Here is a 461373-nt window from a genome sequence, read left to right on the forward strand (position 1 = left end):
TGATGAAGCAGGGCAACATCACCACCCAAAAAGTGGTCAAGGGTGCGGATACCGCCTTCCTTGTGCGCGCCCGTGCCGTGGAAGAGCCAAGCCATAACCTGCTGCACTGGCAGCAACTGATCGCCTCAACAAAAACCATCGCCATTACCGTGCGGGAACTGGCCCCTTTCGACAAGCGTCTTGGGGTTACGCAGCAGGAGTATGAGATGGCGTTTGGTAAGGTGATCAACGCAATGATCGACAGAGGTTATCAGGTCGTGGCATTGTCTACCTGTACCGGGATCGACAGCTATAACAAAGATGACCGTATGGTGGCGATGACGCTGCGCGACCATGTGGTTCAGAAAGATAAGTATCATGTCATCATGGATGAGTTTAATGACCTTGAACTGGGTATCCTTTTAGGACAAAGCCATTTAACAATCGGCACTCGTCTGCACTCTGCAATCATCTCCATGAACTTCGGTACCCCCGCCGTGGCGATTAACTATGAACACAAATCGCTTGGCGTGATGAACCAACTCGGCCTGCCAGAGATGGCAACCGACGTGAAAAGCCTGATGGATGGCAGCATCATCACTAAAGTTAATGGCATTCTCGACAATTATGATGTGGTCAAACAGCAGGTTGATAGCGCGGTAGCGCAGGAAAGGATTCTGGGGAACAGCATCACCGAAGATGTCGTCAAGATTTTAGGGTGAACCGATGAAACTAACTTTCTTCACAATGCGATTTCCGGTCTCGTCAGAAACTTTCGTGCTGAATCAGGTCACCCATTTTATCGACAGTGGGTATGACGTTGAGATCATCTCGGTGTTTCCTGGCGATCTGGTGAATCGTCATGGTGCGTTCGATCGCTATAATCTGGCAGAGAAAACGCACTACCTGCTGCCGGAAGAGAAGGTGACCAATGCGGAAAAGCTGAAGCAGCGTTTGCAGATTGTGCTGCCTAAGATCCTGAGCATGACCACCCTCAAATCCTTTAACGTTGGGCGCTACGGCGCCCAGTCCAGCAAGCTGTTGCTGCCGGCCATTGTTGCTTATGCAAAGCAGACCTTCACCGCTGACGTTTTTCTGGTGCATTTCGGCTATGCCGGCGCGCTGGCGAACAAACTGCGTGAGCTGAATGTCCTGAAGGGCAAGCAGGCGACCGTGTTCCACGGTGCGGATATCTCCCGTCGTCATATCCTGGACGAGCACAAACAGGATTATGCGAATCTTTTCCGTCAGACGGAACTGCTGCTGCCCATCAGTCATTTGTGGGAGCGCAAACTGATTGCCATGGGCTGTCCGCCAGAGAAGATTCACGTGACCCGCATGGGCATTGAGCCGGAAAAATTCAATCTCAAAGTCCGGGATGCGCTCCATTCTCCGCTGCGTATTGTTTCTGTGGCTCGCCTGACCGAGAAAAAAGGTCTGGGCGTGGCGGTAGAAGCGTGCAAATTCCTGAAGGCGCAGGGTGCCAACTTCGAATACACCATTATTGGCAATGGTGATATGGAAGAGGAGCTGAGCAACACTATCCGCACGGCGAATCTGCAAGATTGCGTCAAAATGGTGGGCTTTAAGCCGCAGGAAGAGATTAAACGCTACCTGGATGAGGCGGATATTTTCCTGCTGCCTTCTCTTACCGCTGCGGATGGCGATATGGAAGGCATCCCGGTGGCGCTGATGGAGGCGATGGCAGTGGGTCTGCCGGTGGTCTCAACCGATCACAGCGGTATCCCGGAGCTGATTGAGAATAATGTCTCTGGCTGGCTGGCACCGGAAGGGGACGCCAAAGCCTTAAGCGAGATCTTACAGAAGCTGGCGAAAGGTGATGTGGATGTCGCCCCGGTCGTCGCGGCGGCGAGAAAGAAAGTTGAAACGGAATTCAACCAGCATATTGCCTACCGTGAGCTGGCACAACTGTTGGAGCAACTGGCGTGAGTAGCTTAAAAAATCAGGCCGTATGGCTGTTCGGTGGCACCTGTTTTGCTGCGGTGCTGCAGGTTGTGCAGCTGGGCGTGCTGGCACGCAAGCTTGAAGCGCATGAGCTGGGGATCCTCGCCATCATCAATGCCATCCTGGCGGTGGCAATGGTGCTGCAGGATATGGGGATGAGCAGCTACATCGTGCATCGCCAGAACATTACCCGCAAAGAGCAAAGTACCATTTACTGGGTGAACGTGCTGCTCAGCCTGCTGACCGGGCTGCTGCTGATCGCCATCGCCTGGCCAATTGCTTATTTTTATCATCTTCCGCAACTCACCGGGCTGATCATGCTGACCAGCCTTAATTTCCTGGTGCTGGGGTCGCTGTCGCAATATCAGGCCCATTTTATTAAAGCCAAAAAAATGGTGCTGCTGGCAAAAATAGAGATGGTGACCAAGTTTCTGGCTTTTGCCTTAACGGTCGCGCTGCTCTATTTATCGCCTCTTAATGTTTCAGCCGTTATTTTAGGTTTATTTGCCAATGCCGCGATGCGTATTTTATGCATGATTTGGTTTGGCGATAAATCCTGGCGGCCGACCTTTGAGTTTGATAAAACGACTTTCTTCAGCTCAATGAAATATGGTGTTTATCAGCTCGGTTCGCAGACGATTAATCAGCTAAGAACGCAGGCAGATTCCCTGATTGTAGGGAAAGTGATGGGCGCGGAGATGCTGGGTATCTACTCGCTGGCGAAAGAGCTGGTGTTGCAGCCGCTTAAGCTGGTTACGCCGGTTATCAACCGTCTGGCATTGCCGCGTTTTGCCGAGAAGCAGCATGAACCTGCGCAGCTGCAGAAGCTGTTCCTGAAAGGGACGTTAGCGATCATGCTGTTCAGCAGCCTGATGTACCTGGCCATTGGTATTCTCTCGCCGGTGATTGTGCGCGTACTTTACGGCGCGTCACATGAAGCGGTAGGGCATCTTATCCCACTGATGCTGCTGTTCGGCATGTTACGCCCGATGGGCGGACTGACGGGCGCTATCTCTCAGGCCAACGGCCGTACTAACGTGGAGTTCTACTGGAATGTGGTGGCGAGTATCATTGTGGTACTGGTGCTGGCAACAACCTGGATCTACCCCAACGTCTGGTATGTGGCGCTTACGCTGTCGATCTCGCAGGTGCTGATCTCAGCCTTTGCGCATCCGTTCTTCATTAAGCCCGTCATTGGCATTCCGTTCCTGCCTTATGCACGACAATGGGTATCGGTATCCGTGGTGTTTGTGGGCATTATGGGACTGGTGAGTTATTACAACCTGTTTGTGATGCCGGAATGGTTTGCTGGCTGGCTTTAATCTGAATTGGCATATTAAGAAAAAAGGTGACCGTACCCGCGGTTGCCTTTTTTATTTTAAAGCTCAGAGGGTTTAGCGGGAATTGTTCTAAAAAAGGCTGGCAGGATGAGGACCAGCCGCTGCTAAATTTTCAGATTAAGATTATACTTGTGAATCATCTCTTTAATGCATAATCGTTGTACGTTTTTTACTTCATTTATATGGAAAAAATATGACCAAGCTTAAAGCAGTTATCCCCGTTGCGGGTCTGGGTATGCATATGCTCCCTGCTACAAAAGCCATTCCTAAAGAGATGCTGCCCGTTGTCGACAAGCCAATGATTCAGTACATCATTGATGAGTGTGTGGCAGCCGGCATCAAGGAAATTGTTCTGGTCACCCACGCGTCCAAGAATGCGGTTGAAAACCATTTTGACACCTCCTATGAACTGGAAGCCTTGCTGGAAGCGCGCGTTAAGCGTTCGCTGCTGAGCGAAGTTCAGTCTATCTGCCCGCCAGGCGTGACAATCATGAATGTGCGTCAGCCTCAGCCGCTGGGCCTGGCTAACTCTATTCTTTGCGCACGCCCCATGCTGCATGACGAAGCGTTTGTGGTGCTGCTGCCAGACGTCCTGCTGGATGATTCTACTGCCGATCCGCTGCGTTATAACCTTGCGGCGATGGTTGCCCGCTTTGAAGAGACGCAGCGCAGCCAGGTTCTGGTTCACCACATGCCAGAAGCTGACCTTTCTGAGTACTCCGTCGTGAAAACTCAGGAGACGATGGATAACCCGGGTCAGATCAGCCAGATTCTGGACTTCGTCGAAAAACCGGAAAATCCACAGACGCTGGATTCCGACCTGGCTGCCGTTGGCCGCTATGTTCTCTCTGCGGATATCTGGGCCGAGCTGGAAAATCTTGAGCCAGGTGCCTGGGGTCGTTACCAGTTGACTGATGCCATTGCGAACCTTGCCAAAAAACAGCCTGTTGATGCGCATCAATTGTCTGGCACCAGCTTCGACTGCGGTCGTAAACTCGGCTACATGAAAGCCTTCGTCTCCTGGGGCCTGAGAAACAATGCGCAGGGACGTGAGTTCCGCGAAGAAATTCAAAAGATCCTCGCTAAATAACCCACACGGCCACGCACTGCGTGGTTGCAAGGAGTCAACATGGCTATTTTAGTAACGGGCGGAGCGGGCTACATCGGCTCCCACACGGTGCTGACGCTGTTACAGCGTGGCGACGACGTTGTTGTACTGGATAACCTGAGCAATGCTTCACGTGAATCCCTTAACCGCGTAGAAAAGCTGGCGGGTAAAACGGCGACTTTTTGCGAAGGGGACATTCTGGATCGCGCCTGCCTGCGCGACCTGTTTGCTCAGCACGCTATCACAGCGGTTATCCACTTTGCTGGTCTGAAAGCGGTAGGCGAATCTACCCGTATGCCGCTGGAGTATTACCAGAACAACGTCACCGGGACGCTGGTGCTGCTGGAGGAGATGCGTGCTGCTGGCGTCAATCAATTTATCTTCAGTTCATCGGCCACCGTTTATGGCGCGGATGCACCGGTTCCCTATGTGGAGACTACCCCTATCGGCGGGACGACCAGCCCTTACGGCACGTCAAAGCTGATGGTTGAATTTATCCTGCGTGACTATGCCAAAGCGAACCCGGAATTCAAAACCATCGCGCTGCGCTATTTCAATCCGGTAGGCGCGCATGAGTCTGGACAGATTGGTGAAGATCCAAACGGTATCCCTAATAATCTGCTGCCTTACATCGCTCAGGTTGCCATTGGACGCCTGGAAAAGTTAGGCATCTTTGGCGGTGACTATCCAACTAAGGACGGCACAGGCGAGCGTGACTACATCCACGTAATGGATCTGGCTGAAGGCCATCTTAAAGCGCTGGACCATATCTCTGCGGTTGAAGGTTATAAAGCCTATAACCTGGGTGCCGGAGTAGGGTACTCGGTGCTGGAGATGGTGAAAGCATTTGAGAAAGCTGCCGGAAAAGAGATCCCTTATGAGATCTCTCCACGCCGTGCCGGCGACCTGCCTGCGTTCTGGGCGGATGCTTCCCTGGCGGACAAAGAGCTGGACTGGCGCGTATCACGCGGCATCGATGAGATGATGCGTGACACCTGGAACTGGCAGAGCAAAAATCCTAACGGCTATCGCGAAAAATAATCCTTTTTGAGCTGCTTCTTGTAATTAGCCGGTACTACTTATCAAACAATAAGTTGCACCGGCTGTAATCTACTGCATTTACCTTCACAATAAGCCTATACTGCGTAAAGTGTTATAAATTTCACTCCCCCAACGTCCTCACAATTCGCATACACTCATCACTCTTTTATTCTGAAAAATTCATCATAAGTTGACTCTTTTAGCACTTTAAGACAAATTGCCTTGCTATTTTCATTTCGAATGTAAAATGAACAGTTAAAAGTATATTGATGGTTTAGTGGCCAGATAGGGCTTAAAACTTGCCAAATTACGCTTGTGTGTGAGACTGGATAGTAAGAAAATTATTGGTGAATGTTACGGGCTACATACCTCGGGAAGGGGATCAGTCGAGTATGAGTCTGTCAACCCGCTTAGGGTGTAAGCTTGGTACGCTGGTAGCCGTAAGCCAGGGGCGGTAGCATGCATTTTTTGAATTAAATTCAGTCACAGTGACATTCTGTAATAAGGATGAGGCAGTCAAGATGTAAGTCTATGAGAGTCAAATTTTCTCAAATGTACTCATACATTATGCACGTGTAGCTCTCTGCCAGAATGAATTTATCAAGAAATCCTTAAGCTTCTGCATGCTAAATTAAAAAATTAATAGGTTATAGAAATGATAATAACCTACTGAGAATAAGGTAAGTGAACTAACTATGGATATGTTATCTCTGATTGGGCGTACAAATGAACTATTCGATACCGATATTACCCGATATACAGATCAGTTAAGTTCAATCGTAGAGCGTTCGCGGTTCCTTGTTCTCGGCGGCGCAGGTTCGATCGGGCAGGCCGTGACAAAAGAAATATTTAAGCGAAATCCTCAAAAATTGCATGTTGTTGATATTAGTGAAAACAATATGGTAGAACTGGTTAGGGATATTCGTAGTTCATTCGGTTATATCTCAGGTGATTTTCAGACCTTTGCTTTAGATATTGGGAGTATAGAATACGATGCTTTCATTAACGCAGATGGCGAATATGATTATGTGCTTAATCTCTCAGCCTTAAAACATGTAAGAAGCGAAAAAGATCCGTTTACGCTGATGCGTATGATCGATGTCAATATATTTAATACCGATAAGACTATTGAACAGAGCATTGCCAAGGGTGTCAAAAAATATTTCTGTGTTTCCACCGATAAAGCTGCAAATCCTGTCAATATGATGGGGGCTTCCAAACGTATCATGGAAATGTTTTTAATGCGCAGAAGTTCTTCAATTAACATTTCAACTGCCAGATTTGCAAATGTAGCATTTTCTGATGGTTCACTGCTTCATGGATTTAATCAGCGTATTGCCAAAAAACAGCCTATCGTGGCTCCTAATGACATAAAACGTTACTTTGTAATACCTAAAGAGTCAGGTGAGCTCTGTTTAATGTCTTGTCTATTAGGTGAAAATCGGGACATCTTTTTTCCAAAATTAAGTGAATCCCTGCACCTTATAACTTTTGCTGAAATAGCTGAAAAGTTCTTACGTCAGCAAGGATATGAACCTTATCTCTGTACCAGCGAAGAAGAAGCCAGAAATCTGGTTAAAACTCTTCCAGCGGAAAAGAAATGGCCATGCTTATTTACTGGTAGTGATACTACAGGCGAAAAAGATTTTGAAGAATTTTTCACTCCCAATGAAACTCTGGATATGAATCGATTTGATAACCTGGGTGTGATTAAAAATGATTTATCATATGATAAGTCGCTTGTTGAGCTTTTCGAAAATCGTATTAAAGAGTTAAAAGCTAAAAAACAATGGTCTAAAGACGAAATCGTTGAACTTTTCTTTAAAATGTTACCTGACTTTGCGCATAAAGAAACAGGTAAGTATCTTGACAGCAAAATGTGAGTGTAAGATGAATAAGCGACTTGTTGAATTTGTACGTGAAATGTATGCAACTAATGATTTTATCCCACTCCATGCACCTACATTTAATGGGCAGGAAAAGAATTACGTTCAGGAAACAATTGAAAGTACTTTTGTTTCAAGTGTTGGGAAATTCGTTGATCGCTTCGAAGAAGATATTAAAAACTTTACCGGTGCAAAACGTGCTATAGCCACGGTTAATGGTACAGCTGCTCTTCATACGGCACTTTATATGGCTGGCGTTCAGGCTGATGACATAGTCATTACCCAGGCATTAACATTCGTTGCCACTTGTAACGCTCTTTACCATATAGGAGCAGAACCCGTATTTGTTGACGTAGCTAAAAAAAGCCTTGGTCTTTGTCCTGAAGCACTTTCGGCCTGGTTGGAACAAAATGCTGTAATTGATGATGAAGGACTTTGTAAAGATCGGCTCAACGGAAAAGTTATTCGTGCCGTAGTACCAATGCATACTTTTGGTCATCCAGTAGAATTAGATGAAATTAAAGCTATCTGCATTAAATGGCATATTACATTGATAGAAGATGCTGCCGAAAGCCTGGGTTCTTTCTATAAAGGTAAGCATACTGGAACAACAGGCCGTTTCGCAGCATTAAGCTTCAATGGTAATAAGATAATTACCACTGGCGGCGGCGGGATTGTTCTTTGCGATAATGAAGAGGATGGCCGTCATACTAAGCATGTCACTACGACTGCTAAAGTCCCTCATCCCTATGAATTTTTCCATGACGAGCCAGGTTTTAATTTTCGCATGCCGAATCTTAATGCGGCATTGGGTTGTGCTCAGATGGAAAGCCTGCCTGAATTTTTAAGCCAGAAAAGAGCTATTGCGTTGAGATATAAAGCCTTTTTTAAAGGTAGTGATTTCCTTTTTGTTGAAGAACCAGAGTATGCTCACTCTAATTATTGGTTAAATGCTATCATTTGTCCGGATGTAGAATCCCGGGATGCACTGCTTAAAGAATCCAACGCACAGGGTGTGATGACGCGACCTATCTGGAAACTTATGCATCGATTGCCAATGTTCCAGCATGCACGCCGGGATGATCTGACCAATTCAGAATGGATTGAATCGCATTTGATCAATCTCCCAAGCTCACCTGTAAAACTGGGCGGTTGATAATGAAAAAAATAGCAGTGTTTACTGGCACTCGGGCTGAATATGGTCTGCTTCAACCTCTTATGGCTGCTATTCGCGATGATGACCAACTAATATTGAAATTGATCGTATCCGGTATGCATTTGTCACCAGAATTTGGCCTTACCTGGCAGCAAGTTACTGCTGATGGCTTTCAGATAGATGAGAAAATTGAAATCCTTCTTTCCTCCGACACAGCTGTTGGTGTAGCGAAAAGTATGGGAGTTGGAGTTCTTGGATTCGCCGATGCTCTTTCAAGAATTGACGCAGAATGTATCGTTATTTTAGGCGACCGATTTGAAGCTTTGGCCATGGCACAAACCGCGATGATTATGCGAGTTCCGGTTGTTCATCTCCATGGTGGTGAGATTACGGAAGGCGCATATGATGATTCCATCCGCCATGCGATTACTAAGCTGAGCCACCTTCATTTTGCCTCTACATGTGAGCATCGCAGACGTATTATTCAACTTGGTGAACAACCCGCTAATGTCTTCAATGTGGGTGCAATAGGGCTAGATCATATTCGCAATGCTGAATTTATGAGTCGTGAGGAGTTGGCAGCGTCTATTGACTTCAAATTAGATTCACCATTCTTTGTTGTAACTTATCATCCCGTGACTTTAGCTGATGAGGATGCGGTTTCTACTTTTAATGCTCTTACCAGTGCTCTTGAATTTTATCAAGATCATAAAGTTATCGTAACCTGGCCAAATGCCGATGATGGCGGAAGGAAAATCATTCCATTGATAGAGAAGTGGGCTGCTGAGAACCCTTCCAGAATCAAGGGAATACCTTCATTAGGTTACAAACGCTATTTGAGTGCAGTAAAGTATAGTGAGGCAGTTATAGGGAATTCTTCAAGTGGTATTATTGAAGTGCCCTCTTTGAAGGTTGCAACAGTAAATATAGGAAGCCGGCAAAAAGGTCGTATGTCCGCAAATTCTGTTATTAATTGTTTGCCTACTACAGAAGACATTTCCCGGGCGATAGAGAAGGCATTGGTCATAACTAAAAGTTTGAAAATAGAACCTGTAATCAATCCTTATGGTGATGGAAATACTACAGAAAAAATAATCCATCAGCTTAAGCTCTTTGAACCGGGTAAAACTAAATGTTTCTTTGATATCGCCGGAACTAAGAGAGTTGAGAATGAGTAAAACTTATATTATTGCTGAAGCTGGCGTTAATCATAACGGAAATGAAGAGCTGGCCTTCCAATTGATTGATGCAGCGGTTAAGGCTGGTGCTGACGTAGTGAAGTTCCAAACATTTAAAGCTAAAAATTTAGTCACTGCGAAAGCACAGCAAGCAAATTATCAGATTCAAAATACAAAAAAAGTTGAATCGCAATTAGAAATGCTAACCAGATTAGAACTAAGCTATGAAACACACCATAAATTAATATCTTATTGTAATGAAAAAGGTATTGAATTTCTTTCAACGGCTTTTGATCATGAAAGCCTGGCTTTTTTAGTGAAAGATCTGGGGCTGAAAAGGCTAAAAGTTCCCTCCGGTGAGTTAACAAATGCGCCTTTGGTTCTGGCACATGCGCGTACAGGGGCCGACCTGATCGTGTCGACAGGTATGGCGAACCTCGCAGAAATTGAAGCAGCACTGGGTGTTATCGCTTTTGGTTATACAACGCAAAATGATGCTGCTCCTTCAGTTGAAGCGTTTGAATCTGCTTATTTTTCTGAGGCTGGTAAAAAAGCCTTACAAGAGAAGGTCATTTTACTTCATTGTACTACAGAGTACCCGGCACCTTTCAACGAAGTAAATCTAAAGGTAATGGATACGTTATCGGCGGCTTTTGAACTGCCGGTAGGCTACTCAGATCATACTAAAGGTATAGCAGTATCAGTTGCAGCTGTTGCGAGGGGGGCTGTGTTAGTTGAAAAACACTTCACTCTCGACAAAGAAATGGAAGGACCTGATCATAAAGCTTCACTGGATCCCGTTGAGTTAACGGCTATGGTTACCGCTATCAGAGAAGTAGAAAGTGCCATCGGTAGTGGGCGTAAAGGACCTTCTGCTTCAGAGATTGGCAACAAAATTGTTGCGCGCAAAAGTCTGGTTGCATCGGCTGACATAAAAAAGGGTGAAACCTTCTCGAGCTCTAATCTTGAGGTAAAACGACCCGGAGCAGGAATGTCGCCATCTCTGTATTGGTCACTGCTTGGCAAAAGTGCCACTAAAGATTATGAGTCAGGAGATCAAATCTTTGAATAAAAAAATAATCGTAATCGGTGGTGGTGGACATGCTTCGGTACTGGTTGATATTCTTCACCGACTTGAGTTACCAGTTTTTTCTTTTATTAGTCCTTCCCCTCCAGCGAATAAGATTATTTTTAACGGGATTTTACACTGGTTGTCTGACGACATACTCACTTCCCTGCCTCCTGATGAGTATATTCTTGTTAATGGTATCGGTTCGATGCCAGGTTCTGTTCTCAGAGAGAAAGTTGCCAATGCGGGTAGAAAATTAGGTTATGAATTCATGAATATAATTTCGCCCGATGCTTACGTATCCAGTTTCGCAACTTTATCTGAAGGAGTGCAAATAATGGGTAGGGCAATAGTACAACCTGGATGTGTAATTGGACAGGATGTAATTGTCAATTCTGGAGCAATTATTGAACATGATTGCACTGTAGGAGACTACTCGCATATTTCACCTGGAGCGGTCGTATGTGGTAACGCCCATATAGGAGAAAGAGTCCATGTGGGCGCTAATGCAAGCGTTATTCAGGGAGTCAGTGTGGCTCGAGGTTCAGTAATCGGGGCTGGGGCTATAGTAACCAAAAATTTAGACTCAGCTGCTATTGTTTATCCAGCCAGGCCATTTAATCGGAGTATTTGAGATGTTGAAAAACTGGGAAAATGTGTTAGTCAGCCCTTCGCAGACGATACATGAGGCATTAAAAATAATCGATAAAGAAGCTTCTCGTATTGTATTGGTTGTAGCGAAGGACAGGAAGCTTTTAGGGACGATAACCGATGGAGATGTCCGCCGTGGGCTTTTAAATAATAGTTCAATGGAAGAGTCAGTTGAATCTATTATGAATAATAACCCGGTAACTCTGGAAAATGGCCTTAGTATTGATAGTATGAAAGATGTGATGGTAAAGAAAGGAATTCTTTCACTTCCGATTGTCGAAAATGGAATTGTTGTAGGTATTACCTCAATTAATGAATCAACTGAAAAACTTTCAATTGAGAATCCCGTATTTATAATGGCAGGAGGGTTTGGGACGCGCCTTCGTCCCTTAACTAATGAATGTCCAAAGCCGCTCTTAAAAGTAGGTGATAAACCCATCCTGGAAATCACTCTACAGAATTTTATATCATATGGTTTTAAGAATTTTTATATTTCAACCCATTTCATGCCTGAGAAAATAATGTCTTATTTTGGTAATGGCGAAAAGTGGGGCGTAACTATTACTTACGTGCATGAAGAGGTCCCTTTAGGAACGGGCGGCGCTTTAGGATTATTACCTGCGGAAATTAATAAACTGCCATTAATCATGATTAATGGCGATGTATTAACTAATATTAATTATACGAAACTGCTAAACTTCCATAATCAAGATAATGCAGAAGCAACCATGTGTGTCAGGGAATATGAATATCAGATCCCGTATGGCGTTGTTACAGGGAATGGTAATAAAGTGACAGGAATGGTTGAGAAACCGGTTCAGCATTTTTATGTGAATGCTGGCATTTATGTCATCAATCATAGCGTGATTGACAGCGTTCACAAGAATATGAAAATTGATATGCCAACGCTGTTAGAAAATGTTATGGCTAAAGATGGCAATGTATTAATGTTTCCAATACATGAGTACTGGCTTGATATTGGTCGCATGGACGACTTTGAAAAAGCTCAACGTGATATTTATAATATAGGATTTAATATATGATTGGTGGCAAACGTATTCTGGCGATAGTGCCTGCAAGAAAAGGGAGTAAAAGACTCAAAAACAAAAATATTCTCCCTTTAGCAAATAAGCCACTTATCGCATGGACGTTGGATGCCGCTAATCAATCGAAATATATTGATAATGTATTTGTTAGCACAGATTCTCAGTTAATTGCAGACATAGCAATAACCTACAAAACAATGTGTCCTTTTTTAAGGCCAGACAAACTTTCTGACGATACAGCAACTACCAATGATGTCATTACTCATGTGATACAGTATTTAGAAAGCAATAATGATTTTTATGATTATATTATTTTGCTGCAACCAACATCACCGTTAAGAACAACAGATGATATTGATGCATCAATAGATAAAATCTACAAAAAGGATAAAGATACTCTTGTATCACTGAGTCGTTGTGAGCACTCTCCATTGTTAATCAATGTGTTACCGGAGGATGAAAGTCTGAAGGGGTTTTTAAAAGAAGAAAATAATATTCGCTCCCAAGATCTGCCAACTTATTACCGTATTAATGGTTCAATATACATTTTTAAGCGAAGTTATGTAGGGAAAATTTCTGATATTTATAATGATAAGGGAATTGCTTTTATCTCTGCAGCTGGTAGCGATGTTGACATCGATAATTTGCAAGATTTTGAATATGCAGAATATTTAATTAATAAAAAACTATCCTGATGAAAGCAATATACAAAAACTCCTTAATATTTATAGTATGTGAAATTTTTTCCAAAGCAATGCCTTTTTTGATGCTCCCTTATCTTTCAAGGGTATTAAGTATTAATGATTTTGGCCAGCTAGGACTGTTCACATCCCTTCAGGCACTGACTATTATCTTAGTGAATTTTAGTTTTGAAGGAGCTATAGCCAGGTATTTTTATCGATATGGGTATAATAATCTTACAACTCTGATATTTCATTCGTTTTCTTTTGTGATTTTTTTAGGGCTAATCGTTTTTTCATTATCTATACTCTTATTTCCAGATAATAGATTATTACATTACGCCATAGTCGTATCGGTTTTTCAGTCTGTTTTTAATATTTTAACCACATCAAAACAGTGTCAAAAGAAAGTTTATCAATATGCTTTATATCAAATTTCTTTTTCATTGTTATCAGTGTTGCTAACAGTTATTTTATTCAACTTCATTTCTTTTGATACGTTTAGTCGAATTAATGCAATTCTTCTAAGTCTCATCGTATGTGCATTGGTATTTATATTATTTGAGGCGAAGCGTACAAAAAAGTTGCTCTCATTTATAACGATGAAGCGTAACCTGTTGTACATGTTATCTTTCGGGCTGCCATTAATTATTCATCAATCCAGTCTGTATTTCAAAGGGCAATTCGACCGACTGCTAATATCACATACTTTTTCCATAAACGATTTAGCTACCTATACGGCAGCTTTTCAACTAGCAAGTGTTGTCAATGTTGGAATTATGGCTTTGAATAAAGCACTTGTGCCATACTATTTCGAAGCCTGCAAAAATGAAAGAATTAATGTCTCAGTATTGCGTAAATATGCGGTATTGGCGATACCTTTCTCTATTGTTCCAGGTTTGCTTGCTTTGTTAATGCCTGATGCTTTGTACAGTTTTGTCTTGGGATCTAAATATTCTAATCTTTCCTCTTTAGTGGCACTTTTTACTATAGGTTTCGGCCTTCAGGCTCCCTATCTGATCATTGTAAATTTCTTGTTTTACCATAATAGAAACAGACATGTTGCCACCGCAACCTTTACGTCCAGTTTGATTCACTTAATGTGCCTGTTTTTCTTCAAACAATATGGTATTGGATATTTACCGTATTCACTGATAATTTCCAATTCAATATGTATCATTATGCTTTACTATTGGGGTATTAATAAAAATGGAAAAACCTGACAAGGTATGCGTTGTTGATAGTGCCTATACCCTTTTTTTATATTTGGTTATATTCAATGAAAGTATTAATACCACCATGTTCATTACTGCCGATGGCATACCAAGAAAAATTCTCTCATTACTTCCTCATCACATCGAATTTCCTACTTTCAGAGGAAGCAAGTTTCCTTTACTAAGGCGACTCATTTACTGTTTTTATTTCTTGCTGTTCAAAAAAAGTAAGTATAAGGGGCTGGATAAAAACGGGGTTTATGGCCAGGACCATCTTTTTTTCTCATTTGTTTTTATGAGAAAAGGTTTTATCCTTCTTGAAGATGGATTAGGTAACTATATTCATACTGCTAAACGTAAAGCTTCATTTATTAGAAAACTATTACTGCGCGGCGATGAATGGGGTTATAGCAGAAATGTACAGTCAATCTATTTAACTAATCTTGCGCCTGTTCCAGAAGGAATTATAAAAAAAGTCATTACCGTAAATATCCAGGAAGCTTGGAGTAACATCGATAAAAAAAATAAAATAAAAATCTTGGATGTATTTAATTTAGATGAATCAATTGCTTTTGAGCAAGTAGATGTAATGGTAATGACTCAACCTTTTTCAGAAGATAACGTTATTTCTGAGAGGGAAAAAATTGAAATCTACGAGCAGATCATCAGCAATTATGATGGGGTAGTAGTCATTAAACCCCATCCGCGTGAGAAAACAAACTATAAAGATCACTTTTCAGTTCCGGTGCTGGATGGAACTATACCTGTTCAGTTGATGCTGATGTTCAATCGGCCCGGAAAAATTGTCACTTGTTTCTCCTCGATCTCCACGAATGATTTTAATATCCCAGTTGATATCTATGGAACTGGAATATGTAAAAAATTAGAAACAAAATATGGAATTTTTGAGAGCAATATAAATGCCTTTTAAAAGATTAATTTCATCTGTTATAATTGTCTTATATGCCTATATTTATGTTATTGGGCAAGCAACAGCGAATAAATCATTAATAGCAGCATCAATCTTATTTGCAGCCATTTCGGTTATAATTACACCTCCCAAAGGTCGCTATAAATATCTTTTAATAGGAAGTGTATTAATATTTTCATTGTTAACTATTTTACTTAATCACACCTACCCGACGGAAAGGTTGGTTTTTAATATATTATATTTTGCTGTTAATATTCTTCTGTGTTTTTCAATTTCTTCCAGAAGAGAAATGATCCCATTTATACTTAGATGGTGTATTGTGGGCTTGATGGGGTTAATTATAGTTTGTTTTTTCATATCCCTGTCAAAATCAATGCACATCTATGCTTATATGGATATTATTTTAAAAGGCTTTAGCTACAATTATATTTCTGGGCTGCTTTTATTATCTTCAACTTTATATTTCGCGTATCACCAAAAGTTAAATTTGCCTGTAAAATATGGTAAAACTATAATTGTTTTAATTGTATTGTTCTGCTTTATGTTGTATGGGCGCTCAGGGATTATTTTCTCTTTGCTTCTTGCCCTCGGTTACTTCAAGAACTATCTTGCCCCTAAACATGGGCATAGAGTTTTTATCATTATAGTTTGTGGTGTTCTTATTTCAGCCTTCATTGGGTATCATCTTTCAGTGCTTTATGACGTGGTCGAAAACTCAAAGTTTAAAGAAGGTCTTCAGTCGCCTCGTATAGTTATGCTTAATGAGTATTTTTCTTCACTTAATTTTAAAACTTTAATGATGGGTGTTGATATTACTAAGCTACCAACTATAGCAAGTTATAATATAAATCCTCATAATTCTTATCTTAACTTCCATGCGATGTTTGGCATACTGGCATTAGTAATAATTACATTTATTTTATTATCAATGTTTAATATTCTATTTATTGATTTTGGTGCGTTTATATTCTTAGCGGTATATATCGGAAGAGGATTTCTCGATACCATTATTTTGCCTGGAGTATTTGATTTCATCTTCTTTGCTATCTTATTTACTCGATTATCTCTATATCATGTTCCGGTTTCAGTGAAGGACAACTAAATGTTAGATTACCTTATTGTCGGCTCAGGCTTGTTTGGTTCAGTATTTGCCCATGAAGCAAAAAAACGTGGTTATAAAGTAAAGGTTATTGAAAAAAGAAATCATGTTGGCGGTAACGTATACTGTGAGAATGTAGAAGGTATTAACGTTCATAAATACGGAGCGCATATTTTCCATACTAACGATAAGTATATTTGGGATTATGTAAACAGTTTTGTGGAATTTAACCGTTTTACTAACTCGCCAATGGCCTTATCAAAAGATAAGCTTTATAACCTTCCTTTCAATATGAATACTTTTAATCAGCTTTGGGGCGTTAAAACACCTGCTGAAGCTCGTCTTAAAATTGCTGAGCAGAAATCTGAAATTGATGAGGACGCGATTTCAAATCTCGAAGAGCAAGCTATTTTCTTGGTTGGAAAAGATATTTATCAAACTTTGATCAAAGAATATACCGAAAAGCAGTGGGGAAGAGATTGCAAAGATTTGCCACCATTCATCATTAAGCGTCTGCCTGTGCGTTTTACCTATGATAACAACTATTTCAATGATCGTTATCAGGGGATCCCTGTTGGCGGTTATAATGTTCTTGTGGATGCGTTGCTTGATGGGGTTGATGTAGAAACGCAGGTTGATTTCTTTGTTAATCGTGATGAATGGGTCAAGAGCGCCAGGAAAGTAGTCTATACGGGGCCAATTGATAAATATTTTGATTACCAGTTCGGAAAGTTAGATTATCGTTCTCTGAAATTCGAAAATGAGATAATTGATGCTGATAATTATCAGGGCAGTGCAGTCGTCAATTACATTGATAAAAGTTATCCCTTTACTCGTATTATCGAGCATAAGCACTTTGAATTTGGTACGCAGGATAAAACCGTCATTACCAAAGAGTTCCCTAAGGAATTTGAAGAGGGGGATGAGTACTATTATCCGGTAAATGATAAGAAAAACACTAGTACCTACGTACAATATAAAGCGCTAGCCGCTGAAACCGAAAACGTCATTTTCGGCGGGCGCCTGGCTGAATACAAGTATTATGATATGCATCAAATTATTGCCTCCGCGTTGAAATGTGTAGAAAAGGAATTTAAATGAAACCGGTCTTTGCTCTGGTCGTTACCTTTAAGCGAAAACAACTGCTGGAAGAGGTTCTGACTGCTTTGTTGCAGCAGAGTACTCCACTGCACAAAATCATTGTTGTTGATAATAATAGTAATGACGGTACGTCATCTCTTGTTGAGCAGCTTAGTCAGCTTCACGCCGGAAAATTTGAGTACCATAATACTGGTGCCAATTTGGGTGGGGCTGGCGGTTTTGCCTACGGATTCGAACTGCTTAAAGAACGAGAGTATGGCTATTTGTGGTTAATGGATGACGATCTCAAGCCTGAACCAGATTGTCTGGAGCGTTTGTTGGCCTGCCCGGAAGGTGATATCGTTCAGCCTTTGCGCTTGAACAAAGATGGTTCACTGGCCGAATTGTCACCAATTCAATTTGATCTGGATGACTTCTTTGCTCTTTCACCAAAAAAAGAGAACGTTTCCCAGTTTATTGCGCGGAACAATCTTACCACTGGCACGATAAACATTGCCGGTGTTCCTTTTGAAGGCCCTCTGATTAAAAAGCACGTTGTAGATCGTGTGGGTATTCCAGATAAAAGATTTTTCATTTTTTATGATGATATGGATTACTCCCTTCGTTCTACTAAAGCGGGTTTCAAGATTGTCTGCGATCTTTCTGCTAAAGCCATTCGCTTGCTAAATAATAATCAAAAAAATGACCTTTCTTCATGGAAGGGCTATTTCATGCTACGTAATTTATTCAGGCTCTATTTTATCCATGGCAAGAAGCCTCTTACTAAAGCTAAGCCTTTTATCCTTGCTGGCGGTTACTGTCTGTTATCACTGGCGCGTTTAAGGTTTAAAGAGGCTAAGATTTGTCTGTCTTCATTAAAGGATTCGGTTACTTTTAATACAAATAAAAAGTATATACCCTAATAAAATTAAGACTTTATAAAGAAAAAACTTATCACACTAATTGCTATTCACTCGCCCTCTTTGTGAGTTAATATCGTTATACATCATGCTGTAGCAGTATCGTTACTGCTATGTAGATATTCTTAGACAGGAGTATGTAATGTCCAAGCAACAGATCGGCGTTGTAGGTATGGCTGTTATGGGGCGTAATCTGGCACTCAACATTGAGAGCCGTGGCTACACCGTTTCCATCTTTAACCGTTCACGCGAGAAGACAGAAGAAGTTATCGCCGAAAACGAAGGCAAAAAGCTGGCGCCTTACTACACCATCGAAGAGTTTGTTGATTCCCTTGAGAAACCGCGTCGCATCCTGCTGATGGTTCAGGCTGGCGAAGCGACTGACAAAACAATCGCTTCCCTGACGCCGCACCTTGATAAAGGTGACATTCTTATTGACGGTGGTAACACCTTCTATAAAGACACTATTCGCCGTAATCGCGAACTTTCTGACCAGGGCTTCAACTTTATCGGTACCGGTGTTTCCGGCGGCGAAGAGGGCGCATTGAAAGGCCCATCCATCATGCCTGGTGGCCAGAAAGAAGCTTACGAGCTGGTAGCTCCAATCCTGAATGAGATTGCTGCCCGTGCAGAAGGCGAAGCTTGCGTAGCCTATATGGGTCCGGATGGCGCTGGTCACTATGTGAAGATGGTGCACAACGGCATTGAGTATGGCGACATGCAGCTGATTGCTGAGGCTTACTCCCTGCTGAAAAATGCCCTGAACCTGAGCAATGACGATTTGGCTAAAACCTTCAGCGAGTGGAACGAAGGCGAGCTGAGCAGCTACTTGATCGACATCACCAAAGACATCTTCACCAAAAAAGATGAAGATGGTAACTATCTGGTTGATGTGATTCTTGATGAAGCAGCGAACAAAGGTACCGGTAAATGGACCAGCCAGAGCTCTCTGGATCTTGGTGAGCCGCTGTCTCTGATTACTGAATCCGTTTTTGCCCGTTACCTCTCTTCACTGAAGTCACAGCGTGTTGCAGCTTCTAAAGTGCTGAGCGGCCCGACTGTGCAGACTATCTCTGGTGATAAGACTGAGTTCGTTGAGAAAGTTCGCCGTGCTCTGTACCTGGGTAAAATCGTTTCTTATGCTCAGGGCTTCTCTCAGTTGAAAGCTGCTTCTGACGAGAACAACTGGGATCTGCACTACGGTGAGATCGCAAAAATCTTCCGCGCGGGCTGCATCATCCGTGCTCAGTTCCTGCAGAAGATTACCGATGCTTACGCAGACGATGCCAACACCGCTAACCTGCTGCTGGCGCCGTACTTCAAAAACATCGCTGATGAATACCAGCAGGCGCTGCGTGATGTGGTTGCCTATGCCGTGCAGAACGGTATTCCGACACCTACTTTCTCTGCTGCTATCGCTTACTATGACAGCTACCGTTCAGCGGTACTGCCTGCGAACTTGATCCAGGCGCAGCGTGATTACTTCGGTGCGCACACTTATAAGCGTACTGATAAAGAAGGTGTATTCCACACCGAATGGCTGGATTAAGTCAGCAGCAAGCCTCCCATCTTTGATGGGAGGTATTTAAAGAAAATTTTTCGCATATCTACATCCTTCCAGTATTATCAAAAAATCTTACAAATTATCATTCTGTCTTATATGAAAGAGCAAACTGAATTTATGAGCAACGAGAATCAATCCGTTAACTCCAAATACTCGCCTGAAAATAAAAAAGCAAATAGTAGAGAAGATGATTTAGATCTTTTTGATATTATTAATCAGTTATGGATAGGTAAAAAAACCATATTATTGACAATGTTGGTTATGATGGTTCTCGCTGTCGTTTATCTTTTTTTCGCAAAAGAGAAATGGACTTCAGAGGCCATTATTTCTCAACCATCAGCGGGGCAGGTCGCAACGTATAACAATGCACTAAGTATACTTTATACGCAGAATATTCAGGATAAACTTGCACTACCTGACTTACAAAAACAGATTTTTGGCCGTTATACAGCCTCTGCCTATGCTCTTTCTGGCACATTAAAAAACTTAGATGAGCCTTTAGAGTTGAAGGTCAGTCAGGTTACCCAAGGTAAAGATGATCCATTGAGTATTACTTTTACTGCTTCTACTGCAAAAGATGCTCAGCAACAATTACTTCATTATATCACTCAACTGAACACCGAAGTTTCAAACGATTTCGCTGTTGATATGAGAAATAACATTTTTGTAAAAATGAATGGGCTAAAAGATTCTCTGGCTGCACAAGAAAAAATTGCTCAGGATAAGAAAAATCATCGAATAGATGTGATTAAACAAGCGATAAAGATTGCTGAATCTGCAAAAATTTCATCAACTCAGTTAAGTCAGGCTGAGTATCTTTCTGACGATACGTTATATCTTCTGGGAACGTCAGCATTGACTTCCATGATAGTCAACGAGAATACTAAGCCACTTGAACTGAATGACTATTATTATGATACTCAACGGACCTTACTGGCTTTAACAAAATTAAGAATTGATTTCTCAAAATCTCAAAACTTCCAGTTTATTAAAAAGCCGGATCTTCCTATTTATCGTGATAGCCCTAAAAAGGGGCTGACTTTAGTACTGGCCCTGATCCTGGGTGGAGTGCTGGGTTCTTGTATTGTGATTGCTCGCAATATGTCAAAAAACTATCGCGAAAGAAAAATAATTAATTAAATTTCCAGGACTCTGTGGTTTTATTAAACCATACAAGGCGTTTAAAAAAGTCCTTGTATGGTTTAAATTTTCAAAAGCAGACCATCATTAAACCGTGTCTCTGAAGGATTAATTAGCTATTAGTCAGGTCACACCAGTAACCTATTTATAATTATCGTAATTGTAAAACCTAAGAAGCTTTATAAGGCTTTTAGTCCCCTTTAATACCCTCCCCAAATCACCCCCGAACAATACTCACCCGTTCAAACTGACAAATCCGTTGATAATCCTCCACATCTAACACCACAGACTTATCAAGCAGCCCGGCGTTAAAAGCTATCTCACTGTTGCGGTCGCAAAGGGTAGGGTCCACAACCAGTTTCAGCTCTTCGTGGAAGCTGAATGGGGGAATGGCACCAAATACACAGCCGGTCAGGCGGCTAACTTCCGCCGGGCTTGCCAGTGATGCCCGCAGTCCGCCAACGGCCCGAGCGACTTTACTTAAATCCGCCTGCTGGTCGGCAGGCAGCACCGCCAGCACATACTGTTTCAGACCATTGCCTTTCACATGGCACACCAGCGCTTTCGCACCCTGGCCTACGGCGGTACCGCGGATGGCGGCCACTTCTTCACATTTCCCGGTGGGTTCATGTTCCATCAACTTATAGCTGGCCTGATGGTGGTCGAGCAGGGCAATGAGTTGTTCAAAAGTGCTCATAGCGTCTCCCAAATGCAAAAGGCCGGAAAACCGGCCTTAATGAAGATGAATAACTTATTTATGCCGCTGGCGTAGATTGTCGATTACCGTGCTCAAATTCAGATCCTGATCCTGCAGCAGTACCAACAGGTGATAAATCAGGTCAGAGGCTTCGTTAGTCAGCTCATGACGATCGTTCACGGTTGCCGCCAGTGCCGTCTCCACGCCTTCTTCACCCACTTTCTGCGCTATGCGCTTGGTACCACTGGCGTAAAGGCTGGCGGTATAGGAGCTTTTTGGATCGGCGTGCTTACGCTCTGCCAGCAGCTGTTCCAGCTGGTAAAGGAAGGTCCAGTCCGGTGCCGCCGGTGAGAAGCAGCTGGAGGTGCCCAGATGGCAGGTTGGCCCAATGGGATTAGCCAGAATCAGCAGCGTGTCGTTATCGCAGTCCGGCGTGATGCTGACCACGTTCAGGAAATTCTCTGAGGTTTCGCCTTTAGTCCACAGGCGCTGTTTGGTACGGGACCAGAACGTCACCTTGCCAGTTTCCAGCGTTTTAGTCAGCGCTTCCTGGTTCATATAGCCATGCATCAGCACTTCACCAGAAACGGCATGTTGCACGATGGCAGGCATCATGCCATCTGTTTTTACCCAGTCCAGCCGGGCCAGCTGTTGTTCTGTTAACACGCGCGGATCTCCACACCTTTTTCGATCAGGAACCTTTTCAGTTCCCCGATATTAATGATCTGCTTATGGAAGACGGAAGCGGCCAGCGCCCCGTCCACGTCAGCATCCCGGAACGCTTCATGGAAGTGTTCCATGGTACCCGCGCCGCCAGAGGCGATCAGCGGCACTTTGCACACCTCACGTACCTTCTGCAGTTGAACCAGATCGTAGCCATTGCGCACGCCATCCTGGTTCATCATATTCAGAACGATTTCACCCGCGCCGCGTTTCTGCACTTCCTGCACCCACTCCAGAGTTTCCCAGGTGGTGACTTTGGTGCGGCTTTCGTCGCCGGTGTACTGATTAACGTGATATTTACCGGTTTCGCTGTCAAACCAGGTATCAATTCCCACCACAATGCACTGCACGCCAAAACGATCTGCCAGACGCGTGATCAGTTCCGGGTCGGCCAGCGCAGGCGAGTTGATGGAGATTTTATCTGCGCCAAACGACAGGATCTGTGCAGCTTCTTCGATCGACTTAATGCCTCCGGCCACGCAGAAAGGAATATCGATCACTTCTGCCACGCGTGAAACCCAGCTCTTATCGACAACGCGTCCATCGGAAGAGGCGGTGATATCATAGAACACCAGCTCATCTGCGCCTTCCTGCGCATAGCGCTGGGCCAGCGGCACGATGTCACCGATGATCTCGTGATTACGGAACTGTACGCCTTTAACCACCTGACCGTCACGAACGTCCAGGCAGGGTATTATCCTTTTTGCCAGCATGAAATAGCCTCCGAGACGGTGAATTTACCTTCTAACAGTGCGCGACCTACGATCACGCCTTTGGCACCCGAGCCGTTTAAGGCGGCGATATCCTCCAGCGAACCGATGCCGCCTGAAGACTGAAACGCGACAGACGGGAACCTTGCGGAGATCTCACGGTATAACGCCACGTTTGAGCCGCTCAGCGTGCCATCGCGGGAGATATCAGTACAGAGCACATGTTTCAGCCCCACTGGCTGGAACTGCTCAATTACCTCCTCCAGCGTCACGCCAGCCGCTTCCTGCCAGCCGCTAATCGCCACTTCTTTGCGGTTATTTGCATCTATCCGCACATCCAGCGCCAGCACAATGGCTTCCGGTCCGTACTGCTTAAACCAGCTCTTTACTTCCTCAGGATTTTTCACAGCGGTAGAACCAACCACGACTCGTGTTGCGCCCGCTTTCAGCAGGGCGTCCACATCTTCACGGGTGCGAATGCCGCCGCCTATCTGAACCGGTACGCTGACGCCTGCCAGCAGAGTGGTCAGTAACGGGATCTGGCGTGCAGCTGGATCTTTGGCGCCGGTGAGATCGACCAGATGCAGCACTTCCGCGCCCTGGGCTTCATAATCCTGCAGGCGGGGCAGCGGGTCGCTGCCGTAATCACGCTGCTGGCCGTAGTCGCCCTGATGCAGACGAACCACTTTGCCCTCAATTAAATCTAATGCGGGAATAATCATACCCGTTACATCTCCAGGAAGTTTTTCAGCAGCTGCGCGCCAGCGGCACCGGAACGCTCCGGGTGGAACTGCACGCCGAAGAAATTCTCTTTCTGCACCGCAGCCGTAAAAGCCTCACCATAATTACACTGCGCAATGGTGTATTGATTCACCGGCATCGCGTAGCTGTGCACGAAGTAGAAGTAAGATCCATCGGGAATGCCGCGGAAGAGATGATTGCCAGCCTGCGAGGCGATCTGGTTCCAGCCCATATGCGGCAGCGGTAACCCCAGGTCCTGCATTTTCTGCACAGGCTGTTCGATTACCCCCAGCGTTTTCACGCCGCCGCTCTCATCGCTTTCCGAACCCAGCAGCTGCATGCCCAGGCAGATGCCCAGCACGGGCTGGGTACAGGCTTTGATTAACTCAATCAGCTCGCGCTCACGCAGCTGATCCATCGCCGCCTGAGCGGTTCCTACGCCCGGCAGAAACAGCTTATTAGCCTGTAACACGATATCGGCATCGCGGCTCACCACCGGATCAAAGCCCAGCCGCTGCACCGCCCACTTCACCGAAGAGAGGTTGGCGCAGCCTGTATCCAGGATCACCACATTCATCACAGCACTCCTTTTGAGCTTGGCAGCGTATTGCCCTCAACGCGGATCGCCTGGCGCAGCGTACGGCCAAAGGCTTTAAAGAGACTTTCCACGCGGTGGTGGTCGTTTTTACCTTTGGTTTTCAGGTGCAGCGTGCTGGCCATGGTGTAGGAGAGCGAGCTGAAGAAGTGCTCGACCATCTCTGTACTCAGGTCACCCACGCGCTGGTAATTGAATTCTGCTTTATATTCGAGGTGCGGGCGGCCGGAAATATCCAGCGCGCAGCGTGCCAGGCATTCATCCATCGGCAGCACAAAGCCGAAGCGACCAATACCGCGCTTGTCGCCCAGCGCTTTCAGCAGCGCTTCACCCAGCGCCAGGCCAGTATCTTCCACGGTGTGGTGATCGTCGATATAGAGATCGCCTTTCACTTCAATATTCATGCGGAAACCGCCGTGAGTAGCGATCTGATCCAGCATATGGTCGAAGAAGCCTACTCCGGTGTTGAACTGGCTGTTTCCCTCACGATCCAGCCAGACCTCCACCTTGATTTGCGTCTCTTTGGTATTACGCTGCACCAGCGCATGGCGATCGCGTTTGGTGAGCTGCTGCTCAATCGCCAGCCAGTTCAGCGCGCTGGGTGAATAGAGCAGGCCGGTAATGCCCATGTTGGCCGCCAGCTGTACGTCAGTCGCACGGTCGCCAATCACATAGCTGTTGGCCGTATCCAGCGCGCCTTCTGCCAGCCAGGCTGCAACCATTTTGGTTTTCGGCTTACGGCAGTCGCAGTTATCTTCCGGCAGGTGAGGGCAGATCAACACCTCATCAAACTGCACTCCCTGTGAGGTGAGGATCTGCATCATCAGGTTATGCGGGCCGTCGAAGTCAGCCTGCGGGAAGCTTTCCGTGCCGAGTCCATCCTGATTCGTGATCATCACCAGCTTGTAGCCCGCCTTCTGCAGGGATAACAGGACGGGGATGACATCCGGCTCGAAGGCCAGCTTATCCATACGATCCACCTGAAAATCAGCTGGTGGCTCGGAGATGATCGTGCCGTCACGATCGATAAAAAGGACTTTCTGGCTCATGCTTGCTCCATGGAACCGGGCGCGCCGGGTAATTTGTTCAACGCGGAGATAACGCGTTCGCACTCTTCGCGGGTGCCGACAGAGATGCGCAGGCATCCCGACAGCCCCGGCTGTTTGTTCTGGTCACGCAGGATAATGCCCTGATCCCACAGCGTTTTAAAGACCTCGCTGGAACGGGTAAAACGAGCCAGCACATAATTGGTGTCGCTGGGGAAAACCTGCTCCACGCAATCACAGGCTTGCAGCGAGGCGATCAGCTGTTCGCGCGTGGCGATCAGCTCGCTGACGTGCTGCTTCATTATGGCGATGCCCTGATCGCTTAACGCCTGAGCAGCAATGTCGGCAACAGGTGTGGAAAGCGGATAAGGTGCGATCACTTTCATCAGCAGTGCGATAACTTCAGCATTTGCCAGGGTAAAGCCACAGCGTAGGCCTGCCAGCGCGAACGCTTTGGAAAGCGTGCGCAGGATGACCAGGTGAGGATATTCTTTCAGCCAGCTGGTCAGGGAAGCCTGAGGGCAGAATTCGATGTAAGCCTCATCAGCCACCACCAGCGCTTTACCCCGGGCCATCTCCAGCAGCTCGTGGAGATCTTCCGGATTGATCAGGTTGCCGGTGGGATTATTCGGGCTGCAGACATAAACCACTTTCACACCATCAAGCTGGTCAGCAATGGCTGGCAAGTTCAGCTGCCAGCCATCCAACGCTTCAACGGTGCGGTACTCAACGCCAATGGTCTCTGCGCTGACACTGTACATACCGTAAGTTGGCGGGCAGAACAACACCGCATCTTTACCCGGCTCGCAAAAAGCGCGGATCAGCAGTTCAATACCTTCATCGGCTCCCCGGCTTACCAGTATCTGCTTCGGCGCCAGTCCTGCATAGGCTGCATAGCGCTCAATCACCAGCGCAGGCTGGCATTCGGGATAGCGGTTAAGCGTTTGCTGTGAGAGTTCGAAAGGCACCGCCAGCGGATATTCGTTAGCGTTAAGCCAGACGTCACCGTTGCCACCCAGACGCCGGGCAGACTGATAAGGCGTAAGGGCGCGGACGTTGGCCCGGGCCAGCTCTTCAATGCTGTTGCTCATAGCTTCTCCTTGAGCGCGGCGACGCGCAGGGTAACGGCATTTTTATGGGCGGTAAGCTGTTCCGCTGCCGCCAGGATCTCAATGGTCGGTGCCAGGTTCATAAAGCCCTGCGGCGTCAGCTCCTGCACGGTCATTCGCTTCTGGAAATCAGCCAGGCCAAGGCTGGAGCAGGTCGCGGTATATCCATAGGTTGGCAGCACGTGGTTAGTGCCAGAGGCGTAGTCGCCAGCAGACTCTGGTGACCAGTCTCCCAGGAAGACTGAACCCGCGCTGGTGATGCTCTCTACAAGATCACGCGCCTGACGAGTCTGAATAATCAGGTGCTCCGGTCCGTAGCGGTTACTGATCTCCACGCACTGCAGCAAATCTTTCGCCACAATCAGACGGCTGCTTTCCAGCGCCTTACGCGCGGTTTCCGCACGGGGAAGCTCTGCCAGCTGGGTTTCAACCGCTTCCGCAACCGCTTTTGCCATCTCTGCTGAAGGCGTCAGCAAAATAACCTGAGAATCTGGCCCGTGTTCCGCCTGTGAAAGCAGGTCAGAAGCCACAAACGCGGGCGTGGCTTCGGCATCGGCAATTACCAGCACTTCGGAAGGCCCGGCAGGCATATCTATTGCGGCCCCGTCCAGACGCTGGCTGACCTGGCGCTTGGCTTCGGTCACATAAGCATTGCCTGGCCCAAAAATCTTATCGACCTTAGGTACCGATTCCGTACCCAATGCCAGCGCAGCAATCGCCTGCGCGCCCCCAACCTGAAACACCTCTTTTACGCCGCAGAGTTTGGCAGCGTAGAGGATTTCGTCGGCAATTGGCGGCGGCGAACAGAGCACCACACGCTGGCAGCCGGCAATGCGGGCAGGCGTGGCCAGCATCAGCACCGTAGAGAAGAGCGGGGCAGAGCCGCCAGGAATGTACAGGCCAACCGAGGCCACCGGACGGGTGATCTGCTGGCAGCGCACGCCTGGCTGCGTTTCGATATCTACCGCAGGCAACTGCTGCGCCACGTGGAAGGTTTCAATATTGCCGACGGCGACAGCCATCGCCTGTTTGATCTCATCACCCAGACGTGCTGAAGCAGCTTCGATCTGCTCCGCCGTTACGCGCAGGTCATCTACCGCAGTTTTATCGAAGGTAGCGCTGTAAAAGCGCAGCGCCGCATCGCCTTCGGCCTTCACTTTATCCAGAATGCCGCGCACGGTCTGGCTGATATTCTCTGAAGCAGAAATAGCCGGACGGGTCAGCAGCGCCAGCTGCTGGGCTTCACTACAGCTCTGCCAGTCAATGGGGGTCGCGAAGTTTGCCATTGTTACTCCATCATCTTCTCAATGGGCAGCACAAGGATGGAGCTGGCGCCCAGCGCTTTCAGCTTTTCCATCGTTTCCCAGAACAGCGTTTCGCTACTCACCATATGCATCGCTACGCGGCTCTTGTCGCCAGCCAGCGGCAGCACGGTAGGGCGCTCGGCACCTGGCAGCAGGGAGATGATATCTTCCAGCTTCTCGCCTGGCGCATGCAGCATGATGTATTTAGATTCACGTGCCTGGATAACGCCCTGAATACGGGTCATCAGCTTGTCGATCAGCTCCTGTTTGGCCGCGGGCATTTCGCCATCGCGCTGGATCAGGCAGGCTTTAGAGCGATAAATCACTTCAACTTCGCGCAGACCATTGGCTTCCAGCGTAGCGCCGGTAGAGACCAGGTCGCAGATGGCATCGGCCAGACCGGCACGCGGTGCCACTTCTACTGAACCGTTCAACAGGCAGGACTTGAACGCCACCTTCTGTTTATCGAGGTATTGCTTCAGCAAGTGAGGGTAAGAGGTGGCGATACGGGAGTTTTGTAAACATTGCGGACCGGTGTACTCATCGTCCACCGGCATCGCCAGTGACAGGCGGCAGCCGCCGAAATCGAGACGACGCAGCGTGAAGTAACGCGGATCTTCTCCCTGAGCACGGCGGGTCAGCAGCTCTTCTTCCAGCACGTTTTCGCCAATGATACCGAGGTCAACGACACCATCCATTACCAGGCCCGGGATATCGTCATCACGCACGCGCAGGATATCAATCGGCATGTTCTCGGCGAAAGCGATCAGACGCTGCTGCTGTAAATTGATTTTAATTCCGCAGCGGGCGAGCAATTCGCGTGATTCATCGCTTAAACGGCCTGATTTCTGCATAGCTATGCGTAAACGGGTGTTATCTAACATGAGTACTTTTCCTTTAACTGTCTGCGTCAACCTGTTGCAGTTCTCTCATCCCGGCCGGGTCCAACCCAAAAAAAAGCCCCCGGAAGGCGATCTTCCGGGGGCTGTTCTTGCGTTCTGCACCACTGGAAGACCCGATCGTCTTCCAGCACACATCGCCTGAAAGACTAGTCAGGATGATGGTGATGATGGTGAGTAAACTGAACGCGTGTCATAAAATTCTCTTGGATGAATGGATATTCATATCGTGACAAATAACCTAACGCAGGTGACGCGCCACGCGCAACCCTTTTTTGTCAATTAAGTAAGATTCTCTCATCATCTCTGCATTGTCACGGAGAGTGCGCTGGCGTAGGTTTAGGGTATTGAACACGCCTCACTACAGGAGTCAGAGGATGAAAAAAGTTGCGATTGTGGGTCTGGGCTGGCTGGGCATGCCGCTGGGGCTCTCATTAACCGCTCACGGCTGGCAGGTTTTGGGAAGCAAGACAACGCAGGATGGCGTGGACGCTGCACGGATGTGCGGCATTGAAAGTTATCTGCTGGAGCTGAAGCCGGAGTTGATCTGCGATGCGGACGATCTGGAAGCGTTACTCAGCGTGGATGCGCTGGTGATCACGCTTCCTGCCAGCCGTACGGCTGAAGGGGGAGAGAGTTATATGCTGGCCGTTCAGCAAATTGTCGACAGCGCCCTGGCCCGCGCTGTTCCAAGGATCATTTTTACCAGTTCAACCTCGGTCTATGGCAGTGGTTCTGGCGTGATGAAAGAGAGCGCGCCGCTGGAGCCGCAAACTATCGCCGGCAAAACGTTAAAAGAGCTGGAGGAGTGGCTGCATCATCTTCCGCATACCTCGGTGGACATCCTGCGTCTTTCCGGGCTGGTGGGGCCTGGACGCCATCCGGGACGCTTTCTGGCAGGAAAAACGGATCTTGCCGACGGCAGTCATGGCGTTAATCTGGTGCATCTGGAAGATGTGGTCGCCGCGATTTCCCTGCTTCTGCAAACACCCAAAGGCGGCCATATCTATAACCTCAGCGCACCAGAGCACCCGGCACGCAGCGAATTCTATCCAGCGGTGGCGCGCCAGTTGGAGCTGACGCCGCCAACGTTTCGCCAGCAAGCGGACGGTGACAGAGGCAAGCTGATCGATGGCAGCAAAATTTGTCGCGATCTGGGCTTCGAGTATCAGTATCCCGATCCGGCGAAAATGCCGCTTTTATAAAGTGGCCAGAAGCTTACTTGCCTGGCTCGGTCACCGGTTAAACCCCTAACCGGTCCCGCAGCGAATACCAGGCTGCGCCTATTGCGGTAAGCGGTATACGAAAACGGTGGCCGCCGGGGAAGGGGAGGTGCGGAATTTTGGCGAAGGCATCAAAGCGTTGTGGCTGCCCTTTGATCGCCTCGCAGGCGAGCTTTCCTGCCAGATGGGTAAAGGTTACGCCATGCCCGCTGTCGCCCTGTATATAGAAGACGCCATTGTCCAGGCGGCCAATTTGCGGCATACGTGACAGGGTCAGCAGAAAATTGCCGCTCCAGGCGTAATCGAATTTGACCGCTGCCAGCTGAGGGAAAGTTTTAAGCAGCTTGGGGCGGATCAATGTCTCTATATCCTGCGGCTCACGCGCGCCGTAAACCACACCTCCGCCATAGAGCAGGCGGTTATCGGCAGTCAGACGGAAGTAATCAAGCAGATAGTTGCAATCTTCCACACAGCGATTATAAGGCAGTAATGCCAGTGCCTGATCCGCAGAGAGCGGCTCAGTGGTGACAATTTGCGAGCCGCAGGGAATACTCATCCGCGTCAGCCGTGGTTCAAGATGCGGCGCCAGGTAGGCATTTCCGGCAAAAATCACGAATTTCGCCGTCACATGGCCGTGAGCGGTAGTAATTTGGTGGGGATTGCCGTAAGAGACTGAGGTAACCTCAGACCTTTCATAGATGCGTCCGCCATGACGGCGAATGGCTTCTGCTTCTCCCAGCGCCAGATTTAATGGATGAAGGTGGCCGCCATTATTATCCAGTAACCCGCCGACATAGCGCTCGCTGGCCACCTCACGGCGCATCCCCGCCTCATCCAGCATCTCCAGTCCGGTGTTGCCATAGTTCTGCCAGCGCTTATGTTGCAGCTTCAGATGATGCAACTGGCGCTTGTTGAGGGCAGCGAAAATACCGCCCGACCGGAAATCACAATCAATCCCATAGCGAGTGATGCGATCGCGGATCACGCTTGCGCCCTCGAACATCATGCTGCCGAGCAGCTGGGCGCTCTCTTTGCCGTAGCGCTGTTCAATCACATCTACATCGCGGCTGTAGGAGTTAACCACCTGACCGCCATTGCGGCCGCTGGCACCAAAGCCAACTTTTGCCGCTTCCAGCACCACTACATCGTACCCCGTTTCGGTAAGAAACAGCGCGGAGGAGAGCCCGGTAAAGCCTGCGCCAATCACGCAGACATCGCACTGAATACTCTCCTGAAGCTGAGGCCAGGGCTCATGAGGATTGGCTGTCGCAGCATAGTAACTCTTCACATGATCCATAATGCTCTCCTCATTTCATGCGCTAAAAAGTGGCCGGTGTGTGTGCGCTGACAATCCGGCAGGGCTGGGTGGACGAATTGGTAAAGCTGTGCGGATGACCGGTGTTGATGACGTAACTCTGCCCCGCGTGCAGGAAATAGCTCTGGCCGCTAATGGTCAGGGTGATCTGCCCCTCTAACAGCGTGCCGGTCTCTTCACCCTGATGACGAATTTTCTCCCCTGTAGTGGCTCCCGGCTCATAGGTTTCCAGCATCATCGCCAGCGTTCTTTCGGGATTGCCGTTATGGATCAGCCGTAACGACACGCCCTGGCTGCCGATATCGATCAGCTCGTCGGCATCGATCACTACCTTCGGCGGCTCATCCTTTACTGGTTCGGAGAAAAATTCCGACAGGGAGAGGCCATAAACTTTTAACAATTTTTGCAGCGTGCTCACCGCAGGGCTGACTTTATCCTGCTCAATAGTGCTGATAGCGCTGTGCGTCAGGCCCGATAATTCAGCAACGCGTCGTTGTGACATCCCCATTTGCTGGCGGATTTCCGATAACCGTCGTCCCGGAGCGGCTTCGTTCATGGCCTTCTTTCCTCCTGATGCCGTTGACTGGCGTGGATAAATCCTTCGAACAGCAGGCGGGATAACGCCGACTTTTCACTTTGCCATTCCGGGTGCCACTGCACTGCCAGAGCAAACGGATGATCCTCCAGGCTGACAGCCTCAGGCAGCCCATCGGCGGCACGCGCCTCAATGCGTGTTGAGGGACCCAGTGAGCGGATCCCTTGCTGATGCAGTGAGTTAACCCAGAATTTCTCGCAGCCTTCCACCAGCGATGACAACAGGCCTTCAGGCTCGACAAAGACTTCGTGTGAGGGAGCATATTGCTGCTCAAGAGAAAGCCCTGCGTCTTCACGATGTTCCTGAAAACCGGAAACGGTATGCAGCTGCCGGTGAAGCGTGCCGCCAGTCGCCACTACCAGTTCCTGCAACCCCCGGCAGATAGCCATCATCGGCAGGTGCTGTGCGATCGCCGCCTCAATCAAGGCAAAAGCCAGTTTGTCGCGGCCGGCATCGGCACAGGCTTCTGTGCCACTCTCGCCATAATGGTGCGGTTCGATGTTACTGGGGCTGCCGGTGAGCAAAATCCCATCCAGCGGAGCCATAGCAATTTCTAATAGATGAGGAGAAGACATTAAACCGTGCGGCAAAGCCAGCGGGACGCCGCCAGCCTGCAGCACCGCATCAAGGTACTTGTTATGCACCATCTGCGTAGCATGGCCGCCTTTATCGATCTGACACATCACTACGCCAATCAACGGCTTGTTAAATATAATGCCCATGCATTCCCCCGCCCTGCTGTTCGAAATATCTACCGGAAAGGCGCTACTGGCGCAATTTTGTGCAATATATTTTCAATCTAGCAATCGGCTGCACAATATTCAAACGCATTTGGCGGCAAAATAAACTTGAATGTAACATTTGCACACTTTTTGTGTTGGCGCTATGTTTGAAATGTGGCTGTTATTTTGAGCAACGCTCAACAACGAAGCGAAGGGTCGAATCATGACAAATATTGTCGAAGTAGAGGACTTCACGAGACACAGTGAAGAGAAACGAACCAGCGCGTTCCAGAATGAAGTGCAGGCTTATCTGGAACGCCACCCTGAAACGCAGCACGTAGATATCCTCCTGAACGATCTCAACGGCGTCTTTCGCGGTAAGCGAATCCCCATCGCCAGCCTGAATAAACTTGAAAAAGGCTGTTATTTCCCCGCTTCCGTCTTTGCAATGGACATCCTCGGTAACACGGTTGAAGAGGCTGGTTTAGGCCAGGCGCTTGGTGAACCGGACAATATTTGTCTTCCGGTAGAAGGCACTTTAATCCCCTCAGCAGCAGACCCTCAACATCTGGCGCAGGTGCTTTTGACCATGCGTAATCAAGATGGTACTCCCTTTGACGTTGAACCCCGAAACGTACTCAATCACCTCTGGCAGCAGTTGCGTAATCGAGGCATGTTTCCGGTGGTAGCGGTAGAGCTGGAGTTCTATCTGGTCGATAAACAGCGTGATTCGGAAGGCTATATTCAGCCGCCGTGTTCGCCGGGTAGCGACGAGCGCAACATGCAAAGCCAGGTCTACTCAGTGGACAATCTCGACCACTTCTCTGCGGTGCTGAGCGACATTGACACGCTGGCGAAACAGCAGGGCATTCCGGCTGACGGCGCGCTGGCTGAAGCCTCGCCCGGCCAGTTTGAGATTAACCTTCATCACACCCGCAACGTTCTCAGCGCCTGTGACCACGCTATCCAGTTAAAACGCCTGGTGCGACAGGTGGCGGAGAATCACGGCATGACCGCCACATTTATGGCCAAGCCTTATGAAGAGTATGCGGGCAGCGGCATGCACGTCCATATCAGCATGCTGGATGCCGCGGATAACAATGCGTTCGCCTGTGACGATGGCAGTAACTCGCCGCTGATGAAGCGGGCGCTGGCGGGGATGATTGACCTGATGCCCGCTTCGATGGCGCTGCTTGCTCCCAACGTCAACGCTTATCGCCGTTTCCTGCCGGACGCCTTTGTGCCGTTGCAGGCCTCCTGGGGCCACAACAACCGCACCGTGGCATTGCGTATTCCCTGTGGCGATATCGACAACCACCGCATCGAGTATCGTGTTGCCGGGGCGGATGCCAATCCCTATCTGGTGATGTCTGCGATTTTAGCCGGAATGCTGCACGGCATTGATACTCAGCTTCCTCTGCCGCCCGCCATTCAGGGCAACGGTCATGAGGCTGAGGGCAATCCATTGCCAGTGCGCCAGAGCGATGCGCTGTGCGAATTTGAACAGAGCCGTGCTCTGCAAAAGCTGCTGGGTGAGCGATTCGCCTTCGTCTGGCACAGCTGCAAACACCATGAGCTGATGCATTTCGAACGTCTGATCACCGCAACTGAAATTGACTGGATGTTGAAAAACGCCTGACAGGAGGCTGAAGATGACGCAAACCAATCAGCAATGGCAGGCAAGACGGGAAGCGGCGGTAACGCCCGGCGTGGGGAACTCGCTGCAGGTTTATGTGCAAAGAGCGCTCAACGCCGAAATCTGGGATGTGGAGGGCAAACGCTATATCGATTTCGCCTCCGGGATTGCCGTAGTCAACACCGGACATAATCATCCTAAAGTCATTCAGGCGGTGACCGCTCAGCTTGAGTGCTTCAGCCATCCCTGTTTCCAGGTTACGCCTTACGGTAGCTACATAGAACTGGCTGAAAAACTGAACGCGCTGGTGCCCATTGCGGAGCCGACGCAAACTCTGCTGATGTCCTCCGGGGCGGAAGCAGTAGAGAATGCAATTAAAATTGCGAGGATCGCGACCGGGCGTAGCGGCGTCATCGCCTTCCGTGGCGGTTTTCACGGGCGAACGCTGTTAGGCATGGCGCTGACCGGCAAAGTGCAGCCTTATAAAAAAGGGTATGGGCCTTTCCCCGGAGGGATTTTCCATGCGCCTTATCCTTCAGACTATCTGGGTATCAGTGAAACCCAGTCTCTCGCCTCGCTCCAGGGTATCTTTGCCGCGGATGTGGCACCGGACGATGTAGCGGCGATTATCATTGAACCGGTGCAGGGAGAAGGGGGCTTTTATGCCGCTTCGGCCTCCTTCCTGCTCCAGCTGCGCAAGCTCTGCGATGAGCACGGCATAGTGCTGATTGCCGATGAGATCCAGAGCGGCTTTTGCCGTACCGGTAAAACGTTCGCCATCGAACACAGTGGGGTGGAGCCTGATTTAATCACTATGGCTAAAAGCCTGGCGGGCGGATTTCCGCTTTCAGCGGTGGTGGGGCGAAAATCGCTTATGGTGAAAGCGGAAGCGGGTGGCTTAGGCGGTACCTATGCCGGCTCACCCATCGGCATTGCGGCCGCGCTGGCCGTCATAGGTTTAATTGATGACGAGCAGCTTAATGAAAAAGCGCAACAGCAGGGTGAATGGCTGAAAACGGCATTGCATAATATGGCGGAGGAATTTGACTGTATTGGCGATATCCGTGGCACCGGCGCGATGGTGGCGATGGAGCTGGTGGAAGCGCGGGACCGGACAAAACCTGATAAAGCGCTGACTCAGGCGCTGGTGCAGGAAGCGGGACGTCAGGGACTCATCCTGCTCTCCTGCGGGGTGCGCGCCAATGTTATCCGTTTTTTGATCCCGTTAACCGCCAGCAAAGAAATTGTTACTGAAGGACTCAATCTCTTGTCTTTATCCCTGCGTATAGTGCAGAATATGCGCCCTGCAAAATGATATCTATAACCGTCGCTTATTGCGCCGGTTATTTTTTTGCAGAAATCACATTCGCTTTTAAGAGGCCGGTCCAGAACCGGATAGATACACGCTTTTAGCACGCACGGACGTGCTATGTTGAGGATAATACAAATGGGGCAACACTTCATTACTCCAGCGCACGCCGGTATCCGCCAGCGTGATGACTACGGCGCCGTAGCAGGTCACTCCTTCACCCGCACCTGCCTCTCCATTCTCCCGTTAAAGAAAAGTAAAAGCTCTCGCCTCGCGGGAAGTTTCCCTGTGGTTCAACCCGTCACGGTTGGCGCTAAGGGGAGACTGAATCATGTCGCTTAATCCTCAATCATCTCGTCCGCATCTGAAAAAAACGCTGACTTTACTGCCGGTTGTCATGATGGGCCTGGCTTATATGCAGCCAATGACCCTGTTTGATACTTTTGGCATTGTCTCTGGCCTGACCGATGGTCACGTGGCCACCGCATATGCGTTTGCGTTAATCGCTATCCTGTTTACGGCTCTGAGCTATGGCAAGCTGGTTCGTCGCTTCCCCTCGGCGGGTTCGGCCTATACCTATGCTCAGAAAGCTATCAGCCCGCACGTCGGGTTTTTAGTAGGCTGGTCATCACTGCTGGACTATCTGTTCATGCCGATGATCAATATCCTGCTGGCTAAAATCTATTTCGAGGCGCTGGTTCCGGGCATTCCTTCCTGGATCTTTGTGGTGCTGCTGGTCGGCTTTATGACGCTCTCCAACCTGAAAGGCATCAAAACCGTGGCTAACTTCAACAGCGTGATCGTGGTGTTGCAGGTCGCGGTGATGGTGGTGATCATGGGCATGGTGATCTACGGCGTGGCGCACGGCGAAGGTGCCGGAACGCTGGTCAGCAGCAAACCTTTCTGGTCTGAGAATGCGCATGTTGTGCCGATGATTACCGGCGCCACCATTTTGTGCTTCTCGTTCCTGGGCTTCGACGGCATCAGTTCACTCTCGGAAGAGACCAAAGATGCAGAGCGCGTGATCCCTAAAGCGATTTTCCTGACGGCTCTGATCGGCGGAATAATGTTTGTAGTGGTCTCCTACTTCCTGCAGCTTTACTTCCCGGACATTTCGCGCTTTAAAGATCCTGATGCCTCACAGCCGGAAATCATGCTCTACGTGGCGGGCAAAGCCTTCCAGTTCGGCATCCTGATTTTCTCCTGTGTCACCGTACTGGCTTCCGGTATGGCCGCGCATGCGGGCGTTTCCCGTCTGATGTACGTAATGGGTCGCGACGGCGTGTTCCCGGAGCGCTTCTTCGGTTACATTCATCCAAAATGGCGTACCCCGGCGCTGAACGTGGTGCTGGTAGGCTTGATTGCGTTGCTTTCTATCACTATGGATCTGGTTACTGCCACTGCGCTGATTAACTTTGGTGCGCTGGTCGCTTTCACCTTCGTTAACCTGTCGGTGATCTCCCAGTTCTGGATCCGTGAAGGCCGAAACAAGTCGCTGAAAGACAACATCAACTTCCTGCTTCTGCCGCTGTGCGGTGCGTTAACGGTGGGCGCGTTGTGGATTAACCTGGAAGAGAGTTCCATGATCCTGGGCCTGGTATGGGGCGCAATTGGTCTGGTATATCTCGCCTTTGTTACCCGCAGCTTCCGTAACCCGGTACCGCAATGCACTGAAGAGCCGATGTAATTCTTCAGGATAAGCTGGAATAAGAAAGGGCGCCCCGGCGCCCTTTCTTGATCGTGCTGAACAGTACTTATTTTCTGATTTGTAGCTTGCTGGATGGCATTACTGTTCTGATGTTTAGCGTGCTGAAAAGGCTTCAGCCCGAAATCCTCCGATCCTTACCACTAAGCTATTTTGTTGAGTGGCCGTCAGGAAACCAACTCCCGCGCATAATCAAATAGCGCTTTGAGCTGGCTCATTTTCGCCTGGTCGCCTTCGTACTGATTAAACAGCATCTCCAGTTCCTGTACATAGCTCTGCACCCGCTCAGGGTTTAACGCCTCCCGCCGATGCTGCAGCCAACGTTTTTGCTCAGCTTCATCCAGCGTGCCGGGGTAATTACGGGCGCGGAAGCGGAACAACAGCTTTTCAATGCGCGCATCGTTAAAGGTCAGATCCAACGCAGGCAGATTTTCCGGCTGCGTCTGCTGGATAATGGTCATGGCGTTACGATCGGCATCGCTAAAGAAACCGTCATAGAGCTGGGCATCGACGTCTTCAGAGGCTTTAAAAGGCTCCGCTTCGGCAAACAGCGCCACGACCTTTTCACGCACTTCAGGATGCTGACGCAGCAGGGCGAGGTTATCCAGGCAGTGCTGGCGATCGATCCCTAACCGTTCTGCATCTTCCGGACGAAGCGTATTTGCAGGCGCTACAACCGGGCATTTATTAATGTGCATCAGTTTCACCGGAACCGGTGCGTTATCGCCCAGCTCATCACGACGGGTATAAAGTCGTTCGCGCAGTGAATCGGCATCCAGCTCCAGCAGAGGCGAGATATCGCCCGCCAGATCACAGGTTATCAGCGCATTTTTATTCTCAGGATGCCACGCCAGCGGCGCAATCCAGCTGGTGTTACCACGGAAAGCGCCAAACATGCCAGAGACATGCACCAACGGCTTCATTTGCGGGATATCAATCAGCGTGGTGATTTTGTTTTTATTGCGATGGGCGAACAGGAACTCATAAAGCCGTGGCTGCTTCTCTTTCACCAGCTTTGCCATCGCAATGGTGGCATAGACGTCAGACATCGCATCATGGGCATTTTCATGCGCCACGCCGTTGGCTTTGGTCAGATGCTCCAGACGGAAGCTGGGAAAACCATCCTCATTTTCTGGCCACTCTATTCCTTCAGGGCGCAGCGCGTAACAGGCGCGCATCACATCCAGCAAATCCCAACGACTGTTGCCATTCTGCCAGCTCCAGCCATAGGGATCGTAAAAATTACGATAGAGCAAGTTGCGCGTGACTTCGTCATCAAACCGCACATTGTTGTAGCCCACAATGCAGGTATTCGGTTCGCTGAACAGCGCGTGAATACGTTTAGTGAAATCCGCCTCGCTCACCCCTCTGGCCTGCGCCAGCTGCGGCGTGATCCCGGTAATCATCACCGCTTCTGGCTGCGGCAGGTAATCATCCGCTGGCTGACAGTAGAACACCTCAGGCTCACCAATGATGTTGAAATCCATATCCGTACGGATCCCGGCAAACTGCGCAGGACGGTCCAGCGACGGACTTTTCCCGAAGGTTTCGTAGTCGTGGAAGAGGAAGGTAGGTTCAGGCTTGTTAGGTTTCACTGATGTTTTTTTCCACTACTGAGTGTAAAACGAAGGAAATTGATTGCTACATGGTAAACCATATTGGGAATGGGATGAAGTTAAGGTCGCCGGGGGCAGCGACCTTTATTCTTAAAAGAAAAATCTTTTATCAGGAGGGTATAAGGATGAAAATCGTTCATATTCGGTGAAGTAAAGAATGAATAATTCACCGTCTGGAACTGTAATAGTCATACATTAATTAAATCTTTCACGCCAAATTACGTGCTATAGCTTTTTGCCCCAGAACCTTCTTGCCAATCAAAATCCCGGGTTTCTCTACAAACCGGTACAGTAGCGAAGCAAGCGCATAGGTAACCGGCAGGCAAATCACCGTTACCAAAGCAAACCGCATAATGTCGCTCTTGTCCGCAAGATTGGTATGTGTCAGCAGCAGTGCAATTACTGGGATCACAATCAGCAGGTGTAGCAGGTAGACTGAAAATGAGACATCCCCAAGCCAGGTGCTCACGCGATTGTTAAGCAGCTTGCGGGGCAGGGCGATCAGCCGCGCCATCAGGCTGCCTTCAGCGTACTGCCACAGAATGGCGGCCATGCCGACAATCATCAGCACTTCCATCGCTATCTGCAGCGGAATCGCTTCCAGACCAATCACCACACTGGCTACCGGGCCCAGCAGCGCAAAGGCTACGTAGAGTACCGCTTTACGGCGGACAGCCTCAGCCAGCAACATGCCGGAGAGGAACATATTAAGCTTAATCAGGATCATCGAAGGCATTTCAAACGCTTCGTAATACTCTGCCAGCACATAACGCCCGACACAGCACAGCACCATAAAGCCAATCAGCGAAGCGGCAAAGCCAAAGCGCAGGGTCACCAGCATAATGAACGGGAAAAGCAGATAGAACTGCATCTCCAGTCCGATGCTCCAGTCCGGCAGCACGGTGTTAAAGCCGTAAGCAGGCAGGACGCCAAACAGGAAGCTGAAGTGTGTGAAAATATTCGCCAGAGACTGATCGGAATAGCGTGAAGATTCCGTCGCCGTGCCTGAGTAGAAGTGGGAAATGATATCGCGCATTTCGCCAAACCACGGCCCGTAAATCAGGGCAATAATCAGCAGCAGATAATAGAGAGGGGCGATACGGAAGAAGCGACGCGTCCAGAACTTCTTAATGGTGCTGACGCTCTGCCATGGCTCCTTCTGTTGCCGCTCGACATAGTTCTTAGCCATCAGATAGCCGGAAAGCAGAATAAAGAGATCGACGCCAATACCAGGTGACGAGATCAGCGTGATATGGCAATGAATCAGTAAGCTGATATGACCGACCAGCACCCAAAGCGACGCGATGCCCCTCAGTCCTTCCAACTCCGTAGACCAGCCTCTGGTAGCTGACATAGTAAACCTCTGCTTATATGTAAATTTTCGTAAGCCAAGCGTAAAGGACATGTCAGTACATGCAACCCCTCGCACTCCTAAAGTCAAATTTATAGGAATTTCCCTGGGGTTCTTCTCTTATCGCTCTAAGCGAAAGGGGTGTAAATAGAGAAAAAACAGACCGGCTAATCAGCTGAAAATTAATATTTTCTTGCAATTTATTAACACAATCCTCCCGGCAATCCCGTACAACAGGCAAGTTTTTTTTCACAGCATATTTTGAGGGTGTTCCGTTGAAGAAGCGTCAGCTCGTAAGTTCTAGTCTCCTGTTGTCTTTTGCCTTTATGGCTCAGGCTGATGAGGATCCTCTCTCCTTTCCCATAACGGCACCGGCTATAGATGCCGCTTCCTGGGTACTGATGGATGCCACCACCGGCCAGGTTTTGACTCAGGGCAACGCCGATGAGCGTCGTAACCCAGCCAGCCTGACCAAGCTGATGACCGGCTATGTGGTCGATCGCGCCATCGACGCAAACCGTATCACGCGTGATGATATGGTGACGGTAGGCAAGGACGCATGGGCCGCAGGGAATCCAGTCTTTAAGGGCTCGTCGCTGATGTTCCTTAAGCCGGGCGAGAAAGTTTCAGTGAGAGATCTGAGTCGTGGCGTCATTATCGACTCCGGCAACGACGCCTGCGTGGCGCTGGCGGATTATGTTGCCGGCAGCCAGGCTGCTTTTGTCGATCAGATGAACCAGTATGTACAGAAACTGGGTCTGACCAATACCCATTTTGAAACTGTCCACGGTCTGGATGCGCCAGGTCAGTACACGACAGCCGCCGATCTGGCGAAACTCTCCCGCGCTATCATCTCTGGTGAGCCTGATTTCTATCAGATGTACAGCGAGAAATCCCTGACCTGGAACGGCATCACGCAGCAGAATCGTAACGGTTTGTTATGGGATAAAACGCTGCATGTGGATGGACTGAAGACGGGCCATACGGAAAGCGCTGGCTTCAACATCATTGCTTCGAGCGTGGACGGTCAGCGCCGTCTGATTGCGGTGGTGATGGGCGGTAAAAGTACTAAAGGACGGGAAGAACAGGCGCGTAAGCTACTGACCTGGGGACAGAATAATTTTGATACTGTTCAGCTGTTCCATGCCGGTAAAGAGATTGGTCATGAATCGGTCTGGTACGGCAATCCACATCAGGTTTCCGTGGGGAGCGATAAAGACGTTTATCTGTCGCTTCCTCGTGATGAAGTTAAGAAAATTAAAGCGAAATACGTTATTGAACGTAAAAATCTGGAGGCACCGCTGAAAGCGCACGAACAGGTAGGAACAATTCAGCTGGTGGATGGCGACAAACAGCTCGCCTCATATCCGTTGGTGACGCTACAGGAAGTCAAAGAGGCAGGCATCGTGACCCGCATTGAAGACTATCTGAAGCAGAAGTTCTGATTAAAAAGGGCGGCTGTAACTCACGCCGCCCTTTTTTCAGCTGACTACTTGCGTAACTCTTCCTTCAGATCTTTAACTTCACTGGCGCTCACCGCATGTGCGGCGTTGCCCCAGCTGTTGCGCACGAAGGTAATGACGTCTGCCATATCCCCATCACTCAGCGTGCCGTCAAAGGAAGGCATGGCAGGCGCCGTCGGTCGGGTATCGGTATCGACGCCCCGGCTGCCTGCTACCACCACATGGATCAGCGAGGTGGCATTTGGCGCATTTACCAGCGGGTTATTCGCCAACTGAGGGAAGATATTTTTACCGCCCTGGCCCTGAGGGGCATGGCAGGCTGAACACTTGGCTTCATAAATGGTTGCGCCAGTTTTCATCCTGCTGTCATCAGCCGCCAGCGGGGCAGGTTTATCCTCACCCTGTTTGGGCGTTGATTTCAGGTAAGTCGCTACCGCCTTCAGATCCTCATCCCGCCAGTGTTGCGTGGAATTTTTCACCGCGTCAGCCATCGGTCCGGAAGCGATGTCATAGCGGTTAACGCCCGTGCGCAGATAGCTGACAATATCTTCCTGCGTCCATTTGCCCAGCCCGGTATGTTCGTCGCTGGTCAGATTGGGCGCCCACCAGCCTTCAACAACCGCACCGCCGATAAACTTGCTCGATTTATCTCCACCCAGCATATTTTTCGGCGTATGGCAGGTGCCGCAGTGTCCCAGGCCCTGCACAAGATAAGCCCCGCGGTTCCATTCGGCAGACTTGCTCATATCGGGTTTGAATTCGCCCTTATCAAAGTTCATCCAGTTCCAGACAATCAGGCTGGTGCGGATGTTGAACGGGAAGGGCAGGAGGTTAGACTCAACGATCTGATGGATGGGCTGAAGGCTTTGCAGGTAGGCCCACAGGTCAGCGTTATCCTTACGGGAGACTTTGGTATAGGCGGTAAAAGGCATCGCGCCATAAAGCCGTTTGCCACCGTGACCCACCCCTTCAGACATCGCCCGCTGGAAGTCATCAAAACTCCAGTCGCCGATCCCTGTTTCGCGGTCGGGAGTGATATTGGCCCCCACCAGCGCACCAAAAGGGGTGTTCAGATGAACGCCGCCAGCAAAAGGCTTCTTCGGATCAACCGTATGGCAGGCGGTACAGTCGCCCAGCGTGGCGATGTAACGGCCGCGTTCAATCTGATCGTATTCCGGCTGAGCCTGAGCAACGCTAACGGCGGAAAGAGCGATCGCAGCGAGTGCGAAAAGCGTGCGCTTGTTCATGCGGTGATCATCTCCCCTGGGCGTTTCAGATAGTGCTGACGAATGTCATGGGCGGCTTTGAACGCCAGCGCGCCAACGGTACCGGTTGGGTTATAACCGGGGTTCTGCGGGAAGGCAGAAGCGCCGACCACAAACAGGTTTGGCACATCCCAGACCTGAAGATGCTTGTTAACAGAGCTGTTCGAGGGATCGGCACCCATCACAAATCCGCCGCAGACGTGAGAGGACTGGTAGGGCACGCTGTTCCAGTGTCCGCTGGTGGGCTTGGAGACGATCTGCCGCGGATTCATGGTTTTCGCAATCTCTGCCACTTTGCCGGTACAGTACTGCGCCATGCGCAGGTCATTTTCCGGGAAGTCGAAGGTGATGCGCAGCAGTGGCCGGCCATGCGGATCTTTGTAATTAGGATCCAGCGACAGATAATTTGTGCGCTGCGTATAGCTGCTGGCCTCGCAACCAATGGTCATGGTGCTGAGGTAATTCTTCACCGTGGCCTTTTTCCACTCGGATCCCCATTTCGGCGTGCCCGGTGGAACCGGACGGCTGTTAATGGGCGCCGCGCCAATAGGCGTCACGCGAATACTGCCGCCGCCGAAGAAGCCAAGCCCGCTGTGGTCAAAGTTATCGTTATTGAACTCATCAATCCCCATGCCCACCGCACCCGCGCCGATAAACGGATTGAAGTTTTTGTCATCAAAGAAGAGCGTCACGCCGTTGGCGGTCTGATAAGCGTAATTGCGGCCGGTGGTGCCGGTGTTGGTGACCGGATCGTAAGCTTTACCGATATTGGAAAGCAGCATCAGCCGCACGTTCTCAAAGGTATAAGCTGCCACGATCACCAGATCGGCAGGTTGTTCCCATTCGTCGCCGCTGGAGTCGATATAGGTGACGCCGGTGGCTTTTTTGCCGGTTGAATCAGTCAGCACCTGCAACACTTCGCAGCTGGTCTGTGCGGTGAAGTTTTGCTTGCGCATCAGGGCTGGCAGGATGGTAGTGATGGCGCTGGCTTTAGAGTAGTTGGCACAACCGTAGTTGGTGCAGAAGCCACAGAAGGTGCATGGACCCATCGTCACGCCATAGGGGTTAGTGTACGCCTCGGAGACCAGCGAAGAGGGAACGGCAAACGGGTTATAACCCATATTGCGGGCTGCTTCGGCAAACAGCGTCGGGCCGTAAGGTTGTTTAAGCGGCGGAGTAGGGTATTCACCAGAGCGGGAACCCTCGAAATGGTTTCCTCCCTCCTGCTTCACGCCGTTCAGCACGCCCGCTTTGCCAGAGGTCCCGGCAACGCGTTCAAACTGCATGTAGTGCTGTTCGATCTCATTCCACGCCATGCCCCAGTCCTGTAGCGAAAGGTCAGAAGAGATGGCGTTCGCGCCATAACGCTCGGTCAGATGGCTGCGCAGGCGAAACTCTTCAGGCTGGAAGCGGAAGGTGATACCCGCCCAGTGGTTTCCCGCGCCGCCCGTTCCGTTACCGGGGTGAAAAGAGCCCCAGCTGCGCATGGGCAGGGCTGTCTGAGAAGGGTTGTTGCGCATGGTGCAGGTATTCTGACGGGTGCGCAACATCAGCTCCTGACGCTGAACGTAACGCAGCTCATCGGTGACGGTTGCCACATTAAAGTCGCGAGCCGTGTCACGCCACGGGCCACGTTCTATTCCGATCACGTTCAGTCCTTCATCCGCCAGTTGATTAGCGATGATGGCGCCGGCCCAGCCGAGTCCAATTACCACCACGTCGGTCTTGGGAAGTTTCTTCGCCATGTCAGGATCCTTTTTTCTGTGGTGACAGGTCAGCAATGCTCACGGGTTGCAGCTTCAAATCCTGGTTATGGAGGAGGATTTCGTCGCGATAGTCATAACGGGCGCCGGGGAAGCCGAGCATTTTCCACGAAACCATCCCTTTGTTGCCGCCGTAAACAGGGTCCGCAAAGAAGCCCTCCATTGCGTTGATCAATACCTGAGCGAAGAACGCGCTGCTGTCGTAACCCTCTAAGGCAATTTTGCCCTGTTCCAGAGCGTGCAGGATCTCATCCTGCTGGTCAGCGGGCAGATCCTTAAAGGCTTTCTGATGTGCTGACTGGGTATATTTATTCAGTGCCGCAATCCCGGTGCGATAACGCGCTCGTGGTGCCAGCGGGGACTGATCGCCCTGTTCGGGCGTGCCTTTGTCAAAAGGGCCTTCCATATAGAGCCGTTCATAGGTGCCATAAAAGCCGTGCAGCTGGCGGTCAATAAACACCGTACAGCCCGCCTCTTTACCGCCCATGCTCAGCTCATCCGCCGGGATCAATCGGTCAACGATCGCGTCTATCGTTGCCGCTTCCTCTGCGGTGAAAAAAAGCAGACCCTGGTTTTCAAAAGTTTCAGGGGGATTGTCGGAGAAAGGTGTCCATCCAGGGGCGCCGGTCAGAGTGACGGCTTTAGCTACGCCGGTGGCCGTAGCCGCAATCGCTCCGGTCGACCAGGTCAGTACCTGCCGTCGGGTAACGCCGGGCAGGGTAGGAGTGGGTTTGCGCATTGAGCTTCCTGTTGTTCCAGTATGTAAAGTTAACTCAGAGAATTGTAAAATTATGAGTAAGACGACAATATTATGTATAGCAGGTGTTGTTGTTTTGTTAATAAGTGTTATTCCTTAAAATTCGTAAGGAATTCATTCGCCAAAAATAGTGCAGAATCAATGACGGTGCGTTTTTTGATCGGGTATCATGCCAGGCTCATCAGGCATCTTCAGGAGAATGTTTTGCGCCCGGACAAGCCGTTATCGGCCTTCGAATTTACCCTCTACCGTAATTACCGTACGGTGCACGGCATCCGTATCGCGCTGGCTTTTGTCCTGACGTTTCTGCTTGTGCGTCTGCTGGAGATCCCTGAAGGCACCTGGCCGTTGATTACGCTGGTGGTGGTGATGGGGCCGATCTCCTCCTGGGGAAACGTTTTTCCCCGCGCGGTACAGCGTATTGGCGGCACCATTTTTGGCTCGGTCTCGGGTCTGATAGCCCTCAAGCTGGAAGTGATCTCGTTTCCCGTGATGCTGGGCTGGTGCACCATAGTGATGTTCCTGTGCGGATTCCTGACGCTGGGGAAACATCCCTATATGGCGCTGCTGATCGGTATCACGCTTGCGGTGATCTGCGGCGCACCGCCGGGTGATATGGTGACGGCACTGTGGCGGGGCGGAGACGTGATTTTTGGCTCGCTTCTCGCCCTGCTGTTCACCAGCATCTACCCGCAAAAAGCCTACACCCACTGGCGCATCAAGCTGTCAGATTCGCTCCTGGAAACCGCCAAAATTTACCACGCCGGCTTCTCCCCTAATCTGGTAGAAAAACCTCGCCTGACGCGCCCGTTGCAGCGACTGCTGACCGGCGTAGTGAAAATGCGTGCGCTGATCGAGCCCTCCAGCAAAGAGACTAAAATTCCCCGTTCGGTGTTTGAAGGTATCCAGACGCTGAACCGCAACATGGTCTGTACGCTTGAGCTTCAGCTCAATGCCTGGTGGAATTCCAGAGAGAGCCACCTGATTATGCTTAACGCGCCCGCACTGCGGCGCACCCAGCAGATGACGGAAACAACGCTGCGCAAGCTCTCTAAAGCTATCGTCGAGGGCAACACGGAAAAGATTGCCGCTAACAGCGGCGAGCTGGCGGAAATCAGCCGCGAGCTTCGGCAGTTAATCAAAGAGTCTGGCAGCGATGAGCGGGTGGAAACGGCCATTCACGGCTACGTCTGGCTGAGCCTGGAGATGGCAAAGCAGCTGGAAAGATTGTCCGATTTAATGCGGCTGGTACTGCGTAAATAAGCGATTTGCAACAACTTACTGCGGGAAACAGTGGTTCGCGCTAAGATAGGCCCGACTCTACAATTTCAAAATTGCTTTCAGCCGCGGTGAGCCGCTAAGCTGAGCGCTACGATAATAACGCCTGTGTGAACAGGCCTTGATGAAAGGTGTCTTCATGGAAAATGCTAAGCAATCATTTCAGGACGTGCTGGAGTTCGTTCGTATGTTCCGTCGTAAGAACAAACTGCAGCGCGAAATTCACGACAATGAAAAGAAAATTCGTGATAACCAGAAGCGTGTCCTGCTGCTCGATAACCTGAGCGAATACATCAAACCGGGCATGAGCATCGAAGCCATTCAGGAAATTATCGGCAGCATGCGCAGCGACTATGAAGATCGTGTTGATGACTACATCATCAAAAACGCGGATCTGTCGAAAGAGCGCCGTGACCTGTCGAAAAAACTGAAATCAATGGGCGAGCCAAAACCTCAGTAACTCTCGCTGATGCGTTAAGCGTTCCCGAAGGGCGATCGTCGACCGCCCTTTATTTTTGCCAGGTTTCCTTCAGGCTGCGCAGTTTTTTCAACGCAGCGCTGGCCCGTTTCCCGGATCCCCTGACCGGTGCGGCAGTGGTTTCCCTTACCACCAGCTCCGGGGTAAATGGAGGCATCGGCGGTAAGCTCTCCTGCTGCGTCAAAGTCTGAACCAGCCAGTTAACGCTGCGCTCGCCCAGCAGCGTCATGTCCTGCCTGATGGTGGTCAGCGGCGGTTCATACCAGGCGCTTTCCGCCGTATCGTCGTAGCCCACCACGGAAATATCGTCAGGCACGCGTAATCCTGCCTGGTGCAGCGCCCGCAACACCCCTAAAGCCATCTGGTCATTTGCCACCAGCACCGCTGTTGGCAGCGTGCGATCGGCAAGAGAGAGCATCGCCCGGTAGCCGGAGCCTGCACTCCAGTCACCATAAAGTTCACTATGCGGGGTAAGCTGATGCTCACCCAGTACCGCAAGCCAGCTCTGATGACGCGCTGTCGCGGCTACGGAATCCTGCGGCCCGTTCAGCAAGGCAATGTGGCGATGGCCCAGCGACAGCAGATGGTCTGCCGCCTGTCGTGCGCCCGCCTCAGCGCTGAACTGACAGGCTGCCACCCCGGCATCTTCAGCCACATCCAGAAAAAGAGCGGGAAGGTGGCCCGCCTGGGCTGCAATCCTGCTGGCGCTGCTGCCGGTCAGCGGCAGATTGATCAGCAGCGCATCTACCCGCTGCGCCAGCAACTCCTGTACAGCGCTTTCCGCCCCGTTACTGCCTGCCATAGCAATCACCAGACGGTAGCCCTGCGCGGTAGCGCGATGCTGCATAGCAGAGGCAATCTGAGCAGGAGCAAGCAGCGCAAGGTCGCTGGTGGCCAGACCCAACGTGCGGGAATTTTTACCCGCCAGCTGTTGCGCCACGCGGTTAGGTACATAATTCAGCGCCACCATCGCCGCTTCCACTTTGCTGCGCGTTTTCTCCGTAACCTGCACGGAGTGGTTCAGAACGCGGGAAACGGTCTGATAAGAGACGCCAGCTTCGGTGGCGACATCTTCCAGCGTAACAGATCGCGGTTTCATGGCTTTCTCCCTAAAATTGCTCGCCGCAGTTTAACAACAAAAGGGCCTGCTCTGCGGAAACTTCTTTGCGCGGGAGAGGGAAGTCACCGCCTTTTTGTGTGACACGCGGAAAAAGACTTTGCATATTAGTCAACCTTTTACCATCATCAATCAGGCCTACTTACCTCTTTCTGGCTGGAACTATCTTGCAAAACTTCAGAGTCTCTCTGCTGCAGGCGATCAAGCATTCGGCGTGGTATCCCAAACGACATTCTTACCGTGTTTTATTCTGGCGTGAGATCACTCCGCTGGCCGTGCCGATCTTCTTCGAGAATCTTTGTGTGCTGCTGATGGGGGTGCTCAGCACCTTCCTGGTGAGCTGGCTGGGCAAAGAGGCGATGGCCGGAGTAGGGCTGGCCGACAGCTTTAATATGGTGATTATCTCCTTTTTTGCCGCCATCGATCTCGGTACCACGGTGGTGGTGGCCTTCAGCCTAGGCAAGCTTAATCGCGACAGGGCTGAATCTGCCGCCAGACAATCTCTGGTGCTGATGACGCTGTTTTCCGTGTTGCTGGCGTTACTGATTGAGTTCTTTGGCGAGCAGATTATCGATCTTATCGCCGGCAGTGCCGAGCCAATGGTGAAAGATCTCGCGCTGCGCTATCTGAATATCACCGCCTGGAGCTATCCGGCAGCGGCCATTGCGCTGATTGGCTGCGGCGCGTTACGCGGCGCGGGTAACACTAAAATTCCGATGCTGATCAACGGCGGGATGAATATCCTCAATATCGTCTTCAGCACCGCCCTGATCTATGGCTGTTTTGGCTGGAAAGGGTTGGGGTTTGACGGCGCGGCCATCGGATTAACCATTGCCCGCTATGTAGGTGCCATCGCGGTGATTTATGTGCTGATGATCGGCTTCAATCCCCGCCTCAAAATTACGCTGAAAAGCTACTTCACCCGCCTGAACACTAACATTTTGATGGAGGTGTTGGGCATTGGTGTGCCGGCGAGTATTGAATCTGTGCTGTTCAACGGCGGCAAACTCCTGACGCAGGTCTTTGTTGCCGGGATGGGTACCGACGTTATCGCAGGTAATTTTATCGCCTTCTCTATCGCCTCAATGATTAACCTTCCGGGCAACTCGCTGGGATCGGCCTCAACCATTATCGTCGGTACGCGGCTGGGTAAAGGGCAGCTGTTACAGCCTGAGCGCCAGCTGAGGCATATCTTCTGGCTCTCTACCCTGGGGCTGTGCGCCCTGGCGGCGCTGACGGTGCCGTTTGCCGGGGTACTGGCCTCGTTCTACACCAAAGAAGATGATGTGATCGAGGTGGTGAAGATACTGGTCTGGCTCAATGCCGCGTTTATGCCTTTCTGGGCCGCCTCCTGGGTGCTGCCTGCCGGGCTGAAGGGCGCACGTGATGCAAGGTTTACCATGTGGGTCTCGCTGCTGGGCATGTGGGGTGCCCGCATCGTTGTCGGTTACACCCTGGGTGTTCTGCTGGGTTTTGGCGTGGTAGGGATCTGGCTCGGCATGTTCCTGGACTGGATAGTGCGCGGCTTTTTCTTCTGGCGGCGTCTGAACAGCGGGCGCTGGCTGTGGAAATACAGGAAGCCCGTAGCGTCAGCCTGACCAGGGGCCTGCTCTGAAAATAACAATAAGGTCATTCAGGAACAGCTATGCGTTCATCTTCACCCGCCAGGGCGGATTCCCTGTTTCAACACCGCTCGTTTGTCGCTTTCTGGCTGGCGCGAACCACCTCCAGCTTTGGTTTTCAGATGCTCTCCATCGCGGTGGGCTGGCAGATCTACTCTCTTACCGGCCGCGCCTGGGATTTGGGGTTGATTGGTCTGGTACAGTTTCTGCCCGCCGTGCTGCTCGCGCTGCCTGCGGGGCATGTTGCCGACCAGTTTGATCGCCGTCGTGTGGTGCTGCTGGGTCAGGTAACGGAGTGGGTGGCCATTGCCGTGCTGGCAGGGCTGACGCTGGCCCAGCGAACCGACGAGGTCATCATCCTCGCGCTGGTCTTTATTATCTCTGTTGCCCGCACGCTGGAAGCGCCTTCACTCCAGTCAATGCTGCCTGCGCTGGTGCCGCCCTCGATGCTCGCCCGCGCTACGGCGGCCAACGGCGCATCCATGCAGACCGCTTCCATGCTCGGCCCCGCGCTGGGGGGCTTTCTCTATGTCGCCGGGCCTGGCGTGGTCTACCTCACCACTGGCCTGCTTTATATCGTCTCGATCGTGATGGTCAGCCGGTTGCGTTACGAGCATGCGCCGCCGAAGCGCACGCCCGCAACCTTTGCCAGCGTGTTTGCCGGGGTACGTTTTATCCGTAATCGTCCCGATGTGCTGGGCGTTATCTCACTGGATCTGTTTGCCGTGTTGCTGGGCGGGGCCACCGCGCTGCTGCCGATCTTTGCCAAAGATATTCTGCACACCGGCCCCTGGGGATTGGGACTGCTGCGGGGAGCGCCTGCGGTCGGCGGGCTGCTGGTGGGGTTCTGGTTAAGCAGCCGCACGCTTGAACGCAATGTTGGCATGACCATGTTTGGCGCGGTGGCAGGGTTCGGCGTTGCCACGCTGGTTTTTGCCTTCTCCAGGGAGCTGTGGCTCTCTATGCTGGCGCTGTTTGCGCTGGGTGGTTTTGATATGGTCAGCGTGGTCATTCGCGGATCGCTGGTACAGCTCGACACGCCAGACGAGATGCGAGGGCGGGTCAGCGCCGTGAACTCCATATTTATCAATACCTCTAATCAGCTGGGCGAGTTTGAATCGGGCATGCTGGCAGCGTGGCTGGGAGCTGCGCCTGCCGCAGCCGTGGGAGGAATTGGAACGCTTATTGTGGTCGGGCTGTGGATGGTCTGGTTCCCTGGGTTACGTCGTCGTCAGCGGCTGCATAACGACTGAAGCCGTGCTGCGGAAAACCGGACGGCTATTTTCATCTTTTAACTGAGAATGATTATCGTTATATTGCGCTATTGAGCGTCGCCGCGCAGGCATGTCAGCGGCATAAATCCCTACAGGAGCAGCACTCATGGCCGCAGGCTATCGAATTTTTGATCTCACGCTGAAGCGACGTGTTCAGGTGACGCCTTCTCTGTTGCGTTGCGTATTCAGCGGCGAAGATGTCGCTGACATGAAGCTTGAGGCGCCAGACCAGCGCATTAAACTGCTGTTTCCGAATGAAAAGGGCGAAAGGGTAACGATGCCGGTAAGCGACGGCTGGTATCAGGATTATCTGGCGTTACCTAAGGCGCAGCGCCCTGTGCTGCGGACTTACACCCTGCGGGCGCTGCGCCGTGAGGAGAAGGAGATGGATGTTGAGTTTGTCCTGCATGGCGAAACCGGGCCTGCTTCCCGCTGGGCGATGCATGCCGCACCAGGTGCGAAAATGCAGGTCGTTGCCCCAAATGGCGCCTCATCTGAAGAGAGCGGCGGCTATGAATGGATCTGGCATGACGGTATTCAGCAGGCGCTGCTGATAGCTGATGAAACGGCCGTGCCGGCTGCCATGGGTATTCTTGAACAGCTGGCAACGCTGGCCACTCCTCCGCCAGTGCAGGCCTTTTTCGAAGTCCCGTTGCAGGCTGACGCGCAACAGGCAAATTTTCCGTTCGCTGAAGTGCACTGGCTGAGCCGTGAAGATCATGCCGCTCACGGTGAGCGGCTGCTCGCAGCGCTGCGTGAACATCTTTCTGTTCCGGCTTTCGCCTGCGTAACGGAGCAGTCACTGGAAGAGAAAAGCCTGATTGAGGATGGCATCTGGGAGCGGGCAGAAGGTAAGCACCCCTTCAGTGCCTGGGTTGCGGCTGAATCTGGCGTGGTGAAGAAGCTGCGGCGTTGTCTGCTTGATGACTATCAGCTTGACCGTGAAGGGGTAAACTTTATGGCCTACTGGACGCAGGGCCGGGGGCGATAAATGTTAACAGTCAGTCTCTGCCGGAGGAGAACGGAGCATCATTCCCCCGATTTCCCTGCCAGGCAGGCGCAACTTGATGGATAAGTATGAACACGCAAAACCGATGGAAAAACGCAGCCGCACTCAGCTTCACGCTGGGCGGGCTGCAATACTTGCTGGCAGAGAAAATCGCCGCGCTGGCCTGGTCAGCGCCTGTTTATCATTATGGTCTCAACTACATCAGTGATTTAGGCATTCCCCATTGCGGTGTGCTGGCTGACGGTCGCGCTGTTTGCTCTCCGCTACACACCGTGATGAACGTCGGTTTTGCTGTTGAAGGGTTGCTCTTTTTTATAGCCTGCCTGCTGTTACGCAAAATTTTTAACGGTGCGGGAAAGTTTATGTTCCTCTTCACCGGGTTGCTGCATGGCGTGGGTGGCAGCGTCATCGCCCTGTTCCACAGCGGTAGCGGGGAAGCGGGTCTCACGCTGCATGAAGCCGGGGCCGTAATGGCAATAGGCGGCGGCAATCTCTGTCTGATTACCGTGGGCTGGCTGCTGCGGCAGCGTCCTGGCCTGCGGGATTTCAGCCTTTTCAGCCTGTTTATGGGCAGTTTTGGCCTGCTCTGCATGGTACTTATCCCATTGGGGCTGCTGCCAACAGGCCTGATTGAGAGAGCGTCTGTTTATCCCATCACCTTCTGGCAGATATTTACCGGCTGTCTGTTACTCAGGGCATCCATCAGTAAAATTTCAGGCAGCACGCGGCTTTGAAGTTACGGGCGCGGACGCTCGGTGCGAAACCCCAGCCCAATAATCCAGCCAAAAACATAGGGCAGGAAAGGTAGCCGCTTAACCAGCTTAGGGATTGGGCTGGTCTGATTTTCTTTGCGCTTCTTGCCGCTCATTTTGATCTGAATAAACTGGGTGGCTACGGCAGGGAACTGGCGCCTGCGCTGAACTTTCTGCAGCTGCCGTAGCGTGACGCCGCCTTTCCGCAAAGGGGGGGCGAGAAGGTTCGCCGTTGCCACCGCATCCTGAATAGCCAGATTAACGCCGACGCCGCCAATAGGGGACATGGCGTGTGCCGCATCACCAATGCACAGTACGCCAGGTTTCGCCCACTCATCCAGGCGATCAATACGAATACTTAACAGTTTCAGCTGTTCCCATACGGTCAGCGAGGCCAGACGCGCTGCCGGGAAAGGAGCAACGGCAGAGATCTGCTGCTTAAAGGCGGTAATACCCTGCTCGCTGAGCGCCTGAAACTGACCTTTAGGAATGGAGAAACCGCACTGCCAGTAGTCACCGCGGTCGATCATAATAAAGTTCTGCTTTGGCCCCTGATGACCAGAGCACCATTGCGGATCTTCCGCATGCTTTTCAAGTTTGAACCACACCACATCTCGCGGCGAGCCAAAAGAACGCCCCGTCAGCCCCGCCTTTTCTCTGACCACAGAGCGCCGCCCGTCAGCGCCGATAACCAGCTTTGACCTGATTTCCCGTAGCCCCGATTTTCCGGAAGTCCGGATGCCGCAAACGCGCTCCTGGTCATAAATAAGGCTGTCGCACTGCGTCGATTTCATCAGCGTGAAGCCAGGCAGAGAGTGCGCTTTGGCGGCGATAAAATTCAGGAAATCCCACTGCGGCATAAACGCGATAAACCGGCACTTCACCGGCAGCTTAGAGAAATTAGCCAGCGTCACTGACTCACCGCCGATCTCCGCCTGCAGTTTTTCCATTTGCTGGTGAGGAAGGGTCAAAAATTCCTGCAGCAGGCCCAAATGATGCAGAATTTGTAATGTAGAGGGATGGATAGTATCACCACGAAAATCCCGCAGAAAATCGTCATGTTTTTCTGTCACCACGACGTTAACACCCGCACGCGCCAGCAAATAGCCCAGCATCAGCCCGGCAGGGCCGCCGCCTACGATGCAACAGTCAGTCGAGAGTGTTTCAGTCAGTGCCGCCTGCATAGAGAAGTTCCGAAGTTGAAAGAGCTGATTGTATGATAATAGTTATCATTATCTTTTTAGCATGTCGGATTGTGCTGCGCTACGAGGATTTTTTCAGGCGGGTTTTTACTCTTATCCGGAAAGCGACTGCAACATTCTTCTGGCCCGCGCTTCAAACGAGAGGCAGAAAGGCTTTATCGGCAATCAGTGCGGCGGGAGAGTATTCCTGTTCCTTCAGACTGATGACTTTTGGCGCGATTATAACGCCATGAAAGCAAAAGGCGTTGAATTCGTCCAGGAGCCTCGCGAAGAGGAGTACGGCACGGTAGTCGTATTTGAAGATCTCTACGGCAACCGTTGGGATCTTTACCAGAATAAGTAAAGCTAAAGCCCTTTACCGGTTATGACGCGCAATGCGTAGCCGGTACATTTGAGTGGGTGATTCTCTCTCTCCAGCTTACTCTTACTCACATCGTGGGCACGTTAAAGTGTCATTAATAAGGCTTAACAAACTTAGCCATGTGTTACTACGTCCGCTTCTGTCACATAGCCAGCCTGACGACATAGAAAAGGCAGCTAACAGTCAGCTGCGGGCCTCCCTGACATCATTTCTTCTTATTAAGCATCGACTTTAAATCGGCAAAGGGATTGTAGGTGGCGGCGTCAACATCATTTTGCGCATCCTCACCAGCCACTACAGTTGTGCCGTACTGATCGGCTTCAGTGTACTTGGAGTGTTCGTGGTCATGGCAGTAGAGGCATAACAACTCCCAGTTACTGCCATCTGGCGGGTTATTGGTATGGTCGTGATCGATATGGTGAACCGTTAATTCACGAAGATTTGAATACACAAACTCCCGCGAGCAGCGCCCACATACCCACGGATAGATTTTTAGCGCTTTCTCGCGGTAGCCGCTTTCCAGACGCGTGTAGTTTTTTGGGATCAGAGCCATTGCCAGTGTTACCTGTTATCAAGAGATAATTTTACGAAAGTGCCTCTCAATATATCCCAAAACGGAACAGAAGAGGAGATTGTGGCGGGGGAGAGGCTGGCTACATATCGCCAGACCTCATTGTCAGTAAGTCAGGTAACGTGCTCGTTGGGCAAAAGGGAAGTAGAGCGGGGATCTGATAGCGAAAAGGCCGCCATGGGAGCAGCCATCCGTGTAGGTATTAGTTGGACGTGATCTGACTAATCAACACGCCTTTGATATTGTTACTTTCAAAAAAGTATTGAATACAGTTCATCTGTGTAAAATTACCGTAGTTCCTGGTATTGGTACAATACTGAACTGTGTTGCTATATGGTTTATTCGGGAATAGTGACGAGAGGTTTTCTGATGAAGCACTGAGCAAAGGAATTCCCTTAATCGTAACGCTCAAATCACCACTATAAGAAACACAGCTTTTTTGCGGTGCGGATTTGGCAATTGCAATAGATGTTAAATCGCCTTTTCCCATCTCGTTATCAGAGATAAACCAGTAATTGATATCTCCGGAAGCAAGGCATAGCCAGGATGCCTGGTCGCCATGGTTAACAGTTACGCCAGTATTTTTGCAATGTCTGCAAGGCTGTTAAATTCCATCACATAGACGTTGTTGCCAATAATCACATCAGGCACAAAGTTTTTGTTGGTATCATACTCAGGAATGAATGAATCATCCTGGTAGTAGTTGGCGCCAAAACCTTCCATTTGCCTGGCCGTCGTAACAGAAGAGAATAGGGAGAGAATAAGAAGAAGATATTTCATTTCACTGTTAACTCCCGGTCACCACCTGGCCGTTGTAGTTAATTCGGTAGAATTTGAATACGGCCTTTTTAAGGGCTTGACCAGAAGAGAGCGCTTTATATAGATGGGAAGATGAGTTATCAACGTTTTTCAAAAAAGCATATGAGCTATTCAATATTTAATTGATGTGAATCAATGAAATACCGGCATCATTTGATGATTCGCTTTAGAGAGGCATGGAATAAGTAAGCGTATCTTGAACAGTAGAGTCACTAACAACCCAGGAAGGAGGGACTCAGCAACGGTAGCTGAGTTTATAAAGCCAGGATTCTTAGTGGCTCCGGGTAAAGGGATTGCCGTGCCGTCTGCGAGGCGATAAATAAACAATAAACGTCTGAAGAGACTGATTCGTTTGGTGTTCCGTTCCTGGCAACAGCTATGATTAAAAGGGGCTTACCATGGAGATGCGAATGAACGAACAACTGAAAGAACAGATAGCTTCAAGGCTGGTGCAGACCGCCGGGCAACGGCAACAGACGCGAACAGCGCTCATCCAGGGTCAGCAGGCGGAACCGGATCCGCGCCGCGCACAGCGTTATGCTTTTCAGCAACGCGCCAGACAAAACGTGATCATTGGTGCAAACGATTTACTGCCGGTGTCATTTTTGCAGCAGGGAGTGAGTGCGGCAAGGGCGGTGGCGCTGGTAAGAGAAGATGGCGTACCCAAAGGAAGTGGATTTCTCACGCATGGCAACCTCTTTGTCACGAATCATCATCTGCTGCCTGAACCCTCTTTATCAGGCCGCATTACGCTTCAGTTCGGCTACCGTCAGAGCGAGACAGGCGAGCTTATTCAGGGCCGTTTGTACAGGGTAGATGCAGAACGCTTCTGGCTCTCCAGTCCGACGGAGGCGTTTGACTGTACGCTGGTTGCGTTGGGTGAAGCGATTGACGACAGCGGTGAGAGCCCTTTGCCGCTGGCGCTTAACGATCGTAACGATAAACATGCATTGGGCATCAGCCTCAACCTGATCCATCATCCGGGTGGTGCACCGCAGCAAATTACGCTGCGCAATAATGCGCTGTTGGCGCGTTATGAACAATTTCTGCATTACGAGGCCGACAGCGAAGGTGGCTCGTCAGGTGCGCCGGTATTCAACGACGGCTGGCAGCTGGTGGCGCTTCATCATGGTGGAAAAGAAGAGAATGGCAAATGGGTGAATGAAGGCATTCGCATCAGTGCACTCACCGACTGGCTCAAGGGCGAGCTGCCGACCTTGCCTGCTGACTGGCAGGCACCGTTGCTGCAGGCATTGACCGCTGAGACTACAGCGCAACAGGCCACCTCCAGTAGCGCCGCGCCAGATGAAAATTACCGCAATCGCGAGGGTTACCAGGCGAACTTTCTGGCAGAGACCCATATCGATATGGCCGGGATTATTGCCCCACGCATCCGCGAAGTTGCTCCCCTGCGTGACGGGCGCAAAGGGGCTGAAGCGACGCTTGATTATCAGCATTTCTCGCTGCTGATGAGCGCTGAGCGGAAGTTGGCTTTCTTTACCGCTACCAATATTGATGGCGCGCGCTATATCAGCATCGATCGCGGTAATGGGCAGCCCTCCCTGTTGCCGGAAGGCGATCGCTGGTATGAAGACAGCCGCATCGACAGCCTCTATGTAACCGGCCAGACTTTTTACAGCGAGTTTAGCCGCTGGTTCGATCGTGGTCATCTTACGCGTCGCAGCGATCCTACCTGGGGCACCGCCGCTGAAGCGGTTCGCGCCAATAAAGATACTTTCCATTTTACTAATTGCTCGCCGCAGCATTTTCGCTTTAACCAGAGCGCACAGTACTGGCAAGGGGTTGAGCGCTATATCCTTGAAAACGGCGTGTTAAAAACCAAACAGCAGATTAGCGTGTTGACTGGACCGGTGCTGAACGATCAATATCGGCAGTACGCAGATTTGCAGGTGCCGCTGCTGTTCTGGAAAGTTGTGCTGCGTATCGGGCCACAAGGCAAGCCGCAGGCAACCGCGTTGCTGGTGAGTCAGGATACATTGCTGGACGAACCGCGCCGCGTGTTGCCGCTCCAGCAGCCGGAAGCGGTGCCGCAGGTGGACGAATATCGTGTGTCGATTCGCTCACTGGAAACCCTCACCGGGCTGAATTTTAGCGCTTTTCGCGACTGGGATAGCTGGCAGCCTGATGCCAGTCTGCTTGCGGAACCCGTGCAGGCGAAGCTCATTATGACGTGGCCAGAGGTGTTATAGCGGGAAGGATTTCACGCCAACCTGTTGAATCAATAACAGATAAAGATTCCTGAAGGCACATGAAAAGCAAAAAAGCCGATATCTTGCGATATCGGCTTTCTTTAATATGGCTCCTCTGACTGGACTCGAACCAGTGACATACGGATTAACAGTCCGCCGTTCTACCGACTGAACTACAGAGGAATTGTTGGAACGGGGCGCATAATATCCAGCGGGCAGATGGATGTCAAAGCCTGAATGCACCTTTTTTACTGACTGCTGAATAAAGCAGCATTTTGTTGAGATTTCCTCAGGTTGCCGCAGGTTTATCGGCTCTCTTCTTTGCGAAACGTCCCGCAGTGCTGTTGCCTGTGACAACAAGCATTACAGCGACTTTCGTCAGAATGATCACGTTTATTTCATTTCAGGATTGTCGGTCCTTATTTTGAAATATACATTCCATGCACGCGCTTCGCTCACCTGCAAGGAATAACAATGGAAAAGGTCAGAATTGGACTGATTGGTACCGGCTATATCGGACGCTGCCACGCAATTGCTTACGCACAGGCTTCTACGGTTTTTTCGCTGAAGGGGGAAATCGTGCGGGAAATGGTGGCAGAGGTGGATCCGGCGGTGGCGAAGCGGCAGGCAGCGTTGCTGGGGTTTAACCGGTCAACGGGCAACTGGCGTGAACTGGTTGCCGATCCGGACATTGATGTCGTGGATATCTGTGCACCTAACTTTCTGCACAAAGAGATGGCGCTGGAGGCGATCCGTCACGGCAAGCACGTCTATTCAGAAAAGCCGCTGGCGCTGGATGTGGCCGATGCCGAAGAGATGACTCGCGCAGTAGAAGCGGCAGGGGTCAAAACGCTGGTGGGCTTTAATTATATGAAGAATCCCACCAGTCAGCTGGCTAAGGAGATCATCGCCAGAGGGGAAATTGGTGAGGTAGTGCATTTTTACGGCACCCATAATGAAGATTATCTGGCGAACCCAACTACGCCCCTTGACTGGCACTGCCAGAAGGCGCTGGCCGGGCTGGGCGCATTAGGCGATTTGGGCGCGCATATCGTCAATATGGCGCACTTCCTGGTAGGCGATATCAGTGAGGTATCCGGAGATACGCTGACGGTGATAAAGCAGCGTCCCGACCCAAAAGATCCCTCGCAGTTGCGCGATGTGGAAAATGAAGATCAGGCCAGCGCGCTGCTGCGTTTTACTAATGGCGCACATGGCGTGATAGAGACCTCACGTATCGCCTGCGGCAGTAAAATGGGGCTGACCTACGTTGTGACCGGCACGAAAGGCACCCTGCGCTATACCCAGGAGCGAATGGCTGAGCTGGAGCTCTATCTCCATGACGATCCTGTGGGGCGCCAGGGATTCAAAACTATCCTGACCGGCCCGGCTCACCCTGACTATGCCAGTTTCTGCGTGTCGGCGGGTCATGGCATTGGTTTTAACGACCAGAAAACTGTTGAGATACGTGACCTGATCAATGGCATCGCCGCCGGTGACCGCATGTGGCCAGATTTTGCCGAGGGGTTACAGGTCTCAAAAGTGCTGGAAGCCATCGCCATTTCCGCACTGGAGCGCCGCTGGATGCCGGTTTAAAAGATAAAGGCCGGGCAAAAGCCTTCAGGTGCTGGCCCGCCATTCAAGGGTGTAATTTATGCGCTCAACCAGCGGCTCTGTCTGAGTCTCTTCCAGCATGCTCATCAGCCGCTCGCCCACTTGCTGACCCAGCGCGGCATAATCCAGGTGCATCGCGGTCAGCGTGGGGAAGGTATGATCGCAGTCAGCAGAGCCTTCCAGACAAGCCACGGCCAGGTCATAAGGCACTTTCAGCAAGCGACGCTGGCATTCGTGCAGAATGCCAAATGCGATCTCTTCATGGCTGCAAATCACCGCATCCATATCGGGATGGCTCTGCAGCAGCTCGCTCATGGCGTAGCGGCCAAACTGCAGGCTGGGCGCATCCGGCACGGTACGGATCAGATCGGCATTCTGGTACTGCGCCAGCATGGCTTTGCGCCAGCCGTTCAGCTGCTGTTTCTGCAGGCGGTTATCAGTATGCGCACCGATATAGGCAATTTTTCGGTAACCCGCTTCCAGCAGCTTTTGCGTCAGCCGTTCTGCGGATTCCGTAAAGGCCAGATCGAGAGAGATATCAGCACTAAACGCCTCTGCGCCGCCGACGTTTACCTTCACCAGCTCAGCGGCTTCGATAAGCGCCAGCGTCTGGCTGGAGAGCGGTGCACCAAGCAGTACCAGCGCAGCCGGGCGATTCTGCAACAGTTTCTGCACAATCCTGGCTTCGCCATGCTGGTGGTATTCATGGCAGGCCATCACCAGTTCAAACTGCTGTTTACTCACCGTGCTCTGCAGCGCCTGCAAAAAACGGGCGCTGGCGCGATCCTGCTGGAAGGGGTAGAGCACCGCAACCGTATTATGCTGGGAAGCGGCTAACGCGCTGGCGGCGGCATTTGGAACGTAGCCCAACGCCTCAATGGCCGCATTAATTTTCTTTAATGAGCTGTCAGCCACCAACGCCGGATCGCGCAGCGCTCTGGAGACGGTCATTACGCCTACGCCAGCATGGCGCGAGACATCCTGTAGCGTCACGCGCTGGGTACTGTTAACCACGGCGCTGGCATCGTGATTGGGCGTGTAGCCTAACGAGCGCGCAGCCTGCTCAACCTTGCTGCGTATGCTGTCAGAGACCAGTTCCGGCGTGCGCATCACGCGTGAAACGGTCATGGTTCCTACTCCAACGTAGTCGGCAATATCCTGCAGCGTCACTCTGCCGCTGGTACGACGTTTGCGCATTTCCTTCTCTCCAACTTCATCATGGCCCGCGTCGCGATACCTCATCCGGCCAGTGTGCCTGTGCAGCGCGTCAGACAGCAAGCGTAAGCCGCACTTGTGATAACCCGATCACAGAGTCTGATAACGCTAACAGTTAGCGTTATCTTTTAAGATCCTCGTCACATTATTCTCGCAGCCCGACCGCTACGCTGCAGAGGCTCATTCAACGAGGTGACCCCGCAATGCTGACCGATTTACTGACACCCGATGTCATTCGTCTCTATCCAGCCTGTAAAGGGTGGCGCGAGGCGATCGCCCTGGCCTGTGAGCCGCTGATAACCAACGGCGCTATCGAGCCGGGTTATGTGGAGGCTATCTACCGCAGTCATGAGGCGATTGGCCCTTACTACGTTGTCGGCCCCGGCATCGCCATGCCGCACGCCCGTCCCGAAGAGGGCGTAAACCGGCTGGCGCTGAGCCTGACGGTCATTGAAGAGGGGGTCAATTTCGATTCCGACGGTAACGATCCGGTGCGACTACTGATTGTACTGGCCGCGACAGACAGCCACAGCCATATCGAGGCTATCGCGCAACTCGCCGCGCTCTTTGATTGTGAAGAAGATACCGCGACGCTGATGGCAGCAAAAGAGCTAAACACCATTCTTTCCGTAATTTCACGTTATTAATCCCAGAGGAAACAGTATGAAAATCACCGTTGTTTGTGGAAATGGCCTGGGCACCAGCCTGATGATGGAAATGAGCATCAAAAGTATTGTTAAAGATCTGGGCGTGGCGGCGGAAGTCGATCATGTCGATCTGGGATCGGCGAAAAGCACCCCCAGCGATATCTACGTGGGCACCAGCGATGTTGCTGAACAGCTCCAGGCTCAGCAGGTGAACGGTAAAATCGTGTCGCTGAAAAACATGGTAGACAAGGCTGACATGAAAACACGTTTGTCTGCGGCTCTGACCGAACTGGGCGCACTATAAGGGACTGATGAATGGAATTTTTCCGTTTTTTAATGAGTGACGTGCTGTCAGAGCCTTCCATTCTGGTGGGTCTGATTGCACTGATCGGGTTAATCGCCCAGAAAAAACCGGCCACCGAGTGCATCAAAGGCACGGTGAAAACCATCATGGGCTTCCTGATCCTCGGCGCCGGAGCCAGCCTGATCGTCTCGTCACTCGGTGATTTTGCGGTAATCTTCCATCACGCTTTCGGCATTGCCGGCGTGGTGCCGAACAACGAAGCTATCGTGGCGGTGGCGCAAAAGAACTTTGGCACTGAAATGGCGATGATCATGTTCTTTGCCATGGTGATTAACATTGCCATTGCCCGCTTTACGCCCTGGAAGTATATCTTCCTGACGGGCCACCACACGCTGTTTATGTCGATGATGGTGGCGGTGATCTTAGCCACCGCAGGCATGAAAGGCGCCACGCTGATTGCGGTGGGTTCAGTGGTGGTGGGGGTATCGATGGTCTTCTTCCCGGCGATTATCCACCCTTACATGAAAAAGGTGACCGGATCGGACGACGTGGCGTTTGGCCACTTTTCGGCGATATCTCAGCTGCTCTCCGCCTTTATTGGCAGCAAGTTCGGCAATAAAGAGAAATCGACCGAAGATATGGATGTGCCAAAAAGCCTGCTGTTCCTGCGGGATACGCCGGTTGCGATCGCCTTCACCATGTTCTTTATCTTTATTTTCACCTGTCTGGTTGCCGGACCGGCGGCAGTGAAGGAGATGAACGCCGGGGGCAAAAACTGGTTTATGTTCTCGCTGATGCAATCGATCACCTTTGCAGCTGGCGTCTATATCGTGCTGCAGGGCGTGAGGATGGTGATCGCTGAAATCGTCCCGGCGTTTAAGGGGATCTCTGACAAGCTGGTGCCGAATGCCAAACCGGCGCTGGACTGCCCGGTGGTCTTCCCTTATGCGCCTAATGCGGTGCTGGTAGGGTTCCTCAGCAGCTTTGTGGCGGGTGTTCTCGGCATGTTCATTCTCTACTTCCTGAACATGACGGTGATTATCCCGGGCGTGGTGCCGCACTTCTTCGTCGGCGCAGCCGCTGGCGTATTTGGTAATGCCACTGGCGGACGCCGTGGAGCAATACTGGGTGCCTTCACCAATGGATTACTGATCACCTTCCTGCCGGTCTTCCTGCTGCCGGTGCTGGGCAGTATTGGTCTGGCAAACACCACCTTCAGTGACTCCGATTTTGGCGCGCTGGGCATCCTTCTGGGCATTATTGTTCGCTAACTCACGGCGGCGGAGAGTTTACTCTCCGCCGCACACGCACGAGGTAATAATGGAATTCTATTTAGATACCGCAGATGTGGCCGCCGTCCGTCGTCTGGCAAACGTGCTGCCCATCAAGGGCGTCACCACCAATCCAAGTATTGTTGCGCGTGGTAAACGCGATATCTATTCAGTGCTGCAGGAGTTACAGGAGGCGATCGGCACGGAAGGCCAGCTGTTTGCCCAGGTTCTGGGACGCGATGCCGACAAGATGGTGGAAGAGGCGCACAAACTGCGCGAGGCGATCCCTTCACTGGTGGTTAAAGTGCCGGTGACGCATGCCGGGCTTTCGGCTATCAAACAGCTCAGGGCGCTAAATATCCCCACGCTCGGCACCGCGGTTTACGGCGCAGGGCAGGGATTTTATGCCGCGCTGGCCGGGGCCAGCTATATAGCGCCCTATGTGAACCGGCTGGACAGCCAGGGTGGCGACGGGATTGGTCTGGTACGCGAACTGCAAAAACTTGTCGAGCTACACTGCCCTGAAACCCAGGTCCTGGCCGCCAGTTTCCGCACGCCGCGCCAGGTGCTGGAGTGCATGCTGGCAGGCTGCACAGCCATAACGGTTGATCCTGCTGTGGCAGAGTTATTCCTGATGGATCCGGCCGTGGAAGATGCGTTAAACCGCTTTGATCAGGACTGGTCAGCAGCATACGGTGCAGTGGCACTGAACTAGTCGCCGCAAACGTTGCGCAGGGAAGCGTGAATTCAGGCACGCTGCGTTTTTCTGCAGCCAGCAACGGCGTGACGCAATGCTCGTCTTTAATGTGCAAAAAAGGATTAGTTACAACATGCATATTCCATGCTGATGTTACTCAATGCTCATCTTTGCTCTGCAATAAGGCATTAGTTACAACATGCCTTTTCCGCGCTGATTCTCCATCGCCAGCAGCAGCGTATCCAGCAGGCCAGGAAAGCGGGCATCCAGATCTTCCCGCCGCAGCGACAGCAAATTCTCCCGTCCGTTGGGCCGTTGCCAGATCACACCGCTCTCCCGCAATACCCGCCAGTGATGCGTCATGGTTGACTTCGCCAGCCCCTGAAGCAGGGTGCCACAGGCCTGTTCCCCCTGGCTGGCCAAAATCCTCACCACCTCCATACGAAGCGGATTGCCAAGCGCAAAAAGCACGTTTTCCAGGCGAATCTGTTGTGGTTCAGGGTGACTGGCAATCATAGCGATCCTTTTACTCTGGCAGGTGGGCGTGAAGATAAAGCGGCGGCTACTATACCTTAAGGCTGGTCAGGGTGCGACCTGCCACCCATCAGTTTAGTCGATGGCTCAAATAGTTCGAATATACTCGTACAGTTGTACTAATATCGTTGCACTGTTAATGCGATTCACTGATGGCCGGGTGCTGCCAGCGTGAAATCTGACCCTGAAACCAAGGAACTCCTATGCCCCGAACAATCCCCCTTGCCCGCTACCGTAACATTGGTATTTCAGCCCATATTGATGCCGGTAAAACCACCACTACCGAGCGCATCCTCTTCTACACCGGCATGAGTCACCGCCTGGGTGAAGTGCACGATGGCGCGGCGACGACGGACTGGATGGCACAGGAGCAGGAGCGCGGTATCACCATTACCTCGGCAGCGGTAAGCTGCTTCTGGCCCGGTATGGAGGGAACGTTTGAACCCCACCGTATCAATATCATTGATACGCCCGGACACGTTGATTTCACTATTGAGGTAGAGAGATCGATGCGCGTGCTGGATGGGGCCGTGATGGTGTATGACGCGGTAGGTGGCGTACAGCCGCAGTCGGAAACGGTCTGGCGGCAGGCGAATAAATACCATGTTCCCCGGCTGGCGTTCGTGAATAAAATGGACCGCCAGGGCGCTGACTTCTTTCACGTAGTTACGATGATGATCGATCGCCTGAAAGCGAATCCGGTGCCCATTGTGATCCCGATTGGTAGCGAAGAGCATTTTCGCGGCGTTGTCGATCTGATCAAAATGCGCGCCATTCTCTGGGATGATGAAACCCAGGGCATGACCTTCAGCTACGCCCCGGTGCCGGAAGAGCTGCACAGCGTCGCACAGGAATGGCGGGAAAAAATGGTTGCCGCGGCAGCGGAAGCGAGCGACCAGCTGATGGAGAAGTATCTGGAAGAGGGCGACCTCAGCGAAGAGGAAATTATTGCTGGTCTCCGGCAACGGACCATCGCCGGGGAAATCCAGCCAATGCTCTGCGGCAGCGCGTTCAAGAACAAAGGCGTGCAGCGCATGCTGGATGCGGTGATTGAACTGATGCCCTCGCCGCTGGATATCCCGCCGGTGAAAGGGCTGGATGAGCGGGGCAACGAGGCGGAAAGAGCCGCCGACGACGGGGAGAAATTCTCGGCGCTGGCGTTCAAGCTGATGACCGATCCCTTTGTCGGGCAGCTGACGTTTGTTCGCGTTTACTCCGGCGTGTTAAGTAAAGGCGACAGCGTCTGGAACCCGATCAAGGGTAAGAAAGAGCGTATCGGGCGAATTGTGCAGATGCATGCCAATGCGCGTCACGAGGTGGATGAGATCCGGGCAGGGGATATTGCCGCCTGCGTGGGGCTTAAAGAGGTCACCACGGGAGAAACCTTGTGCGATCCCGATGCGGTCATCACCCTTGAACGCATGGAATTTCCTGAACCGGTTATCTCGCTGGCGATTGAGCCAAAAACCAAAAGCGATCAGGAAAAAATGGGCATTGCGCTGCAAAGGCTCGCTTCTGAAGATCCGTCGTTCCGGCTGAGTAGTGACGAAGAGTCCGGGCAGACGATTATCTCCGGGATGGGAGAACTGCATCTGGAGATCATCGTAGACCGGATGAAGCGTGAGTTTGGCGTCGAGGCCAACATCGGACGACCTCAGGTAACCTATCGGGAAACCCTGCGCGGCGTGGCGAAGGATGTGGAAGGCAAATTTGTCCGGCAGTCGGGTGGTAAAGGCCAGTACGGTCATGTGGTGCTGACGCTGGAGCCTCAGGAGGCGGGCAAAGGATTTGCTTTTGTTGATGCCACCAAAGGCGGCGTGGTGCCGCGCGAATACATTCCTTCGGTCGAGAAGGGCGTTCGCGAAGCGATGAACAACGGCATTCTTGCGGGTTATCCGCTGGTGGATATCAAGGCCACGCTGACGTTTGGCTCCTACCATGAGGTGGACTCCTCAGAGATGGCGTTTCGCATGGCGGCCATTTTCGGCTTTAAGGAGGCGGCGCGCCAGGCCAGCCCGGCGATCCTTGAGCCAGTCATGAAGGTGGAAGTGGAAACGCCGGAAGAGTATGCAGGCAACGTGATGGGCGACTTGTCCTCCCGACGCGGCCTGGTGCAGGGCATGGAAGAACGGCTGGGTAGCCGGGTGATCCACGCTGAGGTGCCGCTCTCCGAGATGTTTGGCTACTCTACAACGCTGCGCTCTATGTCCCAGGGGCGCGCTACCTACAGCATGGAGTTCCATCACTATGCTGAAGCGCCACGCAACGTGGCAGAAGGCATCATTGCCGATCGCGGCGGTAAAGCCTGAGGGGCATCAGCGGGTAAGTCACAGCTGAGCCTGATTGCCGATCGCGGCGGTAAAGCCTGAGCGACATCAGCGGGTAAGTCACAGCGTTAACCTGAACGGGAGCTTAAGCTCCCGTTTTTTTTCGGCTGCTTCACATTCAGCGTAAAAAATTCCTCACGCAATTGATCCCTCCCGCATTTTTGCACCAGCGCAGTGCGCAGCCTGCGGACAGTGCAGCTATGTTTACGTTTCTGGCCGCTCAGGAAGCCGCGCTTCCCGCTCAGCCTTGTCAGGGCCGTTACGCTCGCAGAGGCTGGAGAATGCCATCCTGAAAAGGGAGGCGTGCCGCAACTGACGCCGCGTGACTTCACATCTTTTAAGGAAATCAGGTGCTTCTCGCCATCATGGCGAGATTATTGCTTATTCACTACCAGCCGTTCGCGGCCCGCTCTCTTATCAGGTTTTCGCCCCACTCAATGATCTTTCCCGCGCCGCTGACCGGCGTTTAGTTCTGAACAGTGCTGAGGAATACAGAATGTCTTTGAAACTGATTAAGTTACCCCTTCAGGTTGTGATAGCTGGTTGTTTGAGTACGGCGCTCTGTGCGCATGCAGATGTGATGATTGGCGTGGCAGGTCCGTTTACCGGTCCGAATGCCACCTATGGTGCGCAGTACTGGAAAGGGGCGTCGCAGGCGGTGGCGGATATCAACGCGGCTGGCGGGATCAAGGGAGAGAAAATTGTGCTGGTGCAGGGGGATGATGCCTGCGAACCCAAACAGGCGGTAGCGGTGGCTAACCGGCTGGTGGATGAGTCCAAAGTCTCGGCGGTTGTCGGCCATTTCTGCTCCTCTTCCACCATGCCAGCTTCAGAAGTCTATGACGAAGCGGGCGTGCTAACCATTACTCCTGGCTCCACCAACCCGCAAATCACCGAGCGCGGCATGAAAGGGATGTTCCGCATGTGCGGACGCGACGATCAGCAGGGTACGGTTGCAGCTAACTACATGCTCGACGTGCTGAAAGCGAAAAAGATCGCCGTTATTCATGACAAAGATACCTATGGTCAGGGACTGGCAGACGCCACCAAAGCGGCGCTGGAGAAACGCGGCACCAAAGAAGTGCTGTATGAAGGGTTATCGCGTGGAGAAAAAGACTTTAACGCGTTAGTGACGAAGATCGGATCGCTCAAGCCTGATGTGGTCTACTTCGGCGGCTGCCATCCGGAGGCTGGTCCACTGGTCCGCCAGATGCGTGAGCAGGGCGTGCAGGCCAAATTCTTCTCCGGCGACTGCATCGTCACACAGGAGATGGTGACGGCGGCGGGCGGTCCTCAATATACCGACGGCGTGCTGATGACCTTCGGCAACGATCCGCGCACCATTGCCGCGGGTAAATCGGTGATCGAGAAGTTCCGGGCAGGCGGCTTTGAGCCGGAGGGCTACACCCTCTACGCCTACGCCTCTATCCAGGCGATTGCCGCTGCCTATAACGGCGCGGGTAAAGATAACGAAAAAGCCAGCGAGTGGCTGAAGAGCCACAGCGTCGATACGGTCATGGGGCAAAAAAGCTGGGATGGCAAGGGCGACCTGAAAGTCTCGGACTATGTGGTCTACAAATGGGATGACAAAGGCAAGTATCACCAGCTGTAATCCCGGGCCACCCCTTTCTGCCTGACAGGCAGAGATCGCAAACGTTAAGCCAGCGCGGGAAGAGTCTGCGCTGGCCTACTTCAGGCGAGACCGTTCATTATGGAAGCATTCTTTCTGCAACAACTGGTCAATGGCCTGACGCTGGGGGCCGTCTATGGCCTGATCGCCATCGGCTATACCATGGTTTATGGCATTATCGGCATGATTAACTTTGCGCATGGCGAAGTCTATATGATCTCCGCTTACCTCTGCGCAATTGGCCTGGCGCTGCTCTCTTACTTCGGTATTCACTCTTTCCCGCTGCTGATCTTCGGTACGCTCATTTTCACCATCGTCGTTACCGGCGTGTATGGCTGGACAATTGAACGTATTGCCTACCGGCCGTTGCGAAACTCTACCCGGCTCGCACCGTTAATATCAGCTATCGGCATGTCACTTATTCTGCAGAACTATGCGCAAATCAGTCAGGGACCCAATCAGCAGGGCATTCCTACGCTGCTGACCGGCGTGCTGCGATTTGAGGTGGGCGATGGCGTGGTGCAAATCACCTGGACCAAAGTCTTTATCCTGGCGGCGGCGCTGGCCGGTATGGCGCTACTCACCTGGATTATTCAGTACACCCGGCTGGGAAGGATCTGTCGCGCCACGCAGCAGGACAGAAAGATGGCCTCGATCCTCGGTATCAATACCGATCGGGTTATCTCGCTGGTATTTGTGATCGGCGCAGCGATGGCCGGTCTGGCTGGGGTGCTGGTGACGATGAACTACGGCACCTTCGACTTTTATGCCGGGTTTATTATCGGCATCAAAGCCTTTACCGCCGCGGTGCTGGGCGGCATTGGCTCCCTGCCGGGCGCGATGCTGGGGGGGCTGCTGCTGGGCATTGCCGAGGCGCAGTTCGCCGGCATGGTGAACTCCGATTACAAAGATGTGTTCTCGTTTGCGCTGCTGGTGGTGATCCTGATTTTCCGCCCGCAGGGGCTGTTGGGACGTCCGCTGGTGACCAAGGTGTAAGGAGTCTGTGATGACGGATGCTGCAATGAAGCCGGGGCTGGATATCAGGCAGTGCCTGATCGATACGGTGCTGGCGGGGCTGTGTGCGCTGGTGGTGTTTGGGCCGATTGTCGGCATAGTGCTGAAGGGCTACAGTTTTGAACTCTCCCCACAGCGGGTAGCGATTCTGGTAGCTGCGGTAATGGCGGGCAGAGTGCTACTGAGCCTGACGCTGCAGAGCGCCACCGGGCGTAAATTCGTCGCCCGTTTTGAAGGGGCTGATGACGGTGTTTATGTGCGGCCCGCTGATTACCGCAGCCGCCTGCGCTGGATTATTCCCCTGCTGCTGGTGCTGGCGATCCTGTTTCCCTTTATTGCCACAAAATATCTGCTCACCGTAGCTATTCTGGGGCTGATCTACGTGCTGCTGGGGCTGGGGCTGAATATTGTGGTCGGGCTGGCAGGGCTGCTGGATTTGGGATACGTGGCGTTTTACGCCATCGGTGCTTACGGTCTGGCGCTGGGTTATCAGTATCTCGGGCTGGGCTTCTGGGCGATGCTTCCGCTTGGCGCAATACTCGCAGCGCTGGCAGGCGCGCTGCTGGGATTCCCGGTATTAAGAATGCACGGGGATTACCTGGCTATCGTCACGCTGGGCTTTGGCGAAATTATTCGTCTGGTGCTGACCAACTGGGTCAGCTTTACCGGCGGCCCCAACGGCGTTTCCGTGCCCGCACCCACCTTTTTTGGCCTGGAGTTTGCCCGGCGAGCCAAAGAGGGCGGGGTGCCCATCCATGAGTTTCTGCATACCACTTACAACCCCAACCTGAAGTTTATCTTTATCTATGCCGTCCTGATCCTGGTGGTGCTGCTGGTGCTGTTTATCAAGCACCGGCTGACCCGCATGCCAATCGGGCGGGCGTGGGAAGCGCTGCGTGAAGATGAGATTGCCTGCCGGGCGATGGGGCTGAATCACGTGCTGGTAAAACTCTCCGCTTTTATGCTGGGTGCCTCAACCGCAGGCATTGCGGGCGTCTTCTTCGCCACTTATCAGGGCTTTGTTAATCCTACGTCCTTCACCTTTTTTGAATCCGCGCTGATCCTCGCCATTGTGGTGCTGGGCGGGATGGGCTCGACGCTGGGCGTGGTGCTGGCAGCCTTTGTGCTGACCGTTGCGCCCGAACTTCTGCGCAGCTTTGCCGAATACCGCGTGCTGCTGTTTGGCGTACTGATGGTGCTGATGATGATCTGGCGGCCGCGCGGGCTGGTGCGCACCAGCCGTGTGGGCGTGGCCATGCGCAAGGGAGTGGCGCCATGAGCGACAGTATTCTGCGTGTTGAGCATCTGATGATGCATTTCGGCGGCATCAAAGCGCTGAACGACGTGAGCCTGGAGATCGAGCGCGGCTCGGTCACGGCATTAATCGGGCCAAACGGCGCGGGGAAAACCACGGTATTTAACTGTCTTACCGGCTTTTATCAGGCCACCGGCGGCTCGATCCTGCTTAACGCCCACTCGCGCAGGACCGATGTCATTCAGGTATTGGGGCAAAAAATCCGTCCCGGCGACTTCCTTAATCCTGCGCGTCTTGGTTCGCGCATCTACTACAAAATGTTCGGCGGCACCCATCTGGTTAACCGTGCCGGCCTGGCACGCACCTTCCAGAATATCCGCCTGTTCCGCGAGATGTCGGTGATAGAGAACCTGCTGGTGGCGCAGCACATGCAGGCTAACCGCAATCTGATCGCCGGGATACTCAACACGCCAGGCTATCGTAAAGCGGAGAGCCAGGCCCTGGACCGCGCCTTTTACTGGCTGGAGGTGGTGGATCTGGTGTCGTGCGTCAACAGGCTGGCCGGTACGCTCTCCTACGGCCAGCAGCGCAGGCTGGAAATTGCGCGCGCCATGTGTACCGGACCGGAAATGATCTGCCTGGATGAGCCTGCGGCGGGGCTGAACCCGGTTGAAACCCAGGCGCTGAGCAAAATCATTCGTTTCCTTCGCCAGCAGCATGGCGTGACGGTCTTACTGATTGAGCATGATATGGGCATGGTGATGGAGATTTCGGACCATGTGATTGTGCTGGATCATGGCGATGTCATCGCCCGCGGCGCGCCCGCGGAAATCCAGAATAATGCCAGCGTTATTGCCGCTTATCTGGGTGCGGAAGAAGAGGAGATTGCCGGATGAGCCAGAGCCTGCTTGAGTTTCGCAACGTGAACGTTTTCTATGGTCCTGTCCAGGCATTAAAAGAGATTTCGCTGACGGTGAATGAAGGCGAAACGGTCTCGCTGATTGGCGCGAATGGTGCCGGTAAATCAACGCTACTGATGTCGATATTTGGTCAGCCGCGTATTGCAGCGGGGGAGATCCTCTATCGCGGGAAAGATATCAGCCATAAGTCGACCCACTTTATTGCCAGCAACGGCATTGCCCAGGCACCGGAAGGGCGGCGAATTTTCCCGGATATGACGGTGGAGGAGAACCTGTTAATGGGCACCATCCCCATCGGCAGTCGTTATCAGAACGAGGACAAAGCCCGTATGTACAGCCTGTTTCCCCGTCTGGAGGAGCGGCGCAGCCAGCGGGCCATGACCTTATCGGGCGGTGAGCAACAGATGCTGGCGATTGCGCGCGCCCTGATGAGCAGACCAAAACTGCTGCTGCTGGATGAACCCAGCCTGGGCCTGGCACCGATTGTGGTGAAGCAGATTTTTCAGATCCTGCGGGAACTGACGCAAGGAGGTTTGACGCTGTTTCTGGTGGAGCAAAATGCTAATCACGCGCTTAAGCTTTCAGACAGGGCGTATGTGATGGTGAATGGGCAAATCCGGCTGACCGGTACCGGGCAGGAGCTGCTGGCTGATCCTGAGGTAAGAAGCGCCTATCTCGGCGGAACTTGAGGGGTGATATTCAGCATTAATCTTCAGGCGGGCGCAGGGATTGATGACCAACGGAAGCAGTGCATACCCGGCTTGCTGATAAGCACCCGGCACATACAGCGGCTTCCCTGCCGCTGTGACCGGAACTCTGGCAAAGTTCCATCCCGCAGGGAGCACGGGATGCTTTATCGAGGCTGGTCCTGGCCACTGACAGCACCCGATCCTTTAGCCAGCCGGGTCTGCCTGCGGCCAGCCTGGCTTAGCGGAACGGCGGCTCGTTAAAGGTACGCAGTTTGCGGGAGTGCAGCTTATCCCCTTCGGCGCGCAGCAGATCTATCGCGCGAATGCCGATTTGCAGATGCTCGGAGATCGCCCCTTCATAGAAACGGTTTGCCTGGCCCGGCAGCTTGATCTCGCCATGCAACGGCTTATCGGAGACGCAAAGCAGCGTCCCGTAAGGTACGCGGAAGCGATAACCCTGCGCGGCGATGGTGGCGCTCTCCATATCTACAGCTACCGCACGGCTGAGGTTAAAACGCAGCGCGGAGGCGGAGTAGCGCAGCTCCCAGTTACGGTCATCGGTAGTCACCACCGTGCCGGTACGCAGCCGCTGTTTAACCTGATCGCCAGGCATACCGCTGACCTGCTTGGTGGCGTCATAAAGCGCCCGCTGCACTTCCGCGATGCTGGGAACCGGGATATCTGGCGGCAGCACGTCATCCAGTACGTGGTCATCGCGCAGATAAGCGTGGGCCAGCACGTAATCGCCAATGGTCTGGCTCTCGCGCAGCCCGCCGCAGTGACCAATCATCAGCCAGGTATGAGGACGCAGCACCGCCAGGTGGTCGCAGATGGTCTTGGCGTTGGAGGGCCCGACGCCAATGTTGATCAGCGTGATCCCCTGACCCTCTTTAGCGATCAGATGCCAGGCGGGCATCTGGTGATTTTTCCACGCCAGGCCAGAGATAACCTGCAAAGGATCGGGCGTTTCCGCCGTGACAAAAATGCTGCCCGCGCAGGACAACGCTTCATAGGGGGAATCAGGATCTGCTATCTGTTCACAACCCCAGCGGACAAACTCATCCACATAGCGGGTGTAGTTGGTGAACAACACGTAGGACTGGAAATGCTCAACGGGCGTGCCGGTGTAGTGACGGAGCCTTGCCAGCGAAAAATCAGTACGCAGCGCATCGAAGTGGGAAAGCGGGAACGCTTCACCCGGCTGATAGAGGCCATCGGCATTTTCATCGCCAATCTGTGCCAGCTCAGTAGTGGGGAAGTGTTTCGCCAGACCGGCGCTCATGGTGCGGTCCAGCCCCAGGTTGGAACCATCAATCACATAAGGGAAGGGGATCTCCTGGCTGGAAGGTCTTACTTCCAGCGTCACCGGATATTCGCCGGCCAGCATCTCAAGCTGTTCAGAAAGGTAGTGCCGCGCCAGCGCCGGGCGGGTGATGGTGGTGGCGTAGCTGCCCGGACGGGTAAAACGACCAAAGGCGCGGGTAAGGCGGTGGCCTGAATCGTCGCCTTCCCAGCTTACGCGCAGTTCCGGGTAAACAAACAGGCCGCTGGCGCGCGCGGCTTCGTCCGGTAACTGACCGCTGCTGATATAGGTGGTAATCGCTTCGCGAAGCGCGGTAACGGCCTCTTCATAGAGGGCGTCCAGCTTGTCCAGCGCCCCGGCTACGGACAACCCTTTCGGGGCAGAAGGCTGAGTCATGGTATCTCCCTGGTCTCGGTTTCTCATTATCTTCACAGCATCCTGGCATATTTTTAACAAAAACGCCTGCCGGAAAACGGGTAATTACCTGACTGGGCTGGGAAAAATCTTATTGCTGTTCGGCTGGCTTACTCTCTACAGAGCATGAATTAAAGCCCAAAAACTACACGGCACGCTGTTTTGCAAGCCACTGACCGACCGTTGTGGTTTCAATCCCCTGAAGATAATTGAATGTTTTTTCTTTACTCCATGCCACCCCGTCAGGCCGGGCGAAAGCAAGCCGGTATTTTGCTCCCACATCTTCAGGATTATGCTGCACGTCATCCTCAAGCTTTTTCCTGACCAGTAATTTTCGGTTTACTTCAGCGTTCCAGTGGGTTTGCATTAAATCAGCCAGCTCACTGTAGGTCAGCGTATCGCCTGCGATAAAGACAATCTCGTTACGAAAAGCGGGCTGATGGAAGAAAATAGCTGCAGTCAGCTTGCCGATATCTTCAGGTGTGGTCAGCGTCACTGCATGCTGCCAGTCGCCCAGGCCAAAAACAGTTTTACTTTGTACATCAACCACACCAAAGCCAGATTCAAACAGGTAGCTGGTAAAAATTCCGGTAGAGACAATGACCCATTCCGTTGCATTTTGCCCGCGCAGCAGGTGGCGAACCTCAAGCTGTTCATCCCATACCTGCTGCCCGCTGCCTTTACCAACCACGTCATAGTCAACGCCAAACTGCCACGGAAAGTATCGTGCTACGGCCGCTTTTAATACCGACTGTGTAATCTTTATCTGCGTTCCCGGCCCGCCGACAAAACCACTACAGTTGATGACGGTGTCAAAAGAGCCAAATATCTCACTCAGCTCATCGATACTGTTTTCCTGCAGATCGCCCTCAACTACAGAGATGCGCAGTTTCATCAGCTCATCCAGTCGTGCCTTGTGTGGACCAGAAACGGCGTTAGCCGCTTCTTTTCTTAGTAATACACTGATTTTTAAATTGGTATGTTTCTGCGCTTTATTGCACATCGCTCGTAATACCTGCAGACCAAGTTCTCCTGCGCCGAGTATCAGAACGCTATTTAAAAATTTGTTTTCTGATTTCATTCTTGCCTCCTGTCGTATTAAAACGTCATCCTGACAGCTGAAAGAGCCTGCCTCAATAAGGCACATGAATGATACCGGAGGTGATATGGAGTCTGAACGGGAAGCATTGCTGCAATTTTCAAAGGAGTTTTGTGAAGAATTAAGCAACGATGATGAGGGGCTGAAACGTGAGATCCTGGCACATGCCGGTAATCGCTGGTCGCTGGGCGTGTTACATATTCTCGGTACCTGCGGGTCTCTTCGCTATGGGGAGATACGTCGCTACCTTACGGGAGTCACGCAAAGAATGCTGACGCGGACACTGCGTCATCTGGAGCGTGACGGACTTATATCCCGCTGTGATTACGAGGAGAAATTGCCCCGGGTGGTTTATGCGATTACCGATTCCGGAAAAGAAATGCTTCTCAGGATGTTACCTTTATGGTCCTGGATTATCACATCCGCCGACTATATCCGTGAAGCCAGAGCACGGTACGATGGTGATTAGCAGCCCCAAAGGAGGGATTAAATACCGTCGAGAAGAAAATCAATCGCGGCTTTGATCTGGGTACGATAATGGGAAACATCGCAGAACACCGCTCCCAGAGAACGCGCGGGAATGCTCGCCATCTCATGCGTCATAACTGCATATTCTCTATTGTCGGTCAGTCTGATAAGCGGAACCAGCCGTTCGGGGCGTGGGCTGCCTGGGTAATTTTCAACAGGCAGCAGAGGGACAACAATCCTGCGGTTTAACTGGCCGATAATATCGCTGGTTACATCAAGCAGCAGGGGATAGACGGCGCTTTTCCCGGTATTGCCGTATACAGTGAACTGCATTCTTAAAATGTCCTGTACTCATCGCTGAAACAACCATGTTCATCGTGAAAGCGGTTAAGAGCTTCCAGCGCTTCGCTGTTTTCCTCCTGCCACTTTTTCGCTTCGTACTGGCGTAGTTCAGCGTCAAGGGCTGCGGTCAGGGTGGCACTTAGATTAATTCCAGCCTCACGCGCACGGCTGAGTAAGGTTCGTTCTACGGTCATGGTAACGCTTTGCGTTGCTCGTTGTGTAGCAGCCATAAATACCTCGCGTCAAATGCCGTGTAATAAACACGGCTAATTGGATGTAGCATAACACCAAAAAGGCAAAGGAGCGGAAAATGTGGGATTCCGGTGAAGAACCCACCCCAGTAGGAAATAATATTAATTAGCAGTTTCGTTTAGCAACTTATTTTTCAAAGAATACTGTCGTGGCGAACATCCGATGAGTCGCCGAAACGCTGTACTGAATGCAGCTTCTGATGCATAACCTAGTGACAGCGCGATTCTGGAGACAGATTCAGTACCATTGGTGAGCCGGTGACAGGCAATCATCATTCTCCATCGTGTGAGATATTCAATTGGCGACGCCCCAGATATACTTTTGAACCTGAGTGCGAACTTGGATCGGGACATCCCGGCCTTCTGCGCAAGTTCCGGCAAAGTCCAACGGGTGCCTGGGCTCGCATGAATTGCGCCAATGGCAACGGCGATCCTTTCATCACTTAGTGCAAACAGCCAGCCGACCCCACTTCCCACGCCGTGAGCGAGATAAAGTCGCAGCGCCTGGACCAGCATTAAGTGAGCGAGATGCTGCACCACGAGCCTGGCACCCGGCTGCGCTCCGAACAGCTCTTGTCGCATACGGCCGAGGGCCCATCGCAGACCTGACTTATCATCTTCATCGCGAAGCCGAATGATGGCAGGCATTGATCCAAGCAGGATGTCGACATGTTTGCCGGCGAATCCGAAATGGCCGCCGAGCATTGTTGTTTCTCCGCCGCCGTTCACTGTCGCGATACCGCCGTTCCAGTCCTCTTCGGGTAGGGTGGCAATACTGACCGGCTTGAAGGCGAGGTCTTGAGCAATCAGAAATCGACGTCCGTTGGGTAACAGGACGCAATCACCCGCTTCAAGCCTTATCGGATCTTGCCCACTATCGACAGCGAGCCAGGCGCTGCCAGATACGAGCGCAAAATATTTGAGACCAGAATGCTTCTCGAACTGAAGCGCCCATTTCCCTCCTAAGTCAAAGCCACCCGCAATGTAAGTTTTTGGCGTCAATAGCGAGAGAACATCGGATAAGGGATCAGCAACCATGGGGACAATCTCGAAAGTATTATGGATATTCAAACATAGTTTGTATCGACTTTCATGGTTATTCTTTGTCGAAGCAGATGCACAGATTGCTCACCGTCAAAGGATATTTTCATGATCAAAGTCGTTATCGGTTTCAAGCGCCGGCAGGGTATGGGCATTCAGGAATTCAGGGAATATCGTCGCGACGTTCATGCCCCGATGCTTTTTGCAATTCCTGAAGCGAAGAAGATCCGCCGCTTCGTGATTTCATACCCCGTGAATTATATGACCTCAGAAGAACCACGGTTCGACGCCATGGTGGAGGCGTGGTTCGACAACATTGACGACATGAACAAACTCTTCCTGTCGGACAACTTTGCCACCAGGGTGGATCCTGACCACGTGAACTTCATCGACTTGACTTCCGTGGTCCGGCTCGTGACCGAAGAGGTCATTGTCGTTGAATAACGATCTCGCCGGAGGAGCAGGACAAAGAGCATTACCTGGAACCACGATCGCCCACATCCAAACCTTCAACGTTATAGTCCATATGAATAATCCCGCCTTTAACAGGTGAGCCGGACACCGATATTAATCGCACGTCGCCAGTGAGCCAGCGCACAAACCAGCACTAAAATCTTCAACAAAAATTAACATAACCCTATGAAATTTAACAATCATAGGGCATGTGCATAAGTGTTCTCGGGCAATACCACATATCCGCCTGCTAATTCTGCTGCGTATACCTATAGCGGTGCTTTTGACCCTACAGGTGACGCATGACACAACAACACTATGAATTATCACCCGATCATGAGGCGCATATCGCTTCCGCCATCGGCAAGTTTTTCCGCCGCATCATACCGATGCTGGCGCTGATGCTTATCGTTAACCAGATAGACCGCGCCAACATCGGTTTCGTTAAAGCCCAGCTGCAAACCGATGCGGGTATCAGCGCCGCCGCTTTCGGCTTGGGTGCCGGACTGTTCTTTATCGGCTATGCGCTGTTTGAAGTGCCGAGCAACATGATGCTGAAGAAACTCGGCGCACGTGTGTGGCTCACGCGCATTATGATCACCTGGGGCATGGTGGTGGTGCTGACCGGTTTTGTCAGCACGCCGCTGCACTTCTATCTGCTGCGTTTCCTGCTCGGCGTAGCGGAAGCTGGCTTCTTCCCCGGCGTGCTGTTCTATTTTCGTCAATGGGTGCCGAATGCCTGGCGGGGACGCGCTACCGCCATGGTGTTGAGTGCCACAGCCAGCGCCTTTCTCTTCTCCGGTCCGCTCACGGGCGCCATCCTGATGATGCATGACGTTGGCGGCCTTGCGGGCTGGAAATGGGTCATGTTTATGGAGGGCGGCGGATCGATAACGATCGGCCTGCTGGCGGCATGGGTGTTGGTCTCTAAACCGGAAGGGGCGAAATGGCTCAGCGACGCGGAGAAACAGGCGCTGGCGCAGCAGCTGGCTCTGGAAGATGCGGCACGTGAAGAGCGTGCCGTAACACAAGGTCGCTGGGGGTTGATCGCCGATCGCCGTCTTTTGTCTTACTGCCTGATCTTCTTCACCATGACCATGACCGGCTACACGTTGGTGTTCTGGTTACCGCAAATCATTCAGCGTATTCAGGGCTTCAACAGTTTCGAAACCGGACTTCTGACTGCCGTTCCCTGGCTGTTCGCTATCGTGGCGCTGTTTACGCTCGGTAAAGCCACCGATCGCTATCGCCATAAGCTGGATAAAGGGCTTGGCATCGCCATGCTGATTGCCGCCTGCGGGACTTTTATGGCTACGTTTGGCACGCCGTGGTTCGGCTTTGTGGCGATGATTGTGGCTTGTATCGGTTCCAAGGTGAGCGCTGCGTTTTTCTGGCCGATGCCGCAAAGCGAACTGCCCGCATCAATTGCTGCACCAGGCATTGCGATGATCAACTCAATTGGCAACCTTGGCGGATTCTTCGCGCCGACGGTTTTCGGCTATCTCGAAATGCACACCGGCAGCACCACCGGCGGACTCTACGCGCTGACCAGCGTGTCGGTCATTACCGGTCTGTGGCTGCTGCTGCGCAGTAAACCTGTTCCCCCCGCATTCGGTCACACGGAGAGAAACCATGTCAGACAGTCCACTCATTAAATCCATGCGCATCGTACCGGTTGCCGGCTACGACAGCATGCTACTGAATATTGGCGGCGCCCATAACTGCTTCTTCACGCGCATTATCGTGATCCTGACCGACTCAGCCGGGCATACCGGCGTCGGTGAAACGCCGTGTCATGCCTCAACCCTGCAGTTGCTGGAGCAGTTTCGCCCGCTGATTGAAGGCAGTTCCCTGCTGCGCCTCAATGCCACGCTGAGCCAGCTGTTCAGCAGCGAGGCGCGTCAGCAGCAAACCGCCCATACCCATGACATCCATATTCCGCAGATGAATCCGGAGAAGTTTTATAACGCCGCTGCCGCCATCGAAGCCGCGCTGCTGGATCTGCAGGGCAAGCTTTTTAACCTGCCGGTAGCGGATCTGCTTGCCAGCGGTAAACAGCGCGATCGTATTCCGGTGCTGGGCTATCTGTTCTATATCGCCGATCGCAAGCTCACCAATATGCACTATCGCTCGGGAGATAATGAGCAAGAGGGCTGGTTCCGTCTGCGTCATGAAGCGGCGATGGACAAAACAGCAGTGGTACGGCTGGCGGAAGCGGCGGTTGAGCAGTATGGCTTTCGCGACTTCAAGCTGAAAGGAGGCGTGCAGGCAGGCGAAGTGGAAGTCGAAACGGTTGAAGCGCTGCTGGCGCGTTTTCCTGAGGCGCGCGTTACCGTTGATCCCAACGCCAGCTGGTCGCTGGATGAAGCGATCCGCTTTGGCAAACAGCTGGCGGGTAAGGTGCCCTATCTTGAAGATCCCTGCGGTGCGGAACAGGGTTATTCCGGCCGGGAAACGCTGGCCGAATTCCGTCGCGCCACCGGCGTGCCGGTTGCCACCAACATGATCGCAAACGACTGGCGGCAGCTACACCATGCGCTGCAGCTTAATGCCATCGACATTCCGCTTGCCGACCCGCACTTCTGGACGATGCGCAACGCAAACGTGGTGGCGCAGTTGTGCAACGAATGGGGGCTCACCACCGGCTGCCACTCCAATAATCATTTTGATATCTCGCTGGCAATGGTGGCGCACCTCGGCGCTGCGGCGCCGGGCGATCGTCAGACCGCTTTTGATACTCACTGGATTTGGCAGGATGGCCAGCATCTCACGCGCCAGCCGCCGCAGATCCGCGATGGCTATCTGGAATTACCGCCGGGTCCGGGTCTGGGCATCGAGCTGGATATGGAACGCGTCGAACAGGCGCATACGCTCTACAACGCGCTGCCGGATAAGAATCGGAACGATGCGTTGGGGATGCAGTTTTTGATCGATAACTGGCGCTATGACGCCAAACGTCCGTCGTTGGTACGCTAAGGAAACAGCATGAAGAAAATATTAGGTACGGTAACGCTATTCGTGTCGCTGGCCGCCAGCGCGCCCTTGCTGGCGCAAACTTTTGTCTACGTGTCAGAAGCCAGTGATGGCACCATTGCGCGATACACGCTGGACGAGCAAACGGGTGCGCTGCACCTGTTGGGACGTACTCAGACCGGTGGGAAAGTGATGCCAATGGCGCTGAGCGCCGATCGCAAACATCTCTATGCGGCGATCCGCAGTAAACCGCTGCAACTGGTGAGCTGGAGCATCGACAGCAAAACCGGCGATCTGAGCCAGTCCAGCGCCGTGGCCGCCGCGGCCAGTTACCCCTATATCAGCACAGACAAACAGGGGCGCTTTCTGCTTGGCGCCTCCTATGACGGCGATGTGGTGCAGGTCTACCGGCTTGCCAGCGATGGCAAGGTGACGACGCCGCCGGTGGGTAGCTATAAAACCGGACACGCGGCACATTCGGTGATTGTTGATGCCAGCGGGGAAAATGCTTATGTCGGCAATCTCGGTACCGATCGCGTGCTGCAGCTGAAATTAAGCGCCGGGGGAGAACTGACAGCGCTCGGTAACGGTTATGTCAACACTGCCGCCGGGAACGGACCGCGCCATTCGGTGCTGTCACCCGATAATCACTATCTCTACAACGTTGGCGAGATGGGCGGCATTATCACGCAGTTCCGTCGTGAAGCGAGCGGCGAGCTGGTAAAAGTGGCGGAGGTACCCAATGCCGTTGCTGAAAAATACAAACTGGAACAGGGGAAAGAGCGTCCACCGGGCTACAGCGACACCACGCCGCGTATCTGGGCAGCCGATATCAGCCTGACGCCGGATGGGCGTTTCCTCTATGTCAGCGAGCGAACCAGCAGCACAGTCAGCGGTTATCGGGTTAATAAAGCGGACGGTAAACTGACGCTGATTGACAGCTGGCAGGTTGAAAAACAGCCGCGCGGCATCGCGATTTCGCCGGACAGTCGCTGGCTGATTGCCAGTGGTGAGAAAAGCGCGGTTACCGGTAGCTATGAAATTAATGCTGAAAGCGGGGCGCTTAAGCGGGTGAGCGAAGCGCCTGCCGGAGGTGATGCAAATTGGGTGACGGTGGTGACCTATTAAGGTCGCCCTGTAAAATGTTACCTGGAAAGGTCGCCATAAATGGCGACCTTTCAACTTCTCAGCGCGGATGTTGTAAGGTCACTCCGGCAGGGGTGGAAGCGGACATTGCTATTTAGTTTTATAGTGCAATATCTGGTAAAACCGAAAGGAAAAGTTAGTTTTCAGAACTTAGTGAATAAGGTTACGTAATGAAAAAATAATGAGTAGCAACCCTCCGGCAATATTTACATATTTCTTCAATAGTAGTGGGTTAGCTTTTTTGGCTGAGAATATCAGTGCATGACTGACAGTAATAAGCCAGAGGCTCATAACCGCTATGTGAACAGAAGCTAAGGCCAGGTAATTGCCTACGCCTCCATGCTTTCCAGTAAACTGAGAAACAACCGTCAGATAAAAAATAATTGCTTTAGGATTTATCACGTTAGCAAGCCAGGCTTCCTTTACCGTAATTGAACAGGGGTTGTTTTCAGGCTGATGGTGCTTTGCCTTCAAACCACTGCGTATGAGCATGCCTCCCAGCCAGATAAGATAAATTGTCCCTGCAATTTTCAGTGCACTATAAATTACTGGCGATGACACAATAACTGCCGTTATACCGAATCCGATAAAGAGCGCATGGGTGTAGATACCTAACGCTGTACCGGCAAGGGTTCTGAAAAGTCCTCTGCGTCCACCAGCCAAAGCACTGCCCATAACAAGTGTGAAACTTGCGCCTGGAGAGAGTGCCACAGGGAGTAATGCCGGCATAAAGCCGAGAAGATTAATGTCCATATGCTGTGAAGAGTATGCGACATTTCACCCTGACGCCACTTTGAGCAGCAGGATTTAAGATTGAATCTGGCAGGGATTTCCTGCCTGGCTTACAGCTTCACTTCTCGCGCATAGCGGACAACCTTCTTACAATCCGCGCCTGCCCATTCGCCACCAAAGGCAATGCCCTGAATAAAGAGCTACGCCACTAGCAGAAAAGGTTAGCCAGAAGCCTGTTAACGCTTACGCATATCGGGAATGATCAGATCGCCACGCAACACGGACGATCCCAGCATATTTTGGGTTTTTGTCGTCAGCCAGTTAACAATCCTGGAAGCCATGGCATCCATAGAGTACTCAATGGCGGGAATGGTAGGGATCCCGGGCAAATGCAGCGAGCCTGCCAGGCTGAATACCATGATGTCGGCGGGTACGGATTTATTAAATGCCTGCAACTGGGCGATCGCGTTCTGCGCTTCCTGTTCGTTAGCCACCAGAAGGGCGTTGAAATTGCGGGTGCTGGCGTTATTCAGCAGCATCTGAATGGCTACAGAAGAAGAAACCGGATCCATAATGACCAGATTGCGGTTGAAGGGCAGAAAATTCGTTTCCAGCGCAAGTTTATAGCCAAGTAATACCGGCTCGGCAGAGCCGCTGGCTTCCGGATGAATCAACGCGATTTGGCGCTTGCCCTGGTTGATCAAATAATTACAGGCCGTCTCAGCGGCAAAAGAGTGATCAAACTGAATGCTGTTTGGTCCTTCAGCTTCCACGCAATCCACCAAAACCACGTTTTCATCTTCAATATTCAGAGGAAAGCGGGCGCCGATAATCAGCACGTCATCGCACAGGCCGCAGCTGAGTTCATCCAGCGCATTCATGATCTCTGTCTGGCTGTGAGCGAAGCGCAACAGCAGATGTTTTTGATGCTGGCTTAACTGCTTTTCCAGTGCGTAAAGATAAGCAGTTGTCTGGTTGATATTTTCCTGCGCGCAGATAACGCCAATGCAGTTCGTGGTCTGACTGAACAGAGATTGCGCGATCACATTAGGTCGATATTTCAGCTCATCGGCAGCTTTCAATACCGCAAGGCGACTGGCTTCCTTAACGCCGCGCGAACCACTCAACACCCGTGAAACTGTGGCTTTTGACACCCCGGCTAAACGTGATACGTCGTTGATAGTAGACATCTTTCTCCCGTGGATCCTGCGTATTACTTTTAAATATGAATGCAAACGTTAGCGCATTTATTCACCGCATAAAGTATAGCCATTTCCCTTTAGCATGGAAACTGATTTTCCATCTGGCTACTTCAGCTATCCAAATTGCCAGAAATTTTGTGACGCAAATCAGATAAAGAAACCCCTTAAGCACCAGATATTGATAAGTATCACAGTTCTTATCTCTGTTTATGGAAACCGGTTTCCATATGATATCCAATCATCGCCACACTAAAGCGTAAAACGTTAAGGATGGGATGGCGATGTACAAAATAATGTTGTGTTGCTCTGCAGGGATGTCCACCAGTCTGCTGGTGCGAAAAATGGCAGAAGCTGCTGCTGAAAGAGGCTTAGAGGTTGAAATTAATGCATTTGGCGTCGTGGAGTTTGATGAACAGTTCCCGCGCTATCAGGTGGTGCTGCTCGGGCCACAGATAAAATATATGCTGAAATCACTGTCAGAAAAAGCGGCCACCCAGGGCATTCCCGTTCAGCCTGTCGACATGATGGACTACGGCATGCAACGCGGTGACAAGGTTTTAGACTACGCTCTGTCGCTCATTGAAGCGGCTAACTAAAAAGGTGCGCTTATGAGTTCGTTATATCACTCCATGATTGCGGTCATTGAGCAATCCATCACACCGTTAGCGGGTCGTCTTGGGCAACAGAAATATGTCATTGCGATCCGTGACGGCTTTACCGCTGCGCTGCCGTTTATGATTATCGGCTCCTTTATGCTGGTATTTATCTTCCCGCCTTTCTCTGAAACTACCACCAATGGCTTTGCCCGGGCCTGGCTCGATTTTTCTACTACCTATCGCGATCAACTGATGCTGCCGTTTAATCTGAGCATGGGCGTGATGACATTTTTTATCTCGGTTGGAATTGGCGCAAGTTTGGGGCGGCAATTTTCGCTCGATCCGGTGATGTCAGGTTTGCTGGCATTTATGGCCTTCCTGCTGGTTGCCGCACCCTATAGTAACGGCACCATTTCCACGCAATATCTCTCCGGGCAGGGGATCTTTACCGCGCTAATCACCTCTATCTACTCAACACGCATCTACGCCTGGCTCAAGCAAAACAACATCACCATTCGTTTACCCAAGGAGGTGCCAACCGGTGTTGCCCGTTCGTTTGAGATCCTGATCCCTGTCGTGGTGATTATTGGGACGCTGCATCCGCTTAACCTCTTTATCGAAGCCAAAACCGGCATGATTATGCCGCAAGCCATTATGCATCTGCTGGAGCCGCTGGTTTCTGCCTCAGATTCTCTGCCTGCAATCCTGCTCTCTGTGCTGCTGTGTCAAATATTCTGGTTCGCCGGTATTCACGGCGCGTTGATCGTGACCGGCATCATGAATCCCTTCTGGATGGCTAACCTGTCCGCCAACCAGGCGGCTCTGGCGGCGGGTAGTGCACTGCCGCATATCTATCTGCAAGGCTTCTGGGATCACTTTCTGCTGATTGGTGGTGTGGGATCGACACTGCCGCTGGCTTTCCTGTTACTGCGCAGCCGCGCCGTCCATCTCCGCACCATCGGTAAAATGGGCGTCATACCGAGCTTCTTCAACATCAATGAACCGATCCTGTTCGGCGCACCGATCATCATGAATCCGATCCTGTTTATCCCGTTTGTCTGCGTGCCGATGATCAACGCCGTACTGGCCTGGACGGCGACCAAAATGGGCTGGCTGGCACAAGTTGTCTCGCTCACGCCATGGACGACGCCAGCCCCGATAGGCGCATCGTGGGCGGCAAACTGGGCGATCAGTCCGGTGGTGATGTGTCTGATTTGCATGGTGCTCTCAGCCCTGATGTACCTGCCTTTCCTGCGTGCTTACGAACGCTCACTGATGAAAACAGAAGAGCAGAAAGCGCAAAGCAGCAGCCCCATTGCTGAAACAGTCGGTACTAACTAATGAGTCTGGAGAGTTAAGCGATGAAATATGCATTTCCTGAGAATTTCTGGTGGGGCAGTGCCAGTTCTGCCTTACAGACCGAAGGCGACAGCCTGTCGGGCGGCAAAAGTGCCACCATCTGGGATCGCTGGTATCAACAGCAGCCCTGGCGCTTTCATCAAAACATCGGTCCGGCAAAGACCTCAACTTTTCTACAACACTGGCAACAAGACATTGCGTTGCTGAAAAAGCTTAATCACAACAGCTTTCGTACTTCGCTGAGCTGGTCCCGCCTGATCCCGGACGGTACGGGTGAGGTGAACCCTGAAGCGGTCGCTTTCTACAATAACGTCATTGATGAACTGCTGGCGCAGGGCATAAAACCTTTCATCACTCTTTTTCACTTTGATATGCCGATGGTGATGCAGGAAAAAGGCGGATGGGAAAACCGGGAGGTTGTTGCTGCATTCAGTCGTTATGCTGAAATCTGTTTTGACCTTTTCGGCGATCGGGTGCTGCACTGGTTTACCTTTAATGAGCCAATTGTACCGGTTGAAGGTGGCTATCTTTACGACTTCCACTATCCCAACGTCGTGAACTTTAAACGAGCGGCAACGGTGGCCTATCACACCGTTCTGGCCCATGCGTCGGCAGTAAAGGCTTATCGGGCAGGGCAGTACAGCGGCGAGATTGGCATCGTTCTGAACCTTACGCCCTCCTATCCACGTTCGCAGCATCCGGCAGATATCACCGCCGCCCATCATGCTGACCTGTTGTTCAATCGCAGTTTTCTCGACCCGGTATTGCGCGGCGACTATCCCGCCGATCTGGTGGCGCTGCTACGTCAGTACGATCAGCTTCCTGTTTCGCTTCCGGGCGATGGTGAGTTGATAGCAGAAGGGAAAATCGATCTGCTGGGTGTGAATTACTACCAACCACGCCGGGTGAAATGCCGTGACAGTGCGGTAAATCCCGCATCGCCGTTTATGCCCGAATGGTTTTTTGAAAACTATGAAATGCCGGGCCGGAAAATGAATCCCTATCGTGGCTGGGAAATTTACGAACCTGGCATCTATGACATTCTGACTAATTTACGGGTTAATTACGGTAATCCTCGCTGTTTTATTTCTGAGAATGGCATGGGCGTTGAAAATGAGCAGCGATTTGTGCAAGAGGGAGTAATAGACGATCAATATCGTATCGATTTTATTGCTGAGCATCTTAAATGGCTGCACAAAGGAATAAGCGAAGGCGCCAATTGTCTTGGCTACCATATGTGGACATTTATCGATAACTGGTCATGGTGCAACGGCTATAAAAACCGCTACGGATTTGTACAGCTTGACTTAATCAGCCAGCAGCGCACCGTGAAAAAGAGCGGCGAATGGTTTGCCGCGACGTCGGCTAATAATGGCTTCAGTGAGCAGGAGTTAAATAATGATTGATTTAGAAGAGGCAGTGATGGAAATCATTGTGAACTCAGGGCAGTCAAGAAGCCTGTGCTTCGAAGCGTTGCAGGCAGCGCGGCAGGGCAGCCTTGAGGAAGCGCAAAAGCTGTTAAAAGAGTCCGATACTTTTGCGCTGCGGGCACATAAAATGCAAACCAAATTAATTGAGCAGGATGCGGGCGAAGCGAAGCAGCCGATGACGTTAATTATGGTGCATGCCCAGGATCATTTAATGACGTCGCTGTTAGCACGTGAGTTATCAGCAGAGATTATTCATCTTTATCAGCGATAACTGCTTATTATTAATTAGCCGGAGCAATAAACTTAACCCAATATATAAAGCCTTACCTCTGTGAATAAAAAATAAAACAGCTCTCCCGGGCATGGCACTCTTTTGTGTCGCGTCCGGCGGGAACGCTATTGTCTGAAAATAACTGACTATATTGAGACAACAATGAAAAAAGATAAAAAGCTTCCAGCCTCGCTGCTGGTTGTAGCTTCGCTTTGCTCTGCAACTGTGGCCGCACAAGAGTTCACTCAGGAACAAATCGACGCCATTGTGGCAAAAGCTGTCGATAAAGCGCTGACGGAACGGCAGGCTAAAATGGATGCGGCAGTGAACAAACAGGCTGATGTCATTACGGAACCACAAAGTACGGCGCAATCCCCCGATTTGGCGATCCCTTTTGGTGTGAAGTTTACCGGCTATGCTCGTTACGGCGCGCAATTCCAGAGTGGCGATCAGAAATATGTCGCAGTGGATGGCTCCTATAATGGTGCTTCGGCTATCGGGCGTTTGGGAAACGAAGGTAATGGCGGCGAATTTCAGCTTTCCAAAGCCTTCCGGGGCGATAACGGCGCGATTTGGGACGTTAACGTGATGATCGATCACTGGGGCGATGAGGTTAACCTCAAAAAAGCCTACGCAGGGGTAACCAACATTCTCCCCTCCAATCCTGACGCCTATCTCTGGGCAGGCCGCGATTTTCATCAACGACCGCAGCAGGGCATTAACGACTATTTTTGGATGAATCATGATGGGCAGGGTGCTGGTATCAAGGACTTTGATCTGGGTGGCGTAAAATTTGATGTCGCCGCCGTCGCTGCCGTTGAATCCTGCAGCCCGGAAGTGATGGATGATGAAGCGAACCCATCACGCATCACCTGTACCGGCGGTTCGGGAACGGGCGATAAGGGGAATTATGCATTGACCTCAAAAATTCACGGTATGAAAGTTGGCCCGCTGGATTTGGAGATTTACGCGAACTATGGATTTGACTCAAAAGCGGTTGAGAGCGAAGAACGTCTGAAAGCCTGGCAGGGCGCGTTTGTATTGAGCCACACCGGCGATAAGGGCGTTAACAAAGTCATCGCCCGCTACTCCGACAATTCTGACAACAGCGTCTATAACAAAACCAATGACTTAAAAAGCATCTATGCCAGCTTTGAGGGTAACTATAAGTTCACGCAACAGGCGCAGGTTGAATATCTTCTCGCCTTCCATGACTACACCAACGATGCAGATAACAGCGATAACCGCAAAAACTACGGCGCCATTGTACGTCCAATGTACTGGTGGAATGATGTTCACTCCACCTGGCTGGAAGCGGGTTATCAGCGTGTAGATTATGATATGGGCGGCGATAACCATGGCTGGAAGCTGACGTTATCGCAAAACATTTCGATTGCCATGGGACCAGAATTCCGGCCGATGCTGCGGTTCTACGTCACCGGTGGTGAAGTGGATAACAAACGCACGGCGCGCGTGAATGGCAGCGATGACGATACGCAACTCGACTCGTTCAACGTTGGCGCGATGTGGGAAGCCTGGTTCTGATCAAAGTAACAGAAGGCGGGCAGCATCTGAGATGTTGCTGCCTGCCGTAACGGGCCAGCAGATTTATGCCTGAGCAGAAGGCAGCAGGCCTGCCTGTGCATAGCCATCAATAAGCTCGTCGAAGAGGTGGATATCGTTCCGGCTTCTCGCCATCAACTGGGCGCCGGCAATGGCGGAAAAAATAGCGCGCGCCCGTTTTTCGCTCTCTTCAGAACTGACTACACCTGCTTCCTGCAGCTGCGTATTCAGCCATGCAACGTTTACGTCTGCAAATTTCTGTACTTCTGTTTTCACCGGCTCCGGCAGATCGTCATACTCGGCGGACATAAAGCTGCCCATACAGAGCCTGTTTTCTCTTTCCAGTGAACGGCGAAATATCTGTGGATAACGGCTCAGACTTTTAAGCGCGTCGCCCTCTGTTTCACGTAATAGTGCCAGGTCGCGTGCGGTCTCTTCCCAGTAGCGCTGCGCAACCGCCGCACCCAACTCCGCTTTACTCGGGAAATGGTGATAAATGCTTGCTGCTTTTATCCCGACCTGATCAGCCAGTCCGCGAATATTCAGGCCGGTATAACCGTGAGCCTGTGCCGTCAGACGGGCTGCACTTAAGATTTCATCTCTGGATGTCTTGCTCATTAGGGTTCTCCTGAGGACGATAAATTAATTCTAACATACGTTAGGTAGGTGTTGACAGACTCTTTTCCTACCTCTATTGTTTTCCTAACGAACGTTAGGTAGATAAACATTTAACAGAGGCAATCATGAACAAAGAGATATTTTATTCAGACGCATCCCAGCTGGCTGGCATGATCCGCAGTCGTGAAATCTCACCTGTTGAAGTTATGCAGGCGCATATTGACCGTATTGAAGCAACAAACCCGGACATTAACGCCATTGTGACGATGGCGGATAGTGCCATGAAACATGCCGTAGCAGCGGAAACCGCAGTGATGAGAGGTGACGAGCTTGGCCCCCTGCATGGCGTTCCTTTTACGGTAAAAGATTCGATAGATACGGCCGGTGTAATGACACAACGCGGCTCACCCATTTTTAAAAATCGTCTGCCTGCTGAGGACGCCACCAGCGTGGCGCGTCTTAAAAATGCAGGCGGCATCCTGCTGGCAAAAACTAACCTGCCGGAGTTTTCTTACTGGATCGAGAGCGATAACCTGCTTTCGGGACGTTCTAATAATCCCTGGGACCTGACCCGCACGCCCGGCGGCTCCAGCGGCGGCGAGTCAGCCGCTATTGCTGCGGGGATGTCTCCGCTCGGTCTGGGAACCGACCTCGCCATTTCTGTACGCGGACCCGCTGCGCAGACGGGGATCACCTCCATGAAAGCCACTCACGGTAGCGTGCCCATGACCGGCATCTGGCCGCGCGCTCCCCGCCGGTTCTGGCACGTAGGGCCGATGGGCCGTTCTGTACGCGATATTGCTTTAGCCTTTTCACAGCTGGCAGGACCGGACGGGCACGATGCCTTTTCCAGCAGCGCGCCACTCTATTCAGACGGCCTGCCGTTTAGTTCATCACGTCCGCTTCGCATTGGCTGGATGACCGGTCCTGGTTTTGGCCCGGTGGATCCGGAAGTGGCAGCAGTAGTGAAGAAAGCGGCTGAAGCGCTGCAGGGGACGGACGCCGTTGTGGAGCATGTGGGTATCCCGGCGCTGGAGCAGGACTTTGCGCTGGATGTTTTTAACCGACTTCACGTGATGGAAATGAAGCCGGCATTTGCTGCCGCCACCGCAGGCCGCAGACCGGAAGAACTTTATAAGATGGCAAAGACTATGCTCTCTCTGCCCGACACACCCATGGATGCTTTTATTGATGCGGAGCAGGCAGCAGAAAGGCTGCGGGATGGCTTTGCAGAATACTTCTCACGGTATGATGCGCTGATCACGCATGTTCTTCCCATCCCGGCACACAAGCATGGTGTTGATCGTTTCGTTATTGACGGTCAGGAAGTTGATGCAACTTATCTTCAGGGCGCAACGGTCCCTCTGAACGTGACAGGCTTACCCGGCATAGCGCTGCCGTTCGGAAAAAGCCGTGAAGGCATGCCCATTAACGTTCAGATTGTCGGCAAATGGCACGCTGAGAGAACTATCCTGCATATCGCTTCACTGCTTGAAGCTGTCAGCCCAATGAAAGGGGTACATCCTTCGCTTTAACATAAGAAAAGGCCTCGCGGAGTAACGCGGGGCCTTATCCCGCCGCCAAAAACGCTACCTCTTAACGTCCGCTTTTCGCTTATACCTGACTTATCCTGGCAGGATGGGGAATCAACATTCTGATGTTCATTGCCATAGGAGGGGGCTTAAGCATTTTAAAAATGGTCAATCAGATGATCCAGGAAGGCACGCACAGCTGGATTAGAGCGCCGGCTTTCATGCCAGAGTGCCGAAATATTATGCCGCTCTACAGTAAAATCGGCGAGAACCGGAACAAGTCTTTTATTCTTGACCCATGACTCAGCCATAAAACTCGTTGCCATTCCTATCCCGGCCCCGGCAGCAACCGATGCGAGTACGGCTTCACTTGCGTCAACAACGATTTCAGAAGAGGGCAGGATCTCTGTCTCTCGCTCTCCCACCTGAAAAGGCCAGCGAAAAAGCTGCCCTGTATTTTGATAACGCAGATTTACCGTTTTATGGCTAATGAGGTCGTTTGGATTTTCAGGGGCAGAGCAGTTAGCCAGATATTCAGGCGAGGCATAGCAACCCATCCGGTACGGCGAAAGACGGCGAGAAAGAAGATTTGAATCGGCAAGATCGCCGAGCCGCACCGCAATATCAATACTCTCATCCACGATACTTATCACGTGGTCGCTCAACCGTAAGTCAATTGTCACTTTTGGATAAAGCGCGCAGAACTGCGGAAGCGCAGGAGCGATCATATGGAGGCCAATCGGATACGATGTCGCAATGCGTAGTGTACCTGCGGGCTCTGCGCGGGCGCGTTTCGCTATCTGCTCAATCTCGTCAGCATCCTGCAGCAGTCGTAAAGCTCGCTCATGAAGCTCCCGGCCTTCTGCGGTCAGAACCAACGAACGCGTCGTGCGGGTAAACAAGGTAACGCCAAGATGCGCCTCCAGCCGCTGAATGCTCTTACTGATAGCGGAAGGGGAAACTGACAGCGAGCGGGCGGCAGCAGTGTAGCTGCCGAGCGAGCCAGCACGAGCGAATGCAATTAAGCCTGTGAGCCTTTCAAACCCTATTTGTTCCTTCATCGCACAATTAAAGCGAAATCCAGCCCAATTATCAACGCCAGATAGTAGTTATATCATCTGTTCACTGATTACTTTTTAAAGTGAGATTGTGATGACCGGGATGATGAAAGCGGTACAGCTTCATGCGTTTGGTGGGCCAGAGAACCTACAGTATGAAGAGACAGCCCGTCCGGTAGTGGGAAGCGATGAAGTACTTGTGAAAGTCCATGCGGCTGGCCTTAATCCACCCGACTGGTATCTGCGCAACGGTTATCGGGTGCTGCCGCCTGAATGGTGGCCTGACTCAACATTTCCGCTCATTCTGGGAACAGATGTATCAGGCGTAGTCGCGGCCGTCGGTGAGGATATTTCAGATTTCACCCCCGGCGATGAGGTTTATTCAATGGTGCGTTTCCCTCAGGGATTCATGCAGGGTAGCGGCGCTTATGCTGACTACGTGAGCGTATCCTCCTCAGAACTGGCAATAAAACCTTCAGGGATCGGACATGTTCAGGCTGCGGGCGCGCCGATGTCGCTGCTTACTGCCTGGCAGTTCCTGGTCGGGCTGGGTCACGATGCACCCAATCCTTTTCAGTCTTTCAGGCATACACCTGTTCCCTTAGAAGGGCGCACGGTGCTGGTAAACGGTGCCGGTGGAGGCGTGGGGCATCTTGCGGTGCAGATAGCTAAGTGGAAAGGTGCCCGGGTAATCGCCGTGGCATCATCGCGGAATAGGGAACTCATGCGCGATCTGGGAGCAGATGAGTTTATCGACTACACCAAAACAGCAGCCGAAACAGCAGTAAAAAATGTCGATCTTGTCCTTGATGCGGTTGGCGGTGCAAACATGGAGCGCTTCCTGAGCTCTATAAAACAGGGCGGATCGCTGTTCCTTGTTAACCCTCTGGGTTTTGCCGGACAGGATGAAGCTGTCCGAAAAAGTATTACCGTATCAACCACGCAGGTACGTTCAAATGGTGCGCAATTAGCTGAAGCTGGCAACCTTCTGGATAAGGGAATTATCCGGGTTGTAATTGACAGCACCTACCCATTAGCCATGGCATCCGCTGCCCATCAGCGCGCTGCCAGGGGAAGTATTCAGGGCAAGATAGTACTCACTAACTTTTGATTATCATTTCCCCGGTCTGCAATTAGTTGAGTTCAGGCAGATGGCAATAAAAGGAGATTAAGATGCTTATCATCAGCGGTTATATTCACGTCGAGCCTGCGGAACTGGGACAATTCATGAGCGATATAAAGTTTCTGTCTGAAGCCGTGCGACAGCGCGAAGGAAACTATGCGTATGACATAGCCGTGGAGGATTGTCCGGCTGGAAAATTGCTTATATCTGAGCGCTGGAAAGATCAGGCTGCACTGAGCGCCCACCTTGAATCTGCGGATACTCTGGCGTTTATCCATCGATGGCAGAGCCGAATGAAAGGGGAGGTCCTGAAGTATGACGCTTTTAATGAAAGAGGGCTGATGGAATTGTAAGGACCATCAGATGCTAATGGTGCTTGCGTCATGATTACGGGCCTTCACTTTTAATGTCCGCTTTGTGCCAGAAGCGGACATTGCTAATCCCCTGACACACGCTAAACAGTTTGCAGTGCAGCTTATTTCTGTTCCTCATGTAAAAAAGGCATTAACTGAAAGATGTCACTTAACTTCCTCATGTATATCTACATCCATACATAGTCATCAGGAAAGGATGAATGAAAATGCTGAGAGGTAAAAGAGCTGTTATTACTGGTGGCGGCGGGGGATTTGGCCAGGCGCTGTGCGTGTGGCTGGCACGAGAGGGCGTCGAGGTGGATTTTTGCGCACGGCGGGCTGAAGATATTCAAAAAACCTGCAGCATCATCACAGCTGAAAGCGGCATTGCAAAAGGGTATATCTGTGATTTATCCCGGTCTGAATCCCTTTCTCAGTTTTCTTCACAACTGTTAATTTCAGACAAGCCTATAGACATTTTAATCCTGAATGCTGCTCAGTGGTTGTCAGGGAGATTAGACGATCAGCCTGACACAGAAATTATCAATACCGTCAGTTCAGGTCTGACAGGTTCGATTCTACTGACTCAGGCTCTGCTGCCCGGGTTAAGACGTTCAGACAATGCTGATATCGTCTCAATTATATCTTCATGTGGGATCCCGAATTTTACGGATTCAATTGCGCATCCTGCTTTTTTCGCCAGCAAACATGGGCTTAGCGGGTTTATCACCAAACTGTCACAGCAGTTGTCCGAAGAAAACATACGTGTGACCGGGTTGTATCCACCGGATTTCGAACTTACAGGGTTAGATACGCTTGTCGACAGTGAATCCAGAATGGGGGAACGTCTGATGAATGGGCGCTCAGTCTGGGAAACAATTCGTTTTGTGCTGACTCAGCCACGTAGTTGTCATATAAGCAGCATCTACTTTCAAGGTCCAACTCGCGAAGACCTGGGATAAGAGTGGCTAAAAGCTAATAGAGTTAAATAAAAATTCATACTTCCGCTTCTCGCTCATGGCGGACCGTCCGTTCGCATCGGGCTGCTGTGTGCCAGGAGCGGACATTTGTCTGGCCTCTACGAGTGCGTGTTTCTCCCCCCATTTCAGTCGTCCAGACAAGCGAAATCGAATGAACGCTGTTGATAATCAGTGAGGAGGTGGCGGCGGCCATGAACTTCCAGCCGCCTATTTAAGTAGTTTATCGTTGGTTGGGTTGCCGTTAATTCGTGCCGCGTTGGTATTCGCCGTGCAGGCGCGCTGCTGCAGGGGAGGCAAAGAGATTATTCAGACGGGAGCGTGCCGTCATCTGGCGGAATGTGCCTTGCTGGGCCGGATTGCCGGCATCATGCATTGTGTCTGTCATCCAGACTGCAAAATCCTGATAGTTCCAGATGCGTGGCAGGCAAGTATCGGTGTAGCTATCGAGGGTTCTCCTGTCCTGATTGCGCTCGGCGTCCAACAGGGCCTGTGCAAGAACATCCACATCGTAAAGTGCCATGTTCATGCCCTTTGCACTGGCAGGCGGCACCATATGGGCCGCATCGCCGGCGAGGAAAAGATTGCCATACTGCATTGGTGCATAGACGACGGACCGTAACGGCACGAAGTCGATATTGTGCACCACGGCATTCTGGATAGTGTCATCGTTCAGGCGGAGGCGAATTTCGTCCCAGATGCGTTTCTCTGGCCAGTCCTCGGCAGTGTCGGTCAATGCGCATTGCAGATAATAGCGACTGCGCTGCGGCCCGCGCGGCAACTGTCCGACAAAGCCGTGATCGCTGACAGCCATGATCGGATCACCTGTCACCGGGGCCTCAACCAATGCGGCCATCCAGGCATAGCCGAACTCATGAACATACCGGGTCAAAACTCCATCGGGAATGGATGCTCGGCTGACGCCACGATCGGCATCGCACCCGACGATAAAGTCGCAGGCTATCTCGTGATGGCCGCCGGCGTCGGAATAGGCCACTGAGGGGCGGCGGTCCGCCTCATTGGTGATCACCACGTCGGCGACCTCGAAGCGCACATCGCCCGCCATGGCGTCGATCAATTCCCGCAACAGGTTGTTGACCAGCATTTGCTGAGTGCAGAACCGGCTCTGCGCGTCTCCCTCGGCACCGATATCAAAAATGCGGCCAACGCCATTGACGCGATAATCGATTGTCTGGGCGACGGGGCCAGCAAGGAGATTGTCGGCCAGTCCCCAGCGCTCGAACATCTCCACCCCGCGCGCCTCGACAACTCCTGCTCTCTGGCGAACCTCGACATAAGTGCGATTGCGCCGCTCCAGTACCACGCAGGGTACGCCGGATTTCTGCAGAAATGTTGCCAGCGTCAGACCAGCCACGCCCGCACCGATAATGGCAACCTTCGTCTCTTCGTAACTTATAGTCATGTTTCTTCCTTCAATCGTTTCACATTGAAATTCATGAAGTTAAAAATATAATCTTTTAGTTACATTCGGTAGTCACATACGCTGGCAGAGGTTTTGAATGCGAAAGAAGATTGATATCTCCTTGAAAAAAGAAGCGAAACAACAGCGAGCGATCGCAACAGTTGCGGCCATCGTCGAGGCCGCTACTTACATTTTGCGGAAAGAGGGGCCCGCCGGTTTTACGGCGAACAAGGTCGCAGAGAAAGCCGGAGTCAATATATCTTCTTTCTATCAGTATTTTCCCAATAAGGAGGCGCTGCTCTTTCACATCACCAAGCTGAACTGGGAGCGGCAGTTGCGGCAACTCACGCCCATCCTCATCCAGACTGGCCCCGAACATTCTCGCAAGTTGCGCGATTTCATTCGCGAGTTCTTCATAATCGAAGCAGCCGAGGCCGACCTACGACAGGCTCTGAGGATCGCATCGATTGACCTGAGAGAGACCGACGAATTTAAGGCGCTGATCTCCAAAGGAGCCGATCTGACCAGAACTTTTATCGAAACCGCAGTAGGCTTGCCGGATAAGAGCGACCTCGATTTCACTGTGAACTTTATCGTGCTGCTCGTGACCAGCTTTGCCGAAAGGTCTACGAATGAGGGAATTACAGGAGCTGAACTCATTCGTCAGGCCGATCTGCTGACCGACATTTTGGTCGGGCATTTTAAGATCGCCTGAACAAAAAGATGTAAAAAAAGCTTGTGACGCGAAACACATCCCCAAAAGCCGAGATTTCACGTCCGACGTCTTTGACTAGCAAAGTTCGCTTAGTGTGACTTCCGCTTCTCGCTCTTAGCAGACCTCACTCCCGCGTCAGTCTGCTGTGTACCAGGAGCGGACATTCGCCACTAAAAAATAATCAGTTCATCGCGTTTCTGGTTGCCGCTGACCTAATTTAATCCGTAAAAGGAAACTGCACACTCAGACGATCGAAATGCGACTTGAATTCCGCATATAATGCTCTGGCCGTGGGGGTTATCTGACTCCGATGAGGAGAGATAAAACTAAGCGGATTTTTTACACCTGTCAGATGAGGTAGTACCGGCACCAGCCGGTTTTCAGCAATATCCTGATGCACATCTAACCAGGACTTATAGGCGATACCGACGCCTTCAAGAGCAAGTCTGCGTGAAGTTTCAGAGTCATTACAGACAAAGCGACTTTTCACGGAAAGCGTATGCTTTTGCTGGTTATTGTAAAAGGACCAGCTGGCATAGGGATGACCATTCAGCGTAAAAAGAATACAATCCCGATCAGCAATCTCCTCCAGCGAGTGCGGCGCACCGTGATGTTCAAGGTAGGCGGGCGATGCGACAAGGATACGTTTATTGTATTCCGCTAGTGGCAGAGCAACGTAGCTTTTATCCGGCAGAATTCCGTAACGCACGGCGATATCAACAGGGTGCTGATGTACGTCGCTGACAGTATCTGTAAACATCAGGTTTACCGCCACCCCGGGGTGTTTCTTACAAAAGGCGGTGATCAGCGGCAGCAGAGTACTTCTGCCGACGTCTGACGGCATTGAAATACGTAATTCATCCTTCAGTTCTCCAGTCTGATTCTCCAGACTTTCACTTCCCGCCCTGATCACTTCCAGCATCTCATGAGCATAGGGAAGATAGGTTGCTCCCTCTCGCGTCATTCTTAAGCTGCGGGTTGTACGTACAAAAAGCCTGACGCCGAGCGTTTTCTCCAGCCGCAATATCGCAGCACTTACCTGTGCAGGCATTATGCCTGATTCTCTGGCTACGCTGGAAAAGCTTCCCAGCTGAGTAGTCCGCACAAACATTCTGACATCTTCAATTCTCAGCATTCTGCATTCTACCTTCAGCAGAGAGATATACACGGGGAATAAGAACGGGAGCATGCGTGATTTACACTTTAAACGTGTAAATCTTACTCTGATTTGTTGGTTTTTGTATCGGAAATATTGCTTTAAAGTTTTAACAACAGATAAGCAGTTACTTACCGATATCCAAAGGATCACAGTATGAAAGCCATTGTTTATAAAGATAATAAGTTACCCGTTACGGATGCGGATTCACTTTATGAGACCATCCTCCCTAAACCACAACCGGGCAGGCATGATCTGCTGGTCAGGGTTGCGGCTATCGCAGTTAATCCTGTCGACACCAAAGTGCGCCGTAATGCTGCCGTGACTGAACCACGGGTACTCGGATGGGATGCCGCTGGCATCGTTGAGGCAGTGGGCGAAGATGTCAGCCTGTTTAAACCGGGTGACGAAGTTTACTATGCAGGCTCTCTTATGCGGGCAGGCTCCTATGCGGAATATGCACTGGTTGATGAGAGAATCGCTGGCCGTAAACCCGCGTCACTTTCCATGTCAGAAGCCGCTGCGCTGCCGCTCACCTCTCTCACTGCCTGGGAGCTGCTGTTTGACCGCCTTGAGGTCAATGAGGGCAATAACGACGTATTGCTTATTATTGGTGCCGGTGGTGGTGTTGGCTCTATCCTGACTCAGTTTGCCGCCAGCCTGACAAACCTGACTATTGTAGGCACCTGTTCACGCCCTGAAACCGCTGAATGGGTCAAATCGCTTGGCGCTCACCATATTATTGACCACACACAGCCTTTTGCGCCTCAGCTTAAAGAGCTGGGAATCAGCGGTGTACGCTACGTTGCCAGCCTGACGCATACCGACAAACACTATCAGCAGATTGTTGAAGTTATGGCACCGCAGGGAAGGCTTGCGGTAATTGACGATCCTGAGACGCTTGACGCTATGCCGCTTAAGACCAAATCCATTTCGCTTCACTGGGAACTGATGTTTACCCGATCGATGTTTACCACTCCTGATATGCAAAGCCAGCATCAGATCCTGACGGACCTCAGTGAGCTCATCGATAAGAAGGTAATCCGTACAACACTGGGTGAACATTTTGGACCCATAACGGCTGAAAATATTCGCCGCGCGCATGCCGTGATTGAATCCGGTAAAGCAAAAGGAAAAATTGTGCTGGCAGGATTTTAAAACTCTGCAGGCTTTTTTAACCCGGCACCTTTTTTAAACCTATACCGTCCGGCTGAGCTTCTTCATTACGGAAGAAGCCGGGCTTTACATGCAAAAAAGAGAGAAATAAATGTTATATCTGGTTTTTAGCGGAAAAATTAAAGAAGGGAAAGTAGATGATTTTTATGAAAATGTTGCCCGGGTCAGCCAGCAGGCGACACTGAGCCAGGATAAGCCGGTGGTCTATCAGTGGAATAAAAATATCCATGACCCCCGCTGTTTTCTGCTGAATGAGCAGTGGGAAAGCGTTGAGGATCTGCATGCCCATTTCGAAACGTTATATACGCTGTTTGGTGAGGCCAGGCCAACCGAGCGACTGCCCGCTGCGATTCTGGATTATCTCGATGACGCCAGCGTCGCCTATTACGAGCCGGTAGCGTAATAAGATGGCCCCTTTTAGGGGCCATTTCTGATGATCAGGCCGGCCAGGCCGGTGAGCTCTCATTGACAACCGTTACGGGCAGCTATGTCTCCGGGACATATTCCCGGCACCGCAAAAAAATTAAAAAGAGTAAATAATAATGCTGAAAAAATATACGATGCCGGCTGCCGGTTTATTACTGAGCGCCCTGTCTGCGGCAATATTTGCTGCACCGTCCGATCGTTCTGCGGCCCATGTTCAGCTGGCCAGCGATCAGCCATCAGGGAAAGCGGAAGTGGTCGCAACTTTCTGGCACGCCATGCCGACCGGGGTTACGGTGTCAGAAAAGGGACGCATATTCGTGAATTTCCCGCGCTGGGGTGACGATGTGCCTTTTACCGTCGGTGAGATCAGGCAGGGAAAAGTTGTTCCTTATCCAGATGCGGCTATTAATGTTGCAGACAATACCCGTCCGGCTGAACGTTTTCTGAGCGTGCAGAGCGTGGTGGCAGATGGTCAGGGAAAACTCTGGGTACTCGATACCGCATCGCCAGGCTTTAGCCGGCCGGTAGCGGGCGGGGCTAAACTGGTTGCGATTGATCTCCGCAGTAATAGGGTAGTAAAAACGATTGTGTTACCGGCAAAAGTTATCCTGCCCGCCACCTATGTAAACGACCTGCGTATTGATTATCGTGTAGGTAAAGCAGGAGTGGCCTACATCACGGATTCTTCGCTTTCCGGAACAGGCGGAATTATTGTTGTCGATCTGGCGTCAGGTGATGCAATGCGCCGCCTGACCGGCGACCGTTCCACCTCGCCTGAAAAAGGTTTTGTACCGGTTGTCGAGGGCGAAACCCTGTTGCAGCGCCATGAGGACGGATCAACCGCCCCCTTCAGCGTTGCATCTGATGGAATCGCCTTATCGGCCGATGGAAAAACGCTCTACTACAGCCCGCTGTCAGGCCGTCATCTTTATTCGGTTGAAACTGCGAAGCTGAGAGACAGCCACATCAGTGAGCAGAGCCTCTCTGCCGCTGTCCGGGACTGGGGTGAAAAAGGGGCCTCTGACGGTCTTGAATCTGATGCTGCAGGCAATGTTTACGCAGGAGATTACGAGCGCAATGCTGTCCGAAAAATGAATAAGCAGGGAACCTGGTCCACGCTTGTTCACGGGCCGGAAATTCTCTGGCCGGACACACTTTCTGTTGCCCATGACGGATATCTTTACTTTACCGTGAATCAGCTGCACCGGCAGCCGGGCTTCCATGGTGGTAAAGATATGCGCATCAAGCCTTATACCTTAATGCGCGTGAAAATCGACGAGAAGCCAGTTTCAACCCGATAATTCTTGGTTACTCGCTCTATGTTGCTTACGGATGTCCGTTAGCCATGAATATGACTAATTCTGCCCCCTGTAAAGGGGGTTACCGTCCGTCTTTCGCTCATATGGGACATTGGCCTAAATAGCGTCCGCTTTGTGCCAAATGCAGACATTAGCGATTGTACTTTGCTTCAAAACCACTGCGAGGCGGTTTTCTTTTGCTGCCCACTCGGATTCGGTAAAACGCCCATATTACCAAATTGCCTCCGCTACGGCCTCGATACCTGGTGTTGTGCCTTACCCAACTGACCGGGATACTATATGTTGTACTGGACGGTGCGTTATACCTTCCTTCAGGGGCGCTGTTCTGCATCCGCGCCGTCCGGCCCGTTCGGTAAAACTCCGTGCGGAGCGGGTTTAACCGAATACGATTTACGGCCAGCAGAGTTTTTAATCTAGCTTTATATAGACTTCATAATGGCGAGGTTTAATCACAAAATGTCATTTCTGACATTAAGCCAATGTCCGCTTTTCGCTGTGAGTTCAACGGGTCGATGCAACGCTATCCTTATCCAAGGGGGACGTTGCCATGAAACGAAGAACGCGTATCTACTACACGCCAGAACAAAAGTCGATTATCTGGGACAGATATAAGCAAGGTGATTCCCTGCATGATATCGCGAGAATGTTCGACAGATTTCATTCTTCTGTTATGCCGACTATTCGCCAGACTGGTGGGTATCGTCCTCCTGTCCGAAAGCGGCACCGACTGGCTCTTTCACTTGATGAAAGAGAGGAAATATCCAGAGGGTTGGTAGCAAAAATTAGCATCAGGGGGATCGCTGACAGATTATCAAAAGCTCCCTCGACGATCAGCCGCGAGATCAAAGGCATGGAGGTGCAAAACATTACCGTGCTGCAAAAGCGGATAAGGACGGGTGGGACAGTGCTCTGAGACCAAAACATTGCAAGCTAATTAAAAGCCCCACATTGTGTAAAATCATTGCAGAGAAGATGCATCAGGACTGGTCGCCGGAACAAATCGCCGGTTGGCTGAAACGCTGTCATCCGGATAATCAGGAATGCATGTGTCACACGAAACGATTTATAAAACGCCCTTTATACAAACCCGGGGAGCCTTAAAAAAAGAACTGCAGCAATGCCTCAGAAGCGGAAGAGTCGTGCGTAGATCCAGAACGTCATCGCTGAAAGGTAAATGATTAGGTTCAATTCCGGATGCGATACCCATCAGCGAAAGACCACCTGATGTTGCAGACAGAGCCATACCCGGCCACTGGGGAAGGTGACCTGATCCAGGGCTCGAAAAACTCCTGTATCGTCAGCCTCGTGGAACGTCATTCCCGTTTTGTCATGCTGGTTAAAATCAGGGACAACAAGACCATAACTGTTATATCTGCACTCATCAAACAAGCCCGGGGATTACCTGTTGAGCTTGATAAAACATTAACATGGGACCGGGGGGTGAAATGACCAACCACACCCGGTTTACTGTAGCCACAGACATTCAGGTTTATTTCTGTGATCCTCAATCTCTCTGGCAATGTGGCTCAAATGAAAATACGAACAGATTGCTCAGGCAGTATTTTCCAAAAGGAACTGACTTATCGGTTCACAGCAAGCAAAGACTAAACAGTGTTGCCAGACAGCTCAACGAGAGGCCAAGAAAAACGTTAGACTATGAATCACCCGCAGAGCGTTTTAGCCAGTGTGTGCCTCCATCGGTTGAACTCACAGCCAGAAGCAGTCACTGACCTTTTCATTATGATCTACCGAGATCATCCTTTGAAAACTGAGAACGTTTAAATACCTTTTGGCCGTGTTGCGAAGAAGACGATCGCTGCTCCGATAGCGACGATGAGCGTATCTTCAATCATGCCACTTCTGGTCTGCCCAATTTCTGCCATGGCTTTTTTGCGTGCCGCAAGTGTGACATAGGCAAGTGGCACAGCGGCAGAGATAGCGATCGCTGCCCCGGTTTTTTCTTCTCCCGTGGGTGCCAACGCGGCGCCCGCAATCCCTGCACTGGCCACACGTGCTGACAAGCCCAAAAACACAGTGCGGTCCGGCGCTGACTTCATTTTGTCGCCAAACAGCTCACCTGCACCCATCGCTAACGCGCCATATTTGAATAGCGGACGGTCCAGCAGCATGAGAGTGCCCGATGTGTCGCGCCTGGCAAGGCGTGCTGCAGCGAGGGCCGCCATCGGCGTCATAGAACGGCAGCTAGCGACAACGCCAATTAAGGCGGAATAAACAAACCTGGTTATTTTCATTATTAATCTCCCGGATAAATAGAGTTTTATTATTTCTTAAGTTTTATTGAGGTGTAAGCCAGGAACTCTCGGTTTAATAAGCGCATTTACTCGGTCACGTTATTTAAACGCTTTTCCTCTGAGCACTAAGTTGCATCTTGCAATGCCTTAAGCATCTTTTGCAGACTATATGCATCTTATTTTGTCAGCGGAATGAAAACGTTGACTACGGTGCGGCCTCCTGTGCAAATTTCCACTGCAATAGTCAGTATAGATGAATAGCCTGAGACAGCAGAAATGACGGAAGTGGGAGGCTCAAGAATGTGGACCGCTTCCAGCTGGCGTGCTCTCACTGAGTTGCGCCAGCGCCATTTCACCTAATGCCAAAATGCGCACGGCAAAACCAGGCAGCATTTCGCCCTCTTTAGTTGGTACTACGCCACGCCCGGTTCGGCGAAGTAAACGCTGACCCGTGTCTTTTTCCAGTTGGCGAATCTGGGCGCTCAGGGCTGATTACGCACGTCCTGCCTATTCGGCAGCGCGCGTCAGGCTACGATGATGACAGACTGCGACAAAGGTACGTAACAGCGCAGGTCCAAAATTGTCAGATATCATGATGGGATTATGTCTGATACATGTGAAAGCAGCCTACCAACATATCACCAGGCTCATTACGATTTTACCCGTTGGTGTGATTAACCCACGAAAATGGAGAGATGAAATGAAAGCAGTAAGTTACCCGCAACCGGGTGGTCCAGAAGTCTTGCAGCTGGTTGATATTGCTGAACCTGAGATCAAGCCGAATGAACTACTGGTGGCGGTAGAAGCCATTAGTATTGAAGGTGGCGACATCATTTCGCGCAACAGCCAGCGGTTGCAGGCGGGCGAAACACTGGGATATGCAGCGGCCGGAACCATTCTTGAAGTGGGCGCAGAAGTGAACGAATTTGTGGTAGGGCAAAAAGTCGCTACTTTCAACTGGCGTGGCGCCTATGCAGAACGTCGTGCTGTCGCGGCTTATAACTGTTTCCCGATACCTGAGGGGCTGGATCCGCGCATTGCCGCCGCCATTCCGGTCGGTCCTGGTACTGCTGCGTGGGCAATTCATTTGGGCAAATTGCAGCCAGGTCAAACTGTCCTGATTTTAGGAGCAGCCGGCGGTGTCGGTATGGCGGCAGTGCAACTAGCATCTCGCCTTGGGGCAAGGGTGATAGGCACTGGAACCCGGCCAGAGTCTCTGGAGAAACTGCGTGGGTTTGGTCTTAACGATGCGATTGTGGTGGGCGAAAAACAGGCTGGCGAACAGGTGCGTGAGTTGCTGGGCGGAAACAAAGTCGATTTGCTGATCGATACCATCGGCGGCGATGCGCTGCCTGATGGTATTGAAGTGCTAAAAGATGGAGGAACGGCGATTCTGATCGGCATTCTCGCCGGGCGTAATCAGATGATTGATGCGGAGTATCTGTTACTGCATCGTATTACGTTGATCGGATGCTTGCTGGGTCCAGAATGGGGCGAGAAAGCGATTGCTCGTGAATTAGTGAATGAACTGATGGTTATGGCGGCGAAAAGGGAACTGATCGTGCCTGTCGATAGTACTTTCCCGCTTGAGCAAGTGGTTGAAGCCCACCGGCGCGCCGAAACGCGTGGGCGATTAGGTAGAGTATTTATTACAGTTGAGTAGAGTGCCCCCCGAGGGCCGCACTCTACGAGGGGTCAGTTTGGATATCGGAAATTTTTGTACTAATGGGGCTGAGGTGAACAGACCCCAATATCAAACCAGTCATTGAGCAGGTTTACCGCTTCAGTGACGCCGTAGAAGCGTTCAGGCATCTTTCTCGCGGCGCGTTCGGTAAAATCGTCATCAAGAGTGGTGATTGAGCAGTAAGATTAGCTCTTCCCAGGAAGCTGACACTGCATAGATGAATGCAAGATTCATTCGATTTAATACATACCTCTTTTCCATCAAAGGGCTCCCAATCAGGGAGCCTTCTATGCATGGTGCTCAATAGAAATTAGCCTAACTTGTCTTAGTTGGCACTGTTGCAAATACGGCTACAGGGTAGCCCCTTTCGTTACGACTGAGCCTTACATTTCAAAAACCCTGCTCACCAGACGCATTTCGCCCAGCATGCGCTGCTCTTTCAGCAAAAAATGGCGAACAGTTTATCATCACCGGCTATTTGCAACAGTGCCCCCTCCTGAAAATGCAAAGCGCATCAAAGAGAGCCAACGACCGACCTGATGTTGGAATAAGATGGGTAGCGGACAAAATCCTGGCTGCAGACCTAGATCACGTCACAGCTAGCAATATCCCCCTTGATTAAGGATAGCGTTGCATCGACCCGCTGAACTCACAGCTCATAACGGACATCGAACCTGCGACAAGCAGCTTTGTGCAAGAAGTGTAATTTTACACACAATCCCCGGCTTATATTTAGCCCCATATTCATTCTAAGGGCGCTACCCCTTACCGTTTTCAGGCAAAATAGTACATTGAGTGACAGGACCATTATCGTATCCCTGAATCGTGAAGTTCGGAAAATCAGACACCGTCACCATGTTGTCAGATTGATAATTTCCAGGTGCATTGCGAAGCTGGAATTCATTTTTCTGAGCCATCTCCGCTGAGTATGGACTGGTAACGCTGACGCTGTTCGGATCAATTTTATGTATTTCACCCCATTCGTCTGTTATTACGTTGAGGTGATAGCGTTGTGTGATAACAGATGTGGTTGTGCCATAGGGTACGAACGTTGTGATAACATGATATGTCCTGTTGTTACCCTGATTAGAAATCACGGTCATACTGTTTTTAAAATCCAGTGTGACGGGCTTCTGGTCCACGATAATATTCAACGGGACATGACAGACAAGCTGCCTGCCAGCCTTTTGTTCTGCATTTAAACGCAATATCTCTTCATGTGAGGCCGCGAAGCAAATTGCAGGGGCTAACAGGAATGAAACTAAAGCCGGGTTCCTAAACATAGGCGCACTTCTCTTCTTATCAGTAAATTGCAATATACATATCTTGCTTTCAGTCCGCACGGCTGAAGAAATACCCATCGGGAAACGCAATGATTCGGCAATTTTTTAATGTCCGCTCCTCGCTCAAAGCAGAACAAAGTTTGATGATTTGATGCTGAGCTTCCTTAAGAAAGGTGACAGGCTCACTCTGCCCTGCAGGGGGCGTGAATAACCATGTGATAATTATCTACGTTTTTATCCGCCGTTCCGCGAGTGCATGCCTTGCTGCGTTTGATGCCCATTCATCGGCCTGGTCATGATGTTCAATCTCTGCCTCTGCTATCGGCGTTATACGGATCAGCGGAACTGAACCGAAAGGCAAACCCTCAATCTTACGGCCATCACGGCTGAGAATGATGCGGGTCAATGGTTTATAGTCGTCCGTAAGAGAGCAAAACAGGATGGCTCCATATTTTTCAACATCGGCAGCGACCTGATAGCCGTCGGCAACGAGGTCCCCCAGGCTAATTAACAGATGAGCCCAGTTAGTAATCTTATGGCTGGTATTATCCGAAGCATCCAGTTCCATGAAAAGTTCGCATTCTACGCCGTTTTCCGTGTCTGCAACGCCGGCCCAAGGTGTCGAGAGACCATCGGTGGCCAGTGTTATTTTGGTGCTGCTTTTGATGCTGAATACCCGGCGATGGGGCCCGAACCATTTCGTCTGGTTGTGTACGTTTGCGTCATCCCGTTCAGCAATAAAGCTATCTGACACGTCGCCATAACTTTTCCAGAATGCTCGCCTTGCGACAGCGGCAGCCTCATACATCGGACTCTGAGGACTGCGCGGCACAATTGTCTCATCGAATATTGTGTCAACCGTAACGCGCCCATGCATTAACGGTATTTTAGACTTTGTCCAGCGAACAATAACCTTATTAAAGGGCTGTATCCTTGATGCTTCGAATTTATCGACAACGTTGCGGATCCTCTGAAAAGCCTGGTCACCAGCAGTAACGTGACTACCGTCGGCATACATGTAGCCTCCAGTATGTGAGGAGACTCCAGCCTGTTCCGTAATAAAGAACCATTCACCCTTCACAGCGCCAGCAGGCGCCTTGTTTAAGGCCGGGCGTAATTCCCTTGCCGCATCAGAGTTTGAATATGCAGTCATGCCTGTCCCTTATGCTCATGCTTTATGTATCTTGCTTGTTTTACGCTTTTCCACACCTGAGCGTTGCTAATCTTACGGCCTGACAAGCTGAAAGATGAGAAAGCGATTGTAAGGCATGAGTCTAAAAAAGTTGAGCAGGCTCTTAAATAATCACACCTTCAGTCTGGAAGGCGAAACCGGCAGCTTTGTGCCAGAAGCGGACATAATAACGAGGAAGAGGGCTTACCTTCTCACGCTGTAATACTTATTTCTGGAGCCTGGAAGCTGCTTTTAAAGTCGCCTGTCGTCTCTTTTCAATAAATAAAGCTGTTTGTTCCTGTGCCTTTTTGAGCTGTGCTTCAGATGCCGTTCGGGGAGAGCCACATGTAAATGGTGGCACGGGATCATATTCCATCTGTAATTGAATATTCTGAGCAATATCGCTTCCATACATTTCTGCCACCAGGTTTAGCGCAAAATCTATACCTGAAGTCACGCCTGCACCAGTTATACGGTTACGATCACGCACGACGCGTTCATTTACCGGTTCGGCTCCTAACAAAGCAAGTTGATCCAGAGAAGCCCAGTGCGTAGTTGCTTTATAACCATTTAAAAGACCGGCAGCACCCAGAACAAGAGAGCCCGTGCATACTGATGTGACGAACCTGGCTTGTTTACTCTGAGCCCGGATAAACGAAAGAACCTCTTCATCCTCCATCAGGTTTATCTGTCCGGGGCCGCCGGGAACACAAATTACATCCAGTTTTGGACATGTATCTAAAGTGGTCGTTGGCAGAATGGCCATCCCTCGATCAGAAACTACAAGGTCGAGATTCTTCCAAATGAGATGAACTTTAGTGTTTGGAGCCCTGACAAAAACTTCATATGGGCCGGTGAGATCAAGCTGGGTGAGAGCTGGAAACAAGAGTAGCCCGATCGATGTGCATGCTGAATCATTCATAAAAGAATCCTTTTAACTTAAAAGAATATAATGACTCTATCTTATATAAAGGCAACCGTTTGCTAAAACAGGAATGTGTTAGTTGAAGGTCGGGGCACTCAGGACTCACAGGGCAAAACTAAGAGTATTTAAGATTCAACACCGTCGTCTCCGGGCGCTTCCGCTCTGGCTGTAACCTGACCCGCTGGCTCAGGTAGAGAACCAGCCAGAGGGATATTGTTTGCAGATGAATTCCACGAAAACCTTAACCTTTGGGCTCTGAAGCCGACGGGACGTGTGCAGAACCCAGAGCTCAGTTAAGCTGTCGGTCTCTCCCCAGCAGATAAGCTCTCCTTTTTCCAGCTGGCTGCTGACAACAGAGCGCGGAAGCATAGCCGCTCCGGCACCGGCCATCACAGCATCCCGGATTGTCAGAAGAGAAGAAAGGCGCATCACCGGCAGTGGGGTAAAGCTATGCTGCCCCTCCTGAACGGTCCAGATCTCTCCTTCGGAATAAGTCGACATAACGATTGCCGGGACTTCAGGCGCGCTTTCCGGATCGGCGACCGGCATTTTAAGCGTGGGAACAGCAACCAGCACCAGCTTGTCCCTGGCAAAGCATCTGCCTACCAGCGAACTGTTTTTCTGCGGATTAATGCGGATAGCCACGTCAAAATGTTCATCCACCAGGTCACTCATCCGGTTTTCAGAAACGGCTTCAATCCGGATCTCAGGATAGCGGAGATGAAATTCAGCCAAAAGCTGCCCCAGCGCCAGCTGCGAAAACAGTAAGGGTGCCGCAATACGGAGGCATCCTGAAGGCGTTGCCGAGCCTTCCCGTGCCGATTCGGCCGCTTCATCAATTTCACGTATTGGCCCGGCGGTTCTCAACAGAAGCAGTTCGCCAGCCTCGGTGATTTTCAATCTGTGGCCACTGCGTTCAATAAGACGCACACCTACCGCCTCCTCCAGGTCAGCAAGCCTGCGGGAAAGGGTAGCCTTTGGCCTTCCGCTGGCGCGACTGGCCGCACCAATCCCTCCCCAGGTTGCGATAAGGTGAAAATCTTTTAGCGCATTAATATCCACAAGCTATCTCATTTATGGAACAAACTGTCCCAATAGTAGCACTATCGCACTGATAATGGATCGGTATATTGTTTAACCACACCAACCCAAACGTTACGGAGTTAAACATCATGACCATACTTGTTACCGGAGCTACTGGCCGCGTCGGCCGCCACCTTGTCGATCAACTGACTGGCCGCGGAGCCGATTTCCGCGTTTTGTCCCGCGAACCTGCAAAGGCTGGCTTTCCTGACAACGTGGAAGTTGTTAAGGGAGATTTGCTGGATATTGATTCCCTGCGTGCCGCCTTCAGCGGCATCAGAACGCTTTTTTTACTAAATGCAGTCGCGGCCGATGAATACACCCAGACGATTATCACGCTTAACATTGCCCGGGAGGCAGGAGTTGAGCGGGTGGTTTACCTCTCCGTCTTTGGTGCCGATGTTTCTGTCAATGTGCCGCACTTCGCCGTCAAATACGGTGCCGAGCGCATGCTTAAAGAGATGGAATTCAGCGCCACCATTCTGCGGCCCACCTACTTTATCGACAATGAGGTGATGATTAAGGATGTCATCATAAATCAGGGCGTTTATCCGATGCCGATCGGTGGTATTGGCCTGGCAATGGTGGATACACGCGATATCGCTGAAGTTGCGGCTATTGAACTGATGCGCCGCGATCAAGCTGCCGGGAAACTGCCCGTGGAGACCATCAACCTCGTTGGCCCCGATACGCTTACAGGTGAGAGTGCCGCCGCAATCTGGAGCGACGTACTGGGCCGTCAGGTAATTTATGGCGGTGATAATCCGGATGCGTTTGAATCAAGCATGGCGGAATTCATGCCGAAGTGGATGGCGTATGAAATGCGTCTGATGGCTGAGCGCTACGTCAGTCATGGAATGCTCCCACAAGACGGCAACAGAGAGCATCTGGTCACTCTGCTTGGCCGTCCGCTGCACTCCTACCGTGATTTCGTTACGGCACTGGCAGGCCAGTAAAACAGACGATCTGACAAGCGGGCGCAGGCTTAAGGATAAGCTGGCCCCGTTGCCCTTTATGGAGCATCGCGGGGGATTCCCATAAACTACTTGGCCATTAATCGCCTTTTAAGTGTCAGTAACGGCCATAAGATTTGTCTTTCAGGAATGCAGTAAGTTGAGTTGAGCATATGATAAATGTGCAGAAATAATCAGGAGGTGGGAATATGCGAAACGTGACTATTGTTGCTTATGATGAGCAATGGCCTGACCTGTTTAAAGCTGAAAGCTCGCTGTTGCAGATAACACTTGGCAGGGTAATCTCACGGGTCCACCATATTGGCAGTACGTCGGTACCAGGTTTAGCAGCAAAGCCAGTGATAGATATATTGCTGGAGGTTATTGGCCTGAATGAACTGGACAGCTTAAACGCTGCATTGGAGCGTGCCGGATATACGGCACGTGGTGAAAACGGTATTCCAAATCGCAGATATTTCACCAAAGGCGGAGATCAACGTAGTCATCAGGTTCATGCTTTCGCCATAGGTGATACACAAATCATAAAACATCTGGCATTCCGTGATTATTTGATAAAAAACAAGAAAACAGCGGAACTCTATACTGAGATTAAACATGCAGCGGCGCTGGCCAGTAAAAACGATATACATCGCTATAGCGCTCTTAAAGCAGACTTCATTCAACATCATCTCAGGCTGGCACTAATAGAGCTGAATGGTTAAAAAGGCCTTAGTAAGCAGGTCTGAGTGCCGGGCATTTAAAAAGGGGGCTTTAAGATGTTAACAGGACTGAATCATTTGACTATCGCCGTCAGCGACGTATCGAAAAGCTTTGCGTTTTATGTGAATACGCTTGGTTTTGTACCAGGAGCTAAGTGGAGCCGGGGAAGCTTATCTTTCATTGGGTGAGCTGTGGCTGTGCCTCTCTTTTGATGCGGTAAGTGCTCAAAAGATTGGCCCGAATTACAGCACTTCTACCAGCTCAAACTCTTCTGCAACCAGCTCCATATCGTCAGAGTAGACGCCTGCTCTGGTGAAAAAGGCTTTATGTTCCTGCCGCCAGTATTCAAGACTTAAATCGCCTTCACCCTCTTTTCTGGCAAACTCTTCAGTAACGTCAGAAAAACGTACCAGACGCATTGAAACCATTCTGATGACGCAGACCGGAGCACTTTGCCCGTTAAGAATAATATTATAACTGCCGATTTTGGGCGCCGATTCATCTGACTGGAATGCGGCAAGGGAGCCGCATGAAGCTGTTTTAATCCCTTTTATAACCAAATCTGCAAGCGCATTTGCCATCTCAGGAGTGTCCCCGATTGACCACGCCCGCGCTCCCGGATACTTCTTCTTTAATTCAGCAATGAAATCCATAATAAAATCCCTTTATAGCAATAAGTTAACGTATAAATTTAGCACAAATTTATCGGGTGCTTTATCCGACGTAGGGTAAAAATGCCGGATTGCTAACCGCTCCTGAGCAGCGGCTCCCGCCTATAACCGAAATGACTGCTGCATCGCGCGCGTCAGTAATTCCACCGCCTCATCCCCACGAGAGGCAGCGCTGCGCACGAATACGATCTCATGGTCTGGAATGACCGGCATTCCCTCAAGGATCTGCATACGCCCGGTAACCTTACCATGGTCGATCAGGCCGACGGCCAATCCTGCTTCCACGCACGCTTTGACCGCCTGACTGGAGGGGCTTTCCAGCACGATACGTGAACGCCGCCCGGAGGCCTTGAGCGATGCGATCATCGCCTGGCGGTATGGGCATTGCTCAGTATGGACAGCCAGAGGTAAGGGGTCCTCGAGCGCCACGGCACTATTCGTCGGACCGACCCAGACCGGCGTAGTTGACATCAGCAGTTGGGTATCAGGGCCGAGATCTCCTTTAAGCTGCGCTATTACAGCCGTCTGCAATTTTCCACGCTGGAGCCACTCTCGCAGTGCATAACTCGGCCCCGTCCGAAGCTCCAGCACCACGTTCGGCCAGACGGCGGTAAATGTCGGCAAGATGTCGCGGATGACATGGGCCGCATATTCGTCAGAGACCCCTAACGTGATGCGCCCGGCGAGGTCAGTACCATGCAGATCCGCCAACACCTGGTCGTGTGTGCGTAACAACCCGGCGGTAGAAACCAGCAGGCGCTTGCCCAGCGCAGTGAGCGAGACTGACTGATTATCGCGATTCAGTAGCCGACCGCCCGCCACCGACTCAAGACGCTGAATATGAACGCTCACCGCCGCCGGGCTTTTATGCAGTTGCGCGGCGGCGGCACTGAATTTCCCGATGCGCACGACGGCATGAAAAGTACGTAACAGATCTATGTCGAGAATCGCGCTCATGGTTTAATCCTGATAAACAACTACTGCATGATATTTTGATTTACCAGACTACACCCGTTCCGTAGCCTTTGGGAATGAGCAAATCTATTCCGATTCAACAGAATAAACCGACACGCCGCAGCTGGCGTCAGACCCTGCCGCTACCCTTGCTTGAAGCAGGACTGTTGCTGATCTGGAGCTCGGGTTTTATTGGCGCACGTTTTTCCATCGACTACGGCCCGGTATTTCTGGTGGTATTCTGGCGCTACGTGGTGGTCTCTCTTCTGCTGTTGCCTTTCGTCTACAGAGCGTTGCTGAAGACGCCTTTCCAACTCCTGATGAGAAACGCCGGGATCGGCCTGCTGGCAATGGCTGGATATCAAATCGGGGTGATGCAAGGCATCGCGCTCGGGGTTCCGGCCGGGCTCGCCGCACTGTGCGCGGATTTGCTGCCGCTGGGTATGGCGCTGCTGGCGGCTCTGTTTCTTGGCGAACGATTGGTGCGTCAGGCCTGGCTGGGGCTTATCGTGGGGTTGATCGGCGTGATATGGGTGACCTGCGGCGCGTTGGTGCTGGGCAACGCTCCGCTGTGGGCCTATGGCTTGCCGGTAGCGGGCATGCTGTCGCTTGCTATCGCAACGCTGTGGCATAAACGCGGCACCCCCTCCCAATCAATGGGCCTGCTGCCCAACCTCTGGCTGCAGTGTTTCGTCGCGAGTTTCGCCTTTGCCGCCATTGAAGGCAGCCAGGGCAGTCTGGCACCCATTCCTACTGCAGGCTTTGCGCTGGGGGTGCTGTGGACGGGCTTGTCGACCCTTGGCGGCTATGGTTTGTACTGGATCTGCCTGCGCAGAAGTACTGCGACTCGCGTTGCCAGCCTGCTGTACCTCAGTCCCCCGATCACCTTGCTATGGGCCTGGGCCATGTTTGATGAGCCACTCTCCTGGCAAATGGCGCTCGGAATGGTAATTTCCGCGCTCGGCATCTGGCTGGTGATGCGCGCCGAAGACCGGAAAGCCGACTCCGTATCATGCGGCACCTGACGGAGCGACTAGAGACCGCAGTAAATGTTTAAAACATTGATGCTCTCAACGATAGCCTGACTATACATTTTGCTCAACGAGATGCAGAGTTACTGGCAGTGAAAAAACAGACAAGGAGAAGCGATGAAGGTCAGACTTGCTATACCTGCTGAGGCTGAAGAATGCTGGAACATCCGTAACCAGGCAATTCGTCATGGATGTAAGGAGAGCTACGGGCCTGAGATTATTAAAGCATGGACCCCGGAAAAAATGCCTGAGGGTTACAGAAGGGTTATTGTCGATAACCCTTTTTTCGTCGTTGACGGGTTGGATAAAAGGCCGGTAGCGACCGGCTTTCTCGATCTTTCTACAGGTAGCATTGAAGCTATTTTTACTTTGCCTGAGTTTCTCAGAAAGGGGTTTAGCAGCCTGATAATTAACGCTATCAAAGACGAAGCGCGAAAGCGTGGTTTTAAGGAATTAAGATTATCTTCAACGCCTAATGCACAATCTTTTTATGAAAAACATGGATTCACTTTCATTAAAGAAAATCTTTATCCATCTGCTCTTACTCAGACGGATCTTCGCTGCATAGATATGGTTTTCAGGTTACAGGCTTAATTCAGCCGTTTCGTCTGGAGACTATCGTAAATTTCTATAAAAAGGAGTGGTGACTATGACTTTACAACACATGCGTATTGCCAGGCCTGTTAGCTCACTTAGCAGAAGCTGCGAATTGTACTCACAGGGGCTTGGACTGAATAAAATTGGTGAATTTACCGACCATGATGGGTTCAGCGGATGCATGTTAGGGCGTAAGGATTTAACCTGGCACCTTGAGTTTACGCAGTGTCACCATCATCCGGTTCTACCATCACCTTCCGCTGAAGATCTTCTGGTTCTTTATATTCCTGAGCGAGATAGCTGGGAGGCTACCTGCTCCGATATGGATAGCGCCGGATTTATTCGGGTTGAATCATTCAACCCATACTGGGACCAAAAGGGCATTACCTTCGGGGATATTGATGGCTACAGGGTTATCATTCAGAACATGCATTGGGGCAATCCCTGACTCTGTTCAGTGAAGGTGGTGTGAAAAATTCGACAGACTAAACAGGATTTTGCCGCTTTGCTCTTATGCTACATTCATCGTTACGTCAGAGTGCAGGAGAGATCAAAATGTTAACCGTATGGGGTCGAAAAACGTCTTCAAATGTCCAGGCGTTGATGTGGTGCATTGGCGAAATGCAGTTGCCGTATGTAAGGCATGATATCGGGCATAAGTACAAAGGAACTGAGACTGATTTTTTTTATTCTTTAAATCCCAATCGAACGGTTCCGGTTCTGCAGGATGGGGCAGCTTTTCCTCTGTGGGAAACGGGCGCTATCCTGCGCTATCTCGCTAATCAGTATGGTTCAGAAAGTTTCTGGCCTTCGGATGCTTTAAAAAAAGCTAACGTCGATCGCTGGGCCGAATGGTCAAAAATCAATGTTGCAATGGCTTTCACCGCCCCGGTGTTCTGGCGTGTTGTCCGGACGCCTGAGGATCAGCGTGATGAGAATGCAATAAAAGAAGCGATGACTAATCTGGAAAAGAATCTCTTAATTGCAGAAACGCAGTTGGCAAAGCACCGTTTTCTGGCTGGCGATGATTTTTCTCTGGCTGACATTCAGTGCGGTCACGTTTTGTACCGCTATTACGAGATAGATGTTATTCGTCAACCCTTGCCCAACTTACGTGCCTATTATGAGCATCTTGCTTCGCGCCCGGCCTGGCAGGAGCATGTCATGGTCTCCTGGGAAGATCTGCGGGCTTAATGTATTGGCAGACCTGGTAACCTGGCACAGTCGCCGTAATTACAGGTATAATCCCACCCATTATTTAACGGGATTAGATACCAAAATGACAAAACTTACCTTACAAGAGCAGATGCTAAAAGCTGGATTAGTCTCCAGCAAAAAAATGGAAAAAGTGCAAAGAACCGCTAAAAAATCACGGGTGCAGGCGCGTGAGGCAAGGGCGGCCGTGGAAGAGAATAAAAAAGCGCAGCTTGAGCGTGATAAACAGCTGAGTGAACAGCATAAGCAGGCGGCCTTATCGAAAGAGCATAAAGCTCAGGTGAAGCAGCTCATAGAGATGAACAAGATTGATATTGCCAGAGGCGATATTGGTTTTAACTTCACCGATGGTAATTTAATCAAAAAAATCAGCGTTGATAAGGCTACTCAAGCCCAGCTGATTAACGGACGTCTCGCCATTGCCCGCCTGAGCGTTGATGAGAATGGCGAGAGCAAATACGCTATTATTCCCGCAAGCGTAGCCGATAAAATAGCCCAGCGGGATGCAAACAGTATTGTATTAAACAGTGCGCTCAGTCAGGAAGAGCAGGATGAAGAAGATCCCTATGCTGATTTTAAAGTGCCTGACGATTTGATGTGGTAACAGACCACTCGCCTCAGAACGGGCTGACACTACGTGCTCTGATCCGCTCTCCGCTCATGGGATGCTCAAAATGCAACTCACTGGCGTGAAGCATCAGCCGCGGCGTCTGCCCGGTGCCAGGCAAAAGACGACCGCCATAGAGGTCGCAGCCCAAAATAGGGTGGCCCAACTGCTGGCAGTGAATGCGCAGTTGATGGGTTCGCCCCGTCTCCGGGGTTAGTTCTACCCGCGTTACCGGCAGTAAGCTCCCGTTTTCCAACTCATGATAAAAACGCTCAACAACCCGATAGTGGGAACGGGCTGGTTTGCCGTGGATTGCGCAAATCGACATAAGGGGAAACAGCGCCGGATCTTTGGCAATTGCCGCCTCTATCGTCCCTTCATTGTTGTCCAGATGTCCGCAGAGCAGGGCGCTGTAGACTTTGGTCACTGCGCGCTGGCTGAACTGCTGGCAGAGGGCCGCATTGACCGCTTTATTGCGGGCAATCACCATCAGCCCGGACGTCCCGAAATCAAGCCGATGCACCAGGGTGCAGCCGGGAAATATCTCTACCAGCCGGTGATGCACCGAATCGAGATTTTGCGGGTTTTTCCCCGAAAGGCTGAGCAGCCCGGTTGGCTTATTGATCAGCACCAGGTGTTCGTCCTCATAGAGATTCTCGATCTTTTCATGGCATGGCGGAGCAATAAAGGTATCAATAATCTTCGACATCAGGCTACCCGGCGGGAAAGGGGAGCGGATGATAGCGAATTTTACGCTGACTGGCGAATTGGCTGTTCGTGGGGTGGGATCCCTGAAAAAAGAAAATAATGATGATATTATTTGATACTTGTATTGCAGGCCGCAACTGACACAGATCTTAACCGCTGAGAATGAATTATGAACAATGAAGTGCCGATTAAATTTTATGACATCGTGGATGAGTATTCGACAGAATGTGCCAGACCGGTAAATGAATCAGAACGTGACCCTCTGGCGCGCTATTTCCAGCTGCTGTTCACCCGCTTAGAGAACAACGAAGAAATCAGTGAGAATGCGCAAAAAGAGATGGCCACTGAAGCCGGTATCGACGAGCAACGTATCGATGAGATAGCGACCTTTCTGAATCAATGGGGCAACGAGTAGCGCCCGGTACAGCAGGTTTGAAAAAGGCGGACTTAGTCTGTTTTTCTCTCACTTAAACCAAAGGCGTAGTCTGCGCGGGCATTGTGCTTTACACTGCGCGCTGAAAAAACTGAGCAGATAAACGATTAAGCAGGCGGTAATGGCGATGAACGGAACAATCACAACCTGGTTTGAAGACAAAGGTTTTGGATTTATCAAAGATGAAAACGGGGATAACCGTTATTTTCATGTGATTAAGGTCGCCAACCCTGAGCTGATCAAGAAAAATGCGGCGGTGACGTTCGAACCCACGACCAATAATAAGGGATTGTCGGCCTATGCTGTGAAGGTCGCGCCGGAAAGCAAATATATCTATATTGCAGGTGAGCGTCTTAAGCTCACCTCGATCAAGTCTTACCTGGTATACAGTGAAGAAGTCCCAGCCGAGACGCGCATTGATAAAGAGAATACGGTGCTCTCTGTAGGGAGCCTGATGAACAGCATCAAGCCAAAATCCGCCGCTGAGGCGGGTGAAACGCGCTCACTGAAAAAACTGGCTATCACTACCTTCCAGGGCACGACCTTAATCTTCTCGGAAGAAGAGATCGACGTGGATGCCACGGTGAAACTGCTTAAAGTCTGACAGTCAGCTTAAGGGATTAAGCGAACGATTCATCGCTACAATCTCTGCATGAGCAGGATTTTCGCCCAGTTTAGCAAACAGCTCGGGCAGACGATCCTGTTTCGCTGCCGCTTCGCCTCTGACGGCGGCAGCGAGGCCTCCTTTCATCTCCTCCGCACTATAATCGCAGCAGTAGGCGGACGTCGAAGGCTGTCGCCGCCGTGACTCTTCCAGGTAGCACTAAAACCTCTTGAGTCCATCCGGAGTTGTGACTAAATTACATTTTAGTTACTCGTTTTAATCAGGGTACGTTGAGCTAAGCTGGAAAAATGACTAAACACACTACTGTTAATCCCTCGCGTGGCCCCTCGGACCACAACATCCGCGATCGGGTCGTGGAAGCCGCAACAGAGCATTTCGGCCATTTTGGCTATGAGAAAACCACCGTTTCTGACCTTGCGAAAGCGATAGGTTTTTCAAAGGCCTACATCTATAAATTTTTCGATTCTAAGCAGGCAATTGGCGAGGTGATCTGCAGCAACCGGCTGGCGATGATCATGGCGATTGTCAATTCGGCCATCGCCGATGCGCCGACCGCCACGGAAAAAATGAGACGTTTACTCAAAGCACTTACTGAAGCCGGTAGCGATCTCTTTTTTCACGATCGCAAGCTTTATGACATTGCAGCGGTTGCAGCACGTGATAAGTGGTCTTCGACAGAGAAGTATGAAGAGCGAATGCGAAAGCTTATTGAACAGATCATCCTTGAAGGGCGCAAAACGGGAGAATTTGAGCGTAAAACGCCGCTGGATGAAGCGACACATGCGATATATCTGGTTATGCGGCCTTATATCAGTCCGGTTCAGCTGCAATATAATTTGGAGACGGCTTCGTCAGCCGCAGCGCTGTTGTCATCGCTGATCCTGAGAAGCTTGTCACCCTGAGTGTGCTTTCCTGAGTTTGTGACTATTGACATTATTGGTCACTAGTTTGAGAATGCGGTTTCCGTCCTGTTAATCATTAAGGGAACCCATGCTCAGGCTCACCCCTGCCACCTTTGCTGTTTGCCTGCTGCCGCTTGCCCTCGTAGCCTGCGGCGATCCTTCTGCTACCAACGATCCTCGTAATCTGCCTCCCCTGGTCAGAGCTGCCACCGTGACAGATGCGGTTGGTGTCTCGCGCGCCTTTACCGGCGTTGTTGTCGCCCGCATTCAAAGCGACCTGGGTTTCAGAGTGCAGGGAAAAATCCTCGAGCGTCTGGTGGATACCGGTCAGGTTGTTAAACGTGATCAGCCTTTGATGCGTCTTGATCCCGTTGATCTACGCCTTCAGGCGCAGGCTCAGCAGCAGGCGGTTGCGGCTGCGCGAGCGCGCGCCAGGCAAACGGCTGATGATGAAGCACGCTATCGCGGTCTGGTCACTTCAGGCGCGGTCTCTGCATCGGCCTACGATCGGATAAAGGTGGCGGCAGAGACGGCCAGAGCGGAACTCAGCGCGGCTCAGGCCCAGGCAAACGTGGCGCAAAACGCGACGGGCTATGCCGTGCTGCTGGCCGATGCCGACGGCGTGGTAATGGAGACGCTGGCAGAGCCTGGTCAGGTTGTGACTGCAGGCCAGCCGGTGGTCAGGCTGGCCAGAGCCGGGCAGCGCGAGGCTATCGTGCAGCTGCCTGAAACACTTCGTCCTGCCGTGGGAAGCGAGGCTCAGGCAAGGCTTTACGGTACCGGTCAACAGTATGTTGCTGCGAAACTGCGCCTTCTCTCCGATGCGGCCGATCCGGTGACGCGTACCTTCGAAGCAAGATATGTGCTTGAGGGGGCGCTGGCAGGTGCGCCGCTCGGCTCCACCGTGACGCTGCATATTGCAGAGGATAAAACCCCTCGCCAGATGCTGCAGGTGCCGTTAGCTGCTCTTTACGATCCGGGCAAAGGGCCAGGCGTCTGGGGCATTTCAGGAAAGCCCGCCAGAGTCTCATGGCGGCCCGTTCAGGTACTGGGATTAGGTGACGATGCGGCAAGCGTGACCGGCAGTCTCCGGCCGGGAGAGCAGGTAGTGGCGCTGGGCGCGCATCTGCTGCATGACGGCGAAGCCGTTCGCATCGCGGAACAGAGCAGTGCCAGGATCCAGCCATGAGCAGCGGGCGCTTCAATCTTTCAGCACTTGCTGTCCGCGAGCGCTCCATCACCCTGTTCCTTATCATCCTGATTACTGTCGCCGGTATTCTCGCGTTCTTTGGATTGGGGCGGGCGGAAGATCCGCCGTTTACCGTTAAACAGATGACGATTATTTCTGCCTGGCCAGGCGCCACGGCGCAGGAAATGCAGGACCAGGTTGCCGAACCGCTTGAAAAGCGGCTGCAGGAGCTGAAGTGGTACGACCGCAGCGAAACCTATACCCGTCCCGGTCTGGCGTTCACCATGCTGTCGCTGCAGGACAGCACGCCCCCTTCACAGGTGCAGGAGGAATTCTATCAGGCGCGTAAGAAGCTTGGCGACGAGGCCAGAAACCTGCCGGCAGGCGTCATTGGCCCGATGATTAATGATGAATTCTCCGACGTCACCTTTGCGCTCTTAGCGATTAAGGCGAAAGGAGAGCCACAGCGCCTGCTGGCCCGCGATGCGGAATCGCTGCGCCAGCAGCTTCTCCACGTGCCCGGTGTGAAAAAGGTCAACATCATTGGCGAGCAGAGCGAGCGCATCTTTGTCTCGTTTTCCCATGACAGGCTGGCCACGCTCGGTATCTCTCCCCAGGATATTTTCTCCGCGCTCAACGCTCAGAACGTCCTGACGCCCGCCGGTTCGATTGACACCAGCGGACCGCAGGTCTTTATCCGCCTGGATGGGGCTTTCGACAAACTGGAGAAGATCCGCGAAACGCCGGTTGTGGTTCAGGGCCGGACGCTGCAGCTTTCGGACGTGGCAACCGTTGAACGCGGCTATGAGGATCCGGCGACATTTATGGTGCGTAACCAGGGGGAACCGGCCCTGCTGCTGGGCATCGTCATGCGGGAGGGGTGGAACGGACTGGACCTGGGTAAGGCGCTGGATGCGGAAACGGCCAGAATTAATGAGGGCATGCCGCTCGGGATGTCGCTGACCAAAGTGACCGATCAGTCCGTCAACATCAGCTCAGCCGTTGACGAATTCATGATCAAATTCTTTGTCGCTCTGCTGGTAGTGATGGTGGTCTGCTTCGTCAGTATGGGCTGGCGAGTAGGCGTGGTGGTCGCCGCTGCCGTGCCGCTGACGCTGGCTGTTGTCTTTATGGTGATGGCGGCTTCCGGTAAAAACTTCGACCGTATCACGCTGGGTTCTCTGATTCTGGCGCTGGGTTTGCTGGTGGATGACGCCATCATCGCCATCGAAATGATGGTGGTAAAGATGGAGGAGGGGTATGACCGCATCAAAGCCTCCGCCTATGCCTGGAGCCACACGGCCGCGCCGATGCTGGCGGGTACGCTGGTGACCGCCGTCGGCTTTATGCCCAACGGATTCGCACACTCTACCGCCGGTGAATATACCAGCAACATGTTCTGGATTGTGGGCATCGCCCTGATCGCTTCGTGGATAGTGGCGGTAGTGTTTACGCCTTATCTGGGGGTGAAAATGCTGCCGGAAATCAAAACGGTGGCGGGAGGGCATGCAGCTATCTATAACACCCGCCATTATAACCGCTTTCGCCGGCTACTGACCCGCGTCATCGCGCGGAAATGGCTGGTAGCCGGCACTGTTATTGCCCTCTTTACTGTGGCTGTATTGGGCATGGGGCTGGTCAAAAAACAATTTTTCCCGACCTCTGACCGCCCGGAGGTACTGGTAGAAGTGCAGTTGCCGTATGGCACTTCCATTGAGCAGACCAGCGCCACCACGGCGAAAATCGAAGCGTGGCTGGAAAAGCAGAAAGAGGCAAAAATCATTACCTCCTACATCGGGCAGGGTTCACCGCGCTTTTATCTGGCCATGGCGCCGGAACTGCCCGATCCCTCGTTTGCAAAAATAGTGGTGCTGACGGAGAGCCAGCAAGATCGTGAGGCGCTCAAATTCCGGCTGCGTGAAGCGGCGGCTGACGGGCTGGCACCGGAGGCGCGGGTGCGGGTGACGCAGCTGGTATTTGGCCCTTATTCCCCTTACCCGGTGGCGTACCGCGTCATGGGGCCGGACCCGGCCACGCTGCGCGTTATCGCACACCAGGTGGAAGCGGTGATGCAAGCCAGCCCGATGATGAGAACCGTTAACACCGACTGGGGGCCGCGGGTGCCAACGCTGCATTTCACGCTCAACCAGAGCCGCTTACAGGCGGTGGGCCTGACATCAAATGCTGTCGCGCAGCAGCTTCAGTTTCTGCTTTCTGGGGTTCCGGTTACGTCAGTACGTGAGGACATTCGCTCAGTGCAGGTTATGGCCCGTGCGGCCGGAGATATCCGGCTCGATCCGGCAAAAATAGCGGGCTTTACCCTGGTGGGCTCTGCGGGCCAGCGCATTCCGCTCTTACAGATAGGGGAGGTTGAGGTGCGTATGGAAGATCCCGTTCTGCGTCGTCGCGATCGTACCCCGACCATTACAGTGCGGGGGGATATTGCAGAGCACCTGCAACCGCCGGATGTCTCTACGGCGATGCTGAAAGCGTTACAGCCTGTTGTCGATAAGCTTCCCGCCGGATACCGCATCGAGCAGGCAGGTTCCATTGAGGAGTCAGGTAAAGCGACTAAAGCGATGGCGCCGCTGTTCCCGATCATGATCGCCCTGACGCTGTTGATCATCATCCTGCAGGTACGGTCGATGTCGGCGATGGTGATGGTCTTCCTTACCGCGCCGCTGGGCCTGATTGGGGTGGTGCCGATGCTGCTGCTCTTCAGCCAGCCGTTTGGCATTAATGCGCTGGTGGGGCTGATCGCGCTGTCGGGGATCCTGATGCGTAACACCCTGATCCTGACAGGGCAGATCCATCACAACCAGCAGGAGGGTCTTGCGCCATTTGATGCGGTGGTAGAGGCAACTGTTCAGCGCGCCAGGCCGGTATTACTGACGGCGATGGCCGCCATTCTGGCATTTATCCCGCTGACGCACTCGGTTTTCTGGGGAACGCTGGCCTATACCCTGATTGGCGGCACCTTTGGCGGCACCATCATCACGCTGGTGTTCCTGCCGGCGATGTATGCCATCTGGTTCAAAATCCGTCCTGCTGAGCAGAAGAGTTCAGAAGAGAAGGCTCCGGTATGACGGTCACTTAAGCGGGTGAATTCCCGTGCAACGATTTTATTCTCCTTAAGATAGCGAATTGAATGAAGAGGTTTTAACCATGGTTCCTGAAAGTCACAAACGAATAGTTGTCACCGGCTGCGGTGTTATCACTCCGCTGGGATGTGGTACAGAGAAGGTCTGGCGCAGGCTTCTGGAAGGACAATCCGGCATAAGACGCCTTCCTCCTGAAATCAGTGAAGGAACCGGTGTTATCATTGCAGGGCAGGTTCCTGAGCTTTCAGAAGACCCTGAGGCAGGCTATGAACCGGAGCGATGCATACCGCCCAAAGAACGCAAAAAAATGGACCGTTTCATAGAATTCGCCCTCGTTGCAGCTCAGGAAGCACTGACGCAGGCAGGCTGGCAGCCCGCGAATGAACAAGAGCGAGAACGGACGGCAACCATTATCGCCTCAGGAGTGGGAGGATTTGGTGCGATCGCTGACGCTGTGCGAACCACCGATACAAGAGGCCCTCGGCGGTTGTCACCTTTCACCGCGCCCTCATTTCTCGCCAATATGGCAGCAGGCCATGTCTCTATCCGATATGGTTTCAAAGGACCGATCGGCGCACCGGTCACTGCATGTGCCGCAAGTGTGCAGGCGATTGGGGACGCGTCCCGGCTGATCAGAAGCGGCGAAGCGGATATTGCCATTTGTGGCGGTACAGAAGCGGCCATTGATCGCGTCACGCTGGGGTGCTTTGCCGCAGCACGCGCGCTCTCCACCGGTTTTGCAGAGAAGCCAGAGGAAGCCTCAAGGCCTTTCGATCGCGATCGGGATGGGTTTGTTATGGCAGAGGGGGCCGGATTATTAGTGATTGAATCTCTTGAGCATGCGCTGGCACGCGGCGCAACCCCGCTGGCTGAACTGGTGGGCTATGGCACCAGCGCCGATGCATGGCATCTCACCGCCGGGCCAGAGGATGGTAGCGGTGCCCGCAGGGCTATGGAGCTGGCTTTGGCTCAGGCAGGGGTAAAGGCTGATGAAGTACAGCATATCAATGCCCATGCCACCTCGACCCCGGTGGGCGACAAAGGGGAACTGGCGGCGATCCGCTCTCTGTTCGGCAGTGATTCAGGCGTGGCTGTCACTTCAACCAAGTCAGCTACCGGTCATCTGCTGGGGGCGGCGGGTGGCGTGGAGGCCATATTTACCCTACTTGCCCTGCGTGATCAAATCATCCCGCCCACGCTGAATCTGCATAACCCGGATGAAGCGGGGCAGGGGCTAGATTTTGTGGCGTTAAAGGCCCGTTCTGCTGCTATCACGCATGCCTTATCAAACGGCTTCGGTTTTGGCGGCGTTAATGCCAGCGTTCTGTTTCGTCGCTGGGAGTAACCTGCTGAAAAGATGTCATCGGCTATCTTGTTTTAAAACGACAGTGGCTGAATCTGCGCTCAGCGGTTAACGCATCCTTAATTCTTTTATGCAGTAAAGAAATCATACTGATGATGATTAAAGTAGGATTCTTTGCTGCATAACTTCATTAATAAACCCACCCCTTCTGTTTTCATTATTTGCAGGCGTAAAGATCTGCCTGTAGTCCTGCCTGCAAAGCTGAAACGATAAAGCAAAGCGTGTCCTGCGCCTCATTTATAAAGCAATTTCGCAAGTTAATTTCATTATTATGTGAGGATAGTTACATTTTATCAGCGTTTTAAGCGCAATTTCCCGTCAGTTGAAGCACATCACATTTCTTTAACTTTCTTGGCAGTATATTTTTCAGGCAAAACAAAAATCGATTCAGCTAAAAGGGATAAGAGATGAAAACTAAACTGGTTTTAACGATGCTTGCGGTCATGATTTCAGGTCAGGCTGCGGCTAAAACCTGGGTGCTGACCAGTGCTGAAGCTGGCACAGAGAAGGGAAACTGGAAGATTTCAAGCGAGGAGCTGAAAGTAAAAGATAAGACCTTCAGCATCGAGCAGAAAGTATTGCATGGCGGTAAACAGGAAGGCAGTAAAATCATTGTTATCAGCAGTAAAGATGGGCTGACCATTACGCTAAGCCCGACCCGGGGCATGAATCTGCTCAAGGTAGAAGGTTTTGGCTCGAGAATGGGCTGGGATTCGCCTGTTAAAGAGGTGGTTAACCCGGCATTTATCAACCTGGAAAGTCGCAACGGGGTTGGCTGGCTGGAAGGTTTCAATGAAATGATGGTCCGCTGCGGCTACGAGTGGACAGGGCATCCGGTTACTGCAGATGGTCAAATTTATACGCTGCATGGCAAAGCGGGGAATACGCCTGTTTCCCAGACCGAGGTTGAGGTGTCAGATACGGCACCCTATGAAATCAAAATCCGCGGGCTGATAAAAGAGAGCACCTTTAAGAAAGCGGATTTGCAGACCATGACCGAACTGCGTTATGTGCCTGGCAGTAACAGTTTCAGCCTGCATGATGTTTTAACCAACCATGCTGATTATCCACACGATTACCAGATTATCTATCACAGTAATTTCAGCTCGCCGATTCTGGAGGAGGGGGCGCGCTTCCTGGCACCGATGGCCAGCATCAGCCCGTTCAACGATTATGCTAAGGCCGGACTGAAAACATGGCAAACCTTTGCCGGTCCGACCAAAGGGTTTGATGAAATGGTCTTTAACATCAAGCCGCTCTCCGATCAGAATCACCAGACGCTGGCGGCAGTAGTGAACAAGAAGGGTGACAAGGGAGCCTCCATCCAGTTTGATACCCGCCAACTGCCCGTGCTGACATTATGGAAAAATACCGATACAGTTAAACAGGGGTATGTGACCGGAATAGAACCTGGCACCAGCTATGCCTATCCGGTAACCGTTGAGCGTGAGCAGAAACGCGTTAAGCAGCTGCAGCCGGGAGTCAGCACCCAGTTCGATCTGACCTATACCTTACTGCACAGCAGCGAGCAGGTTGCCGATACCGAGAAGAAGATCGCGGCTATTCAGGGCGATACCAAAATTGATGAAAACGCAGCGCCGATAGCTAAAGAGTAAAGGCTACAGGAAGAGTGAAAAGCCAAAAGCCCGCTCGGGGAGACTTGAGCGGGCTTTTCTCTGTTACGGAAGCTGCGCCGCATTTCGTTTATCTGATCCGTCATAATCCTTTGAACCGCAAAAACAGTTTTCTATTATCCCCTCTCTTTACGCTTCGTTATGTTAAAGGAATCAGCCACCATGAATATGACTAAAAATTGCGCACCGCCCGCTGTTGGTGTTATATTAAAATATAATATTCGGAGGTGCTCTATGTATACCACACGCCTGAAAAAAGTCGGCGGTTCCGTCATGCTGGCGGTCCCTCCCGCCGTGCTGAAAACGCTGGCGCTCTCTACGGAGAGCGAAGTGGGCATAACCATTGAGAATGGCTGCCTGATTATTCAACCCCAGAAGCGGCCACGTTATTCGCTTGAAGAACTGCTGGCGCAGTGCGATCCGCACGCCGACACCAGTAAAGAGGCTCAGGAGTGGATTGATGCGCCTGCGGTGGGTAAGGAGATTTAGTAGATGGAGAGAGGGGAAATCTGGCTCGTCTCACTGGACCCGATCGCGAGTCATGAGCAGAGCGGAAAACGCCCGGTACTGATCGTTTCTCCGGCATCGTTCAATAACCTGACCCAGCTACCCATTGTTGTTCCTGTCACCAGCGGCGGAAACTTTGCCCGCGCTGCTGGTTTTGCCGTTTCACTGGAGGGGGCAGGAACAACAACAACGGGCATCATTCGTTGCGACCAGCCCAGAACCCTGGATATGGCAGCCCGTAACGGCAAACGGCTGGAACATGTACCTGAAAGTATCGTGGATGAAGTGCTGGCCAGGCTGGAAGCAATACTCACCTGAAAAGTTATGTCGGGCAGCAGACTGTTTCGTGATTACCTGCTGAGTCATTAACACACTGTTCCGCAGAATCGTCAGCTGATTTGCTGAGTTGCTGACACACTAAGTTGCCAACTCCTGAACCCGACGTGAAAGAGATCTGCCAGATCACGCTGAAAAGCAAAAAGCCCGCTCAGGTTTCCCTGAGCGGGCTTTTCTATGTATGGCTCCTCTGACTGGACTCGAACCAGTGACATACGGATTAACAGTCCGCCGTTCTACCGACTGAACTACAGAGGAATTGTTTCAACGGGGCGCATGTTATCGACAGCGCCGTCTGATGTCAAAGCCCTTATGCAAAATTGCTGTGCGTTTGCTGGCAAAACCAGCGAATTGGCGATTTCACCTGCCATTGCGCAACATTCAATCTCTTGCGCCAGATCTCACTTTGATCGGAATCCTTCGCCGATGTTAGAGGTGTGTCAAATTTTTGTTATTTGTTGATTTTAAAACAACCGTTTCGGTGCTTTCATATTGAAAATTTCATATGACTTTATTTTGAAACAAATGAACTGCCGGATGTGATGTTGATCCTGATGCGGGATAAATGAAACGTAAGTTTGAAATTAACAGTCTGATTTAAAATGAAAAAATGCAGAGGAGTATCTACCCTGACCCGGTCTTACCTTTAACACATTCTCCCCACTATTTTAATTAAGCCGTCGGTGAAGTTGAGTGAATGTAAAAGATATTTTTCATTCGATGTCCCAGCCAGCCTGCGCATACTAACGATAAAAAGGGCTTAGCCATGAACGTGAAAAAAACGATTTTAGCGTCGCTGTTAGTGTGTATGTTACCCGTTTCCGTTTTTGCCAAAGATTTGCAGGTCGGTGTCTCAATGGCGCTTTTTGATGACAACTTCCTGACTATTCTGCGTACCTCTATGCAGAAAGAGATGCAGAAAGAGAATGTGAAAGGGCAGATCGAAGACGCAAAAGGAGATGTTTCTCAGCAACTCTCGCAGGTACAAAGCTTTATTGGCCAGGGCGTCGACGCCATTATCGTCAACCCGGTTGATACCAACGCCGTTAAGCCGATCATCGATCTGGCGACGAAAGCGTCGATCCCCCTGATTTTCGTCAACCGTGAGCCTGCTCTGCAACTCACCGACAAAATGGCTTATGTCGGTTCCGATTCTGAACTGGCAGGTCGCCTGCAAATGGAAGCCCTGGCAAAAAATATGAACTACAAGGGCAACATCGCCATTCTCCTCGGCGATCTGGCTAACGAATCTACCCGTAAACGTACCGCAGGCGTTAAGGCTGTGATCGCGAAATACCCCGGTATGAAAGTCACCAAGGAACAGACCGCAAAATTCATGCGTAACGATGCGGTAGACGTGGTGAGCAACTGGTTAACCGCTGGCGATGACATTCAGGCCATTGCCGCCAACAACGATGAGATGGCTATCGGCGCGCTGCAGGCATTGGGCAAAAATGACGCTCATGTGCTTGTTGCGGGCGTGGATGGCACGCCCGATGCGTTGCAGATGATCAAGAACGGCAAAATGGTCGCCACGGTATTCCAGGACGCGAAAGGTCAGGGCGAAGGGGCTGTCAAGACTGCGGTCAAGCTCGCCAACGGGGAGAAAGTGCAGAAGATCGTCGATATCCCGTTCCAGCTGATCACCAAAGATAACTACACCAAATTCACCAGCATGAACCAAAAATAACCCCGCCGTACGGAGGTGAAGCATGGCCGCATATGCGCTTGAAGCCGAAGGCATCAGCAAGTTTTTCCCGGGCGTAAAGGCACTGAGTAATGTCTCTTTACGCGTGAAGGCAGGAACAGTCCATGCGCTGATGGGCGAAAATGGCGCGGGCAAATCCACTTTAATGAAATGCCTCATCGGGATTTACCGTCCCGATGAGGGACAGATCAAAGTTAAAGGGGAGCCGGTGCAGTTCGTGGATACCATGGACGCGTTGCGTTCAGGGATCTCAATGATCCATCAGGAATTGAACTTAGTTCCCCATATGACCGTGGCGGAGAATATCTGGTTAGGCCGTGAACCGATGAAGTTTGGTTTTGTCGATCACGGCAGGCTCAACCGGATGACCAAAGAGTTGCTGAGCAAGCTCAATATTCGTCTCTCTCCTGAGCGGATGGTGGGCGATTTGAGTATTGCTTCGCAGCAGATGGTGGAGATTGCCAAAGCTGTCTCCTGGAACGCCGATGTGGTGATCATGGACGAACCGACCTCGGCGCTGACCGAGACGGAGGTCTCGCATCTGTTTGCCATCATCCGTGACCTGCGCGAGCAGGGCAAAGCGATCATCTATATCAGCCATAAAATGGATGAGATTTTTGCCATCACCGATGAAGTCAGCGTATTCCGTGACGGCGCCTGGGTTGGCAGCGACAGCACCGCCAGCTACTCGCGTCAGTCACTGATTACCCAGATGGTGGGGCGTGAGCTGACTCAGCTGTTCCCGAAATTCAACAACGATATCGGTGCCGACGTGCTGACGGTCCGTAACCTGCACCGCAAAGATGTTTTCCATGACATCAACTTCAGCGTGCGTCGTGGCGAGATCCTGGGCGTTGCGGGGCTGGTTGGCGCAGGGCGTAGTGAGGTGATGGAAAGTCTGTTCGGCATGACCAGCATTGACGGGGGCGAGATCCTGATTGATGGCGTGCCGACCAAAATCGACTCGCCTTCAACGGCGATTGAAAAGGGTCTGGCATTCCTGACCGAGGATCGCAAAAAGTCGGGCCTGTTTCTGGTGCTGTCGGTGATGGAGAACATGAGCATCGTCAACATGCCGGAGTACAGCGGCAAAGGGGGATTTGTCAGCCATGTACAGATGGCGAAAGATTGCATGGATCAGATCCGGCGGCTCAATATCAAAACGCCCACCATGGATCAAATCATCAATAACCTGAGCGGCGGTAACCAGCAGAAGGTGCTGATTGCCCGCTGGCTGCTGGCGCAGCCTAAAGTCCTGATCCTCGATGAGCCAACACGCGGCATCGATGTAGGCGCCAAGGCGGAGATCTACCGCCTGATAAGCGAACTGGCGAATCGCGGCGTTGCCATCATCATGGTCTCTTCTGAACTGCCTGAAATTCTGGGTATGAGCGACCGGGTCATGGTTATGCACGGCGGCCGTATCACCGGCATCCTCAGTAAAGAAGAGGCTGACCAGGAAACCATCTTGTCGTTGGCGTCCGAGTAAGGACGTAAGGTAACCCTATGAGTGACGTAAAAATGACTACTCCACAGCCCGCTTCTTCGGCATCCATATTCAGTAACCTGAAAGGCAGAATGCCTAAAGATACCGGCATTTTTATCGTAATGGTGGGGATTGCGCTGATTTTTGAGGCCTTTGGCTGGTACGTGCGCGATCAATCCTTCCTGATGAACCCAAACCGTCTGGTGCTGATCATTCTGCAGGTCGCCATTATCGGTATCATTGCGGTTGGCGTGACCCAGGTCATTATCACCACCGGCATTGACCTCTCCTCCGGCTCGATCATCGCGTTAGCGGCGGTTGTGGCGGCCAGCCTGGCACAGACCTCAGACAGCCTGTCGCCAGTCTATCCTTCGCTGGTTAATATGCCTGCGGTGGTGCCCATCCTTGCCGGAGTCGGCGTGGGGCTTCTCGCCGGTGTGATTAACGGCGTGTTGATTACCCGCACCGGCATTCCCCCTTTTATCGCCACGCTGGGCATGATGGTGTCGGCTCGCGGTCTGGCACAGTATTACACTCAGGGCAACCCCATCAGCTTCCTCTCTGACGGCTTTACCTCCATTGGTCAGGGCGCGATGCCGGTTATTATCTTCCTGGTGGTGGCGGTTATCTTCCACATCGCGCTGAAGCATACCCGCTACGGTAAATATGTTTACGCCATTGGCGGCAACATGACCTCGGCGAAAGTCTCCGGGATCAAGGTTAACAAGTATCTGATTATCGTCTATACCATCGCCGGGGGGCTTGCCGGGTTGGCAGGCGTGGTGTTGGCTGCCCGCGTCAGTAGCGGACAATCGAGCATGGGGATGTCCTACGAACTGGATGCGATAGCCGCAGCCGTTATCGGCGGCAGCAGTCTGATGGGAGGCGTAGGCCGTATCACAGGCACGCTGATCGGGGCGGTGATCCTGGGACTGATCAAAAGCGGATTTACCTTTGTGGGTGTGGATGCTTACGTGCAGGACATTATCAAGGGCATCATTATTGTGGCCGCCGTATCTATCGATATGTATCGCAACCGCAACAAGCGCTGAGCCGCTTTTCGCTTAACACTCGGGGCCAGACTTCACCGTCTGGCCCTTTTTGCTGCGGTGGAAACGATTACATGCACAGCAGAACAGCAGCTTTTGCACCATCAGGGTGCACCGAAAGGCGCTCATCCGACCTCCCTGAGATGAAAAATTCTCATTACCTCTAAAGGAGTAATCAGATTCTCTTATTTTTCGGCCTGTTAGCCATAAGCTGAGGCCCGGGTCAGCTTTTAAGAAAAATCTGGCACGCCCCTTGCAATTATCCCTCTGCACCAGAGTGAAAACTTATTTCTTATCGCCAGTAAAAATGGCACCCGGGGATCCGTGACGGAGGCAACATGAACTTAAGACGACTCAAATATTTCGTTAAAATCGTCGATATCGGCAGTCTGACCCAGGCCGCAGAAGTGCTGCATATTGCGCAGCCTGCGCTCAGCCAGCAGGTCGCTACGCTTGAGAATGAACTGGACCAGCAGTTGTTGATCCGCACCAAGCGAGGCGTGACGCCTACGGAAGCCGGCAAGATCCTCTACTCTCATGCCCGCACCATTTTACGCCAGTGTGAACAGGCGCAAACGGCAGTTATTAATGCCGGACAATCTTTGAATGGTCAGGTTTCAATTGGCCTCGCTCCGGGCACCGCAGCCTCCTCGCTGACCATGCCTTTACTGCAAACCGTGCGCGAGCAATTCCCCGATGTGCTGGTTTATCTGCATGAAAACAGCGGCGCCTCATTAAACGAAAAAGTGATGAATGGGCAGCTTGACATGGCGGTGTTATACGATCGTGCCCCTACGGCGGGCATTACCAGCATGCCGCTGATGAAAGAAGAACTTTATCTGGTTGGCGCAACCGAGTGTCCCGGCCAGAATATTGATCTGGCCGACGTGGCGCTGATGAACCTCTTCCTGCCGCGAGACTACAGCGCAGTACGCAAACGTGTTGATGAAGCGTTCTCACTGCGTCGTCTGAGCGCCCGCATTATTGGCGAAATCGAATCTATCGCTACGCTGACCGCCGCCGTCTCCAGCGGAATGGGCGTCACCGTGCTGCCGGAATCTGCCGCCCGTGCGCTGGTCAGTTCCACCAATGCCTGGATGGCGCGCATCAACAGCCCAACGCTGAATCTGCCGCTGTCGCTGAACGTTTCAGCCCGCCTGCCGCTTTCTCCTTCGGCACAGGCGGTGAAAAATATTCTGCTGTCACTGCTCAATAAGCCGGTAGTAGAAGATCGCGAACTGATGTTAGTGAGCTAAATCTCCCTTCGGGCGCGCGGCTGCGCGCCTCACTTCTTAGCACCAAAAAGCATATAAAACCTTTTTTTATTATTTGTTGATATCAAACCGCCTCCTTAACATGAGGTAAACCAACAGATAACGGAAAGGGGTGCCCACGTGAACTTTCAGCAACTTAAGATCATCAGAGAAGCGGCACGCTGCGATTTTAATCTCACCGAAGTGGCGAATACGCTCTTCACCTCGCAATCGGGCGTCAGCCGCCATATCCGGGATCTGGAAGATGAACTGGGCGTGGAGATTTTTATTCGCCGTGGGAAACGTCTGCTGGGTATGACGGAGCCGGGTAAGGCGCTGTTAACCATTGCTGAACGTATCCTGGATGAGGCTGGCAAAGTACGCCGACTGGCGGATGTATTTACCAATGAATCCAGCGGCGTGCTGACCATCGCCACCACCCATACGCAGGCCCGTTACAGCCTTCCACGTGTGATCAAAGCGTTTCGCGCCCTCTATCCAAACGTGCGCCTGGAGCTGAATCAGGGATCGCCGCAGGAGATTGTCGCGATGCTGGCAGCGGGCGAAGCCGACGTGGGCATTGCCAGCGAGCAGGTGGTGAATAACCCGGCGCTGGCAGCTTTCCCCTGGTTTAACTGGCACCATGCGCTGCTGGTTCCCAAAGGCCACGAGCTGGAACAGCAGCAGCCGGTATCGCTTGCTGCCCTCAGCCGCTATCCTCTTATTACCTATCGGCAGGGGATCACCGGACGTTCCCGCGTTGACCGTGCTTTCCAGGCTGCCAGCCTTAAACCGGACATTGTTTTAAGCGCACAGGATTCCGACGTGGTGAAAACCTATGTTGAGCTGGGGCTGGGGGTAGGGGTGCTGGCCGATCAGGCCTGCCAGTTAGATGAACATTCGTCGCTGACCCGGCTGGAAGCGAAACATCTGTTTGAATCCAACACCGTCTGGCTGGGGCTGAAGCGCGGTCAGCTGCAGCGCAACTACGTCTGGCAGTTCCTGGAACTCTGCAATGCCAACCTCTCCCTGGAAGAGATCAAGCGTCAGGCGCTTTCCGTCACTGCAGAAGAGCCGGTGCTGGACTTTCAGATTTAAGTGCCGACTGCCGACTGCCGACTGCCGACTGGTAGCTGTAGCTGTAGCGGCGGCGGGCGGTCCGCCTCCCGCAGCATAAAATTTCGTTTCGATCGCTAAAACCCCCGCGCTCACTCTCTCCCTTGCCGTATAACGCAGCATTCGCCGCCGCGCTTCCGTTAGAGTGAAATTAACACTCAAAGGGGAAGTTATGCTTACTCAACGCTTAAAAGATCCACATCTGCTGCGGCAACAGGCCTGTCTGGAAGGTCGCTGGCAGTCTGCTGATAACGGGGAGACGCTCCCGGTTATTAACCCCTCAACTGGCGAAACGCTTGCCACTATTCCCGCTTTACAGAGCGCGGAGACGGAGCGTGCCATCGCCTGCGCGGAAGCCGTGCGTCACAGCTGGGGAAAGATCCCCAATGCCCAACGTGCGCAGCTGCTGGAAAAATGGCATCAGTTAATCCTCGATAATGTCGATGATTTAGCCGTCATCATGACCGCCGAACAGGGCAAACCGCTGGCCGAAGCGAAGGGCGAGGTGCTCTACGGCGCCAGCTTTGTGAAATGGTTCGCCGAGGAGGCGCGGCGCATCTACGGTGAAACCATTCCTGCCCCCACAGGGGACCGCCGCATTCTGGTGATCAAACAGCCTGTGGGCGTGGCTGCGGCTATTACTCCATGGAATTTTCCGATTGCGATGATCACCCGTAAAGTTGCGCCGGCGCTGGCGGCAGGCTGTCCGATTATTGTCAAACCTTCTGAACTCACGCCGCTCTCAGCCCTGGCGCTGATGGTGCTGGCGGAACGCGCCGGTTTTCCGCCTGGCGTGCTGCAGATGCTGACTGGCTTACCGCAGGGAATTGGTGCAGCCCTGACCGCCAGCCGCGCGGTGCGCAAAATCTCCTTTACCGGCTCGACCCGGGTCGGACAGCTGTTGATGCAGCAAAGCGCAGAGAGCATCAAACGTCTCAGTCTGGAGCTGGGCGGCAACGCTCCGCTGATTGTGTTTGATGATGCGGATCTGGATATTGCCATCAGCGGCGTGATGGTGAGTAAATTCCGCAACGCCGGGCAAACCTGCGTCTGCGCTAACCGCATCCTGGTGCAGCGCGGCATTTATCCCCGCTTCGCTGAGCGTTTGCTCGAAGAGGTGGCAAAACTCAACGTTGCCGATGGCTTTACGGAAGGCAGCACGCTGGGGCCGTTGATCAACGCCGCGGCGGTGCAAAAAGTGAATGCGCATATTGATGATGCAGTGAGTAAAGGCGCAACCATTCTGGCCGGCGGAATTGCCCGGGGAGAGGGCACGTTTGTAGCGCCCACCGTACTGGGTGATGTTACTCCTGCCATGCGCATTGCCCATGAAGAGACTTTCGGGCCGGTTGCGCCGCTGTTTGTTTTTGATACCGAAGAGCAGGCGGTGAAGATGGCTAACGACACCCCTTATGGCCTTGGCGCCTATTTCTTTACGGAAGATACGCGCCGGGCGTGGCGCGTAGGCGAGGCGCTGGAGTTTGGTATGGTGGGGCATAACACCGGCGCCATTTCGCTGGAAGTCGCGCCGTTTGGAGGAATTAAAATGTCCGGCACCGGGCGGGAAGGATCGCATCACGGCCTTGATGAATACCTTGAAATAAAAGCCTTTCATTTTGGCAGTCTGAATTAAAAATAATCGTTAATATTTCGTAAAGAGGCTCCTTTTCATTCATGAAGAGGGGCTTTTTTTATTTCAGCTCCGCCTCCCCGGGTAAAATCGTTCTCCGGCATGGTGCAGCCTGATAACATTCCGCCCTGAGATGGTGCGTTTATAATGTTAACTAAATCATGAGTTTACACCTTCAATGGATCCGTGAGATTTACCCTTTGATTACGGCATAAAATTTTTTTCAGCCCATTTTTACGCATTATTATTTTTTCGCTGGCTGGCATACTTTCTGCATTAAGTGAATAAGGGCAGAAAGAGCGATGCGGTGATTAATTACTTAGCAGGCTAAATGAAAGCAGCGGGCAGGCTGATTACAGGCCGGATAAATATAAGGATTTTTCCATGTTGAGTTTCGACCCAGATAAAGTTTCCCTGCCGGAAGGCCATTATATCAATGGCGGATCCAGGATGGGTTCCGGCAGTAAACTGCTGGTGAAACGCCCCTCTGATGGCCTGATCGCCGGAGAGCTGACCGAGGCCAGCCCGGCGATGGTAGATGAAGCGGTCACGCTGGCAGACAGGGCGGTAAAAGAGAGCGGCTGGGCCAGCTGCCCGCCCCGTCAGCGAGCGGCAGTGCTGAATCGCTGGGCCGACCTGATAGCCTCCGATACCCGGCTGGCGCAGCTGGAATCTCTAGGCTCAACCCGTCCGGTATATGACGTGGTCAATCACGAACTCCCTTTCACCGCAGAAGCAATTCGCTTTTATGCCGAATGCGCGGACAAATATAGCGGGGATGTGCTGCCCACCCGTGAGGCCAGCCTGGGGATGCTGGTGCCGGAACCCTATGGCGTGATTGGGGCGATTACGCCGTGGAACTTTCCTCTCTCTATGGCCTCGTGGAAATGTGGCCCGGCGCTGGCAGCAGGAAATGCTGTGGTGCTGAAGCCCTCTGAACTGACCCCTTATTCCACGGTGCGCCTTGCGGAACTCGCAACAGAGGCTGGACTGCCCAAAGGCGTGCTCAACATCGTACAGGGCGGCGGTGCCGTGACCGGAAGCGCGCTGGTCGCTCACCCGCTGATCCGCAAAGTCTCTTTTACCGGCTCAACGTTAACCGGTGCACGCATCATGAGTGATGCTGCCTTTAACGGCATGAAGCCGGTCACTCTGGAGCTGGGCGGCAAAAGCCCGCAGCTGGTCTTTGACGATGCTGGCGAGGTCGCTGAAGTTGCCGGACGTATCCTGTGCGGTTTCACCGCCAACGGCGGCCAGGCGTGTGTGGCAGGCACCCGTCTGATTGTACAGCGCGGGATTGCCGATGCGTTGATTGCCGAACTGATCGATCTGTGCGGCAACTTCCGTCCCGGCGTAACCTGGGATGAAAAGAGCCGTTACGCTCCGATGATTGACCGTCGCCAGGCAAGCAAAGTGCAGCAGATTGTTGATGCGGCCTGGCAGCAGGGCGCGGAAATCCTCGCCGGAGGAAAACGGTTTGAGGGCACGGGCGAAGGATATTTCTGGCAGCCGACGCTGCTGACCAACGTGCCTGCTGACAGCCCGGCCGTGCAGGAGGAGATCTTCGGTCCGGTGCTGACCATCCAGATTTTCGATCAGGAAGAGGAGGGGCTGGCGCTGGCTTCCCATTCCACCTACGGCCTCTGCGCGGGCGTTCACACCAAAAATATCGATCGGGCGCTGCGCGCTATGCGCGGCATCGCCGCGGGAACGGTATGGATTAACCGCTACGGGCGCTCGGGTGATTTCATTATTCCTACCGGCGGCTTCCTGGGTTCCGGCATCGGCAAAGATTTAGGCCGTCAGGCGTTTGAGGCCTGCCAGCGATACAAGAGCGTACTGATCGACTTTTAAACTCCACTTACTCCTGGTTAAAAGAGGATGCGTCATGGCTGTGTTTAAACCGAAATACATTACCTTCGACTGTTACGGCACTTTAATTAATTTCGACATGTCTGGCGCGGCGGCCAGCGTCTTTGCTGACCGCGTCAGCCCGGAAAAGATGCAGGCGTTTACTGACGATTTCTCTGCTTACCGTATGGATGAAGTGTTGGGCGCATTCAGGCTCTATCCGCAGGTCGTTGGTAACGCGCTTTACCGCACCTGCAACAAGTGGGGCGTTGAGTGTTCCGATGAGGATTGTGCGGCGATCATGGCAGCCTGCGCGACCTGGGGTCCGCATCCTGACGTGCCGGAAGGGCTGGCGAAAGTGGCGAAAGAGTTTCCGCTGGTACTGCTGACCAACTCCACTGACGAACTGATTAAACACCACGTTCCCCGCCTCGGCGCGCCCATCCATATGACCATTACGGCGGAAGAGGTGGGGGCTTATAAGCCGCAGATGAAAGGCTTCGAGTATATGTTAAGCAAGCTGAACTGCGCCCCTGACGAAATCCTCCACGTCTCCAGCAGTCTGCGCTATGACCTGATGACCGCTCACGATCTCGGTATTACCCACAAAGTCTTCGTTAACCGCGGCCACGGTCCGGGCAACCCCTTCTATGGCTATAGCGAAATTCAGCACATTGGCGGCCTTGCCGGCGTTGTAGGTCTGTAATCACGCACTGGAGCAGGGCGATGAAACTCGAATCTTTCTGGCAGGCAACGGCTCCGGCATTTAGCGGGGCAGCACGGGGCGATCTGCCTTCTACGGCAGATGTGGTGGTGATTGGCGCGGGCTTTACCGGTATTTCCGCCGCGCTGAGCCTGGCACGAAGCGGGCTGAAGGTGGTGGTGCTGGAAGCCGCAGAAGTGATGAGTCAGGCCTCCGCCCGTAATGGCGGGCACTGTAATACCGGCGTGTCGCAAAACTTCGCCTCGCTGATTGCCAGCCAGGGCGTGGAGCAGGCCAGTCGCTACTACCGCGCTTTTGCTGATGCGGTTGATTATGTACAGAGCCTGGTGGAAAACGAGCAGATCGCCTGTGACTTTCTGCGTACGGGGAAAATCAAGCTGGCGAGCAAGGCGTCCCATTTCCCGTCCCTCAGGGCAACCTATGAGGCGCTGCGCAGCACGGTGGACAGCGAGGTTGAACTGGTTGGCGCCGACGAGATCCGCAGCGAAATCGATTCGGATGCCTTCCATGGCGGCCTGATCCAGAAACGCGGCGGGCAGATGCATATGGGCAAGTTTGGCATCGGGCTTGCGGAAGCGGCGGCAAAGAGCGGGGCGGAGATTTTTGAACAGACGCCGGTAACCAGCCTGACGCGCCTGAACGGTTATCGCCACCGTGTCGGCACCGCCAGAGGCGATATTGTTGCTGACAAAGTGCTGATGGCGACCGGTTGCTCCAACGTCGGGCCGTTTGAGTGGTTCCAGCGCCGCATTATCCCCGTCGGCAGCTTTATTGTTGTCACCGAACCGCTTGAGGCGGAGCAACTGCGAAGTCTGATGCCGCAGAACCGTACCTGCGTCACCTCGCTGAACATTGGTAACTATTTCCGTACCACGGCGGACAGCCGGTTAGTGTTTGGCGGCCGCGCCAGGTTTGCGGTCAGCAGCCCGACTTCAGATGCGCGCAGCGGCAAAATTTTACAGGCAGGCATGGCCAAAATTTTTCCGTCGCTGTCACAAACAAAAATTGACTACTGCTGGGGCGGGCTGGTGGATATGACCGCCGATCGGCTGCCTCATGCAGGTGAGCACGAAGGGGTGTTCTACTCGCTGGGCTACAGCGGACACGGCACCCAGATGTCGGTGTGGATGGGGCGGGTCATGGCTGACCTGGTAGCAGAAAAAAGCCGTGAAAACCCCTGGCAGCGCGAAAGCTGGCCCGCCGTTCCCGGCTATTTTGGTAAACCCTGGTTTTTGCCCGTTGCGGGCTTGTATTACAAGGCTAAGGACCGGCTCTCCTGAGTATCTAACGTTCGTCATTGAGGGTGTGCAGATGAGTAAATTTCGTAAAGAATTTAGCCGCGTTACCCCATCTTTAACGCAGGCCATCACCGACGTCTCCATCTCCCGGCGCGGGATGATGAAACTGCTCTCAGCCGGGGCCGTCATGAGCACCGGTCTGATCGGCTTCCCGGAAATGAGCTTTGCTGCTGAAACGCCCCTCCAGGGCGGTAAAATGCGTGCCGCCGTGGCTAACGCTTCCGCCACCGATACGCTGGATCCGGCGAAAGGCAGCAACAGCGGGGATTACTGCCGTCTGTTTATGTTCTACAGCGGCCTGACCGAGCTGGATAAATCGCTGGCGGCGAAACCGGCCCTGGCAGAGTCGATTGAAAGCACGGATGGCATCACCTGGCAGATTAAGCTGCGCCCGGGCGTGACGTTCCATGATGGTAAGGCGCTGACCGCTCAGGACGTCATTTTCTCGCTGAACCGGCACAAAGATCCGGCGGTAGCTTCCACGGCTATCACCCAGGCGAAGCAGTTCGACAGCCTCACTGCGGTCAGCCCGACGGAGATCAAACTGGTGCTGACCCAGCCTAATTTCGATATACCCGTGGTGCTGGCTACCTCACCTTTCCTGATCCTGCAGGAGGGCACCACAGACTTCAGTAAAGCTGTGGGAACCGGCCCGTTCAAACTCAAGACCTTCTCCCCTGGCGTCAGTACCGTTGGCGTAAAAAACCCGAACTACTGGAAGCCCGGCCTGCCGCATCTGGATGAAGTGGAGTTGATGGGGGTCACCGATCAGGCCGCCCGCGTCAATGCGCTGATGTCTGGCGATCTGCATATCGTGGCCACGCTCACGGCCAACGACGTGAAACGTCTGCGTCAGTCCGGCCAGTTTGGCGTGATGGAGAGTAAGTCCGGCATGTATACCAATCTCATTGTGCGTACCGACGTCAAGCCGGGCAGCAATGAAGATTTTGTCCTCGGCATGAAGTACCTGCAACCGCGTGAAATGATGGTAAAAACTGTAATGCAGGGATTTGGTCAGGTGGCCAATGATACGCCGGTGCCGCCGTGGCATCCGATGTACAACAAGGATCTTCCCCAGCGTCCGCTGGATATTGAAAAAGCGAAATATCACTTTAAAAAGGCGGGAATGGCTGGGGCAACGGCTGAGATTATCACCACCCAAAATATTGAAGGCTCCGTTGAGGGCGGGCAGCTGCTCCAGCAACTGGGTCGCTCTGCGGGCATGAACTTCACCGTACGGCGCGTGCCTTACGATGGCTACTGGTCCACCCACTGGACCAAAGATCCGCTGGGCTATGGCTCGATAAACCCCCGTCCCACCATCGACCTGTTGCTGTCACAATTCTATCTCTCAGAAGCGCCAAACAACGAATCGGGCTGGAAAAATCCCCAGTTCGATCAGCTGGTGATAGCGGCACGCGGGGAGAGCGACCAGACAAAGCGCAAGCAGATGTACGGCGATATGCAGAAGCTGATTTACGATCACTGCGGCACGATTATCCCGACCTTTATCAGTACCCTCGACGGGCACAGCAATAAGGTCAAAGGGGTTGAGGCCTGGCCATCAGGCATGATGATGGGCTACCGCTTCCACGAGTTTGCCTGGCTCGCTTCCTGATAAGGAGAATGCCAATGAACCGCTACATGCTCTTCCTGATTGCCCGGCGCTGTGGTGCCGGCTTGCTGACGCTGCTGATCGTCTCGGCCGTGGTGTTCTTTATCACCAGCCTGCTGCCGGGCGATGCGGCCCAAATGGTGCTGGGTCAGAATGCCACTCCGGAAACCGTGGCGGCGCTGCGTCAGCAACTGGGGCTGGATCAGCCGCTGCTGATGCGCTATCTGAACTGGCTGGGCGGCATGCTGCAGGGCGACTTCGGTACCTCGTTTGCCAGCCATCTGCCTGTCTCACAGCTGGTGGCGCAACGTATCCCCGCCACCTTTGAACTGGCCGGGATCACCACGCTGGTGTCGGTGCCGTTAGCGTTACTCATTGGCCTGACTGCCGCCATGAAGCGCGGATCGCTGTTCGATCGCGCTCTGATGGTCGGCACGATGGCGGTGGTCGCCGTGCCGGAATTTCTGGTTGCGACGATCGCGGTTATCCTCTTTGCGGTGAAGCTGCACTGGGTGCCGGCGATGTCGCTGGGCACGCCAGCGCCGGACTTCGTCAGCTATCTGAAAGCCTACGCGCTGCCGGTGCTGACGTTATGCTGTGTGCTGGTAGCGCAGATGGCGCGCATGACCCGTTCGGCTCTGATCAACCAGATGGAGAGTCCTTATCTGGAGATGACGCTGCTGAAAGGTGTCTCGCCGTTGCGCGCCATGCTGCGCCACGCGCTGCCTAACGCCGTCGGGCCAATCGCTAATGCCATCTCGCTGAGCCTCTCCTATCTGTTTGGCGGGGTGATCATTATTGAAAGTATCTTCAGTTATCCGGGGCTGGCGAGCCAGCTGGTGGATGCGGTAAGCAACCGTGACCTGCCGGTGGTTCAGCTCTGCGTCATGCTGTTCGCCCTGTGTTATCTGGTCCTGCTGCTGCTGGCCGACATTCTGACCATCGCATTTAATCCAAAATGGAGGGGCTGATGAATCTCTTAACGCTTCCCTGGCGCTTCTTTCTCTCACTGACTGTCAGCGGCCGTGCCGGACTGCTGATCACTCTGACCTGGGTATTTCTCGCGGTGTTTGGCACCTCGCTGGCCCCGTACCAGCTTGAAGAGATTGGCGTTGGCCCTATGCTGGGCGGAATGAGTAAAGCGTTCTGGTTCGGCACCGATTATCTGGGGCGCGACATGCTCAGCCGTATTTTGTATGGCGCCCGCTATTCGATAGGGCTGGCGCTGGGCGCTGCGGTGCTTGCCAGCCTGACCGGCACGCTGCTGGCGTTGCTGGCGGCGGTAGCGGGACGCTGGCTGGAAGAGGTGCTGGGGCGTATCAATGACGCGCTGCTGGTTCTGCCGGGTAAAATCCTGGCGCTGATGATTGTGGCGGTATTTGGCTCCTCCTTACCGATGCTGATCGTCACGGCGGTCTTCACCTACTGGCCCGGCGCCTACCGTATTGCCTATGCAATGGCGTCTAACCTGCGGTCGATGGACTATGTGCGCGCCTCGCGCCTGCGGGGTGAAAGCCGGTTCTATATCGCCATTCACGATATTTTGCCCAATATGGTTCACCCGATGCTGACCGACTTCGGCCTGCGGTTTGTCTACATTGTGCTGCTCCTCAGCGGCCTGAGCTTCCTGGGGTTAGGTGTCCAGCCGCCATATGCGGACTGGGGGACGTTAGTGCGGGAAAACCTGCAGGGGCTGTTCGACGGTTCGCCAGCGGTGTTAATGCCCGCCATTGCCATCGCCAGCCTGACCATCGGCGCCAACCTGTTTATTGACAGCCTGCAGGGGATGCGTCCTCTGGTTCAGGCGAAGGGGGTTGCATGAACGTAACGCCACACAGCGCCACGCCGGTAGTTGTCGTCGAAAATTTACGCGTTATCGCCCATGCCGAGGATGGGCGTGAAATCCCGCTGGTCTCCGATATTCGCTTCACCGTGCAAAAAGGAGAGGTGCTGGCGCTGATTGGGGAGTCGGGATCGGGCAAAACCACCATCGCGCTGGCCCTGATGGGCTACGCCAGACATGGCTGCAAGATAGCGGATGGTACTATTCATATCGCCGGAACGGAGGTCACCTCGCTGACGCCCCGCCAGCAGTGCGCCTTGCGCGGGAACAAAGTGGCATACATTGCGCAGAGCGCCGCCGCATCGTTTAACCCGGCGATGAAGATAATGGATCAGGTGGTTGAACCGGTGGTGATCCACGGACTGATGAGCCGCAGCGAAGCGGAGAAAAAAGCCGTGGCGCTGTTCCGGGAGCTGGCGCTGCCGAACCCGGAAACCATCGGCCAACGCTATCCTCATCAGGTTTCCGGCGGGCAGCTGCAGCGGCTGATGACCGCGATGGCGTTAATCAGCGATCCGGAAGTGGTTATTCTGGATGAGCCTACTACCGCGCTGGATGTCACTACTCAGGTCGAGGTGCTGAAGGCTTTTCGTCGGGTCGTGCGCCAGCGCGGCATGACGGCGATCTATGTCAGCCATGATCTGGCCGTGGTGGCGCAAATGGCCGACCGCATTCTGGTTCTGCTGAAAGGCGCGATTGCAGAATATGGCACCACAGAGCAGCTGCTGCGTGCGCCGCAGGCGGAGTACAGCCATCTGCTGCTGGATGCGGCAAAACAAAAATCACGTCCTACTCCCTGGCTTCAGCCTGAAGATACCGTGCAGCCCATGCTGGAGGTGCGGGATCTCTCGGCGGGCTATGGGCCGGTGGATAAAGAGGGGCAGCCTAAAATTCCAATCCTGTCGGCGATCAACTTCCGGCTCTTTCGTGGTCAGGCCATCGGTATTATTGGTGAATCCGGCTCCGGCAAAACCACCCTGGCGCACGCCATTGCCGGAATGAATCGTCCCTCCAGCGGCCACATTCTGTTTAACGGGCACTACATAGCCGGAGAGATGCAAAAACGCTCTGAGAATGAGCTGCGCCGCATTCAGTACGTCTTCCAGATGGCTGATACCGCGCTTAATCCTGCGCACACTATTGCCACTATCCTCAGCCGTCCGCTTAAACTGTTCCACGGCTTACGCGGCGCGGCGCTGGAAAAGCGTCTTGCCGAACTGCTGGAGCTGGTCAGGCTGCCACGAAATGTCCTCTGGCGGCGTCCGTGGGCGCTCTCCGGCGGACAGAAACAGCGCGTAAACCTGGCGCGTGCGCTGGCGGCGGAGCCGGATCTGATCCTGTGCGATGAGGTAACCTCCGCGCTGGATACCGTGGTTGCGGCCGCCGTGCTCGATTTGATTACCGATCTGCGCCGTGAGCTGGGGCTTTCCGTGATCTTTATCAGTCACGATCTCCACGCCGTCCGTTCCGTTTGCGACGAAATTATTGTGGTGCAGAACGGCCGGATGATTACCCAGGTTGCGCGTGCCGATTATGACAAGCCTTCCACCGAGTTGTATTACGAACGCCTGAAGCGCGCGGTTCCTGAACTGCGGCAGGGCTGGCTGGATGAACACGACGCCAGCGATATTGCGCTTTGACGGCTCAGGTGAAGCGTCACCTGACACAATTGCTATAAGAGGTTAACAAGAGCATGCCCGCACCAATTCGATATGTTCAGGACAGCCGTTTTTTTCCAGACTCGGCAGATGTGGTGGTTATCGGCGCTGGCATTGCCGGTTCGGCGGCAGCCTACGAGCTTGCTAAACAGGGCGTCAGCGTGGTGCTGATTGAAAAAGGGCTGGTAGGCGGCGAGCAGTCCAGCCGCAACTGGGGCTGGTGCCGTCAGCAGAACCGTGATGAACGGGAGCTGCCGCTGATTATCTATGCGCTGCAGCGCTGGGCGGAGTTAGGGCAGGAGACCGGCGAGGAGCTGGGCTTCCGCCGGACCGGGCTGGTTTACGCCACCGGGAATCAGGATGATATCAACGCCTGGGATAACTGGGGCAAAATGGCAAAAGGGTATGGCGTCCGCAGCGATATCCTCACCAGCGAGCAGGCAAAATCGATGACGCCCGGCAGCACCAGCCGCTGGCTTGGCGGCGTCTCCTCCCCAACGGATGGGCACGCCGAGCCTTCGCTGGCCTCGCCGGGGCTGGCTATTGCCGCCCAGCGTTTGGGCGCTTCCCTGTTCCAGCAGTGTGCCGTCCGGGGGCTTGATATCTCTGCGGGCAAAGTCAGCGGCGTGATTACCGAACGCGGCGTGATTAAGACTACCCGGGTTATTTGTGCCGGCGGCGCCTGGACCTCCATGTTCTGCCGCCGCCACGGCGTCGATCTGCCGCTGGGCAATGTAATCGGTACCGCATTTCGCACGGCACCGGTGGAGCAGGCGATCGCTGTTCCGCTCTATACCCCGAATTTCGCCTGCCGCCCGCAGCTGGATGGCAGCTATACCGTCTCCGTTTCAGGCCGGGGCAGATTAACGCCCGGTGCGCAGGGATTACGGTATGCGCGGCAGTTCTATCCCACTTTCAAAGCCCGCCGCAAGAATCTGAAAATCGAGCTGGCGCTGGCGGCCTTTTTCAGCGGCCCGGAGTCGCTGGCGCGTTGGCAGTTTGACCACGCCTCGCCGTTTGAAAAAGTGCGCATCCTCGATCCGACGGCAGACATGGCGATGGTACAGGAGGGCCTGGCAGCGATGCGTAAGGAGTACCCGGCGTTATCTGCGTTACGCGTTGAGCAGGCCTGGGGCGGAATGATTGACAGCACGCCGGATGCCGTACCGGTTATCTCCACCATCCCGCGGCTGCCGGGCTTGATTGTCTCGGCGGGCTACAGCGGGCATGGATTTGGCATCGGCCCCGGCGCTGGCAGGCTGGCCGCCGATTTAGCAACGGAAACCACCCCGATTGTGGACCCGACGCCTTACCGCTATTCACGGCTGGTGGATGGCTCCGGCCTTGACGCGCCGGGCATGATGTAAAGGAGAAAGAGATGACTATCGAGATAAAACCGATGCAGGAATCGCATCTTGAGCAGGCGTTTGCTCTGACGCAAAACCTTAAGTGGCCGCACCGCCTCGCGGACTGGCAGCAGGCATGGCGGCTGGGGGAAGGGGTGATTGCTGAGCAGGAGGGCAAAGTCCTTGGTACCGCAATCTTCTGGCGCTGGGGCGGGCATTACGCTTCGCTCGGGCTGGTCATTGTGGCTGATGAGGCGCAGGGGAGAGGCATTGGCAAACAGCTGATGCAGACGATGCTGGACAAGCTGGAGGGCAGCACGGTCCGCCTGCATGCTACTGAAATGGGCAAGCCGCTTTACGAAAAGCTCGGCTTTGTGGCCGTGGGCCATATTGAACAGCATCAGTGCCGCGAACTGGGGGAGATCTCCCCCTTGCTGCCGGAGCAGGGGCAGCAGTTGCGATCCGCAACGCAGCATGATTTTGAGCGGCTGGTTGCGCTGGATCGGCAGGCTCACGGCCAGCATCGTCCTGAACTGATAGCCAGTTTGTCAGAAAGCGCAGAGCGCATTTTAGTGCTGGAAGAGCAGGGCAATATGGTGGGGTTCGCCTGTTTGCGGCGCTTTGGTCACGGGTTTGCCATCGGCCCCATTATCTGCCGCAATTTAGCCGACGCAAAAGTGCTGGTCTCATCACTGCTGCCCGGGCTTAAAGGCGAGTTTGTGCGCATCGATACCGACAGCGAATATGGGCTGGGCGACTGGCTGAATACGCTGGGCCTGACCGAAGTGGACGGCCCCATCACCATGATTAAAGGCGTCCCCTGGCAGCCCAACGGTATGCTGGCCTACGGGCTGATGACTCAGGCGATGGGCTGATGAATATCGTCTATAAATCTTCGCCGGAACGCGGCGCCGTCTGGGCAAAGCTGCTGGCAACGCTGGCCCCGGAGGCGAACTTTCGTCAGTGGCCGGACACTGGCAACCCGGAAGAGGTGGACTACCTGGTCGCCTGGCAGCCGCCGGAAAATCTCCGGCAGCAGTTTCCCAACCTCAAAGTCCTGTTCTCGGTAGGCGCAGGAGCCGATCAGTTTGATTATGCGGCTCTGCCACCTGACCTGCCGGTGGTACGGATGATTGAGCCGGGGCTGACCAGCGGCATGGTGGAGTACGTCACCTTCGCCGTTCTGGGGCTACACCGGCAGATGCCGCGTTACCTGCATCAGCAGCGACAGCAGATCTGGCATGAGCACGCCAGCCAGCCCGCTTCCCGCTGCCGGGTGGGCGTAATGGGCGTTGGAGAGCTTGGCGAAGCCGCGCTGAAAACTTTAGTGCAGCTGGGATTTGATTGCGCAGGCTGGAGCCGCACGCATAAAGAGATTGCAGGCGTCGCCAGTTTTGCGGGTGAGGCCCGGCTGGGCGCTTTCCTGGCGCGAACTGATATTCTGATCTGTCTGCTGCCGCTGACGGCCGCAACCGAAGGTATCCTGAATGCTTCCCTCTTCAACCAGCTGCCTGAGGGCGCCGCGCTGGTACAGGTGGGGCGCGGAAAACATCTTAACCAGGCGCATCTGCTGGATGCACTTGAGAGTGGTCAGCTCAGCGCCGCAGTGCTTGACGTCACCTCACCGGAGCCGCTGCCCGCCGGGCATCCCTTCTGGTCCCATCCCGGCATCTGGCTGACGCCGCATATTGCCAGCCAGACGCAGCCCGAAAGCGCGGTTGGTGCCCTGCTGGAGAATATCCGCCGCTATGAGCGGGGAGAAAAACTCACTGGCCTGGTCGACAGGGAAAAAGGGTACTGAGAAACCGTTCCCGTAAACGGCAGAAATTTACCCGATGGATTGCCGCGCTTTTCAACAGTTAATGCTGCTGCCGCCACTATTACGGCAGCGGGACAAAAAGGCTTATTGCGATACTTGACCCCTGTTATCGTTCTATCGATGAGGAACAAAGATGCACAATTTACTGGCAGAGCAGCAGACATTTTCTGACAACGCGTTATTTCTTGATGCCCGTGAGCAGCATATTCCACGCGGAATTGTTACCGCCCACCCGATTGTGATTGCCAGAGGAAAAGGCTCGGAAGTCTGGGATGTAGAGGGCAACCGCTATCTCGATTTTGTGGCGGGCATTGGCGTGCTTAACGTGGGCCACAGCCATCCGGCGGTGGTTGCCGCCGTCACCGAACAGCTTCAGCAGGTTTCTCACGCCTGTTTTCAGGTCGCTGCCTATCCCGCTTATATTGAGCTGGCGAAGAGGCTGAACAAGCTGGTGGGTGCCGGTGAGAATTTTAAAAGCGTCTTTTTTACCAGCGGCGCAGAAGCGGTCGAAAATGCGGTCAAAATTGCCCGTTCCTGGAGCAACCGGCCAGGCATCATCGCCTTTGATGGCGCTTTCCATGGCCGGACCTTACTGGGCTGCACGCTGACCGGCATGAGCCAGCCTTACAAGCAAAACTTCGGCCCTTTCCCTGGCGATATCTATCGCGTCCCTTTCCCGAATGCTTTTCATGACATTTCTGAAGCGGACTGCCTGAAAGCGCTGGATACCCTGTTTGCGGTACAAATTCTGCCGGAGCGCGTCGCGGCGATTATCATTGAGCCGGTGCAGGGCGATGGCGGTTTCCTGCCAGCTTCTTCGGCGTTTATGCAGGCGCTGCGTGACATCACTTCCCGCCACGGTATTTTGCTGATTTGTGATGAGGTGCAGACCGGTTTTGGCCGTACCGGCAAGATGTTTGGCTTCCAGCATACCGGCATTGTGCCGGATTTGGTGACCGTAGCGAAAAGCTTGGGTGGCGGCCTGCCGATTTCCGGCGTGGTGGGGAAAGCAGAGATTATGGAATCACCCACCCCAGGCGGGCTGGGGGGAACCTACGGCGGCAACGCGCTGGCCTGCGCGGCTGCCCTGGCGGTGCTGGACCTGCTGGAGCATGGCGACCTGCTGGAGCGGGCCAATCACCTGGGGCAGCAGCTTAATGCGCGTTTGCAACAGTTAAGTGATAAATATGCCTGTATCGGCGATGTTCGTGGCATTGGCCTGATGCAGGCCGTAGAGATTATCGATTTCGAAACCCGCCAGCCTGACGCGGCGCTGACGCAAAAAATTCTCGACTGCGCCTGTCAGGAAGGGCTGCTGTTGATCAAGTGCGGCGTACAACGCAATACCGTCCGTTTCCTGGCGCCGCTGGTGACCAGTGATTCACAGCTGGAAGAGGCGCTGCATATCTTCGACATCGCCCTGGCCCGTGCCACGGGTCGGTCAGGCTGAATAGTGCTTCCTCATTGATATTATTACGGTTATTGACAATATGGCCGGAAGGTATGGCACGGTAAAACGCTGGCGCCGCGGGCGGGAAGCGTGCTATACCATCCTCATCGGGTAGCAGAATGTGAGGGGGCAATATGAATGGTTTAATGAAACTGGATCGTATCGATATCAACATCCTGGTGCAGTTGCAAAAAGATGGCCGCATCAGCAATGTAAACCTGGCCGATGCCGTTGGCCTCTCTCCCAGCCCCTGCCTGCAGCGCGTCAAGCGTCTGGAAACTGCCGGGTTTATTACCGGTTATGAAGCGCATATTAATCTGACAAAAATCTCCGATTCGGTCACCGTGTTCACTGAAGTCACGCTGGCCGGGCACCGGCGCGAGGATTTTATGCGGTTTGAAGGAACCCTGCGCGAGGTGGATGAGCTGATGGAGTGCCACCTGATCACCGGCGGCTATGACTATCTGCTGCGCTTTATTACCCGCAGTATTGAACACTATCAGGAAGTGATTGAAGGTTTACTGGATGCCAAAGTGGGTATCGATAAATATTTCAGCTACATCGTGATCAAGTCGCCAATCGTCAAAAGCAGCGTTCCGCTGCGTTCGCTGATTGCCCGTCATACTCAGGTCGAATACTAATTCCGGCGAGAGGTGAAGCGATTTTACCTCTGCCTCCCTGCTACCCTCTCCGGCAGAAAATGTCATTTCCCCGTTAATTTCCCCATAAATACGCTGTCATTCCCCCGACTTTACCCTTAACGCGATCCCGCTTCGCCTTAAACTCATGTTATTCCGTGATAAACCGAATCAGGAGCTACCATGATCCCGCCGTTTGTTCCCCCTCCTGCCAGCTGGCAGCGCGACGACTACCTGTTGAGTACCGATCCCGGTTTACTCGACGTGGAGTGGGTACACCACCAGCTTTCCCACCACTGTTACTGGGCTAAAGATCAGTCGAAGGAGACGACTTTGCGCACGCTTGCCTGTTCGCTGACCTTTGGGCTCTATACGCAGCAGCAGCAGATAGGCTTTGGGCGGCTGATCACCGATTATGGCCGTTTCGCCTATCTCAGTGATGTGATTATTGCCCGGGAGCATCGGGGTAAAGGGCTGGGGCAGTGGTTTGCCCGCTGCGTCACGCAGCATCCTGAGCTGTCCGGCGTAAAGCGCTGGATGCTGGCCACCGATGATGCCCATGCGATTTATCAGCGCGCTGGCTGGCAGGCGGTTGCCGAGCCGGGCCGGCTTATGGAATTTTGCCCCCCGTCAAACGAGGTGGCGCCATGAGTTATCGGGTAGGGGTGGATATTGGGGGTTCCTTCACCGACTTTGCGGTGCTGGACGAGCGGGATAACACCATCAGAACGCTGAAAGTGCTCTCCCGGCCTGACAGTCCGGGCAGCGAAATCTCGACCGGACTCGCGGCGTTTCAGCAGCGGGATGGCATTAATCCACAGGAGATAAGCTATTTCACCCATGGCACCACGGTAGGCGTTAATGCGGTGATCCAACGCAAAGGGGTCAGGCTGGCGCTGTTTACCACTGAAGGGTTCAGCGATGTGCTGGAGCTGGCCAGGCTGAAGATCCCCCATATTCACGATCTTTTCTCTCGCAGACCGGTGCCGTTGATCCCGCGCGATCGCGTTTTTCCGGTAGCGGAAAGAACCGATCGTGACGGGATTGTTCTGCAGCCGCCGCAGCGTGAAAGCGTGCTGGCCGCAGTAGAAAGCGCCCGGTCAGCGGGTTGCGTCGGTATTGTTATCGCCTTTCTCCACAGTTACCGCAATGGCAGCAATGAACGGGCTGTGCGGGAGATCGTCTCTGAGGTCGCGCCCGACCTGCTGGTCTCCTGCTCCGCAGAGATCTGGCCCATTATCCGTGAGTATGAGCGAACCATCACCGCCACCATTAACGCATACGTTCAGCCGCTGGTGATCCGCTATCTGCAGGCATTTGAACTGGCCCTCAGGGAGCGGGGAGTCACGGTGCCGCCGCGAATTACCAAATCTAACGGCGGCGTGATGAGCGTGGCGCAGGCAAAAGCAGAGTGCGTGCAGATGGTGCTTTCGGGGACGGCTTCCGGAGTGACAGGCGCCAGTTATCTGGCAGAAACCTGCGGCTTCGATAAATTGCTGAGCCTGGATATTGGCGGCACCAGCGCGGACGTGGCGGTGATTGTCAACGGCAGGCCAGAGTATGGCACCGGCGAAATTATCGGTGAATTTCCTATCTATATCCCCTCCGTCTCTGTGACGTCAGTGGGGCAGGGCGGCGGCTCGCTGGCCTGGATCGATGCGCTCGGCGTATTGCAGGTTGGCCCGGACAGCGCGGGATCGCTGCCGGGACCGGTCTGCTTCCGGCGTGGCGGAACGCAGGCAACCGCCACCGATGCCTTTGCCGCCTGCGGTCTGATCGGGCATGGCGATCTGGGCTATCACGCCGTGCAGGTAGATGTGGCCGCCGCCCGAGCGGCGATCGGCGTGCTGGCCGAACCGCTGGGTATTACGCTGGAAGAAGCGGCAGAAAATATCATCGCGCTCGCCATCTCCAGCATGTACAGCGACACCAGCGGGCTGCTCTCACGCTTTGGCCTGGATCCGCGGGAGTTCTGGTTCCTGGCGTTCGGCGGTGCCGGCCCGATGATGGGCTGCTTCCTGGCGCGGGAGCTGAATATGAAGGGCGTCGTCGTGCCGCCAACGCCGGGCGTGCTCTCGGCGCTGGGCGGGCTGGTGGCAGATCTGAAAAACGATTTTATCCGCACGCTGTACTGCGATCTCAAACCTGCTGTAGCTGCTGAACTGGCAGAGAAAGCTGCGCTGCTGCGCGCAGAGGCAGAGGCCTGGCTGGAAGAGGAGTATGGTGTTGGCCTGCCGCGCACCCTGAGCTTCTCGGCGGAGATGCGCTACCGGGGGCAGTCGTTTGAGATTGACGTGCCGCTGGAGCCGGACTGGCTGATGGAGGGCGATACCGCCGCCCTGAGCGCCGCTTTTCATGCTCATCATCAGCGGATGTTCGGGCATCACGATCCTGCGGCGGGCGTCCAGCTCATTGCGTTACGCCTGGTCATTACCTCCCCGACGCCGAAACCAGCCCTGGTGACGCTGGCGGCAGCGACCGGCCCGGTCAGGGTACTGCAACAGGTGGAAGCCTGGCTGGATGGACGCTGGTGGCAGGTGGATGTCATCTCCCGCGCCACGCTGGCGGCAGGACATCACTTCTCCGGGCCGGCCATCGTACTGCAGGATGACTGCACCACCTGTGTGCCGCCAGATATGACGGTAGAGGTAGACCGCTTCGGCAACCTTCTTATCACGCCGCGGGAGGCGAAAAATGGCTATTGATGGACGTAATCTGCAAATCCTTGCCAACTACTGCGCCGCCGCTGCCGATGCGATGGCTTTTACCCTGATGCGCACCGCGCACTCCACCTTCGTGAAAGAGACCGAAGATTTCTCCTGTCAGATCGTCAGCCGCAGCGGGATGGCGTTCGCCTCGCCGCGCAGTTTCGGCGCGCCCTGGTACAGCGGAATTGATTACGGCCCGGTGCTGACGCTGATCGACAGCTATCAGCAGGGGGATATCTGCATAACCAATGACTCTTACGCCGGTAACGTGGCCACGCATTCACCGGATATTCATATCTGGAAACCGGTCTTTCACGACGGGGAAATCGTCTGCTTTGTGGTGGGACATATTCACAACACCGACGTCGGCGGCGCGGTGCCAGCCTCTCTTTCCCGCTCGTTAACCGATATCGTGCAGGAGGGGGTGCGCATTCCACCGCTGAAAATTATCACCGGCGGCAAGCTGAATGAGGAGGTGGCGAAGATCATGCGGCTGAACGTGCGGGCGGCGGAGCAGAACTGGGGCGACTTTAATGCGCAGATCGCCTCGGTGAATATCGGCGAACGCAAGGTTCAGGAGATTATCGCGCGCTTTGGCGTGGAGGATTTCCTCAGCGGCATTGAAGGGATGCTGGATTATGCCGAAAAGCAGGCCAGGGCAGTCATCGCCACCATCCCAGATGGAGACTATTTTTACGCCGACTACGCGGATGAAGACAGTGAGGGAGGCTATCCCTGCCGGATCGCCGTAACGCTGCGGGTGAAAGGTGAACAGCTTGAGCTGGATTATACCGGCAGCGATCCCCAACTGATGTCCTCGCTCAATATGCCTACCGGCGGGCGCGAGCGGCATCCGCTGGCGCTGGTTGGCGTGACCTATGTGCTCTCCACGCTGGATCGTAAGCTGCTGCTCAATGCCGGAACGTTGCGCCCGACGCGGGCAATTTTACCGCCCGGCACGATCATGAACTGTGAAGCCCCGGCTGCGGTAGGCATGCGTTCACTGACCTGCGCAATGTCGCAGATCGCCACGCTGGGCGCCTTCTCTCTGGCGATGCCCGACAGGCTTCCCGCCAACTCTCCGGGCGGTAACGCCATCATGAATATTCGTACCGTTGACCGACACAACCGCACGGTGGTCGCCTCGCTTGGCCCGGTCGGTGGCGGCTCAGGCGGCACGCCAAAACATGACGGGCCTGAGGGGTCCGGCGGCCTCTCTGCCTTCCTGAAAAATACCCCGATCGAGATCAATGAAGCAGAGGTGCCCGTGCAGTTCCTGCGTTATGGCCTTGCCTGCGACAGTGCCGGTGCTGGCGAATATCGGGGCGGCCTGGCTACCGAAATGGTGTTCAGAGTGTTTGCGCCCAACACCACCATTACCGCCCGTAACCGCAACCGATCTGTTTTTGCCTCTGCCGGCACGCTGGGAGGAAAATCGGGCTCGCTCTCCTGGTTCCGCACGCAAAGTGCCGATGGAAAAATAACGGAGCACGGCAATACGGATGTGATCCACTGCGGGCCAGGGGATGTGGTCACGGTAAAAGGGCCGGGCGCGGGAGGATATGGCCTGGCCAAAAACCGTCGGCCAGCGGCAGTGCTTAACGATGTGAAGTGTGGGTTTGTCTCGCTGGCTGCGGCCCGTAACGACTACGGCGTGGCGATCGTTGAGGGAGAGACAGACCTTTCTGATACGGTCAGACTGCGCGCAGCCATGCCTGAAACCGCCGGAGAACATTTTGATATCGGACCGGCGAGACAAGCGTTTGAGGCCCTGTGGACGCAGCAGCGCTACCGCCTGCTGACTTCGTTTCTGGCCGATCGGCCCATTGTCTGGCGTTACTTTCTCAAACATCAGATTTTCGCCGCGGTAGCGGCAGGAGAACTGGCTGATTTACCGGTTGAGGAGCAGATGGAGAGCCTTTTTAAGGGGGTGCTTGCACGCTTTCCCGCGCTGCAGGGAGAACCCATTTAGCCCGCAAGGCACTTTTGTCATCTATCCTTATTAGCCTGAACCTGAAAACCGGAGGCTAATAATGAGCACCAAGACCAGCGATTTTTTTGTTGAACGCCTGAAAGCGTGGGGCGTGACCCGCATTTATGGCTATCCCGGCGATGGGATAAACGGCGTGCTTGGCGCGCTCCAGCGTGCGGAAAAGCGCGGTGAAGGCATCGAGTTTATCCAGGTTCGTCACGAAGAGATGGCCGCTTTTATGGCGGTGGGCCACGCCAAGTTCACCGGCGAGCTTGGCGTTTGCCTCTCGACCGGTGGGCCTGGCGCAACGCACCTGCTGACCGGGTTATATGATGCCAAAATGGACCACGCGCCAGTACTGGCGATTGCGGGCCAGGCGGAAACCACTGCGCGAGGCGCCAGCTATCAGCAGGAGATGAACCTGGATCGGGTGTTTGCTGATGTAGCTAACTTTGTTCAGGAAACCGCCACGCCCGCGCAGCTGCGCCATCTGGTTGACCGTGGCGTGCGTATTGCTAAAGCGCAAAACGGCGTGGCGGTGCTTATTCTGCCAAAAGATGTCCAGGATGAACCCTGGGAAGCTCCCGCTCATGCTCACGGGTTCACCCATTCTGCGGTGGGTTATCAACGTCCCAAAGTGGTGCCTTACGAAGCCGATCTGGCACGCGCCGCTGAGGTGCTGAATGCCGGGAAGCGCGTGGCGATCCTGATTGGCTCTGGTGCCAGAGGCGCTGCCGTTGAGGTGGTGCAGGCGGCGAATCTGCTGGGCGCAGGGGTGGCAAAAGCGCTGCTGGGCAAGGATGTGCTGCCAGACGATGCGCCTTTTGTCACCGGATCTATCGGGTTGCTGGGCACTAAGCCCTCCTCCGAGATGATGAAATCCTGCGATACCCTGCTGATGATCGGCTCCGGCTTCCCGTGGACAGAATTTCTGCCAGAAGAGGGTCAGGCCAGAGCCGTACAGATTGATATCGATCCCGCCATGCTGGGGCTGCGCTATCCCTGCGAGGTGAACCTGCACGGCGATGCCGCGGAAACCCTGCGTGCGCTGCTGCCGCTGCTGACGCATAAAGAAGATCGTCAGTGGCAGGAAGAGATTGCCCGTCAGGTACAGGAGTGGTGGACGGTGATGGAGGAGCGAGCCATGGCCGCCGCTAAGCCGGTTAATCCGCAGAGAGTGGTCTGGGAAATGTCGCCGCTGCTGCCCGATAACGCCATCGTCACCTCCGATTCGGGCTCCTGCGCTAACTGGTTTGCCCGTGATTATCGCGTTAAGCAGGGACAGAGAGCGACGCTCTCCGGCGGTCTGGCCTGTATGGGAGCCGCGGTGCCTTATGCTATTGCGGCAAAATTTGCCGAGCCGGAAAAACCGGTGGTGGCGCTGGTAGGTGACGGCGCCATGCAGATGAACAATATGGCTGAGCTGATCACCATCCAGAAATACTGGAAGCAGTGGGCAAACCCCAATCTTATCGTCTGCGTCTTCAATAACCAGGATCTCAATCAGGTCACCTGGGAGCAGCGCGTGATGGAGGGCAACCCCCGTTATGAAGCGAGCCAGGAGGTACCGGATGTGCACTATGCGCAGTTTGCGGAATCACTCGGCCTGAAAGGCATTTTTGTCGACGATCCTGAAAAGCTTCAGGGCGCATGGGCTGAAGCGCTTGCCGCCGACAGGCCAGTCGTACTGGAGGTGAAAACCGACCCGGAAGTCGCACCGCTTCCGCCGCATATTACCTTTAAACAGGCGAAGGCGTTTATGGCCTCTATGGCAAAAGGCGACCGTGGCGCAGGCAAAGTCCTTGCCGATACCGCCAGCCAGCTGCTGAATGAGGTTCTGCCGGGTAAACATTAAGCAGAGCGCATTGTGCACAAAAGGACAATCTGCCTTTATCAACAGCCATCTATGCTTTAAGGCCCGCCCGGCTCGCTGAGCCGGGCCTGTTACTGCGCAAAGGCCTGACGAGGAAACACAACATGACTACAGAGAAAAAACCTGTCTGGTTTATTACCGGCTGCTCTACGGGCTTTGGCCGTGAACTGGCAAATGAACTGGTAAAGAAAAAATATAACGTGGTGGTCACCGCCCGCGATCTCAGCAAAGTAGAGGATTTGGTCTCAGGCGCTGAAGAGCACGCGCTGGCGCTGGCGCTTGATGTCACCGATAGCGGAACCATTAAAGAGGCGGTGGACGCGGCGCTGGCAAAATTCGGTACGATTGACATACTGGTCAATAATGCCGGATACGGTTATCAGTCCTCGGTGGAGGAGGGAGAGGACGCGGAGATCCGCGCCCAGTTTGATGCCAACGTGTTCGGTCTGTTTGCCATGACGCGGGCGGTGCTGCCGACAATGCGTAAGGCCGGAAGCGGACATATCATCAACGTCACGTCGGTCGCCGGGATCATCGGTTTCCCTGGCTCGGGTTACTACTCCGCCAGCAAACATGCGGTGGAAGGATGGTCCGACTCGCTGCTGGCTGAAGTTGGCCCGCTGGGCATCCAGGTGACCTGCGTCGAGCCGGGGCCGTTCCGTACCGACTGGGCTGGCCGTTCGCTGCATCAGACCCCAAGCCAGATCGACGACTATGCCGAAACCGCCGCCGCCCGCATGAAAGGCACGGCGGAAAACAGCGGCAAGCAGGCGGGCGATCCGGTACGGGCAGCTCAGGCGATGATCGCCATTGCGGAAGATCATGACGCCCCGCGTCATCTGGTGATGGGCGCCTGGGGCTACGATGCGGTTACCGCCAAAATCAAAGCCCGTCTGACCCAGATAGAAGCGTGGAAAGAGACGACCGTCGGTACTGATTTCCCGAAATAATCGTCATGGGGAAGGCCTTCGGGCATTCCCCTTTTTCAGGCCGTAAATAATTTCAGCTGCGCGATACGCTCCAGAGCGTTCATCAACTCCTCACTCTTCACCCTCAGGCTGATACGCACATACTGTTCCCGCCCTTACTAAAGAGATGATTTTGTATCCCTCAGGATACAAACTATTCTTTTAATGGGGTTTTTGTATCCTTTGGGACACAAAGAGCAACCGCCTTCAACGCTAAAACCAAATTCATCTCCCGGACACCTTGCCTTAACCCCGCTGTCATATTGCGCCCGCAACATACCTGCATTGAAAAAGTCAGGTCGCCCGGATGTTCTCCCGGCGACGCCGCCGCCTCCCTCTGAATGAGGATTTTCAGATGCTGAACCTGTCCAGACATCCGACCACTGTATATCAGGCTATTGCCGCCCAGCTGGAAGCTGAACTAAGCACTCACTATCGTTGCGGTGAATACCTGCCTTCTGAAAAGCAGCTGGCAGAACGCTATGCTGTTAACCGCCATACGCTGCGCCGGGCGGTAGATGAACTGGTCAGCAAAGGACTGGTTCAGCGGCGCCAGGGCGTGGGCATTTTGGTGCTGATGCGCCCTTATAACTACCCGCTGCACTCGCAGGCGCGCTTCAGCCAGAACCTGATGGAGCAGGGGAGTCATCCCACCAGCGAACGGCTGCTGGCGGTGCTGCGTCCCTGCAATGCCGAAATCGCCGCCGCGCTGGGTTGCCTGGAGGGAGAGACGGTTATCCATCTTCGTACTCTTCGCCGCGTCAACGGCGTGCCGGTCTGCGTCATTAATCACTATCTGGCCGATCTGCACTGGTGGCCCACTCTACAGCAGTTCGCCAGCGGCTCGCTGCATGACTATATGCAGCAGCATCTCTCGCTGTCGTTATCACGCAAACAAACCCGAATCACCGCACGCCGCGCTCAGGCGAAAGAGAGCAAGCTGCTTGAAATCGCGCTGCACTCTCCGCTGCTTTGCGTGCGCACGCTGAATATCACCGGTGAGCAAAAGCTGGCGGAATATTCCGTCAGCCTGACGCGCGCCGACATGATTGAACTGACGCTGGAGCACTAAATGGATCCAATCAAGGCAAGACAGCGCTGGCTTTCGGTACTGTCTCACAGCCAGCCCGACCAGCTGCTGAGCTGCTGGCAGCCGCTGAATCTTCACCCGCACTATGAACGGCTGCGCGCGCCAGAAACTGGCCTGACGCGCCTGCAGGCCAGGATGGGCGGCACCGGTCGTCGCTTTATCCTGGGAGATACTACTGTAACCCGTGCCGTGGTGCGTCTGGACGATGGCATTTGCGGATACAGCTACGTCATTACCCGCAATAAAGAGCATGCCGAACTCTGCGCCCTGATGGATGCCCTGTTGCAGCAGAGCAGCAGCGCAGAACTGATCCAGCAGAAAATTATTGCGCCGCTGGCTGCCGCCCGCCAGGAGCAACTCACCCTGCGCGCCCGCGAAATAGCCAGCAGCCGCGTCGACTTCTTCACCCTTGTCCGGGGAGATAATTAATGACTTTACTTGCCAGCTTTGCCCATCCCGTTGCGGATGCACAGCGCGCTTTTCGCCGCATTCTGAAAGCCATGAGCGAGCCTGGGGTGATGGTCTCGCTGCCGCAGCTTCCCGCCTGGGGCAATGCTTCTCCCGCTGCCACCGCGGTGCTGATGACGCTGGTTGACCGTGAAACGCCGCTTTATCTCGACAGCACGCTGAGTAACGAAGCGTTGCTGGCTAACCTGCGTTTTCATACCGGCGCGCCGGTAACCCAAGAGACCAATGTGCCTTTTGCACTGCTGCATGCCAAATCGGACACCGCTATTCAGCAGTTTTCGCCGGGCAGCAATCATTCGCCAGAAAAAAGCACCACGGTAATTATTGAAGTCGCCAGCCTCAATGGCGGCCTGACGCTGCGCCTGAGCGGGCCGGGGCTGATGGAATCCCGCGCGATTGCACCTCAGCTGCCGGAAAGCGTGCTGCACTATCTGCGCGAACGTCCGCACAGCTTCCCGCAGGGGATCGATTTAATCTTCACCTGTGGCGAAAACATGATGGCGCTGCCCCGTACCACTGACGTGAGGGTCTGCTGATGTACGTAGCCGTTAAAGGGGGCGAAAAGGCGATTGAGTCCGCCCATCAGCTGCAGGAAAACCTGCGCCGGGGCAGTGGAGAAAGCGAGCTTCAGTGCCAGCAGATCGATCAACAGCTGGGGCTGGCCGTAGATCGGGTGATGACCGAAGGCGGCATTCACGATCGCGAACTGGCTGCGCTGGCAATCAAACAGGCGAGCGGCGATCTGGTGGAGGCTATTTTCCTGCTGCGCGCCTACCGCACCACGCTGCCACGCCTGGCGGACAGCCTGCCGTTGCAGACGGAAGAGATGCGCCTGGAACGCCGTATCTCTGCGGTCTATAAAGATTTGCCGGGCGGTCAGGTATTGGGTCCGACTTATGACTACACCCACCGCCTGCTGGACTTCACGCTGCTGGCCGAGGGTAAAGCGCCGCAGGCGCCACGTGCTGAACAGCCGCTGGATGAGCGCTGTCCGCATATGTTCGACCTGATGACCCGTGAAGGGCTGGCCCAGCGTGAAGAGGATGACGGCAGCGAGCCGCTGGACATTACGCGTGAACCGCCAGCCTATCCCTCCCCGCGCTCCGCCCGTTTGCAACAGCTGGTGCGCGGCGATGAAGGCTTCCTGCTGGCGTTAGGCTATTCAACCCAGCGCGGTTACGGCCGTAACCACCCGTTTGCAGGCGAGATCAGAACCGGTTATCTCACGGTAGAGATCGAGCCGGAAGAGCTGGGCTTCCCGCTGGAGATTGGCGAAATCCTGCTGACCGAATGTGAGATGGTCAACGGCTTCACCACGCCAGAGGATAAAGCGCCGCACTTAACGCGGGGCTATGGTCTGGTGTTTGGTCGGGCCGAACGTAAGGCGATGGCGATGGCGCTGGTGGATCGTTCGCTGCAAACGGAGCAGTACGGCGAGCGCATCACCAGCCCGGCACAGGACGAAGAGTTTGTGCTCTCCCATGCTGACAACGTAGAGGCGGCGGGCTTTGTTTCGCACCTCAAACTTCCTCACTATGTCGATTTCCAGGCGGAGGTTGAGCTGCTCAACCGCCTGCGTGCCGAATATCAGGAGAAGCACCGTGACTGAACTCAGCGGTTACAACCCCGGCTACCTTGATGAACAAAGCAAACGCACCATCCGCAGGGCGATCCTCAAAGCGGTGGCTATTCCGGGTTACCAGGTGCCGTTTGGCGGCCGTGAAATGCCGATGCCATACGGCTGGGGAACCGGGGGTATCCAGCTCACCGCCAGCGTGATTGGCGAGCATGACGTGCTGAAAGTGATCGATCAGGGCGCGGATGACACCACCAACGCCGTTTCCATCCGGCGGTTCTTCCAGCGCGTAAGCGGTGCGGCCATCACCGAGCGCACGGTCGATGCCACGCTGATCCAGACGCGTCACCGCATTCCGGAAACGCCGCTGACCGAGGATCAGATCCTGATTTTCCAGGTGCCGATCCCGGAGCCGCTGCGCTTTATCGAGCCGCGCGAGACCGAAACCCGCACCATGCATGCGCTGGAGGAGTACGGCATCATGCAGGTGAAACTGTATGAAGATATTGCCCGTTATGGCCATATCGCCACCACCTACGCCTACCCGGTAAAGGTCAACGATCGCTACGTGATGGATCCGTCGCCCATCCCGAAATTCGATAACCCCAAGATGAATATGATGCCAGCGCTGCAGCTGTTTGGCGCCGGACGCGAAAAGCGCATCTATGCCTTACCGCCTTATACCAAAGTGGAAAGCCTGGATTTTGACGATCATCCGTTCACCGTGCAGAAGTGGTCCGAGCCATGCGCGCTTTGCGGCTCCCGCCACAGCTATCTGGATGAGGTGGTGCTGGACGACCAGGGCACCCGGCTGTTTGTCTGCTCCGATACCGATTACTGCCATCAGCAACAAGAGGCGCAACAAGCATGATCAGCGAACAACCGCTGCTGGCGGTCAACCAGCTAACGCATCTCTATGCGCCGGGCAAAGGCTTCAGCGACGTCTCGTTTGAACTCTTTCCGGGCGAGGTGCTGGGCATCGTCGGCGAGTCCGGCTCGGGCAAAACGACGCTGCTGAAGGCGCTGTCTGCCCGACTGGCGCCGCAGCAGGGCAACATTATTTATCAGGGTCAGGATCTCTACGCGCTGAGCGAAAGCGATCGCCGTCGTCTGCTGCGCACCGAATGGGGCGTGGTGCATCAGTATCCGATGGACGGACTGCGCGCGCAGGTCTCTGCCGGCGGCAATATCGGCGAACGTCTGATGGCCGTGGGCGAGCGGCACTATGGCGACATCCGCGAGAAAGCGGGCCGCTGGCTGCAGGATGTGGAAATCCCGCTGTCGCGCATTGATGACCTGCCGGGCACCTTCTCCGGCGGCATGCAGCAGCGCCTGCAGATTGCCCGCAACCTGGTGACCCATCCCCGGCTGGTGTTTATGGATGAGCCGACCGGCGGGCTGGATGTGTCGGTACAGGCGCGCCTGCTCGATCTGCTGCGCAGCCTGGTTCGCGACCTGAACCTGGCCGTGGTGATTGTGACCCACGATCTGGGCGTGGCGCGTCTGCTGGCGCACCGCCTGCTGGTGATGAAGGAAGGGCAGGTGGTGGAGAGCGGGCTGACCGACCGGGTGCTGGACGATCCGCATCACCCCTATACCCAACTGCTGGTCTCATCAGTACTCGGCTGAGCATAAAGCCCAACCTAATCAGGAACTTGCCATGAGTCTTCAACTGCGCGTCGAAAATTTGTCTAAAACCTTCGTGCTTCATAACCAGCATGGGGCCGAATTGCCGGTGCTTCAGCACGCCAGCCTGGAAGTCTCCGCCGGTGAGTGCGTGGTGCTGCATGGCCATTCGGGCAGCGGGAAATCCACGCTGCTGCGTTCGCTCTATGCCAACTATCTGCCGGACCAGGGGCATATCTGGGTTAAACACCAGCAGGAATGGGTTGATCTTGTCAATGCGCCCGCCCGACAGATTCTGGCGCTGCGGCGTGACACCATCGGCTGGGTCAGCCAGTTTCTGCGGGTGATCCCGCGAATTTCCACACTTGATGTGGTGGCCCAGCCGCTGCGCGAGCGCGGCGCGGAGCGGCAGGAGAGCGAGGAGCGGGCAAAATCGCTGCTCAGCCGCCTGAACGTGCCTTCCCGTCTGTGGGATCTCGCCCCCTCGACCTTCTCCGGTGGTGAGCAGCAGAGGGTGAATATCGCCCGCGGCTTTATTGCAGACTATCCGGTGCTGCTGCTGGATGAGCCCACTGCCTCGCTGGACAGCGCCAACAGCGCCGCGGTGGTCAGCCTGATTGAACAGGCCCGAGATCGCGGCGCGGCTATCGTCGGCATCTTCCACGATAACGCCGTCCGGGACCGGATTGCTAACCGTCTTCATGTGATGAACCCCTTTGCTGAGAGCACCGTATGATCATCAATAACGTCAAACTGATTCTGGAAAATGAAGTGGTCAGCGGCTCGCTGGCGTGTGAGAACGGCGTGATCCGGGCCTTCTCCGATACCGCCAGCCAGCTGCCAGCGGCTATTGATGGTGAGGGCGGCTGGCTGATGCCGGGAATGGTAGAGCTGCATACCGACAATCTTGATAAATTTTTCACGCCGCGCCCAAAAGTAGACTGGCCCGCGCACTCCGCCATGAGCAGCCACGATGCGCTGATGGTCGCCAACGGTATTACCACGGTGCTGGATGCCATTGGGGTAGGCGACGTGCGGGACGGCGGGCATCGGCTGGATAATCTGGAGAAGATGATCAATGCCATCCGCTACAGCGAGCAACACGGCCTGAACCGCGCCGAACATCGTCTGCATCTGCGCTGCGAGCTGCCGCATGACTCCACGCTGCCGCTGTTCGAGCAGCTGATGCATACGCCAGAGCTGTCGCTGGTCTCGCTGATGGACCACTCGCCGGGGCAGCGGCAGTACACCTCGCTGGAAAAGTACCGCGTTTATTTCCAGGGCAAGTACAATCTTAACGATCTGGAGATGGATGAGTTTGAGTCGAGCCAGCTGCGCTTTGCCGAGCGCTGGTCGAAACCCAACCGCGAGGCGATCTCAGCCTGGTGCCGTGAGTATCAGATCCCGCTGGCCAGCCATGACGACGCCACGCTGGCGCATGTGGAGGAGTCTAAGGCCGTTGGCAGCGTGATCGCGGAATTCCCCACCACGGAAGAGGCGGCAAGAGCTTCCCGCGAGCTGGGATTGCAGGTGCTGATGGGCGCACCGAATATTGTGCGCGGCGGTTCGCATTCGGGCAACGTGGCGGCGCACCAGCTCGCCGCGCTGGGCCTGCTGGATATTCTCTCTTCAGATTACTATCCCGCCAGCCTGCTGGATGCGGCGTTCCGTATCGCCAGCGACGAGAACAATGGCTATCAGCTCCCGGCGGCTGTCGCACTGGTTACCAGCAATCCTGCCCGCTCGATCGGCCTGACCGACCGCGGAGTGATAGCGGAGGGCAAGCGTGCGGATCTGGTGCTGGTGAATCACCATCAGGGGCAGGTCCACGTGCGCTCGACGTGGGCGAAAGGACGGGTCGTTTACTGATGGCCAGGCTCATCTGGCTGATGGGCGCCTCCGGTTCAGGCAAGGACAGCCTGCTGGATGCGCTGCGCGAAGCGGCACCGGAAGGGGTGCTGGTGGCGCACCGCTACATTACCCGGGCTGCTGACGCCGGGGGCGAAAATCATATCGCCCTCAGCGAGGCGGAGTTTCAGCGACGGCGCGCAAAAGGGCTGTTCGCGATTGACTGGCTGGCGCATCAGCAGGCCTATGCGCTGGGCATCGAAATCGACCTCTGGCTGGCGCAGGATCTTGACGTGGTGGTGAACGGGTCACGGCTGCACCTGCCAGCTGCTGAACAGCGTTACGGTACGCAGCTGCTGCCCGTGTGCCTGCAGGTGTCGCCCGGGGTGCTGGCTCAGCGTCTCCGGCAGCGCGGCAGGGAGGGGGAGGAGCAGATAGCGCAGCGCCTTCGCCGTGCCGCAGAAGGCCCGCCGTCTTCCTGCATGATGCTGAATAATGACGGCCCGCTGAGCCAGACGCTGAGCGAGTTTATGGCGCTGCTGGCAGAGCAGGCGTGTTCGCCAGCTCAAGCGTTTGCTGCTTCAGGTAGCCAGGCTGCGGGACGCTAAACGAGTTTATAGCGCTGCTGGCAGAACAGGGCAGCTCGCCAGCTGAAGCGCTTGCTGACGCAAGGCGTGAAGCTGCTGGCCGCTGAGCACTTTTGCAGCGCGGGCAGTTGAGCAATGAGCATTATGCTCCGGGAGAGGCTAACCTTATGCAGTTTACTTTTTTGGGAACCGGTGACGTCCGCCAGGTGCCGGTTTTTGGCTGCGATTGCGCAGCCTGTCTGCGCGCCCGGCAGCACTCCGCGCGACGGCGCACGCCCACCAGCGCCTTAATCCGCCAGGGTGGCGAAACCACACTGCTGGATGCGGGGCAGTGCCATCTGGAGGAGCAGTTTGCGCCGGGCGAGCTGGACCGCATTTTTCTGACCCATTTTCATATGGACCATGTGCAGGGGCTTTTTGCGCTGCGCTGGGGGATGGGAGCCAAAATTCCGGTTTACTCTCCGCCCGACGAACAGGGATGTGACGATCTCTACCGGCATCCCGGTCTGCTCGCCTTTCAGCCTTTCCTGCGGCCTTTTGACCCGCTTCCCTGCGGCGATCTGCTGTTTACGCCGCTGCCGCTTATTCATTCGAAAATCACCTTCGGCTATCTGATTGAGCATCAGGGCGTGCGGCTGGCCTACCTTACCGATACCGTCGGGCTGCCAGAGGAGACGCTGAGCTGGCTTCAGCAGCGAAGGATCGATCACCTGGTTCTCGACTGTAGCTATGCTCCCACCGACTCGCCGCCGCGCAACCACAATGACATCTCGCTGGCGCTGGCTTTACATCAGCAGCTTGCTCCTGCTCAAACCTGGCTGACACATATCGGTCATGAGGTGGATAACTGGCTGGCTGCCAATTCCTTGCCGCCAGGCGTAGCCGCAGCGTATGACGGCTTAACGCTGGAAATGTGACAATGTCACTTTTTCCCTGCGTCATTTTTTCATCATCCCGTTGTCATTAAACCGTCACTGCGCTCGCCGTTAATAGGGCGCACAAGGCGTAACGCCTGACTCACTACGGGAAACACTATGGCACAGGCACTGTTAAAACCGGCCCCCGCTCCTGAGCTCAAGCCGCTGCGGTCAGCGCAGAAAAAAGTTCTGGCCGTAAGAGGCCTTGGCAAAGCGTACAACGCGCAAAACCGCGTGTTGCAGGAGATTAATTTTGATTTGCACGCCGGGGAGTTGGTGGCCGTTGTCGGGCGTTCCGGCGCGGGGAAATCCACGCTGTTGCATGTGCTGAATGGCACACTGCCTGCTACAGAGGGGGAGATCCTGAATTACCGCGAATCGGGTCAGCAGCAGAACATCGTTGAGCTGAATGCACGCCAGATGCGCGAATGGCGTAGCGAGTGCGGCATGATTTTCCAGGACTTCTGCCTGGTTCCGCGTCTTGATGTGCTCACCAATGTTCTGCTTGGCCGTCTCAGTCAGACTTCCACCCTGAAATCCTTTTTCAAAATCTTCCCGGATGCCGACCGCGCGCGGGCGATTGGCCTGCTGGAGTGGCTGAACATGCTGCCGCAGGCGCTGCAGCGTGCGGAAAACCTCTCGGGCGGACAGATGCAGCGCGTGGCGATCTGCCGGGCGCTGATGCAAAACCCAAAAATTCTGCTCGCCGATGAGCCTGTCGCCTCGCTCGATCCGAAAAATACCCGCCGCATTATGGATGTTCTGCGTCAGGTGAGCGACAACGGCATCAGCGTGATGGTCAACCTGCACTCGGTTGAACTGGTGAAAGAGTACTGTACCCGCGCCATTGGTATCGCCAAAGGGCGCATTGTGTTTGACGGACATCCGTCGCAGTTAACCGAAGAGCTTCTCCATACGCTGTATGGCGAAGAGATGACGCAACTTAACTAAGATCTTTTTTGGGACCCGGCAATGAAAAAATTATTATTAACCTCCCTCCTGGCAAGCGTAGTGGCATCAGGTTTTGCTCAGGCAGCCACGCCAAAGGAACTGAACTTAGGCATTTTGGGTGGTCAGAACGCCACGCAGCAGATCGGTGATAACCAGTGCGTAAAGGATTTCTTCGATAAAGAGCTGGGGACGGATACTAAATTACGTAACTCTTCCGACTACTCCGGCGTGATTCAGGGGCTGCTGGGCGGCAAAGTGGATATGGTGCTGAGCATGTCTCCCTCTTCCTATGCCTCTGTCTATATTAAAGATCCCAAAGCGGTAGACGTTGTGGGAATTGCGGTTGACGATACTGATAAATCAAAAGGCTACCACTCAGTGGTTATCGTGAAAGCCGACAGCCCCTATAAGAAGCTGTCAGATCTGAAAGGCAAATCTTTCGGTATGGCTGACCCTGACTCAACCTCAGGCTTCCTGATCCCCAACCAGACCTTCAAAAAAGAGTTTGGCGGCAGCGTGGATGACAAATACAACGGCTTCTTCTCCAGCGTGACCTTCTCCGGCGGCCATGAGCAGGACGTGTTAGGCGTGCTGAATGGTCAGTTTGAAGGTGCAGTGACCTGGGCTTCCATGGTCGGCGATTACAACACCGGCTACACCAGCGGGGCGTTTACCCGCATGATCCGCATGGATCACCCCGACCTGATGAAGCAGATTCGTATTATCTGGGAATCGCCGCTGATCCCTAACGGCCCGATCCTGGTAAGCAACAAGCTGGATGCTGATTTCAAACCTAAGCTGGTCGCTGCCATCAAAAAGCTGGATACCGAGAACCACAGCTGCTTTATCAAAGCGATGGGCGGTACACAGCATATTGGCCCGGCTACCGTGGCGGATTACCAGAACATCATTGATATGAAGCGTGAACTGACCAAGGGCGCGCGTTAAGTTGCGGTCCGGGAGCGCCTGATTCAGATCGCTGAGCAGGCGCTCTTTTTGTTTCAACTCTTAACCGGTTAACGTATGCAAAACACTGAGTTTGAGCGCTATTATCAGCAAATTCGTGGCAGGCAGAAACGCGATACGGTTCTCTGGTCGCTGATCCTTCTGGCTCTCTTTCTGGCTTCCGGCAATGTCGCCGAATTCAGCCTCACCACCGTTCTGACGTCGCTGCCTCATTTCTTCGATTATCTTGGTGAAACGCTGCCAGTGCTGCACTGGAACCTGCTGTTTGCCGACGGGCATACCGAAGGCTCGCTGGCTTACTGGGGTTACCGGCTGCATATTCAGCTGCCGTTGATCTGGGAAACGCTCAATCTGGCGCTGGCGGCAACGCTGCTGTCGGTGGCTGCGGCGGTGATCCTTGCGTTTCTTGCCGCTGACAATACTCACTCCCCGGTCTGGCTGCGCTACGCCATCCGCACCGCTGTGGCCTTTTTACGCACCATGCCGGAACTGGCCTGGGCGGTGATGTTTGTGATGGCCTTTGGTATCGGCGTGATACCGGGCTTTCTGGCGCTGGCGCTGCACACTATCGGCAGCCTGACCAAGCTGTTCTATGAAGCTATCGAGAGCGCTTCGGATAAGCCGGGGCGAGGGCTGGCCTCCTGTGGTGCTGGCCCCTTACAAAGAATGCGTTTTGCGCTCTGGCCACAGGTGAAGCCGGTGTTTCTCTCTTACAGCTTTATGCGTCTGGAAGTCAACTTCCGGCAGTCGACCATTCTTGGGCTGGTAGGGGCCGGCGGTATAGGTCAGGAGCTGATGACCAATATCAAGTTGGATCGGTACGATCAGGTCAGTATGACGATGTTGCTGATTATCGTGGTGGTGTCGCTTCTGGATACTTTTTCCGGCCATCTGCGCCGCTGGGTTGTCGAGGGGAAAGCAGCATGATCGCCTTAGCCGGTTCTGACTCTTTAAACAGTATGAAAGCGAAGCACAGCGAGCTTTTCTCTGTGCAGCGTCGCTATTTGCGCCAGCTTGGCATTATCGCTGCCGCTGTGCTGCTTTATTACCTCTTCTTTTTTAATATGTTCGGCATTTCCTGGGCGCAGTTAGCCGCGGGCAGTGCGCAAATTGGCCGTTATTTTCTGCGGATGTTTGTCTGGCATGATGTGGCAAACTGGCCGTTTGCTTACTATTTCAGTCAAATTTTCATCACGCTGGCGATTGTCTTCGCTGGCACCATTACCGCCACGCTGGTTGCGTTACCGGTGTCGTTCCTGGCCGCACGTAACGTGATGTCATCCAGAGCGCTGCGCCCCGTGGCGCTGGTGGTACGCCGTCTGCTGGATATTCTTCGTGGCATCGATATGGCGATTTGGGGACTGATTTTTGTGCGAGCCGTGGGCATGGGGCCGCTGGCTGGTGTCCTGGCAATTGTGATGCAGGATGTGGGGCTGCTGGGCAAGCTTTATGCGGAGGGGCACGAGGCGGTAGAGCGTTCGCCTGGCAGGGGGCTGAATGCAGTGGGAGCTAATTCGCTGCAAAAGCATCGCTACGGCATTTTTACCCAATCTTTCCCGGCATTTCTGGCATTGAGTCTCTATCAGATTGAGTCCAACACCCGATCGGCGGCAGTATTGGGTTTTGTCGGGGCAGGCGGCGTCGGCCTGGTCTATGCCGAGAATATGCGCTTATGGAACTGGGACGTAGTGATGTTTATTACCCTGATTCTGGTGATGATTGTGATGGCGATGGATATCGTCTCCGCAAAATTACGCAAGCGCTATATTACCGGCAAGGCGATCCCGCTGTTTGGTCAGGAGTAGGGTGCGGTTAAAACGGGGGGCGGTGATTTGGCGTTGCCTGGGAGGTCCGGCGTTGCCTTTGATTTCAGCGCTTACACAGGTCAAAAACCGGCTGTGGTGCCCCTCAAAAATCCGGCGTTGTCGGTGAGTTCAGTGCTCGCACAGGTCAAAAACGGGCTCGGTGATTTGGCGTCACCCCGGAGCTCGTTATCCAGGACGCCGTGAATCCCTCCCTGGAGGCTTCGCTGCCGCATCCCTGCGGCAGAGACCTGGCTAACGAGCTCCAGGGCGCCACCCGTTAAATTCTGCGTCGTTGGTGGGGTTAGCGCTTACACAGGTCAAAACCGGCCGCGGTGATTTGGCACTACCCCTGAGTTTAGCGTTCAAACAGGTCAAAACCGGACGCGGAGAAAAGGCGTCACCCCAGAGTGCCTTATCCGAGACGCCGTAAATACCTCCCTGTAGTCCTGGATGCCGCATCCCTGCGGCATACACTCGGCTAACGTGCTCTATGGCGCCACCCAAAAATCCGGCGTTGTCGGTAAGTTCAGTACTCGCACAAGTCAAAACCGGGTACGGTGGCAAGGCGTCACCATAGAGCACGTTATCCGAGGCGCCGTGAACCCGTCCATGGGGGCTTGGATGCCGCATCCCTGCGGCATACACTCGGCTAACGTGCCCTATGGTACCACCCAAGAAATTCGGCGTTGTCGGTAAGTTCAGTGCTCGCACAGGTCAAAACCAGATTTGATGCGGGATCTGGATTTGGATGTGGGTTCGGAATTGGATTTTGTAGTGGGTTTCGCTTTTCTGTCACAGGCAACACCAGCGCTGAGGGGAGGGGAGAGGGGGCTGATAAGCAAAAGCTAAGCGGCATGGACGCCGCTTCGCAGCCATCAGGGATGATTTCACGGCGTTTTTGTGTTCAGCCCCCTCTCCCTGACCAGGTTACCGAAACATAAAGACGATGTGCCCTTAAAGCAAGCTACAGGCATCCCATTATCCCTGACTGTGTTACCCACCCATCCAGGCAACGTGCCCTTAATGCTTTACGCCTTCAACGGATCCACGCCAGCCTTACGTAACATTTCGCACAGCGCAATCAGCGGAAGTCCAACCAGCGTATTCGGGTCACGTCCTGAAAGCCGTTCAAACAGCGTTATGCCCAACCCTTCGCTCTTGAAACTGCCTGCACAATTAAGCGGCTGCTCCTTTGCCACATAACTAACAATCTCTTCATCAGTCAGCGTTCTGAAATCCACACTAAACGGTTCACATACCACCTGCAGCTGGTTCTGTTTACTATCAAAAAGCGCAAGGCCAGTATAAAAAATAACGCTGTGCCCGCTCGCCAGCCTTAACTGTTGGTGGGCGTTCTCTTCAGTGTGCGGTTTTCCGGTTATTTTGCCATCAATCACGCAAACCTGATCGGAACCAATAATCAGATGCGCTGGATAGCTTTTCGCCAGCGCTTTCGCCTTTTCAGCCGCCAGTCGCATAACAAGATCGGTAGCAGATTCATCAAGTTGCGGTGATTCGTCAACCTGCGGAGCCGCGGTGATAAAGGGCAGGCCCAGCTTCTCAAGCAGAGACTTCCTGTAGGGGGAGGTTGAAGCAAGTACCAGTTGGCTCATATTTTTTTCCAGAATAGATAGCGAATCAGTTCAAGGCATTTTAAACTGTGCGCCGCATTGGATGCGAATATTGGGTGAAAGATGCTGTAAACCGGCCTTTTTCTTTGACTCTATCTCGTTACAAAGTTAATATGCGCGCCCTATGCAAAAGGTAAAATTACCCCTGACTCTCGATCCGGTTCGTACCGCTCAAAAGCGCCTTGATTATCAGGGCGTCTACACCCCTGAACAGGTGGAGCGTATTGCCGAATCGGTAGTGAGTGTGGACAGTGATGTAGAATGCTCCATGTCGTTCGCTATCGACAACCAGCGTTTAGCGGTACTTAACGGTACTGCGGCGGTTTCCGTCACGCTTTGTTGTCAGCGCTGCAACCAGACATTCCCGCATCAGGTCCACGTGACGTATTGTTTCAGCCCGGTCGTTACTGACGAACAGGCTGAGGCGTTGCCGGAAGCGTACGAGCCGGTCGAGGTCAACGAGTTTGGTGAAATCGATCTGCTGGCAGTGGTTGAAGATGAAATTATCCTCGCCCTGCCTGTCGTTCCGGTGCATGATTCTGAACACTGTGAAGTGTCCGAGGCGGACATGGTCTTTGGAAAGTTGCCTGCAGAGGCAGAAAAACCAAACCCATTTGCCGTATTAGCCAGTTTAAAGCGTAAGTAATAGGAGTAAGGTCCATGGCCGTACAACAGAATAAACCAACCCGTTCCAAGCGTGGCATGCGTCGTTCACACGATGCTCTGACCACTTCCTCTCTTTCCGTAGATAAAGTTTCTGGCGAAACGCATCTGCGTCACCACATCACTGCGGATGGTTACTACCGCGGTCGCAAGGTCATCGTTAAGTAATTCTTGCGGATTCGCAAGGCGATACTTTGCCACGTCTGACCCTGGCGATAGATGCCATGGGCGGGGACTTCGGTCCCTGCGTGACAGTGCCTGCTGCAATGCAGGCACTGGCCTCTAACTCGCAACTGCATCTTCTTCTGGTCGGCGATCCCGACAACATCTCGTCATTACTCGCAAAAGCTGATTCAGCGCTGTTGGCACGTCTGCAGATTATTGCTGCCGAGTCGGTTATTGCCAGTGATGCCAAACCCTCCCAGGCGATCCGCCAAAGCCGCGGCTCCTCTATGCGCATAGCGCTGGAGCTGGTTAAAGAGGGGAAAGCGCAGGCCTGCGTCAGTGCTGGTAATACGGGCGCGCTGATGGGGCTGGCTAAGCTGCTGCTTAAGCCGCTCGACGGTATTGAACGCCCCGCGCTGATGACGGTTTTGCCGAATCAGCAGCAGGGGAAAACAGTGATACTGGATCTGGGTGCGAACGTCGATTCAGACAGTGCGATGCTGGTGCAGTTTGCGATTATGGGCGCGGTGATGGCGGAGGAAGTTTTGTCAGTACCCCGTCCCCGCGTGGCATTATTAAATATCGGTCAGGAAGAGACCAAAGGTTTAAGCAGTATCCGCGATGCCGCAGCTATACTGCGTGAATTGCCAGAAATTAATTATATTGGATACCTCGAAGGCAACGACCTTCTTACTGGTGAAACGGATGTGCTGGTGTGTGATGGTTTCGTGGGCAATGTCACCCTGAAAACCATGGAAGGTGTGGTAAGAATGTTTCTTTCGCTGTTGAAATCACAGGGCGAAGGTAAAAAAAGGGCCTGGTGGATGACGCTGTTAGGACGTGTCCTGAAAAAACGTCTGGCGAAGCGCTTCGGCCACCTCAACCCCGACCAGTACAATGGCGCCTGTCTGTTAGGATTACGCGGTTCCGTGATCAAAAGTCACGGCGGAGCGAATCAACGCGCATTTACTGCGGCGATAGAACAGGCAGAGCAGGCGGTGCGGCGGCAAGTTCCCGAGCGGATTGCTGCGCGCCTTCAGGCTGTATTACCTAAGAGTGACTGACGTACATGTATACGAAAATTATCGGTACGGGCAGCTATTTGCCCGAACAGGTGCGGACTAACGCCGATCTGGAAAAAATGGTGGATACGTCGGACGAGTGGATTGTCACCCGTACCGGTATCCGTGAGCGTCGCATAGCGGCACCTGATGAAACCGTTGCGACAATGGGCTATCAGGCTGCCCTCCGTGCGCTGGAGATGGCCGGTGTTGATAAAAATGACATCGGACTGATTGTGGTCGCGACCACCTCTTCCAGCCACGCCTTTCCAAGTTCAGCCTGCCTGATCCAGCAAATGCTGGGAATTGACGATGCCGCCGCTTTTGACCTCGCGGCAGCTTGCGCTGGTTTCACCTATGCTCTGAGCGTTGCCGATCAGTACATCAAAAACGGCGCGGTGAAAAATGCGCTGGTAATTGGTGCAGACGTGCTGGCTCGTATGCTGGATCCGACCGATCGCGGCACGATTATTCTGTTTGGCGACGGGGCCGGGGCTGCGGTGCTGGGTGCCAGCGAAGAGCAGGGCATTATCTCCACGCATCTGCACGCAGATGGCCGCTACGGACATCTGTTAACGCTGTCCAATCAGGATCGTGAGCATCAGGATCAACCTTCTTACGTCACTATGGCGGGTAACGAAGTGTTTAAAGTTGCCGTCACGGAGCTGGCGCACATCGTTGAAGAGACCCTGCAGGCTAATAACCTGGAGCGTGAGTCGATAGACTGGCTGGTGCCGCATCAGGCTAACCTGCGTATTATCAGCGCCACCGCCCGCAAACTCGGCATGGGTATGGAAAAGGTAGTGGTAACGCTCGATCGTCACGGGAATACTTCCGCCGCCTCAGTGCCTTGTGCACTGGATGAGGCCGTGCGTGATGGCCGCATACAGCGCGGTCAGCTTATTCTGCTGGAAGCCTTCGGGGGTGGATTCACCTGGGGCTCGGCGCTGGTTCGTTTTTGATTAACAGGACATAACAATGACGCAATTTGCTATGGTTTTCCCGGGACAGGGATCGCAAACGGTAGGCATGCTGGCTGAACTGGCGGCAGAAAACCCTACCGTTGAACAGACTTTCCGTGAAGCTTCCACGGCTTTGGGCTATGACCTGTGGTCACTGGTGCAGCAGGGGCCTGCTGAAGAATTGAACAAAACCTGGCAAACCCAGCCGGCGCTGCTGGCCGCATCTGTTGCTATTTTCCGCGTTTGGCAGGAAAAAGGCGGTTCAAAGCCTGCAATGCTGGCGGGACACAGCCTGGGCGAGTATAGTGCGCTGGTTTGCGCCGGCGTGATCGATTTTGCTGAGGCGATCAAACTGGTTGAATTGCGTGGCAAACTGATGCAGGAAGCGGTTCCGGAAGGCACCGGCGCCATGCAGGCTATTATTGGTCTGGATGATGCGGCTATTGCTAAAGCCTGTGAAGAGTCTGCACAGGGTCAGGTGGTATCACCTGTTAACTTTAACTCGCCTGGTCAGGTTGTTATTGCCGGAAATAAAGAAGCGGTAGAGCGTGCCGGTGCAGCCTGTAAGGCTGCCGGAGCTAAACGTGCTCTGCCGTTGCCTGTGAGCGTACCTTCTCACTGTGCACTGATGAAACCTGCCGCCGACAAACTGGCGGAAGCGCTGGAAAAACTGACCTTCAACGCCCCGGAGTTGCCGGTGGTTAACAACGTTGATGTGAAGTGCGAAACCTCACCTGAGGCGATTCGTAGTGCGCTGGTGCGTCAGTTGTACAATCCGGTCCGCTGGACGGGCTGTGTAGAGTTTATGGCGCAGGAAGGCGTAACGTCACTGCTGGAAGTTGGCCCTGGCAAGGTGCTGACTGGCCTGACGAAACGTATTGTTGACACCCTGACCGCGGCACCGGTGAACGATCCGGCCAGCCTGTCAGCGGCGCTTTAACAGTCAGACGAGGATGAACATGAGCTTTGAAGGAAAAATCGCACTGGTTACCGGTGCAAGTCGCGGCATTGGCCGCGCCATTGCAGAGACACTGGTAGCGCGGGGCGCAAAAGTGGTCGGTACAGCGACCAGCCAAAGTGGCGCAGATGCCATCAGCGCTTATCTGGGCAGCAACGGCCGCGGCCTGCTGCTGAATGTGACCGACAGCGCGTCTATCGACAGCGTGTTGGAAAATATTCGTGCTGAATTTGGCGAAGTGGACATTTTAGTCAATAATGCAGGCATTACACGTGATAATCTTCTGATGCGTATGAAGGATGATGAGTGGCAGGATATCCTGGACACTAATCTGACTTCCGTATTCCGCCTCTCAAAGGCAGTAATGCGCGCTATGATGAAAAAACGCGTAGGCCGAATCATTACCATCGGCTCCGTTGTCGGAACGATGGGTAATGCGGGCCAGGCAAACTACGCGGCAGCAAAAGCGGGTTTGATCGGCTTCAGCAAGTCACTGGCGCGTGAAATCGCGTCACGTGGTATTACCGTTAACGTTGTGGCTCCCGGTTTCATTGAAACCGACATGACGCGTGCGCTGACTGAAGATCAGCGTGCGGGCATTCTGGCGGAAGTGCCAGCGGGTCGCCTTGGCGACGCGCAGGAAATCGCCAATGCCGTTGCATTTTTAGCTTCTGACGAGGCTGCGTACATCACTGGTGAGACGCTGCACGTCAATGGCGGAATGTATATGGTCTGATAATCACGAAACTATTTGCGTTATTTGCGGTTATACCCGCAAAATAGCGTAAAATCGTGGTTGGACCAGCCGGGATTTAGTTGCATCTTTTTCAACATTTTATACACTACGAAAACCATCGCGAAAGCGAGTTTTGATAGGAAATTTAATAGTATGAGCACTATCGAAGAACGCGTTAAGAAAATCATTGGCGAGCAGCTTGGCGTTAAGCAGGAAGAAGTTGTTAATACTGCCTCTTTTGTAGAAGATCTGGGCGCTGATTCTCTTGATACCGTTGAGCTGGTAATGGCTCTGGAAGAAGAGTTTGATACCGAGATTCCGGACGAAGAAGCTGAGAAAATCACCACCGTTCAGGCTGCTATTGATTACATCAATGGTCACCAGGCGTAAGTGAGCCTCTCCAGGCGGTCATTCGACCGCCTGAGTTTTATCTGAAAGTCCCACATAGTGTCATTGTCATTTTTTCCCTCCCTGGAGGACGAACGTGTCTAAGCGTCGTGTAGTTGTGACCGGTCTTGGCATGTTGTCTCCTGTCGGCAATACCGTAGAGTCTACCTGGAATGCTCTTGTTGCCGGTCAGAGTGGCATCAGCCCGATCGACCATTTTGATACTAGTGCCTACGCAACGCGTTTTGCTGGCTTAGTAAAGGATTTTAACTGTGAAGAATTTATCTCGCGCAAAGATCAGCGCAAGATGGATGCCTTCATTCAGTACGGCGTAGTTGCTGGCATTCAGGCCATGCAGGACTCCGGTCTGGTTATCACGGATGAGAATGCCGATCGTATTGGTGCTGCTATCGGCTCCGGTATCGGTGGTCTCGGTCTGATTGAAGAAAACCACGCCTCGCTGGTCAACGGCGGCCCGCGTAAAATCAGTCCTTTCTTCGTTCCCTCCACGATTGTAAACATGATAGCGGGTCATCTCACTATTATGTATGGCATGAAAGGTCCAAGCATCGCTATCTCTACTGCCTGTACTACCGGTGTGCATAACATTGGTCAGGCGGCGCGCATCATTGCTTATAATGATGCCGACGTGATGCTGGCAGGCGGTGCCGAAAAGGGCAGTACCCCGCTGGGTATTGGCGGCTTTGGCGCAGCACGCGCGCTCTCCACCCGTAATGAAAGCCCTGAGACGGCAAGCCGTCCCTGGGATCGGGATCGCGACGGCTTTGTGCTGGGCGATGGCGCGGGACTGGTGGTGCTGGAAGAGTATGAACACGCGAAAAAACGTGGCGCTAAAATTTATGCCGAACTGGTTGGTTTTGGCATGAGCAGCGATGCATACCATATGACCTCGCCGCCGGAAGATGGCGCAGGCGCTGCGCTGGCGATGAAAAACGCACTGAAAGATGCGCAATTAACGCCAGAACAGATTGGTTATATCAACGCGCACGGCACTTCGACGCCAGCCGGTGATAAAGCAGAGACACGGGCGGTGAAGAGCATCTTTGGCGCCAGTGCCGCCACGGTAATGGTCAGCTCAACCAAATCCATGACCGGTCACCTTTTAGGAGCCGCGGGCGCCGTAGAGTCAATCTTCTCTATTCTTGCGCTGCGCGACCAGGTGATCCCGCCAACCATCAATCTGGATAACCCGGATGAAGGTTGTGATTTGGATTTTGTGCCGCACACAGCACGTCAGGTAAAAGGTCTGGAGTATGCCCTGTGTAACTCCTTCGGCTTTGGCGGAACCAACGGTTCGTTGATTTTCCGTAAAGTCTGATCGCTGCCTTAACCTTCTGAAGGCCCGCTTAGCGGGCCTTTTTTGTTGAATTTTTCGGCAGCTGCCGCACTTTTTCATCCCGGTACAATTCTCTACAGACAAGCAGATGAATCTGCCGCCTCGTCGGGGTAATCTTTACCGCTGTGAAACGATTGCTCAGGGGAACTTATGGTCTGGATAAACGGAAAGCCGCAGGAAAGCGTAGCGGCTCGCGATCGTGCCGTGCAGTTTGGTGACGGCTGCTTTACTACAGCCAGGATCCTGCAGGGCAAAGTTGTCTCGCTGCAAGCGCATCTTGCACGGCTGAAGAGGGGCTGCGAGCGGTTAATGATCCGCAACCTGGACTGGGATGCGCTGGCTGCTGAAATGCAGCATGCCGCCGCAACGCGATCGGTCGGGGTGCTGAAAGCGGTGGTATCAAGAGGCGCGGGCGGACGCGGATACAGCGCTCAGGGCTGTGAACAGCCCACCCGGATGATTTTTCTCTCGGACTACCCGGCCCACTATCAGCAGCTTCAGCAGAGCGGCGCCACGCTGGCGTTGAGCAGCGTGCGGCTGGGGAAAAATCCGCTGCTGGCCGGGATCAAGCATCTTAACAGGTTGGAGCAGGTGCTGATCCGTACAGAGCTTGAGCAGACCGCAGCCGACGAGGCGCTGGTGCTTGACAGTGACGGCAGCCTGGTGGAATGCTGTGCGGCAAATTTATTCTGGCGCAGGGGGGAGCAGATTTTTACGCCCGATCTCAGCCAGTGTGGCGTCAACGGTATCCAGCGGCAAAAGGTGATGCAACGGCTGCATACGTTGGGGATGCCGGTGCAGGAAGTGATCCTGCCGGTGCAAACTCTGGCAGAGGCAGAAGAGGTGTTCATCACCAATGCGCTAATGCCGGTACTGCCGGTGAAGCAGATTGACGGCTGGCACTATGCCTCGCGCACTATTTTTAACCTGCTACGCCTGCATGACGATTAACAGGGAAATTTCATGACTGTTGTAAGAAAAGTAGTAACCGGGATAGTGGTCATTGTGGTGGCCCTCCTGGCGTTCAGCTACTGGCAGATCCGCCAGTTTGCTGATTCAACGCTGACCATCAATAAAGAGACGATTTTCACGCTGCCGGCAGGATCGGGGCGGGTGGTGCTGGAAGCGGAACTCAATCAGCAGCACATTGTGCCGCAAACGCTGTGGTTTGGCTGGCTGCTGAAACTGGAGCCGGAGCTGGCTAACTTCAAGGCTGGCACCTATCGCTTTTCGCAGGGCATGACGGTACGCCAGATGCTGGAGCTGCTGAGCAGTGGTAAAGAGGCGCAGTTCCCGGTGCGTTTTGTCGAAGGCACCCGTATGCAGGAGTGGCTGGCTGAACTCCGTGCGGCGCCCTATATCAAACACACGCTGAAAGATGACAAGTTGGCAACGGTTGCCGCCGCGATGGATCTGCCTGAGCAGGATGTGGAGGGGTGGTTCTACCCTGAAACCTATGCTTATACCGCGAATACTACTGATGTGGCGCTGCTTAAGCGTGCGCATGAGCGGATGGTGAAGCTGGTGGACGCCCAGTGGCAGAGTAAAATCGACGGCCTGCCTTATAAAGATAAAAATGATTTAGTCACTATGGCCTCTATTATCGAAAAAGAGACGGCGGTGAGTGAGGAGCGCAGCAAAGTGGCCTCGGTCTTTATCAATCGTCTGCGTATTGGCATGCGTCTGCAAACCGATCCCACCGTTATTTATGGCATGGGTGAGAACTATAAAGGCTCGCTGACGCGTAAAGACCTGGAGACGCCGACGCCTTACAATACCTACACCATTGCCGGGATGCCGCCAGGACCGATTGCGATGCCGGGCAAGGCCTCTCTTGAAGCGGCCGCGCATCCGCTGAAAACGGATTTTCTCTATTTTGTTGCTGACGGCAAAGGCGGGCATACGTTCACCACTAATCTTGCCAGCCATAATCGCGCGGTTCAGGCGTGGCGTCTTGCCGAGAAGGAAAAGAATGGACAGTAAATTTATCGTTATTGAAGGCCTTGAAGGCGCAGGGAAAACCACGGCCCGTGATGTTGTGGTAGAGACATTGCGCGAGCAGGGCGTCAGCGACATTCTCTTTACCCGTGAGCCCGGCGGCACGCCGCTGGCGGAAAAACTGCGCGATCTGATCAAACAGGGCGTTGAGGGCGAGCAGGTGACCGATCGGGCAGAGCTGCTGATGCTCTACGCGGCGCGGGTTCAGCTGGTTGAGAATGTCATCAAGCCCGCCCTTGCCCGGGGGGCATGGGTGGTGGGCGATCGTCACGATCTCTCTTCTCAGGCTTACCAGGGCGGCGGGCGTGGCATGGATACTGTGCTGATGGCACAGCTTAAGCAGAGCGTACTGGGCGACTTTGCGCCAGATATGACGCTCTATCTGGACGTGACGCCTGAGATTGGGCTGCAACGTGCCAGGGCGCGAGGCGCTCTGGACCGTATTGAGCAGGAGTCGCTGAACTTTTTTATCCGCACCCGTGAACGCTATCAGGCGCTGGCAGCGGCTGACGCCAGCATCAGAACCATCGATGCAACCCAGTCAATTGAGCAGGTCTCCGCGGCCATTCGCCAGGCTCTGTCAGCCTGGTTCAGGGAACAGGCATGAACTGGTATCCCTGGCTGAACCAGCCTTACCGGCAAATCATCAGCCAGCATCAGGCGGGGCGTGGTCATCACGCGCTGCTGCTGCACTCACTGACCGGTATGGGAGAGGCTTCGCTGATCTGGGGGATCAGCCGCTGGCTGATGTGCCAGCGTCGCGACGGCCTGAAAAGCTGCGGAGAGTGTCATGCCTGCCAGTTAATGCAGGCCAACACCCATCCGGACTGGTACAGGCTGGAGGCGGAAAAGGGCAAAAGCGCGCTGGGGATCGATGCTGTGCGCAGCGTGACGGAGAAGCTCTATCATCATGCGCAGCAGGGCGGGGCAAAGGTGGTCTGGATCCCTGATGCCGCTCAACTCACTGAAGCAGCGGCCAACGCGCTGCTTAAAACGCTGGAAGAGCCGCCGAAGAACACCTGGTTTCTGCTCAACAGCCAGCAGCCTGCCCAGCTGCTGGCTACGCTGCGCAGCCGCTGCTTTACCTTCCATCTGGCGCCGCCAGAGGAAGCACCGGGCCTGCAATGGCTGCTGAAGCAGCGTCCGATCTCTGAGCAGGATGCGCTAACGGCTTTACGGCTCAGCGGCGGCGCGCCCGCAGCGGCGCTGGAGTTAACCAGTGAGAAAAGCTGGGCCGCCAGAGAGACGTTGTGTCAGGCACTGCCTGAGGCGCTCAGGGGAGATATGCTAAGCTTGCTACCCGTGCTGAACCATGATGATGCCGTGCAGCGCACCGGCTGGCTCTGTTCTTTACTGGTTGATGCACTGAAGTGGCAACAGGGCGGAGGGCAGTTCATCGCCAATGTCGATCGGCAGGCGTTAATTGCTGAGCTGGCGATGCAGCTTCCCGCCAGCGCGCTGGATGAAAGCGTGCGGCAGTGGATGATTGCCCGTGACCGCTTGCTCAATGTGGTCGCCGTGAACCGTGAATTATTGCTGACTGACCAGCTGCTGGGCTGGGAGCAAATGCTCCATCCCGCAGTGGGCCGGTCTGACTAGCCTGAAAAGAGAGTATTTATGTTTTTAGTAGATTCGCATTGCCACCTGGATGGGCTGAATTATGAGACGCTGCATCAGGATGTCAGTGATGTGCTGGCGAAAGCGGCGGCCCGTGACGTCAAGTTTATGCTGGCCGTTGCCACCACGCTGCCCGGTTATAAAGCGATGACCACGCTGATTGGCGATCGTCCCAACGTAGCTTATTCCTGCGGTGTGCACCCGCTGAATCAGGCAGAGCCTTATGACTTTGCTGAACTGCGCCAGCTTGCCGCTGACGAACGCGTTGTGGCGATGGGGGAAACCGGGCTGGATTACCATTATCAGCCTGAAACCCGCGAGCAGCAGCAGGCCTCCTTTCGGGAACATATCCGCATCGGGCGCGATCTCAACAAGCCGGTGATTGTTCACACCCGGGATGCCCGCGAAGATACGCTGGCCATTCTGAAAGAAGAGAAGGTGGAGGGGTGCGGCGGCGTGCTGCACTGCTTCACGGAAGATCGTGAAACCGCGGAAAAGCTGCTGGATATGGGGTTCTATATCTCTTTCTCCGGAATTGTGACCTTCCGTAACGCGGAAACTATTCGCGAAGCTGCGCGTTATGTGCCGCTGGACAGGATGCTGGTTGAAACAGATTCCCCTTATCTGGCTCCGGTGCCTTACCGTGGCAAAGAAAACCAGCCTGCCTACACGCGCGACGTGGCAGAGTACATGGCGGTAGTGAAAGGAGTCACTATTGAGCAGATGGCGGAAGCCACAACGCAAAATTTCTCGGATCTGTTCCACGTCCCGCTTTCACGACTTACCGATCGATAACAGCCGCAGACCTGCCCGGCTCTCTCCGCATCGCCCTCTGGATGGTGCGGTTTTTTATCGCCTTAAACTGGCGCTTTTCCGCGCGATAAGCAGGCAAACCGGACCAGGTTAAGTGAAACGTGATACTCATCAAACATTCATTTAGCGATTTATTTTACTCTTCGTAATAAATAGCGAGCGCGCACAGACGCTCACTTTATAACGGGAACCTCCCTCCCGTTAAAACGCGTAACACACCCTACTCAGGAGCTCCACATTATGTTTAAGAACGCTTTTGCGAACCTGCAAAAGGTTGGCAAATCGCTGATGTTACCGGTATCAGTTTTACCGATAGCCGGGATATTGTTAGGCGTTGGCTCGGCCAACTTTAGCTGGTTGCCTGCCGTGGTTTCCCACGTCATGGCAGAAGCGGGCGGCTCGGTCTTCGCCAATATGCCGCTGATTTTTGCCATCGGCGTAGCGTTAGGCTTTACCAATAATGATGGCGTCTCAGCCCTGGCTGCGGTCGTGGCTTACGGCATCATGGTGAAAACGATGGCGGTGGTAGCTCCGCTGGTCCTGCATCTGCCAGCCGCAGAGATTGAAGCCAAACATCTGGCCGATACCGGCGTGCTGGGTGGGATCATTGCAGGTTCGATTGCAGCCTGGATGTTTAACCGTTTTTACCGCATCAAGCTGCCTGAGTATCTGGGCTTCTTTGCCGGGAAGCGCTTTGTCCCGATCATCTCTGGCTTTACCGCTATTTTCCTGGGTGTGGTGCTCTCCTTTGTCTGGCCGCCGATTGGTACCGCCATTCAGGATTTCTCCCAGTGGGCGGCGTATCAGAACCCGGTGGTGGCGTTTGGCCTGTATGGTCTGATTGAGCGTACGCTGGTGCCATTCGGCCTGCATCATATCTGGAACGTGCCTTTCCAGATGCAGATTGGTGAGTTTACTAATGCGGCAGGTCAGGTCTTCCACGGCGATATTCCGCGTTATATGGCAGGCGATCCAACCGCAGGCAAATTGTCCGGTGGCTTCCTGTTTAAAATGTACGGTCTGCCAGCCGCAGCGATCGCTATCTGGCACTCCGCTAAGCCTGAAAACCGCGCTAAAGTGGGTGGCATCATGATCTCCGCGGCGCTGACCTCTTTCCTGACGGGTATCACAGAACCGATTGAATTCTCTTTTATGTTTGTGGCGCCGGTGCTCTATGGCATCCACATTCTGCTGGCCGGTCTGGCGTTCCCAATCTGTATCCTGTTGGGGATGCGTGACGGCACCAGTTTCTCACATGGCCTGATCGACTTTGTGGTGCTGAGCGGCAACAGCAGCAACATCTGGCTGTTCCCGGTGGTCGGCGTCATTTACGGGCTGATCTACTACACGGTGTTCCGTCTGGTCATCACTAAATTCAACCTGAAAACCCCGGGCCGTGAAGAGACAACTGCCGAGCAGACCGTCGGCACAGCTAATGAGATGGCGGGTAACCTGGTGGCGGCGTTTGGCGGTAAAGAGAACATCACCAATCTGGATGCCTGCATCACCCGACTGCGCGTCAGCGTGGCGGATGTGACCAAAGTTGATCAGCCGGGCCTGAAAAAACTGGGCGCAGCGGGCGTGGTGATTGCCGGTTCCGGCGTTCAGGCCATTTTTGGTACTAAATCGGATAATCTTAAAACGGATATGGATGACTTTATCCGCAACAGCTAAAAGATCCTGAGCATCGAGGGGGCGCGAAAGCGCCCCTTTTTTTATGCCAGTGCGGACTAAATGGTGCAAAGGCAGACGATTAACGTAAGAAAAATCACGGGAAGGTTGAAAGAAAACAAATATCTCGCTCATACTGCGTGAACTCTCCTCATCGTTCAGGGATTTGCTCATGGTCGAAGAAACGATTTTCAGTAAAATTATCCGCCGCGAAATTCCGGCAGACATCGTCTATCAGGATGAGCTGGTAACAGCATTTCGTGATATCTCCCCCAAAGCGCCTACGCATATTCTGGTTGTGCCAAATATTCTTATTCCAACAGCCAATGACGCCGTACCCGGTCATGAAGCGGCGCTGGGCCGGATGATCACCATCGCGGCAAAAATCGCGAAAGAGGAAGGGATTGCTGAAGATGGCTACCGTCTGATCATGAACTGCAATTCGCACGGCGGACAGGAGGTCTATCACATCCATCTGCATCTGCTTGGCGGCCGCCCTCTCGGGCCGATGCTGGCTAACTAATCGCTCTCTGATGCGGACACACTCTACTATGCGGGCAATGGCCACAGGCTTGACGTTACTGGCACTCCTCAGCGGATGCAGCAGCGATCGCACCACTATCAATACCTCCCAGTCGCTGGTGATGGAGTCTTCCGTGCTCTCCGCCGGGATCACTACCGATGAACCGGTGATCTCGGTGCATGAAGGGCAGCAGCGCGCTTCCGCCGTACTCTATAACCAGCAGGTGGCGCCGGTGACGGTGCATTATCGCTTCTACTGGTATGATGATAAGGGCCTGGAGATCACCCCCTTTGAGCGTCCGCGAACGGCCACCGTGGCCGCAGACGGTAAAGTTGAAATATCATCGCAAACGGGTAACCTGACGGCGAGTAAAGTCAGGCTCTATCTGTATCTTTAGGAGATTATTGCGTGGAAAGGAACATAACCAAACTCTCTGGCGTGATGCTGCTGGCACTGATTTTAAGCGGCTGTATCAGCCAGCAGCAGCCCCAGCAACCCGCGCCAGTTGAACCCGTTCAGCCGACTCAGCCCGCGCCGCCGCCGGTTCAGCCGCCGCCGGTTGAAACTGTGCCTCAGCCGCCCAAATTCCAGTCAATAAACTGGGACGCCAGCGTTACGCCGCTGGTGGCGCAGATGCTGAAGGCTGATGGCGTCACGCCGGGCAGCGTGCTGCTGGTGGATGGCATGAAGAACAGCACCAACGGCAGCCTGCAGACCTCTAAAGCTACCGCTGCGCTGCACTCAGCACTGGAGAATAACACCCAGTTTACGCTGGTCACGCCGCAGCAACTTGCCACCGCTAAACAGACACTTGGCCTCTCTGCCGAAGACAGCCTGGGCTCGCGCAGCAAAGCTGTCGGGCTGGCACGCTACGTTGGCGCGCAGTACGTGCTCTACAGCAACGCGCAGGGTGACGTGAAATCTCCGGCCCTGCAGATGCAGCTGATGCTGGTGCAAACCGGGGAAATCATCTGGTCAGGCAACGGTGTCGTACAGCATTGATCCGGCGCTGGGCAGAGTCATAACTCAACAGTTTCCGGCGGCAGAGTCCGCCGGTTCTTTTTTTCCGCTCAGCGGTCTGACCGGGCAGACCGGCAAAGTTATTATCGGAGAGAAAGTGCTGCTGGCACGCCATCAGCACCCGGTAAACGTGATTCCTGGCGTCGATCGTCGGCGCGAATACCATATTCTTCGTAAGCTTTCAGGGAGTGGGCTGGGGCCAGCGGTTTATGGTTTTGCTGAAGGGTGGTTACTGCTCGGCTGGCAGCCTGGTGAGGTGCTGAGTCCGCATCAGTTTCTGCAGCAGCTGGAGGCGCTGGTGCCGCTGGTGACCCGCCTGCATAGCCAGCCGCTGAGCGGCTACCGGCTCTCTCTGCCTCGGCTGCTGGAGCAATACTGGCTGTTAAGCCATCCGGGCAGGCGACATTGCGGCTGGCTGCGCGTGCTGCGGCGTTTGCAGCGGCAGGGCGAACCCAAACCTTTACGGCTGGCGCTGCTGCATATGGATATCCATGCGGGCAATCTTATTAGTAGCCAGCCGCTGAAAGGGCGGGAAACGGCCAGTAAGGGCGACGAAATGCTGTCGGAAGGTGATGCAGGCATTATCACCGTTAGCCAGCCGCTGCGGCTGATCGACTGGGAATATGCCAGTGATGGCGACGTGGCGCTGGAGCTGGCGGCCATCGTTGCAGGTAACGGCTTGAATGGGCAGCAGCAGGCTCAGCTGACGGCTGCCTATGCCGCCGCGCAGCAGCTCAATCCTGCGGTGCTGGCCCGCCAGATGCAACGCTGGCAGCCGTGGCTGATGCTGTTGATGGCAAGCTGGTATGAACTGCGCTGGCAACAGACGCAGGAAGAGACGTTTTTCACGCTGGCAGCACAGGCCTGGCAGCGGCTGTTATCAGAGTAAGAGGTGAAGTGTGGGACCGGTAATGTTAGACGTGCTCGGCTACGAGCTGGATGCAGAAGAGCGTGAAATTTTACAGCATCCGCTGGTAGGGGGGCTGATCCTGTTCAGCCGCAATTATCATGATCCGCAGCAGCTTGCTGAACTGGTTCGCCAGATACGCGTCGCTTCCCGCCATCGGCTGGTGGTGGCCGTCGATCAGGAAGGGGGACGCGTTCAGCGCTTCCGCGAGGGATTTACCCGCCTTCCTGCCATGCAGGCTTTTGCCGGGCTGAACAGTGAAGAGAAAGCGCTTGAGCTGGCGCAGGAAGCGGGCTGGCTGATGGCGTCTGAAATGATAGCGCTCGATATCGACATCAGCTTTGCGCCGGTATTGGATATTGGCCACGGCAGCGCGGCGATTGGTGAACGCAGCTTCCACGAAGATCCGGTTATTGCCCTCAATATGGCACGGCAGTTTATTCGCGGCATGCACAGCGCGGGCATGAAAACGACCGGTAAACATTTTCCCGGCCACGGTGCGGTGAGTGCAGATTCCCATAAAGAGACGCCACGTGATGACCGCAGCGAACAGGAGATCCGCCAGCATGATATGCAGATCTTCAAACAGCTGATAGAAGAACAGGCGCTGGATGCCATTATGCCCGCGCATGTTATCTATACTCAGATCGATCCGCGTCCGGCCAGCGGCTCATCACACTGGCTGCAAACGGTGCTGCGTGGCGAGCTGGGTTACGACGGCGTGATCTTCTCAGACGACCTGTCGATGGAGGGTGCGGCGATTATGGGCAGCTATGCTGAACGTGCCCAGGCTTCCCTGGATGCGGGCTGCGACATGATTCTGGTGTGCAATAATCGCCAGGGGGCTGTCAGCGTGCTGGATAATCTGTCACCGATCAATGCTGAGCGCGTCAGCAGGTTGTATCATCGGGGAACATTTACGCGTCAGCAACTGCTGGCTTCGCCTCGCTGGAAAGAGGCCAGTCAGGCGCTCTCCACGCTGCAAACGCGCTGGCTGGAGCACAAAAACCGCTGACGATAATTCAGGAGGAACGCGATGATCATCTATCTTCACGGCTTTGATTCCACCAGCCCGGGGAACCATGAAAAAGTTCTCCAGCTGCAGTTTATAGACCCCGACGTTCGTTTACTCAGTTACAGCACGCTGCATCCTAAACATGACATGCAGTATTTGTTAAATGAGACCGATAAAATTCTGCGCAGCGGCGACGATGAGCGGCCGCTGATCTGCGGCGTGGGACTGGGCGGTTTTTGGGCAGAGCGAATCGGTTTTCTGAGCGATATCCGCCAGGTGATTGTTAATCCGAACCTCTGGCCGCAGGAGAACATGGCAGGGAAAATTAACCGCCCGGAAGAGTACGTCGACATCGCCACCAAATGCGTCAGCAATTTCCGTGAAAAGAACCGCGACCGCTGCCTGGTGATCCTTTCACGTAGCGATGAAGCGCTCGACAGCCAGCGCTCAGCAGCAGAACTGCATAATTTCTATGAGATTATCTGGGATGAGGTGCAGAGCCACAAATTCAAAAACATCGCCCCCCATTTGCAACGGATCAAGGCGTTTAAAACCCTTGGTTGATCCTTTCCGGGGCCGTGATTCCATTATGGCCCCGAACTTTGCTTCGTATTAATCTGAGTTTCTCTGCTAAAAATTGACCTGAATCAATTTTAAGAGACCTCCTCTTCGCGCCCGTGTTATCCTGCCTTCAGATAGCGAATAAACTCGCCAACCCTATGTTAACTAAGGATATTAATTTAACCTTTGGTTAACGATTGGTTCACATTTTTAAGGGGGTCATTTGACTACACCACTCAAGAAGATTGTTATTGTCGGCGGGGGGGCCGGTGGGCTGGAGCTTGCCACTCAGCTGGGTCACAAACTGGGGCGTAAGAAAAAGGCGGAAATTATCCTGGTGGACCGTAATCACAGCCACCTGTGGAAGCCGCTGCTTCATGAAGTGGCCACCGGCTCGCTGGATGAAGGCATTGACGGACTGAGCTACCTGGCGCACGCCCGTAATCATCATTTCCAGTTCCAGCTCGGCACGCTGACCACGATTGATCGTGAGAGCAAGCGCCTGCACCTGTCTGAAATTTGCGATGCCCAGGGCGAATTGCTGGTACCGGAGCGTGAACTCGCTTATGACACGCTGGTGATGGCGCTGGGCAGTACCTCCAACGACTTCGGTACGCCGGGCGTTAAGGACCACGCTATTTTCCTCGACAACCCGCATCAGGCGCGCCGTTTCCATAACGAAATGCTGAACCTGTTCCTGAAATTCTCTTCCAGTGAAGGGGCGCAGGAAAAAGTGAACATTGCCATTGTGGGTGGCGGTGCGACGGGCGTGGAGCTTTCTGCCGAACTGCACAATGCGGTGAAACAGCTGCACAGCTATGGCTACAAAGGACTGGATAACCAGGCGCTGAACGTCACGCTGGTGGAAGCGGGCGAGCGCATTTTGCCTGCGCTGCCGCCGCGTATTTCTACTGCCGCTCATCAGGAGCTCACCAAGCTGGGCGTGAATGTGCTGACGCAGACCATGGTCACCAGCGCGGAGAAGCATGGCCTGAACACGAAATCTGGCGAATTTATCGAAGCGGATTTAATGGTCTGGGCTGCCGGAATTAAAGCGCCGGACTTTATGAAAGAGATTGGCGGTCTGGAAACCAACCGCATCAATCAGCTGGTAGTGAAGCCGACGCTGCAGACTACGCTGGATGAGAATATTTATGCCATTGGCGACTGTGCTTCCTGTGCATTGCCATCAGGCGGTTTTGTGCCGCCACGGGCGCAGTCGGCTCACCAGATGGCCTCGCTGGTGCTGGATAACATCCTGGCGCAGATGAAAGGCAAAGAGCTGAAGAACTATGTCTATAAAGATCACGGTTCGCTGGTGTCGCTCTCCCGTTTCAGTACGGTCGGCAGCCTGATGGGAAACCTGATGCGTGGCTCAATGATGGTGGAAGGGCGCATCGCCCGTTTCGTCTATATCTCTCTCTACCGTATGCACCAGGTCGCCCTGCATGGCTACTTCAAAACTGGCCTGATGATGCTGGTAGGCAGTATTAACCGGGTGATCCGCCCGCGCCTGAAACTGCACTGATTACAGTTTTTGCCAGGTAGTACCACTCAGTAAGTCAGTCCGGGGCTTATAGTAACGCCGTTACTATAAGCCTTTCTTCTTATAAACCTTCCTCAGCCGCCGTTCGGAACACTCTTAAAAGCTTTCTCTTATGGTAAGTGGACCTCATTTCGTCCTGTTTTCTTATTGTCACAATTGGTCCTGATGCGCAAAATTCATTTCAAGACTACACGGCGCGTCGCGCACGTCGGGTAACTGTCTCTGCCAGGGAGCAGGCAGGAGGCAAAAATGCGCGGTAACAGTTTCAGGAGGATGTCCTGTGAATAAATCAATGTTGGCGGGTATTGGAATTGGCGTGGCGTCAGCCCTGGGTGTGGCTGCTGTTGCTGGCATGAATGTCTTTGATCATAGCCCGCAGTATGCGCAGGTCCTTTCGGCAACGCCTATTAAAGAAACCACTAAAAACCCGCGTAAGGAATGTCGCAATGTGACGTTGACGCACCGCCGTGCCGTACAGGATGAACATCGTATTGCTGGCTCGGTACTGGGTGCAGTGGCTGGTGGCGTGCTGGGTCATCAGTTTGGCGGCGGTCGTGGCCGCGATGTGGCAACGGTGGCGGGCGCCGTAGCGGGCGGTTACGGCGGCAACCAGGTGCAGGGCGCCTTGCAGGATCGCGATACCTACACCACGACTGAGCAGCGCTGCAAAACGGTGTATGACAAGCAGGAAAAGATGATGGGCTACGACGTTACTTATAAAATTGGTAACGAGCAGGGCAAAATCCGTATGGATAACGATCCCGGCACGCGTATCCCGTTAGACAGCAACGGCCAGCTGGTGTTGAACAACCGTGCCTGAACCACGCCGTGAGTGAATGCTGTCAGATCGGCATTCGTGCAAAACAATGCCGGTCACCTTCAGTGTCCGGCATTAGCTGTACAGACCCTCACTTATTTATACTCTTTTGGTTTCTCTTCCTTTTTCGGTTCCCTCCGCCAGGCATCATCATATTTGATGACTCCCGGAATATAGAACCACTCGATACTATTGTATCTCAGACCAATAACCTCAAGCATATTAGGTGAACGAGAGCCTTGCACATATGCATGGGAGAAGTCTGTTGAAGTAATAACAACCCTTCCCATTGTTACCCGATAAACCTCAGTTTCAACCCCAGCCTCCGATGTTTCATAGTATTTTATAACTGCCTGCTGGAATACTTTTCCGGTACAAACAGCATCATTAAGCATTGGAGAGTTTCTATCTAACTGTTTATGTAATATGTAGGAGTGATGTTGACGAGTACCACTCAAGCGTCCCGTTGCACCATCAGCAGGTTGATATATACCATGCTGGCTACTCATAATTTCAATACCACTCCGGCGATCTTCTAATAACTCACTAACAATCCCACCAGTTCCATTATTCGTATTGCTAATTAGCATCCCATTTTCATCATACAGAAATAGATATGCGGGCAATGACATCTTTAACTCCTTTTTTCAGTTTTGGCTATTCTTCCATTTTCATTCACATCAAACTCATATCGATATTTAATGTCATTCATTATATATAAAACCCCGTATTTGCTTCCGGGCTTAAGTTTTATTTTGAAGCAAGTATCAGGATATGAAAGGTTCAACATTACATCCCCTGAGTTAAGTAATGGCTTATTTACCCCCTGCACTATCTCCTCAAGATAGTAGTAGTTCAATGCGTCAGCTTCACCTGACTTACCAATACAAAGAGAATCACCATTAGTAAATACTGTGCCTGTCTCAGTAAATACCAATCTATCAGCATCACTCTGACATGCAGGAAGAACAAGACCAATAACTACAGCAAATGCCAATCTTCTCACGATGGAAAGCCTCTTAATATTCTCTGATATTTAACCATAAGCTTCTGTACAGGCTCTGATGGATTGTAATTTTTTAGACGATAAAGATTATTATGCCCATAAAAGTCATAATGAATTAATAACCAATAATCTGATACGATACAAGCTTGCTGTTCCATCGGGTAATCTGAAAGGTTATCCCCATCTAAGGTATATTGATAATCTACAGCTCATGAAAATGCACCTCTGGTTCTTACCCACATACCTCGTTGATGTTGGTATACATGCATCATCTCGTGTAAAAATAAATGTTGTGAGTCAATCAGAGCCATTGAGAAGTCGTCTTTATAAGTGCCTTCCTGAAAATATAACTCCCCATTAGGGGTCATAGCGTAATTTTCGGCTTGTAGATTAAATGGGAGATAACTTTTTCTATGTATCCAGACTTCATTATATCGGATGCTGAATCCATAGACTGCTGTTGCAAGATGAACCTCACCCAAGGTTAAACGCCTTACTCCGCCTATTTTTATCGGGTTAAATACTGTTACCATACGCAACTCCTTCTGAACGAAAGCTGCATTGTACAACTTTTATACAAAGGTTGAAGGTCTCTTTGTAACCTGCTGACGTATAGCCTGGTGAGATATCAGAGGGTGATGATGGCAACGCATCTGAAAGGGGATTATCTGCCGTGTCAGCTGAGCTTCAGTGGAAAAACTGCCGGTCACCTTAAGTGACCAGCATCAGGCGTAAGCCGCTCTTATATTGGCGTTAACTCAGGCGGCATTCGCCAGAATCTGCGCCATAAAGTCCCGCACCCATTTCATCCGTTCCTTCCGCTCTGCCAGATCCCGGATAAACTTGATTTTGGTTGGCCCATCCAGACGCCAGTGCTGCGGCTCTTTCTGCAGCAGCCCAATCAGCCAGCCAGGATCCGCTGCGTTCTTCTCGGCAAACTCAATGAATCCGCCTTTATCGCTTGCCTCGACGCGGCGAATACCTATTTTCTTCGCTACCAGACGCAGGGCAGCAATATCCAGCAGGTTACGGGCGGCATCCGGCAGGTTGCCAAAACGGTCAATCAGCTCAACCTTCAGATCGTCCAGCTCACCCTCTTCCTGAGCGCTGGCAATGCGTTTATAGAACGACAGCCGCGTATTAACATCAGGAATAAAGTCTTCAGGCAGCAGGGCAGGCATGCGCAGCTCGATGTCGGTCTGGCTGTTGGTCAGATCCTCCAGCGAAGGCTCGCGCCCCTCTTTCAGCGCATCCACCGCGTTCTCCAGCAGCTCCATATAGAGCGAGAAGCCGATGGTTTCCATCTGTCCGCTCTGATCTTCACCCAGCAGCTCACCGGCGCCGCGGATCTCAAGATCGTGCGTTGCCAGGGCAAATCCGGCACCCAAATCCTCCAGAGAGGCGATCGCTTCCAGACGTTTATGGGCGTCGGTGGTCATCGCTTTTGGATGCGGCGTCAGCAGCCAGGCGTAGGCCTGGTGATGCGAACGGCCTACGCGGCCACGTAACTGGTGAAGCTGCGCCAGACCAAAGTGGTCCGCCCGCTCAATAATAATGGTATTGGCTGTGGGAATATCGATGCCGGTTTCAATAATCGTGGTGCACACCAGCACGTTAAAGCGCTGATGGTGGAAATCGTTCATCACCCGCTCCAGCTCGCGTTCGCGCATCTGGCCGTGACCTACGGTGACCCGCGCCTCAGGAATGAGTTCTGAAAGGCGGTGCGCCGCTTTCTCGATGTTTTCCACATCATTGTAGAGGTAGTAAACCTGGCCGCCGCGCAGCACTTCACGCAGGATAGCTTCACGCACCACCAGATTATCGTATTCACGCACAAAAGTTTTGACCGCCAGACGGCGAGCGGGTGGCGTGGCAATAATCGACAGGTCGCGCATGCCGCTCATCGCCATATTCAGCGTGCGGGGGATTGGCGTGGCAGTCAGCGTCAGGATATCCACATCGGCGCGCATCGCTTTGATGCGCTCCTTGTGGCGCACGCCGAAGCGGTGCTCTTCATCGACAATCAGCAGGCCTAAATCACGCCATTTAATCTCGGTGCCCAGCAGCTTGTGCGTACCGATAAGGATATCGATTTTGCCTTCGCGGGCCTGTTCAAGGATTTGCGCCTGCTCTTTGGCGGTACGGAAGCGGGAGAGCATCTCAATGCGTACCGGCCAGTTGGCGAAGCGGTCGCGGAAATTGTCATAATGCTGCTGAGCAAGCAGGGTGGTAGGTACCAGCACCGCCACCTGCTTGTTGTTTTCCACCGCCAGGAAGGCGGCACGCATCGCCACTTCGGTTTTGCCGAAGCCCACGTCGCCACACACCAGCCTGTCCATCGCCAGCGGCTGGCACATATCGCTCAGCACGGCATTGATCGCCTGCGCCTGGTCTGGCGTGGTTTCGAACGGGAAACTTTCACAGAAAAGCTGATACTGCTCTTTATCATGCTTAAAGGCGAAGCCAGCTTTTGCTTCGCGCTGGGCATAGATATCCAGCAGTTCGGCTGCCACGTCACGCACTTTTTCGGCTGCTTTCTGGCGTGCGCGTGACCAGGCATCGCTGCCTAATTTATGCAGCGGCGCATTATCATCCGCGCCCCCTGCATAGCGGCTAATCAGATGCAGGGAAGAGACCGGCACATAGAGCTTGGCATCACCGGCATAGGTCAGCATCAGATATTCGGCGGTGATACCGCCAGTCTCTAAGGTGGTTAGCCCCATGTAGCGGCCCACACCATGCTCCAGATGCACCACAGGCTGACCGGGATGCAGTTCCGCCAGGTTGCGGATCAGAACATCCGGGTTGATGGTGCGGCGGTTATCCTGACGGCGACGGCTGACGCGCTCGCCCAGCAAATCACCTTCACAAATCAGCGCGCGCTGGCGCAGACCATCCACAAACCCTTTCTCACTGGCGCCAATCATCAGATAGTGACCGGCAGCACTGGCCGCGGAGAGAGCATGAACCGATTTGGGCAGGATTTTAATCCGCGCCAGCAGCTCCTGTAACGCCTCACGGCGGCCTTCGCTCTCGACGGAGAACACCACCGGGCCCGCGAACTCTTCCAAAAAACGACGCAGCGCATCCAGCGGCGCTTTGGCCTGAGCCTGCACCGCCAGATCCGGCAGCGTCTGATACTGCAGATTGGTATTGGCCGCTTTCTCCGGCAGCAGGTCGCTTTTCAGCTGCACGCGCGGCCATTTTTTCAGCTCGCTAAACAGCTCGTCGGTGCGTAACCAGAGCTTTTCCGGCGGCAGAAGGGGACGCATTGGATCAACCCGGCGGCTTTCATAGCGCGAGGTGACGTCCAGCAGGAAGCGATCGGCACTGCTTTCCAGCTCGCCGGTATTCACCAGCAGGGTGTTCTCTGGCAGATAGCTGAAGAGCGCGGGCAGCGGCTGCTCAAAAAAGAGCGGCTGCCAGTATTCGATACCGGTCGGCAGCGTCCCTTTACTGACCTGCTGATAGATGTGCTCGGACTCGCGCCTGACGTCGAAATGTTCACGCCACTGGGTGCGGAACAGCTCAATGGCCGTTTTATCCGTCGGGAACTCGTGGGCTGGCAGCAGGTTTACGGCGGGTACCTCTTCCAGCGTGCGCTGCGTATCGACGTCAAACAGCCGCAGGCTGTCAATCTCATCATCAAAGAAGTCGATGCGGTAGGGCTGGTCGCTGCCCATCGGATAGAGATCGAGCAGCGCGCCGCGGGTGGCGTATTCACCATGCTCCATCACCTGATCAACGTGACGATAACCAGCCTGTTCGAGCTGCGCGCGAAGCGTGTCTCTGGAGAGCCGCTGGCCTTTCTTCATCACCAGCGCGTGGCCATGCAGGAAACTGTGCGGGCAGACGCGCTGCATCAGCGTATTCACCGGCACAATCAGCACGCCGCGCTCCATCATCGGCAGTTGATAAAGCGTGGAGAGGCGGGAGGAGATAATATCCTGGTGCGGGGAGAAGCTGTCGAAGGGCAGCGTTTCCCAGTCAGCCAGGCTCAGCACCGGCTCATCGGTAAACTGTTTGATTTCATCATGCAGACGGAGCGCGTTTTGCATGTCGGGGGCGATTAGCATCACCGGGCCAGAATGGCGCTCAACGATCTCGGCGCATTCCACCGCGCAGGCGGCGCCGGTCAGTTGCCCTAACTGGCGCTGGTCACCTGCTTTGACGGGCAGGGTGTATCGATAGTGTTCAGGCATAATCAGTCAGACGGTCTCTTCGCGAAATGGAGAGCAGGGAACGGCTGTTCCCCTTTAGCTAACAGGAGTATACCTCTATTTCGGCGATTGTTGGGTGTAGTGCATTCTGGGGCGGTCAATGTTTGCCCAAATCAGCTCTTTTTCACCGTGATAACTGTGGTTGCCATCATCCCATTTCACATAATAGCCCGCCGCGCCATCGCCCTGTTCGAACACATTGACAACCATTCCTTTGATGTCGCCCGTTTTATGTCTGACAATGCTGCCTTTGGGATATTTAGACATCTTTACCACTCCTGCGCTTGCTCGCTCTGGCACCAACAGTACACCCTCTTTCAGAGAGGGATTAATCTCAGTCTATGCTGATTTGCGTGCAACAATTAAGCAATTAAAGACTGTTTTTTAGTCGATACCGGCGCAATAAACGCGCTTGTTGCCTTTGCTGACAAAACAAAGCAGCAGAGTCAGCAGCTTAGAGGTTCCATAACGACCGCCTGTCCTTTATTATCTTCGATCACTTTTTGCTAACGCTTTGCCAGAAGACGGATTATATGTATCAACCTGTCGCGTTATTTATCGGTCTGCGTTATATGCGTGGACGAGCTTCAGACCGCTTCGGCCGGTTTGTTTCCTGGCTCTCCGCTATCGGCATCACCCTCGGAGTGCTGGCGCTGGTCACCGTGCTGTCGGTGATGAATGGTTTTGAGCAGGAGCTGGAAAAGAGCACGCTTAATCTGATGCCTCAGGCGCTGATCGTCAGCGAGAAAGGCTCTTTCAACCCGCAACAGGTCCCGGCCAGTTCACTGGCGCTTGAAGGCGTGAAAAAAATCACCCCGCTGACCACCGGTGACGTGGTGCTGCAAAGCGCGCGCAGCGTGGGCGTGGGCGTGATGCTGGGCATCAACCCCGATGAGCCTGATCCTCTGACTCCTTATCTGGTCAATGTGAAGCAGAGCAGCCTGCAGGCGGGGCAGTACAACGTCATTATCGGCGAACAGCTGGCCAGTCAGCTTGGCGTCAAGCGCGGCGAGCAGCTGCGCCTGATGGTGCCCTCTGCCAGCCAGTTCACCCCGATGGGGCGTCTGCCAAGCCAGCGGCTGTTCACGGTAGCGGGAACCTTTGCGGCAAACAGCGAAGTGGATGGTTATCAGATTCTGGTCAATCAGCAGGATGCCTCCCGTCTGATGCGTTACCCGGCAGGCAACATCACCGGCTGGCGTCTGTGGCTCGATAAGCCTCTGCAGGTTGACAGATTAAGCCAGCAGAAACTACCGGACGGGCTGGTGTGGAAAGACTGGCGTGAACGCAAAGGCGAGCTGTTCCAGGCTGTACGCATGGAGAAGAACATGATGGGGCTGCTGCTGAGCCTGATCGTGGCGGTAGCGGCGTTCAATATTATTACTTCGCTCGGCCTGCTGATAATGGAAAAGCAGGGCGAAGTGGCGATCCTGCAAACCCAGGGCCTGACCCGCCGACAGATCGTGATGGTATTTATGGTGCAGGGGGCAACCGCCGGTATCGTAGGTTCCCTGATCGGCGCGCTGCTTGGCGTTTTGCTGGCCAGCCAGCTGAATAATCTGATGCCGCTGATCGGCGCCTTCCTGGATGGCGCGGCGCTGCCGGTCGCTATTTCTGTTCCACAGGTGATAACCATTGTTGTGACGGCGATGGTCGTGGCGCTGCTCTCTACGCTTTACCCTTCCTGGCGCGCGGCCGCCGTTCAACCCGCTGAGGCTTTACGTTATGAGTAACTCGATTTTGTTGCAGTGCAATAACCTGTGCAAACGCTATCAGGAAGGGAGCGTCCAGACGGATGTGCTGCGCGATGTCTCTTTCAGCGTAGCGCCGGGCGAGATGATGGCGATTGTCGGCAGCTCCGGCTCCGGCAAAAGTACCCTGATGCATCTGTTGGGCGGGCTGGATACGCCAACCTCCGGTGAGGTGGTGTTCAACGGTCAGTCGCTGAACGGCATGAGCTCAGCAGCAAAAGCTGAGCTGCGTAACCGCGAGCTGGGCTTTATCTACCAGTTTCACCATCTGCTTCCGGACTTCAGCGCGATGGAGAATGTGGCGATGCCGCTGCTGATTGGCAAAGTCGCTAAGGCGGAAGCTGAAGCAAAAGCGATGCAGATGCTCAGTGCGGTAGGCCTGGATAAACGCGCTAAACATCGTCCCTCGGAGCTTTCCGGCGGCGAGCGTCAGCGTGTGGCGATCGCCCGCGCCCTGGTTAACAATCCCCGCCTGGTATTAGCCGATGAGCCGACAGGTAACCTGGATGCCCGCAATGCAGACGCCATTTTTGATCTGCTGGGGGAATTGAATGTGCGTCAGGGCACCGCATTCCTGGTGGTGACCCACGATCTGCAGCTGGCGAAGCGTCTCAACCGTCAGATGGAGATGCGTGACGGACAGCTTACTGGCGATGTGACGCTGGCAGGGATAGCGTAATGGCAGGCAATCTTTCCCTTCTTTTAGGCCTGCGCTTCAGTCGTGGGCGCCGCCGCAGCGGCATGGTCTCGCTGATTTCGGTGATCTCAACCGTGGGTATTGCGCTGGGCGTGGCGGTGCTGATTGTGGGCCTGAGCGCCATGAACGGTTTTGAGCGCGAACTGAATAACCGCATCCTTGCAGTGGTACCCCATGGGGAAATCGAGCCGGTTAATCAGCCTTTTACCGGCTGGCAGGCACTGTTGCCGAAAGTGGAACAGGTGAAAGGCATTGCCGCTGCGGCGCCTTACATCAACTTTACCGGGCTGATTGAGAGCGGCGCGAAACTGCAGGCGATTCAGGTCAAAGGCGTAGACCCTAAGCAGGAAAGCAGGCTGAGCGCGCTGCCGGCTTACGTGCAAAACAATGCCTGGCAGAGCTTCAGCGCCGGCAAACAGCAGATCATCCTGGGGAAAGGGGTGGCGGACAGCCTGAAGCTGAAGCAGGGCGACTGGCTGACTATCATGATCCCCAACAGCGATCCTGAGCATAAGCTGCTGCAACCGAAACGCGTGCGGCTACAGGTGAGCGGCATCCTGGCATTGAGCGGCATGCTGGACCACAGTCTGGCGCTGGTTCCGCTGGGTGATGCGCAAAATTATCTGGCAATGGGTGACAACGTCACGGGCATTGCGCTGAAAATGAGCGATCCGTTTGCCGCGCAAAAACTGGTGCGTGATGCGGGCGAAGTGACCCACTCTTATGTTTACATCCGCAGCTGGATCGGGACTTACGGCTATATGTACCGCGATATCCAGATGATCCGCGCCATCATGTATCTGGCGATGGTGCTGGTGATTGGCGTAGCCTGCTTTAACATCGTCTCCACGCTGGTGATGGCGGTAAAAGACAAGAGCGGCGATATCGCCGTATTGCGTACGCTGGGGGCGAAAGATGGGCTGATCCGCGCTATCTTTGTCTGGTACGGCCTGATGGCCGGGCTGGTGGGCAGCGTCAGTGGCGTGGTGGTTGGCGTGCTGGCGGCGTTTAACCTTACGCCGATTATTCGCGGAGTTGAAACCTTAACGGGCTATCATTTTCTCTCGGGCGATATCTACTTTATCGATTTTCTCCCCTCGGAAGTGCACTGGCTGGACGTGGCCACTGTGCTTGTCACTTCGCTGGTGCTCAGCCTGATCGCCAGCTGGTATCCAGCCCGACGCGCCAGCCGAATCGACCCGGCTCGCGTCTTAAGCGGACAATAGCATTATGTATTACGGTTTCGACGTGGGCGGCAGCAAAATCGCGCTGGGCATCTACAATCTTCAGCGTCAGCAGGTCTGGAGCAAGCGGGTTGCCACGCCGAAGAACGACTATCCGGCGCTGCTGGATCTGCTGGTTTCGCTCACGGAAGAGGCCGATCTGTTTTGTGGCGAAAGAGGTAGCATTGGGCTTGGGGTGCCGGGCATTCCGGTACCGGATAATGGCACGCTCTTCTCTGCTAACCTCCCGGCAGCAACAGGCCGGACGTTAGGGGCCGACCTGACGGCCAGGACAGGTCGTCAGGTGCGCATCGATAACGACGCCAACTGTTTTGCCCTCTCCGAGGCCTGGGATGATGAATTCCAGGCTTATCCGGTGGTGATGGGACTAATCCTCGGTACCGGTGTCGGCGGTGGGCTGATTGTAGAGGGTAAGCCCATGACCGGGCGCAATTATGTGGTGGGCGAATTCGGCCACATGCGCCTGCCGATAGATGCCCTCGATGTGCTGGGGCAGCAGACAGCACAGCCGCTTTGCGGCTGTGGTAAGAGAGGGTGCATAGATTCCTGGCTCTCTGGCCCCGGGTTCTCCCGTCTCTGGCAGCTGCATTATCAGCAGGCTCTCAGTGCACCCGAGATTATCACCCGCTATTATCAGGGGGATGCGCAAGCTGTCGCCCATACGGAGCGTTACCGGGAGCTGTTAGCGGTATGCCTGGGTAATTTGCTGACGCTGGCAGACCCTCACCTGGTCGTGCTCGGCGGTGGACTGTCCAATTTCGACGCGCTTTATGAAGGGTTGAGCGATCGGGTCAGCAAGTATCTGCTGCCGGTGGCTAAACCGCCAAGATTTGAAAAAGCGCGTCATGGAGACGCAGGCGGAATGCGCGGTGCCGCATTCCTGCACGTTAAGGAAGAGAGGAATTATGATGCGTACACCCCGTCGCCGACTTAGGCTGGCACGTTACAAAAAGACCCGACGTCAGGTGCATCAACGTTTTCGTCAGCGTATTTTTGAGCGTGACCGAAATATAGAGATCGCCCAACACCCCTTGCCGCGTGTCGTGGTGCTGACCGGCGCGGGGATCTCCGCAGAATCGGGTATTCGCACCTTTCGCGCTGCGGATGGACTCTGGGAAGAGCATAAGGTTGAGGATGTCGCCACGCCTGAAGGGTTTGCGCGCGATCCGCAGAGAGTGCAGGCGTTTTACAATGCCCGCCGCCGACAGCTGCAGCAGCCCGATATTCACCCCAATGCCGCGCACGATGCGCTGGCCGAGCTGGAAGCGGTGCTTGGCGATCGTTTCCTGCTGGTAACGCAAAATATTGATAACCTGCATGAGCAGGCTGGTAACCGTCATGTGATCCATATGCATGGTGAGCTGCTGAAGGTTCGCTGCGCGACGAGCGGCCAGATCCTGCACTGGTCCGACGACGTGAAGCCGGACGACCGTTGTCACTGTTGCCAGTTCCCTTCAGTGCTGCGACCACATGTGGTCTGGTTTGGCGAGATGCCGCTGCAAATGGATGAGATCTATTCCGCGCTAAGCGAAGCGGACTATTTCATCTCAATCGGTACCTCCGGGCACGTTTATCCGGCGGCAGGCTTTGTACATGAGGCGAAACTGCAGGGGGCGCATACCGTAGAGCTGAATCTTGAACCCAGCCAGGTTGGCAGTGAGTTCGAAGAGAAAGAGTACGGTTTAGCCAGCGAAGTGGTGCCGAAGTTTGTGCATAACCTGCTGGCGAAGATTGGCAGATAAGTTCAGCCTCTGTTTCTTTCAGGGCGGGGTATCAGAAAAACCCCGCTACTTTTCTGCTTAAAAAGTTCTCTCTGTATCTGAGCCGCCAACGTTCTGCCCGGGGCGCTGCTGTTGTGCTCAGGCCATGGGGCGTTCCCGGTATGCTCATGTGCCGCGTTCTGCCTGACGATTTCTCTCTCTGCTTAAGCCGGTTCACGCTGTCTCCTCTCTGGCAGAGAGAGGATCAGATACGCTATCGCGCCGCCGATCAGCCCCCAGAAAGCTGCCCCCACGCCCAGTAAACTCACGCCTGAAGCGGTGATCAGAAACGTTATCACCGCCGCCTCCCGCTGTTTCTCATCGGCTAACGCGCGCTGCAGGCTGCCTGCAATCGTGCCCAACAGTGCAAGTCCCGCTATGGTGTGGATCAGCGCGGACGGCAGGGCGCTGAACAGCTGGCCGATTGCTCCGCCAAATATGCCCGCCAGCAGATAGAAAAAGCCTGCACAAGCCGCGCCCCAGTAACGTTTTTTCGGGTCCGGATGGACTTCAGGACCCATACATATCGCCGCAGTTATGGCGGCGATACAGACAGAAAAGCCGCCAAACGGAGAGAGCAGCAGCGAGACAAAACCTGTCCAGCTCATCAGTGGCGATACCGGTACCTGATAACCTGCTGCCTTTAATGTTGCTACGCCAGGCGCATTCTGCGAAGCCATTGTGACTACAAAAAACGGAATACCAATGCCCATCAGCGTTGAAAACGTAAAGTGCGGAGCGATAAATTGCGGCAGGGTAAAGCTGACCGGCTGCGGAGAAAAATGAATTTCTCCGCCCACTCCCGCCACCAGTAACCCGGCTACCAGCGTCAGCACAATGGCGTAGCGGGGCAGCCAGCGCTTAGCCAGCAGATAAGCCAGACACATGCTGGCGGCCAGGGGGAAGTCGGATTGCAGCGCGCCAAAAGCATCCAGGCCAAACCGCAACAGGATCCCTGCCAGCATCGCGGCAGAGAGCGCCTGGGGAATGTAGTGCATCAGACGCGCAAACAGCCCGGTTACCCCGCAGAGGAATATCAAAGCAGAGGCGAAAATAAATACGCCAATGGCTTCGGCAATAGGCGTGCCCGGCAGGCTGGTTACCAGCAAAGCCGCGCCGGGGGTGGACCAGGCAGTGAGGATCGGCGCGCGATAGTAGAGCGACAGACTTAACGAGGTCAGCCCCATCGCTATGCCCAGCATGCTGAGCCAGCCGCCGGTTTGCAGTACAGAAGCGCCTGCCGCATGCGCCGCCTGAAAGATGATGGCGGCTGAGCTGGTATAGCCCACCAGTACCGCTACAAAGCCCGCCGTCACGGCCGGGAAAGTAAGATGTCGGAAGGAGAACGGTGGGCGCATAAGAGCTCCTGAGGTGTACGTTATAACGCACAAGCTACCACTGTGCGTTATAACATACAAGTGGTAGACTGCTTTCAGGTTAAAGGAGAAAGCGATGATCCCCGATATTGGTGCAGTGCTGAAGACGCAGCGAAGCTCCCGTGAATGGAGCCTGACGCAGGCAGCAGAGAAAACGGGCGTAAGTAAAGCCATGCTGGGCCAGATAGAGCGCGGCGAGTCCAGCCCTACGGTCGCCACGCTGTGGAAAATTGCCACCGGCTTTAACGTGCCGTTTTCACTCTTTCTCTCTGATTCCGCTGCGCCCGCTACAGCTCAGGTACAGCGCAGCAGCGCCGCGCCGCCCTGGCAGCAGAATGCCACTATGCAGGTGACGCCGCTCTTTCCCTTTGATGCAGAGCTGGGCTTCGACATGCTGGAGATTGAACTGGCGGCGGGCGGGCGCAGTGACTCCTCTGCGCACGATTCAGGGGTGATCGAACATGTGTTGGTGATCTCAGGTTCACTGCTGCTGACGGTAAGAGAGGAGCAGCACAGGCTGCAGAGCGGAGAAGGGCTGCGGTTTCAGGCGGACTGCCCGCACAGCTATCGTAACGACACCGCAAAGCCGGTACGTTTCCAGAGCCTGATCCATTATCCCAAAAGCCGCTAAAGTTAAGCCATGCCGTCATCTCTGCCGGATAACACGTCACGGTAATGACCTGACGCAATATTTCAACCTGCCGGGTTTACCATACTGGGTATCCGGACTCAGAAGGAACGCAGATGAACAATTTACTCGATCGCTTCTTACGTTATGTCTCACTGGATACGCAGTCCAGGAGCCATGTTCGTCAGGTGCCCAGTACAGAAGGGCAATGGCGACTGGCTCGGGAGTTACAGCAGGAGCTGCATACGCTGGGGCTGAGCGATATCACCCTCAGCGACCATGCTATTGTGATGGCAACGCTGCCCTCAAACGTTGACTGGCCAGTACCCACCATCGGCTTTATCTCGCATATGGATACTTCGCCCGATTTCACCGCAAAAAACGTCAATCCGCAGATTGTGGAAAATTACCGGGGCGGCGATATCGCGCTGGGCGCTGGCGAGGAGATTCTCTCGCCCGTGATGTTCCCTGTGCTGCACACCCTGACAGGCCATACGTTGATCACCACCGATGGGAAAACGTTGCTGGGGGCGGATGATAAGGCGGGGATAGCGGAAATAATGACCGCTGTCGCGCAGCTGAAAGCGGACAACAGCCCCCATGGCGATATTCGTATAGCCTTCACGCCTGATGAAGAGATAGGCAAAGGCACCAGCTGCTTTGACGTGGCAGCGTTCGGCGCAGAGTGGGCCTATACCGTGGATGGGGGGGGAATGGGGGAGTTCGAATATGAGAACTTTAACGCCGCATCCGCCACGGTGAAGATCACCGGAAACAACGTCCATCCCGGCACCGCGAAAGGGGTGATGGTTAACGCGCTGGATCTGGCGATGCGCTTTCATGCGGCGATGCCGGAGAATGAGGTGCCGGAAAAAACCGAGGGCTATGAAGGCTTCTACCATCTGCACAACATCAAGGGCAGCGTGGACAAAGCCGAGCTGCACTACATTATCCGTGACTTTGACTTCGCCAGCTTTACCGCCAGAAAACGCCATCTGGAGGCGCTGGCCGCCGCGCACAGCGAAGGTTTGCAGCCGGGCTGCGCCATTGAAGTTCAAATTGAGGAGAGCTATCTCAATATGCGGGAGAAGGTGGAAGCGCAGCCGCACATTGTTGAGCTTGCGTTGCAGGCCATGCGCGAATGCGATATCGAACCCGACGTGAAGCCGATTCGCGGCGGCACCGATGGCGCGGCCTTATCCTATATGGGGCTGCCTTGTCCGAACTTGTTTACCGGCGGCTATAACTATCATGGCAAGCATGAGTTCGCTTCCCTGAATAATATGGAAAAAGCGGTGACGGTCATCAGGCGCATTGCGACGCTGACCGCTGAAAAAGCCAGACGCTGATCGCAAAAAAGGCCGGATTAACCGGCCTTTTCACTTCTGCTGCGCCCTGAATTGCCGGGCAGAGCACTACTCTTCGTCGCTGAAATACCAGTATCCGCAGTTCACCAGCGCGGCAAGCTGCGCCAGGAAGGAAGGATCGTCCAGCGCTTCCGCCAGATCGTCCGCTCCCAGGGTGTGCCGATTAGCCAGCGCCGTCAGGGCAGCATGATGTGGTGATTCCATCTGTTCGCCGTTCACAAACACCGCAGTGCCAATCGTCAGCACCCGCAAGCCACCCAGGCGGGTCAGCTTATCGCCCTGTTGCAGCGCATCATAGATCTCATCAGGCTGATAAGGCGGCTCCGGCGGTGCCACATCCAGCTCATGGCGTGACTGCGAGATAAACTCGCCAAACCACTGATTAAACTGCTCCGGCTGGTTGATCACCTCAATCATCATGGCGCGAATTTCTTCCAGCTCCTGCGGCAGGATCTCCGCCTTATGCTCGCGTGAAGGAACATCCGGGTCGCTGAAGCGGTGGCTGCCTAATTCACGGGCAATGGCGAAATCGGCAAAGCCGCTGATCAGCTCACGGCCGCTGGGGGCGCGGAAACCAACGGAGTAGTTGATGGCATTCTCCAGCGAATAGCCTTCATGCGGGAACCCTGGCGGAATATAGAGAATATCGCCTGGCTCCATCTCTTCATCGATGATCGCCTCAAAAGGCTCAACCTGCAGCAGGTCCGGGTGCGGGCAGTGCTGTTTAATGGGCACTTTGTCACCCACGCGCCAGCGGCGACGGCCGGTGCCCTGGATAATAAACACATCGTACTGATCCAGGTGTGGACCAACGCCGCCGCCAGGCACCGAGAAAGAGATCATCAAATCATCGGTACGCCAGTCCGGCAGAAAGCTGAACGGGCGCATCAGCGCAGCAGAGGGCTCATGCCAGTGATCTACCGCCTGCACCAGCAGTGACCAGTTGTTTTCACCCAGGTGATCGTAGCTCTCGAACGGGCCGTGGCTGACCTGCCATTTCCCCTCCTGATGGCTGACCAGGCGGCTGTCGACTTCATTTTCCATTGCCAGACCGGCGAGTTCATCGGGAGAAATGGGATCAACAAAATTTTTAAATCCGCGCTTAAGCACCACCGGACGTTTCTGCCAGTAGCGCTGAATAAAGTCGGGCCAGTCGAGGTCGAGCTGATAATCCATGATGAGATTTCCTGAGACGTAATTTCTTTAATTATAACAGTGCCGGGAGGTGTGAGGGTAATGCATTTGGCAGGGGAGTTTGCGCGCGGCACTATTCGTCAGCGTGGATCCCCTCCTGATGTTTAAAGATCACCTCCATCCGCGCACCGCCCAGCGCGCTGGTGGTGGCGACAATGTCTCCGGCGTACTGCTCCAGGATATCCCTGGCGACCGCCAGCCCAAGCCCCTGGCCCGGCCGCAGCGTATCGGCTCGCTGACCACGAATGAAAATCAGGTCCCGTTTGCTGACCGGGATCCCTGGCCCATCATCTTCCACAATCAGATGCAGTTCATCATCGGTCTGGCGGGCGCTGATTTCCACAAACTCCAGACAATACTTGCAGGCATTGTCCAGCACGTTGCCCATCACTTCCATCAGGTCATTGTGCTCGCCAACAAAGGTCAGCTCAGGCGAGATATCCAGCGTCAGCACCACCCCTTTACGCTGATAAACCTTATTCAGCGCGGAACAGAGGCTGTCGAGCAGGGCAGGGACAGAGTGCAACTCTCGCTTCAGCACGCTGTGATCGGAGCGCATGCTGGCGCGATGCAGATAATATCCGGTCTGCTGAGAGATCCGGCTGATTTGCTCCAGCATGATCGGCTCCGCCTGCTCAACAGAGAGGTTTTGCCCGCCTCTCAGCGAACGTAAAGTGGATTGCAGCACGGCCAGCGGCGTTTTCAGACTGTGGGTCAAATCGCTCAGCGTGGTGCGGTAGCGGGTATAGCGCTGGCGTTCGTTATCCAGCAGCAGGTTCAGGTTGCGCACCAGGCTTTGCAGCTCCTGCGGCGGATGTGGATCCAGCGTCTCGCGCGCGCCGCTCTCCAGCTCTCTGACCTGTCCCGCCAGCACGCCAATTGGCCGCAGGCTCCAGTGTGCAGCCAGCCACAGCAGCGGAATAACCAGCAGCAGGTTGACCAGCAGGACATAGCTGAACCAGGACCAGACCACGTCCGAATGCTGCAACTCCTGCGGAATAGTATCGACCACCACAATCGTCAGCGCGGGCAGAGTGGGCGTGGCATCATAGCGATTCACCGCCACCGAGTGGGTAAAGGTATCGTTGTTGTCATCGTCGTAAGCGGTGAGTTTATTCTGCGCTTCCGGGTTGTTGCCCAGCGCCTGCCGACTGGTGCTGTTGGAGGTGTCGATTTCATAAAAATCGGAGCGCTTCAGCCATTCCCGTTTAATTTTATTACGGATTTCCGGCACGTCGCGTAGCTGCCACAGCAGCTTGCCTTTTTCGTTATAGATATAAACCAGCGTGGGGAAATTCAGCGAGACGCGCTCAGGTTTGGCGATGGTTAAGGTATCGTTTTGCCATTGTGCCAGCGTAAAGAACAGGTTGCTTTCGCCCCGCATCACCCGGTAGGTATTTTTATCAAAGCTGACTACGTAGCCCACCACGGCGACCATGCCGTAGGAGAGCGACATAATCAGCACCACGGCGGCCGTAGCGAGTAAAAAGCGGGCGCGGAGTGAGAAGGGTGTTTTAGGGCGTAAGCCTGGCATGGGATTACAGGTCGAACCTGTAGCCCTGACCGCGAACGGTGGTGATCACCTCCTGAGGATGCTCGGCCTGCATTTTTTTACGCAGGCGCCCCATCAGGACGTCAATGGTGTGGCTTTCCCGCAGTTCCGCATCCGGGTAGAGCTGCAGCATCAGGGAATCTTTGCTGACCACTTTGCCCGCGTTACGGATCAGCGTTTCAATGATGGTGTACTCAAATGCGGTCAGTTTGATCTGCTGCTCGTTGATGGTGAGTTCACGACGGGAAAGATCGACCTGGAACGGCGACAGAGAGATGATTTGCGAAGCCAGTCCGCTGTTGCGACGCATCAGCGCCTGCATACGTGCCACCACTTCTTCAATGTGAAACGGTTTGGTGACATAGTCATCTGCACCCGCTTCAAGCGCTTCTACCTTCGCCTGCCACCCTTCACGGGCAGTCAGCACCAGAATAGGTTGCTTGACATCCTGACCACGCCAGCGGCGGATCAGTGACATGCCATCTTCATCAGGCAGCCCTAAATCAACCAGCGTGATATCCGGTGTATGTTCGTTGAGAAAATAGTCTGCTTCTCTGGCATCTTCCGCCGCATCAACCTGATGCCCCATATCGCGTAGCTGCACAGCGAGATGATGGCGAAGCAGTTGATTATCTTCAACAACCAGTACACGCATAATTTATCCTTTCTGTCTTTCAGAATCGTGGCGTTAAGTCTTTCAGAGGTTGAGTCAAAGTATAGGTGAAAGCAGGTAAACAGCAGGTTAACGCGAGCCGACTTCTGCCGGCCCGCAGGGCAGGAGTTACTTCAGCTCATCAACCATCTGTACCGCGCGGCCGATATAGTTTGCCGGGGTCATCAGTTTCAGACGGGCTTTCTCTTCTTCCGGCAGCGCAAGGCTGTCGATAAAGGCTGTCATGCCCGCAGCATCCACGCGTTTGCCCCGGGTCAGCTCTTTCAGCTTCTCGTAAGGCTTTTCAATGCCGTAGCGACGCATCACGGTCTGAATAGGCTCGGCCAGCACTTCCCAGTTATGATCCAGCTCATCCAGCAGACGGTCACGGTTCACTTCCAGCTTGGAGATGCCTTTCAGCGTGGACTGATAGGCAATCAGCGCATAGCCCACGCCCACGCCCAGGTTACGCAGTACCGTAGAGTCGGTCAGGTCGCGCTGCCAGCGTGAAACCGGCAGTTTGCTTGCCAGATGCTGCATTACTGCGTTTGCCAGACCCAGGTTACCTTCCGAATTTTCAAAGTCGATCGGGTTAACTTTATGCGGCATGGTGGAAGAACCGATTTCGCCCGCAATCGTTTTCTGCCTGAAATGGTTCAGCGCAATGTAGCCCCAGACATCACGATCGAAATCGATCAGGATAGTGTTGAAGCGCGCCATACAGTCAAACAGCTCTGCGATATAGTCATGCGGTTCAATCTGCGTGGTGTAGGGGTTCCAGGTGATGCCCAGCGAGGTCACAAAGCTTTCGCTCAGCTGGTGCCAGTCCACTTCCGGGTAAGCGGCGATGTGTGCATTATAGTTGCCAACTGCGCCGTTGATTTTCCCCAGCATCTCGATGCGCTCCAGCTGACGCAGCTGGCGTTCGAAGCGATAGGCGACGTTTGCCATCTCTTTACCCAGCGTGGAGGGCGTTGCGGGCTGGCCATGGGTGCGGGAAAGCAGTGGGATATCACGGTACTGAACGGCAAGATCTTTCACGGCGGCGATGATCTTTGTCCAGTAAGGAACGATCACTTCGCGGCGGGCAGTCTCCAGCATCAGCGCGTGTGACAGGTTGTTGATATCTTCAGAGGTGCAGGCGAAGTGAATGAATTCAGAGACCGCATGCAGTGCGGCATTGGGTTCAACTTTCTCTTTCAGAAAGTACTCAACCGCTTTCACATCATGGTTAGTGGTGCGCTCAATCGTTTTGATGCGGGCCGCATCTTCTTCGTTGAAATTGGCGACGATCGCATCAAGGAAAGCGTTTGCGTCGGCATCAAATGCAGGAACTTCCTTGATCTCTGCGCAGGCAGCCAGTTTTTGTAACCAGCGAACTTCCACTTCCACGCGGAACTTCAGCAAGCCGTATTCGCTGAAAATGCCACGCAATGGGCTGACTTTGTCGCCATAGCGGCCATCAACGGGTGAGACGGCGGTCAGAGAGGATAATTCCATCAGTGCAACTCCTGGAGAGGTTAACAATTAGAGTGAAGACTCGGTGATACGGGACAGCATTTGCTTCGCCTCACTGGCGAGGCGATTGCGGGAAAACATCAGCTGCAGGCGGCCACCGCCAACCTGCTGCCACAGCACCGCAGAGCGGATACCGGCTAACAGCGTGGCGCGAACCTTGCTCTGGATCTGAGCATTCTGCAATACGGCGGGAGAGCCGGTTACCTGGATGCGCGGGCCAAGGGGGCTTATCACATCCACGTAGATGGCGGCCATGGCGCTCAGCAGCGTTTCAGATTCCAGGTCATAGTGCGCCAGCTGCCGATCGAGCTGGCCGATACGTTGGGATAACTCATTCAGCGCGCTTTTATTGGCGCTGAGCTTGCGCTCCAGCACCATCATGCTGAGGGTGTAACGGGTCAGTTCAGCGCCAGCTCCGTGGCGGCTGCTGCTGTTCAGCACGCCCAGCAGGGATTCCAGGCCAAAACGCAGGTTCGCTTCATCATTGCCGTAAATAGCAAGAGTAGAGGCGGGGTTAAGATCCACCACGCTTTGCAACGAAACTTTCAGCGGCTCAGCCGGGCAGTGGCCCTGATGAGCAAGCTGCTGCACCAGATGCGCAGACTGGCAGATGCCCGCCAGGGCCAGCGTTATATCGTAATAATTCTTCGCCACGGTCGCTCCAGTCATCGCCTGCGCTGACTGCAGCAGGCGCTACGAAATTGTCTGTTGTTGCTGTCCAGTGCGCGGCGACGGGCCGCGCGGGTTCCGGCTTAAAGCAGCGGCAGGCGCGCTTCAATCACGCCGCCGCCGAGGCAGACTTCACCAAGATAAAATACCGCAGACTGGCCCGGCGTCACGGCAGCCACCGGTTCGTCAAAGCGAACCTCCAGGCGATCTTCGCCCAACGGCGTTACCGTGCAGGCAATATCGGCCTGACGATAACGCGTTTTAACGGCGCAGCGCAGCGGAGCCTGCAGCGTTTCCCGGTCAACCCAGTGTAGCTGTTGGGCAATCAGCCCTACAGACATCAGGCGCGGATGATCGTGTCCCTGCGCCACCACGAGTACGTTATTAGCGACATCTTTATCCACTACGTACCACGGCTCTTCGCTGCCTTCTTTGGTACCGCCAATGCCCAGCCCTTTACGCTGGCCGAGGGTATGATACATCAGCCCCTGATGTTCACCGACCACTTCGCCTTCAGGATCGAGGATGGCACCAGGCTGGGCTGGCAGATAGCGGCCCAGGAAATCGCGGAATTTACGCTCGCCGATAAAGCAGATGCCGGTTGAATCTTTTTTCTTCGCCGTCACCAGCTCCAGCTCTTCCGCCAGGCGACGGACCTCTGGTTTCGCCAGCTCCCCCACCGGAAACAGGCTTTGTGCAATTTGCTCGTGACCAAGGGTATAGAGGAAGTAGCTCTGATCTTTATTGTCGTCCAGGCCGCGGAGCAGGCGGCTTTTGCCCTCCACATCCTGGCGACGGACATAGTGTCCGGTGGCGATGAAATCTGCGCCTAAATCTTCAGCCGCAAACTCCAGAAACGCTTTGAATTTGATCTCTTTATTGCACAGGATATCGGGATTGGGGGTGCGGCCCGCTTTGTACTCTTCCAGGAAGTGCTCAAAAACGTTATCCCAGTACTCGGCGGCAAAGTTCACCGTGTGCAGATAAATGCCTAATTTGTCGCAAACCGCCTGCGCATCGGCCAGATCTTCCGCCGCGGTACAGTATTCCTCACCGTCATCCTCCTCCCAATTTTTCATAAACAGGCCTTCAACCTGGTAACCTTGCTGCTGGAGCAGCCAGGCGGAAACGGAGGAGTCAACACCGCCGGACATACCGACGATCACTTTTTTCTGGCTGGTAGACATGAGAAGTACCCGACTTTGAGTTGCAGTTAAAGGCTGCACTTTAAAATTGCGGCGTATTCTACCACGCGTCCGCGGCGGGCGCATCCTCGCTATAGGGCCATTGAAATGCGCTCAGCACCTCCAGCGGATAACGTGGCCCCTGCTGATAAACCCGGATGCTCTCTGCAACCAGCGGAGAACGCAGCTTTTTCGCTGTCATAATCTCTTCCGGCGGCAGCCACCAGCAGCGATCGATATCGCGGTCCTGCGGATAAGTGGGCACCACTTTCTCTAAATCCAGCGCAAACAGAAAGCGTAAAAAAGGGGTGTTATCGGGCGCTAACCACTGATGCAGTCGTAAAAAAGCCTGCGGGACGCCTTCAATACCCGTCTCTTCATACAGTTCACGCGCTGCCGCCTGCAGTAAGGTTTCATTCGCTTCGAGATGACCGGCGGGTTGGTTCCAGGTGGCGCGGCCGCGAACCATCTCTTCCACCACTAAAAATTGTCCTTCGGCCTGGACAACGGTTGCGACGGTAACGTGGGGCTTAAACATGGCTGACTCCTTAACTGAAAAGGCTTAAAGGGGGAACTCACAGGTAACGTCTCGCCATTCACCCGGCGCTAAATCTTGCAACAGCTGATTTCCCATCGCAAAACGGATTAAACGTAGGGTAGGAAAGCCCGCCTGCGCCGTCATGCGTCTTACCTGGCGATTCCGCCCCTCATACAGGGTGATTTTCAACCAGCTGGTCGGAATAGTTTTGCGCTCCCGTACCGGCGGGTTACGGGGCCATAACCAGGCCGGCTCAGCGACCCTTTCCACACCTGCGGGCAGGGTAGGGCCATCTTTCAGATTAATACCAGAGCGGAGCGGCTGAATATCACGCTCTTCAGGTTCGCCTTCTACCTGAACATAGTAGATTTTACCGGTCCTCTGGCCCGGCTGCGTGAGCTTTGCCTGCAGCGCACCATCGTTGGTAAGCACCATCAACCCTTCGCTGTCGCGGTCCAGCCGACCAGCAGCATAGACGCCCTTAACCGGAATAAAATCTTTCAGCGTACTGCGTCCCGCTTCGTCGGTGAACTGCGGCAGTACGTCGAATGGTTTGTTAAAAATAATGACACGCCTTGGCTCTCTCTCTGCCTTAGCGGCAGCAGCGGGCGGGCTGAATCGTTTAACGCGGTGATTCTTAACGGAAGATTTACGCATAATCTTTGCACTTGAAAACAATAGGCGCATTATACCGCAAACCCGAGATGATTGGCGCGAGGTGAATATTCAAGTAGTATTGACCCGCATCTTACAAATCATTAACAAAAAAAGCGCTCGAAGGAGAGGTTAATGGAAAGCAAAGTAGTTGTTCCGGCGGAAGGTCAGAAAATCACCCTGGATCAGGGAAAACTGAACGTACCTAACAACCCAATCATCCCTTTTATTGAAGGTGACGGGATCGGTGTGGACGTTTCTCCAGTGATGATCAAAGTTGTCGATGCCGCTGTACAGAAAGCTTATAACGGTGAGCGTAAAATTTCCTGGATGGAAATTTACACCGGTGAAAAATCGGTAGAGCTCTACGGTCAGGATGTCTGGCTGCCAGAAGAGACTCTCGACCTGATCAAAGAGTATCGCGTAGCCATTAAAGGCCCGCTGACTACCCCAGTTGGCGGCGGTATTCGCTCCCTGAATGTGGCGCTGCGTCAGCAGCTTGATCTCTACATCTGTCTGCGTCCGGTGCGTTACTACACCGGTACCCCAAGCCCGGTTAAACGCCCTGAAGAGACCGATATGGTGATCTTCCGTGAGAACTCCGAAGATATCTATGCCGGTATCGAGTGGAAAGCGGGTTCTGCAGAAGCGGATAAAGTGATCAAGTTCCTGCGTGATGAGATGGGCGTGAAGAAGATTCGCTTCCCTGAGCAGTGCGGTATCGGCGTTAAGCCATGTTCAGAAGCGGGCACCAAGCGTCTGGTTCGTGCTGCTATCGACTATGCCATCACCAACGATCGTGACTCCGTGACGCTGGTTCACAAAGGCAACATCATGAAGTTCACCGAAGGTGCCTTCAAGGATTGGGGCTATCAGCTGGCGAAAGAAGAGTTTGGCGGTGAGCTGATTGATGGCGGTCCATGGATGACCATCAAGAACCCGAACACCGGCAAAGAGATCGTGATTAAAGACGTGATCGCCGATGCGTTCCTGCAGCAGATCCTGCTGCGTCCGGCCGAATATGACGTTATCGCCTGTATGAACCTGAACGGTGACTACATCTCTGATGCCCTGGCGGCACAGGTTGGCGGGATCGGTATCGCACCGGGCGCAAACATCGGTGACGAATGCGCGCTGTTTGAAGCAACCCACGGTACAGCACCTAAGTATGCGGGTCAGGATAAAGTGAACCCAGGTTCAGTGATCCTTTCTGCCGAAATGATGCTGCGTCACATGGAATGGTTCGAAGCCGCAGACCTGATTGTTAAAGGCATGGAAGGCGCTATCGCTGCCAAGACCGTGACCTATGACTTCGAACGTCTGATGGATGGCGCTACGCTGCTGAAATCGTCAGAGTTTGGCGACGCTATGATCAAGCACATGTAATTTGTTGCCTGTGTTATTTTCCACGGCAGTTTCGGTTGCCGTGGAAAAATTCCTTTCAGATAATCTCTTCTGCAACACCCTATCAACATCCTGCTGCAACTTTGCTGAAACGATAATTTTATCGAGACGGTGCCGTGCGTAACGGGGCGCACTACAGTCAAGTGCAGTCATGAACGCTTATTACAGTAAGGTGAAAAATTCCTATTTTTTATAAAAACCCGAAAAAACATAATGCGTACGCACAGATTACCTTAACGTGATAAGGGGGGCAGTCAGGTGCAGCTTACCCTCATAAAGGTTCTCCAGCGCATCAGCTGGCCTCCGGCAAAACTTTAGTGGGCAGGATGTGAATAATCAGGCACACCAGGCCAGCCAGAAGCCCATTCAGTTTCGTCAGCAGCACACTGCCTCGTAAAAGCGAGGCTTTTTTATATCCAGGAACAGCAGGAGATAATTATGCTTATTGTGAAAAGTATGATTGGTGGCGTCACACATATTTGTGAGGTCGACAATATTACTATTGCTATACGAGGCTCTGAAACTTTTGAGTATGTACTCGCTCTTACCAAAGATCATGGCAACCCTGATTTTGCTGAAGTTATGCCTGCTATTTATGAGGATGACGAGAAGAGAAGGATCTTACAGGATGAAGCGATCTTAGTGAGTGAAAGGGAAGGTGTACTGGTTAAAAATGCTGTAGCCGTTCTCATTAATAATGTGGAAAGCGTGAAAATGCCATGGATAAAAGAGGCTGACGGGACGCTTTATCAATATATTTATCCGGGTGACAAAGTTTGTGTGATGAATTCCCACGGTTCGACGATTGAAACAGTCAAGTGAGCATCACAAGGCGCATTTACGAGTGCGCCTGATGATGAGTCAGCAGAGCAGAAGCAGGCATCCGGCAGCGCTTTCTACTCGCAGCGTTTAACGGAAAGCAAAAACACTCTCCGGAAGGGGAAATCCGAGCCTTCCGGAGAGGATACAAGGCACCTTTCGTAAAAGAGAAGAACATGACTGTCTTACTCAGATTAATGAACCTGAGTAGCCGGTAAAAGTTATTCTTTGCAACGCATTCTCAATTCACTCAACCCTGAAGAAAACTAAGTAAATCCTGATTAATCTGATCTTTATGAGTACTGCACAGCCCGTGCGGTGCGCCGGGATAAACTTTTACCATCGGATTTGGCAGCAGTTTAATAGCAGCTTCACTTGATGAGGCGGGCGGTACGATCTGATCGTCATCGCCATAAATAACCAGCGTTGGAATGGTCATCTTTTTCAGGTCTTCCCGCTGATCCGTTTCCGAGAAAGCTTTCACGCAGTCATACAGCGCTTTAATCGATCCCTGCATTCCCTGAAGCCAGAAACTATCTTTTAATCCCTGAGAAGCCTGAGCGCCTTCCCGGTTAAAACCATAAAACGCCGTAGGCAGGTCTTTAAAGAACGAGGAACGATCTTTCAGAACGCCTTCGCGAATGCCATCAAACACCGTTTTAGGTAATCCATCCGGGTTGAAATCCGTTTTAATCATGATTGGCGGCACAGCGCCAATAAGGGAGGCTTTGGCTACCCGATCAGTACCATGACGAGCTATATATCGTGCGACCTCACCGCCCCCCGTAGAGTGCCCAACGTGAACGGCATCCTGCAAATCCAGCGCAGCGGTCAGCTCCGCCAAATCGTCAGCATACTGGTCCATATTATGTCCGTCCCAGGGCTGGGAAGAGCGTCCATGTCCCCGACGATCGTGAGCAATCACTCTGTAACCGTGGGAAGCCAGGAAAAACATTTGATCTTCAAAAGCATCGCCAGACAAAGGCCAGCCGTGGCTGAATACCACCGGCTGCCCCGTACCCCAGTCTTTATAGTAAAGAGATGTCCCATCTTTGAGTTTCAGATAGCTACCTGATGACATTATTATGTTCCTCTCACAATTAACTGATTGATTGGGAATGACATTAGATGTGGCAGATCGGGCAGTTAAAGGCTAGTTCATTGCCGGAAGGTTGTCGCCCGACGCCCTCTCTTTAATATTTTCGTCAGGCAGCAGGGTCTACCATACAGCACCAAAAATAGATCAATAAAACGCTCACGCGTACGCATTAAACGATCTAAGGTAGTATCATCAACAGCAGCAACGAATACAGATGAATATGCAGAACCCTGGCTCCGGCCGGGGTTTTTTATTGCTCAAATTACTTGAGAAGACGCTGTAGCAAAGGGGGCATTATGTTTGGGCATTTACTCGCCGTAAGCGCAGGCGCGGCATCTTCAGCAGACGCAGTGATGTCAAGCTATATGGCTGGCATCAATTACAGTGTGCTTTTCGGCGCATTTGCGGGTGCTGTTTACTATGTCGCCAGCGCCGCAGATTTGAGATTAATTGTGCGCGCTGCCTATTTTTTGGTTTCGTGGATTGTAGGTGTATTTGGTTCTGGACTGGCTGGCTCAAAACTTGAACAGTTATTAGGCTACACAGACAGGCCGCTGGATGGGCTGGGGGCTGTTCTGCTCTCCGCTCTGGCGATAAAAACCTTAACATTTTTCAACGAGCAGGATCCGGTCGCCTGGCTCGCTCGCCTGAAGGGAGGTTTCCATGGTCACAAATGATCCTATGGTGATCACGAACGTTATCACCTGTACTGCCATTGCACTTCGGCTAATGTTTTTTCGTAAAGCGGGCGCGAATCATGAAGTATGGGCCTCATGGCTGGCTTACCTGTTTGTGCTGGCTTACGGTTCTATCCCGTTTCGCTATTTTTTTGACAACTATAATCACACCACCTGGTCAGCCCTGATGATAAACATGATTTTTTGTGCGGCTATTTATCGGGCTAAAGGCAATGTTGCCGAGGTGCTGGCCGTACTGCGACCACAAAAGTAGAGGGACAACTTACTCTTTTACTCCTGATGGCGCGCCTTATTTACCCTGCCATTGCTGCCGGTCAGGGCCTGTGTCAGCTGCCGATCGAATTTTTTACAGGCTTCACGATAGCGTAAAGCTCTTCGTTGACGGAATTCATCATCGGCATCCGCTGACGTTTGATGTTAATAAACGTCAGATAAAATTTTAATATGCGTAAAGCGCAAATTAAGCTGGCAAGATCAACCCGCATAAAGCGGGTTGATCTTTTAACCGTGGCGCCGGAACTGTTGTGACTGACTTAACATCACGCGTCCCGCTACGTGCAGCATCGGCATCTCTTCAGCCGAAATTGTCCACTCCCGGTAGCGCGGGTTATCAGAGATAACAAACAGCTCTGTTTTCACTTTCTGCAGCCGTTTTACAAACGTATCTCCATTGAAGTCAAAAACATAGATGCCATCTCCGTCGAAGTAGGGCACGCTGACGTCGACGAAAATCAGATCGCCAGGCTCAATGGTGCCTTCCATACTGTCCCCACGCACGTTTATCAACTTAACAATGGCCTCAGGTTTATTGCCAAAGATAACGCCCGCCTCCTTACGGACATATTCAATTGATCGGATAACCTGAACCACTTCTCTTGCCGGTGACCCTTCGCCAGCGCTGGCAGATACATCAAGCACATCAACACGATACACATCATCTCTCCCCATTTCAGTTAACGACTGAACACTGTATGTATCTCCAGTATTCGTAAGCTCCTCTGATGAGAATAGCGCAGAAATGGGCACCTTGAGTGCATCCGCAATTTTTTGGAGTAGTGTGTCGCTATACCCCTGCCTTCCCCGCTCAAGCCGGGACAAGTTCCCCACGTCACTTTCTACCTGAACAGCAAGTTCGTTCAGAGTCATCTTTTTTGCTTTACGAAGCTGTCGAATTTTCTCGCCGGGTTTCATCGGACTCACACCTTTTTTCTGCGTGATACACAAATAAACTTGCGCATATTTTGCGCTGCGCTAATATGCGTAATACGCATTAAATAATGTCACTGAGCAACAACAGGTCTCATTTCGCTCTTTTTAAAATATGGCTGCACCGATACAGGTGCCTGTAAATAGTCACTTTTACAGCATTCTCTCCGGCTTTCCAAACGCCGGATCCGCGCGCCTTTCAGCCCTGATAGCTGACTGATTATTTTTTGCGTAGGAAGAGGAGAAGTCATTATGAGCCAGATAGTTTCCATCCTGAAGTATTAAGAAGGGTATCGCGATGTGCCCTTTATTGACACCCTGGGTTATCCCACCGTGGCAGGCGGGATAAAGATTGGGCCGAAAGGGGCATCACTTGCCAGTTAAATCTTTAATGTTCGCTGATATGAAATTTACTCTCTGTCTCTCTCTGAACCTTTGCGCCAGCGCCCCCTGGCCGCTGAAAGAGATAAACCCGACAGCACAGAAGGTAAGTCAGCCACCTCACTGATAAGTAGTAGACCGTCACACCATATGTTGTTTCAGCTTCTGTTCTGCATTTCCCTTTAGTTCCCCCCGCCCGTTACGGGCATGTTGTCACATCACTATCCCTCTGGAGGTCTTTATGATCGAAGTAAACTGCTTTGCTGATTTAAGAACGACTGCGCCCGCTAAAGCGGGTGATATCGCCGCCCTGAAACGCTATTACGACAAAGATTCCAGCTTTCATGGTGGCGGCGATTTCGTCGGTTTTCTGGGCACTACGTCACTCAGCGATGATGGTGGCTCTTTAGCGAAAGGGAGCGGCTTCTACTGGAAGCGCATCATTAATGATACCGAACAGGTGAACCTCTACCATTTTGGCGCTAAAGGCGATGGCACCACTGATGATACGGATGCGTTCAGAAGGATGTTCAGCTGGTCGCAATCTTATGACGTCAATGCGAAAAATCTCGGCGTTCGCTTTCCGGCCGGGAAATTCTTTATCTCGCCCGTGGATTTATCGGCCAGCGAAATCGCCTGTTTTGCACTTTATGGGGACGACGCGCCGTATGGGGTGACGCCGCGAACGGTGATTGTCTCCGATAAATCGTTCAACACAGTATTTAAAGTCAATGCCCGTCGTACCATTATTCGCGGTATCAGCTGGAACGGGCAGGCCAGCGCAGATACCGCTGCCAATACCGGCGCTATCACCCCGGATAAGCTGTCAAACGTGCAGCCGTTTTTTGAGAACACCACGATAGAGGGGGAGTTTGTTAACATTCGCTGCTTCCGCGTGCAGTACAACGGTGGTACGGCGATTAAACTTTTAGATACGCTTGATACCCGCTTTGATCAAATCTACACGCAAAATACCTACGCCCGGGTATTTGATATCGGCTGGTCCAACTCGCCGAATGGCGTCTGGGATCACTCAACCGCCGTTGAACTCTCCAACGCTAATTTCCAGTATGGCTATGGCGATGCCACGCTGGTGATGCCGCGAATGACCCAGGGATTGATCCGCAACGTCTGGATTGAACACACCCGTTTTCCGGGGGATCTCAGTAACGGGCAGTGGATCATCGATGCGCTGAGCGTGGAGGATTGCGCCAATCCGCTGATGCTGAATAACAGCCGGGTGCAGATACGCCAGCTCAACCTTCAGGCTGGCTCAAAGGTCAATCTGGATAACACCTCTGAGCGCTGGTTATCGGGTTATGAAAGTGGCTGGCGCCGGGATGAGAATTTCGGCACCACCATGACCGGCTCGATGAAAGCGGGGTGGTACACCGGATACAAACTGACTAATACCTCAGATAAGGACACCTGGTATCGTATTGGCAAATTTGTCTTTCCAAAGGTTAATCAGCAATGGACGCTGGAGCTGATCAGCAAACTTTCAACGGCAAATCCCTCCGGTACGGCCACTAACCCCTTACAGACTGTCTCATCCGGCGTGACATGGCTTAATCTGCAGCGCTGCGTCAGCTCAGTATGGGCCGATATGTTTCACCGGGGACTGACTGCCGTTCTGGATGTTAAGTATCAGAGAAGTTACCAAAATATCGCCGAGGTATGGGTAAAACTAAAAGCGGGCAGCGGCGACACAATGTTCAATCTCCGTTCAACGGGGCCTACGCGCTTCGAATCGGGGGAGTGTTCCTTGTTTACGCCGGATCTGAGTGAGGTCATGGATTTGACAACGCTGGGAACAGCTACGCCAAATGCGCGCCTCAGTATTCACAACGGGCTGGCGGGAATAGGAGCCAATGAAAATGGTGTGGTTACCATAGCCACAGCTGAAGCTACAACGCCCGCTACCAGCGCGCCGGTCGGGTATATCACTCTTAACGTGAACGGCGTGGATCGCAAAATACCTTACTATGGCTGAAAATTGCAGATAACCTAAAACCGCCTCCCCGGGGCGGTTTTTTTTCAGAGGGAAAATTTTTTACTTTTTTATCATCGAAAGGGCTGGTAGTGGGGTGGAAACGATGAAATAGTGAAGCCGTATCTCCAGGACTAATCTGTTTTTTGCAGCCGATTTTTCCAATATGGTCAGATAAAACCCCTTTTTGGACAAAAAAGCATAAAAACAGGCCAAAAAGCGATCCCGCCAAAAATCAAGACTTGAGATGGCGGAGCGTTGGTCCGTAAAATAGGGCCAAAACTCAAATCAGGAGAATTCTGTGTCAGAAGCTGCCACTTTCGAAGACGGTCTCAACCGGCTTGAAGAAGCCAAAAATATCGCGCTTGGCTGGCGTATCGTGGGTCAGATGGAGCCACATACTCTGGAAGATGCTATCCAGATGCTGCGTGACAGCTCTGCCCATGCGGCGAAAGTGTATGAATTGCTCTATGCAGAAATTGCACACCGTTCTAAATAGTCCGCCTTATTCGCGCCTGTCAGGCCAGCCGCGTGTTGCCGGATAAGCGATAATCTCTCCAGGCTTCCCAACATTTTTTGGGATCGATATCCTGGTAGCCACGTAGTGGATCCATGGTGCGCAAGAGTTCGTCCGGCACTGAAATGCAGATCGCGCCGTCACGAAGCGTTTCAACTTCATGCTGCGTCAACGGGTAGCCTTTTTGCGCTTCTGCTTTTTCCAGCAGGGCAGCGAGGGAAGGGAGAAAAAGTATTGCCATGCCTGTGGTTCTCATAAGATTTGTACTGTACAGATCTTCGGCATAGTAGAGCAAAACTTTAGCTATTCTCAGACCATAAGGGATGAAAGCGAGGCAGGCAAAGCTGGGGATCAGGAGCTGAAGCTGCAGCGAACCATCAGCACGATTAAGGTGTAGCGAAAAAAATGCCCGCAGAGCGAATCATAACGGGCCAACACCAGGGAAACTGTATTGATTAAGCCTGGCATGTTGTGACAGGAATGCAACGCAAAAACCGGCCACAGCGCCCATAACATTAAAATATTTCAACGAATAGCCCAGATGTGGTTCAAAATTCTTCAGAGATCAACCACTGGTCCGCTTCATCGAACATCTCTTCAATAATTCTCAACATTACCGACTTATCACTTTTACTGGCATCGGTTTTTACGCCATTCGCCTGCATCGGTTTTACCTTCACTTCTGCTTCAGGAAAAACGCGCTGAATACGTTTTGTCAGCTCGGTCAAAATCAGCTCCTGAGCATTGGGCAGTCCGGCGACGTTGCGCTTATCGTAAATCAGTTCAACAAACATGAATTCTTCCTGGTTATAAATGCTGTATAAAAATACAGTTATTTTCTCTATTCTTCAATGGGAATTTAACAAATTTTCCCCTGCAAAAAGCGATGCGGCACGCTAAATCGGTGAAAGGAATCCACTTCTCCGCAACTATCATCAAATTCCAAAAATCGCCCCTGGGTTACACTGCTTCAACTTGATCAACACACGGGAGCAGATGATGAAAAAATTCTCTTATATCGCAGGGATTCTGGCAGGGGGCCTGTTGCTTGCAGGCTGTAGCAGCGACCATATATTGCAAATGAAGGATGGCACGACCGTAGTGGTGCAGGGCAAACCCAAAGCAGACAGTGCCACCGGCATGGTGATTTATACGGATGAGAATGGTCAGCAGCAGGCTGTGAATCAGGATCAAATTAAAGAGATGAGCTCGCTTAATAAGTAGATCCCGGCTGGCATTTGGTAACACTTAAGTCAAACATGGGCAGCATCCTGTGGTACGCTTTCTGCTAATTACTTAATCAAATCAGAGAGTACTGTCCGGAGAACCCTGCCCATGTACCGCATTATCGCCGCTGGATGTCTTGTTGCCTGTGCCTCCTTACCCGTGCGGGCAACCAGTGATTCGCCTAAGCTCAATAGTGAATTTCAAATTACCTGTCCGGGCCGCCCGACCATGACCGTTACCAAAGCGCAATATGGTTTGACCACGCTGATGTGGCCTGGCGATCATTTTCAGATAGCGGCCGGCAACCAGCGTTCTGAAACCAAAAATGGCGATAAAGTGTCGATAGTGCTGTTCCGTAATGGCGATCAGATGGTGGTGAACCAGTCTGATGAGAATATCTTCTTCTCCTATGATGGCGCGAATAAGCTGGTTTCCTGTACCCGCAGCAGCGAAAAGGATAACAGCGCCGTCGAACTTCAACGCACCGACGCTTCTGGTAATCTGGAATCCTGATCGCTTCTTGCTCTCACACTTAAGGAAAAGAGCATGGAACTAACCGTTACGCCTCACCCCACGCCGGAAGATATTGCTGAGGTTCGTGCAGGTCTGATGGCCTTTAACGCCGGCCATATCAATATTGATGAGATGAAAGATATTGGGGTGTTTATTACCGATCCCGACGGAAAAAAACTCGGCGGGCTTACGGGTTCTACTGCAGGAAACTGGCTGAGGATCGATATGCTGTGGGTCAGTGAAGCCCTGCGCGGAGAGGGCGCAGGCACCAGGTTGATTCGGGCAGCAGAGGAAGAGGCCCGCAAGCGTGGGTGTCAGTATGCCCAGGTGGACACGGCAAGTTTTCAGGCGAGACCCTTTTACGAAAAAATGGGTTTCACCGTTCAGCTTATGCTTGAGAACTACCCACGCGTGCACCAACGAATATACCTGACCAAAACGTTGTAAGCGTTACTCGCTCAGTCGCTGGCGCAGGTCCAGCGGCGAATTTTCCGCCTCATCCAGCAGCGCCAGCCACTGGCGCATATTAACTTCCTGCCAGGCAAGATGTCCTGCAGTAGTGCCCATCAGCACCACATCTGGTCTCAGCGCCCGGTAAAACTCTATCGACTTCTTTAAGTCGGCCTCGTTGCTTTCAGGCACCAACACCGTTATCCAGCGATCGTGAGAGAGGGTGATAGTGTCGCCGACAAAGAGATAGGTTTTGCCAAAAGGGGAAGCGTACAGGTAGCTGGTGCTGCCTGGCGTGTGTCCGGGCGTGGGAACGACATGAAAACTGCCGCAGTGGAGTTCAGCCTGATTAAAGGTGTCATCAGGCTCCGCAAAAGGGCTTACTGGCCCCAGCGCCCGGGTGTGGCAGTAGAGCGCTGAGTTAAAGCGCGACTGCAAAATGCGCGCGCCCGGACCCGCTTCATGCCAGTGGGTAAGATAATGGCGGATAATGCCGCCTAAATCCTCAATCGCCTGATGGTCGCTCAAATTTTCCACGCGGGAAATCAGTAAATTGCCACGCATATGCTGCAGCAAAAAACCGTGCATCATCAGTTCCGGCTCGTTTTCACCCGCCGGAAACTCCGGTGTGGATACCCAGAGATCCTCGTACAACTGCTTCATAGGCGCTCCAGGAGTTAGCGAAGCGTCGGATGCCCTGATATCGTCAGCGTACTGTCTGAACCTTTGACCTGCAAATGACCCTGCGCACCTAAAGGCAGCGTCACGGTATTCCAGTGATGGCCAAATTCAAGACCGGTGACCAGCGGTATGCCTGTCACCTGACGAATCAGCGTCCAGACGCTGTCGAAGTCATAGCCATTGTCATAATCTGTCAGGGTCGCCCCGGTAAAACTGCCCAGCACGATCGCTTTCTGGCGAGCCAGAATGCCGCTTTGTGCCAGCTGCAGCAGCATTCTTTCTACACGGAAAGGATGCTCGTTGACATCTTCAATCACCAGAATGCCCTCATCAATCTCAGGCAGCCAGGGCGTTCCCATCAGGGAGGCGATCATCGCCAGATTGCCGCCCCAGATTTTTCCGGTGACGTTGACCTCTTGCGGCTGCGTTTGCCAGCTAAGGGTAAATTTAGGCGAAGTCAGCGCGCGCCAGAAGTGTTCAACCGTGAATTCAGATAAAACCGCAGCGCCAAAGTTACCCGCCAGCATCGGCCCGCTGAAAGAGATAGCGCCACAGGTAAGCAGAGCAAGCTGGATCACCGTGAAGTCACTGTGGCCACAAAGCGCTACCGGATTTTCCCGCAGCCAGCCAGCCAGGTTTGCGCGCCCTAACTGAGGTAGCAGCCGGGTAGCGCCATAGCCGCCACGCACGGCCAGTACGATATCCGGGCATGTTTTCAGGTCAGGCAGGCCGTTGAGATCCTGTAAACGGTCGGCCTCATTTCCGGCAAAACGCTGGTCACGACGGGCAATTACTTCACTGTTCAAAACCTGATGCCCCTGCGCACGCAGTCGCTCAACGGCCAGATGCGCGGCCTGTTGATTCTGGCAATAGCCAGAAGGAGCGATCAGATGAAAAGTGCGGGGAGTAATGGACATAATATTCACTTTTATCCTCAATGCGGTTAAAGAATCATCGCAAATCAACGGCATTACGCTTACCGGCATCCGGTTAAGTCGCTTTTAAAAGCTAAGCGGGCAATTTTTATTCAGTGTTAAAGGGATTTTTTACGTCACTTAGGGTCCAATACCTCTGATGATGACGAAAAGCGTGAATGAAGTCACTCGCAAGCGTAGAAAATTCAGAGTTTCGGTAATTTTATCCTGTCTGGCGCACGCTATGATGAAAGCGCGAGGCTAAGGCTCAGAGGATGAATATAGCGTGAGAAACATAAAAACGGTGGCGATAGTGAGCGTGTTACTGCTGGCAGGCTGTGCCAGCAAACCGCCTAAACGGACCATAACGCAGCAGCAAACACCGTTAACGCAGGCACCACCTGAAAAAGTTGCTCAGGCCTGGTCAATGTTCACGGAGAGTGCGGCTAACAACTACGGTGTTGACCAGAAGCTGGTTGAGGCGATCATTTCAGTTGAGTCGGGCGGCAATCCAACGGTAGTCAGCAAGTCGAATGCCATTGGATTGATGCAGATTAAAGCTTCCACAGCGGGACGTGAGGTTTATCGGGTTCAGGGACGGCGCGGACAGCCAAGCAGTAAGGAGCTGCGCGATCCGGTAAGAAACATCGATATCGGGACGGCTTATCTGAAGATTTTGCAGGATCAGTCGCTGGCAGGGATCCGCGATCCGAAAACGCTGCGCTATGCCACTATCGTCTCCTATGCCAACGGCGCAGGAGCGTTGCTGAGAACGTTTTCGCGCGATCGCGATCGTGCAATTGCGATGATCAATGCCATGTCGCCGGAAGAGTTTTACCAGCATGTGCAGAATAAACACCCTGCGGCACAGGCTCCCCGCTATTTATGGAAAGTGACCACCGCTTACCGCACCATCTGATGCCAACCGGTGTGCTGTTCTTAAGCAGGGGGAGGGATGACCAGTCCAGAATGCTGATGCTGGACTGGCTTTTCCTTTACAGCCTTCAGTCAGACTGAATACCTTACTGAAAACGTTGCGCTTTATCGCGGGCAAGCCGCTCCAGCGAGAAGATCACCTGTTGCAGCGATCGCTCCTCTCCCGCGTTCAGTGAGCTGAAGCGAAAGCTGAGGCGAGGCGTGACTACGGTTTCATTTTTATTGCCGACTACGCTGCGCTGACCAACGTTAATCAGATGCGCATCTACTTCAAAGCGGCCATATTCGCCAAGCTCAACGCGAAGTTTTTTGAACGCTTCGCCACCCTGTAAAGAGTCTGGGATCTGCGAGTCAGCAAGCACGGCAAAGCCGCCCAGTGAGAGATCCTGCAGGCGCATCCGGCCTTCACCGCTGCCATCCGGCCACTGCACATAACAGTAAAAAATGGGGTCAAGCGGAGCAGAAACGCGGAAAAACTCGCGGCGCTGGATCATCCACAACAGATCGGGCAGGGTTGCGCTAAAGGCGGGCAACCCTTCAAACGTCTCTTCCTGCAGGGCGCTCAACGCAAATTCAACCTTTGCTCCATGCGTTTCGGCTCTGAAATGCAGCTCTTCTGCTTCAACAGCCGTCTGGTTTTCATAATCATTACTGCCAAGGTCGAGGATCATGCGATCCTGATCGGCATCAAGCAAGCGGGTAATAAACTGGCCGCGAGCGTGCGAGACCAGGATAGGCGTCTGATTTTTTAACAGATTCTTGAGCACCGCAAGCACGGCCAGCGGGCCGCGTTTCAGGTACTGTTCTTTATCTTCTTCTTTCACATTCCACTCCAGTTGAATGTAAGAAAACGCGCTTTCAGCGGTATACGTCAAATTATCGGCAGTTAAAGGTGGCGCTTTAGCCCGGTAAGAAAAAAAATTCTGAAAAAGTTTAGATTTAAATCACACAGTTAGAATCCTGGCCTATACTTATCCCGTCTAATCAGTAAGCCAAAAGGAGCAGTAAATGGGTATTTTGTCATGGATCATTTTTGGATTGATCGCAGGGATTATCGCTAAATGGATTATGCCGGGTAAAGATGGCGGTGGATTTATCATCACCGTGGTCCTCGGTGTTATTGGCGCCGTAGTAGGGGGCTGGATCAGCACCCTGTTTGGCTTCGGCAAAGTAGATGGTTTCAACTTCGGCAGCTTTGTCGTCGCGGTGATTGGTGCGATTGTCGTGCTGTGGATTTACCGCAAAGTGAAAAGCTGACGTACTGGCGCATAAAAAAAGGGAGACGATTATCGTCTCCCTTTTTTTATGCGCCTGACCCGGTCGCCAGGTTTTTTCTGTGAAAAACAGAGGCTGCCGGGTCAGTATGCATTTAGTATCAGTTAAAAATCATAGCCTACAGTAGCCACAACGGTGCGCTCAGCGCCCCAGTAGCAGTAACCCGTGCCGTAACAGGCAGAAACGTAATCACGATCGGTCACGTTATTGGCATTCACCTGCACAAATGCCCCTTTCAGGCTGCTGTTCCAGGCACCGAGATCGGCGCGGACTGAAGCGTCGAACAGGGTAGTAGAGGGCAGGCGAGTGGTGTTTTCATTGTCTGCCCACTGTTTGCCGATGTAACGCACGCCAGCGCCCACGCTGATGCCCCAGTCGAACTGGTATTTCGCCCAAGCCGACGCCATGGAGTTTGGCGTTACGTAAGGGGTGTGGCCATCGTTACCATCCACAGAGTCCTTGAAGCGAACATGGCTCAGAGTGTAGTTAGCGAGAGTGCTCAGGCGTGGCGTGATCTGGTTATGCGCTTCCAGCTCAATACCCTGCGAATGCACTTTTCCAGCAGGTTCATAGTAAGAACCTACCACTACCCGGTTGCCAACATCTTTCTGCGTCAGATCATAGAGGGCAACGGAGTAGAGATCGGATGTGCCGTTCGGCTGATATTTTACCCCCGCCTCATACTGCTCTGAAGTGGTTGGCTTCAGCAGATTATCATTTGCATCGGAGAGTGACTGCGGCGTAATGGCCTGGCTGTAGCTGGCGTAAGGCGAGATGCCATTATCAAAGGCGTAGAGCAGGGCGGCACGGCCACTGATGTGATCATCCTGGCGGCGATGCTTAGTGCTGGTGGACCAGGTTTCGTTTTCCGAGACAATGCGATCGTAACGGCCGGAGAGATCCAGGTGCCATTTCTGCCAGATCATCTCATCCTGCAGATAGACGCCGGTCTGGTAATAACGGCGCTGAGAATTAACAAAGTCGTAGTTCTGACGGCTGCCCACCGCCTCCCCTGTTACGGCATTAAGCTGATTTGCCACGTCGCTGGCATCGCTTAAATCATTTTTGTACTGGTGGTATTCGCCGCCCAGCACCACTTTATGCTCGACTTCGCCTGTAGCGAAATCCGCCTCCAACTGGTTATCAATAGCAAAGGCATCCAGCGAGGAACGTGAGCCGGAATAGTAACGGTTTAACAGATCCGGATTTTTGCTGTCCCAGCCTATTTGATAAACCTGATCCAAATCGACGTCAGAGTGGGAATAGCTGGCATTGGAACGGAACGCCCAGGTGTCATTGAAACGATGCGAGAATTCATAGCTGTAAATCTGTTCATTACGCTTGAACTGATCCAGCGAGCTGTCACCATCGTAGAAACCATTACTGAGCTTACGACCATTATGTTCCGTGATGCTGCCATCGCCCGGCACGGCACCGTGATAGCCGCCTGAGGGATCTTTTTGCAGATAAGCGCGCAGCAGCAATGAAGTATCTTCATCCGGCTGCCAGAGCAGAGAAGGGGAAATAGCATACTTCTCTTCGCGAGTGTGATCGTACTGCGTGTCGCTGTTGCGGGTGATGCCCGTCAGGCGAAACGCCCATTGATCGTTAATAGCATTGGTGTAATCAAAGGCGGCGCTGTTAGTGGCATTAGTCCCGGTCGAGGCGCGGAAATGGCCTTCCTGCTTAAACTGCGGGCGCTTAGACGTTTCCATTACCAGACCGCCGGGCACGGTCTGCCCATACAGGGCAGAAGAGGGGCCTTTGATCACATCGATACGTTCCAGGAACCAGGGATCCACCTGCAACACGTTATAGCTGCCCGGGTCGCTCATCAGTCGCAACCCGTCCAGGAAGACGTTATCCACATCGCCGCCGTGGAAGCCCCGCAGGGATACGGTGTCATAACGAGTCGCTGCACCCGCGAAGTTAGTAAATGCGCCAGCGGTATAGTTGAGCGCTTGGTTAACGTTCATCGCACCCTGATCTTCCATCTGCTGGCGGGTCACAACGGAAACAGACTGGGCAGTGGTGATCAGGGGGCGATCCGTTTTTGTCGCGCCCGTAGAGGTCTTAGCCGTATAACCCTCTGTTGGCGAAGAGGCCGTTTCAGCAGGTTGAGCGGTGACCACCAGTGTCTCTGCCGCAAAGGTAAAAGCCGGTGCAGTCAGCGCAATCGAGCACAGCAAAGCAGAACGCTTTAAGCTAAAAGCCATTCTCATTGTCAATTCCCTTACAAAGTGCGAAGTAAGAACCGTCATCGCGGCCAGAGAGAGCGAGCGCACTTAACGGTAATATAAAGATGTATGATAATCTCAATGAGAATTATTATCTTTTCGTTAAAGCGTTTCAAGCATTGATTTTGCTTATATTTTCCCCTGCTAAAATCAGGGGAATTAGCTTTCTAAGCTGAGTGGACCTGCCAGAGAGGGGGAACAGGGCAGAAGAGAAGGTAATCAGAGCTTGAGTATTACTGAGGTCGATAAACGGGGAAGGTCAGGAAGCGTGGCGGCCCGTGGCAAAAAACAGGGCCGCCAGAAAGCAGATTATTGACCGGAAGCGATATCACCTACGTTATTACAGGTTTTATTTTTCGGACAGTAGAGATCCATCAGCTTGAGCGTAACGCCGTTGGTCCAGCCAAAACCATCCTGCAGCGGATATTCGCCGCCACCGCCGCCTCCCAGCCCTTTGCCTTCCACAACATATTTTTCAACCAGCTTATGCTCCTTATCATAGGTGGTCTGAACATTTTTCAGGAAGCGCATGCCGATATCCTTCGCCAGCGTCTGCTTACCGTAATTGTTCAGCCCCTGCACTGCCGCCCACTGCAGCGGAGCCCAGCCGTTTGGTGCATCCCACTGCTGGCCATTATTAACGTTGGTGGTGACCAGCCCTCCTTCCTTAACAAGCTGCGCCTGCACCGCCGACGCGGTACGGGTGGCTTTCTCTTGGGTTGCGGCCTGCAGGTAAAGAGGGAAGAGCGCAGCGGCCGTCAGCTGAGGACGGACTGAGCCTTTTTTCCAGTCATAATCCGCATACCAGCCCTGTTTATCATCCCAGAGATAACGGTTGATCGCCGCCTGACGCGTTTCCGCCAGCTGGCTGAAGTGTTCAGCCGCCTGGTCGTTTTTCGCGACTTTATTAGCCCGCGCCAGCGTCTTCTCCAGATGGAACATCAGCGCGTTCAGATCGACCGGGACGATGCGGGTAGTGTGAATAGTGGAAAGGTCGCCTGGCTTATCAAACCAGCGGGAACTGAAGTCCCAGCCGGAGGCGGCGCCAGAGCGTAAATCCCGGTACAGCTCCGCTTTATTGCGGTTTTCGGCTTTCCCGGCGGTGGCTATATCATCCATATAGGATTCCGTTCTCGGGACGTCACGGGCATCCCAGTAACGGTTCAGCAAGGTACCATCTTTGAGTTTCACCACGCGTTTACTGGCTTCACCAGCCTTCACGCTGTCGGCATCAGCCATCCAGTAGTCATACTCTTTCTGCAGCTGCGGCAGATATTTAGTGTAAACGCTGTCGCCCTGATGCTGAGCCAGCAAATCGACCATCATGCTGAAGAAGGGAGGTTGAGAGCGACTGAGATAGTAGCTGCGGTTACCATTCGGGATATGTCCGTAGGTATCCAGCTCGTGGGCAAAGTTGTCTGCCATGTCCTGCACCCGATCCCAGTGCCCGCTTTCGGCCAGGCCGAGCATGGTGAAATAGCTGTCCCAGTAATAGACCTCACGGAAGCGTCCGCCAGGGACAACATAAGGTTTGGGTAGCGGTAGCAAAGAGTCCCACTGGTTCGCCTGCCGGGCTGAACGGGTCAGCACCGGCCACAGACCATCAATATGCTCGCGGAGGCTCTGTCCGGCTGGCGGTACATATTTCTCGCCTTCAGCGGGCAGCGTGAAGTTGGCATTCACGAAGCGCCTGAGATCAAAATTGCGCTGGGATTTCTGCATCTGCCAGTCGGCCAGAATCGAGGAAGGATTACTTTTAGGCACCGCATCAGCAAAGGTTTTCTGATCCGGAAAAAGTTTTGCTGCCTGCACGGCATGGAACAGCGGCCCCAGGCGAATATCTGGCGGCTGAGGAGCCTGGCTCAAAAGATGCTGTTCGCTGTCGCTTTGCGCCGCATAACCCGTTTGTGTCAGTGCGGCCACCATAAACGGCAGCACCAGCACCGCTTTCCATTGACGCTTCTCGACTCTTTGCATTGATAGTTCTCCATGTCCGGACGGTAAGTAGTTGACCCTGAACCAAACTTTAGACGAAATTTTGGTTAACCACCTTGTTGGAACCGGGAAATGTGAACTGGTCTGGATTTTCAGCTGGCTGAAACCAGGAAATTAACGGTGTTTACTGGCCCTGGAGAGCCGGGGGGAACGGCCCTCTGCTTACTGAATCTCTGATAATCAGCTCAGAGATAAAGCCATTCTCTTTAGCCAGCGTGCCACCATCCAGCATCGAAATAATCTGGGCGATCACCGCATTCACCATTTCGCTGACCGGATCCTTAACGCTGGAAAGAGAGGGGTTCAGCCAGGGAGCGGTGGGAATATTATCAAAACCGATCACCGAAACCTCTGCCGGCACCTGCAGACCAGCCAGATTAAGCGCTTTTATCGCACCAATCGCCATCTCATCGTTACTGGCTAACAGGGCGCTGAAAGAGTGGCCCTCCCGCAGTAAGGTTTCAACCGCTGCCGCACCGCTGGCCGGAGACCATTTTCCCTGCACAATCAGCGCTTCCTCAACGGGCAGCTTATGCGCTGTCAGCGCCGCTTTGTAGCCTGCAAGGCGTTCAAGGGCGGTTGGAGAGTCCAGTGAACCGGTGATAAAGCCGATCTGCCGGTGGCCCTGATTAATCAGATAGTCCGTGGCGTGAAAACTGGACCCTTTATGATCGCAGAAAATGCAGTGGCTCTGATGCTTGCGCAATTTACGGTTCACCACCATCACCGGCTTTTTATCACTGTCGATGATGCCATCCAGCTCATCACCTGATAAAAAGCGAGGATAGATGATGATGCCATCGCAGCGAAGATCCCGCAGAAATTCGATGGCGGCGCGCTCTTCACCGGCGCTGTTTTTGCCATCCACCAGCAACAGCTGGCGGCCACAGGCGTCGAGCTTTTTGGCGGCCTGAGAGATCAGTTCGTTGAAATAGGGGCCGTTATAGAGGGTATTGGTGACCACCAGACCGATGCACATCGATTTGCTGGTAGCCAGATTTCTGGCCAGCAGATTAGGCCGGTAACCCGCCTCCTCAATGGCTTTAAAAACCTGATCTTTCGTCTGCTGGCTGACGTAGCCTTTGCCCGAAAGCACGCGAGAAACCGTGGCTTTAGACACGCCCGCTTTGGTTGCCACTTCCTGCATCGTTGACACAGGCTCCTCCTGGAAGAGTAACGTTGATGCGCCATTCTACACATTCTGCCTGCCATACGGCGAATTCCCCTTTAACCCGATCGCTATCACAAATTTCGAACGCCATTTTAACTAACTGTTGAAGTTGAGCAGGGAAATGAACATTCTCGTGTGAAACCGGTTACCTATTGTTTCAGCCTGAACATTTTTTTGCCCTGCTGGCATCAGTAATATTCACTGAAATTCGCTTAACCTTATGATTCTGGAGTGGTTTCATGGCAAAGAATTTTGCACAACTGGCGGCGTCAATCGTCGATGCGTTGGGCGGTGCGGATAACGTCGCGGCGGTAACACACTGCATGACGCGGCTGCGATTTGTGCTGCATGATGAGTCGTTGGTGGATGCGGCGATACTGAAGTCACTCTCAGGCGTGATGGGCGTGGTGCGCAGCGACACGCAGTGTCAGGTGATCATCGGCAACAATGTCTCCCAGGCCTATGCGGAAGTGCAAAAGCTGCTGCCGGAAGGGGTGAGTGCCAAAGAGGCCGCTCCAGCTAAAAGCCGCCTCACGCTGCGGCGCATCGGTGCCGGTATTCTTGATGCGCTGATCGGTACGATGTCCCCACTGATCCCCGCCATTATCGGTGGTTCGATGGTGAAGCTGCTGGCGATGATCCTTGAGATGTCCGGCGTGTTCAGCAAAACCGATCCGACGCTGGTGATCCTCACCGTTATCGGCGATGGCGCCTTCTTCTTCCTGCCGGTAATGGTGGCGGCCTCCGCAGCGGTGAAGTTCAAAACCAATTTATCACTGGCAATCGCTATCGCCGGGGTGCTGGTGCATCCGGCGTTTATCGATCTGATGGCCAAAGCGGCGCAGGGGCAGAAAGTGGAGTTCGTGGGCCTTTCGGTCACGGCGGTGAAATATACCTATACGGTGATCCCCGCGCTCTGCATGACCTTGCTGCTCTCTTACATCGAAAAGTGGGTAGATCGGATTACGCCCGTGGTGACCAAAAACTTCCTGAAACCGATGCTGATCATGCTGATTGCCGCGCCAATTGCTATCGTGCTGATCGGTCCGCTGGGGATCTGGATCGGGACCGGCATCTCTGCGGTGGTCTACACCGTGCACAGCTATCTTGGCTGGCTTTTGGTAGCGATTATGGGGGCGGCCTGGCCGCTGCTGGTAATGACCGGGATGCACCGCGTCTTCACCCCAACCATTATTCAGACCATCGCGGAAACCGGCAAAGAGGGGATGGTGATGCCGTCTGAAATCGGCGCGAACCTGTCGCTGGGCGGCTCCTCTCTGGCGGTGGCCTGGCGGACTAAAAATCCGGAACTGCGCCAGACCGCGCTGGCGGCGGCCGCTTCTGCCATCGTTGCCGGCATTTCGGAACCTGCGCTGTATGGCGTGGCGCTGCGGTTAAAACGGCCGTTAATCGCCTGCCTGATCAGCGGGTTTATCTGTGGCGCCGTGGCGGGGATCGGCGGGCTCGCCAGCCATTCGATGGCGTCACCCGGACTGTTCACCAGCGTACAGTTCTTTGATCCTGCCAATCCGATGAGCATTGTCTGGGTGGCAGGGGTAATGGTGCTGGCGGTGGTGATCTCCTTTATCACCACGCTACTGCTCGGTTTTGAAGATATCCCGGTTGAAGCACCACGCACTGCCGCCAACAAAAGCGCTGCACCTGCAGCCGCGCTTACTGCTTCACCCGCAGTCAAAACACATTGATAAAGAGGATTGTTATGACAGCATCACCATTTCCTGAAGGCTTTTTATGGGGCGGCGCCTTAGCCGCCAACCAGGCTGAAGGGGCAAGTTTCGCAGGGGGAAAGGGGCTGACGACAGTAGATGTCATTCCCCATGGGGCTCACCGGCTGGCGGTGAAGGTCGGTCTGGAGAAGCGCTTTGCGCTGCAGGAAGGGGAGTTTTACCCCAGCCACCAGGCCATAGATTTCTATCACCGCTACAAAGAGGATATCGCTCTGATGGCGGAAATGGGCTTCACCGTGTTCAGAACGTCCATCGCCTGGAGCCGGATCTACCCCAATGGCGATGAGCTTGTGCCGAATGAGGCGGGGATCGCGTTTTACCGGGATCTCTTTAACGAGTGCAAAAAGTACAATATTGAACCGCTGGTAACGCTGTGCCACTTTGACGTGCCGATGCATCTGGTGCGGGAGTATGGCTCCTGGCGCAGCCGGAAAATGGTGGAGTTCTTTACCCGCTATGCCCGTACCTGTTTTGAAGCCTTTGACGGGCTGGTGAAATACTGGCTGACCTTTAACGAGATCAATATCCTGCTGCACAGCCCCTTCTCCGGGGCGGGACTGGTCTTTGAAGAGGGCGAAAATCAGGCGCAGGTAAAATATCAGGCGGCACATCATGAGCTGGTGGCCAGCGCACTGGCGACAAAAATTGCCCATGAAATTAATCCGGCAAACCAGGTCGGCTGTATGCTGGCCGGCGGGAATTTCTACCCAAGAACCTGCAAACCTGAGGATGTCTGGGCCGCGCTGGAAAAAGATCGCGAAAACCTGTTCTTTATCGATGTGCAGGCGCGTGGCGCTTATCCCTCCTATACCCGCCGCCTGTTTGCAGAAAAGGGCATAAAGGTAGAGATGGAGGCAGGCGATGCCGACATCCTGAGTAATACCGTCGATTTCGTCTCCTTCAGCTATTACGCTTCGCGCTGCGCTTCGGCAGAGATGAATGAGAGTAACAGCAGCGCCGCCAACGTGGTCAAATCGCTGAAAAACCCCCATATCGAACTCAGCGAGTGGGGCTGGGGGATCGATCCGTTAGGGCTGCGGATCACCATGAACATGATGTATGACCGCTATCAGAAACCGCTGTTCCTGGTGGAGAATGGGCTGGGCGCAAAGGATGAGATCGACCAGCGGGGTGAAATTGTTGACGACTACCGTATCAGCTATCTGCGTGAGCATATCAAGGCGATGGGCGAAGCCATTGCGGACGGTATTCCGGTGATTGGGTATACCTCCTGGGGCTGCATCGATCTGGTTTCCGCCTCCACCGGCGAAATGAGCAAGCGCTACGGCTTTGTCTATGTGGATCGTGATGACAGCGGGAAAGGAACGCTGGCGCGCAAACGCAAGAAATCGTTCTTCTGGTACCAGAAGGTGATTGCCAGTAACGGCGCAGACCTGAGTTAAAATCCGGGCTTTCGCGAAGTGCTGACAAGCTGCCATGCTGCAACCATGAAAATCCCGGCCTCTGCCGGGATTTTCATGGTTGCTGCTCAGAAGCTATCAGGCCGTTACTTCACACATTTAGCGCACTGTTCCAGACTGATTTTCTGGAAGAAGTCGTTGCCTTTATCATCCACCAGAATAAAGGCCGGGAAGTTTTCCACCTCAATTTTCCAGATAGCCTCCATCCCCAGTTCCGGGTACTCGACGCACTCCAGGCTCTTGATGCTTTGCTGCGCCAGTACCGCTGCCGGACCGCCGATGCTGCCGAGGTAGAAGCCGCCATGCTTCTGGCAGGCGTCCGTCACCTGCTGGCTGCGGTTGCCTTTTGCCAGCATAATCAGGCTGCCGCCCGCTTCCTGGAGCTGATCGACATAGGAATCCATGCGGCCTGCGGTGGTCGGGCCCAGCGAGCCGGATGCGTAGCCTTCAGGCGTCTTGGCCGGTCCCGCGTAATAGATGGGGTGATCCTTCACGTACTGCGGCAGACCTTCACCATTATCCAGGCGCTCTTTCAGCTTCGCATGGGCAATATCACGCGCCACGATGATAGTGCCGCTCAGGGAAAGACGGGTGGAAACCGGATGCTGAGAAAGCTGCGCCAGGATCTCCTGCATCGGGCGATTCAGATCGATATGCAGCACTTCTCCTTCACCCTGCTGGCGCAGTTCGGCAGGAATAAAGCGGCCTGGGTTATCTTCCAGCTTCTCAATCCAGATACCTTCACGGTTGATCTTCGCCTTGATATTGCGGTCCGCCGAGCAGGAGACGCCCATCCCGACCGGGCAGGAGGCGCCGTGACGCGGCAGGCGGATGACGCGGATATCATGTGCAAAGTATTTGCCGCCAAACTGTGCGCCCAGCCCCAGCTGTTGTGCCGCAGTCAGCAGCTCCTCTTCCAGCTGCACGTCGCGGAACGCCTGACCATGCTCGTTGCCTTCGGTTGGCAGACCGTCGTAATAATGGGTAGATGCCAGCTTGACCGTCTTCAGCGTGCTTTCAGCGGAGGTTCCGCCAATCACAAAGGCGATATGGTAGGGCGGGCAGGCCGCGGTGCCGAGCGTCAGCATTTTGCCAATCAGGTAATCCTTCAGCTTGGCCGGGCTGAGCAGCGCCTTGGTTTCCTGATAAAGATAGGTTTTGTTGGCCGAGCCGCCGCCTTTGGCGATGCAGAGGAATTTGTATTCCGCGCCGTCCACGCTGTAAAGATCGATCTGTGCCGGCAGGTTGGTGCCGGTATTCACTTCTTTATACATATCCAGCGCAACGGTCTGCGAGTAGCGCAGGTTGTCTTCGATGTAAGTGTTATAAACACCCTGTGACAGGGCTGCTTCATCGCCGCCGCCGGTCCAGACCCGCTGGCCTTTTTTACCGCTGATAATGGCCGTGCCGGTATCCTGACAGGTTGGCAGCACGCCTTTAGCGGCAATTTCAGAATTCCTCAGGAACTGCAGCGCCACATAGCGATCGTTCTGGCTCGCCTCAGGATCGGCGAGAATGGCCGCAACCTGTTGCTGATGAGCGGGGCGCAGCATAAATGAGGCGTCGTGAAACGCCTGTTGCGCCATCAGCGTCAGCGCTTGCGGATCAACCTTCAGCACTTCCTGCCCGTCAAACTCAGCGACAGAAACATAATCGGAAGTCAGCAGATAATAGTCAGTATCGTCAGGAGCAAGAGGGAAGGGGTTCTGATAAAAGAAAGGTTTATTCGACATTGTTTTCTCACTTAACGCCGCCTTCGGCCGGAGCGACAGGCCCACAGGCGACTAAGAGTTATGATTTTAATCCGGCCGGCCAGCTTTGCTGGCCGGGGGAAGATGATATAACAATATTTCAACATCTGCATGCTTCTGCGGCGTAGCCGGGGCATCAGAACATCATTACCATCCACGGATAGGCAATCAGCATCATACCGCCCAGGAAGATAGCGCCAAAGATGGTGCCAAGACGCCAGTAATCTTTGGTCGGCAGATAACCGCTACCGTAATAGATGGGGCTTGGGCCGGTACCGTAAGGGGTGATGATCCCCATTACGCCCAGCGAAGTCACCATCATCAGGCAGTAGACCGGCATATTGATGCCCGGGATCGCGGCGGCGATGGTCAGCATCGCTGGCAGCAGGGCAGTGGTGTGCGCGGTGGTACTGGCAAACAGGTAGTGCAGCAGGAAGAAGGCGATTAGCAGCATCACTGCCGCAACCTGCGGGTCAAAGCCGTTGAGCAGTTGGCCACCCTCTTTACCCAACCAGGCGATAAAGCCGACGCGGGCCAGTCCATCCGCCAGCGCAACCAGCGTGGCGAACCAGGCAAAGGTGTTCCAGGCAGGTTTGTTGCTGGTGATATCATTCCAGTTCAATACGCCGGTCCACAGCATCAGGACCACCACCAGCAGCGCGGCCATCGCCGGTTCAATCCACGAGGTGGCGAAGATCCACATCAGCAGCGCGCTACAGACAAACACCAGCAGCAGAATTTCATTCCGGGTCAGCTTGCCGAGTTTTTCCAGCTCGCTTTTCGCCCAGCGCGGCACTTCATCATTAATTTTCACTTCCGGCGGGTAGAACCAGTAGGCCAGCAGCGGCATGGTGAGGATCAGCAGCACGCCCAGCGGCAGGAAGGCCAGGAACCAGGTTCCCCAGGAGATTTCAAAACCAACGATGCTTTTAACCAGCGCCAGGGCCAGCAGGTTTGGCGCCAGCGCCGACAGGAACATAGAGCTGGTGATACAGGCAGCGGTGATAGCCACCCACATCAGGTAAGAGCCGATTTTACGGGCGCTGGGGTCGTTGGGTTTAGAACCATATAAAGGAGGAAGGTTGGCGATAATCGGATAGATGGTACCACCGCTGCGTGCGGTATTCGAAGGGGTGAACGGCGCCAGCAGCAGATCTGCGAAGGTAATGGCATAACCCAGCGTCAGGCTGCGGCGGCCGAGATACTTCACCAGAATCAGTGCCAGACGGCGGCCAAACTGCGTTTTATCGTAGCCGGCGGCGAACATAAAGGCACCGAAAATCAGCCAGACGGTGGAGTTGCCGAAGCCGCTCACTGCCCATTTGAACGATTCGCTGGCCATTTTAAATTTCGGGTTAGCGAGTTCTGCCGGACTGAACAGCAGCCACTGGCTGAACAGGGCGATCACCACCACCCCGGTCAGGCCAATCACCGCCCCAGGCAGCGGTTCGAAGATCAAACCGACGATAACGCCAACGAAGATGGCAAAGAAGTGCCAGGCATGCGGTTCTAACCCTTCCGGTACCGGAACCAGCAGCAGGATAACCGCCACCAGTACGGGTAAAAACATCATGATCAGGCGTTTTTTGGTTCCCTGGGCGGCTGGTGCAGCTTTGGGAGGTTCACTGACTGTCGCAAGTGGTTTCATAGTTTTTGTCTGCAAGTTGAGGAGAATGCTTTATAGCGTTGCGGTTAATTGTAGATCTGAATGCTTTTTTTAGTTTAATAATGTTTTTTCATCGGTTAATCGCAACGACCGAAATTAGAGTAGGCTGTTTATTTCTGTACTCACTAAGAGTTTATTAATTAGCTGCAGATATCATGCGATTTGCCTGAAATAAGAATATTGATCTGGATCAATAAATATTTCCATCAGGTTTTTATTTTTTAAAATAATTACGCTAATTCCCTTGCATCTTGTGCCTGGAACCCGAAAAAAACGTGTTCAACCTAAGGGTTAATTTCCTGAAAACATAAAGGTAATTTTTAATTGTATGATACGTAAAGGTTTATTTCTGGTGTTAATCAGAAGTTGCTTTTTATCAACTATTGGTTAACAATTAAAGGTGATTTTTATCTCTTCGCCGTTAATTACAGGCTCCCTATTATTTAAAAGTTTAAAAACTAAATTTATCGGTTATATAAGCAAAGAAACGGGTATATTAATCACATGACATCGGACCACTTAATTATAGGGAAATAATGCGTCCGCGACAGATTTCCAGACTTTTAAATTTTTGGAGTTGTTCATCATGCCAACACTCACCCCGATCCTGAATCCCCTCACATTACCTAACGGCGCAGTCCTGAAAAATCGTCTGTTAATGGCGCCAATGACCACCTGTACCGGTTATTACGATGGTACGGTAACCAGCGAACTGGTGGAGTACTACCGTGAACGTGCCGGCAGCATTGGCACGGTGATCGTCGAGTGCTGCTTTATCGACCCGAAAGGTCCAGCCTTCCCTGGCGCTATCGCCATCGACAGCGATAACAAAATTTCCGGCCTGAGTAAAATTGCGGACGCCATCAAGTCTCAGGGGTCGAAAGCGATTCTGCAGATCTATCACGGCGGCAGAATGGTTGAGCCTGAGCTGATCGGCGGCAGAAAGCCGGTAGCGCCAAGCGCCATTGCCGCGCCGCGTGAAGGGGCCACCACGCCGCAGGCGTTGACGGCGGAAGAAGTGGAGGTGATGATCACCAAGTTTGGTGATGCGGTAAACCGCGCCATCAAGGCGGGCTTTGATGGCGTTGAACTCCACGGCGCCAACACCTATCTGATCCAGCAGTTCTATTCGCCTAATTCCAACCAGCGCGACGACAAATGGGGCGGCAGCCGCGACAACCGCGCCCGTTTCCCGCTGGAAGTGCTGGAAATTACCCACAAAATGGTCGAGCGGTTTGCCGATGCCTCTTTTATTATCGGCTACCGTTTCTCACCGGAAGAGCTTGAAGTCCCTGGCATCCGTTTTGACGACACCATGTACCTGCTGGAGAAACTCGCCGCGCGCGGGCTGGACTATGTGCATTTCTCCGTGGGTCAGCTGCTGCGTCCTTCCATTGTGGACCGGAACGATCCCACCCCACTGATCACCAAATTTATCGCTATGCGTTCTGAGACGCTGGCGAAGATCCCGGTGATTGGCGTGGGCGGCGTGGTAAATAAATCAGACGCTGAAACCGCGCTGGAGTACGGTTTCGATCTGGTGGCAATAGGCAAAGCTTGCATCGCCTATCCGGACTGGGCTGACCGCATCATCAATGAAGATCACCTTGAGCTCTATATTGACAGTCACCGCCGGGAAGAGCTGAAAATCCCGGAGCCGCTGTGGCGCTTCTCGCTGGTGGACGCGATGATCCGCGACACCAGCACCACCGGACGGAAATATAAAGCGGGGGTCTATCAGGAGAAAGTCGAGGCGGAAGCGCTGAAGCTGAAAATTGCCGTCACCCTTGATACTGACCGTATTACCGATATCTCGCTGGTGCCGGATGCCTCTCTGGACGTGGACTTTACCACCACTTTTGAAAGCCTCCGCACCCGTATCCTGGTGGCTAACAGCCCGCACGTCGATGCCATAACCGGCGCGACAACCCAGAGTGAAGCGCTGAAAAAAGCGGTGTCACGCGCGCTGGCGACCTCCAGTAAAGAGCATGTCATTGAAGAGGGCGGTAACCCGCAGGCACCGCAAAATTATGACGTGGTGGTCGTGGGGAGCGGCGGTGCAGGTCTGGCTGCGGCGATTCAGGCTCATGATGACGGCGCTCGCGTGGTGATCATTGAGAAGATGCCCACTATCGGCGGTAACACCATCAAAGCCTCTGTGGGGATGAACGCGGCTGAAACCCGCTTCCAGAAGCTGAAAGGCATCGTGGACAGCAAAGAGCTGTTCTATGAAGAGACGCTGAAGGGCGGTAAGTTCAAAAACAACCCGGTGCTGCTGCGTGAGTTTGTGGAGCTGGCGCCGGAAGCCATTGAGTGGCTGGCCGCGAAAGAGATTGAGCTGAACGATATTACCATCACCGGCGGCATGAGCATCGACAGGACGCACCGTCCGGCTGACCGCTCAGCGGTAGGGGGCTTCCTGATCAGCGGGCTGGTTAAAAACATCAACAAACGCGATATCGAAGTACTGCTGGAAACCTCAGTGGCTGAGATCCTGTTTGAAAACGGGGCGGTATCGGGTGTGAAGGTGGTGGATGAGTATAACGACAGCCGTATTCTCAACGCCAAAAGCGTCATCGTCGCCACCGGCGGCTTCAGCGCCAACCGTGAGATGGTGGTGAAATACCGCCCTGAGCTGGACGGTTTCGTAACCACCAACCATAAAGGCGCCACCGGCAGCGGCATCGCCATGTTACAGAAAATTGGTGCCGAAACGGTGGATATGGGCGAGATTCAGATCCACCCAACCGTCGAGCAGACCACCTCCTATCTGATTTCCGAAGCGATCCGCGGCGGCGGTGCCATCCTGGTCAGCCAGGCGGGTAAACGCTTCTTTAATGAGATGGAGACGCGTGACAAAGTGTCGGCGGAGATTATCGCGCTGCCGGAAAAAAGCGCCTGGGTACTGTTTGATGAGCAGGTCCGCCTCAACAACAAGGCGGCGGATGAGTATATCGCTAAAGGCTTTGTGGTCAGCGCGCCTTCTCCTCAGGAGCTGGCGGTGAAGCTGAATATGGATCTGCATGCGTTGCTGGCGACGTTAGAGCGCTACAATCTCTTTGTTGAGAAACAGCATGATGAAGATTTTGGCCGTAAAACCGCGCTGCGCCACCCTCTTAAACAGGGGCCGTTCTACGCTATCCGTGTTGCACCCGGCGTGCACCACACCATGGGCGGCGTAACCATCAATAGTGATACGGCGGTGCTGGATGCACAGAAACAGGTGATTCCGGGTGCCTGGGCTGCTGGTGAGGTTGTCGGCGGTATCCACGGCGCTAACCGTATTGGCGGGAATGCCGTTGCGGATATCATCATCTTCGGTATTCTGGCCGGTAAAAACGCGGCAGCACTTGCCCGCCGCTAGCGTTGAACAGGAGCCGGATCCCTCCGGCTCCTCTCAGTCAGGGAAGTCGCGCCCGCGACAGGAGAGAGAGCATGTCATCTGACGAACGGGTTTACGCCTACTCCGCCGTGTTAATGGGTTCACCGATCCTGCTAAAGCTGTTTGAGCATGATGAAGCGCTCGCAGCACGCGTTTTCCGCCTGATCAAACAGTATGAAATCCTGCTAACCGTCAATCGTCCCGAATCAGAAGTCATGAGTATCAACCATGCTGCGGGCAGGCATCCGGTTAAAGTCAGCCAACCGGTTTTCGATCTGATTGCCTGCGCCCATGCTGCCAGCCTTTTACCGGACAGCCTCTTTAATTTCACCATTGGCCCGCTGGTAAAGCGCTGGAAAATCGGCTTCAGGGGCGACAGCATTCCGCCTGAGGATGAGATCCAGGCGCTTCTTCCGCTCACCGATCCCCGTCAGGTTCAGTTGGACAGAGAAGCATGCACGGTGTTTCTGCAGCAGAAGGGCATGGAGATTGACCTGGGCGCCATTGCTAAAGGCTATATTGCCGATCGGGTGCGGGATTATCTGCAGCGGCAGGGCGTTACGCAGGCGCTGATCAATCTGGGGGGGAATATCCAGACTCTGGGCAGCTCGCCGGAAGCGGCGGGTTGGGGGATTGGCCTGAAAAAGCCGTTTGCCGCGCCCGAGGCGCTGATTGGCGTGATCAACGTTCGCGGCAAGTCAGTGGTGACCTCTGGTATTTATGAGCGCTATTTTGAACTGAATGGCCAGCGCTATCACCACATTCTCGATCCCCACAGCGGCTACCCGCTGGATAACGAACTGCTCAGCGTTACCGTTATCTCAGAAGACTCCATTGACGGTGACATCTGCACCACGCTGCTGTATGGCATGGGGGTGGAACAGGGCCTTGCTTACCTGGCTACCCGTCCGGAGCTGGAAGCCATTTTCGTTACCCGGGCACGCCAGGTCATCTGCTCTTCCCAGCGGCTCTGCTCTTTCACGCTGCTGGATAACCAGTTTCAGCCTCTGCTGGTTACTGACAAAACTGTTTAAGAAGCTGGGCGTGTTCAGCCTGCAAACGGTAACGGTAAACCGGTCTTCCCGTCAGCCCATAGTGCAGGTTAGTGGAGAGGATTTTCCGCTGCGCCAGCCAGATCAGATATTTACGGCAGGAGACGCGCGATATATTCACCGCAGCGGCGAGATCGTCGGTAGAAAATTCCATCTCCGGGTGTGCGTCAATCCACAGACAAAGCGTGCGCAGGGTCTGAGGCGTTAAGCCTTTGGGCAGGCGGTGCGCATCACTCATATCCGGCAGGTTGCCATGCAGCAGCGCGTCCACATCCTCCTGCTTGTACCAGCTGTGCGTCTCTTTCAGCGTCTTTTTATGCTGCCAGCCGGTCAGCGCCTCCTCAAAACGGGCAAACTGAAACGGCTTAATCAGGTAATCCACCACGCCGTAGTGCAGAGATTGCTGAATGGTCTGCGCATCCGCCGCTGAAGAGATGACGATCACATCGATGCTGCGCTTCGCGGCGCGAACTTCCGGCAGCAGATCGAGCCCGTTCTCCTGCTGCATATAGATATCCAGCAGGATCAGGTCGATATGCAGATCGCTGTGCAGCACCATCTCTCTGGCCTGTTTCAGCGTGGAGGCCACGCCGCAGCAGGAGAAACCCGGGATCTGCCCGATGTAGCAGCGGTTGAGTTCGGCCACCATCGCATCATCATCGACCACTAAAACATTTAACATGCGTTCTCTTCTCCTCCATCCCAGGGAAGCTGGACTAAAAATTGGGTATAAACCCCGGGGTCGGACTCTACAATAATTTCGCCGCCAAGGCTCAGGGTTTGCTGCTTAGAGAGGAATAAACCCACTCCGCGCTGCTCGCCTTTGGAGGAAAACCCTTTTTCAAAGATGGCGTCAAGCTGGTCGGGCGGGATCCCCGGCCCGTCATCGCTTACTTCGCAGGTCAGCCAGCCCTGCTGATAGTGCAGCAAAACGCTGACCTCACCCTCCGGCTGCTGGCTCAGGGCATCAAACGCATTCTCAATAAGATTTCCCAGCACGGTAATCAGAACCGACACCTGTTGCTCGCTTCCCCTGTCCGGCAGGAAACTGTCTTCATTGATGACCAGATGCAGTCCCCGATCGGAAGCGCTGTTAAGTTTACTTAATAAGAAACCCGCTATCACCGGGGACTTTATTTTTCGCAACAGCGATCCGATTTCAGTCTGATAGTTGTTGGCGGTTTTCAGGATGTATGCTTCAAGCTGCGCGTAACTTTTCATGTGCAACAGGCCCAGAATAACATGCAGTTTGTTCATAAATTCATGGGATTGCTGGCGCAGCGTATCAACATAGTTGACCATCCCGCTCAGGCGCTGGGTAAGGCGGGTCACCTCCGTTTTATCCCTGAAGGTACAGATCGCGCCGATAATTTTGCCTTTACTGCTGACCGGCATGGTATTGATTAACAGATCGCGCCCGCGAAAGTGGATCTCTTCATCACGCTGGGGCTTGCCGCTGCTCAATACGGCGCGCAGGATAGCGATCAGCGGGCCGGAAGCTTCCAGATTGCGAACGATCTCGTTTTCTGATGCCTGCGGCATACCGGTTTCACGGAACAGCTTGCGGGCGGCATGATTAATCAGCGTCACCTGCGCGTTGAGATCTACGGCAACGACGCCCTCTTTAATCGCATACAGCATCGCCTGGCGTTGTTCAAACAGTGCAGAGATCTCATAAGGCTCCAGGCCAAACAGAATTCTGCGGGAGGCTCTGACCAGCCAGAAGGTGCCTGCTGCGCCAACCAGGCTGCCGAACAGCGCCGTCCAGAGGATATTCCAGCGGCTCTGATTGATCTGCGCATTCACTTCACTCAGCGAGATCCCGATCACCACTACGCCGATCTGTCGGTGTTGCGGGTCGTAAACCGGGGTGAAGACGCGCAGGGCTTTCGCCAGCTGGCCCTGGTTGACGGAGACGTTCTCTTTACCCAGCAGGGCAGGGCGCAGATCCTGGCCGATAAAATGCTGGTTAATGGCTTCCCTGACCGGATGTGAATAGCGCATGCCCTCCATATTGGTCACCACCACGTAGAGCAGATCGTTGCTCTTCTGTACCTGTGAGGCGATCGGCTGGATCAGGTTGCGGTCCGCAGGCAACAGCAGGGCGCGCTGGATATCCGGAGAGTTCGCCAGCGTGCGGGCCACCGCCAGTGCTTTATGCTGAACGCTTTCCCGCGTCACGCTGGAGATCTGCAGGAAATAGAAAAAATGCACCACCACCAGCACCGCTACGATCACTGTACTCACCATCAGGCTGACGGAGGTGGTGAGTTTCAGCGGACGTTTCCGCGCCGGTGGCAGCAAGCTGGGGTCACTCATGGAGGCTCCTTAACGATAAAAAGGAGTCCTGAATGGTGTTCCAGCCTGACTCCGTGGCGCTAATATAGCGTGAAGCATCAACCCAGGTGATGATTTTCCATCTGATTTCCTTCTCTTATGCATCGCCCTGATCGTACCGGGCATAAACAGGCTTGCGGCATGCAATGCCCACATGCCGATCCTGGCAGCCTGCGCCTGATGCTTTTCCGATCAACTTTTTCACGCAACCTGTCAGTCGCGTTTGATTACCCAGCGGGCAAGCTTGCCAACGGACATGCCCTGAACAAGCACCGAGAACACCACAACAAGATAAGTCAGGGAAACCACGGTATCGCGGGCCTCACCGGCAGGAAGTGAAAGCGCCAGCGCCACAGAAATGCCGCCCCGCAGCCCGCCCCAGGTCAGTATCGCCCAGGAGCCTTTTGGTAACCGGAACAGATTAGTAAACAACGCAACAGGCAGGCCCACCGTGAGCAACCGTGCCGCAAGCGTGAGAATAATAACCACGGATGCAACGCCCAGCAGCGTATGGGTGAAATGAAGTAATATCACCTCAAGCCCGATTAACACAAACAGCACCGCATTGAGTATCTCGTCAATAAGCTCCCAAAACATATCTACATGCCGCTCTGTCTCCTCTGACATGGCGTGCGAACGCCCCTGATTGCCGATAATCAGCCCCATGACCACCATCGCCAGTGGCCCGGACACCTCAAGGTGTGTTGCCAGCGCATAGCCGCCCAGTACCGCGGCGAGGGTGAGCATCACCTCTTCCTGATAGCTGTCGATGCTTTTCAGCATTAAATAGATAACGTAACCGATCAGGGCGCCCAGCAACGCACCACCGCCCGCCTCCCTCAACAGCAGAAGAGCCCCCTCCGCTACGGTGGGGACGTCCCCATTTCCCAGCGTGATGAAAATCAGCGAAAACAGGACAACGCTCACCCCATCATTAAAAAGTGACTCCCCTGACATCACGAGTTCAACATTTTTTGGCGCACCGGCCGACTGCAGAATGCCTATCACGGCAATCGGGTCGGTAGGGGAGATCAACGCACCGAAGATCAGACAATAAGCGAGAGGCAGCTGCAGCCCGCTGAGCGACAGAATTCCCCATAAAGAGAGACCAATGATGACAGTAGAGAGTGCCGTCCCCAGGAACGCCAGAGAAGCCACCTGCCACCGGTAAGCCCGTAGCTGTTTGAGGTCCACATGCAGAGCACCTGCAAACAGCAGGAGTGACAGCATTCCCTGCATCAGCAGTTCTGAAAAATCTATAGATTCAACCAGAGAGTGCTCAAGTTCGCTTAAGACAGGAAAGCCCAGCTTATCGGCGAACATATTCAGCAGCGAAATGATCAAGGCAATGACCATGACGCCTATAGCAGGGGGAAGCCCGACGTAACGCCTGTTCAGGTAAGCCAGTAGCGCAGTAATAGACAAAAAAATTGCTGCAATATTCAGCATGGTAATCTTTCTCCAGTCTGGAAGCATGTTGGAGACAAGGCATCAAGCCTCTGTCTGCAAAGTAAATATAGTCGGGAAAGAGGGACAGACAGCGACGTTAGCTTGCGGTAGCTCGGACGTTACATTTTGAAATACTACGGAATGGAGTTATTCAGGCTGCTGCCGATGTTTAAGAGAGCGTCAGCGGGAGGATCGCGGCCAGCCAACACCAGGGCAGACACGCCGTTCCCCCGCACAGACGTTCATGATCCTTTCAACTAATTGCTTCCTGTTTCTGAGCGAACCTGTTTTATATTTAAATCAGAAAGCGCCGAGCCGTTTTTGCCTGGGGAGGATTTAACCACACTGAAGCTGCCGTCGGTTTCCAGCACGACCGCTTCGACCTCTTCCAGCGCATCAAGCCCACCAGCCCGAACGGCTGAACGAATTTCATCCTGGGTAACCCGAGAGGCTTTCATCGCCTGCTCAAGAAACTTGCCCTGAAAAAGCAACAGCGCGGGCTCACCGGTGACCAGCCTGCGCACCCATCCAGCCCTGACGCTTGTCCAGGTAACGCCATACTGCAGCGCAATCAGTAGGGCAAATGCCAGCGTACCCTGTACAAGAGAGACATCACGATTCAGTAAAATGGTAGCGAAGGTTGACCCTAATGCTACTGTTATCACCAGATCAAAAGCGTTCATTTTAGAAAGCGTACGTCGCCCTGACAGCCGCAACAGTATAATGAGATTGATATACGCCAGGACGCCAATAACCAGTGTACGGATAAGAACAGCGCCATCGCTGAAAAACATACCTTCCATCTTTTCCTCCGTTAACGTTACAGATAAACAAGAACCTGGCAGAAAACAGAGTATAAGAGCCTTTTGCTAATATGACCGGGTTGCAGAGCCGGGTATTCGTCATATGACCTGTTTCTCTCAGTCCCTGAATTTGCTCAGGCGTTGCCTGTCGTGGTCTGACTGCAGAGCCTGTCCGGCGCGTTCCATTGCCTGTAAGCGGTGTTCTTTTGCCGGAATAGTGAACGCTGCCGGATTTATCAATGCAAGCGCCTTCAGAGCCTTTTGCAACGTTATCTGCACCTCAATAATTCCCGCCCCATCCCGGGCAATGCCGGTGAATAAATCATCAAATAGCTCTGCAGGATCCAGCGGGCGCATATAAAGACGGGGGTAACGAACCTTTTTATCGCCATCTGATACGCCAGGCCAGTGGGAAAGTATCCTGACACCACGTCCAATTACGTCAATAGCGGTGCCAGGGTCGTTAACGGCGGGAGAAAGCGCTCTTGACGCGATCTCCGATAACACGCAAAAACCAAATCGTGGATCCTGATCGAAAGAGCGCTGTGGCCTGACGGTGAAGGCGTGAAGCAGAAGTTCAGTATCAACCTCAGTTTGCGCCGGATATATCCACAGTACAGGCTCAGCAGGATGAATAAATTCTCCGGGCTGTCTGGCAATAAATAGTGATAACGCTTGCTCGTTAGCATGGTCGGAGAGCGACTGCATATCGATATGCTGAATATAGCCCACCTCTTTTGTATAAAAAGGGGTGGCATTCTCTGCTGAGACGATGTGCTCACGCCATTCGCTGGCGCCAGAGCGGGGATTCTGTATGCGATTAAGGAACGTCCGTAGCGTAGCGTCCTCTACCCGCTGCGTGGTTTCACCTAACTGGCCAAACTGGGCCAGATGCTGTATCCAGCGCAGCAGCGTAATGATGATTAATAAAATGACCAGCAGCGTGACGAAAAACAGCACCACGCGACCTTCTTTGCCATATGCCCCCAAACTCAGCGCAATAATGCCGACCAGGCTGTATAAAAAAGATCCTATAAAGGTAGCCAGAACGTTCTGTGTGGTGGGATCTTCAACCAGCAGTCGGGTAGCGCGTGGCGTCACGCTGCTGCTGGCGGCGTTGTAAGCAGAAACCATGATATTGAGTGAAAAGGTGGTCACCGCAAGCATGCTGGAAGCCAGAATGGTCAGAATTTTATCTACCGCATCAGTGCCAATCGGACCCGATAGCGCAGGCGGCATAAAAGACTTAAACACAATGGATACCAGGGCGGTAATTACAGCCAGAATGGCAAACAGCGATGTGCGGAACCATAGCTTGCGGGTCATCTGTGAGAGCAACCAGTACCATTTTGCAGTCATACAAAATCCCTTTAAATTTATTGCGGCCAGAAAAAACTCTGTATCTAAAAAGCACCTTATTCATATGTTCTGGCGCTAAAGTCTCTGTTTAGCGGGTTTATGTTCTGCCGCTTATGAACTCCTGATAAACACCAAAACGGACAGGCATATCAGGGGAGTGTTAAAACTGAGATTTTCAGGCTCATGACAGATAAAGCTTACCTCATCATGCGGCACAATGATGTTTTTCAGCATGATTTAACCGGGGATACCGCACTGTCCTGAAAATTCCGTGCGCTCTGCCATGCTGCTGTTGCACAGTGCGTAGGCCGCAAGTGTGGCTTGAGGGTAATTCCCAGACTGGCTCAGTAACAGAGAGTCTGCCTGTTACCGTAAACTTTCTCTCTGAAATGCCGATGACAGCTGGATTGTTGTCTTCTTTCAGAGCAGAAATATGTCACTTAAAAAATCTTCACTACTGGTTCTTTGCTTTTTATTTGTCCTCTTTTTTACCAGTATGGTGACAAATATCTGGTTGCTGACACGCAGTAACCACTCACTGGGTGCGGTAAATCAGGAAATCAGGGTAGTACTCTCGATCATCGATCCGATCAACCACAGCCGTACCCTGCGTGTCAGGCTGATGGAATACATGGCCACACTGCAAACTAAAAACCAGCCTCCGTCCGCGCAGGATGTGGAGAATATCAAATCCGTTCTGGGTAAAGCCGACGCAGCATTCAACGCATACCTGACCGCCCCTCGTCTGTCCGGTGAAACAGAACTTACTGCTGCCTACCGTGATACTTATCAGGCTTACCGTCAACAGGGAATAGAGCCACTGATTGACGCCGCGTCGGTGAACGATCTGCCCCGTTTTAACGCCCAACTGGCTAACGTAATCAGACTCGATCACCAGTATGAGCAGGTTCTGGATCAGGTGTTGGCACTGCATGAAGCTTATGCCAGACGTCTCGATCAGGAGGCAAAATACCAGTTCAGATTCGGTATCGGGTTGACGGCTGCTTTTGGCGGGGTGTTTCTGATAATGGTAGTGGGAGTGATGATTTTCCTGCGCCGTTACGTCCTTGCACCGCTTGATAGTGCCAAAAATCATTGTGCACAGATTGCTCAGGGAATGCTGGCAGAGCCGGTACCTGTGAAGCCGACCTCGCGCAGTGAAATTCAGGATTTGATGCGTACTCTTGAACAAATGCGCTGCTCACTGACCGGCATTATCTCTCAGGTACGCCATGCTACTCACTCGGTCGCAGGTGCCTCTCAGGAGATTGCCTTTGGTAACGCAGACCTGGCCTCGCGTACTGAACAACAGGCGGCAGCCCTGACAGAAACGGCGGCGAGTATGGAGCAGCTGGGCGCGACGGTGAAACAAAATACCGAAAACGTCTTTGAAGCGAGCCGGTTGACCGGTGAGGCAGTAAAAAATGCCCGAACCGGCGAGAAAGTCTCCCGGGAAGTGATTGTCACCATGGGACTGATTAATAACAGTTCAAAGAAAATTGAAGATATCACTGGCGTCATTAACAGCATCGCTTTCCAGACTAATATACTGGCGCTCAATGCCGCAGTTGAAGCGGCCCGAGCCGGAGAGCAGGGACGCGGTTTTGCCGTTGTCGCCGCTGAAGTGCGTAACCTTGCGCAGCGCAGTGCGGTAGCAGCCAAAGAGATTGAGAGTTTAATTGCCGAGTCAGTCGTCAACATTCGCGCAGGCTCAGAGCAGGTTTCCCGTACCGGGGAAGTTATCGGCGCCATTATTACTTCGGTGAGCCAGGTGGACGTTTTAATGGAGCATATTTCTACTGCCTCTGGTGAGCAAAGCCTCGGAATCAGCCAGATTGAGCAGGCCGTAACCGAGATGGACAGCGTTACTCAACAAAACTCTGCGCTGGTGCAGCAATCAGCCGCTGCATCTGCCTCTCTGGAAGATCAGGTTCAGCATCTGACCCAGTCGGTGTCGACGTTTCGTCTTGCTGAGGAGTAAAGAAAAAATGTGAGGTGGTGATCAAACCCACATTCGATTATCTTCAGGCACCCACAACCTGGCAAAGTGTTGAGGGTGCCCGGAACAGTCTTAACCCTACGTAATGTCAGGGACAAGGGATGGGCATATGACCCGCTACCTATCCAGTGACTCATTGTCATAGGATAACAACATGCCTTCCAGGATGTTTTTGACCCGTCTAAGATAGATTTCATTGCAGCAGATAACCTGTTTATGAAAACGCTGAGGCCTTTGAATAAACCTGCAACATTATTGTAGACGACCGGTCTACTAAATACTGATAACCTTAACGCACTGGAGACAGACGATGAAAATTCTTATGGTGTCGCGCTGGTCTGTCATGCGCCGGGCGTGCTTCGCCACGTGAAAACGCCTGAGGGAGCTCCGCTGGTTCAGGGCAAAAAAGTGACCGGCTTCACCAATACCGAAGAGGAAGCGGTAGGCCTGACTAACGTTGTGCCTTTCCTGGTAGAAGACGAACTGATCGCCAAAGGCGGGATCTACTCCAAAGGCGCGGACTGGAGTTCATATGTTGTCAGCGACGGCCTGCTGATCACCGGTCAGAACCCGACCTCTTCAGCGGCCACGGCGGCACAGCTGATTAAGCAACTGGCTGAATAACCTCCAACAGGCAGAGCCTGTGGCGCCAGCAGTCCGCAGAAATTTTATGAAGTATCGTAGCGAATAACTAACCGTCCGCATTCTGCGGGCCTGAAAACTTAAAAGGATCACATTATGAAAAACGTAACCAAAGCCATTACTGCAATCGTCTTAACTGCCGCTTCTTTTGCCACTTTTGCCGCAACGGAGGTCACTACTGTCCCCGCTGGCGCACAAGAGCAGGGGGTGATCAACGCGTCAGCGTTCGGCAATAACCTGGGTGACCTGCAAAAAAGCCTGGCTGCAAAAGCCACCGAACAGGGAGCAACGTCTTTCCGGATTACCTCAGCCAGTGGCAACAACCATCTGTACGGTACTGCGGTTATCTACAAATAGAGCAAAACAGCCAACAGCCTGCCACTGGCAGGCTGTTGGCTATTACCGGCGTAAACCCGACGCCATCAGGCTGAAGGCTTCAATCGCTTTTGGTAATGTTGCCTGAGGATCTTCGCTGGCGGCCACCCACAAGGCGGCATTCAGCGCCGCGCCGTTAAGCAGGCGTGCAGCTGCCTCAATATCTACGGGTTTCAGAAGCCGATCTTTAACCAACTCGCTTACCGCACTGCGTGTTGCATCAAGACAGGCGTTCTGGCTGGGCCAGCGTGAAGGGTCACCCAGAAAGGCGGGCCCATCCAGCAGCACAATGCGCTGAATTTCCGGATCGAGCGCCATCTCTATATAGGCGCTGCCTTCCGCCAGCAATTGTTTCCAGCCATCTTCAGTGCTGCCTGCGATCTCTTTCGCCCGTCGCGCCATTTCGCCATCCACCTGCGCCACAACGGCCGCCAGTAAACCCCGTTTATCGCCAAAGTTATGATAAAGCGCGCCTCGGGTCAGCCCAACCTGCGCGGTCAGTTCATCCATAGAGGCTGCCGCAAATCCATTTTCCGCGAAAGCCTTACGCGCCGCGGCAATCAACTTTTCGCGGTTCTGTTCCATTGTTTCTGCACGGCGTCTTGCTGCCATAACTCCTCCTTTCGCATACGCGGCGTATATTAATTGACATACGAGGCGTATCTGTGTTTATTTTATATACGCGGCGTATGTTAAAGCAAGCAGACGCTTTATGCACTTCTTACCCACTATTAATGAGAGGTTACCATGATCGCACGTGAACCCATTTTCCCGGCTCAGCGTCAGCATCTGTACCAGCAGTACGGCTATTCTGCGGCGATTCGCTCAGGCGATCTGCTGTTTGTGTCGGGGCAGGTTGGCAGCCATGAGGATGGCACGCCGGAATCGGAATTTGAGGCCCAGGTCAGGCTGGCGTTTGAGAATCTGCAAGCGACGCTGCTTGCCGCTGGCTGCACCCTTGATGATTTAATCGATGTCACCACCTTCCATACCGATCCCGAAAACCAGTTTCCCATTGTTATGACTGTTAAGCAGGAGTTGTTTCCTCGGGCTCCCTATCCAAACTGGACCGCAATAGGTGTGAACTGGCTGGCTGGTTTTGATTTTGAAATTAAGGTGATTGCGCGTATTCCTGAGAAAGCGCAGTAAAAGCTTAACGGCTGGATCCCTGTGAGCCTGACGAGGGCGGAAAAACCTGACAAGCCTCTCCGTGTCAAAATACGGAAGTCGTGGTGAAGGGGCTGCATAAAGCGGAGATCTCAGCGCGGGAAAGGGAGGCGATAAACTGGGGAAATGCAAAGCCTATTCTGCAACTTTAAAGCTGCTCCTCCGCTTCAGCAACGAAGCGGAGGAGCAGCGGTTAACGTCGGCGACGCCAGCCCCAGTAAAGCAGGGCAAGGATCAGCAGAATGACGCCGCCTGCCATGCCAACGCGGGCGAGCAACAGTAACGGTGAGGGTTCTCCGCCCTGGCGCAGTGCCTTCACCCGGTCAGCAGTGATGCTCACCTCGCTGTTACCGATATCCTTCATCACGTAGCGGGTGACGCTGGCGATCTGCTCGTCGTTAAGCTCAGCGGCAAAGCCAGGCATCGACTGCGCTTTCTCGGGCCATACACCCTGTAAAACAGCCATAGCCACATTATCCGCGGTAGGTTTTTTCAGCACCGGATGGTTCTTCAACGCCGGTAAGCCTCGTAAACCCTCTCCCTGAAGATTGTGGCAAGCCGCGCAGTTATTACGGTAAAGGCGTTCACCTTCCGGCAATGCTTCAGGTAGATCGTCGCCAGTGACCGGAATAAGTCCTGTACTGACCGCAGGTGCACTCTCGGTTCCCTCTTCTGGCAGGAGATAAGTCGCCATAGCCAGACGATCTGCCGGTGAGAGGCGAGAGAAGCTTTTATCAATCGCTTCAAGCATCGGGCCGCCTGCCGTAGCGCCCGTTGCGCTATGGCCGGTGGCAAGATAGTCCGCCAGCATCTGGCGCGTCCAGTGCTGATCTTTAAGCGTGGCGGCAGTCACGTCTGGCGCAAACCAGGTCCCCAGCGAAGCGCCCTGAAGATTTTTTTGCTGCTGCTCGGCCATCAGAAAGCTGCGTGGCGTGTGGCAGGTGCTGCAGTGCGTCAGTCCCTCTACCAGATAGGCACCGCGATTCCACTGCGCCGTTTTGGCGGGATCGGGCGTAAACGGCTTGTTATCGAGATAGAGCCAGTTCCACACCGCCATGCTGAAGCGCAGGTTGAAGGGGAAGGGCAGCGCCGTTTTTTCCGGCTGGGTGTCAACCGGCTTCACGCCGTGCATAAAGTAAGCGTAGAGCGCCGCCATATCCTCGTCGTTGATTTTACCGTAAGCGGTATAAGGCATGGCGGGATAGAGCTGGCTGCCGTCTGCACGTATACCCTTTCTCAACGCATCAGCAAACTGCGCTTCAGTGTAGTGACCAATTCCAGCCACGTCTGATGGCGTGATGTTGCTGCTGAAAATCGTGCCTATCGGGCTGGAAATGGCATGGCCGCCGCTGAAGGGCGCTTTGCCCTCGTCGGTATGACAGGCGCCGCAGTCCCCGGCAATCGCCAGATATTCGCCACGTTTAATCAGGTCAGTTTGATCTGCCGCCTGCGCCTGGCCCAGCGTCAGCAGCAGAATACTGGCTGACAGGAGTGCTTTCAGATAATCAGCCACGTTGCGTCTCCTGCAAAATCCGGTCTGCGGTACGCAGCGCCAGCGCCATCGCTGTCAGCGTGACGTTGCAGGTACCCACGGTAGGCATCACGCCGGTGCCGACCATAAACAGATTTTCATGATCGTGCGCGCGGCCCCAGGCATCGGTAACCGAGGTGGCGGGGTCGAGTCCCATCGAGAGCGTTCCGGTAATATGCTGACGGTTGGAGAATTTACCGCTTTTACTGTGTGTGATATTGGTCGCCCCCAGTTTTGCGGCGATGGCGTCATAGCATTCGCGGGTTTTCAGCGTGCCTTTCTTCACATAGTCATCCACGTCCCAGAACAGGGCAGGCGTGGGCAGACCCAGCGCATCCTTGTTAGTGCTGAGAGTGACGCGGTTGTTGGGATCAGGTAATTGCTCCAGCGCGTTTTTGATACTCAGGCGGCGCGAGGCACGAAAGCGGATCTGCTCCTGCAGTTTTTTACCGAACCAGCCTTCAGCCAGCAGCTCTTTGGTCACGGAAGCGACCTGCGAGGCGTTGGAGATATCGAGACGGAACGGAGAGTGCTCACGGCGGAACTCGCCGTCGCGGAACTGCCCGATAGAGCAGGGGCTGACCGGACCGCGTCCGGGCCAGATCTCTTCATCGACGTCGAACGTCACGCCGATAGCGGGGTGATCGCAAAGATTGCGGCCAACGTTGTCACGCGCATTGGCGAGGCCCTGCGGGAACTTATCGCTGGTTGACATCAGCAACAGCTTGGGCGTTTCTATCGCATTGGCTGCCAGCACAAAGGTTTCCGCGGTGACGCGGTGGGAAGTCTTGTTCCAGTCATAGTAACTGGCCGCGACAATCCTGCCCTGTTCGTCATGCTCAAGCTGATAAACCACCGCTTCCGCGATAACTTTCACGCCGCTCATTTCCGCCTGCTGCGCCGCAATTCCACCGTGATATTGCGCGTCAATCGGGCAAACCGGCATGCAGTTGTTGTTGCCACAGCAGGCAGGACGGCCATCGTAACTGCGGCTGTTGCGGCCCGTGCTGTCATCCAGCACGGTAAATTCCGGCTGAAGACGGGCGGTTACGCGCTGCTGTAGCCAGGAAGCAGGTACGCGCTCCATCGGGTAAGGCTTGCTGCGCGGAGAACCGTTATCGGGCGAACCGCCCACGCCAGCAATCACCTCCGCCTGGTAGTAATACTCCTCCAGATCTTCGTAGCCTATCGGCCAGTCTTTCCCCACGCCATACTGCGTCTGCTGCCGAAAATCATTGGGCACAAAGCGCCAGAGCTGCGCCGCCCAGTGCCAGCTGGTGCCGCCAAACATGCGGATATATTGCGCATTGAAGGGGTGCGGGCCTGTTTGCTGCAGATAGTCGTTTGGCTCCGGCGTATAGCGCGGATGCGGCGCCATCGGGGAGAAGGGATAAGGTGACATAAAGTCCGATTTGAAGGCGGAATTTCTGTAGCGCTCCACCAGTTCGTCGCGGCCCACTTTAGGACCCGATTCCAGTAATAGTACAGATTTTCCCGCCTTCGCCAGACGGGTAGCCAGCAGCGAGCCGTTCACGCCCGCGCCAATCACCACCACATCGGCAGAATTCTTGTTATTCATTTCAACATTACTCTTTAATCAATCAGGGCTGCTGCGCCCAGCTGCCGCATTTACCGTATGAGAAACTTTGTGGCACCAGTTTGTCTTTCACCAGCTCACTGGCCAGCGTGTTGACGTAGGTGACATACAGCGCAGCGTTACCTTTGCCCACCACCCCGTTGTACCAGCCGCCCAGAATGACTTTCGCCAGCTTCTCCTCAGCTGCCTGAGTCTCAGCAAAAGTCAGGCGCTCCTGCTGTAAAAGATCGGGCTGGCTGGTTAACAGAGCGCTTAACTGGGTCAGCGCCGTGGTGAAGTTTTTCTGCGTGATAGTCAGGGCGTGAAACAGTGCCGTACCGACGGCGCTGTTCAGATCGTCCAGCTGCGTCAGTTGTTGTGAAACCTGCATAAATTCAGCCAGGGCAGGTGTCTGGGCCGCAGGCTGTGCTGCTCTGAGCCTGGGCAGCGGCAGAAGAGTGCCAGCAGCACTGGTGAGTGCCACCAGCCCGGCCATCTTCAGCACGCGGCGTCTTGTGAAGTGCTTCATTGCTATTTCCAGTAAAAAAGGTCGCCGCTGGCTGAAGCCAGGGCGACAGGATCAAAAAAGTGTTTAAGCGTTTTGCCTGCGTTTGCGGCGCCAGAGCAAGAAGAGAATCAGCGCAATAATCACCACGCCTGCCGCAGCCACCCCAACCTGAGCCATCATCACCAGCGGTGAAGCGGGCCCCCCGCGGCGGATTTCGGCGACCTGGCTGGCGCTGACCGTGACTTCCGCATTGCCATAGTGGCGCAGGATCCAGTTTGATAAGGTAGCCACCTGATCGTCGTTCAGATGGTTGAGGGCGTTGGGCTGTTCGCCAAACGGCGGCATAAAGACGTTGCCCTGCGCCGTATCGCGTTCAACGCCGTTCAGGATGGTGGCCACAAGGTTGGCAGGATTCTGTTCAGCCGTTGCGCTGTTGTGGAACAGGCTGGGGTAGAAACCATCCTCCGTGCCCTGACCGCTGCTGCCGTGGCAGGAAGCGCAGTTTCCGGAAAACAGCCTTGCCCCCTCATCCTTAACCGGGGCGCTGAAGGCCTCGCCACGGAATGCCACCAGATTGTTAGCGGCCTTGCCCTGCTGGAAGCGGGACTGGCCCTGAGCCGGAGCCTGGGCATCGGGCACGGTAGCCAGATACTCTGCAATGGCGGTTAAATCAGCTGGTGAGAGGTGCTGGAAGCTGTGGGTAATCGCTTCTGCCATGCTGCCTGCAGCCTGCGCTTTGCCTGCCAGGCGTCCGGTTTTCAGATAGGTCACCAGATCCTGCTGGGACCAGCTGCCAATACCGCTTACCGCATTATGGGTAATGTTCGGCGCAAACCAGGGGCCGACCTGGGCGCCGGTAAAGGCCTGGTCCTCTTTCTCCTGCATCAAAAACCCGCGTGGCGTGTGGCAGGTGCTGCAGTGCGTTGCGCCTTCAACAAGGTAGCGCCCGCGGTTCCAGCTTTCACTCTGCGAACTGTCCGGGGTATACCCCGGTGATTTCAGGAACAGGGTGTTCCAGAACAGCATTGAAAATCGCAGGTTAAGCGGGAAGGGCAGATGCGTTTGCCGGGCTGGCTCATCTACCGGCTGGACACCCGACATAAAATAGCTGTAGAGAGCATGGATATCTTCGTCGGTCAGCGTGGCGTAGGCGGTGTAAGGCATAGCCGGATAGAGATGCGCGCCATCCGCCCGAATGCCCTTACGCACCGCATCAGCAAACTGCTGCTCGGTATAATTGCCAATTCCGGCGGTTTTTGACGGCGTGATATTGGTGGCGATAATTTCGCCCACCGGTGACTCAATCGCTTTGCCACCGGCAAAAGGTTTTGTACCGGTATGACAGGCGGTACAGTCGGAAGCGACTGCCAGGTATTCCCCTTTCTTAAGCAGAGTTGCGCCACTTTCCGCCAGATCTTTATTCTGTGAAGATCCTCTGTCCGTCTGACCCGCGTCGCTCTTAAGACTATATGTGCTATTTTCCGCACAGGCTGCGCCGATGGTTAAAGAGAGAAGGGCCGCCAGCGCGCTGAGTTTTAATCTCCTCATGTTCAGACCTCCCTGGCCTGTTTAACAATTGCTTCCGCGGCCTTAAACGCCAGCGCCACCATAGTCAGCGTACTGTTACCGCAGGCGGTGCTCACCATCGCTCCGCCGCCCGGTAAAAACAGGTTGGGGTGATCGTGTGCGCGGCAGACATCATCCACCACCGAAGTAGCGGCGTCGTTGCCCATGCGGGTGCCGCCCATGATGTGTTTGCTCTGGTTAAACTGTTTGGAAAACTTCTTCTCAGTCGCGCCCATTGCCTCAGCAATCTGATGGGCAATCGGCAGGGAGTACTCTTTCAGCGAGCGGCGCACATAGTCGCCGACGTCGTAGTGGATGGCGGGTTTGGGCAGGCCCAGCCAGTCTTTTTTATCTGAAAGCGTCAGACGGTTATTCTCATCCGGCAGAATTTCATGCGCCAGCACGATATCGGCCGTGCAGGCGGTTTTGCGGCGGATCTCTTCATCCAGCGCCTTGCCAACCAGGCCGCTCTTCAGCGCGTCAAAGGTGACGAAGCGGTTGCGGGCAAAGTTATTGAAGCGGAAATAGGCACCGGCATGCTCAGAGCGGAAATCGCCCTGCGAGGTCTCCATAATGCCGCTGTTCACTACCGGGCCCACGCCAGCCCAGTAGGGCTCTTCCAGCGTAACGGTCATGGTGATTTGCGGATGATCCATCATGTTGCGGCCCACCTGATCTGAACTGTTGGCGATACCGTCTGGATTACGCGAGTCTGCGGACATCAGCAGCAGTTTAGGGGTCTCAAGACCATTACAGGCGATGATAAACAGCTTGCCGTTCACCCGCGTGCTCTGCTTGTGCTGGTCGTAATAGTGCACCGCTTCGATATGGTTGCTGGCATTGGTTTCAATTTTCCAGACCACCGCATTATCAATAATTGTGGCGCCCTTAGCTTCCAGACGGGCCAGCGCTGTAGAGGCATCATATTTCGCCCCGACCGGGCAAACCGGCACGCAGTTGTTATTGGCGCAGCAGGCGGGGCGATCGTCATACGCCATGCCGCTGTTACGCGCCTGCGCGGTAGGGATGTTATGCAGCCCCAGCTTCTCTTTCACCACCTGGGTAAAGCGGGCTTCACCAGGTCCGAAGGGCAGCGCAGGCATAGGATAAGGTTTGGAGCGCAGCGGAGGCCACTGCAGGGCCGGATCGTCCGGGCCACAGATGCCAAGTTTGTATTCAGCCATCGCGTAATAGGGCTCCAGCGTGGCGTAATCAAATGCCCAGTCCCGACCCACGCCGTATCGCGTCTGCAGCTGCATATCCGCAGGGGTGAGGCGCCAGCAGGTTCCCGCCCAGTGCCAGGTCGATCCGCCTGCATAGCGCACGTAACCCTGCGCGTAAGAATCCGCTCCGCTGAGCTGCAGATACCCTTTGCCCGGCCCCGACGGCTCCGGGTGCGGCGCCCATTCGCGCGACGGGTAGCATTCAATCGGATTGCCTTTAGCGGCCAGCGGCAGATTTCTGTAGTTTTCAACAATTTCAGCACGTGAAACGCGAGGGCCAGCTTCCAGCATCAGAACCGGGATCCCGGCATCAAGCAGCTGCTCAGCAATCACCACGCCGACCACGCCGGTGCCAACAATCACTACGGGAGAAGGAGTCGTCTTCATTTTATATTCTTATCATCTTCAGAATTGAGGCAGGGGAAGAACCGGTTTATTGCTGCGTTGCCAGTTATTCGGGCCGCTAAAACCATAGGAAGGGATGGCAATGGCATCTTGCGTGGTGTGCCAGGTTAACGCCTGCTCAAAGGCGAACGTTTTCGCTGAGCGTGTGGGTTCCAGGCTTCCTGTGTACCAGCCGAAGATGATTTTATGGGCGAGATCCTGCAGCCTGCCTGCCGGAATTGCCGGGAAGAAATCTTCAACCAGCGTGGCGTTAGCCGTGTGGGCAATAGCCAGCAGCTGATTGATCTTTTCCAGCAGATCGGCTTCCTCAGCGGCCAGCAGCGCCAACATTCGCTGGCCCACCGCTTCATCCAGCTGGTGGTTGACCAGCAAACGGGAGATTTGCATAAAGGGGGTGAAACTGTTGGTCGTACCAGCCAGTGCAAAAGGAGGGAGTGCTGAAGTAATTAATCCTCCAGCCATGATAATCGCGCCAGCTACTAAAACCTGCCGACGTGAAAACCGCGCCTTTCCTGAGGAAAGGTCATTTGAATGACGCATGGTATGCCCCTGAATGCTCACAATGTAAAACCATCACGTCAGGTGATGGTAAATGCCCTTGATTTGTTTAAACTTTGTTCTGGCATCACAGTTAATTAACAGTAACCTAACACGGCAATGATGATTATGCTTATAGTTTAATACGTTATTAATATATTAAATGAAGTCTAAACAAAGTCGATACGAGATGCAGGTTTCGGGAGCGTGGGGTGAGGAAAGCTGGCCAGGAAAAATCCACGCAGAAGTGGATCTTCAGGGCCGTTCATGGCTTTATCCACGCCGCAATACACTCCTTCATCACGCGAAGACGCTCTTCCAACGCCGCTTTTTCGCTGAGATCTTTCTGATACAAAATCGACAGCGTTGCCTGATTGATCAGGTAAAAGAAACCGAGTGCGGAGATATTAATATTCAGCTGCATCACATCAATGCCAGGCCTGATATTGCCTTCAGCCACGCCACGTTCCAGCAGGTTTTTACTGATGCTGATCCAGCTTTGATTGATATCGACGGTGATGGGGGAATCTTTCAGATGCCGCGCCTTGAGCTGGTTTTCGCTGTTTAACAGGCGAATGAACTCCGGATTCTTCAGATAGTAGTGCCAGGTAAACTCCACCAGCTTAAGGATCCCCTGATCGGCGGGGAACTCATCAAGCGACAGCGCCGCTTCCTGCTCCCGAATGTGCCGGTACGCATCTTCCAGCACCCGGGTGAAGAGCACATCTTTATTAGTGAAGTAGTAATAAATGAGCTGTTTATTCGCCCGGGCGCGCCCGGCGATGCTGTCGACACGAGCACCATCAAAACCCTTCTCTGCAAACTCCGCGCGGGCAGCTTCGAGAATGCGCCGCTGCTTATCAGCGGAATCATTTTTATCTTTAACCGTCCTGTTAGCCAAACCTTGCTCCCAATCTATCGCTGCGCTTTTCAGCATTATAGTGCCTTAATCCAACTGTAAAACAAGCAGAGACCTATTTTCAACCAACTGGTTGGTTATGTGAAATGGATCACCGTCACCCGCCCTGGTAACTCCTATAGTGACACTCTCAACCGGTTAGTTGAAAAAGTATGAACCGGTTGCCTGAAAATGGCTACTGGTTTGCGGCGTTATGTCGTACCGATCGCAAAGTGGCTGACAACGAGACTCAACAACGAGGTGAATGAATGGCTCAGATACCAGTTGGCATCATCATGCATGGCGTAACCGGGCGCATGGGGAAAAATCAGCACCTGATTCGGTCAATTGTGCAAATCCGCGAACAGGGTGGGGTGCTGCTGGCTAACGGCGATCGTTTAATGCCTGACCCGATTTTAATTGGCCGCAGCGCTGAAAAGATGGCTGCTCTGGCACAGGAGTTTGGCATCACCCGCTGGGGTACCGATCTTGACGAGGCGCTGGACAATGCTGACGACACCATTTTCTTTGATGCAGCCACCACCCAGGCGCGCCCGGCGCTGCTGAAAAAAGCGATCGGCAAAGGTAAGCATGTTTACAGCGAAAAACCGGTAGCGATGGGGCTGGATGATGCCCTGGATCTCTACCACTTCGCCCGGGAAAAAGGCGTTTGCCACGGTGTGGTGCAGGACAAACTGTGGTTGCCTGGTTTGCAGAAACTCAAGCTGCTGAACGATTCAGGCTTTTTTGGCCGGGTGTTATCCGTACGCGGCGAATTTGGTTACTGGGTATTTGAGGGCAACCTGCAACCCACACAGCGCCCTTCCTGGAACTACCGCAGCGAAGATGGCGGCGGCATTATTCTGGATATGATTTGCCACTGGCGTTATGTGATCGACAACCTGTTTGGCGAGATTAAAAGTCTCAGCTGTATCGGCGCTACGCATATTCCCGAGCGCTGGAACGAGCAGCATCAACCTTATCAGGCGACCGCTGATGATGCCGTTTACGCCACCTTTGAACTGCACAACGGCGCAATTGTGCAGATCAACAGCTCCTGGTGCGTTCGCGTTCGCCGGGATGATTTGGTGACGTTTCAGGTGGATGGCGTTAACGGCTCGGCGGTGGCCGGACTGACCGACTGTTTCACCCAAGCCAGCGTTAATACGCCGAAGCCGGTGTGGAATCCTGATGTGCGGCAGACGCACAACTTCTTTAACGACTGGGCTGAAGTGCCGGATACCCAAACCTATGACAACGCTTTCAAAGTTCAGTGGGAACTGTTTCTCCGCCACGTCTGGGGCGAAGGAGAGTATCGCTGGGGCCTGCTGGAAGGGGCGAAAGGATTGCAGCTGGTTGATCTGGCGCTTAAGAGCTGGAAAGAGCGCCGCTGGGTCGATGTGCCTTCATTAGAGCGTTGAGGAGAACATCATGCAGATACCCGATCCACAAAAACTCTCTCTCAACACGGCAACGGTTCGCCAACAGTGGGATCTCCGGCAGATTATTGAAGGCTGCGCCCGTCACGATATTCGCGGCATTTCACCCTGGCGCGATCAGGTCGCCGCACTGGGGCTGAAAGAAACGGCACGGCTGCTCACTCTTCATCAGCTCAGCGTCAGCGGATATTGCCGGGGCGGCATGTTTCCGGCTGCTACTGCCGCGCAACGTCACGCCAATCTCACCGACAACTATCGTGCCGTGGATGAAGCGCTGGCGTTAAACGCCGCCTGTCTGGTGTTGGTGGTCGGAGGATTGCCTTCTGGCTCCAGAGATTTAGCCGGGGCGCGCCAGCAGGTTCATGACGGGCTGAATGCTTTGCTGGAATACGCCAGGCCCCGGGGAATGCCGCTGGCAATTGAGCCGCTGCATCCGATGTATGCCGCCGATCGGGCCTGCATCAACAGCCTGAAACAGGCTAACGACCTGATAGATCTGCTGGGGGAAGAGGGGCTGGGGATCGCCGTCGACCTCTACCACACCTGGTGGGACGCTGACTTTCACCATGAAATCAGGCGCGCAGGACTGAAGCGATTGCTGGCTTTTCACATCTGCGACTGGCTTAACCCGACGCAGGATCTGCTGGAGGATCGCGGCATGATGGGCGATGGCGTCATCGATATTCGCGGCTTCCGTCAGGCGGTTGAAGCGCTGGGATATCAGGGCTTTCATGAAGTCGAGATTTTTTCCCGCCTTAACTGGTGGAGTAAAGATCCTGACGAAGTGCTGAGCATCTGCAAATTACGCCATCAGCAACACGGTTAACCTTCATTTGTATCTGACAGAGCTGAAAAGCTGTTTTCGTCGGTCAACAGAGATCTCGAGGAAAATATGAATACAGATACCCGAAAGATGATTCTGGTTACCGTGCTGTGCGGGCTGGGATATATGATGTACTCGGTTGATCGCATGACGGTGTCGTCGGCGATTGGCCTGATTGCCTCTGAGTTTGGCCTGGGTAAAGGCGAAAGCGGCATCCTGCTCTCCTCCTTCTTTTTTGGCTTTATTCTCTTTCTGTTCATTGCCGGCATCATCGCTGACAAGCTCAGCGGTAAACCTGTGTTAATTCTGGGGCTGATGATGTTTTCGCTCGCCACGCTGATGACTGGCGTGGCAGGCAGCTTATCGAGCCTGATTTTTTATCGGGTAATGACCGGCATCGGTGAAGGCATCTTCTGGCCTGCTGCCTCGCTGGAAGTGGCGAACGTCACCAGTGAAAAGCAGCGCACCACGGTGATGTCTCTCTACTGGATGGGCTATCCGATAGGCGGCTTTCTCGGCACCTGGATGGGAGCAGTATTAGGCCCGGTGTTTGGCTGGCGCGTGGTGTTTTACGTCGCCGGTGCGTTGGGCATGCTGGTGGCGATACTGTACGCGACGCTGGTTAAAAACGATCGCAAGCCTGCCGATCTCATCGCCCGCCAGGCCGCGGAAAAAGTGCCGCTGCGTACGCTGTTCCGGCATGCGCCGGTAATGATGATGGCCGCCTACTATTTTGTGCTGCTGGCGGGCTGGTGGATTGTGCTGCTGTGGGCACCAAGCTACCTGATGCAGGATAAAAACCTGACCATCGGCACGGCCGGAACCATAGCGAGCCTGCTGGGGCTGACCGGTGCGCTGGGCGGATTTCTGCTTGGCCGTTACTGCGACAAAGGTGACTTCATCCGCCGTCGCAACATTCTGATGGCGGTGACGATTGCCAGCGGATTCCTGATGGCGGCGATGGTGATCACCTCCTCCGTTACGCTGGTGATTTTGCTGGTGCTGCTGCTCGGCTTTTTAGGCTACCCCATCACGCCCATTGTGTTGTCTGTTACTGCCGAACTGGTTCCCGCTTCTCTGCGTGGCTCTGCCATTGGCTTTGTGATGAATACGGGGATGGCGGCAGGCGGCATCTCTCCGATTGTTGCAGGCTACTTTGCGCAAACTTACACGCTGCAACCTGTCTGGCTGGTAGCCGCCGCCGTGATCCTCTGCAGCAGCTTCGTATTACTGGGCGTGCACAAGCGTCCCGTCACCACCGCAACTCATTCTGCAGATACCTTACCGCGTGGGCATCTGGCAAAGCATTAACCAGGAGGAATGAAAATGACGATCAGCAATAAGGTGCGTTTACTGGACAGCAAAGGCCAGCCCTACAGCTATGTCCTGCAGGGCCAGCGCAACTGGAGCGTTCCGCAGAAACCGCTCTTCAACCGACAGGTCTATGCGGCGGCGCACGTGGTTGCAGATCCTGTCGCTATGCAAAATCCCACGCGTGATATGGCCATCGACTGGGATGCGACGCTGGCGTACAGACGTCACTTGATGTCACTCGGTTTTGGCGTGGCGGAAGCGATGGATACCGCCCAGCGCGGCATGGGGCTGGACTGGCCAACCAGCCTGGAACTCATCCGGCGCAGTGTGGCACAGGCAAAAGATTTTCCCCAGGTGACGATTGCCAGCGGCGCAGGCACCGATCACCTGAGCAACTTTGCGGGTCTGACATTGCAGGATGTCATTAGTGCTTATGAACAGCAGATAGCGGACATTGAAGCCTGCGGGGGACGTATTATCCTGATGGCCAGCCGGGCGCTTGCTGCTATCGCTAAAGGCCCGGAGGATTACATCAAAGTCTATGACGCGGTACTGCGACAGGTGCGTGAACCGGTGATCCTGCACTGGCTGGGCGACATGTTTGATCCGGCGCTGCGGGGATACTGGGGGACAGAGCAGGTACACGACGCAACGGAAATTTGTCTGTCAGTGATACGCAATAACACGGCTAAAATTGACGGCATCAAGATCTCGCTTCTGGATAAAGATCGTGAAATCGGCATGCGCCGCCAGCTTCCTGCCTCCATCAAAATGTATACGGGGGATGACTTCAACTATCCCGAACTGATTGCCGGGGACAGCCAGGGTTATTCGCATGCTCTGTTGGGTATTCTGGATGCGATTGCCCCGGCGGCCTCTGGCGCGCTACATGCGCTGGCACAGGGCGATCGGCAGAGATATGAGCAGATCCTTGCGCCAACCCTGCCGCTGGCTCGACATATCTTCTCTGCGCCCACGAAGTATTACAAAGCGGGCATTGTGTTTCTCGCCTGGCTTAATGGTCATCAGGGACATTTTACCCTGCTGGGGGGAATGCAGAGCGCGCGCAGCCTGACGCATTACTGCGAGCTTTTCCGCCTGGCTGACGAAGCGGGGTTGCTTGATAACCCCGATATCGCTTCAGAAAGGATGTGGCTGCTGGCTAAGCTGCATGGGATCTGAGCGGGTAATCACGCGTAATTACCGGTAATTCGTTGCCGTTCTGCTCAGAAATAGAGGCCGATCTCAGAGAGGGGCTGAAAAGATTTCTGAGCAGAATTTACTGAAAATGAACAGACCGCCTTTAGCGCAATGTTGTCCGTCAGCCAGCAAAAAGGAGCAGCGCAATACTGCATGTAATACGCTGTACCGGGCCTGACAATACTCACCATGACACTTATACCGGAATAATCCCGGTAGCAATAGCCGCCAGCAGAGCGCAGATACTCATAATCCAGACTTTTATCATAGAGTGGCGTACATGCTCATCTACACGAAGATTTAAAAGACTCAGACCAAGATGCGTGGCCGGAATAACAGGGCTGAGTAGCAAGCCAATCTGCTCGGTGATCAGCATAGCGATGGTGACATGCAAGGGAGAGACATGAAAGCTTTGTCCTAAACCTACCGCAAGAGGAAGCAGAGCAAAATAAAAAGCATCCGATCCAATAAGGATGACAACAGGTACGCTGAACAGCGCTATAATAAGGTAAAGGTACGGGCCAAGACTTTGCGGGAATATTGATGCAAGTTCGCTTACGAGTAATTTAATAATTCCGGTATTTTGCAGGATCCCGACAAACACGCCGATGGTAAGAAAAATCACGATAACAGGAAAAATTGTCATCGCGTATTCTTTTATTTTCTGCTGGGCTTTTTTTGCATCAGGATAATTAATAATTATCGCTATTGAGAAGGCTATCATAAACAGGAAGTTGCCCGCTACCCAGCCCGCAACAAGCGTCACGATAGTGGCGATGACCAGAGCAAAATTAAGTCGCAACAGCCAGGATGACGTACTGGCTTTGGGACTCAGCATCTCCTGACGCATCAGGTGAAACTCATCCGGCGTTATGCCCGATCCGCTACGATTCTCAACGCGAGCCATATACCAGCAGAGGATTACGCCCAGGATAAAAAGCACCGCCTGCAAGGGGAGTAGCTGGTAATAGACTGTCAGAATATCAAGATGGGTCACCGCTATCGCCCGGTTCAGCGAACCACCCCACGGGGTAATACCTGTGACGCCTACACCAACCGTGACTAAAAGCAGCAAGGTTTTCTTACTGATATTCATTTTTTCATAAATAGGTAAGAGTGCAGGTACGGTTACCAGCAGGGTGGCGTAAGCATTTCCGTCCAGACTGCAGACTGATGCTATCACCAGCGTTGCCAGCAACACGGAAAAAGTTGAGGGGGTAACGAAGCGCAGAATAAAACGCACGATGACGTCAAATACACCCGCTTCTTTCATTAAAGTAAAGAACATAGCGCTGAATGCGACCAGCGTGGCTGTGCCAACTACTGATTTCAGCCCCATCGCTACATATTCCCCCAGCTCTTTAAAACCGAATCCGCAAATCAGCGCAGCAAGCGTCGGCAGAATGATAAAAAGCACGCCCGGTGGGAAACTATTTTTAAGTAAGCACCAGGTCAGGATGATGAACATTATTATCCCGGTGACAAGCATCAAAGACATCATAAACCCTTGTTTTTTAATTTTCAGGCAGGCGTATCCCTGTGCAACTAAATGCACAAGGATTAATGTGATTGCTTATTTCATGTTAAACAGCGAGTTTAACTCTTCGACATTTTCATCAGTTAAGGTTGTCATGCCAAAAGGTTTGAGCATGAAATAAAGCTTTGCCGTCTCTTCAAGCTCTTCGGCATTAAACACCGCTTCACGGATGTCTTTACCTGAAATAATTGGCCCATGATTTGCCAGCAGAATAGAATTGTGTTCAGCTGCCAGTTTTTCCACTTCCTCAGCAATGAGCGGCGAACCAGGGCGAATATAGCGTACTACCGGCAACTTCCCGACACGCATAACGTAGTAGGGCGTTATTGGTGGCAGCGCATTCTCATAATTGAGACCTGACATGCATGAGAGGGCCGTCAGCCAGGGGGAATGCAGATGAACAATACCGCCACACTTCGGACGCTGGCGGTAGATGGCAAGGTGCATAAGGATCTCTTTCGATGCCTTTTGCCCATCGAGAAGTTCGCCATCCATGGTCACCTTGCTCAGGGTGGTCGGATCCAAATCGCCAAAACTGGAGTTAGTAGGGGTTGCCAGTACATTACCATCAGGCAGTTTCAGGCTGATATTACCGGCGCCACCGCTGCTGTAACCGCGTTCATACATTGAGCGAGCGTACCGCACTAAATCCTGCCGTAGTTGTGTCTCATTCATGAAAATGCTCCTGTGCTTTCAGGAAAAAGTCGCTGTTACCAAAGTTACCCGATTTAAGGATCACCCATTTTTTCTCATCCAGAACTTGCGTCCACGGCACGCCTGGAGCGACGGCATCGCCTATCACCATGCCATTAATATTCAGCCCCTGAACAACCGCGCCTGAGGTTTCACCGCCGGCGACAATAAACTTGTTGAAACCCGCTTCGTTTAATTTCTGGGCAAGCGTGGAGAAGAAACATTCAATTTTTTCACTCACAAATTCCGAACCGTAATTCTTCTGAATGATTTCGATGATTTGTGGTGGCTGCGTGGCGTATACCAGCGGGGCTAACGCTTCTTTTGCATGAGCGCATACCCAACTGACTACCGACTGAATATAACCCTCATCATGGATGATTTTTTCTACGTTTAACGCCAGCGCGGAAGCGCGTTGCTGGTAAAAATCAACCTGCTGATTAGTCATTGAGGAGCAGCTGCCGGAAAGCACTACGCTAAAACCTTCTGCTTCTATTTTCATCGGGCTGCGGGGAAGAGGCTGCTGCTGCACATCAATTGTGGCGATAGCGTATCCCAGTCCCGCAGCGCCTGTTACCAGCGGAAATGGTGATGTTGCCCGGGCCACGGTTAGCAGGTCACTATTGTCCAGCACATCAAAAATCATATATTTCGCATTACTCTCCGCTATCCGGTCAGCTATCTGCTCAGGGTGATTTTTGACGGTATCAAGAGAAATATTGCCGCATAAACCTACGGACTGCGCCTCCATAAGTTTTTTCAGTGAAGAGTGGGTCATGGGCGTGACCGGATGGTGTTGCATACCACTTTCGTTTAGTAATTCTCCTTTTACAAAAAGGTGGCCGTGAACAATGGTCCGGCCGTTATCCGGCACTGCCGGGCAGACCAGCGTCATGCGCGTTCCAAGGTTTTCCATAAGCGCATCCGTTACCGGTCCGATATTGCCCTGTGCGGTAGAATCAAATGTCGAACAATATTTGAAAAGCTGGCGTTCACAACCTTGTGCTTTCAGCCAGTTGGAGGCAGCAAGCGACTGGCTTACGGCATCTTTCACAGGAATGGAACGGCTCTTCAGCGCAATAACAATGGCATCAATATTTACTGCCTCAAATGTCTGCGCAGGGACGCCGTTAAACAGCACCACTCTCCAGCCTGCATTGACCATAAAACTGGCTATATCGGTTGCGCCGGTAAAGTCATCAGCGATAACGCCTAACTTTGTCATGATTAATCCTTACCTGATTGTCAGTTTTCAACATACTGCTTTTGTATGTTAATAAATGCAAATGTAGCAGGTGTTAATCTGTGCTGCAGATCACATATTTCTAACAAATTCGGACTAATGCAGTAATCGTTACAGGCGTGCGGAGCAGCTGGAAAAGGGTAGACAGGCCGCCTGAAACAAAGCGTGATGCTAACTTGCTGATAATTAACGTATTCGCTGAAATGTGATTTTTTTGTATGATAAATGTGATCTTCGTCACCTTGCAATCAGTGCATTTATTGGTATAAAAATGCAATCGAAACTGACCCATCAATTGGAGTGTATATGCGTATTTTGGTTCTGCCTTGTGACGGTATTGGTCCTGAAATCACCTCAGCTGCGGTAACCGTACTGAATTCATTAGATAAAACTTTCAACCTGGGTTTTGAATTTGACTATGAAGACGTTGGCTTTAAAAGCCTTGAGCTGCATGGCACCACGCTGCGTCAGGAATCTTTAGATAAAGCGAAAACGTATGACGGGATCATCCTGGGTACGCAGTCGCATGCAGATTACCCCGCGCCTGAGAAAGGTGGACGTAACGTTTCTGCAGGTTTCCGTATCGGTCTTGATCTTTATGCTAACGTCCGTCCTGCGCGCACCCGTCCGTTCCTGACTTCTAACATGAAGGAAGGTAAGACAATGGACCTGGTGATCATGCGTGAAGCCACTGAAGGGTTTTACCCGGACCGCAACATGTCGCGCGGCTGGGGTGAAGTGATGCCGAGCCCGGACATGGCGCTCTCCACCCGCAAAATCACCCGCCACTGTTCAGAGCGCATTGCACGCAAAGCGTTTGAACTGGCCATGCAGCGTAAAAAGAAAGTTACCGCAATTCATAAAGCCAACAGCTTCCATATGACCGACGGTCTCTTCCTGGAAGCCGTACGTGACGTGGCGAAAGAGTTCCCGGAAGTCCAGCTTGATGACCTGCTGGTTGATGCTTCCACCGCGCACCTGGTGCGTAATCCGGAACGCTTTGATGTACTGGTTGCCACTAACTTCTACGGTGACATCATCAGCGATCTGGCCAGTGAACTGTCAGGCAGTCTGGGGCTGGCTGGTTCGATTATGGCCAGCGATACGCATTGCTGTGCTCAGGCGCAACACGGTTCGGCACCGGATATTCAGAATCAGGACAAGGCCAATCCGGTTTCAATGATTCTCTCAGTTGCGATGATGCTGGCATGGTATGCGGAGAAGCATAACCAGCCTGCTTTCCTGAAGGCAGCAGAAGAGATCAACCGTGCGGTAGATGAAGTTCTGGAAAACCCTGAAACCCGCACACCCGATCTGGGCGGCAACTGCGGTACGAAAGCATTTTCCGAAAAAGTTGCAGCGGCAATTCGCGCTTAATTGACGACATGAGGCTGCTGCCAGAGCGGGCAGCCTGTTTTCATGGAGAGGATAATGAGTCAACGCATTGTATTAATTCACGCTACGCCACTGGCAGTTGGCCCTATTAATGACACTTTCGCACGTCAGTGGCCCGAAGCGAATATCAGTAATCTGCTGGATGACTCGTTAAGCGGCGATCGCGGCAAAGTTACCGCACTCACACCCAATTTATATCAGCGTATAGATTCTTTGGTAGATTATGCGGTCAGTATTGATGCCGCTGCTATTTTGTTTACCTGCTCGGCACTCGGAGAAGCCATTGATGCCAGTGCTGAAATCCATGCTCTGCCCATTCTGAAACCCAATGAGGCTATGTTTGAAGCGGCACTGGAGAAGGGCAAAGATATTGTCATGTTAGCGACTTTCGCACCTGCCGTTCCCAGTATGGAAGCGGAGTTTCATGAACTCGCCATGGCCGAAGGGTCAAGCGCAAAACTGACCACTGTAGTGGTTGAAGGCGCGCGTGACGCATTAAGCGCGGGCAATGTTGTCTTACATAATCAGCTTGTTGTTGAAGCTGCTCGCCAGCATCAACATGCTGACGCGATTGTGTTAGCGCACTTCTCTATGGAGGTGGCTTATGAAGAGATCAAGGCAGCAGTCACTTGTCCGGTTTTAAGTAGCCCTCAGGCTGCAGTTGAGAAATTGAAACGCTTAATGAATTCATTCTGAACCGCTTCGGATTAATTAAGGCAAGGCCGTGAACAGTCAATATTTACTGGCAAGAGTGAAATACAGCCATATTTCATCTTTACCTGATATCGTTTTGCCGGAAAATAGCTGTGACTGTCATCATCATATATTTGACAGAAGATTTCCTTATTCACCTGACGATCAGCGTAATTTACCGGATGCCACCGTCGATGATTATTTGCAGTTTAAAAATTATCTCGGTTTTAAGCGTCATGTAGTGGTTCAGCCTTCCTCTTATGGTACGGATAACCGCTGTATGCTGGAAGCGCTGCGGCGCTTTGGCAATGCTGCCCGGGGAGAAGCTGTAATCACGGATGACGTTAAGGATGCAGAACTGGATGCTTTAGGCCAGGCGGGCGTGACTGGCATACGTTTTAACTTTGGTGCTGGTAGTACAACCACACCTGAAATGCTCTTACCTCTGGCACATCGTGTGGCTGAGAGAGGGTGGCATATCCAGATCCATGCCACTGCAGAACGTCTTTGCGCCCTGCGTCCGATTCTGCTTCAGGTGCCCGGCAATCTGGTTATCGACCACTTTTTCCGTCTGCCTCAACCGCAACCTATGCTGCACCCGGCCTGGCGTCTGGCCTGGGAACTGATTGAAAGGGGGCAGTGTTGGGTAAAACTTTCCGCTCTTTATCATCAGTCGGCGCATGAGGATGTGTCCGATATGTCAGCCTTAATAAAAAGTTTTCTACAAGAAGCCACAGAACGCGTGTTATGGGGCAGCGACTGGCCGCACCCAAATTTAATAAGCGCAAATAAAAAAATGCCAGATGATGCATTGATTCTTTCAAATATTTACCACTGGGCAGGAAATGAACAGGTTCGGCACAAGTTATTTGTGGCAAACCCGGCTGAACTTTACCGATTTAATCAATCGATTGCCAGATAAGGCCGAATAGAATGATTACTCTTAATTCAACTGTACGAAAAAATCGACCTACGCATTATCGTTATATGATTCTGCTGATGGTTTTTCTTAGTATCGCCCTGAATCATGGCGACCGTGCGACGTTCTCGATTGCGGGAACGGATATGGTAAAATCAGCAGGACTTGATATTGTCGCGTTGGGCTATTTACTCTCAACATTTACCTGGGCATATGTGCTCGGACAGTATCCTGGCGGCTGGTTACTCGATCGTTTTGGCTCCAAAAAAGTGTTGGTCATCGGTGTCTTTTCATGGTCATTTTTTGTTTTCCTGGTGGGGTTCAGTACCTCATTTGAAAACGTATGGGTGACACGCGTAATGATTTTCGGCTTTATCTTTATGATGGGCCTTATCGAAGCGCCTACCCTGCCAGCTAACTCACGTTTTCTGGCGGCATGGTTTCCAGCGCGTGAACGCGGCAAGGCGTCGGGCTTTACAACCGCCGCGCAATATTTTGCGCTGGTTGTTTTTCTTCCTCTGATGGGCTGGTTTTCTTATCATTTCGGCTGGGAATCGGTGTTCTGGTTAATGGGCGGCATTGGCATACTTATCTCCCTGATCATGAGCCGCGTTCTGGCTGATACGCCTAAAGTGCATCCGCTGGTGAATAATGCCGAGCTGGAATATATCCAGTCCGGGGGCGGCCTGACCAACCTGAAAGCGACCAAAAAAGGCGATACCAGCAACAAAGGCTATACGAAAAAGCTGCTTACCAGCCGACTCGCGCTGGGTGTTTACATGGGACAGTTTTTCTTTACCGTACTTTCTTACTTTTTCCTGACGTGGTTCCCGGTATATCTGGTCCACGATCGCGGTATGACGATCCTGAAAGCAGGTTTTGTCGCATCGCTTCCTGCACTTTGTGGCTGTGCGGGTGCGTTACTGGGCGGTGTATTATCCGATTATATGCTGCAGCGTGGATTTAGCCTCTCGGCAGCGCGTAAAACACCTATCGTTATCGGCATGTTACTGGCGGTTAGCATGGTCATCTGCAACTATGTCGATTCGGCCTGGATTGTGGTGGCAATTATGTCGCTGGCCTTCTTCGGCAAAGGTTTTGGTGCCATGGGGTGGTGCGTCGTCTCAGACTTCTCCCCGAAAGAAGCTATCGGACTGAGCGGGGGATTATTTAATATGATCGGTAATATCTCAGGAATTTTCACACCGATTATTATTGCCTATATTATTAAGGATACCGGTTCCTTTAACGGCGCACTCATCTTTGTGGGCGTCTGCGCTTTCCTGAACCTCTGCTGTTATCTGTTTGTGGCGGGTAAAATACAAAGGCTGAACTTTGCACCCCATCCACAGGATAATAATGACCCCATTACGGAGGAGCCCCATGCCAGCCATCGCTGAAAATGAATTACGCTTTGCTATTAATCTTGGAAATGCTGTGCTGGCGAAAAGCCTTCCCGACGGGAGGCCAGGTGGTATTACTGTTGAAATTGCCTGTAAGCTGGCTACTGCGCTGGGATCTACCGCCCGGTTTGTCACCTATCCTGCCGCGGGAAAAGTGGTAAATGATGCGCAAAATAATCGCTGGGATATTGCTTTTCTCGCTGTTGATCCCTTACGTGAAGAGGTGCTGCGGTTCACGCAACCTTATATTACCATTCAGGGCACTGTGCTGGTGAAAGCAGAGAGCGAATGGCAAAGTGTTGAGCAAATGGATAAAGCTAATGTGGTAATCAACGTGGGCAAGGGCGCAGCGTACGATCTGCATCTTACGCGTCAGTTACAGCACGCCAGCCTGAACCGGCTCAGTTCGTCGCAGGAGGCTATTGATGCTTTTCTCAGAGGAGAAGGCGATATGGCTGCCGGCATCCGCCAGCCTCTTGAGCGCGCCGCCAGTCTGAACCGGGCATATCGTGTGCTGCCGGACAATTTTGGCGCTATTAATCAGGCGATTTGTGTCCCGCGTCAGCACGCTGATTTATATGAAAAAATTAGCGAATTACTCACACGCTGGCAGCAAGATGGCACTGTTCAAACCATTATTGACCAGCAGCTGTCAGAATAATATTTACCCTGTAGCGTTCTCTTTTCGAGAACGCTACCTTATTAAAGGTTCAATTTTCATCCCTTTCCTGACATGGCACCCTTATCTGTAAAAGCACATATGGCTACCGTGGTAACGGAAGGTTTTTATGACATCGTCCTCAGTTCTGAAACGCACTATCCTGGTCATTGATCAGCGCCCCTATCATTTTCTCGACCTGACCCAACTGATATCTCTGGAGCAACTGCAAACACTGCCTTTTTGTTTACGCATTCTGCTGGAGAATGTCGCGTTGCGTTCACCACAGACGTTGCCAAAATTCCTTGACATGCTCAACGGTGAGGCGATGCCGGGAGAGGTTGAATTTTATCCCGACCGGTTAATGTTCCACGATACGACCTGTCTGCCTGCCCTGGCGGACTTCGCAGCGATGCGTGATTTAACCGCTGAGCTGGGAGGCGATCCACGCACTATCAACCCGCATATTCCGGCTGTGTTAACCATCGATCACTCCGTGATCGTTGAAAGCTATGCTACGCCAGACGCACTGGAAGAAAATCTACAGTTTGATTTTCGGCGTAATGCGGAGCGCTATCGCTTCATTCGCTGGGCTGAACAGAGCCTGGATAACTTTCGCGTCATTCCACCCGGAACCGGTATTATTCACCTGATGAATCTTGAAGCGGTTGCAGAGGTAGTAACCGCTGACGAGCGTGAGAGCGTGGCTCTGCTGCACTCAGATTGCATGATCGCAACCGACAGCCATACGCCTATGATTAACGCGTTAGGCATACTCGGATGGGGAGTAGGAGGGCTGGAAGGCCAGGCTGCGCTGCTTGGAGAGCCTGTCACGCTACTTTATCCTGATGTGATTGGGATTTCAGTTTCAGGCAGGTTGGCGCAGGATGTCAGCGACAGCGATCTTGCTCTACATATCACCCGCCTGCTTCGTGAGAAAGGGGTAGTAGGAAAGTTTGTGGAGTTTACCGGACCTTCACTGCACACCATGCCTGTGGAATCGCGAGCCACCATTGCTAATATGGCGCCCGAATATGGGGCGACGGTAGTATTTTTTCCTTTTGATGAACGCAGCGCTGATTATCTGCATATGACCGGGCGCACGACCGAAAAGCAGGAAATCATTAAGACCTACATGAAGCAGCAGCATTTGTGGCGCAGCGCGAATTCACCTCAACCGAAATTTACTCAGCTGATAGAACTGGATCTCGATACCATCGAGCCATGCATGGCCGGTCCTTATAATCCGCATCAACAAATTCCCCTGAGCTTTGCTGCAGAGAGCTTTAAAAAGAGCCTGCCTGAAACGGTGCAGGCAGAGACCTGGTCCCATAACGTTTATCCCGAAGTGATTCATCAAGGTGCGGTGGCTATCGCGGCTATTACCAGCTGTACGACCACGGCAAATCCCTGGCTCGTTGTTCAGGCAGCATTGTTTGCCCGTAATGCGGCGCAGCATGGATTACGACCTAAACCGTGGGTAAAAACCTCCTTCTCTCCCGGTTCTCGTGCGGTGACGGATTACCTTAGTGAGTCAGGGCTGCTGGCTGAACTTGAAAAAGTCGGTTTCGACGTTACCGGTTATGGCTGCATGACCTGCATCGGCAGTTCGGGGGCGCTAAAGCCCGCGATGGAAGAACTGGTTAATGAGGGGTTGCAGGCAGTGTGCGTGCTTTCCGGCAACCGCAACTTCCCACGTCGCGTCAATCCAGGCCTGGGCCATGGTTATCTCACCTCGCCCGCGCTGGTGATTGCCTGGGCGCTGGCAGGCCATATTTCTCATGATCTGCTTCATCAGGCGCTGGGCTTTGATGCCCAACAGCAGCCCATTCTGATGCGTGACCTGATGCCTGCGCGGGAAGAGGTGGATCGCTGGGTGAAGCGTGTCATGAAACGTGACCATTATCTAAAGCGCCGTGACATTATCTGGCAGGGCACGCCTCACTGGCAAAAGATTGCTGCTCCTGGGAGTGTCCACTATCCCTGGGAGGCAAGCTCAACCTATCTGCGCCGGCCTGGCTATCTTGAGCGCCTGCCACGCGATCCTGCCGCACCCTTAGCGCTGAACGGTGCGCGCCCGTTTTTGTGGTTTGGCGATGATATCACCACCGATCATATTTCACCGGCAGGTGCGATACCTGCCTTAAGTCCGGCTGGAAAATGGCTTATCGATCGCCATGAAAATCCGCAGGATCTGAACCTCTATTCTACGCGACGAAGTAACCATGAAGTGATGGTACGTGGCGCTTTTACCAACAAAGCGCTGGTCAATCGTTTACTGCCAGAAGCAAAGCGGGGCGGTGGTGGTTTTGCCTGGGATGCCGATCATCAACAGATCCTGCCAGCCTGTGAGGCTGCGCAAAGCTGGCTGGCGCGCGGTACGCCCCTGGTTGTTTTTGCCGGAGAGCGTTATGGTGCAGGTTCAAGCCGCGACTGGGCAGCTAAAGCACAGGCATTAATGGGCGTAAAGGCAGTAGTGGCGAACAGCTTCGAGCGTATTCATCGTAGCAATCTTATAGGTATGGGTATTTTACCTTTGCACTTTCTGAAGGGTGATGCCGCGCGTCTTCCTGAGCTGGATGGGCGTGAAACGCTTGATTTCGATGGCCTTACTTCTCTGGCACCCGGTAATACTCCGGTAACGCTGCGCATCAGCCGTGATGGCGTGCTTCTGGGTGAACTTGAGCTGATAGCGGTGATAGACTCGCAGCAGGAACTGCGTTACCTGCGCCATGGTGGCATTCTACCTTATGTTATTCAGCAGGCACTCAAGGGATAAAGCATGCGATACGATCTGGTTTCACTGTCGATTTTTGTCGTTGTCGCCGAGGAGCAGAACCTCACGCATGCCGCGCGACGCAAGCATACAGCCGTGTCGGCAGTCAGCAAACGTATTGCCGAACTTGAGCAGCAGGTGGGTACCCAGCTGATGCTACGTCTGCCGCGAGGGATTGAACTGACGCCTGCAGGACATTCCCTGCTTTACCATGCAAGACAGATTTTCCGTAATCTGGAGCAAATGGAAGAGGAGTTAAGCGATTACGCGGCAGGGGTACGCGGACATATTCGTATTTTTACTATATCAGCTGCTCTGATGCAGTACCTGCCGCGTGCTGTCAGTCAGTTTCTCACTAACTATCCGCAGACTGATATCGATATTGAAGAACATACTGGCGTCGGCGTGGTACAGGGTCTGCTTGAGGGGCACGCCGACGTTGGATTTTTTTCCAGTTGGACGCCCGTTTCCGGAATTGAAGTGTGGCCCTGGCAGCATGACCAGCTCTCCGTTTTACTCGGCCCCGGCCATCCTCTGGAAAAACGCAGCTCGCTGAAAATGGAAGATATCGTTGATGAAAAAATAATTGGCCCACATCGTGACAGCGCGGTGAGCCATATTATCGATCGCGAGGCGCGTAAGCTGGGTAAAACGCTGAATATCGGTCTGCGCATCAGCAGCTTTGTCTCAATGGCGGAACTGGTGAGTCAGCAACTTGGCATCGCCATATTACCGGTCAATGAGATTGCTCCCGCTTCCCTGCACCGTGGCGTTCGCATAATCCCGCTGGCCGAGCCCTGGGCGAAAAGGGAATTACTGATTGGCGTGAAGGATTTTAAGCTTGCCTCGCCATCAGTAAAAACCCTGATTGAAAGCCTGACGCCTGCCCACAGGCGTTGCGCGCAGGAAGAAGGCACCGGCGTCGTTAGCCTGCGCTAGCGAAGCAGATGCAGGTAGGGCTGGCGGTTTCGATGACAATATCGCTTTTATGCAACATTCCGCTTTCGACATCTACGTAGAACATCTGGATATTATCAGACTCTTCGTTAGCGCTGAAAAACTGCCGGCCATCTGGCGAGAGAGTAGTAAAGCGAGGTGTTTTACCGCCGCACGGCACCCAGCCAACGGGGCTTAATGTGCCTGTTAATTGATCTATAGCGAACACACCAATACTGTCATGGCCGCGGTTGGCTGCGTATAAAAATTTGCCGCCAGGATGCACTTCTATTTCACTGGCGTCACTGCGGTCACTATAGCTTTCTGGTAATGCGCTGAGAGTTTGTTTTAAAGTCAGCCTGCCGTAATCGGGCTCGACTTCAAATACCGTCAGGGTACTGCTCAGCTCACTGATGGCATACAGCCAATGTCCGCGCGGATGAAAATCGACATGACGGGGCCAGCTGCCAGCTGCCAGCTGCACTTCATCGATCAAGTGGCATTCTCCCCGTTGCCAGCGATAAAGACGGAGCATATCGATCCCGTTACCCGCCGCACGCCCCTGTACAGGCACTGCAAAAAAATGGCTTTCGGGTGCGAAAACAACCTCATGAGGACGGGAAAGCGAGAGAGGCAAACCGGCGCCTTGCGGATGTCCTGGCACCTCAGCTACGAGAGAAGGCGGCAGTAATCCCTGCTCAGTGATGGCAAGCGCCGCAATATTACCGCCTTCATGATTGGCAATCAGCAACACGCTCTGGTCAGGGGTTAATACCGCACTCACTGGATTATTACGTCGCACAGGATCCAGGTCAGGGTGCAGTGGGTGAGGGCCGGTAGACTGCTCACTGCGCAAACTAAGCAGGCCGGTGGCAGGGTCGCGATCAAAAACGGCAACCACATCACCATCGCCATGAAGCACATAGAGACGATTGCGGGTGGGATCGAGTGTGAGCCAGGAGGGGTTCTCCTGAACAGAGTCAACAGATTGCAGATGGAGCCATTCCCCTGAAGGCATTACACGATAGACCTCAATTCCTTTTCCCCTTGCGCCACGCCACGCAGAAGTCCGGCAACCCACATAGGCAAATGTCATAAAAAATCCTCGCTAAATTTGCATTTATTTTATTATAAATGCATCAAGTTCAGCGTGATCTTTATCACAGTTAACGCATGGTTGACTTCCCAAACCTTCATTGGCCGGGATTTTTAGGGGGACTTTATTCTTTTCATAAAATGTGAGGATCAAAGCCTGAAAATCATTATTGCATTTGAGATCAATTAAAAGCAGAAATTAGCCGATCTTGCTCACATTTTCGACGCTGTCAGATTGCAGAAAAACCCGCCAGACCGCTTACTGTTAACAACAAGTAAAAACTGTTAATAAAAGCCTTCGGGAGAAAAACATGACCCAACGTATCGCGTATGTCACTTCAGGGATGGGGAGTCTGGGAACAGCAATTTGCCGTCGCCTGGGAAAAGATGGTTTTAAAGTTATCGCTGGTTGTGGGCCGAATTCAAAACGTAAACAATCCTGGCTGGATGATAATAAAAAGCTCGGCTTTGATTTTATCGCTTCTGAAGGAAACGTGGCCGACTGGCAGTCAACGGTTGAGGCTTTTGATAAGATCCGCCGTGAAATTGGCGAAGTAGATGTCCTTATTAATAATGCCGGAACAGCACGGAATGCATTATTTCGGGATATGCACCCTCAGGAGTGGCAGGCAGTTATTGATACCAATATGAACTCATTGTTTAACGTTACGCGTCAGGTTATTGATGGAATGATGTCGCGTGGATGGGGGCGTATTATTAATATTTCCTCACTGAATGCGCAGATTGGTACAGTAGGGCAAGTGAATTACTCAACCGCAAAATATGCGGTACGCGGTTTTACACGGGCCCTTGCACGTGAGGTGTCGGCGCGTGGCGTAACAGTAAATACCGTGTCACCCGGCTATCTTGCCACCAGTAAGCTGAAAACAGTCACGCCCGTACAGGTTATTGACAAAATCGTACAGGAAATTCCAGTACGACGTTTGGGCTCACCGCAAGAAATTGCTTCGATATGTGCATGGCTGGCGTCCGATGAATCAGGGTATGCAACCGGCGCGAATTTCTCAGTCAACGGCGGCATGCACATGAGTTAAATACTTCCTGACCAGACAGTAAAAAAACAACTATTTCAATAGCGCCTGCCTAAGACAGGTGCAGGAGGATTTATGCTCTCTATTCTGGGTTATGGCATGATTGTGGTCTTTATGATCCTGATTATGACCAAGAAACTTTCCGCTCTGGTCGCTCTGATACTTATCCCCATTATATTTGCTTTAATCGGCGGGTTCGGGAGTGAAATGGGTGATATGATGATTGATAGATTAAAGAAAGTCGCTCCCACGGCAATTATGGTTATCTTTGCCATTCTTTATTTCAGTACGATGTTTGATACCGGATTATTTGATCCTATAATTCGTTTTTTCCTGCGTATTATTAATGGCGATCCGGTTAAAGCGGTTATGTGTACTGCCGTTCTGGCAGCGATGGTCTCTCTGGATGGTGATGGCTCCACCACCTATATGATCTGCGTCACGGCGATGCTACCTTTGTTCAAGCGTATTCGTCTTGATCCTCTGGCGCTAACCTGCGTTGTGTTTCTCTCAGGCAGTATTACCAACTTATTGCCGTGGGGTGGCCCTGTTGCGCGTGTTGCTGCCTCACTTAAAGTAGAATCCGCTGATGTATTTGTGCCGCTTATCCCTTCCATGCTGTGCGGATTCGTTGGTGTGCTGGTCCTCTCCTGGTATATCGGTATCCGCGAACGCAGCCGACTTGGAAAGCTCAGTATTCAAAATAATCGCCAAAGTCCGGCATTAGAAGAGGATGCAGAAAGCTATCTTCCAGCCATTAATGAGGTAAATGAAGAGCTACGTCGGCCTAAGCTTTTCTGGCTGAATGCCGGATTGACTTTGGTACTTATGACGTCGCTGGTGATTGAAGTATTGCCGCTGTCAGTGCTGTTTATGGTGGCCTTTGCTCTGGCACTGCTAATCAACTATCCCCATATCGATGCGCAGCGTCAGCGTATAGCGGCACATGCCCCGGCAGCGCTGAATCAAACCTCAATTTTCCTGGCTGCAGGCATTTTTGCCGGGATCCTGTCCGGGACTGGCATGGTAACGGCAATGTCCGGTACGCTGCTGGATATACTTCCTGATTCCTGGGGACCCTATATGGCACCGATCACGGCGCTGATTAGCCTTCCGGGAACTTTCTTTATGTCGAATGATGCATTCTATTATGGCGTACTGCCTGTACTTGCAGAAGCGGCCAAAGTTTATGGCATCGATCCAATCGAAATTGGTCGTGCCTCACTGGTGGGGCAGCCCGTTCACCTGCTCAGCCCGCTGGTGGCATCGACTTATTTACTGGTTGGACTGGCTGGGGTTGAGTTCAGTGACCATCAGAGATATACCTTCAAGTGGGCATTTCTGTTGTGCATGATTTTTCTTGGTTCAGCCTTGCTGCTGGGGTTATATCCGTTTTACTCCACGGCGCCATGATAAAAAAGGCTCACGGGATGAGCCTTTTTTGTTTAAGCTTCTGCGCTGATACGGCGCATTTTTTTATTCTCCAGCGCCACGGAGAGATGCTGCTTCATCGTATAAGATGCTTCAATCCGTTGGCCTGCCTCTATCATCGCCAGTATACGCATATGATCTTTCACCTCGGCATAGTAACGACTCCGGTCATCCATGATGCGGTAATCCATCAGTTTTCGCATGCGGTTGACGTTACGTAGCGAGATTTCAAAGAAAGGGTTATTGGAGAAGCTGATAACTGTTTCGTGAAAGCGGTAACCGGCTAACTGGAGCTGCTTTGGTGACAGACGTTCAATACCGCTCTCAAGCAACATTTCCAGTTCACGACGAATTTCGTCAATTTTATCCTGCGGCGCATTGAAGGTCGGCTCAAGAATAGCCATAGGTTCAATCACCATACGAAAGCTGAAAATATGCTCAAGTGCAGCTTTGGTTTTGGCCACTGGCAGGAAGCGCCAGCCATATCCCTGCTTCCGTTCTACCCAGCCTTCACTTATTCCGCGTGCCAGTACGGTTGATAGCTGACTCTTGGTCATATTATAGCGTTTCATCAAAAACTGCTCAGTGACCTCAGCTTCGATATTGTCCTGCAGCCAGTCTTCTGCAAGCTGATAATATTCAGGCAGATCGCTGTTTTCTGTCTCTGCCGGCTCATCGGTCTGCTGGGGAGCGTAATCTTCTTTGACAAAAAAGCCCCGATTGAGCTTTTGTTGCAGAATACCTTTATGCTCAAGATAAACCAGCGCTTCACGCACTGGCGAACGTGACACATCGAAGAGTTCTGCAAGTTTTGGCACGCTCAGGTGTGAGCCTGGCGCGATATTACCGGCATCAATCAAACCAATAATTTTTAGCGAAAGCCGTTCTGTCAGGGCGCTAATCTTCATGAGTACGCTCAGGCGAATGAATAAATGCAATATAAGGTTGTTATTATTGCATTTTCGCTATTTTAAAAGCAAAATTAAAATTAGCTCATAATCCCTTTTTGGTAATTATTTTTCACGTAAAAGAGCAGGTTACTGAGATTTGAGATAAGTCTCTGCTGGTAAAGCTATACCGGTTTTAACATGGATGGCAGATTACGTAGCATAAAGACCTGCCGCCAGGAGAAATTGGCCGCCATCGAAATTCAGCATGCCGCGCCTGGCAGCGTTTATACGGACTCATCGGCAGCGCGCCGATCGTCGTAATCCACTTGGGCCTCCTCCATAGCCACACCATATTGCCTGGCCCAGCTCACCAGAGCCACAAAAGGTTCCTGCAAGGTCCGACCCAGCGGCGTGATGGCATACTCGACCGCCACTGGTGACGATGCGATGACACGACGGCTGACCAGACCGTTGCGTTCAAGTCGGCGCAGTGCCTCCGTCAGGGCCTTATGCGTGATCGGATCAAGCCTGCGCTTGATGGCGTTAAAGCGCGCGGGTTGGGTGCACAGCACGGTCAGGATCAATACGGACCATTTGTTTGCCACCTGTCCCAGGATGGGGCGGGTACTGTTGATCTCTGCCAGCAGGGCCGGGATATCGGTCGCCATGTAGTTTCCTTCCATATATCTGATGTACATCAGGTGCGTAATTGACACTAAATATACGAAATGTATCATCTGAAGTCCATCCTCTGTCTGGAGCAGTTATGTTGAAACTTGAAGGAAAGATCGCCCTGGTGACCGGCGGCGGCAGCGGTATCGGCCTTGCGGTCGCACGCCGCTTTGTGCAGGAAGGCGCCCATGTTTTCATTACCGGTCGACGCGAAGCGCAGCTGGCCGAGGCGGTTACGCTTATTGGCGGACGGGTCGAGGCGATAGCGGGCGACCTCACCAGCACCAGCGACCTCGCCCGCCTGTTTGAGACTATCCATGCCAGGACCGGCCGCCTGGACATCCTTGTGAACTCCTCAGGCGTGGCCGAGCATGCGAGCCTGGAAGAGACCACTGAGGAGCATATCGACCGTGCCTTCGGCCTGAACGTGCACGCGATGGTGTTCACGGTGCAGCACGCGGCCCGGCAGATGGGCGAGGGCGGCGTCATCGTGTTGATCGGCTCGATTGCGGGTGGAATGGCCAATCCTGGCTATGGCGCCTATTCCGCCAGCAAGGCCGCGGTACGCTCGTATGCCCGCACCTGGAACACCGAGCTGGCACCGCGCGGCATCAGGGTCAACACGCTGAGTCCCGGACCCACTGATACGCCGATGTTCGACCAGGCCAGCGACGAAGTCAGGCAGACGCTGAGCGCGCAGATACCGGCCAGGCGGCTGGGAAACCCCGATGAAGTGGCGGCTGCGGCCTTGTTCCTTGCCTCGGACGAAAGCACTTACATCAGCGGCGCCGAACTGGTCATTGATGGCGGCATGTCTGCCTGAGATGTCAGGGAATCAGTTTGCTGCTTCGCATGGCTTCCAGATGCGCAATCAACACGTCATCGGAGCGCATGATCATGGCGTCAAACCCTTCCCGGCGCGCTTTGGTGACGTCAAATATGGCATCTTTCTCAACATGGAAGATAAAGTCACCAAATCCGCCCAGCGCCAGCTTGTCGATATCCTTCTCTTTCAGTTGCGCCTTATCGGCGAAGGATGACCAGAGAGGCTTAAGCGCGCTGAGACGTTCGCTAAGCGAGACAGGCTGCGCCTCGCCGACCGGTACACCGAACCAGTCAGCCAGTTTCGGCCAGACGTGACACCAGCGAAACACGTCGCCATTGGTGATATTGAACGCGCCGAATTTGGCATTTTCGGCAGCCCAGACCGCGCTCTGACCAAGGATGCGACCGTCAGTGATATTCACCAGGGTATTGCGATAAGCTTCATCCGGGCCGGGGAAATGCAGAGCGGTTCCTGTTTCACGGCAAATCGTACCGTACACGCCGATCAGATTTCCCAGGTTCATGGGCGATCCAAATGAGTGGCCGATGACGATATCCGGGCGCAGCGCAGTCCAGCCGATGCCTTCATCGCCAATACTTCTCGCATAGTCCTCATGCCGGAAATAGAGGTTCGGCGGAAAATGACGGCTGTCCTCTTCCCGCGCTGGGGTGCGGTAAACGCCCAGATGAGCGCCATAAACTTTCCCGCCCTGAATAAAGATAATATGTTTTAGCGACTTGCCTGAAGAGCGAACCGAGCCGATCAGGTTTTCGAACATAAGCGCATTGATATCCGCTTCCACGCCCGGATTGGGATCCTGACGCAATGCCGCGTAAAAGATATGCGTCACTGTTTCAAACGCTTCGCGGTGCTGATTAAGATCCTCTGAAGAGGTCAGGTCGGCGCTGATATGAGGAGAGGGGTGAGGACTGTGCGGCGAACGCCCAAGGGTAGTGATTTGCCAGCCCGCTTTATGGAAGGAATCATGAGCGGCAAATCCCACTACGCCGCCTGCACCGACCAGCAATATGTGCTTATCGTTCATACAATTCTCCGTTTGGTTTCAGATAACAAGATTTAGCTGCATTTTTCGGGCGCGGCAGGTACAGAAAGAATGTTAGCTGGACCGTTTTCTTCTGCTCAGACACAAAATGTTGATCGCTTTTCTGCAACAAATCTGTTGATACAGGCGCTACCTTCCGAAAAACGCGGCTGATTTTTATCAAATAAGTTTATTACGCTCTCAGACTTTTGCCTCGTCTGCGCTCAGTAGTAGTAACTTACCGCTAACAGAGCCGTTGCCGAACGCTGTTATTAAAAAGTGATCTATAGAACATAATGAGTCAAACAACGATGAGCAGGCGAAGCGGTCCCGGCAAAAGCTATGACTTCGATATCGGGCGCATCCTGTAAGTCAGGATTTCACTGCTGAGCGCAGGAACTCTACAAATGCGCGTACTCGCGCCGACAGATGACGATTCTGGGGGTAGAGAATCGAAAACGGGCGAGAGCGGCCGCCATATTTTTGCAGGACCTCTACAAGGTCTCCACGCCTTAAAGCCTCTCCCACTGCAAAGCGATAGGTTTGATAAAGGCCTCCGCCCGCGTTAACCCAGGCGACAGCCCCTAACGCATCATTAAGTACACGCATCCGGCTCGTTATCTGTTTCTCGACTGAAGTACCTGATTCATCGGTGAACAGCCACTGCAGCGGGCGCCCTGTATTCGGTGATATGTACTGGATGCAATCGTGTTGATTGAGGTCATCAATACGGTAGGGTTCACCTTTTTTTGCAAGGTATGTCGGCGTGCCGAATACCCCAAGCGAGGCGTCCTCAAGCTTAAAGGCGACCAGTCGCGAATCTTGCGGAATGCCCAGCCTGATTGCCAGATCGAAGCCCTCTTCAACAAAGTCGATTATTTTGTCCGAAATACTGATCTCGATATCGATCTGCGGATAAAACTCAGTGAACCGGGGCATTAAGGGTAAAAGGCGAAACGTTCCGTAAGCCGCACTGACGCTGATGCGTAGCGGTCCGCTAGGGACGGTTTGTGAACCGGTGATCGCTCGCTCAGCCTCGGCGATCTGCTCAAGCGCCAGATGACACTCTTTCCAGTAAAGCTCGCCCTCAGTTGTAAGCTTGACGGCGCGGGTGGTCCGCAAAAAAAGACGTACTCCAAGGCGCTGCTCGAGCCGACTGATTGACCGACTGACTGCGGCCGGCGTCAAACCGAGGATCTCAGCCGCACCGGTGAAGCTGCCAGTCTCCGCTGCTCTACAAAACTGTTCAATGCTGCCAAGCTGAAGTGGGTTTCCCGCTGCCATATTGATTACCATATGTAATAAATGAATTGATTATCACATGGTTTATCAACCACGAGCAACGCATTAAAGTATGTCTACTGCTTCAGCAACAAGGCGCCATGGCCGTGCTACTCAGGCAGTCACGGTTTTGGCCTACACCTCGACATACTTTTAGGAGCTACACAATGACTAGCAAACTGAACGTTTTCACTTCGCCTTCGGCTTTCCCTAACCCACAGCGCCTGCGCCTGTTCATGCATGAAAAGGGGATCGCTGATCAGTTCCAGGAGACTGTTTACGATATGACGCCGGTTGGCGAACAGCGTGGATGGCGTCACCTGAAAATGAATGCCTGGGGTGAGACGCCGACCCTCGAGCTTGCTGACGGTAGCTACATCTCCGAAACTGCAGCCGTCGTCCGTTTCCTGGACCAGTCCTATCCTGGCCGCAAGATCATGGGGGATACGCCGCTGGAGCAGGGCCTGGACAACATGTGGGATAACCGCATCTGGGTTCACATCCTGTATCGAATCGTCACGGCTTTCCACGTTCTGCATACCGGTCTCGGTTTCAAGCTCGAACTGACGAAGAACGAAGCCTGGGGCGAACACTGCCGCAAAGAAGCGTTGGCCCATGCTGCCCTGGTCAACAAACATCTTTCGGACGGACGCCAATGGCTGCTGGGGGGCGACGAGCCTACTTTCTCCGACATCACGCTGGCAACCGCGATCGCCTTCTCGAAGTTCCCGGTGAATGCTACGCCGCTGGACGAACGTTTCGAGTTCCTTGACGCATACTGGCAGCGCTGGCAGCAGCGCCCAGGTTTCCAGGCTGCCTATGCAGATCGTAGCAGCGGTATCCCTGAGCTCGATAACAAGGCGTGATCTCACTTTAAAGTCGCGCGAAATCCAACCGTGGATGTCGCGCGATCGAAGAGGTCCGGCTGGTGGCGGTAGCGGACAGGGGGGGTATTCTGTTTCGGCCGGGGGAGAGTCGGTTCAGTGAAATTTAAGTAACGTCTGAGGCGTTGCGCGGCAGGTGTATAACCCGCTTTGTCGAAGCGCAAGTTATTACCTGCAACAGCCAGAAACAAGAAATCCCCAATCTATGGGGATCTCTTGAAGATTCAGATAGCTTTTGCAAGCTCCTGAAACTGCCTGAAAGGGTTTGCCCGAATCAGACGTTGAACAGGAAGTTCATCACGTCGCCATCCTTAACGACATACTCTTTACCCTCAGAGCGCATTTTGCCGGCTTCTTTCGCGCCTTGCTCGCCCTTATAGGTGATGTAGTCTTCATAGCCGATGGTCTGGGCGCGGATAAAGCCTTTCTCGAAGTCGGTGTGGATTTTACCGGCAGCCTGCGGGGCAGTTGCGCCAACCGGAATGGTCCATGCACGAACTTCTTTCACGCCAGCGGTAAAGTAAGTTTGCAGATTCAGCAGCGAGTAGCCCGCGCGGATAACGCGGTTCAGACCTGGCTCTTCAATACCCAGCTCCGCCATGAACTCTTCACGGTCGGCATCTTCCAGCTCGGCAATATCAGATTCAACCGCAGCGCAGACTGGCACCACGACAGAACCCTCTTTGGCAGCGATCTCACGAACTTTGTCCAGATACGGGTTGTTCTCGAAGCCGTCTTCGTTAACGTTGGCGATATACATGGTTGGCTTCAGCGTCAGGAAGCTCAGATAGCGAATGGCCGCTTTCTCATCATCGCTGAGATCCAGCGAACGCAGCATGCCAGCTTCGGAAAGGTGCGGCAGGCACTTCTCCAGCGCAGCCTGTTCGGCTTTAGCATCTTTATCGCCGCCTTTCGCACGCTTCTGCACGCGCTGCAGCGCACGTTCGCAGGTATCCAGATCGGAAAGCGCCAGCTCGGTGTTGATCACTTCAATGTCGTCCGCCGGATCCACTTTGTTGTTCACGTGGATGATGTTGTCGTTTTCAAAACAGCGGACAACGTGGCCGATAGCTTCGGTTTCACGGATGTTGGTCAGGAACTGGTTACCCAGGCCTTCACCTTTGGATGCGCCTTTAACCAGGCCCGCGATATCCACAAATTCCATCGTGGTTGGCAGGATGCGCTGTGGCTTCACGATTTCCGCCAGCTTGTCCAGACGGGAATCAGGCATTGGCACCACGCCGGTATTGGGCTCAATGGTACAGAACGGGAAGTTAGCTGCTTCGATGCCCGCTTTGGTTAACGCATTGAACAGGGTTGATTTCCCGACGTTTGGCAGGCCCACAATACCGCATTTGAATCCCATGTTTGAATCACCTTAATTGCTTGATAATCAGGAAGAAGAGTCGCTTCCCAACCGGTCTGAGTTAGTTGTTACTGACAGTTACCGCGCATTATACACGGAATTATGCTGCGATTGGCGCTGATTTCTGTCGGGTAAGGGGGGATTAAGGTTGAGATCTGCCTCACAATTCCCGATACTGACTCAACTTTACAGCTGACGGAGACCGCCGCGGATGCTGCTTACGCCACCTTAAGACTCTTGCCAGCAACGTCTGTTGCGCCCCTCGTCTTTCTGATGAGCATTTTGCGCCCATTTTAGCGGTTCAGGATTTCACCTGTATAACAAATAATAACTGGAACTCTCTATGTTTAATCTGAGCAACCTCAGGGCTGCCGACGTCAAAAACGACGTGCTGGCTGGCGCTGTTGTCTCTGTGGCCCTGATCCCGGAAGCTACTGCCTTCTCTCTGCTGGCGGGGCTCTCGCCCACTATTGGGCTGCACACGGCGTTTATGCTGGGTCTGGTCACCGCACTGTTTGGCGGCAAGCCAGGCATGATCTCCGGAGCGGCTGGCTCAATCGTGGTGGTGCTGGTCAGCCTGATTCAGACGCATGGCTATGAATATGTGCTGCTGGCAACGATTTTTGCCGGGCTGATCCAGCTGGCGATTGGCGTGTTCCGGCTGGGTAAATTTATCCGTCTGGTGCCGCAACCGGCTATTTATGGTTTTGTGAACGGCCTGGCTATTGTTATTGCGCTGGCACAAATCCCGATGATCAAAAATCAGGGGCCGGTGATGTATGCGCTGGTGGCGCTGGCGATGCTGATCGTCTGGCTGTCCCCTAAACTGACCAAAGCGATCCCCGGCTCGCTGGCAGCGCTGATCGCTATCAGCGCCATCGCTATCGGTTTTGGGCTGGATACCAAACGCGTGGGCGACCTGGCGGATATCTCCGGCACGCTGCCGATGTTTCATCTTCCCGCCGCGCCGCTCAGCTGGGAAACGCTGAAAGTGGTGCTGCCTTATTCGGTGATTATCGCGCTGGTGGGATTGATAGAGTCCCTGCTAACGCTCGCCGTGCTTGATGAGATGGGCAGCAAGAAGGGCGATGGCAACAAAGAGTGTGTGGCGCAGGGGATTGGCAACACTATCTGCGGTTTCTTCGGCAGCTTTGCGGGCTGTGCGATGATTGGTCAGTCGATCATCAACTTCACCTCGGGCGGCAGAGGACGCATCTCAAATCTGGTCGGTGCCGTGCTGCTGATCCTGTTTGTGGTCAGCCTCTCTAAATATATCGCTTTGCTGCCGGTTGCGGCGCTGGCGGGCATTATGTTTGTGGTCTGCATCAATACCTTTGAATGGAGCTCTATCAGGCGCCTGAAGCGGATGCCTAAGCCGGATGCAGTCATTATGGTGGCGGTAACGATTGTCACTATCTATACCGATCTGGCGATGGCGGTTATTTTCGGCGTGATCATTTCGGCGCTGGTCTTTGCCTGGCAGCACGCGCGTATCAGCATCCTTTCGCAGCAGGAAGCGGAGGGGGAGAAAACGATCCGTCTGGAAGGGCCGTTATTCTTCGGCTCCGCGGCCTGTTTCCAGGAGCTGTTTCATCCGGAGAGAGACCCGCAAAATGTGGTGATCGATTTTGCCCGGACGCGCGTGATGGACTCCAGCGGCGTCGAGGCGATTGATAAGCTGACCGCCCGTTACCTGGCGGCTGAAAAGAGCGTGCGGTTACGCCACCTCAGCGAAGACTGTATCAGTCTGTTAAAGCAGGCCGGCCCGTTCTGCAGCCATGAGCTGGATGATCCCGATTATAAAGTTGCTGCCGATAAGGGGTAATGCGTAAAGCTGCCGCCAGCCTGGCCGATAAATATAAAAATCGTCGTATTGATTCGCATTTTTACAGAGTGAACGGCTAAAGTTTATCTGTACGACGATTTTTACCACTGGCAGGAGCCCGCACCTTGGCAAGATGGCATGATACACAACTATAATTGCGTACCCATTCATACACTTAATGGCGATCTTATTGCGCTGGATCTCACAGCGGGCGAAGCAGATCACGCCCGCGAGACGTTGCCATCAACCAGACAGGACCCGGAAGCGCATCTGCTCGATCAGCTTTTGACCATTGAGTATTACGCGGACTATTTCCAGCAGCACGGTCTGCTGTGCTGCCTGACGATCAATTTTCAGCTGGCGAAAGCGGTCAGTCAGTCTGCATTTATTCAGCAAATCCTCAGCCATTTACCCTTCGTTCGTCTGAAATTATCCGAGGATTTCCCTAACCTTCACGACGGCCTGAATAATCCGCTGTTGCGCACGCTGATTGAACAGCTGAACATTCTGTGGCTGGACGATCTGGGGGCTGGCGATGCCAACCTCAATGCGCTGCAATCCAGGATGTTTGAAGCGGTGAAGCTGGACCGCCAGTTTTTTCTGGAAAACGTCTTTAAACCCTGGTTCAGTATTCTGATCGCCAATATCCGGCAGTACACCAACCGGGTCATTGTCGAAGGGGTGCAGAGTGAAATGCAGCTGAAAAAACTGGCCGACAGCAAAATCTGGGGCGTGCAGGGCTACTTCCTGCCGGTGCTGGCGCTGAAAGAGCTGGAAGATCCCGGCCGATAACCGAATAGGGTTTTAGCAGGCAGGGCGGGGCTAGACCACCTTAACTTGGTTGCCAATATAATAATTAAAAGCGCCCGTCATCACTTTATAGATGCAGGCGCCTATTGACCCGATCTTAATTAATTATTCTATGCCGTATTTCTTTTGCATTACAAATTGAGGTTCCTACCAGTTATATCCTCTGATTATGTGACCTTTTTCATTTTTTGCGAGCTTGCCTTCTTTTAAAAGTTTTTCAGTCGTTCGCAACAGTAAACCATTAGCGATAACCTCAAATTTATAGCGTACAAACCAGCGGTCAATATCTTGGTAAGAAAATTCTGGCATCAGATAAACAACAACATCTTCCACGCTTTCATTTTCAAACATTTTATTTTAATTAATCATTTATTATTCCTCTCGGCCGGAGCGTCGTCCAATGTATAAAATTATAATTTAAATTATGAGCTATACATTACATTTCAAGGTTAGGGTGAACATAACACATAGCTATATACTTCTATTTAAAACGGGATTTTAAGGGTTATGTTAATTGAGTATTTTGCAGTCTTTTGGAAATTTATGATGCTTATTAGTGCGATATTGGTAAATATATTTTTTTAAATTTAAATAATTTTTTGTGAAAAGAATAAGAGGTGAATCTTATGTTGATATAATCCACCTCAGTTTACTCTAATGGCACTTATATATTCACCACTTGTTTTTTTGGTAATTAAAAGCTACAAAGTAATCAAACTTGTTAATTTCTATTTCGTGTTTAAAGTACGGTTGTAAAACAGAAGCAAATCCCTGCTTCACTTCAAATTCACCATTGTTTATATCTTCTTCCACAGAAAGATCAAGACGTTCAATAACAGAAACGTCATCCCCTAAATCTTGTGAATATTCTTTCCCTGTAAATTCTTCTGTTTCTTTTTCAAACCAGTTTAACTTTAATTGTAGTCCCATTATTTAAGCCTCTTGCTAAAGGTATTTTTTGATGTTTCTTCCTGGAACAGGATCTTTCAATTGGTTTCCGTCTTTTGGATCAAAAGAACCTATATGCTGGCCATCACTGGCTCTATAACCTTCAATCTCACCATGCTGATAATCCCATTCATAAATTATTTTACCTTTATCGCCATACCATCTTGCTCGTTTTCCTCCACCGCTTTGTTTCGGAGTCTTGGGTTTTCCTTCCTTAAGGGGCCCTAGCCCTTTAATTTCCTGTGTTTTTGGCGCATTAAAATAATCATGCCCGTACTCTTTTTCACCTTTCCTGGTTTTTGGCTCACTTAGCATAACATATACAGGTTCCACAGCCGTGGCGCTGGCATCCAGTTGCCAGTATATAAAGTCTCTTACTTCCTCTTCGGCCACGGGGGTTGTAGTTATCTGTATATTATCGACTGCTTTAATTTCAGTGCCGGTATGAGTCGGCGTCGCAGGTACTGGTTGCGAAAGGGGAGGCACAGCATAATCAGCAGGATTGAGAGGGTCGCCCCCAGGGAGGATATGTGGGATTTCCATTACATCTGCTGCTTTTATTGTATCCTCCAAATAGGGATTAACAATTATTGTTCTGGAGGGATAATATTTGGTCGGCGGAAGTGTAATAATATCCAAACCAGTTTGTCTGTCACGCTCCGCCTTCACTATGTGTACATTTTTGGAAATGCCATTTTCACCTGTTTTGAACAGTTTTAATGCCAGATGACCATTCTCTTCGACCAGTGCCCCACGCACCGGTATTTCCACCATGTTCATTTCAGGCTGGATAACGCCTTGCCCTGCCAACAACTCAGCTTGTACCGTGAAGAGAGCGGCAGCATCAAGGCCTACCTTATCGCTATTCTTTCCGGCTTCCGTAGGCCAGAAACCCGCTACAATAACGCCCGCGATACTGCTTTTTGCCAGCAAACTTATGCCGGACTCTATAGCTTTTTTTAAAGCAGCGGTAGCGGCAGTATCGATTATGAGCGTACCTGCTCCTTCGGCAGCCAGCTGCATTCCGCCATAGGCGGCACGATTGAATGCCAGCGTGGTAGCTGCGCTCATTACTTTGGCAATATTTGTTAAATAAGGAGACGACTCAGAATATGATGGTTCCAGCCCTACTGCCGCTAAGGCGTTGGTGCGGGTGCGCTCCTCAGCTTTAAGCCGTTCTGTCTCAGCTAAACTGACGCCGGTAGCAGCTTGAACGGTTTTCTGGAACCGATCTCTTTCCTCTGTTCTGGCTTTTGCTGCGGCTTCTGCTTTAGCTCTTTCTTCTGCTCTGGCTCGCGCCTCAGCTTCTGCTCTTGCTTTCGCTTCAGCTTTGGCGCGTGCTTCAGCTTCTGTTCTGGCTCGCGCCTCAGCTTCTGCTCTTGCTTTCGCTTCAGCTTTGGCTCGCGCTTCAGCTTCCGCTCTGGCCCGTGCTTCACTCTCTGCTTTGGTTCGCGCCTCAGCTTCTGCTTTGGCTTGCGCCCTGGCGGTTGCTTCTGCACGGGCTACAGCGGCATCAAGTTGGGCTTTCTCCTGGCGAACCAGGTTTATTATTGCAATTTCTCTTTCTGCCAGTTGGGTCTGCTGCCGCGCCTTAGTGATCCTGCGGCCAGATTGCGTGCTGCTCGCCCATTTTGCATTGTCGGCAATGATTTTTTTTCAGCTCAGCGATTCGGGCGTTAGAGAGGTCCCCTTTATATTGTGCACCGAGGCTATACTCTCCGTTGTAGATACTGTTGACCCTGTTTTCACCGCTGTTGCCAAAATCATGAAGCAGATGGGCGGGAGCAGGGCCAAAATTAGAGCGGGCCGGATAATAACTTGTATATTTATCGCCAAGCGCTGTTATCGATAACGATATAAAAGAAGTATTCGATACACCGATAATCTCGCCATCTTCATTAATGTAATAGTAACCAAATTCAGCAGGTACTTTACCTTTTGCTCGGGCAAGGGCATCGCCAGCCGCGCGGAGTTCATCTGTCGCTTGAGATTTTCCGCTATTTGAAGATCCCCCATTGTCTCGATCGCCGCCATGTCCCTGGCTGCCGCCGCCCGGGCTGGGTTCACTTCCTCTTTCTGAACTCCAGTTGGTGCCATCGCCCGGGCCACCACCATAATTGAATCCCACCATAAAACTCTCCTTTGTTAGTATAAATAGTCCTTTAAAATCATATTAGTGATTTTATAATGTGTTTTTGCGTAGAAGAAAAATATATATATATTCATCGTGGGATAATGTGATCTGGATAATAATTTTCATAAACAAGACTATCAACAAAGCAGTGGGGTGTGGGGGTTAATAATTTTACGATACGCCTGTCTTTCTGATACCTTGTAAATGTGATGAACTTGTTACTTAAATTAATTAAGGTGATTTTTAATAAACATCTGGAAAGAAAAGGAGGTCTTTATTTAAAGGAAGAGGGGAGAGTGAAATTTATACAGGTTAAGCGGGAGTAGGGATTTATCTTTCTGGAAAGATTATCATACAACAGATAATTTTATTCAGAAGACCCGTTAAATTCATAAATTATGCACGATATTTTTTCGTCAATTATTTAACTTTTATGATCCATCTGCCAGGCTTTGTTGCAGCCTTTATAAAAAATCTGTGAAATTGCAATCGTATCAATTCTACGTGCTGGCGGACTGAAGAATATTCTTCAGCCGCTCTTAAATAACCCTAACCAGCCACTCTTAATAACCCTAACCTTTAAAGCTGTGCAGCCGGTTCATCGCTTTTAAACGATCTTCTTTCAGCCACACTTCCGTGCAGCGCGCCGCTTCGTCAATGGCGTTATCGATCAGCGTCTGTTCCGCTGCCTGAGGTTTACCCAGCACAAAACCCACCACTTTATTGCGATCGCCAGGATGACCAATGCCGATACGCAACCGATGAAAGTTGAGATTGTTACCCAACTTGCTGATGATATCTTTCAGGCCGTTATGGCCGCCATGTCCGCCGCCTTGCTTAAACTTCGCCACGCCGGGCGGGAGATCCAGCTCATCGTGCGCCACAAGGATCTCCTCCGGTGCGATACGGTAAAACGTCGCCATCGCGCCTACCGCTTTACCGCTCAGATTCATAAATGTGGTGGGCACCAGCAACCTGACATCTTCGCCAGCGATATTCAGCCGCGCGGTATAGCCATAAAATTTGCTCTCTTCCTTTAACGCCTGATTGTAGCGCTGCGCCAGTAAATCAACGTACCAGGCGCCTGCATTATGGCGGGTGGCGGCGTACTCAGCGCCGGGATTGGCAAGGCCTACAATCAGTTTAATGCTGCTCACTTGTCTGTTTTCCTGAGGAAGTGCGAGGGATCAGGCGCTAGTGTACCTGGCTGCGGCGAAGAACTCAAAATTGCGCGTGATAATGTGTCTGAAAAGCAATAGTTGATTAAGGTGATAATATGAATTCTATTAAAAAGCAGGCGCTTACGCGTAAAGTTTTGTCAAACTTTGTGCAGCAAATGTGATCTGACCCGCACCGCGCCGTTCAGCTATTGCATAAACTTATGACATCTGAACAAGGCTGGGAACGGGAGAGGAAGAATGAAACGTAAACATGCCAATCTGACCGGTAACGCACTGATGGTGCTGGGGCTGGTGGTAATGGTGGTGGGAGTAGGTTATTCCGTACTGAATCAGCTTCCTCAGCTCCACTTACCGCAGTTTATGGTGCAGGGTGCTATTTTCAGCATCTTTATTGGTGCGCTGTTATGGCTGGTGGGCGCGCGCATAAGCGGGCGCGAGAAAGTGTGCGACCGCTACTACTGGGTTCGTCATTATGGCGACGAGCGCTGCAGAAGATCGAACGGGCACGGCCACCACTAACCTTAACGCCTCCGACCAACGCCTCTTTGATAAGAGGCGTTTTGCTTTGAGCGCCTGGGGTAAAATATCTGCTCAGGCGCCGGTTGCGCTCAGTACTTTAGCGCTCTCCGGCTCGTCAGGCTGAAAACGTATCACCCGGTTCCGTCCCAGAGCTTTAGCCTGATAGAGAGCTTCATCCGCAGCCACCATCAGCGGCGCCACTGAGCGATCGCTCTCATTACAGCTCGCTACGCCAATGCTCACGGTATAATGCACTCCTTCAGGCTGGGAGCTTGCAACTGCATGGCGGATTTTCTCCGCACAGCGCACACCATCCTCTTCGCTTAACATGACAATGGCGGCAAATTCTTCCCCGCCCAGTCGGGCAAAAACGCTTCTGGCGGGCATCAGTTGCTCTACCCGGGTACAAAAATCAATTAATACCCGGTCGCCCTGATTGTGACCGAACCGGTCATTGATGCTTTTGAAATAGTCGAGGTCGAACAGCATGATGGTCAGCGGCTGCGATGTTTTGTCACACTGACGTCCCATCGCTTCGCCCTGTTCAAACAGCGCCCTGCGGTTCCAGATGCCGGTGAGAGGATCGAGCAGGGAAGCATTTTTATACTGGATCTGCGTCCGCTCATTTACCATCGCCAGCATGGCAAAGGTCAGCCCAATCACCATCAGGATGGACTCCATAATCACGTAAACCGAGAAGGTGGAGCCGCCAATCGCACCATGCAGCGGGCTGGCAACGCCGCCATCCATCACGCCTCTGACAACATGAAACAGCAGATGGATCCAGAGCAGTAATTGCGCAGGCCAGTAGGTGACGGGAAGGGTGGCCCGTGAACGGTGCAGCTCCACGATCATCCAGCCGGTATAAATCACGCAGAACACGCAGACGGCCAGGATACGGCGCGGCATGGAGTGATAAAACGCCGGAGAGAGGCAAAGCAGAACCCAGATCAGCGGGCCCAGCGTCCAGAGCCATCCGCAGGAGGCGCCCCGAAAAGCGCGGAAGGCCATGACCAGCAGACTGTAGGCCAGCATCACCAGCAGATTCCCAACGGCTACGGGCAGGAATAGGTGCCCCTCGCTGCGCAGGCTGCTCAAAAATACGGCGACGATAGTGACGCTCAGCGACAGGCACTGAAAGCCTAACACACGACTGTACTGCGACCCTTTCCAGGCAAACACCATAATGATGCAGAGGAAGAACAGCACATAGAGCTCGCAAACGAAGAGGGTATAGACGTCGAGCGTCATAGTAAGAAGATTCCTGGCGGGGCGGTTCAGGCAAAATATCACTAATGATTACAAGCCAAAAGAGCTGGCAGGGCGCTTTGCGAAAAATAATTACGGCTGGTGATAATTAAGGCAAATGCGGCAATAACAAAGAGGAAAAATAAGCGGCGTGGAATTTAAAAAAGGTTAATGACCCGTGACAGAATGGATACCCGTAAAGCTAAAAGCGGGACGGGCGAACCCGTCCCCCTCTGGCTATCAATGCTCGAACATTGCAGAGATAGACTCTTCGTTGCTGATACGACGAATCGCTTCAGCCAGCATGCCTGACAGCGTTAACGTACGGACGTTTGGCAGGGCTTTGATCTCTTCCGGCAGCGGAATGGTGTCGCAAACCACCACTTCGTCGATTACGGAATGACGCAGGTTTTCTACGGCATTACCGGAGAAAATCGGGTGAGTAGCGTAAGCGAATACACGCTTAGCGCCACGCTCCTTCAGGGCCTCAGCGGCTTTGCACAGGGTGCCACCGGTGTCGATCATGTCATCCACCAGCACGCAGTCACGACCAGCGACGTCACCGATGATATGCATCACCTGAGAAACGTTAGCACGTGGGCGGCGTTTATCGATGATCGCCATATCGGTGTCGTTCAACAGCTTAGCGATAGCGCGGGCACGAACCACGCCACCGATGTCCGGAGAGACCACAATCGGGTTCTCTAAACCAATCTGCAGCATATCTTCCAGCAGGATCGGGCTACCAAATACGTTATCAACCGGGACGTCAAAGAAGCCCTGAATCTGTTCAGCATGCAGATCCACAGTCAGTACGCGATCGACACCTACGCTGGAGAGGAAGTCAGCAACCACTTTGGCCGTAATAGGTACACGAGCGGAACGTACACGACGATCCTGACGGGCGTAGCCAAAATAGGGGATGACGGCAGTAATACGGCCAGCGGATGCACGGCGCAGGGCATCTACCATCACAACCAGTTCCATCAGGTTGTCATTGGTAGGGGCACAGGTGGACTGGATGATGAAAATATCACCACCGCGTACATTTTCATTAATTTGTACGCTTACTTCGCCATCACTAAAACGGCCGACGGCGGCATCGCCCAGGCTGGTGTAAAGGCGGTTGGCAATACGTTGTGCTAGTTCGGGTGTGGCGTTACCAGCAAAAAGCTTCATATCAGGCACGAGAAGAACCTCAGGCTTTGCGTCCAGAGAATGAACATCATCGTTAGCGGCACTGGGCGGAATACCGTAACGACGGTTTCATACGGGTATAGTCATCTACGTGCAGCATCAGGAACGGGGCGATGCTGTCACGGTCACTCTGATAGCTCTGAAAGGCGGCGGTGCAGCGGCGAAACGTTAACGCCTCGCGCAACAAAGCGCTGCCACTCTTTCGGAACCAGCTCAAACACCTGACGGGCAGCAGACTCGGTGTCGAATTCAGCAAACACACAAGCGCCGGTCCCGGTCAGGCGCGACGGCGCGTATTCTAGCAGCCAGGAAACAAGCTGTTCAACCTCGCGAAAACGTTTTCTTACTACTGGCTCACAATCATTGCGGAATTCAGTGCGTAATAACTCACTGATTTCACGAGCTGGCGTGTGCCGAATCAGCTCAGGATCGTTGAATACAGCCGGCGTGGAAATGTTAACGCCGGGGTGGACAACAAGATACCATTTTTCTTCCGGCGACACCGGAGTCAATTTTTCACCCACCCCCTGCGCGAAGGCGGCGAAGCCTTCGACGAACACCGGCACATCCGCGCCCAGCGCCAGTCCCCATGCGGCCAGTTCGTGCAGCGAGAAGCCCGTTTGCCACTGGTGGTTAAGGGCAACCAGCACGGTGGCGGCATCTGACGAGCCGCCGCCCAATCCGCCGCCCATGGGTAAACGCTTGTCGATAGCCAGGGCTGCACCAGCATTGTCGGGCAGCGTGCCGCGAGCCTGAGCATGCTGGTGCAGGAGTTTTGCCGCGCGAACAATTAAATTTTCTTCTTCAGGCACACCCTCAACCGGCGTCAGCAGGCTGATTTTACCGCTGGCGTTGGTTTCAATGGTCAGCGTATCGCCATAATCAACAAACTGAAACAGCGTCTGCAAATTGTGGTAGCCGTCAGAACGACGGCCGGTGATATAGAGAAATAAATTGAGTTTCGCAGGCGCAGGCCAGGCCAGGCGGCTGCTTACGGCGGTCAGGGTCTTACCTTCACTCATTTAACGATCCAGCTGTCCATTTTCAGTTTGATGCGCTGGTTGCCCTGTTTCAGTTCCAGATTGGAAGGCAGCGTGGGGTTCTGTTTGCTGTCGTAACCCTGATAGGTCACCTGCCACTGCTGGCCGTCACGGCTGTAGTTAACCGAACGCAAGCGGTATTGATCGTCCAGCGCGTAATCCGTAGAGTCGCCCGGCAGGCCTACCATCCACTGGCGCAGGCTGTTCAGCGGAATATCCATGCCGGTGAGCTGCGAAATCATTTTCTCTGCATCGTTGCTGGTATAGCGCTTGCCTTTATTGTCCACTAACTGCACTACGCTGCCCTGCGCGTCCAGCTGCAGCTCAGTGCTGCCCAGCGGATTAGTCAGGATCAGCCGGTAGCGATCCGGCGCGGTCTGCTGCCAGTTAAAACGTGCATAGACTTTCTGGCTATCGGAAAGATAGGCAAAAGCGCCGCGGGTTTGATACTGAGTGATTTTTTCGACAGCCTGCTGGTGCTGCTGCCATTGAGGGGAGGTCACGCTCTGCCCGGGACCCTGGGGTTTATTGATGCTGCAGGCGGTCAGCAGCAGGCCGGCAAGCGGGAGAAGCCGCATCAGGCGGCGATTCTGCATAAACATTAGGGGTCAACTCCTCAGACTCCGAAAGGGCTTTCTTGCCCAAAGTAACCGTTCAAGCTAACCAGCCAAACCGGCGGCGTCAATGCTCAATTTGTCTTATTTGATGCTTAATAGCTATATCTTGTTACAGCGAACGGTGAACGATGGCTTTTCTTGATCTCGCGCATCTTGTAGAATGCGCCTCACAAAACCCTATCAACAGTGGGATAACCCCTACCTAATCACCATGACCCTGCTTGCACTCGGAATTAATCACAAAACAGCACCAGTGGCACTGCGTGAACGCGTGACGTTCTCGCCAGATACGCTGGATCAGGCCCTGAGCAGCCTGCTGGCCCAGCCGCTGGTCCAGGGCGGCGTCGTGTTGTCTACGTGTAACCGAACCGAGCTCTATCTCAGCGTGGAGCAGCAGGAGAACCTGCAGGAAGAGCTGGTGAAGTGGCTGTGTGATTATCATCATCTGAGTGCCGAAGAGGTGCGTAAAAGCCTCTACTGGCACCATGATAATGAAGCGGTAAGCCACCTGATGCGCGTGGCAAGCGGGCTGGACTCACTGGTGTTAGGGGAGCCGCAGATCCTGGGGCAGGTGAAGAAAGCCTTTGCGGATTCCCACCGCGGGCAGCCCATCGCCAGCGAACTGGAGCGGATGTTCCAGAAATCTTTCTCTGTAGCCAAGCGCGTCCGAACAGAAACGGAGATCGGCGCCAGCGCCGTTTCCGTGGCCTTTGCGGCCTGTACGCTGGCACGGCAAATCTTTGAATCTCTGGCGGATGTCACCGTACTGCTGGTGGGCGCCGGGGAAACTATCGAGCTGGCTGCGCGGCACCTGCGCGAGCACAGCGTCAAAAAATTGATTATCGCTAACCGTACCCGTGAACGCGCCCAGACGCTGGCTGATGAAGTGGGGGCGGAAGTGATTGGCCTGGCGGATATCGACGCCCGTCTGGCTGAGGCTGACATCATCATCAGCTCCACCGCCAGCCCGCTGCCGATTATCGGCAAGGGGATGATGGAGCGCGCGCTGAAAAAGCGCCGTAACCAGCCGATGCTACTGGTGGATATCGCCGTTCCGCGCGATGTAGAGCCGGAAGTAGGCAAGCTCGCCAACGCCTATCTCTACAGCGTGGATGACCTGCAGGCCATTATCGAAAGCAATATGGCGCAGCGTAAAGCCGCCGCTGTTCAGGCTGAAACCATCGTCCTGCAGGAAAGCGGCGAATTTATGTCCTGGCTCCGTGCGCAAAGCGCGGTCGATACCATTCGCGACTACCGCTCTCAGGCTGAACAGGTTCGTGCAGAACTGGAAGCGCGCGCCGCTCTGGCTCTGCAGCAGGGCGCCGATCCGCTGGAAGTGATGCGCGACCTCGCCCATAAACTCACCAACCGGCTGATCCACGCGCCAACCAAATCTCTTCAGCAGGCTGCCCGTGACGGGGATGACGAACGCCTGCAGATTTTACGCGACAGCCTTGGGCTGGATTAGCGTTTCGCCACATGATTACAAGGTAAAACAAAACCAATGAAGCCTTCTATTGTCGCCAAACTGGAAGCCTTGCAGGAACGCCATGAAGAAGTTGAGGCGATGCTGGGTGATGCTGGCGTCATTGCCGATCAGGATCGTTTCCGCGCGCTCTCCCGTGAATATGCTCAGCTCACCGACGTCAGCCAGTGCTTTGGTAAATGGCAGCAAAATCAGGAAGATATTGCCGCTGCGGAAGAGATGCTGGATGACCCGGAAATGCGCGATATGGCGCAGGAGGAGCTGAAAGAGGCTCGTGCCGCCAGTGAAGCGCTGGAGCAGGAGTTGCAGGTTCTGCTGCTGCCAAAAGATCCGGATGATGAACGTAACTGTTATCTGGAAGTGCGTGCCGGAACCGGCGGAGATGAAGCGGCAATTTTTGCCGGCGACCTGTTCCGTATGTACAGCCGCTACGCGGAAATGCGCCGCTGGAAAGTGGAGATCATGAGCGCTAACGAAGGCGAACATGGCGGCTATAAAGAGGTGATCGCCAAAGTGATCGGTGAGGGCGCCTACGGTCGCCTGAAGTTTGAGTCGGGCGGTCATCGCGTGCAGCGCGTGCCGGAAACCGAATCTCAGGGCCGGATCCACACTTCCGCCTGCACCGTCGCCGTGATGCCGGAGCTGCCTGAAGCAGAGATGCCGGAAATTAACGCGGGCGATCTGAAAATTGATACCTTCCGCTCATCGGGAGCGGGCGGTCAGCACGTTAACACCACCGACTCGGCAATCCGTATTACCCACCTGCCGACCGGTATTGTGGTGGAGTGCCAGGATGAGCGCTCGCAGCATAAAAACAAAGCGAAGGCGTTAGCCGTGCTTGGCGCGCGTATCCGTGCTGCGGAAACGGCCAGGCAGCATCAGGAAGAGGCCTCCACCAGGCGTAACCTGCTGGGAACGGGCGACCGTTCTGACCGCAACCGTACCTACAACTATCCGCAGGGCCGGATTACCGATCACCGCATCAACCTGACGCTGTACCGTCTGGACGAAGCGATGCAGGGCAAGCTGGATATGCTGATTGAGCCTATTGTGCAGGAATATCAGGCGGATCAGCTGGCCGCGCTCTCTGGTCAGGAATAATGATTGTTCGCCAGTGGCTGCGGGCGGCCATTGCCCAACTGTCCGCAAGCGAAAGCCCGAAACGGGATGCCGAAATCCTGCTGAGTTATGTCACCGGCCGCTCCCGCAGCTGGATCATCGCCTTTGACGAGAGCGAGCTTACCCCTGAACAGCTCAGCCGCCTGGCTGAGCTGCTGGCTCGCCGGGCTGACGGCGAGCCGATAGCTTATCTGACCGGTGAACGCGAGTTCTGGTCATTATCCCTCAGCGTTTCGCCCGACACGCTGATCCCCCGTCCCGATACTGAACTGCTGGTTGAACAGGCGCTGGCCCATCTTCCGCCGCACGCCGTGGAGATCCTCGATCTTGGCACCGGCACCGGCGCCATTGCGTTAGCGCTTGCCAGCGAGCGGCCAGAGTGCCGGGTAACGGGCGTGGACAGGATTGCCGCAGCGGTAACGCTGGCAGAGAGCAATGCGCGACGGCTGGCAATCAGCAACGCGCAGTTTCGCCTCAGTAACTGGTTCAGCGCCGTAGCAGGCGAGCAGTTCTCCCTGATTGTCAGCAATCCCCCCTATATCGACCAGGCTGACCACCATCTCCGGCAGGGCGATGTGCGGTTTGAACCAGAGAGTGCGCTGGTGGCGAGCGATAATGGCCTGGCGGATCTCAAATGGATTGCGGAAAATGCCGGAGAGCATCTGCTCCCCGGCGGCTGGCTACTGTTTGAACATGGCTGGCAACAGGCTGAACAGGTACGGACGATCCTGCGCGAAAACAAGTTTACCGCGATTGAAACCTGTCAGGATTATGGCGGCAACGATCGCGTGACGCTGGCGCAGAAACCGTAAACAAGGAAAAGAGCATGGCCGAGTGGTACAGTTCCATTAAAACCCTTCATCTCATCACTGTTGCAGTAACGGCAGTGCTGTTCCTGATCCGATTTTACTGGCTACAGACCGGGTCATTGATGCTGCAACAGCGGTGGGTACGAATTTTGCCGCACCTCAATGACACACTGCTGCTGGTTTCCGGTATCCTGCTGGTTACGATAACCCACTTTTATCCATTCAGCCCGCAAGGTGCCTGGCTGACTGAGAAGCTTTTTGGCGTTATTATCTATATTGTGCTCGGGGCGATTGCGCTCGGGCGCAGGCCACGCGCACAAAAAGTGCGCTGGATAGCATTTATCGTGGCGGTGGTCGCCCTGGTGCTTATCTGTCAACTGGCCACATCGAAAATGCCATTGTTGGGGAGTTTATGACGTCGATAGCAAATGTTGATCTCACAGCGTTGCCGCTGTGCGAGGCAGTGATAGCCGCTACCCAGGCTATCCGCCCCGATTTTCCTGCTGAAGACGTGAAAAAGCAGTTAGCGGTGCTGGTAGAAGAGGCCCGCTCAGCCATTCCACAGCAGTTGCAGCAGGAAACGCAGCTTGAAAAATTGATCGAGCTGTTCTGGAAAAAATGGGGCTTTGGCGGTGCAAGCGGCGTTTATCGCCTTTCAGACACGCTGTGGCTCGATAACGTGCTCAGAACCCGTCAGGGCACGGCTGTTTCGCTGGGTATCCTGTTCCTGCATATTGCCGAACAACTTTCCCTTCCGCTGATGCCCGTTATCTTTCCTACCCAGCTGATCCTGCGCGCGGACTGGATTGACGAAGATATGTGGCTTATCAATCCGTTCAATGGCGACACGCTGGATGAACACACGCTGGAAGTGTGGCTGAAGGGCAACATCGGGCCGGTAGCGGAGCTGTATGATGACGATCTGCAGGAAGCGGAGCCGCAGCTGGTGCTGAACAAAATGCTCGATACGCTGAAGTCAGCGCTGATGGAAGAGAAGCAGATGGAGCTGGCGTTGCAGGTCAGCCAGGTGCTGGTGCAGATGGATCCGGAAGATCCCTATGAGATACGCGACCGCGGACTGATTTTCGCTCAGCTGGATTGTGAACATGTGGCGCTCAGCGATCTGACCTATTTTGTTGAGCAGTGCCCGGAAGATCCGGTCAGCGAAATGATCAAGCTGCAGATCCACTCCATCGAACAAAAACAGTTTACGCTGCACTAATTTATACGCTGTAGCATTCGGCAGGGCAGGCGAAAGGCCCCCTGCGGAAACAGAGTGCTTTTTATATCCCCTTAATGAATAAGGCGAAAAGATGAAACAAAAAGTGGTTAGCATTGGCGATATCAACGTCGCAAACGATCTGCCCTTCGTGCTGTTTGGCGGCATGAACGTGCTGGAATCACGCGACCTGGCGATGCGCATCTGTGAGCATTACGTTACCGTTACGCAGAAGCTGGGTATCCCTTACGTCTTTAAAGCCTCTTTTGACAAAGCCAACCGCTCCTCGATTCGCTCTTACCGTGGCCCGGGCCTGGAAGAGGGAATGCGTATGTTCCAGGACATTAAAGCGGCGTTCGGCGTAAAAATCATCACCGACGTGCACGAAGCAAGCCAGGCGCAGACCGTGGCCGACGTGGTTGATGTGATCCAGCTCCCGGCCTTTCTTGCCCGTCAGACTGACCTGGTGGAAGCGATGGCGAAAACCGGTGCGGTGATCAACGTCAAGAAGCCTCAGTTCGTCAGCCCGGGCCAGATGGGCAACATCGTTGAGAAATTTGCCGAAGGCGGTAACGAAAAAGTGATCCTGTGCGATCGTGGCGCCAACTTCGGTTATGACAACCTGGTGGTCGACATGCTGGGCTTTAACGTCATGAAGCAGGTTTCCAACGGCAGCCCGGTAATTTTCGACGTTACCCATGCGCTGCAGTGCCGCGACCCGTTCGGCTCCGCCTCCAGCGGACGCCGTGGTCAGGTGACCGAACTGGCTCGCGCCGGTATGGCTGTGGGTCTGGCGGGGCTGTTTATCGAAGCGCATCCGGACCCGGCAAATGCTAAATGCGACGGTCCTTCCGCGCTGCCGCTGGACAAACTCGAGCCGTTCCTGGCACAGATCAAAGCAATTGACGATCTGGTGAAGAACTTCCCGGAACTCGATACCAGCAACTGATATCCTTACAGGGAATTTTTGCGACATGGAGTGGATGATGAAAAACAGAACCCTGATTCTGATGGGCGCGATGCTGCTGGCAGGCTGTGCTACATCTCAGCCGAATGAAAAGGAGCTTGCCCGCAGCTTCCAGCTCAGTTCTGTTGATGGCCAGGCCATCACGGCGCCGCAGGGCATGAAGCCCGGCATCAATTTCAGCAAGGAGATGCACGTCACTGGCGTGATGTGCAACCGTTTCTTTGGTCAGGGGACGCTGGAGAAAGGCGTGCTCAGCGTGCCGCAGATGGCTTCAACGCGTATGATGTGCAGCGACCAAAAACTGAATCAGTGGGAAATGACCCTGAGCCAGATGCTGAACGCGGGCGCAAAGCTGAAGCTTGAACAGAATACCCTGACGCTGCAAGGGGCGGGCCACACGCTGGTTTACGTCGCCGAATAATTTCTCTTCATTTTGTCTGTGAAAACGGGGCGAACACTGTTCGCCCCGTTTTTTTATGCCTTACGTTCAGCGGCCATGCTGGCGCTGAACGCTACAGCATTATGGTCATCAGATAGCCCACAAACAGCGCCAGATGCGCCGCCCCGTTCAGCACGTTGGTTCTGCCGGTAGAGAAGGAGATCTGACAAAGCAGCAGCGCAGCAATCATCATCACCATCTGCGGCGGCTCCAGGCCAAATATCAGCTGCTGGCCGGTCAGGGTTGCAATGATGGTCACCGCCGGGACGGTAAGCGAAATGGTCGCCAGCACGGAGCCGAAGAAGAGATTCATGGCGCGCTGCACCTGGTTTGCCAGCACCGCTTTGATTGCGCCTAGTCCTTCAGGTGAAAGGATCAGCAGCGCCACCAGGAAACCGGTGAACTGCTCCGGCGCGTTAAGCTCGGTAAGCAGCGACTCCAGCGGCGTGGCGTTCATTTTGGTCACGGCAATTACCGCAACAAGATGAACAATCAGCCAGAGTGAGTGCCAGACGTTGGAGTGGGCAGAGGGCTTGCCGTGATGCGGATCGTCATCATCCCCCTCATCTTCATGCTCATAGACAAACAGGCTCTGGTGCGTTTTGGTCTGGATCAGCAGGAAAACGCCATACATGGCGGCTGAAATAGCGGAGATCAGCAGGGCCTGGCCCACGGAGAAATTGCCGCCGGGCAGGGCATTGGGGAACACCAGCACCAGGATCCCCAGCGGGAAAATGGCGATCAGATACTGTTTAAGGCCCCCCAGATTGACATACTGGGTGGCAAATTTGCGTCCGCCCAGCAGCAGCGCAGCGCCTACCAGCCCACAGGTGACAATCATAATGATTGAATAGAGCGTATCGCGCATCAGCGCGGGGGCCGCGTCGCCCGTTGCCATTAAGGCAGAGATCAGGCTGACCTCAAGGATAACCACCGACAGGCTGAGGATCAGCGAGCCATAGGGTTCACCCAGACGATGAGCAAGCACATCGGCATGGCGCACCACGCTGAATGCGCTGCTGAGTATGGCAATCAGCGCCAGCAGGTTGATAGCTATAACAACAGAGAGGGTGCCTGCGGTGCCCCAGAACCACAAAATAACCAGCGCGATGAGGGGAAGGAGAAGAGAGGTTTCTTTGTGGCGCGTCTTCACGCCTTCATGTGCACTCATAGGCCGAATTTCCTTTTTATCTGTCGTCTGCCTGAAATCAGGTGATGCCTGCAGGCATAAAGAGTAGCAGTGAACCTAAGTGGTTATATTACAAACAGTGAAGAGTGTAACGGCATAGCGCCTTTATGCCTGTAATATTTACGTAAATTTACAGGTTGGGCATGTTAACTATTTCAGATTGATATAAGTGAATATTATCATTTCTATCTTTATGTTTTATAAGTAAATAAAATAAAATAACCTCAATATAATATGCTGTTTACGTGGATTAAATGCTGTTTTTGTGTAGGGAAAAAATAAGTAACAGACTTTTTTATAATGAGGCTTACTAAACCGCCAGTTGGAAAAAATTGTGGTTCCAGGCCAGGCTTACAGGGTGTCTTCAGAAAGGAGAAAGCAGATGCCTTATCAATCCCGTACCGAGCTGCCAGACAGCGTAAAAAATGTGCTGCCAGCCCACGCGCAGGATATCTATAAAGAGGCGTTTAACAGCGCCTGGGATGAGTATAAAGAGAAAAAAGATCGCCAGGGCGACGACTCCCGCGAGGAGGTTGCCCATAAAGTGGCCTGGGCTGCGGTGAAGCATAGCTACGAGAAAGGCGATGATGACAAATGGCATAAAAAGCATTAGGCCAGAAGGGCGGCTGCGGCCGCCCGTAAACTGAGGTTCCCGCTCCGCTCTTCCTCTGCCGGTGAATTAACTCCCCTCGCATTGTACGCCGTTTCGCTTCTGTCCCAGGAAAGAGGGTGGTTTTTATTGGCTAATTCTGGCTTCAGTACCTGAAGTTTTCCCCTAATATGCCGATGATGAATTAAGTGAAATTTTTTCTTTTGTGACGCGTATCAAACTTGATTGCGCGGGACGAATGGCATAGGGTCATTGTTAGCATTGAAACAATGAGTTTTTTAATTATTCCATTTCAGGGACGTAAAGTGACCGTGGGCAGGGAGTAAGCAGTGGCAGGAGGAGGGTCTGTGTTAACGAGAGAATTCTTATTAAAAGCGGATTGCAAGACGGCTTTTGGTGCTATTGAGGACTCGTTGTTATGGACCTGTGAGCAACGGGCCGCTTCCCTGGCGGCGACGCTGGCCTGTCGGCCCGATCACAGTCCGGTGTGGATTTTTGGCTACGGATCGCTGATGTGGAACCCGATCTTTGAATCGGACGAAGTGGCGGAAGGTACGCTGGCAGGCTGGCATCGGGCATTTTGCCTGCGGCTGACTGCCGGACGGGGAACAGCGAATCAGCCGGGGCGAATGCTGGCTCTGAAAGAGGGCGGAGAGACCACCGGGCTTGCCTTCAGGCTGCCGGAAGAGAAGCTGCACGAGGAGCTGGAGCTGCTCTGGAAGCGGGAGATGGTGACCGGCTGCTACCTGCCTACCTGGTGCGAGCTGAAGCTGGCAGATGGTCGCAGAGTGACGGCGATGGCGTTCGTTATGGATCCCCGCCATCCGCTCTACGAATCTGACTCCTGTCCAAAAACGATTGCGCCTTTAATCGCCCAGGCGAGTGGGCCGCTGGGAACCAACGCACAGTATCTCTTCTCGCTTGAACAGGAGCTGAAGAAGCGGGGGTTATATGATGATTGCCTTACCGACCTGGTGCAGCGCGTTCGCGACCTTCAGCAGTGTCATAATCATCTGGTGGGGTAACCCACCGCTATAATCCGGGATTGATAAGCCAGGTGCCTCCCTTATTGATCTCTAACTGCTGACTGTGTACAGCCGTCCCTGAATGCACTTCGATTTTATAGCTTCCTGCCGCCAGGTTCAGTGAGGCGTAACCGCTGTTGTTCGGTTTGACTTCCATCGGCGTGCCGTTCAGCAATACGGTTTCGCCAGCGGTGAGCTTGAGGTATACCGTGGCCATCATTGGTGCACTGGCAGGCGGCGTGGCAGGCGCTGTGCTGGCGACGGGCGCCGCTGATTCTCCGCCGCCGGCTACGGCAGGTTGTTCAACTTCATTCTTACCGCTGCGGTTAAGCACGATAACCAGCGCCACCACCGCTATCACGGCAAGCGCGCTTAATAACATCAGCGGTTTTGACAGTTTACGCGCCACCTGCGGGCTGACCATCTCAGCCGCACCCGCTGCGGGATTCACTGCCACGACCACCTGCTGCTCCTGTGGCGCTTCTGTTTCCGCTACCGGCTCTGGTGAAGGTTCAGAGATACGGGTCACGGTGGTCACCAGCTCTTCTACCGTACTCACCGGCAGCTCAATCAGGGCAGCCAGTTCGTCAATGGACTGCGGACGATCCTGGGGCTTCATCGCCAGCGAGCGGTCAATGGCATTCAGCAGCGGCAGTGAAAACCCTTCCGGCCGTAGCTGAGTAAGAGGCTGATAACGATCCTCAATGCAACGCACCACGCTGACCGGCGGAGGATTGCCGGTTACCAGCGTATGCAGTACGGCACCAAGAGCATAGATATCGGTCCAGGGGCCCTGTTCGTTATCGCTGTCTTCGCTGTACTGCTCGATAGGGGCGTAACCGGGCTTGAGCATGATCTCCGTTTCATCAGAGAGGTTGCCAATCTCTTTTCGCGCTGAACCAAAGTCGAGCAGCACAGGGAGCTGGCTCTCCTGAATCTGAATATTATCGAGCGAGATATCGCGATGCAGGTAGCCGCCGTGATGGATAGTATCTATTGCACCAAACAGCGGCGGCAGCAGCTGACGGATCCACTCATCGGTGATGCTCTCCGGGCTGCCCTGCTGCCACTCTTTCAGCGTCATGCCGCTGTAGTAAAGCGTTCCCATATAGGCGGTGCCGTTCTCCTCCCAGAAGCGCAGCACGTGCAGCAAACCGGGATGATTGAAGCGGGCCAGCAGACGGGCTTCCTGAATAAAGCTGTTCAGGCCGGCGTTAAACAGCTTCTGATAGCGCTCTCCACGCAGCACGATGGTGAGATCATCCTCGCGGGTAGCCAGAGAGATGGGAAGATACTCTTTGATCGCAATAGTACGCTCAAGCAGATGATCCCAGGCCCGATATACGATCCCGAAGCCGCCGCCGCCAATCACTTCCTTGATCTCAAACTCATTGAAACGGTGTCCAGCCGGAAGGGCATTGGGCACATTTTTCGTATTATCGCTTGCCGACATAGTATCCATCCGCAGTTAGTTAACGGTGCGCCAGGCGCCAATAGCCGGATCGGCCAGATCGGCATGCAGGTCATCCACCAGCAGCACGGTAATTTTTGTTTGCGGATTGACTACCGCAGCCCAGGCTTTGCGCAAGGCATCTACCCGGGTTTTCAGAGCTTCAGGGTCGGCAGCCTGCGCTTTATCCATTTTCACCAGCAGCACGCCGTCAAATGACCAGACGTGCAGGGTTGAATTAAAGGGCAGCAGCAGCCAGCTGTCAGGCGCATCTTCTTTAGCCGCCACCAGTCGCTGGTTATTGGCGGCGACGATATCGAGCACCCCCGCCGCAGGATGAACATTTTTCAGCGGATAGCCTTCATAGAACTGCACCGGCACCGGCACGGATTTGCCGTTGCTGGAGAGCGTCAGTTCACTGCTGCCCTCCAGCCAGCCTTCCGTGGAGCAGCGCAGCGTCTTGCCATCAGGAATAAACAGCGACTGACCGTTCTCATCCCACCAGGTACGGAAATGGCAACCGGCAGGCAGGTCAAAGTGCTGCAGCGGAGCGCTGTTAGCAGGCTGGGAAAGATCCAGTGGAGCTGCGTTGCTGGCGGTGGCGGCGGCTGTTGCATCCGCAATCACAATCGGCCGCCAGCTTTGCTCTTTCGCCGCGGTGCCGGTAGCCAGCACCGAGCCGCTGTCGTTAGTCATCTGCCAGGGCAGCTCCACCAGCTTGCCACACTGGTTCTGCAACAGGTTGCCGACGCGGGGCAGGAAGGTGGTCAGAATGCTGGACTCTTTGGTTTTTCCGGAGACGATACGTAAATGAATATTTTCCTGGCACCAGGCCTGCGGAGCATTGCTCTCAACGTTATCAATAAACACCTCCAGCGCCAGGCTGGGGGAGTAAACGACACGGTAATCTTCAGCCTGTACGGCAGTTGCTATCAACAGAGTGGCAGTCACTGGCAACCAGTATTTCATAGCGTTCCTTGGTGTTAATCGCGCGGCGGTAAAAAACGAGCGGAATCCGCCATAGATTGTAAAAGGGTGGTTTCCTGTGGCGAGCCTACCCAGACCGCCACAGCACTCAGATTGTCTTTTTTCTCACTGCGATTAATCGCTTTTTGCATCAGCGCCAGCCACTCTTCCGGGGAGTTGACCATGCGCAAAGCCTGCTCCATCTCCTGCGGCGTCAGGCTGCACCAGAAGCCATCCGTGCAGACCAAAAAAGCGTCGCCATCTTCAAGCGGCAGCACCTCACTGTAGCTGACCGGCAGTGCGCCATCCGCGCCGAGCGCATTATAGAGTAAATTACTGTTAATACCGGAATTATCAACACCCGCTTCCTTCATCTGCTGAGCGAGACTGTGATCCCGGGTCACTGCATGAATGAACCCTCTGCGGAAGTGATAAACGCGGCTGTCGCCAGCGTGGGCCCACCATGAGCGCTGTTCAACGCGGTCAATAAACAGCGCCGCCAACGTGGTGCTCATCCGTTGAAAATTCAGATTATTCCTCTGCGCCTTACGGATCGCCTGGTCCGCATTCATCACCCATTCCCGGGTCTCATCGGGATTAATGACCCGATCTTCCTGCAGCTCAGCCAGCAATGCGTCTCTGGCCAGCTTTGCCGCCGTTTCGCCGCCGGGCGTTCCGGCAACCCCATCACAGACCAAAAAGCAGGCGGAGTGTGCGCCAGCCAGCGCCCCCGTTTCATCCTGATTGCTCTCTCTTGCGCCAATTTCTGACGTTGAAGCGAAGTTAATATTCATTCATCGTCCGGTCGGTTTTGTGAATCTTTGTATTGGTTAACTTCCATGTCATAGGCCTGCAGGAAGGCATCGCCAAACAGGGTATGGAAATCGTCTTCTATTTCGCCCGAGGTATTCTGATAATGCCGTAAAAATGCGTCCCACATCGCCGCTTTTTTGCTGCCGGGCAGGCCAAATTTGGGCACCACGCCATCGCGTCGGGCGTTATCCTCCAGGCGTTGCGGGTTAAACGACTGCAGCATGGCGGCGATAATCGCCCGGATGCCGGCAATCATCCCCAGCTGATGCGCCTGCAGATCAACCAGCGCGTCGCGCACCGCCTGCTCTGGCGGCATAAAACCAGGCATCTGGCTCTGGTAGATCTGCATCAATACTGTTTTTCCCGAGGGCAGGATCTTGAACGGGTTGTTCGCTTCGTTCAGAATCATCGTCATCTCTGCCTTTACACCTCGCTTCAGAATCGAGCGGGAGGAGAGCAGTGCAACGGTTCCCTGAGAAAAGAGGCTGAGCATTCTGCCGGTGACCCGAAGCTGATCTTCCGTTAACGGCGGTTTTCCCGGACCCTGTTCAAGCCCCATCCCTTCCATCAGCGCTGCCAGTAAACGGTCTGAATTACACTCTGTGTCCGCTCTTTCCGGATAGGGCGTATCGTGACTCAGCGGCTCAATCCCCAGGCGGGCATCGTTCTGCCGTGCCGTACGGGCTGCTAACTGTTCAGGGGTCTGTATCTCTGCTGCCGGGTGAAAATGCAGAGTGGCATTTTCATGCTCCATTCCCAGCGGATCGGCAGAGAGCGAGGCATCCTCACTGAAGAGAGCCAGCGGATCGACATCGCTGAACGTCGGGTCGTTTACGCGGGTGGGATCGCTGACCTGAATTTTGTAGTCGCCAATGCCGATCAGATCGCCATGCTGCAACACGATCTGGCTGCCACGCGGCAACGGCATCTGATTATGCACTACCGCAATCACGCTACCGTGACTGGTGAGCCGGCACTCTCCGCCGCTGGCCACATGGACCACTGCCTGTAACCGGGAAATCGCCCGCTCTTCATCAGGCAGGATCAGATCGTTATCCACGCTGCGGCCAATGGTGCCGCCAGGCGCCACAAAGTCACAGGCGGTGACGGGTGCCTCGGTTCTGCTCTCAACAATGGTAAATCGCATGCGCTTTTCCTGAAGCCAGGGCCAGAGGCCAAATAACTCTATTCAAACATGGGTGGATAGAGTCCATGTCGACCCGGTTGCGCGACGGCAGCCGGATCGAATAATTGTGAAAATAGCTGAGCGGTGAGGTTGCCGCTGTGTTTGTGACTGGCCAGAGGGTAGCCATCACTCTGATTTGTCCACCAGTAGCTGGTGTACTGGCTGGGATTGAACCGCGTCGCCACCTCATGCCAGGCGAGCGTGCAGGGCAGATCCTGATAACCGATAACATCCATAATGTCCGAGCGGCCAGTATCCGGAACCGAGAGCGGTGGTAACGCAAGCAGCGAGGCGGCGAGCTGTTCCGGGGTAAAGATGCGGCTGACAGCCTGATGAAGCGTCTCACCTAATTGCTGAAACCACTCTCCCGAGACCGCCAGCTGTGCCGGATGCCACTGGCGGACGGCAACGCTGTGCAGCGCCAGCAGTGGCCAGGCGCGGCCGACCCTGTCACGCGAAGGAAGCAGGCAGCCAATCTGCACCCGCTGCACGCCCAGCGTGGCGGGCAGAACAAAATTCCAGACGGGCGCCCGGCTGAACAGCGCACCGTCTCGCTGGTGATGCCAGTGGGTCAGCCCCAGTTGAAACCAGTTTGACCAGCTGGCCACAATATTTTCCGGCAGGCGGCGCTGAAGAAAATCGCCGGTACCGGGCAGCTTTCCATACCATCCGAGCACTGTTTTTTGTGGCATTGTAATGACCTTTTGCTCAGTGAACGTTTGATGCAAACCGCACCGGCGCAGCAATGATTGCCGGGGTGTTATCAGGCTGCCGCCCGGCATTTTCCAGATTAACCGCTAATTTTCTCATCATCAGAACATTGTCCCGCACAAAGGGAGAGCTCTGAATTTGTCGGTCCAGCAGCTGGCTCAGATGCCAGTCCAGCTGCTGCAGCTGACGGGTAGTCACATTTGCTGGCAGCGTGCGCTGCAGATTTTGCATCACCCAGCCGCGCAAAAACTCACCGTCATAGCTGCGTGGCTGATAGAGCATCTGGTAAGCGCGTAACGCGTTGCGGCTGAACTCGCTATCTTCCCCTTTGTCATTTCTCAAAGTCAGCGTGATATTTTGCGCAACGCGCGGCAGTAACAGTGATTTTAGTGCGTTCTGATAGAATCCCCAGGCGGCATCGCTGATCTGATCGCCGCGATAAAGCCCGCCCCGCATACTCAGCGGTGGCGCTTCCAGAGAGAACTGGCTGCTCTGCGGCAGCGCCACCAGGCTGTTTAAGAAGGGTAGCAGATCCAGGATATCCCCGGTGTTATTGCCCGTCAGCAGTTTTGCCTGCTGGTTAACGGCGGCTACCCGGCTCTCTACCTGATGCAGATACTGCTGGTTTTTATAATAGCTGGTGGACCAGAGAAGGGTGGCGATCACCAGAGCCAGCCCCAGCGAGGCGTAGCCCGCCCAGTGAAGCAGCCGGTTCCGGTGCTCCCAGGAGCGGTCACTGCCGGCAAGGCCGCTTTCCGCAAATATCATCTCGCTCATCAGCGAGCGGATAAAATAGCTCTGCCCCTTGTTAGCCGGGATCGGCGCGTGGCGATTAACCGAGTCCCAGCTGGCGATTGAGGGGCCTGAAGCCAGCGGCAGCTGCAGTTTGCGCGTCAGTTCGCCCATGATACGGTCAAACGGCAGGCCTTCCTGCGTGCCGCTGGTAAAGAAGACGCCGCGTACCGTCCAGGGCATTTCGCCCCCTTCAGGCGTGAAGACAATATCCAGATATTCCGCCAGTAAGGGACGCAGAGAAGCAAACTCCTGCGGGAAGAGGAAACAGTCGGCCCGCCGCGTCAGATCGCTCTCTTTAGCCATATTGCTGGCCAGGTCTTGCTGCAACCTGAGCGTCAGCTCGCGAAACTGGCTGTCAAAAAGCGCGTTAATCGCCGATTCGCTCTGCCGGTTACTCTCCCAGGGGAAGCTGAACCCCCAGATTCGATCGCGCTGCGCTTTATCCAGCGAACCGAAGTAACTCATAAAGCCTTTCAGCAGGTCTGTTTTCGTCACCATGACATAGACCGGGAAATGGATCCCGGTTTGCTGATGCAGCTCAGACATGCGCTGGCGCAAAGAAGTGGCCTGATTAAAACGGGCCTCAGCAGAGTCGCTCAGCAGATCGGCCACGCTGACGGTCATAATAACGCCGTTGACGGGCTGACGGGTGCGGTAACGTTTGAGCAGAGTGATAAAGGTTTGCCACTCGCTGGCATCGCGCGCGCGCTGGCTTTCCTGCAATGTATAACGCCCCGCGGTATCCAGCAGCACCGCTTCATTGGTAAACCACCAGTCGCAATGCCGGGTGCCGCCCACGCCGCGCAGGGCCGTTTTGCCATGCGTGTCGCTGAGAGGGAATTCAAGCCCTGAATTCACCAGCGCCGTGGTCTTGCCCGCGCCCGGCGCGCCCACAATCATGTACCACGGTAGCTGGTAGAGATACTGGGCGTTGAAGCGCTGGAACCACCCCTGCTTCTGCCTTTTATGCTGCGAACGTTTGGTAAACTGCGTCTTCTTCAGCATCAGGGCCGCCTCGCTGAAACGGGTGTTCAGCAGCTCTTCCGTCATCGCCTGATCGGCCGCGTCGAGGTTAGCGGTTTGCAGATTAGTCAGCAGTTTATTATTGAACCAGGCGCGATAAAGCTGCGGGATCAGCTGGAAAATGATCCACAGAAAAAAGCAGAAGCCGATCGCTACCTGACGATTAATGGCGGGTTCAAGCCAGTGGTTTCCCTTCAGGACCAGCTGTGGTCCCACAATCCAGATCAGCGCGGAAAGCGCGGTAATACCCAAAAAGCCCCACAACAGGCGGCTGGAAATAACGGAGAACAGGCGTGATGGCATCAGGGAGTCCCCGCTGGAGATGTACTGCCAGCCCGGATGGCAGGCGAAGGGAACAGCAGGATCTCTACCCGGCGATTCTGCGCCCGGTTTTCCTCGCTGTCGTTTGGCAGCAGCGCATTGCTGTCGCCGCGGCCTTCACCGCGGATCGTATGTCCTGGCTGGATCATTAACTGCTGCAGGATCCGCATCAGCGTGTGCGCCTGCGCCAGCGAATATTCATAATTAGAGGAGAAACGGCCGGAATGCACCGGCTGGTTATCGGTATAGGCACTGACCTGAATGGTGCCTTTAATGGTATCCATTGCGGCGGCAACCCGCGTCATGATCGCCCGCCCCGCGGGCGAGAGATCGGTTCCGGCAGGGTTGAAGAGCTTGTCAGAGGCAATAATAATTTTGCTGCCGTTAGTGCCGTCTGCCACATCAAGCGTTCTCGCCGCGATCAAATCGTCCAGGCGCTGATGCAGATCCAGCATCGCCTGGGTGGCGGTGGTGCGCCTGACCGGTTCCGTTTTGGGGAGCGGCATTTGCCAGATTGACCGCAGCACCGGCTCCGCCGCGTTGCCTAACCGCCAGTTAAGACCGGACCAGATCAGGGAGGCAATAAACGCGGTAAGGGTGATGCAGACCCAGAGCGGGACCGGCGGGCGCCAGAACGCATTCTGGCTGGCGGCAACGACGGGCGCAGGTTCAGCTCTGGCCGGTTGCTGTCCACGGGTATCCTGGATCAGCTGAGCCAGACGGCTGCGCAGGGCATCACGCTGGATCCGGCCCTGCTCAATGCCGCGATAGCGGCCTTCATAACCGAGCAGCAGGCAATAATGAATCACCTCAAGCAGCGGCAGATGCTGAACGGGGTTTTGCGACACGCGTGAAAGCAGCTGGAACACTTTTTCGCCGCCCCAGCTTTCATTATGAAAGGTAACCAGCAGACCGTTGCCCGACCAGACGCCCCGGGTTCCCCACGGCGTTTGGGCGGCGGCCTCATCCAGCACGCTGCACAGGCAGTAACGGGTACCGATAATCATATCGAACGGTAAACCCGCCTGCTTGCAGCGTGTCTCAAAAAGGCGGATCTCATCCACCAGCTGCTGGCGCAACCCGGCCGGATCGTCATGGGTCGCTGCCAGACGGATCTGCACAATGGCGTTCAGCAAAGGCGCCGCTGCGGCCAGTAACGGGTTTTCCTGGCTGACGGGATAAGAAGCGTCAGCAGCACTCTCCGGGGTCATCAGGCTTACTCTAAAATCCAGGTAGCCGTGTCGTTGTTGCGGCAGGCTTTGCTCTTGCCGCCAACGTCAACGCACACCTTTTTGGCATTTTTGCGCGGGCGGGGACGATCGCTTTTCAGCGTGGCATCATAAAGATCGGTTTTCACGCCAGCTTTGAAGGGGACATAGCCGATTAGCTGATCCTGATCCGGGTCAGCTATCGCCAGCCAGTGGTTCTCCACTTCACCCAGTACGGTGAAGGGCTTGCCGTTTTCCAGGTAGCGAACAATTTTGCCGCTAAAGTCGGGGCTGGTCATGACCGAGGCGTTATAGAGCGCACGGTAGGTTTCATTGACCGGAGAGAAAGATTGAGGAGCCTGGACCGCATGGCGGTGGGTAAATTTGACGCCATCCACTTCACTGGTCACCAGCGTGTCGTCCGTCATCGGCGGAGGAGGAGCTTTGCATCCGGACAGAGAGAGCACTGCCAACAGGGTAAACGCGATGCTTATTTTCACATTGTTCCTCATGAATTTCATCAGTGAGACTTATCGTCCACAGGCAAAACCCCAACATTTTTTGTGCGCTTTCTGCACTATCAGGCCGCAGAGAGCATGAAAAATTATTCAGGTTTACAGAAAGATATCTACGGCAACAGTTTACATTAGGCTTTTGAGAATGGGAACCATTGCAGCGCGTCACTTTACATGTTATCTGGCCGGAGAGAGGTGACAATCTTTGCCTGAAAGGTGACAACAAGTCAATTTGATTAGTAGGAATAATCTGTATTAATGCCCCCCGTGGCAGGGTTTTGAGCAGTACCAACGTTTACGTTTTCCCGTAACGTTAAAAATATTAACTTTCCTTAACTTTTTTTCCCGCTATTTCGTTGCCCGCCGTGCGCTTTTTTCAGCGAAAAGCCAGGGCGAAAAACGCTTAAGGCACAGAAATTGCTTCTCCCTGAAAAGCGCAATTTTATGGAGATGCAAAATGAGTGAAACCCTTCCGGTGGCTCTCTCCTGGCTGCTGGCTTCGCAACAGTGTGAACGGGCCGGGCTGCAGAATTTGCTGCAGACCGGTCGTCTGACCGACGTGATAAGCCAGCTTATTCATGAACTGCAGCGTGAGCGCGGCGCCAGCAATATCTGGATATGTTCTCAGGGGCAGCTGTTTGGGGAAGAGTTGCCGCTCAGAGAGCAGCAGGTAAGCCAGGCGATAAGCAGCCTGATGCACCATCTGCCGCCGCTGCCTGCTACAGAGCACGCATGGCCGGGCAACCGCCGCCTGTTCAGCCGAATAGCTGCTGCGCTGCATGCCATCAGCGAGCTGACGGCGCTGCGTGAGGGCGTCAGGCTTTTTGGGTTCACCCATTCCGGGGCCATGGACCGGTTTAGCTTCATCATCCGTCAACTGCTCAACCTGGTTTATGAAACGATCGACACGGCCACCGATCGCGATGTTTCCCGGGCGCAGATCGCCATGTTCACTTTTATGCAGGGCAAAGAGCTGGCGGGTCAGGAGAGGGCGATCGGCTCGGCAGGCTATGCCGCAGGTCTCTTCAGTCCTGAGCAGAGCGAGAAAATGGTCAGCCTGATAGCGGCTCAGGAGCGCTGCTTTGCCAGCTTCACCCAGTTTGCTGATGCCCAAAGCCTGCAGAGATGGCGGCAGGTGAGCAGTAATGAAAATGATGTGGAGCGGTTAAGGCGCATTGCCTGCACCCGCAGCCAGCCAGAGGCGCAGGGTAACGAGATGGCGCTGCGCTGGTTTCAGCTGATGAGCCGACGTATCGACGGGCTGAAGAGCATTGAAGATGGCCTGGCTCAGCATCTGATGCTGCGCTGCCGCGAGAGTCTGCGGGGGGCAGCAGAGGCGGGCAGTGGAGAAGCCGCTTTACAGCAGGCGGTGGATCAGCTGAAAAATGAACCGGCCTATACGGTCTTTGTTGCCGGTAATGAGGGAATGGAGCATGACGGCCCGCTGGAAGCGGACGGGCTGTTGCCTGAACTCGGGCGCTCGGTGCTTGGGCTGGTACAGGAGCAGTCGCAGCGGCTGCAGGCGCAGGATGATGAGCTGGCAGCGATGCGCACTACCCTTAACGAGCGCAAGGTGATCGATCGCGCCAAGGCGATGCTGATGCGCCACCACCCCTATACCGAAGAGCAGGCCTGGCAGACGCTCAGAAAAATGGCGATGGATCAGAACCGACGCATGGTCGATATCGCCAACGCGCTACTCTCGGTTGCCGCTGTTTTTCCCACTACCACCAAATGAGTAGTTGCACAAAGGGTGTGCGAATTCTGCCTCATGCTGGGGCAGATCTGGCGTAGCGCTTATCTGCGCTCAGACCTGCCACTCCCCGTAGCACAAGGCTTCAGGCGTTCAACAGAGTCCGGAGAAAATCTGGCACAGCCTTTGCAGTAACTTTTACACAATGATGCATTTGTTTCGCCAATGGCGGTGGAGCGAGTGCTTTGGATAAAGGCGTCCTGCCGCATGCTTTCAGCATGCTGGTCGGACGCCTTTTTTTATGCGTTTTTTTCAGGAAGCCCAAGATGAGTAAAACGAAATTTCCGCTCTCCAGACGACGATTTCTTGCCGGAAGCGCGCTGCTTGGCGGCGGTTACCTGATCCCTGGCCTGATGAACAGCGTCTGGGCGGCCGGCTCTGATGCGCCGGAGAAAACTACGGTCAGAGTCGGCTTTATTCCGCTGACCGACTGTGCGCCGGTAGTGATGGCTTCTCTTAAGGGCTTCGATAAAAAATATGGCATCACGCTGCAACCCAGCAAAGAGGCGAGCTGGGCGGCGGTGCGTGACAAGCTCACTTCGGGAGAGCTTGATGCGGCACATGTTCTCTACGGCATGATTTATGGCCTGCAACTGGGCGTCGCCGGGCCGCAGCATGAGATGGCGAACCTGATGACCCTGAATCAGAATGGCCAGGCGATCTCTTTGTCGAATCAGCTGAAAGAGGCCGGGATCACGGAGATAACCGGCTTGCAGAAAGCGATAAAAGGCAAACCTGCCGGCACCTATACCTTTGCGCACACCTTTCCCACCAGCACCCATGCGATGTGGCTCTACTACTGGCTTGCAAACGGCGGTATCGATCCGTTCCGGGACGTGAGAACCGTGGTGGTGCCGCCGCCGCAAATGGTAATGAACATGAAAATTGGCAACATGAGCGGCTTCTGCGTGGGCGAGCCCTGGAACGAGCGCGCCATCAGCGACGACATCGGTTTTACCGCCGAAACCTCACAAAACATCTGGCCCGATCATCCTGAAAAGATCCTGGGTACCCGCGCGCAGTGGGTAAAAGAGAACCCTAATAGTGCCCGGGCGCTGACCGCCGCCGTGCTGGAAGCTTCACGCTGGATTGATGCTTCCGACGCCAACCGCAAAGAGACCGCGCAGGCCATTGCCGGACGGGCTTACATCAATACCAAACCTGAAACGATTGAGGGCCGGATGCTGGGGCAATACAGAAACGGGCTGGGGAAAACCTGGCAGGACCCCCATGGCATGCGCTTTTTCAACGACGGTGCGGTGAGCTTTCCGTGGCTCTCTGACGGCATGTGGTTCCTGACCCAGCAGAAGCGTTGGGGGCTGCTGAAGCAGCATCCCGATTATCTGGCGGTGGCTAAACAGATTAACCAAATCGATATCTACAGGCAGGCAGCCAGCGCGGTCGGCAATATTTCCCTTCCTGCCAGCGCGATGCGCAGCAGCACGCTGGCAGACGGCAAGGTCTGGGATGGCAGCCAGCCCGCTGAGTACGCCGACAGCTTTGCTATTCACTCCGGAGGTCAGAAATGAAAAATCAGGCTCGCGTAGTGCCGCTGATCGCCACCAACCCCACGGTGGAAGCCAGCGTTATCCCGTTAAAAACCCGTGCAGAACAGCCTGAGCCGCTCAGACGGCAGTGGTTACGTCCGGCGATCCAGCGTCTGCTTCCCGGCTTTTGCGGCATGGGGCTGCTGCTGGCGGTGTGGCAACTAGCCGCTCTCTACAGCAAAGGGTTTCCTGACCCGGCATCGACCTGGCAGGCTGCCGTTACGCTGTTTGCCGATCCTTTCTACAATGCAGGGCCGAATGATCAGGGTATTGGCTGGAACGTACTGGCCTCGCTGGATCGGGTGGCAACAGGGTTTGGTCTGGCTGCGCTGGTGGGCATTCCGGCAGGATTTTTGCTGGGCCGCTTCACTTTTCTCGGGCGGATGTTCAGTCCGGTAGTGGCGCTGCTGCGTCCGGTCAGCCCGCTGGCCTGGTTGCCGATAGGGCTGCTGCTGTTCCAGCGTGCGGAGCCAGCTTCCAGCTGGACCATCTTTATCTGTTCTATCTGGCCGATGATCATCAACACCGCCGAAGGGGTAAAGCGTATCCCTGAGGACTATCTCAACGTGGCCCGCGTGCTGCAGCTCTCCGAGCTGACCATCCTGCGCAAAATTCTTTTTCCCGCCGTGTTGCCGTCGGTACTGACCGGCGTGCGTCTCTCCATCGGCATTGCCTGGCTGGTGATTGTGGCGGCGGAAATGCTGACGGGCGGGCTGGGGATCGGATTCTGGATCTGGAATGAGTGGAACAACCTCAACGTGCAAAACATTCTGGTGGCAATCGGCATTATCGGGGTGGTGGGGCTGCTGTTGGAGCAGGGGCTGATGCTGCTGGCCCGCCGTTTCTCATGGCAGGAAGGAGGCAAATGATGCAACCCATTATTCAGGTACAGCAGGTCACTCAGCGGTTTACCACCACCAGGGGTGAGTTCCTGGCACTGGACAACGTCAGCTTCGATATTCACCAGGGGGAAACCCTGAGCCTCATCGGCCATTCAGGCTGCGGGAAATCAACGTTGCTGAATCTTATTGCCGGTCTGACTCAGCCCAGTGAAGGGGTATTGCTGTGCGATAACCGCGAAATTGCCGGTCCCGGTCCTGAGCGCGCGGTGGTGTTTCAGAACCATTCGCTGCTGCCCTGGCTGACCACCTATGACAACGTGGCGCTGGCAGTGAACCAGGTGTGCAAAGGGCAGAGCAAAGCTGAAAAGCACGACTGGATAGTGCACAACCTGGAGCTGGTACAGATGAGTCACGCGCTGACCAAACGCCCGGGGGAGCTTTCAGGAGGGATGAAGCAGCGGGTCGGGATTGCCCGTGCGCTGGCGATGAAGCCGAAGGTGCTGTTAATGGATGAGCCTTTCGGCGCGCTGGATGCCCTGACGCGGGCGCGCCTGCAGGAGGCGGTGATGGAGATACAGCAGAGGCTTAACACCACCATTGTGCTGATCACCCACGATGTTGATGAGGCGGTGCTGCTCTCTGACCGGGTGATGATGATGACCAATGGACCGGCGGCAACGGTGGGTGAAATCGTGACGGTGGATCTGCCTCGTCCCCGCAGCAGGGTGCTGCTGGCCGATGAGCCGCGTTACCACCATCTGCGTCAGCAGGTGCTGCACTTCCTCTATGAAAAGCAGTCAGCGGCGTAAGGAGAGGATCATGGCGGAGCATCTGGTGGTGGTGGGAAACGGCATGGCGGCCATGCGCATGGTGGAAACACTCTGGACGCTGGCGCCTGACCGTTACCGCATTACGGTGGCAGGGCGTGAGCCGCACGGGAATTACAACCGCATCCAGCTTTCGCCCGTGCTGAGCGGGGAAAAGTCTTTTGCTGAGACCCTGCTGCACACCCCCGAATGGTATCGGCAGCGCGGCATCACGCTGCTCAGCGGCGAAGAGGTGCTGTCGCTCGATCTGGCCAGCAAAACCGTGAGGACGGCGTGCCGCACGCTGCAGTGGGACCAGCTGGTGCTGGCTACCGGATCTGAACCGGCAATGCCATTGATTGCGGGCATTGAGCAGCCGCACGTCAGCGGCTTCCGCAAGCTGGCTGACGTAGAGCAGATGCTGGCTGACGACGGCCCGGTGGTGGTTCTGGGCGGCGGTCTGTTGGGGGTGGAAGCGGCGGCGGCGCTTCGCCTGCGCGGAAGAAGCGTCACGCTGCTGCACCGCAACGGCTGGCTGATGGATCGTCAGCTTGATGCGAAAGCGGGAGAGCTGCTGGCGGAAACCCTGACGGCACGAGGGATTGTCTGCCGGATGAACAGCGGCATTCAGCAGATTGGCCGCCGGACCGTCACCCTGACCGATGGCAGCCAGCTTGCCGCGACAAGGGTGATTGTGGCCGCGGGCGTGATGCCGGTGATTACCCTGGCGCAGCAGGCGGGAGTGACCTGCAACCGCGGCATTGTGGTGGATCGCCAGTTCCGAACCGCTGAGCCAGATGTCAGCGCCATAGGGGAATGCTGTGAGATTGAAGGTGAAACCTTCGGCGTGGTGGCACCATGCCTGGCCCAGGCTCAGCTGCTGGCGCAGCGGCTTGCGGGCGCGCCGGTCAGGGATTTTTATACTCAGGATAACGGCACCCGGCTCAAAGTCACCGGCATTGAAATATTCAGCGCCGGCGAGATTACCCAGCGTCCGGACACAATCTGCGCCACCGCTTTTGACCCCCTGGATCGCCACTATCGCCGCCTGTTTTTCCGCCATAACCGGCTGGTCGGCATGCTGCTTTATGGCGATGTAAGTGACGCTGTCACTTTGTTAACCCTGATGCAAAACGGCACCCCGACCCATTCCGCCGTGCTGATCGATCCCACTAACCCAGCGCAGCCACAGGCTGCAGGAAGCACAGAGATGAGCAAACCCACACTCGTTGTTATTGGCCACGGTATGGTCGGCCACCATTTTCTGGAACAGCTTGTCAGCCGACAGCTTCATCAGCAGTATCACATTGTGGTGTACGGTGAAGAGCGCCATGTGGCTTATGATCGGGTGCATCTTTCCGACTACTTTGCCGGTAAAGGGCACGCTGAGCTGTCGCTGGTGGCCGGAAACTTTTTCGCTGAGCACGGTATAGAACTGCGTACCCACCGACCCGTGGTGGCTATTGACCGTGAGCGTCGTTGCGTGCGCGAGGCCAGTGGTCATGAAATGAGCTGGGATAAACTGGTGCTGGCGACCGGTTCCTTTGCCTTTGTTCCTCCCATTGCTGGCAATGAGAGTCCCGGCTGCTTTGTCTACCGCACGCTGGACGCTCTGGATGCTATCGCCGCGAAAGCGCAGCACTCACGCAGAGGCGTGGTGATAGGCGGAGGCCTGCTGGGGCTGGAAGCTGCCAACGCGCTGAAACAGCTGGGGCTGGAAACCGAGGTTGTTGAGTTCGCCCCGCGCCTGATGGCGGTCCAGCTGGATGAGGGGGGCGCGGAGATGCTGCGGCGTAAAATTGCGGCGCTGGGCGTGCAGGTGCATACCAGCAAAGCCACCCAGTCGATTGAAACCCTGGAAGAGGGCACGCTGCGGCTGAACTTTGCCGATGGCAGCACGCTGGAGAGCGATCTGGTGCTCTTCTCCGCCGGGATCCGTCCCCGCGATCGGCTTGCCGCTGAAGCGGGACTGGCGCTGGGCGCACGCGGCGGCATCATGGTGGACAACAGCTGCGCCACCTCTGACGAGGCTATTTTTGCCATTGGCGAGTGCGCGCTCTGGCAGGGACAGATTTTTGGACTTGTGGCGCCCGGCTATCAGATGGCGCGGGTGGTTGCCGACAGGCTGGCTGGCGAAGCGGCGCAGTTCAGTGGCGCAGACATGAGCACTAAACTCAAGCTGCTGGGGGTGGAAGTCGCCTCCTTTGGCGATGCGCATGGCCGCACGCCGCAGAGCCAGAGCTACAGCTGGCACAACGAACCGCAGGAGATCTACAAAAAGATTGTGATCTCCGGCGATGGCAAAAAGTTACTGGGCGGCGTGCTGGTGGGCGACAGCAGCGACTACAGCACGCTGTTACAGATGATGCTCAACAGCTTGCCGTTGCCTTCCCGGCCAGAAACGCTGATCCTGCCTGCAAGCGAAGGTGCCCCGGTCAGAGCGCTGGGCGTGGCGGCCTTGCCGGAGAGCGCCCAGGTCTGTTCCTGCCACAATGTCACGAAAGGCGATCTCTGCGCGGCGGTCTCAGGCGGCTGCGGCGATATGGCCGCCCTGAAAAGCTGCACAAAAGCGGCCACCGGCTGCGGCGGCTGCGCTGCGCTGGTTAAACAGGTGATGGAGCATCAGCTGGCCACCCTGGGCGTTGAGGTGAAGAAAGATATCTGCGAGCACTTCGCCTTTTCGCGCCAGCAGCTCCATCACCTGATCCGCATGGGTGAGATCAAAACCTTTGATGCGCTGCTGGAAAAACATGGTCACGGGCTGGGCTGCGAAGTGTGTAAACCGCTGGTCGGCTCGCTGCTCGCTTCCACCTGGAATGAGTACCTGCTTAAACCGCAGCATCTGCCGCTGCAGGATACTAACGACCGCTACTTTGCCAACATTCAGAAAGATGGCACCTATTCGGTGGTGCCGAGGATCCCCGCCGGGGAAATCACTCCTCAGGGACTGATAGCTATCGGGGAAATTGCTCAGCGTTACAACCTCTACAGCAAAATTACCGGCGGCCAGCGCATCGACCTGTTTGGCGCTACCCTGGATCAGTTGCCGGAGATCTGGCAGCAGCTGCTGGCTGCAGGATTTGAAACGGGCCATGCTTACGGTAAATCGCTGCGCACGGTGAAATCGTGCGTGGGGTCAACCTGGTGCCGCTACGGCGTACAGGACTCGACCAGCTTCGCCATCGATCTGGAGAACCGCTACAAGGGCTTGCGCGCGCCGCATAAAATCAAAATGGCGGTATCGGGCTGTACCCGTGAGTGTGCTGAAGCGCAAAGCAAAGATATTGGCGTGATTGCCACTGAGAAAGGGTGGAATCTCTATGTTTGCGGCAACGGCGGCATGAAACCGCGTCACGCCGACCTGTTTGCCAGCGATTTGGATGACGCCACGCTGATCCGTTATGTCGATCGTCTGCTGATGTTCTATATCCGCACCGCTGACCGCCTGCAGCGAACCAGCGTCTGGATGGATAACATGGAAGGCGGTTTAGCCTATCTGCGCGAAGTGGTGATTGAAGATTCGCTGGGGATTGGTGCCGGGCTGGAGCAGGAGATGGCGAGAGTGGTGGAGAGCTATCAGTGTGAGTGGCAGACCACGCTGGCGGATCCCGATCGTCTTGCGCTGTTCCACTCCACGGTTAACAGCAGCAGGCCTGATGAGTCCATACGCTGGTCGCATCAGCGCGGCCAGATCCGCCCGGCAAGCGATCCGCTTCCTCACCCTGTTTCCCGGGAGATCCTGCCCTGGACCGAAGTGTGCAGGCTGGATGAGATCCCCGCTCAGGCAGGGATTGGTGCCCGGTTTGGCGGCGAGCGTATCGCGCTGTTCCGGCTCCATAATGAGGTCTTTGCGCTTGAAGACAGGGAGCCGGGCACCGCGGCCAGCGTGCTGTCGCGCGGTATTCTCGGTGACAGCGCGGGCGAAGCGATGGTGATCTCCCCGCTCTATAAACAGCGTTTCCGCCTGCGCGATGGTCTTGCGCTGGATAACAGCGGAACAGCGGTGCGCTGCTGGCCGGTGAAGGTCGAAGGCGGCAGGGTGTGGATCGCCACGCCTGAGAGCATTGCGCTACAGGCGGAAGCATCATGAAAACCACCTGTCCCTATTGCGGCGTAGGGTGCGGGGTGACGGTACTGCCACAGCCCGACGGCAGCTGTCTGGTCAGCGGTGATGCAGATCATCCTGCTAACTTCGGCAGGCTCTGCGTAAAAGGATCGGCCCTGGGCGAGACGTCAGGGCATGCAGGCCGGTTATTACATCCGCAGATAGCGGGTGAGCAGGCGAGCTGGCCCCACGCGCTGGATGAGGTAGCCCGGAGACTGCAACAGGTTATTGATCAGCATGGAGCGCAGGCGGTGGCCTTTTATGCCTCTGGTCAGCTGCTTACGGAGGATTACTACGTCGCCAATAAGCTGATGAAAGGCTTTCTTGGCGTCGCCAATATCGACACCAACTCCCGCTTATGCATGGCTTCGGCAGTGGTGGGTTACAAAAGAGCGCTGGGTGCTGACGCTGTCCCCTGCTGTTACGAGGATTTCGACGCTGCCGATATGGTGATCCTGGCGGGCTCCAATACCGCCTGGGCGCACCCGGTCGCCTGGCAGCGGCTGATGCAGGCGAAAAAGGCCAGGCCGGAGATGAAAGTGGTGGTGATCGATCCGCGCCGGACCGCCACCTGCGATCTTGCCGACTTACATCTGCCCCTGAAACCGGGCAGCGATGCGGCCCTGTTTAACGGCCTGCTGCACTGGCTGGATAAGCATCAGCAAAGGGACGAAAGTCTGACGGAGCATATTCTGGGGCTGGAGGACGCTTTAGCCGCCGCAGCGGAGTGGCATGCTGAGGCCGTGGCGGAATATTGCGAGCTTGAGGTTGCCGACGTAGAGGAATTTTACCGCCTGTTTGGCGCATCCCGGGCCACGCTGACCCTCTATTGCATGGGAATAAACCAGTCCGGCAGCGGCAGCGACAAATGCAACGCCATTATCAATGTCCACCTGGCGAGCGGCAAAATCGGTCGGCCAGGCTCTGGTCCCTTCTCCTTAACCGGTCAGCCTAATGCGATGGGGGGCCGTGAGGTGGGTGGCCTGGCAAATCAGCTGGCGGCGCATATGGGCTTCTCCGCGGAGGAGGTGGAGCGGGTACAACGCTTCTGGCAAAGCCCGCGGATTGCCAGCCAGCCGGGCCTGAAAGCGGTCGAGCTGTTTCAGGCAGTGGGACGCGGTGAGGTGAAAGCGCTCTGGATAATGGGCACCAACCCCGCCGTTTCACTGCCGGATGGCAGCGCCGTGCTGACCGCGCTGCAAAAGTGCCCGTTAGTGATCGTGTCGGATGTCTGCGCAGCAACCGATACCACCGCGCTGGCCGATATTCTGCTGCCCGCTCAGGGATGGGGAGAGAAAAATGGCACGGTCACCAACTCTGAACGACGTATCTCCAGACAGCGGGGGTTTACGAAGCCCGCGGGTGAAGCGATGCCGGACTGGTGGATCCTCTCGCAGGTTGCACAGCGATTAGGATTTTCCGGGGCGTTCGACTGGCAGCACCCTGCCGAGATCTTTCGTGAGCATGCCGCTTTGTCAGGTTTCGAGAATAACGGCCAGCGGGCGTTTGATATCAGCGGGCTGGCGAAGATCGATAATCAGCAGTGGGACAAGCTACAGCCCATTCAGTGGCCGGTTAATCAGCAGCATCCCGCTGGCTGCGCCAGATTATTTACCGATCTGCGCTTTTTCCATCCCGACGGCAAAGCGCGCCTGATCGCCGTTATCCCACGTCTGCCGGTAGCGCAGGCCGACCTGCACTATCCCCTGATTGCCAACACCGGCCGCATTCGCGATCAGTGGCATACCATGACCCGCACCGGCACGGTTCCGCGCCTGATGCAGCATTATGCGGAGCCTTTCTGCGAACTGCATCCCGACGATGCACGGCAGTATGGTCTGCGGCAGGACGATCTGGTCAGGGTCCAGTCCGATCGTGGCTGGATGGTATGCCGTACAAAAATCAGCGAAGGCGCGCTGCGTGGCAATCTCTTCCTTCCCATGCACTGGAACCGTCAGTTTTGCAGCCAGGGCAGCGTGGATACGCTGATTGCACCGACGCTCTGTCCCGAGTCCGGGCAGCCGGAAAGTAAACAAACCGCCGTGCGGGTGCGTCGCTGGAAAAGTGACTGGCAGGCCATTTTATATCTGCGAGAGGCAACTTCGCTGGGAGAGAGCGCATGGTGGGCCAAAATTCCGCAGGCCGGAGCGGTTCGTTACCAGCTTGCCGGAGAGGGGACGGCGCTGGCCTGGCTGACCGCTCAGGGGCTGCTCAGCGGACTTCAGCTGCAGACCGCGCAGGCAGACCGCGGCTATTTTCATCTGCTTGGCTGGAAGCAAGGCCGCCTTGAGCTGGCCTTCTACAGCGATCCCGGGAGGCTACCCGCTATTGATAACGAGAGAGTTATCAGTGCATTCACTCAGGCCCCGGATACGCCAGCCGGTCGTTTTGCGCTATTGGCCGGTCAGGCCCGCGCCGGCAGCAGCCAGGGCAGAACGATTTGCAGCTGTTTCGGCGTGGGGGAAGAGCGGATTGCAGCAGCGATCGCCAGAGGCTGCGACACCACCGAGGCGCTCGGCCTGGCGCTGAAATGCGGAACCAACTGCGGCTCCTGCTTACCTGAACTTAAACAGCTGATCGCCTGCGCGCAGCCGACGGTCTGAAAGAGGTTAACAATGACAACACATATTGCAGGGCTGGATAAGCTGCTTGCCAGTGAAAGCCAGCACCATCGGGTTGGGTCGATATGGCTGGTCGGGGCGGGACCTGGCGATCCTGAGCTGTTGACGGTTAAAGCGCTGCGGTTAATTCAGCAGGCAGAAGTGGTGGTCTTTGACCGGCTGGTGAGCGAGGCGATTCTGGCGCTGGTTCCGCCAGGCGCGCTCAGCATCGACGTGGGTAAAACGCCCGGCTTTCACGGCATGAAACAGTCGCAGATCAATCAGCTGCTGGTGGAGCTGGCTGCGGCGGGACAGAAGGTTATTCGCCTGAAAGGGGGCGACCCTTTTATCTTTGGGCGCGGCGGTGAAGAGATGGCCTGGGCTCAGCAGGCAGGCATTGCCTGCCATATTGTCCCCGGCATCACCGCGGCGGTGGGCTGCGCCGCGGCCACCGGCATCCCTCTGACGCATCGTGACATGGCGCAGTCGGTTCGCTTTATTACCGGCCATGGCAAAGAAGGAAAACCAGAGCTGGACTGGTACAGCCTGAAAGATCCCTGCCAGACGCTGGTATTTTATATGGGACTCACCTGGTGCGAAGCGTTAAGCGAACGGCTGATCGCCTTCGGGCGTGACGCGCAAACCCCGGTGGCTATTGTAGAGCGCGGCACGCGTGCCGATCAGCGCGTCACGCTGACCAGCCTGCAGCAGCTTGCTGAAACGGTCGAGAGGGAAAAGCCGCAGTCGCCCGCCTTGCTGATTGTGGGGGAGGTGGTGCAGTTCTACCGGGCAGACCTTGCTGGGATAATAGCAACCGAACTGAACGAAGCGCCGGTGGCGCTGAACAGCGTTTAAAATCAGCTACTGAATCTGCGGCGTAGCGCTTAACGCCGCTGGTTTCCGTTCCGCTAAGGGGTGGCGATCAGCACCCTGACACCCAGCGCTTCAAAAGCCTCGACCGAGGCTTTCGCAATCCCTTTATCGGTGATCAGATACTGGATATTGCTCCAGTCACAGGGCAGCGCAAACATCGATACCTTGTCGATTTTACTGGAGTCGGCCACCACATAGACGGTGCTGGCAGAGTTGATCATTGCGCTTTTCACCTTGATATCCGTTTCGCTGGGAAAGCTCAGGCCCAGCTTTGGGGAAATGCAGGCGGTGGCAAGAAAGAGTTTTTCTGCCAGCACGTTCTCAAAAAAGCTGGCTGCTTTCTCGCCGGAGGTAGAGAGCGTAGGAAACTTAAAGGTGCCACCGGTAAGCAAAATATTCACCCCCGGCTCGCCACCCAGCATTAACGCAATATTGACCGCCGTAGTGACCACAGAAAGCTTGTTGATGTGGCCAAGGTGCTGCGCTATGGCGGTGGTGGTGGTGCCGGAATCGAAAATCACCGTATCACCATTTTCGATATGCTGGGCAGCCAGCCTGCCGATGGCATCTTTCTCATCAAGATGGGTCTGACGTTCCAGCATCAGCGCGCCGGTATTCTGTTTGCCGGTCATTAAGGTGGCACCGCCATGATAACGCTGCACAAAACCCTCTTTCTGTAACACGCGCAGATCGGTACGAATCGTGGCCTCTGTCAGGCCAAAGGCCTCGGTCAGCATTTTGACGGTGACCGTGCCATCCTCCCTGATCATCTCCAGGATCTTTTCTCGCCGTTGTTGCATATCGGCCAATTGTTCGTTTTTGCTTTTCAACCGAAATTCTCCCTTTACTACGAAGAACGGGCCTGAATCCGCAGCAGGCCTGTTGTTATGGCAAATATTAACCCCGCTATCGTATCAATGCGAGTCCCGACAAAAAACTCTTTTCATTTTCGAATGAAAGTCATTAGCTTATAACCACCTTGATTTAACACATGTTTTTAGCACGATCGTCCCTGTCCGTTAAGGGATTAAAAGCATATATACCGTAAAATCAAGCGCTTAACTATTTAATTGGCTTTTGATTGAAATTTGATCTTCCCCACAATATGCTTAAAAACGATAGCGTATATTTTTATTCGAAAACGAACGAGCCGCAGGCGTTCGCTATCTGGCCAGCGGCGCGACAGACGAAGAGGTAATGATGGACTTTCAGGCAATCAAACAGACTGCGCGTCAGGCCCGGCGCTATGTCCTGCAAATGAATCATCGGGCGGGTAAAGGGCACACCGGCGCCGACCTCTCCGAGGTAGACATCATCTGTACGCTGTTTATGGGTGTGATGGATCGCTCAGCGGCGCGTCCCGATCAGGACCGCTTCATTTTGTCGAAAGGGCACGGCGCAGGCGGGCTCTACTGTAGCGCCGCCGCGATGGGGCTGCTTGACCCATCGGTGCTCGATCAGTTTATGGGTGACGACACGCTGCTGGCCGGTCATCCGGTGCGGCAAAAGCTGCCCGACCTGGTGGAGATTAACTCAGGCGGCCTGGGGCATGGTTTGCCGATCGGCGTCGGCCTGGCGCTGGGCAACAAGCTCTCCGGCATGGGCCATCGTCGCGCTTTTGTCCTGCTGGGCGATGGCGAGCTGGCCGAGGGATCGAACTGGGAAGCGGCAATGTCCGCCAGCAAATTCAAGCTAGATAACCTGATCGCTATCGTTGACCGCAACCGCCTGCAGCTGGCAGGCAAAACGGAAGAGATTATGCCGCTGGAGCCGCTGGTCGATAAGTGGCTGGCGTTCGGTTTCGAGGTGCTGGAGTGCGACGGGCACGACCCGCAGGCTATCGCCAACGCGGTAAACCAGCCCTCTGCCGGCAAACCGCGGGTGATCCTCGCTAATACAGAAAAGGGCCACGGCATCTCCTTTATGGCCAACGTGCCCGCTTGGCACCACTCGGTTCCCAATGATGAGCAGCTGGCCCTGGGGCTGGCAGAGCTGGAGGAAGAATAATGCAGGACTTACGCGACGCGGTCATCGCCACGCTGGTGGATGAGCAAAATAACGGGGCGAACCTCAGCGTGATGGTCGCTGACTCAACCTCAACTTCAAAAATTGCCCCGTTCGAGAAAGCCTTTCCGGATCGGGTAATCAATGTCGGCATTGCTGAACAGAATATGATTGGCATGGCGGCAGGAATGGCGCTGAGCGGCCGTACCGTGTTTACCGCCAATGCCGCACCTTTCCTGTTTGCCCGCTCCAATGAGCAGGTGAAAAACGACATCTGCTACACCGAAACCAACGTCAAAATGCTGGGGCTGAACGCCGGCTTTGCCTACGGCCCATTGGGCGCAACGCATCACTGTACCAACGATATCGCTATCGCCCGCACCTTTGGCAACCTGCAGGTATTCGCCCCTGCCGATGCCGTGCAGGCCAGCGCCATCGTCCGCTATGCCATTCAACATAACGGCCCGGTTTATATCCGAATGGACAGCGATAAGGTGCCGTTGCTGCACGGTGAAGAGTATGAGTTTGTGCCCGGTAAGCCTGAAGTGCTGCAGCAGGGAGAGGAAACCCTGGTGTTCTGTCTGGGAACGCTGGCCCATGAAGCGCTGGCCGCCAAAGATGAGAGCATCACTATCGTCTCGCTTCCTTCGCTCTGGCCGCTGGATGAGGCTGCGGTGGTGAAGCTGATTGGCACTCATCAGCAGGTGATCACCATGGAGGAGCACTCGCTGAGCGGCGGACTGAGCAGCATCATCGGCGAAATCCTGCACCGGCACAGCCTGCGTCAGCGTTTTACCGCGCTGGGGATCCCGCCCTATGAGTTTACCCACAGCAGCAGTCGCGCTGCGCTGCGCAGCCAGTTCCGTATTGATGCACAGGGATTACGTACCACCTTACAACACGTTGTGGCGGCTGCCTGAGGAGATCGCTGATGAGTAGTGAATATGATGTCAATCTGCGCTACGGCGTGGACAGCAATATGGATCTGAGCGGCAAAGTGGCGGTGGTCACGGGCGGGCTGGGCGGCATCGCCATGGCCAGCAACCAGATGCTGCTGGAAAAGGGGGCGAGCCTGGCGCTGCTTTACCCGGCGTTTGAGCAGGAGAAAGTTGGCGACGTGGCGGGGCAGTTTGCTGAGGAGCGCGTGCAGTTTGTGCAGTGCGACGTGACCGATCCCGCCTCCGTTGAGCAGGCCATTGAGCAGGTAGAGGCGCATTACGGCCAGATCGATATTCTGGTGAACTGCGCCGGCTATGTGATGCTGCAACCGGTGCTGGAGACAGAATTTGCCGAGTGGCAGAAACAGGTCGCGGTCAATCTTACCGGCCCGTTCCTCTGCTCGCAGGCGGTAGCGAAACGGATGGTCAAAGCGGGAAAAGGCGGAAAAATTATTAATATCGCCTCTCAGGCTGCCTCCATCGCTATCGATAACCATGTGGCCTACACCTCCGCCAAGGCGGGGCTGCTGGGCATGACCAAGGTGATGGCCAAAGAGTTTGCGCCGCACAAAATCAACGTCAATACCCTCTCTCCCACCGTGGTGCTGACGCCGATGGGCGAAAAAGCCTGGCGGGGAGAGAAGGGGGAAGCGATGAAGCAGCTGATCCCGCTGGGGCGCTTCGCCTACACCGATGAAATTGCCGCCGCCGTGCTGTTTTTCGCCAGCAACGGCAGCGACATGATCACCGGCGCCGATCTGATGATCGACGGTGGTTTTACCATCTGGTAAGGCTTCGCCAGCACCAGAGCCGTAACCAACGCAATACCCTACGCGCTGTACCTACAATAATGAGAGAACATCACTATGAACATGCGTTTAACCCTGTTAGCCGTTGCCACCGCCTGCACCTTCTCCCACGCAGCGCTGGCAGCTGATAAAGGCACCATCATGATTATGGTCAACTCGCTGGATAACCCCTATTACGCCTCAGAAGCGAAGGGCGCCAACCTGAAGGCCCAGGAGTTGGGGTACAAAACTTCCGTGCTGTCCCATGGCGAAGATGTCAAAAAACAGAGCGAGCTGATTGATGCCGCCATCGGCAAAAAAGTACAGGGCATTATTCTCGATAACGCCGACTCCACCGCCAGCGTGGCCGCTATTCAGAAAGCCAAAGATGCCGGTATTCCGGTAGTGCTGATCAACCGTGAAATTCCGGTCGATAACGTTGCGCTGGAGCAGATCACCCACAACAACTTCCAGGCGGGATCGGATGTCGCCAACGTCTTTGTTGAGAAGATGGGTGAGAAGGGTAAATATGCCGAACTGACCTGTAACCTCGCCGATAACAACTGCGTCACCCGTTCCAAATCCTTCCACCAGGTCCTTGACCAGTATACCGACATGCAGAGCGTGGCAAGACAGGATGCCAAAGGCACCCTGATCGACGGCAAACGCATTATGGACAGCATTCTGCAGGCGCACCCCGATGTTAAAGGCGTTATCTGCGGTAACGGCCCCGTTGCGCTGGGCGCTATTGCGGCGCTGAAAGCGGCTGGCCGCAACGATGTGATCGTCGTGGGCATTGATGGCAGCAACGACGAGCGCGATGCGGTGAAAGCGGGCACGCTGAAAGCCACCGTCATGCTGCAGGCGCAGGCTATCGCCGCGCAGGGCGTGACCGATCTGGATAACTTCATTCAGAAGGGCACTAAACCGGAGAAACAGCGCGTGATGTTCCGCGGCATTCTGATCTCCCCGGAAAACGCCGCTAAGGTGCAGGATTTTAATTTCAAATCTTAAGTCGTCGATACTGCTGCGCCCTTGCGGGGGCGCAAAGGAGAGAAGATATGTCAGGGCGAGTCTGGCTGGCAATGAGCGTGTTAGTCCTTGGCGGCTGCCGCATTGTGTCGCAACAGGAATTAGCCGACCTGAAAAATCCCCCAAATCCGCAGATGGCAAACATCACCAGCACTTACCAGCAGAAAATCGTGCCGCAGGTGCTGAAAGAGGCCAAACCGCTGGGTGAGGTCATGAAAGAGCTGGCCGCAGCAAAGACTTTTGACGACGCCTGTAAGCAGTTTGGTTACCGCAGCCAGGAAGAGAACCCCTGTGTCTTTACCGTGAAGGTGAGCGGTACCGTGTCAGTGGTTAATACCACCTCGCGCAGCGGCAAAATGACGGTGAAAGATGTCAGCGGGCAGGAAGTGGTGGTGCAGATCGGGCCGATCATCCGCGGGACCGCGCTGCGTGATGTCTACAGAGGCGCCAGCTACCAGGATTTCAATGACCAGGTGATGTTTGGCGACTACGGCAAGGCGATCAACACGCTCGCCTCCAATGAGGTGAAAAAGCTGCAGCCGAAGGTGGGCGACAGCGTGGAAGTGGATGGCGTGTTCAGCAGTTGGGATCTGCCGCAAACCCCGCCGGATATCACCCCGGCCCGTGTCGTTCGTCAGCAGGAGTCCGCTCATGGCGCAGAGTGAAGCAGATCTTCTGACCCTGGCCGGGCAGTCAGAAGTGATTATTGAAACCCGCAACGTGTCACGTATCTACCCGGGGGTAACCGCGCTGGACCAGGTGGACTACCGCGTCTACCGCAACAAGGTCAACGTGCTGATTGGCGAGAACGGCGCGGGAAAATCCACCATGATGAAAATGCTGGCTGGCGTGGAGGTGCCCTCGTCAGGGCAGATCCTGCTGGATGGCCAGGCCGTTTCGCTGCACTCCACTCAGCAGGCGGAAAAACATGGCATCAGCATCATTTTCCAGGAGCTGAACCTGTTCCCCAACATGAATGTGATGGACAACATCTTTATCGGTAATGAGTTCTTTCAGCGCGGCGTGATCAACGAGAAATATCAGTATCAGCTGGCGAAGGCTTTGCTGGAAAGGCTGGAGCTGGATGTCGATCCTTACGCCTCGCTGGGCGAGCTGGGGATAGGCCACCAGCAGCTGGTGGAGATCGCCCGGGCGCTGTCAAAAGATACCCGCGTGTTGATCATGGATGAACCCACCTCGGCGCTCAGTCAGTCTGAGGTAAAGGTGTTGTTTAACGTTATCGCCGCCCTCAAGCGCCGTGGCGTCACCATTATCTATATCTCCCATCGGCTGGAAGAGCTGATGGAAATTGGCGATCACATCACTATTTTCCGCGATGGCCGCTTTATCAGCGAGCGGGAAGTCCGCGACGCCAGCGTGCCGTGGATCATTGAGCAGATGGTGGGCGACAAGAAAAAGCATTTCGATTATCAGGCCGCTGACCAGGGCGAAACGGTACTCAACGTCACCGGCCTGACGGCACTGGCGCAAAACGGCGGCTATAAGCTGAACGACGTCACCTTCTCGCTGCGTAAAGGCGAAGTGGTTGGCATTTATGGCCTGCTGGGGGCCGGACGCACCGAGCTGTTTAAGGGGCTGATTGGCCTGATGGCGTGCCAGAGCGGCAGCGTCACCCTGAACGGCGAGTGCCTGGATAAACGCAATTTCCAGCACCGGCTCAAGCGAGGCATTGCGCTGGTGCCGGAAGATCGCAAGGGGGAAGGGGTGGTCGAACTGATGTCGATCAAAACCAATATGACGCTGAGTGACCTGAGCTTGCGCGGCTTTCGCCGGGCGCTGAATCTGCTGCATCCGCGTCGGGAAGAGGTCCGGGTCAACGAGATGATCGAGCGGCTGGCGATCAAGGTCAGCGATGCCGAACTGCCGATCACCTCCCTCAGCGGCGGCAACCAGCAGAAAGTGGTGCTGGGCAAAGCGCTGATGACCGGCCCTGAAGTGGTGCTGCTGGATGAACCCACGCGCGGCATAGACGTTGGCGCCAAAACGGACGTTTACCACCTGATCGGCTCAATGGCCGGTCAGGGACTAGCCGTGATGTTCTCCTCCTCGGAGCTGGATGAAGTGATGGCGCTGGCTGACCGCATCCTGGTGATGGCGGACGGCAAAATCACCGCCGATCTTCCCCGGGCTGAAGCCACCCGCGAGCGGCTTATCACCGCTTCCACCCCACACGATTAGCTGGCGCCCCGGGCGTTAAGGAACATGTTATGAACCAGAAATACCTGCTTTATATGTACCTGCTGAAGGCGCGGACGTTTATCGCCCTGCTGATCGTGGTCGGTTTTTTCAGCGTGATGGTGCCGAACTTTTTAACCCCTTCTAACCTGCTGATCATGACGCAGCATGTGGCGATCACCGGCCTGCTCGCCATCGGCATGACCCTGGTGATCCTGACCGGCGGCATCGACCTTTCGGTCGGGGCCGTGGCCGGAATTTGCGGCATGGTGGCGGGCGCGCTGCTGACCAACGGCGTGCCGCTGTGGGGCGGCCAGGTGCTGTTCCTCAACGTGCCGGAAGTGATCCTGGTGGTGGCGATTTTTGGCGTTATCGTCGGGCTGATCAACGGCGCGGTTATCACCCGCCTGGGCGTAGCTCCCTTTATCTGTACGCTGGGGATGATGTACGTCGCGCGCGGCGCGGCGCTGCTCTGGAACGATGGCAGCACCTATGCCAACCTGGTCGGCCTGCCGCAGCTGGGCAATACCGGCTTTGCCATTCTCGGTTCCGGTACCCTGCTCGGGGTCTACCTGCCCATCTGGCTGATGGTCGGTTTCCTGCTGCTGGGTCTCTATATCACGCGTAAAACGCCGTTAGGGCGCTATATCTATGCCAGCGGCGGCAACGAGTCGGCGGCACGCCTGGCGGGTGTGCCGATCGTCAAGGTAAAGGTCTTTGTTTACGCTTTCTCCGGCCTCTGCGCGGCGCTGGTGGGGCTGATTGTGGCTTCTCAGCTGCAGACGGCTCACCCGATGACCGGCAACATGTTTGAGATGGATGCCATCGGGGCGACCGTACTCGGCGGAACGGCGCTGGCGGGCGGGCGCGGGCGCGTCTCGGGTTCCATTATTGGCGCATTTGTGATCGTGTTCCTTGCCGATGGCATGGTGATGATGGGGGTCAGCGACTTCTGGCAGATGGTGATCAAAGGTCTGGTTATCGTCACCGCCGTGGTTATCGATCAGTTCCAGCAGCGTCTGCAGAGCAAAGTGGTGCTGATGCGTCGCCATGAAAAAAAGCAGGCGGCCGCGCCGCTCTCTGAGGTCAGCCATGGCTAGAGATTTGATTGTCGCGCTGGATGAAGGCACCAGCAATGTAAAAGCGGTAGTGATTGACGCGCGCGGGCAGGTGGTGACAAAAGCGTCACGTCCGCTGACGGTGGAGACGCCGCACGCTGGCTGGGTGGAGCAGGATGGCATGACGCTGCTGGAGACCTCGCTGGCCGTGATCAGAGAGGTGATCCGGACGGTGGGCGAGAATCGTGTTGCGGCGCTCGCTATCAGCAACCAACGCGAAACAGCGATGGGGTGGGAGCGTGAGACGGGTAAACCCATTGCGCCCGCCATCACCTGGCAGTGTTCGCGTTCTGCGCCATTTTGCGATCGGCTGAGGCAGGACGGCCAGGATGAGACGATCCGTTCGGTTACCGGCCTGCCGGTTGCCACGCTCTTTTCCGCCTCGAAAATGCGCTGGCTGCTGGACAATACGGCTGATGGCGCGGAGCGGGCTGCAAAAGGCGAGATCTGTCTGGGCACTATTGATGCCTGGCTGCTGTGGCATTTCACCGGTGGCAGGCAGTTCCGCTGCGACACCTCGAACGCGGCCCGTACGCAGCTGCTCAATTTGCAAACCGGGCAGTGGGACGAGGGCATGCTGGCGCTCTTTGGCCTGCCGCGGATTGCGTTGCCGGAGATCGCGCCTTCCAGCGGGCTGTTTGGCACCACCCGCGGAGTGAGCGGCATTCCCGATGGCCTGCCCATTCTGGCGATGATTGGCGACTCCCATGCCGCGCTCTATGGCCACGGCCTGGGAGCGGCGGGCGGAGTGAAAGCCACTTATGGCACCGGATCGTCGGTAATGGCGCCGTTGCTCACGCCCGATACCAGCATAACTGAGCTGGCTACCACCGTGGCCTGGCATGATGGCGAGCGTATTGTTTATGGCCTGGAAGGCAATATCCCCCATACCGGCGACGGCGTGGCGTGGATGGCGCAGGCCACCGGGCTGACGGATGGTAAAGGCGAGGTGCTGAGCAGGGCGCTGCATGAGCTGCCAGCCAGCATCGACTCGACGCTGGGGGTCTATTTTGTGCCGTCACTGACCGGGATGGGCGCGCCCTGGTGGGACAATCAGGCGCGTGGGGTCATCACTGGACTGAGCCGTGGCGTCACGCCAGCGCATCTGATCCGCGCCTCGCTGGAGGCGATCGCTTATCAGATAGCCGACGTCATTGCCGCCATGCGTCAGCATCCCGATTTTCATCTGCAGAGGCTGATGGTGGACGGCGGGCCGACGCAAAACCCGTGGCTGATGCAGTTTCAGGCCGATCTGCTCGGCTGTCCGGTTGCCCGCAGCAGCACGCCAGAGCTTTCAGCATTGGGGGCAGGATTACTGGCGCGGCGTGCGCTGGAACAGCTTGATGAGCAGCAGCTGAGCGCGTTGCTGCCTGAACATGAACAGTGGCTGCCTGACGAGACGCGTCACCAGCAGCTGGCCGAATCCTGGCAGGGCTGGCGTGACGCGGTGCAGCGTACGCTCTGGCAGCCTGCTGCACAATCCTTAAGGAGAACCGAATGAGACGTAATTTTCAGGGCAAAACCGTGGTGATCACCGGCGCCTGTCGCGGCATTGGCGCGGGTATCGCAGAGCGCTTTGCCAGCGAGGGCGCCACTCTGGTGATGGTCTCTAACGCAGAGCGGGTCTTTGAAACCGCAGAAAAGCTGAAGGCGGCGCACGGCGGTGAAATCCTGGCTTTGCAGGCCGATATTACGGATGAAGCCCAGGTGCAGCATCTCTATCAGGAAGCTGCCGCGCGCTTTGGCACCATTGATGTATCGATCCAGAATGCTGGCGTCATTACCATCGACTACTTCGATAAAATGCCGAAATCCGATTTTGAAAGAATTCTGGCGGTCAACACCACCGGCGTCTGGTTATGCTGCCGTGAAGCGGCAAAATATATGGTGAAACAGCGCTCCGGCAGCCTGATCAACACCTCTTCCGGGCAGGGACGACAGGGCTTTATCTATACGCCCCATTACGCCGCCAGCAAAATGGGGGTGATTGGCATTACGCAAAGCTTGTCGCAGGAGCTGGCGCCCTGGAACATCACGGTGAATGCCTTCTGTCCGGGCATTATTGAAAGCGAGATGTGGGATTATAACGACCGGGTGTGGGGGGAGATCCTCAGCACGGCTGAAAAAAGCTATGGCAAAGGCGAGCTGATGGCGGAATGGGTGCAGAATATTCCGCTGAAGCGGGCAGGTCAGCCGCAGGATGTGGCGGGACTGGTCGCCTTCCTGGCGTCCGATGATGCGCGTTACATCACCGGACAAACCATCAACGTCGACGGCGGTTTAATCATGTCCTGAAGCGCGTTCAGTCGTTGCCATACCGTCCAATCAGACCGGCCGCACCCAGCGTGTGGCCTTTTAATTTACTCAGTAACTCATCCCGGGTTAATCCCTGACCCAACCCGTTTGCCGGTAAGTCGGTAGCGATCAGCGTGAAATTGTAGTGATGCTGGCCGGTGCCCGCTGGCGGGCAGGGGCCGTAATAGCGGAGTGTGCCGGGACTGTTTTTGCCGCCGGTGTAGCCTTTCCCGTCACTCAGCTCTCCCCGCGCAAAGCTGGTGCGCTGAAACGGAATGTTGTAAGCCACCAGATGGTTTACGCCCAGTCCTTTCGCGCCAACCGGATCCACCAGAGTCAGCGCAAAGCTTTTGGTGCCTTGCGGTGGGTTAGTCCAGCTCAGCGCGGGGGAAATCCCTTCGCCAGTACAGCTGGCATTACCTTTAGCGTTACCCGCAAAGGTTTTCGCCATGACCTCATTATCGTTAAAATCTGGCGAACTCAGGGAGAAAAGGGGAGCCGCGCTGACCGCCGTAGCGCAGGCCAGCAGGGAAACAGAGAGCAACGTTCTTTTCATCGGACAATTCCTTTTTTAAACAGGCCAGCAGAAAGCCTGGCGGATAAACCCATGTTCTGCCAGTGGGTTATGCTGCTCCCTTGCTGAAATCAATCCGCCACGACGGTGCCGTCAGGGGGGCAACCTGTGCTAAGCTACCCTTTCACTCATTTTGTGAGCTATCTTACATTTTCACTGATAAAACAGTGTTGCCAGACGGCAATTAATGAGGTTATGAGAAAATTTTACCCCCTCCGCTCCCTGAGTGGCGCGCTGGTGCTGATAATGGCTGGCGGCGCTGACTCCCATTACGCGCAGGCGCTGACCACGGATACCCGTGTCGCCGATGCGCCCTTTGACGATCCCACACGTTTCAGCCAGTCACTGCCTGAGTTGGGCGGCGGTGCCAGTGATAACAGCGCGCTGGAGCAGCGTGTTGCCCAAGCGATAAAAACCATCGGTGAAGCCAGCATGAACAGCGATGACGATCAGTCACTGGGCAGCGAGGCGGGGCAGTGGGCGTTTAATCATTTCCGCGATGAAGCCACAAAACGCGCCGAGACCGAAGGGCAAAACCTGCTTTCCCCTTACGGAAAGGCGAGCCTGTCGCTGATGGTGGATATGGAGGGCAGCTTTGACGGCACCTCGGCTCAGTTGGTGACGCCGTGGGCGGACAACTACCGCTATCTCACCTTCAGCCAGCTGGGCGTTCAGCAGACGGATTACGGGCTGGTGGGCAATGCGGGGTTAGGGCAGCGCTGGGTGGCGGGTGACTGGCGGCTGGGCTATAACGCGTTTATCGACGATATGCTGGAGTCCAGCCAGCAGCGCGGCTCGCTGGGGGCCGAAGCCTGGGGAGATTATCTCCGCTTCTCGGCAAATTACTATCAACCGCTTTCCGGCTGGCGCGATAAAACGCATCTGACAACGATGCGCATGGCCCGGGGATATGACATCACCACTCAGGGCTATCTGCCGTTTTACCGTCAGCTCGGCGTCTCGTTAAGCTATGAACAGTATCTGGGCAATAACGTCGATCTCTTCAACAGCGGCACGCTGGGCAGCAACCCTGCAGCCATTGAACTGGGCGTCAGCTACACGCCAGTGCCGCTGTTCACCGTGACCGCTTCCCATAAAACCGCCGACACGGGCGAGACGCAGGATCAGTTCGGTCTGAAGATGAACTATCAGATTGGCGTGGCGCTCAGCAAGCAGCTCTCTGCGGACAATGTAGCCGCCGCCCGTTCGCTGAGCGGCAGCCGCTACGATACGGTAAACCGTAATAACACACCGGTGATGGAATTCCGTCAGCGTAAAACGCTTTCGGTCTTCCTGGCAACGCCGCCGTGGCAGGTTCAGCCGGGCGAAACGCTGCCGCTGAAGCTGCAAATCCGCAATGCCAACCCAATCACGGCCATCAGCTGGCAGGGTGATACCCAGGCGCTAAGCCTGACGCCGCCGGCCAGTAATGTTAATCCGCAGGGGTGGAGCATTATTATCCCGGCGTGGGACAGCACCCCGGGTGCAGCCAACGAGTATCGTCTGTCGGTGACGCTGGAGGACAGCAAGCAGCAGCGTGTCACCTCTAACTGGATCACGCTGAAGCTGGTGCCGCCTGTTACGCTGCAAAATGGTGCGGCTAACTCATTCGATTTAATGGCACCTTAACAGAAGGTGTCCCTACCATGCCCGGTAGAGCACCGGGCAGCATAGCGGCTCTTTGATGGTGCAGGTGCATCTTTTTGGGGCATTAACTGCCTCATTTTAATACCTGATCCCGCTTTCGATCACAAAAGCGATATTTTATTTTGCCATTGCATAATTCCTCTCTTTTTTATGCGGCAAACCCGCCCCGCTCACGATTTTATTCACTTTATATGCATTATATGTGCATAGCGAAGCCGTGTAACTCCTTGATATTGCGTCTGTGAAACGCATTTATGCATTTTTATCGCTGGCTGGCACGAACAGTGCAATTTACATTACAGATGCAATGAATCATTTCATTAACATTTATAAAACTTTTAAGTTACCTGCCAGCCGGCAGTAAAACAGAGGCCGTTATGACACCGTCAGTATCTCGCGAAAATTTTGATCAGTGGATTGTTCCTACTTACGCACCTGCCAGTTTTATTCCCGTGCGTGCCGAAGGCTCCACACTTTGGGATCAGCAGGGCAAATCTTATATCGATTTTGCTGGCGGGATCGCGGTAAACGCCCTGGGTCATGCCCACCCCGATCTGCAGCAGGTGTTGCAGCAGCAGGCTGCGCTGCTGTGGCATACCGGCAACGGCTACACCAATGAACCGATCCTCCGTCTGGCTAAACAGCTGATTGACGCCACCTTTGCTGACCGGGTCTTTTTCTGTAACTCAGGAGCAGAAGCGAACGAAGCGGCCCTGAAGCTGGCACGGAAAGTGGCACACGATCGGCTGGGTGAGCAGAAGAGTGGCATTGTGGCGTTCAAAAACGCTTTCCATGGCCGGACGCTGTTTACCGTCTCTGCCGGAGGCCAGCCCGCCTACTCCAAAGATTTCGCACCGCTGCCGGGGGGAATTGAGCATGCGGACTATAACGATCTCGCCTCCGCCGCTGCCTTGATCAATGACCAGACCTGCGCGGTAATCGTCGAGCCGATTCAGGGAGAGGGCGGCGTAGTGCCGGCGGAGCCTGCTTTCCTGCGTGGCCTGCGCGAACTTTGCGACCAGCATCAGGCGCTGCTGATCTTTGATGAAGTGCAAAGCGGCGTGGGCCGCACCGGCTCGCTCTATGCCTATATGCACTACGGCGTGACGCCCGACGTACTGACCACCGCGAAAGCGCTGGGCGGCGGTTTCCCGATGGGTGCAATGCTGACCACAGAAACGCTGGCGACGGTGATGGGCGTTGGTACCCACGGCACAACCTATGGCGGTAACCCGCTGGCGGGTGCCGTAGGCGGTAAGGTGATGGAGCTGATTAATCGTCCCGAGGTGTTGGCGGGCGTTGCCCTGCGCCATCAATGGTTTGTTGACGGATTGAATCAAATTAACCAGCGCCTGCATCTGTTCAGCGAGATCCGTGGTCTGGGCCTGCTGATTGGCTGCGTGCTGAACCAGGATTACAGCGGACAGGCGAAACTGATCAATCAGGCGGCAGCGAAAGAGGGGCTGATGGTGCTGATTGCCGGTGCCAGCGTGGTGCGCTTCGCGCCGTCACTGATCATCTCTGAGCAGGAGGTGAGAGAGGGGCTGAGCCGCTTCGAAACGGCGTGTCGCGCGGTAATTGCCGGTGCAGCATCATGATGGTCATCCGTCCTGTTGAACGCGACGACCTCGCGCAACTGATGGCGCTTGCCGGCAAAACCGGCGGCGGACTGACCTCTTTGCCCGCCGACAGCGCAACGCTCTCAGCCCGTATTGATCGCTCTATTCTCACCTGGCAGAACCAGCTGCCCCGTGCCGAACAGGGCTATGTGTTTGTGCTGGAAGAGAGCGAGACCGGCAGAGCCGTGGGCATTTGTGCCATTGAAGTGGCGGTGGGCATGCAGGATCCCTGGTACAACTTTCGCGTGGGAACGCAGGTTCACGCTTCCAAAGAGCTGAATGTTTATAACATGCTGCCCACGCTCTCCCTCAGCAATGACCATACCGGCAGCAGCGAACTCTGTACGCTGTTTCTCGATCCTGATTACCGTAACGGCAAAAATGGCTATCTGCTCTCAAAATCACGCTTTCTCTTTATGGCCGCGTTCCGCGATCGTTTTATGCAGAAAGTGGTGGCAGAGATGCGCGGCGTCATCGATGAAGTGGGCCATTCCCCTTTCTGGGAAAGCGTCGGCAGCCGGTTTTTTTCCATGTCTTTCAGCGAGGCTGACTACCTCTGCGGCACCGGACAGAAGGCGTTTATCGCCGAGCTGATGCCCAAACATCCGCTCTATATTGACTATCTCACCGCAGAGGCGAAGGCAGTTATCGGACAGACCCATCCGCAAACTGCCCCGGCGCGTGCCGTGCTGGAAGCGGAAGGTTTCCACTATCAAAATTATGTCGACATTTTTGACGGCGGCCCCACGCTGGAGTGTGATATCGACCGCGTGCGCGCCATCCGTAAAAGTCGCCTGTTAACGGCTGTTGCAGGGCAACCGGGCGATGAGTCCCAGCCGCTCTGTCTGGTGGCTAACGAACGCTATGAGGATTTTCGCGTAATCCTGCTGAATGCAGATCCCGATAGCGATACCGTCAGCATCAGCAAAGCAGAGGCGGACATATTACGCTGCGCCGTGGGCGACCCGCTCCGCGTGGTGACATTATCAGGTTCGGAGAAGAAAGCATGACGCATTTTATTAACGGTCAGTGGCTCACTGGCGCCGGTGACAATTTCAGCAAGTCCGACCCGGTAAAGGGTGAACTGCTGTGGCAGGGAAAAGCTGCCAGCGCAACGCAGGTTTCTTCTGCCGTTACGGCTGCCCGCAACGCTTTTTCTGCCTGGGCGCGCCGTCCTTTTACCGAGCGTCAGGCTGTGGCAGAAAAATTTGCCTCGCTGCTGGATAAAAACAGAGACGATTTGACGGCGACCATTGCTCAGGAGACCGGCAAGCCGCGCTGGGAGGCGGCCACGGAAATTCAGGCGATGATCAATAAAATCGCTATCTCGGTGAAGGCTTATCACACCCGCACCGGCGTGACGGTGGAGGCGGAAAGCTCTCTTCGCCACCGGCCTCATGGCGTGATGGCCGTGTTTGGGCCTTACAATTTCCCGGGCCATTTACCCAATGGTCATATCGTGCCCGCTTTGCTGGCAGGCAATACCGTTATCTTTAAGCCGAGTGAACTGACGCCGGGCATCGCGGAGAAAACCGTGCGCCTGTGGCAGAGTGCCGGGCTGCCGGATGGCGTGCTGAATATGGTGCAGGGCGGCAGGGATACCGGTCAAACGCTCGCCAGCGAGCCGCAGATTGACGGCCTGCTGTTTACCGGCAGCGCAGCAACCGGTTATCAGCTTCACGCCCAGTTTGCCGGACGACCGGACAAGATGCTGGCGCTGGAGATGGGCGGCAATAATGCCCTGATTGTGGAAGATCCTGCCGATATCGATGCCGCAGTGAATCTTGCCATTCAGTCCGCTTTTATCACGGCGGGGCAGCGCTGTACCTGTGCGCGTCGTATGCTGGTTAAGCGCGGCGCAGCGGGTGACGCCTTTCTGGCTCGCCTTACCGAAGTGGCGGGAAAAATCGAACCTGGCAGCTGGGACGCCCAGCCGCAGCCGTTTATGGGCAGCGTGATCTCTGTGCAGGCCGCAGAGCGTATTTATGCTGAGTGGCAGGCGCGGATTGATGCCGGTGGCAAAGTGTTGCTGCCAATGCGCTGGCCAGATCGCAGCAGCGCGATCCTCACCCCAGGCATCATTGATATTACCGGCCTGAAAAATATCGCTGATGAAGAGGTCTTTGGGCCGCTGCTGACTGTGATCCGTTACGACGACTTCGACCAGGCGATCGGCATAGCCAACGACACCCGTTATGGACTCTCATGCGGGCTGATCTCCCCCAGCCGCGAGCAGTTCGACCAGCTGCTGGTTGAGTGTCGCGCAGGGATTGTAAACTGGAACAAGCCGCTGACCGGCGCGGCCAGCAGTGCGCCGTTTGGCGGCATTGGCGCTTCCGGTAACCATCGTGCCAGCGCTTTTTATGCGGCTGACTATTGTGCCTGGCCAATGGCCTCGCTGGAGAGCGCAGATCTGACGCTGCCCGTGACGTTGTCACCTGGGCTGGACTTTACCCCGACAGGAGAGTCCCGATGAGCGCATGGGAAGCGAACTTTGATGGTCTGCCGGGTCTGACGCACCACTATGCCGGTTTATCTTTTGGTAATGAGGCCTCCACCCGCCACCAGCATCGTGTTTCAAACCCGAAACTGGCGGCGCAGCAGGGGCTGATGAAAATGAAAGCGCTGGCGGATCTGGGGTATCTTCAGGGCGTTATTCCGCCACACGAACGCCCTAACGTGGCGGCGCTGCGTTTGCTTGGCTTCAGCGGCAGCGATGCTCAGGTGGTAGCAAAGGCCGCGGCTCAGGCGCCACAGCTGTTATCTGCTGCCAGCTCGGCGTCAGCTATGTGGGTAGCCAATGCGGCCACCGTTTCGCCCTCCGCAGACAGCGCAGACGGTAAAGTGCATTTTACCGTGGCTAACCTGAACAATAAATTTCACCGTGCGATGGAGGCACCCGGCACCGCGGCGCTTCTTCGCGCTATTTTCCGCGATCCGCACCATTTCAGCGTGCATGATGCGCTGCCGCAGGTGGGCATGTTTGGCGATGAAGGCGCAGCAAACCACAATCGCTTCAGCGTCTCGCACGGTGAGGCGGGCGTCCAGCTCTTTGTCTACGGACGGGAGGAGGCGAACGGTGGGCTGGTGCCGGCACGCTATCCTGCCCGACAGACGCGGGAGGCCAGCGAAGCCGTTGCCCGCCTGCATCAGCTCGATCCTCAGCGCACGCTCTTTGCCCAGCAGAATCCCGCAGTGATAGACCAGGGCGTCTTCCATAACGATGTCATTGCCGTCAGTAATCAGCAGGTGCTGTTCTGTCATCAACTCGCTTTTCTTAATCAGCCGGCATTACTGGCGGAATTAAAGGAAAAAATGGTGGGCTTTACCCCGGTGGTGGTGCCAGACAGCCAGGTGAGCGTGGCGGATGCGGTGGCTACCTACCTGTTTAACAGCCAGTTGCTGAGCAAGGCGAACGGAAAAATGGTGCTGGTGCTGCCGGAAGAGGCTCGTCAGCACCCTGGCGTCTGGCGCTATCTGTGTGAACTGGTGGAAAGCGGCGGCCCGATTGATGAGCTTAAAATCTTCGATCTGCGTGAAAGCATGAATAATGGCGGCGGCCCTGCCTGTCTGCGGCTGCGAGTGGTGCTTAACGAACAGCAACGGGCTGCGGTGAATCCAGCGGTTATGATGAACGACACGCTGTTTGCCACCCTTAACGACTGGGTGGCGCGCCACTACCGCGATCGCCTGACCCAGCACGATCTGGCGGACCCGCAACTACTGGTGGAGGGACGCACGGCGCTGGAAGAACTGACGAAGCTGCTAAACTTAGGGAATGTTTACGACTTTCAGCAGTAATCACGGATGAAGCGGGGCGCGTCATGGTACCTTGTGACGCGCCTTGTCTTGATGAAGGAGCAGAAACCCATAACAAGGAGAACGCATGCAGGACTTTCTGAAACAGACCCTTGGCGGAGAGCCACCTGAACACGCTTCAGGCCGGAATGACCAGCTCAGCTGGCAATGGCTTGATGAAGGGATCCTTGAAATGACCCCCGTTAACGCCTCAACGCAGGCGATGGTAATTTCCGCTGGCGTACACGGTAATGAAACCGCGCCGGTAGAGATACTCAACGAACTCATTACTCAGCTACTGCGTGGTGAAAAGCCGCTTCTCCCCAGGCTGCTGCTTATTTTGGGTAATCCCGCCGCGATGCGCGCCGATAAACGTTATTTGCGCTGTGATATTAACCGCATGTTCGGCGGGCGCTGGCAGCAATATGAGGATTGCCCGGAGGCTCGCCGGGCCTGGCGTCTTGAGCAGGCGATGGAAAATTTCTGGCAGGCTGGCAGCAGTGAAGAGGTCCGCTGGCACCTGGATTTGCACACCGCAATCCGTGGCTCTTACCATTCGCGCTTTGGCGTTATGCCGCTGCGTGAAACGCCGTGGCCGGAAGATTTCCTTCACTGGCTCGCGGCGGCAGGGCTGGAGGCGCTGGTGTTCCACCGTGCCGCAGGCGGCACCTTCACCCATTACAGCTCAAAGCACTTTGCTGCTGCCAGCTGTACTCTGGAGTTGGGAAAAGCGTTGCCGTTTGGCAGCAATGACTTAACGCAGTTCCGGGCGGCACAGCAGGCGCTGGCTGGTTTGATCTCAGGTGAAGCGCTGCCTGAAGTGGCGGAGCCGCCACGACGTTACCGTGTTTCGCAGCAGATCACGCGCCACACCGAGGCGTTCAAATTGCATATGGGCGAGGAGACGCTTAACTTTACCGCTTTTCCTCAGGGCACGCTGCTGGCAGAAGATGGTGAAAAACGGTTTTACGTGCAGCAGGCGCGCGAATATGTGCTGTTCCCCAATCCCAACGTGGCGTTGGGGCAGCGGGCAGGGCTGATGCTGGTGGAAGATAACAAGCATAACGAGGCGTTAAGCTCGTAACCTGTAAGTAGAATTCCGTGGCGATCGTAAAACGGTCGCCTTAACTTCTGCGTGTAAGTCCTGATTCTGGCTGCGGCCAGAATAAGCCGACCGCTATTAACTCTGTTCAGCCTTACTTTTCCCTTTCCCGTTGCTGTGGTTGGTATTACACTTCTCCATAATTTCTGCATTAATCGCTTTAAATTCATATCTGTTAGCAATTCCTCACGATAATCTTCGCATTCTCTCCATGATCGCCGCCATTTTGTCTTTTATGCTTTCAGGGCTTTACCCATGCTCTGAGTACTTGACGTTCAGCGCAATAAACTTGTTTCCGACATCGCGACAATGCTGTCGTTTTAGTACTGAAAATTAAAGGATAAAATGATGCGTAAATTAACTTCTCTTGTTGTTGCCATGACGCTGGCCCTGGGTGCTGCGAACATCGTTCACGCTGCGGCTGATAACATCACGCCTCCGCCAGCCGGAGCCGACAAGACCATGATGCACAAGCCGCCTCGTCATGGCGGTATGCATGAAATGTTTAAAGGCCTGAATCTGACAGATGCGCAGAAAACAGAGATGCGCGCCATCATGAAAGATGCTCACAAAGATATGAAGCGTCCTTCGCTGGAAGAGCGTCGCACGATGCACGATATCATCGCTTCAGACAGCTTCGACCAGGCCAAAGCGACGGCGCAGGCAGAGAAGATGTCCGCCGAGGGCAAAGATCGGGCACTGAAGATGATGGAGACCCAGAACAAGCTCTATAACGTGCTGACGCCTGAGCAGAAAAAGCAGTTCAATCAGAACTTTGAGAAACGTCTGACTGAAAAACCGCACCATGAAGGTAAAATGGCGCCAGCAGAAGGCTAAGCCCTGCTGAGATAACCTGAGAACGCCGACGTTGTTCACATCTCTGAAGGGTGCGGACAGCGTCGGCGGTTTCGTTTTTGCGCCTCAGGAGAGCGGCAGAATAGGATATTTTCCGCTGAGAATGGGCTTGCAGAGAATTTTATAGCCGTCGCTGTCGAAGCCTTGTGGCGTTTTCGTCAGCTCACCAGCCTGAGCGATATCCTCTACCGATCCCAGATAGAACCAGTTATTGATGACATGGATCTGCTGGTGGGTGAGGCCCTGCTCAACAACGCCTACCGCGCCATCCCACGGCCAGCACTGCACCCGCACCTGTTCCAGCGCCAGCATCAGGCGCTGATGATGCTCTTCCACACTCTCTTTCCCGCAGCAGGCTCCGGCACAGCGCCCAAGACTGGCACGGAAGCAGGCGCGATCTTTATTGACCTTCTCAATTCCCAGCAAGCCCAGACAGAGCCGCTGCTCATCGGCAATTTTTTGCAGTTTTTCCAGCGCGGCGTGACGGCTGGCATAGAGGCCGAAAAGGTTTGGCGTATGGGAGAAGTCCAGCTCTTTGGCGTAGACCACGCTCGGCTTGCCGCCGCTGATATGCAGCGAACAGAGCTGGCGGTTTTTCCGCAGCCGCTTGTTAAACAGCGGCTGCTGGTTCTTGATCATCCTGGCTTCCAGCAGCAGGGCGCCCAGCTCGCCAGCGGTCTGAATAAAGGTCACCTCACGCGCCAGACGCAGCATTTTCGCCTCATCCGCCGTGCGGAAATGGGACATCACCCGGGTGCGGATATTCACGCTTTTGCCGATATAGAGCGGCATGGTTTCGCTGTCGCCGTGAAAAATATAGACGCCCGGCACCGAGGGCAGACCTTCAAGAGAGGGACGGAGATGATCGGGGTATTGATAAATCGCCGCAGGTTCAAACTCCAGGCGATGGCTTGCTACACGTCTTGGCACATGGCACTCCGGTTACTGGTTACATGTACAGTGTAGCAGGCCGCAGTCGGAGAAAAAAGCGGCAATTAGCGGGTGGCCCGCCAGCAAATCAGTGAACCCAGCGTGACCATGATCACCCCTTGCCAGAAACTGAATGAGGGAGTGAGCTGAAGCCACAAAGAGGCGAGCAGGGCTGAAAACACCGGCGTGAAGTAGGAGGCCGTGGCTAGCAGCGTCATATTGCCGTGCTGAATGCCCCGGTTCCACGCTGAATAAGCGATGGCGGTTGAAGCAGCCATAAACAGCACTTCTGTGATCACCAGTGGGCTGAAGTGCATCGGCTGCGGCTGCCCGTTCACGGCAAACTTGATCCACAGAGCAGCAGCCGTAATCAGGAAAAACAGGGTGACGCCGCTCTGGCCCCCGGCATAACGACGTGTGACGTTGTTATAGAGCGCCCAGGCGATAGCAGCAAAGAGTGCCAGTCCATACGCCACCGGGTTATCCATCACGTTGTGCCACAGCAGCCGCGGCGTCCAGACGCTCTCTCCCTTCACTACCCAGATAATGCCTGCGACTGCCAGCGCCAGCCCCGGCCAGAGCCACCAGCGAAAGCGCTGCTGATTTAACGGGATCGCGAACAGCAGCGTCAGGCTGGGCCAGAGATAATTAATCATCCCTAACTCCAGCGCCTGTGGGCGCGTATGGGCGAGACCAATGGAGACAGCCAGGCAGATTTCGTAACTGACAAACAGCGTGCCGCCCCACCATAAATAGCGGGGGGAGAGATTACGCCAGCGCGGAAGGCCGCCAGCCAGACAGAGAAAAAGCGCACTGGCGCTGTAGATCATTGCGGCACCGCCGGTCGCGCCCAGCGATTCTGCAATAGTGCGGATTAGCCCGACAGTGGTGCTCCATAAAACGATGGCGCAGAGGCCAGTCAGCGTCGCGCGTTGCGGTGTCAGTGCCATATCATCCCTGCTGGATCAAAAAAGGGCGGTGTCAGCCGCCCCGTAAGCCTGGAGGAGATTACTTCTTCCAGAAGTCATCAAACACAGTGATCGGCGGGCGCCGTTTGTGCTCGGTTTTCACGTACCAGCCTTCAATGATTTTGGCGGAGGCCTCGTCAATGGTCTTGCCTTCCAGATACTGGTCAATCATCTCATAGGTCACGCCAAGCGCCACCTCATCCTGCAGGCCCGGACGATCGTCTTCCAGATCGGCCGTGGGATGCTTGAGATAGAGATGTTCCGGGCAACCCAGCTCTTTCAGCAGGGCTTTTCCCTGGCCTTTGTTCAGGCGGAAAAGGGGATTGATATCGGTGCCGCCATCCCCATATTTGGTAAAGAAGCCGGTTACCGCTTCGGCAGCGTGATCCGTCCCTACCACCACTCCCGAGTACATACCGGCAATGCTGTACTGCGCTTTCATACGCTCGCGCGCTTTTTCGTTACCGCGTACAAAATCGGAAAGAGTCACGCCCGCCTCGCGCAGCGCTTTTTCGCTGGCTAATACGGCTTCTTTGATATTCACCGTCAGCACGCGGTCAGGCTTGATAAAATCGATCGCATCCTGACAGTCCTGCTCATCGGCCTGAACGCCATGAGGAAGGCGCACGGCGATAAACTGATAGTCGGTTGACCCGGTCTCTTCCCGCAGCTCGGTAATAGCAAGCTGGCTGAGTTTACCCGCCAGCGTTGAGTCCTGGCCGCCGCTGATGCCTAAAACCAGCGATTTAATGCCCGGATAGGTTTTCAGATAAGACTTCAGAAAGTCAACGCTGGTGCGTACTTCCTGTTTTACGTCGATAGTGGGTTTGACACCCAGCGCTTCAATAATTTCCTGTTGCAGAGCCATTTACTTCTCCTCTGTTCATTCCGCTTAGGTTGCGGTGATTGCAAGTCGCCTAAAGTAAAACTAGCCTGCCCGAGGTGAAACAACAAGAATCATTCCTGCTGTTTCAACGCTTTTAGCTGACTAATCGGGCTTTTTCGGTTTTTGCGCCAGCACCACAAACATCGTTATCGCCAGCATATAGCAGCCGAAGATGGTAGCGGTCATGGTCAGCACCGAGGTTCCGCCGATGCCGGTTACGGGCACAGCAATTCCCCCCAGCGTAAACATCGTCACGCCCATCACGGCGGAAGCGCTGCCGGCACGGTGCCCCTGACTTTGCATCGCCAGTGAGGCGGCCGCCACGCCTACGGCGCCATTACTGGCGACGCTGAAGAAGAGTGCCACCAGCACCACTGGCAGGGCCGCCCCGCTCAGGCCGGTGATCAGCAGGCTGCCGGAGGAGAGGAACGCCAGCGTCAGCGCGCCTTTCACTACGCGATATTCTCCCCATAGCGGACTGAGACGCGCGCTGATTTGAGAGGCCAGGATCAGGCCAACGCCGTTGGCCGCAAAGCAGAAGCTGAACGCCTGAGGCGACAGGCCATAAATCTGCTGCAGCACAAAGGGAGAAGCGCCGATGTAGGCAAACATACCGGACATCATAAAGCCCTGAGTCAGGCAGAAGCCCATAAACGGACGATGTTTCACAACCTGTCCCAGCGCGGCCCACGCGGAGAAAAATGAGCCCTGGCTTCGCCGCTCCGGGAGCAGGGTCTCATGGAGTTTGACCTTCGTCAGCACGAACAGCAGGGCGGCAATGGCCGCAATCACCATAAACAGCCCGCGCCAGTCCAGCGCCGCCATCAGTGCGCCGCCCATGACCGGCGCGGCGATAGGGGCAAGACCGTTCACCAGCATCAGCAGGGCAAAGAAACGGGTCAGCTCATGTCCGCTGTACATATCACGGGCAATCGCCCGCGACAGCACCGCACCGCCCGCGCCGGAGAGACCTTCAAAGAGGCGAGCCAGTAGCAGCTGGTTGATATCCTGGGCCAGCGCGCAGCCAACCGAGGCGATCAGCAGCAGCACCAGCGACAGCAGCAGTGGGCGGATACGACCATATTTGTCACTCATCGGGCCAAAAATCAGCTGGCCCAGCCCCAGACCCAGCAGACCGGCGGTCAGACTCAGCTGCGCGGTAGCGGTAGGCGTTTGCAGATCCCGTGCCAGCGATGGCAGGGCGGGAAGATAAAGATCGATACAAAGCGGCCCTAACGCCGCAAGAAGGCCTAGCGTGATGGCATAGCCAAGACGATTGGGATGTGCAGGTGTCATTATTCCTCTGTCTTAAATAGGAGATCCGTGAGTTTTTGCTATAAGGCGTAGAGTTTTTCTGCTGACGTTTTCAAGGCGCGCATTATAGGCCTCAGCCAGGACGAGGCGCACGGAATTTTGCTTTTTTGCTGCCATAAAGTTGATAAATCAGCGATTATGTTCCAGGCTTATCCCGACATGGAAAATTCAACGAGGAATAAAAACATGAAGAAGTTAACCGGATTTATTGGTGCTGCAGTTGCGTTGGCCGTATTGTCTGGCTGTACAGCTTACGATCGCGCAGAAAGCTACGTGACTAAACCCGTTGTGCAGGACGTGAAAAAAGGGATGACCCGTCAGCAGGTTCGTGACATTGCTGGTCCACCTTCTACCGAAATCACTATGGTTCACGCTCGCGGTACCTGCCAGACTTATGTTCTGGGCGAGCGTGACGGCAAGCCGCAGACCTACTTTGTCAGCTATGCTGACACAGGTCGCGTAATGAACTACGGCTTCCAGAGCTGTAAAGAGTACGACACCGATCCGCAGGCTGCTCAGTAATCGTAGCGGCGGTATCATAAAAAACGGTTACTTCGGTGGCCGTTTTTTTTTGCCTCTTGTCGGGGCTTCACTATCAAACAGCCAGCCCCAATCGGTCGCGCCTTACAGGCCAGGCGGGCGAGGGACTTCCAGGTAACGCCCATCTATATCCCGACGGTAATAGTGTCCTTCCTCAACGTAAAAGCGCTCGCCATTATAATCAAGCGCCCGCATCTCGCCGCTGACAGGCTCTGACGGCGGCTGCACGACAACATAGGTATTATCTTCCTGCCGCTGATAGTAGTGTCCGTTCAGCGCATAGTAGGTCAGCCCACCGATCAGCACTGCTGCTGCGGCCTCTGGCAGGAAAGAGAGATGCCCCGGTCCACCGCCGTGATGCCAGCCCGGCCCTGGCCCATGCCCCCAACCCGGTCCACGCCCCCAGTCGCCCGGATGGGCGGAAACCAGCGCGGGTGATAACAACGTAAAGGCCAACAGTGTACACATCACCTTTTTCATAAGGTCTCTCCAGGTTCTGACTGGGGCTAACATTACGCCAGGCCGGCCAAAACGCAAGAGGCTGCCCCCTGCTATTGTGGGTTGCTTACACTGCTTAACGTATTCTTAACTCTCCCTCCATGATGCCTGTCAGATTGCCTCTTTGCGCTCGCCGGACCAGCTGGCCCGATCGGCCGCGATCCGCTTTTCCGGCTGCAACAGCGTCATCGCCAGCATGCTGCAAAAAGCGATGGCAGCCGTGGCGCTGAACATGGCGTTATAGCCAAAGTTCTGTGCCAGCCAGCCGCTGAGCAGAGGGGAGGTGATTGAGGCGAGATTAGCGATAGCCAGGGTGATGCCGCTGTAGGTTCCAACGGTAGATTTTGGCGTAACGTCGATCACCACCGACCAGTAGACATTGTTGACTAACGCGTTCAGCGCATTGCCCAGCGTCATCATCAGGATAATTCCGGCGGCGGAAGGCATATAGGGAATAGCCATAAAGCAGGCCGCCGTCAGGAGCAGCGTCACGCTGGCAAAGAGATTGCGGGCATACCTTAAATTATTAAAGCGCTTCAGCAGGGTATCAGCAATTTTCCCGCCGAGCAGTACCGTAAAGCAGGCGCCGCTCCAGGGGATCATCGCCACGTACCAGAGAGAGTGCAGATCGTAATGGAAGCTGTCCTGCAGATATTTTGGTCCCCAGGTCACCAGCGTGAAGGTGATGTAGAGGAAAGAGAAATAGCCCAGGGCATTACACACCAGCGTGCGGTTGGTAAAAAAGCGCCACCACGGCAGGCGTGGGCCGCTGCTGGCCGCTTCTGCCTGACCCTCAGCGATCAGGGCGCGCTCCTCAACGCTCACCGCTGAGTGGAGCTCAGGCGTGTCCGCAAAGACTTTAGCGAACAGCAGCATGGCCGCCAGGGAGAAAATACCCAGCAGCACAAACATCACCCGCCAGTCACCGGTTAACAGCAGCAGGCCCACCGCGATGGGCGCGGTAAGCAGTGCGCCGACCTGCGTACTCAGCAGGCCGATCCCTAACGCAATGCCGCGCTCGTTGTCCGGCGCCCAGTTTGCAATGGCTTTATTCATCAGCGCATAGGCCGGGCCTTCAGCGAAGCCGAACAGCACGCGCATCACCGCGAATCCCATAATGGCGGAGCCGCTGAACAGAGCGATACCCACTTCGCCTGCCCAGGCAGTTGCAATCTCCAGCAGCGACCAGAGGATGCCCGCCATCAGCCACACTTTTCGGGTGCCCAGGCGGTCTGCCAGAAATCCGCCGCAGAGGGAACCAAACAGGTAGCCGAAGCCGAAATAGCTCAGTACCGCGCCGAGCTGGATTTTACTGAAGTGGAACTCTTCAGAAATAGCGTTAGCCGCAAAGGAGAGCGCACCACGATCGATATAATTGATTAACGCAATAAAAAACAGCATGGCAAAGATGCGGTAACGATAGCGGTGGGGGGCGGCAACAGTCATAGATTTTCTTCCTTACGTCTCAGGTAAGGTAACTGAAGCAACATTAATGCCAGAATTCAGACCAGGTGGTAAAACTTGACAATGCGGGGTTTCAAACAGAGGGGTAGAAAAAGAAGCAGCAGGCACTCGCTGGCCTGCTGCACCCTGATGGGACGTTAACCGCTGCTTTAAAGTGCAGTTAAGCGGGTACGCTCAACGCCTTCTGACTACGTGACCAGATACGGTGAGCACCCATAGCGGAGAGGAATTCACTCATAAAGACGCCTTCTGCTTTGCTGTCCTCAATAATGCCTTCCTCCTGTTCGGTTTCACCCAGCCCGAACTGAGATTTAAAGCGTCGCGCATCTCCACTCAGACCGATCACCTTCAGGTGCTTGTACGCTTCCAGCAGGAAATAACGGGCATCGCCACTCAACAGCAGGGCGTCAATATTGCCGTCCGGGACGATAACCGCATCAAAGGTCAGCGAAGGCAGACCGCTGAAGGTGGCGTCCACAGGCAGATCTGAGCCATCATCAGCGCGAACCCGACCCATATGCGGTGCCAGCAGTTTGGCATGGACACCCTGAGCTTTCAGCTCCTGAAGGATCGCCAGCGTATCGGCAGCTACCACGCCATCGCTCATCAGAAGAGCCACCTGACGGCCTTTGATAGAGCCGCTTGGCACGGCATAGAGGCTCAGGCTGGCATCTTTCTTCAAGCCGTTGACATCTTTCGGCGGCGCCGTGTGCATTTTCTCATCGGAGAGGGCAATCCCCAGGTTCTGGGCTACGCCATGCGCCAGAGAGATATCAATATGCACCAGATGATCCACCACGCGTTCACGGATATATTCCCGGGCAACCTTGCTCAGTTCAAACGAGAAGGCATCAACAATATGCTGCTGCTCGACCGGCGTCTGGCTGTTCCAGAAGAGGCGCGGCTGGGAATAATATTCGCCAAACGAGGGGCTGCGCTCGCGCACTTTGTGGCCTTCAATGCGTTCCTGATGGCTTTCAAACCCGCCGCGATGAGGGGCAGAGGGCGTTTCGCGCGGCCAGTTGTCATTGATGGAGTTAGGCTCGTAATTTGCCGGATTGGTATCAATATCCATCCGGTGCATGCCCTGACGCTGGAAGTTATGGTAAGGGCAGACCGGGCGGTTGATCGGGATCTCATGGAAGTTTGGTCCGCCCAGGCGGCTGATCTGCGTATCCGTATAGGAGAAGAGGCGCCCCTGCAGCAGGGGATCGTTAGAGAAATCCATGCCGGGAACGATATGGCCGGGATGGAAGGCGACCTGTTCAGTCTCGGCAAAGAAGTTGTCCGGGTTACGGTTAAGCACCATTTTGCCAATCAGCTCTACCGGAACCAGCTCTTCCGGGATCAGCTTTGTGGCATCAAGCAGGTCGAAATCAAATTTGAATTCATCCTCTTCCGGGATCAGCTGCACCCCCAGCTCATACTCGGGGAAATCACCCGCTTCAATGGCTTCCCACAGGTCACGGCGGTGGAAGTCAGGATCGCGGCCGGTGAGTTTTTGCGACTCATCCCATAAGAGAGAAGCTTTACCCGCCACCGGCTTCCAGTGGAAGCGCACAAAGGTGGCTTTGCCTTCCGCATTGATAAAGCGGAAGGTGTGGATGCCAAAGCCTTCCATGGTGCGGTAGCTGCGCGGGATACCGCGATCGGACATTGCCCAGATCACGTTATGCAGCGTTTCGGGCTGCAGCGAAACGTAATCCCAGAAGGTATCATGCGCACTCTGGCCCTGAGGAATTTCGTTATGCGGCTCAGGTTTCACCGCGTGAACAAAATCAGGGAATTTGTGCGCATCCTGAATAAAGAAGACTGGCGTATTATTGCCGACCAGATCAAAAACGCCTTCCTCGGTATAGAACTTGGTGGCCCAGCCGCGAATATCCCTGACCGTATCAGCCGAACCCGCTCCTCCCTGTACGGTTGAGAAACGCACGAACACTGGCGTGACCTGCTGCGGGTCGCGCAGGAAATCAGCTTTGGTGACGTGGCTCATATCGCGGTAGGGCTGGAAATAGCCATGCGCAGCGGAGCCCCTGGCGTGCACTATGCGCTCCGGAATCCGCTCATGGTCAAAATGGGTGATTTTTTCCCGCAGGATAAAATCTTCCAGCAGGGTGGGACCCCGCGTGCCTGCGCGCAGAGAATTCTGATCGTCCGCAATACGGGTGCCCTGATTGGTGGTCAGCGGAAAGTTCTCGCCGCCTTTACGGAAGGTTTCCAGCGCATCGAGTTTAGCATTATGCGTATCAGGCGCCTTCAGGCTACCCGGGGCGGTAGGCTGTTTACCGGGCGCGGTAGGTTCCGCTAAAGGTTTATGTGAACCATCTGCAGGAGCCAGCGAATCCATGCCGGGTTTGGCGGAGTCGGGGCCTGTTAAGGGCGCGTTGTGGCTCAGTTCCTTGTTATCGGTTTCTTTCGACATCGTCACTTATTCCTGTAGTTGTGATTCTGGACTTCAGTAACTATAGAACAGGGAAGCGGATATGCCTGGAAACAGAAGGGATAATCGGGGGAAAGCTGAGGGAACAGGGATTAAGCGCGGCAAATATAACCGGGCTGGTGAAAACCAGCCCGTTGAGCGAATCAGCGGTGAGCTAACTCCACCTCGTTTTCTGCATCGGCATTAAGCAGCGTTTTATCGGTCTGCTTCAGCCACTGGCTGGTCAGCGTACCGGCTGTCATAGAACCATTAACGTTCAGCGCCGTACGGCCCATATCAATCAGTGGCTCAATGGAGATCAGCAGCGCAACCAGCGTCACCGGCAGGCCCATAGTAGGCAGCACAATCAGCGCAGCGAAGGTCGCGCCGCCGCCCACGCCAGCTACACCGGCCGAGCTGAGGGTGACGATGCCTACCAGCGTAGCAATCCACATCGGGTCGAAAGGATTAATGCCTACGGTTGGTGCCACCATGACGGCGAGCATGGCCGGATAGAGGCCCGCACAGCCATTCTGGCCGATAGTAGCCCCGAAAGAGGCTGAGAAGCTGGCAATGGACTCCGGCACGCCAAGACGACGGGTCTGCGCTTCGACGCTTAGTGGGATAGTGGCGGCGCTGGAGCGGCTGGTAAAGGCGAAGGTGATCACCGGCCACACTTTACGGAAGAAACGCTTTGGATTGACGCCATTAACCGAGAGCAGCAGCGCATGGACGGCGAACATCATCGCCAGGCCCAGGTAAGAGGCCACCACAAAACCACCCAGCTTGATAATGTCATTGACGTTTGAGCTGGCCACCACTTTCGTCATCAGCGCCAGCACGCCATATGGCGTCAGCTTCATGATCAGGCGTACCAGCTTCATTACCCAGGCCTGCAGCACATCGATCGCTGCCAGCACGCGCTCGCCTTTCGGCTTGTCATCACGCAGCAGGTGCAGTGCGGCCACGCCCAGGAAAGCGGCAAATATTACCACGCTGATGATCGACGTTGGGTTTGCGCCCGTCAGATCGGCAAACGGATTTTTAGGCACGAAAGAGAGCAGCAGCTGCGGCGTGGAGAGGTCAGCCACTTTGCCCACATAGTTATTCTGCAACGCAGCCAGACGTGCGGTCTCCTGAACGCCCTGTACCAGACCGGAGGCGTTGAGGCCAAAGAGCCAGGTCACGAAGACGCCCACCAGCGCGGAGATGGCGGTGGTAAACAGCAGCACGCCGATGGTCAGCACGCTGATTTTACCCAGCGAAGAAGCGTTATGCAGGCGGGCGACGGCGCTCAGGATCGAGGCGAAGACCAGCGGCATCACGATCATCTGCAGCAGCTGCACGTAGCCATTACCGACGATGTTGATCCAGCTGATGGACTCTTTCAGCACCGGGCTCTCTGAGCCATAAATCGTATGCAGGGCCAGACCAAACAGGACGCCAATTACCAGCCCAAGCAGGACCTTTTTTGACAGGCTCCAGTGAGCGGCACCGCATTTAGCCAGGATAACTAACAGGGCAACAAAGGCCACCAGGTTAGCAATTAATGGAAGGTTCATTCCCAGTACTCCAGTCAGGACGACGTAATCCCTACGTCTGTAAACATCGGATAATTTTCATCGCGCACTCAGTGCGTCCAGTGGAGGAATGGTAACAGTTCAGGCTGGGGCTGCTATATATCCAAAAAGAATGGGTTATAACAAATCGCCCTGATTTGAGGGTTTAATGCGCGTTTTGAATGTTTATCAGGCGATTCATGCTGGTTTGTACAGAATTAACGACTGCAGCCGTCCAGCCAGACGCACCAAAGGGGAGCGCACCGGAAGGAAACCACAGCGCAAAGCCCACTAAAGCCAGACATAAAGCTCGCTCCAGCTGATTGCCTTTCTGGCTCCTGAGCAGCGGCAGGCGGAAACGCCAGCGGCAGGGCCAGAGCAGGGGAACGCCAGCGGGCGTCAGCATATCGGCAGCGATATGGCTCAGATAGCCGAGTACCAGCCCCTGGAACACATCTGCCGGGATCACCCACTCTTTCGGCACCTTCAGATGAAACAGCGCCACCCCGCCCGCTACTGCCAGCAGACTGTGGGTAAACCCCCGGTGACCAAACAGGCGGGCGACAGGTTGCGAGATCCAGCGAAAGCGCTGACCCAGCGTGGATTGGGGATGATCGATATCCGGTAACAGGCAGGTTAGCAGCGTGGCCGGCACAACATGCCACCAGTCGCCGCTGGCCAGTTCTGGTGTCAGCTCGGCACGTTTGGCAAAAATGGCGCTGGCGATGGCAAATATTACGTGGCCTTCGGCCGTCATAGGGATACCTGGCTGCAGAACTGTCGATGCATCCAGTATAGGGGATATATACAGTAGAGGAAATATGTGACGCTGTAACGAAAGATAAATTTTTTAACGTTTCAGTACATTTTTTACAGCAATCATCTTCTTTTGGGCACTATCGCGCAGAGACCGGGCGTTGCCCGGCCGCAACGGCATTATCCATGCAGAGCTGCAGAGGTCAGTTCTGTCAGCGATCCCAGCTTTACATTAGCCAGTGACCAGCGAGGGTCATCAGCATACTCCTTCGCGGGGATCACGATTGAGCGCATCCGCGCGGCTTTGGTGGCAATCATACCGTTAAGGGAATCTTCCAGCGTCACGCAGTTAAGCGGATCAACGCCAAGACGTGCTGCGGCATCAAGATAGACCTGCGGGTGCGGTTTGCTGTAAGGCAACGCCTCGGCGGAGGCGAGCACATCAAAATAGCTGCGCAGCTCAAACAGCTCAAGTACGCGCTCGAGCATGTGCAAAGGAGAGGCAGAGGCCAGCCCGATTTTTAATCCTTCCGCACGGCAAAGTTTCAGCGCCTGCTCCACGCCCGGCAGCAGCGGACGACGCTCCTCTACCAGCGTCATAGCGCGGGTAATGATGCGCTGGGTGACCTCCTCCTGCGAAGGGCCGTTCCAGGGCAACGTTTCATGCCACATCCGCACTACCTGATCGATGCGCAGACCCAGAGTATCCGGCAATTCGCTCCGTCGGGTAAGGTCGATATTTAACGTTGAGAACACATCCATCTCTGCCTGATCCCACAGAGGTTCAGAATCTATCAGCAGACCATCCATATCAAAAATAGCGGCAAGCACTGGGCGGGAATAAGACATATCGCGGCTCCGTTAACTAATTTGGCTTACCTTAGCATGAACGCTGAAACGACAACATCGGTGCTTAAGGGCTTCTTTGCCGCCTTTTCACACGACACGACAACTTTTTTCAGGCACATTTCCTCCCCTGAAGGTAAACTTACCTCCTTAAAACTTAGTCAGGAGAAAGCATGACTTATCAACAAGCTGGCCGGGTCGCCATCCTCAAGCGAGTCGCTGGCTGGATTATTTTTATTCCGGCGCTGATTTCCACACTGATATCACTAATGACCTTTCTGGAAAAGAGCCGTGAAAAGCGCGAGGGGATCAATGCGGTTATGCAGGATTTCTCGCATGTGATGATCGATATGATCCGCTTCAATACCCGCTTTCTGGATATGTTCTGGAATAATTCACCGCAGCCAGATTTCAACCACGGCAGCAACGTTACCTTCTGGATTATCTACATACTGATTTTCGTCGGGCTGGCTCTGCAGGCTTCAGGGGCAAGAATGTGGCGGCAGTCGCGCCATCTGCGTGAGGGAATTGAAGATCAGCTGATTCTGGAGAATGCCAAAGGGCCGGAAGGGCGCTCGCGCCAGCAGCTGGAAGAGAAAATTGTTGTGCCGCGCCACACCATCTTCCTGCAATTTTTCCCGCTCTATGTGTTACCCATTCTGATTGCGGTTGCGGGCTATTTTGTTCTTAAGCTGCTGGGCTTTATCTGGTAACAGAGCGGCCTGGCACTGCTGTCAGGCCGGACGGGCATGCAGTTCATCCGCATCGAGCAGCGCACCCACAGCCTGCTGTGCCTCACCAAGCCAGTAGCCGCCAAAGACGTTGGCCCGGTTGAGTAAATAGTAGAGTTGATAGACTGGCTGGCGCAGCAGGTAATCCTGCGGCAAAGGCCAGACGGACTCATAGCCCTCAAGGATCTCCAGAGGCAGATCCTCATACCAGCCCAGCATCGCTAAATCGCACTCTCTGTCCCCCCAGTAGCAGGCGGGATCAAACATCCACGGGCCGTTGCTGCTGCCACCACAGTTTGCCGGCCAGAGGTCGCCGTGGAGCAGAGAAGGTTGAGGATGATGGCTGCTCAGCGTTCTCTGGGCGCAATGGATAATTAATTCACTGTCGCCATACTGAATCCCTTTTTCAGCGGCCAGCTGCAGCTGCCAGCCGATACGCTGTTCGGCAAAAAAAACTGACCAGCGCTTCAGCCAGCTGTTGGGTTGCGGTGAGGTCGTGAGATTATTATCGTAGTCCAGGCCAAACTGCGCCTGTTCGCTCCACTGATGAAGCTGCGCAAGCTGCTGGCCCAGCTCCCGGGCGCTGACTTCATTTAGCGGCTGCAAAGGGATGTATTCAAGCAGCAGAAAGCTTACCTCGCGATCGCTCCCCACGCCATAAACAGCCGGTACGCGCACGGTTCTGGTCCGGGCAAGGAGCTGGAGCTGGTCCGCTTCCCAGGCAAAGAGATGCAGCATCTCCCGGCTGTTACATTTTACAAACACCTCATGGGAGCCATAGCGAATATGCCACGTAGGATGGACATCGCCGCCGGGAAGCTCAATACGCTGGTCGATTTCAGCATCGCCAAACTGCTCACTCAACAGACGACTAATGGCTGACCACATAGCGGTTTCCTCTTTTCGCTGTATGCTGCAGGAGAAACTGATAATAACGCTTAAAGAATAATCAAAACCAGCGCTTGCGCAATGCATGGCACATATTTTATACAAACTTAGCTTTTGCTGTTGCGGAGAAACTCCTCCCACGTCTCCACTTCAACCTCAGGCTTCTCACCAAGAACCATCTCCCCCAGACCTTCGGCCTGTTGCCGAATATGCTCTTTATCCAGCGCACTGGTGATGCCAAAGCTGTTAGTTCCCAGCTCATGCGGGTGTCCCTCTTTATCACTCAGAGAGGTGGTAAAACCGCCGTTGGTCAGCGCACTGTTAAGCTCCAGGATATCGGTGAGACCCTCTTCCTGATAGCGAAATGTCACCACATATTGCGTAATATCAGATGTACTCATCATTCACCTCATTGTTTAACCGTGAATTTTCAGCATAGTTCATCAGCGATAAAAGGGGGGGAGCCAGGCGCTATTGTTGCTAATGCAATTAATTATCATTATTATCCGCTCACTCTTTTTTTTTCATTACCGGAGCCTGACGTGCCACTTAAGCCAAAATTCGCCGTTCTTGCCACCTTGCTGGCCCTCTCATCTTCCGCCCTGGCGACAACTTATCCTGTCACGCTTACCGACAGCGATGGCAAGCAGATCACTTTGCAGCAGGAGCCGCAACGGGTGGTATTACAGGATGGCAGGGATATTCTGACGCTGGCTCTGCTGGATCGGGATGACCCCTTTCATCGCCTGGTAGCCTGGAACAATCTGTTGAAAAAAAGCGATGCGCCTACCTGGGCGCTGATGGAAAAGAAGTGGCCTGAAGCGAAAAAAATCCTCGATATGGGCTTCAGTGATAAAGGTGAGGTTAACCTTGAGAGCGTGGTAGCTGAACATCCGGATCTGATGATTGCGCAGCTCCGCTCAAAGCCCTCGCTGGTGCAGGGTGGTGTACTTGATAAAATGAAGCAGCTCGGTATCCCGGTGCTGTTTATTGATACCTTTGAGCACCCGGTAGAGGATACGCCGAAAAGTATCACCGCGCTGGGGGTGGCGTTGAACCGCGAACCGGAAGCCAAAGAGTACACCGATTTTTATCAACAGCATTATCAGGCTATCGTAACTAAAACGCGTGAGGTGAAGCCACAACCTCAGGTGTTTATTGAAGCTAAAGCGGGGTTGGGCGGGCTTGAATCCTGCTGCTTTACGCACGCTCATGTTGGCTGGGGAGCCATGGTTGAAGCGGTAGGGGCGAAGAACATCGGTTCAGGCCTGCTGCCAGGTGCGACGGGTGATATCTCTCTGGAGAAAGTGATCGCCATGAAGCCAGACGTTTATATCGTCTCGGGTTCGCAGTGGGCCAGTAAAACCAATGCAGCCGTCCCTTTTGGTTACAACGTCACGCAGGAGCAGGTAGATAAAGCATTCAACAACATGAAACAACGGCCAGGTTTTGCAGAAATCTCCGCTATCAAAAACGATCGCTTTTACGGCCTTTACCACAACTTCTATAACCATCCTTACAACATTGTAGGGTTGGAATACCTGGCGAAATTTATCTACCCGCAGCAGTTTACACAACTTGACCCCGCTAATACCTGGAAAGAGATTGTCACGCGTTTTACCAAGGTCCCCCTGGGTGAAGGGGTATTAGGCGCGCAGGCACCGGTAAAATAATTTTTCCTTTGGCCCAAAACAGAGAGTCAGCAACAAGGGTGGTCTTAATGGACCATCCTTTTTGTTACTCACGAACGGGACCATGAGATCGCTAGCAGAGGAATATTCATATTAAGAGATGATTTGACATTATCTGAAACATTATTTCCCCTTTTCAGAGAAGATTCTTATTTACCCTGCGCTGTAAAAATCGCAAATAACCCTTATACTGCGCGCCGTTAATGGGAATCTTCCTATTCAGAGTCTGTTCAGGCAGGTCTGCCTGGTAAAAAAAGCGATTTCATAAAATGTTACGATTCTTACCATAAAAGGCATTGATCGTCCGGCGAAACGCTTCAGACTCCTCTTTTTTAATCTGTCGTACGGGTCACAATTAATGAACGCGTTTAACAAGCTCTCTGTAGTTCTTTTGCTCTCCGGGAGCGCGCTGTGCCAGCAAGCTCTGGCGGACAATAACGTCTTTACGGTCATGGATGACCCTTCCACGGCAAAGAAGGATTTTGAAGGAAATGCCGCCGCTGGTTATCTGGCGCAGACTGGTAACACCACCAGTTCTTCATTAACCGCTAATACCAATATGACCTGGTATCAGCCGAACACTGCTTACAGCTTGTGGGGTAATGCCAGCAACACCTCCTCCAACGATGAACGCTCCTCTGAAACCTATCAGGTGGGTGGCCGTACGCGTTATAACCTGAACAGCTTTGACTATCTGTTTGGTCAGGCAAGCTGGTTGAGCGATCGCTTCAATGGTTACGATGGTCGTACCTTCTTCGCCGCCGGTTACGGTCGCCAGCTGTTGAACGGCCCGGTTCACTCACTGCGTGTGGAAGCGGGTCCTGGCGTACGTTACGATGACTACCATGACGGCGGACACGACACCACAGCGCTGGCTTATGGCGCGCTGAGCTATCAGTGGCAGCTGACCGACACCACTAAATTTATTCAGGGTGTCTCCGTGCTGGGTAGCGACGACACAACAGTCAACTCTGAAACCGGTCTGCAGGTAGCGATCAACGATCACTTCTCGCTGAAGTTAGCTTACAACGTGACCTGGAACCAGAATCCGCCAGAGTCTGCGCCGGATAAAACCGACACCAAAACCACGATTATGCTCTCTTACGCTATGTAAGCTGAGGCGGGCCGCATTCGTCGGCCCGTCCAATCTCTCCTCTGCGACATTCTCACTTCCCATTTCCTGCCCTTGTGTTTTCTCTTATTGGCGCCATCTCATAAGAAGAGCCGTAAATCTCCTTTTACTCGCACTTTGACGTACAGGTCATAGCGTGTAAGATGTTCGTCCCCCAAGAGTTTTTGCTTCTGGCGAGCTTTTGGCAAATATGTCCCAGGCGGAGTACCAAACCGACAAATGTGAGTGGGTTTCAAGTCTCTTCACCCTGCGGTACAGGAATAAACTCATTTTTGTATGTAGCCTTGCGTATGGGTTACCACTGCAATTTAAGGATGTAAAATGCCCGTTATTACTCTTCCTGATGGAAGTCAGCGCTCTTTTGATCACGCTGTAAGCGTGATGGATATCGCTCAGGACATCGGTCCTGGCCTGGCGAAAGCCTGTATTGCCGGCCGCGTAAATGGTGAGCTGGTGGATGCGGTCGATCCGATCACCGAAGATGCCAACGTCGCTATCATTACCGCTAAAGATGAAGCTGGTCTTGAGATCATTCGTCACTCCAGCGCTCACCTGCTGGGGCACGCTATCAAGCAGCTGTGGCCAGACACCAAAATGGCGATTGGTCCGGTAATTGACAACGGCTTCTACTATGACGTTGATATTGACCGTACGCTGACTCAGGAAGACATTGAGCAGCTGGAAAAGCGCATGCACCAGCTGGCTGAAACCAATTATGACGTCATCAAGAAGAAAGTAAGCTGGCAGGAAGCGCGTGATGCGTTTGCCGCGCGCGGCGAAACTTACAAGATGGCGATCCTTGATGAAAATATCAGCCATGACGACCATCCTGGCCTCTATCATCACGAAGAGTATGTGGATATGTGCCGCGGGCCGCACGTGCCTAATATGCGCTTCTGCCATCACTTTAAGCTGCAGAAAATTTCTGGTGCTTACTGGCGTGGCGACAGCAACAATAAAATGTTGCAGCGCATCTACGGCACCGCCTGGGCGGATAAAAAACAGCTGGCTGCCTATCTGCAGCGTCTGGAAGAGGCAGGCAAGCGTGACCACCGTAAAATCGGCAAGCAGCTTGACCTCTACCATATGCAGGAAGAGGCGCCAGGCATGGTGTTCTGGCACAACGATGGCTGGACTATCTTCCGCGAACTTGAAGTGTTTGTACGCAGCAAGCTGACTGAATATGACTATCAGGAAGTGAAAGGCCCGCTGATGATGGACCGCGTGCTGTGGGAGAAAACCGGTCACTGGGAAAACTACAAAGAAGCGATGTTCACAACCTCTTCGGAGAACCGTGAGTATTGCATCAAGCCCATGAACTGCCCCGGCCACGTGCAAATTTTCAATCAGGGTCTAAAATCATACCGCGACCTGCCGCTGCGTATGGCGGAGTTTGGTAGCTGCCACCGTAACGAGCCATCTGGTGCGCTGCACGGCCTGATGCGCGTTCGTGGCTTTACCCAGGATGATGCCCATATCTTCTGTACTGAAGAGCAGGTGCGCGCCGAGGTAAACAGCTGTATCCGTATGGTGTATGATATGTACAGCACGTTTGGCTTCGAAAAAATCGTGGTCAAGCTTTCCACCCGTCCGGTAAAACGTATTGGCACCGACGAGCAGTGGGATCGTGCGGAAGCCGATCTGGCGGCCGCGCTGCAAGAGAACGATATTCCGTTCGAATATCAGCCGGGCGAGGGCGCCTTCTACGGCCCGAAAATTGAATTTACGCTGCATGACTGCCTGGATCGTGCATGGCAGTGTGGCACCGTTCAGCTCGACTTCTCTCTGCCGGGCCGTCTGAGTGCCTCTTATATCGGCGAGAATAATGAGCGTCAGGTGCCGGTGATGATCCACCGTGCTATTCTGGGTTCAGTGGAGCGCTTTATCGGTATTCTTACCGAAGAGTTTGCCGGGTTCTTCCCAACCTGGCTTGCTCCAGTACAAGTTGTGGTGATGAATATCACCGATGGCCAGTCCGAATATGTTGCAGAATTGACCCGAAAATTGCAGAATGCGGGCATTCGTGTAAAAGCGGACTTGAGAAACGAGAAGATTGGCTTTAAAATCCGCGAGCACACTTTACGTCGTGTGCCCTATATGTTGGTCTGTGGTGATAAAGAGGTGGAAGCAGGCAAAGTTGCCGTTCGCACCCGCCGTGGTAAAGACCTGGGTAGCATGGACGTAAACGACGTGATCGCGAAGCTGCAGGATGAAATTCGCAGTCGCAATCTTCATCAATTGGAGGAATAAAGTATTAAAGGCGGAAAACGAGTTCAACCGGCGCGTCCTAATCGCATTAACAGAGAAATCCGCGCCACAGAAGTACGACTGACTGGCGTCGATGGCGAGCAGATTGGTATTGTCAGTCTGAATGAGGCTTTAGAAAAAGCTGAGGAAGCAGGCGTTGATTTAGTTGAAATCAGCCCTAACGCCGAGCCGCCCGTTTGCCGTATCATGGATTACGGCAAATTCCTTTACGAAAAAAGCAAATCTTCTAAAGAACAGAAGAAGAAGCAAAAAGTTATCCAGGTTAAGGAAATCAAATTCCGTCCTGGAACCGATGATGGCGACTATCAGGTAAAACTACGCAACCTGGTTCGCTTTCTCGAAGAGGGCGACAAAGCCAAAATCACGCTGCGATTCCGTGGTCGTGAGATGGCGCACCAGCAGATCGGTATGGAAGTGCTTAACCGCGTCCGTAAAGATCTGTGTGAAGACATGGATTTGGCGATTGTCGAATCCTTCCCTTCGAAGATCGAAGGTCGTCAGATGATCATGGTGCTGGCTCCGAAGAAGAAGCAGTAGGCCCTAAAGTAATCGAAGTCCGGGCTTCGGCCCGGACTTTTGTTCGCCTGTCTGGTTCATTTTATTAACAATGCGAAGTGGATGTTTTAAATGCCAAAGATTAAAACTGTACGTGGCGCGGCTAAGCGCTTCAAGAAGACTGCCTCTGGCGGCTTCAAGCGTAAACACGCAAACCTGCGTCATATTCTGACCAAAAAATCTACTAAGCGTAAACGTCACCTGCGCCCTAAAGGCATGGTTTCTAAAGGCGATCTGGGTCTGGTTATTGCTTGCCTGCCGTACGCATAAGTCTATTTTTTTCATTCAGAATATTAAACAGGAGAGCTAAATGGCTCGTGTAAAACGTGGTGTAGTTGCTCGCGCACGTCACAAAAAAATCTTAAAACAAGCTAAAGGCTATTACGGTGCACGTTCACGTGTTTACCGCGTTGCCTTCCAGGCTGTTATCAAAGCTGGTCAGTATGCTTACCGTGACCGTCGTCAGCGTAAGCGTCAGTTCCGTCAGCTGTGGATCGCGCGTATCAACGCAGCGGCACGCACTAACGGTATCTCTTACAGCCGTTTCATCAATGGCCTGAAAAAGGCGTCTATTGAGATCGACCGTAAGATTCTGGCTGACATCGCCGTATTCGACAAAGTGACCTTCACGGCACTGGTTGAAAAAGCGAAATCAGCTCTGGCGTAAGTCAGGTGAAAGAGGGAGCTTGCTCCCTCTTTTATTTTCTCTAACTAAAGCAAAAGATTGACTTTTCTGCCCATCAGCCTTTCAATAGCTCTACTTTTTTGGGCAAGGCGAAAGAGAAGGTATCACAAGCATGAGTTCGGCAATTTTCCGTTTCTTTTTTTACTTTAGCACCTGAACATCGGGGGCTTGTGCGCAAAGAAAAGAAACGAAAAATCGCGCTTAAAGCCTCCCCAGTGGAGGCTTTTTTGTTTCTGGCGTAGCTGATATCGGACGAACTCTCGTCCTCATATAAAAACAGACCGGCCACGGCGGCTGGAAGAAGAGGAAAGCATGTCACATCTCGCAGAACTGGTGGCGAACGCGAAAGCGGCCATTGCTGATGCCCACGATGTTGCCGCGTTAGACACGGTACGCGTTGAATATCTCGGGAAAAAAGGACATCTGACACTGCAGATGACGACGCTGCGCGAGCTGCCAGCGGAAGATCGTCCGGCAGCAGGTGCGGTGATTAACGAAGCGAAACAGCAGGTTCAGGAAGCGCTGAACGCCCGCAAAGAGTCGCTGGAATCCGCTGCACTGAATGCCCGCCTGGCAGAAGAGACCATTGATGTCTCGCTGCCTGGCCGCCGCATTGAGAACGGCGGCCTGCATCCCGTTACTCGGACGATTGACCGTATCGAGACCTTCTTTGGCGAACTGGGTTTTGCGGTAGCAACCGGCCCGGAAATTGAAGATGATTACCATAACTTTGATGCACTGAACATTCCGGGACATCACCCCGCGCGTGCCGACCACGACACCTTCTGGTTCGATGCTACCCGCTTGCTGCGCACCCAGACTTCTGGCGTGCAGATCCGCACCATGAAGAATCAGCAGCCGCCCATTCGCATCATCGCGCCAGGCCGCGTTTACCGTAATGACTACGATCAGACCCACACGCCAATGTTCCACCAGATGGAAGGGCTGATCGTCGATAAAAATATCAGCTTCACCAATCTGAAAGGTACGCTGCACGACTTCCTGAATAACTTCTTCGAGGAAGATCTGCAGGTCCGTTTCCGTCCTTCCTATTTCCCGTTCACCGAGCCTTCTGCGGAAGTGGATGTAATGGGCAAAAATGGCAAGTGGCTGGAAGTGCTGGGCTGCGGCATGGTTCACCCTAATGTTCTGCGTAACGTCGGTATCGATCCGGAAGTCTACTCAGGCTTCGCCTTTGGCATGGGAATGGAGCGACTGACCATGCTGCGCTATGGCGTGACCGATTTACGCGCCTTCTTCGAAAATGATTTACGTTTCCTCAAACAGTTTAAATAAGGGCGGGTCTTCCTATGAAATTCAGCGAACTCTGGTTACGTGAGTGGGTTAACCCGGCTATTGATAGTGCAGCGTTGTCAGAACAAATCACCATGGCGGGCCTGGAAGTTGACGGTGTTGAGCCGGTAGCCGGTGCTTTTCACGGTGTGGTAGTGGGTGAAGTGGTGGAGTGCGGCCAGCATCCCAATGCCGATAAACTGCGCGTGACTAAGATCAACGTGGGCGGCGATCGCCTGCTCGATATCGTCTGTGGCGCGCCGAACTGCCGTCAGGGATTAAAAGTGGCTGTGGCCACCGTGGGCGCGGTTCTGCCGGGTGATTTCAAAATCAAAGCCGCCAAGCTGCGCGGCGAGCCGTCAGAAGGGATGCTTTGCTCATTCTCCGAGCTGGGCATTTCCGACGATCATGATGGCATTATCGAACTGCCTCTGGAGGCTTCACCAGGCACCGATATCCGTGAATACCTGAAGCTTGATGACAACACCATTGAGATCAGCGTCACGCCTAACCGCGCAGACTGCCAGGGCATCATCGGTGTTGCCCGTGACGTGGCCGTGCTGAACAAGCTGGCGTTAAACGAGCCAGAGATTGCGCCGGTAGCCGCTACTATTCAGGATACTTTCCCGATCCGGGTTGATGCCAAAGAAGCCTGCCCGCGTTACCTTGGCCGCGTGGTTAAAGGCATTAACGTTAAGGCAGCCACGCCGCTCTGGATGAAAGAGAAGCTGCGTCGCTGCGGCATTCGCTCTATCGATCCGGTTGTCGACATCACTAACTTCGTGCTGCTTGAGCTGGGCCAGCCTATGCATGCGTTCGATCTTGACCGTATTGATGGCGGCATCGTGGTGCGCATGGCGGAAGAGGGGGAAACCCTGAAGCTGCTGGATGGCACCGAAGCTAAACTGAATGCCGATACTTTAGTGATAGCCGATCACCAGAAAGCGCTGGCCATGGGCGGCATCTTTGGTGGCGAACACTCTGGCGTAAACGAAGAAACCGCCAATGTGCTGTTCGAATGTGCTTTCTTCAGCCCGCTCTCGATTACCGGACGTGCGCGTCGTCACGGCCTGCATACCGATGCTTCCCATCGTTATGAGCGTGGCGTGGATCCGCAGCTGCAGTTCAAGGCTATTGAACGGGCGACCCGTCTGCTGCTGGATATCTGCGGCGGCGAAGCGGGCCCGGTGATTGATGTCACCAGCGAAGCCGATCTGCCTAAGCGTGCCACTATTACCCTGCGTCGCGAGAAACTGGATCGGCTGATTGGTCATGTGATTGCCGATAACGACGTCAGCGACATTCTGCGTCGTCTGGGTTGCGAAGTAACTGAAGGCGCGGGCTTCTGGCAGGCTGTTGCGCCGGGCTGGCGTTTCGATATGGAAATCGAAGAAGATCTGGTGGAAGAAGTGGCCCGCATCTATGGCTACAACAACATTCCGGATGTGCCTGTCCAGGCTGGCCTGGTAATGACCAGACACCGCGAAGCCAATCTGTCGCTGAAGCGTGTCAAAGCGCTGCTGGTAGACAAAGGTTATCAGGAAGCGATTACTTACAGCTTCGTGGATCCTAAAATCCAGGCCCTGCTGCACCCGGGCGAAGAGAACCTTGTACTGCCAAGCCCGATCTCTGTAGAGATGTCTGCAATGCGTCTGTCGCTCTGGACCGGCCTGCTCTCTGCCGTGGTCTATAACCAAAATCGTCAGCAGAGCCGCGTGCGTCTTTTCGAAAGCGGATTGCGCTTTGTCCCTGATACACAGGCAAACCTGGGTATCCGTCAGGACGTTATGCTGGCAGGTGTTATCAGTGGAACCCGTTATGAAGAACATTGGGATCTGGCGCGTCAGGCAGTTGACTTCTATGATTTAAAAGGCGATTTGGAGTCCGTCCTCGACCTGACCGGTAAATTGTCTGATATTCAGTTCCGCGCTGAGGCTAATCCGGCTCTGCACCCGGGGCAGAGTGCGGCAATTTATTTACAGGATGAGCGCATCGGTTTTCTGGGGGTGGTTCATCCGGAACTTGAGCGGAAACTGGATCTTAACGGCCGTACCGTGGTGTTTGAACTGGAGTGGGATAAGGTGTCAGACCGCGTCCTGCCTGATGCGAGCGGGATTTCTCGTTTCCCGGCAAACCGCCGTGATATCGCTGTTGTGGTGGCCGAAAACGTGCCTGCAGCAGATATCATCGCAGAGTGTAAGAAAGTTGGCGTAAATCAGGTAGTTGGCGTAAACTTGTTTGACGTGTACCGCGGTAAGGGCGTAAATGAAGGTTTTAAGAGCCTCGCTATCAGCCTGATTTTGCAAGATACCGGCCGGACACTCGAAGAAGATGAGATTGCTGCTACCGTTGCAAAATGCGTAGAGGCACTGAAAGAGCGATTCCAAGCATCCTTGAGGGATTGAACCTATGGCGCTTACAAAAGCTGAAATGTCTGAATACCTGTTTGAGAAGCTCGGGCTGAGCAAACGGGATGCCAAAGAGCTCGTAGAGCTGTTTTTCGAGGAGGTACGTCGTGCCCTGGAAAACGGTGAACAGGTTAAACTGTCAGGATTTGGCAATTTCGACCTTCGCGACAAAAACCAACGTCCGGGACGTAACCCCAAGACTGGTGAAGATATTCCCATCACGGCGCGTCGTGTGGTGACTTTCCGGCCCGGACAGAAGCTGAAAAGCCGGGTTGAAAACGCAACACCGAAAGAAGAGTGATTTCTGCCAGTAAAAAAGGCCGCTTATGCGGCCTTTTTCATATGAAGTGAACCATGAATTTGCTCACTGAACATATATACCGTGCCCGACGCCACCAGCGGCGCTGGCTCGTTGCGCTGGCGCTTTTCGCTTTGCTGATGCTTATCCTGAGCCTCTGCGCGGGAGATCGCTGGCTGATGCCTGCAGCGTGGTTTACGCCTGAAGGTTCCCTCTATGTCTGGCAGTTGCGCCTGCCCAGAACTGTGGCGGTATTGCTGGTGGGAGCCTCCCTGGCCGTGGCGGGCGCGGTAATGCAGGCATTATTTGAGAATCCGCTCGCTGAACCGGGCCTGTTGGGCGTCTCCAATGGGGCGGGGGTCGGGCTGGTGCTCACCATTTTTGCTGGCGCGGGCGGGCTGTGGCAAAGCAGTCTGAGCGCGATTATTGGGGCGCTGGCGGTGACGCTGATCCTGCTGCGCTTTGCCCGGCATCATCTCTCTAACAGCCGTTTGCTGCTGGCTGGGGTAGCGCTGGGGATTATCTGTAGCGCGGTGATGACCTGGGCTGTTTATTTCAGTTCAAACCTGGATTTACGACAGCTGATGTACTGGATGCTGGGCGGGTTCAGCGGCGTCGACTGGCGCTATCGCTGGCTGATGGTGGCGCTGGTGCCGGTACTTGGCTGGCTCTGCTCACTCTGGCGTGTGCTGAATCTGATTGCACTGGGGGAAGTTTCCGCAAGGCAGCTGGGGTTATCCCTGTTGTTGTGGCGAAATGTGCTGGTGCTGGGCATTGGCTGGCTGACCGGCGTCAGCGTGGCTTTAGCGGGCGCCATCGGTTTTATCGGGCTGGTCATCCCGCATATCCTGCGCCTTAACGGCATCAGCGATCATCAAAGCCTGTTGCCCGCCTGTGCGCTGGCGGGAGGCGCAGTGTTGCTGGCAGCCGATGTGGTTGCCAGGATAGCGATCTCTTCGGCAGAATTACCCATTGGTGTCGTTACCGCCACGATAGGCGCGCCGGTTTTTATCTGGCTGCTGGTACGCAACCAACCATAACAGGCGCAATGTATTTCTCACTCTACTAAACAGGAAAACAGCAATGAGCATTTTTGATACTCAACTTGAAACGCTGGAAGGTGAGCAGACTTCTCTGGCCGCATGGCAGGGGAAAGTGTTGTTAGTGGTGAATGTGGCATCAAAATGTGGCCTGACGCCACAGTATGAGCAGCTGGAAGCGTTACAGAATGAGTGGAAGGACCAGGGCTTTTCCGTACTGGGTTTCCCCTGCAACGCTTTTCTGGGCCAGGAGCCGGGCAGTGCTGAGGAGATCAAAACGTTTTGCAGCACCACCTACGGCGTAACCTTCCCGATGTTCAGTAAAATTGAGGTAAACGGCCCGGAGCGTCATCCGCTCTACGCCCAGCTGGTGGCTGCGCAGTCAGAAGCGACCGTTCCGGAGAACAGTGGCTTCCTTGAGCGAATGAGCAGCAAAGGCCGTGCGCCCAAAGAGAAGGGTGACATCCTGTGGAATTTCGAAAAATTCCTGATTGGCCGTGATGGCGCAGTGCTGCAGCGTTTCTCCCCCGATATGGAACCGAACGATCCTGTGCTCCTTGCCGCGCTGAAAGAGGCGCTGGCAAAATAGATGTTACTGCAGTGTGAGGGCGTTGCCGTGAGGCAGCGCCTTGCGCCTTTCAGCGCCGAAGTTGCGGCTGGTGCGCTGATTCATATAGTGGGACCGAATGGCGCGGGGAAAAGTACGTTACTGACCACGCTTGCCGGTTTGTTAGCCGCTGAAGGAACAATTAGTCTGGCAGGGAAACCGTTACGCGAATGGCAGGCTGCGGCTCTGGCCCGCGCCCGTGCCTGGCTGCCGCAGCAGCAAGCGCCGGTCGGGCAGATGCCAGTGTGGCACTATCTTTCCCTGCACCACGCGGGCGAGACAGATGAAACCACGCTGGAGACGTTATGTACCGTTTTTCAGTTAGCCGGTAAACTGGCCAGGCCGGTGAATCAGCTTTCCGGCGGAGAGTGGCAGCGTGTTCGTCTGGCCGCGGTGTTCTGTCAGATAGCCCAGCCAGAGGGGCGGATATTACTGCTCGACGAGCCTCTTACTGGCCTGGATCTGGCGCAGCAGGCTGCGTTTGATCGTTACCTAGCGGCCTGTGTAGCGCAGGGCCTGACGGTAATTATGAGTGGTCACGATATTAACCACAGCCTTCACCATGCCCGGACAGTCTGGTTAATGAAAGAGGGAGCGCTGGTTCAACAGGGGGAGGCGAAGAGCGTATTGCAACCCGAGACTCTGAGTAAACTTTTCGGCGTGCCTTTTCATAAATTGCATGCAGAAAATCACGAAATTCTTACCACATTCCTCTAAAATGCCCGTCACAGGCCCGGTACCAGACTTACAGAATCAAAGGGATTTCTTATGCGCTACTGTTTTGTGCTGATCATTATTCTGTTGGCGGGATGTAGCAGCCATGCACCGCCACCCAACGGACGGCTTTCTGATTCCATTACGGTAATCGCTCAACTAAACGAGCAGCTCAGCCAGTGGCGGGGTACGCCTTATCGCTATGGCGGCATGGGGCGGGGCGGCGTGGATTGCTCTGGCTTTGTTTATCTCACTTTCCGCGATCGTTTTGATCTGCAGCTTCCCCGTACCACCGCGGCGCAAACGGATATTGGCACGCGCATAGATAAAGATGAACTGTTACCCGGCGATCTGGTCTTTTTCAAAACCGGCAGAGGAGAGAATGGTCTTCACGTCGGCATTTACGACACTGACGATCAGTTTATTCATGCCTCGACCAGTCAGGGGGTGATCCGCTCTTCGTTAAATAATCAGTACTGGAAAAAAGCTTTCTGGCAGGCGAGACGGATTTGATTCAATTATATTTAGTTTGCTAAGTATTCAGCTGGTGTGCAATTCCCGATCGTTTGATTTAGGGACTGATAATTAATAATCATCAGCAATTTTTGTGTTAATTAAAAAAATTGTCCTTAAATCTCTTTTCAGGTCAGCTTTACGTCAAATTTTAGTAAAGCGCTATTGAAGTTAATGACGGGCTAATGATTTTTGCTAAATAAATGCGTAAACTGATTAGCATCTTTCATCTCAATTGTGTGATAGTTTATCCCTTTACTACCGGCCTCATTCCGTCACTCGCAATCATACTGCATTATCACTTTATCATGGCACTGCTCAGGCCATTATCAGGTGGGACGGGGTGAGCGAATTGCTACTTCATCATGGCTGAATAAAAATGAAAATCCATCTGGAAGCGGATTATAAGAGCTACACAGCGTTCTACCCGGTTTACCGTCTGGACGGACACCTGATAGCCGTCGAGCTGCTTACGCATTTTTCCCATACCACAGCCAATGTTGCCATGCCGCAGGAGATGCTGCTGCCGCAAATGGATAAAGAGCAGCGTGTTCTTTTACTGCAGAGCCAAATTAAAAGCATTGAGAAGCATCATGACTTCTTTCGCCAGCAGGGCGTCAGGGTTACGCTAAAAATTGATGAGGTTATCTCAAAAGCTATTCTGGAAAGTGACTTTCTTACGCGTAAATTAGAGGCGCTGGAGTGGCTGGAACTGGAAATTAATGAAAGCTTTCCCAATTTTAAATTGGGTAAAGATCATCCGGAGCTGGTGGCGTTAAGCGAGAGGTTTTCCTTAAGCCTGGAAAACTACGGATCCGGTAAGGCACCTTCCAAAGCTGTCTATGACGATCTCTTTTACCGCATCAAACTCGACAAAGGGTTTATCAAGCACAATATAAATAAGCTCTCGTTTAAACCCTTTATGAGTACCGTGCTGGATCATATTAAACCCCATTGTCAGCAGGTCATCGTGCAGGGAGTGGATGATTTATCCGGCCTTGAAAAGATCAGCCATTATCAGTTTGATGGTATTCAAAGCGCACTGTTTTCGCCGGTGGGGGAAGAGGCCCTTTCATCATTAACTCAGCCGCCTGAAGCGTTGCAGGGCCAACTCTGTCCCCAATAAAAACCCTGTAATCAGTCGGTGTTAACCTCCGGTCCACAGGTCTACACTAAGTGATATAGCGGCTAACCCTTAGCCGTGACGGTACTTTGCAGGGGGACTTCATGCAGTTTAACAATACCTGGCATCATGAGCTGGCGGGATTTTACACCGCTCTTCAGCCAACTCCGCTAAAAAATCCGCGGTTGTTGTACCACAGTGCCTCCCTCGCTGGTGATTTGGGTCTGGATGAAAGCTGGTTCACCCCAGAGAAAACGCCACTCTGGAGCGGGGAAACCCTGTTGCCCGGCATGGAACCGCTGGCTCAGGTCTATAGTGGACACCAGTTTGGCGTCTGGGCGGGACAGTTGGGAGACGGGCGGGGGATCCTGCTTGGGGAGCAATTGTTACCTGACGGGCGCAAAATGGACTGGCATCTCAAAGGGGCTGGACTGACGCCCTATTCACGAATGGGCGATGGTCGCGCCGTTCTGCGATCCTCGTTGCGTGAGTTTCTGGCTTCTGAAGCGATGCATCATCTGGGTATTCCCACCTCGCGTGCGTTGACCGTTGTTACCAGCGATGAGCCCGTTTACCGGGAAAGCACTGAGCGCGGCGCGATGCTGCTGCGCGTGGCGGAGAGCCATCTGCGCTTTGGTCATTTTGAACATTTCTTTTATGCCGGCGAGCAGGAAAAAGTGCGTCAGCTGGCCGATTACGCCATCCGGCATCACTGGTCACAGTGGCAGGATGAACCGGAACGCTACCTGTTGTGGTTCAGTGACGTTGTGCGGCGAACCGCAAGGTTGATTGCGCACTGGCAAAGCGTAGGGTTTGCTCATGGCGTAATGAATACCGATAACATGTCAATTCTTGGCCTGACGCTGGATTACGGTCCCTACGGTTTTCTGGATGATTATAAACCGGACTTTATCTGCAACCATTCCGATTATCAGGGGCGCTACAGTTTTGAGAACCAACCCATGGTGGGACTGTGGAATCTCAACCGTCTCGCTCATTCTCTTTCCGGTCTGATGACCACGGAGCAGCTTAAGCAGGCGCTGGCAGAATATGAGCCTGAGCTGATGCGCTGCTGGGGCGAGCAGATGCGGGCGAAGCTGGGACTGATCACGCAGGGCAAGCATGACAACGATATTCTGACTGGCCTGCTCTCCCTGATGACCAAAGAGGGCAGCGACTACAGCTGGACCTTCCGTCAGCTTTCGCACACTGAACAGCAGCAATCCACCTCACCGTTGCGTGATGAATTTATCGACCGTGAAGCTTTTGACAGCTGGTATAACATCTGGCGTCAGCGGCTGATGGAGGAGGGGCGGAGCGATAGCGAGCGTCAGCAGCAGATGAAACAGGCCAATCCGGCCGTTGTGTTGCGCAACTATCTTGCCCAGCAGGCGATCGAGCAGGCGGAGAAAGATGACATCAGCGTGCTGACCAGACTGCATCAGGCGCTGAGTCAGCCGTTTGAAGAGGCGCCAGAATTCGCTGATTTAATGCGTCGCCCGCCAGACTGGGGCAAAAAGATAGAGGTGAGCTGTTCAAGCTGACCTGACCTGGGGAAGGGGTCATCACTGGCTGACCCCTTAATAACGGAATAGAGGTAAGGGGCAGCCAGAGCCTCTCCTCATGGAATAATGCGTGCCGCCCTCAGCTGGGTAAACAGGGTGATAAACATCTCGTCTGTTTGCTGATAGCGCGTAAAGCCCGCCCGCCGCAGTTTGCTGCCATCACCAAACATGTCGTAATCCCAGCCTAAAACGAAATCTGCAAACTGGCCGTTGTTAAGCTGCAAAATATCCGTTTCCACCAGTTGCTTCTGCTCCGCCAGAGCACGCCACGCAGTGCGATAATCCCTGAACAGCTGCTGAAAAGAGAGCCTGACCGGCGGTGCGCACTCCAGTTCAAACCAGCGCGCAAATAGCGGCCACAGCTCACTCCAGCGCCAGACATCACCGTTATTTACATTGAAAGCCTGGTTTTTTGCCCCGGGCGCAGTCGCCGCCCACAGTGTGGCATCCGCCAGCAATCCGGCCTCAGTATGATCGACGATGCTGTGCCAGGTTTGTGCCGTGCCGGGAAAACGCAGCGGCAGCCCGTGCGCTTTGCACAACGAAGCATAGAGCGCAATGCTCAGCGCCAGATTCATTGCATTACCAGGCACTGCGCTGCCGACCACCCCGGGCCGCAAAGCCTGCCAGTGCCAGGCTTTGCCCTGCTGGCAATCACTCAGCCAGGCCAGCTGTGCGGCGTTAAACTCTGCGCCCGGTACGCCAGCATCGCTTTCACGCGCTGGTGTTTTAAAGGGGCCGAGATGAGCGCCATAAACTTTATACCCCTGCATCAGGCTTACATTTTCTAACGGGGCTATGTTCCCGATATTGTTGACCAGATTGCGCAGCATGGTGACATTTGGCTCAACCATTTCCGTCCAGTTCGCGGCGTTAATCCACGCGCTGTAGAAAATATGCGTGACGTTACTGAGCGGTTTAAGCATCTGAGTACTCTGCTGCGCATCAAGCAGATCAACATTAACCTGTTGAATCTCCTCCCTACGAATGGCGTGCTGACGCGAAAGGCTGATGACCTGCCACTTATTTTTCAGCAGAGTTTTGACCAGCTGACTACCGACAATGCCGCTACCGCCGGCAACCAGCGCGACTCTGGATTGATGGATTTGTGACATATTTTTTCTCCGAAGTGGGTGTCGGAGGCAGTGTGTTATATTTATTTATGCGTAAATATCCCCCTAAATTGATGTCACCTATAAGAAAAAACAGTAAATGAACAACAAGCTCAACGCGATCAATACCTTTCTGCGTGTGGCGGAAGCCGGTTCATTCTCCGCTGCGGCGCGTCAAACCGGCATGAAACAGTCTGCAGTCAGCCAGCAGGTTGCCGCGCTTGAGGCAGAACTTGGCGTGGTGTTGCTGCGCCGGACCACGCGGGTAATGGCGCTGACTGAGCAGGGGGAGCGCTATCGTCGGCAGATCCAGCCGCTTGTTGAAGCGATGCTTGAGGCGGAGAGTCAACTCCGTCCTGCGCAGCAGCAATGGCAGGGACGGGTGCATATGCAGTTGCCCAGCGGGCTTGGCCAGCTGTTTCTGCCTCATTTGCTGAACTTACAAAAGGCGAATCCGGGTTTACATCTGACGCTGGCGCTTGATGACCGGATAGCTGATTTGGTCAGTGAAGGCGTGGATGTCGCATTAAGACTCAGCAGTAAGCCGCCAGAGACGCTGGCTGCGCGAATGCTGGCGCGTATTGTCACGCCTCTTTTTGCCGCGCCTACTTTTGCATCCGTAAACACAGTGGCGGAACTGGCCATGCAGCCGCATGTCCGTTTTAGCAGCATAGCGCAGAGCGCGCCGTTGCGGTTAATAACGGAAAATAATGAATCCGTTGAGCTGGCAGTGAATACCGTGTTTCGCGCCAACAGCAGCGAAGGTCTGCTGCAGGCACTGCAGGCAGGGATCGGTATTGGCGGCATGCAATTACCCCTTGCCAGGCAGGCATTGCAATCCGGCGCCCTGGTTCAGGTACTTCCAGGCTATCGCCTGCCGGATCGCTTTCTCTACGCACTGTTTCCCGATGCACGTTTTATCCCGCAACGGGTCAGAGGCATTGTCGGGATGATTGAGCATTTGCTGCCCGATTTCACCAGGAGTCTCTGAGCAAAGCCTTAACAGCTATTGCTGCCTGCACTGTTTCATCTCCTGCATCCGGACAGGTGAAAGCTGTCAGGCTCCAGCACGGTGGGTATGCAGCGCAGCGGACCAGAATTCATTTTTGCATCTCGGACAATGCAGGGTGTGCTGCGCCTCAATACGCTGTGTTATGCCGCAATGATTACAGGCATAAACGTCTGTCACCGGCACGCAAAGAAAATCCTTACGATGGGCCGGTGGCAGAACGGAGAGACCGGGTCTGAGGTTGTCGCGGTCGAAAAAATAGATACTGATCTCACCATCAATTTCAAGGATGGCCAGTCGCACCTGACCGAGATGCTCGACGCCATTCTGGCGAAGCTCCATAAAAAATTCGTTTTCAGAAATATTATGCCTGTCCAGGCTCTCAAGTTCATACAGCCCGTCTTTAATCAGGGTCACAACATCGCCTTCAATCCAGCGTGAGAAACGGGGAATATGCGCGGTGAGAAAAGTGGTAAACCGGTAGAGAAAAAGCAGCACCACAAAAACCATGATCACCGGCAGCACCGGCACGTCATCGTAGAAGGTGACGTCGCCCGATGCCGATCCCAGCGTAAGAATGATCACCAGCTCAAAAAGAGAGAGCTGACGGATCCCCCGGCGGCCAGATATTTTCAGAAAGGTGAAAACAACGATATAGGCAATAAGTACCCGGAAAGCAACCTCGACCAGAAATGAGGCCTGCTGGTCATTAAGAAGAAAACGATGCCAGTCAAATGAGAACATAGACAGAACGGAAACCTTCGGAATTAAACGTGTTTTATTATGACATAAGCCTGAATGGCATCACACAGGCTTAAGGAGGGAGGTGAAGGCAGGAAGGCGGCAGTAAGGCTTCCGGGAAAAGATCGCTTCTCTGCTGAATAACGCCTCCAGTGGAGAACGCATCCCGGAACAGGGGGCTTTACGCCCCCCGCCAGAGAGTCACTCAGAAGCGCGTATCCACCGCTTCTGCTAACTCAGCAAGAACCTCTTCGCTGTCATCCCAGCCCAGACAAGGGTCGGTAATAGACTGGCCATAAACCAGCGGCTTGTCAGCTTCAACCTTCTGCGTACCTTCCTGAAGGAAGCTCTCAATCATTACGCCTGCCACAGCGCGTGAACCTTCGCGGATTTGCTGCGAGACAGAGGCCGAAACATCTTTTTGCCGACGATGCTGCTTCAGACAGTTGCCATGACTGAAATCGATAACCAGCTGTTCCGGAAGCCTGAACTCACGCAGCCGCGCCGCAGCCGCTGCAATATCTTCAGCATGATAGTTAGGCGCTTTTCCGCCACGCATAATGATATGACCGGAGGGATTGCCGCTGGTCTGGTAAATCGTCATCTGCCCATATTTATCGGGAGAGAGGAACATATGGCTGGCTCTGGCAGCGCGGATTGCATCCACGGCAATCTGGATGTTGCCATCCGTGCCGTTCTTGAATCCTACCGGACAGGAGAGAGCAGAGGCCATTTCGCGGTGGATTTGGCTTTCAGTGGTACGCGCGCCAATAGCGCCCCAGCTGATCAGGTCGGCAATAAACTGGCCCACCACCATATCCAGAAACTCGGTGGCAGTTGGCATGCCCAGCGCATTGATCTCCAGCAGCAGCCTGCGGGCAACTTCCAGACCATGGTTCACACGGAAGCTGCCGTTGAGATCCGGATCGGAAATCAGTCCCTTCCAGCCCACCACGGTGCGTGGTTTTTCAAAATAGGTGCGCATAACGATTTCAAGGCGTGAACGGTATTTTTCACGCAATACGTTGAGTTTGCGGGCATATTCCACCGCTGCTTCAGGATCGTGCAGCGAGCAGGGGCCAATCACAACCAGCAGGCGAGCATCTTCGCCAGACAGGATGCGGGCAATACGTTTGCGGGAATCGGTGACGTTGGTGGCGATAGCGGGAGTGATCGGCAGCCGTTTCGCCAGTTCATCAGGCGTAATCAGGCTCTCGATGCGCGCGGTCCGCAGCTCATCAGTTTTGTTCATAACCATCTCTGAAATTGTGTTCTTCGCAGCGGCAGGAGTACCGGGAAGTGATGGCGATCACAATAAACCAACCAGCGATGAATTCAACCGCTAACGCCCGTTAATCGGGCGTAACGCGATAAATATCACTTTTTAATACATCCGGCGGGTCAGGCCCATGATATCCAGTATTTTTGTGGCGATCTCTTCCACGGAATAATTTGTGCTGTTGAGATAACGGATTTGATTAGTGCGGAAAAGGGCCTCCACTTCTCCTACCTCAAGGCGGCACTGGCGCATAGAGGCGTAACGCGTATTCTCGGCCCGCTCCTGGCGGATGGCAGCCAGGCGTTCAGGATCGATCGTCAGACCAAACAGCTTGTTTTGAAAAGGCTTCAGCGCGGGCGGCAGCTTGAGATTATCCATATCATCGGCAATAAAGGGATAGTTGGCTGCGCGAATGCCAAACTGCATAGCCAGATAGAGACTGGTCGGGGTTTTACCACAGCGTGATACGCCCAGTAAAATGACCTGGGCATCCTCCAGCCCGCGCAGGGAGATGCCGTCGTCATGCGCCAGCGTATAATCTATCGCGGCTATACGGGCATCATATTTACCCAGATTATTCGCGGTTAACCCATGCGTCCGGTTGGCTATTGGCGCCGGTGCGATCCCTAGCTCCTGCTGCAGCGGCGCCACCAGTGACTGCACAATATCCTGGCAAAAGCCGTCGCTCTGCAAAATGATGTCACGAATTTCAGGGGTAACGATAGAGATGAAAACCAGCGGACGAACGCCGCTTTTCTGATGCAGCGCGTTGATCTGCGCTTTCACCGCCTGGGCACGCTGAACGTTTTCAACAAAGGGCAGCGTGACGCTGTTAATCCCCACGGGAAACTGAGACAGCACGGCATGCCCCAGGACCTCTGCGGTTATCGCCGTGCCGTCAGAGATATAAAAAACACTGCGTTCGTTGTTCACGTCCATTTTCACTCCAGCTTTTGGGTTGCGGTCAGCCTAAATTAATCCACACCTGAAAAGCAAATAGTGACGTCGCCAGCAAGACAAAATAAATAATTCATAAGATAATCATATGAACTTTTCATTTTTATAAAACAGGGCGAAAGTGAAAATCAGGCGTTTTATGAAATGATGTTTCTCTTTGTCATACCTAAAAATAGCCCTTAATAAGAAAAGCATTCTAATCAGGAATCATTTTCCCTTGCGCAAACGGATTTGCCCGCTAAAAAAGCGTTTTTCATTATCCCCATGAAATAAAAGTAATTATCTTATTTTTTCTCTTGCGCAACGGCCCGTTCCCGGGCGGAGTTATCCTAAAATTACCTTTTTAATTCGCTTGAACGATTCAACAGTTTCTTTCTGACACAGGAATGTGGCAGGCTCAAAACGTACGACTCTGTCCTCATATTCTTAATTAAATCGTAAAAGGATTGCTTCAATGTCCAATAAAGGCGAAGTGCCGCTTGTGCTCTGGTATAACCAACTTGGCATGAACGATGTTGATCGGGTGGGAGGCAAAAATGCCTCTCTGGGTGAAATGATTACTAATTTGTCCTCGCTGGGCGTCTCCGTTCCGAACGGCTTCGCGACGACCTCAGATGCATTTAATCAGTTCCTCGATCAGAGCGGCGTCAATCAGCGTATCTACGATCTGCTGGACAAGACCGATATTGATGATGTTGATGAGCTGGCGAAAGCAGGCAAGCAGATACGCCAGTGGATTGTGGATACGCCTTTCCAGCCTGCGCTGGAAGAGGCTATCCGTGAGGCTTATCAGCAGCTCTCTGCGGATGATGCCGAGGCCTCATTTGCGGTGCGCTCTTCCGCCACCGCTGAAGATATGCCCGATGCTTCCTTTGCGGGTCAGCAGGAAACCTTCCTTAACGTACAGGGATTTGATGCCGTGCTGATCGCGGTGAAGCATGTTTATGCTTCCCTGTTCAACGATCGCGCCATCTCCTACCGTGTGCATCAGGGTTACGATCATCGTGGCGTGGCGCTCTCGGCAGGCGTTCAGCGTATGGTGCGTTCCGATCTGGGCTCCGCCGGCGTCATGTTTACCATTGATACCGAATCGGGCTTCGATCAGGTGGTGTTTATCACCGCTGCGTTAGGGCTGGGCGAAATGGTAGTGCAGGGCGCAGTAAACCCGGATGAATTTTATGTCCACAAACCGACGCTGGCAGCAGGCCGTCCCGCGATTGTGCGCCGTAACATGGGTTCTAAAAAAATCCGCATGGTTTATGCCGACTCGCAGGAGCATGGCGAACAGGTGCGCATCGAAGATGTGCCGGAAGAGGAGCGCGACACTTTCTGTCTGACCAGTGAAGAGGTGGAAGCGCTGGCGGTACAGGCCGTACAGATTGAGAAACATTATCAGCGTCCGATGGACATCGAGTGGGCCAAAGATGGGCACACCGGCAAGCTGTTTATCGTCCAGGCGCGCCCGGAAACGGTCCGTTCTAACGGCCAGGTGATGGAGCGCTATACCCTGCAAGGTTCAGGCAAAGTGGTGGTCGAAGGGCGCGCAATCGGCCACCGCATCGGGGCTGGCGAAGTGAAGGTCATCCACGATATCAGCGAGATGAACCGCATTGAAAAGGGCGACGTGCTGGTCACGGACATGACCGACCCGGACTGGGAACCGATCATGAAAAAGGCGTCAGCGATTGTGACCAACCGTGGCGGGCGTACCTGTCATGCCGCGATCATCGCGCGTGAGCTGGGCATTCCTGCCGTTGTAGGTTGCGGTAACGCCACTGATATTCTTAAGGATGGTCACAAAGTCACGGTTTCCTGTGCGGAAGGGGACACAGGCTACGTCTATAACGAGCTGCTGGACTTTGAAGTGAAAAGCTCGCAGGTGGACAAAATGCCTGAGCTGCCGCTGAAGATCATGATGAACGTGGGCAACCCGGACCGCGCTTTCGACTTTGCCTGTCTGCCTAATGAAGGGGTGGGGCTGGCGCGCCTGGAGTTTATTATTAACCGCATGATTGGCGTGCACCCAAAAGCGCTGCTGGAGTTTGACCAGCAAACGCCGGAGCTGCAAAAAGAGATCCGCGCGCTGATGAAGGGCTTTGACGATCCGGTTGAGTTCTATATCGCTCGCCTGACCGAAGGGATCGCCACACTGGGGGCGGCGTTCTCACCGAAGCGTGTGATTGTGCGCCTCTCTGACTTCAAAACTAATGAGTACGCCAACCTGGTAGGTGGCGAGCGTTACGAGCCGGAAGAAGAGAACCCGATGTTAGGCTTCCGTGGCGCCGGTCGCTACGTGGCGGACAGCTTCCGTGACTGCTTTGCGCTGGAGTGCGCGGCCGTGAAGCGGGTACGTAACGATATGGGGCTGACCAACGTCGAAATTATGGTGCCGTTCGTGCGTACCGTTGCCCAGGCTAAAGCGGTGGTGGAAGAGCTGGAGCGTCAGGGGCTTAAGCGTGGCGAGAATGGTCTCAAGCTGATCATGATGTGCGAAATTCCTTCAAACGCCTTGCTGGCTGAACAGTTCCTGCAGTACTTCGACGGCTTCTCCATCGGTTCAAACGACATGACGCAGTTAGCGCTTGGTCTGGATCGCGACTCCGGCGTGGTTTCTGAACTTTTCGACGAACGAAACGATGCGGTGAAAGCGCTGCTTTCAATGGCTATTCGGGCGGCGAAAAAAGAAGGAAAATACGTGGGTATCTGCGGACAAGGTCCATCCGATCATGAAGACTTTGCAGCGTGGCTAATGGATGAGGGTATCGACAGCCTGTCACTAAACCCCGATACAGTAGTTCAAACCTGGTTAAGTCTGGCAGAAATTCCGGCGAAATAGCAGCATTCCTTATTTTAACCTTAAGAAGGCCAGTTAATCTGGCCTTTTTGCTTTGCTACAGGCAAAAAAAAGCCCATCACATGGGATGGGCAAAGACTACACACAGCAATTCTTTTACTTTACTCAGGGGAAAAAGGTTGTTTAGAAATCAGCAGTTTGATCGTAAACATGTGACTCATACTATTCAGACGGGCGGGGCGAGTCATTAAGAATCCTCTTATTAGTTTAAAACCTATAACCTTTTGTGACAGATTTCCCGGACGGAGCGAGTTAAAACTGTATGTAACGTAATCAATTGCCGTGCGTTACTGGCTAAAAGGTCAAAAAATGCGCTTTTCTGGTAAAAAACACTAATCAAAGTGTTTTAAGACGTGACGCACTTTTTTTTCACCAGAGAGCGGCCAGCGATGCCAGCCGCTAAGGAAAGGTTATTTTTCGGTCTGTTCTGCTTCAAATTCCGCCAGCTCTTCCACCACCATAAGAGGATCTTCTTCAGGCGCTGGCGCTTCATGTACCCATACGGAAACCAGGCGGTAGGAGACGGCAAGTACCACAGGCCCAATAAACAGGCCAATCATCCCAAAGGCTACCAGTCCACCGATGACGCCTGAGAGGATCAGGATCATTGGTAAATCTGCACCCATACGAATAAGCATGGGGCGCAGCACATTGTCCAGCGTTCCCACAATACAGCTCCAGATCAGCAGCACCGTGCCCCAGGTCGTATCTCCGCTCCAGTAAAGCCAGATAATAGCGGGCACCAGCACCACCAGCGGACCCAGCTGCACCAGACAGGAGAGGATCATCAGTACCGTCAGTACGGTGGCGTAAGGAATGCCGGAGACCGCCAGGCCAATGCCGCCTAATACTCCCTGCACCAGCGCGGTTACCACTACACCCAGCGCCACCGCCCGGATGGCCTGACCAGCAAGCAGAACAGCGGCATCACCCCGACGTGAAGCGAGCCTGAAGGCGAAATGACGGATACCTTGCCCGACCTGCTCGCCTCGCCAGTAAAGCAGCACGCTGAATAACAACATCAGGCCGAGATGCATCAGGAAGCGGCCAAAATGCCCCGCCTGAGCAAACAGGAACCCGCTGGTGCGGCCTATATAGGGCTGAACCGTGGTCATCAGGGCGGTGCCGCCGCCCTGCACCAGATGGTGATAAGCGGAGTAAATTTTTCTGCCAGCCAGCGGAATACTCTTCAGCCAGTGCATATCCGGCAGCAGAATATGCCCGGAAGAGGCCCAGGCAATCACCGGCCCGCTGTTCTCAATCAGGCCGTTAACCAGAAGCGCTACAGGAATAATGAAGAGCAGGATCAGCAGAACCGTCATGGCGATCACCGCCAGCGAGCGTCGGCCCCACAGGAGTTCCTGGATCTTGATCATCAGGGGCCAGGTGGCAATCACCACCATACTGGCCCAGGCAAAGCCCAGCACAAAGGGCTGAACCACCCACAAACAGGCCACAATCATTATGATAATAAACATCAGGGAGAAGACGATCTGCTGCAAATCCCATCCTGTATGCACGTTCTTCATGGTTATTACGGTACCTTCAGTGTGAAATCAGTGCGGGTAAATCCTGACAGACCCCTTGTCTGTACAGATATTCCTCCAGCTTTGCGTATTAAACGCGTTTTCACCGGAAACACCACGCTAATCTTTTTACACCGGTTTTGAAATCGCGACAGGCCATAAAAAAGTGTGATAAAAACAAGGCGTGAGTTTCTCTATACACAACATCTGGTCACCCGATAATGATCCCACAGATTTCCCAGGCACCCGGCCTCGTTCAGCTGGTGCTCAATTTTTTGCAGGCGTTGGAGCAGCACGGATTTACAGGCGACACCGCCACCAGCTATGCCGATCGCCTTACGATGTCCACCGACAACAGTATCTATCAGCTTCTTCCGGATGCGGTGCTGTTTCCCCGCTCCACGGCCGATGTCGCCCTGATTGCCCGGCTGGCGGCTGAAGAGCGCTTTACCAGCCTGATCTTTACCCCCAGAGGCGGCGGTACCGGCACCAACGGACAATCTCTGAATCAGGGGATCGTGGTTGATCTGTCGCGCCATATGAACCGCATTCTTGAGATTAATGTCGAACAGGGTTGGGTTAAAGTTGAAGCAGGCGTAATCAAAGACCAGCTCAATGCGTTCCTCAAGCCCTACGGCTATTTCTTTTCGCCTGAACTCTCCACCAGTAACCGGGCTACCCTTGGCGGCATGATCAACACCGATGCTTCAGGACAGGGGTCGCTGGTGTATGGCAAGACCTCCGATCATGTCACTGGCCTGCGCGCCGTATTGCTTGGCGGCGATATCCTCGACACGCGCCCGGTTCCCGTTGCGCTGGCTGAGGAGCTGGCGCAGGAGCAGAGCCGGGAAGGGAGCATTTATCGTACCGTGCTGGAGCGCTGCCGCGACCGCCATCAGACCATCAGGGAGAGTTTCCCCAGGCTTAACCGTTTCCTGACCGGTTACGATCTCCGGCATGTGGTCAGCGACGATCTGCAGCATATCGACCTGACGCGTATCCTCTGCGGCGCAGAAGGGACGCTTGCCTTTATTGCTGAAGCGCGTCTGAACATTACGCCAATCCCGGCAGTTCGCCGGCTGGTGAACATTAAATATGACTCTTTTGACTCTGCTCTGCGCAGCGCGCCTTTTATGGTGGAAGCGAAAGCGCTGTCGGTGGAAACCGTCGATTCGAAAGTGCTTAACCTGGCGCGCGAGGATATCGTCTGGCATTCGGTCAGGGAGCTGATTACTGATGTGCCGGATCGGGAGATGCTCGGGCTGAATATCGTTGAGTTTGCCGGAGACGACAGGGCGTTGATCGATGCTCAGATGGCGGCGCTCTGTCAGCGCCTTGACAGCCTGATGAGCAACAATGAGGCGGGCATCATCGGCTATCAGCTCTGCGACGATCTCAACGGCATTGAGCGCATCTACGCGATGCGCAAAAAAGCCGTTGGTCTGCTGGGTAATGCAAAGGGGCTGGCCAAACCGATTCCTTTTGTCGAGGATACCTGCGTGCCGCCCCAGCATCTTGCGGATTACATCGTCGAATTCCGTGCGCTGCTGGATAACCATAACCTGAGTTATGGCATGTTTGGGCATGTGGATGCTGGCGTACTGCACGTGCGCCCGGCGCTGGATATGTGTGACCCTCACCAGGAGATGCTGATGAAGCAGATCTCCGACGAAGTGGTGGCGCTGACGGCCCGTTATGGCGGCCTGCTCTGGGGAGAGCATGGTAAAGGCTTTCGCGCGGAATACAGCCCGGCTTTCTTCGGGGAAGAACTCTTCAACGACCTGCGTCGGATCAAAGCGGCGTTTGATCCCGCAAACCGTCTTAACCCCGGTAAAATTTGTACGCCATTCGGCGTAGATGAGCCGATGATGCAGGTCGATGCGCAGAAGCGCGGCACCTTTGACCGCCAGATCCCGGTTAACGTCCGCACTGACTGGCGTGGCGCGATGGAATGCAACGGCAACGGGCTTTGCTTTAATTTTGACGTTAAAAGTCCGATGTGCCCGTCGATGAAAATTACCGGCAACCGTATTCACTCGCCAAAAGGACGCGCTACGCTGACCCGTGAATGGCTGCGTCTGCTGGCAGAGCAGGGCGTTGACCCGCTGGCGCTGGAGCGAAGCCTGCCGGAAGCAAAAGTCTCGCTGCGTGGCATGATAGAGCGCACTCGCAACAGCTGGTATGCAAAGCGCGGCGAATATGATTTCTCCCATGAGGTAAAAGAGGCGATGTCCGGCTGTCTCGCCTGTAAAGCCTGCTCGACCCAATGCCCAATCAAAATTGATGTGCCTGGTTTCCGCTCCCGCTTCCTGCAGCTCTATCACACCCGCTATCTGCGTCCGGCAAGTGACTACCTGGTCGGCAGCGTGGAAAGCTATGCGCCGGTGATGGCGAAGGCGCCCGCGTTCTTCAATTTCTTTTTGCGTCAGCCGCTGGTCAGAGAGATGAGTAAGCGTCATATCGGCATGGTGGATTTGCCGTTACTCTCTTCTCCTAACCTGAAAAAACAGCTGGCCGGGCAGCCTGCGATGAAAACCACGCTGGAACAGCTGGAGGCGATGAGTCCCGCCGCGCGTGAGCGCTATGTGCTGGTGGTACAGGATCCGTTCACCAGCTACTACGAAGCGCAGCTGGTAACCGATTTTGTCCGTCTGATTGAAAAACTCGGCTACCACCCGGTGGTGTTGCCTTTCTCTCCCAACGGGAAAGCGCAGCATGTGAAAGGCTTCCTGCAGAGTTTTGCACGCACGGCGAAAAAGACGGCGGATTTCCTTAACCGGGTAGCGCAACTGGGGCTGCCTATGGTGGGCGTGGATCCCGCGCTGGTGCTCTGTTATCGCGAAGAGTACAGAGAGATCCTGGCAGGCGAACGCGGAACGTTTCACGTTCAGTTAGTCCATGAGTGGCTGCAACAGGCACTTCCTGCACAGGAAAAGCCTCAGGCCAGCGGTGAAGCCTGGTATCTGTTTGGCCACTGCACTGAATTGACCGCACTGCCAGCTTCCACCAAACAGTGGGAGAGCATTTTTGCCCGCTTTGGCGCGAAGCTGGAAAACATCAGCGTGGGGTGCTGCGGCATGGCAGGCACCTACGGCCATGAAAGTAAGAACCTGGAAAACTCACTGGGGATCTATGAACTCTCCTGGCATCAGGCGCTGCAAAAGCTGCCGCGTCAGCGCTGTCTGGCTACCGGCTACTCCTGCCGCAGCCAGGTGAAGCGCGTGGAGGGGAACGGTATGCGTCATCCATTGCAGGCTCTGCTGGAGATAGTGTAATGATCTGGAAGCGTCAGGTTTCGTTAGAACAACTCAATCAGCGTAGTCAGGGAACGCTGGTGGCGCATCTGGGCATTCTTTTTACAGCGATGGACGATCGGTCATTAACGGCCACGCTGCCGGTTGATGGCCGAACCCGGCAGCCCTTTGGCCTGCTTCACGGCGGCGCTTCTGCCGCTCTGGCTGAGACGCTGGGCTCAATGGCAGGCTATCTCTGTACGGAAGGGGATGACTTTATCGTGGGCGTGGAAATCAATGCCAGTCATCTTCGCGCCGTGCGCGAGGGTGAGGTAAGAGGGGTATGCCAGGCCCTTCATCTTGGGCGACGCCATCAGGTCTGGCAGATTGAGATCTTCGACCCCGGGCAGCGCTTATGCTGCACCTCTCGTTTGACCACCGCAGTGATGTCAGGCAAGGGAAAAGAGTGATATACTTCCCGGCCTTTAAAATCGCCTCCTGACGCCTCACATTATCCAGGACGCGTGCTTAACGAAGTCGTTCTGGAGTCTTGTTGCTTAATTCTGCTCTCCGCTGAGGGCAGGATCATTAAATTTACGCAGCTCCCCGATGGTGCACCAGGCGTTTTAGTCTGGCTTGCGCCATGTAGTCATCAACGGTGATATCGCGGATTGAGTACCTGTATTGATCAATTTTCTGTTGTAGCCAGGCGTTTATCGAAAGCGCCATGTCACGGTCTGCTCGTTAATGATAATCATTATCATAGAGTAACTGGCATAATATTCAACGGCGCTGGCAATTATTTTTACCCATAAATGCTGCCTCTCAGAAAAATTGGTAATAACGATAATTGGCGCAGCTGAAAGAGGTAAAATGAGTATTATTCCTGTTTAGCATTTTCGCGGCTGGATTTACTGACCTGTTTTCAATGTGTTACCATTTCGTTAAATCGACGCGTGACACCGATCGCATTCCTTCTTACAGGGTCTAAACTCAATAAAGAGGGCCGAAAAACCCCGTTTGGCCTTAATCCCTGCAAAACAAGAGGTTGAAGCGATATTCATTATCACTAACATAGAGGTATTAGCCCACAGGGCTATCGACTCACGAGGTAATGTTATGCCATCAGCAACTACGGCTTCTTTTTCTCCCGACGACTATGTCTGGAAAGGACTGACGCTCACTGACAGCGCCGCAAAACAGATCATTGCGCTAGCGGGCAATGACCCTCATGTGAAAGGCCTGAAGCTCGGCGTGAAAACGTCGGGCTGCGCCGGTTTCGGCTACACCATGGATTTGGTGAAAGAGCCCGCCGACGATGATTTGGTCTTCACCAACCAGGGCGCACATCTCTATGTGCCCCTGCAGGCCATGCCTTTCATCGACGGTACTGAAGTGGATTTCGTCCGTGAAGGTCTGAACCAGATTTTCAAATTTAATAATCCTAAAGCTCAACACGCCTGTGGCTGTGGTGAGAGCTTTGGCGTTGAGTAAAATTTATGTCCCGAAACACTGATACATCGGATGATGTGCAGGTCTGGGAAGGAAACCAGAAATACAAAGAAGGTTTCTTCACTCAGCTGCAGACCGAAGAGTTTGAACACGGCATCAGCGAAGACGTTGTGCGTGCTATCTCAGCCAAACGTAACGAGCCAGAGTGGATGCTTGAATTCCGCCTGAAGGCGTATGCGGCGTGGCTGGAGATGGAAGAGCCGCACTGGCTGAAAGCTAACTATAAATCGCTTAACTATCAAGATTATAGTTACTATTCAGCGCCGTCGTGCGGCAACTGTGATGACAGTTGCGCCTCTGAACCCGGCGCGCAACAGGCTTCGGGATCGACCCCTGCGAACTACCTGACTGAAGAAGTGGAGAACGCCTTTAAACAGCTCGGCGTACCGGTTCGTGAAGGTCAGGAAGTCGCTGTGGATGCCATCTTTGACTCGGTGTCAGTCTCTACTACTTACCGTGGCAAGCTGGCAGAGCAGGGGATCATCTTCTGCTCATTTGGTGAAGCCATCCACGATCATCCGGAACTGGTTAAACAGTATCTGGGTACCGTGGTGCCCGCTAACGACAACTTCTTTGCGGCGCTGAACTCTGCCGTGGCCTCTGACGGGACTTTTGTCTATATCCCGAAAGGGGTTCGCTGCCCGATGGAGCTCTCTACCTATTTCCGTATCAATGCGGCGAAAACAGGTCAGTTCGAGCGTACCATCCTGATTGCCGATGAAGGCAGCTATGTCAGCTACATCGAAGGCTGTTCTGCTCCGGTGCGTGACACCTACCAGCTGCATGCGGCGGTGGTTGAAGTCATCATCCATAAAGATGCGGAAGTGAAGTACTCCACCGTACAGAACTGGTTCTCCGGCGGCGAGTCTGAAGGCGGTATTCTGAACTTCGTGACCAAACGCGCGCTGTGCGAAGGTGAAAACAGCAAGATGTCCTGGACGCAGTCTGAGACTGGCTCAGCGATCACCTGGAAATACCCAAGCGTTATCCTGCGTGGCGACAATTCGGTGGGTGAGTTCTTCTCCGTAGCGTTGACCAGCGGCCATCAGCAGGCGGATACCGGCACCAAGATGATCCACATTGGTAAAAACACCAAGTCGACCATCATCTCCAAAGGGATTTCAGCCGGGAAAAGCCAGAATACCTACCGTGGCCTGGTAAAAATCATGCCTACGGCAACCAACGCGCGAAACTTCACCCAGTGTGACTCGATGCTGATTGGTGCCGACTGCGGCGCCCACACCTTCCCGTACGTTGAGGTGCGCAACAACACTGCTCAGTTGGAGCATGAAGCGACCACCTCCAGAATTGGTGAAGATCAGATGTTCTACTGCCTGCAGCGTGGGATCAGCGAAGATGATGCTATCTCCATGATTGTGAACGGCTTCTGTAAGGATGTCTTCTCTGAGCTGCCGCTGGAATTCGCGGTGGAAGCGCAGAAACTGCTGGCGATCAGCCTTGAACACAGCGTGGGCTAACCCCCCGCGCTTACGGTCATTCAGCGCAGTGCCGGACAGCACTGCCAGGGAAACACTATGTTAAGTATCAAAGATTTACAGGTTAGCATTGAAGACAAAGAGATCCTGCGTGGGCTGGATCTTGAGGTAAAAGCGGGTGAAGTTCACGCCATTATGGGCCCGAACGGATCCGGCAAAAGTACGCTCTCTGCCACGCTGGCAGGTCGCGAAGAGTATGAGATCACCGGCGGTTCAGTCAGCTTCAAAGGTAAAGATTTACTGGAGCTCTCCCCGGAAGATCGCGCGGGCGAAGGGATCTTTATGGCCTTCCAGTACCCGGTAGAGATCCCGGGCGTCAGCAACCAGTTCTTCCTGCAAACTGCCGTTAACTCGGTACGCAAATACCGTGAACAGGAAGCGCTGGATCGTTTTGATTTTCAGGACTTCATTGAAGATAAAATTCAGCTGCTGAAAATGCCTGAAGATTTGCTGACCCGTTCGGTCAACGTCGGCTTCTCCGGCGGCGAGAAAAAGCGTAACGATATTCTGCAGATGGCGGCATTAGAGCCTGAGCTGTGCATTCTGGATGAAACCGACTCCGGTCTGGACATCGATGCGCTGAAAACGGTTGCCAACGGCGTTAACACGCTGCGTGACGGCAAGCGCGCGTTCATTATCGTTACCCACTATCAGCGCATTCTGGACTACATCAAGCCGGACTTCGTGCATGTGCTCTATCAGGGCAAAATCGTTAAGTCAGGCGACTTCTCGCTGGTGAAACAACTGGAGGAGCAAGGCTATGGCTGGCTTACCGACCAGGAATAGTGATCATGCCCTGCAGCAGTGGCATCACTTGTTTGAAACCCAGGGCGAGAACCGCTCTCTGCAGGCTCAGCAGCACTGGCAGCAGGTGCTGCGCTTAGGGCTGCCCGGGCGCAAGCAGGAAAACTGGAAATATACTCCGCTGGAAGGGCTTTTTGATCACCAGTTCGTGGCGGATAAAGCCGCTTCGGTAACTGCTGAGCAGGTTAAAGGGCTGGCGCTGGAGATCGACGCGGTCAGACTGATCTTTGTGGACGGGCGCTTTAACGCTGCGCTGAGCGACAACACCTTCGATCTGTTTGATATTACGGTTACGCAGGCCGCGCAGCGCCGCGAAACCAGCGCGCCGGTTCAGCCTGAAGTTTTCCTTCATCTGACGGAAAGCCTGGCGGAAGAGGTGACCACGCTGCATCTGGCACGCGGTAAATCTGCCCCACGGGCCATCTATATGCTGCACATCAGCAGCAGCGCAGAAGTCGGGATGAACACCTCCCACTATCGCCATCATTTGCAGCTTGATGAAGGGGCAGAGGCGACAGTCATTGAACATTACGTCAGCCTGAACGACGCCAACCACTTTACCGGCTCTCGCCTGACGACAACCGTGGGCAACAATGCCCAGCTCAGGCACTACAAGCTGGCATTCGAACACAACAGCAGCTATCACTTTGCGCATAACGATTTCGTTATCGAACGCGACGCCAATGTGAAAAGCCACAGCTTCCTGCTGGGTGCGGGCCTGACTCGTCACAATACCAGCGTGCAGCTTAATGGCGAAGGCACCGAGTTGGGCATCAACAGCCTGATGCTGCCGGTTGAGAAAGAAGTGTGCGACAGCCGGACTTACCTTGAGCATAACAAAGGGTATTGCCAGAGCCGTCAGCTGCATAAAACTATCGTCCGTGATAAAGCCCGTGCAGTGTTTAACGGCATGATCAAGGTAGCGAAGCACGCGTTGAAAACCGATGGTCAGATGAACAACAACAATCTGTTGCTGGGTCGTCTTGCTGAAGTGGATACCAAGCCGCAGCTTGAAATCTACGCCGATGACGTGAAGTGCAGCCACGGCGCCACCATTGGCCGCATCGACGATGAGCAGATGTTCTACCTGCGCGCTCGTGGGATTGGCGAGGAGTCTGCCCAGCGCATGATTATCTACGCCTTTGCCGCAGAGCTGACTGAAGCGATCACGGATGAGGTACTGAAAGAAGCGGTGATGCAGCGTATTGCACAACGCTTTCCCGGAGGCATTAAATGAGTTTTGACCTGACACGCGTCAGGGCTCAATTTCCTGTTCTGGCGCGAGAAGTAAATGGCCAACCGCTGGCCTACCTCGACAGCGCCGCCAGCGCGCAAAAGCCGCAGGCGGTCATTGATGCAGAGAGCCATTTTTATCAGCATGGCTACGCCGCCGTGCACCGGGGTATTCATACCCTGAGTGCGGAAGCGACCACTGATATGGAAAACGTGCGGGCTCAGGCTGCACGTTTCCTGAATGCGGCATCGCCAGAAGAGATTGTCTTTGTTAAAGGGACTACCGAGGCGATAAACCTGGTGGCCAACAGCTGGGGCGGCAGGCAGCTTCAGGCGGGTGATAATATTATTATCACCGAAATGGAGCATCACGCCAATATTGTTCCCTGGCAGATGGTGGCCGAACGCACCGGTGCGGAAATTCGCTATATTCCCCTGACGGAAACGGGCGAGCTTGACCTCTCCGCATTGCCTCAGCTTATCGACAGCCGTACTCGTATGCTGGCGCTGACGCAGGTGTCGAATGTGCTTGGCACCATCAACCCGGTGAAAGAGATTGTCGCGCAGGCGAGAGCGGCCGGCGTTGCCACGCTGATTGACGGCGCACAGGCCGTGATGCATGAGAAAGTGGATGTCCAGGATCTGGGCTGCGATTTTTATGCTTTCTCGGGCCATAAAATTTATGGCCCCTCCGGTATCGGTATTCTTTACGGTCGTAAAGAGATGCTGGATCAGATGCCGCCGTGGGAAGGCGGCGGGTCGATGATCGCCACCGTCAGCCTGACGGCCGGAACAACCTATGCCGCAGCGCCATGGCGCTTTGAGGCGGGTTCTCCCAATACCGGCAGCATCGTCGGTCTGGGCGCGGCCCTCAGCTGGATTTCAGCGCTCGATCTGGACGTTATTCATGAGCGTGAGCAGTCGCTGATGCGTTATGCGCTCGACAAGCTCGCCTCGGTGCCCGATCTGGTTATATATGGCCCGAAACAGCGAGCTGGCGTAATCGCCTTCAATCTGGGCAAGCATCACGCTTATGACGTGGGCAGCTTCCTCGATCAGTATGGTATTGCTATTCGCACCGGTAACCACTGCGCTATGCCGTTAATGAATCACTACGGCGTGTCAGCAATGTGCCGTGCCTCCTTCGTTCTGTATAATAGCGAAGAAGAGGCCGACCGCCTGGCGGCAGGTCTGACACGTATACACCGTCTGCTGGGCTGATTTTCGCCCGGCGGCTACCGGAGGCACCAATGGCGTCATTGCCAGAGAAAGAGAAACTGGTGCGTAACTTTACCCGTTGCGCTAACTGGGAAGAGAAGTACCTTTACGTTATTGAACTGGGGGCGATGCTGCCAGAATTGTCTGAATCCCTTCATCAGCCCGAAAATATCGTATCAGGCTGTCAGAGCCAGGTGTGGATCCTGATGGAGACCGATGAAGAGGGGCGCGTTGTCCTGCGCGGTGACAGCGACGCGGCCATTGTTAAAGGGTTGATTGCAGTCGTTTTTGTCCTTTACCAGCGGATGACGCCGGCCGAAATTCTGGCCTTTGATGTGCGTCCCTGGTTTGAACAGCTGGCGCTAACTCAGCACCTTACGCCTTCCCGCTCCCAGGGGCTGGAAGCGATGATCCGCGCCATCCGTCATAAAGCCCAGGTTCTTTCTCAGAACTGAGTTGCTACACTTCCCGACAGGCTTCCCGCTTCGCTGGCGGGAAGTTTCATCAGTCTGAACGGGAAATTCGCATGAAATCGTTGTCTGCTCTTGCCGTACTTTTCTTTACCATCCTGACCTCCACGCATTATGCCAGCGCTACGGAGTACCCCCTGCCTGCAGAAAACAGCCGCTTAATTGGCGAGAACACCACTTACACCGTTCCGGCGGATGGGCGTTCGCTGGAAGCTGTGGCCGCACACTACAAAATTGGCCTGCTAGGCATGCTGGAGGCTAACCCGGGAACCGATCCCTGGTTACCGAAAGCGGGAAGCCAGCTAACTATTCCCACGCAGATGCTGCTGCCGGATACCAAACGGGAGGGGATTGTAGTAAACGTTGCTGAGCTCAGACTCTACTACTATCCGAAGGATCAGAATAAGGTCATTGTCTATCCTATCGGTATCGGCCAGCTTGGGGCGAACACGCCGGCCATGGTGACCAGCGTCAGCCAGAAAATCCCTAATCCTACCTGGACACCCACACCCAATATCCGCAAGCGCTATGCCGCCGAAGGTAAGACCCTGCCGGTGACCGTGCCTGCCGGGCCAGATAACCCAATGGGACTGTATGCCATGCGTCTGGCTTATGGTCAGGGCCATTATCTGATCCACGGCACCAATGCGGACTTTGGCATCGGTATGCGCGTCAGCTCCGGCTGTATCCGTCTGCGGCCTGACGACATTGAGGCGCTGTTCAACAGCGTGCCGAAGGGTACCCGGGTGCAGATTATTAATCAGCCGCTGAAGTATGCTGTAGAGCCTGATGGTAAGCGCTATCTCGAAGTTCACCAGCCGCTGTCGTACAGTGAAAAGGACGATCCGCAGACCATGCCGATTAAGCTGACCGCTAACGGCAAAAAGTTTGTACAGAGCGACAAGAGCGATGCAGAGATGATTAAGCAGGTCATGGAGCGACGTTCCGGCATGCCGGTGATCGTGAGCCAGGGAGAACCAGTAACCGATCACAACGCGTTGCCCGCTATCCTGCAGCAGAGCGATTCTGAAGCGCCGCAGGCACAATCGGCCACAATTACTCAGGCGGAAGGCGAAAGCCCGCAGAATTGATTCTGATGCGTTATAGCGACGTGCAAAGGTGAGTATAAGGGAGAGAAGGGCGTAACCAGAAACAGGGGACAAAAAAATGGCGCACAATGTGCGCCATTTTCAAAACCAGAACTCTTACTTACGGTAAGAGTGAGCCTGGTTGTCCAGACGCTGGTTAGCGCGAGCTGCGTCATCTTTAGCAGCCTGAACGTCAGAACGCATTGCGTTCACGTCGTTGCTCAGCTGGTCAACTTTAGCGTTCAGAGTCTGCACGTCGGTAGACAGCTGATCGATTTTAGCGTTGCTTGAACAGCCAGCCAGCAAAGTTGAACCCAGGATTACCGCGCCCAGTACCAGTTTAGTACGATTCATTATTTATACCCTCTAGATTAAGTTAATCTCCATGTAGCGTTACAAGTATTACACAAAGTTTTTTCTAATGAGAATAAATTTTTGATGAGAAAGTGCTTAATTTTGATCGTTCGCTCAAAGATGCACCGTCTTTCCACTTTTCCACAAAAAAATTAGCGAAAACAGGCGACTTTAATTGGAGTGATCTTCAGATAATAAAAATTGAATCGTTAAATTCGATTGGAAATTTTAAGAAAAGTCTTTAACACAGTTGTAAAAAAAGCGCCCTTTAAGGCGCTTTTTAACTACAAGGCGTAATCTTCTATTACAGCACGTGCACAGAGGCGGTATTTGTGGTTCCACTTGGCACTAATGCACCAGAAACCATCACCACCACGTCGCCTTTCTGACCATAGCCGCTGGCTACCGCAGCTTCTTTACCCAGGCGGTAGAAATCGTCAGTAGACGCAATTTCCTTCACTACAGAAGTAATGATGCCTTTGCTTAACAGCAGCTGACGGGCGGTCTGCTCATTGGTGGTTAAAGCCAGAATAGTGGCGTTAGGGAAGTATTTACGTACCGACTTGGCTGATTTACCGCCTTCGGTCGCCACTACAATCAGCGGAGCTTCCAGATTTTCGGCCGTTTCAACCGCGCCGCGACACACTGCTTCGGTGATACGCATTTTACGATTGTCGTGCTGAGAGTCGATACGGCTCTTCATTACGCGGTCAGTACGCTCGCAGATGGTGGCCATGATGGTCACTGATTCCAGCGGGTACTTCCCTTTGGCGCTCTCACCAGAGAGCATGACCGCATCGGTACCGTCCAGAATGGCGTTGGCAACGTCGCCAGCTTCTGCACGGGTAGGGCGCGGGTTTTTGATCATGGAATCGAGCATCTGCGTGGCGGTAATCACCACTTTGCGGGCGCGGTTACATTTTTTGATCATCATCTTCTGCGCGAAGATCACCTCTTCAACCGGGATCTCAACGCCCAAATCGCCACGAGCAACCATGATGCCGTCGGACGCATCAAGGATTTCGTCGAAATTGTTCAGGCCTTCCTGGTTTTCGATTTTAGAGATGATCTGGATGTGCTCGCCGCCGTGCTGCTTAAGGTGCTCACGGATTTCCAGCACGTCAGAACGCTTACGGATAAACGAGGCGGCTACAAAATCCACGCCCTGCTCGCAACCAAAGATCAGGTCGCGCTTGTCTTTTTCCGCCAGTGCCGGCAGCTGGATAGAGACGCCAGGCAGGTTAACGCCCTTATTCTCGCCCAGGTCACCGTTATTCAGTACCTTACAGACCACGGTATTTTCGGTTACTTCGGTCACTTCCATACCGATCAGACCGTCATCCACCAGCACGGTATTACCCACTTTCAGGTCAGCGGTTAAGCCAGCGTAGGTCACGGCAACGCGTTCATTGTTACCAATAACCGACTGATCGGTAGTGAAGGTAAAGGTCTGACCCGCTTTCAGGGAGGCATCGGTGCCGCCTTCCAGCTTCATGGTACGGATTTCAGGGCCTTTGGTATCCAGCAGGATAGCCGCCTGATGTCCGGTTTTGCTCATCACGGCACGCAGATTCGAGATACGTTTACCGTGCTCTTCGTAATCGCCGTGGGAGAAGTTAAGGCGCATTACGTTCATGCCTGCATCAAGCAGGTTGGTTAACATTTCTTCGGATTCGGTTTTTGGACCGATAGTACAAACAATCTTGGTCTTTTTCATGACGAGTTTTCTATTAAGTTGTGATGGATGAGAAAAGCGAGATCCCGGAGCCTGAGTGAGCGCCGGATAAGAATTCGTGCCTGACTGGCAAACTGCGATACAGAATAAGAATAGGTGACGGTGCTAAAGCGTGCAGGGGAAGTTGAGACGCGGTTTCAGCGCGCGCGCAGGAATGCGTTGCGCAACAAGCTATCGTTTTTGCTAAAGGGTCAACCATACGCTGAAACCATTCAAGTGAAACAACGTTCCGTATTATAGTCGTTAAGTGCGCGAAAACCAATTAAAAAGCAGCGGGCAATGCAGCAAAGGTTGCGGCAGATCAGCTTGTTGCGCATCAAAAAGGGAGCAGGGAGATTTTTCAGAAGCGTGCAGGATGGTGCGTTCTAGAGGACTCGAACCTCCGACCCCCACCATGTCAAGGTGGTGCTCTAACCAACTGAGCTAAGAACGCTTTAATTTTGGTGCGTCCGAGTGGACTCGAACCACCGACCCCCACCATGTCAAGGTGGTGCTCTAACCAACTGAGCTACGGACGCACTGTGGTGCGTTCTAGAGGACTCGAACCTCCGACCCCCACCATGTCAAGGTGGTGCTCTAACCAACTGAGCTAAGAACGCATCTGTTTGCTGTCTTGGTAACAGCGGGGACGAATATTAACGACAGCCTCTACGCCTGGCAAGCGGAAATCTGTTTTTTTCTTCCCGACTGCTGCGCAACTGTGCGAAGCGCAGCAATTTTGAACATGGCGTCGTTAAAAATTTCGAAAAATTAATGCGCTGCGCGTGCCAGAATGATCCCGGCTGGCTTCTGTTGCAGGCGCAATATCCGCCAGACCATCATTATTGCCGCCGAGGTCAGGCCGATGATGAAACCGGTCCAGAAACCCGCCGGCCCCATCCGTGGCACCACCCAGTCCGTCAGCGCCAGAATGTATCCGCTGGGCAGACCCAGCACCCAGTAGGCGATAAAGGTGATAAAGAAAATAGAGCGGGTATCTTTGTAGCCGCGCAAAATTCCGCTGCCAATAACCTGTATTGAATCAGAAAACTGATAGATAGCGGCCAGCAGCATCAGATGAGCCGCCAGAGCAATCACTTCAGGGTTGTCCGTATAGAGGTGAGCAATATGTTCACGGAACGTCACGGTGAAAATAGCCGTCATCATGGCCAGCGAAACGCCCACGGCCTGTGCCGTCCAGGCGGAAACTTTTGCCGCTTCGGTAGATCCCTGTCCAAGCCTGTAACCCACGCGGATAGTGGTAGCCACGCCCAGTGAGAGCGGCAAAACAAACATCAAAGAGCTGAAGTTCAGGGCGATTTGATGTCCGGCAACCTGCACAATGCCCATCGGCGAGACCAGCAAGGCCACCACGGCAAACAGCGTGACTTCGAAAAAGAGCGCCAGTGCAACGGGCAGACCCAGCTTAAATAAACGCCAAAGAATAGCGGTGTCCGGCGGGCTGAAACGGCCAGCCACGCGGATATCACGCATCGAACGGGCACGGCCCACCCAATATTTCATGGCGATAAACATCACCCAGTAGACGGAAGCGGTAGCCACGCCACAGCCAACGCCGCCCAGGGCAGGCATGCCAAAATGGCCGTAAATAAAGATATAGTTAACCGGGATATTAACCAGCAGGCCAATAAACCCCATTACCATGCCGGGTTTCGTTTTGGAAAGACCTTCGCACTGATTGCGCGCTACCTGGAAGAAGAGATAGCCTGGCGCCCCCCAGAGCAGCGCATGAAGATACCCTTCGGCAATATCTGCCATATGGGGATCGATATTTTGCATAGAGCGGATCAGATAACCGGCGTTGTAGAGCAGCACCATGATGACAACAGAAACCATCGCCGCCAGCCAGTAGGCCTGACGAACCTGGAAAGCTACGCGATCGCGCCGACCGGAGCCGTTAAATTGCGCAACCACTGGAGTCAGTGACAATATCAGACCATGACCGAAGAGAATGGCAGGCAACCAGACTGAGGTGCCTACGGCTACGGCGGCCATGTCCGTGGCGCTCACTGCGCCGGCCATAATGGTATCGACAAAACCCATAGCCGTTTGCGCAACCTGCGCAAGGATCACCGGGATTGCCAGCGCTAATAATTGACGCGCTTCTGTAAGGTACTTCTGCACACATACACCTATTGGTTAACGGAAAAAAGAGAGACTACGAAAGTAAAAAACGCTATTTCTGCGATATAAAAGCAGGGCTGGCCGCACAGTGTAATGTTCGCAGAGAAAATAGCCAACGTCTGCGTTAAGAATAGCTCGTTATGTCACGAGATCCCCGGGATCGCATTTGGTTTTATCGGGGGACCAGGGCAAACTAGAGCAAGAATTCTTATACAGAGGCCACAACTATGTTTACCGGTATTGTGCAGGGCACCGCTGAGGTGCTGGCAATTGAAGAGAAACCTAATTTTCGCACCCATATTATTAAATTACCGGCGGAGATGCTGCCCGGTCTGGAATTAGGCGCTTCTGTCTCTCATAACGGTTGCTGCCTTACGGTGACGGAAGTGCAGGGCGATCGGGTAAGCTTTGATCTGGTTAAAGAGACGCTGCGGATTACCAATCTTGGTGATCTTAAAGTGGGTGATACCTTAAACGTTGAGCGGGCGGCAAAATTCAGCGATGAAATTGGTGGCCACTTAATGTCCGGCCATATTATGACCACCGCTGAAATCAGCAAAATAGTGACTTCAGAAAATAACCGGGAAATCTGGTTCAGGCCGCAGGATGTAATGCAGATGAAATACATTCTGCATAAAGGCTTTATTGGCATTGATGGCATCAGCCTCACGGTGGGTGAAGTCACCAAAACCAAATTCTGCGTTCACCTTATTCCAGAAACGCTGGCCCGAACCACGTTGGGTACAAAACGGCTGGGCGATCGGGTGAATATCGAGATCGATCCCCATACTCAGGCGATAGTAGAAACTGTTGAGCGGGTACTGGCTCAGCGGGAAGCCGCTTTACTCGCTGCGGCTGCTTCAGAGCAATAGATAAAAAAGGGCCGACAGCATTGGTCGGCCCTTCTGGTCCCTTATCTCATTAGTGCGGAACGCGTAAACCACCCTCTACGCCGTGGCTGAAGACCACCTGCCAGAGCTGAATATCGCGCGCACGGAAGGCGCCAGCACAGGCGTTGAGATAATAGACAAACATCCGCTTAAAGCGCTCGCCATATTTTTCTGCCAGTTCCGGCCAGGCGGCCAGAAAACGCTGATGCCAGGCCATTAACGTGGTGTCGTAATCCTGGCCGAAGTTATGCCAGTCTTCCATGACAAAATAGGGTTCCTGCGCATCGGCGATATGACGCACTGAAGGAAGGCAGCCGTTCGGGAAGATATATTTATTGATCCACGGATCCACTTTTTCATCAGTAGTATTGGCACCGATGGTATGAAGCAGGAAGATGCCGTCAGGTTTCAGATTACGATTGACCACATCGAAATAGGTCGCGTAATTTTTTGGCCCCACATGTTCAAACATGCCGACCGAGACAATACGGTCAAACTGTTGATTGAGATCGCGATAGTCCTGCAGCAGAATAGTGACATCCAGCCCTTCACAACGCTGCTGGGCCATTTTTTGCTGTTCGGCGGAAATAGTCACGCCGAATACGCTCACGCCATAGTTTCTGGCGGCAAACTCCGCCAGACCGCCCCAGCCGCAACCAATATCCAGCAGAGACATGCCTGGCTCAAGCTGCAGCTTATCGCAGATCATTTTTAATTTAGCCTGCTGCGCCTCTTCCAGCGTCTGCGCTTCTTTCCAGTAGCCGCAGGAATATTGCATGTAGGGATCGAGCATCAGTGAGAAAAGGTCATTCCCGAGATCGTAATGCTCTTTGCCCACAATCCAGGCACGCTTACGTGACTGCAGATTAGTTAATCTGGCCGCGGCGATCCTCAGCGTATCTTTGAAATGGTGGGGAAGCTGTTGATCGAGTTTAGCCAGCAGGACGCGGTGAAAGAACATATCAAGCCGTTCGCACTCCCACCAGCCATCCATATAACTTTCACCCAGACCAAGTGACCCTTCCTGTAAAACGCGTTTGAAGAAGTCAGGATTGGTTATTTTGATATCCCAGGGACGGGTACCGTTGATCTCAATATCAGCATTGCGCAACATTTCCTGGATGATTCGGTACCACTGATTCTCTCCAAGGCTCACTTCTTCTATACACGATGAACTCATAGCTTCTCCATCACCCTGTGTGATTGAAACCTGAGAAATAGAATAGACAATTTCTACAGGATTTGAGAACACGCACGGCATAACCGTACGCCTGATATCCGGCGTTACAGAGGGTTGATATGAATGCCTGCAGAGTTGCGCAACGATTGCCACGCGGAATAGCATGCTGACAGCCCTGTCAGGACTCTAAGTAATTGCGAAATACTTGTTATTATATGTTGCCTGAAATGAGTATATGCTCACGTCAGGCATAATTCAACGGAATATTGTTAGTGTGCTAATCAATTAATTCAACCTGTTAGCGTCCACCGTGCGCACCAGCCAGAGTCATCTCTTCCGCTTTCACACGCTGTAAAATATAGCCGATTATTGACAAAACAACAGTGGAGAGCATGACCAGCGAGGTGGTAAACAGGGAGCTGGTGATAAAGGTCGAGACAATCAGGCTGGCAATGCAGCACAAACCCAGCTGTAGCGTGTTCTGCAGGGCAGCCGCCTTGCCGCTGGATTGGGGGAAGGGCAGCAGGGCATTGGCGACCACAATCGGATAAATCGCACCATTCGCCAGCGCCATGCCGCAGAAAGGTAGCAGCAAAGCATACAGCGAAGGTTCCGGCAGTTGAGCGGCAATAAAGAAGGCGAGGATGCTGACGCCATAAAGAGCCAGTAGCCAGGGTAACAACGCTCGTCCCTCAAGGTGTTTCAGCAGCGTACGGCAGCCATACCCGCCAATCAGGAAAGCGAGCGTTTGCGGCACGTAGCTCAGGCCGATATCTCCAGGCGACATGCCCAAAGCCCCAAGAATAAAGGGCGACCCTGTTAGCCAGGCAAAAAAGCTGGCTGAACAGGCGGCGTAGATCAGCACGTTACCGCCGTAGACCGGGGATTTTAATAAGCTGATAAAACTTACCTTCTCACTGGCTGCCTGCGTTGTCTCTTTACGGGGCGATTTGAGAAACAGAGTAAAAATCAGCAGGGCAACCGCAATCAGCAATAGCGTGATAAAAATGGCCCGCCAGCTAAAGTGGTTAAGCAGCCAGGCACCCAGCAGCGGAGCCAGCGCTGGCGAAAGGGCTACCAGCGGCATAATAGAGGCAAAGACGCGGTTAGCCTGGGCGGCCGGATAGCGGTCAACCACCAGCGCCTGCCAGCTCACTGCGGCGGCACAGATGCCGATGGCCTGCGCAAATCGAAGCGCCAGCAGCAGGGAAGCAGATTCAACCCACCACATAGCGGCACAGCTGATGGCAAACAGGCTCAGGCCCATCAGCAGCACGGGCTTACGGCCAATACGATCGGACAGCGGCCCCCAGATCAGCTGACCGCTGGCAAAACCGGCCAGAAACAGGCTGAGGCTGGCGCTGATGATGCCCGCGCTGGTTTGCAAATCTTGTTGCATAGCGATAAAAGCAGGCAGGTACATATCGGTGGCGAGGAAACCCGCAACGCTGAGCAGCGCGAGGTAAACTATAAATCCTTTTCCAGGCATTTTTTTCTCTTTATGGGTAATGAATCGAACGCCGCAGAGTGTAATCGCGTGTCAATCAGCTTGTGAAACGGTAATATTTGCCTGTTCCCTCCAAAAAATTTGCAGGCAGGTTATGTGGTCAGAACACGCTTTGGAAGTCGTTGATGCCGTAGCACGCTCCGGCAGTTTCACCGCAGCTGCGGCAGAGCTGCATCGGGTCCCCTCAGCTATCAGCTATACAGTGCGGCAGCTGGAGGAGTGGCTGGCGGTTCCCCTGTTTGAACGGCGGCATCGGGATGTGGTGCTGACCGAAGCGGGACGGGTATTTGTGCAGGAAGGGCGTAGTGTTATCAAAAAAATGCTCGCCACCCGACGGCAGTGTCAGCAGGTGGCAAACGGCTGGCGCGGACAGATCAACATTGCCGTCGATCGGATAGTCAAACCACAGCGCACGCGCCAGCTGGTGGTGGACTTCTATCGCCACTTTCCGGATATGGAGCTGCATCTCTCGCCAGAGGTGTTCAATGGTGTCTGGGATGCGCTGGCCGATGGCCGGGTTGATGTGGCCATCGGGGCGACTCAGGCTATTCCGGTAGGCGGCCGTTTTGCCTTTCGCGATATGGGAGCACTGAACTGGCGCTGTGTGGTAGCGGCAGATCATCCTCTGGCGCAGCACAAGGAGCAGGTAATCATTGAAGAGGCGATCCGGGAGTGGCCTTCGCTGGTGCTGGAGGATACCTCGCGGGCACTCCCCAAGCGAACAACCTGGACCCTGGATAACCAGCGGCGGCTGGTGGTGCCGGACTGGGAAAGCGCCTTCGACTGTCTGTCAGCCGGGCTTTGCGTGGGCATGGTGCCGGGACATTTTGCCCGGCCTCTGTTGAAACAGGGCACGCTGCACGAGCTTAAGCTTGCTGCCGCTTTTCCCGACAGTCCCTGCTGCGTCAGCTGGTCTGAACAGCAGGCTTCACCGGCGCTGAGCTGGCTACTCGATTATTTGGGAGAAAGCGATACGCTGAACAGCGAATGGCTGCGTGAGGAAGAATAACAAAGCGGGTAAACAGCGCAGGCCAGGGGCAGAGTATGCCCCTGGCTGCAGGAGGAGAGAGGTGCACAAGTCGTTTAGCGGCGGTAATCCAGGAAAGGACCGTCGGCGACCGAGCGACGTTCAATCAGTGAAGGATGCACCTCAATGGTCTGCGGATCTTCCCGTTTGCTGGTGATGCGGTCCAGCAGCATATCGAAGGCGGTCTCGCCCAAACGCTCTTTTGGCTGATGGACGGTAGTCAGCGCTGGCGTAAAGTAACGGGCGTTGCGCACGTTATCATAACCGATCACCGATATATCCTGCGGGACCCGCAGGCCCATTTCGTCCGCAGCGCAAATTGCGCCCATGGCCATGACGTCACCGCCACAAAAGACCGCCGTCGGGCGCTGCTTTTGCGACAAAATCTGCTGCATCGCCTGATAGCCAGACTCCGGTTCGAAATCACCCTGCACCAGCCACTCTTTTCGCAGCGTAATATTGGCTTCAGCTAGCGCTTTCAGGAAGCCGGCATGGCGACCGCCGCCGGTGTTGCGCTCCATCTGCCCGGGGATCACGCCGATATCGCGGTGACCACGATCGATCAGATAGCGCCCGGCCAGATAGCCGCCCTCAAAAGCGTTATCCAGCACGGTATCTGTAAAGTCACCGCGGGACTCGCCCCAGTCCATTACCACCATCGGGATATTGCGGTTCTCTTCCAGCATCCTGATCAGCGGATCGGGATACTCTGAGCACATCACCAGCAGACCATCCACGCGCTTTTGCGCCATCATCGACAGATAGGCCTGCTGCTTTTGCAGATCGTTATGGGCATTGCCCAGGATCAGGGTATAGCCTTTTGCGAAGCAGCAGTTCTCCACCGCCTCGATAATCTCGGCAAAATAGGGCGCTTCGCTGGAGGTGGCTAACAGACCAATGGTTCTGGTGTGATTAACCTTCAGGCTACGGGCCACTGCACTGGGGGAGTAGTGCAGCGATTTAATTGCAGCCCAGACGGCCTCCCGCGTCTCTTCGGCGACAAAGCGGGTTTTATTGATGACGTGGGAAACGGTGGTGGTCGACACCCCGGCCTGTTTTGCCACATCTTTAATTGTTGCCATGAACTAGCTACTCCTGCGCTTATCTCAACATGTTGATAAGGCTGTTGTTAATCGTTTGCCTGGTAAGAATAAAACCTGACGTCTTAAATCATTTTTTTATGTTGCTGTCGGATTCGTCAGGAAGGAAAAGAGTGGTCACCCGCAGAACAGTGAAGATAAGCGAGCGTTGCGCAACAAAAAAAGAATTCTAACAAGGCTGAGCAGAGAAAACGAGATTTTTACCGCTAAGTATGGGAAAATTGGTAACACCATAAACTGTAGGGCTATTCAGGAAGAAAAATGGATACCGATTTAAAGTTCTCACTACTGACCACGGTTTGCGCACTGGCGATGATTATGGCGTTCAGCTTTACCGCCATCATGCACTAGTCTGAACAGGGGCCAGGCAACTGGCCCCTGTATCACTTTTAACGAATGGTTTTCGGCGTCATCATCCGACGGGCGCCAATATAGTGGCGCTGCCAGTAATCTTCGCCCAGCGCACTGACCTGGATATCCTTGCCGGTGCGCGGGGACTGAATGAACTTACCGTCACCCAGATAGACGCCCACATGATCGGCAGCGCCGCGGCCATTAATGCGGAAGAAGACAAGATCCCCTTTTTCCAGCTCATCACGTTTGATTGAGGCGGCATCGCGCAGGTGATACATCTCATTAGCGGTGCGGGGGATCTTAAATTTCACCAGATCTTTATAGGCATACCAGACCAGTCCGCTACAGTCGAAGCCGGTTTTCGGTGAGGTTCCGCCCCACTGATAAGGCTTACCCAGCTGGCCCATCAGTTTGTTCATCGCGGTTTCACGCGCCTTCTGATAGCGGGCACGGTGAGCTTTGCTCAACTTCAGCGGCGCCGAATCGAGATCGGCGGTCAGCGCTTCCATCTGCGCGGCTTTACCACGGTGACGCCCGTAACGTTTTTTACCCTCATTAACGCTTTTTTTGTTAACTCTGCTGGGGGTAGCGGCGGCAGTTGCCTGAGGTGCTTTCTTTTTAAGCTTGAGCTTCGGAGCGGAGGTTAAGCGGGATTTCTTGCTGGTGGACTCTTTCACTTTTTTAGTTGAGCTCGCTTTAACCGGCCTGCGTTTACGTCGCTCATCTTCCCGGGCTGGCGTACCGGCGTCCGTCTTATGATGATTAGCATTAACGGGAGCGTGTGGCGATGCGTGCGCCATATTAAAAAAGAGCTGAGCAAACGCCAGCATAAAGAGGGTGATGAGTAAACGCATCGTTACCATTAACAGTTTGTGCTTCGACCGGCGGCCAAAGCGTGCCAAAAACAGGGATATCTGCTTTGCAGCAGGCTCATTGGGCAATTCTAATCTAACTGTTTAACAAAAGGTAAGGTCTTTTTTGTTTCAATGATGCAGAACAAGTAAAACCTGTAAAAATAAGCCAAATCAGCTGGTTATCTGCGCAAACCTTATCCAGTTTACCGCCATCAGCGCTGCAATAATCAGAGGGAAATGTTATTTTAATGTATCCGCCTGGGCTTGTGAGGCGCAGACGCCGAAAATGCTCTCAGTAAAATGTCGTTTTCATCGTGCGGAGAGAGTCGCTACACTAAATAGACACGAAGTATCCGATTAAGGAAGCCATTTATGAGTACCGTTGAGAAAATTGAGCGCCAGATAGCAGAAAACCCGATTCTGCTCTACATGAAAGGTTCACCGAAACTGCCAAGCTGCGGCTTCTCGGCCCAGGCCGTTCAGGCGCTGTCAGCCTGTGGCGAACGTTTCGCCTATGTGGACATTTTGCTGAATCCGGAAATTCGCGCGGAATTACCTAAATATGCAAACTGGCCAACTTTCCCGCAGCTGTGGGTGGATGGTGAGCTGGTCGGCGGTTGCGACATCATCATTCAGATGTATCAGCAGGGCGAACTGCAGCAGCTGATCAAAGAAACTGCACAAAAATACCCTTCTGACACCGCTGAATAAGCCAGTCAGAAAGTAAAAGGGCGAGGAAAATTCCTCGCCCTTTTTTTATGCTTCGCTTTCCGGTACGGGCAGCGGCCAGCCACCCAGCCGTTTCCAGCGGTTCACTAACTCACAGAAGAGATCGGCCGTTTGCACCGTATCGTACAAAGCGGAATGCGCCTGACTACTGTCAAACGCCATCCCTGCCGCAGCACAAGCTTTCGCCAGTACGGTTTGCCCTAATACCAGCCCGCTTAACGCGGCCGTGTCAAAGGTCACGAAAGGATGGAAGGGGTTGCGTTTCAGACCGGCCCGTTCAGCGGCCGCATTCATAAAATTGAGATCAAAGGTGGCATTATGCGCCACCATAATGGCGCGATTGCAGTCCCGATCTTTGATCCCTTTGCGCACCAGTTTAAATATGGCATGCAGGGCTTCATATTCACTGACTGCACCGCGTAGCGGGTCAGAGGGATCAATGCCGTTAAAAGCCAATGCTTCAGGTTGCAGAACAGAACCTTCAAACGGCTCAACGTGGAAATGGAGCGTTTCGTCTTTCTCCAGCCAGCCATTCTCATCCATTTTCAGGGTAACGGCAGCCACTTCCAGTAGCGCGTTGGTCTTCGCGTCAAATCCGGCGGTCTCCACATCGATTACTACCGGATAAAAGCCGCGAAAACGGCTGCTGAGGGCGTTCAGTTCGTTCGATTCAGACATCAGGATCTCATTGGCGAAAAAATGCAGCGCGCATTATGGCAAATTTCACCGCGAGATGCAGCAGGGGAAGGGAGAAGAAGGGCGCCCTTAAGGCGCCCTGGAGAATCAGGCACCCAGGCCGTGACCCGCATGCTTGTTCTCAATCAGCTCGATTTTATAGCCATCGGGATCTTCTACGAAGGCGATGATGGTGGTGCCGCCTTTAACCGGGCCTGCTTCACGCGTTACGTTGCCGCCATCCTGACGGATACGATCGCAGGTAGCCGCAACGTCATCCACGCCCAGCGCAATATGACCGTAGGCGTCGCCCAGATTGTAGCTCTCCTGACCCCAGTTATAGGTCAGCTCAATTACCGCGCCTTCGCTCTCTTCGGTATAACCCACAAAAGCAAGCGTGTATTTATATTCGGTATTTTCGCTGGTACGCAGCAGGCGCATGCCCAAAACTTTGGTATAAAAATCAACGGAACGCTGCAGATCGCCAACGCGAAGCATGGTGTGAAGTAAGCGCATAACATCCTCTTTGTGAAAAACGTTATCATCCGATAACGGGTAATAAAAATAAGTATAGCGATGATTTTCCGGCAGGGTAACCAGCAGGCTTTGCCTGCCGGGGAAATAACTGTCAGTAAGGCTTATCAAAACTTCACAGGCCGCACCGGACGCAGCTTGGTTTACTTTTATCCGGCGAGAGAGGGATAATCCGTATAGCCTTCTGCACCGCCGCCGTAGAAGAGTTCAGGGCGCGGCGCATTAAGCGGGGCGTTTTCACGCAGCCGCTCAACCAGGTCCGGGTTGGCGATATAAACACGGCCAAAGGCAGCTGCGTCAATCAACCCTTTTTCAATCAGCTCTTCCGCTTTTTCGGCGGTATAGGCACCGGCACCCACAATCACGCCCGGGTAGACGCTACGAATAGCTTTACGGAACGCTTCGCTGTAAGGCTTACCACCGGCCCAGTCAGGCTCGGAGATGTGCAGATAGGCCAGATTACGCTTCGCCAGCTCAGTGAGGTAGTAGAGCGCCGCGGCTTCCTGATCTTCACCATTATCCAGACCGTTGAACGGACCCAGCGGGGAGATGCGGATCCCGATGCGGTCAGCGCTCCAGGCGGCAATGGCAGCATCAACCACTTCCAGAGCAAAGCGGGTGCGGTTTTCTATGCTGCCACCATAGCTGTCTGTGCGCTGGTTAGATGCAGGAGAGAGGAACTGATGAATCAAATAACCGTGCGCGGAGTGAAGCTCCACCAGGTCAAAATCCGCTTCACGGGCATTGCTCACCGCCTGACGGAAATCATTAACTACCCCGGCAATCTCATCCACTTCAAGCGCGCGGGGAGTGGAAGTGGCTTCGCGTATTGCCTGCCCCTGCTCATCACGCAGGGAAGTACGGGTTTCTGCGTTGATGGCAGAAGAGGAGACCGGGGCTTTGCCCTCTGGCTGCACGCTGGTGTGGGAAATACGGCCGGTGTGCCAGAGCTGAACGGCGCTGTGGCCGCCCGCCTGGTGAATGCCTGCGTTGATCGCCTTCCAGGCTGAAATTTGCTCTGCTGAGTGCAGACCTGGTGCGCCGGCATAGCCTTTAGCCTGTGCAGAGATTTGCGTCGCTTCAGTGATGATCAGTCCGGCACTGGCACGCTGACGGTAATATTCACCCATCAGCGGAGTAGGAATATCGCCCGGTTCAATGCTGCGCAGTCGGGTCAGAGGGGCCATAAAAATGCGGTTAGGAACGGTAATCGCACCCGTTTTCAAAGGGGTGAACAGCTTTTTCAATTCCATTATTTCTCCTGGTAGACCGGTCGACTAGACAAAGGACTTTTTTTTAACGTAGCGATGGCAGCCTACGCGTTATCTCCTGCCTGACATTAACCATAGGTGCGTTGTCGGAAAGTTTGCCGACAGGGCAAGCTTAGCGTAAGCAACGCATTTGCGCCTGCAAAATCAGCCTGTTCAGGTAGCGTACCAGACCGACAGGTCTGGTACAAACTGGGCTACTGCGCCTGGCACGATCGGATCATATCCAGCGCTGGCTGATACTCTCGGGTTTGCACATTCATCATTCCCAGCAGCGTATGGAAGATATTGTCCTGTGACACTGCCTCGGTTTTGGCAGCCTGGCGGAGACAGGCCTGACTGATGCCAAAGGCGCTGGCGTAATCGGGCGACATCCAGAGCAGGAAAGGAATGTGCGTCTGCTGAGAGGGGGCAAACAGATAAGGTGCGCCATGCAGATACATGCCGTGCTCCCCAAGCGATTCCCCGTGATCAGAGAGATAGACCAGAGCAACATTAAATTTATCACTGCGGGACTTCAGCAGGCTGATGGTGCTGTCCACCATAGCATCGGTATAGAGGATCGAGTTGTCATAAGTGTTCACTAAAGCCTGATGATCGCAGTCCTGAATCTGATTGCTGTCGCAGGTTGGCGTGAATTTGCGCATCGCCGCCGGATAACGCAGATAGTAGGCAGGTCCGTGACTCCCCATCTGATGCAGCACAATCACCGTGTCATCTTTTACGCTGTCGATATATTTATCCAGACGGTGCAACAGCACGTCATCCAGACAGTAGTCACTTTTACAGAGCTCTCTGACATTCCACTTTGTCATATCGGTATGGGGCACGCGATCGCAGGCACCTTTACAGCTGCCGTCATTTTCACGCCACAAAACGTTTACCCCGGCATGGGCCATGACATCCAGCACGCCCTCCTGGTGACGCGCCAGACCGGCATCATAATGTTCACGCGGCATATTAGAGAACATGCAGGGAACAGAGATAGCGGTCTCTGTGCCGCAGGAGGTGGCGTTCTGATAGTAGATAACATTGTCCTGTTTCAGCTTAGGGTTAGTTTCCCGGGCATAGCCACCTAACGAAAAGTTCTCTGCCCGGCCGGTTTCACCCAGCACAAAGACCACCAGCGTTTTTTTCTTTTCCGCCTTGATTAGCGGCCCTTTCTTCGCATCCTGACCAATGCGCACCAGCGTCTGATCGCCGGCAAACCAGCGGTTATCTGCATAATGACCCACGCTGCTGACCACGTTAACCGGGGTGATCATTTTGACCAGCCCTTTGTTATTACGGATCAGTGAGGCGTAATCTTTATAGAACAGCGCTGCTACCAGCAGCACCACGGCTATCGCAGCCATTACGGTCAGGGCGCGTATAGCTATATTCATCCACCAGGGACGATGAGTGTTAATTTTGGTAGTGGCAATCAGCACGGCGGGCACGATACCTAAAACTGCCATCCACAGCAGATAACGAAGGCTGAATAACGCTGTGGCTTCCTGAACGTCAGTTTCAAAGACATTCTGGATCATATTCGTGTCAATGACCGTGCCAAAACTATAGATAAAATAGGTCGCGGCAGCGCCGGCCAGCACTAAAATGATTAGCAAGGGTTTACGGATCCAGGGTACAGCAGCCACACTGAAGATAATCAGGAAGGCACAAAACAGCACAACGGGCAGCGTCGCAGCAAATAGGTAATCATGAACAGAGGTGTAAGGGATCGTCTCCCAGGCCCGCAACAGGAAGAGGGCGTTCAGAATAAACGTAAAGAAAAGCGCGATATAAAGATTAAAAGCATTTTCGTTACACCGTAACTTAAGTAAGCGTTTCATAGCGTTCCGTCAAAAATAAATTCTGCGAGAATCTTAGCGTTGTAACCTTAGTGAAACCTTAACCACTGCTCAACAATGCGAACTCTCGCAGGAAATAGACGCGAGTGCCAAACCAGCGCTGTGTGGGGCCGGTCTGAAGTGGACTGGCGACTGCCAGCGGTGCAAAAAAAGAGCATTCATACTTGCGGTCGGGGAATAACCGATCTTCAATAAGGGACTGACCTGAATTCAGGAGGGACGGTGGCAGAACAACTTGAGTTTTTCCCGGTGCCAAGTCCCTGTCGGGGGATTTGTCAGTCTGACGAACGCGGCTACTGCCGCGGCTGTCTCAGAAGTCGCGAAGAGCGCTTCAACTGGATGAAATTTACCGATGCGCAAAAGCGGGAGGTGATCCGCCTCTGCCGTCAGCGCTTTCTTCGTCTGCAGCGTGCGGGCAAAACGGACGTGCCTGATGAGCCGGAACAGCCTTCGCTGTTTTAAGCGTGCCAGTCAGGTGATGGCCAGGTAAATAAAGGTCAATTAAGCGCATTTAACAGGCATTTTCCCGGAAACTTACCAGGCTTAAACTCCACTCTGGAAGAGACGAAAAGGAAAGTGTATGAAACGTTTGACTCTGATGGCGCTGCTGTTGGCAACAGGTTGTTTTGCGCAGGCAGCCAGTGAAAAAGTTGAGATGAAGCTGGCTACCCCACAGGGAGCCGGTGAGAGCATCGGTACCGTGACGCTGGAAGAGACGCCTTACGGCGTCACCTTCACACCAGCCCTGCAAGCCCTCCCGGCGGGCATTCATGGTTTCCATGTTCACGCCAAAGGCAGCTGCGAACCGCAAAGCAAAGAGGGCAAAATTGTTCCGGCCGGGGCGGCTGGCGGACATCTTGACCCGTCGGGATCGGGTAAACATCTTGGCCCCTGGCAGAATGGACACCTGGGCGATCTACCCGCCCTGTTTGTGACCAACGACGGCATGGCAACCTATCCGGTCCTGGCACCACGCATCAAAAAGCTCTCGGAAATTAAAGGAAAAGCGTTGATGATCCACATGGGTGGCGATAATCATTCGGATACGCCGAAACCGCTGGGCGGCGGAGGTGACCGCTTCGCCTGCGGCGTGATCTGATCGTATCAGGCGCTTGCCGCTCGTGCCTCCTCCGGCAGCGCCTGTTGCAACTGCGATAAGGAACAGAACAGCCGCCAGATAATTCCCGCCAGCTCGCTGGCCTCGTCTTTGCCGATAGCCTGTAGCCTCTCAATCCTCTGCTCTAACTCTGCTAGCGTTTGCGCCAGTGAATGGTGATGCACGCCGCGTTCGCCGATGATTCGGTGTAAATTTTGCAGCGTCGCCTCGCGCATTTCGGTCAGCTCGCTGGCGTCACTGTGCCATTCGCGCAGCTGCCAGAGAATATGTGAGCAGTTCAGCAGCACCACGCCCCAGCGCAGCAACCATAAACGAGCCCGGTCGTCGCGACTGCTGTTGAGTTGATTGACCCGGTGATAAATCAGCGATTCAAAGGTGCTCTGGCTGAGGTGAGGGCGGCGGCTGAGCTGGTCAAGGAATTCCCGACGCAGAGCACGGATGTGCCTGCGGCTACGGCGTTTATCCGAGCTGGGGCGCAGGATCTGAAAGGCGAGCCAGGCCAGCATCACGCCAAAAACCTTCGCCAGATTATCGTTCAGAAACGCCTGGTAGTCGTAGACAGGCGGGTTAGTCACCGCCAGAAACGATCCGCCAAACACAATCAGTTGTGCCCAGAGGCTGGCGCGATTTTTCTGCTGCAGCTTAAACAGCTGTAGCGTGATGAGCAAAGGGAAGAGAAAGAGTAAAAACTGCCACAGCACGCTGATCTGCACCATCAGCCCGAACTTGATGATAAAACTGAAGAGGCTCAGCAACAGCAGCGTTTTCAGCAACAACGAGACGCTGTTACTGGGGGAAGGCACGGATGAATAGAGCACGCAGCTAATGGCCGCAAGGGTAATGGCGGCATCACCGGACTCCCACTGGGTGGTAATGGTGAAGGCGCAACCCAGCAGAATAACGATAAACGTGCGCAGTGCGCTCCAGCTCGCTTCAGCACTGTCGGCATGACGCGCCAGCGCCGGGACGGCAGGCGGAGAAAGCGTCGTGTCGGCATCAGCACGTTCGAACTGCCTCAGCCAGCGGCTGATATTCAGATAGAGCCAGCAGAAATAGCGCAGGCGGTGCCAGAAGGCCTGATGACGATAATCGTGCTGGTCGCCAGGGGCTGCCTGACTCAGAATTTGCGCCAGGCGATATTTATTACACTCTGGTTTTGCCAGCTCGCTGAGCAGTGCCTGCAGCGTGGTAAACAGGATCTCCGGCGGCTCGGGCCAGTTAAGCAGCATCCGGCGCAGGCTGGAGATGACGCTGGTCAGCCGCAGCTGCTGGTGAAGAACATAGTTGAGTACGTTGTTCTGCCGGCGAAAGCGGTAGTGGCTCCAGAACGCCTGGATCCTTAACAGGTTCATGGTCAGGATTTGACCGATAACGTTCTCATGCGCGCTGCGCACGTTATCGGTGGTTTCTCGCTGCAGCAGTAACCCGGCATGCTCCAGCAGGCGGGTATGCATCGCTTTTAATGAGTGGATCAGCGTATCGCCATCTGAGGTGCTCGGCAGGATCATCATCATCAGCCCGCCGCACAGGATGCCGGAAATCACTTCGCATACCCGCGCCTGAGTAATATTCCACAGATCGTTGATATCGGTAATATTGACCGTGGTAAAGGCGATGATCGCCGCTGTGTATCCGGCCAGTGAAAAGGCGTAGGCCACATTATTTTGATAATGATTGGCAACCCAGGTACAAAGCGCCAGCCAGGCGGACATCGAGAGAGCAAACAGCCAGGGTTCGTTAAGCGTATGCCCGGCAATCAGCAGAGCTGCGCCTGCTCCCAGCAGGCTACCGGCGATGCGCCCCAGACTTTTGCTGATTACGCCACCTACGGTGGGAAAGCTGACCACTGCGGCCGAAGTCATCGCCCAGTAGGGTTCATCCAGCTGCAGACCATAGGCAATGCTCAGCGCCAGACACATGGCCATGGCGTTGCGAAGGGCGTAACGCCACTGACCTGCGGTAGCTTTAAGCCACGGAAGGTTTTGCCATGCAAGCCCGCTTAAATTCATGGCTGGATTGAGACGGTACAGGTAGTTCCCGCCACCAGCGGCAGATCCGCCGGGAGAGCTGTCAGGCGGATACGTACCGGCACGCGCTGAGCCAGACGGACCCAGGGGACATTTGGTTTGATATCCGGCACCAGTCCGCTGTCAGTTTCAACGCTCTGGTCATAGATAGCCCGGCCGATGCTCTCAACTTCCCCCTGTAAGGCTCTGTTATCGCTATAGAGGCGCACGGTGGCCTTATAACCTGCACGGATATGCCGCAGCTTGGTCTCTTCAAAATAGCCCATGACGTAAAACGAATGGCTGTCGACCAGGGCAAACAGCGGCGTGCCGCTGGTGGCATAATTTCCCGGACGCACCACCAGGTTGCTGATCCAGCCGTCGGTGGGTGCCGTTATCCGGGTTTGCGAGAGGTTCCATTTCGCCTGGTCCAGCTCTGCCTGAGCCGCCTTTGCTGCTGCGGCCATTCCCCTGGCACTGAGGTTGGCTGCATCCAGATCCTCTGCGGAGATTACATTGCGCGGCAGGCTCTGACGGCGTCGCGCTTCATGCTGTGCTTTCAGCAGATCGGACTGCGCTTTTGCCAGCTGTGCCTCAGCATTCAGCACGGCAATCCGGTAAGGTTCATCATCCAGCATCACTAAGGTGGTGCCTCGGGTGACAAACTGATTATCTTTGATGGGCAGCTGCTCAATGCGCCCGGAAACCTGCGGGGTGATATTAACCAGCTCTGCGCGGACTTTGCCATCCCGGGTCCAGGGGGACTGCATATAGTAATTCCACAACCACCAGCCGGCACAGAGCGCCGCTGCAAAGAAAATCACCGTGGAAAAATATTTTAACGTGCTGAATTTCATCCGTTCACCTGCAGCAACCAGAGCGAAGCGCTGACACAAAGAATAAAGAGTGAGAGATCCAGCAGCGTTGGGTGCCAGATTTCACCAGAGTAGATCCAGCCCCGCAGTAGGGGATGAAGTAACAGCCAGAAGAAAAACCCCAGCAGTACGGCTTTGAAAATCGGTGGGAAAAACACCGAGGCGCCAAAAACCAGGTCTGTTAGCGGTGAGGAGGAGGAGAAATAGGCGTTATCCACGGAGTAAATCCTTCTTGCCAGGCCGTTTGCGGCGCGCCGGGTAATCAATACGTTTCAAAAGTGATGAATTTGTATTTTGTCCTGTAAACTCGCAGAATAGTCTAAAATAAGGCATAATAGCTAGCAAGCTAATTATAAGGAGATGAAATTGGATACCCCATTAGGAACGGATCTCGCCAGACTGGTGCGTATCTGGCGGTCATTAATCGATCAGCGCCTTAAACCACTGGAACTCACGCAGACGCACTGGGTTACTCTGCACAATATTCATCAACTGCCGCCTGAGCAGTCACAAATTCAGTTAGCCAAGGCGATCGGTATTGAGCAACCCTCACTGGTGCGTACGCTGGATCAGCTGGAGGAGAAGGGCTTAATTACCCGAACGACCTGTGCCAGCGATCGCCGCGCCAAGCGGATTAAGCTCACGGTTGAAGCCGCGCCAATCATTACCCAGGTTGAACATGTTATTGATGCCACCCGGGATGATATTTTGTCAGGTATTTCGCAAAGTGAAATCGACAAACTGGTGACGCTGATAGCTCGTCTCGAAAAAAATATCCTGGAACTACAGGGTCGGGATGAATAAAAAAACCGGCTGAGGCCGGTTTTTTTATTTTTGCTTAGCGTGGTGAAACGGTGACCTGGCTTCCGTTGGAGGCCATTGTTACACGCTGGCCGACGGCATAACGGCTGGCCGCCTGTTTCTGCACCACCATAATTGTGTTGCCGTCATCTTTGCGGATTTCCAGCTCCACGCCCTGCGTTTTGTTAGCGGCGCCCTGTACGCCCTGACCCGCTACCCCGCCAGCCACTGCGCCAGCAGCGGTAGCAAGGCTACGGCCCGTACCGCCGCCCAGCGTATTCCCCAGGAAGCCCCCCAGCACCGCACCGCCGATAGCACCGATAACATTGTTGTCATCACCGCCCTGAATCTGAACCGGGCGTACGGAAACCAGCGTTCCGTAAGTGACGTTTTGCACTTGCTTGGCTTCTGAGGCGCTGTAAACATCGCCAGAAAGCGTGTCAGTGTTGCTGCATCCTGCCAATGTCACGCCAGTCAGTGCCACGACTAATAAACGCTTAATCATCGTAAAACTCCTTTATTTTCCATTTGCTGCAGTCAATTGCGCAGCGTTCAATAGGGTAATTATATGGCACAAGCCGCTAAGGTGGGTAAAAAAACTGCTACCCCCAGCGTAGCGCAACATCGATAAACCATAAATCAATCAGCTGCAAAATTGCGTAAAGAGAGCTAAATATCCAGTCAGTCTTCAAAAATGGTTAGTTAATCATAGAATTGCCCGCCTGATTTTGCGACGCTGTAGGCAGGAAATTCAGCAAACCCCAGTGGGTAAGGCGAAACAATGAAATCAGGGCGCTATATTGGCGTGATGTCCGGCACCAGCCTGGATGGCATTGATGTGGTGCTGGCTGCCATTGATGAGCATATGGTGGCGCAGCAGGCGAGCTATTGTCATCCTATGCCGCCAGCGTTGCGTCAGGCGGTGTTGGGGATCTGTCAGGGACAGTCATTAACGCTCTCTCAGTTGGGCCAGATAGACACGCAGCTGGGCAGGGCGTTTGCCGAAGCGGTGCAGACGTTTATTCAGCGTGAAGGGCTTGAGAAAGAGGATATTACGGCGATCGGCTGCCACGGGCAAACGGTCTGGCATGAGCCGCGGGGGGAGGCGCCAAACACGTTGCAGATTGGCGATAACAACCAGATTGTCGCTGCTACCGGCATCACCGTAGTGGGTGATTTCCGCCGTCGCGATATGGCGCTTGGCGGCCAGGGCGCTCCGCTGGTTCCCGCCTTCCATCAGGCCATTCTGATGCATCCGGAAGAGCGCCGAATGGTGTTGAACATCGGCGGCATCGCCAATCTTTCACTGTTGATCCCAGGCAAACCGATCGGTGGCTATGACACCGGCCCTGGCAACATGCTGCTGGACGCCTGGATCTGGCGCCACCAGGGCAAAGGATATGATAAGGATGGCGAATGGGGCCGACAGGGCAGCGTTATCAGACCGCTGCTGCAACAGATGCTGAGCGATCCCTGGTTCTCACTACCGGCACCAAAATCCACGGGCCGCGAATACTTTAATTTGGGCTGGATCGCGCAACAGCTTGCTGCCTTCCCGGGGCTGCAACCGCAGGATGTCCAGGCGACGCTGGTGGAACTTACCGCAGTGACTATCGCAGAACAGGTCATGCTGTGCGGCGGGTGTGAGCGGCTGCTGGTTTGTGGCGGAGGCAGCAGGAACCCCCTGTTGATGTCGCGGCTGGCAGCACAGCTGCCGGGAACCGAAGTGGGCAGCACCGATGAAGCGGGGATCAGCGGTGACGATATGGAAGCGCTCGCTTTCGCCTGGCTCGCCTACCGTACTTTATCGGGTCTGCCAGGCAATTTGCCCTCCGTGACGGGAGCAAAAGAAGCCTCGGTGATTGGCGCTATCTATCCGGCTAATCCAGCCTCTTATCGCTAACCCTTAGTTCACAGGAGAGAGAATGAAGAAGATACTTTTACTGTCCACGCTGGCGTTACTGTCAGGCTGCAGCTATTTCCATTCCGCCCCCGAGCAGCAGAAAACCCTGCATTACACCTGCGGCACGCTGCCCCTGACGGTGATCCTTGATAATAGCCGTGAGGAGGTTAACCTTATCCTTGATGGTAACCCGCTGACGTTAAAACAGCAGGTAGCCGCCTCCGGTACCCGCTACAGTGACGGAGTCTATGTTTTCTGGTCTAAAGGTGACGGGGCATTTATCGAACGAAACGATAAAGTCATTATCAATGACTGTCGCCTCAATGGCAGTTAACCCGTTGAAACCCATCGGGATGAAGCGCACAATGCGGCATCCCCCTTCGAGCTGAAGCCTGAGCGATGAACGAAAGCGACAACCTGCAGCAGATTGCCCATCTGCGCCGTGAATATACCCGTGGCGGCCTGCGCCGTAACGATCTGCCTGCCGACCCGCTGATGCTGTTTGAGCAGTGGCTGGGCCAGGCTGTTGAGGCGCAACTGCCCGATCCTACGGCGATGAGCGTGGCAACCGTGGACGAACAGGGCCAACCCTACCAGCGCATCGTGCTGCTGAAGCATTTCGATCAGCGCGGCATGGTCTTCTATACCAACCTGGGCAGCCGCAAGGCGCGCCATCTGGAGAGTAATCCGCGCATCAGCCTGCTCTTTCCGTGGCACATGCTGGAGCGTCAGGTGATGGTGCTGGGAACGGTAGAGAAACTCTCCATGCTGGAGGTGATGAAGTATTTCCACAGCCGCCCGCGGGAGAGCCAGATTGGCGCGTGGGTCTCGAAACAGTCCAGCCGCATCTCCGCCAGAGGCGTGCTGGAGGGCAAATTCCTCGAGCTGAAGCAAAAATTTCAGCAGGGCGAAGTGCCGCTGCCCAGTTTCTGGGGCGGTTTCCGCATCAAAATCGATTCAATGGAGTTCTGGCAGGGGGGCGAGCATCGTCTTCATGACCGCTTTTTCTACCAGCGTGAAGCGGATAGCTGGAAAATCGATCGCCTGGCACCCTGATCCCCTGAAATAATCCTGTTAAGCGCTGGCACAGAGTGCGCCAGCGCTTTATTCTATATGCCTTATTTTTCCTCCGCGAATCAGCGGAAAGCTGTGTACCAGCTTAGGTGCAGACTTTTTTACATGGAGTCAAAGATGGCCAGCAGTAACCTGATCACACAATTGCAAGAGCGGGGCCTGGTAGCCCAGGTCACGGATCAAGAGGCGTTAGCAGAGCGACTGGCGCAGGGGCCAATCGCACTCTATTGCGGCTTCGATCCCACTGCCGACAGCTTGCATTTGGGGCATCTGGTGCCGTTACTCTGCCTGAAACGCTTCCAGGATGCCGGACACCGCCCGATTGCTCTGGTGGGCGGCGCCACCGGCCTGATTGGCGATCCCAGCTTTAAAGCGGCGGAGCGCAAGCTCAATACCAACGAGACGGTGAATGAATGGGTGGAAAAAATCCGCCATCAGGTTGCCCCTTTCCTCGACTTCGACTGCGGTGAAAACAGCGCTATCGCGGCCAATAACTACGACTGGTTTGGCAACATGAACGTGCTGACCTTCCTGCGCGATATTGGTAAGCACTTCTCCGTTAATCAGATGATTAATAAAGAGGCGGTGAAGCAGCGCCTTAACCGTGACGATCAGGGCATCTCCTTTACCGAATTCTCTTACAATCTGCTGCAGGGTTATGACTTTGCCTGCCTGAACGAGCTGCATGGCGTGGCGCTGCAGATTGGCGGTTCCGACCAGTGGGGCAACATCACCTCCGGTATCGATCTGACCCGCCGTCTGCACCAGAACCAGGTCTTTGGCCTGACCGTGCCGCTGATCACCAAATCGGACGGCACCAAGTTCGGTAAAACCGAAGGCGGCGCTGTCTGGCTTGATGCCAGCAAAACCAGCCCTTACAAGTTCTACCAGTTCTGGATCAACACCGCAGATGCCGATGTTTATCGTTTCCTGAAGTTCTTCACCTTTATGAGCCTTGAAGAGATCAATGCGCTGGAAGAGGAAGACAAAAACAGCGGCAAAGCGCCTCGTGCGCAATATGTGCTGGCTGAGCTGGTGACAAAACTGGTGCATGGCGAAGAAGGCCTTGCCGCGGCGGTGCGTATCACCAAAAGTCTCTTCTCCGGCGCGTTGAATGAGATGACGCAAGCTGACTTCGAGCAGCTGGCGCAGGATGGCATGCCGTTCATCGAGCTGGAGCGCGGGCAGGATCTGCAGCAGGCTATGGTGGATGGTGACCTTGCGCCATCCCGCGGACAGGCCCGCAAGCTGATTGACTCCAAAGCGGTCAGCATCAACGGCGAGCCTCAGCTCAGCGCAGAGTATCTATTTACTGATGCAGACCGCCTGTTTGATCGCTTTACGCTGCTGCGTCGTGGCAAAAAGAATTACAGCCTGATCGTCTGGAAATAAAACAGAACATCACCACAGGCCGGCCAGTCCGGCCTTTCTTTTCTGGCAGGGTTCGTTATGAAAAACATTCTCTCTATACAGTCGCATACGGTGTTTGGCCATGCGGGCAACAGCGCGTCTGAATTTCCTATGCGCCGCATGGGCGCAAACGTTTGGCCGCTGAACACCGTTCAGTTTTCCAACCATACGCAGTACGGGCACTGGACCGGCGTGGTGATGCCCGCCACGCATCTGACCGAAATTGTTAAAGGGATTGCGGATATCGACCGTCTGAAAACCTGCGATGCGGTGCTGAGCGGCTATTTAGGCTCGGCAGAGCAGGGCGAGCAGATTCTGGAGATTGTGCGCCAGGTAAAAGCGGCCAACCCTGCGGCGTGGTATTTCTGCGATCCGGTGATGGGCCACCCTGAAAAGGGCTGTATTGTGGCGCCTGGCGTGGCGGAGTTTCATACCCGCTCTGCGCTGCCCGCCAGCGATATCATTGCCCCAAACCTGCTTGAGCTGGAGATGCTGAGCGGACATGCGGTCACCGATGTCCGGCAGGCCGTTGCCACCGCCCGTGAGCTGATTGCTAAAGGGCCGAAAGTGGTGCTGGTGAAGCACCTGGCAAGAGCAGGGCTGCGCAGCGACAGGTTTGAAATGCTGCTGGTAACAGTGGATGAAGCCTGGCATATCAGCCGTCCTCTGGTCGATTTCGGCGTAAGGCAGCCCGTCGGGGTGGGCGATCTCACCAGTGGGCTGCTGCTGGTGGATCTGCTGCAGGGCAAATCACTGAAGGAGGCGCTGGAGCATATTACCGCGGCGGTGTATGAGGTGATGCTGAAAACCCATGAGATGGGCGAGTATGAATTACAGCTGGTGGCGGCGCAGGATGGCATTGCTAATCCGCAGCAGCATTTCGCGGCAGAAAAACTGGCATAAACATCCTTCCCTCTGCCTTACTCAGGCAGAGGGAAAACTAAAGGGAGGAACCTCTGATACAGCGTGCTGGCGCTTTATAAATAAATGGCTCAGGAGGTCAGCCCTTCAGCCTGTAAGGCGGCTGCCACGGCGGGGCGTCCTGCCACTCGTTCAAACCACGTCGTTAACGTATCCAGCCCGGTTAAATCCAGCTTCACCGCCGTTGCCCAGCGCGTCACCGTAAACAAGTAGGCATCGGCCACGGTAAAGTGCTGCCCCATCAGCCACTGTTTTCCCTCCAGAACCCCGTTTATCCGGCGAAATTTGCTCTGCAGCTGTTCCCGAACCAGGGTCCGGTACTCTTCAGGCACGCCAGAACGGTAAAGGGCATAGAAATTTTCATGCAGCGCGGTGGCGATAAAATTCAGCCATTCCAGCGTCTGATAGCGCATCAGGCAGCCCGTGGGCGCCAGCAGCTGGCGGTCTGGCTTCTGGTCTGCAATATACTGAACAATCGCCACGGTCTCGGTAAGGATCGTGCCATCATCCAGCTCCAGCGCGGGCACCTTGCCCTGCGGATTGATGGCAAAAAAATCATCGTTCTGCTCGGTTTTTTTACTCTTTAAATCTACCGACACCACGGTGAAATCAAGACCAGATTCATGCAACACAATGTGAGGCGAGAGCGAACAGGCCCCGGACTGGAAGTAGAGTTTCATGCAGGCTCCTACAGCTGATTAGCAAAAGATCATTTGAGCTTACTTCAACTGGCTGAAAAGTCAGCGCAATGGCGTGACTTTTACTAAAAATCTGTCTGTTTCTTAACCGGTGTCATGCTTTCAGCTTGCAGACAAGCCAGTGCTGGCAGCACTTCCCGGGCCGTATCCCAGAATGCCCGGACTCTGGCAGGCATATATTTCAGATTCTGCGTGACCAGCTGCACCGGCAGGGGCGCAGGGCGACTGGCGGGGAGCACCTCGCAAAGCGTCCCCTGTTCCAGATCCTCATAAGCCTGATAAGAGAGCAGGCGGGTGATGCCTTTACCCGCTCTGGCAGCGATTAGCTGCGTTTCCACCTCGTTAACCATAATTGCGGGCTGGATGCGCACGCGTTCCTGATGAGTGACCGGGCCAAAACGCCACTCTCTGACCGAACTGACGGAGGTACCCGCTATCAGCGTATGGGCAGTTAAATCGGCCGGAGAAGCCGGACTGCCGGCGCGCGCCAGATAGTCGGGGCTGGCAAGCAGGATACGCTGAACGGTTCCCGTCTCGACAGCGACCAGCGAGGAGTCGCGTAGCTGGCCGATGCGCACCGCAATGTCCAGCCCCTGCTCAAGCAGATCCTGATAGCTGTCGTTGAGCAGCAGTTCAACCTGAATGCCGGGATAACGATCGATAAAATCCAGCACCAGCGGCGCGATATACTTGCGGCCAAACTGCACTGGCGCAGTAATGCGTAGCAGGCCGTTGAGCTGAGATTTTGAGGCGTCCTGAATCGCCTGTTGATAGTCGCCGAGGAGCGTCCTGGCTCGTTCAAACAGCGCCAGCCCGGCGGGTGTTGGGGAGATATTGCGCGTGGTGCGCTCAATCAGGCTGGCTGCGAAGCGGCTCTCAAGCGAAGCCAGCGCCCGGGTAATCGCGGGTGGGGAGCGACGCAGCTTGCGTGCCGCTGCAGCCAGACTACCCTGCTGCACCACCGCCACAAACACCTCAAGTTCATCCAGCTTGTCCATCACTCTTCCACTAAAAGAAATTATGAATTGCCATAATGCAGGTTTCCGTCCGTTTGCTGCAAGAGTAAGCTCAGGGAAACTCAAGAGGAGAAGATCATGACCGCATTAACGCTCTACAACACGCCATTATCGGGGCACGGACATCGGGTAAAATTACTTCTGACTATGCTGGATCTCCCCTTTAAAGAGATCGAAGCTGGTGCGGAGATACGTAAAACAGCACAGTTTCTGGCGCTGAATCCGCTTGGGCAGATACCCGTGCTGGTGGAGGGCGAAACCGTTATTACAGACAGCAACGCTATTCTGCTGTGGCTGGTTAAGCGTTATGCGCCCGAGAGCCACTGGCTGCCGCAGGATCTGCTGCAGGAGGTGGAGGTGCATCAGTGGCTGGCAAAAGCAGCCGGTGAAATCCGCTATGGCGTCGCCTCTGCAAGGCTCATCAGGCAGTTTTCAACGCCGGAGAATTATGAGTCGGCCTGTCAGGTGGCAGCAAAATTTTTGCCGCAAATGGAGCAGCATCTGACCGGAAAACGCTGGCTGGTGGGCGAACAGGCTACGCTGGCTGACCTGGCCTGCTACGCCTATGTGGCCTGCGCGCCGGAGGGCGGTATCTCTCTTGCGGATTATCCTGCCATACAGCAGTGGCTGCAAAATGTTGAGGCGCTGCCCGGCTTCATTGGGCTTCCTCCGCTGCCGCATCCTGAGTTGACGTAGCCATGTTTCATCCCGGGGAAAAACGGGCACAGCAGCGGGCGGGTTATGGCGAGGTCAGGGCCGCAGTTTATCCCGCCATGCCTGAGCAGCATCGCCAGTTCTTTGCCGGTCTGCACACTTTTTACCTGGCCACGCTGGGGGAGGATGGCTATCCGGTGGCGGCTTTACTACAAGGGGAGCCGGGGTTTATCAGCAGCGCGGGAGCTGACCTGTTAAGAGTCACACAAGCCTCCCTTCAGGCTAGCCCTTTACTCCCTGTGCTGAAAACAGGAATGGCGACAGGGGGGCTGGGAATCGATTTCTCTAACCGCAGGCGTAACCGGGTGAATGGCGTGGTTCAGGCTGTAGAGAAAGAGTACGTTGAAATCCAGGTACAGGAAAGCATCGGCAACTGCCCGAAATATATTCAGCGACGCCTTCTCCCTTACAGTGCCGGAAAAGGGCTGGTTGAGATTGAACGGCTTGCGGCTCTGGATGCGGCTGCGCGTTATGCCCTTTACGCCGCGGATACCTTTTTTGTCGCAAGCGTTGCGCCACGTCAGGCAGAGGCGGGCGGGGTGGATATTTCACATCGGGGTGGCGTGCCGGGGTTTCTTTCGCTGGAGCGGGGAAAACTAAAAATTCCTGACTATGTTGGCAACCGCTATATGAACACGCTGGGCAATTTGCTGGTTGACCCACGCTGCGCCCTGCTGATCCCCGATTTCCAGCAGGGAGCCGCGCTGCATATTCAGGGTAAAGCGGAGATTGCGTGGCAAAGGGGAGAGGGGCTGACCGAACGCTTCTGGTTTGTGGAAATTGAGAAGATCTGGCGCATCCGCCAGCTCTTTCCGCCTGCCGGGCTGGAGGTTGAATTCGCTGATTCTTCGGTTGCTGCCGGATAACCGGCAAAAAAAGGGCGACATCTCTGTCGCCCTTACTCTTATCACAATCTGAATGCGTCAGACTTTAACTTCTTTTAAGTCGGCCTGCTCATCCTGGGTCATGCGGTTCAGCTTCGGTGCTGTCAGCATCATCAGAATGGCGATAACACCGGTCGCGATACCAATCTGCAGGAAGACGTCGCCATAGACGTGCAGCGACTGAACCGGATCGGTGATATTTTCCGGCACGGCCATCAGATTCGCCACTTTACCGGCAATCATCGCCGCACCAGCGGTGGTCAGGAACCAGGAACCCATAATAAAGCCCATCAGACGCTGAGGCACTAACTGCGCCACCATAGCCAGGCCCAGGCCAGAAATCATCAGTTCGCCGACGCTCTGCAGCGCATAGCTTAAGATCAGCCAGTTAACGGAAACGATGCCCATCTGATTCGCAAACTTCGCGCCCAGCGGCAGCACCAGGAACGCAGCAGAGCAGAGGATCATCCCTACCGCAAACTTGTGCGGCATCGGCAGACGGTCGCCCATTTTGTTATAGATAGCAGCCAGAACCGGGCTGAAAACCATAATCCAGAACGGGTTCAGCGCCTGATACTGTTCAGCCTCAAACGCAATGCCGAGGATGCTGTGTTCAACGTTGCGGATCGCAAAGAAGTTCAGGGAGGTGGGCATCTGCATATAGAGCACAAAGAACACCACCGCTTCGACCATCAGCATAAACGCGACAATCATTTTGCGGCGCGCGGCACCTTTCATCGCGAAGGCTTCTTTCGCGAAGATCAGAACGATGCCCGCAGCAATCACCGCCAGCACCAGGCGGGCGATCCCCTGATTGTGCAGCAGCCAGGTAGCCAGCACGATCAGTACGGCGACACCCACCAGCGTTGCCAGCAATTTGCCAACCTGCAGCGGGGCGAAATCGGGCTTAGAACCGTAGTTTTTCACCCATTTGCGGAACAGCATAAAGTTGACCAGCGTCAGCAGCATACCGATGAATGAGAGAGAGAACGCCACGCTCCAGCCAAATTTGGCCGCCAGCCACGGGGTCGCCAGCATCGAGAAGAAGGAACCGATATTGATCGCCATGTAATACATGGTGAAAGCGCCATCCAGTCGCGGGTCATCTTTCTGGTAGCAGGTCGAGAGCAGGGAAGAGGGGTTAGCCTTGAACAGGCCGTTACCCACGGCGATGGTCGCCATGCCGATATAAACCATGCTCACGTCATGACCCGACCAGGCCACCAGTGCATAACCCAGCGCCAGCACCAGCGTACCCAACACGATGACGCGTTTGGTGCCCAGCACTTTATCGCCCAGCCAGCCGCCCACGGCGACCAGGCCATAGACCAGCGCACTGAAGGAGGAGAACAGGGTGATCGACTCCGCTTCGGACATTCCCAGCATTTTTACCAGGTAGACCGCCATGATGCCTTGCAGGCCGTAATAACCGAAGCGTTCCCACAGTTCGATAGAAAAAATCAGATAGAACGATTTAGGTTGCTTGAACGCATTGAGGCTGTTGACCTCAGGATGTTTGTTTGCAGTTGACACTGGTACCTCTGAAGTTCGTAGCCTGTTTCGACTCCTGAATAAAGTCGTCGTAGCACAAGGTGGGCATTCGCCGCATGATTATAAGAAATGAAAAGCGGCGGTTAATTTCGCCGATCGAAGCAGATCAGGCAAGCGTTTTTTCTTATAAGGCACTCCGCCGTCAATCAAGTGTTAACCTGCGGTGAAATATTCATCGATGGATGAATGTGCTGTTAACAATTTTTTGTTAAGAATAAACAGCTTAAAACAGATTCGCGTCTTAATTCCCGTCAAAAATGTAGGGGTTTAGCGATATAAATAGTTATATCGACTACCTGATATATAAAAGATGAAATTATTAACCAATACACAGGGAAATGTTAGCTATATGCACCGCCATACAGAGAAGCGATATATTTTATCGCAGATGAGTGAGCTAAATGTGATTCAGATCACTTTAATCCAACATAATAATTATCGAAAAATAACTTCTTTTTGATCTCATTGCCTTATTGAACTGCGACGGTTTAAGGCTGAACCTCTCTCTTTTTGTGCTGAATGTGAGCCACTTAACGTTGTGCCGGCGCTGAAGGAGCGTGGCTTTCTTTTTTATTGATTGAACGTTCAATATAAAATGGCTATAATCACTTTCATTCAATAGTTAAAACCGATGAAACGATGCCAAAAGTTGGAATGAAACCCATTCGTCAGGCGCAGTTAATCCATGCCACCCTGACCGTTATCGACAGAGTAGGGCTGGCTGATGCGAGCCTGGCGCTGATCGCCAAAGAGGCGGGGGTATCAACCGGGATTGTCAGCCACTATTTTGGCGACAAAAACGGCCTGCTGGATGCCTGCATGCGCCAGATCCTCTCTGACCTCTATCAGGCGGTGGTTCACTATCGTCAGCAGGCGGCAAACCTGCCGGAGGCGCAAATACGCGCCATCATCGACGGCAACTTTGATCTGTCGCAGATTGACAGCCCGGTGCTCAAGACCTGGCTTGCCTTCTGGACTAACAGCCTGCATCAGCCCGATCTGCATCGCCTGCAGCGCATTAACGACCGGCGCCTCTATTCGAACCTGACGGCGCAGTTCGCCCGGGTTCTTCCTGCTGAGAAGGCTCGTGAAGCGGGAGCCAGCATGGCGGCACTTATTGACGGTTTGTGGCTGCGTATGACGCTGGCACCACAGCCGATGGCGCAGGGGCTGGAGAACGCCCGTGCGCTTTGCTATCAAAATCTCGCGCTGTGGCTTTCAGCCCCGGCACACTAACCCCCCGAAGGAGGAGGCATGGCAGATATGCAACGCCGTGGACTTTATATCAATGGCCGTGAAGAACCCGGTCATGGCGAAACATTTACCACCATCAACCCCGCCAATGGCGATGTACTGGCGGAGATCACCGCTGCCAGTACGCAGGATATCGATCGTGCCGTCGCATCCGCCCACGCAGGGCAGCGTATCTGGCGCGCTTACACGCCGGTTGAGCGTAGCCGCGTGCTGCTGAAAGCGGTAGCGCTGCTGCGCGAGCGCAATCAGACTCTGGCCGAACTGGAAACCGCCGATACCGGTAAACCCATCAGCGAAACGGCTTATGTGGATATCGTCACCGGGGCCGACGTGCTGGAGTATTACGCGGGGCTGGCCGTAGCGGTTGAAGGCGAGTCTATTCCTCTGCGCGACAGCGCGCTGGTCTATACCCGTCGCGAGCCGTTAGGCGTCTGTGCCGGGATCGGCGCCTGGAACTACCCCATTCAGATCGCCCTGTGGAAAAGTGCTCCGGCGCTGGCTACCGGTAACGCAATGATCTTCAAACCCAGTGAAGTGACGCCGCTGAGCGCGCTTGAGCTGGCGAAGATCTTCACCGAAGCGGGCCTGCCGGATGGCGTGTTTAACGTGGTTCAGGGCGCAGCAGCGGTGGGGCAAGGCCTCAGCCAGCATCCGCAGATTGCTAAGGTTTCCTTCACTGGCGAAGTGAACACCGGGAAACGCGTGATGGCTGATGCGGCGCTGGCGAATCTCAAGTCTGTCACCATGGAACTGGGCGGCAAATCGCCGCTGATCGTGTTTGAAGATGCCGAGCTGGAACGGGCTGTTGATGGCGCGATGATGGCTAACTTCTACAGCAGCGGGCAGGTTTGCACCAACGGCACCCGCGTTTTTGTGCAGCGTTCTCTGCTGCCGGCGTTTGAAAAACGTCTGCAGGAGAAAATGGCGGCTATCAGATGCGGTGACCCGATGGATCCTCAGGTCAATTTCGGGCCGCTGGTCAGCGAAGAGCACTGCCAGAAAGTCATCTCTTACCTGACCGTCGGGAAAGAGCAGGGCGCCCGTTTGCTGGCTGGCGGTTCACGCATGACCGAAGGTGCCTTTGCCAAAGGGTGTTATGTGGAACCCACGGTCTTTACTGACTGCACTGATGAGATGCGTATCGTGCAGGAAGAGATTTTTGGTCCGGTGATGAGCGTGCTGGTGTTTGATGATGAGCAGGAAGCGATCGAACGCGCCAACAACACCGAATATGGCCTGGCGGCTGGAGTGTTTACCTCCTCGCTGAACCGTGCCCACCGCGTTATTCATCAGCTTGAAGCGGGCATCTGCTGGGTGAACAGCTGGGGCGAATCACCGGCTCCTATGCCGGTGGGCGGCTACAAGCAGTCGGGCGTAGGCCGTGAAAACGGGCTTGAAACCCTGCATCACTATACGCGCACCAAGTCCGTACTGATTGAGATGGGAGATTACCCTTCCGCATTCTGATGCGCAGGGCTGGCAATCTGATATTTTTGCCGCGGCTTTTCTGCCGCGGCACTCTGGAGGTTTAATGCAGAAATTTGATTACATTATTATTGGCGCGGGTTCAGCAGGCAACGTGCTGGCCACGCGACTCACTGAGGATGCTGACGTATCGGTACTGTTACTGGAAGCGGGCGGAAAAGATCACCGCTGGGACTTCCGTACCCAAATGCCAGCCGCTTTGGCTTATCCGCTGCAGGGTAAACGCTATAACTGGGCCTTTGAAACCGATCCTGAACCCATGATGGGCAACCGCCGTATGGAGTGCGGACGCGGTAAAGGCCTGGGCGGCTCTTCGCTTATCAACGGCATGTGTTATATCCGCGGCAACGCCATGGACTACGACAACTGGGCCAGCAAAAAGGGGCTGGAAAAGTGGTCCTATCTCAACTGCCTGCCCTATTTCCGTAAGGCGGAGAAGCGTGATATCGGCGAAAATGACTACCACGGCGGCGAAGGCTACCTCAGCGTCACCACGCCAAAAAAAGGCAACAACCCGCTGTTCCGCGCTTTCATTGATGCCGCTGTCCAGGCGGGACATTACGAAACGGATGACCTTAACGGTTACCGTCAGGATGGTTTTGGCCCGATGGATCGCACAGTAACGCCGCAGGGACGCCGTTCCAGCACCGCCCGAGGCTATCTGGATGTGGCAAAGCAGCGCTCTAACCTGACCATCGTCACCCACGCGCAGACTGACCGTATCCTGTTCAGCGGCAAAAGTGCCACCGGCGTCTGCTGGCTGCGCAACGGTAAAGAAGAGCAGGCGGAAGCCGCCCGTGAAGTGCTGCTCTGTGCGGGGGCTATCGCCTCACCACAAATTCTCCAGCGTTCGGGCGTAGGCCCGGAAGAGTGGCTGCGCGAGCTGGATATTGATCTGGTCCATGCCCTGCCGGGCGTTGGCCGTAATTTGCAGGATCACCTGGAAGTCTATATGCAGTTCCGCTGCAAAAAGCCGGTCAGCCTCTATCCTTCCCTGCAGTGGTGGAACCAGCCTGCCATCGGGGCGGAGTGGCTGTTTAACGGCACCGGCACCGGCGCCAGCAACCAGTTTGAAGCGGGCGGATTTATTCGCAGCGATGACCAGCCAGATTGGCCTGATTTGCAGTATCACTTCCTGCCGGTGGCGATCAATTACAACGGCAGCAGCCCGGTTAAAGAGCATGGCTTCCAGGCCCACGTTGGTCCAATGCGCTCTATGAGCCGTGGCTGCGTGAAGCTGACCTCAAAGCACCCCTATGCTGCACCCTCAATTTTCTTCAACTACATGTCTGAAGAGCGTGACTGGGTAGAGTTCCGCAACGCCGTGCGTCTGACCCGTGAAATCATGCGTCAGCCCGCTCTGGCTGAGTACTGCGGCGACGAAATTCAGCCGGGCGCGCAGGTGCAGAGCGATGAACAGATTGACGCTTTTATCCGGGAGCACGCAGAGACCGCCTATCACCCTTGTGGCAGTTGCGCGATGGGGAATGATGAGATGGCGGTGGTGGATGCAGAAGGGCGTGTGCATGGCATGCAGCGGCTGCGCGTGGTGGATGCTTCCATCATGCCGCAAATCACCACCGGCAATCTGAACGCCCCAACGGTGATGATTGCCGAAAAAATAGCAGATTTGATCCGCGGTAAAACGCCGCTGGCGCTCTCTACGGCAGAGTACTATCAGCTTAAGCGTGAAAAGGCGGAAGCTGAAGAAACTCAGGGCTAAGGGCCGCTATGGCACGAGCAAGGCGGAGCAGATGCTCCGCCTTTTTTTGTCTCAAATCTCAACCTTCTCTTTATATTCACAGAGATCTTCTATCAGGCAGGAGCCACAGCGCGGTTTGCGGGCAATACATGTATAGCGACCGTGCAGGATAAACCAGTGATGGCAGTCCACCTTAAACTCCTTTGGCACTACCTTCAGCAGCCTCTCTTCAACCTGTTCAACATTCTTGCCGGGGGCAAAATTGGTGCGGTTACAGACGCGGAAAATATGCGTATCCACAGCAATCGTGGGCCAGCCAAAGGCGGTATTCAGCACCACGTTTGCCGTTTTACGTCCCACGCCTGGCAGCGCTTCTAACGCTTCACGATCTTCCGGGACTTCGCCCTGATGCTTCTCCAGTAAAATACGGCAGGTTTTAATGATGTTCTCTGCCTTGCTGTTAAACAGGCCAATAGTCCTGATGTACTCTTTTACCCCCTCCACGCCCAGCGCCAGAATCTCTGCCGGGGTGTTAGCTACCGGATAGAGTTTTGCGGTAGCTTTATTGACGCTGACGTCGGTGGCCTGCGCTGAAAGCAGCACCGAAATCAGCAGTTCAAAGGGAGTGCTGAAGACCAGTTCCGTGGTGGGATGCGGATTGTTCTCGCGCAGGCGGATCAAAATTTGCTGACGTTTATCCTTATTCACAGCGCACTCGCTTTTCCTTCTGGCAAGTTTTTCGCGGCCTCTGCGGCTTTCAGTGCCGCCCGCGCCTTGAGTTTATTATCTATGACATATTTAGCGGCCAGCAGCATTCCCAGTCCGATAAAGGCGCCCGGCGGCAGCATCGCCAGCAGCATCGGCGAATCAAAATGCACCACCTGAATGCGTAATACTTTTGCCCACGGCCCCAGGAGCTGATCGGCACCGTTGAAAATTGTGCCGTTGCCGATGATCTCCCGCAGGGAGCCCAGCACCACCATCACGCTGGTTGCCCCTAGCCCGATAGCCAGGCCATCTAACGCCGAGAGAGGCACGCTGTTTTTCGAGGCGACGGCCTCAGCGCGGCCCACCACGATGCAGTTGGTGACAATCAGCGGAATAAAGATCCCCAGCGACTGATAGAGACCGTAGGCAAAGGCGTTAATCAGCATCTGCACGCAGCTGACAACGGCTGCAATTATCATCACGTAGATCGGAATACGGATATCGGAGGGCACCCAGCGGCGCGAGGCTGAAATGGCGCTGTTGGTGCAGGTCAGCACCAGCGTGGTAGCCAGCCCCAGCCCGAGTGCGTTGGTAGCCGTGGAGGTGACGGCCAGCAGGGGACACAAACCCAACAGCTGAACCAGCGCCGAGTTATTCTTCCACAGGCCGCCAATCACCAGATCTTTTGCTTCACTCATTGGACTCTCCACATGAAGGCAGCGAGGCGAGCTGCGCTGGCAACGTTGCGATATAAAGCGTGGCGCGTTTGGTCGCGTTAACCACGGCGCGTGGCGTAATGGTTGCGCCGGTGAACTGGTCAAAGTCGCCGCCATCTTTCTTCACTGCAAAGCTGGCGTCATCTTTACCTTTAAGCTGCACGCCGTTAAAACTGTTGATCCAGTTAGTGATCCTCAGCTCAATCTTATCGCCCAGCCCGGGCGTTTCATGATGCTCAACCACCCGCACACCCAGCACTTTGCCGGTAAAGTCCGCGCCCACAATCATCTTAATCGCACCAGAATAGCCGTCCGGCGCCGTGGTCTCAACCGCCGCGGCTACGGGCTTGTCATCTTTGCGGGCAAGATAGAGGTGATGGGGGCCGCTACCCAGTGACGGATCGAGCACCTGGTAACACTCCTGCTGAATGGCGTTGTTATAGATCCCGGTTGGAACAACCTGATCCAGCAGGATTTTCTGCTGCACCACGGTTTGATGATCAATCGTCGGTTTGGTTACGGCATTGATCACCGCCGTTAAGCCGGTGGTAACGGCAGCAAACAGCGCCAGCCTGACGCCGTTTTTACGAATGGCATCCAGCATTACTTCTCCCTCCGGTGGCCATAGACGCGCGGCTGCGTGTAGTAATCAATCAACGGCACGGTAATATTAGCCAGCAGCACGGCAAAGGCGACGCCATCGGGATAGCCGCCGAAGCTGCGGATCAGCCAGACCAGCAGGCCAATCAGCACGCCATAGATCAGGCGACCTTTATTGGTGGTCGAGGCGCTGACAGGATCGGTGGCAATAAAGAAGGCGCCCAGCATCGTGGCACCGGAGAAGAGATGCACCAGCGGTGAAACCAGCGTGTCGGGTGAGAAGAGCCAGCCCAGCGTGGCAAAAAGCGCCAGAGAGAGCAGAAAGCTGGCCGGGATATGCCAGCGGATGCTGTTGGTCCAGAGCAGGAACAGGCCACCGGCCAGATAGCCAATGTTGACCCACTGCCAGCCCAGCCCGGCAATCACGCCGCTGTAGATTGGCTGCGCGCGAAGCTGCTCAGCGCTGTGACCAGCGCGGAGGCCGGTTTTAAAGGTATCCAGCGGCGTGGCTTGGCTGACGCCATCAATGCCACGCTGCAGCTGCTGCATGCTGTGGCCGTCCAGGGTATGAGCATGAAAGATCATGCTAAGCGTGTCCATAAACGTGGGGGTAATGGACTGTAACGATGCGGGCGGCAGCCAGCTGGTCATCTGCACCGGGAAGGAGATAAGCAGCACAACATAGCCCACCATCGCCGGATTAAAGGGATTCTGCCCCAGACCGCCATAAAGCTGTTTGGCGATCACCACGGCAAATACCGTACCGATGACGATTACCCACCACGGCGCCAGCGGGGGAATGCTGATCCCCAGCAACAGGGCGGTGAGCAGGGCTGAATTATCACCCAGCGTCTTCGCCAGCGGCATATTGCGCAGCTTAAGCACGGCGGCTTCCGCAGCCAGCCCTGCCGCTGCGGCTATCACTACCTGGATCAGATTCCCCCAGCCAAAGAAGTAACACTGGGCTGCAATGCCGGGAACGGCTGCGGCCAGCACCAGCAGCATAATAGTGCTGGTGCTGCGGCGGTTGTGCGTATAGGGCGAGCTAGCGAGTCGAAAAGCCATTTAATCCTCTTGCGTAGAATGCTGCGCCTTGCGCGCTTTAACACGTGCGATGGCCGCCGCCACTGCCGCCTTGCGGGGATCGTCAGACGCTGCTGGCGATCCGTCAGAATCGTTTTGAATTGCCGTTTCAGCGTCGGCTGCTGTTTCCGGCGCTGCTGATGTTTGTTCGGCAGCAGCCTGCTCGGCCTTTTTCGCTTTAGCACGTGCAATAGCTGCTTCGACAGCCGCCTTGCGCGGATCGGCTGGCGCTGCTGGCGACCCGTCAGAATCGTTTTGAATTGCCGTTTCAGCGTCGGCTGCTGTTTCCGGCGCTGCTGATGTTTGTTCGGCAGCAGCCTGCTCGGCCTTTTTCGCTTTAGCACGGGCGATAGCTGCTGCGACAGCCGCCTTGCGCGGATCGGCTGGCGCTGCTGGCGACCCGTCAGAATCGTTTTGAATTGCCGTTTCAGCGTCGGCTGCTGGTTCCGGCGTTGCTGCTGTTTGTTCGGCAGCAGCCTGCGCGGCCTTTTTCGCTTTAGCACGGGCGATGGCTGCTGCGACAGCCGCTTTGCGGGGATCGGCTGGCGCTGCTGGCAATCCTTCAGAATCGTTTTGAATTGCCGTTTCAGCGTCGGCTGTTGTTTCCGGCGCTGAACCCTGCTGATCCTGCGCGGCTTTCTTCGCCTTAGCGCGGGCAATAGCCGCTTCAACTGCCGCTTTACGTGGATCGCCTGTCTGTCTGGTGGCCGGTTCGGTCTCGGACTGCCTTTCGGCATCATGCGCCATTGCCTGCGCATGACGCGCTGAACGCTGTGCCGACTGAACGGGAGTTTCTGCCTCCGCTTCGCCTGCCGGTAGCTCTGCCTGCTTCTTCGCTTTCACCCGTGCGAGCGCGGCGGCGACCTCACCATTGTCACCGTCGCTGGTAGCGCGCTTAGCCTGCTGATGACGGGCCTCCCGCGCCAGCTTTTCGCGTTCCAGACGTTCCTGACGCGCTTCGAAGCGCGCTTTAGCCTGTGCGGTACGTTCAGCCTCAAGATCGATGGCGCGAATTTCCGCCTTCTCCCGACGATAATACTGAACCAGGGGAATATTGCTGGGGCAGACGTAGGCGCAGGCGCCGCACTCAATACAGTCCGCGATATTGTGTTCGCGGGCCTTGTCATGATCGCCGCCCCGGCTGTACCAGTAAAGCTGCTGCGGCAGCAGGGCGGCCGGGCAGACATCGGCGCAGGCGCTGCAACGAATGCACGATTTCTCCTCCTCCTCGTTGCCCATTTCGCTAGCCGACGGAGCCAGAATACAGTTTGTGATTTTCACCACCGGCACGTCCAGCGTCGGCAGGGTAAAGCCCATCAGCGGGCCGCCCATCACCACCATCTGGCCAGAGGCTGGGGAGAAGTCAGCATTGTGCAGCAGGTGGCTGATTGGGGTGCCCAGACGGCCCCAGACGTTACCTGGCTTAGCAACGGATCCGCCCGTCAGCGTCACCACGCGCTCAGTCAGGGCCTCGCCGTCTATTATCGCCCGCTTAACCGCGTATGCCGTACCGACGTTTTGCATCAGTACGCCGATATCGGTAGAGCGCCCGCCATGGGGAACTTCGCGTCCGGTCAGGATTTTGGTCAGCTGTTTCGCGCCGCCGGAAGGGTATTTGGTAGGGATAACCCTGATTTGCAGATCGGTTGCCGTGCCCAGCGCTTTTTTCAGCGCGGCTATCGCCTCAGGCTTGTTATCCTCAATGCCGATCAGCACCTTTTCCGACTGTAACACCCAGGCCAGGATCCGGCTGCCTTTCAGCACCTCGGCAGCGCACTCCTGCATCAGCCGGTCATCTGCAGTGATATAAGGCTCGCACTCTGCGGCGTTGATAATCAGCGTCTTAACGCCGTGCAGAGCACCTTTCAGCTTGGTCGCGGTCGGGAACCCCGCACCGCCCAGGCCTGCCACGCCAGCCTGATGGATCAGAGTGACAATCTCACTCCGTTCGCACTGGCGATAATCCGCCACAGGATGACGCTCGCACCAGCGATCTTCACCATCCGGCGTAATAAAAATACACATCTCAGCCAGCGCAGAAGGGTGCGCGGTCATATGGGGAGCAATCTCTTCTACCGTGCCGGAAGAGGGCGCATGCACCGGCAGCATACGGCCACGACCAAAGGTCAGCGGCTGGCCGCGAAGCACTTTATCACCCGGGCTGACCAGCAGTTCGCCCTCGTGGCCGATGTGCTGTTTGATGGGGATAATAAATTGTGCCGGCAGCGGCAGCTGACGCAGAGGCGCGCCGTTAGACAGGGTTTTCATTTCCGGCGGATGTATACCGCCGGCGAAATCCCAGAGAGGCTCTTTTTTAAAAAAGTTGAACAGATTACGCATGACGTTCCACAGAAATAACCTTGACCGGGATAGTATTCAAATCCCATTTCCAGCTCGCCGTGGTGGGCGCAACCGGACGCATTTCAATACAGTCGGTTGGGCAGGGCGCAACGCAGAGATCGCAACCGGTGCAGACGTCGCTCAACACGGTGTGCATGGCGCGGGTCGCACCTACAATCGCATCTACCGGGCAGGCCTGAATACACTTGGTACAGCCGATGCAGTTCTCTTCATCGATCCACGCGACTTTGCGCTGAGGTTCCAGCACCGCCTCTTCACCCAGCGGCTGCGGATCGACATTCAGCAGCGCCGCCAGCTTGAGCATGGTCTGCTCGCCGCCCGGGGCGCATTTGTTAATCATTTCGCCGTTATTTCCCACCGCATCCGCATAGGGACGACAGCCAGGATAGCCGCACTGGCCGCACTGGCTTTGTGGCAGAATGGCATCAATCTGCTCGACGATCGGGTCTTCTTCCACCTGGAAGCGACGGGAAGCGTAGCCCAGCAGGCCACCAAAAATGAGCCCAAGCACGCTTAACACAGCTATGGCAATCCAGACTGTACTCATCAGAATTTCACCAGTCCGCTGAAGCCCATAAACGCCAGCGCCATCAGGCCTGCCGTCACCAGCGCAATAGAGGAGCCTTTAAACGGGGCAGGCACCTCGGCCAGCACCAGACGTTCGCGGATGCCGGCAAACAGAACCATCACCAGTGAAAAGCCCAGCGATCCGCTGAAGCCAAACAGCGCGGCCTGAAGGAAGGTGTGATTCAGGTTAACGCTGAGCAAAGGCACGCCTAACACCGCGCAGTTGGTGGTAATCAGCGGCAGAAAAATACCCAGAAGACGGTAGAGATCCGGGCTGGTTTTGCGCACCACCATTTCGGTGAACTGCACCACGACGGCGATCACCAGGATATAGGCCATCGTGCGCAGATAGACGAGATCCAGCGGCAGCAGAATAAGATGATTCACCAGCCATGCGCAGATCGAGGCCAGGGTGATAACAAACGTCGTGGCGAGTCCCATGCCAATTGCCGTTTCCAGTTTTTTGGAAACGCCCATAAAGGGACAGAGGCCGAGAAACTTCACCAGAACGAAGTTGTTCACCAGCACTGTGCCAATAAAGAGAAGCAGGTAATCGGTCATTTTTACGCCTGATAAAAAGATAGCCGCCTATTATCGGACATTGAGCGCGTGACGACAACACATCAGCAGCAGGGTTATTGCTCGAAGGCACGGAGGATTAAAAATATGCTGCCTTTTTCATCACTGAACAGGCGTCTAAAGCAGGGGGCGTGGCCAGCCTGGCGGAATCTACGGGCCTTCTCTCCGCTAAAGAGTACCCGTATGCAGTGCGTTAACCTGAGGCCGGAAAAAGTCTGGCTCTCAGCGTTGCTCAGATTATGGCAGAACGATCAAAGCCAGGCGGAAAATTAAGGCTCAATAAAGGTATTTTTTACCCGTTGAGAACGCTTGAGGTAGGGCACAAGGACCGCCGCAGCAAAAAGAGCAATCAGCAAGGTACGGAGAGCGGCCGCGTCGCTGACCGGGGAGAACGCGAAGGTCTTTATTGCCAGCAGCACCGTCACCAGTAGCCAAATAATATAGTGGCGGGGAAGACGGCGCGATCGTTTACAGAAAATCCATGTTACCCAGATACTGTAACCCCAGACTACCAGCGAAGTTATTAATGAAATACTCCACTGCACGGTAAAAGCATGGGTGTTGTTAAACAGCGCGCTGCGCAGTTCAGGCGTGAGCAAGGCGCTTAAATACATTGCCACCACAACGGCGCTGGTCAGCATGGTCATAATTAACCAGGCAAGCGGGACCAGAAGCAGCCCGGCAATGCGCGGTGTTGGATCGGTAGCCACTCATTATCCTTATAAAACAAGCAGACCTTTTCTTATATGAACAGGTCATGCACAACAGGGACAACGAGTATACGAAAGGCCTGGTGAATTTTGAACGGAAATTTAAACCACGTAACGCCAGACAGATTTAGGAACGCAGCCCAGGTCAAACAGACGTCCTCCTGAAGCCAGTTCGGCGCGACGATGATCGGCAGCGCGATACATATTAATAATTTCTTGATTATCGGTAAGAGAATAATTCAGATGGTCGTACAATTTTTCCAGCGTCTCAAGCGAACTTACTTTACGAAATTTTAACAGATAATCTTGAACTGTCATGATGGCCGTTAGCGGTCAGAAATAGGAGGCTCAAGTATATTGCTGGCGTAATGGGTGTCTATAGGTCAAATGGGTAAAGCCCGGTAAATTCAGAAAACAACGTAAGGATTTCACGCATTTTTGAGGCCAGATGTTTATTCTCTCGCCACTTTATCCTGCTGGCTTTAACCAGATGTGGCGTATGTCACAAAATGGTTAAAAAGCTTTTAGCGGAGAGAGAGGCCACGCCATGACAGAACCTGACCTGGTGTTGTAATCGTTTCCATCAGATGCGGTGATAAGCGCTTATGTTTATTACAGTTATTTAACATGCTCAAAAAAAACCTCACCCATTTTATCCATATCACCCCTGCTGCATTTCGCGGTCGTAATTCACGTAACCTCTTTTAATTATTGTGATTTGTGAGCATTGTCGAAATTGTTTTAGCCAGAATCGGTCAGGATTCACTGGCGTTTGACCCTACACAACGAAATCCCTTCAGAGGAAAAATGATCATGTGGAAGCGTTTACTTTTAACCACCCTTATCAGTGCGAGCCTCTCCGGCACCGCGCTGGCGGAATCAATGACGGTGGGTTTCTCGCAGGTTGGCTCTGAATCAGGCTGGCGTGCGGCAGAAACCAGCGTGGCGAAAAGCGAAGCCCAGAAGCGGGGGATCACGCTGAAAATTGCCGATGGCCAGCAGAAACAGGAGAATCAGATCAAGGCCGTGCGCTCGTTTATCGCGCAGGGAGTGGATGCCATTTTTATCGCACCGGTGGTACAGACAGGCTGGGAACCGGTACTGGAAGAAGCGAAAGATGCCAAAATTCCGGTGTTCCTGCTTGACCGTGCCATTGTGGTCAAAGACAAGTCGTTATATATGGCGGTGGTCACAGCGGATAACGTCTATGAAGGTAAGCTGATTGGCGACTGGCTGGTGAAACAGCAGGCTGGTAAACCATGTAATGTCGTGGAGCTGCAGGGCACGGTGGGTGCCAGCGTAGCGATTGATCGTAAGAAAGGGTTTGCTGAAGCAATAGGCTCAGCACCGGGTATTAAAATTATCCGTTCTCAGTCCGGCGACTTCACCCGCAGTAAAGGGAAAGAAGTGATGGAAAGCTTTATTAAAGCAGAGAATAACGGCAAAAATATCTGCATGGTCTATGCCCATAACGATGATATGGCCATTGGTGCTATTCAGGCTATTAAAGAGGCGGGACTCAAGCCCGGTAAAGATATTCTGACCGGCTCCATCGATGGCGTGCCCGATATTTATAAAGCGATGCTGGCGGGTGAAGCTAATGCCAACGTAGAGCTGACGCCAAATATGGCAGGCCCGGCGTTTGATGCGCTGGAGAAATTCAGGAAAGATGGCACCATGCCACCGAAAATCATTAAAACCGAGTCGAAGCTTTACCTTCCTGCCGATGCGCAGTCTCAGTTAGACAAGAAAAAAGGCATGGGTTACTAACTCCCTCGCCGCCTGGCAAACAGGCGGCTTTTTTCATGGTTGAGGCGAAGTCGTATGAGCATGCAAAACACGACACCGGCACCGCTGTTATCCATCAGCGGCGTCAGCAAAGCTTTTCCTGGCGTTAAGGCGCTGGACAATGTCTCCTTTGAGGTCCGGCCTGGCGAAATCATGGCGCTGCTGGGCGAAAATGGCGCAGGTAAATCCACCATCATCAAAGTGCTGACCGGTGTCTATAAGCGGGACAGCGGTTCCGTGACGCTGGACGGCAAAGCGATTCACCCGCAAAGCACCGCCGAAGCTCAGGCGATGGGTATTGGTACGGTTTATCAGGAAGTGAATCTGCTGCCCAATATGTCGGTAGCGGATAATCTCTTTATTGGGCGTGAGCCGCGGCGCTTTGGGCTGATTGACCGCAAAACGCTGGTGCGTAAAGCGCAGGCTTTGCTGCGAGGCTACGGCTTTGAGCTGGACGTTACGCGCCCTCTGGGCCAGTTTTCGGTAGCGATGCAGCAGATCATTGCCATCTGCAGAGCGGTGGATCTCTCCGCGAAAGTCCTGATCCTTGATGAACCCACCGCCAGTCTGGATGCCAGTGAAGTTGAGATGCTGTTTACGCTGATGAATCAGCTTAAAGCCAGCGGGATGAGCCTGATCTTTGTGACCCACTTCCTGGACCAGGTTTATAAAGTCAGCGACAGGATCACCGTACTGCGCAACGGGCAATTTGTTGCCACGCGCGAAACCCGTGAGCTGCCTCAGATTGAACTGATCAAACTGATGCTGGGGCGTGAGCTGCTGGAGACGGCGCTGCAACGCGCGGGCAGCACGCTGAAAAGCAATCAGCCGGTGGTGGAGTTTAAAGATTACGGCAAAAAAGGCACCATTGAGCCATTCAGCCTCAGCGTTCGTCCCGGTGAAGCCGTGGGACTGGCTGGCCTGTTAGGCTCGGGCAGGACAGAGACCGCCGAGCTGCTGTTTGGCATCAGACGTGCCGACAGCGGCACCGCCTTCATCAAAGGAAAAAAACGCACTATTCGCACGCCAGCTCAGGCATCGCGTCTTGGGATGGGCTTCTGTCCGGAAGATCGCAAAACGAACGGCATCGTCGGGGCGGCATCGGTGCGTGAAAATATCATCCTTGCGCTTCAGGCGCAGCGCGGCTGGCTGCGGCCGATTAAACGCCGTGAACAGCAGCAGATAGCAGAGCGCTTTATTAAAAGCCTGGGCATCCGTACCCCCCATGCAGAGCAGCCGGTTGAACTCCTTTCCGGGGGCAATCAACAAAAAGTCCTGCTCTCCCGCTGGCTGGTGACGAAACCTCAGTTCCTGATCCTGGATGAGCCTACGCGTGGCATCGACGTCGGTGCGCATGCAGAAATCATTCGTCTGATTGAATCACTTTGCGCCGACGGTCTGGCACTGCTGGTCATCTCCTCTGAACTGGAAGAGCTGGTGGGGTATGCGGATCGGGTGGTGATCCTGAGAGATCGTCAGCAGGTAGCGGAAATCCCGCTTGAGCAGCTTTCTGTGGCCTCGATTGTTAACGCTATTGCGGCAGGAGGGGCGCAGCATGCTTGAGTCACATCTGGTGCCGGGGAAGAGACCCATGTTAAAACGTAAACTGCCGGCAGGCATGCCGCAACTCGCCGCGCTGCTGCTGGTGCTGATTGTGGACAGCCTGGTGGCCAATAATTTCTTCGCTATTCATCTGCAGGATGGCCGCCTGTTCGGCAGCCCCATCGATATTCTTAACCGCGCCGCCCCCGTTGCGCTACTGGCGATTGGCATGACGCTGGTGATCGCCACCGGCGGGATTGACCTTTCTGTGGGGGCGGTAATGGCGATTGCCGGTGCAACGGCGGCCACGCTGACCGTGGCGGGTCACAGTATGACGGTGATTATTCTTGCCACGTTAGGAACCGGCATTCTTTGCGGTCTCTGGAACGGCATTCTGGTCGCACTGCTGAAGATCCAGCCCTTTGTCGCCACGCTAATCCTGATGGTGGCGGGGCGCGGAATAGCGCAACTGATCACGCAGGGACAAATTGTCACCTTTGACAGTGAGTCGCTGGCCCATCTTGGAAGCGGCACACTCTGGCTGTTCCCGGTGCCGGTCTGGATCACGCTGGTCATGGCGCTGCTGGTCTGGCTGCTGACCCGTAAAACAGCGTTAGGCATGTTTATCGAAGCGGTAGGGATTAACCTGCGTGCGGCGAGAAACGCCGGGGTCAATGGCTGGCTGATTGTGATGACGACCTATGTCATCAGCGGCCTCTGTGCTGCGGTGGCGGGGCTGATTATTGCCGCTGATATCCGGGGCGCGGACGCCAACAATGCCGGACTCTGGCTGGAGCTGGACGCAATCCTGGCGGTAGTGATCGGCGGAGCTTCCCTGATGGGGGGACGTTTTAATCTGCTGCTCTCGCTGACGGGCGCGCTGATTATCCAGGCGATGAATACCGGCATTCTGCTTTCCGGTTTTCCGCCAGAGCTGAATCAGGTAGTTAAAGCAGTGGTGGTGATGGCGGTACTGTTAATTCAGTCGCCACGGTTTATTCAACTGTTCAAGCGAGGACGCAAAGGTGGTTAAACGTCATCTTCCCCTGATGATAACGCTGCTGGTGTTTGTAGCAGGTTATCTGTTTTGCCTCAGTCAGTTTCCCGGTTTCGCCTCCACAAGGGTGATTGCCAATATTCTGACCGACAACGCCTTCCTGGGCATTATTGCGGTAGGCATGACCTTTGTTATCCTTTCTGGCGGGATCGATCTGTCGGTTGGCGCGGTGATTGCCTTCACCGGCGTGTTTCTGGCCCGCGCCATCGGAGATTTTCATCTTAATCCCTGGGCGGCCTTTGCGCTGGTGATGGTCATGGGCTCGGCGTTTGGTGCCTTTATGGGCTGGCTTATCGACGCGCTGAAGATCCCGGCGTTCATTATTACGCTGGCAGGCATGTTCTTTTTACGGGGCAGCAGCTATCTGGTTTCTGAAAGCTCCCTGCCGATCGACCATCCGCTCTATACCACTTTATCCAGCCTGGCGTGGAAGATACCCGGTGGCGGCAGGCTTAGCCTGCTGGCGGTAATTATGCTGGTGGTGGTGGCGTTTGGCATTTTGCTGGCGCACCGGAGCCGTTTTGGTAATCAGGTTTACGCTATTGGCGGTAATGTTACTTCCGCGCAGCTGATGGGAATTTCTACCCGCAGTACCACCATTCGCATCTATATGCTCTCTTCCGGGTTAGCAACGCTTGCCGGCATTGTGTTCTCTATTTATACCTCCGCAGGCTATGCGCTGGCGGGCATGGGTGTAGAGCTGGACGCGATTGCGTCAGTAGTGATTGGCGGCACGCTGCTTTCCGGCGGCGTTGGCACCGTGCTCGGCACGTTGTTCGGCGTACTGATTCAGGGGCTGATTCAAACCTGGATCAATTTTGACGGCACGCTGAGTTCCTGGTGGACCAAAATCGCCATCGGTATTCTGCTGTTCGCCTTTATCGCGCTGCAACGTCTGCTGACGGTAATATGGGATCGTCAGCAAAATGCGCCAGTAAAAAGGCTGGCCGGATAGGGCAGGGAGAACAGGCTAAACCCAGAGAGACAAGTTGCCTGTGGGGCAGTGTTCCGGTCAGGGATATTGGCTGAACCCGGAGACACAAGTTGCCTGTGTGGTAGTGCTCAGGTCAGGGATAATGGGCTAAACCCGGAGACACAAGTTGCCTGTGAGGCGGTGCTCCGGTCAGGGAGAATGGGCTGAACACAAAAACGCCGTGAAATCATCCCTGATGGCTGCGAAGCGGCGTCCATGCCGCTTAGCTTTTGCTTATCAGCCCGTTCTCCCTTCCCAATAGCTGTAGCGTTGCCTGTAGATAAAAACCTACCTGCCAAAACCAAAACCAAAACCAAAACCAAAACCAAAACCAAAACCAAAGCTAAAGACCAAAACTATGCTTTTGACCTGTTTGAGCGCCGAACACACTGGCAAAGCTGAATCTGATGGGTGGCACCATAGAGCACGTTAGCCGAGTGTATGCCGCAGGGATGCGGCATCCAAGTCTCCAGGGATGGATTCACGACGTCTCGGATAACGTGCTCTGTGGTGACGCCTTGCCACCGTACCCGGTTTTGACCTTACTGCGTCTTAAATAATGTGCCCTGTGGTGACGCCTTACCACCGCACCCGGTTTTGACCTGTGTAAGTCTGAAACTTCCCAAAGTCGTACGCCTTTCCACTACCAGTTTCGCGGTAAGGTGTGCAGAAAGGTCAGGACGTCTGTGAATTCAGGCGATCTGGTCAGGGAGAATGGGCTGAACACAAAAACGCCGTGAAATCATCCCTGATGGCTGCGAAGCGGCGTCCATGCCGCTTAGCTTTTGCTTATCAGCCCATTCTCCCTTCCCAATAGCTTTAGCGTTGCCTGTTTGAAAAACCAAAACCAAAACCAAAACCAGATCCAAAACCAAAGCCAAAACCAAAGTATTGCCCCGGCACACATTCGGCGCTGTCAGATTTTGACCTGTGCGAGCACTGAACTCACCGGCAACACCGAACATTTTGGGGTGGCACCACAGAGCACGTTAGCCGAGTGTATGCCGCAGGGATGCGGCATCCAAGTCTCCAGGGATGGATTCACGACGTCTCGGATAACGTGCTCTGTGGTGACGCCTTGCCACCGTACCCGGTTTTGACCTTATTGCGTCTTAAATAACGTGCTCTGTGGTGACGCCTTGCCACCGTACCCAGTTTTGACCTGTGTAAGCCTGAAACTTCCCAAAAGTCGTACGCCTTTCCACTACCAGTTTCGCAGTAAGGTGTGCAGGAAGATCAGGCCGTCTGTGAATTCCAGTGATCTGGTCAGGGAGAACGGGCTGAACACAAAAACGCCGTGAAATCATCCCTGATGGCTGCGAAGCGGCGTCCATGCCGCTTAGCTTTTGCTTATCAACCCGTTCTCCCTTCCCAATAGCTTTAGCGTTGCCTGTTTGAAAACCCAAATCCAATTACAGTAATGAGATTGGTTTTGGCCTGTGGTGAAGCCTTGCCACTGCGCCCGGTCTTGACCTGTATGAATGCCAAATCCACCAGTAACGCTAAATTTCACAGGTGGTGCTCCGTAGTGCCAAAACATTAGCCTCTCTGACAATATTCCCAGAGCAACCGGAATACGTTAAGATGCCAGCCATTCTTATCAACAGGATGTTGTCATGCTTAAACCTTTAATTCTTTTCATTTCTTTATTTATTACTGCCTGCTCAACTACGCCAGTCATGCCTTCCGGGAAACCTGAAATAATCAAGCAAGTCAAACCAAACTATCCGGTTTACGCCTATAAAAATCGTATCGCTGGGTTTGTGAAATTTGAATACGATGTCGGGGCAGACGGGAAAGTAAGTGAAATGCGGATTAAAGAATCGGAGCCTCAACACTTGTTTGATGACGCGGCGATTGCTGCAATGGGGCAATGGCGGTTTGAAACCAATAAACCTTACAAGAATCTGCAGCAGAAAATCATCTTCACCATTAACAGCGGCAACGATCCTGTTACTGGCGCGCTGAAACAGTAACCCGGCGAACGGTCTGCGTTCATAAAAAACGCCCACGTAAAGTGGGCGCTGCGGAAACTCAAAAACGGATAACGGTTAGCGCTGATTCAGACGGTAAAATGCCTCGTTCCAGCGCAAAGCGTCTTTGAAACCGTGCAGCGTGGTTTCTTCATCAATGACCAGCACCTCAATACCATGCATCTCACCATACTGACGCATATCTTCCACCGTCAGCGCCTGGCTGAACACCGTATGGTGCGCGCCACCGCCCAGGATCCACGCCTCTGAAGCGGTTGCCAGCGACGGCTGCGCATGCCATAGCGCACGGGCTACAGGAAGCTTAGGCAGCGGTTTTGGCTGCTCGATCGCATCCACTACGTTTACCAGCAGACGGAAACGGTCGCCCATATCCACCACGCTGGCATTGACCGCGCGGCCCGCCGGGGAGGAGAAAATCATCCTGGCCGGATCGGCCTTGCCGCCAATGCCCAGATACTGCACGTCAATCAGCGGACGGCTCTCTTTGGCAATGGAAGGGCAGACCTCCAGCATATGCGAGCCTAAAACCAGCTCATTGCCCGGCGAGAAGTGGTAGGTGTAATCCTCCATAAAGGAGGTTCCGCCCGGCAGACCTGTCGCCATCACTTTGAAAATGTGCAGCAGCGCAGCGGTTTTCCAGTCGCCTTCACCGGCAAATCCATACCCCTGCTGCATCAGACGCTGTACCGCCAGGCCCGGCAGCTGTGTCATGCCATGTAACGTCTGGAAGTTAGTAGTAAAGGCCATGCAGCCTTCATTCTGTAAAAAGCCTTTGATGCCCAGCTCAATCTTTGCCGCATCCAGCACGTTCTGACGCTTCTCGCCATTTACTGCGGCAGCAGCGGTGAACTCGTACAGGCTCTCATATTCATCCACCTGGGCGTTAACATCACCCTCGCTGACAGCGTTGATAACCTCTACCAGATCGCCCACGCCCCAGCCGTTGACCGAATAGCCAAACTGAATTTGTGCCGCGACCTTATCACCCTCGGTTACCGCTACTTCACGCATATTATCGCCAAAACGAGCGACTTTCAGCTGCTGGCTCGCCTGTTTTGCCGCCGCTGAACGCATCCATTTGCCCAGACGCTCCTGCGTGGTTTTATCCTGCCAGTGACCTGTAACCACGCTGTGCTGAAGACGCATGCGCGCGCCAATGAAGCCAAACTCGCGGCCGCCGTGTGCGGTCTGGTTCAGGTTCATAAAGTCCATATCCATGCTGTCCCACGGGATTTCAGCATTAAACTGGGTATGGAACTGCAGCAGCGGTTTGTTCAGTACCGACAGCCCGCCAATCCACATTTTTGCCGGAGAGAAGGTGTGCAGCCAGGTGACAATGCCCAGACACTCTTCCGCATAATTGGCCTGACGGCAGAGTGCCAGCGCCTCATCGGGGCTTTTTACCAGCGGCTTCAGAACCAGCGTAAAGGGCAGATTCCCCTCGCGGTTCAGCCCGTCCACCACCTGCTGACCATGCTGTTCGACCTGACGAAGCGTTTCCGCGCCATAAAGATGCTGGGTGCCAATAACAAACCAGACGTTGTAAGAAGCAGGCTGAGTCATGTAGTTCTCCTTAAATTTGGGTCGGCTGAGCGGCAAACTGAGGTTCGGCCACTTCACACCACTGAAGATAACGTTGATAAAGTTGTTGATAGCGTTCGACGCGGGCGGCATCGGGTTGCAGAGTGGTGGCGATTGGGCTGGCCATTTTCTGCTGGGCAGAAGGGACATCGGGATAAACGCCCGCGGCAACAGCGGCAAAAATCGCTGCGCCCAGTGCACAACACTCGTCAGAGGCGACGATATCCAGCGGGCGGTTCATCACATCGCAACAGACCTGCATAATGGCGGGCGATTTTCGGGCGATGCCGCCCAGCGTCAGGATGCTCTCCACAGGAATAGACTGCTGCTCGAAGCACTCCATAATGGCGCGGGCGCCAAAGGCGGTGGCGGCGATAAACCCGCCAAACAGCGTTGGCGCATCGGTGCCAAGGTTGAGGTCGGTAATGACCCCCTGCAAACGTTGATTAGCAAACGGCGTGCGGCGGCCGTTGAACCAGTCCAGCACCACCGGCAGATGGTCGAGTTGCGGATCGTCTGCCCAGGCTTTGGTCAGATCGTTCAGCAGGGTTTTGCGGATGGCGTCAAGCTCTGGCTTCAGCTCAGGATGACGCTGGCCCGCCTGCTCAAGCGGCCAGCAGAGCAGACGGCTGAACCAGGCGTACATATCGCCAAACGCGGATTGTCCCGCTTCAAGACCGATCATCTCCGGCACCACGCTGCCGTTTACCTGACCGCAAATGCCTTTAATTGCCCGGTCGCCCACGCGCTCCGGATCGGCAATCAGAATGTCGCAGGTTGAGGTACCGATCACTTTCACCAGCGTATAGGGGCCAGCTCCGGCTCCCACCGCGCCCATATGGCAGTCAAACGCACCGCCGGAAAGGGTCACGGTAGTGGGCAGGCCAAGGCGTTCTGCCCATTCGGCGGTGATCTGGCCCACCGGCAAATCAGCGGTCCAGGTCTCGTTGAACAGAGGGGTATCCAGGTGTTGGGTCAGCATCGGATCCAGCGCATCTAAAAACTCGCTGGTGGGCAAACCCTGCCACTCCGGGTGCCAGAGCGATTTATGCCCCGCCGCACAACGTCCACGGCGCATATCAGCCGGTGCGGTAGTGCCGCTCAGCAGCGCAGGTACCCAGTCACAAAGCTCAACCCAGGAAACGGCGGCTTCACGCACCGCACGATCCTCACGGCTGACGTGCAGGATCTTGGCCCAGAACCATTCGGAAGAGTAAATGCCGCCAATAAAGCGCGAATAGTCTTCAAACTCTCCGCTATGGCAGAGCGTAGTGATCTCCTCCGCCTCTTTAATCGCAGTATGGTCTTTCCATAACACGAACATGGCGTTGGGGTTGTCGGCAAATTCAGGCCGCAACGCCAGCACCTGACCCTCGCGGTCAACTGGGGCAGGCGTCGAGCCGGTTGAATCCACGCCGATGCCGACAACGTTGTGCCGCTGTTCAGGGGTCAATTTGGTGACAACGTCACGTATGGCCTGCTCGAAGGCGTCTATATAGTCCTGAGGATGATGGCGAAACTGATTAATACGACTCTGACAATAGAGTCCTGCCTGCCAGCGCGGGTAGGCCACGACTTCTGCATATAACTCTTTGCCGCTGGCACAGTCTACGGCTAATGCCCGAACCGAATCGCTTCCGAAATCCAGGCCTATGGTGATGGCTCCCAACTGCATTCTCTGATCTCCAGACGATATGGTTAATCCTGTCTGACTACCCTATGAAGTTGGCGCGGTTTCGGTTAGGCAAAGTACGCTGCAAATATGCACTTTTCTGTCATCTCGGGAGAATATGTGACGCAGCTCAAATGTTACATGAAGGTTAATTTTGCTGAATGCATGGACGAAATCGCTGAAATCACAGGGTGTGATAGCGCTCTCCCTTTCCTTGCTAAGTTCCCGTTAAAACTAGCGCTCATCGGCACAGGTTTCGCTGTCCTGACCGAAAAACTTGCGCTTTTAAGCCCTTACCTGGGCAGCAATCTGAATGATACCGTTTACATCACACCGCCTGAAAGCGGGTACTGAGCCGGAGAGCCTCATGCACAAAATACCCTACGCACTGGCCGCAATTGGCCTCGCAGCCGTTATGTCACATTCAGCTATGGCTGAGACCATGAAACTCGGTTTTCTGGTGAAACAGCCGGAAGAGCCCTGGTTCCAGACTGAGTGGAAGTTTGCTGATAAAGCCGGCAAAGAGATGGGCTTTGAAGTCATTAAAATTGCCGTACCGGACGGCGAGAAAACGCTGAACGCCATCGACAGTCTGGCGGCAAGCGGGGCAAAAGGCTTCGTTATCTGTACGCCAGATCCCAAACTCGGCTCCGCTATTGTGGCTAAAGCACGCAGCTACGATCTGAAAGTCATTGCGGTGGACGATCAGTTTGTCACTGCCAAAGGCAAACCGATGGAGACTGTGCCGCTGGTAATGATGGCCGCCACCAAAATTGGCGAGCGTCAGGGACAGGAACTCTATAAGGAGATGAAGAAACGCGGTTGGGAAGCGAAAGATACTGGCGTAATGGCGATCACCGCTGACGAGCTGGATACCGCCCGTCGCCGCACCGGTGGATCAATGGATGCGCTGAAAGCGGCCGGCTTCCCGGCAGATCAGATCTACAAAGTCCCTACCAAATCCAACGACATCCCGGGCGCCTTTGATGCCGGTAACTCACTGCTGGTACAGCATCCGGGCGTGAAGCACTGGCTGATCCTGGGCATGAATGACAACACTGTGCTCGGTGGCGTTCGTGCGACGGAAGGTCAGGGCTTCAAGGCAGCAGACGTGATTGGCATTGGCATCAACGGTGTGGATGCCGTGAATGAACTCTCAAAAGGCCAGGCTACCGGCTTCTACGGTTCACTGCTGCCAAGCCCGGACGTGCATGGCTACAAGAGCATCCAGATGCTTTACAACTGGGTGACCAAAGATGCTGAACCAGCGAAGTTTACCGAAGTGACCGACGTGGTGCTGATCACCCGTGACAACTTCAAAACGGAACTGGCGAAAAAAGGCCTGATGTAACCCCGTGAGGACGGCGCCACGCGCCGTCCTTTTAAAGCTGGCAGGAGGAATAATGAGTACGCAACCCGCCTATCTGAGTTTTCATGGCATCGGGAAAACCTTTCTCGGCGTTAAAGCCTTGCAGGATATCAGCTTTGAATGTGGTGCCGGAGAGATCCATGCCCTGATGGGGGAAAACGGCGCGGGGAAATCCACGCTGTTGAAAATTCTCAGCGGCAGCTATCAGCCCAGCAGCGGAGAGATCCGCCTCAAGGGGGAGCCCGTCAGTTTTACGCACACCACAGCCGCGCTGGATGCGGGGGTAGCCATCATCTATCAGGAGCTGCATCTGGTGCCGGAAATGTCGGTGGCAGAGAATATCTATCTGGGCCAGCTGCCGCAAAGAGCGGGCTTTGTTAACCGCAAGCTGCTGCGGTATGAGGCCGGAGAACAGCTGAAAAACCTGGGGATGGATATCGACCCGGATACTCCGCTTAAGTCACTTTCACTCGGCCAGTGGCAGATGGTTGAAATTGCCAAAGCACTGGCGCGTAACGCCAAGGTGATCGCCTTTGATGAACCCACCAGTTCGCTCTCTGCCCGTGAGATTGAGCATCTGTTCCGCGTGATCCGTCAGCTGCGCGAGCAGGGCCGCGTGGTGCTGTACGTCTCGCATCGCATGGAAGAAATTTTCGCCCTGAGCGATGCGATTACCGTGTTTAAGGATGGTCGCTATGTCCGCACCTTTAACGATGTCCCCAACACCTCGCACGATGAGCTGGTGCAGGCGATGGTAGGGCGTAATATCGGTGATATCTACGGCTATTCACCGCGTAAAACCGGCGCGGTGCGGCTGCAGCTGAATGAAGTGCAGGCCAAAGGGGTAAGGAAGCCAATTTCGCTTAACGTTCATGCTGGCGAAATCGTGGGGCTGTTTGGCCTGGTCGGGGCCGGTCGCAGCGAACTGATGAAAGGGCTGTTTGGCGCCACCAAACTCACCGGCGGCGAACTACGTCTGGATGGCGAACCGATTGTGATTAAAGAGCCAGCCCACGCGATCCGCGCCGGGATCCTGCTCTGCCCGGAAGATCGTAAGGCGGACGGCATCATTCCTGTTCACTCGGTGCGGGACAACATCAATATCAGCGCCCGGCGCAATAACCTTACCGCAGGCTGTCTGATCGACAATCAGTGGGAAGGTAAAAATGCGGCGAAGCATATTCGTTCCCTTAATATCAAAACGCCTTCAGCCGATCAGCTGATCATGAACCTCTCCGGGGGTAACCAGCAAAAAGCCATTCTGGGCCGCTGGTTATCTGAAGATATGAAAGTGATCCTGCTTGATGAGCCAACCCGCGGCATCGATGTCGGCGCCAAAAATGAAATCTATACCCTGATTTATGCGCTGGCGGAACAGGGCATTGCCGTGCTGTTTGCCTCCAGCGATCTGCCTGAGGTTATGGGGCTGGCGGACCGCATTCTGGTGATGAGAGAGGGCGAAATTGCCGGTGAGCTCAGCCATGACCAGGCCACGGAAGCGTTAACGCTCAGTCTTGCTATGCCAAAAACCACCCAACACACTGCCGCTGTGGCCTGATTAGAAGGAGTATCGTTATGTCATCTTCCACCACGTCCTCTGCAACGCCACCGACGCCAGCCCGGCGGCGGGTGAATTTAAGCCGCATCTGGGATAATTTCGGCATGCTGGTGGTCTTCGCCGTGCTGTTTATCGGCTGCACCATTTTCGTACCGAATTTCGGTTCGCTGATCAATATGAAAGGCCTGGGACTGGCGATGTCGATGTCCGGCATGGTCGCCTGCGGCATGCTCTTCTGCCTGGCTTCGGGGGATTTTGACCTCTCCGTCGCTTCGGTTATCGCCTGTGCCGGGGTGACCACCGCCGTGGTTATCAACATGACCGAAAGCCTGTGGATCGGTATCGCTGCCGGTCTGCTGCTGGGTGTGGCCTGCGGCTTCATCAACGGCTTTGTAATTGCCAAACTGAAAATCAATGCGTTGATCACCACCCTGGCGACAATGCAGATCGTACGTGGCCTGGCCTATATCTTCTCCAATGGTCAGGCGGTTGGGATTGAAGATGAACGCTTCTTTGCGCTCGGCTATACCAACTGGTTTGGCGTACCGGCGCCCGTGTGGCTGACTATTGGCACCATGATCATCTTTGGTTTCCTGCTGAACAAGACCACCTTTGGCCGCAACACGCTGGCTATCGGCGGTAATGAGGAAGCGGCTCGCCTGGCGGGTGTGCCGGTGGTGCGGACCCGCATCATTATTTTCATCCTCTCGGGCCTGGTATCCGCCGCAGCCGGGATCATTCTGGCTTCGCGCATGACCAGCGGCCAGCCCATGACCTCCCTGGGCTATGAGCTGATCGTTATCTCCGCCTGCGTATTGGGTGGCGTCTCGCTCAAGGGCGGCATCGGCAAAATCTCCTATGTAGTAGCAGGTGTGCTGATCCTGGGGACCGTTGAGAATGCGATGAATTTATTGAATATCTCGCCTTTCTCACAGTATGTGGTGCGCGGTCTGATACTGTTAGCGGCGGTTATTTTCGACCGTTACAAACAGAAAGCTAAAGCGGCCTGACAGGAGGCGTTATGTACCATCGTTTAGCGCCGGTGGCGCAGTCAAACCCGCTCTTACCCGGTTACCAGTTTACCGCATGGCTGGTCGCCGGTATGACGCCAATCAATGCCGGGGACGGGCTGGACTTTCTTATTGATCGTCCGCAGGGTATGAAAGGTTTTATCATCAACCTGACCACCAAAGGTCGTGGTCAGGTCTTTAATAATGAACATGCGTTTGACTGTGAACCGGGTGATTTGCTGCTTTTTCAGCCCAAAACGCCCCATTATTATGGCCGATCGCCGGAAAGCGACTGCTGGCACCATCGCTGGATCTACTTCCGTCCGCGCGCCTACTGGAGCGACTGGCTGAAGTGGCAGGATGAGAAGCAGGGGGTGGGCAGGCTGAGGCTGCCGGAGCGCCTGAGGGGAGAGTTTGAAAGGCTGTTTGCCAATATCGAACAGACGCATACTTCCGGCAGGCGGTTTGCGGAAGAGCTGGCGATGAACCTGCTGGAGCGGCTGCTGCTGCGCGCGGTGGAGGAGGATCCGCGCAGTCATCAGCAGATCCGCGACCCAAGAGTGATCGAGGCGTGTCAGTTCGTCACCAGCAACCTGGCGGGTGAGCTGAAAATTGATGAAGTGGCCAGCCACGTCTGTCTCTCTCCCTCACGCCTGGCGCATCTCTTTCGCGAGCAGATGGGGGTTAACTTGCTGCGCTGGCGGGAGGATCAGCGGGTGATCCGCGCCAAACTGCTGCTGCAAACCACACAGGAGCCGATTGCCACCGTAGGGCGGATTGTGGGCTATGACGATCAGCTCTATTTCTCCCGCGTGTTTCGTAAACGCGTTGGCGTCAGCCCCAGCGACTTCCGCCGTCGTTCGCTGGATGCCCACGATGCGCTGGTGGCGCAGGAAACCTGGGACTTAAGCGCCATCAGTTAAGCGAAACGGGACAATTCAGCGCATTCCCGCTTGTCCTTACCCGGTTGATAGTCTTAAATCATCTGGGTAAAGGACAAGAGGAATGCAAATGAGCGACAAAATACGTGTAGGGCTGGTGGGTTACGGCTTCGCCAGCAAGACCTTCCATGCGCCATTAATCGCGGGCACCGCCGGGATGGAACTGGCGGCCGTTTCCAGCAGCGATGCCGGCAAAGTGCACGCTGACTGGCCATCCACCCAGGTGGTGTCAGACCCGCAGACCCTGTTTGACGATCCCACCCTGCAACTGGTGGTGATCCCCACGCCAAACGATACCCACTTCCCACTGGCGAAAGCCGCGCTGAATGCGGGCAAGCATGTGGTGGTGGACAAGCCATTTACCGTTACCCTTTCTCAGGCCCGTGAGCTGGATGCGCTGGCAAAAGCCAAAGGGCTGCTGCTTTCCGTTTTCCACAACCGACGCTGGGACAGCGACTTCCTGACGCTGAAAACGCTGCTGAGCGAGGGGACGCTGGGTGAAATCCGCTACTTTGAATCCCATTTTGACCGCTTCCGCCTGGAAGTCCGTAACCGCTGGCGTGAGCAGAAGGGCGCAGGCAGCGGCATCTGGTACGATCTGGGGCCACATCTGATCGATCAGGCTCTGCAGCTCTTCGGCTCGCCGGTTGCGATCAACGTCGATCTGGCTGAGCTGCGCCCGGGCGCGCAGACCACCGACTATTTCCATGCCGTGCTGACCTATCCTCAGCGCCGTATCGTGCTGCATGCCAGCATGCTGGTGGCCGCCGAATCGCCACGCTATCAGGTGCATGGCACCAAAGGCAGCTATGTGAAATATGGTCTGGATCCGCAGGAAGATCGCCTGAAAGCGGGTGCCCGTCCGCCGCAGGAGGAGTGGGGTTACGATATGCGCGACGGCGTGGTGACGCTGACAAACGGCGACATGATGGCGGAAGAGACGCTGCTGACCACCCCTGGCAACTATCCAGCCTATTACGCCGGGATCCGTGACGCTATCAACGGCGAAGGCAATAACCCGGTTACCGCGGAAGAGGCTATTCAGGTGATGGAGCTGATTGAGCTGGGCCTGCAGTCGGCAGAGAAGCGTCAGACGCTGTCGCTGAAGTAGGAGAGGGGCGGCGCAGTGCCATCGGAAGGCGCTCCCGCTCCATAAAAAACCCCGAGCAGGCAGTGCCTGACGGGGTTTTTTACTTTATCAGTCAGTTCTTAAGCGGCTACCCTCGCGCGTACCGCTTCTTTCTCCGCTTCCGTCAGAAACGCAATCTTCAGACCGTTCTCCTGCGCGGTGCGGATCTGCGCCGCGCTTAACCCCGCCTGCGGAGCAGCGACTTCATACTCGTGCGCCAGCTCAATGCCCTGTACAGCGGGATCGTCCGTGTTAATGGTTGCCAGAATGCCATGCTCCAGGAAGGTCGCCAGCGGATGATGCGCCAGCGAAGAGACGGTGCTGGTCTGAATATTTGAGGTCAGGCAGGACTCCACGCCAATCTGGTGTGCGGCCAGGAAATCCATCAGCGCCGGATCTTCTACCGCCTTCACGCCGTGACCAATACGCTCGGCACCCAGCTCGCGGATCGCCTGCCAGATGCTCTCCGGGCCAGCGGCTTCGCCAGCATGTACGGTAATGCGGAAGCCAGCGTCGCGGGCGCGGGTAAAGTGGCTCAGGAACTGGCTGCCGGGGAAGCCCAGCTCATCGCCAGCAAGATCGATTGCCGTTATGCCGTCGCGGTGGGCAAGAAACCCTTCCAGCTCGCGCAGGCACGCTTCTTCACCAAAGGTCCGGCTCATAATGCCCGTCAGGCGAACATCAATGTTGTGCTGCTGGCAGCCGGCGCGAACGCCGTCAATAACCGCTTCCACCACGCCTTCTACCGGCAGGTTGTGGGTCATCGCCATATAGCCCGGTGAAAAGCGCAGTTCAGCGTAGTGGATCCCGGCGCGGGCTGCGTCTTCCACATTCTCCATCGCGATGCGACGGCAGGCATCAAGCGAAGCCAGGACTTTTACACCCCAGTCCAGCTTATTAAGAAAGCTCACCAGGTCGGGTTCGGTTTGCGTAACCTGAACGTGAGGACGCAGTAGCTCAAGCGTGGTGGCGGGCAGGGTGAGGTTAAATTCACGCCCCAGATCCAGAATGGTTTGTGCACGAATATTGCCGTCAAGGTGGCGATGAATATCGGTAAGGGGAAGCTGGGTATCGATCATGTCGGCGCACTCGGTTGTTTTCATAAAGTGCATAACAGTATAAAAACAATTTGCGCAACTCCGCCAGCGGTTTGCGCAATCCCGGCTGCAAGTGCTGATTATTTGCGCCGTCCAATGGCTGGAGAGCAGATTATCAGAGCAAATTCTCTATTCCGGCGATCAGACGGTTGAGTCCCTCATCAACTTTACTGCGCGGACATCCCACATTCAGCCGGAGATAACCTTTCCCCTGCGGACCGTAGGTGTAACCCGGCATGATCGCTACCTGCTGCTGTTCAATCAGCTCCCGCTGCAGCGCATGATCATCCAGCCCCAACGGCGAGAGATCAATCCACGCCAGATAAGTGGCCTGAGGAGGTTGCCAATTCAGTGCAGGGAATGCCTGATTCAGCCGCGTCGCCACCCGTTGCAGATTACCCTTCAGGTACTCCCGCAGAGCATCCAGCCAGCTTTCGCCCTGCCGGTAAGCGGCAATATGCGCCGCTACGGCCAGTACGGCGGGGGAAGAGAGGCCGTCAGCTCCCTTCAGCGCCGTGAACCATGCCTGCCTATCCTGCTCATCGCTGATAAAGCCATACGCGCCGGTCAGGGCGGGGATATTGAAGCTTTTTGAGGCTGAGGTGAACAGCGCCCAGCGCTCGCCCGCGACCGCGCTCCAGGGAGTGTGCTGCCGATCGCCCATGATCATATCCATATGAATTTCATCACTGATCACCCGCACGTTATAACGCTGGCAAAGGGCTGAAATCGCCTCCAGCTCTTCACGCCGCCACACCTTGCCGGTGGGGTTGTGCGGACTGCAAAGAAGCAGGATCCTGCACTCATCGCGGGCCAGCATCGCTTCCATTCTCTGCATATCACAAAACCAATCATGCCCCCGCCGCGCAAGCGGCAGAGAGAGGACGCGGCGATCGTTCCCCTCAATCGCTTTATAAAACGCATCGTAGGCTGGGGTGTGAATAGCGACCCCGTCGCCGGGACGGGACCAGTGACGGATCATTTGCGCCACCATATAGATCACCGACGGGCCGTAAACGATCTGCTGCGGATCAACGTTGGTGTCGAAACGGCGCTGATAC

Annotated in this window: 435 protein-coding genes, 5 tRNA genes, 1 other RNA gene, 5 pseudogenes and 2 other annotated features (2 of these 448 only partly in view); of the genes and pseudogenes, 276 read left to right on the forward strand and 170 right to left on the reverse strand. The window is 54.0% G+C overall.

The window, feature by feature from the left end:
* The 19 genes from wcaK to wzzB all read left to right on the forward strand — a co-directional run.
* Window positions 1-701, forward strand: partial view of a colanic acid biosynthesis pyruvyl transferase WcaK gene (gene wcaK, locus Q3V30_RS07375; protein ID WP_306211848.1) — the 3' portion only. Its footprint begins 550 nt before the window's first position; 701 of the gene's 1251 nt are visible here — the last part of the coding sequence; the start codon falls outside the window, past its left edge; it ends in the stop codon at window positions 699-701.
* Window positions 702-705: 4 nt separating this feature from the next.
* Complete coding sequence (locus tag Q3V30_RS07380; protein WP_306211850.1) at window positions 706-1929, forward strand: glycosyltransferase; 1224 nt, start codon at window positions 706-708, stop codon at window positions 1927-1929.
* Window positions 1926-3266, forward strand: a complete 1341-nt coding sequence (locus Q3V30_RS07385; RefSeq protein WP_306211852.1) for a lipopolysaccharide biosynthesis protein — start codon at window positions 1926-1928, stop codon at window positions 3264-3266. Before Q3V30_RS07380 ends, Q3V30_RS07385 begins: the two co-directional genes overlap by 4 nt.
* A gap of 211 nt (window positions 3267-3477) precedes the next feature.
* Window positions 3478-4374 (forward strand): UTP--glucose-1-phosphate uridylyltransferase GalF, encoded by an 897-nt coding sequence (galF, locus tag Q3V30_RS07390; protein ID WP_306211854.1) that lies wholly within the window; start codon window positions 3478-3480, stop codon window positions 4372-4374.
* A gap of 39 nt (window positions 4375-4413) precedes the next feature.
* Window positions 4414-5433 (forward strand): UDP-glucose 4-epimerase GalE, encoded by a 1020-nt coding sequence (gene galE / locus Q3V30_RS07395; RefSeq protein ID WP_306211856.1) that lies wholly within the window; start codon window positions 4414-4416, stop codon window positions 5431-5433.
* Window positions 5434-6128: 695 nt separating this feature from the next.
* Window positions 6129-7316: a UDP-N-acetylglucosamine 4,6-dehydratase gene (locus Q3V30_RS07400; RefSeq protein ID WP_306211857.1), complete on the forward strand. Its 1188-nt coding sequence runs from the start codon at window positions 6129-6131 to the stop codon at window positions 7314-7316.
* A gap of 7 nt (window positions 7317-7323) precedes the next feature.
* Window positions 7324-8475 carry a LegC family aminotransferase gene (locus Q3V30_RS07405; RefSeq protein ID WP_306211859.1) on the forward strand — a complete coding sequence of 384 codons (1152 nt, stop codon included), beginning with the start codon at window positions 7324-7326 and terminating at the stop codon, window positions 8473-8475.
* Between the two features lie 2 nt (window positions 8476-8477).
* A complete protein-coding gene (gene neuC, locus Q3V30_RS07410; RefSeq protein ID WP_306211861.1) occupies window positions 8478-9653 on the forward strand; it encodes a UDP-N-acetylglucosamine 2-epimerase in 1176 nt (391 codons plus the stop codon).
* The gene (neuB, locus tag Q3V30_RS07415) at window positions 9646-10725 is read left to right on the forward strand and encodes an N-acetylneuraminate synthase (RefSeq protein ID WP_306211864.1); all 1080 of its coding nucleotides are present in this window, start codon (window positions 9646-9648) and stop codon (window positions 10723-10725) included. Before neuC ends, neuB begins: the two co-directional genes overlap by 8 nt.
* The gene (locus Q3V30_RS07420) at window positions 10718-11356 is read left to right on the forward strand and encodes an acetyltransferase (protein ID WP_306211866.1); all 639 of its coding nucleotides are present in this window, start codon (window positions 10718-10720) and stop codon (window positions 11354-11356) included. The genes neuB and Q3V30_RS07420 overlap by 8 nt, the downstream gene beginning before the upstream one ends.
* 1 nt (window position 11357) lies before the next feature.
* Window positions 11358-12416 carry a nucleotidyltransferase family protein gene (locus tag Q3V30_RS07425; protein ID WP_306211868.1) on the forward strand — a complete coding sequence of 353 codons (1059 nt, stop codon included), beginning with the start codon at window positions 11358-11360 and terminating at the stop codon, window positions 12414-12416.
* Complete coding sequence (locus tag Q3V30_RS07430) at window positions 12413-13114, forward strand: acylneuraminate cytidylyltransferase family protein (RefSeq protein WP_306211870.1); 702 nt, start codon at window positions 12413-12415, stop codon at window positions 13112-13114. Before Q3V30_RS07425 ends, Q3V30_RS07430 begins: the two co-directional genes overlap by 4 nt.
* Window positions 13114-14322, forward strand: coding sequence for an oligosaccharide flippase family protein (locus Q3V30_RS07435; RefSeq protein WP_306211872.1), 1209 nt, complete (start codon window positions 13114-13116; stop codon window positions 14320-14322). Before Q3V30_RS07430 ends, Q3V30_RS07435 begins: the two co-directional genes overlap by 1 nt.
* Window positions 14309-15244, forward strand: a complete 936-nt coding sequence (locus Q3V30_RS07440; RefSeq protein ID WP_306211874.1) for a glycosyltransferase family 52 — start codon at window positions 14309-14311, stop codon at window positions 15242-15244. The genes Q3V30_RS07435 and Q3V30_RS07440 overlap by 14 nt, the downstream gene beginning before the upstream one ends.
* Entirely contained in the window at window positions 15234-16346 is a 1113-nt protein-coding gene (locus tag Q3V30_RS07445) for a hypothetical protein (RefSeq protein WP_306211877.1), read from the forward strand. Before Q3V30_RS07440 ends, Q3V30_RS07445 begins: the two co-directional genes overlap by 11 nt.
* Complete coding sequence (gene glf / locus Q3V30_RS07450) at window positions 16347-17444, forward strand: UDP-galactopyranose mutase (protein ID WP_306211879.1); 1098 nt, start codon at window positions 16347-16349, stop codon at window positions 17442-17444.
* Window positions 17441-18346, forward strand: coding sequence for a glycosyltransferase (locus tag Q3V30_RS07455; protein WP_306211881.1), 906 nt, complete (start codon window positions 17441-17443; stop codon window positions 18344-18346). Before glf ends, Q3V30_RS07455 begins: the two co-directional genes overlap by 4 nt.
* Before the next feature lie 139 nt (window positions 18347-18485).
* A complete protein-coding gene (gene gndA, locus Q3V30_RS07460; RefSeq protein ID WP_306211883.1) occupies window positions 18486-19892 on the forward strand; it encodes an NADP-dependent phosphogluconate dehydrogenase in 1407 nt (468 codons plus the stop codon).
* Window positions 19893-20024: 132 nt separating this feature from the next.
* Window positions 20025-21047 (forward strand): LPS O-antigen chain length determinant protein WzzB, encoded by a 1023-nt coding sequence (wzzB, locus tag Q3V30_RS07465; RefSeq protein WP_306211885.1) that lies wholly within the window; start codon window positions 20025-20027, stop codon window positions 21045-21047.
* A 217-nt stretch (window positions 21048-21264) separates the two neighbouring features.
* On the opposite strand, the gene Q3V30_RS07470 is transcribed toward wzzB, so the two are convergent.
* The 10 genes from Q3V30_RS07470 to hisL all read right to left on the reverse strand — a co-directional run bounded on the left by Q3V30_RS07470 (window position 21265) and on the right by hisL (window position 29068).
* Window positions 21265-21744, reverse strand: coding sequence for a YbaK/prolyl-tRNA synthetase associated domain-containing protein (locus tag Q3V30_RS07470; protein ID WP_306211887.1), 480 nt, complete (start codon window positions 21742-21744; stop codon window positions 21265-21267).
* Window positions 21745-21798: 54 nt separating this feature from the next.
* The gene (gene hisIE, locus Q3V30_RS07475) at window positions 21799-22410 is read right to left on the reverse strand and encodes a bifunctional phosphoribosyl-AMP cyclohydrolase/phosphoribosyl-ATP diphosphatase HisIE (RefSeq protein WP_306211889.1); all 612 of its coding nucleotides are present in this window, start codon (window positions 22408-22410) and stop codon (window positions 21799-21801) included.
* Complete coding sequence (gene hisF, locus Q3V30_RS07480) at window positions 22404-23180, reverse strand: imidazole glycerol phosphate synthase subunit HisF (protein WP_306211892.1); 777 nt, start codon at window positions 23178-23180, stop codon at window positions 22404-22406. Before hisF ends, hisIE begins: the two co-directional genes overlap by 7 nt.
* Window positions 23162-23899, reverse strand: a complete 738-nt coding sequence (gene hisA, locus Q3V30_RS07485) for a 1-(5-phosphoribosyl)-5-[(5-phosphoribosylamino)methylideneamino]imidazole-4-carboxamide isomerase (protein ID WP_306211893.1) — start codon at window positions 23897-23899, stop codon at window positions 23162-23164. Before hisA ends, hisF begins: the two co-directional genes overlap by 19 nt.
* A gap of 5 nt (window positions 23900-23904) precedes the next feature.
* On the reverse strand, window positions 23905-24495 hold the full coding sequence (gene hisH / locus Q3V30_RS07490) for an imidazole glycerol phosphate synthase subunit HisH (RefSeq protein WP_306211895.1): 591 nt from the start codon (window positions 24493-24495) through the stop codon (window positions 23905-23907).
* Window positions 24495-25562, reverse strand: coding sequence for a bifunctional histidinol-phosphatase/imidazoleglycerol-phosphate dehydratase HisB (gene hisB, locus Q3V30_RS07495; protein ID WP_306211897.1), 1068 nt, complete (start codon window positions 25560-25562; stop codon window positions 24495-24497). The genes hisH and hisB overlap by 1 nt, the downstream gene beginning before the upstream one ends.
* Entirely contained in the window at window positions 25559-26650 is a 1092-nt protein-coding gene (gene hisC, locus Q3V30_RS07500; RefSeq protein ID WP_306211899.1) for a histidinol-phosphate transaminase, read from the reverse strand. Before hisC ends, hisB begins: the two co-directional genes overlap by 4 nt.
* Window positions 26647-27954: a histidinol dehydrogenase gene (hisD, locus tag Q3V30_RS07505; protein ID WP_306211901.1), complete on the reverse strand. Its 1308-nt coding sequence runs from the start codon at window positions 27952-27954 to the stop codon at window positions 26647-26649. Before hisD ends, hisC begins: the two co-directional genes overlap by 4 nt.
* Before the next feature lie 2 nt (window positions 27955-27956).
* Entirely contained in the window at window positions 27957-28856 is a 900-nt protein-coding gene (hisG, locus tag Q3V30_RS07510; protein ID WP_306211903.1) for an ATP phosphoribosyltransferase, read from the reverse strand.
* A 67-nt stretch (window positions 28857-28923) separates the two neighbouring features.
* Window positions 28924-29045, reverse strand: a sequence feature (His leader region).
* A complete protein-coding gene (gene hisL, locus Q3V30_RS07515; RefSeq protein ID WP_156485023.1) occupies window positions 29021-29068 on the reverse strand; it encodes a his operon leader peptide in 48 nt (15 codons plus the stop codon). It overlaps the preceding feature by 25 nt.
* Window positions 29069-29248: 180 nt before the next feature.
* Here hisL and Q3V30_RS07520 point away from each other — a divergent pair, with 180 nt between their 5' ends.
* Complete coding sequence (locus Q3V30_RS07520) at window positions 29249-30076, forward strand: SDR family oxidoreductase (protein WP_306211905.1); 828 nt, start codon at window positions 29249-29251, stop codon at window positions 30074-30076.
* 37 nt (window positions 30077-30113) lie between these two features.
* Here the strand turns inward: Q3V30_RS07520 and Q3V30_RS07525 are convergent, their stop codons facing one another.
* The 3 genes from Q3V30_RS07525 to puuD are packed head-to-tail and all read right to left on the reverse strand — an operon-like array spanning window position 30114 to window position 32726.
* A complete protein-coding gene (locus Q3V30_RS07525; protein WP_306211908.1) occupies window positions 30114-31391 on the reverse strand; it encodes an NAD(P)/FAD-dependent oxidoreductase in 1278 nt (425 codons plus the stop codon).
* A gap of 22 nt (window positions 31392-31413) precedes the next feature.
* Window positions 31414-31965, reverse strand: a complete 552-nt coding sequence (puuR, locus tag Q3V30_RS07530) for an HTH-type transcriptional regulator PuuR (RefSeq protein WP_306211910.1) — start codon at window positions 31963-31965, stop codon at window positions 31414-31416.
* A complete protein-coding gene (puuD, locus tag Q3V30_RS07535) occupies window positions 31962-32726 on the reverse strand; it encodes a gamma-glutamyl-gamma-aminobutyrate hydrolase (RefSeq protein ID WP_306211912.1) in 765 nt (254 codons plus the stop codon). Before puuD ends, puuR begins: the two co-directional genes overlap by 4 nt.
* A 2-nt stretch (window positions 32727-32728) precedes the next feature.
* Between puuD and Q3V30_RS22740 the strand changes: the two genes are divergently transcribed.
* From Q3V30_RS22740 to Q3V30_RS07555, 5 genes are all read left to right on the forward strand, one after another.
* Window positions 32729-32953 (forward strand): DUF6171 family protein, encoded by a 225-nt coding sequence (locus Q3V30_RS22740; RefSeq protein ID WP_487320591.1) that lies wholly within the window; start codon window positions 32729-32731, stop codon window positions 32951-32953.
* Window positions 32950-34365, forward strand: coding sequence for a glutamine synthetase family protein (locus Q3V30_RS07540; protein ID WP_428979243.1), 1416 nt, complete (start codon window positions 32950-32952; stop codon window positions 34363-34365). Before Q3V30_RS22740 ends, Q3V30_RS07540 begins: the two co-directional genes overlap by 4 nt.
* Before the next feature lie 13 nt (window positions 34366-34378).
* Complete coding sequence (gabT, locus tag Q3V30_RS07545) at window positions 34379-35677, forward strand: 4-aminobutyrate--2-oxoglutarate transaminase (protein WP_306211914.1); 1299 nt, start codon at window positions 34379-34381, stop codon at window positions 35675-35677.
* A gap of 132 nt (window positions 35678-35809) precedes the next feature.
* Window positions 35810-36013, forward strand: a complete 204-nt coding sequence (locus tag Q3V30_RS07550) for a hypothetical protein (RefSeq protein WP_306211916.1) — start codon at window positions 35810-35812, stop codon at window positions 36011-36013.
* Window positions 36003-37358, forward strand: coding sequence for an APC family permease (locus tag Q3V30_RS07555; RefSeq protein WP_306211918.1), 1356 nt, complete (start codon window positions 36003-36005; stop codon window positions 37356-37358). The genes Q3V30_RS07550 and Q3V30_RS07555 overlap by 11 nt, the downstream gene beginning before the upstream one ends.
* A 185-nt stretch (window positions 37359-37543) precedes the next feature.
* On the opposite strand, the gene sbcB is transcribed toward Q3V30_RS07555, so the two are convergent.
* Window positions 37544-38971: an exodeoxyribonuclease I gene (gene sbcB, locus Q3V30_RS07560; protein WP_306211920.1), complete on the reverse strand. Its 1428-nt coding sequence runs from the start codon at window positions 38969-38971 to the stop codon at window positions 37544-37546.
* Window positions 38972-39200: 229 nt separating this feature from the next.
* A complete protein-coding gene (locus Q3V30_RS07565; protein ID WP_306211922.1) occupies window positions 39201-40346 on the reverse strand; it encodes an acyltransferase family protein in 1146 nt (381 codons plus the stop codon).
* A 272-nt stretch (window positions 40347-40618) separates the two neighbouring features.
* On the opposite strand from Q3V30_RS07565, the gene dacD reads away from it, so the two are divergent.
* Window positions 40619-41788: a serine-type D-Ala-D-Ala carboxypeptidase DacD gene (dacD, locus tag Q3V30_RS07570; protein ID WP_306211923.1), complete on the forward strand. Its 1170-nt coding sequence runs from the start codon at window positions 40619-40621 to the stop codon at window positions 41786-41788.
* 44 nt (window positions 41789-41832) lie between these two features.
* Here dacD and Q3V30_RS07575 read toward each other — a convergent pair whose 3' ends face one another.
* From Q3V30_RS07575 to Q3V30_RS07585, 3 genes are read right to left on the reverse strand one after another with little or no spacing between them, the layout of a single operon-like run.
* Window positions 41833-43053, reverse strand: coding sequence for a c-type cytochrome (locus Q3V30_RS07575; protein ID WP_306211925.1), 1221 nt, complete (start codon window positions 43051-43053; stop codon window positions 41833-41835).
* On the reverse strand, window positions 43050-44816 hold the full coding sequence (locus Q3V30_RS07580) for a GMC family oxidoreductase (protein ID WP_306211927.1): 1767 nt from the start codon (window positions 44814-44816) through the stop codon (window positions 43050-43052). The genes Q3V30_RS07575 and Q3V30_RS07580 overlap by 4 nt, the downstream gene beginning before the upstream one ends.
* Before the next feature lies 1 nt (window position 44817).
* Window positions 44818-45573, reverse strand: a complete 756-nt coding sequence (locus Q3V30_RS07585; RefSeq protein ID WP_306211929.1) for a gluconate 2-dehydrogenase subunit 3 family protein — start codon at window positions 45571-45573, stop codon at window positions 44818-44820.
* Window positions 45574-45795: 222 nt separating this feature from the next.
* Between Q3V30_RS07585 and Q3V30_RS07590 the strand changes: the two genes are divergently transcribed.
* On the forward strand, window positions 45796-46854 hold the full coding sequence (locus Q3V30_RS07590; RefSeq protein ID WP_306211931.1) for an FUSC family protein: 1059 nt from the start codon (window positions 45796-45798) through the stop codon (window positions 46852-46854).
* Window positions 46855-47008: 154 nt separating this feature from the next.
* Window positions 47009-47329, forward strand: a complete 321-nt coding sequence (locus tag Q3V30_RS07595; protein ID WP_306211932.1) for a DUF496 family protein — start codon at window positions 47009-47011, stop codon at window positions 47327-47329.
* Window positions 47330-47378: 49 nt separating this feature from the next.
* Here the strand turns inward: Q3V30_RS07595 and Q3V30_RS07600 are convergent, their stop codons facing one another.
* A complete protein-coding gene (locus Q3V30_RS07600) occupies window positions 47379-48446 on the reverse strand; it encodes a LacI family DNA-binding transcriptional regulator (RefSeq protein WP_306211934.1) in 1068 nt (355 codons plus the stop codon).
* Between the two features lie 185 nt (window positions 48447-48631).
* On the opposite strand from Q3V30_RS07600, the gene Q3V30_RS07605 reads away from it, so the two are divergent.
* From Q3V30_RS07605 to Q3V30_RS07620, 4 genes are all read left to right on the forward strand, one after another.
* The gene (locus Q3V30_RS07605; RefSeq protein ID WP_306211936.1) at window positions 48632-50062 is read left to right on the forward strand and encodes an EmmdR/YeeO family multidrug/toxin efflux MATE transporter; all 1431 of its coding nucleotides are present in this window, start codon (window positions 48632-48634) and stop codon (window positions 50060-50062) included.
* A 47-nt stretch (window positions 50063-50109) separates the two neighbouring features.
* Window positions 50110-51339: an MFS transporter gene (locus tag Q3V30_RS07610; protein WP_306211938.1), complete on the forward strand. Its 1230-nt coding sequence runs from the start codon at window positions 50110-50112 to the stop codon at window positions 51337-51339.
* A 127-nt stretch (window positions 51340-51466) separates the two neighbouring features.
* The gene (locus Q3V30_RS07615) at window positions 51467-52351 is read left to right on the forward strand and encodes a siderophore-interacting protein (protein WP_306211940.1); all 885 of its coding nucleotides are present in this window, start codon (window positions 51467-51469) and stop codon (window positions 52349-52351) included.
* Window positions 52352-52437: 86 nt separating this feature from the next.
* A complete protein-coding gene (locus tag Q3V30_RS07620; RefSeq protein WP_306211941.1) occupies window positions 52438-53103 on the forward strand; it encodes a DUF998 domain-containing protein in 666 nt (221 codons plus the stop codon).
* A 2-nt stretch (window positions 53104-53105) separates the two neighbouring features.
* Here Q3V30_RS07620 and Q3V30_RS07625 read toward each other — a convergent pair whose 3' ends face one another.
* Window positions 53106-54305: an FAD-dependent oxidoreductase gene (locus Q3V30_RS07625; RefSeq protein WP_306211943.1), complete on the reverse strand. Its 1200-nt coding sequence runs from the start codon at window positions 54303-54305 to the stop codon at window positions 53106-53108.
* Between the two features lie 28 nt (window positions 54306-54333).
* Here Q3V30_RS07625 and Q3V30_RS07630 point away from each other — a divergent pair, with 28 nt between their 5' ends.
* The gene (locus tag Q3V30_RS07630; RefSeq protein ID WP_306211945.1) at window positions 54334-54666 is read left to right on the forward strand and encodes a VOC family protein; all 333 of its coding nucleotides are present in this window, start codon (window positions 54334-54336) and stop codon (window positions 54664-54666) included.
* A gap of 223 nt (window positions 54667-54889) precedes the next feature.
* On the opposite strand, the gene yajD is transcribed toward Q3V30_RS07630, so the two are convergent.
* From yajD to Q3V30_RS07645, 3 genes are all read right to left on the reverse strand, one after another.
* Window positions 54890-55237, reverse strand: a complete 348-nt coding sequence (gene yajD, locus Q3V30_RS07635) for an HNH nuclease YajD (protein ID WP_306211947.1) — start codon at window positions 55235-55237, stop codon at window positions 54890-54892.
* 588 nt (window positions 55238-55825) lie between these two features.
* Complete coding sequence (locus tag Q3V30_RS07640; protein WP_306211950.1) at window positions 55826-56035, reverse strand: hypothetical protein; 210 nt, start codon at window positions 56033-56035, stop codon at window positions 55826-55828.
* Between the two features lie 7 nt (window positions 56036-56042).
* On the reverse strand, window positions 56043-56189 hold the full coding sequence (locus Q3V30_RS07645; protein ID WP_306211952.1) for a type VI secretion system tube protein Hcp: 147 nt from the start codon (window positions 56187-56189) through the stop codon (window positions 56043-56045).
* Window positions 56190-56484: 295 nt separating this feature from the next.
* Here Q3V30_RS07645 and Q3V30_RS07650 point away from each other — a divergent pair, with 295 nt between their 5' ends.
* Window positions 56485-58284: a DNA/RNA non-specific endonuclease gene (locus Q3V30_RS07650; RefSeq protein WP_306211954.1), complete on the forward strand. Its 1800-nt coding sequence runs from the start codon at window positions 56485-56487 to the stop codon at window positions 58282-58284.
* A gap of 107 nt (window positions 58285-58391) precedes the next feature.
* Here Q3V30_RS07650 and Q3V30_RS07655 read toward each other — a convergent pair.
* A tRNA-Asn gene (locus Q3V30_RS07655) sits at window positions 58392-58467 on the reverse strand.
* Window positions 58468-58758: 291 nt separating this feature from the next.
* Here Q3V30_RS07655 and Q3V30_RS07660 point away from each other — a divergent pair.
* On the forward strand, window positions 58759-59880 hold the full coding sequence (locus Q3V30_RS07660) for a Gfo/Idh/MocA family protein (RefSeq protein ID WP_306211956.1): 1122 nt from the start codon (window positions 58759-58761) through the stop codon (window positions 59878-59880).
* A gap of 24 nt (window positions 59881-59904) precedes the next feature.
* Here Q3V30_RS07660 and Q3V30_RS07665 read toward each other — a convergent pair whose 3' ends face one another.
* Window positions 59905-61095, reverse strand: a complete 1191-nt coding sequence (locus Q3V30_RS07665; protein WP_306213120.1) for a LacI family DNA-binding transcriptional regulator — start codon at window positions 61093-61095, stop codon at window positions 59905-59907.
* A gap of 221 nt (window positions 61096-61316) precedes the next feature.
* Between Q3V30_RS07665 and Q3V30_RS07670 the strand changes: the two genes are divergently transcribed.
* Genes Q3V30_RS07670 through fsa form a run of 4 tightly spaced genes read left to right on the forward strand, consistent with a single transcriptional unit; the run spans window position 61317 to window position 64050 of the window.
* A complete protein-coding gene (locus tag Q3V30_RS07670) occupies window positions 61317-61760 on the forward strand; it encodes a PTS sugar transporter subunit IIA (protein ID WP_306211958.1) in 444 nt (147 codons plus the stop codon).
* Between the two features lie 16 nt (window positions 61761-61776).
* A complete protein-coding gene (locus Q3V30_RS07675; protein ID WP_306211959.1) occupies window positions 61777-62064 on the forward strand; it encodes a PTS sugar transporter subunit IIB in 288 nt (95 codons plus the stop codon).
* Window positions 62065-62075: 11 nt separating this feature from the next.
* The gene (ulaA, locus tag Q3V30_RS07680) at window positions 62076-63335 is read left to right on the forward strand and encodes a PTS ascorbate transporter subunit IIC (protein ID WP_306211961.1); all 1260 of its coding nucleotides are present in this window, start codon (window positions 62076-62078) and stop codon (window positions 63333-63335) included.
* Window positions 63336-63384: 49 nt separating this feature from the next.
* Window positions 63385-64050 carry a fructose-6-phosphate aldolase gene (fsa, locus tag Q3V30_RS07685; RefSeq protein WP_306211963.1) on the forward strand — a complete coding sequence of 222 codons (666 nt, stop codon included), beginning with the start codon at window positions 63385-63387 and terminating at the stop codon, window positions 64048-64050.
* Window positions 64051-64224: 174 nt separating this feature from the next.
* Here the strand turns inward: fsa and Q3V30_RS07690 are convergent, their stop codons facing one another.
* A complete protein-coding gene (locus tag Q3V30_RS07690; RefSeq protein ID WP_306211965.1) occupies window positions 64225-64548 on the reverse strand; it encodes an ArsR/SmtB family transcription factor in 324 nt (107 codons plus the stop codon).
* A 221-nt stretch (window positions 64549-64769) separates the two neighbouring features.
* Here Q3V30_RS07690 and fusA point away from each other — a divergent pair, with 221 nt between their 5' ends.
* From fusA to Q3V30_RS07720, 6 genes are all read left to right on the forward strand, one after another.
* Complete coding sequence (fusA, locus tag Q3V30_RS07695; RefSeq protein WP_306211967.1) at window positions 64770-66875, forward strand: elongation factor G; 2106 nt, start codon at window positions 64770-64772, stop codon at window positions 66873-66875.
* A 514-nt stretch (window positions 66876-67389) separates the two neighbouring features.
* Window positions 67390-68505, forward strand: a complete 1116-nt coding sequence (locus Q3V30_RS07700; protein ID WP_428979244.1) for a branched-chain amino acid ABC transporter substrate-binding protein — start codon at window positions 67390-67392, stop codon at window positions 68503-68505.
* A 99-nt stretch (window positions 68506-68604) separates the two neighbouring features.
* Window positions 68605-69519, forward strand: a complete 915-nt coding sequence (locus Q3V30_RS07705; RefSeq protein ID WP_306211969.1) for an ABC transporter permease subunit — start codon at window positions 68605-68607, stop codon at window positions 69517-69519.
* Window positions 69520-69529: 10 nt separating this feature from the next.
* Window positions 69530-70816: a high-affinity branched-chain amino acid ABC transporter permease LivM gene (livM, locus tag Q3V30_RS07710; RefSeq protein ID WP_306211971.1), complete on the forward strand. Its 1287-nt coding sequence runs from the start codon at window positions 69530-69532 to the stop codon at window positions 70814-70816.
* Complete coding sequence (locus Q3V30_RS07715; RefSeq protein WP_306211973.1) at window positions 70813-71688, forward strand: ABC transporter ATP-binding protein; 876 nt, start codon at window positions 70813-70815, stop codon at window positions 71686-71688. The genes livM and Q3V30_RS07715 overlap by 4 nt, the downstream gene beginning before the upstream one ends.
* Window positions 71685-72401, forward strand: a complete 717-nt coding sequence (locus Q3V30_RS07720) for an ABC transporter ATP-binding protein (RefSeq protein WP_306211975.1) — start codon at window positions 71685-71687, stop codon at window positions 72399-72401. The genes Q3V30_RS07715 and Q3V30_RS07720 overlap by 4 nt, the downstream gene beginning before the upstream one ends.
* Window positions 72402-72639: 238 nt before the next feature.
* Here the strand turns inward: Q3V30_RS07720 and Q3V30_RS07725 are convergent, their stop codons facing one another.
* Together Q3V30_RS07725 and Q3V30_RS07730 are read right to left on the reverse strand one after the other, a co-directional pair.
* Window positions 72640-74100 (reverse strand): AMP nucleosidase, encoded by a 1461-nt coding sequence (locus Q3V30_RS07725; RefSeq protein WP_306211977.1) that lies wholly within the window; start codon window positions 74098-74100, stop codon window positions 72640-72642.
* Between the two features lie 163 nt (window positions 74101-74263).
* Window positions 74264-75199 carry an aromatic alcohol reductase gene (locus tag Q3V30_RS07730; protein ID WP_306211979.1) on the reverse strand — a complete coding sequence of 312 codons (936 nt, stop codon included), beginning with the start codon at window positions 75197-75199 and terminating at the stop codon, window positions 74264-74266.
* Window positions 75200-75284: 85 nt separating this feature from the next.
* On the opposite strand from Q3V30_RS07730, the gene Q3V30_RS07735 reads away from it, so the two are divergent.
* Window positions 75285-75686, forward strand: a complete 402-nt coding sequence (locus Q3V30_RS07735) for a winged helix-turn-helix transcriptional regulator (RefSeq protein ID WP_306211980.1) — start codon at window positions 75285-75287, stop codon at window positions 75684-75686.
* A 17-nt stretch (window positions 75687-75703) separates the two neighbouring features.
* Here Q3V30_RS07735 and Q3V30_RS07740 read toward each other — a convergent pair whose 3' ends face one another.
* The 3 genes from Q3V30_RS07740 to Q3V30_RS07750 all read right to left on the reverse strand — a co-directional run bounded on the left by Q3V30_RS07740 (window position 75704) and on the right by Q3V30_RS07750 (window position 77316).
* Complete coding sequence (locus Q3V30_RS07740; RefSeq protein WP_306211982.1) at window positions 75704-76018, reverse strand: CcdB family protein; 315 nt, start codon at window positions 76016-76018, stop codon at window positions 75704-75706.
* Window positions 76019-76020: 2 nt separating this feature from the next.
* The gene (locus Q3V30_RS07745) at window positions 76021-76257 is read right to left on the reverse strand and encodes a type II toxin-antitoxin system CcdA family antitoxin (protein WP_306211984.1); all 237 of its coding nucleotides are present in this window, start codon (window positions 76255-76257) and stop codon (window positions 76021-76023) included.
* 123 nt (window positions 76258-76380) lie between these two features.
* Window positions 76381-77316: an AraC family transcriptional regulator gene (locus Q3V30_RS07750; RefSeq protein WP_306211986.1), complete on the reverse strand. Its 936-nt coding sequence runs from the start codon at window positions 77314-77316 to the stop codon at window positions 76381-76383.
* A 111-nt stretch (window positions 77317-77427) separates the two neighbouring features.
* Between Q3V30_RS07750 and Q3V30_RS07755 the strand changes: the two genes are divergently transcribed.
* The 4 genes from Q3V30_RS07755 to Q3V30_RS07770 all read left to right on the forward strand — a co-directional run bounded on the left by Q3V30_RS07755 (window position 77428) and on the right by Q3V30_RS07770 (window position 81873).
* On the forward strand, window positions 77428-77763 hold the full coding sequence (locus Q3V30_RS07755) for an EthD domain-containing protein (RefSeq protein ID WP_306211988.1): 336 nt from the start codon (window positions 77428-77430) through the stop codon (window positions 77761-77763).
* 311 nt (window positions 77764-78074) lie between these two features.
* Complete coding sequence (locus Q3V30_RS07760) at window positions 78075-79427, forward strand: MFS transporter (RefSeq protein WP_306211990.1); 1353 nt, start codon at window positions 78075-78077, stop codon at window positions 79425-79427.
* A complete protein-coding gene (locus tag Q3V30_RS07765; RefSeq protein ID WP_306211992.1) occupies window positions 79405-80748 on the forward strand; it encodes an enolase C-terminal domain-like protein in 1344 nt (447 codons plus the stop codon). Before Q3V30_RS07760 ends, Q3V30_RS07765 begins: the two co-directional genes overlap by 23 nt.
* Window positions 80749-80757: 9 nt before the next feature.
* Window positions 80758-81873, forward strand: coding sequence for a lactonase family protein (locus tag Q3V30_RS07770; protein WP_306211995.1), 1116 nt, complete (start codon window positions 80758-80760; stop codon window positions 81871-81873).
* A gap of 168 nt (window positions 81874-82041) precedes the next feature.
* On the opposite strand, the gene Q3V30_RS07775 is transcribed toward Q3V30_RS07770, so the two are convergent.
* Entirely contained in the window at window positions 82042-82644 is a 603-nt protein-coding gene (locus tag Q3V30_RS07775; RefSeq protein WP_306211997.1) for a LysE family translocator, read from the reverse strand.
* Between the two features lie 215 nt (window positions 82645-82859).
* On the reverse strand, window positions 82860-83813 hold the full coding sequence (locus Q3V30_RS07780; RefSeq protein WP_306211999.1) for a LacI family DNA-binding transcriptional regulator: 954 nt from the start codon (window positions 83811-83813) through the stop codon (window positions 82860-82862).
* Window positions 83814-84106: 293 nt separating this feature from the next.
* Here Q3V30_RS07780 and Q3V30_RS07785 point away from each other — a divergent pair, with 293 nt between their 5' ends.
* The 5 genes from Q3V30_RS07785 to Q3V30_RS07805 all read left to right on the forward strand — a co-directional run bounded on the left by Q3V30_RS07785 (window position 84107) and on the right by Q3V30_RS07805 (window position 89026).
* Complete coding sequence (locus Q3V30_RS07785) at window positions 84107-84421, forward strand: PTS sugar transporter subunit IIB (protein ID WP_306213124.1); 315 nt, start codon at window positions 84107-84109, stop codon at window positions 84419-84421.
* A 12-nt stretch (window positions 84422-84433) separates the two neighbouring features.
* Window positions 84434-85762 carry a PTS sugar transporter subunit IIC gene (locus Q3V30_RS07790; protein WP_306212001.1) on the forward strand — a complete coding sequence of 443 codons (1329 nt, stop codon included), beginning with the start codon at window positions 84434-84436 and terminating at the stop codon, window positions 85760-85762.
* Between the two features lie 20 nt (window positions 85763-85782).
* Entirely contained in the window at window positions 85783-87186 is a 1404-nt protein-coding gene (locus tag Q3V30_RS07795; RefSeq protein WP_306212003.1) for a glycoside hydrolase family 1 protein, read from the forward strand.
* Entirely contained in the window at window positions 87179-87481 is a 303-nt protein-coding gene (locus Q3V30_RS07800) for a PTS lactose/cellobiose transporter subunit IIA (RefSeq protein ID WP_306212005.1), read from the forward strand. Before Q3V30_RS07795 ends, Q3V30_RS07800 begins: the two co-directional genes overlap by 8 nt.
* Window positions 87482-87643: 162 nt before the next feature.
* A complete protein-coding gene (locus Q3V30_RS07805) occupies window positions 87644-89026 on the forward strand; it encodes a carbohydrate porin (RefSeq protein ID WP_306212007.1) in 1383 nt (460 codons plus the stop codon).
* A gap of 63 nt (window positions 89027-89089) precedes the next feature.
* Here Q3V30_RS07805 and Q3V30_RS07810 read toward each other — a convergent pair whose 3' ends face one another.
* Complete coding sequence (locus tag Q3V30_RS07810; RefSeq protein ID WP_306212009.1) at window positions 89090-89662, reverse strand: TetR/AcrR family transcriptional regulator; 573 nt, start codon at window positions 89660-89662, stop codon at window positions 89090-89092.
* Window positions 89663-89787: 125 nt separating this feature from the next.
* Here Q3V30_RS07810 and Q3V30_RS07815 point away from each other — a divergent pair, with 125 nt between their 5' ends.
* Window positions 89788-91197, forward strand: coding sequence for an amidase (locus tag Q3V30_RS07815; RefSeq protein WP_306212010.1), 1410 nt, complete (start codon window positions 89788-89790; stop codon window positions 91195-91197).
* 155 nt (window positions 91198-91352) lie between these two features.
* Here the strand turns inward: Q3V30_RS07815 and Q3V30_RS07820 are convergent, their stop codons facing one another.
* Window positions 91353-92255, reverse strand: coding sequence for a LysR family transcriptional regulator (locus Q3V30_RS07820; protein WP_306212012.1), 903 nt, complete (start codon window positions 92253-92255; stop codon window positions 91353-91355).
* 91 nt (window positions 92256-92346) lie between these two features.
* Between Q3V30_RS07820 and Q3V30_RS07825 the strand changes: the two genes are divergently transcribed.
* The 3 genes from Q3V30_RS07825 to Q3V30_RS07835 all read left to right on the forward strand — a co-directional run bounded on the left by Q3V30_RS07825 (window position 92347) and on the right by Q3V30_RS07835 (window position 94690).
* A complete protein-coding gene (locus tag Q3V30_RS07825; RefSeq protein ID WP_306212014.1) occupies window positions 92347-93363 on the forward strand; it encodes an NADP-dependent oxidoreductase in 1017 nt (338 codons plus the stop codon).
* 62 nt (window positions 93364-93425) lie between these two features.
* Complete coding sequence (locus Q3V30_RS07830) at window positions 93426-93728, forward strand: putative quinol monooxygenase (RefSeq protein ID WP_306212016.1); 303 nt, start codon at window positions 93426-93428, stop codon at window positions 93726-93728.
* A 227-nt stretch (window positions 93729-93955) separates the two neighbouring features.
* Window positions 93956-94690 (forward strand): SDR family oxidoreductase, encoded by a 735-nt coding sequence (locus tag Q3V30_RS07835; protein WP_306213126.1) that lies wholly within the window; start codon window positions 93956-93958, stop codon window positions 94688-94690.
* A gap of 259 nt (window positions 94691-94949) precedes the next feature.
* Here Q3V30_RS07835 and Q3V30_RS07840 read toward each other — a convergent pair whose 3' ends face one another.
* Entirely contained in the window at window positions 94950-96128 is a 1179-nt protein-coding gene (locus Q3V30_RS07840) for a 4-hydroxybenzoate 3-monooxygenase (RefSeq protein ID WP_306212018.1), read from the reverse strand.
* Between the two features lie 97 nt (window positions 96129-96225).
* On the opposite strand from Q3V30_RS07840, the gene Q3V30_RS07845 reads away from it, so the two are divergent.
* A complete protein-coding gene (locus Q3V30_RS07845; RefSeq protein ID WP_306212020.1) occupies window positions 96226-96843 on the forward strand; it encodes a TetR/AcrR family transcriptional regulator in 618 nt (205 codons plus the stop codon).
* A gap of 217 nt (window positions 96844-97060) precedes the next feature.
* On the opposite strand, the gene Q3V30_RS07850 is transcribed toward Q3V30_RS07845, so the two are convergent.
* On the reverse strand, window positions 97061-97978 hold the full coding sequence (locus Q3V30_RS07850; protein WP_306212022.1) for a LysR family transcriptional regulator: 918 nt from the start codon (window positions 97976-97978) through the stop codon (window positions 97061-97063).
* 177 nt (window positions 97979-98155) lie between these two features.
* Between Q3V30_RS07850 and Q3V30_RS07855 the strand changes: the two genes are divergently transcribed.
* The 4 genes and pseudogenes from Q3V30_RS07855 (at window position 98156) to Q3V30_RS07870 (ending at window position 102650) form a co-directional block, all read left to right on the forward strand.
* The gene (locus tag Q3V30_RS07855) at window positions 98156-99157 is read left to right on the forward strand and encodes a zinc-binding alcohol dehydrogenase family protein (protein WP_306212024.1); all 1002 of its coding nucleotides are present in this window, start codon (window positions 98156-98158) and stop codon (window positions 99155-99157) included.
* A gap of 109 nt (window positions 99158-99266) precedes the next feature.
* Window positions 99267-99578, forward strand: coding sequence for a putative quinol monooxygenase (locus Q3V30_RS07860; protein WP_306212026.1), 312 nt, complete (start codon window positions 99267-99269; stop codon window positions 99576-99578).
* 139 nt (window positions 99579-99717) lie between these two features.
* Window positions 99718-100902 carry an L-dopachrome tautomerase-related protein gene (locus Q3V30_RS07865; RefSeq protein WP_306212027.1) on the forward strand — a complete coding sequence of 395 codons (1185 nt, stop codon included), beginning with the start codon at window positions 99718-99720 and terminating at the stop codon, window positions 100900-100902.
* A gap of 565 nt (window positions 100903-101467) precedes the next feature.
* Window positions 101468-102650 (forward strand): annotated as a pseudogene (locus tag Q3V30_RS07870) (IS30 family transposase).
* Between the two features lie 48 nt (window positions 102651-102698).
* On the opposite strand, the gene Q3V30_RS07875 reads toward Q3V30_RS07870, so the two are convergent.
* Together Q3V30_RS07875 and Q3V30_RS22745 are read right to left on the reverse strand one after the other, a co-directional pair.
* Window positions 102699-103172: a hypothetical protein gene (locus Q3V30_RS07875; RefSeq protein ID WP_306212028.1), complete on the reverse strand. Its 474-nt coding sequence runs from the start codon at window positions 103170-103172 to the stop codon at window positions 102699-102701.
* A 294-nt stretch (window positions 103173-103466) separates the two neighbouring features.
* Window positions 103467-103658 (reverse strand): LysR family transcriptional regulator, encoded by a 192-nt coding sequence (locus tag Q3V30_RS22745; RefSeq protein WP_428979253.1) that lies wholly within the window; start codon window positions 103656-103658, stop codon window positions 103467-103469.
* Between the two features lie 94 nt (window positions 103659-103752).
* On the opposite strand from Q3V30_RS22745, the gene Q3V30_RS07880 reads away from it, so the two are divergent.
* Both Q3V30_RS07880 and Q3V30_RS07885 read left to right on the forward strand, forming a co-directional pair.
* Entirely contained in the window at window positions 103753-104835 is a 1083-nt protein-coding gene (locus tag Q3V30_RS07880) for a quinone oxidoreductase family protein (RefSeq protein WP_306212029.1), read from the forward strand.
* A gap of 89 nt (window positions 104836-104924) precedes the next feature.
* Window positions 104925-105032 (forward strand): hypothetical protein, encoded by a 108-nt coding sequence (locus tag Q3V30_RS07885; RefSeq protein WP_428979254.1) that lies wholly within the window; start codon window positions 104925-104927, stop codon window positions 105030-105032.
* A 582-nt stretch (window positions 105033-105614) separates the two neighbouring features.
* Here the strand turns inward: Q3V30_RS07885 and Q3V30_RS07890 are convergent.
* The 4 genes from Q3V30_RS07890 to Q3V30_RS07905 all read right to left on the reverse strand — a co-directional run bounded on the left by Q3V30_RS07890 (window position 105615) and on the right by Q3V30_RS07905 (window position 109297).
* Entirely contained in the window at window positions 105615-106217 is a 603-nt protein-coding gene (locus tag Q3V30_RS07890) for a hypothetical protein (RefSeq protein WP_306212030.1), read from the reverse strand.
* Window positions 106218-106365: 148 nt separating this feature from the next.
* Window positions 106366-107292: a hypothetical protein gene (locus Q3V30_RS07895; RefSeq protein ID WP_306212031.1), complete on the reverse strand. Its 927-nt coding sequence runs from the start codon at window positions 107290-107292 to the stop codon at window positions 106366-106368.
* A 244-nt stretch (window positions 107293-107536) separates the two neighbouring features.
* A complete protein-coding gene (locus tag Q3V30_RS07900) occupies window positions 107537-108232 on the reverse strand; it encodes a DJ-1/PfpI family protein (protein ID WP_306212032.1) in 696 nt (231 codons plus the stop codon).
* Window positions 108233-108421: 189 nt separating this feature from the next.
* Entirely contained in the window at window positions 108422-109297 is an 876-nt protein-coding gene (locus Q3V30_RS07905) for a LysR family transcriptional regulator (protein ID WP_306212033.1), read from the reverse strand.
* Between the two features lie 110 nt (window positions 109298-109407).
* Between Q3V30_RS07905 and Q3V30_RS07910 the strand changes: the two genes are divergently transcribed.
* From Q3V30_RS07910 to Q3V30_RS07920, 3 genes and pseudogenes are all read left to right on the forward strand, one after another.
* Window positions 109408-110274: an SDR family oxidoreductase gene (locus Q3V30_RS07910; RefSeq protein WP_306212034.1), complete on the forward strand. Its 867-nt coding sequence runs from the start codon at window positions 109408-109410 to the stop codon at window positions 110272-110274.
* Window positions 110275-110480: 206 nt separating this feature from the next.
* Window positions 110481-110993 (forward strand): GrpB family protein, encoded by a 513-nt coding sequence (locus Q3V30_RS07915; RefSeq protein WP_306212036.1) that lies wholly within the window; start codon window positions 110481-110483, stop codon window positions 110991-110993.
* Window positions 110994-111047: 54 nt separating this feature from the next.
* Window positions 111048-111204 (forward strand): annotated as a pseudogene (locus tag Q3V30_RS07920) (VOC family protein); the annotation flags it as partial.
* 29 nt (window positions 111205-111233) lie between these two features.
* Here the strand turns inward: Q3V30_RS07920 and Q3V30_RS07925 are convergent.
* Entirely contained in the window at window positions 111234-111644 is a 411-nt protein-coding gene (locus Q3V30_RS07925; protein ID WP_306212038.1) for an ASCH domain-containing protein, read from the reverse strand.
* Between the two features lie 120 nt (window positions 111645-111764).
* Entirely contained in the window at window positions 111765-112619 is an 855-nt protein-coding gene (locus tag Q3V30_RS07930; protein ID WP_306212040.1) for a LysR substrate-binding domain-containing protein, read from the reverse strand.
* A gap of 74 nt (window positions 112620-112693) precedes the next feature.
* Between Q3V30_RS07930 and Q3V30_RS07935 the strand changes: the two genes are divergently transcribed.
* The 5 genes from Q3V30_RS07935 (at window position 112694) to Q3V30_RS07955 (ending at window position 116063) form a co-directional block, all read left to right on the forward strand.
* Entirely contained in the window at window positions 112694-113641 is a 948-nt protein-coding gene (locus Q3V30_RS07935) for a DMT family transporter (RefSeq protein ID WP_306212042.1), read from the forward strand.
* Window positions 113642-113764: 123 nt separating this feature from the next.
* Window positions 113765-114241: a GNAT family N-acetyltransferase gene (locus Q3V30_RS07940; RefSeq protein ID WP_306212043.1), complete on the forward strand. Its 477-nt coding sequence runs from the start codon at window positions 113765-113767 to the stop codon at window positions 114239-114241.
* A gap of 55 nt (window positions 114242-114296) precedes the next feature.
* A complete protein-coding gene (locus tag Q3V30_RS07945) occupies window positions 114297-114692 on the forward strand; it encodes a VOC family protein (RefSeq protein ID WP_306212045.1) in 396 nt (131 codons plus the stop codon).
* A 107-nt stretch (window positions 114693-114799) separates the two neighbouring features.
* A complete protein-coding gene (locus Q3V30_RS07950; RefSeq protein WP_306212047.1) occupies window positions 114800-115438 on the forward strand; it encodes a glutathione S-transferase family protein in 639 nt (212 codons plus the stop codon).
* Window positions 115439-115523: 85 nt separating this feature from the next.
* Window positions 115524-116063, forward strand: a complete 540-nt coding sequence (locus tag Q3V30_RS07955; protein WP_306213128.1) for a DUF2058 domain-containing protein — start codon at window positions 115524-115526, stop codon at window positions 116061-116063.
* A gap of 13 nt (window positions 116064-116076) precedes the next feature.
* Here Q3V30_RS07955 and Q3V30_RS07960 read toward each other — a convergent pair whose 3' ends face one another.
* The gene (locus tag Q3V30_RS07960; RefSeq protein ID WP_306212048.1) at window positions 116077-116775 is read right to left on the reverse strand and encodes an RluA family pseudouridine synthase; all 699 of its coding nucleotides are present in this window, start codon (window positions 116773-116775) and stop codon (window positions 116077-116079) included.
* A 168-nt stretch (window positions 116776-116943) separates the two neighbouring features.
* Between Q3V30_RS07960 and Q3V30_RS07965 the strand changes: the two genes are divergently transcribed.
* On the forward strand, window positions 116944-117189 hold the full coding sequence (locus tag Q3V30_RS07965) for a YmjA family protein (protein WP_306212051.1): 246 nt from the start codon (window positions 116944-116946) through the stop codon (window positions 117187-117189).
* Between the two features lie 139 nt (window positions 117190-117328).
* A complete protein-coding gene (locus Q3V30_RS07970) occupies window positions 117329-117811 on the forward strand; it encodes a cold-shock protein (protein WP_306212053.1) in 483 nt (160 codons plus the stop codon).
* A 3-nt stretch (window positions 117812-117814) separates the two neighbouring features.
* On the opposite strand, the gene Q3V30_RS07975 is transcribed toward Q3V30_RS07970, so the two are convergent.
* The gene (locus Q3V30_RS07975) at window positions 117815-117958 is read right to left on the reverse strand and encodes a transporter (RefSeq protein WP_306212054.1); all 144 of its coding nucleotides are present in this window, start codon (window positions 117956-117958) and stop codon (window positions 117815-117817) included.
* Window positions 117959-118119: 161 nt separating this feature from the next.
* Here Q3V30_RS07975 and Q3V30_RS07980 point away from each other — a divergent pair, with 161 nt between their 5' ends.
* From Q3V30_RS07980 to Q3V30_RS08010, 7 genes are all read left to right on the forward strand, one after another.
* Window positions 118120-118734, forward strand: coding sequence for a TetR/AcrR family transcriptional regulator (locus Q3V30_RS07980; RefSeq protein WP_306212056.1), 615 nt, complete (start codon window positions 118120-118122; stop codon window positions 118732-118734).
* An 88-nt stretch (window positions 118735-118822) separates the two neighbouring features.
* On the forward strand, window positions 118823-119923 hold the full coding sequence (locus Q3V30_RS07985) for an efflux RND transporter periplasmic adaptor subunit (protein ID WP_306212058.1): 1101 nt from the start codon (window positions 118823-118825) through the stop codon (window positions 119921-119923).
* Entirely contained in the window at window positions 119920-123009 is a 3090-nt protein-coding gene (locus tag Q3V30_RS07990; protein ID WP_306212060.1) for an efflux RND transporter permease subunit, read from the forward strand. The genes Q3V30_RS07985 and Q3V30_RS07990 overlap by 4 nt, the downstream gene beginning before the upstream one ends.
* Window positions 123010-123088: 79 nt before the next feature.
* Window positions 123089-124369, forward strand: coding sequence for a beta-ketoacyl-ACP synthase II (fabF, locus tag Q3V30_RS07995; protein ID WP_306212063.1), 1281 nt, complete (start codon window positions 123089-123091; stop codon window positions 124367-124369).
* Between the two features lie 425 nt (window positions 124370-124794).
* A complete protein-coding gene (locus Q3V30_RS08000) occupies window positions 124795-126003 on the forward strand; it encodes an aldose 1-epimerase family protein (protein ID WP_306212065.1) in 1209 nt (402 codons plus the stop codon).
* Between the two features lie 252 nt (window positions 126004-126255).
* Window positions 126256-126510 carry an AbrB/MazE/SpoVT family DNA-binding domain-containing protein gene (locus Q3V30_RS08005; protein WP_306212067.1) on the forward strand — a complete coding sequence of 85 codons (255 nt, stop codon included), beginning with the start codon at window positions 126256-126258 and terminating at the stop codon, window positions 126508-126510.
* A gap of 3 nt (window positions 126511-126513) precedes the next feature.
* Window positions 126514-126846 (forward strand): type II toxin-antitoxin system PemK/MazF family toxin, encoded by a 333-nt coding sequence (locus Q3V30_RS08010; RefSeq protein ID WP_306212069.1) that lies wholly within the window; start codon window positions 126514-126516, stop codon window positions 126844-126846.
* Window positions 126847-127046: 200 nt separating this feature from the next.
* Here the strand turns inward: Q3V30_RS08010 and Q3V30_RS08015 are convergent.
* Window positions 127047-127122 (reverse strand) — tRNA-Asn (locus tag Q3V30_RS08015).
* A gap of 508 nt (window positions 127123-127630) precedes the next feature.
* Here Q3V30_RS08015 and Q3V30_RS08020 point away from each other — a divergent pair.
* The 37 genes from Q3V30_RS08020 (at window position 127631) to phnE (Q3V30_RS08200) (ending at window position 168703) form a co-directional block, all read left to right on the forward strand.
* A complete protein-coding gene (locus Q3V30_RS08020; protein WP_306212071.1) occupies window positions 127631-128554 on the forward strand; it encodes a sugar ABC transporter substrate-binding protein in 924 nt (307 codons plus the stop codon).
* Window positions 128555-128576: 22 nt separating this feature from the next.
* Window positions 128577-130061 carry a sugar ABC transporter ATP-binding protein gene (locus tag Q3V30_RS08025; RefSeq protein WP_306212073.1) on the forward strand — a complete coding sequence of 495 codons (1485 nt, stop codon included), beginning with the start codon at window positions 128577-128579 and terminating at the stop codon, window positions 130059-130061.
* Window positions 130062-130078: 17 nt separating this feature from the next.
* A complete protein-coding gene (locus tag Q3V30_RS08030; RefSeq protein WP_306212075.1) occupies window positions 130079-131110 on the forward strand; it encodes an ABC transporter permease in 1032 nt (343 codons plus the stop codon).
* A 335-nt stretch (window positions 131111-131445) separates the two neighbouring features.
* Window positions 131446-132363, forward strand: a complete 918-nt coding sequence (gene nac / locus Q3V30_RS08035) for a nitrogen assimilation transcriptional regulator NAC (RefSeq protein ID WP_306212078.1) — start codon at window positions 131446-131448, stop codon at window positions 132361-132363.
* 138 nt (window positions 132364-132501) lie between these two features.
* Entirely contained in the window at window positions 132502-133458 is a 957-nt protein-coding gene (gene cbl / locus Q3V30_RS08040; protein WP_306212080.1) for an HTH-type transcriptional regulator Cbl, read from the forward strand.
* 190 nt (window positions 133459-133648) lie between these two features.
* Complete coding sequence (locus Q3V30_RS08045) at window positions 133649-135109, forward strand: NAD-dependent succinate-semialdehyde dehydrogenase (protein ID WP_306212082.1); 1461 nt, start codon at window positions 133649-133651, stop codon at window positions 135107-135109.
* Window positions 135110-135490: 381 nt separating this feature from the next.
* Complete coding sequence (locus Q3V30_RS08050; protein ID WP_306212084.1) at window positions 135491-136960, forward strand: aldehyde dehydrogenase family protein; 1470 nt, start codon at window positions 135491-135493, stop codon at window positions 136958-136960.
* A gap of 34 nt (window positions 136961-136994) precedes the next feature.
* A complete protein-coding gene (locus Q3V30_RS08055) occupies window positions 136995-137663 on the forward strand; it encodes a haloacid dehalogenase type II (RefSeq protein WP_306212086.1) in 669 nt (222 codons plus the stop codon).
* Between the two features lie 20 nt (window positions 137664-137683).
* Window positions 137684-138961 carry an NAD(P)/FAD-dependent oxidoreductase gene (locus tag Q3V30_RS08060; RefSeq protein ID WP_306212088.1) on the forward strand — a complete coding sequence of 426 codons (1278 nt, stop codon included), beginning with the start codon at window positions 137684-137686 and terminating at the stop codon, window positions 138959-138961.
* A 31-nt stretch (window positions 138962-138992) separates the two neighbouring features.
* On the forward strand, window positions 138993-140597 hold the full coding sequence (locus Q3V30_RS08065; RefSeq protein WP_306212090.1) for an ABC transporter substrate-binding protein: 1605 nt from the start codon (window positions 138993-138995) through the stop codon (window positions 140595-140597).
* A gap of 14 nt (window positions 140598-140611) precedes the next feature.
* On the forward strand, window positions 140612-141565 hold the full coding sequence (locus tag Q3V30_RS08070; protein ID WP_306212092.1) for an ABC transporter permease: 954 nt from the start codon (window positions 140612-140614) through the stop codon (window positions 141563-141565).
* Window positions 141565-142416, forward strand: a complete 852-nt coding sequence (locus Q3V30_RS08075) for an ABC transporter permease (protein ID WP_306212094.1) — start codon at window positions 141565-141567, stop codon at window positions 142414-142416. The genes Q3V30_RS08070 and Q3V30_RS08075 overlap by 1 nt, the downstream gene beginning before the upstream one ends.
* Entirely contained in the window at window positions 142413-144077 is a 1665-nt protein-coding gene (locus tag Q3V30_RS08080; protein WP_306212095.1) for an ABC transporter ATP-binding protein, read from the forward strand. Before Q3V30_RS08075 ends, Q3V30_RS08080 begins: the two co-directional genes overlap by 4 nt.
* 53 nt (window positions 144078-144130) lie before the next feature.
* Window positions 144131-145462, forward strand: a complete 1332-nt coding sequence (locus Q3V30_RS08085) for an NAD(P)/FAD-dependent oxidoreductase (RefSeq protein WP_306212097.1) — start codon at window positions 144131-144133, stop codon at window positions 145460-145462.
* 11 nt (window positions 145463-145473) lie between these two features.
* Window positions 145474-146316, forward strand: coding sequence for a GNAT family N-acetyltransferase (locus Q3V30_RS08090; protein WP_306212099.1), 843 nt, complete (start codon window positions 145474-145476; stop codon window positions 146314-146316).
* The gene (locus Q3V30_RS08095) at window positions 146316-147242 is read left to right on the forward strand and encodes a 2-hydroxyacid dehydrogenase (protein WP_306212101.1); all 927 of its coding nucleotides are present in this window, start codon (window positions 146316-146318) and stop codon (window positions 147240-147242) included. Before Q3V30_RS08090 ends, Q3V30_RS08095 begins: the two co-directional genes overlap by 1 nt.
* 151 nt (window positions 147243-147393) lie before the next feature.
* Window positions 147394-148710: a 4-aminobutyrate--2-oxoglutarate transaminase gene (gene gabT, locus Q3V30_RS08100; RefSeq protein ID WP_306212103.1), complete on the forward strand. Its 1317-nt coding sequence runs from the start codon at window positions 147394-147396 to the stop codon at window positions 148708-148710.
* A 134-nt stretch (window positions 148711-148844) separates the two neighbouring features.
* The gene (locus Q3V30_RS08105) at window positions 148845-149351 is read left to right on the forward strand and encodes an Lrp/AsnC family transcriptional regulator (RefSeq protein ID WP_306212106.1); all 507 of its coding nucleotides are present in this window, start codon (window positions 148845-148847) and stop codon (window positions 149349-149351) included.
* 180 nt (window positions 149352-149531) lie between these two features.
* The gene (locus tag Q3V30_RS08110) at window positions 149532-149999 is read left to right on the forward strand and encodes a GNAT family N-acetyltransferase (RefSeq protein WP_306212108.1); all 468 of its coding nucleotides are present in this window, start codon (window positions 149532-149534) and stop codon (window positions 149997-149999) included.
* Window positions 149996-152053, forward strand: coding sequence for a hydantoinase/oxoprolinase family protein (locus Q3V30_RS08115; protein WP_306212109.1), 2058 nt, complete (start codon window positions 149996-149998; stop codon window positions 152051-152053). Before Q3V30_RS08110 ends, Q3V30_RS08115 begins: the two co-directional genes overlap by 4 nt.
* Window positions 152043-154028, forward strand: a complete 1986-nt coding sequence (locus Q3V30_RS08120) for a hydantoinase B/oxoprolinase family protein (protein WP_306212111.1) — start codon at window positions 152043-152045, stop codon at window positions 154026-154028. Before Q3V30_RS08115 ends, Q3V30_RS08120 begins: the two co-directional genes overlap by 11 nt.
* A gap of 61 nt (window positions 154029-154089) precedes the next feature.
* On the forward strand, window positions 154090-155883 hold the full coding sequence (locus Q3V30_RS08125) for a thiamine pyrophosphate-requiring protein (RefSeq protein WP_306212114.1): 1794 nt from the start codon (window positions 154090-154092) through the stop codon (window positions 155881-155883).
* 122 nt (window positions 155884-156005) lie between these two features.
* A complete protein-coding gene (locus tag Q3V30_RS08130) occupies window positions 156006-156851 on the forward strand; it encodes an oxidoreductase (RefSeq protein ID WP_306212116.1) in 846 nt (281 codons plus the stop codon).
* A 376-nt stretch (window positions 156852-157227) separates the two neighbouring features.
* Entirely contained in the window at window positions 157228-157941 is a 714-nt protein-coding gene (gene phnF / locus Q3V30_RS08135) for a phosphonate metabolism transcriptional regulator PhnF (protein WP_306213130.1), read from the forward strand.
* Window positions 157942-158388 carry a phosphonate C-P lyase system protein PhnG gene (gene phnG / locus Q3V30_RS08140; protein WP_306212118.1) on the forward strand — a complete coding sequence of 149 codons (447 nt, stop codon included), beginning with the start codon at window positions 157942-157944 and terminating at the stop codon, window positions 158386-158388. It begins immediately after the preceding gene.
* Complete coding sequence (gene phnH / locus Q3V30_RS08145; protein ID WP_306212120.1) at window positions 158388-158963, forward strand: phosphonate C-P lyase system protein PhnH; 576 nt, start codon at window positions 158388-158390, stop codon at window positions 158961-158963. The genes phnG and phnH overlap by 1 nt, the downstream gene beginning before the upstream one ends.
* Window positions 158963-160036 carry a carbon-phosphorus lyase complex subunit gene (locus Q3V30_RS08150; RefSeq protein WP_306212122.1) on the forward strand — a complete coding sequence of 358 codons (1074 nt, stop codon included), beginning with the start codon at window positions 158963-158965 and terminating at the stop codon, window positions 160034-160036. Before phnH ends, Q3V30_RS08150 begins: the two co-directional genes overlap by 1 nt.
* Complete coding sequence (locus Q3V30_RS08155; RefSeq protein WP_306212124.1) at window positions 160029-160874, forward strand: alpha-D-ribose 1-methylphosphonate 5-phosphate C-P-lyase PhnJ; 846 nt, start codon at window positions 160029-160031, stop codon at window positions 160872-160874. The genes Q3V30_RS08150 and Q3V30_RS08155 overlap by 8 nt, the downstream gene beginning before the upstream one ends.
* Window positions 160871-161632, forward strand: coding sequence for a phosphonate C-P lyase system protein PhnK (gene phnK, locus Q3V30_RS08160; protein ID WP_306212126.1), 762 nt, complete (start codon window positions 160871-160873; stop codon window positions 161630-161632). The genes Q3V30_RS08155 and phnK overlap by 4 nt, the downstream gene beginning before the upstream one ends.
* A gap of 31 nt (window positions 161633-161663) precedes the next feature.
* On the forward strand, window positions 161664-162365 hold the full coding sequence (gene phnL / locus Q3V30_RS08165) for a phosphonate C-P lyase system protein PhnL (RefSeq protein WP_306212128.1): 702 nt from the start codon (window positions 161664-161666) through the stop codon (window positions 162363-162365).
* Complete coding sequence (phnM, locus tag Q3V30_RS08170) at window positions 162362-163498, forward strand: alpha-D-ribose 1-methylphosphonate 5-triphosphate diphosphatase (protein ID WP_306212130.1); 1137 nt, start codon at window positions 162362-162364, stop codon at window positions 163496-163498. The genes phnL and phnM overlap by 4 nt, the downstream gene beginning before the upstream one ends.
* Window positions 163498-164085 carry a ribose 1,5-bisphosphokinase gene (phnN, locus tag Q3V30_RS08175; protein ID WP_306212132.1) on the forward strand — a complete coding sequence of 196 codons (588 nt, stop codon included), beginning with the start codon at window positions 163498-163500 and terminating at the stop codon, window positions 164083-164085. Before phnM ends, phnN begins: the two co-directional genes overlap by 1 nt.
* 146 nt (window positions 164086-164231) lie before the next feature.
* Window positions 164232-164981 carry a phosphonate metabolism protein PhnP gene (gene phnP, locus Q3V30_RS08180; protein ID WP_306212134.1) on the forward strand — a complete coding sequence of 250 codons (750 nt, stop codon included), beginning with the start codon at window positions 164232-164234 and terminating at the stop codon, window positions 164979-164981.
* A gap of 117 nt (window positions 164982-165098) precedes the next feature.
* The gene (gene phnC, locus Q3V30_RS08185; RefSeq protein WP_306212136.1) at window positions 165099-165932 is read left to right on the forward strand and encodes a phosphonate ABC transporter ATP-binding protein; all 834 of its coding nucleotides are present in this window, start codon (window positions 165099-165101) and stop codon (window positions 165930-165932) included.
* 21 nt (window positions 165933-165953) lie between these two features.
* Window positions 165954-166880, forward strand: coding sequence for a phosphonate ABC transporter substrate-binding protein (phnD, locus tag Q3V30_RS08190; protein ID WP_306212138.1), 927 nt, complete (start codon window positions 165954-165956; stop codon window positions 166878-166880).
* Window positions 166881-166955: 75 nt separating this feature from the next.
* Window positions 166956-167825, forward strand: a complete 870-nt coding sequence (gene phnE, locus Q3V30_RS08195; protein WP_306212140.1) for a phosphonate ABC transporter, permease protein PhnE — start codon at window positions 166956-166958, stop codon at window positions 167823-167825.
* Window positions 167822-168703, forward strand: a complete 882-nt coding sequence (gene phnE, locus Q3V30_RS08200) for a phosphonate ABC transporter, permease protein PhnE (protein ID WP_306212142.1) — start codon at window positions 167822-167824, stop codon at window positions 168701-168703. Before phnE (Q3V30_RS08195) ends, phnE (Q3V30_RS08200) begins: the two co-directional genes overlap by 4 nt.
* A gap of 1028 nt (window positions 168704-169731) precedes the next feature.
* Here phnE (Q3V30_RS08200) and Q3V30_RS08205 read toward each other — a convergent pair.
* Window positions 169732-170316: a Maf family protein gene (locus tag Q3V30_RS08205; RefSeq protein ID WP_306212144.1), complete on the reverse strand. Its 585-nt coding sequence runs from the start codon at window positions 170314-170316 to the stop codon at window positions 169732-169734.
* Between the two features lie 142 nt (window positions 170317-170458).
* Between Q3V30_RS08205 and yceD the strand changes: the two genes are divergently transcribed.
* The 22 genes from yceD (at window position 170459) to Q3V30_RS08315 (ending at window position 189114) form a co-directional block, all read left to right on the forward strand.
* Window positions 170459-170980: a 23S rRNA accumulation protein YceD gene (gene yceD / locus Q3V30_RS08210; RefSeq protein ID WP_306212146.1), complete on the forward strand. Its 522-nt coding sequence runs from the start codon at window positions 170459-170461 to the stop codon at window positions 170978-170980.
* A 14-nt stretch (window positions 170981-170994) separates the two neighbouring features.
* A complete protein-coding gene (gene rpmF, locus Q3V30_RS08215; protein WP_072017504.1) occupies window positions 170995-171165 on the forward strand; it encodes a 50S ribosomal protein L32 in 171 nt (56 codons plus the stop codon).
* A gap of 26 nt (window positions 171166-171191) precedes the next feature.
* Window positions 171192-172226, forward strand: coding sequence for a phosphate acyltransferase PlsX (gene plsX / locus Q3V30_RS08220; protein WP_306212149.1), 1035 nt, complete (start codon window positions 171192-171194; stop codon window positions 172224-172226).
* A 5-nt stretch (window positions 172227-172231) separates the two neighbouring features.
* Entirely contained in the window at window positions 172232-173185 is a 954-nt protein-coding gene (locus tag Q3V30_RS08225; RefSeq protein ID WP_306212152.1) for a beta-ketoacyl-ACP synthase III, read from the forward strand.
* Between the two features lie 16 nt (window positions 173186-173201).
* Window positions 173202-174125, forward strand: coding sequence for an ACP S-malonyltransferase (gene fabD / locus Q3V30_RS08230; RefSeq protein WP_306212154.1), 924 nt, complete (start codon window positions 173202-173204; stop codon window positions 174123-174125).
* A gap of 19 nt (window positions 174126-174144) precedes the next feature.
* A complete protein-coding gene (gene fabG / locus Q3V30_RS08235; RefSeq protein ID WP_306212156.1) occupies window positions 174145-174879 on the forward strand; it encodes a 3-oxoacyl-ACP reductase FabG in 735 nt (244 codons plus the stop codon).
* 153 nt (window positions 174880-175032) lie between these two features.
* Window positions 175033-175269 carry an acyl carrier protein gene (gene acpP, locus Q3V30_RS08240; protein ID WP_004157115.1) on the forward strand — a complete coding sequence of 79 codons (237 nt, stop codon included), beginning with the start codon at window positions 175033-175035 and terminating at the stop codon, window positions 175267-175269.
* 94 nt (window positions 175270-175363) lie between these two features.
* The gene (gene fabF, locus Q3V30_RS08245) at window positions 175364-176605 is read left to right on the forward strand and encodes a beta-ketoacyl-ACP synthase II (protein WP_306212183.1); all 1242 of its coding nucleotides are present in this window, start codon (window positions 175364-175366) and stop codon (window positions 176603-176605) included.
* A 168-nt stretch (window positions 176606-176773) separates the two neighbouring features.
* The gene (gene pabC, locus Q3V30_RS08250) at window positions 176774-177574 is read left to right on the forward strand and encodes an aminodeoxychorismate lyase (RefSeq protein ID WP_306212185.1); all 801 of its coding nucleotides are present in this window, start codon (window positions 176774-176776) and stop codon (window positions 177572-177574) included.
* A gap of 12 nt (window positions 177575-177586) precedes the next feature.
* A complete protein-coding gene (gene yceG / locus Q3V30_RS08255) occupies window positions 177587-178606 on the forward strand; it encodes a cell division protein YceG (protein ID WP_306212188.1) in 1020 nt (339 codons plus the stop codon).
* Window positions 178596-179228 carry a dTMP kinase gene (gene tmk / locus Q3V30_RS08260; RefSeq protein ID WP_306212190.1) on the forward strand — a complete coding sequence of 211 codons (633 nt, stop codon included), beginning with the start codon at window positions 178596-178598 and terminating at the stop codon, window positions 179226-179228. The genes yceG and tmk overlap by 11 nt, the downstream gene beginning before the upstream one ends.
* On the forward strand, window positions 179225-180220 hold the full coding sequence (holB, locus tag Q3V30_RS08265; protein WP_306212191.1) for a DNA polymerase III subunit delta': 996 nt from the start codon (window positions 179225-179227) through the stop codon (window positions 180218-180220). The genes tmk and holB overlap by 4 nt, the downstream gene beginning before the upstream one ends.
* An 18-nt stretch (window positions 180221-180238) precedes the next feature.
* Window positions 180239-181033, forward strand: a complete 795-nt coding sequence (locus Q3V30_RS08270) for a metal-dependent hydrolase (protein ID WP_306212193.1) — start codon at window positions 180239-180241, stop codon at window positions 181031-181033.
* A 258-nt stretch (window positions 181034-181291) separates the two neighbouring features.
* Window positions 181292-182725, forward strand: a complete 1434-nt coding sequence (gene ptsG / locus Q3V30_RS08275) for a PTS glucose transporter subunit IIBC (protein WP_306212195.1) — start codon at window positions 181292-181294, stop codon at window positions 182723-182725.
* A 169-nt stretch (window positions 182726-182894) separates the two neighbouring features.
* Window positions 182895-183245, forward strand: coding sequence for a purine nucleoside phosphoramidase (gene hinT, locus Q3V30_RS08280; RefSeq protein ID WP_306212197.1), 351 nt, complete (start codon window positions 182895-182897; stop codon window positions 183243-183245).
* 28 nt (window positions 183246-183273) lie between these two features.
* Complete coding sequence (locus tag Q3V30_RS08285) at window positions 183274-183642, forward strand: YcfL family putative periplasmic lipoprotein (RefSeq protein WP_306212199.1); 369 nt, start codon at window positions 183274-183276, stop codon at window positions 183640-183642.
* Window positions 183643-183686: 44 nt separating this feature from the next.
* Window positions 183687-184247, forward strand: a complete 561-nt coding sequence (gene lpoB, locus Q3V30_RS08290) for a penicillin-binding protein activator LpoB (RefSeq protein ID WP_428979255.1) — start codon at window positions 183687-183689, stop codon at window positions 184245-184247.
* The gene (locus tag Q3V30_RS08295; protein ID WP_306212202.1) at window positions 184231-185154 is read left to right on the forward strand and encodes a phosphotransferase; all 924 of its coding nucleotides are present in this window, start codon (window positions 184231-184233) and stop codon (window positions 185152-185154) included. Before lpoB ends, Q3V30_RS08295 begins: the two co-directional genes overlap by 17 nt.
* Before the next feature lie 22 nt (window positions 185155-185176).
* Entirely contained in the window at window positions 185177-186187 is a 1011-nt protein-coding gene (gene nagZ, locus Q3V30_RS08300; protein ID WP_306212203.1) for a beta-N-acetylhexosaminidase, read from the forward strand.
* 21 nt (window positions 186188-186208) lie between these two features.
* Window positions 186209-186751, forward strand: a complete 543-nt coding sequence (ycfP, locus tag Q3V30_RS08305) for an alpha/beta hydrolase YcfP (protein WP_306212205.1) — start codon at window positions 186209-186211, stop codon at window positions 186749-186751.
* Between the two features lie 220 nt (window positions 186752-186971).
* Window positions 186972-188276, forward strand: coding sequence for an NAD(P)/FAD-dependent oxidoreductase (locus tag Q3V30_RS08310; RefSeq protein ID WP_306212207.1), 1305 nt, complete (start codon window positions 186972-186974; stop codon window positions 188274-188276).
* A gap of 298 nt (window positions 188277-188574) precedes the next feature.
* A complete protein-coding gene (locus Q3V30_RS08315) occupies window positions 188575-189114 on the forward strand; it encodes a glycine zipper 2TM domain-containing protein (RefSeq protein ID WP_306212209.1) in 540 nt (179 codons plus the stop codon).
* Between the two features lie 92 nt (window positions 189115-189206).
* Here the strand turns inward: Q3V30_RS08315 and Q3V30_RS08320 are convergent, their stop codons facing one another.
* The 5 genes and pseudogenes from Q3V30_RS08320 to Q3V30_RS08345 all read right to left on the reverse strand — a co-directional run bounded on the left by Q3V30_RS08320 (window position 189207) and on the right by Q3V30_RS08345 (window position 194604).
* Complete coding sequence (locus tag Q3V30_RS08320; RefSeq protein ID WP_306212211.1) at window positions 189207-189743, reverse strand: Hcp family type VI secretion system effector; 537 nt, start codon at window positions 189741-189743, stop codon at window positions 189207-189209.
* Window positions 189744-189745: 2 nt separating this feature from the next.
* On the reverse strand, window positions 189746-190108 hold the full coding sequence (locus Q3V30_RS08325) for a hypothetical protein (RefSeq protein ID WP_306212214.1): 363 nt from the start codon (window positions 190106-190108) through the stop codon (window positions 189746-189748).
* A gap of 5 nt (window positions 190109-190113) precedes the next feature.
* Window positions 190114-190650: pseudogene (locus Q3V30_RS22750) on the reverse strand (type IV secretion protein Rhs).
* A 225-nt stretch (window positions 190651-190875) separates the two neighbouring features.
* Complete coding sequence (gene mfd / locus Q3V30_RS08340; protein ID WP_306212218.1) at window positions 190876-194319, reverse strand: transcription-repair coupling factor; 3444 nt, start codon at window positions 194317-194319, stop codon at window positions 190876-190878.
* A gap of 75 nt (window positions 194320-194394) precedes the next feature.
* On the reverse strand, window positions 194395-194604 hold the full coding sequence (locus Q3V30_RS08345) for a hypothetical protein (protein ID WP_306212221.1): 210 nt from the start codon (window positions 194602-194604) through the stop codon (window positions 194395-194397).
* A 266-nt stretch (window positions 194605-194870) separates the two neighbouring features.
* Here Q3V30_RS08345 and lolC point away from each other — a divergent pair, with 266 nt between their 5' ends.
* Genes lolC through cobB form a run of 5 tightly spaced genes read left to right on the forward strand, consistent with a single transcriptional unit; the run spans window position 194871 to window position 199771 of the window.
* On the forward strand, window positions 194871-196070 hold the full coding sequence (lolC, locus tag Q3V30_RS08350; RefSeq protein WP_306212223.1) for a lipoprotein-releasing ABC transporter permease subunit LolC: 1200 nt from the start codon (window positions 194871-194873) through the stop codon (window positions 196068-196070).
* Window positions 196063-196767: a lipoprotein-releasing ABC transporter ATP-binding protein LolD gene (gene lolD / locus Q3V30_RS08355; protein WP_306212224.1), complete on the forward strand. Its 705-nt coding sequence runs from the start codon at window positions 196063-196065 to the stop codon at window positions 196765-196767. The genes lolC and lolD overlap by 8 nt, the downstream gene beginning before the upstream one ends.
* Window positions 196767-198011, forward strand: coding sequence for a lipoprotein-releasing ABC transporter permease subunit LolE (gene lolE / locus Q3V30_RS08360; protein WP_306212227.1), 1245 nt, complete (start codon window positions 196767-196769; stop codon window positions 198009-198011). Before lolD ends, lolE begins: the two co-directional genes overlap by 1 nt.
* A 4-nt stretch (window positions 198012-198015) precedes the next feature.
* Entirely contained in the window at window positions 198016-198963 is a 948-nt protein-coding gene (gene nagK, locus Q3V30_RS08365) for an N-acetylglucosamine kinase (RefSeq protein WP_306212229.1), read from the forward strand.
* On the forward strand, window positions 198938-199771 hold the full coding sequence (gene cobB, locus Q3V30_RS08370; RefSeq protein ID WP_306213132.1) for a Sir2 family NAD+-dependent deacetylase: 834 nt from the start codon (window positions 198938-198940) through the stop codon (window positions 199769-199771). The genes nagK and cobB overlap by 26 nt, the downstream gene beginning before the upstream one ends.
* 182 nt (window positions 199772-199953) lie before the next feature.
* Here the strand turns inward: cobB and Q3V30_RS08375 are convergent, their stop codons facing one another.
* Complete coding sequence (locus Q3V30_RS08375; RefSeq protein WP_306212231.1) at window positions 199954-201147, reverse strand: benzoate/H(+) symporter BenE family transporter; 1194 nt, start codon at window positions 201145-201147, stop codon at window positions 199954-199956.
* A gap of 94 nt (window positions 201148-201241) precedes the next feature.
* Between Q3V30_RS08375 and Q3V30_RS08380 the strand changes: the two genes are divergently transcribed.
* The gene (locus Q3V30_RS08380; protein WP_306212233.1) at window positions 201242-201796 is read left to right on the forward strand and encodes a helix-turn-helix domain-containing protein; all 555 of its coding nucleotides are present in this window, start codon (window positions 201242-201244) and stop codon (window positions 201794-201796) included.
* A 113-nt stretch (window positions 201797-201909) separates the two neighbouring features.
* On the forward strand, window positions 201910-203142 hold the full coding sequence (pepT, locus tag Q3V30_RS08385; RefSeq protein WP_306212235.1) for a peptidase T: 1233 nt from the start codon (window positions 201910-201912) through the stop codon (window positions 203140-203142).
* Between the two features lie 66 nt (window positions 203143-203208).
* Here pepT and Q3V30_RS08390 read toward each other — a convergent pair whose 3' ends face one another.
* From Q3V30_RS08390 to rluE, 8 genes are all read right to left on the reverse strand, one after another.
* On the reverse strand, window positions 203209-204336 hold the full coding sequence (locus tag Q3V30_RS08390) for a ribosomal protein uL16 3-hydroxylase (protein WP_306212237.1): 1128 nt from the start codon (window positions 204334-204336) through the stop codon (window positions 203209-203211).
* A 91-nt stretch (window positions 204337-204427) separates the two neighbouring features.
* Window positions 204428-205888 (reverse strand): two-component system sensor histidine kinase PhoQ, encoded by a 1461-nt coding sequence (gene phoQ / locus Q3V30_RS08395; RefSeq protein ID WP_306212239.1) that lies wholly within the window; start codon window positions 205886-205888, stop codon window positions 204428-204430.
* Window positions 205889-205892: 4 nt separating this feature from the next.
* Window positions 205893-206561 carry a two-component system response regulator PhoP gene (phoP, locus tag Q3V30_RS08400; protein WP_306212242.1) on the reverse strand — a complete coding sequence of 223 codons (669 nt, stop codon included), beginning with the start codon at window positions 206559-206561 and terminating at the stop codon, window positions 205893-205895.
* Window positions 206562-206687: 126 nt separating this feature from the next.
* Complete coding sequence (gene purB / locus Q3V30_RS08405) at window positions 206688-208058, reverse strand: adenylosuccinate lyase (protein ID WP_306212244.1); 1371 nt, start codon at window positions 208056-208058, stop codon at window positions 206688-206690.
* A 27-nt stretch (window positions 208059-208085) separates the two neighbouring features.
* On the reverse strand, window positions 208086-208730 hold the full coding sequence (gene hflD, locus Q3V30_RS08410; RefSeq protein ID WP_306212247.1) for a high frequency lysogenization protein HflD: 645 nt from the start codon (window positions 208728-208730) through the stop codon (window positions 208086-208088).
* Window positions 208731-208828: 98 nt separating this feature from the next.
* Window positions 208829-209932: a tRNA 2-thiouridine(34) synthase MnmA gene (gene mnmA / locus Q3V30_RS08415; protein WP_306212248.1), complete on the reverse strand. Its 1104-nt coding sequence runs from the start codon at window positions 209930-209932 to the stop codon at window positions 208829-208831.
* A gap of 58 nt (window positions 209933-209990) precedes the next feature.
* On the reverse strand, window positions 209991-210467 hold the full coding sequence (locus Q3V30_RS08420) for an NUDIX domain-containing protein (RefSeq protein ID WP_306212250.1): 477 nt from the start codon (window positions 210465-210467) through the stop codon (window positions 209991-209993).
* A 24-nt stretch (window positions 210468-210491) separates the two neighbouring features.
* Complete coding sequence (gene rluE / locus Q3V30_RS08425) at window positions 210492-211154, reverse strand: 23S rRNA pseudouridine(2457) synthase RluE (protein ID WP_306212252.1); 663 nt, start codon at window positions 211152-211154, stop codon at window positions 210492-210494.
* 102 nt (window positions 211155-211256) lie between these two features.
* On the opposite strand from rluE, the gene icd reads away from it, so the two are divergent.
* Both icd and Q3V30_RS08435 read left to right on the forward strand, forming a co-directional pair.
* Entirely contained in the window at window positions 211257-212507 is a 1251-nt protein-coding gene (gene icd / locus Q3V30_RS08430) for an NADP-dependent isocitrate dehydrogenase (protein WP_306212254.1), read from the forward strand.
* A 456-nt stretch (window positions 212508-212963) separates the two neighbouring features.
* Window positions 212964-213347, forward strand: coding sequence for a hypothetical protein (locus Q3V30_RS08435; protein ID WP_306212256.1), 384 nt, complete (start codon window positions 212964-212966; stop codon window positions 213345-213347).
* 247 nt (window positions 213348-213594) lie between these two features.
* Here the strand turns inward: Q3V30_RS08435 and Q3V30_RS08440 are convergent, their stop codons facing one another.
* The gene (locus Q3V30_RS08440; protein ID WP_306212258.1) at window positions 213595-214425 is read right to left on the reverse strand and encodes an alpha/beta fold hydrolase; all 831 of its coding nucleotides are present in this window, start codon (window positions 214423-214425) and stop codon (window positions 213595-213597) included.
* A gap of 314 nt (window positions 214426-214739) precedes the next feature.
* Here Q3V30_RS08440 and Q3V30_RS08445 point away from each other — a divergent pair, with 314 nt between their 5' ends.
* Window positions 214740-215120 carry a putative holin gene (locus Q3V30_RS08445; RefSeq protein ID WP_306212260.1) on the forward strand — a complete coding sequence of 127 codons (381 nt, stop codon included), beginning with the start codon at window positions 214740-214742 and terminating at the stop codon, window positions 215118-215120.
* Window positions 215107-215394 (forward strand): phage holin family protein, encoded by a 288-nt coding sequence (locus tag Q3V30_RS08450; protein WP_306212262.1) that lies wholly within the window; start codon window positions 215107-215109, stop codon window positions 215392-215394. The genes Q3V30_RS08445 and Q3V30_RS08450 overlap by 14 nt, the downstream gene beginning before the upstream one ends.
* 248 nt (window positions 215395-215642) lie before the next feature.
* Here Q3V30_RS08450 and Q3V30_RS08455 read toward each other — a convergent pair whose 3' ends face one another.
* On the reverse strand, window positions 215643-216332 hold the full coding sequence (locus tag Q3V30_RS08455) for an XRE family transcriptional regulator (protein ID WP_306212263.1): 690 nt from the start codon (window positions 216330-216332) through the stop codon (window positions 215643-215645).
* 267 nt (window positions 216333-216599) lie between these two features.
* Here Q3V30_RS08455 and Q3V30_RS08460 point away from each other — a divergent pair.
* From Q3V30_RS08460 to Q3V30_RS08470, 3 genes and pseudogenes are all read left to right on the forward strand, one after another.
* Window positions 216600-216728: pseudogene (locus Q3V30_RS08460) on the forward strand (lysozyme); the annotation flags it as partial.
* Between the two features lie 241 nt (window positions 216729-216969).
* On the forward strand, window positions 216970-218721 hold the full coding sequence (locus Q3V30_RS08465; RefSeq protein WP_306212265.1) for a glycosyl hydrolase family 28-related protein: 1752 nt from the start codon (window positions 216970-216972) through the stop codon (window positions 218719-218721).
* 298 nt (window positions 218722-219019) lie between these two features.
* Entirely contained in the window at window positions 219020-219217 is a 198-nt protein-coding gene (locus Q3V30_RS08470) for a hypothetical protein (protein WP_306212268.1), read from the forward strand.
* 19 nt (window positions 219218-219236) lie between these two features.
* On the opposite strand, the gene Q3V30_RS08475 is transcribed toward Q3V30_RS08470, so the two are convergent.
* Both Q3V30_RS08475 and Q3V30_RS08480 read right to left on the reverse strand, forming a co-directional pair.
* Window positions 219237-219476, reverse strand: coding sequence for a hypothetical protein (locus Q3V30_RS08475; RefSeq protein WP_306212270.1), 240 nt, complete (start codon window positions 219474-219476; stop codon window positions 219237-219239).
* A gap of 307 nt (window positions 219477-219783) precedes the next feature.
* Window positions 219784-220029 carry a DinI-like family protein gene (locus Q3V30_RS08480; RefSeq protein ID WP_306212272.1) on the reverse strand — a complete coding sequence of 82 codons (246 nt, stop codon included), beginning with the start codon at window positions 220027-220029 and terminating at the stop codon, window positions 219784-219786.
* Between the two features lie 205 nt (window positions 220030-220234).
* On the opposite strand from Q3V30_RS08480, the gene Q3V30_RS08485 reads away from it, so the two are divergent.
* The 3 genes from Q3V30_RS08485 (at window position 220235) to Q3V30_RS08495 (ending at window position 221422) form a co-directional block, all read left to right on the forward strand.
* Window positions 220235-220459, forward strand: a complete 225-nt coding sequence (locus tag Q3V30_RS08485) for a YgdI/YgdR family lipoprotein (protein ID WP_306212275.1) — start codon at window positions 220235-220237, stop codon at window positions 220457-220459.
* Between the two features lie 111 nt (window positions 220460-220570).
* Window positions 220571-220975 (forward strand): hypothetical protein, encoded by a 405-nt coding sequence (locus Q3V30_RS08490; RefSeq protein ID WP_306212279.1) that lies wholly within the window; start codon window positions 220571-220573, stop codon window positions 220973-220975.
* A 33-nt stretch (window positions 220976-221008) separates the two neighbouring features.
* Window positions 221009-221422: a GNAT family N-acetyltransferase gene (locus tag Q3V30_RS08495; protein WP_306212281.1), complete on the forward strand. Its 414-nt coding sequence runs from the start codon at window positions 221009-221011 to the stop codon at window positions 221420-221422.
* A 3-nt stretch (window positions 221423-221425) separates the two neighbouring features.
* On the opposite strand, the gene Q3V30_RS08500 is transcribed toward Q3V30_RS08495, so the two are convergent.
* Both Q3V30_RS08500 and ldcA read right to left on the reverse strand, forming a co-directional pair.
* Window positions 221426-222088, reverse strand: a complete 663-nt coding sequence (locus tag Q3V30_RS08500) for an MBL fold metallo-hydrolase (protein WP_306212283.1) — start codon at window positions 222086-222088, stop codon at window positions 221426-221428.
* 14 nt (window positions 222089-222102) lie between these two features.
* Entirely contained in the window at window positions 222103-223023 is a 921-nt protein-coding gene (gene ldcA, locus Q3V30_RS08505) for a muramoyltetrapeptide carboxypeptidase (RefSeq protein WP_306212285.1), read from the reverse strand.
* 292 nt (window positions 223024-223315) lie between these two features.
* On the opposite strand from ldcA, the gene emtA reads away from it, so the two are divergent.
* Window positions 223316-223939: a membrane-bound lytic murein transglycosylase EmtA gene (gene emtA / locus Q3V30_RS08510; RefSeq protein WP_306213134.1), complete on the forward strand. Its 624-nt coding sequence runs from the start codon at window positions 223316-223318 to the stop codon at window positions 223937-223939.
* 103 nt (window positions 223940-224042) lie between these two features.
* Here the strand turns inward: emtA and Q3V30_RS08515 are convergent, their stop codons facing one another.
* Window positions 224043-224780: a flagellar brake protein gene (locus Q3V30_RS08515; RefSeq protein ID WP_306212288.1), complete on the reverse strand. Its 738-nt coding sequence runs from the start codon at window positions 224778-224780 to the stop codon at window positions 224043-224045.
* Between the two features lie 184 nt (window positions 224781-224964).
* Between Q3V30_RS08515 and Q3V30_RS08520 the strand changes: the two genes are divergently transcribed.
* Complete coding sequence (locus Q3V30_RS08520) at window positions 224965-225213, forward strand: GlsB/YeaQ/YmgE family stress response membrane protein (RefSeq protein WP_306212290.1); 249 nt, start codon at window positions 224965-224967, stop codon at window positions 225211-225213.
* A 122-nt stretch (window positions 225214-225335) separates the two neighbouring features.
* Here Q3V30_RS08520 and Q3V30_RS08525 read toward each other — a convergent pair whose 3' ends face one another.
* From Q3V30_RS08525 to Q3V30_RS08535, 3 genes are all read right to left on the reverse strand, one after another.
* Complete coding sequence (locus tag Q3V30_RS08525; RefSeq protein ID WP_306212292.1) at window positions 225336-227453, reverse strand: TonB-dependent siderophore receptor; 2118 nt, start codon at window positions 227451-227453, stop codon at window positions 225336-225338.
* Window positions 227454-227777: 324 nt separating this feature from the next.
* Complete coding sequence (treA, locus tag Q3V30_RS08530) at window positions 227778-229394, reverse strand: alpha,alpha-trehalase TreA (RefSeq protein ID WP_306213135.1); 1617 nt, start codon at window positions 229392-229394, stop codon at window positions 227778-227780.
* A 193-nt stretch (window positions 229395-229587) separates the two neighbouring features.
* Entirely contained in the window at window positions 229588-230619 is a 1032-nt protein-coding gene (locus Q3V30_RS08535; protein WP_306212294.1) for a LacI family DNA-binding transcriptional regulator, read from the reverse strand.
* Between the two features lie 254 nt (window positions 230620-230873).
* On the opposite strand from Q3V30_RS08535, the gene ascF reads away from it, so the two are divergent.
* Entirely contained in the window at window positions 230874-232340 is a 1467-nt protein-coding gene (ascF, locus tag Q3V30_RS08540; RefSeq protein ID WP_306212296.1) for a PTS cellobiose/arbutin/salicin transporter subunit IIBC, read from the forward strand.
* Window positions 232341-232354: 14 nt separating this feature from the next.
* On the forward strand, window positions 232355-233785 hold the full coding sequence (locus tag Q3V30_RS08545) for a 6-phospho-beta-glucosidase (protein ID WP_306212298.1): 1431 nt from the start codon (window positions 232355-232357) through the stop codon (window positions 233783-233785).
* 104 nt (window positions 233786-233889) lie between these two features.
* On the opposite strand, the gene fumA is transcribed toward Q3V30_RS08545, so the two are convergent.
* Both fumA and Q3V30_RS08555 read right to left on the reverse strand, forming a co-directional pair.
* Complete coding sequence (gene fumA / locus Q3V30_RS08550) at window positions 233890-235536, reverse strand: class I fumarate hydratase FumA (RefSeq protein ID WP_306212300.1); 1647 nt, start codon at window positions 235534-235536, stop codon at window positions 233890-233892.
* Window positions 235537-235690: 154 nt separating this feature from the next.
* Window positions 235691-237202: an anion permease gene (locus Q3V30_RS08555; protein ID WP_306212302.1), complete on the reverse strand. Its 1512-nt coding sequence runs from the start codon at window positions 237200-237202 to the stop codon at window positions 235691-235693.
* Between the two features lie 604 nt (window positions 237203-237806).
* Between Q3V30_RS08555 and Q3V30_RS08560 the strand changes: the two genes are divergently transcribed.
* Window positions 237807-240584, forward strand: a complete 2778-nt coding sequence (locus Q3V30_RS08560; protein WP_306212304.1) for a flavocytochrome c — start codon at window positions 237807-237809, stop codon at window positions 240582-240584.
* A gap of 71 nt (window positions 240585-240655) precedes the next feature.
* Window positions 240656-241636 (forward strand): FAD:protein FMN transferase, encoded by a 981-nt coding sequence (locus Q3V30_RS08565; RefSeq protein ID WP_306212306.1) that lies wholly within the window; start codon window positions 240656-240658, stop codon window positions 241634-241636.
* Here the strand turns inward: Q3V30_RS08565 and dcuR are convergent.
* The 5 genes from dcuR to Q3V30_RS08590 all read right to left on the reverse strand — a co-directional run bounded on the left by dcuR (window position 241617) and on the right by Q3V30_RS08590 (window position 247602).
* Window positions 241617-242336, reverse strand: coding sequence for a two-component system response regulator DcuR (dcuR, locus tag Q3V30_RS08570; RefSeq protein WP_306212308.1), 720 nt, complete (start codon window positions 242334-242336; stop codon window positions 241617-241619). The genes Q3V30_RS08565 and dcuR overlap by 20 nt on opposite strands.
* Complete coding sequence (locus tag Q3V30_RS08575) at window positions 242330-243973, reverse strand: sensor histidine kinase (RefSeq protein ID WP_306212310.1); 1644 nt, start codon at window positions 243971-243973, stop codon at window positions 242330-242332. Before Q3V30_RS08575 ends, dcuR begins: the two co-directional genes overlap by 7 nt.
* A 231-nt stretch (window positions 243974-244204) precedes the next feature.
* Window positions 244205-245440: a cation:proton antiporter gene (locus tag Q3V30_RS08580; RefSeq protein ID WP_306212312.1), complete on the reverse strand. Its 1236-nt coding sequence runs from the start codon at window positions 245438-245440 to the stop codon at window positions 244205-244207.
* Window positions 245441-245697: 257 nt separating this feature from the next.
* Window positions 245698-246243 (reverse strand): DUF421 domain-containing protein, encoded by a 546-nt coding sequence (locus Q3V30_RS08585; RefSeq protein WP_306212314.1) that lies wholly within the window; start codon window positions 246241-246243, stop codon window positions 245698-245700.
* Window positions 246244-246360: 117 nt separating this feature from the next.
* On the reverse strand, window positions 246361-247602 hold the full coding sequence (locus tag Q3V30_RS08590) for a DUF2254 domain-containing protein (RefSeq protein ID WP_306212316.1): 1242 nt from the start codon (window positions 247600-247602) through the stop codon (window positions 246361-246363).
* Window positions 247603-248035: 433 nt separating this feature from the next.
* Here Q3V30_RS08590 and Q3V30_RS08595 point away from each other — a divergent pair, with 433 nt between their 5' ends.
* The 3 genes and pseudogenes from Q3V30_RS08595 to bhsA all read left to right on the forward strand — a co-directional run bounded on the left by Q3V30_RS08595 (window position 248036) and on the right by bhsA (window position 250600).
* Window positions 248036-249583, forward strand: a complete 1548-nt coding sequence (locus tag Q3V30_RS08595) for a methyl-accepting chemotaxis protein (protein WP_306212318.1) — start codon at window positions 248036-248038, stop codon at window positions 249581-249583.
* Window positions 249584-249928: 345 nt separating this feature from the next.
* A pseudogene (locus tag Q3V30_RS08600) lies at window positions 249929-250225 on the forward strand (type 1 glutamine amidotransferase family protein); the annotation flags it as partial.
* Between the two features lie 114 nt (window positions 250226-250339).
* Window positions 250340-250600, forward strand: a complete 261-nt coding sequence (gene bhsA, locus Q3V30_RS08605) for a multiple stress resistance protein BhsA (protein ID WP_306212320.1) — start codon at window positions 250340-250342, stop codon at window positions 250598-250600.
* 42 nt (window positions 250601-250642) lie between these two features.
* Here bhsA and Q3V30_RS08610 read toward each other — a convergent pair whose 3' ends face one another.
* Window positions 250643-251230: a TetR/AcrR family transcriptional regulator gene (locus tag Q3V30_RS08610; protein ID WP_306212322.1), complete on the reverse strand. Its 588-nt coding sequence runs from the start codon at window positions 251228-251230 to the stop codon at window positions 250643-250645.
* Window positions 251231-251365: 135 nt separating this feature from the next.
* Between Q3V30_RS08610 and Q3V30_RS08615 the strand changes: the two genes are divergently transcribed.
* Window positions 251366-251767 (forward strand): RidA family protein, encoded by a 402-nt coding sequence (locus Q3V30_RS08615; RefSeq protein WP_306212324.1) that lies wholly within the window; start codon window positions 251366-251368, stop codon window positions 251765-251767.
* Window positions 251768-251978: 211 nt separating this feature from the next.
* Here the strand turns inward: Q3V30_RS08615 and Q3V30_RS08620 are convergent, their stop codons facing one another.
* From Q3V30_RS08620 to Q3V30_RS08650, 7 genes are all read right to left on the reverse strand, one after another.
* On the reverse strand, window positions 251979-253298 hold the full coding sequence (locus Q3V30_RS08620) for a cytochrome c (RefSeq protein ID WP_306212326.1): 1320 nt from the start codon (window positions 253296-253298) through the stop codon (window positions 251979-251981).
* Entirely contained in the window at window positions 253291-254895 is a 1605-nt protein-coding gene (locus Q3V30_RS08625; protein WP_306212328.1) for a GMC family oxidoreductase, read from the reverse strand. The genes Q3V30_RS08620 and Q3V30_RS08625 overlap by 8 nt, the downstream gene beginning before the upstream one ends.
* A gap of 22 nt (window positions 254896-254917) precedes the next feature.
* Window positions 254918-255421, reverse strand: a complete 504-nt coding sequence (locus Q3V30_RS08630; RefSeq protein ID WP_306212330.1) for a sugar dehydrogenase complex small subunit — start codon at window positions 255419-255421, stop codon at window positions 254918-254920.
* 63 nt (window positions 255422-255484) lie between these two features.
* Entirely contained in the window at window positions 255485-256948 is a 1464-nt protein-coding gene (locus Q3V30_RS08635) for a c-type cytochrome (protein ID WP_306212332.1), read from the reverse strand.
* A 2-nt stretch (window positions 256949-256950) separates the two neighbouring features.
* Window positions 256951-258576: a GMC family oxidoreductase gene (locus Q3V30_RS08640; protein ID WP_306212334.1), complete on the reverse strand. Its 1626-nt coding sequence runs from the start codon at window positions 258574-258576 to the stop codon at window positions 256951-256953.
* 18 nt (window positions 258577-258594) lie between these two features.
* On the reverse strand, window positions 258595-259134 hold the full coding sequence (locus Q3V30_RS08645) for a sugar dehydrogenase complex small subunit (RefSeq protein ID WP_306212336.1): 540 nt from the start codon (window positions 259132-259134) through the stop codon (window positions 258595-258597).
* 262 nt (window positions 259135-259396) lie between these two features.
* A complete protein-coding gene (locus Q3V30_RS08650; protein WP_306212338.1) occupies window positions 259397-260032 on the reverse strand; it encodes a TetR/AcrR family transcriptional regulator in 636 nt (211 codons plus the stop codon).
* Between the two features lie 266 nt (window positions 260033-260298).
* Between Q3V30_RS08650 and Q3V30_RS08655 the strand changes: the two genes are divergently transcribed.
* From Q3V30_RS08655 to Q3V30_RS08670, 4 genes are all read left to right on the forward strand, one after another.
* Window positions 260299-261450 carry a Gfo/Idh/MocA family protein gene (locus Q3V30_RS08655; RefSeq protein ID WP_306212341.1) on the forward strand — a complete coding sequence of 384 codons (1152 nt, stop codon included), beginning with the start codon at window positions 260299-260301 and terminating at the stop codon, window positions 261448-261450.
* Between the two features lie 10 nt (window positions 261451-261460).
* Complete coding sequence (locus tag Q3V30_RS08660; protein WP_306212343.1) at window positions 261461-262294, forward strand: sugar phosphate isomerase/epimerase family protein; 834 nt, start codon at window positions 261461-261463, stop codon at window positions 262292-262294.
* Between the two features lie 66 nt (window positions 262295-262360).
* Window positions 262361-263602 (forward strand): MFS transporter, encoded by a 1242-nt coding sequence (locus Q3V30_RS08665; protein WP_306212345.1) that lies wholly within the window; start codon window positions 262361-262363, stop codon window positions 263600-263602.
* Window positions 263603-263617: 15 nt separating this feature from the next.
* Complete coding sequence (locus Q3V30_RS08670) at window positions 263618-264787, forward strand: dihydrodipicolinate synthase family protein (protein WP_306212347.1); 1170 nt, start codon at window positions 263618-263620, stop codon at window positions 264785-264787.
* Between the two features lie 214 nt (window positions 264788-265001).
* On the opposite strand, the gene Q3V30_RS08675 is transcribed toward Q3V30_RS08670, so the two are convergent.
* The 3 genes from Q3V30_RS08675 to otnK all read right to left on the reverse strand — a co-directional run bounded on the left by Q3V30_RS08675 (window position 265002) and on the right by otnK (window position 268260).
* The gene (locus Q3V30_RS08675; protein ID WP_306212349.1) at window positions 265002-266306 is read right to left on the reverse strand and encodes an SLC13 family permease; all 1305 of its coding nucleotides are present in this window, start codon (window positions 266304-266306) and stop codon (window positions 265002-265004) included.
* Window positions 266307-266378: 72 nt separating this feature from the next.
* Entirely contained in the window at window positions 266379-267017 is a 639-nt protein-coding gene (gene otnC / locus Q3V30_RS08680) for a 3-oxo-tetronate 4-phosphate decarboxylase (protein WP_306212351.1), read from the reverse strand.
* Window positions 267010-268260: a 3-oxo-tetronate kinase gene (gene otnK, locus Q3V30_RS08685; RefSeq protein ID WP_306212353.1), complete on the reverse strand. Its 1251-nt coding sequence runs from the start codon at window positions 268258-268260 to the stop codon at window positions 267010-267012. Before otnK ends, otnC begins: the two co-directional genes overlap by 8 nt.
* 324 nt (window positions 268261-268584) lie before the next feature.
* Here otnK and Q3V30_RS08690 point away from each other — a divergent pair, with 324 nt between their 5' ends.
* The 7 genes from Q3V30_RS08690 (at window position 268585) to Q3V30_RS08720 (ending at window position 277061) form a co-directional block, all read left to right on the forward strand.
* Entirely contained in the window at window positions 268585-269655 is a 1071-nt protein-coding gene (locus tag Q3V30_RS08690) for an isocitrate/isopropylmalate dehydrogenase family protein (protein ID WP_306212355.1), read from the forward strand.
* A gap of 54 nt (window positions 269656-269709) precedes the next feature.
* On the forward strand, window positions 269710-270369 hold the full coding sequence (locus Q3V30_RS08695; RefSeq protein WP_306212357.1) for an arylsulfatase: 660 nt from the start codon (window positions 269710-269712) through the stop codon (window positions 270367-270369).
* A gap of 28 nt (window positions 270370-270397) precedes the next feature.
* Window positions 270398-271288, forward strand: a complete 891-nt coding sequence (locus tag Q3V30_RS08700; protein WP_306212359.1) for an amidohydrolase family protein — start codon at window positions 270398-270400, stop codon at window positions 271286-271288.
* Between the two features lie 11 nt (window positions 271289-271299).
* On the forward strand, window positions 271300-272685 hold the full coding sequence (locus Q3V30_RS08705) for an MFS transporter (RefSeq protein ID WP_306212360.1): 1386 nt from the start codon (window positions 271300-271302) through the stop codon (window positions 272683-272685).
* Window positions 272669-273349, forward strand: coding sequence for a transporter substrate-binding domain-containing protein (locus Q3V30_RS08710; protein WP_306212363.1), 681 nt, complete (start codon window positions 272669-272671; stop codon window positions 273347-273349). The genes Q3V30_RS08705 and Q3V30_RS08710 overlap by 17 nt, the downstream gene beginning before the upstream one ends.
* A gap of 127 nt (window positions 273350-273476) precedes the next feature.
* Complete coding sequence (acnA, locus tag Q3V30_RS08715) at window positions 273477-276125, forward strand: aconitate hydratase (protein ID WP_306212365.1); 2649 nt, start codon at window positions 273477-273479, stop codon at window positions 276123-276125.
* 3 nt (window positions 276126-276128) lie between these two features.
* On the forward strand, window positions 276129-277061 hold the full coding sequence (locus Q3V30_RS08720) for a LysR family transcriptional regulator (RefSeq protein ID WP_306212367.1): 933 nt from the start codon (window positions 276129-276131) through the stop codon (window positions 277059-277061).
* On the opposite strand, the gene Q3V30_RS08725 is transcribed toward Q3V30_RS08720, so the two are convergent.
* Window positions 277048-278154: a lactonase family protein gene (locus tag Q3V30_RS08725; RefSeq protein WP_306212369.1), complete on the reverse strand. Its 1107-nt coding sequence runs from the start codon at window positions 278152-278154 to the stop codon at window positions 277048-277050. The genes Q3V30_RS08720 and Q3V30_RS08725 overlap by 14 nt on opposite strands.
* 310 nt (window positions 278155-278464) lie before the next feature.
* Here Q3V30_RS08725 and phbB point away from each other — a divergent pair, with 310 nt between their 5' ends.
* The gene (phbB, locus tag Q3V30_RS08730; RefSeq protein WP_306212371.1) at window positions 278465-279208 is read left to right on the forward strand and encodes an acetoacetyl-CoA reductase; all 744 of its coding nucleotides are present in this window, start codon (window positions 278465-278467) and stop codon (window positions 279206-279208) included.
* A 72-nt stretch (window positions 279209-279280) separates the two neighbouring features.
* Window positions 279281-280618, forward strand: a complete 1338-nt coding sequence (locus Q3V30_RS08735; protein WP_306212373.1) for a CitMHS family transporter — start codon at window positions 279281-279283, stop codon at window positions 280616-280618.
* A 32-nt stretch (window positions 280619-280650) separates the two neighbouring features.
* On the opposite strand, the gene Q3V30_RS08740 is transcribed toward Q3V30_RS08735, so the two are convergent.
* Window positions 280651-281544 carry a GntR family transcriptional regulator gene (locus Q3V30_RS08740; RefSeq protein ID WP_306212374.1) on the reverse strand — a complete coding sequence of 298 codons (894 nt, stop codon included), beginning with the start codon at window positions 281542-281544 and terminating at the stop codon, window positions 280651-280653.
* Window positions 281545-281810: 266 nt separating this feature from the next.
* A complete protein-coding gene (locus Q3V30_RS08745) occupies window positions 281811-282194 on the reverse strand; it encodes a winged helix-turn-helix transcriptional regulator (RefSeq protein WP_306213138.1) in 384 nt (127 codons plus the stop codon).
* 98 nt (window positions 282195-282292) lie between these two features.
* On the opposite strand from Q3V30_RS08745, the gene Q3V30_RS08750 reads away from it, so the two are divergent.
* Window positions 282293-283021, forward strand: a complete 729-nt coding sequence (locus tag Q3V30_RS08750; RefSeq protein ID WP_306212376.1) for an SDR family NAD(P)-dependent oxidoreductase — start codon at window positions 282293-282295, stop codon at window positions 283019-283021.
* Window positions 283022-283025: 4 nt separating this feature from the next.
* Here Q3V30_RS08750 and Q3V30_RS08755 read toward each other — a convergent pair whose 3' ends face one another.
* Both Q3V30_RS08755 and Q3V30_RS08760 read right to left on the reverse strand, forming a co-directional pair.
* Window positions 283026-284069: an NAD-dependent epimerase/dehydratase family protein gene (locus Q3V30_RS08755; protein ID WP_306212378.1), complete on the reverse strand. Its 1044-nt coding sequence runs from the start codon at window positions 284067-284069 to the stop codon at window positions 283026-283028.
* 369 nt (window positions 284070-284438) lie between these two features.
* Window positions 284439-285350, reverse strand: coding sequence for a LysR family transcriptional regulator (locus Q3V30_RS08760; protein WP_306212380.1), 912 nt, complete (start codon window positions 285348-285350; stop codon window positions 284439-284441).
* 164 nt (window positions 285351-285514) lie between these two features.
* Here Q3V30_RS08760 and Q3V30_RS08765 point away from each other — a divergent pair, with 164 nt between their 5' ends.
* Window positions 285515-286213 (forward strand): glutathione S-transferase family protein, encoded by a 699-nt coding sequence (locus Q3V30_RS08765; RefSeq protein ID WP_306212383.1) that lies wholly within the window; start codon window positions 285515-285517, stop codon window positions 286211-286213.
* Between the two features lie 292 nt (window positions 286214-286505).
* Here the strand turns inward: Q3V30_RS08765 and ychF are convergent, their stop codons facing one another.
* Window positions 286506-287597, reverse strand: coding sequence for a redox-regulated ATPase YchF (gene ychF, locus Q3V30_RS08770; protein ID WP_306212385.1), 1092 nt, complete (start codon window positions 287595-287597; stop codon window positions 286506-286508).
* A 343-nt stretch (window positions 287598-287940) separates the two neighbouring features.
* Between ychF and Q3V30_RS08775 the strand changes: the two genes are divergently transcribed.
* Both Q3V30_RS08775 and Q3V30_RS08780 read left to right on the forward strand, forming a co-directional pair.
* Window positions 287941-289422 carry a SulP family inorganic anion transporter gene (locus Q3V30_RS08775; protein WP_306212388.1) on the forward strand — a complete coding sequence of 494 codons (1482 nt, stop codon included), beginning with the start codon at window positions 287941-287943 and terminating at the stop codon, window positions 289420-289422.
* Window positions 289423-289560: 138 nt separating this feature from the next.
* The gene (locus Q3V30_RS08780; protein WP_306212390.1) at window positions 289561-290214 is read left to right on the forward strand and encodes an EAL domain-containing protein; all 654 of its coding nucleotides are present in this window, start codon (window positions 289561-289563) and stop codon (window positions 290212-290214) included.
* Window positions 290215-290379: 165 nt separating this feature from the next.
* Here Q3V30_RS08780 and Q3V30_RS08785 read toward each other — a convergent pair whose 3' ends face one another.
* The 5 genes from Q3V30_RS08785 to pth form a co-directional block, all read right to left on the reverse strand.
* Window positions 290380-290583: an immunity protein gene (locus Q3V30_RS08785; RefSeq protein ID WP_306212392.1), complete on the reverse strand. Its 204-nt coding sequence runs from the start codon at window positions 290581-290583 to the stop codon at window positions 290380-290382.
* A gap of 321 nt (window positions 290584-290904) precedes the next feature.
* A complete protein-coding gene (locus Q3V30_RS08790; RefSeq protein WP_306212394.1) occupies window positions 290905-291162 on the reverse strand; it encodes a colicin E3-like toxin immunity protein in 258 nt (85 codons plus the stop codon).
* Window positions 291163-291177: 15 nt separating this feature from the next.
* Window positions 291178-292251, reverse strand: coding sequence for a colicin E3/pyocin S6 family cytotoxin (locus Q3V30_RS08795; protein ID WP_306212396.1), 1074 nt, complete (start codon window positions 292249-292251; stop codon window positions 291178-291180).
* Between the two features lie 520 nt (window positions 292252-292771).
* Window positions 292772-293311, reverse strand: coding sequence for a hypothetical protein (locus Q3V30_RS08800; RefSeq protein ID WP_306212398.1), 540 nt, complete (start codon window positions 293309-293311; stop codon window positions 292772-292774).
* Window positions 293312-293886: 575 nt separating this feature from the next.
* Window positions 293887-294471: an aminoacyl-tRNA hydrolase gene (gene pth / locus Q3V30_RS08805; RefSeq protein ID WP_306212400.1), complete on the reverse strand. Its 585-nt coding sequence runs from the start codon at window positions 294469-294471 to the stop codon at window positions 293887-293889.
* 261 nt (window positions 294472-294732) lie between these two features.
* On the opposite strand from pth, the gene ychH reads away from it, so the two are divergent.
* On the forward strand, window positions 294733-295014 hold the full coding sequence (gene ychH, locus Q3V30_RS08810) for a stress-induced protein YchH (RefSeq protein WP_306212402.1): 282 nt from the start codon (window positions 294733-294735) through the stop codon (window positions 295012-295014).
* Window positions 295015-295086: 72 nt separating this feature from the next.
* Here the strand turns inward: ychH and Q3V30_RS08815 are convergent, their stop codons facing one another.
* The 4 genes from Q3V30_RS08815 to lolB all read right to left on the reverse strand — a co-directional run bounded on the left by Q3V30_RS08815 (window position 295087) and on the right by lolB (window position 299101).
* Window positions 295087-296265, reverse strand: a complete 1179-nt coding sequence (locus Q3V30_RS08815) for a GGDEF domain-containing protein (protein ID WP_306212404.1) — start codon at window positions 296263-296265, stop codon at window positions 295087-295089.
* Window positions 296266-296502: 237 nt separating this feature from the next.
* On the reverse strand, window positions 296503-297450 hold the full coding sequence (prs, locus tag Q3V30_RS08820; protein ID WP_124232585.1) for a ribose-phosphate diphosphokinase: 948 nt from the start codon (window positions 297448-297450) through the stop codon (window positions 296503-296505).
* Between the two features lie 134 nt (window positions 297451-297584).
* On the reverse strand, window positions 297585-298481 hold the full coding sequence (gene ispE, locus Q3V30_RS08825) for a 4-(cytidine 5'-diphospho)-2-C-methyl-D-erythritol kinase (RefSeq protein WP_306212407.1): 897 nt from the start codon (window positions 298479-298481) through the stop codon (window positions 297585-297587).
* The gene (lolB, locus tag Q3V30_RS08830) at window positions 298478-299101 is read right to left on the reverse strand and encodes a lipoprotein insertase outer membrane protein LolB (RefSeq protein WP_306212409.1); all 624 of its coding nucleotides are present in this window, start codon (window positions 299099-299101) and stop codon (window positions 298478-298480) included. Before lolB ends, ispE begins: the two co-directional genes overlap by 4 nt.
* 226 nt (window positions 299102-299327) lie before the next feature.
* On the opposite strand from lolB, the gene hemA reads away from it, so the two are divergent.
* The 7 genes from hemA to Q3V30_RS08865 all read left to right on the forward strand — a co-directional run bounded on the left by hemA (window position 299328) and on the right by Q3V30_RS08865 (window position 305137).
* Window positions 299328-300584: a glutamyl-tRNA reductase gene (gene hemA, locus Q3V30_RS08835; RefSeq protein WP_306213140.1), complete on the forward strand. Its 1257-nt coding sequence runs from the start codon at window positions 299328-299330 to the stop codon at window positions 300582-300584.
* Between the two features lie 36 nt (window positions 300585-300620).
* Entirely contained in the window at window positions 300621-301703 is a 1083-nt protein-coding gene (gene prfA, locus Q3V30_RS08840; protein ID WP_306212411.1) for a peptide chain release factor 1, read from the forward strand.
* Window positions 301703-302533, forward strand: a complete 831-nt coding sequence (prmC, locus tag Q3V30_RS08845; protein WP_306212413.1) for a peptide chain release factor N(5)-glutamine methyltransferase — start codon at window positions 301703-301705, stop codon at window positions 302531-302533. Before prfA ends, prmC begins: the two co-directional genes overlap by 1 nt.
* Before the next feature lie 14 nt (window positions 302534-302547).
* Window positions 302548-302946, forward strand: coding sequence for a SirB2 family protein (locus Q3V30_RS08850; protein ID WP_306212415.1), 399 nt, complete (start codon window positions 302548-302550; stop codon window positions 302944-302946).
* Window positions 302943-303752 (forward strand): invasion regulator SirB1, encoded by an 810-nt coding sequence (gene sirB1, locus Q3V30_RS08855; protein ID WP_306212417.1) that lies wholly within the window; start codon window positions 302943-302945, stop codon window positions 303750-303752. Before Q3V30_RS08850 ends, sirB1 begins: the two co-directional genes overlap by 4 nt.
* Window positions 303753-303843: 91 nt before the next feature.
* Window positions 303844-304698 (forward strand): 3-deoxy-8-phosphooctulonate synthase, encoded by an 855-nt coding sequence (gene kdsA / locus Q3V30_RS08860; RefSeq protein ID WP_306212419.1) that lies wholly within the window; start codon window positions 303844-303846, stop codon window positions 304696-304698.
* A gap of 37 nt (window positions 304699-304735) precedes the next feature.
* On the forward strand, window positions 304736-305137 hold the full coding sequence (locus Q3V30_RS08865) for an META domain-containing protein (protein ID WP_306212420.1): 402 nt from the start codon (window positions 304736-304738) through the stop codon (window positions 305135-305137).
* A 91-nt stretch (window positions 305138-305228) separates the two neighbouring features.
* On the opposite strand, the gene chaA is transcribed toward Q3V30_RS08865, so the two are convergent.
* Window positions 305229-306326 (reverse strand): sodium-potassium/proton antiporter ChaA, encoded by a 1098-nt coding sequence (gene chaA / locus Q3V30_RS08870; protein ID WP_306212422.1) that lies wholly within the window; start codon window positions 306324-306326, stop codon window positions 305229-305231.
* Window positions 306327-306726: 400 nt separating this feature from the next.
* Between chaA and chaB the strand changes: the two genes are divergently transcribed.
* Complete coding sequence (gene chaB, locus Q3V30_RS08875) at window positions 306727-306957, forward strand: putative cation transport regulator ChaB (RefSeq protein WP_306212425.1); 231 nt, start codon at window positions 306727-306729, stop codon at window positions 306955-306957.
* Between the two features lie 344 nt (window positions 306958-307301).
* The gene (locus tag Q3V30_RS08880; RefSeq protein WP_306212426.1) at window positions 307302-307979 is read left to right on the forward strand and encodes a gamma-glutamylcyclotransferase; all 678 of its coding nucleotides are present in this window, start codon (window positions 307302-307304) and stop codon (window positions 307977-307979) included.
* Window positions 307980-307986: 7 nt separating this feature from the next.
* On the opposite strand, the gene Q3V30_RS08885 is transcribed toward Q3V30_RS08880, so the two are convergent.
* The 8 genes from Q3V30_RS08885 to Q3V30_RS08920 are packed head-to-tail and all read right to left on the reverse strand — an operon-like array spanning window position 307987 to window position 316973.
* Window positions 307987-309432 carry a serine/threonine protein kinase gene (locus Q3V30_RS08885; RefSeq protein ID WP_306212427.1) on the reverse strand — a complete coding sequence of 482 codons (1446 nt, stop codon included), beginning with the start codon at window positions 309430-309432 and terminating at the stop codon, window positions 307987-307989.
* 15 nt (window positions 309433-309447) lie between these two features.
* A complete protein-coding gene (locus Q3V30_RS08890) occupies window positions 309448-310398 on the reverse strand; it encodes a hypothetical protein (protein WP_306212430.1) in 951 nt (316 codons plus the stop codon).
* A 14-nt stretch (window positions 310399-310412) separates the two neighbouring features.
* Window positions 310413-311189 carry a PP2C family protein-serine/threonine phosphatase gene (locus tag Q3V30_RS08895; RefSeq protein WP_306212432.1) on the reverse strand — a complete coding sequence of 259 codons (777 nt, stop codon included), beginning with the start codon at window positions 311187-311189 and terminating at the stop codon, window positions 310413-310415.
* Window positions 311186-312355: a type VI secretion system-associated FHA domain protein TagH gene (gene tagH, locus Q3V30_RS08900; protein ID WP_306212433.1), complete on the reverse strand. Its 1170-nt coding sequence runs from the start codon at window positions 312353-312355 to the stop codon at window positions 311186-311188. Before tagH ends, Q3V30_RS08895 begins: the two co-directional genes overlap by 4 nt.
* 38 nt (window positions 312356-312393) lie before the next feature.
* On the reverse strand, window positions 312394-313086 hold the full coding sequence (gene tagF / locus Q3V30_RS08905) for a type VI secretion system-associated protein TagF (protein ID WP_306212435.1): 693 nt from the start codon (window positions 313084-313086) through the stop codon (window positions 312394-312396).
* Between the two features lie 16 nt (window positions 313087-313102).
* Window positions 313103-315226, reverse strand: coding sequence for a type VI secretion system membrane subunit TssM (gene tssM, locus Q3V30_RS08910; protein ID WP_306212437.1), 2124 nt, complete (start codon window positions 315224-315226; stop codon window positions 313103-313105).
* Complete coding sequence (gene icmH, locus Q3V30_RS08915) at window positions 315226-316455, reverse strand: type IVB secretion system protein IcmH/DotU (RefSeq protein WP_306212439.1); 1230 nt, start codon at window positions 316453-316455, stop codon at window positions 315226-315228. Before icmH ends, tssM begins: the two co-directional genes overlap by 1 nt.
* Window positions 316456-316460: 5 nt before the next feature.
* Window positions 316461-316973 carry an SH3 domain-containing protein gene (locus tag Q3V30_RS08920; RefSeq protein ID WP_306212441.1) on the reverse strand — a complete coding sequence of 171 codons (513 nt, stop codon included), beginning with the start codon at window positions 316971-316973 and terminating at the stop codon, window positions 316461-316463.
* A 451-nt stretch (window positions 316974-317424) separates the two neighbouring features.
* Here Q3V30_RS08920 and Q3V30_RS08925 point away from each other — a divergent pair, with 451 nt between their 5' ends.
* The 7 genes from Q3V30_RS08925 to cobA all read left to right on the forward strand — a co-directional run bounded on the left by Q3V30_RS08925 (window position 317425) and on the right by cobA (window position 329475).
* Entirely contained in the window at window positions 317425-318705 is a 1281-nt protein-coding gene (locus tag Q3V30_RS08925; RefSeq protein WP_306212443.1) for a nitrate regulatory protein, read from the forward strand.
* A gap of 281 nt (window positions 318706-318986) precedes the next feature.
* A complete protein-coding gene (locus Q3V30_RS08930) occupies window positions 318987-320249 on the forward strand; it encodes a CmpA/NrtA family ABC transporter substrate-binding protein (RefSeq protein WP_306212445.1) in 1263 nt (420 codons plus the stop codon).
* Complete coding sequence (ntrB, locus tag Q3V30_RS08935) at window positions 320246-321136, forward strand: nitrate ABC transporter permease (RefSeq protein WP_306212447.1); 891 nt, start codon at window positions 320246-320248, stop codon at window positions 321134-321136. Before Q3V30_RS08930 ends, ntrB begins: the two co-directional genes overlap by 4 nt.
* Entirely contained in the window at window positions 321136-321918 is a 783-nt protein-coding gene (locus Q3V30_RS08940) for an ABC transporter ATP-binding protein (RefSeq protein ID WP_306213142.1), read from the forward strand. Before ntrB ends, Q3V30_RS08940 begins: the two co-directional genes overlap by 1 nt.
* Window positions 321919-321928: 10 nt before the next feature.
* A complete protein-coding gene (gene nirB, locus Q3V30_RS08945) occupies window positions 321929-326005 on the forward strand; it encodes a nitrite reductase large subunit NirB (RefSeq protein WP_306212449.1) in 4077 nt (1358 codons plus the stop codon).
* Window positions 326002-328623: a nitrate reductase gene (locus Q3V30_RS08950; RefSeq protein ID WP_306212451.1), complete on the forward strand. Its 2622-nt coding sequence runs from the start codon at window positions 326002-326004 to the stop codon at window positions 328621-328623. The genes nirB and Q3V30_RS08950 overlap by 4 nt, the downstream gene beginning before the upstream one ends.
* Window positions 328624-328635: 12 nt before the next feature.
* Window positions 328636-329475: a uroporphyrinogen-III C-methyltransferase gene (gene cobA, locus Q3V30_RS08955; protein ID WP_306212453.1), complete on the forward strand. Its 840-nt coding sequence runs from the start codon at window positions 328636-328638 to the stop codon at window positions 329473-329475.
* Between the two features lie 53 nt (window positions 329476-329528).
* Here cobA and Q3V30_RS08960 read toward each other — a convergent pair whose 3' ends face one another.
* The gene (locus Q3V30_RS08960) at window positions 329529-330323 is read right to left on the reverse strand and encodes a DeoR/GlpR family DNA-binding transcription regulator (RefSeq protein ID WP_306212455.1); all 795 of its coding nucleotides are present in this window, start codon (window positions 330321-330323) and stop codon (window positions 329529-329531) included.
* A 370-nt stretch (window positions 330324-330693) separates the two neighbouring features.
* Here Q3V30_RS08960 and Q3V30_RS08965 point away from each other — a divergent pair, with 370 nt between their 5' ends.
* From Q3V30_RS08965 to Q3V30_RS09005, 9 genes are all read left to right on the forward strand, one after another.
* Window positions 330694-331500 carry a transketolase gene (locus Q3V30_RS08965; RefSeq protein WP_306213144.1) on the forward strand — a complete coding sequence of 269 codons (807 nt, stop codon included), beginning with the start codon at window positions 330694-330696 and terminating at the stop codon, window positions 331498-331500.
* Window positions 331500-332417, forward strand: a complete 918-nt coding sequence (locus Q3V30_RS08970) for a transketolase family protein (protein ID WP_306212456.1) — start codon at window positions 331500-331502, stop codon at window positions 332415-332417. The genes Q3V30_RS08965 and Q3V30_RS08970 overlap by 1 nt, the downstream gene beginning before the upstream one ends.
* Before the next feature lie 11 nt (window positions 332418-332428).
* The gene (locus tag Q3V30_RS08975; protein ID WP_306212458.1) at window positions 332429-333226 is read left to right on the forward strand and encodes a GolD/DthD family dehydrogenase; all 798 of its coding nucleotides are present in this window, start codon (window positions 332429-332431) and stop codon (window positions 333224-333226) included.
* Between the two features lie 75 nt (window positions 333227-333301).
* Entirely contained in the window at window positions 333302-334237 is a 936-nt protein-coding gene (locus Q3V30_RS08980; RefSeq protein ID WP_306212460.1) for a D-ribose ABC transporter substrate-binding protein, read from the forward strand.
* Window positions 334238-334284: 47 nt separating this feature from the next.
* Window positions 334285-334920, forward strand: a complete 636-nt coding sequence (locus Q3V30_RS08985) for a DUF2291 family protein (RefSeq protein WP_306212462.1) — start codon at window positions 334285-334287, stop codon at window positions 334918-334920.
* Window positions 334907-336454 (forward strand): sugar ABC transporter ATP-binding protein, encoded by a 1548-nt coding sequence (locus tag Q3V30_RS08990; protein ID WP_306212464.1) that lies wholly within the window; start codon window positions 334907-334909, stop codon window positions 336452-336454. The genes Q3V30_RS08985 and Q3V30_RS08990 overlap by 14 nt, the downstream gene beginning before the upstream one ends.
* Before the next feature lie 29 nt (window positions 336455-336483).
* Window positions 336484-337551: an ABC transporter permease gene (locus Q3V30_RS08995; RefSeq protein ID WP_306212466.1), complete on the forward strand. Its 1068-nt coding sequence runs from the start codon at window positions 336484-336486 to the stop codon at window positions 337549-337551.
* Complete coding sequence (locus Q3V30_RS09000; RefSeq protein WP_306212468.1) at window positions 337544-339070, forward strand: FGGY family carbohydrate kinase; 1527 nt, start codon at window positions 337544-337546, stop codon at window positions 339068-339070. Before Q3V30_RS08995 ends, Q3V30_RS09000 begins: the two co-directional genes overlap by 8 nt.
* A complete protein-coding gene (locus Q3V30_RS09005) occupies window positions 339067-339864 on the forward strand; it encodes an SDR family oxidoreductase (RefSeq protein ID WP_306212470.1) in 798 nt (265 codons plus the stop codon). The genes Q3V30_RS09000 and Q3V30_RS09005 overlap by 4 nt, the downstream gene beginning before the upstream one ends.
* Before the next feature lie 7 nt (window positions 339865-339871).
* On the opposite strand, the gene Q3V30_RS09010 is transcribed toward Q3V30_RS09005, so the two are convergent.
* Window positions 339872-340420 (reverse strand): YbhB/YbcL family Raf kinase inhibitor-like protein, encoded by a 549-nt coding sequence (locus Q3V30_RS09010; RefSeq protein WP_306212472.1) that lies wholly within the window; start codon window positions 340418-340420, stop codon window positions 339872-339874.
* A gap of 213 nt (window positions 340421-340633) precedes the next feature.
* Here Q3V30_RS09010 and Q3V30_RS09015 point away from each other — a divergent pair, with 213 nt between their 5' ends.
* The 7 genes from Q3V30_RS09015 (at window position 340634) to spy (ending at window position 349441) form a co-directional block, all read left to right on the forward strand.
* On the forward strand, window positions 340634-342067 hold the full coding sequence (locus Q3V30_RS09015) for a YchO/YchP family invasin (protein ID WP_306212474.1): 1434 nt from the start codon (window positions 340634-340636) through the stop codon (window positions 342065-342067).
* Window positions 342068-342462: 395 nt separating this feature from the next.
* A complete protein-coding gene (locus Q3V30_RS09020; RefSeq protein WP_306212476.1) occupies window positions 342463-343683 on the forward strand; it encodes an aspartate aminotransferase family protein in 1221 nt (406 codons plus the stop codon).
* Window positions 343680-344714, forward strand: coding sequence for an arginine N-succinyltransferase (gene astA, locus Q3V30_RS09025; RefSeq protein ID WP_306212478.1), 1035 nt, complete (start codon window positions 343680-343682; stop codon window positions 344712-344714). The genes Q3V30_RS09020 and astA overlap by 4 nt, the downstream gene beginning before the upstream one ends.
* Window positions 344711-346180 (forward strand): succinylglutamate-semialdehyde dehydrogenase, encoded by a 1470-nt coding sequence (gene astD, locus Q3V30_RS09030; protein ID WP_306212481.1) that lies wholly within the window; start codon window positions 344711-344713, stop codon window positions 346178-346180. Before astA ends, astD begins: the two co-directional genes overlap by 4 nt.
* Window positions 346177-347505, forward strand: coding sequence for an N-succinylarginine dihydrolase (gene astB, locus Q3V30_RS09035; protein WP_306212483.1), 1329 nt, complete (start codon window positions 346177-346179; stop codon window positions 347503-347505). Before astD ends, astB begins: the two co-directional genes overlap by 4 nt.
* 85 nt (window positions 347506-347590) lie before the next feature.
* Window positions 347591-348586, forward strand: coding sequence for a succinylglutamate desuccinylase (astE, locus tag Q3V30_RS09040; protein WP_306212485.1), 996 nt, complete (start codon window positions 347591-347593; stop codon window positions 348584-348586).
* A gap of 366 nt (window positions 348587-348952) precedes the next feature.
* Entirely contained in the window at window positions 348953-349441 is a 489-nt protein-coding gene (gene spy, locus Q3V30_RS09045; RefSeq protein WP_306213146.1) for an ATP-independent periplasmic protein-refolding chaperone Spy, read from the forward strand.
* Between the two features lie 84 nt (window positions 349442-349525).
* On the opposite strand, the gene cho is transcribed toward spy, so the two are convergent.
* The 4 genes from cho to Q3V30_RS09065 form a co-directional block, all read right to left on the reverse strand.
* Window positions 349526-350389 (reverse strand): excinuclease Cho, encoded by an 864-nt coding sequence (gene cho, locus Q3V30_RS09050; RefSeq protein WP_306212487.1) that lies wholly within the window; start codon window positions 350387-350389, stop codon window positions 349526-349528.
* Window positions 350390-350454: 65 nt separating this feature from the next.
* Entirely contained in the window at window positions 350455-351339 is an 885-nt protein-coding gene (gene yddG / locus Q3V30_RS09055) for an aromatic amino acid DMT transporter YddG (RefSeq protein WP_306212489.1), read from the reverse strand.
* Window positions 351340-351397: 58 nt separating this feature from the next.
* Window positions 351398-352225, reverse strand: a complete 828-nt coding sequence (gene nadE / locus Q3V30_RS09060; RefSeq protein WP_306212491.1) for an NAD(+) synthase — start codon at window positions 352223-352225, stop codon at window positions 351398-351400.
* Between the two features lie 120 nt (window positions 352226-352345).
* The gene (locus tag Q3V30_RS09065) at window positions 352346-353539 is read right to left on the reverse strand and encodes a multidrug effflux MFS transporter (protein ID WP_306212493.1); all 1194 of its coding nucleotides are present in this window, start codon (window positions 353537-353539) and stop codon (window positions 352346-352348) included.
* Between the two features lie 204 nt (window positions 353540-353743).
* Between Q3V30_RS09065 and osmE the strand changes: the two genes are divergently transcribed.
* Window positions 353744-354079, forward strand: a complete 336-nt coding sequence (osmE, locus tag Q3V30_RS09070; RefSeq protein ID WP_306212495.1) for an osmotically-inducible lipoprotein OsmE — start codon at window positions 353744-353746, stop codon at window positions 354077-354079.
* 102 nt (window positions 354080-354181) lie between these two features.
* Here osmE and Q3V30_RS09075 read toward each other — a convergent pair whose 3' ends face one another.
* The 6 genes from Q3V30_RS09075 to hxpB all read right to left on the reverse strand — a co-directional run bounded on the left by Q3V30_RS09075 (window position 354182) and on the right by hxpB (window position 361645).
* On the reverse strand, window positions 354182-354577 hold the full coding sequence (locus Q3V30_RS09075; RefSeq protein ID WP_306212497.1) for a DUF6515 family protein: 396 nt from the start codon (window positions 354575-354577) through the stop codon (window positions 354182-354184).
* A 129-nt stretch (window positions 354578-354706) separates the two neighbouring features.
* Window positions 354707-356041, reverse strand: a complete 1335-nt coding sequence (locus Q3V30_RS09080) for an MFS transporter (protein ID WP_306212499.1) — start codon at window positions 356039-356041, stop codon at window positions 354707-354709.
* A 178-nt stretch (window positions 356042-356219) separates the two neighbouring features.
* On the reverse strand, window positions 356220-358484 hold the full coding sequence (gene katE, locus Q3V30_RS09085) for a catalase HPII (protein WP_306212501.1): 2265 nt from the start codon (window positions 358482-358484) through the stop codon (window positions 356220-356222).
* Window positions 358485-358645: 161 nt separating this feature from the next.
* Window positions 358646-360043, reverse strand: a complete 1398-nt coding sequence (locus tag Q3V30_RS09090) for an L-cystine transporter (RefSeq protein WP_306212503.1) — start codon at window positions 360041-360043, stop codon at window positions 358646-358648.
* 163 nt (window positions 360044-360206) lie between these two features.
* Complete coding sequence (locus Q3V30_RS09095) at window positions 360207-360797, reverse strand: metal-dependent hydrolase (RefSeq protein ID WP_306212506.1); 591 nt, start codon at window positions 360795-360797, stop codon at window positions 360207-360209.
* A gap of 179 nt (window positions 360798-360976) precedes the next feature.
* A complete protein-coding gene (gene hxpB / locus Q3V30_RS09100) occupies window positions 360977-361645 on the reverse strand; it encodes a hexitol phosphatase HxpB (RefSeq protein WP_306212508.1) in 669 nt (222 codons plus the stop codon).
* 170 nt (window positions 361646-361815) lie between these two features.
* On the opposite strand from hxpB, the gene Q3V30_RS09105 reads away from it, so the two are divergent.
* Window positions 361816-362355: a YniB family protein gene (locus Q3V30_RS09105; RefSeq protein ID WP_306212510.1), complete on the forward strand. Its 540-nt coding sequence runs from the start codon at window positions 361816-361818 to the stop codon at window positions 362353-362355.
* A gap of 21 nt (window positions 362356-362376) precedes the next feature.
* On the opposite strand, the gene Q3V30_RS09110 is transcribed toward Q3V30_RS09105, so the two are convergent.
* Both Q3V30_RS09110 and ghoS read right to left on the reverse strand, forming a co-directional pair.
* Window positions 362377-363261 carry a fructosamine kinase family protein gene (locus tag Q3V30_RS09110; RefSeq protein ID WP_306212512.1) on the reverse strand — a complete coding sequence of 295 codons (885 nt, stop codon included), beginning with the start codon at window positions 363259-363261 and terminating at the stop codon, window positions 362377-362379.
* A gap of 107 nt (window positions 363262-363368) precedes the next feature.
* Window positions 363369-363662 carry a type V toxin-antitoxin system endoribonuclease antitoxin GhoS gene (ghoS, locus tag Q3V30_RS09115; RefSeq protein ID WP_306213148.1) on the reverse strand — a complete coding sequence of 98 codons (294 nt, stop codon included), beginning with the start codon at window positions 363660-363662 and terminating at the stop codon, window positions 363369-363371.
* 141 nt (window positions 363663-363803) lie between these two features.
* On the opposite strand from ghoS, the gene Q3V30_RS09120 reads away from it, so the two are divergent.
* The 16 genes from Q3V30_RS09120 (at window position 363804) to Q3V30_RS09195 (ending at window position 379132) form a co-directional block, all read left to right on the forward strand.
* Entirely contained in the window at window positions 363804-364934 is a 1131-nt protein-coding gene (locus Q3V30_RS09120) for an ABC transporter substrate-binding protein (RefSeq protein WP_306212515.1), read from the forward strand.
* A gap of 376 nt (window positions 364935-365310) precedes the next feature.
* A complete protein-coding gene (locus tag Q3V30_RS09125; protein WP_306212517.1) occupies window positions 365311-366066 on the forward strand; it encodes a DUF481 domain-containing protein in 756 nt (251 codons plus the stop codon).
* 339 nt (window positions 366067-366405) lie between these two features.
* On the forward strand, window positions 366406-368334 hold the full coding sequence (gene thrS, locus Q3V30_RS09130; protein WP_306212519.1) for a threonine--tRNA ligase: 1929 nt from the start codon (window positions 366406-366408) through the stop codon (window positions 368332-368334).
* A 3-nt stretch (window positions 368335-368337) separates the two neighbouring features.
* The gene (infC, locus tag Q3V30_RS09135) at window positions 368338-368889 is read left to right on the forward strand and encodes a translation initiation factor IF-3 (RefSeq protein ID WP_152322585.1); all 552 of its coding nucleotides are present in this window, start codon (window positions 368338-368340) and stop codon (window positions 368887-368889) included.
* A gap of 90 nt (window positions 368890-368979) precedes the next feature.
* On the forward strand, window positions 368980-369177 hold the full coding sequence (rpmI, locus tag Q3V30_RS09140) for a 50S ribosomal protein L35 (RefSeq protein ID WP_004157374.1): 198 nt from the start codon (window positions 368980-368982) through the stop codon (window positions 369175-369177).
* Window positions 369178-369217: 40 nt separating this feature from the next.
* Window positions 369218-369574: a 50S ribosomal protein L20 gene (gene rplT, locus Q3V30_RS09145; RefSeq protein ID WP_034895128.1), complete on the forward strand. Its 357-nt coding sequence runs from the start codon at window positions 369218-369220 to the stop codon at window positions 369572-369574.
* Between the two features lie 125 nt (window positions 369575-369699).
* Window positions 369700-369824: a sequence feature (Phe leader region), on the forward strand.
* Window positions 369705-369749, forward strand: a complete 45-nt coding sequence (pheM, locus tag Q3V30_RS09150) for a pheST operon leader peptide PheM (RefSeq protein ID WP_306213151.1) — start codon at window positions 369705-369707, stop codon at window positions 369747-369749. Its footprint overlaps the feature before it by 45 nt.
* Window positions 369825-369904: 80 nt before the next feature.
* The gene (gene pheS / locus Q3V30_RS09155) at window positions 369905-370888 is read left to right on the forward strand and encodes a phenylalanine--tRNA ligase subunit alpha (protein WP_306212589.1); all 984 of its coding nucleotides are present in this window, start codon (window positions 369905-369907) and stop codon (window positions 370886-370888) included.
* 14 nt (window positions 370889-370902) lie between these two features.
* Window positions 370903-373290: a phenylalanine--tRNA ligase subunit beta gene (pheT, locus tag Q3V30_RS09160; RefSeq protein ID WP_306212591.1), complete on the forward strand. Its 2388-nt coding sequence runs from the start codon at window positions 370903-370905 to the stop codon at window positions 373288-373290.
* A gap of 4 nt (window positions 373291-373294) precedes the next feature.
* Window positions 373295-373594, forward strand: a complete 300-nt coding sequence (gene ihfA, locus Q3V30_RS09165) for an integration host factor subunit alpha (RefSeq protein ID WP_056234587.1) — start codon at window positions 373295-373297, stop codon at window positions 373592-373594.
* Window positions 373595-373647: 53 nt separating this feature from the next.
* Window positions 373648-374631 (forward strand): vitamin B12 ABC transporter permease BtuC, encoded by a 984-nt coding sequence (gene btuC / locus Q3V30_RS09170; RefSeq protein ID WP_306212594.1) that lies wholly within the window; start codon window positions 373648-373650, stop codon window positions 374629-374631.
* 43 nt (window positions 374632-374674) lie between these two features.
* On the forward strand, window positions 374675-375220 hold the full coding sequence (locus Q3V30_RS09175; protein ID WP_306212596.1) for a glutathione peroxidase: 546 nt from the start codon (window positions 374675-374677) through the stop codon (window positions 375218-375220).
* Window positions 375221-375955, forward strand: coding sequence for a vitamin B12 ABC transporter ATP-binding protein BtuD (btuD, locus tag Q3V30_RS09180; RefSeq protein ID WP_306212598.1), 735 nt, complete (start codon window positions 375221-375223; stop codon window positions 375953-375955).
* A gap of 51 nt (window positions 375956-376006) precedes the next feature.
* The gene (locus Q3V30_RS09185; protein WP_306212600.1) at window positions 376007-376465 is read left to right on the forward strand and encodes an NlpC/P60 family protein; all 459 of its coding nucleotides are present in this window, start codon (window positions 376007-376009) and stop codon (window positions 376463-376465) included.
* A gap of 379 nt (window positions 376466-376844) precedes the next feature.
* Window positions 376845-377591, forward strand: a complete 747-nt coding sequence (locus Q3V30_RS09190; protein ID WP_306212602.1) for an EAL domain-containing protein — start codon at window positions 376845-376847, stop codon at window positions 377589-377591.
* A 101-nt stretch (window positions 377592-377692) separates the two neighbouring features.
* Window positions 377693-379132: a protein adenylyltransferase SelO gene (locus tag Q3V30_RS09195; RefSeq protein ID WP_306212604.1), complete on the forward strand. Its 1440-nt coding sequence runs from the start codon at window positions 377693-377695 to the stop codon at window positions 379130-379132.
* Window positions 379133-379209: 77 nt separating this feature from the next.
* Here the strand turns inward: Q3V30_RS09195 and Q3V30_RS09200 are convergent, their stop codons facing one another.
* On the reverse strand, window positions 379210-380268 hold the full coding sequence (locus Q3V30_RS09200; protein ID WP_306212605.1) for an SDR family oxidoreductase: 1059 nt from the start codon (window positions 380266-380268) through the stop codon (window positions 379210-379212).
* 97 nt (window positions 380269-380365) lie between these two features.
* Here Q3V30_RS09200 and Q3V30_RS09205 point away from each other — a divergent pair, with 97 nt between their 5' ends.
* Complete coding sequence (locus Q3V30_RS09205; protein WP_306212607.1) at window positions 380366-381256, forward strand: LysR family transcriptional regulator; 891 nt, start codon at window positions 380366-380368, stop codon at window positions 381254-381256.
* Window positions 381257-381322: 66 nt separating this feature from the next.
* Here the strand turns inward: Q3V30_RS09205 and Q3V30_RS09210 are convergent, their stop codons facing one another.
* The 3 genes from Q3V30_RS09210 to ppsR all read right to left on the reverse strand — a co-directional run bounded on the left by Q3V30_RS09210 (window position 381323) and on the right by ppsR (window position 384233).
* Window positions 381323-382018 carry a DUF421 domain-containing protein gene (locus Q3V30_RS09210; protein WP_306212609.1) on the reverse strand — a complete coding sequence of 232 codons (696 nt, stop codon included), beginning with the start codon at window positions 382016-382018 and terminating at the stop codon, window positions 381323-381325.
* Between the two features lie 202 nt (window positions 382019-382220).
* A complete protein-coding gene (locus Q3V30_RS09215; protein WP_306212611.1) occupies window positions 382221-383267 on the reverse strand; it encodes a 3-deoxy-7-phosphoheptulonate synthase in 1047 nt (348 codons plus the stop codon).
* 132 nt (window positions 383268-383399) lie between these two features.
* On the reverse strand, window positions 383400-384233 hold the full coding sequence (gene ppsR / locus Q3V30_RS09220; RefSeq protein ID WP_306212613.1) for a posphoenolpyruvate synthetase regulatory kinase/phosphorylase PpsR: 834 nt from the start codon (window positions 384231-384233) through the stop codon (window positions 383400-383402).
* 472 nt (window positions 384234-384705) lie between these two features.
* On the opposite strand from ppsR, the gene ppsA reads away from it, so the two are divergent.
* Window positions 384706-387087, forward strand: a complete 2382-nt coding sequence (gene ppsA / locus Q3V30_RS09225; RefSeq protein ID WP_306212615.1) for a phosphoenolpyruvate synthase — start codon at window positions 384706-384708, stop codon at window positions 387085-387087.
* Between the two features lie 61 nt (window positions 387088-387148).
* Here ppsA and rprA read toward each other — a convergent pair.
* Both rprA and ydiK read right to left on the reverse strand, forming a co-directional pair.
* Window positions 387149-387259: antisense sRNA RprA (gene rprA / locus Q3V30_RS09230), an RNA gene on the reverse strand.
* Between the two features lie 256 nt (window positions 387260-387515).
* On the reverse strand, window positions 387516-388634 hold the full coding sequence (gene ydiK / locus Q3V30_RS09235) for an AI-2E family transporter YdiK (protein WP_306212617.1): 1119 nt from the start codon (window positions 388632-388634) through the stop codon (window positions 387516-387518).
* A 218-nt stretch (window positions 388635-388852) separates the two neighbouring features.
* Between ydiK and ydiJ the strand changes: the two genes are divergently transcribed.
* The 9 genes from ydiJ to Q3V30_RS09280 all read left to right on the forward strand — a co-directional run bounded on the left by ydiJ (window position 388853) and on the right by Q3V30_RS09280 (window position 399688).
* The gene (gene ydiJ, locus Q3V30_RS09240) at window positions 388853-391906 is read left to right on the forward strand and encodes a D-2-hydroxyglutarate dehydrogenase YdiJ (protein ID WP_306212619.1); all 3054 of its coding nucleotides are present in this window, start codon (window positions 388853-388855) and stop codon (window positions 391904-391906) included.
* Window positions 391906-392334 carry a hotdog fold thioesterase gene (locus Q3V30_RS09245; protein WP_306212621.1) on the forward strand — a complete coding sequence of 143 codons (429 nt, stop codon included), beginning with the start codon at window positions 391906-391908 and terminating at the stop codon, window positions 392332-392334. The genes ydiJ and Q3V30_RS09245 overlap by 1 nt, the downstream gene beginning before the upstream one ends.
* A gap of 649 nt (window positions 392335-392983) precedes the next feature.
* Window positions 392984-393358 (forward strand): Fe-S cluster assembly scaffold SufA, encoded by a 375-nt coding sequence (gene sufA, locus Q3V30_RS09250; RefSeq protein ID WP_306212623.1) that lies wholly within the window; start codon window positions 392984-392986, stop codon window positions 393356-393358.
* A 5-nt stretch (window positions 393359-393363) separates the two neighbouring features.
* On the forward strand, window positions 393364-394854 hold the full coding sequence (gene sufB / locus Q3V30_RS09255) for a Fe-S cluster assembly protein SufB (RefSeq protein ID WP_306212625.1): 1491 nt from the start codon (window positions 393364-393366) through the stop codon (window positions 394852-394854).
* A 57-nt stretch (window positions 394855-394911) separates the two neighbouring features.
* Window positions 394912-395658: a Fe-S cluster assembly ATPase SufC gene (sufC, locus tag Q3V30_RS09260; protein ID WP_306212627.1), complete on the forward strand. Its 747-nt coding sequence runs from the start codon at window positions 394912-394914 to the stop codon at window positions 395656-395658.
* A complete protein-coding gene (sufD, locus tag Q3V30_RS09265) occupies window positions 395633-396913 on the forward strand; it encodes a Fe-S cluster assembly protein SufD (protein ID WP_306212629.1) in 1281 nt (426 codons plus the stop codon). Before sufC ends, sufD begins: the two co-directional genes overlap by 26 nt.
* Window positions 396910-398130: a cysteine desulfurase SufS gene (gene sufS / locus Q3V30_RS09270; protein WP_306212631.1), complete on the forward strand. Its 1221-nt coding sequence runs from the start codon at window positions 396910-396912 to the stop codon at window positions 398128-398130. The genes sufD and sufS overlap by 4 nt, the downstream gene beginning before the upstream one ends.
* A gap of 29 nt (window positions 398131-398159) precedes the next feature.
* A complete protein-coding gene (gene sufE, locus Q3V30_RS09275; protein WP_306212633.1) occupies window positions 398160-398582 on the forward strand; it encodes a cysteine desulfuration protein SufE in 423 nt (140 codons plus the stop codon).
* Window positions 398583-398653: 71 nt separating this feature from the next.
* The gene (locus tag Q3V30_RS09280) at window positions 398654-399688 is read left to right on the forward strand and encodes a L,D-transpeptidase family protein (RefSeq protein WP_306212636.1); all 1035 of its coding nucleotides are present in this window, start codon (window positions 398654-398656) and stop codon (window positions 399686-399688) included.
* Window positions 399689-399802: 114 nt separating this feature from the next.
* On the opposite strand, the gene Q3V30_RS09285 is transcribed toward Q3V30_RS09280, so the two are convergent.
* The 6 genes from Q3V30_RS09285 to Q3V30_RS09310 form a co-directional block, all read right to left on the reverse strand.
* Window positions 399803-400039: a major outer membrane lipoprotein gene (locus Q3V30_RS09285; RefSeq protein WP_013201929.1), complete on the reverse strand. Its 237-nt coding sequence runs from the start codon at window positions 400037-400039 to the stop codon at window positions 399803-399805.
* Between the two features lie 304 nt (window positions 400040-400343).
* Window positions 400344-401756, reverse strand: a complete 1413-nt coding sequence (pykF, locus tag Q3V30_RS09290; RefSeq protein ID WP_306212639.1) for a pyruvate kinase PykF — start codon at window positions 401754-401756, stop codon at window positions 400344-400346.
* 374 nt (window positions 401757-402130) lie between these two features.
* A tRNA-Val gene (locus Q3V30_RS09295) sits at window positions 402131-402207 on the reverse strand.
* Between the two features lie 8 nt (window positions 402208-402215).
* Window positions 402216-402292: transfer RNA gene (locus Q3V30_RS09300), tRNA-Val, on the reverse strand.
* Window positions 402293-402296: 4 nt separating this feature from the next.
* Window positions 402297-402373: transfer RNA gene (locus Q3V30_RS09305), tRNA-Val, on the reverse strand.
* Window positions 402374-402524: 151 nt separating this feature from the next.
* Window positions 402525-403898: an MATE family efflux transporter gene (locus Q3V30_RS09310; RefSeq protein ID WP_306212641.1), complete on the reverse strand. Its 1374-nt coding sequence runs from the start codon at window positions 403896-403898 to the stop codon at window positions 402525-402527.
* 227 nt (window positions 403899-404125) lie between these two features.
* Here Q3V30_RS09310 and Q3V30_RS09315 point away from each other — a divergent pair, with 227 nt between their 5' ends.
* Entirely contained in the window at window positions 404126-404770 is a 645-nt protein-coding gene (locus tag Q3V30_RS09315; protein ID WP_306212643.1) for a riboflavin synthase subunit alpha, read from the forward strand.
* Window positions 404771-404819: 49 nt separating this feature from the next.
* On the opposite strand, the gene cfa is transcribed toward Q3V30_RS09315, so the two are convergent.
* Both cfa and punC read right to left on the reverse strand, forming a co-directional pair.
* Entirely contained in the window at window positions 404820-405968 is a 1149-nt protein-coding gene (cfa, locus tag Q3V30_RS09320; protein WP_306212645.1) for a cyclopropane fatty acyl phospholipid synthase, read from the reverse strand.
* Between the two features lie 298 nt (window positions 405969-406266).
* Window positions 406267-407457, reverse strand: a complete 1191-nt coding sequence (gene punC, locus Q3V30_RS09325) for a purine nucleoside transporter PunC (RefSeq protein WP_306212647.1) — start codon at window positions 407455-407457, stop codon at window positions 406267-406269.
* A 112-nt stretch (window positions 407458-407569) separates the two neighbouring features.
* Between punC and punR the strand changes: the two genes are divergently transcribed.
* On the forward strand, window positions 407570-408484 hold the full coding sequence (punR, locus tag Q3V30_RS09330) for a DNA-binding transcriptional activator PunR (RefSeq protein ID WP_306212648.1): 915 nt from the start codon (window positions 407570-407572) through the stop codon (window positions 408482-408484).
* Window positions 408485-408558: 74 nt separating this feature from the next.
* Here punR and purR read toward each other — a convergent pair whose 3' ends face one another.
* Entirely contained in the window at window positions 408559-409584 is a 1026-nt protein-coding gene (gene purR, locus Q3V30_RS09335) for an HTH-type transcriptional repressor PurR (RefSeq protein ID WP_306212650.1), read from the reverse strand.
* A gap of 279 nt (window positions 409585-409863) precedes the next feature.
* Between purR and cydH the strand changes: the two genes are divergently transcribed.
* Window positions 409864-409953, forward strand: a complete 90-nt coding sequence (gene cydH / locus Q3V30_RS09340; RefSeq protein WP_306212652.1) for a cytochrome bd-I oxidase subunit CydH — start codon at window positions 409864-409866, stop codon at window positions 409951-409953.
* A 38-nt stretch (window positions 409954-409991) separates the two neighbouring features.
* Here cydH and Q3V30_RS09345 read toward each other — a convergent pair whose 3' ends face one another.
* Window positions 409992-410810, reverse strand: coding sequence for a C40 family peptidase (locus tag Q3V30_RS09345; protein ID WP_306212654.1), 819 nt, complete (start codon window positions 410808-410810; stop codon window positions 409992-409994).
* A gap of 372 nt (window positions 410811-411182) precedes the next feature.
* On the opposite strand from Q3V30_RS09345, the gene Q3V30_RS09350 reads away from it, so the two are divergent.
* The gene (locus Q3V30_RS09350) at window positions 411183-411521 is read left to right on the forward strand and encodes a Grx4 family monothiol glutaredoxin (protein ID WP_306212656.1); all 339 of its coding nucleotides are present in this window, start codon (window positions 411183-411185) and stop codon (window positions 411519-411521) included.
* 45 nt (window positions 411522-411566) lie between these two features.
* Here Q3V30_RS09350 and rnt read toward each other — a convergent pair whose 3' ends face one another.
* The 4 genes from rnt to eptA form a co-directional block, all read right to left on the reverse strand.
* Complete coding sequence (gene rnt, locus Q3V30_RS09355; protein WP_306212658.1) at window positions 411567-412217, reverse strand: ribonuclease T; 651 nt, start codon at window positions 412215-412217, stop codon at window positions 411567-411569.
* A 105-nt stretch (window positions 412218-412322) separates the two neighbouring features.
* A complete protein-coding gene (gloA, locus tag Q3V30_RS09360) occupies window positions 412323-412730 on the reverse strand; it encodes a lactoylglutathione lyase (RefSeq protein ID WP_306212660.1) in 408 nt (135 codons plus the stop codon).
* A gap of 167 nt (window positions 412731-412897) precedes the next feature.
* Window positions 412898-414001, reverse strand: a complete 1104-nt coding sequence (gene nemA, locus Q3V30_RS09365) for an alkene reductase (RefSeq protein ID WP_306212662.1) — start codon at window positions 413999-414001, stop codon at window positions 412898-412900.
* 212 nt (window positions 414002-414213) lie between these two features.
* Window positions 414214-415848, reverse strand: a complete 1635-nt coding sequence (gene eptA, locus Q3V30_RS09370; RefSeq protein ID WP_306212664.1) for a phosphoethanolamine transferase EptA — start codon at window positions 415846-415848, stop codon at window positions 414214-414216.
* A gap of 240 nt (window positions 415849-416088) precedes the next feature.
* Between eptA and Q3V30_RS09375 the strand changes: the two genes are divergently transcribed.
* The gene (locus Q3V30_RS09375; RefSeq protein ID WP_306212665.1) at window positions 416089-416328 is read left to right on the forward strand and encodes a DUF1289 domain-containing protein; all 240 of its coding nucleotides are present in this window, start codon (window positions 416089-416091) and stop codon (window positions 416326-416328) included.
* Between the two features lie 118 nt (window positions 416329-416446).
* Window positions 416447-416965, forward strand: coding sequence for a superoxide dismutase [Cu-Zn] SodC (sodC, locus tag Q3V30_RS09380; RefSeq protein WP_306212667.1), 519 nt, complete (start codon window positions 416447-416449; stop codon window positions 416963-416965).
* Between the two features lie 5 nt (window positions 416966-416970).
* Here sodC and Q3V30_RS09385 read toward each other — a convergent pair whose 3' ends face one another.
* From Q3V30_RS09385 to Q3V30_RS09395, 3 genes are read right to left on the reverse strand one after another with little or no spacing between them, the layout of a single operon-like run.
* A complete protein-coding gene (locus Q3V30_RS09385) occupies window positions 416971-418992 on the reverse strand; it encodes an FUSC family protein (RefSeq protein WP_306212670.1) in 2022 nt (673 codons plus the stop codon).
* Window positions 418989-419846 (reverse strand): efflux RND transporter periplasmic adaptor subunit, encoded by an 858-nt coding sequence (locus Q3V30_RS09390; RefSeq protein WP_306212672.1) that lies wholly within the window; start codon window positions 419844-419846, stop codon window positions 418989-418991. Before Q3V30_RS09390 ends, Q3V30_RS09385 begins: the two co-directional genes overlap by 4 nt.
* Window positions 419843-420082: a DUF1656 domain-containing protein gene (locus Q3V30_RS09395; RefSeq protein WP_306212674.1), complete on the reverse strand. Its 240-nt coding sequence runs from the start codon at window positions 420080-420082 to the stop codon at window positions 419843-419845. The genes Q3V30_RS09390 and Q3V30_RS09395 overlap by 4 nt, the downstream gene beginning before the upstream one ends.
* 148 nt (window positions 420083-420230) lie before the next feature.
* Here Q3V30_RS09395 and slyA point away from each other — a divergent pair, with 148 nt between their 5' ends.
* Window positions 420231-420668 (forward strand): transcriptional regulator SlyA, encoded by a 438-nt coding sequence (slyA, locus tag Q3V30_RS09400; RefSeq protein WP_306212677.1) that lies wholly within the window; start codon window positions 420231-420233, stop codon window positions 420666-420668.
* A gap of 34 nt (window positions 420669-420702) precedes the next feature.
* Here slyA and slyB read toward each other — a convergent pair whose 3' ends face one another.
* On the reverse strand, window positions 420703-421170 hold the full coding sequence (gene slyB, locus Q3V30_RS09405; protein ID WP_306212679.1) for an outer membrane lipoprotein SlyB: 468 nt from the start codon (window positions 421168-421170) through the stop codon (window positions 420703-420705).
* 276 nt (window positions 421171-421446) lie between these two features.
* Here slyB and anmK point away from each other — a divergent pair, with 276 nt between their 5' ends.
* From anmK to pdxY, 5 genes are all read left to right on the forward strand, one after another.
* Window positions 421447-422568, forward strand: a complete 1122-nt coding sequence (anmK, locus tag Q3V30_RS09410; protein WP_306212681.1) for an anhydro-N-acetylmuramic acid kinase — start codon at window positions 421447-421449, stop codon at window positions 422566-422568.
* Between the two features lie 22 nt (window positions 422569-422590).
* Complete coding sequence (locus tag Q3V30_RS09415; RefSeq protein ID WP_306212684.1) at window positions 422591-422902, forward strand: MliC family protein; 312 nt, start codon at window positions 422591-422593, stop codon at window positions 422900-422902.
* A 65-nt stretch (window positions 422903-422967) separates the two neighbouring features.
* Window positions 422968-423624 carry a pyridoxamine 5'-phosphate oxidase gene (pdxH, locus tag Q3V30_RS09420; protein ID WP_306212686.1) on the forward strand — a complete coding sequence of 219 codons (657 nt, stop codon included), beginning with the start codon at window positions 422968-422970 and terminating at the stop codon, window positions 423622-423624.
* Between the two features lie 135 nt (window positions 423625-423759).
* On the forward strand, window positions 423760-425034 hold the full coding sequence (gene tyrS, locus Q3V30_RS09425) for a tyrosine--tRNA ligase (protein ID WP_306212688.1): 1275 nt from the start codon (window positions 423760-423762) through the stop codon (window positions 425032-425034).
* A 57-nt stretch (window positions 425035-425091) separates the two neighbouring features.
* On the forward strand, window positions 425092-425955 hold the full coding sequence (pdxY, locus tag Q3V30_RS09430) for a pyridoxal kinase PdxY (RefSeq protein WP_306212690.1): 864 nt from the start codon (window positions 425092-425094) through the stop codon (window positions 425953-425955).
* 89 nt (window positions 425956-426044) lie between these two features.
* On the opposite strand, the gene gstA is transcribed toward pdxY, so the two are convergent.
* Together gstA and Q3V30_RS09440 are read right to left on the reverse strand one after the other, a co-directional pair.
* Entirely contained in the window at window positions 426045-426653 is a 609-nt protein-coding gene (gene gstA, locus Q3V30_RS09435) for a glutathione transferase GstA (RefSeq protein ID WP_306212693.1), read from the reverse strand.
* An 83-nt stretch (window positions 426654-426736) separates the two neighbouring features.
* On the reverse strand, window positions 426737-427669 hold the full coding sequence (locus Q3V30_RS09440) for a LysR family transcriptional regulator (protein ID WP_306212695.1): 933 nt from the start codon (window positions 427667-427669) through the stop codon (window positions 426737-426739).
* Between the two features lie 96 nt (window positions 427670-427765).
* On the opposite strand from Q3V30_RS09440, the gene Q3V30_RS09445 reads away from it, so the two are divergent.
* Window positions 427766-428383, forward strand: coding sequence for a glutathione S-transferase (locus Q3V30_RS09445; RefSeq protein WP_306212697.1), 618 nt, complete (start codon window positions 427766-427768; stop codon window positions 428381-428383).
* A gap of 2 nt (window positions 428384-428385) precedes the next feature.
* Window positions 428386-429267, forward strand: a complete 882-nt coding sequence (locus Q3V30_RS09450; protein ID WP_306212699.1) for a pyridoxamine 5'-phosphate oxidase family protein — start codon at window positions 428386-428388, stop codon at window positions 429265-429267.
* Window positions 429268-429324: 57 nt separating this feature from the next.
* Here Q3V30_RS09450 and dtpA read toward each other — a convergent pair whose 3' ends face one another.
* Window positions 429325-430818, reverse strand: a complete 1494-nt coding sequence (gene dtpA / locus Q3V30_RS09455; RefSeq protein WP_306212701.1) for a dipeptide/tripeptide permease DtpA — start codon at window positions 430816-430818, stop codon at window positions 429325-429327.
* A gap of 657 nt (window positions 430819-431475) precedes the next feature.
* Here dtpA and betI point away from each other — a divergent pair.
* The 3 genes from betI to betA all read left to right on the forward strand — a co-directional run bounded on the left by betI (window position 431476) and on the right by betA (window position 435298).
* The gene (gene betI / locus Q3V30_RS09460; protein WP_306212703.1) at window positions 431476-432072 is read left to right on the forward strand and encodes a transcriptional regulator BetI; all 597 of its coding nucleotides are present in this window, start codon (window positions 431476-431478) and stop codon (window positions 432070-432072) included.
* A 27-nt stretch (window positions 432073-432099) separates the two neighbouring features.
* Window positions 432100-433557, forward strand: a complete 1458-nt coding sequence (betB, locus tag Q3V30_RS09465) for a betaine-aldehyde dehydrogenase (protein WP_306213154.1) — start codon at window positions 432100-432102, stop codon at window positions 433555-433557.
* Window positions 433558-433621: 64 nt separating this feature from the next.
* Window positions 433622-435298, forward strand: coding sequence for a choline dehydrogenase (betA, locus tag Q3V30_RS09470; protein WP_306212706.1), 1677 nt, complete (start codon window positions 433622-433624; stop codon window positions 435296-435298).
* Window positions 435299-435349: 51 nt separating this feature from the next.
* Here the strand turns inward: betA and nth are convergent, their stop codons facing one another.
* From nth to ydgT, 9 genes are all read right to left on the reverse strand, one after another.
* A complete protein-coding gene (gene nth / locus Q3V30_RS09475; protein WP_306212707.1) occupies window positions 435350-435985 on the reverse strand; it encodes an endonuclease III in 636 nt (211 codons plus the stop codon).
* Complete coding sequence (locus Q3V30_RS09480) at window positions 435982-436683, reverse strand: electron transport complex subunit E (protein ID WP_306212709.1); 702 nt, start codon at window positions 436681-436683, stop codon at window positions 435982-435984. Before Q3V30_RS09480 ends, nth begins: the two co-directional genes overlap by 4 nt.
* Entirely contained in the window at window positions 436676-437305 is a 630-nt protein-coding gene (gene rsxG / locus Q3V30_RS09485; RefSeq protein WP_306212710.1) for an electron transport complex subunit RsxG, read from the reverse strand. Before rsxG ends, Q3V30_RS09480 begins: the two co-directional genes overlap by 8 nt.
* Entirely contained in the window at window positions 437305-438366 is a 1062-nt protein-coding gene (rsxD, locus tag Q3V30_RS09490; protein ID WP_306212712.1) for an electron transport complex subunit RsxD, read from the reverse strand. The genes rsxG and rsxD overlap by 1 nt, the downstream gene beginning before the upstream one ends.
* On the reverse strand, window positions 438367-440724 hold the full coding sequence (gene rsxC / locus Q3V30_RS09495; protein WP_306212714.1) for an electron transport complex subunit RsxC: 2358 nt from the start codon (window positions 440722-440724) through the stop codon (window positions 438367-438369).
* Complete coding sequence (gene rsxB, locus Q3V30_RS09500; RefSeq protein WP_306212716.1) at window positions 440717-441292, reverse strand: electron transport complex subunit RsxB; 576 nt, start codon at window positions 441290-441292, stop codon at window positions 440717-440719. The genes rsxC and rsxB overlap by 8 nt, the downstream gene beginning before the upstream one ends.
* Window positions 441292-441873, reverse strand: coding sequence for an electron transport complex subunit RsxA (rsxA, locus tag Q3V30_RS09505; protein WP_034895270.1), 582 nt, complete (start codon window positions 441871-441873; stop codon window positions 441292-441294). The genes rsxB and rsxA overlap by 1 nt, the downstream gene beginning before the upstream one ends.
* 287 nt (window positions 441874-442160) lie before the next feature.
* Window positions 442161-442601, reverse strand: a complete 441-nt coding sequence (locus tag Q3V30_RS09510; protein ID WP_306212718.1) for a DUF2569 domain-containing protein — start codon at window positions 442599-442601, stop codon at window positions 442161-442163.
* A 102-nt stretch (window positions 442602-442703) separates the two neighbouring features.
* Window positions 442704-442919 carry a transcription modulator YdgT gene (gene ydgT / locus Q3V30_RS09515; protein WP_306212720.1) on the reverse strand — a complete coding sequence of 72 codons (216 nt, stop codon included), beginning with the start codon at window positions 442917-442919 and terminating at the stop codon, window positions 442704-442706.
* A gap of 495 nt (window positions 442920-443414) precedes the next feature.
* Between ydgT and ytfQ the strand changes: the two genes are divergently transcribed.
* Genes ytfQ through yjfF form a run of 4 tightly spaced genes read left to right on the forward strand, consistent with a single transcriptional unit; the run spans window position 443415 to window position 447943 of the window.
* A complete protein-coding gene (ytfQ, locus tag Q3V30_RS09520; RefSeq protein WP_306212722.1) occupies window positions 443415-444371 on the forward strand; it encodes a galactofuranose ABC transporter, galactofuranose-binding protein YtfQ in 957 nt (318 codons plus the stop codon).
* Window positions 444372-444425: 54 nt separating this feature from the next.
* Window positions 444426-445952 carry a galactofuranose ABC transporter, ATP-binding protein YtfR gene (gene ytfR, locus Q3V30_RS09525; protein ID WP_306212724.1) on the forward strand — a complete coding sequence of 509 codons (1527 nt, stop codon included), beginning with the start codon at window positions 444426-444428 and terminating at the stop codon, window positions 445950-445952.
* Entirely contained in the window at window positions 445945-446964 is a 1020-nt protein-coding gene (ytfT, locus tag Q3V30_RS09530; RefSeq protein WP_306212726.1) for a galactofuranose ABC transporter, ATP-binding protein YtfT, read from the forward strand. Before ytfR ends, ytfT begins: the two co-directional genes overlap by 8 nt.
* Window positions 446957-447943 (forward strand): galactofuranose ABC transporter, permease protein YjfF, encoded by a 987-nt coding sequence (gene yjfF / locus Q3V30_RS09535; RefSeq protein WP_306212728.1) that lies wholly within the window; start codon window positions 446957-446959, stop codon window positions 447941-447943. Before ytfT ends, yjfF begins: the two co-directional genes overlap by 8 nt.
* A gap of 710 nt (window positions 447944-448653) precedes the next feature.
* Here the strand turns inward: yjfF and Q3V30_RS09540 are convergent.
* Window positions 448654-448926 (reverse strand): hypothetical protein, encoded by a 273-nt coding sequence (locus Q3V30_RS09540; protein ID WP_306212729.1) that lies wholly within the window; start codon window positions 448924-448926, stop codon window positions 448654-448656.
* Between the two features lie 651 nt (window positions 448927-449577).
* On the opposite strand from Q3V30_RS09540, the gene Q3V30_RS09545 reads away from it, so the two are divergent.
* The gene (locus tag Q3V30_RS09545) at window positions 449578-449937 is read left to right on the forward strand and encodes a TonB family protein (RefSeq protein ID WP_306212731.1); all 360 of its coding nucleotides are present in this window, start codon (window positions 449578-449580) and stop codon (window positions 449935-449937) included.
* 75 nt (window positions 449938-450012) lie between these two features.
* Here the strand turns inward: Q3V30_RS09545 and araA are convergent, their stop codons facing one another.
* Both araA and Q3V30_RS09555 read right to left on the reverse strand, forming a co-directional pair.
* On the reverse strand, window positions 450013-451518 hold the full coding sequence (gene araA / locus Q3V30_RS09550) for an L-arabinose isomerase (protein ID WP_306212733.1): 1506 nt from the start codon (window positions 451516-451518) through the stop codon (window positions 450013-450015).
* 10 nt (window positions 451519-451528) lie between these two features.
* Window positions 451529-453211, reverse strand: coding sequence for a ribulokinase (locus Q3V30_RS09555; RefSeq protein ID WP_306212735.1), 1683 nt, complete (start codon window positions 453209-453211; stop codon window positions 451529-451531).
* A 117-nt stretch (window positions 453212-453328) separates the two neighbouring features.
* Here Q3V30_RS09555 and Q3V30_RS09560 point away from each other — a divergent pair, with 117 nt between their 5' ends.
* The 6 genes from Q3V30_RS09560 (at window position 453329) to Q3V30_RS09585 (ending at window position 459197) form a co-directional block, all read left to right on the forward strand.
* Window positions 453329-453562 (forward strand): hypothetical protein, encoded by a 234-nt coding sequence (locus Q3V30_RS09560; protein ID WP_306212737.1) that lies wholly within the window; start codon window positions 453329-453331, stop codon window positions 453560-453562.
* A gap of 13 nt (window positions 453563-453575) precedes the next feature.
* Window positions 453576-454559 (forward strand): arabinose ABC transporter substrate-binding protein, encoded by a 984-nt coding sequence (locus Q3V30_RS09565; protein ID WP_306212739.1) that lies wholly within the window; start codon window positions 453576-453578, stop codon window positions 454557-454559.
* Window positions 454560-454611: 52 nt separating this feature from the next.
* On the forward strand, window positions 454612-456135 hold the full coding sequence (gene araG, locus Q3V30_RS09570) for an L-arabinose ABC transporter ATP-binding protein AraG (RefSeq protein ID WP_306212741.1): 1524 nt from the start codon (window positions 454612-454614) through the stop codon (window positions 456133-456135).
* A gap of 17 nt (window positions 456136-456152) precedes the next feature.
* Window positions 456153-457145, forward strand: coding sequence for an L-arabinose ABC transporter permease AraH (araH, locus tag Q3V30_RS09575; RefSeq protein WP_306212743.1), 993 nt, complete (start codon window positions 456153-456155; stop codon window positions 457143-457145).
* An 11-nt stretch (window positions 457146-457156) separates the two neighbouring features.
* Window positions 457157-458068, forward strand: a complete 912-nt coding sequence (gene araC / locus Q3V30_RS09580) for an arabinose operon transcriptional regulator AraC (protein ID WP_306212745.1) — start codon at window positions 457157-457159, stop codon at window positions 458066-458068.
* 88 nt (window positions 458069-458156) lie between these two features.
* Window positions 458157-459197 carry an oxidoreductase gene (locus tag Q3V30_RS09585; RefSeq protein WP_306212747.1) on the forward strand — a complete coding sequence of 347 codons (1041 nt, stop codon included), beginning with the start codon at window positions 458157-458159 and terminating at the stop codon, window positions 459195-459197.
* Window positions 459198-459295: 98 nt separating this feature from the next.
* Here Q3V30_RS09585 and add read toward each other — a convergent pair whose 3' ends face one another.
* Together add and Q3V30_RS09595 are read right to left on the reverse strand one after the other, a co-directional pair.
* Window positions 459296-460294, reverse strand: a complete 999-nt coding sequence (add, locus tag Q3V30_RS09590) for an adenosine deaminase (protein ID WP_306213156.1) — start codon at window positions 460292-460294, stop codon at window positions 459296-459298.
* Between the two features lie 133 nt (window positions 460295-460427).
* On the reverse strand, window positions 460428-461373 hold the 3' portion of the coding sequence (locus tag Q3V30_RS09595) for a MalY/PatB family protein (protein WP_306212749.1). Its footprint extends 227 nt past the window's final position; only the last 946 of its 1173 coding nucleotides appear in the window; its start codon lies beyond the right edge, outside the window; it ends in the stop codon at window positions 460428-460430.

Source organism: Erwinia pyri (assembly GCF_030758455.1).
Taxonomy (GTDB): Bacteria; Pseudomonadota; Gammaproteobacteria; order Enterobacterales; family Enterobacteriaceae; genus Erwinia; species Erwinia pyri.

Coding starts and splice junctions, on each gene's coding strand:
- Q3V30_RS07380 (WP_306211850.1), top strand. CDS start 706: ATGAAACTAACTTTCTTCACAATGCGATTTCCGGTCTCGTCAGAAACT.
- galF (WP_306211854.1), top strand. CDS start 3,478: ATGACCAAGCTTAAAGCAGTTATCCCCGTTGCGGGTCTGGGTATGCAT.
- galE (WP_306211856.1), top strand. CDS start 4,414: ATGGCTATTTTAGTAACGGGCGGAGCGGGCTACATCGGCTCCCACACG.
- Q3V30_RS07400 (WP_306211857.1), top strand. CDS start 6,129: ATGGATATGTTATCTCTGATTGGGCGTACAAATGAACTATTCGATACC.
- Q3V30_RS07405 (WP_306211859.1), top strand. CDS start 7,324: ATGAATAAGCGACTTGTTGAATTTGTACGTGAAATGTATGCAACTAAT.
- neuC (WP_306211861.1), top strand. CDS start 8,478: ATGAAAAAAATAGCAGTGTTTACTGGCACTCGGGCTGAATATGGTCTG.
- neuB (WP_306211864.1), top strand. CDS start 9,646: ATGAGTAAAACTTATATTATTGCTGAAGCTGGCGTTAATCATAACGGA.
- Q3V30_RS07425 (WP_306211868.1), top strand. CDS start 11,358: ATGTTGAAAAACTGGGAAAATGTGTTAGTCAGCCCTTCGCAGACGATA.
- Q3V30_RS07430 (WP_306211870.1), top strand. CDS start 12,413: ATGATTGGTGGCAAACGTATTCTGGCGATAGTGCCTGCAAGAAAAGGG.
- Q3V30_RS07435 (WP_306211872.1), top strand. CDS start 13,114: ATGAAAGCAATATACAAAAACTCCTTAATATTTATAGTATGTGAAATT.
- Q3V30_RS07440 (WP_306211874.1), top strand. CDS start 14,309: ATGGAAAAACCTGACAAGGTATGCGTTGTTGATAGTGCCTATACCCTT.
- Q3V30_RS07445 (WP_306211877.1), top strand. CDS start 15,234: ATGCCTTTTAAAAGATTAATTTCATCTGTTATAATTGTCTTATATGCC.
- glf (WP_306211879.1), top strand. CDS start 16,347: ATGTTAGATTACCTTATTGTCGGCTCAGGCTTGTTTGGTTCAGTATTT.
- Q3V30_RS07455 (WP_306211881.1), top strand. CDS start 17,441: ATGAAACCGGTCTTTGCTCTGGTCGTTACCTTTAAGCGAAAACAACTG.
- gndA (WP_306211883.1), top strand. CDS start 18,486: ATGTCCAAGCAACAGATCGGCGTTGTAGGTATGGCTGTTATGGGGCGT.
- wzzB (WP_306211885.1), top strand. CDS start 20,025: ATGAGCAACGAGAATCAATCCGTTAACTCCAAATACTCGCCTGAAAAT.
- Q3V30_RS07470 (WP_306211887.1), bottom strand. CDS start 21,744: ATGAGCACTTTTGAACAACTCATTGCCCTGCTCGACCACCATCAGGCC.
- hisF (WP_306211892.1), bottom strand. CDS start 23,180: ATGCTGGCAAAAAGGATAATACCCTGCCTGGACGTTCGTGACGGTCAG.
- hisA (WP_306211893.1), bottom strand. CDS start 23,899: ATGATTATTCCCGCATTAGATTTAATTGAGGGCAAAGTGGTTCGTCTG.
- hisH (WP_306211895.1), bottom strand. CDS start 24,495: ATGAATGTGGTGATCCTGGATACAGGCTGCGCCAACCTCTCTTCGGTG.
- hisB (WP_306211897.1), bottom strand. CDS start 25,562: ATGAGCCAGAAAGTCCTTTTTATCGATCGTGACGGCACGATCATCTCC.
- hisC (WP_306211899.1), bottom strand. CDS start 26,650: ATGAGCAACAGCATTGAAGAGCTGGCCCGGGCCAACGTCCGCGCCCTT.
- hisD (WP_306211901.1), bottom strand. CDS start 27,954: ATGGCAAACTTCGCGACCCCCATTGACTGGCAGAGCTGTAGTGAAGCC.
- hisG (WP_306211903.1), bottom strand. CDS start 28,856: ATGTTAGATAACACCCGTTTACGCATAGCTATGCAGAAATCAGGCCGT.
- Q3V30_RS07520 (WP_306211905.1), top strand. CDS start 29,249: ATGAAAAAAGTTGCGATTGTGGGTCTGGGCTGGCTGGGCATGCCGCTG.
- Q3V30_RS07525 (WP_306211908.1), bottom strand. CDS start 31,391: ATGGATCATGTGAAGAGTTACTATGCTGCGACAGCCAATCCTCATGAG.
- puuR (WP_306211910.1), bottom strand. CDS start 31,965: ATGAACGAAGCCGCTCCGGGACGACGGTTATCGGAAATCCGCCAGCAA.
- puuD (WP_306211912.1), bottom strand. CDS start 32,726: ATGGGCATTATATTTAACAAGCCGTTGATTGGCGTAGTGATGTGTCAG.
- Q3V30_RS07540 (WP_428979243.1), top strand. CDS start 32,950: ATGACAAATATTGTCGAAGTAGAGGACTTCACGAGACACAGTGAAGAG.
- gabT (WP_306211914.1), top strand. CDS start 34,379: ATGACGCAAACCAATCAGCAATGGCAGGCAAGACGGGAAGCGGCGGTA.
- Q3V30_RS07550 (WP_306211916.1), top strand. CDS start 35,810: ATGGGGCAACACTTCATTACTCCAGCGCACGCCGGTATCCGCCAGCGT.
- Q3V30_RS07555 (WP_306211918.1), top strand. CDS start 36,003: ATGTCGCTTAATCCTCAATCATCTCGTCCGCATCTGAAAAAAACGCTG.
- Q3V30_RS07565 (WP_306211922.1), bottom strand. CDS start 40,346: ATGTCAGCTACCAGAGGCTGGTCTACGGAGTTGGAAGGACTGAGGGGC.
- Q3V30_RS07575 (WP_306211925.1), bottom strand. CDS start 43,053: ATGAACAAGCGCACGCTTTTCGCACTCGCTGCGATCGCTCTTTCCGCC.
- Q3V30_RS07580 (WP_306211927.1), bottom strand. CDS start 44,816: ATGGCGAAGAAACTTCCCAAGACCGACGTGGTGGTAATTGGACTCGGC.
- Q3V30_RS07585 (WP_306211929.1), bottom strand. CDS start 45,573: ATGCGCAAACCCACTCCTACCCTGCCCGGCGTTACCCGACGGCAGGTA.
- Q3V30_RS07595 (WP_306211932.1), top strand. CDS start 47,009: ATGGAAAATGCTAAGCAATCATTTCAGGACGTGCTGGAGTTCGTTCGT.
- Q3V30_RS07600 (WP_306211934.1), bottom strand. CDS start 48,446: ATGAAACCGCGATCTGTTACGCTGGAAGATGTCGCCACCGAAGCTGGC.
- Q3V30_RS07610 (WP_306211938.1), top strand. CDS start 50,110: ATGCGTTCATCTTCACCCGCCAGGGCGGATTCCCTGTTTCAACACCGC.
- Q3V30_RS07615 (WP_306211940.1), top strand. CDS start 51,467: ATGGCCGCAGGCTATCGAATTTTTGATCTCACGCTGAAGCGACGTGTT.
- Q3V30_RS07620 (WP_306211941.1), top strand. CDS start 52,438: ATGAACACGCAAAACCGATGGAAAAACGCAGCCGCACTCAGCTTCACG.
- Q3V30_RS07625 (WP_306211943.1), bottom strand. CDS start 54,305: ATGCAGGCGGCACTGACTGAAACACTCTCGACTGACTGTTGCATCGTA.
- yajD (WP_306211947.1), bottom strand. CDS start 55,237: ATGGCTCTGATCCCAAAAAACTACACGCGTCTGGAAAGCGGCTACCGC.
- Q3V30_RS07640 (WP_306211950.1), bottom strand. CDS start 56,035: ATGAAATATCTTCTTCTTATTCTCTCCCTATTCTCTTCTGTTACGACG.
- Q3V30_RS07650 (WP_306211954.1), top strand. CDS start 56,485: ATGAACGAACAACTGAAAGAACAGATAGCTTCAAGGCTGGTGCAGACC.
- Q3V30_RS07660 (WP_306211956.1), top strand. CDS start 58,759: ATGGAAAAGGTCAGAATTGGACTGATTGGTACCGGCTATATCGGACGC.
- Q3V30_RS07665 (WP_306213120.1), bottom strand. CDS start 61,095: ATGCGCAAACGTCGTACCAGCGGCAGAGTGACGCTGCAGGATATTGCC.
- Q3V30_RS07670 (WP_306211958.1), top strand. CDS start 61,317: ATGCTGACCGATTTACTGACACCCGATGTCATTCGTCTCTATCCAGCC.
- Q3V30_RS07675 (WP_306211959.1), top strand. CDS start 61,777: ATGAAAATCACCGTTGTTTGTGGAAATGGCCTGGGCACCAGCCTGATG.
- ulaA (WP_306211961.1), top strand. CDS start 62,076: ATGGAATTTTTCCGTTTTTTAATGAGTGACGTGCTGTCAGAGCCTTCC.
- fsa (WP_306211963.1), top strand. CDS start 63,385: ATGGAATTCTATTTAGATACCGCAGATGTGGCCGCCGTCCGTCGTCTG.
- Q3V30_RS07690 (WP_306211965.1), bottom strand. CDS start 64,548: ATGATTGCCAGTCACCCTGAACCACAACAGATTCGCCTGGAAAACGTG.
- fusA (WP_306211967.1), top strand. CDS start 64,770: ATGCCCCGAACAATCCCCCTTGCCCGCTACCGTAACATTGGTATTTCA.
- Q3V30_RS07700 (WP_428979244.1), top strand. CDS start 67,390: ATGTCTTTGAAACTGATTAAGTTACCCCTTCAGGTTGTGATAGCTGGT.
- Q3V30_RS07705 (WP_306211969.1), top strand. CDS start 68,605: ATGGAAGCATTCTTTCTGCAACAACTGGTCAATGGCCTGACGCTGGGG.
- livM (WP_306211971.1), top strand. CDS start 69,530: ATGACGGATGCTGCAATGAAGCCGGGGCTGGATATCAGGCAGTGCCTG.
- Q3V30_RS07715 (WP_306211973.1), top strand. CDS start 70,813: ATGAGCGACAGTATTCTGCGTGTTGAGCATCTGATGATGCATTTCGGC.
- Q3V30_RS07720 (WP_306211975.1), top strand. CDS start 71,685: ATGAGCCAGAGCCTGCTTGAGTTTCGCAACGTGAACGTTTTCTATGGT.
- Q3V30_RS07725 (WP_306211977.1), bottom strand. CDS start 74,100: ATGACTCAGCCTTCTGCCCCGAAAGGGTTGTCCGTAGCCGGGGCGCTG.
- Q3V30_RS07730 (WP_306211979.1), bottom strand. CDS start 75,199: ATGAAATCAGAAAACAAATTTTTAAATAGCGTTCTGATACTCGGCGCA.
- Q3V30_RS07735 (WP_306211980.1), top strand. CDS start 75,285: ATGGAGTCTGAACGGGAAGCATTGCTGCAATTTTCAAAGGAGTTTTGT.
- Q3V30_RS07740 (WP_306211982.1), bottom strand. CDS start 76,018: ATGCAGTTCACTGTATACGGCAATACCGGGAAAAGCGCCGTCTATCCC.
- Q3V30_RS07745 (WP_306211984.1), bottom strand. CDS start 76,257: ATGGCTGCTACACAACGAGCAACGCAAAGCGTTACCATGACCGTAGAA.
- Q3V30_RS07750 (WP_306211986.1), bottom strand. CDS start 77,316: ATGGTTGCTGATCCCTTATCCGATGTTCTCTCGCTATTGACGCCAAAA.
- Q3V30_RS07755 (WP_306211988.1), top strand. CDS start 77,428: ATGATCAAAGTCGTTATCGGTTTCAAGCGCCGGCAGGGTATGGGCATT.
- Q3V30_RS07760 (WP_306211990.1), top strand. CDS start 78,075: ATGACACAACAACACTATGAATTATCACCCGATCATGAGGCGCATATC.
- Q3V30_RS07765 (WP_306211992.1), top strand. CDS start 79,405: ATGTCAGACAGTCCACTCATTAAATCCATGCGCATCGTACCGGTTGCC.
- Q3V30_RS07770 (WP_306211995.1), top strand. CDS start 80,758: ATGAAGAAAATATTAGGTACGGTAACGCTATTCGTGTCGCTGGCCGCC.
- Q3V30_RS07775 (WP_306211997.1), bottom strand. CDS start 82,644: ATGGACATTAATCTTCTCGGCTTTATGCCGGCATTACTCCCTGTGGCA.
- Q3V30_RS07780 (WP_306211999.1), bottom strand. CDS start 83,813: ATGTCTACTATCAACGACGTATCACGTTTAGCCGGGGTGTCAAAAGCC.
- Q3V30_RS07785 (WP_306213124.1), top strand. CDS start 84,107: ATGTACAAAATAATGTTGTGTTGCTCTGCAGGGATGTCCACCAGTCTG.
- Q3V30_RS07790 (WP_306212001.1), top strand. CDS start 84,434: ATGAGTTCGTTATATCACTCCATGATTGCGGTCATTGAGCAATCCATC.
- Q3V30_RS07795 (WP_306212003.1), top strand. CDS start 85,783: ATGAAATATGCATTTCCTGAGAATTTCTGGTGGGGCAGTGCCAGTTCT.
- Q3V30_RS07800 (WP_306212005.1), top strand. CDS start 87,179: ATGATTGATTTAGAAGAGGCAGTGATGGAAATCATTGTGAACTCAGGG.
- Q3V30_RS07805 (WP_306212007.1), top strand. CDS start 87,644: ATGAAAAAAGATAAAAAGCTTCCAGCCTCGCTGCTGGTTGTAGCTTCG.
- Q3V30_RS07810 (WP_306212009.1), bottom strand. CDS start 89,662: ATGAGCAAGACATCCAGAGATGAAATCTTAAGTGCAGCCCGTCTGACG.
- Q3V30_RS07815 (WP_306212010.1), top strand. CDS start 89,788: ATGAACAAAGAGATATTTTATTCAGACGCATCCCAGCTGGCTGGCATG.
- Q3V30_RS07820 (WP_306212012.1), bottom strand. CDS start 92,255: ATGAAGGAACAAATAGGGTTTGAAAGGCTCACAGGCTTAATTGCATTC.
- Q3V30_RS07825 (WP_306212014.1), top strand. CDS start 92,347: ATGACCGGGATGATGAAAGCGGTACAGCTTCATGCGTTTGGTGGGCCA.
- Q3V30_RS07830 (WP_306212016.1), top strand. CDS start 93,426: ATGCTTATCATCAGCGGTTATATTCACGTCGAGCCTGCGGAACTGGGA.
- Q3V30_RS07835 (WP_306213126.1), top strand. CDS start 93,956: ATGCTGAGAGGTAAAAGAGCTGTTATTACTGGTGGCGGCGGGGGATTT.
- Q3V30_RS07840 (WP_306212018.1), bottom strand. CDS start 96,128: ATGACTATAAGTTACGAAGAGACGAAGGTTGCCATTATCGGTGCGGGC.
- Q3V30_RS07845 (WP_306212020.1), top strand. CDS start 96,226: ATGCGAAAGAAGATTGATATCTCCTTGAAAAAAGAAGCGAAACAACAG.
- Q3V30_RS07850 (WP_306212022.1), bottom strand. CDS start 97,978: ATGCTGAGAATTGAAGATGTCAGAATGTTTGTGCGGACTACTCAGCTG.
- Q3V30_RS07855 (WP_306212024.1), top strand. CDS start 98,156: ATGAAAGCCATTGTTTATAAAGATAATAAGTTACCCGTTACGGATGCG.
- Q3V30_RS07860 (WP_306212026.1), top strand. CDS start 99,267: ATGTTATATCTGGTTTTTAGCGGAAAAATTAAAGAAGGGAAAGTAGAT.
- Q3V30_RS07865 (WP_306212027.1), top strand. CDS start 99,718: ATGCTGAAAAAATATACGATGCCGGCTGCCGGTTTATTACTGAGCGCC.
- Q3V30_RS07875 (WP_306212028.1), bottom strand. CDS start 103,172: ATGAAAATAACCAGGTTTGTTTATTCCGCCTTAATTGGCGTTGTCGCT.
- Q3V30_RS07890 (WP_306212030.1), bottom strand. CDS start 106,217: ATGGGTATTTCTTCAGCCGTGCGGACTGAAAGCAAGATATGTATATTG.
- Q3V30_RS07895 (WP_306212031.1), bottom strand. CDS start 107,292: ATGACTGCATATTCAAACTCTGATGCGGCAAGGGAATTACGCCCGGCC.
- Q3V30_RS07900 (WP_306212032.1), bottom strand. CDS start 108,232: ATGAATGATTCAGCATGCACATCGATCGGGCTACTCTTGTTTCCAGCT.
- Q3V30_RS07910 (WP_306212034.1), top strand. CDS start 109,408: ATGACCATACTTGTTACCGGAGCTACTGGCCGCGTCGGCCGCCACCTT.
- Q3V30_RS07915 (WP_306212036.1), top strand. CDS start 110,481: ATGCGAAACGTGACTATTGTTGCTTATGATGAGCAATGGCCTGACCTG.
- Q3V30_RS07925 (WP_306212038.1), bottom strand. CDS start 111,644: ATGGATTTCATTGCTGAATTAAAGAAGAAGTATCCGGGAGCGCGGGCG.
- Q3V30_RS07930 (WP_306212040.1), bottom strand. CDS start 112,619: ATGAGCGCGATTCTCGACATAGATCTGTTACGTACTTTTCATGCCGTC.
- Q3V30_RS07935 (WP_306212042.1), top strand. CDS start 112,694: ATGAGCAAATCTATTCCGATTCAACAGAATAAACCGACACGCCGCAGC.
- Q3V30_RS07940 (WP_306212043.1), top strand. CDS start 113,765: ATGAAGGTCAGACTTGCTATACCTGCTGAGGCTGAAGAATGCTGGAAC.
- Q3V30_RS07945 (WP_306212045.1), top strand. CDS start 114,297: ATGACTTTACAACACATGCGTATTGCCAGGCCTGTTAGCTCACTTAGC.
- Q3V30_RS07950 (WP_306212047.1), top strand. CDS start 114,800: ATGTTAACCGTATGGGGTCGAAAAACGTCTTCAAATGTCCAGGCGTTG.
- Q3V30_RS07955 (WP_306213128.1), top strand. CDS start 115,524: ATGACAAAACTTACCTTACAAGAGCAGATGCTAAAAGCTGGATTAGTC.
- Q3V30_RS07960 (WP_306212048.1), bottom strand. CDS start 116,775: ATGTCGAAGATTATTGATACCTTTATTGCTCCGCCATGCCATGAAAAG.
- Q3V30_RS07965 (WP_306212051.1), top strand. CDS start 116,944: ATGAACAATGAAGTGCCGATTAAATTTTATGACATCGTGGATGAGTAT.
- Q3V30_RS07970 (WP_306212053.1), top strand. CDS start 117,329: ATGGCGATGAACGGAACAATCACAACCTGGTTTGAAGACAAAGGTTTT.
- Q3V30_RS07975 (WP_306212054.1), bottom strand. CDS start 117,958: ATGAAAGGAGGCCTCGCTGCCGCCGTCAGAGGCGAAGCGGCAGCGAAA.
- Q3V30_RS07980 (WP_306212056.1), top strand. CDS start 118,120: ATGACTAAACACACTACTGTTAATCCCTCGCGTGGCCCCTCGGACCAC.
- Q3V30_RS07985 (WP_306212058.1), top strand. CDS start 118,823: ATGCTCAGGCTCACCCCTGCCACCTTTGCTGTTTGCCTGCTGCCGCTT.
- Q3V30_RS07990 (WP_306212060.1), top strand. CDS start 119,920: ATGAGCAGCGGGCGCTTCAATCTTTCAGCACTTGCTGTCCGCGAGCGC.
- fabF (WP_306212063.1), top strand. CDS start 123,089: ATGGTTCCTGAAAGTCACAAACGAATAGTTGTCACCGGCTGCGGTGTT.
- Q3V30_RS08000 (WP_306212065.1), top strand. CDS start 124,795: ATGAAAACTAAACTGGTTTTAACGATGCTTGCGGTCATGATTTCAGGT.
- Q3V30_RS08005 (WP_306212067.1), top strand. CDS start 126,256: ATGTATACCACACGCCTGAAAAAAGTCGGCGGTTCCGTCATGCTGGCG.
- Q3V30_RS08010 (WP_306212069.1), top strand. CDS start 126,514: ATGGAGAGAGGGGAAATCTGGCTCGTCTCACTGGACCCGATCGCGAGT.
- Q3V30_RS08020 (WP_306212071.1), top strand. CDS start 127,631: ATGAACGTGAAAAAAACGATTTTAGCGTCGCTGTTAGTGTGTATGTTA.
- Q3V30_RS08025 (WP_306212073.1), top strand. CDS start 128,577: ATGGCCGCATATGCGCTTGAAGCCGAAGGCATCAGCAAGTTTTTCCCG.
- Q3V30_RS08030 (WP_306212075.1), top strand. CDS start 130,079: ATGAGTGACGTAAAAATGACTACTCCACAGCCCGCTTCTTCGGCATCC.
- nac (WP_306212078.1), top strand. CDS start 131,446: ATGAACTTAAGACGACTCAAATATTTCGTTAAAATCGTCGATATCGGC.
- Q3V30_RS08045 (WP_306212082.1), top strand. CDS start 133,649: ATGCTTACTCAACGCTTAAAAGATCCACATCTGCTGCGGCAACAGGCC.
- Q3V30_RS08050 (WP_306212084.1), top strand. CDS start 135,491: ATGTTGAGTTTCGACCCAGATAAAGTTTCCCTGCCGGAAGGCCATTAT.
- Q3V30_RS08055 (WP_306212086.1), top strand. CDS start 136,995: ATGGCTGTGTTTAAACCGAAATACATTACCTTCGACTGTTACGGCACT.
- Q3V30_RS08060 (WP_306212088.1), top strand. CDS start 137,684: ATGAAACTCGAATCTTTCTGGCAGGCAACGGCTCCGGCATTTAGCGGG.
- Q3V30_RS08065 (WP_306212090.1), top strand. CDS start 138,993: ATGAGTAAATTTCGTAAAGAATTTAGCCGCGTTACCCCATCTTTAACG.
- Q3V30_RS08070 (WP_306212092.1), top strand. CDS start 140,612: ATGAACCGCTACATGCTCTTCCTGATTGCCCGGCGCTGTGGTGCCGGC.
- Q3V30_RS08075 (WP_306212094.1), top strand. CDS start 141,565: ATGAATCTCTTAACGCTTCCCTGGCGCTTCTTTCTCTCACTGACTGTC.
- Q3V30_RS08080 (WP_306212095.1), top strand. CDS start 142,413: ATGAACGTAACGCCACACAGCGCCACGCCGGTAGTTGTCGTCGAAAAT.
- Q3V30_RS08085 (WP_306212097.1), top strand. CDS start 144,131: ATGCCCGCACCAATTCGATATGTTCAGGACAGCCGTTTTTTTCCAGAC.
- Q3V30_RS08090 (WP_306212099.1), top strand. CDS start 145,474: ATGACTATCGAGATAAAACCGATGCAGGAATCGCATCTTGAGCAGGCG.
- Q3V30_RS08095 (WP_306212101.1), top strand. CDS start 146,316: ATGAATATCGTCTATAAATCTTCGCCGGAACGCGGCGCCGTCTGGGCA.
- gabT (WP_306212103.1), top strand. CDS start 147,394: ATGCACAATTTACTGGCAGAGCAGCAGACATTTTCTGACAACGCGTTA.
- Q3V30_RS08105 (WP_306212106.1), top strand. CDS start 148,845: ATGAATGGTTTAATGAAACTGGATCGTATCGATATCAACATCCTGGTG.
- Q3V30_RS08110 (WP_306212108.1), top strand. CDS start 149,532: ATGATCCCGCCGTTTGTTCCCCCTCCTGCCAGCTGGCAGCGCGACGAC.
- Q3V30_RS08115 (WP_306212109.1), top strand. CDS start 149,996: ATGAGTTATCGGGTAGGGGTGGATATTGGGGGTTCCTTCACCGACTTT.
- Q3V30_RS08120 (WP_306212111.1), top strand. CDS start 152,043: ATGGCTATTGATGGACGTAATCTGCAAATCCTTGCCAACTACTGCGCC.
- Q3V30_RS08125 (WP_306212114.1), top strand. CDS start 154,090: ATGAGCACCAAGACCAGCGATTTTTTTGTTGAACGCCTGAAAGCGTGG.
- Q3V30_RS08130 (WP_306212116.1), top strand. CDS start 156,006: ATGACTACAGAGAAAAAACCTGTCTGGTTTATTACCGGCTGCTCTACG.
- phnG (WP_306212118.1), top strand. CDS start 157,942: ATGGATCCAATCAAGGCAAGACAGCGCTGGCTTTCGGTACTGTCTCAC.
- phnH (WP_306212120.1), top strand. CDS start 158,388: ATGACTTTACTTGCCAGCTTTGCCCATCCCGTTGCGGATGCACAGCGC.
- Q3V30_RS08150 (WP_306212122.1), top strand. CDS start 158,963: ATGTACGTAGCCGTTAAAGGGGGCGAAAAGGCGATTGAGTCCGCCCAT.
- phnK (WP_306212126.1), top strand. CDS start 160,871: ATGATCAGCGAACAACCGCTGCTGGCGGTCAACCAGCTAACGCATCTC.
- phnL (WP_306212128.1), top strand. CDS start 161,664: ATGAGTCTTCAACTGCGCGTCGAAAATTTGTCTAAAACCTTCGTGCTT.
- phnM (WP_306212130.1), top strand. CDS start 162,362: ATGATCATCAATAACGTCAAACTGATTCTGGAAAATGAAGTGGTCAGC.
- phnN (WP_306212132.1), top strand. CDS start 163,498: ATGGCCAGGCTCATCTGGCTGATGGGCGCCTCCGGTTCAGGCAAGGAC.
- phnP (WP_306212134.1), top strand. CDS start 164,232: ATGCAGTTTACTTTTTTGGGAACCGGTGACGTCCGCCAGGTGCCGGTT.
- phnC (WP_306212136.1), top strand. CDS start 165,099: ATGGCACAGGCACTGTTAAAACCGGCCCCCGCTCCTGAGCTCAAGCCG.
- phnD (WP_306212138.1), top strand. CDS start 165,954: ATGAAAAAATTATTATTAACCTCCCTCCTGGCAAGCGTAGTGGCATCA.
- phnE (WP_306212140.1), top strand. CDS start 166,956: ATGCAAAACACTGAGTTTGAGCGCTATTATCAGCAAATTCGTGGCAGG.
- phnE (WP_306212142.1), top strand. CDS start 167,822: ATGATCGCCTTAGCCGGTTCTGACTCTTTAAACAGTATGAAAGCGAAG.
- Q3V30_RS08205 (WP_306212144.1), bottom strand. CDS start 170,316: ATGAGCCAACTGGTACTTGCTTCAACCTCCCCCTACAGGAAGTCTCTG.
- yceD (WP_306212146.1), top strand. CDS start 170,459: ATGCAAAAGGTAAAATTACCCCTGACTCTCGATCCGGTTCGTACCGCT.
- rpmF (WP_072017504.1), top strand. CDS start 170,995: ATGGCCGTACAACAGAATAAACCAACCCGTTCCAAGCGTGGCATGCGT.
- Q3V30_RS08225 (WP_306212152.1), top strand. CDS start 172,232: ATGTATACGAAAATTATCGGTACGGGCAGCTATTTGCCCGAACAGGTG.
- fabD (WP_306212154.1), top strand. CDS start 173,202: ATGACGCAATTTGCTATGGTTTTCCCGGGACAGGGATCGCAAACGGTA.
- fabG (WP_306212156.1), top strand. CDS start 174,145: ATGAGCTTTGAAGGAAAAATCGCACTGGTTACCGGTGCAAGTCGCGGC.
- acpP (WP_004157115.1), top strand. CDS start 175,033: ATGAGCACTATCGAAGAACGCGTTAAGAAAATCATTGGCGAGCAGCTT.
- pabC (WP_306212185.1), top strand. CDS start 176,774: ATGGTCTGGATAAACGGAAAGCCGCAGGAAAGCGTAGCGGCTCGCGAT.
- yceG (WP_306212188.1), top strand. CDS start 177,587: ATGACTGTTGTAAGAAAAGTAGTAACCGGGATAGTGGTCATTGTGGTG.
- tmk (WP_306212190.1), top strand. CDS start 178,596: ATGGACAGTAAATTTATCGTTATTGAAGGCCTTGAAGGCGCAGGGAAA.
- holB (WP_306212191.1), top strand. CDS start 179,225: ATGAACTGGTATCCCTGGCTGAACCAGCCTTACCGGCAAATCATCAGC.
- Q3V30_RS08270 (WP_306212193.1), top strand. CDS start 180,239: ATGTTTTTAGTAGATTCGCATTGCCACCTGGATGGGCTGAATTATGAG.
- ptsG (WP_306212195.1), top strand. CDS start 181,292: ATGTTTAAGAACGCTTTTGCGAACCTGCAAAAGGTTGGCAAATCGCTG.
- hinT (WP_306212197.1), top strand. CDS start 182,895: ATGGTCGAAGAAACGATTTTCAGTAAAATTATCCGCCGCGAAATTCCG.
- Q3V30_RS08285 (WP_306212199.1), top strand. CDS start 183,274: ATGCGGGCAATGGCCACAGGCTTGACGTTACTGGCACTCCTCAGCGGA.
- lpoB (WP_428979255.1), top strand. CDS start 183,687: ATGCTGCTGGCACTGATTTTAAGCGGCTGTATCAGCCAGCAGCAGCCC.
- nagZ (WP_306212203.1), top strand. CDS start 185,177: ATGTTAGACGTGCTCGGCTACGAGCTGGATGCAGAAGAGCGTGAAATT.
- ycfP (WP_306212205.1), top strand. CDS start 186,209: ATGATCATCTATCTTCACGGCTTTGATTCCACCAGCCCGGGGAACCAT.
- Q3V30_RS08320 (WP_306212211.1), bottom strand. CDS start 189,743: ATGTCATTGCCCGCATATCTATTTCTGTATGATGAAAATGGGATGCTA.
- mfd (WP_306212218.1), bottom strand. CDS start 194,319: ATGCCTGAACACTATCGATACACCCTGCCCGTCAAAGCAGGTGACCAG.
- Q3V30_RS08345 (WP_306212221.1), bottom strand. CDS start 194,604: ATGTCTAAATATCCCAAAGGCAGCATTGTCAGACATAAAACGGGCGAC.
- lolC (WP_306212223.1), top strand. CDS start 194,871: ATGTATCAACCTGTCGCGTTATTTATCGGTCTGCGTTATATGCGTGGA.
- lolD (WP_306212224.1), top strand. CDS start 196,063: ATGAGTAACTCGATTTTGTTGCAGTGCAATAACCTGTGCAAACGCTAT.
- lolE (WP_306212227.1), top strand. CDS start 196,767: ATGGCAGGCAATCTTTCCCTTCTTTTAGGCCTGCGCTTCAGTCGTGGG.
- nagK (WP_306212229.1), top strand. CDS start 198,016: ATGTATTACGGTTTCGACGTGGGCGGCAGCAAAATCGCGCTGGGCATC.
- cobB (WP_306213132.1), top strand. CDS start 198,938: ATGCGTACACCCCGTCGCCGACTTAGGCTGGCACGTTACAAAAAGACC.
- Q3V30_RS08375 (WP_306212231.1), bottom strand. CDS start 201,147: ATGCGCCCACCGTTCTCCTTCCGACATCTTACTTTCCCGGCCGTGACG.
- Q3V30_RS08380 (WP_306212233.1), top strand. CDS start 201,242: ATGATCCCCGATATTGGTGCAGTGCTGAAGACGCAGCGAAGCTCCCGT.
- pepT (WP_306212235.1), top strand. CDS start 201,910: ATGAACAATTTACTCGATCGCTTCTTACGTTATGTCTCACTGGATACG.
- Q3V30_RS08390 (WP_306212237.1), bottom strand. CDS start 204,336: ATGGATTATCAGCTCGACCTCGACTGGCCCGACTTTATTCAGCGCTAC.
- phoQ (WP_306212239.1), bottom strand. CDS start 205,888: ATGCCAGGCTTACGCCCTAAAACACCCTTCTCACTCCGCGCCCGCTTT.
- phoP (WP_306212242.1), bottom strand. CDS start 206,561: ATGCGTGTACTGGTTGTTGAAGATAATCAACTGCTTCGCCATCATCTC.
- purB (WP_306212244.1), bottom strand. CDS start 208,058: ATGGAATTATCCTCTCTGACCGCCGTCTCACCCGTTGATGGCCGCTAT.
- mnmA (WP_306212248.1), bottom strand. CDS start 209,932: ATGTCTACCAGCCAGAAAAAAGTGATCGTCGGTATGTCCGGCGGTGTT.
- Q3V30_RS08420 (WP_306212250.1), bottom strand. CDS start 210,467: ATGTTTAAGCCCCACGTTACCGTCGCAACCGTTGTCCAGGCCGAAGGA.
- rluE (WP_306212252.1), bottom strand. CDS start 211,154: ATGCGCCTATTGTTTTCAAGTGCAAAGATTATGCGTAAATCTTCCGTT.
- icd (WP_306212254.1), top strand. CDS start 211,257: ATGGAAAGCAAAGTAGTTGTTCCGGCGGAAGGTCAGAAAATCACCCTG.
- Q3V30_RS08435 (WP_306212256.1), top strand. CDS start 212,964: ATGCTTATTGTGAAAAGTATGATTGGTGGCGTCACACATATTTGTGAG.
- Q3V30_RS08440 (WP_306212258.1), bottom strand. CDS start 214,425: ATGTCATCAGGTAGCTATCTGAAACTCAAAGATGGGACATCTCTTTAC.
- Q3V30_RS08445 (WP_306212260.1), top strand. CDS start 214,740: ATGTTTGGGCATTTACTCGCCGTAAGCGCAGGCGCGGCATCTTCAGCA.
- Q3V30_RS08450 (WP_306212262.1), top strand. CDS start 215,107: ATGGTCACAAATGATCCTATGGTGATCACGAACGTTATCACCTGTACT.
- Q3V30_RS08455 (WP_306212263.1), bottom strand. CDS start 216,332: ATGAAACCCGGCGAGAAAATTCGACAGCTTCGTAAAGCAAAAAAGATG.
- Q3V30_RS08465 (WP_306212265.1), top strand. CDS start 216,970: ATGATCGAAGTAAACTGCTTTGCTGATTTAAGAACGACTGCGCCCGCT.
- Q3V30_RS08475 (WP_306212270.1), bottom strand. CDS start 219,476: ATGGCAATACTTTTTCTCCCTTCCCTCGCTGCCCTGCTGGAAAAAGCA.
- Q3V30_RS08480 (WP_306212272.1), bottom strand. CDS start 220,029: ATGTTTGTTGAACTGATTTACGATAAGCGCAACGTCGCCGGACTGCCC.
- Q3V30_RS08485 (WP_306212275.1), top strand. CDS start 220,235: ATGAAAAAATTCTCTTATATCGCAGGGATTCTGGCAGGGGGCCTGTTG.
- Q3V30_RS08490 (WP_306212279.1), top strand. CDS start 220,571: ATGTACCGCATTATCGCCGCTGGATGTCTTGTTGCCTGTGCCTCCTTA.
- Q3V30_RS08495 (WP_306212281.1), top strand. CDS start 221,009: ATGGAACTAACCGTTACGCCTCACCCCACGCCGGAAGATATTGCTGAG.
- Q3V30_RS08500 (WP_306212283.1), bottom strand. CDS start 222,088: ATGAAGCAGTTGTACGAGGATCTCTGGGTATCCACACCGGAGTTTCCG.
- ldcA (WP_306212285.1), bottom strand. CDS start 223,023: ATGTCCATTACTCCCCGCACTTTTCATCTGATCGCTCCTTCTGGCTAT.
- Q3V30_RS08520 (WP_306212290.1), top strand. CDS start 224,965: ATGGGTATTTTGTCATGGATCATTTTTGGATTGATCGCAGGGATTATC.
- Q3V30_RS08525 (WP_306212292.1), bottom strand. CDS start 227,453: ATGAGAATGGCTTTTAGCTTAAAGCGTTCTGCTTTGCTGTGCTCGATT.
- treA (WP_306213135.1), bottom strand. CDS start 229,394: ATGGTGGCCGCACTGACACAAACGGGTTATGCGGCGCAAAGCGACAGC.
- ascF (WP_306212296.1), top strand. CDS start 230,874: ATGGCAAAGAATTTTGCACAACTGGCGGCGTCAATCGTCGATGCGTTG.
- Q3V30_RS08545 (WP_306212298.1), top strand. CDS start 232,355: ATGACAGCATCACCATTTCCTGAAGGCTTTTTATGGGGCGGCGCCTTA.
- fumA (WP_306212300.1), bottom strand. CDS start 235,536: ATGTCGAATAAACCTTTCTTTTATCAGAACCCCTTCCCTCTTGCTCCT.
- Q3V30_RS08555 (WP_306212302.1), bottom strand. CDS start 237,202: ATGAAACCACTTGCGACAGTCAGTGAACCTCCCAAAGCTGCACCAGCC.
- Q3V30_RS08560 (WP_306212304.1), top strand. CDS start 237,807: ATGCCAACACTCACCCCGATCCTGAATCCCCTCACATTACCTAACGGC.
- Q3V30_RS08565 (WP_306212306.1), top strand. CDS start 240,656: ATGTCATCTGACGAACGGGTTTACGCCTACTCCGCCGTGTTAATGGGT.
- dcuR (WP_306212308.1), bottom strand. CDS start 242,336: ATGTTAAATGTTTTAGTGGTCGATGATGATGCGATGGTGGCCGAACTC.
- Q3V30_RS08575 (WP_306212310.1), bottom strand. CDS start 243,973: ATGAGTGACCCCAGCTTGCTGCCACCGGCGCGGAAACGTCCGCTGAAA.
- Q3V30_RS08580 (WP_306212312.1), bottom strand. CDS start 245,440: ATGCTGAATATTGCAGCAATTTTTTTGTCTATTACTGCGCTACTGGCT.
- Q3V30_RS08585 (WP_306212314.1), bottom strand. CDS start 246,243: ATGGAAGGTATGTTTTTCAGCGATGGCGCTGTTCTTATCCGTACACTG.
- Q3V30_RS08590 (WP_306212316.1), bottom strand. CDS start 247,602: ATGACTGCAAAATGGTACTGGTTGCTCTCACAGATGACCCGCAAGCTA.
- Q3V30_RS08595 (WP_306212318.1), top strand. CDS start 248,036: ATGTCACTTAAAAAATCTTCACTACTGGTTCTTTGCTTTTTATTTGTC.
- bhsA (WP_306212320.1), top strand. CDS start 250,340: ATGAAAAACGTAACCAAAGCCATTACTGCAATCGTCTTAACTGCCGCT.
- Q3V30_RS08610 (WP_306212322.1), bottom strand. CDS start 251,230: ATGGCAGCAAGACGCCGTGCAGAAACAATGGAACAGAACCGCGAAAAG.
- Q3V30_RS08615 (WP_306212324.1), top strand. CDS start 251,366: ATGATCGCACGTGAACCCATTTTCCCGGCTCAGCGTCAGCATCTGTAC.
- Q3V30_RS08625 (WP_306212328.1), bottom strand. CDS start 254,895: ATGAATAACAAGAATTCTGCCGATGTGGTGGTGATTGGCGCGGGCGTG.
- Q3V30_RS08630 (WP_306212330.1), bottom strand. CDS start 255,421: ATGAAGCACTTCACAAGACGCCGCGTGCTGAAGATGGCCGGGCTGGTG.
- Q3V30_RS08635 (WP_306212332.1), bottom strand. CDS start 256,948: ATGAGGAGATTAAAACTCAGCGCGCTGGCGGCCCTTCTCTCTTTAACC.
- Q3V30_RS08640 (WP_306212334.1), bottom strand. CDS start 258,576: ATGAAGACGACTCCTTCTCCCGTAGTGATTGTTGGCACCGGCGTGGTC.
- Q3V30_RS08645 (WP_306212336.1), bottom strand. CDS start 259,134: ATGCGTCATTCAAATGACCTTTCCTCAGGAAAGGCGCGGTTTTCACGT.
- Q3V30_RS08655 (WP_306212341.1), top strand. CDS start 260,299: ATGGCTCAGATACCAGTTGGCATCATCATGCATGGCGTAACCGGGCGC.
- Q3V30_RS08660 (WP_306212343.1), top strand. CDS start 261,461: ATGCAGATACCCGATCCACAAAAACTCTCTCTCAACACGGCAACGGTT.
- Q3V30_RS08665 (WP_306212345.1), top strand. CDS start 262,361: ATGAATACAGATACCCGAAAGATGATTCTGGTTACCGTGCTGTGCGGG.
- Q3V30_RS08670 (WP_306212347.1), top strand. CDS start 263,618: ATGACGATCAGCAATAAGGTGCGTTTACTGGACAGCAAAGGCCAGCCC.
- Q3V30_RS08675 (WP_306212349.1), bottom strand. CDS start 266,306: ATGATGTCTTTGATGCTTGTCACCGGGATAATAATGTTCATCATCCTG.
- otnC (WP_306212351.1), bottom strand. CDS start 267,017: ATGAATGAGACACAACTACGGCAGGATTTAGTGCGGTACGCTCGCTCA.
- otnK (WP_306212353.1), bottom strand. CDS start 268,260: ATGACAAAGTTAGGCGTTATCGCTGATGACTTTACCGGCGCAACCGAT.
- Q3V30_RS08690 (WP_306212355.1), top strand. CDS start 268,585: ATGCGTATTTTGGTTCTGCCTTGTGACGGTATTGGTCCTGAAATCACC.
- Q3V30_RS08695 (WP_306212357.1), top strand. CDS start 269,710: ATGAGTCAACGCATTGTATTAATTCACGCTACGCCACTGGCAGTTGGC.
- Q3V30_RS08705 (WP_306212360.1), top strand. CDS start 271,300: ATGATTACTCTTAATTCAACTGTACGAAAAAATCGACCTACGCATTAT.
- Q3V30_RS08710 (WP_306212363.1), top strand. CDS start 272,669: ATGCCAGCCATCGCTGAAAATGAATTACGCTTTGCTATTAATCTTGGA.
- acnA (WP_306212365.1), top strand. CDS start 273,477: ATGACATCGTCCTCAGTTCTGAAACGCACTATCCTGGTCATTGATCAG.
- Q3V30_RS08720 (WP_306212367.1), top strand. CDS start 276,129: ATGCGATACGATCTGGTTTCACTGTCGATTTTTGTCGTTGTCGCCGAG.
- Q3V30_RS08725 (WP_306212369.1), bottom strand. CDS start 278,154: ATGACATTTGCCTATGTGGGTTGCCGGACTTCTGCGTGGCGTGGCGCA.
- phbB (WP_306212371.1), top strand. CDS start 278,465: ATGACCCAACGTATCGCGTATGTCACTTCAGGGATGGGGAGTCTGGGA.
- Q3V30_RS08735 (WP_306212373.1), top strand. CDS start 279,281: ATGCTCTCTATTCTGGGTTATGGCATGATTGTGGTCTTTATGATCCTG.
- Q3V30_RS08740 (WP_306212374.1), bottom strand. CDS start 281,544: ATGAAGATTAGCGCCCTGACAGAACGGCTTTCGCTAAAAATTATTGGT.
- Q3V30_RS08745 (WP_306213138.1), bottom strand. CDS start 282,194: ATGGCGACCGATATCCCGGCCCTGCTGGCAGAGATCAACAGTACCCGC.
- Q3V30_RS08750 (WP_306212376.1), top strand. CDS start 282,293: ATGTTGAAACTTGAAGGAAAGATCGCCCTGGTGACCGGCGGCGGCAGC.
- Q3V30_RS08755 (WP_306212378.1), bottom strand. CDS start 284,069: ATGAACGATAAGCACATATTGCTGGTCGGTGCAGGCGGCGTAGTGGGA.
- Q3V30_RS08760 (WP_306212380.1), bottom strand. CDS start 285,350: ATGGCAGCGGGAAACCCACTTCAGCTTGGCAGCATTGAACAGTTTTGT.
- Q3V30_RS08765 (WP_306212383.1), top strand. CDS start 285,515: ATGACTAGCAAACTGAACGTTTTCACTTCGCCTTCGGCTTTCCCTAAC.
- ychF (WP_306212385.1), bottom strand. CDS start 287,597: ATGGGATTCAAATGCGGTATTGTGGGCCTGCCAAACGTCGGGAAATCA.
- Q3V30_RS08775 (WP_306212388.1), top strand. CDS start 287,941: ATGTTTAATCTGAGCAACCTCAGGGCTGCCGACGTCAAAAACGACGTG.
- Q3V30_RS08780 (WP_306212390.1), top strand. CDS start 289,561: ATGATACACAACTATAATTGCGTACCCATTCATACACTTAATGGCGAT.
- Q3V30_RS08785 (WP_306212392.1), bottom strand. CDS start 290,583: ATGTTTGAAAATGAAAGCGTGGAAGATGTTGTTGTTTATCTGATGCCA.
- Q3V30_RS08790 (WP_306212394.1), bottom strand. CDS start 291,162: ATGGGACTACAATTAAAGTTAAACTGGTTTGAAAAAGAAACAGAAGAA.
- Q3V30_RS08795 (WP_306212396.1), bottom strand. CDS start 292,251: ATGAGCGCAGCTACCACGCTGGCATTCAATCGTGCCGCCTATGGCGGA.
- Q3V30_RS08800 (WP_306212398.1), bottom strand. CDS start 293,311: ATGGTGGGATTCAATTATGGTGGTGGCCCGGGCGATGGCACCAACTGG.
- ychH (WP_306212402.1), top strand. CDS start 294,733: ATGAAACGTAAACATGCCAATCTGACCGGTAACGCACTGATGGTGCTG.
- Q3V30_RS08815 (WP_306212404.1), bottom strand. CDS start 296,265: ATGACGCTCGACGTCTATACCCTCTTCGTTTGCGAGCTCTATGTGCTG.
- ispE (WP_306212407.1), bottom strand. CDS start 298,481: ATGAGTGAAGGTAAGACCCTGACCGCCGTAAGCAGCCGCCTGGCCTGG.
- lolB (WP_306212409.1), bottom strand. CDS start 299,101: ATGTTTATGCAGAATCGCCGCCTGATGCGGCTTCTCCCGCTTGCCGGC.
- hemA (WP_306213140.1), top strand. CDS start 299,328: ATGACCCTGCTTGCACTCGGAATTAATCACAAAACAGCACCAGTGGCA.
- prfA (WP_306212411.1), top strand. CDS start 300,621: ATGAAGCCTTCTATTGTCGCCAAACTGGAAGCCTTGCAGGAACGCCAT.
- prmC (WP_306212413.1), top strand. CDS start 301,703: ATGATTGTTCGCCAGTGGCTGCGGGCGGCCATTGCCCAACTGTCCGCA.
- Q3V30_RS08850 (WP_306212415.1), top strand. CDS start 302,548: ATGGCCGAGTGGTACAGTTCCATTAAAACCCTTCATCTCATCACTGTT.
- sirB1 (WP_306212417.1), top strand. CDS start 302,943: ATGACGTCGATAGCAAATGTTGATCTCACAGCGTTGCCGCTGTGCGAG.
- kdsA (WP_306212419.1), top strand. CDS start 303,844: ATGAAACAAAAAGTGGTTAGCATTGGCGATATCAACGTCGCAAACGAT.
- Q3V30_RS08865 (WP_306212420.1), top strand. CDS start 304,736: ATGAAAAACAGAACCCTGATTCTGATGGGCGCGATGCTGCTGGCAGGC.
- chaA (WP_306212422.1), bottom strand. CDS start 306,326: ATGAGTGCACATGAAGGCGTGAAGACGCGCCACAAAGAAACCTCTCTT.
- chaB (WP_306212425.1), top strand. CDS start 306,727: ATGCCTTATCAATCCCGTACCGAGCTGCCAGACAGCGTAAAAAATGTG.
- Q3V30_RS08885 (WP_306212427.1), bottom strand. CDS start 309,432: ATGTCGGCAAGCGATAATACGAAAAATGTGCCCAATGCCCTTCCGGCT.
- Q3V30_RS08890 (WP_306212430.1), bottom strand. CDS start 310,398: ATGAAATACTGGTTGCCAGTGACTGCCACTCTGTTGATAGCAACTGCC.
- Q3V30_RS08895 (WP_306212432.1), bottom strand. CDS start 311,189: ATGAATATTAACTTCGCTTCAACGTCAGAAATTGGCGCAAGAGAGAGC.
- tagH (WP_306212433.1), bottom strand. CDS start 312,355: ATGCGATTTACCATTGTTGAGAGCAGAACCGAGGCACCCGTCACCGCC.
- tagF (WP_306212435.1), bottom strand. CDS start 313,086: ATGCCACAAAAAACAGTGCTCGGATGGTATGGAAAGCTGCCCGGTACC.
- tssM (WP_306212437.1), bottom strand. CDS start 315,226: ATGCCATCACGCCTGTTCTCCGTTATTTCCAGCCGCCTGTTGTGGGGC.
- icmH (WP_306212439.1), bottom strand. CDS start 316,455: ATGACCCCGGAGAGTGCTGCTGACGCTTCTTATCCCGTCAGCCAGGAA.
- Q3V30_RS08920 (WP_306212441.1), bottom strand. CDS start 316,973: ATGAAATTCATGAGGAACAATGTGAAAATAAGCATCGCGTTTACCCTG.
- Q3V30_RS08925 (WP_306212443.1), top strand. CDS start 317,425: ATGAGTGAAACCCTTCCGGTGGCTCTCTCCTGGCTGCTGGCTTCGCAA.
- Q3V30_RS08930 (WP_306212445.1), top strand. CDS start 318,987: ATGAGTAAAACGAAATTTCCGCTCTCCAGACGACGATTTCTTGCCGGA.
- ntrB (WP_306212447.1), top strand. CDS start 320,246: ATGAAAAATCAGGCTCGCGTAGTGCCGCTGATCGCCACCAACCCCACG.
- Q3V30_RS08940 (WP_306213142.1), top strand. CDS start 321,136: ATGCAACCCATTATTCAGGTACAGCAGGTCACTCAGCGGTTTACCACC.
- nirB (WP_306212449.1), top strand. CDS start 321,929: ATGGCGGAGCATCTGGTGGTGGTGGGAAACGGCATGGCGGCCATGCGC.
- Q3V30_RS08950 (WP_306212451.1), top strand. CDS start 326,002: ATGAAAACCACCTGTCCCTATTGCGGCGTAGGGTGCGGGGTGACGGTA.
- cobA (WP_306212453.1), top strand. CDS start 328,636: ATGACAACACATATTGCAGGGCTGGATAAGCTGCTTGCCAGTGAAAGC.
- Q3V30_RS08965 (WP_306213144.1), top strand. CDS start 330,694: ATGGACTTTCAGGCAATCAAACAGACTGCGCGTCAGGCCCGGCGCTAT.
- Q3V30_RS08970 (WP_306212456.1), top strand. CDS start 331,500: ATGCAGGACTTACGCGACGCGGTCATCGCCACGCTGGTGGATGAGCAA.
- Q3V30_RS08975 (WP_306212458.1), top strand. CDS start 332,429: ATGAGTAGTGAATATGATGTCAATCTGCGCTACGGCGTGGACAGCAAT.
- Q3V30_RS08980 (WP_306212460.1), top strand. CDS start 333,302: ATGAACATGCGTTTAACCCTGTTAGCCGTTGCCACCGCCTGCACCTTC.
- Q3V30_RS08985 (WP_306212462.1), top strand. CDS start 334,285: ATGTCAGGGCGAGTCTGGCTGGCAATGAGCGTGTTAGTCCTTGGCGGC.
- Q3V30_RS08990 (WP_306212464.1), top strand. CDS start 334,907: ATGGCGCAGAGTGAAGCAGATCTTCTGACCCTGGCCGGGCAGTCAGAA.
- Q3V30_RS08995 (WP_306212466.1), top strand. CDS start 336,484: ATGAACCAGAAATACCTGCTTTATATGTACCTGCTGAAGGCGCGGACG.
- Q3V30_RS09000 (WP_306212468.1), top strand. CDS start 337,544: ATGGCTAGAGATTTGATTGTCGCGCTGGATGAAGGCACCAGCAATGTA.
- Q3V30_RS09005 (WP_306212470.1), top strand. CDS start 339,067: ATGAGACGTAATTTTCAGGGCAAAACCGTGGTGATCACCGGCGCCTGT.
- Q3V30_RS09010 (WP_306212472.1), bottom strand. CDS start 340,420: ATGAAAAGAACGTTGCTCTCTGTTTCCCTGCTGGCCTGCGCTACGGCG.
- Q3V30_RS09015 (WP_306212474.1), top strand. CDS start 340,634: ATGAGAAAATTTTACCCCCTCCGCTCCCTGAGTGGCGCGCTGGTGCTG.
- Q3V30_RS09020 (WP_306212476.1), top strand. CDS start 342,463: ATGACACCGTCAGTATCTCGCGAAAATTTTGATCAGTGGATTGTTCCT.
- astA (WP_306212478.1), top strand. CDS start 343,680: ATGATGGTCATCCGTCCTGTTGAACGCGACGACCTCGCGCAACTGATG.
- astD (WP_306212481.1), top strand. CDS start 344,711: ATGACGCATTTTATTAACGGTCAGTGGCTCACTGGCGCCGGTGACAAT.
- astB (WP_306212483.1), top strand. CDS start 346,177: ATGAGCGCATGGGAAGCGAACTTTGATGGTCTGCCGGGTCTGACGCAC.
- astE (WP_306212485.1), top strand. CDS start 347,591: ATGCAGGACTTTCTGAAACAGACCCTTGGCGGAGAGCCACCTGAACAC.
- spy (WP_306213146.1), top strand. CDS start 348,953: ATGCGTAAATTAACTTCTCTTGTTGTTGCCATGACGCTGGCCCTGGGT.
- yddG (WP_306212489.1), bottom strand. CDS start 351,339: ATGGCACTGACACCGCAACGCGCGACGCTGACTGGCCTCTGCGCCATC.
- nadE (WP_306212491.1), bottom strand. CDS start 352,225: ATGGCTCTGCAACAGGAAATTATTGAAGCGCTGGGTGTCAAACCCACT.
- Q3V30_RS09065 (WP_306212493.1), bottom strand. CDS start 353,539: ATGACACCTGCACATCCCAATCGTCTTGGCTATGCCATCACGCTAGGC.
- osmE (WP_306212495.1), top strand. CDS start 353,744: ATGAAGAAGTTAACCGGATTTATTGGTGCTGCAGTTGCGTTGGCCGTA.
- Q3V30_RS09075 (WP_306212497.1), bottom strand. CDS start 354,577: ATGAAAAAGGTGATGTGTACACTGTTGGCCTTTACGTTGTTATCACCC.
- Q3V30_RS09080 (WP_306212499.1), bottom strand. CDS start 356,041: ATGACTGTTGCCGCCCCCCACCGCTATCGTTACCGCATCTTTGCCATG.
- katE (WP_306212501.1), bottom strand. CDS start 358,484: ATGTCGAAAGAAACCGATAACAAGGAACTGAGCCACAACGCGCCCTTA.
- Q3V30_RS09090 (WP_306212503.1), bottom strand. CDS start 360,043: ATGAACCTTCCATTAATTGCTAACCTGGTGGCCTTTGTTGCCCTGTTA.
- Q3V30_RS09095 (WP_306212506.1), bottom strand. CDS start 360,797: ATGACGGCCGAAGGCCACGTAATATTTGCCATCGCCAGCGCCATTTTT.
- hxpB (WP_306212508.1), bottom strand. CDS start 361,645: ATGTCTTATTCCCGCCCAGTGCTTGCCGCTATTTTTGATATGGATGGT.
- Q3V30_RS09105 (WP_306212510.1), top strand. CDS start 361,816: ATGACTTATCAACAAGCTGGCCGGGTCGCCATCCTCAAGCGAGTCGCT.
- Q3V30_RS09110 (WP_306212512.1), bottom strand. CDS start 363,261: ATGTGGTCAGCCATTAGTCGTCTGTTGAGTGAGCAGTTTGGCGATGCT.
- ghoS (WP_306213148.1), bottom strand. CDS start 363,662: ATGAGTACATCTGATATTACGCAATATGTGGTGACATTTCGCTATCAG.
- Q3V30_RS09125 (WP_306212517.1), top strand. CDS start 365,311: ATGAACGCGTTTAACAAGCTCTCTGTAGTTCTTTTGCTCTCCGGGAGC.
- thrS (WP_306212519.1), top strand. CDS start 366,406: ATGCCCGTTATTACTCTTCCTGATGGAAGTCAGCGCTCTTTTGATCAC.
- rpmI (WP_004157374.1), top strand. CDS start 368,980: ATGCCAAAGATTAAAACTGTACGTGGCGCGGCTAAGCGCTTCAAGAAG.
- rplT (WP_034895128.1), top strand. CDS start 369,218: ATGGCTCGTGTAAAACGTGGTGTAGTTGCTCGCGCACGTCACAAAAAA.
- pheS (WP_306212589.1), top strand. CDS start 369,905: ATGTCACATCTCGCAGAACTGGTGGCGAACGCGAAAGCGGCCATTGCT.
- pheT (WP_306212591.1), top strand. CDS start 370,903: ATGAAATTCAGCGAACTCTGGTTACGTGAGTGGGTTAACCCGGCTATT.
- ihfA (WP_056234587.1), top strand. CDS start 373,295: ATGGCGCTTACAAAAGCTGAAATGTCTGAATACCTGTTTGAGAAGCTC.
- btuC (WP_306212594.1), top strand. CDS start 373,648: ATGAATTTGCTCACTGAACATATATACCGTGCCCGACGCCACCAGCGG.
- Q3V30_RS09175 (WP_306212596.1), top strand. CDS start 374,675: ATGAGCATTTTTGATACTCAACTTGAAACGCTGGAAGGTGAGCAGACT.
- btuD (WP_306212598.1), top strand. CDS start 375,221: ATGTTACTGCAGTGTGAGGGCGTTGCCGTGAGGCAGCGCCTTGCGCCT.
- Q3V30_RS09185 (WP_306212600.1), top strand. CDS start 376,007: ATGCGCTACTGTTTTGTGCTGATCATTATTCTGTTGGCGGGATGTAGC.
- Q3V30_RS09190 (WP_306212602.1), top strand. CDS start 376,845: ATGAAAATCCATCTGGAAGCGGATTATAAGAGCTACACAGCGTTCTAC.
- Q3V30_RS09195 (WP_306212604.1), top strand. CDS start 377,693: ATGCAGTTTAACAATACCTGGCATCATGAGCTGGCGGGATTTTACACC.
- Q3V30_RS09200 (WP_306212605.1), bottom strand. CDS start 380,268: ATGTCACAAATCCATCAATCCAGAGTCGCGCTGGTTGCCGGCGGTAGC.
- Q3V30_RS09205 (WP_306212607.1), top strand. CDS start 380,366: ATGAACAACAAGCTCAACGCGATCAATACCTTTCTGCGTGTGGCGGAA.
- Q3V30_RS09210 (WP_306212609.1), bottom strand. CDS start 382,018: ATGTTCTCATTTGACTGGCATCGTTTTCTTCTTAATGACCAGCAGGCC.
- Q3V30_RS09215 (WP_306212611.1), bottom strand. CDS start 383,267: ATGAACAAAACTGATGAGCTGCGGACCGCGCGCATCGAGAGCCTGATT.
- ppsR (WP_306212613.1), bottom strand. CDS start 384,233: ATGGACGTGAACAACGAACGCAGTGTTTTTTATATCTCTGACGGCACG.
- ppsA (WP_306212615.1), top strand. CDS start 384,706: ATGTCCAATAAAGGCGAAGTGCCGCTTGTGCTCTGGTATAACCAACTT.
- ydiK (WP_306212617.1), bottom strand. CDS start 388,634: ATGAAGAACGTGCATACAGGATGGGATTTGCAGCAGATCGTCTTCTCC.
- ydiJ (WP_306212619.1), top strand. CDS start 388,853: ATGATCCCACAGATTTCCCAGGCACCCGGCCTCGTTCAGCTGGTGCTC.
- Q3V30_RS09245 (WP_306212621.1), top strand. CDS start 391,906: ATGATCTGGAAGCGTCAGGTTTCGTTAGAACAACTCAATCAGCGTAGT.
- sufA (WP_306212623.1), top strand. CDS start 392,984: ATGCCATCAGCAACTACGGCTTCTTTTTCTCCCGACGACTATGTCTGG.
- sufB (WP_306212625.1), top strand. CDS start 393,364: ATGTCCCGAAACACTGATACATCGGATGATGTGCAGGTCTGGGAAGGA.
- sufC (WP_306212627.1), top strand. CDS start 394,912: ATGTTAAGTATCAAAGATTTACAGGTTAGCATTGAAGACAAAGAGATC.
- sufD (WP_306212629.1), top strand. CDS start 395,633: ATGGCTGGCTTACCGACCAGGAATAGTGATCATGCCCTGCAGCAGTGG.
- sufS (WP_306212631.1), top strand. CDS start 396,910: ATGAGTTTTGACCTGACACGCGTCAGGGCTCAATTTCCTGTTCTGGCG.
- sufE (WP_306212633.1), top strand. CDS start 398,160: ATGGCGTCATTGCCAGAGAAAGAGAAACTGGTGCGTAACTTTACCCGT.
- Q3V30_RS09280 (WP_306212636.1), top strand. CDS start 398,654: ATGAAATCGTTGTCTGCTCTTGCCGTACTTTTCTTTACCATCCTGACC.
- Q3V30_RS09285 (WP_013201929.1), bottom strand. CDS start 400,039: ATGAATCGTACTAAACTGGTACTGGGCGCGGTAATCCTGGGTTCAACT.
- pykF (WP_306212639.1), bottom strand. CDS start 401,756: ATGAAAAAGACCAAGATTGTTTGTACTATCGGTCCAAAAACCGAATCC.
- Q3V30_RS09315 (WP_306212643.1), top strand. CDS start 404,126: ATGTTTACCGGTATTGTGCAGGGCACCGCTGAGGTGCTGGCAATTGAA.
- cfa (WP_306212645.1), bottom strand. CDS start 405,968: ATGAGTTCATCGTGTATAGAAGAAGTGAGCCTTGGAGAGAATCAGTGG.
- punC (WP_306212647.1), bottom strand. CDS start 407,457: ATGCCTGGAAAAGGATTTATAGTTTACCTCGCGCTGCTCAGCGTTGCG.
- punR (WP_306212648.1), top strand. CDS start 407,570: ATGTGGTCAGAACACGCTTTGGAAGTCGTTGATGCCGTAGCACGCTCC.
- purR (WP_306212650.1), bottom strand. CDS start 409,584: ATGGCAACAATTAAAGATGTGGCAAAACAGGCCGGGGTGTCGACCACC.
- cydH (WP_306212652.1), top strand. CDS start 409,864: ATGGATACCGATTTAAAGTTCTCACTACTGACCACGGTTTGCGCACTG.
- Q3V30_RS09345 (WP_306212654.1), bottom strand. CDS start 410,810: ATGCGTTTACTCATCACCCTCTTTATGCTGGCGTTTGCTCAGCTCTTT.
- Q3V30_RS09350 (WP_306212656.1), top strand. CDS start 411,183: ATGAGTACCGTTGAGAAAATTGAGCGCCAGATAGCAGAAAACCCGATT.
- rnt (WP_306212658.1), bottom strand. CDS start 412,217: ATGTCTGAATCGAACGAACTGAACGCCCTCAGCAGCCGTTTTCGCGGC.
- gloA (WP_306212660.1), bottom strand. CDS start 412,730: ATGCGCTTACTTCACACCATGCTTCGCGTTGGCGATCTGCAGCGTTCC.
- nemA (WP_306212662.1), bottom strand. CDS start 414,001: ATGGAATTGAAAAAGCTGTTCACCCCTTTGAAAACGGGTGCGATTACC.
- eptA (WP_306212664.1), bottom strand. CDS start 415,848: ATGAAACGCTTACTTAAGTTACGGTGTAACGAAAATGCTTTTAATCTT.
- sodC (WP_306212667.1), top strand. CDS start 416,447: ATGAAACGTTTGACTCTGATGGCGCTGCTGTTGGCAACAGGTTGTTTT.
- Q3V30_RS09385 (WP_306212670.1), bottom strand. CDS start 418,992: ATGAATTTAAGCGGGCTTGCATGGCAAAACCTTCCGTGGCTTAAAGCT.
- Q3V30_RS09390 (WP_306212672.1), bottom strand. CDS start 419,846: ATGAAATTCAGCACGTTAAAATATTTTTCCACGGTGATTTTCTTTGCA.
- slyB (WP_306212679.1), bottom strand. CDS start 421,170: ATGATTAAGCGTTTATTAGTCGTGGCACTGACTGGCGTGACATTGGCA.
- anmK (WP_306212681.1), top strand. CDS start 421,447: ATGAAATCAGGGCGCTATATTGGCGTGATGTCCGGCACCAGCCTGGAT.
- Q3V30_RS09415 (WP_306212684.1), top strand. CDS start 422,591: ATGAAGAAGATACTTTTACTGTCCACGCTGGCGTTACTGTCAGGCTGC.
- pdxH (WP_306212686.1), top strand. CDS start 422,968: ATGAACGAAAGCGACAACCTGCAGCAGATTGCCCATCTGCGCCGTGAA.
- tyrS (WP_306212688.1), top strand. CDS start 423,760: ATGGCCAGCAGTAACCTGATCACACAATTGCAAGAGCGGGGCCTGGTA.
- pdxY (WP_306212690.1), top strand. CDS start 425,092: ATGAAAAACATTCTCTCTATACAGTCGCATACGGTGTTTGGCCATGCG.
- gstA (WP_306212693.1), bottom strand. CDS start 426,653: ATGAAACTCTACTTCCAGTCCGGGGCCTGTTCGCTCTCGCCTCACATT.
- Q3V30_RS09440 (WP_306212695.1), bottom strand. CDS start 427,669: ATGGACAAGCTGGATGAACTTGAGGTGTTTGTGGCGGTGGTGCAGCAG.
- Q3V30_RS09445 (WP_306212697.1), top strand. CDS start 427,766: ATGACCGCATTAACGCTCTACAACACGCCATTATCGGGGCACGGACAT.
- Q3V30_RS09450 (WP_306212699.1), top strand. CDS start 428,386: ATGTTTCATCCCGGGGAAAAACGGGCACAGCAGCGGGCGGGTTATGGC.
- betI (WP_306212703.1), top strand. CDS start 431,476: ATGCCAAAAGTTGGAATGAAACCCATTCGTCAGGCGCAGTTAATCCAT.
- betB (WP_306213154.1), top strand. CDS start 432,100: ATGCAACGCCGTGGACTTTATATCAATGGCCGTGAAGAACCCGGTCAT.
- betA (WP_306212706.1), top strand. CDS start 433,622: ATGCAGAAATTTGATTACATTATTATTGGCGCGGGTTCAGCAGGCAAC.
- Q3V30_RS09480 (WP_306212709.1), bottom strand. CDS start 436,683: ATGAGTGAAGCAAAAGATCTGGTGATTGGCGGCCTGTGGAAGAATAAC.
- rsxG (WP_306212710.1), bottom strand. CDS start 437,305: ATGCTGGATGCCATTCGTAAAAACGGCGTCAGGCTGGCGCTGTTTGCT.
- rsxD (WP_306212712.1), bottom strand. CDS start 438,366: ATGGCTTTTCGACTCGCTAGCTCGCCCTATACGCACAACCGCCGCAGC.
- rsxC (WP_306212714.1), bottom strand. CDS start 440,724: ATGCGTAATCTGTTCAACTTTTTTAAAAAAGAGCCTCTCTGGGATTTC.
- rsxB (WP_306212716.1), bottom strand. CDS start 441,292: ATGAGTACAGTCTGGATTGCCATAGCTGTGTTAAGCGTGCTTGGGCTC.
- rsxA (WP_034895270.1), bottom strand. CDS start 441,873: ATGACCGATTACCTGCTTCTCTTTATTGGCACAGTGCTGGTGAACAAC.
- ydgT (WP_306212720.1), bottom strand. CDS start 442,919: ATGACAGTTCAAGATTATCTGTTAAAATTTCGTAAAGTAAGTTCGCTT.
- ytfQ (WP_306212722.1), top strand. CDS start 443,415: ATGTGGAAGCGTTTACTTTTAACCACCCTTATCAGTGCGAGCCTCTCC.
- ytfR (WP_306212724.1), top strand. CDS start 444,426: ATGAGCATGCAAAACACGACACCGGCACCGCTGTTATCCATCAGCGGC.
- ytfT (WP_306212726.1), top strand. CDS start 445,945: ATGCTTGAGTCACATCTGGTGCCGGGGAAGAGACCCATGTTAAAACGT.
- Q3V30_RS09540 (WP_306212729.1), bottom strand. CDS start 448,926: ATGTTCGGTGTTGCCGGTGAGTTCAGTGCTCGCACAGGTCAAAATCTG.
- Q3V30_RS09545 (WP_306212731.1), top strand. CDS start 449,578: ATGCTTAAACCTTTAATTCTTTTCATTTCTTTATTTATTACTGCCTGC.
- araA (WP_306212733.1), bottom strand. CDS start 451,518: ATGACTCAGCCTGCTTCTTACAACGTCTGGTTTGTTATTGGCACCCAG.
- Q3V30_RS09555 (WP_306212735.1), bottom strand. CDS start 453,211: ATGCAGTTGGGAGCCATCACCATAGGCCTGGATTTCGGAAGCGATTCG.
- Q3V30_RS09565 (WP_306212739.1), top strand. CDS start 453,576: ATGCACAAAATACCCTACGCACTGGCCGCAATTGGCCTCGCAGCCGTT.
- araG (WP_306212741.1), top strand. CDS start 454,612: ATGAGTACGCAACCCGCCTATCTGAGTTTTCATGGCATCGGGAAAACC.
- araH (WP_306212743.1), top strand. CDS start 456,153: ATGTCATCTTCCACCACGTCCTCTGCAACGCCACCGACGCCAGCCCGG.
- araC (WP_306212745.1), top strand. CDS start 457,157: ATGTACCATCGTTTAGCGCCGGTGGCGCAGTCAAACCCGCTCTTACCC.
- Q3V30_RS09585 (WP_306212747.1), top strand. CDS start 458,157: ATGAGCGACAAAATACGTGTAGGGCTGGTGGGTTACGGCTTCGCCAGC.
- add (WP_306213156.1), bottom strand. CDS start 460,294: ATGATCGATACCCAGCTTCCCCTTACCGATATTCATCGCCACCTTGAC.